The sequence below is a fragment of the Nocardia sp. NBC_00881 genome, assembly GCF_045207455.1.
In the GTDB taxonomy this organism is placed as follows: Bacteria; Actinomycetota; Actinomycetes; order Mycobacteriales; family Mycobacteriaceae; genus Nocardia.
This window is the reverse complement of the sequence record NZ_CP108798.1, coordinates 3,677,742-4,139,114: the sequence shown is the minus strand read 5'-3', so window position 1 is coordinate 4,139,114 and position 461,373 is coordinate 3,677,742. Positions and strand designations below refer to the sequence as shown.

The 461,373-nt window shown below is 66.3% G+C and carries 362 protein-coding genes, 2 tRNA genes, 1 other RNA gene and 13 pseudogenes; 190 read left to right on the top strand and 188 right to left on the bottom strand.

The window, feature by feature from the left end:
* Nucleotides 1-86: 86 nt before the first annotated feature.
* Entirely contained in the window at nt 87-1,142 is a 1,056-nt protein-coding gene (locus OH799_RS17240) for a potassium channel family protein (protein ID WP_406282196.1), read from the top strand.
* 46 nt (nt 1,143-1,188) lie between these two features.
* Entirely contained in the window at nt 1,189-2,094 is a 906-nt protein-coding gene (nudC, locus tag OH799_RS17235) for an NAD(+) diphosphatase (protein ID WP_406281502.1), read from the top strand.
* 35 nt (nt 2,095-2,129) lie between these two features.
* On the opposite strand, the gene OH799_RS17230 is transcribed toward nudC, so the two are convergent.
* Complete coding sequence (locus OH799_RS17230) at nt 2,130-2,360, bottom strand: mycoredoxin (protein ID WP_357267126.1); 231 nt, start codon at nt 2,358-2,360, stop codon at nt 2,130-2,132.
* A gap of 117 nt (nt 2,361-2,477) precedes the next feature.
* Here OH799_RS17230 and OH799_RS17225 point away from each other — a divergent pair, with 117 nt between their 5' ends.
* The 6 genes from OH799_RS17225 (at nt 2,478) to OH799_RS17200 (ending at nt 6,986) form a co-directional block, all read left to right on the top strand.
* Entirely contained in the window at nt 2,478-2,900 is a 423-nt protein-coding gene (locus OH799_RS17225; RefSeq protein WP_406281499.1) for an SRPBCC family protein, read from the top strand.
* A complete protein-coding gene (locus OH799_RS17220) occupies nt 2,897-3,319 on the top strand; it encodes an EVE domain-containing protein (protein WP_357266710.1) in 423 nt (140 codons plus the stop codon). The genes OH799_RS17225 and OH799_RS17220 overlap by 4 nt, the downstream gene beginning before the upstream one ends.
* Nucleotides 3,320-3,328: 9 nt before the next feature.
* Nucleotides 3,329-3,805, top strand: a complete 477-nt coding sequence (locus OH799_RS17215) for a MarR family winged helix-turn-helix transcriptional regulator (protein WP_406281494.1) — start codon at nt 3,329-3,331, stop codon at nt 3,803-3,805.
* Between the two features lie 121 nt (nt 3,806-3,926).
* On the top strand, nt 3,927-6,074 hold the full coding sequence (locus tag OH799_RS17210; RefSeq protein WP_406282192.1) for an ATP-dependent DNA helicase UvrD2: 2,148 nt from the start codon (nt 3,927-3,929) through the stop codon (nt 6,072-6,074).
* Between the two features lie 113 nt (nt 6,075-6,187).
* A complete protein-coding gene (locus OH799_RS17205) occupies nt 6,188-6,526 on the top strand; it encodes a hypothetical protein (RefSeq protein ID WP_406281491.1) in 339 nt (112 codons plus the stop codon).
* A gap of 136 nt (nt 6,527-6,662) precedes the next feature.
* Nucleotides 6,663-6,986, top strand: coding sequence for a WhiB family transcriptional regulator (locus OH799_RS17200; RefSeq protein WP_406281488.1), 324 nt, complete (start codon nt 6,663-6,665; stop codon nt 6,984-6,986).
* A 349-nt stretch (nt 6,987-7,335) separates the two neighbouring features.
* Here OH799_RS17200 and OH799_RS17195 read toward each other — a convergent pair whose 3' ends face one another.
* The 3 genes from OH799_RS17195 to OH799_RS17185 all read right to left on the bottom strand — a co-directional run bounded on the left by OH799_RS17195 (nt 7,336) and on the right by OH799_RS17185 (nt 11,271).
* Nucleotides 7,336-8,679, bottom strand: a complete 1,344-nt coding sequence (locus OH799_RS17195; protein WP_406281485.1) for an ABC1 kinase family protein — start codon at nt 8,677-8,679, stop codon at nt 7,336-7,338.
* A 236-nt stretch (nt 8,680-8,915) separates the two neighbouring features.
* Nucleotides 8,916-9,779: a hypothetical protein gene (locus OH799_RS17190; RefSeq protein ID WP_406281482.1), complete on the bottom strand. Its 864-nt coding sequence runs from the start codon at nt 9,777-9,779 to the stop codon at nt 8,916-8,918.
* Between the two features lie 85 nt (nt 9,780-9,864).
* On the bottom strand, nt 9,865-11,271 hold the full coding sequence (locus OH799_RS17185; protein WP_406281479.1) for a zinc-dependent metalloprotease: 1,407 nt from the start codon (nt 11,269-11,271) through the stop codon (nt 9,865-9,867).
* 126 nt (nt 11,272-11,397) lie between these two features.
* Between OH799_RS17185 and OH799_RS17180 the strand changes: the two genes are divergently transcribed.
* A complete protein-coding gene (locus tag OH799_RS17180) occupies nt 11,398-12,423 on the top strand; it encodes a PDZ domain-containing protein (protein ID WP_406281476.1) in 1,026 nt (341 codons plus the stop codon).
* 3 nt (nt 12,424-12,426) lie between these two features.
* Here OH799_RS17180 and OH799_RS17175 read toward each other — a convergent pair whose 3' ends face one another.
* The gene (locus OH799_RS17175) at nt 12,427-13,008 is read right to left on the bottom strand and encodes a PPA1309 family protein (RefSeq protein WP_406281473.1); all 582 of its coding nucleotides are present in this window, start codon (nt 13,006-13,008) and stop codon (nt 12,427-12,429) included.
* A gap of 209 nt (nt 13,009-13,217) precedes the next feature.
* On the opposite strand from OH799_RS17175, the gene OH799_RS17170 reads away from it, so the two are divergent.
* Nucleotides 13,218-16,217 carry a UPF0182 family protein gene (locus OH799_RS17170; RefSeq protein WP_406281470.1) on the top strand — a complete coding sequence of 1,000 codons (3,000 nt, stop codon included), beginning with the start codon at nt 13,218-13,220 and terminating at the stop codon, nt 16,215-16,217.
* 102 nt (nt 16,218-16,319) lie between these two features.
* Here the strand turns inward: OH799_RS17170 and OH799_RS17165 are convergent, their stop codons facing one another.
* Complete coding sequence (locus tag OH799_RS17165; protein ID WP_406281467.1) at nt 16,320-16,859, bottom strand: transglycosylase family protein; 540 nt, start codon at nt 16,857-16,859, stop codon at nt 16,320-16,322.
* 536 nt (nt 16,860-17,395) lie between these two features.
* Between OH799_RS17165 and OH799_RS17160 the strand changes: the two genes are divergently transcribed.
* Nucleotides 17,396-17,469 (top strand) — tRNA-Met (locus OH799_RS17160).
* Nucleotides 17,470-18,039: 570 nt separating this feature from the next.
* Nucleotides 18,040-18,846, top strand: coding sequence for a VOC family protein (locus tag OH799_RS17155; RefSeq protein WP_406281464.1), 807 nt, complete (start codon nt 18,040-18,042; stop codon nt 18,844-18,846).
* A 211-nt stretch (nt 18,847-19,057) separates the two neighbouring features.
* Here the strand turns inward: OH799_RS17155 and OH799_RS17150 are convergent, their stop codons facing one another.
* Nucleotides 19,058-19,864, bottom strand: coding sequence for a nuclear transport factor 2 family protein (locus tag OH799_RS17150; protein ID WP_406281461.1), 807 nt, complete (start codon nt 19,862-19,864; stop codon nt 19,058-19,060).
* Nucleotides 19,865-20,013: 149 nt separating this feature from the next.
* On the opposite strand from OH799_RS17150, the gene OH799_RS17145 reads away from it, so the two are divergent.
* Nucleotides 20,014-21,363 carry a TIGR01777 family oxidoreductase gene (locus OH799_RS17145; protein WP_406281458.1) on the top strand — a complete coding sequence of 450 codons (1,350 nt, stop codon included), beginning with the start codon at nt 20,014-20,016 and terminating at the stop codon, nt 21,361-21,363.
* Nucleotides 21,364-21,543: 180 nt separating this feature from the next.
* On the opposite strand, the gene OH799_RS17140 is transcribed toward OH799_RS17145, so the two are convergent.
* Complete coding sequence (locus OH799_RS17140; RefSeq protein ID WP_406281455.1) at nt 21,544-22,389, bottom strand: MerR family transcriptional regulator; 846 nt, start codon at nt 22,387-22,389, stop codon at nt 21,544-21,546.
* Between the two features lie 412 nt (nt 22,390-22,801).
* Between OH799_RS17140 and OH799_RS17135 the strand changes: the two are divergent.
* A pseudogene (locus OH799_RS17135) lies at nt 22,802-23,241 on the top strand (FAD-binding domain-containing protein); the annotation flags it as partial.
* 195 nt (nt 23,242-23,436) lie between these two features.
* A complete protein-coding gene (locus OH799_RS17130) occupies nt 23,437-24,255 on the top strand; it encodes a PIG-L family deacetylase (RefSeq protein WP_406281452.1) in 819 nt (272 codons plus the stop codon).
* Nucleotides 24,256-24,324: 69 nt separating this feature from the next.
* Here the strand turns inward: OH799_RS17130 and OH799_RS17125 are convergent, their stop codons facing one another.
* From OH799_RS17125 to OH799_RS17110, 4 genes are all read right to left on the bottom strand, one after another.
* Nucleotides 24,325-25,908, bottom strand: a complete 1,584-nt coding sequence (locus tag OH799_RS17125) for a sensor histidine kinase (protein ID WP_406281449.1) — start codon at nt 25,906-25,908, stop codon at nt 24,325-24,327.
* Nucleotides 25,905-26,621 carry a response regulator transcription factor gene (locus OH799_RS17120; protein WP_406281446.1) on the bottom strand — a complete coding sequence of 239 codons (717 nt, stop codon included), beginning with the start codon at nt 26,619-26,621 and terminating at the stop codon, nt 25,905-25,907. Before OH799_RS17120 ends, OH799_RS17125 begins: the two co-directional genes overlap by 4 nt.
* Before the next feature lie 131 nt (nt 26,622-26,752).
* Nucleotides 26,753-27,304, bottom strand: coding sequence for a hypothetical protein (locus OH799_RS17115; RefSeq protein WP_406281443.1), 552 nt, complete (start codon nt 27,302-27,304; stop codon nt 26,753-26,755).
* 28 nt (nt 27,305-27,332) lie between these two features.
* The gene (locus OH799_RS17110; RefSeq protein WP_406281440.1) at nt 27,333-28,514 is read right to left on the bottom strand and encodes a glycosyltransferase family 39 protein; all 1,182 of its coding nucleotides are present in this window, start codon (nt 28,512-28,514) and stop codon (nt 27,333-27,335) included.
* A gap of 506 nt (nt 28,515-29,020) precedes the next feature.
* Here OH799_RS17110 and OH799_RS17105 point away from each other — a divergent pair.
* Together OH799_RS17105 and OH799_RS17100 are read left to right on the top strand one after the other, a co-directional pair.
* Nucleotides 29,021-29,473: a cupin domain-containing protein gene (locus OH799_RS17105; protein WP_406281437.1), complete on the top strand. Its 453-nt coding sequence runs from the start codon at nt 29,021-29,023 to the stop codon at nt 29,471-29,473.
* 106 nt (nt 29,474-29,579) lie between these two features.
* Nucleotides 29,580-30,761, top strand: coding sequence for a PLP-dependent aminotransferase family protein (locus tag OH799_RS17100; RefSeq protein WP_406281434.1), 1,182 nt, complete (start codon nt 29,580-29,582; stop codon nt 30,759-30,761).
* 73 nt (nt 30,762-30,834) lie between these two features.
* Here the strand turns inward: OH799_RS17100 and OH799_RS17095 are convergent, their stop codons facing one another.
* Both OH799_RS17095 and OH799_RS17090 read right to left on the bottom strand, forming a co-directional pair.
* Nucleotides 30,835-31,503: a class I SAM-dependent methyltransferase gene (locus tag OH799_RS17095; RefSeq protein ID WP_406281431.1), complete on the bottom strand. Its 669-nt coding sequence runs from the start codon at nt 31,501-31,503 to the stop codon at nt 30,835-30,837.
* Between the two features lie 181 nt (nt 31,504-31,684).
* Nucleotides 31,685-31,909 (bottom strand): hypothetical protein, encoded by a 225-nt coding sequence (locus OH799_RS17090; RefSeq protein WP_406281428.1) that lies wholly within the window; start codon nt 31,907-31,909, stop codon nt 31,685-31,687.
* A gap of 436 nt (nt 31,910-32,345) precedes the next feature.
* Here OH799_RS17090 and OH799_RS17085 point away from each other — a divergent pair, with 436 nt between their 5' ends.
* A complete protein-coding gene (locus tag OH799_RS17085; protein WP_406281425.1) occupies nt 32,346-33,176 on the top strand; it encodes a mycofactocin-coupled SDR family oxidoreductase in 831 nt (276 codons plus the stop codon).
* A gap of 35 nt (nt 33,177-33,211) precedes the next feature.
* Here OH799_RS17085 and OH799_RS17080 read toward each other — a convergent pair whose 3' ends face one another.
* Together OH799_RS17080 and OH799_RS17075 are read right to left on the bottom strand one after the other, a co-directional pair.
* On the bottom strand, nt 33,212-34,234 hold the full coding sequence (locus OH799_RS17080; RefSeq protein WP_406281422.1) for a DoxX family membrane protein: 1,023 nt from the start codon (nt 34,232-34,234) through the stop codon (nt 33,212-33,214).
* 384 nt (nt 34,235-34,618) lie between these two features.
* Nucleotides 34,619-36,268 carry a class I adenylate-forming enzyme family protein gene (locus tag OH799_RS17075; protein ID WP_406281419.1) on the bottom strand — a complete coding sequence of 550 codons (1,650 nt, stop codon included), beginning with the start codon at nt 36,266-36,268 and terminating at the stop codon, nt 34,619-34,621.
* Nucleotides 36,269-36,552: 284 nt separating this feature from the next.
* Between OH799_RS17075 and OH799_RS17070 the strand changes: the two genes are divergently transcribed.
* Nucleotides 36,553-37,173 (top strand): TetR/AcrR family transcriptional regulator, encoded by a 621-nt coding sequence (locus OH799_RS17070; protein WP_406281416.1) that lies wholly within the window; start codon nt 36,553-36,555, stop codon nt 37,171-37,173.
* A 218-nt stretch (nt 37,174-37,391) separates the two neighbouring features.
* The gene (locus tag OH799_RS17065) at nt 37,392-38,165 is read left to right on the top strand and encodes a DUF6319 family protein (RefSeq protein ID WP_406281413.1); all 774 of its coding nucleotides are present in this window, start codon (nt 37,392-37,394) and stop codon (nt 38,163-38,165) included.
* Between the two features lies 1 nt (nt 38,166).
* On the opposite strand, the gene OH799_RS17060 is transcribed toward OH799_RS17065, so the two are convergent.
* The 3 genes from OH799_RS17060 to OH799_RS17050 all read right to left on the bottom strand — a co-directional run bounded on the left by OH799_RS17060 (nt 38,167) and on the right by OH799_RS17050 (nt 40,768).
* A complete protein-coding gene (locus tag OH799_RS17060) occupies nt 38,167-39,609 on the bottom strand; it encodes a diguanylate cyclase domain-containing protein (protein ID WP_406281408.1) in 1,443 nt (480 codons plus the stop codon).
* A gap of 86 nt (nt 39,610-39,695) precedes the next feature.
* Entirely contained in the window at nt 39,696-40,265 is a 570-nt protein-coding gene (locus tag OH799_RS17055) for a hypothetical protein (protein ID WP_406281405.1), read from the bottom strand.
* Nucleotides 40,262-40,768 (bottom strand): pyruvoyl-dependent arginine decarboxylase, encoded by a 507-nt coding sequence (locus OH799_RS17050; protein ID WP_406281402.1) that lies wholly within the window; start codon nt 40,766-40,768, stop codon nt 40,262-40,264. Before OH799_RS17050 ends, OH799_RS17055 begins: the two co-directional genes overlap by 4 nt.
* Before the next feature lie 795 nt (nt 40,769-41,563).
* Between OH799_RS17050 and OH799_RS17045 the strand changes: the two genes are divergently transcribed.
* Entirely contained in the window at nt 41,564-43,282 is a 1,719-nt protein-coding gene (locus tag OH799_RS17045) for a sodium:solute symporter family protein (RefSeq protein WP_406282189.1), read from the top strand.
* Nucleotides 43,283-43,294: 12 nt separating this feature from the next.
* A complete protein-coding gene (locus OH799_RS17040) occupies nt 43,295-43,552 on the top strand; it encodes a hypothetical protein (protein WP_406281399.1) in 258 nt (85 codons plus the stop codon).
* A gap of 51 nt (nt 43,553-43,603) precedes the next feature.
* Here OH799_RS17040 and OH799_RS17035 read toward each other — a convergent pair whose 3' ends face one another.
* The 3 genes from OH799_RS17035 to OH799_RS17025 all read right to left on the bottom strand — a co-directional run bounded on the left by OH799_RS17035 (nt 43,604) and on the right by OH799_RS17025 (nt 48,136).
* A complete protein-coding gene (locus tag OH799_RS17035) occupies nt 43,604-44,065 on the bottom strand; it encodes an SRPBCC family protein (protein ID WP_357271655.1) in 462 nt (153 codons plus the stop codon).
* A 235-nt stretch (nt 44,066-44,300) separates the two neighbouring features.
* Entirely contained in the window at nt 44,301-44,468 is a 168-nt protein-coding gene (locus tag OH799_RS17030; RefSeq protein WP_406281395.1) for a hypothetical protein, read from the bottom strand.
* Between the two features lie 488 nt (nt 44,469-44,956).
* A complete protein-coding gene (locus OH799_RS17025; RefSeq protein WP_406281392.1) occupies nt 44,957-48,136 on the bottom strand; it encodes a BTAD domain-containing putative transcriptional regulator in 3,180 nt (1,059 codons plus the stop codon).
* Between the two features lie 300 nt (nt 48,137-48,436).
* On the opposite strand from OH799_RS17025, the gene OH799_RS17020 reads away from it, so the two are divergent.
* From OH799_RS17020 to OH799_RS17010, 3 genes are all read left to right on the top strand, one after another.
* A complete protein-coding gene (locus OH799_RS17020) occupies nt 48,437-49,663 on the top strand; it encodes a cytochrome P450 (protein ID WP_406281389.1) in 1,227 nt (408 codons plus the stop codon).
* A gap of 230 nt (nt 49,664-49,893) precedes the next feature.
* A complete protein-coding gene (locus OH799_RS17015; protein ID WP_406281385.1) occupies nt 49,894-50,094 on the top strand; it encodes a ferredoxin in 201 nt (66 codons plus the stop codon).
* Nucleotides 50,095-50,303: 209 nt separating this feature from the next.
* The gene (locus OH799_RS17010) at nt 50,304-50,573 is read left to right on the top strand and encodes a hypothetical protein (protein ID WP_406281381.1); all 270 of its coding nucleotides are present in this window, start codon (nt 50,304-50,306) and stop codon (nt 50,571-50,573) included.
* Between the two features lie 178 nt (nt 50,574-50,751).
* Here the strand turns inward: OH799_RS17010 and OH799_RS17005 are convergent, their stop codons facing one another.
* The 7 genes from OH799_RS17005 to OH799_RS16975 all read right to left on the bottom strand — a co-directional run bounded on the left by OH799_RS17005 (nt 50,752) and on the right by OH799_RS16975 (nt 60,479).
* A complete protein-coding gene (locus OH799_RS17005) occupies nt 50,752-52,209 on the bottom strand; it encodes a PepSY-associated TM helix domain-containing protein (RefSeq protein WP_406281378.1) in 1,458 nt (485 codons plus the stop codon).
* Between the two features lie 359 nt (nt 52,210-52,568).
* Nucleotides 52,569-53,129: a hypothetical protein gene (locus OH799_RS17000; RefSeq protein ID WP_406281375.1), complete on the bottom strand. Its 561-nt coding sequence runs from the start codon at nt 53,127-53,129 to the stop codon at nt 52,569-52,571.
* 89 nt (nt 53,130-53,218) lie between these two features.
* On the bottom strand, nt 53,219-54,874 hold the full coding sequence (locus OH799_RS16995; RefSeq protein WP_406281372.1) for an acyl-CoA synthetase: 1,656 nt from the start codon (nt 54,872-54,874) through the stop codon (nt 53,219-53,221).
* 166 nt (nt 54,875-55,040) lie between these two features.
* Nucleotides 55,041-56,666, bottom strand: a complete 1,626-nt coding sequence (locus OH799_RS16990) for an acyl-CoA synthetase (protein WP_406281369.1) — start codon at nt 56,664-56,666, stop codon at nt 55,041-55,043.
* 215 nt (nt 56,667-56,881) lie between these two features.
* Nucleotides 56,882-58,111, bottom strand: a complete 1,230-nt coding sequence (locus tag OH799_RS16985) for an acyl-CoA dehydrogenase family protein (protein ID WP_357271676.1) — start codon at nt 58,109-58,111, stop codon at nt 56,882-56,884.
* 32 nt (nt 58,112-58,143) lie between these two features.
* Complete coding sequence (locus OH799_RS16980) at nt 58,144-59,538, bottom strand: acyl-CoA dehydrogenase family protein (protein ID WP_406282186.1); 1,395 nt, start codon at nt 59,536-59,538, stop codon at nt 58,144-58,146.
* Between the two features lie 149 nt (nt 59,539-59,687).
* Nucleotides 59,688-60,479 (bottom strand): alpha/beta fold hydrolase, encoded by a 792-nt coding sequence (locus OH799_RS16975; protein ID WP_406281365.1) that lies wholly within the window; start codon nt 60,477-60,479, stop codon nt 59,688-59,690.
* A 60-nt stretch (nt 60,480-60,539) separates the two neighbouring features.
* Between OH799_RS16975 and OH799_RS16970 the strand changes: the two genes are divergently transcribed.
* Nucleotides 60,540-60,905 carry a MerR family transcriptional regulator gene (locus OH799_RS16970; protein ID WP_406281362.1) on the top strand — a complete coding sequence of 122 codons (366 nt, stop codon included), beginning with the start codon at nt 60,540-60,542 and terminating at the stop codon, nt 60,903-60,905.
* A gap of 30 nt (nt 60,906-60,935) precedes the next feature.
* Here OH799_RS16970 and ftsX read toward each other — a convergent pair whose 3' ends face one another.
* The 6 genes from ftsX to OH799_RS16940 all read right to left on the bottom strand — a co-directional run bounded on the left by ftsX (nt 60,936) and on the right by OH799_RS16940 (nt 65,986).
* Nucleotides 60,936-61,841 carry a permease-like cell division protein FtsX gene (ftsX, locus tag OH799_RS16965; RefSeq protein WP_406281359.1) on the bottom strand — a complete coding sequence of 302 codons (906 nt, stop codon included), beginning with the start codon at nt 61,839-61,841 and terminating at the stop codon, nt 60,936-60,938.
* Nucleotides 61,841-62,530, bottom strand: a complete 690-nt coding sequence (gene ftsE, locus OH799_RS16960; RefSeq protein WP_406281356.1) for a cell division ATP-binding protein FtsE — start codon at nt 62,528-62,530, stop codon at nt 61,841-61,843. Before ftsE ends, ftsX begins: the two co-directional genes overlap by 1 nt.
* An 84-nt stretch (nt 62,531-62,614) precedes the next feature.
* Entirely contained in the window at nt 62,615-62,737 is a 123-nt protein-coding gene (locus OH799_RS16955) for a hypothetical protein (RefSeq protein ID WP_406281353.1), read from the bottom strand.
* Between the two features lie 16 nt (nt 62,738-62,753).
* Complete coding sequence (locus OH799_RS16950; protein WP_357271691.1) at nt 62,754-63,614, bottom strand: mechanosensitive ion channel family protein; 861 nt, start codon at nt 63,612-63,614, stop codon at nt 62,754-62,756.
* Complete coding sequence (prfB, locus tag OH799_RS16945) at nt 63,615-64,730, bottom strand: peptide chain release factor 2 (protein WP_406281350.1); 1,116 nt, start codon at nt 64,728-64,730, stop codon at nt 63,615-63,617.
* Between the two features lie 395 nt (nt 64,731-65,125).
* The gene (locus tag OH799_RS16940; RefSeq protein ID WP_406281346.1) at nt 65,126-65,986 is read right to left on the bottom strand and encodes a helix-turn-helix transcriptional regulator; all 861 of its coding nucleotides are present in this window, start codon (nt 65,984-65,986) and stop codon (nt 65,126-65,128) included.
* Nucleotides 65,987-66,126: 140 nt separating this feature from the next.
* Between OH799_RS16940 and OH799_RS16935 the strand changes: the two genes are divergently transcribed.
* A complete protein-coding gene (locus OH799_RS16935; protein WP_406281343.1) occupies nt 66,127-66,723 on the top strand; it encodes an NADPH-dependent FMN reductase in 597 nt (198 codons plus the stop codon).
* Between the two features lie 291 nt (nt 66,724-67,014).
* Nucleotides 67,015-67,800, top strand: coding sequence for a histidinol-phosphatase (gene hisN / locus OH799_RS16930; protein WP_406281340.1), 786 nt, complete (start codon nt 67,015-67,017; stop codon nt 67,798-67,800).
* Nucleotides 67,801-67,947: 147 nt separating this feature from the next.
* Here the strand turns inward: hisN and OH799_RS16925 are convergent, their stop codons facing one another.
* Nucleotides 67,948-68,919, bottom strand: a complete 972-nt coding sequence (locus OH799_RS16925; protein ID WP_406281337.1) for a hypothetical protein — start codon at nt 68,917-68,919, stop codon at nt 67,948-67,950.
* A 246-nt stretch (nt 68,920-69,165) separates the two neighbouring features.
* Between OH799_RS16925 and recQ the strand changes: the two genes are divergently transcribed.
* From recQ to OH799_RS16900, 5 genes are all read left to right on the top strand, one after another.
* Nucleotides 69,166-70,989, top strand: a complete 1,824-nt coding sequence (recQ, locus tag OH799_RS16920; protein WP_406282183.1) for a DNA helicase RecQ — start codon at nt 69,166-69,168, stop codon at nt 70,987-70,989.
* Between the two features lie 158 nt (nt 70,990-71,147).
* Nucleotides 71,148-71,396, top strand: coding sequence for a hypothetical protein (locus OH799_RS16915; protein ID WP_406281335.1), 249 nt, complete (start codon nt 71,148-71,150; stop codon nt 71,394-71,396).
* 55 nt (nt 71,397-71,451) lie between these two features.
* On the top strand, nt 71,452-71,925 hold the full coding sequence (smpB, locus tag OH799_RS16910; RefSeq protein ID WP_357271707.1) for an SsrA-binding protein SmpB: 474 nt from the start codon (nt 71,452-71,454) through the stop codon (nt 71,923-71,925).
* A 54-nt stretch (nt 71,926-71,979) separates the two neighbouring features.
* Nucleotides 71,980-72,117 carry a hypothetical protein gene (locus OH799_RS16905; protein ID WP_406281332.1) on the top strand — a complete coding sequence of 46 codons (138 nt, stop codon included), beginning with the start codon at nt 71,980-71,982 and terminating at the stop codon, nt 72,115-72,117.
* Entirely contained in the window at nt 72,114-72,248 is a 135-nt protein-coding gene (locus OH799_RS16900; protein WP_406281329.1) for a hypothetical protein, read from the top strand. The genes OH799_RS16905 and OH799_RS16900 overlap by 4 nt, the downstream gene beginning before the upstream one ends.
* 9 nt (nt 72,249-72,257) lie before the next feature.
* On the opposite strand, the gene OH799_RS16895 is transcribed toward OH799_RS16900, so the two are convergent.
* Both OH799_RS16895 and OH799_RS16890 read right to left on the bottom strand, forming a co-directional pair.
* Nucleotides 72,258-73,517 (bottom strand): ABC transporter substrate-binding protein, encoded by a 1,260-nt coding sequence (locus OH799_RS16895; RefSeq protein WP_406281327.1) that lies wholly within the window; start codon nt 73,515-73,517, stop codon nt 72,258-72,260.
* Nucleotides 73,518-73,567: 50 nt separating this feature from the next.
* Nucleotides 73,568-74,881: an ABC transporter substrate-binding protein gene (locus OH799_RS16890; RefSeq protein WP_406281324.1), complete on the bottom strand. Its 1,314-nt coding sequence runs from the start codon at nt 74,879-74,881 to the stop codon at nt 73,568-73,570.
* Nucleotides 74,882-75,245: 364 nt separating this feature from the next.
* Here OH799_RS16890 and ssrA point away from each other — a divergent pair.
* From ssrA to OH799_RS16875, 3 genes are all read left to right on the top strand, one after another.
* Nucleotides 75,246-75,616, top strand: a transfer-messenger RNA (tmRNA) gene (gene ssrA / locus OH799_RS16885).
* A gap of 162 nt (nt 75,617-75,778) precedes the next feature.
* Nucleotides 75,779-76,918, top strand: coding sequence for a phage tail tip lysozyme (locus OH799_RS16880; RefSeq protein WP_406281322.1), 1,140 nt, complete (start codon nt 75,779-75,781; stop codon nt 76,916-76,918).
* A 451-nt stretch (nt 76,919-77,369) separates the two neighbouring features.
* Complete coding sequence (locus tag OH799_RS16875) at nt 77,370-78,626, top strand: cytochrome P450 (protein ID WP_406281320.1); 1,257 nt, start codon at nt 77,370-77,372, stop codon at nt 78,624-78,626.
* A 214-nt stretch (nt 78,627-78,840) separates the two neighbouring features.
* Here OH799_RS16875 and OH799_RS16870 read toward each other — a convergent pair whose 3' ends face one another.
* The gene (locus OH799_RS16870; protein ID WP_406281318.1) at nt 78,841-79,590 is read right to left on the bottom strand and encodes an SDR family oxidoreductase; all 750 of its coding nucleotides are present in this window, start codon (nt 79,588-79,590) and stop codon (nt 78,841-78,843) included.
* A gap of 100 nt (nt 79,591-79,690) precedes the next feature.
* Here OH799_RS16870 and OH799_RS16865 point away from each other — a divergent pair, with 100 nt between their 5' ends.
* Nucleotides 79,691-80,569 (top strand): helix-turn-helix transcriptional regulator, encoded by an 879-nt coding sequence (locus tag OH799_RS16865; protein ID WP_406281316.1) that lies wholly within the window; start codon nt 79,691-79,693, stop codon nt 80,567-80,569.
* A 117-nt stretch (nt 80,570-80,686) separates the two neighbouring features.
* Here the strand turns inward: OH799_RS16865 and OH799_RS16860 are convergent, their stop codons facing one another.
* Nucleotides 80,687-80,968: a hypothetical protein gene (locus OH799_RS16860; protein ID WP_406281313.1), complete on the bottom strand. Its 282-nt coding sequence runs from the start codon at nt 80,966-80,968 to the stop codon at nt 80,687-80,689.
* Between the two features lie 146 nt (nt 80,969-81,114).
* Here OH799_RS16860 and OH799_RS16855 point away from each other — a divergent pair, with 146 nt between their 5' ends.
* Nucleotides 81,115-81,504, top strand: a complete 390-nt coding sequence (locus tag OH799_RS16855; protein WP_406281310.1) for a hypothetical protein — start codon at nt 81,115-81,117, stop codon at nt 81,502-81,504.
* Nucleotides 81,505-81,681: 177 nt separating this feature from the next.
* The gene (locus tag OH799_RS16850; RefSeq protein WP_406281308.1) at nt 81,682-82,566 is read left to right on the top strand and encodes a universal stress protein; all 885 of its coding nucleotides are present in this window, start codon (nt 81,682-81,684) and stop codon (nt 82,564-82,566) included.
* Between the two features lie 46 nt (nt 82,567-82,612).
* On the opposite strand, the gene OH799_RS16845 is transcribed toward OH799_RS16850, so the two are convergent.
* On the bottom strand, nt 82,613-83,068 hold the full coding sequence (locus tag OH799_RS16845) for a hypothetical protein (RefSeq protein ID WP_406281306.1): 456 nt from the start codon (nt 83,066-83,068) through the stop codon (nt 82,613-82,615).
* 153 nt (nt 83,069-83,221) lie between these two features.
* On the opposite strand from OH799_RS16845, the gene OH799_RS16840 reads away from it, so the two are divergent.
* Both OH799_RS16840 and OH799_RS16835 read left to right on the top strand, forming a co-directional pair.
* The gene (locus OH799_RS16840; protein ID WP_406281304.1) at nt 83,222-84,178 is read left to right on the top strand and encodes a GlxA family transcriptional regulator; all 957 of its coding nucleotides are present in this window, start codon (nt 83,222-83,224) and stop codon (nt 84,176-84,178) included.
* A 111-nt stretch (nt 84,179-84,289) separates the two neighbouring features.
* Complete coding sequence (locus OH799_RS16835) at nt 84,290-85,006, top strand: class I SAM-dependent methyltransferase (protein ID WP_406281301.1); 717 nt, start codon at nt 84,290-84,292, stop codon at nt 85,004-85,006.
* A gap of 196 nt (nt 85,007-85,202) precedes the next feature.
* On the opposite strand, the gene OH799_RS16830 is transcribed toward OH799_RS16835, so the two are convergent.
* Entirely contained in the window at nt 85,203-85,643 is a 441-nt protein-coding gene (locus OH799_RS16830; RefSeq protein WP_406281299.1) for a MarR family winged helix-turn-helix transcriptional regulator, read from the bottom strand.
* A gap of 83 nt (nt 85,644-85,726) precedes the next feature.
* Here OH799_RS16830 and OH799_RS16825 point away from each other — a divergent pair.
* Nucleotides 85,727-86,659 (top strand): annotated as a pseudogene (locus tag OH799_RS16825) (MFS transporter); the annotation flags it as partial.
* 230 nt (nt 86,660-86,889) lie between these two features.
* Here OH799_RS16825 and OH799_RS16820 read toward each other — a convergent pair.
* The 4 genes from OH799_RS16820 to OH799_RS16805 form a co-directional block, all read right to left on the bottom strand.
* Nucleotides 86,890-87,438, bottom strand: coding sequence for a thioredoxin family protein (locus OH799_RS16820; protein WP_406281297.1), 549 nt, complete (start codon nt 87,436-87,438; stop codon nt 86,890-86,892).
* A gap of 106 nt (nt 87,439-87,544) precedes the next feature.
* A complete protein-coding gene (locus tag OH799_RS16815; protein WP_406281295.1) occupies nt 87,545-88,483 on the bottom strand; it encodes a threonine/serine dehydratase in 939 nt (312 codons plus the stop codon).
* 33 nt (nt 88,484-88,516) lie between these two features.
* On the bottom strand, nt 88,517-89,962 hold the full coding sequence (locus OH799_RS16810; protein WP_406281293.1) for a bifunctional lysylphosphatidylglycerol flippase/synthetase MprF: 1,446 nt from the start codon (nt 89,960-89,962) through the stop codon (nt 88,517-88,519).
* A gap of 141 nt (nt 89,963-90,103) precedes the next feature.
* On the bottom strand, nt 90,104-90,880 hold the full coding sequence (locus tag OH799_RS16805) for a dienelactone hydrolase family protein (protein WP_406281291.1): 777 nt from the start codon (nt 90,878-90,880) through the stop codon (nt 90,104-90,106).
* A gap of 425 nt (nt 90,881-91,305) precedes the next feature.
* Between OH799_RS16805 and OH799_RS16800 the strand changes: the two genes are divergently transcribed.
* A complete protein-coding gene (locus tag OH799_RS16800) occupies nt 91,306-91,713 on the top strand; it encodes a hypothetical protein (RefSeq protein ID WP_357271743.1) in 408 nt (135 codons plus the stop codon).
* A 101-nt stretch (nt 91,714-91,814) separates the two neighbouring features.
* Entirely contained in the window at nt 91,815-92,531 is a 717-nt protein-coding gene (locus tag OH799_RS16795; RefSeq protein WP_406281288.1) for a helix-turn-helix domain-containing protein, read from the top strand.
* Between the two features lie 110 nt (nt 92,532-92,641).
* Here OH799_RS16795 and OH799_RS16790 read toward each other — a convergent pair whose 3' ends face one another.
* The 3 genes from OH799_RS16790 to OH799_RS16780 form a co-directional block, all read right to left on the bottom strand.
* Nucleotides 92,642-93,046, bottom strand: coding sequence for a VOC family protein (locus tag OH799_RS16790; protein WP_406281285.1), 405 nt, complete (start codon nt 93,044-93,046; stop codon nt 92,642-92,644).
* A gap of 55 nt (nt 93,047-93,101) precedes the next feature.
* On the bottom strand, nt 93,102-93,515 hold the full coding sequence (locus OH799_RS16785; RefSeq protein ID WP_406281283.1) for an arsenate reductase ArsC: 414 nt from the start codon (nt 93,513-93,515) through the stop codon (nt 93,102-93,104).
* Between the two features lie 433 nt (nt 93,516-93,948).
* Complete coding sequence (locus OH799_RS16780) at nt 93,949-94,860, bottom strand: oxygenase MpaB family protein (RefSeq protein WP_406281281.1); 912 nt, start codon at nt 94,858-94,860, stop codon at nt 93,949-93,951.
* 110 nt (nt 94,861-94,970) lie between these two features.
* On the opposite strand from OH799_RS16780, the gene OH799_RS16775 reads away from it, so the two are divergent.
* On the top strand, nt 94,971-95,717 hold the full coding sequence (locus OH799_RS16775) for an SIR2 family NAD-dependent protein deacylase (RefSeq protein WP_406281279.1): 747 nt from the start codon (nt 94,971-94,973) through the stop codon (nt 95,715-95,717).
* Nucleotides 95,718-95,754: 37 nt separating this feature from the next.
* Here OH799_RS16775 and OH799_RS16770 read toward each other — a convergent pair whose 3' ends face one another.
* Entirely contained in the window at nt 95,755-97,053 is a 1,299-nt protein-coding gene (locus OH799_RS16770; RefSeq protein ID WP_406281277.1) for a D-arabinono-1,4-lactone oxidase, read from the bottom strand.
* 52 nt (nt 97,054-97,105) lie between these two features.
* Nucleotides 97,106-97,783 (bottom strand): TetR/AcrR family transcriptional regulator, encoded by a 678-nt coding sequence (locus tag OH799_RS16765; RefSeq protein ID WP_406281275.1) that lies wholly within the window; start codon nt 97,781-97,783, stop codon nt 97,106-97,108.
* 117 nt (nt 97,784-97,900) lie between these two features.
* Between OH799_RS16765 and OH799_RS16760 the strand changes: the two genes are divergently transcribed.
* The 7 genes from OH799_RS16760 to OH799_RS16730 all read left to right on the top strand — a co-directional run bounded on the left by OH799_RS16760 (nt 97,901) and on the right by OH799_RS16730 (nt 105,504).
* Nucleotides 97,901-99,400 (top strand): MFS transporter, encoded by a 1,500-nt coding sequence (locus OH799_RS16760; protein WP_406281273.1) that lies wholly within the window; start codon nt 97,901-97,903, stop codon nt 99,398-99,400.
* 776 nt (nt 99,401-100,176) lie between these two features.
* Nucleotides 100,177-100,539, top strand: a complete 363-nt coding sequence (locus OH799_RS16755) for a DUF190 domain-containing protein (RefSeq protein WP_406281271.1) — start codon at nt 100,177-100,179, stop codon at nt 100,537-100,539.
* Nucleotides 100,536-100,874: a fluoride efflux transporter CrcB gene (locus OH799_RS16750; protein WP_357271761.1), complete on the top strand. Its 339-nt coding sequence runs from the start codon at nt 100,536-100,538 to the stop codon at nt 100,872-100,874. The genes OH799_RS16755 and OH799_RS16750 overlap by 4 nt, the downstream gene beginning before the upstream one ends.
* A 47-nt stretch (nt 100,875-100,921) precedes the next feature.
* Nucleotides 100,922-102,565: a phosphoglucomutase (alpha-D-glucose-1,6-bisphosphate-dependent) gene (gene pgm / locus OH799_RS16745; RefSeq protein ID WP_406281269.1), complete on the top strand. Its 1,644-nt coding sequence runs from the start codon at nt 100,922-100,924 to the stop codon at nt 102,563-102,565.
* Entirely contained in the window at nt 102,555-103,910 is a 1,356-nt protein-coding gene (locus OH799_RS16740) for an MFS transporter (protein WP_406281267.1), read from the top strand. The genes pgm and OH799_RS16740 overlap by 11 nt, the downstream gene beginning before the upstream one ends.
* Nucleotides 103,911-104,003: 93 nt before the next feature.
* A complete protein-coding gene (locus OH799_RS16735; RefSeq protein WP_406281265.1) occupies nt 104,004-104,705 on the top strand; it encodes a DsbA family protein in 702 nt (233 codons plus the stop codon).
* A 726-nt stretch (nt 104,706-105,431) separates the two neighbouring features.
* A tRNA-Ala gene (locus tag OH799_RS16730) sits at nt 105,432-105,504 on the top strand.
* A 216-nt stretch (nt 105,505-105,720) separates the two neighbouring features.
* Here the strand turns inward: OH799_RS16730 and OH799_RS16725 are convergent.
* From OH799_RS16725 to OH799_RS16700, 6 genes are all read right to left on the bottom strand, one after another.
* Complete coding sequence (locus OH799_RS16725; protein ID WP_406281263.1) at nt 105,721-106,254, bottom strand: hypothetical protein; 534 nt, start codon at nt 106,252-106,254, stop codon at nt 105,721-105,723.
* 568 nt (nt 106,255-106,822) lie between these two features.
* On the bottom strand, nt 106,823-107,638 hold the full coding sequence (locus OH799_RS16720; protein ID WP_406281261.1) for an urease accessory protein UreD: 816 nt from the start codon (nt 107,636-107,638) through the stop codon (nt 106,823-106,825).
* Nucleotides 107,635-108,327 carry an urease accessory protein UreG gene (gene ureG, locus OH799_RS16715; RefSeq protein ID WP_406281259.1) on the bottom strand — a complete coding sequence of 231 codons (693 nt, stop codon included), beginning with the start codon at nt 108,325-108,327 and terminating at the stop codon, nt 107,635-107,637. Before ureG ends, OH799_RS16720 begins: the two co-directional genes overlap by 4 nt.
* Nucleotides 108,328-108,359: 32 nt before the next feature.
* The gene (locus tag OH799_RS16710) at nt 108,360-109,034 is read right to left on the bottom strand and encodes an urease accessory protein UreF (RefSeq protein WP_406281257.1); all 675 of its coding nucleotides are present in this window, start codon (nt 109,032-109,034) and stop codon (nt 108,360-108,362) included.
* A 3-nt stretch (nt 109,035-109,037) separates the two neighbouring features.
* Complete coding sequence (locus OH799_RS16705) at nt 109,038-110,855, bottom strand: urease subunit alpha (protein ID WP_406282180.1); 1,818 nt, start codon at nt 110,853-110,855, stop codon at nt 109,038-109,040.
* A gap of 2 nt (nt 110,856-110,857) precedes the next feature.
* Nucleotides 110,858-111,619: an urease subunit gamma gene (locus tag OH799_RS16700; protein WP_406281255.1), complete on the bottom strand. Its 762-nt coding sequence runs from the start codon at nt 111,617-111,619 to the stop codon at nt 110,858-110,860.
* A 1,124-nt stretch (nt 111,620-112,743) separates the two neighbouring features.
* Here OH799_RS16700 and OH799_RS16695 point away from each other — a divergent pair.
* The gene (locus OH799_RS16695; protein WP_406281253.1) at nt 112,744-112,944 is read left to right on the top strand and encodes a restriction endonuclease subunit S; all 201 of its coding nucleotides are present in this window, start codon (nt 112,744-112,746) and stop codon (nt 112,942-112,944) included.
* Nucleotides 112,945-113,914: 970 nt separating this feature from the next.
* A complete protein-coding gene (locus OH799_RS16690) occupies nt 113,915-114,133 on the top strand; it encodes a hypothetical protein (protein ID WP_406281251.1) in 219 nt (72 codons plus the stop codon).
* A 170-nt stretch (nt 114,134-114,303) separates the two neighbouring features.
* Here OH799_RS16690 and OH799_RS16685 read toward each other — a convergent pair whose 3' ends face one another.
* The gene (locus OH799_RS16685) at nt 114,304-114,720 is read right to left on the bottom strand and encodes a YybH family protein (protein WP_406281249.1); all 417 of its coding nucleotides are present in this window, start codon (nt 114,718-114,720) and stop codon (nt 114,304-114,306) included.
* A 162-nt stretch (nt 114,721-114,882) separates the two neighbouring features.
* Nucleotides 114,883-115,533, bottom strand: a complete 651-nt coding sequence (locus tag OH799_RS16680) for an NAD(P)-dependent oxidoreductase (RefSeq protein WP_406281247.1) — start codon at nt 115,531-115,533, stop codon at nt 114,883-114,885.
* A gap of 77 nt (nt 115,534-115,610) precedes the next feature.
* Between OH799_RS16680 and OH799_RS16675 the strand changes: the two genes are divergently transcribed.
* Nucleotides 115,611-116,474, top strand: a complete 864-nt coding sequence (locus OH799_RS16675) for a helix-turn-helix transcriptional regulator (protein ID WP_406281245.1) — start codon at nt 115,611-115,613, stop codon at nt 116,472-116,474.
* A 78-nt stretch (nt 116,475-116,552) separates the two neighbouring features.
* On the opposite strand, the gene OH799_RS16670 is transcribed toward OH799_RS16675, so the two are convergent.
* Both OH799_RS16670 and OH799_RS16665 read right to left on the bottom strand, forming a co-directional pair.
* Nucleotides 116,553-117,281 carry a hypothetical protein gene (locus OH799_RS16670; RefSeq protein WP_406281243.1) on the bottom strand — a complete coding sequence of 243 codons (729 nt, stop codon included), beginning with the start codon at nt 117,279-117,281 and terminating at the stop codon, nt 116,553-116,555.
* A gap of 42 nt (nt 117,282-117,323) precedes the next feature.
* Nucleotides 117,324-117,680 carry a helix-turn-helix domain-containing protein gene (locus OH799_RS16665; protein WP_406281241.1) on the bottom strand — a complete coding sequence of 119 codons (357 nt, stop codon included), beginning with the start codon at nt 117,678-117,680 and terminating at the stop codon, nt 117,324-117,326.
* Between the two features lie 244 nt (nt 117,681-117,924).
* Between OH799_RS16665 and OH799_RS16660 the strand changes: the two genes are divergently transcribed.
* The 4 genes and pseudogenes from OH799_RS16660 (at nt 117,925) to OH799_RS16645 (ending at nt 121,245) form a co-directional block, all read left to right on the top strand.
* Nucleotides 117,925-118,587: a hypothetical protein gene (locus tag OH799_RS16660; protein WP_406281239.1), complete on the top strand. Its 663-nt coding sequence runs from the start codon at nt 117,925-117,927 to the stop codon at nt 118,585-118,587.
* A gap of 35 nt (nt 118,588-118,622) precedes the next feature.
* Nucleotides 118,623-119,776: pseudogene (locus OH799_RS16655) on the top strand (IS3 family transposase).
* A 308-nt stretch (nt 119,777-120,084) separates the two neighbouring features.
* On the top strand, nt 120,085-120,993 hold the full coding sequence (locus OH799_RS16650; RefSeq protein WP_406281237.1) for a hypothetical protein: 909 nt from the start codon (nt 120,085-120,087) through the stop codon (nt 120,991-120,993).
* Nucleotides 120,994-121,041: 48 nt separating this feature from the next.
* Nucleotides 121,042-121,245 carry a hypothetical protein gene (locus OH799_RS16645; RefSeq protein ID WP_406281235.1) on the top strand — a complete coding sequence of 68 codons (204 nt, stop codon included), beginning with the start codon at nt 121,042-121,044 and terminating at the stop codon, nt 121,243-121,245.
* Between the two features lie 283 nt (nt 121,246-121,528).
* Here OH799_RS16645 and OH799_RS16640 read toward each other — a convergent pair whose 3' ends face one another.
* The gene (locus tag OH799_RS16640; protein WP_406281233.1) at nt 121,529-121,798 is read right to left on the bottom strand and encodes a hypothetical protein; all 270 of its coding nucleotides are present in this window, start codon (nt 121,796-121,798) and stop codon (nt 121,529-121,531) included.
* A gap of 407 nt (nt 121,799-122,205) precedes the next feature.
* Here OH799_RS16640 and OH799_RS16635 point away from each other — a divergent pair, with 407 nt between their 5' ends.
* The 3 genes from OH799_RS16635 (at nt 122,206) to sigJ (ending at nt 125,706) form a co-directional block, all read left to right on the top strand.
* The gene (locus tag OH799_RS16635) at nt 122,206-123,405 is read left to right on the top strand and encodes an IS110 family transposase (RefSeq protein WP_406272567.1); all 1,200 of its coding nucleotides are present in this window, start codon (nt 122,206-122,208) and stop codon (nt 123,403-123,405) included.
* Nucleotides 123,406-123,595: 190 nt separating this feature from the next.
* On the top strand, nt 123,596-124,789 hold the full coding sequence (locus OH799_RS16630; protein WP_406281231.1) for an NAD(P)/FAD-dependent oxidoreductase: 1,194 nt from the start codon (nt 123,596-123,598) through the stop codon (nt 124,787-124,789).
* Nucleotides 124,786-125,706: an RNA polymerase sigma factor SigJ gene (gene sigJ / locus OH799_RS16625; protein ID WP_406281229.1), complete on the top strand. Its 921-nt coding sequence runs from the start codon at nt 124,786-124,788 to the stop codon at nt 125,704-125,706. Before OH799_RS16630 ends, sigJ begins: the two co-directional genes overlap by 4 nt.
* Before the next feature lie 491 nt (nt 125,707-126,197).
* On the opposite strand, the gene OH799_RS16620 is transcribed toward sigJ, so the two are convergent.
* Both OH799_RS16620 and OH799_RS16615 read right to left on the bottom strand, forming a co-directional pair.
* Nucleotides 126,198-127,003 (bottom strand): IS5 family transposase gene (locus OH799_RS16620; RefSeq protein WP_406281853.1). Its coding sequence is split into 2 segments (ribosomal slippage): nt 126,198-126,659 and nt 126,662-127,003, totalling 804 coding nucleotides; the frame shifts between segments, so codons are not numbered across the junction.
* 192 nt (nt 127,004-127,195) lie between these two features.
* Entirely contained in the window at nt 127,196-127,648 is a 453-nt protein-coding gene (locus OH799_RS16615) for a hypothetical protein (RefSeq protein WP_406281227.1), read from the bottom strand.
* A gap of 102 nt (nt 127,649-127,750) precedes the next feature.
* Here OH799_RS16615 and OH799_RS16610 point away from each other — a divergent pair, with 102 nt between their 5' ends.
* Nucleotides 127,751-128,284, top strand: coding sequence for a transposase (locus OH799_RS16610; RefSeq protein ID WP_406281225.1), 534 nt, complete (start codon nt 127,751-127,753; stop codon nt 128,282-128,284).
* Nucleotides 128,285-128,371: 87 nt separating this feature from the next.
* Here the strand turns inward: OH799_RS16610 and OH799_RS16605 are convergent.
* The 4 genes and pseudogenes from OH799_RS16605 to OH799_RS16590 all read right to left on the bottom strand — a co-directional run.
* A pseudogene (locus OH799_RS16605) lies at nt 128,372-128,794 on the bottom strand (ATP-binding protein); the annotation flags it as partial.
* A 309-nt stretch (nt 128,795-129,103) separates the two neighbouring features.
* Nucleotides 129,104-132,439, bottom strand: a complete 3,336-nt coding sequence (locus OH799_RS16600; RefSeq protein ID WP_406281223.1) for a DUF4132 domain-containing protein — start codon at nt 132,437-132,439, stop codon at nt 129,104-129,106.
* A 171-nt stretch (nt 132,440-132,610) separates the two neighbouring features.
* Nucleotides 132,611-132,910 (bottom strand): AAA family ATPase, encoded by a 300-nt coding sequence (locus tag OH799_RS16595; RefSeq protein ID WP_406281221.1) that lies wholly within the window; start codon nt 132,908-132,910, stop codon nt 132,611-132,613.
* Nucleotides 132,911-133,062: 152 nt separating this feature from the next.
* Entirely contained in the window at nt 133,063-133,401 is a 339-nt protein-coding gene (locus OH799_RS16590; RefSeq protein WP_406281219.1) for a hypothetical protein, read from the bottom strand.
* A 497-nt stretch (nt 133,402-133,898) separates the two neighbouring features.
* Here OH799_RS16590 and OH799_RS16585 point away from each other — a divergent pair, with 497 nt between their 5' ends.
* From OH799_RS16585 to OH799_RS16555, 7 genes are all read left to right on the top strand, one after another.
* The gene (locus OH799_RS16585) at nt 133,899-134,240 is read left to right on the top strand and encodes an ESX-1 secretion-associated protein (protein WP_406281217.1); all 342 of its coding nucleotides are present in this window, start codon (nt 133,899-133,901) and stop codon (nt 134,238-134,240) included.
* Nucleotides 134,237-134,536 (top strand): WXG100 family type VII secretion target, encoded by a 300-nt coding sequence (locus OH799_RS16580; protein ID WP_406281215.1) that lies wholly within the window; start codon nt 134,237-134,239, stop codon nt 134,534-134,536. Before OH799_RS16585 ends, OH799_RS16580 begins: the two co-directional genes overlap by 4 nt.
* 5 nt (nt 134,537-134,541) lie before the next feature.
* Nucleotides 134,542-135,933 (top strand): hypothetical protein, encoded by a 1,392-nt coding sequence (locus OH799_RS16575; protein ID WP_406281213.1) that lies wholly within the window; start codon nt 134,542-134,544, stop codon nt 135,931-135,933.
* A 9-nt stretch (nt 135,934-135,942) separates the two neighbouring features.
* Nucleotides 135,943-136,239, top strand: a complete 297-nt coding sequence (locus OH799_RS16570; RefSeq protein WP_406281211.1) for a hypothetical protein — start codon at nt 135,943-135,945, stop codon at nt 136,237-136,239.
* Nucleotides 136,240-136,710: 471 nt separating this feature from the next.
* A complete protein-coding gene (locus OH799_RS16565) occupies nt 136,711-136,836 on the top strand; it encodes a hypothetical protein (protein WP_406281209.1) in 126 nt (41 codons plus the stop codon).
* Between the two features lie 89 nt (nt 136,837-136,925).
* Complete coding sequence (locus tag OH799_RS16560; RefSeq protein ID WP_406281207.1) at nt 136,926-137,759, top strand: NAD(P)H-binding protein; 834 nt, start codon at nt 136,926-136,928, stop codon at nt 137,757-137,759.
* Nucleotides 137,760-138,684: 925 nt separating this feature from the next.
* A complete protein-coding gene (locus OH799_RS16555; protein WP_406281205.1) occupies nt 138,685-138,810 on the top strand; it encodes a hypothetical protein in 126 nt (41 codons plus the stop codon).
* A 437-nt stretch (nt 138,811-139,247) separates the two neighbouring features.
* On the opposite strand, the gene OH799_RS16550 is transcribed toward OH799_RS16555, so the two are convergent.
* Nucleotides 139,248-141,278, bottom strand: a complete 2,031-nt coding sequence (locus OH799_RS16550) for an FAD-dependent oxidoreductase (RefSeq protein ID WP_406281203.1) — start codon at nt 141,276-141,278, stop codon at nt 139,248-139,250.
* Between the two features lie 1,221 nt (nt 141,279-142,499).
* On the opposite strand from OH799_RS16550, the pseudogene OH799_RS16545 reads away from it, so the two are divergent.
* From OH799_RS16545 to OH799_RS16530, 4 genes and pseudogenes are all read left to right on the top strand, one after another.
* A pseudogene (locus tag OH799_RS16545) lies at nt 142,500-151,496 on the top strand (type I polyketide synthase); the annotation flags it as partial.
* Nucleotides 151,497-151,618: 122 nt separating this feature from the next.
* A complete protein-coding gene (locus OH799_RS16540) occupies nt 151,619-167,377 on the top strand; it encodes an SDR family NAD(P)-dependent oxidoreductase (protein WP_406281201.1) in 15,759 nt (5,252 codons plus the stop codon).
* On the top strand, nt 167,374-183,969 hold the full coding sequence (locus OH799_RS16535; RefSeq protein ID WP_406281199.1) for a type I polyketide synthase: 16,596 nt from the start codon (nt 167,374-167,376) through the stop codon (nt 183,967-183,969). The genes OH799_RS16540 and OH799_RS16535 overlap by 4 nt, the downstream gene beginning before the upstream one ends.
* Nucleotides 183,970-184,113: 144 nt before the next feature.
* Nucleotides 184,114-184,350 (top strand): zinc-binding dehydrogenase, encoded by a 237-nt coding sequence (locus OH799_RS16530; protein ID WP_406281197.1) that lies wholly within the window; start codon nt 184,114-184,116, stop codon nt 184,348-184,350.
* Between the two features lie 75 nt (nt 184,351-184,425).
* Here OH799_RS16530 and OH799_RS16525 read toward each other — a convergent pair whose 3' ends face one another.
* From OH799_RS16525 to OH799_RS16505, 5 genes are all read right to left on the bottom strand, one after another.
* Complete coding sequence (locus OH799_RS16525) at nt 184,426-184,761, bottom strand: hypothetical protein (protein WP_406281195.1); 336 nt, start codon at nt 184,759-184,761, stop codon at nt 184,426-184,428.
* Between the two features lie 377 nt (nt 184,762-185,138).
* The gene (locus OH799_RS16520; RefSeq protein WP_406281193.1) at nt 185,139-185,435 is read right to left on the bottom strand and encodes a hypothetical protein; all 297 of its coding nucleotides are present in this window, start codon (nt 185,433-185,435) and stop codon (nt 185,139-185,141) included.
* A 14-nt stretch (nt 185,436-185,449) separates the two neighbouring features.
* Nucleotides 185,450-186,094: an MFS transporter gene (locus OH799_RS16515; RefSeq protein ID WP_406281191.1), complete on the bottom strand. Its 645-nt coding sequence runs from the start codon at nt 186,092-186,094 to the stop codon at nt 185,450-185,452.
* A gap of 69 nt (nt 186,095-186,163) precedes the next feature.
* The gene (locus OH799_RS16510) at nt 186,164-186,478 is read right to left on the bottom strand and encodes a malonate transporter subunit MadL (protein WP_406281189.1); all 315 of its coding nucleotides are present in this window, start codon (nt 186,476-186,478) and stop codon (nt 186,164-186,166) included.
* Between the two features lie 52 nt (nt 186,479-186,530).
* Nucleotides 186,531-187,079 carry an AMP-binding enzyme gene (locus OH799_RS16505; RefSeq protein WP_406281187.1) on the bottom strand — a complete coding sequence of 183 codons (549 nt, stop codon included), beginning with the start codon at nt 187,077-187,079 and terminating at the stop codon, nt 186,531-186,533.
* 20 nt (nt 187,080-187,099) lie between these two features.
* On the opposite strand from OH799_RS16505, the gene OH799_RS16500 reads away from it, so the two are divergent.
* The 4 genes and pseudogenes from OH799_RS16500 to OH799_RS16485 all read left to right on the top strand — a co-directional run bounded on the left by OH799_RS16500 (nt 187,100) and on the right by OH799_RS16485 (nt 188,636).
* Complete coding sequence (locus tag OH799_RS16500; protein ID WP_406281185.1) at nt 187,100-187,450, top strand: FCD domain-containing protein; 351 nt, start codon at nt 187,100-187,102, stop codon at nt 187,448-187,450.
* 186 nt (nt 187,451-187,636) lie between these two features.
* Nucleotides 187,637-187,954 (top strand): annotated as a pseudogene (locus OH799_RS16495) (ArsR/SmtB family transcription factor); the annotation flags it as partial.
* A 1-nt stretch (nt 187,955) separates the two neighbouring features.
* Nucleotides 187,956-188,169: pseudogene (locus tag OH799_RS16490) on the top strand (arsenic resistance protein); the annotation flags it as partial.
* A 56-nt stretch (nt 188,170-188,225) separates the two neighbouring features.
* Nucleotides 188,226-188,636, top strand: coding sequence for an arsenate reductase ArsC (locus OH799_RS16485; RefSeq protein ID WP_406281183.1), 411 nt, complete (start codon nt 188,226-188,228; stop codon nt 188,634-188,636).
* Nucleotides 188,637-188,953: 317 nt separating this feature from the next.
* Here OH799_RS16485 and OH799_RS16480 read toward each other — a convergent pair whose 3' ends face one another.
* Nucleotides 188,954-189,310 (bottom strand): hypothetical protein, encoded by a 357-nt coding sequence (locus OH799_RS16480; RefSeq protein ID WP_406281181.1) that lies wholly within the window; start codon nt 189,308-189,310, stop codon nt 188,954-188,956.
* Nucleotides 189,311-189,602: 292 nt separating this feature from the next.
* On the opposite strand from OH799_RS16480, the gene OH799_RS16475 reads away from it, so the two are divergent.
* Nucleotides 189,603-189,962 (top strand): FitA-like ribbon-helix-helix domain-containing protein, encoded by a 360-nt coding sequence (locus OH799_RS16475; protein ID WP_406281179.1) that lies wholly within the window; start codon nt 189,603-189,605, stop codon nt 189,960-189,962.
* On the opposite strand, the gene OH799_RS16470 is transcribed toward OH799_RS16475, so the two are convergent.
* From OH799_RS16470 to OH799_RS16460, 3 genes are read right to left on the bottom strand one after another with little or no spacing between them, the layout of a single operon-like run.
* Entirely contained in the window at nt 189,895-190,908 is a 1,014-nt protein-coding gene (locus tag OH799_RS16470) for a hypothetical protein (protein WP_406281177.1), read from the bottom strand. The two genes, OH799_RS16475 and OH799_RS16470, sit on opposite strands and share 68 nt — an antisense overlap.
* A gap of 4 nt (nt 190,909-190,912) precedes the next feature.
* Nucleotides 190,913-192,238 carry a Dyp-type peroxidase gene (locus tag OH799_RS16465; protein WP_406281175.1) on the bottom strand — a complete coding sequence of 442 codons (1,326 nt, stop codon included), beginning with the start codon at nt 192,236-192,238 and terminating at the stop codon, nt 190,913-190,915.
* Between the two features lie 3 nt (nt 192,239-192,241).
* Entirely contained in the window at nt 192,242-192,802 is a 561-nt protein-coding gene (locus OH799_RS16460) for a hypothetical protein (protein ID WP_406281173.1), read from the bottom strand.
* Nucleotides 192,803-193,221: 419 nt separating this feature from the next.
* On the opposite strand from OH799_RS16460, the gene OH799_RS16455 reads away from it, so the two are divergent.
* The gene (locus tag OH799_RS16455) at nt 193,222-193,917 is read left to right on the top strand and encodes a hypothetical protein (RefSeq protein WP_406281171.1); all 696 of its coding nucleotides are present in this window, start codon (nt 193,222-193,224) and stop codon (nt 193,915-193,917) included.
* 80 nt (nt 193,918-193,997) lie between these two features.
* On the opposite strand, the gene OH799_RS16450 is transcribed toward OH799_RS16455, so the two are convergent.
* The gene (locus OH799_RS16450; protein ID WP_406281169.1) at nt 193,998-195,281 is read right to left on the bottom strand and encodes a cytochrome P450; all 1,284 of its coding nucleotides are present in this window, start codon (nt 195,279-195,281) and stop codon (nt 193,998-194,000) included.
* A 2-nt stretch (nt 195,282-195,283) separates the two neighbouring features.
* Nucleotides 195,284-212,650, bottom strand: a complete 17,367-nt coding sequence (locus OH799_RS16445; protein ID WP_406281167.1) for an amino acid adenylation domain-containing protein — start codon at nt 212,648-212,650, stop codon at nt 195,284-195,286.
* 878 nt (nt 212,651-213,528) lie between these two features.
* On the opposite strand from OH799_RS16445, the gene OH799_RS16440 reads away from it, so the two are divergent.
* Both OH799_RS16440 and OH799_RS16435 read left to right on the top strand, forming a co-directional pair.
* Nucleotides 213,529-214,008: a nitroreductase family deazaflavin-dependent oxidoreductase gene (locus OH799_RS16440; RefSeq protein ID WP_406281165.1), complete on the top strand. Its 480-nt coding sequence runs from the start codon at nt 213,529-213,531 to the stop codon at nt 214,006-214,008.
* Nucleotides 214,009-214,023: 15 nt separating this feature from the next.
* Complete coding sequence (locus OH799_RS16435) at nt 214,024-214,449, top strand: DUF4345 domain-containing protein (RefSeq protein ID WP_357263559.1); 426 nt, start codon at nt 214,024-214,026, stop codon at nt 214,447-214,449.
* 70 nt (nt 214,450-214,519) lie between these two features.
* On the opposite strand, the gene OH799_RS16430 is transcribed toward OH799_RS16435, so the two are convergent.
* Nucleotides 214,520-215,512, bottom strand: a complete 993-nt coding sequence (locus tag OH799_RS16430) for an NADP-dependent oxidoreductase (RefSeq protein ID WP_406281163.1) — start codon at nt 215,510-215,512, stop codon at nt 214,520-214,522.
* Nucleotides 215,513-216,205: 693 nt separating this feature from the next.
* Between OH799_RS16430 and OH799_RS16425 the strand changes: the two genes are divergently transcribed.
* Nucleotides 216,206-216,874, top strand: coding sequence for a winged helix-turn-helix transcriptional regulator (locus OH799_RS16425; protein ID WP_406281161.1), 669 nt, complete (start codon nt 216,206-216,208; stop codon nt 216,872-216,874).
* Between the two features lie 98 nt (nt 216,875-216,972).
* Here the strand turns inward: OH799_RS16425 and OH799_RS16420 are convergent, their stop codons facing one another.
* Nucleotides 216,973-217,569, bottom strand: a complete 597-nt coding sequence (locus OH799_RS16420) for a TetR/AcrR family transcriptional regulator (protein ID WP_406281159.1) — start codon at nt 217,567-217,569, stop codon at nt 216,973-216,975.
* Nucleotides 217,570-217,664: 95 nt separating this feature from the next.
* Between OH799_RS16420 and OH799_RS16415 the strand changes: the two genes are divergently transcribed.
* Both OH799_RS16415 and OH799_RS16410 read left to right on the top strand, forming a co-directional pair.
* Complete coding sequence (locus tag OH799_RS16415; protein ID WP_406281157.1) at nt 217,665-218,567, top strand: alpha/beta fold hydrolase; 903 nt, start codon at nt 217,665-217,667, stop codon at nt 218,565-218,567.
* Between the two features lie 159 nt (nt 218,568-218,726).
* Nucleotides 218,727-219,605: an alpha/beta fold hydrolase gene (locus OH799_RS16410; protein ID WP_406281155.1), complete on the top strand. Its 879-nt coding sequence runs from the start codon at nt 218,727-218,729 to the stop codon at nt 219,603-219,605.
* A 115-nt stretch (nt 219,606-219,720) separates the two neighbouring features.
* On the opposite strand, the gene OH799_RS16405 is transcribed toward OH799_RS16410, so the two are convergent.
* From OH799_RS16405 to OH799_RS16395, 3 genes are all read right to left on the bottom strand, one after another.
* A complete protein-coding gene (locus tag OH799_RS16405; protein WP_406281153.1) occupies nt 219,721-220,581 on the bottom strand; it encodes an SDR family NAD(P)-dependent oxidoreductase in 861 nt (286 codons plus the stop codon).
* Nucleotides 220,582-220,905: 324 nt separating this feature from the next.
* The gene (locus OH799_RS16400; RefSeq protein WP_406282177.1) at nt 220,906-222,384 is read right to left on the bottom strand and encodes an amidase; all 1,479 of its coding nucleotides are present in this window, start codon (nt 222,382-222,384) and stop codon (nt 220,906-220,908) included.
* Between the two features lie 147 nt (nt 222,385-222,531).
* Entirely contained in the window at nt 222,532-223,776 is a 1,245-nt protein-coding gene (locus OH799_RS16395; RefSeq protein ID WP_406281151.1) for an NADH:flavin oxidoreductase/NADH oxidase family protein, read from the bottom strand.
* Nucleotides 223,777-224,057: 281 nt separating this feature from the next.
* On the opposite strand from OH799_RS16395, the gene OH799_RS16390 reads away from it, so the two are divergent.
* The gene (locus OH799_RS16390; protein WP_406281149.1) at nt 224,058-224,636 is read left to right on the top strand and encodes a TetR/AcrR family transcriptional regulator; all 579 of its coding nucleotides are present in this window, start codon (nt 224,058-224,060) and stop codon (nt 224,634-224,636) included.
* Nucleotides 224,637-224,670: 34 nt separating this feature from the next.
* Here the strand turns inward: OH799_RS16390 and OH799_RS16385 are convergent, their stop codons facing one another.
* From OH799_RS16385 to OH799_RS16375, 3 genes are read right to left on the bottom strand one after another with little or no spacing between them, the layout of a single operon-like run.
* Nucleotides 224,671-226,203: a class I adenylate-forming enzyme family protein gene (locus OH799_RS16385; RefSeq protein ID WP_406281147.1), complete on the bottom strand. Its 1,533-nt coding sequence runs from the start codon at nt 226,201-226,203 to the stop codon at nt 224,671-224,673.
* Nucleotides 226,204-226,214: 11 nt separating this feature from the next.
* On the bottom strand, nt 226,215-227,162 hold the full coding sequence (locus tag OH799_RS16380) for an alpha/beta hydrolase (RefSeq protein WP_406281145.1): 948 nt from the start codon (nt 227,160-227,162) through the stop codon (nt 226,215-226,217).
* Between the two features lie 8 nt (nt 227,163-227,170).
* Nucleotides 227,171-228,139 (bottom strand): enoyl-CoA hydratase/isomerase family protein, encoded by a 969-nt coding sequence (locus OH799_RS16375; RefSeq protein WP_406281143.1) that lies wholly within the window; start codon nt 228,137-228,139, stop codon nt 227,171-227,173.
* 167 nt (nt 228,140-228,306) lie between these two features.
* Here OH799_RS16375 and OH799_RS16370 point away from each other — a divergent pair, with 167 nt between their 5' ends.
* On the top strand, nt 228,307-229,011 hold the full coding sequence (locus OH799_RS16370; protein WP_406281141.1) for a TetR/AcrR family transcriptional regulator: 705 nt from the start codon (nt 228,307-228,309) through the stop codon (nt 229,009-229,011).
* 57 nt (nt 229,012-229,068) lie between these two features.
* On the opposite strand, the gene OH799_RS16365 is transcribed toward OH799_RS16370, so the two are convergent.
* The gene (locus OH799_RS16365) at nt 229,069-229,974 is read right to left on the bottom strand and encodes a short-chain dehydrogenase/reductase (protein WP_406281139.1); all 906 of its coding nucleotides are present in this window, start codon (nt 229,972-229,974) and stop codon (nt 229,069-229,071) included.
* 421 nt (nt 229,975-230,395) lie between these two features.
* Here OH799_RS16365 and OH799_RS16360 point away from each other — a divergent pair, with 421 nt between their 5' ends.
* The 4 genes from OH799_RS16360 (at nt 230,396) to OH799_RS16345 (ending at nt 234,391) form a co-directional block, all read left to right on the top strand.
* Nucleotides 230,396-231,484: an alkene reductase gene (locus tag OH799_RS16360; protein WP_406281137.1), complete on the top strand. Its 1,089-nt coding sequence runs from the start codon at nt 230,396-230,398 to the stop codon at nt 231,482-231,484.
* A 71-nt stretch (nt 231,485-231,555) separates the two neighbouring features.
* Nucleotides 231,556-232,407, top strand: a complete 852-nt coding sequence (locus OH799_RS16355; RefSeq protein WP_406281135.1) for an alpha/beta fold hydrolase — start codon at nt 231,556-231,558, stop codon at nt 232,405-232,407.
* Between the two features lie 219 nt (nt 232,408-232,626).
* Nucleotides 232,627-233,262, top strand: coding sequence for a TetR/AcrR family transcriptional regulator (locus OH799_RS16350; RefSeq protein WP_406281133.1), 636 nt, complete (start codon nt 232,627-232,629; stop codon nt 233,260-233,262).
* Nucleotides 233,263-233,524: 262 nt separating this feature from the next.
* Nucleotides 233,525-234,391 carry an alpha/beta fold hydrolase gene (locus OH799_RS16345; protein WP_406281131.1) on the top strand — a complete coding sequence of 289 codons (867 nt, stop codon included), beginning with the start codon at nt 233,525-233,527 and terminating at the stop codon, nt 234,389-234,391.
* Nucleotides 234,392-234,698: 307 nt separating this feature from the next.
* On the opposite strand, the gene OH799_RS16340 is transcribed toward OH799_RS16345, so the two are convergent.
* The 5 genes and pseudogenes from OH799_RS16340 to OH799_RS16320 all read right to left on the bottom strand — a co-directional run bounded on the left by OH799_RS16340 (nt 234,699) and on the right by OH799_RS16320 (nt 239,264).
* Entirely contained in the window at nt 234,699-235,331 is a 633-nt protein-coding gene (locus tag OH799_RS16340) for a glyoxalase (protein WP_406281129.1), read from the bottom strand.
* A gap of 123 nt (nt 235,332-235,454) precedes the next feature.
* Complete coding sequence (locus tag OH799_RS16335) at nt 235,455-236,987, bottom strand: FAD-dependent monooxygenase (protein ID WP_406281127.1); 1,533 nt, start codon at nt 236,985-236,987, stop codon at nt 235,455-235,457.
* 164 nt (nt 236,988-237,151) lie between these two features.
* Nucleotides 237,152-237,682 (bottom strand): annotated as a pseudogene (locus tag OH799_RS16330) (IS5 family transposase); the annotation flags it as partial.
* A 246-nt stretch (nt 237,683-237,928) separates the two neighbouring features.
* Nucleotides 237,929-238,816, bottom strand: coding sequence for a TIGR03619 family F420-dependent LLM class oxidoreductase (locus OH799_RS16325; RefSeq protein ID WP_406281125.1), 888 nt, complete (start codon nt 238,814-238,816; stop codon nt 237,929-237,931).
* A gap of 70 nt (nt 238,817-238,886) precedes the next feature.
* Nucleotides 238,887-239,264 (bottom strand): MerR family transcriptional regulator, encoded by a 378-nt coding sequence (locus OH799_RS16320; protein ID WP_406281123.1) that lies wholly within the window; start codon nt 239,262-239,264, stop codon nt 238,887-238,889.
* Between the two features lie 337 nt (nt 239,265-239,601).
* On the opposite strand from OH799_RS16320, the gene OH799_RS16315 reads away from it, so the two are divergent.
* Nucleotides 239,602-240,192 (top strand): TetR/AcrR family transcriptional regulator, encoded by a 591-nt coding sequence (locus OH799_RS16315; protein ID WP_406281121.1) that lies wholly within the window; start codon nt 239,602-239,604, stop codon nt 240,190-240,192.
* Between the two features lie 706 nt (nt 240,193-240,898).
* Here OH799_RS16315 and OH799_RS16310 read toward each other — a convergent pair.
* Both OH799_RS16310 and OH799_RS16305 read right to left on the bottom strand, forming a co-directional pair.
* Nucleotides 240,899-243,124, bottom strand: coding sequence for a hypothetical protein (locus OH799_RS16310; RefSeq protein WP_406281119.1), 2,226 nt, complete (start codon nt 243,122-243,124; stop codon nt 240,899-240,901).
* 668 nt (nt 243,125-243,792) lie between these two features.
* Complete coding sequence (locus OH799_RS16305) at nt 243,793-244,857, bottom strand: hypothetical protein (protein ID WP_406281117.1); 1,065 nt, start codon at nt 244,855-244,857, stop codon at nt 243,793-243,795.
* A 101-nt stretch (nt 244,858-244,958) separates the two neighbouring features.
* Here OH799_RS16305 and OH799_RS16300 point away from each other — a divergent pair, with 101 nt between their 5' ends.
* From OH799_RS16300 to OH799_RS16280, 5 genes are all read left to right on the top strand, one after another.
* Nucleotides 244,959-245,183, top strand: a complete 225-nt coding sequence (locus tag OH799_RS16300; protein WP_406281115.1) for a hypothetical protein — start codon at nt 244,959-244,961, stop codon at nt 245,181-245,183.
* Nucleotides 245,184-246,073: 890 nt separating this feature from the next.
* Nucleotides 246,074-246,316 (top strand): hypothetical protein, encoded by a 243-nt coding sequence (locus OH799_RS16295; RefSeq protein WP_406281113.1) that lies wholly within the window; start codon nt 246,074-246,076, stop codon nt 246,314-246,316.
* A 197-nt stretch (nt 246,317-246,513) separates the two neighbouring features.
* Nucleotides 246,514-248,229 (top strand): MFS transporter, encoded by a 1,716-nt coding sequence (locus OH799_RS16290; RefSeq protein WP_406281111.1) that lies wholly within the window; start codon nt 246,514-246,516, stop codon nt 248,227-248,229.
* A gap of 70 nt (nt 248,230-248,299) precedes the next feature.
* A complete protein-coding gene (locus tag OH799_RS16285) occupies nt 248,300-248,842 on the top strand; it encodes a hypothetical protein (protein WP_406281109.1) in 543 nt (180 codons plus the stop codon).
* Nucleotides 248,843-248,898: 56 nt separating this feature from the next.
* A complete protein-coding gene (locus tag OH799_RS16280) occupies nt 248,899-249,579 on the top strand; it encodes a hypothetical protein (protein WP_406281107.1) in 681 nt (226 codons plus the stop codon).
* Between the two features lie 348 nt (nt 249,580-249,927).
* Here OH799_RS16280 and OH799_RS16275 read toward each other — a convergent pair whose 3' ends face one another.
* Complete coding sequence (locus tag OH799_RS16275) at nt 249,928-251,121, bottom strand: multidrug effflux MFS transporter (protein ID WP_406281105.1); 1,194 nt, start codon at nt 251,119-251,121, stop codon at nt 249,928-249,930.
* A 99-nt stretch (nt 251,122-251,220) separates the two neighbouring features.
* Between OH799_RS16275 and OH799_RS16270 the strand changes: the two genes are divergently transcribed.
* The gene (locus tag OH799_RS16270; protein WP_406282174.1) at nt 251,221-251,736 is read left to right on the top strand and encodes a MarR family winged helix-turn-helix transcriptional regulator; all 516 of its coding nucleotides are present in this window, start codon (nt 251,221-251,223) and stop codon (nt 251,734-251,736) included.
* Nucleotides 251,737-252,020: 284 nt separating this feature from the next.
* Here the strand turns inward: OH799_RS16270 and paaZ are convergent, their stop codons facing one another.
* A complete protein-coding gene (gene paaZ / locus OH799_RS16265; protein WP_406281103.1) occupies nt 252,021-253,610 on the bottom strand; it encodes a phenylacetic acid degradation bifunctional protein PaaZ in 1,590 nt (529 codons plus the stop codon).
* Between the two features lie 67 nt (nt 253,611-253,677).
* The gene (locus tag OH799_RS16260; RefSeq protein ID WP_406281101.1) at nt 253,678-254,535 is read right to left on the bottom strand and encodes a VOC family protein; all 858 of its coding nucleotides are present in this window, start codon (nt 254,533-254,535) and stop codon (nt 253,678-253,680) included.
* An 83-nt stretch (nt 254,536-254,618) separates the two neighbouring features.
* Between OH799_RS16260 and OH799_RS16255 the strand changes: the two genes are divergently transcribed.
* The 7 genes and pseudogenes from OH799_RS16255 to OH799_RS16225 form a co-directional block, all read left to right on the top strand.
* Entirely contained in the window at nt 254,619-255,206 is a 588-nt protein-coding gene (locus OH799_RS16255) for a carboxymuconolactone decarboxylase family protein (protein WP_406281098.1), read from the top strand.
* Entirely contained in the window at nt 255,203-256,051 is an 849-nt protein-coding gene (locus tag OH799_RS16250; RefSeq protein ID WP_406281096.1) for a fumarylacetoacetate hydrolase family protein, read from the top strand. Before OH799_RS16255 ends, OH799_RS16250 begins: the two co-directional genes overlap by 4 nt.
* 80 nt (nt 256,052-256,131) lie before the next feature.
* Entirely contained in the window at nt 256,132-256,674 is a 543-nt protein-coding gene (locus OH799_RS16245; RefSeq protein WP_406281094.1) for a MarR family winged helix-turn-helix transcriptional regulator, read from the top strand.
* A gap of 437 nt (nt 256,675-257,111) precedes the next feature.
* The gene (locus tag OH799_RS16240) at nt 257,112-257,486 is read left to right on the top strand and encodes a cupin domain-containing protein (protein WP_406281092.1); all 375 of its coding nucleotides are present in this window, start codon (nt 257,112-257,114) and stop codon (nt 257,484-257,486) included.
* A gap of 280 nt (nt 257,487-257,766) precedes the next feature.
* Nucleotides 257,767-259,326 (top strand): class I adenylate-forming enzyme family protein, encoded by a 1,560-nt coding sequence (locus tag OH799_RS16235; protein WP_406281090.1) that lies wholly within the window; start codon nt 257,767-257,769, stop codon nt 259,324-259,326.
* Entirely contained in the window at nt 259,323-260,441 is a 1,119-nt protein-coding gene (locus tag OH799_RS16230) for an alcohol dehydrogenase catalytic domain-containing protein (RefSeq protein WP_406281088.1), read from the top strand. The genes OH799_RS16235 and OH799_RS16230 overlap by 4 nt, the downstream gene beginning before the upstream one ends.
* A 53-nt stretch (nt 260,442-260,494) precedes the next feature.
* A pseudogene (locus tag OH799_RS16225) lies at nt 260,495-261,405 on the top strand (acyl-CoA dehydrogenase family protein); the annotation flags it as partial.
* Between the two features lie 216 nt (nt 261,406-261,621).
* On the opposite strand, the gene OH799_RS16220 reads toward OH799_RS16225, so the two are convergent.
* The 8 genes from OH799_RS16220 to OH799_RS16185 all read right to left on the bottom strand — a co-directional run bounded on the left by OH799_RS16220 (nt 261,622) and on the right by OH799_RS16185 (nt 269,007).
* Nucleotides 261,622-262,365 (bottom strand): SDR family NAD(P)-dependent oxidoreductase, encoded by a 744-nt coding sequence (locus OH799_RS16220; protein WP_406281086.1) that lies wholly within the window; start codon nt 262,363-262,365, stop codon nt 261,622-261,624.
* Complete coding sequence (locus OH799_RS16215; RefSeq protein WP_406281084.1) at nt 262,352-263,710, bottom strand: FAD-binding oxidoreductase; 1,359 nt, start codon at nt 263,708-263,710, stop codon at nt 262,352-262,354. Before OH799_RS16215 ends, OH799_RS16220 begins: the two co-directional genes overlap by 14 nt.
* The gene (locus OH799_RS16210) at nt 263,707-265,146 is read right to left on the bottom strand and encodes a styrene monooxygenase/indole monooxygenase family protein (RefSeq protein WP_406281082.1); all 1,440 of its coding nucleotides are present in this window, start codon (nt 265,144-265,146) and stop codon (nt 263,707-263,709) included. The genes OH799_RS16215 and OH799_RS16210 overlap by 4 nt, the downstream gene beginning before the upstream one ends.
* Nucleotides 265,147-265,253: 107 nt before the next feature.
* Nucleotides 265,254-266,159 (bottom strand): aminotransferase class IV, encoded by a 906-nt coding sequence (locus OH799_RS16205; RefSeq protein WP_406281080.1) that lies wholly within the window; start codon nt 266,157-266,159, stop codon nt 265,254-265,256.
* A complete protein-coding gene (locus OH799_RS16200) occupies nt 266,156-267,208 on the bottom strand; it encodes a hypothetical protein (RefSeq protein ID WP_406281078.1) in 1,053 nt (350 codons plus the stop codon). Before OH799_RS16200 ends, OH799_RS16205 begins: the two co-directional genes overlap by 4 nt.
* Nucleotides 267,209-267,212: 4 nt before the next feature.
* Nucleotides 267,213-267,593 carry a DUF4440 domain-containing protein gene (locus OH799_RS16195; protein WP_406281076.1) on the bottom strand — a complete coding sequence of 127 codons (381 nt, stop codon included), beginning with the start codon at nt 267,591-267,593 and terminating at the stop codon, nt 267,213-267,215.
* Nucleotides 267,586-268,626, bottom strand: coding sequence for a cupin domain-containing protein (locus tag OH799_RS16190; RefSeq protein WP_406281074.1), 1,041 nt, complete (start codon nt 268,624-268,626; stop codon nt 267,586-267,588). Before OH799_RS16190 ends, OH799_RS16195 begins: the two co-directional genes overlap by 8 nt.
* 234 nt (nt 268,627-268,860) lie before the next feature.
* A complete protein-coding gene (locus OH799_RS16185) occupies nt 268,861-269,007 on the bottom strand; it encodes a hypothetical protein (protein WP_406281072.1) in 147 nt (48 codons plus the stop codon).
* Between the two features lie 463 nt (nt 269,008-269,470).
* On the opposite strand from OH799_RS16185, the gene OH799_RS16180 reads away from it, so the two are divergent.
* Nucleotides 269,471-270,949, top strand: a complete 1,479-nt coding sequence (locus OH799_RS16180; RefSeq protein WP_406281070.1) for a benzaldehyde dehydrogenase — start codon at nt 269,471-269,473, stop codon at nt 270,947-270,949.
* Nucleotides 270,950-270,976: 27 nt separating this feature from the next.
* Here OH799_RS16180 and OH799_RS16175 read toward each other — a convergent pair whose 3' ends face one another.
* The 4 genes from OH799_RS16175 to OH799_RS16160 all read right to left on the bottom strand — a co-directional run bounded on the left by OH799_RS16175 (nt 270,977) and on the right by OH799_RS16160 (nt 275,252).
* On the bottom strand, nt 270,977-272,341 hold the full coding sequence (locus OH799_RS16175) for a flavin monoamine oxidase family protein (RefSeq protein WP_406281068.1): 1,365 nt from the start codon (nt 272,339-272,341) through the stop codon (nt 270,977-270,979).
* Between the two features lie 197 nt (nt 272,342-272,538).
* Nucleotides 272,539-274,134 (bottom strand): carboxylesterase/lipase family protein, encoded by a 1,596-nt coding sequence (locus OH799_RS16170; RefSeq protein ID WP_406281066.1) that lies wholly within the window; start codon nt 274,132-274,134, stop codon nt 272,539-272,541.
* 11 nt (nt 274,135-274,145) lie between these two features.
* Nucleotides 274,146-274,271 (bottom strand): hypothetical protein, encoded by a 126-nt coding sequence (locus OH799_RS16165; protein ID WP_406281064.1) that lies wholly within the window; start codon nt 274,269-274,271, stop codon nt 274,146-274,148.
* 369 nt (nt 274,272-274,640) lie between these two features.
* Nucleotides 274,641-275,252 carry a TetR/AcrR family transcriptional regulator gene (locus OH799_RS16160; RefSeq protein ID WP_406281062.1) on the bottom strand — a complete coding sequence of 204 codons (612 nt, stop codon included), beginning with the start codon at nt 275,250-275,252 and terminating at the stop codon, nt 274,641-274,643.
* Between the two features lie 106 nt (nt 275,253-275,358).
* Between OH799_RS16160 and OH799_RS16155 the strand changes: the two genes are divergently transcribed.
* On the top strand, nt 275,359-276,051 hold the full coding sequence (locus tag OH799_RS16155) for a class I SAM-dependent methyltransferase (protein ID WP_406281060.1): 693 nt from the start codon (nt 275,359-275,361) through the stop codon (nt 276,049-276,051).
* A 149-nt stretch (nt 276,052-276,200) separates the two neighbouring features.
* On the opposite strand, the pseudogene OH799_RS16150 reads toward OH799_RS16155, so the two are convergent.
* From OH799_RS16150 to OH799_RS16140, 3 genes and pseudogenes are all read right to left on the bottom strand, one after another.
* Nucleotides 276,201-276,533 (bottom strand): annotated as a pseudogene (locus OH799_RS16150) (manganese catalase family protein); the annotation flags it as partial.
* A gap of 188 nt (nt 276,534-276,721) precedes the next feature.
* Nucleotides 276,722-277,633: an alpha/beta hydrolase gene (locus tag OH799_RS16145; RefSeq protein WP_406282171.1), complete on the bottom strand. Its 912-nt coding sequence runs from the start codon at nt 277,631-277,633 to the stop codon at nt 276,722-276,724.
* Nucleotides 277,634-278,023: 390 nt separating this feature from the next.
* Nucleotides 278,024-279,031: a helix-turn-helix transcriptional regulator gene (locus tag OH799_RS16140; RefSeq protein ID WP_406281058.1), complete on the bottom strand. Its 1,008-nt coding sequence runs from the start codon at nt 279,029-279,031 to the stop codon at nt 278,024-278,026.
* Between the two features lie 97 nt (nt 279,032-279,128).
* On the opposite strand from OH799_RS16140, the gene OH799_RS16135 reads away from it, so the two are divergent.
* From OH799_RS16135 to OH799_RS16125, 3 genes are all read left to right on the top strand, one after another.
* Entirely contained in the window at nt 279,129-280,373 is a 1,245-nt protein-coding gene (locus OH799_RS16135; protein ID WP_406281056.1) for an FAD-dependent oxidoreductase, read from the top strand.
* Between the two features lie 209 nt (nt 280,374-280,582).
* Nucleotides 280,583-281,167 (top strand): TetR/AcrR family transcriptional regulator, encoded by a 585-nt coding sequence (locus OH799_RS16130; RefSeq protein WP_406281054.1) that lies wholly within the window; start codon nt 280,583-280,585, stop codon nt 281,165-281,167.
* Nucleotides 281,160-282,368: an FAD-dependent oxidoreductase gene (locus tag OH799_RS16125; RefSeq protein WP_406281052.1), complete on the top strand. Its 1,209-nt coding sequence runs from the start codon at nt 281,160-281,162 to the stop codon at nt 282,366-282,368. The genes OH799_RS16130 and OH799_RS16125 overlap by 8 nt, the downstream gene beginning before the upstream one ends.
* 72 nt (nt 282,369-282,440) lie before the next feature.
* Here the strand turns inward: OH799_RS16125 and OH799_RS16120 are convergent, their stop codons facing one another.
* A complete protein-coding gene (locus OH799_RS16120; RefSeq protein WP_406281050.1) occupies nt 282,441-283,319 on the bottom strand; it encodes a LysR family transcriptional regulator in 879 nt (292 codons plus the stop codon).
* A gap of 150 nt (nt 283,320-283,469) precedes the next feature.
* Here OH799_RS16120 and dmpI point away from each other — a divergent pair, with 150 nt between their 5' ends.
* Nucleotides 283,470-283,652, top strand: a complete 183-nt coding sequence (gene dmpI / locus OH799_RS16115) for a 4-oxalocrotonate tautomerase DmpI (protein WP_406281048.1) — start codon at nt 283,470-283,472, stop codon at nt 283,650-283,652.
* A 62-nt stretch (nt 283,653-283,714) separates the two neighbouring features.
* Here dmpI and OH799_RS16110 read toward each other — a convergent pair whose 3' ends face one another.
* Genes OH799_RS16110 through OH799_RS16100 form a run of 3 tightly spaced genes read right to left on the bottom strand, consistent with a single transcriptional unit; the run spans nt 283,715 to nt 285,659 of the window.
* Nucleotides 283,715-284,260 (bottom strand): hypothetical protein, encoded by a 546-nt coding sequence (locus tag OH799_RS16110; protein WP_406281046.1) that lies wholly within the window; start codon nt 284,258-284,260, stop codon nt 283,715-283,717.
* Complete coding sequence (locus OH799_RS16105) at nt 284,257-284,709, bottom strand: ABA4-like family protein (protein ID WP_406281044.1); 453 nt, start codon at nt 284,707-284,709, stop codon at nt 284,257-284,259. The genes OH799_RS16110 and OH799_RS16105 overlap by 4 nt, the downstream gene beginning before the upstream one ends.
* Nucleotides 284,706-285,659 carry a hypothetical protein gene (locus OH799_RS16100; protein WP_406281042.1) on the bottom strand — a complete coding sequence of 318 codons (954 nt, stop codon included), beginning with the start codon at nt 285,657-285,659 and terminating at the stop codon, nt 284,706-284,708. Before OH799_RS16100 ends, OH799_RS16105 begins: the two co-directional genes overlap by 4 nt.
* Before the next feature lie 107 nt (nt 285,660-285,766).
* Between OH799_RS16100 and OH799_RS16095 the strand changes: the two genes are divergently transcribed.
* Together OH799_RS16095 and OH799_RS16090 are read left to right on the top strand one after the other, a co-directional pair.
* A complete protein-coding gene (locus OH799_RS16095) occupies nt 285,767-286,405 on the top strand; it encodes a MerR family transcriptional regulator (protein ID WP_406281040.1) in 639 nt (212 codons plus the stop codon).
* A gap of 88 nt (nt 286,406-286,493) precedes the next feature.
* The gene (locus tag OH799_RS16090; protein ID WP_406281038.1) at nt 286,494-287,057 is read left to right on the top strand and encodes a type 1 glutamine amidotransferase domain-containing protein; all 564 of its coding nucleotides are present in this window, start codon (nt 286,494-286,496) and stop codon (nt 287,055-287,057) included.
* Between the two features lie 103 nt (nt 287,058-287,160).
* Here OH799_RS16090 and OH799_RS16085 read toward each other — a convergent pair whose 3' ends face one another.
* From OH799_RS16085 to istB, 5 genes are all read right to left on the bottom strand, one after another.
* Complete coding sequence (locus tag OH799_RS16085) at nt 287,161-287,427, bottom strand: hypothetical protein (protein WP_406281036.1); 267 nt, start codon at nt 287,425-287,427, stop codon at nt 287,161-287,163.
* 201 nt (nt 287,428-287,628) lie between these two features.
* Entirely contained in the window at nt 287,629-287,865 is a 237-nt protein-coding gene (locus OH799_RS16080; RefSeq protein WP_406281034.1) for a hypothetical protein, read from the bottom strand.
* Nucleotides 287,866-288,333: 468 nt separating this feature from the next.
* The gene (locus OH799_RS16075; protein ID WP_406281032.1) at nt 288,334-291,798 is read right to left on the bottom strand and encodes a beta strand repeat-containing protein; all 3,465 of its coding nucleotides are present in this window, start codon (nt 291,796-291,798) and stop codon (nt 288,334-288,336) included.
* 173 nt (nt 291,799-291,971) lie between these two features.
* On the bottom strand, nt 291,972-292,715 hold the full coding sequence (locus tag OH799_RS16070; protein WP_406281030.1) for an IPT/TIG domain-containing protein: 744 nt from the start codon (nt 292,713-292,715) through the stop codon (nt 291,972-291,974).
* A gap of 746 nt (nt 292,716-293,461) precedes the next feature.
* The gene (gene istB / locus OH799_RS16065; protein ID WP_406281028.1) at nt 293,462-294,433 is read right to left on the bottom strand and encodes an IS21-like element helper ATPase IstB; all 972 of its coding nucleotides are present in this window, start codon (nt 294,431-294,433) and stop codon (nt 293,462-293,464) included.
* Between the two features lie 621 nt (nt 294,434-295,054).
* Here istB and OH799_RS16060 point away from each other — a divergent pair.
* From OH799_RS16060 to OH799_RS16050, 3 genes are all read left to right on the top strand, one after another.
* The gene (locus tag OH799_RS16060) at nt 295,055-295,519 is read left to right on the top strand and encodes a PaaI family thioesterase (RefSeq protein ID WP_406281026.1); all 465 of its coding nucleotides are present in this window, start codon (nt 295,055-295,057) and stop codon (nt 295,517-295,519) included.
* 1,596 nt (nt 295,520-297,115) lie between these two features.
* Nucleotides 297,116-297,445, top strand: a complete 330-nt coding sequence (locus OH799_RS16055; RefSeq protein WP_406281024.1) for a transglycosylase family protein — start codon at nt 297,116-297,118, stop codon at nt 297,443-297,445.
* Nucleotides 297,446-297,730: 285 nt separating this feature from the next.
* Nucleotides 297,731-298,540 carry a hypothetical protein gene (locus OH799_RS16050; RefSeq protein WP_406281021.1) on the top strand — a complete coding sequence of 270 codons (810 nt, stop codon included), beginning with the start codon at nt 297,731-297,733 and terminating at the stop codon, nt 298,538-298,540.
* 46 nt (nt 298,541-298,586) lie between these two features.
* On the opposite strand, the gene OH799_RS16045 is transcribed toward OH799_RS16050, so the two are convergent.
* The 4 genes from OH799_RS16045 to OH799_RS16030 are packed head-to-tail and all read right to left on the bottom strand — an operon-like array spanning nt 298,587 to nt 301,620.
* Nucleotides 298,587-299,636: an ABC transporter ATP-binding protein gene (locus OH799_RS16045; protein WP_406281019.1), complete on the bottom strand. Its 1,050-nt coding sequence runs from the start codon at nt 299,634-299,636 to the stop codon at nt 298,587-298,589.
* Nucleotides 299,633-300,442 carry a molybdate ABC transporter permease subunit gene (gene modB / locus OH799_RS16040; protein WP_406282168.1) on the bottom strand — a complete coding sequence of 270 codons (810 nt, stop codon included), beginning with the start codon at nt 300,440-300,442 and terminating at the stop codon, nt 299,633-299,635. The genes OH799_RS16045 and modB overlap by 4 nt, the downstream gene beginning before the upstream one ends.
* Nucleotides 300,442-301,215, bottom strand: coding sequence for a molybdate ABC transporter substrate-binding protein (gene modA, locus OH799_RS16035; protein ID WP_406281017.1), 774 nt, complete (start codon nt 301,213-301,215; stop codon nt 300,442-300,444). The genes modB and modA overlap by 1 nt, the downstream gene beginning before the upstream one ends.
* A 6-nt stretch (nt 301,216-301,221) precedes the next feature.
* Entirely contained in the window at nt 301,222-301,620 is a 399-nt protein-coding gene (locus OH799_RS16030) for a molybdopterin-binding protein (RefSeq protein ID WP_406281015.1), read from the bottom strand.
* 319 nt (nt 301,621-301,939) lie between these two features.
* Between OH799_RS16030 and OH799_RS16025 the strand changes: the two genes are divergently transcribed.
* From OH799_RS16025 to OH799_RS16010, 4 genes are read left to right on the top strand one after another with little or no spacing between them, the layout of a single operon-like run.
* Nucleotides 301,940-303,304, top strand: a complete 1,365-nt coding sequence (locus OH799_RS16025) for a glutamine synthetase family protein (protein WP_406281013.1) — start codon at nt 301,940-301,942, stop codon at nt 303,302-303,304.
* Nucleotides 303,285-304,025, top strand: coding sequence for a gamma-glutamyl-gamma-aminobutyrate hydrolase family protein (locus OH799_RS16020; protein ID WP_406281011.1), 741 nt, complete (start codon nt 303,285-303,287; stop codon nt 304,023-304,025). The genes OH799_RS16025 and OH799_RS16020 overlap by 20 nt, the downstream gene beginning before the upstream one ends.
* A complete protein-coding gene (locus OH799_RS16015) occupies nt 304,022-305,383 on the top strand; it encodes an aldehyde dehydrogenase family protein (RefSeq protein ID WP_406281009.1) in 1,362 nt (453 codons plus the stop codon). The genes OH799_RS16020 and OH799_RS16015 overlap by 4 nt, the downstream gene beginning before the upstream one ends.
* A gap of 22 nt (nt 305,384-305,405) precedes the next feature.
* A complete protein-coding gene (locus tag OH799_RS16010; protein WP_406281006.1) occupies nt 305,406-306,173 on the top strand; it encodes a 3-oxoacyl-ACP reductase in 768 nt (255 codons plus the stop codon).
* A gap of 57 nt (nt 306,174-306,230) precedes the next feature.
* Here OH799_RS16010 and OH799_RS16005 read toward each other — a convergent pair whose 3' ends face one another.
* The gene (locus tag OH799_RS16005; RefSeq protein ID WP_406281004.1) at nt 306,231-306,950 is read right to left on the bottom strand and encodes an SDR family oxidoreductase; all 720 of its coding nucleotides are present in this window, start codon (nt 306,948-306,950) and stop codon (nt 306,231-306,233) included.
* A 72-nt stretch (nt 306,951-307,022) separates the two neighbouring features.
* Here OH799_RS16005 and OH799_RS16000 point away from each other — a divergent pair, with 72 nt between their 5' ends.
* On the top strand, nt 307,023-307,610 hold the full coding sequence (locus OH799_RS16000; RefSeq protein WP_406281001.1) for a TetR/AcrR family transcriptional regulator: 588 nt from the start codon (nt 307,023-307,025) through the stop codon (nt 307,608-307,610).
* Nucleotides 307,611-307,960: 350 nt separating this feature from the next.
* Nucleotides 307,961-309,247, top strand: coding sequence for an MFS transporter (locus OH799_RS15995; protein ID WP_406282165.1), 1,287 nt, complete (start codon nt 307,961-307,963; stop codon nt 309,245-309,247).
* 234 nt (nt 309,248-309,481) lie between these two features.
* Here the strand turns inward: OH799_RS15995 and OH799_RS15990 are convergent, their stop codons facing one another.
* Together OH799_RS15990 and OH799_RS15985 are read right to left on the bottom strand one after the other, a co-directional pair.
* Nucleotides 309,482-309,862 carry a hypothetical protein gene (locus OH799_RS15990; RefSeq protein WP_406280999.1) on the bottom strand — a complete coding sequence of 127 codons (381 nt, stop codon included), beginning with the start codon at nt 309,860-309,862 and terminating at the stop codon, nt 309,482-309,484.
* An 88-nt stretch (nt 309,863-309,950) separates the two neighbouring features.
* The gene (locus OH799_RS15985) at nt 309,951-310,520 is read right to left on the bottom strand and encodes a TetR/AcrR family transcriptional regulator (protein WP_406280997.1); all 570 of its coding nucleotides are present in this window, start codon (nt 310,518-310,520) and stop codon (nt 309,951-309,953) included.
* A 95-nt stretch (nt 310,521-310,615) separates the two neighbouring features.
* On the opposite strand from OH799_RS15985, the gene OH799_RS15980 reads away from it, so the two are divergent.
* Nucleotides 310,616-311,053, top strand: a complete 438-nt coding sequence (locus OH799_RS15980; protein ID WP_406280995.1) for a DoxX family protein — start codon at nt 310,616-310,618, stop codon at nt 311,051-311,053.
* An 87-nt stretch (nt 311,054-311,140) separates the two neighbouring features.
* On the opposite strand, the gene OH799_RS15975 is transcribed toward OH799_RS15980, so the two are convergent.
* The 3 genes and pseudogenes from OH799_RS15975 to OH799_RS15965 all read right to left on the bottom strand — a co-directional run.
* A complete protein-coding gene (locus OH799_RS15975; protein WP_357263749.1) occupies nt 311,141-311,542 on the bottom strand; it encodes a PaaI family thioesterase in 402 nt (133 codons plus the stop codon).
* Between the two features lie 55 nt (nt 311,543-311,597).
* Nucleotides 311,598-312,800: an MFS transporter gene (locus tag OH799_RS15970; protein WP_406280993.1), complete on the bottom strand. Its 1,203-nt coding sequence runs from the start codon at nt 312,798-312,800 to the stop codon at nt 311,598-311,600.
* Between the two features lie 76 nt (nt 312,801-312,876).
* Nucleotides 312,877-313,989: pseudogene (locus tag OH799_RS15965) on the bottom strand (transcription termination factor Rho, short form); the annotation flags it as partial.
* 366 nt (nt 313,990-314,355) lie between these two features.
* Here OH799_RS15965 and OH799_RS15960 point away from each other — a divergent pair.
* Nucleotides 314,356-315,213, top strand: a complete 858-nt coding sequence (locus OH799_RS15960; RefSeq protein ID WP_406280991.1) for a cyclopropane mycolic acid synthase family methyltransferase — start codon at nt 314,356-314,358, stop codon at nt 315,211-315,213.
* A gap of 91 nt (nt 315,214-315,304) precedes the next feature.
* Here OH799_RS15960 and OH799_RS15955 read toward each other — a convergent pair whose 3' ends face one another.
* The gene (locus OH799_RS15955) at nt 315,305-315,676 is read right to left on the bottom strand and encodes a hypothetical protein (protein WP_406280989.1); all 372 of its coding nucleotides are present in this window, start codon (nt 315,674-315,676) and stop codon (nt 315,305-315,307) included.
* A gap of 221 nt (nt 315,677-315,897) precedes the next feature.
* On the opposite strand from OH799_RS15955, the gene OH799_RS15950 reads away from it, so the two are divergent.
* From OH799_RS15950 to OH799_RS15940, 3 genes are all read left to right on the top strand, one after another.
* Nucleotides 315,898-316,440 (top strand): sigma-70 family RNA polymerase sigma factor, encoded by a 543-nt coding sequence (locus OH799_RS15950; RefSeq protein WP_406280987.1) that lies wholly within the window; start codon nt 315,898-315,900, stop codon nt 316,438-316,440.
* 141 nt (nt 316,441-316,581) lie between these two features.
* Nucleotides 316,582-318,099 (top strand): N-acetylmuramoyl-L-alanine amidase, encoded by a 1,518-nt coding sequence (locus OH799_RS15945; RefSeq protein ID WP_406280985.1) that lies wholly within the window; start codon nt 316,582-316,584, stop codon nt 318,097-318,099.
* Between the two features lie 95 nt (nt 318,100-318,194).
* Nucleotides 318,195-319,238, top strand: coding sequence for a CobW family GTP-binding protein (locus tag OH799_RS15940; RefSeq protein ID WP_406280982.1), 1,044 nt, complete (start codon nt 318,195-318,197; stop codon nt 319,236-319,238).
* Here the strand turns inward: OH799_RS15940 and OH799_RS15935 are convergent.
* On the bottom strand, nt 319,235-319,666 hold the full coding sequence (locus OH799_RS15935) for a molybdenum cofactor biosynthesis protein MoaE (protein WP_406280980.1): 432 nt from the start codon (nt 319,664-319,666) through the stop codon (nt 319,235-319,237). The genes OH799_RS15940 and OH799_RS15935 overlap by 4 nt on opposite strands.
* Entirely contained in the window at nt 319,653-320,711 is a 1,059-nt protein-coding gene (gene moaCB, locus OH799_RS15930; protein WP_406280978.1) for a bifunctional molybdenum cofactor biosynthesis protein MoaC/MoaB, read from the bottom strand. Before moaCB ends, OH799_RS15935 begins: the two co-directional genes overlap by 14 nt.
* A gap of 325 nt (nt 320,712-321,036) precedes the next feature.
* Here moaCB and OH799_RS15925 point away from each other — a divergent pair, with 325 nt between their 5' ends.
* Complete coding sequence (locus OH799_RS15925; protein WP_406272567.1) at nt 321,037-322,236, top strand: IS110 family transposase; 1,200 nt, start codon at nt 321,037-321,039, stop codon at nt 322,234-322,236.
* 100 nt (nt 322,237-322,336) lie between these two features.
* On the opposite strand, the gene glp is transcribed toward OH799_RS15925, so the two are convergent.
* Nucleotides 322,337-323,584, bottom strand: coding sequence for a gephyrin-like molybdotransferase Glp (glp, locus tag OH799_RS15920; RefSeq protein WP_406280976.1), 1,248 nt, complete (start codon nt 323,582-323,584; stop codon nt 322,337-322,339).
* Nucleotides 323,585-323,757: 173 nt separating this feature from the next.
* Here glp and moaA point away from each other — a divergent pair, with 173 nt between their 5' ends.
* Both moaA and OH799_RS15910 read left to right on the top strand, forming a co-directional pair.
* Nucleotides 323,758-324,816: a GTP 3',8-cyclase MoaA gene (gene moaA / locus OH799_RS15915; protein ID WP_406280974.1), complete on the top strand. Its 1,059-nt coding sequence runs from the start codon at nt 323,758-323,760 to the stop codon at nt 324,814-324,816.
* Nucleotides 324,809-325,051, top strand: coding sequence for a MoaD/ThiS family protein (locus tag OH799_RS15910; protein ID WP_406280972.1), 243 nt, complete (start codon nt 324,809-324,811; stop codon nt 325,049-325,051). The genes moaA and OH799_RS15910 overlap by 8 nt, the downstream gene beginning before the upstream one ends.
* A 5-nt stretch (nt 325,052-325,056) precedes the next feature.
* Here the strand turns inward: OH799_RS15910 and nadE are convergent, their stop codons facing one another.
* Nucleotides 325,057-325,905 carry an ammonia-dependent NAD(+) synthetase gene (gene nadE / locus OH799_RS15905; RefSeq protein ID WP_406280970.1) on the bottom strand — a complete coding sequence of 283 codons (849 nt, stop codon included), beginning with the start codon at nt 325,903-325,905 and terminating at the stop codon, nt 325,057-325,059.
* 22 nt (nt 325,906-325,927) lie between these two features.
* Nucleotides 325,928-326,524 carry a TetR/AcrR family transcriptional regulator gene (locus tag OH799_RS15900; RefSeq protein WP_406282162.1) on the bottom strand — a complete coding sequence of 199 codons (597 nt, stop codon included), beginning with the start codon at nt 326,522-326,524 and terminating at the stop codon, nt 325,928-325,930.
* A 150-nt stretch (nt 326,525-326,674) separates the two neighbouring features.
* Between OH799_RS15900 and OH799_RS15895 the strand changes: the two genes are divergently transcribed.
* The 4 genes from OH799_RS15895 (at nt 326,675) to nrdE (ending at nt 330,611) form a co-directional block, all read left to right on the top strand.
* A complete protein-coding gene (locus OH799_RS15895) occupies nt 326,675-327,244 on the top strand; it encodes an NAD(P)H-dependent oxidoreductase (RefSeq protein ID WP_406280968.1) in 570 nt (189 codons plus the stop codon).
* A gap of 456 nt (nt 327,245-327,700) precedes the next feature.
* The gene (gene nrdH, locus OH799_RS15890; RefSeq protein ID WP_327120349.1) at nt 327,701-327,934 is read left to right on the top strand and encodes a glutaredoxin-like protein NrdH; all 234 of its coding nucleotides are present in this window, start codon (nt 327,701-327,703) and stop codon (nt 327,932-327,934) included.
* A 71-nt stretch (nt 327,935-328,005) separates the two neighbouring features.
* Nucleotides 328,006-328,467 (top strand): class Ib ribonucleoside-diphosphate reductase assembly flavoprotein NrdI, encoded by a 462-nt coding sequence (nrdI, locus tag OH799_RS15885; protein WP_406280965.1) that lies wholly within the window; start codon nt 328,006-328,008, stop codon nt 328,465-328,467.
* A 62-nt stretch (nt 328,468-328,529) separates the two neighbouring features.
* Nucleotides 328,530-330,611, top strand: a complete 2,082-nt coding sequence (gene nrdE / locus OH799_RS15880; RefSeq protein WP_406282159.1) for a class 1b ribonucleoside-diphosphate reductase subunit alpha — start codon at nt 328,530-328,532, stop codon at nt 330,609-330,611.
* A gap of 81 nt (nt 330,612-330,692) precedes the next feature.
* On the opposite strand, the gene OH799_RS15875 is transcribed toward nrdE, so the two are convergent.
* The gene (locus OH799_RS15875; RefSeq protein WP_406280963.1) at nt 330,693-332,231 is read right to left on the bottom strand and encodes a sulfatase-like hydrolase/transferase; all 1,539 of its coding nucleotides are present in this window, start codon (nt 332,229-332,231) and stop codon (nt 330,693-330,695) included.
* Between the two features lie 135 nt (nt 332,232-332,366).
* Between OH799_RS15875 and OH799_RS15870 the strand changes: the two genes are divergently transcribed.
* Nucleotides 332,367-332,978: a TetR/AcrR family transcriptional regulator gene (locus OH799_RS15870; RefSeq protein ID WP_406280961.1), complete on the top strand. Its 612-nt coding sequence runs from the start codon at nt 332,367-332,369 to the stop codon at nt 332,976-332,978.
* Nucleotides 332,979-333,522: 544 nt separating this feature from the next.
* The gene (locus OH799_RS15865) at nt 333,523-333,963 is read left to right on the top strand and encodes a hypothetical protein (protein WP_406280959.1); all 441 of its coding nucleotides are present in this window, start codon (nt 333,523-333,525) and stop codon (nt 333,961-333,963) included.
* A 1,068-nt stretch (nt 333,964-335,031) separates the two neighbouring features.
* On the opposite strand, the gene OH799_RS15860 is transcribed toward OH799_RS15865, so the two are convergent.
* The 3 genes from OH799_RS15860 to OH799_RS15850 all read right to left on the bottom strand — a co-directional run bounded on the left by OH799_RS15860 (nt 335,032) and on the right by OH799_RS15850 (nt 339,525).
* The gene (locus OH799_RS15860; RefSeq protein WP_406280957.1) at nt 335,032-337,860 is read right to left on the bottom strand and encodes an AAA family ATPase; all 2,829 of its coding nucleotides are present in this window, start codon (nt 337,858-337,860) and stop codon (nt 335,032-335,034) included.
* Nucleotides 337,861-338,079: 219 nt separating this feature from the next.
* Nucleotides 338,080-338,358, bottom strand: coding sequence for a hypothetical protein (locus tag OH799_RS15855; RefSeq protein WP_406280955.1), 279 nt, complete (start codon nt 338,356-338,358; stop codon nt 338,080-338,082).
* 36 nt (nt 338,359-338,394) lie between these two features.
* Entirely contained in the window at nt 338,395-339,525 is a 1,131-nt protein-coding gene (locus tag OH799_RS15850; protein WP_406280953.1) for a hypothetical protein, read from the bottom strand.
* A 1,320-nt stretch (nt 339,526-340,845) separates the two neighbouring features.
* Here OH799_RS15850 and OH799_RS15845 point away from each other — a divergent pair.
* Both OH799_RS15845 and OH799_RS15840 read left to right on the top strand, forming a co-directional pair.
* Nucleotides 340,846-341,019 (top strand): hypothetical protein, encoded by a 174-nt coding sequence (locus tag OH799_RS15845; RefSeq protein ID WP_406280951.1) that lies wholly within the window; start codon nt 340,846-340,848, stop codon nt 341,017-341,019.
* A gap of 180 nt (nt 341,020-341,199) precedes the next feature.
* Entirely contained in the window at nt 341,200-342,030 is an 831-nt protein-coding gene (locus OH799_RS15840; protein ID WP_406280949.1) for a hypothetical protein, read from the top strand.
* An 80-nt stretch (nt 342,031-342,110) separates the two neighbouring features.
* Here the strand turns inward: OH799_RS15840 and OH799_RS15835 are convergent, their stop codons facing one another.
* Nucleotides 342,111-344,108 carry a hypothetical protein gene (locus OH799_RS15835; RefSeq protein WP_406280947.1) on the bottom strand — a complete coding sequence of 666 codons (1,998 nt, stop codon included), beginning with the start codon at nt 344,106-344,108 and terminating at the stop codon, nt 342,111-342,113.
* Nucleotides 344,109-344,280: 172 nt separating this feature from the next.
* Between OH799_RS15835 and mgtE the strand changes: the two genes are divergently transcribed.
* On the top strand, nt 344,281-345,645 hold the full coding sequence (gene mgtE, locus OH799_RS15830; RefSeq protein WP_406280945.1) for a magnesium transporter: 1,365 nt from the start codon (nt 344,281-344,283) through the stop codon (nt 345,643-345,645).
* Nucleotides 345,646-345,718: 73 nt separating this feature from the next.
* On the opposite strand, the gene nrdF is transcribed toward mgtE, so the two are convergent.
* Nucleotides 345,719-346,681, bottom strand: coding sequence for a class 1b ribonucleoside-diphosphate reductase subunit beta (gene nrdF, locus OH799_RS15825; protein WP_357263833.1), 963 nt, complete (start codon nt 346,679-346,681; stop codon nt 345,719-345,721).
* Between the two features lie 638 nt (nt 346,682-347,319).
* Here nrdF and OH799_RS15820 point away from each other — a divergent pair.
* Nucleotides 347,320-347,718 (top strand): hypothetical protein, encoded by a 399-nt coding sequence (locus tag OH799_RS15820; protein WP_406280942.1) that lies wholly within the window; start codon nt 347,320-347,322, stop codon nt 347,716-347,718.
* Nucleotides 347,719-348,073: 355 nt separating this feature from the next.
* On the opposite strand, the gene OH799_RS15815 is transcribed toward OH799_RS15820, so the two are convergent.
* From OH799_RS15815 to OH799_RS15785, 7 genes are all read right to left on the bottom strand, one after another.
* Nucleotides 348,074-348,892, bottom strand: coding sequence for an ABC transporter permease (locus OH799_RS15815; protein ID WP_406280940.1), 819 nt, complete (start codon nt 348,890-348,892; stop codon nt 348,074-348,076).
* Nucleotides 348,892-349,710, bottom strand: a complete 819-nt coding sequence (locus OH799_RS15810) for an ABC transporter permease (protein WP_406280937.1) — start codon at nt 349,708-349,710, stop codon at nt 348,892-348,894. The genes OH799_RS15815 and OH799_RS15810 overlap by 1 nt, the downstream gene beginning before the upstream one ends.
* Entirely contained in the window at nt 349,707-350,693 is a 987-nt protein-coding gene (locus tag OH799_RS15805) for an ATP-binding cassette domain-containing protein (RefSeq protein ID WP_406280935.1), read from the bottom strand. Before OH799_RS15805 ends, OH799_RS15810 begins: the two co-directional genes overlap by 4 nt.
* On the bottom strand, nt 350,690-363,958 hold the full coding sequence (locus tag OH799_RS15800) for an amino acid adenylation domain-containing protein (protein ID WP_406280933.1): 13,269 nt from the start codon (nt 363,956-363,958) through the stop codon (nt 350,690-350,692). The genes OH799_RS15805 and OH799_RS15800 overlap by 4 nt, the downstream gene beginning before the upstream one ends.
* Before the next feature lie 221 nt (nt 363,959-364,179).
* Complete coding sequence (locus OH799_RS15795; RefSeq protein ID WP_406280931.1) at nt 364,180-364,635, bottom strand: AMP-binding protein; 456 nt, start codon at nt 364,633-364,635, stop codon at nt 364,180-364,182.
* Nucleotides 364,636-364,784: 149 nt separating this feature from the next.
* Nucleotides 364,785-365,876 carry an ABC transporter substrate-binding protein gene (locus OH799_RS15790; protein ID WP_406280929.1) on the bottom strand — a complete coding sequence of 364 codons (1,092 nt, stop codon included), beginning with the start codon at nt 365,874-365,876 and terminating at the stop codon, nt 364,785-364,787.
* 54 nt (nt 365,877-365,930) lie between these two features.
* Entirely contained in the window at nt 365,931-366,728 is a 798-nt protein-coding gene (locus OH799_RS15785) for a VOC family protein (protein WP_406280927.1), read from the bottom strand.
* Between the two features lie 379 nt (nt 366,729-367,107).
* Here OH799_RS15785 and ctaD point away from each other — a divergent pair, with 379 nt between their 5' ends.
* The 9 genes from ctaD to OH799_RS15740 all read left to right on the top strand — a co-directional run bounded on the left by ctaD (nt 367,108) and on the right by OH799_RS15740 (nt 376,398).
* The gene (gene ctaD, locus OH799_RS15780; protein WP_406280925.1) at nt 367,108-368,850 is read left to right on the top strand and encodes a cytochrome c oxidase subunit I; all 1,743 of its coding nucleotides are present in this window, start codon (nt 367,108-367,110) and stop codon (nt 368,848-368,850) included.
* 201 nt (nt 368,851-369,051) lie between these two features.
* Complete coding sequence (serB, locus tag OH799_RS15775; protein WP_406280923.1) at nt 369,052-370,269, top strand: phosphoserine phosphatase SerB; 1,218 nt, start codon at nt 369,052-369,054, stop codon at nt 370,267-370,269.
* Between the two features lie 33 nt (nt 370,270-370,302).
* On the top strand, nt 370,303-370,710 hold the full coding sequence (locus tag OH799_RS15770; RefSeq protein ID WP_406280921.1) for a protease inhibitor I42 family protein: 408 nt from the start codon (nt 370,303-370,305) through the stop codon (nt 370,708-370,710).
* Nucleotides 370,710-371,498, top strand: coding sequence for an aminoacyl-tRNA hydrolase (locus OH799_RS15765; protein ID WP_406280919.1), 789 nt, complete (start codon nt 370,710-370,712; stop codon nt 371,496-371,498). Before OH799_RS15770 ends, OH799_RS15765 begins: the two co-directional genes overlap by 1 nt.
* A 158-nt stretch (nt 371,499-371,656) precedes the next feature.
* Nucleotides 371,657-372,490 carry an ABC transporter ATP-binding protein gene (locus tag OH799_RS15760; RefSeq protein WP_357263875.1) on the top strand — a complete coding sequence of 278 codons (834 nt, stop codon included), beginning with the start codon at nt 371,657-371,659 and terminating at the stop codon, nt 372,488-372,490.
* Between the two features lie 115 nt (nt 372,491-372,605).
* On the top strand, nt 372,606-373,376 hold the full coding sequence (locus OH799_RS15755; RefSeq protein WP_406282157.1) for an NUDIX hydrolase: 771 nt from the start codon (nt 372,606-372,608) through the stop codon (nt 373,374-373,376).
* Between the two features lie 34 nt (nt 373,377-373,410).
* Complete coding sequence (locus OH799_RS15750; RefSeq protein ID WP_406280917.1) at nt 373,411-374,187, top strand: enoyl-CoA hydratase-related protein; 777 nt, start codon at nt 373,411-373,413, stop codon at nt 374,185-374,187.
* Between the two features lie 37 nt (nt 374,188-374,224).
* Nucleotides 374,225-375,202, top strand: coding sequence for a class I SAM-dependent methyltransferase (locus tag OH799_RS15745; protein ID WP_406280914.1), 978 nt, complete (start codon nt 374,225-374,227; stop codon nt 375,200-375,202).
* A complete protein-coding gene (locus OH799_RS15740; RefSeq protein WP_406280912.1) occupies nt 375,202-376,398 on the top strand; it encodes a THUMP-like domain-containing protein in 1,197 nt (398 codons plus the stop codon). The genes OH799_RS15745 and OH799_RS15740 overlap by 1 nt, the downstream gene beginning before the upstream one ends.
* Before the next feature lie 47 nt (nt 376,399-376,445).
* Here OH799_RS15740 and OH799_RS15735 read toward each other — a convergent pair whose 3' ends face one another.
* Nucleotides 376,446-377,777, bottom strand: a complete 1,332-nt coding sequence (locus OH799_RS15735; RefSeq protein WP_406280910.1) for a PQQ-binding-like beta-propeller repeat protein — start codon at nt 377,775-377,777, stop codon at nt 376,446-376,448.
* A gap of 267 nt (nt 377,778-378,044) precedes the next feature.
* On the opposite strand from OH799_RS15735, the gene OH799_RS15730 reads away from it, so the two are divergent.
* Both OH799_RS15730 and OH799_RS15725 read left to right on the top strand, forming a co-directional pair.
* On the top strand, nt 378,045-378,785 hold the full coding sequence (locus tag OH799_RS15730; protein WP_406282154.1) for an acyltransferase: 741 nt from the start codon (nt 378,045-378,047) through the stop codon (nt 378,783-378,785).
* 53 nt (nt 378,786-378,838) lie between these two features.
* Nucleotides 378,839-379,384, top strand: coding sequence for a DUF1697 domain-containing protein (locus OH799_RS15725; RefSeq protein ID WP_406280908.1), 546 nt, complete (start codon nt 378,839-378,841; stop codon nt 379,382-379,384).
* A gap of 17 nt (nt 379,385-379,401) precedes the next feature.
* Here OH799_RS15725 and OH799_RS15720 read toward each other — a convergent pair whose 3' ends face one another.
* The 4 genes from OH799_RS15720 to OH799_RS15705 all read right to left on the bottom strand — a co-directional run bounded on the left by OH799_RS15720 (nt 379,402) and on the right by OH799_RS15705 (nt 384,658).
* Nucleotides 379,402-380,601: an IS110 family transposase gene (locus OH799_RS15720; protein ID WP_406272567.1), complete on the bottom strand. Its 1,200-nt coding sequence runs from the start codon at nt 380,599-380,601 to the stop codon at nt 379,402-379,404.
* Between the two features lie 345 nt (nt 380,602-380,946).
* On the bottom strand, nt 380,947-382,200 hold the full coding sequence (locus OH799_RS15715; RefSeq protein ID WP_406280906.1) for a glycosyltransferase family 4 protein: 1,254 nt from the start codon (nt 382,198-382,200) through the stop codon (nt 380,947-380,949).
* On the bottom strand, nt 382,197-383,843 hold the full coding sequence (locus OH799_RS15710) for a 1,4-alpha-glucan branching protein domain-containing protein (protein WP_406280904.1): 1,647 nt from the start codon (nt 383,841-383,843) through the stop codon (nt 382,197-382,199). The genes OH799_RS15715 and OH799_RS15710 overlap by 4 nt, the downstream gene beginning before the upstream one ends.
* On the bottom strand, nt 383,840-384,658 hold the full coding sequence (locus OH799_RS15705; protein ID WP_406280902.1) for a class I SAM-dependent methyltransferase: 819 nt from the start codon (nt 384,656-384,658) through the stop codon (nt 383,840-383,842). Before OH799_RS15705 ends, OH799_RS15710 begins: the two co-directional genes overlap by 4 nt.
* 295 nt (nt 384,659-384,953) lie before the next feature.
* Here OH799_RS15705 and OH799_RS15700 point away from each other — a divergent pair, with 295 nt between their 5' ends.
* Together OH799_RS15700 and OH799_RS15695 are read left to right on the top strand one after the other, a co-directional pair.
* The gene (locus OH799_RS15700; protein WP_357263903.1) at nt 384,954-385,739 is read left to right on the top strand and encodes an electron transfer flavoprotein subunit beta/FixA family protein; all 786 of its coding nucleotides are present in this window, start codon (nt 384,954-384,956) and stop codon (nt 385,737-385,739) included.
* 111 nt (nt 385,740-385,850) lie between these two features.
* Nucleotides 385,851-386,807: an electron transfer flavoprotein subunit alpha/FixB family protein gene (locus tag OH799_RS15695; RefSeq protein ID WP_406280899.1), complete on the top strand. Its 957-nt coding sequence runs from the start codon at nt 385,851-385,853 to the stop codon at nt 386,805-386,807.
* Between the two features lie 151 nt (nt 386,808-386,958).
* On the opposite strand, the gene OH799_RS15690 is transcribed toward OH799_RS15695, so the two are convergent.
* Complete coding sequence (locus OH799_RS15690) at nt 386,959-387,816, bottom strand: LysR family transcriptional regulator (RefSeq protein ID WP_406280897.1); 858 nt, start codon at nt 387,814-387,816, stop codon at nt 386,959-386,961.
* Between the two features lie 111 nt (nt 387,817-387,927).
* On the opposite strand from OH799_RS15690, the gene OH799_RS15685 reads away from it, so the two are divergent.
* From OH799_RS15685 to OH799_RS15675, 3 genes are all read left to right on the top strand, one after another.
* Nucleotides 387,928-389,220, top strand: a complete 1,293-nt coding sequence (locus OH799_RS15685) for an NAD(P)/FAD-dependent oxidoreductase (RefSeq protein ID WP_406280895.1) — start codon at nt 387,928-387,930, stop codon at nt 389,218-389,220.
* A gap of 598 nt (nt 389,221-389,818) precedes the next feature.
* Nucleotides 389,819-390,646 carry a GNAT family N-acetyltransferase gene (locus OH799_RS15680; protein ID WP_406280893.1) on the top strand — a complete coding sequence of 276 codons (828 nt, stop codon included), beginning with the start codon at nt 389,819-389,821 and terminating at the stop codon, nt 390,644-390,646.
* Nucleotides 390,647-390,651: 5 nt separating this feature from the next.
* Nucleotides 390,652-391,737, top strand: coding sequence for a lysophospholipid acyltransferase family protein (locus OH799_RS15675; protein ID WP_406280891.1), 1,086 nt, complete (start codon nt 390,652-390,654; stop codon nt 391,735-391,737).
* 147 nt (nt 391,738-391,884) lie between these two features.
* Here OH799_RS15675 and OH799_RS15670 read toward each other — a convergent pair whose 3' ends face one another.
* From OH799_RS15670 to OH799_RS15635, 8 genes are all read right to left on the bottom strand, one after another.
* On the bottom strand, nt 391,885-392,277 hold the full coding sequence (locus OH799_RS15670) for a hypothetical protein (RefSeq protein ID WP_406280889.1): 393 nt from the start codon (nt 392,275-392,277) through the stop codon (nt 391,885-391,887).
* 162 nt (nt 392,278-392,439) lie between these two features.
* Nucleotides 392,440-394,152 (bottom strand): ABC transporter ATP-binding protein, encoded by a 1,713-nt coding sequence (locus tag OH799_RS15665; protein WP_406280887.1) that lies wholly within the window; start codon nt 394,150-394,152, stop codon nt 392,440-392,442.
* Nucleotides 394,149-395,978 (bottom strand): ABC transporter ATP-binding protein, encoded by a 1,830-nt coding sequence (locus OH799_RS15660; RefSeq protein ID WP_406280884.1) that lies wholly within the window; start codon nt 395,976-395,978, stop codon nt 394,149-394,151. Before OH799_RS15660 ends, OH799_RS15665 begins: the two co-directional genes overlap by 4 nt.
* Nucleotides 395,975-396,955, bottom strand: coding sequence for an alpha/beta hydrolase (locus OH799_RS15655; protein WP_406280882.1), 981 nt, complete (start codon nt 396,953-396,955; stop codon nt 395,975-395,977). Before OH799_RS15655 ends, OH799_RS15660 begins: the two co-directional genes overlap by 4 nt.
* 415 nt (nt 396,956-397,370) lie before the next feature.
* Nucleotides 397,371-398,048: a response regulator gene (locus OH799_RS15650; protein ID WP_406280880.1), complete on the bottom strand. Its 678-nt coding sequence runs from the start codon at nt 398,046-398,048 to the stop codon at nt 397,371-397,373.
* The gene (locus tag OH799_RS15645; protein WP_406280878.1) at nt 398,045-399,265 is read right to left on the bottom strand and encodes a sensor histidine kinase; all 1,221 of its coding nucleotides are present in this window, start codon (nt 399,263-399,265) and stop codon (nt 398,045-398,047) included. The genes OH799_RS15650 and OH799_RS15645 overlap by 4 nt, the downstream gene beginning before the upstream one ends.
* Nucleotides 399,266-399,589: 324 nt before the next feature.
* Nucleotides 399,590-400,381, bottom strand: coding sequence for an SDR family NAD(P)-dependent oxidoreductase (locus tag OH799_RS15640; protein ID WP_406280876.1), 792 nt, complete (start codon nt 400,379-400,381; stop codon nt 399,590-399,592).
* Nucleotides 400,382-400,561: 180 nt separating this feature from the next.
* Complete coding sequence (locus OH799_RS15635; protein ID WP_406280874.1) at nt 400,562-401,425, bottom strand: helix-turn-helix domain-containing protein; 864 nt, start codon at nt 401,423-401,425, stop codon at nt 400,562-400,564.
* Nucleotides 401,426-401,613: 188 nt separating this feature from the next.
* On the opposite strand from OH799_RS15635, the gene OH799_RS15630 reads away from it, so the two are divergent.
* The 4 genes from OH799_RS15630 (at nt 401,614) to ligA (ending at nt 407,577) form a co-directional block, all read left to right on the top strand.
* Nucleotides 401,614-402,843 (top strand): cysteine desulfurase family protein, encoded by a 1,230-nt coding sequence (locus OH799_RS15630; protein WP_406280872.1) that lies wholly within the window; start codon nt 401,614-401,616, stop codon nt 402,841-402,843.
* Entirely contained in the window at nt 402,843-403,958 is a 1,116-nt protein-coding gene (gene mnmA, locus OH799_RS15625; protein ID WP_406280870.1) for a tRNA 2-thiouridine(34) synthase MnmA, read from the top strand. Before OH799_RS15630 ends, mnmA begins: the two co-directional genes overlap by 1 nt.
* 159 nt (nt 403,959-404,117) lie before the next feature.
* Complete coding sequence (locus tag OH799_RS15620) at nt 404,118-405,152, top strand: methionine synthase (RefSeq protein WP_406282151.1); 1,035 nt, start codon at nt 404,118-404,120, stop codon at nt 405,150-405,152.
* Nucleotides 405,153-405,459: 307 nt separating this feature from the next.
* A complete protein-coding gene (ligA, locus tag OH799_RS15615) occupies nt 405,460-407,577 on the top strand; it encodes an NAD-dependent DNA ligase LigA (protein WP_406280868.1) in 2,118 nt (705 codons plus the stop codon).
* 71 nt (nt 407,578-407,648) lie between these two features.
* Here the strand turns inward: ligA and OH799_RS15610 are convergent, their stop codons facing one another.
* Nucleotides 407,649-408,002, bottom strand: coding sequence for a hypothetical protein (locus OH799_RS15610; protein WP_406280866.1), 354 nt, complete (start codon nt 408,000-408,002; stop codon nt 407,649-407,651).
* Nucleotides 408,003-408,103: 101 nt separating this feature from the next.
* Entirely contained in the window at nt 408,104-408,652 is a 549-nt protein-coding gene (locus tag OH799_RS15605) for a Uma2 family endonuclease (RefSeq protein ID WP_406280864.1), read from the bottom strand.
* 223 nt (nt 408,653-408,875) lie between these two features.
* Here OH799_RS15605 and OH799_RS15600 point away from each other — a divergent pair, with 223 nt between their 5' ends.
* The 3 genes from OH799_RS15600 to OH799_RS15590 all read left to right on the top strand — a co-directional run bounded on the left by OH799_RS15600 (nt 408,876) and on the right by OH799_RS15590 (nt 411,097).
* Nucleotides 408,876-410,120 carry an ATP/GTP-binding protein gene (locus OH799_RS15600; protein WP_406282149.1) on the top strand — a complete coding sequence of 415 codons (1,245 nt, stop codon included), beginning with the start codon at nt 408,876-408,878 and terminating at the stop codon, nt 410,118-410,120.
* A 21-nt stretch (nt 410,121-410,141) separates the two neighbouring features.
* The gene (locus OH799_RS15595; RefSeq protein ID WP_406280862.1) at nt 410,142-410,465 is read left to right on the top strand and encodes a hypothetical protein; all 324 of its coding nucleotides are present in this window, start codon (nt 410,142-410,144) and stop codon (nt 410,463-410,465) included.
* A gap of 128 nt (nt 410,466-410,593) precedes the next feature.
* Nucleotides 410,594-411,097, top strand: a complete 504-nt coding sequence (locus tag OH799_RS15590) for a GNAT family N-acetyltransferase (protein WP_406280860.1) — start codon at nt 410,594-410,596, stop codon at nt 411,095-411,097.
* A gap of 88 nt (nt 411,098-411,185) precedes the next feature.
* Here the strand turns inward: OH799_RS15590 and OH799_RS15585 are convergent, their stop codons facing one another.
* On the bottom strand, nt 411,186-411,836 hold the full coding sequence (locus OH799_RS15585) for an amino acid-binding protein (protein WP_406280858.1): 651 nt from the start codon (nt 411,834-411,836) through the stop codon (nt 411,186-411,188).
* A gap of 344 nt (nt 411,837-412,180) precedes the next feature.
* Here OH799_RS15585 and gatC point away from each other — a divergent pair, with 344 nt between their 5' ends.
* Both gatC and gatA read left to right on the top strand, forming a co-directional pair.
* A complete protein-coding gene (gene gatC, locus OH799_RS15580) occupies nt 412,181-412,480 on the top strand; it encodes an Asp-tRNA(Asn)/Glu-tRNA(Gln) amidotransferase subunit GatC (RefSeq protein WP_357263968.1) in 300 nt (99 codons plus the stop codon).
* A complete protein-coding gene (gatA, locus tag OH799_RS15575; RefSeq protein WP_406280855.1) occupies nt 412,477-414,003 on the top strand; it encodes an Asp-tRNA(Asn)/Glu-tRNA(Gln) amidotransferase subunit GatA in 1,527 nt (508 codons plus the stop codon). The genes gatC and gatA overlap by 4 nt, the downstream gene beginning before the upstream one ends.
* Before the next feature lie 282 nt (nt 414,004-414,285).
* Here gatA and OH799_RS15570 read toward each other — a convergent pair whose 3' ends face one another.
* The gene (locus OH799_RS15570) at nt 414,286-415,170 is read right to left on the bottom strand and encodes an SDR family NAD(P)-dependent oxidoreductase (RefSeq protein WP_406280853.1); all 885 of its coding nucleotides are present in this window, start codon (nt 415,168-415,170) and stop codon (nt 414,286-414,288) included.
* 108 nt (nt 415,171-415,278) lie between these two features.
* Between OH799_RS15570 and OH799_RS15565 the strand changes: the two genes are divergently transcribed.
* On the top strand, nt 415,279-415,869 hold the full coding sequence (locus tag OH799_RS15565) for a TetR/AcrR family transcriptional regulator (RefSeq protein WP_406280851.1): 591 nt from the start codon (nt 415,279-415,281) through the stop codon (nt 415,867-415,869).
* Here the strand turns inward: OH799_RS15565 and OH799_RS15560 are convergent, their stop codons facing one another.
* From OH799_RS15560 to OH799_RS15550, 3 genes are read right to left on the bottom strand one after another with little or no spacing between them, the layout of a single operon-like run.
* Nucleotides 415,870-416,313 (bottom strand): SRPBCC family protein, encoded by a 444-nt coding sequence (locus OH799_RS15560; RefSeq protein ID WP_406280849.1) that lies wholly within the window; start codon nt 416,311-416,313, stop codon nt 415,870-415,872.
* Between the two features lie 56 nt (nt 416,314-416,369).
* A complete protein-coding gene (locus tag OH799_RS15555; protein ID WP_406280847.1) occupies nt 416,370-417,773 on the bottom strand; it encodes an alpha/beta-hydrolase family protein in 1,404 nt (467 codons plus the stop codon).
* Nucleotides 417,774-417,816: 43 nt separating this feature from the next.
* A complete protein-coding gene (locus tag OH799_RS15550; protein ID WP_406280845.1) occupies nt 417,817-418,602 on the bottom strand; it encodes a hypothetical protein in 786 nt (261 codons plus the stop codon).
* A 165-nt stretch (nt 418,603-418,767) separates the two neighbouring features.
* Between OH799_RS15550 and OH799_RS15545 the strand changes: the two genes are divergently transcribed.
* Both OH799_RS15545 and OH799_RS15540 read left to right on the top strand, forming a co-directional pair.
* Complete coding sequence (locus tag OH799_RS15545; RefSeq protein WP_406280843.1) at nt 418,768-419,991, top strand: sensor histidine kinase; 1,224 nt, start codon at nt 418,768-418,770, stop codon at nt 419,989-419,991.
* Nucleotides 419,992-420,161: 170 nt separating this feature from the next.
* Nucleotides 420,162-420,827, top strand: a complete 666-nt coding sequence (locus tag OH799_RS15540) for a response regulator (RefSeq protein WP_406280841.1) — start codon at nt 420,162-420,164, stop codon at nt 420,825-420,827.
* Between the two features lie 7 nt (nt 420,828-420,834).
* On the opposite strand, the gene OH799_RS15535 is transcribed toward OH799_RS15540, so the two are convergent.
* Nucleotides 420,835-421,701 (bottom strand): hypothetical protein, encoded by an 867-nt coding sequence (locus tag OH799_RS15535; RefSeq protein WP_406280839.1) that lies wholly within the window; start codon nt 421,699-421,701, stop codon nt 420,835-420,837.
* A 305-nt stretch (nt 421,702-422,006) separates the two neighbouring features.
* Between OH799_RS15535 and OH799_RS15530 the strand changes: the two genes are divergently transcribed.
* Nucleotides 422,007-423,806, top strand: coding sequence for a serine/threonine protein kinase (locus tag OH799_RS15530; protein ID WP_406280837.1), 1,800 nt, complete (start codon nt 422,007-422,009; stop codon nt 423,804-423,806).
* 25 nt (nt 423,807-423,831) lie between these two features.
* On the opposite strand, the gene OH799_RS15525 is transcribed toward OH799_RS15530, so the two are convergent.
* Nucleotides 423,832-424,149, bottom strand: coding sequence for a hypothetical protein (locus tag OH799_RS15525; RefSeq protein WP_406280835.1), 318 nt, complete (start codon nt 424,147-424,149; stop codon nt 423,832-423,834).
* A 158-nt stretch (nt 424,150-424,307) separates the two neighbouring features.
* Here OH799_RS15525 and OH799_RS15520 point away from each other — a divergent pair, with 158 nt between their 5' ends.
* The 9 genes and pseudogenes from OH799_RS15520 to OH799_RS15480 all read left to right on the top strand — a co-directional run bounded on the left by OH799_RS15520 (nt 424,308) and on the right by OH799_RS15480 (nt 434,525).
* The gene (locus OH799_RS15520) at nt 424,308-425,627 is read left to right on the top strand and encodes a sensor histidine kinase (protein ID WP_406280833.1); all 1,320 of its coding nucleotides are present in this window, start codon (nt 424,308-424,310) and stop codon (nt 425,625-425,627) included.
* Between the two features lie 38 nt (nt 425,628-425,665).
* Nucleotides 425,666-426,322, top strand: coding sequence for a response regulator (locus tag OH799_RS15515; protein WP_406282146.1), 657 nt, complete (start codon nt 425,666-425,668; stop codon nt 426,320-426,322).
* Between the two features lie 70 nt (nt 426,323-426,392).
* Nucleotides 426,393-427,289: pseudogene (locus OH799_RS15510) on the top strand (serine/threonine-protein kinase); the annotation flags it as partial.
* A 1,815-nt stretch (nt 427,290-429,104) separates the two neighbouring features.
* A complete protein-coding gene (locus OH799_RS15505; RefSeq protein WP_406280831.1) occupies nt 429,105-429,608 on the top strand; it encodes a hypothetical protein in 504 nt (167 codons plus the stop codon).
* An 88-nt stretch (nt 429,609-429,696) separates the two neighbouring features.
* Nucleotides 429,697-430,005: a DUF3467 domain-containing protein gene (locus tag OH799_RS15500; protein WP_357264008.1), complete on the top strand. Its 309-nt coding sequence runs from the start codon at nt 429,697-429,699 to the stop codon at nt 430,003-430,005.
* A gap of 18 nt (nt 430,006-430,023) precedes the next feature.
* Nucleotides 430,024-430,206: a hypothetical protein gene (locus OH799_RS15495; RefSeq protein WP_406280828.1), complete on the top strand. Its 183-nt coding sequence runs from the start codon at nt 430,024-430,026 to the stop codon at nt 430,204-430,206.
* Nucleotides 430,207-430,572: 366 nt separating this feature from the next.
* Nucleotides 430,573-432,513 carry a potassium transporter Kup gene (locus OH799_RS15490; RefSeq protein WP_406280826.1) on the top strand — a complete coding sequence of 647 codons (1,941 nt, stop codon included), beginning with the start codon at nt 430,573-430,575 and terminating at the stop codon, nt 432,511-432,513.
* A 110-nt stretch (nt 432,514-432,623) separates the two neighbouring features.
* Nucleotides 432,624-433,700 carry a magnesium and cobalt transport protein CorA gene (locus OH799_RS15485; RefSeq protein ID WP_406280824.1) on the top strand — a complete coding sequence of 359 codons (1,077 nt, stop codon included), beginning with the start codon at nt 432,624-432,626 and terminating at the stop codon, nt 433,698-433,700.
* Between the two features lie 351 nt (nt 433,701-434,051).
* Nucleotides 434,052-434,525: a hypothetical protein gene (locus OH799_RS15480; protein ID WP_406280822.1), complete on the top strand. Its 474-nt coding sequence runs from the start codon at nt 434,052-434,054 to the stop codon at nt 434,523-434,525.
* A 74-nt stretch (nt 434,526-434,599) separates the two neighbouring features.
* On the opposite strand, the gene OH799_RS15475 is transcribed toward OH799_RS15480, so the two are convergent.
* The gene (locus OH799_RS15475) at nt 434,600-436,597 is read right to left on the bottom strand and encodes a heavy metal translocating P-type ATPase (protein WP_406280820.1); all 1,998 of its coding nucleotides are present in this window, start codon (nt 436,595-436,597) and stop codon (nt 434,600-434,602) included.
* Between the two features lie 92 nt (nt 436,598-436,689).
* Here OH799_RS15475 and OH799_RS15470 point away from each other — a divergent pair, with 92 nt between their 5' ends.
* Entirely contained in the window at nt 436,690-437,052 is a 363-nt protein-coding gene (locus OH799_RS15470) for an ArsR/SmtB family transcription factor (protein WP_406280818.1), read from the top strand.
* A gap of 177 nt (nt 437,053-437,229) precedes the next feature.
* Here OH799_RS15470 and OH799_RS15465 read toward each other — a convergent pair whose 3' ends face one another.
* The 9 genes from OH799_RS15465 to OH799_RS15425 all read right to left on the bottom strand — a co-directional run bounded on the left by OH799_RS15465 (nt 437,230) and on the right by OH799_RS15425 (nt 445,489).
* Entirely contained in the window at nt 437,230-437,973 is a 744-nt protein-coding gene (locus OH799_RS15465) for a CocE/NonD family hydrolase (protein WP_406280816.1), read from the bottom strand.
* Nucleotides 437,974-437,979: 6 nt separating this feature from the next.
* Complete coding sequence (locus OH799_RS15460; protein ID WP_406280814.1) at nt 437,980-438,510, bottom strand: CocE/NonD family hydrolase; 531 nt, start codon at nt 438,508-438,510, stop codon at nt 437,980-437,982.
* 24 nt (nt 438,511-438,534) lie between these two features.
* Nucleotides 438,535-438,663 carry a hypothetical protein gene (locus OH799_RS15455; RefSeq protein ID WP_406280812.1) on the bottom strand — a complete coding sequence of 43 codons (129 nt, stop codon included), beginning with the start codon at nt 438,661-438,663 and terminating at the stop codon, nt 438,535-438,537.
* Nucleotides 438,660-439,250 (bottom strand): TetR/AcrR family transcriptional regulator, encoded by a 591-nt coding sequence (locus OH799_RS15450; protein ID WP_406280810.1) that lies wholly within the window; start codon nt 439,248-439,250, stop codon nt 438,660-438,662. The genes OH799_RS15455 and OH799_RS15450 overlap by 4 nt, the downstream gene beginning before the upstream one ends.
* Before the next feature lie 113 nt (nt 439,251-439,363).
* A complete protein-coding gene (locus OH799_RS15445) occupies nt 439,364-440,590 on the bottom strand; it encodes a dihydrolipoamide acetyltransferase family protein (protein WP_406280808.1) in 1,227 nt (408 codons plus the stop codon).
* Between the two features lie 18 nt (nt 440,591-440,608).
* On the bottom strand, nt 440,609-441,595 hold the full coding sequence (locus OH799_RS15440) for an alpha-ketoacid dehydrogenase subunit beta (protein WP_406282143.1): 987 nt from the start codon (nt 441,593-441,595) through the stop codon (nt 440,609-440,611).
* A gap of 40 nt (nt 441,596-441,635) precedes the next feature.
* Nucleotides 441,636-442,679, bottom strand: coding sequence for a pyruvate dehydrogenase (acetyl-transferring) E1 component subunit alpha (gene pdhA / locus OH799_RS15435; protein WP_406280806.1), 1,044 nt, complete (start codon nt 442,677-442,679; stop codon nt 441,636-441,638).
* Between the two features lie 11 nt (nt 442,680-442,690).
* Complete coding sequence (gene lpdA / locus OH799_RS15430; RefSeq protein WP_406280804.1) at nt 442,691-444,139, bottom strand: dihydrolipoyl dehydrogenase; 1,449 nt, start codon at nt 444,137-444,139, stop codon at nt 442,691-442,693.
* Nucleotides 444,140-444,283: 144 nt separating this feature from the next.
* Complete coding sequence (locus OH799_RS15425) at nt 444,284-445,489, bottom strand: PucR family transcriptional regulator (protein WP_406280802.1); 1,206 nt, start codon at nt 445,487-445,489, stop codon at nt 444,284-444,286.
* Between the two features lie 250 nt (nt 445,490-445,739).
* Here OH799_RS15425 and OH799_RS15420 point away from each other — a divergent pair, with 250 nt between their 5' ends.
* From OH799_RS15420 to gatB, 6 genes are all read left to right on the top strand, one after another.
* Nucleotides 445,740-446,561, top strand: a complete 822-nt coding sequence (locus OH799_RS15420) for a serine hydrolase (RefSeq protein WP_406280800.1) — start codon at nt 445,740-445,742, stop codon at nt 446,559-446,561.
* A 123-nt stretch (nt 446,562-446,684) separates the two neighbouring features.
* A complete protein-coding gene (locus OH799_RS15415; protein ID WP_406280797.1) occupies nt 446,685-447,719 on the top strand; it encodes an ATP-dependent 6-phosphofructokinase in 1,035 nt (344 codons plus the stop codon).
* Nucleotides 447,720-447,779: 60 nt separating this feature from the next.
* The gene (locus OH799_RS15410) at nt 447,780-448,037 is read left to right on the top strand and encodes a type II toxin-antitoxin system Phd/YefM family antitoxin (RefSeq protein ID WP_406280795.1); all 258 of its coding nucleotides are present in this window, start codon (nt 447,780-447,782) and stop codon (nt 448,035-448,037) included.
* A gap of 31 nt (nt 448,038-448,068) precedes the next feature.
* Nucleotides 448,069-448,434, top strand: a complete 366-nt coding sequence (locus tag OH799_RS15405) for a type II toxin-antitoxin system VapC family toxin (protein ID WP_406280793.1) — start codon at nt 448,069-448,071, stop codon at nt 448,432-448,434.
* A 102-nt stretch (nt 448,435-448,536) separates the two neighbouring features.
* Nucleotides 448,537-449,913 carry an alpha/beta hydrolase family protein gene (locus OH799_RS15400; protein WP_406280791.1) on the top strand — a complete coding sequence of 459 codons (1,377 nt, stop codon included), beginning with the start codon at nt 448,537-448,539 and terminating at the stop codon, nt 449,911-449,913.
* Between the two features lie 65 nt (nt 449,914-449,978).
* Nucleotides 449,979-451,484, top strand: a complete 1,506-nt coding sequence (gatB, locus tag OH799_RS15395; RefSeq protein WP_406280789.1) for an Asp-tRNA(Asn)/Glu-tRNA(Gln) amidotransferase subunit GatB — start codon at nt 449,979-449,981, stop codon at nt 451,482-451,484.
* 166 nt (nt 451,485-451,650) lie between these two features.
* On the opposite strand, the gene OH799_RS15390 is transcribed toward gatB, so the two are convergent.
* Nucleotides 451,651-452,757, bottom strand: a complete 1,107-nt coding sequence (locus tag OH799_RS15390) for a PQQ-dependent sugar dehydrogenase (RefSeq protein WP_406280787.1) — start codon at nt 452,755-452,757, stop codon at nt 451,651-451,653.
* 120 nt (nt 452,758-452,877) lie between these two features.
* On the opposite strand from OH799_RS15390, the gene OH799_RS15385 reads away from it, so the two are divergent.
* Both OH799_RS15385 and OH799_RS15380 read left to right on the top strand, forming a co-directional pair.
* Complete coding sequence (locus tag OH799_RS15385) at nt 452,878-453,747, top strand: DoxX family protein (RefSeq protein WP_406280785.1); 870 nt, start codon at nt 452,878-452,880, stop codon at nt 453,745-453,747.
* 13 nt (nt 453,748-453,760) lie between these two features.
* Nucleotides 453,761-453,935, top strand: a pseudogene (locus OH799_RS15380) (ATP-binding protein); the annotation flags it as partial.
* Between the two features lie 169 nt (nt 453,936-454,104).
* On the opposite strand, the gene ilvD reads toward OH799_RS15380, so the two are convergent.
* Both ilvD and OH799_RS15370 read right to left on the bottom strand, forming a co-directional pair.
* Nucleotides 454,105-455,946, bottom strand: a complete 1,842-nt coding sequence (ilvD, locus tag OH799_RS15375) for a dihydroxy-acid dehydratase (RefSeq protein ID WP_406280783.1) — start codon at nt 455,944-455,946, stop codon at nt 454,105-454,107.
* Between the two features lie 464 nt (nt 455,947-456,410).
* Nucleotides 456,411-456,986 carry a PH domain-containing protein gene (locus OH799_RS15370; RefSeq protein WP_406280781.1) on the bottom strand — a complete coding sequence of 192 codons (576 nt, stop codon included), beginning with the start codon at nt 456,984-456,986 and terminating at the stop codon, nt 456,411-456,413.
* Between the two features lie 459 nt (nt 456,987-457,445).
* On the opposite strand from OH799_RS15370, the gene OH799_RS15365 reads away from it, so the two are divergent.
* The 3 genes from OH799_RS15365 to ilvC all read left to right on the top strand — a co-directional run bounded on the left by OH799_RS15365 (nt 457,446) and on the right by ilvC (nt 461,092).
* Nucleotides 457,446-459,365, top strand: a complete 1,920-nt coding sequence (locus OH799_RS15365; RefSeq protein WP_406280779.1) for an acetolactate synthase large subunit — start codon at nt 457,446-457,448, stop codon at nt 459,363-459,365.
* 8 nt (nt 459,366-459,373) lie between these two features.
* Nucleotides 459,374-459,877, top strand: a complete 504-nt coding sequence (gene ilvN, locus OH799_RS15360) for an acetolactate synthase small subunit (protein WP_357264076.1) — start codon at nt 459,374-459,376, stop codon at nt 459,875-459,877.
* 213 nt (nt 459,878-460,090) lie between these two features.
* Nucleotides 460,091-461,092, top strand: a complete 1,002-nt coding sequence (gene ilvC, locus OH799_RS15355) for a ketol-acid reductoisomerase (RefSeq protein ID WP_357264383.1) — start codon at nt 460,091-460,093, stop codon at nt 461,090-461,092.
* Nucleotides 461,093-461,373 lie beyond the last annotated feature (281 nt).

Below are 461,373 nucleotides of genomic sequence, written 5' to 3'. Positions count from 1 at the left end.
GCCGTAGGCGCTGCAAAGATAAACACTGTGCCGGAGGGACGAGGAATGTATGACCGACACGTGCGACGATAGGACGGGTGCGTTCGGTGTTCGGTGACCGATCACGCGGCCTCGAGCTGTCGAGCCGCCCACACTTCGCATTGGTCGGCGTGCTGCGCATCCCCGAAATCCAGACCAGTCCATGGATTTCGCTGACCCGGCGGGTGGTGTTCGCGGTCAGTCTGCTGTTTCTGGCCGCGCTGGTGGTGTATCTCGGTCGCCACGGATACCACGACAATTCGGGCGACGAACTGTCATTCCTGGACGCGTTCTATTACGCGACTGTGTCGCTGTCGACCACCGGATACGGTGATATCGCCCCCGTGACGGCCGAAGCGCGGCTGGCGAACATCATCATCATCACCCCGCTGCGCATCCTGTTCCTCATCGTGCTGGTCGGCACCACGCTCGGCGTGCTGACGGAACGCTCCCGGCAGGCTTTCAAGATTCAGCGATGGAGGCACAGCGTGCGCAATCACACCGTGGTCGTCGGATACGGCACGAAAGGACGGACCGCGATCGACGCCATGCTCGGTGACGGTGTGCATCCGGCCGACATCGTCGTGGTCGACACCGATGTCATCGTGTTGGAGGCGGCCGCGAACGCCGGACTGGTCACGGTGCACGGGTCGGCCACCCAGTCCGACGTGCAGCGGCTGGCCGGTGTGCAGAACGCCGCCGCGGTCGTGGTCGCCACCAACCGCGACGACACCGCCGTGCTGGTCACTCTGACCGCCCGTGAGCTGAACAAGGCCGCCAAGATCGTGGTCGCGATCCGGGAGGCGGAGAACACCCACCTGGTGCGGCAGTCCGGCGCCGACTCGGTGGTGGTGTCGTCCGAGACCGCGGGCCGGTTGCTCGGTATCGCGACGACCACGCCGACCGTGGTGGAGGTGATGGAGGACCTGCTCACTCCCGAGCACGGCTTCGCGGTCGCCGAACGCGAGGTGGAGCCGTCCGAGATCGGGGGTTCGCCACGGCATCTCAGCGACATCGTGCTCGGGGTGGTGCGCGAAGGGGTGTTGGTGCGTGTCGGCGAGCCTGAGGTCGACGCGATCGAGCCAGGCGACAAACTGTTGTACATCCGCAGGGTGGGCAAGTGACACCGGCACGAACGGGCGGGTAACTCGGGCGCGATAGTCTCGAAGCGTGCCCGCATTTCAACTCGATGGTGTTCCGCTGCTGTCCCGCTCCGTGATCGACCGAGCCGAGGAGATCCGGGGCGACGCCCAGGCACTGAAGGAAGGCTGGGACCAGGCGAGATTGCTGCGGGTCAACCGGCGCGGGCAGGTGCGCTTCGATAGCGGCGCCCTGGTCATGGAGGCGGCTGTAAAGTTGTCCGCCGAGCCCAGCCCCGCCGCGGTGTTCCTGGGTGTCGAGAACGGCATCCACCTGTGGGCGGTGCGCGATCCGGAACTCGAGGGCGCGCTGACGGATCTGCGCGCGCTGGCGGGCGGCAGTATCGACGATCGCACCGCGGCGTTGCTCTCCACCGCGAACGCGCTGCTGAACTGGCACGACAAGGCTACATTCAACGGCGCGGACGGCGCGCTGACGGCCTCGTCCAAGGCCGGATGGTCGCGGATCACCGAGAGCGGCTACGAGGAGTTCCCGCGCATCGATCCCGCGGTGATCTGCCTGATCCACGACGGCGGCGAGCGGGTGCTACTCGCCCGGCAGCACAGCTGGCCCAAGTCGCTGTTCTCGCTGCTCGCCGGGTTCGTCGAGGCGGGCGAGTCGCTGGAACGCTGCGTCGAGCGGGAGATGCGCGAGGAAGTCGGCCTCGACGTGCGCGAGATCAGTTACCTGGGCAGCCAGCCGTGGCCGTTCCCGCGGTCGCTGATGGTCGGCTTCGCCGCGGTCGCCGATCCCGATCAGCCGCTGGCCTTCTCCGACGGAGAGATCGCCGAGGCCCACTGGTTCACCCGCGCCGAGGTGCGCGAAGCCCTGGCCGTGGGGGACTGGTCGACGCAGGGCGACGGCCAGCGGCTGCTGCTGCCGGGCTCGATCTCCATCGCGCGCACCATCGTCGAATCCTGGGCTGCGATCGGCTGAGCCACCGCACGGGCTGTGCGGCCCGCGCGGAATGGTCAGGACAGCGTGGCGAGCGTCTGCTTGACGGCCGCCAGCGACGGGTTCGTCGCGGTGGAACCGTCGGCGAACTTCACCGTCGGCACCACGTGGTTGCCGCCGTTGACGCTGCCGACGAACTCGGCCGACGCCGGATCTTGCTCGATATCGATTTCGACATAGCTGATTCCGGCCTCGTCCAGCTGCTTCTTCAGCCTGCGGCAGTAGCCGCACCAGGTGGTCGAGTACATCGTCAGGTCATGGTTCGCGTCAGTCACGAACCATGCAACGTTGGACGACCGCTCACTGTTCCAACTCGAACTTCCTCTCCGCTTGCGCCAATTTTAGTAAGCGCACATACTAAAGTGATGACGATCATCGCCACCGCGCGCACCACCTCCACCGCACCGCCCGCCGCATTCTTCGCACGCTGGGCCGATGTGGCCACCTGGCCGGAATGGAATACCGACATCGAGTGGGTGCGCTCGAGCGGCCCGTTCGCCGAGGGCTCGACCGGGACATTGAAGCCGAAAGGCGGCCCGAAGGTCGAGTTCGTCATCGAGCGCCTCACCGATTCGGAGTTCGTCGACGTCTCGAAACTGTTCGGTGCACGACTGACCTTCGCCCACGAGGTCGGCGTCACAGCCGGCCGCACCGTGGTGACGGTGCGGGTTTCGATCGACGGGCCGCTGCGCTCGCTGTGGAAGAAAATCCTCGGCGCCGATCTGGCAAGGTCCGTGCAGCCCGACCTCGACGCACTGGTCTCCGTCGTCGAGGGGATGAAGGCGTGAGGTACTGGTTGGGTGTCGTGTCCCGCGAACACGTCCTGCGCGGTGTGCGGCTCGGCATCGCGCAGGCCAACCACGGCAAACGCTCGGCGGTGGAGCGGATGCGGCCCGGCGACGGCCTGGTCTATTACTCGCCGCGCGAAGGCATGCGGGCAGGTGCGCCGGTGCGCTCGTTCACCGCGATCGGCACCATCGACGACCGGCCGGTTTGGCAGGCCGACCCGCAGGACGACGGCTGCTTCCAGCCGTGGCGCCGGTCGGTCAGCTATCGCGCCGGGGCACGGGAAATCCCGATCGAGGCGCTGCGCGCGGATCTGGACCTCACCAGCGTGCCGAACTGGGGCGTGGTGCTGCGCCGTGGCTTGGTAGAACTCAGCGCGCACGACTACGCGCTGATCGCGCGGGCAATGCGGGACGAGTGAGGGAGGCCGATGCACGAGGGAGCACTGGATGCCGGACTGCGCACCAGATTTCGCGAGGCCGACGAGAGTCCTGGCCTATTGCTGTGGCAGGTGACCAACCGGTGGCAGGCCGCACAGCGGGCGGCGCTGGCCCCGTTCGACCTGACGCACGTGCAGTTCGTGCTCCTCGCCTCGCTGACCTACCTCGCGGACCGGCGCGACGATCCGGTGCGACAGCGTGACCTGGCCGAGCACGCCGCCACCGACCCGATGATGACCTCCCAGGTACTGCGCACGCTCGAACAGAAGGGTCTGCTCGAGCGCCGCGACCATCCGGGCGATCGCCGGGCGAAAGCGCTCGTTCCCACCCAAGCCGGTGCGGTGCTGGTGAATCGGGCGATAGTCGCAGTCGAATCCTGCGACCAGGAATTCTTCGGACCGCTCGGCTCGAACGGTGACGCATTCTCCGATGCCCTGCGGTTGCTGCGCGACCGCGGCGTGCACTGACCCGACCACGCTGAGCGAGTGCACAAGGCCTCGGTCCGGCGTAGGGAGAATACCGCAGTGGTGAGCCGGCCGATGTCCGCGATGACGCCGCTCGCCACGGCGTGTGTCGGTGGGCGCTGTCATGATGGACCGCGTGCCCGCACTCGACCTCGCCGACCTCGATCCCGAGCAGGCCGCCGCCGCGCGAGCGCCGCGCGGTCCGGTGTGCGTGCTCGCGGGCGCGGGCACGGGCAAGACCAGGACCATCACCCACCGCATCGCCTATCTGGTGTCGGAAGGGCATGTCAAGGCCGACCAGGTGCTCGCGGTGACCTTCACCGCGCGCGCGGCGGGGGAGTTGCGCGGTCGCCTGCGCGCGCTCGGTCTTGGTGGCGACGCGACTCAGGTGCAGGCGCGGACCTTCCACGCGGCCGCGCTGCGGCAGCTCAAATACTTCTGGCCGCAGATCGTCGGAGACGTGCCATGGCGGCTCATCGACGGCAAGTTCCCGATCGTCGCGCAGGCGGCGAACCGGGCTGGTCTATCCAGCGGCACCGACAGCGTCCGTGACCTGCTGAGCGAAATCGAATGGGCGAAGGCCTCGCTCATCGCGCCGGAGGACTACGCGGCCGCGGTCGCCAAGCACCGCCGTGAAACTCCGTACGACGCGATGCGAGTGGCCGACGTCTACGCGGGCTACGAGAAGCTCAAGGCGACGCCGGACGGGCTACTGCTCGATTTCGATGATCTGCTGCTACACACCGCCGCCGCGCTGGAGGACTATCCGGCTGTTGCCGACGAATTCCGCGGCCGCTACCGCAGTTTCGTGGTCGACGAGTACCAGGACGTTACGCCGCTTCAGCAGCGAGTGCTCGACGCTTGGCTGGGTGACCGCGACGATCTCACCGTGGTCGGCGATGCCAACCAGACGATCTATTCGTTCACCGGCGCCACCCCCAGCTATCTGCTCGACTTCTCCCGCCGCTTCCCCGAAGCCACCGTGGTCCGCTTGGAACGCGACTATCGCTCGACTCCGCAGGTGGTGTCGCTGGCCAACCGCGTGATCGGAGTGGCGCGCGGCCGCATCGCGGGCACCAGGCTGCAGCTGATCGGCCGGCGGGCCGACGGACCGGAGCCGACGTTCGCCGAGTACGACGACGGTCCCGCCGAGGCCGCCGCGGTGGCGAAGGCGATCGAGCGGTTGATCGACGGCGGTACGCCCGCCGCGGAAATCGCCGTGCTGTATCGCATCAACGCCCAGTCGGAGGGCTACGAGCAGGCGCTCACCGAACGCGGCATCCCGTACCAGGTGCGCGGCGGCGAGGGTTTCTTCGCGCGGGCCGAAGTCAGGCAGGCTGTGCAGGCGTTGCGGCAGGCCACCGCCCGTGACGATCTGCCCGACCAGGCGCGCAGCGGCACCGCCCTGGTCTCGCTGGTCCGTGCGGTACTGGCCCCGCTCGGCCTGACCGCCACCGAGCCTGTGGGCGCTCAGGCGCGGGAACGTTGGTCCTCGCTGGTTGCTCTGGTGCGCCTGACCGAGGAGTTGGTCGGCCACGACGACCGGCTCGATCTGACCGGGCTGTTGCGCGAACTCGCCGCCCGAGCAGAGGCCAGGCACGCACCGACGGTGCAGGGGGTCACGCTGGCTTCGTTACACGCCGCCAAAGGCTTGGAGTGGGACGCGGTGTTCCTCGTCGGCCTGTCCGACGGCACCCTGCCGATCGGGCACGTCCTCGCCGACGACGGGTCGGTCGCCGACGAGGCCGCGCTGGAGGAGGAGCGGCGCCTGCTTTATGTCGGCGTTACCAGGGCGCGTGAGCAGCTGCGGCTGTCCTGGGCGCTGGCGAGGAACGAGGGTGGCAGGCGCACCCGGCGGCGCTCGCGGTTCCTCAACGGCCTCGTCCCCGACAACTCGCCCGCCTCACGCGTCGCGGCGCCGGTCACCACGTCGAACGGTATCCGCCCGACCTGCCGAGTGTGTGCCAAGCCGCTGATCGGCACCTACGCGACCATGCTCGGCCGCTGCCGCCGCTGCCCGGCGGAGCTGGACGCGGAACTGCTTGTCGCACTTCAGGAGTGGCGCGCGGAGAAGGCGGAAGCGTTGCGGGTGCGGGAATTCGTGGTATTCACCGACACCACGCTCACCGCGATCGCCGAACAACTACCCGCCGATGACGCCGCGCTGGCCGCGATTCCGGGCATCGGTGCGAAGAAGCTCGACCAGTACGGCGCCGAGGTTCTCGCGATCGTCGCGTCCCGGCTCCGATCTAGATCACAAAACCGCAGGTAGAAAATAGGTTGTCGCCGTAGGCGAACTTGCATATGGTGGGAGTCACGCACTGGGAGGTCATCTCGGCGCGCACCGTTACCGAAACACCACGAGTACAGGAGGGAGGCAGAGCAATGGACAACATCGTGAACTTCAACGCCTATGGCTTTGCGGTCAATGCGCCCATGGCGGCCTCCCGGGGGATCCTCGCCTTGCAGGGGATCGGTCTGTCCTGCATCAGTGCGTTCGGCGCCTTTGGGACGCAGGTGAATTCTGCCTCCATGCATGCGCCTATCCGCACCCTCATCCAGGACAAGCCCAGCGTGGGTTGGCACCCGGCAGTTGCTCAGGCAGCAGTCGGCGCCGTCACGGATGAAGCCGGACTCGAGCCGGCGGATCCGCGGGCAGCACGCCTCCGCACCGCACACCCAGCGACCGTGATCAGGACTCGACGCAGATGTCGACTTAGGTAGGGACCTCCTCCCGACCTCCTGGCCACGGATCGCATGAAGCGAAACCGTGGCCAATATTTTTCGGCCCTTCAGCCACCGGCACCGGTTTCGCGACACAACGAAACGAACCGCTGCAAACGAGTTGAAGGAGAACGACGTGTTCACCGCACAGGGTTGGCCGCAGGCCGCTACTGACGTGACATGCCGAGCCGTGGCGTCGACTACTCGGGCCCGAGAGGTCACCAAGGTCCTGCCTTGCCGCGCTGGAGATCCGGATCTCTGGTTCGCCGAGAGCCCGGTCCAGTTGGAGCAGGCCAAGGCGCTGTGCGCGACCTGCCCGATCCGCAAGGGCTGCCTGAGCGCGGCCATGGATCGGCGTGAGCCGTGGGGTGTTTGGGGCGGTGAGATCTTCGACCAGGGGGTCGTGATCGCCCGCAAGCGCCCGCGTGGCCGTCCACGCAAGGTCGCGATCCCGGCGTGAGCGTCAGGCCCGGAGGCGGCAGCTGGCGTAACCACGTAGGGCCCCGCTCATGCCGTGATGGACACAGCGTGAGCGTCAGGCCCGGAGGCGGCAGCTGGCGTAATCACGTAGGGCCCCGCTCATGCCGTGATGGACACAGCGTGAGCGTCAGGCCCGGAGGCGGCAGCTGGCGTAATCACGTAGGGCCCCGCTCATGCCGTGATGGACACAGCATGAGCTGGGAAGTGACTTCCCTCCCTCCGGTCGATGTGCTCGATTCGGTCGGTCCCGACCCGGGCCGAGCCAACGAACGAGAAAGCAGACCAGCCGCTCACCGGTGCCCGGTGAGCGGCTCGTCTGCGTTCAACCCTCAGGAGGCGGTGCGTTCCTCACGGAATCCCGGCATCCAGGTGCGCACGAGTTGCATGAACGGCAGCTCGGCGTCCAGTTGGGCCAGGATTCCGACGGAACCGCTGAGTACCCGGAAGATCATCACGAACTCGGCTGGAAGCTGGAGTGCCCGTGCGGTTTTCATCTCGGGGCTGGAGAGGTCGGAGGCCCTGCCCGCCACCCGCTGCATCCACTTGCGGGTGAAGTGGAACGAGTCGGTCTGGATCGGGTCGGTGAACGGCCGCAAATAGTCGGCGATCTCCTGATGGGTGACGTTCCGGCCGGGAATTACCCAGCCGTGGTCGTACATCAGCTCGGTGAGTTCGGCGAAGCGCTCCTCGACCGCCAGGGCCAGCATCCGGCCGAGCACCGGTGGTAAGCCGCCGGGCATCGGCGCACATGCCCCGAAGTCGATTACGGCGAGCTTGCCGTCGGGCAGCATCATAAAGTTGCCTGGGTGAGGGTCGACGTGCAGCAGTTCGACGATCTCCGGGGCGGAGAAGTGGAACCGGCACATCAGACCTGCGACTCGATTGCGCAGCGCGCGGGTGCTCACCGGATCCTCGGCCCCCTGCGCGATGATCGCGGAAACAGCGGTGCCGTCCAACCATTCGGTGACGATCACCTTCGGAGCGCTTGCCACCACCTTCGGCACCACGATCTCGCCGTGCCCATCGAAACCCTTGGCGAAGGCGCGCTGGTTGGCCGCCTCGTTGCGGTAGTCCAGCTCCTCCTCGGTGCGCTCGGTGATCTCGGCGAGGATCGGCTTCACATCCGAGCCCGGGATCACCGACCCGATCAGACCGGTCATCCGAGACAGCGTCTTGAGATCTGCGCGCAGCGCCTCGTCCGCGCCCGGGTACTGGACTTTCACCGCGACTGTTCGCCCGTCCGACCACACCGCTCTGTGCACTTGGCCGATGCTGGCCGACGCGGCTGGAGTGTCGTCGAATTCACGGAAGCGCCGCCGCCACTGGGTGCCGAGCTGCTGGTCGAGCACGCGGTGGACGGTCGCGGCGGGCATCGGCGGCGCGGCGGCCTGCAGCTTGGTGAGCGCCTCACGGTAGTGCTCGCCGAACTCCTCCGGGACCGCGGCCTCCATCACGCTGAGCGCCTGCCCGAACTTCATCGCGCCGCCCTTGAGTTCACCCAATATGGTGAACAACTGCTGGGCGGCCTTCTGGTTGAGTTGGGCGTTGATCGCGGACTTGTCGCCTCCGGCGAGCTTCTTGCCGAAGCCCACGGCGGCCCGCCCGGCGATGCCCAGCGGAATCTTGGCTAGTTTGGCATTCCGGGAGGCGGGACGGCGCACGATCTCAGACACGTACCCATCATGGCGGACGGACCCGTGGATTTGCCATGGCAATCTTGATCACTGCTACTTTCAGCGGTGAGACAAGCGGAAACCTGAGCACACCCACTCTGGGGGGTGGCGGGCGAATCGGCGCAACCGCCGTCATCGTGATCGGGCTCCCCGGCATCACTGCGGGAATGGTCATCGCCGGCCGCGCTCGCCGCGCGCAGTTGGCCGGCGGGAGGTTCGCTTGGGCAGACTCGGCATCAGGCGTTCGCCCCAGCGGAAAACGCGCGGCATCCGCAGGAGGCATGCGGTGCCCATCGCCGTCGCTCGACCAGATGCGAATCAAGATCCAATTCGAGCGTGGTGTCCAGGGTCTCGGGTGCCCGACGCGCCGAGCACGCCAGGATCGCCTCGAGTTCGCCGAGCGCAAGCGCCGCGGTGGCCGCGATCCCGGCCGGCGAGGCGTGTCCGACCCGCCCGAGGAGCTGGGCGGCCAGGTGCGGCCACTCGGGATCGTAGTCGCAGCGGGTCAGGTCCAGGCAGCGCAGGCAGCTGGTTTCGCCGGGCAGCACGAACGGGCCGATCAAACCGAAACCATCCCGGATGCGCAGTTGTAGATGCGGAATCCGATGCAGCACAAGGTCATTGACCAGCCTCGGGTCGGGCATCAGCGCGTCGGCGAGTACCACGAGGTCGGACCGCCACGTGCGCACCGCCGCCGCGTCGGGCGAATGGTCGCGCGAGCGGGTCGGGCGTACTCCGAGGGTGCGCAGTCCGGCCGAGACCGCGTCCGACAACGGGCCGAGCCCGTGCACACGCACCGCCCGGACCCGCCCGGCCCGGTCCTCGGGGTGGTCGAGTAGCCCGGCCTGGTCGATCACAGTGAGCAGCGCCACGGCACGCTCGGGATCGATACCGCATTCCCCGGCGCGCCAGATGATCTGCGGCTGGGTCCGCAGGCCGTCCAGCAGCCGCAGGAACGCGAGCACGGTCTCGGCGTCCATGTCCTCGGGCCCGAGCACCAGGGCGGTCTCCGGGTCCCATCCGAGCTGGACGACGCCGGAGGGGCGGGTCAGGACGGTCACCCTCGGCAGCAACCTCGGACCGCGACACATCGTTGTCATGGTGAGAAGTATGCAAACCACGTACTGTGCGACTCGCTCTAAAACCCGAGGTTATCCACAGGTTTTCGGTTATCAACAGGGCGCCTCAGGCGGACGCGCCGCCGTCCTTGCCCAGATCGGGGCCGCTGTCCCGCTGCTCGCGCTCGGCCCGCTCGCGCGCCTCGGTCTCGGCGAGTTGCGCGAGCGGATCGTCGAACGTCGTGGTCCCGCCGCCGATCACCGAGTCGATGAAGCCGGCGGGTGAGTCCAAGTCGTTCGTATCCGGCAGCAGATCGGGGTGCGCCCACACGCCGTCACGCGCGGTCATGCCCGCGTCTGTGGTGAGCCTGCGCCACAGCGCCGCCGCCTCGCGTAGTTTGCGCGGACGCAATTCCAGGCCGACCAGGGTCACGAAGGTCTGCTCGGCCGGGCCGCCGGTGGCGCGGCGCCGGCGCAGCGTCTCGGCCAGCGCGCCCGCGCCGGGCAGCCGATCGCCAACGGCGTCGGTCACCACGACCTGCACCCAGCCCTCGATCAGCGCGAGTAGCGTCTCCAGGCGCTCGAGCGCCTGCTTCTGCTCCGGCGTGTTCTGCGGTTCGAACGTGCCCTGCGCCAGGATCTCCTCGAGCTTCGAGGGATCGGCCAGCGCCATCGGGTCGATGCCCTGCGCGGCCTGCTCCAGCGCGGAGAAGTCCATGCGGATGCCGCGCGCGTAGTCCTCGACCGCGCCGAGCACCTGCGGGCGGAGCCACGGCACATGCGCGAACAGTCGCTGATGGGCCGCTTCACGCGCGGCGAGGAACACCAGGATCTCGCTCTCCGGCTGTTCGAGGCCATTACTGAACTCCGAGATCGCCGCGGGCAGCAGCGCCGCGGTGCCGGTGGGGCCCAGCGGGAGGCCGATGTCGGTGGAGGTCAGCACCTCCTTGGCAAGCTGGCCGAGCGCCTGACCGAGCTGCGAGCCGAAGGCAAGACCGCCCATCTGACCGAGCATGCCGACCATCGGCGCGGCGAACTCCCTGGCCTCCTCGGGCAGCGACGCTGTCCACATCCCGGAGATCTGTTCGGCCACCGGGTCGCACAGCCGCTGCCAGGTCGACAGGGTCTGCTCGATCCAGTCGTTGGCGGTCCACGCGACCGTCCTGGTGGCGCCCGCCGGCAGGGTGGTCGCGCCGTCCAGCCACAGTTCGGCCAGGTGCGCGGCGTCGGTCACCGCGCTCGTGGTGCTAGTCGACACCGGCGCGACGGTCGAGCCGAGCTGTTGGCGGGCCAGTCGCTTGGCGACGTCGTAGTTCACCGGCCCGGCCTGTCCCGAGCTCGGCTGCCCCATGCCGCTGAGCATCTGTCCCAGCGAGGTCAGCATCTGTCCGAGCTGTGCAGGGTCGAACCCGCTCGCGCCGGAACCACCGATCCCGAAGCCGAGCGGATCGTTCGGACCCGGACCGCTCGGCTCGTCGCCGCGCTTGCGATCATCGTCGTCGCGGTTCGAGAATCCGAAGGGGAGGTCACTCATACCCCTTACGTTACGCGTGAAGCACGGCGTTCCGACGTTCGCGCGGCGCGAAACCGGAGGACGCGCGCGACGGCGAAATGGCCGCCTCCGCCGCCCGCGACGGCGATGATCACTACTGTGGTCCAGGTGAATCGTCGGATCCTCACTCTTGTGGCCGCCCTGATCCCGGTGCTCGTGCTGGGTGTCGTCGGCAGCGTGCTCACTGTGCCGTTCGTCGCACTCGGCCCCGGTCCCACTTTCAACACTCTCGGCGAGGTGGATGGCAAGGAGGTCGTGGACGTCAAGGGTGCGCAGGTGGATCCGACCACCGGGCATCTCAACATGACCACGGTGGCGGTGCGCGACAGGCTGAGTATCTTCGAGGCGTTCGGCTTCTGGGCCAGCGGCAAACACGGTCTGGTGCCGCGCGCGGAGGTCTACCCGCCCGGTGTGTCGCGTGACGAGATCGACAAATCCAACCAGCAGGAGTTCAAGGACTCCGAGGGCAATGCCGAGGTCGCGGCGCTGCACTACCTGAACCTGCCGACCGTGGTGCTGTTGCGCAAGGTCTCCGACGACGGCCCGGCCAATGGGGTGTTGCGCGCCGGCGACGAGCTGGTCAGCGTCAACGGCGCGCCCGTGACCGTGCCCAAGGACGTCGTCACCGCGGTGTCGTCGCAGGGGCCCGGTAGCTCATTGACCGTGGTGTACCGGCGGGACAACGCCGAGCAGACCGCGACGCTCACCCTCGGCGCCCGCCCCGACGATGCGACCAAGGGCTACCTCGGCGTGACGCCGGGCGAAGGCGCGCGCCCGCCCATGCGGGTCGCCTTCAACCTCGCGGACATCGGCGGGCCTTCGGCCGGCCTGATGTTCAGCCTCGCGTTGATCGACAAGCTCACTCCCGGCCCGCTGGACGGCGGTAAGTTCGTGGCAGGCACCGGGACCATCGATGGGGACGGCAAGGTCGGTCCGATCGGCGGCATCCAGTACAAGATGATGGCCGCGCGTGAGGCGGGCGCGGAGACCTTCCTCGTTCCCGCCGCCAACTGCAATGAGGCCGCGCAGCGGACACCGGATGGTCTGCGGCTGGTAAAGGTCGAGAGCCTCACCGGCGCAGTACAATCGCTCAACGAGATCACCGCGGGCAAGGACACCGTCAGCTGCCGGTGAGGCTCACTCCAGCGTGTGGTGCAGCGCCTCGATGAGGTTCGGCGCCAGGTTGGGGTAGGTGCGCAGGTCGAGGTCGCCGAAGTCGTCGGCGTCGTCCTCGGGGCGCAGCTGCAGCAGGCACAGCGAGGTCCCTTCACGCAGCGCCGCAGCGAACAACCGCGCCTCCCTGCGCTCAGGATGTGCCTCGGCGGCGGCCCGGGCGGCCGCGTCGGCTGCCTCGTGGTCGGCGAGCAGCGGAGCGAACGCGTCGTCCAGCGTGGATTCGGCGTCAGGCGGCAGCACCACGATCTCCTGGACCAGAACACAGCCCCGAACGGCGGGGGGCCAGCTCGTGGTGGCCAGGAATTCGTCCAGCGCCATCGACCCGCCGGTCACATCGTCCGGGAACGCCTCCTGGGCAACGGGAGTGAGTTCGTCCCCGGCGTCGAGCTGATCTATCAGCTCGGGCTGGGCAGCTACCAGATCGGCGGTGGGCACCAGCGCGAACATCTGCGGCGGCCGACCCCAACCCTCGGCGTCGACGAAGTCCGCCACCTCCCGGACGGAACGGGCGAGGACGAGTTCGGCGTGCAGGTCTGCGGTCACGGAAACATCCAACCAAACCGGCGTTCCGGACGATCACGAACCCGGGTGATCGGTCGTCACGAGCGACAAGGCAACCCTGGCAGCTACGCCGTGTCCGATTTCCGTAGAGTGGGCCGGGACGGTCCGGAAGGACCACCCGCAACATCGGACTGCGGCGCATCGGCCGGGCGTATCGGTGCGAGTGCCGTCTGACCTTGGAGAGTGGCATCGTGGGCATGCGGCCCCCCACCGGCTTACCTTCGCTGTCCCGACGCAGCCGTGTGCTGCTGGTGGCGGCCATCGTCCTTGCGGCGTTGCTGCTACTCGGTCCGCGACTGACGGACACCTATACGAACTGGTTGTGGTTCGGCGAGGTCGGCTTCCGCAACGTGTATCTCACCGTGCTGCGGACCCGAATCCTGCTCTTCCTCGTCGTGGCGATCTTCGTCGGTCTCGTCGTCTGGTTGGCGTTGCTGCTCGCCTACCGGTCCAGGCCGGTTTTCGTGCCGGTGGCGGGCCCGAACGATCCGATCGCGCGTTACCGCACCACCGTGATGAGCAGGCTGCGGCTGTTCGGCGTCGGCATTCCCGTGCTGCTCGGCCTGCTGTCCGGTCTGGTGGCGCAGTCGAATTGGGTGACGGTGCAGTTGTTCCTGAACGGAGGCTCGTTCGGCGAGAAGGACCCCCAGTTCCATCTGGATGTCGGCTTCTACGCCTTCGACCTTCCGTTCTATCGGATGGTGCTGAACTGGTTGTTCGTCGCGGTGGTCATCGCGTTCTTCGCCAGCCTGGTCACCCACTACGTCTTCGGCGGCCTGCGGCTGAGCGGGCGCGAGGGCACGCTCACTCGGCCCGCGCGCATCCAATTGGCGGTTCTTGCCGGGCTTTTCGTGCTGCTCAAGGCGATCGCGTACTGGTTCGACCGGTATGAGCTGCTGTCCAGCAGCCGCAAGGAGCCCACCTTCACCGGCGGTTCCTTCACCGACATCAATGCGGTGCTTCCCGCCAAGCTCATCCTGTTGTCCATCGCCGTCATCTGCGCGATCGCGTTCTTCGCCGGCATAGTGTTGCGCGATCTTCGCGTGCCCGCGATGGCTGCCGCGCTGCTTGTGCTGTCCTCGATCTTGGTCGGCGCGGTGTGGCCGCTGGTGGTCGAACAGTTCTCGGTCCGCCCCAACGCCGCCGACAAGGAGAGCGACTACATCGAACGCAATATCGCCGCGACCAGGCAGGCGTTCGGCATCACCGACGACAGGATCGACTACAAGGACTACTTGGGCGAGAGTAAGAAAAGCCCGCTCACCGTTCCGGTGGACGCCGCGACCATCGGCAACGCCCGGCTGCTCGACCCGAACATCCTCTCGCCCACTTTCACTCAGCTGCGTCAGCTGAAGAATTTCTACGGCTTCCCCGAGTCGCTGGACATCGACCGCTACAACCTCGACGGCGACGTGCAGGACTACATCGTCGCCGCGCGTGAGCTGTCGCCCGCCGCGCTGAGCGGCAACCAGACCGACTGGATCAACAAGCACACCGTCTACACCCATGGCAACGGCTTCGTCGCCGCCCCCGCCAATCGAGTCAACAAGCCGCAATCCGAGGACCCCAACGCGACCGGAGGCAGCAGCGACAGTGGCTACCCGATCTTCATGGTCAGCGACCTGTTCACGCCGTCGGACAAGCAGCGGATCAAGGTGGACCAGCCGCGCGTCTACTTCGGCGAGCTGATCTCACAGTCCAACCCGGACTACGCGATCGTCGGCGCGATGGACAGCCAGCGTCCGCGCGAGTACGACTCCGACACCGCGCAGTACACCTACACCGGCAAGGGCGGTGTGCCGATCGGCAACTGGTTCAACCGCCTCGCCTTCGCGGCCAAGTACGCCGAACGCAACATCCTGTTCTCTTCGGCCATCGCCGACGACTCCAAGATCATCTACAACCGCAGTCCGCGTGAGCGGGTGCAGAAGGTCGCGCCGTGGCTGACCACTGACGGCAACGCCTATCCGGCTGTCGTCGGCGGCCGCATCGTCTGGATCGTCGACGCCTACACCACCCTGGACAACTACCCGTACGCGCAGACGACCTCGCTGGAAGGTGCGGTCGAGGACAGTATCGACAAGAAGACCGGCAGGCTGCTGCCGCGCAAGTCGGTCAGCTACATCCGGAACTCGGTCAAGGCCACGGTCGACGCTTACGACGGCACCGTCACGCTGTACGAGACAGACTCCTCGGATCCGGTGTTGAAGGCGTGGCGCGGAGTGTTCCCCGGCGCGGTGAAGCCGGAGAGCGAAATCTCGCCGGACCTGCGGGCGCACTTCCGCTACCCGGAGGACCTGTTCAAGGTCCAGCGCGAGATGCTGACCAAGTATCACGTGGACGATCCACGCGAATTCTTCACCAACAACGCGTTCTGGTCGGTGCCTGCCGACCCGACCACCGAAGGCGGGACGACCGCGAACCAGCCGCCGTACTACGTGCTGCTCGGCGACCCGCAGACGAACAAGCCGACGTTCAACTTGACCAGCGCCATGGTCGGCTACAACCGGCAGTTCCTGTCGGCCTACATCTCGGTACGGTCGGATCCGGACGGGTACGGCAAGTTCACCATCCTGCGATTGCCCACCGATACCCAGACATTGGGCCCACAGCAGACGCAGAACCGAATGACGACGGCGCCGGAGGTCTCGCGCGAGAAGACGCTGCTGTCCAACTCGAACAAGATCAAATACGGCAACCTACTGACCCTGCCGGTCGCCGACGGCGGGATCCTCTACGTCGAGCCGTTCTACAACGAGCGCAACACGGGTCCGAACACCGCGACCTTCCCACAGCTGTTGCGGGTGTTGGTGAGCTACCGAGACGAAGCGGGCAGCGTCAAGGTGGGCTATGCCTCGACGCTGGCCGAGGCATTGAACCAAGTGATCCCGGGCGCCGGTGCACTGGCGACGCCGTTCGGCGGTGATTCGGGTACCAGGCCGAGACCCGGCACGATCCCGCCGCCGGTCGATCAAGGCAGCGGGACCGCCAACGGCGTAACCCCGCCACCCGCGGTCACCCCGCCGCCGTCGACGGGATCGGCCTCCGGCAAGGATGCCGCGGCGGCCGAGCTGAATCGGAAGATCGAGAACGTGCGCAACGCCATGCGCAGCGGAAACTTCCAGGACTTCGGTAGGGCGCTCGACGAGCTGGAGGCCGCCGTCAAGGCGTATCAAGACGCTGGACGCTGAGCGTGGGACGCCGCGCGTGAGGTAGCGCGGCGGGCGAGCCAGGTGCACGAAATGGGGCTGCAATCCGGAGGGATCGCAGCCCCATTTCGTGGGTAGCTGGTGTCAGCGGCCGAGCGAGTCGACGATCGCGCTGTTCTGCTGCAGGAGCAGCTGGTAAGGGCCTTCCAGGCCGTACTGCTTCGCCAGCTCGCCCGCGGCCGACTTGGCCTGCTCGACCACGGACTCGGCGTGCTCCGGGGAAGGTGTGGCGAGGGTCTGCTCCGGCACGGCCGCGGGCTCGGGCTCGGGCTCGGAGGTGCCGGCACGCAGGTACTGACCGCACACCGGCCACGCGCCGGCGCCCTGTGTGTCGAGCACGTTCTCCGCGACGCGGATCTGTTCTTCCTTGCTAGCGGTGTGCGCAGAGCCACGACCACCGTTGGCAGCCCAGGTGCTCTGGGAGAACTGCAGACCGCCGTAGTAGCCGTTTCCGGTGTTGATTCCCCAGTTGCCACCGCTCTCGCACTGTGCGACGCCGTCCCAGTTGTGGGCCGGTGCGGCGGAGGCCGTAGCGGTGGAGAGTGCGAACGGGACGGCAACAAGAGCGCCGGTGACGGCGGCGAGGCCGAGGGCGCGGGTGCTGAACTTCCGGTTCTCAGTCATGGTGGTTTCCCTCCCTGCGCCCGCCGGCACGGCGATGGGGCATGCCGTGTCCCTGTCCCCAGGTCGTCGGGGATCCTCGAACCGCGGGACAGGGTCACCGGTGTTCGGCGGTTCGAGTTCGAGCCCATCACGGTTGATCCGGGCCGTGGACTGAAGGTAACGAAGAAATCTCAGCAGATCACATCTCGATAACGCCAGAATTGCCTGAAGCGAATAACTCGAATATCGACGTTTTTGCAGGTGAAAACGGCACCAACACGCCGTTGTGGCGGTAAGTTATCGCATCGTTATGTGATTGAGATCACTATGAAATAGTGAGACGCATCACGTTTGAAGCGATCGCCTGATGGCCAAGGTGTGCAGGCGCCGCACGGTTGGGGTCGCGAGTCATTCCCCGCCGCTGTGATCTGGGCCTCTCTGGCTGTCGATCGCACGCCCACTTATGTGCCTTCTCGTGCCGGTAAACCAGGTGAATTTCCTCTTGACCTGGCGATTTGCAGAGCTCGCTAACCCGTGTGTAATGTTGTATTCACCGACGCGGGGTGGAGCAGCTCGGTAGCTCGCTGGGCTCATAACCCAGAGGTCGCAGGTTCAAATCCTGTCCCCGCTACAAGCGAGAAGGCCCTCGGAGAACATCTCCGGGGGCCTTCTTCGTGCCCCTCTCTCGGTTGCTCCACCCTCCGCCTCACCCCTGGGTAGTTGCCGATCGGCGAGCCATTTAATTACACACGTGGCATTCGGATCCGGCGCGTGCGGCCACTTCGGCTCCTCGGCGCCCAGGAGATCGCCGAGTTGCTCCGTATACCTCTGACCCATACGAATCAGTCGATCTAATTCGTGTCCAGTCCGGTCGGCGGTTATTCGGATTCCGAGCGAATGTGGGGAATGAGATCCCAGACTTTTCCGAAAGGGATTGTGGCATAACGCGACAGACGCCACCGGTGGGCATCGAGGAACCTATGCAGAGGTACTGGAGCCGTCGTCCAAGCGATCGTCCTCCTATGCGGTGGCCGTGTGGGCATTGACCTGTCCGATGGTTGTCGAACTGGGGATTCGTCCTGCGTGATCGGTCGAGAACGGTCGGTCGATTCGGGTCACCCGGAGGGGATGCGGGTGGTTGACTAGCTGTGTGCTGGCTGTCCCGGCCACACCTCAGCAATCCATGTCAGGAGGCACCGGAATGCCCACTCATGACGGAAGCTGGCCGCAGGGAACGCCGTGTTGGGTTGACTGCCAGGTCGACGACACCACACGTGCTCGCGAATTCTATGGCGAACTCTTCGGCTGGGAGATCGAAGACAGCCCGCCCGAGGCGGGCGGATATCTGATGGCCATGCGGGGCGGCCGTCCGGCCGCGGGCATCGGACCCAAGCCCGACGGCATGCCGATGCCTTCGGTCTGGACCACCTACATCGCCGCCGACAGCGCCGACGCGGTCGCCGCAAAGGTCACCGCCGCGAGCGGTTCCCTGATGATGCCGCAGTTCGACGTGCTCGACGTCGGCCGGATGTTCGTCGCCGCGGACCCCACCGGTGCGGTCTTCGGAGTGTGGGAAGCCAAGGCCCACGGCGGGGCGGGCGTCTACAACGAGCCCGGCGCCTACTGCTGGAACGAGCTGCACACCGACGACTACAAGCAGGCCCAGGAGTTCTACGCCGAGGTCTTCGGCTGGCACTACACCGAGATCGGCGACGGGCAGAACTTCGTCTACTCCACCTTCAGCTTGGCTGCCGACGGCGATCCCGTCGGCGGAATCAACGATTCGACCAAGACGCCGGGCGACAACCCGGCGTACTGGCTGGCGTGGTTCCAGGTCGACAACACAGATGGCGCGCTGGCCAAGGCGGGCGAGCTGGGCGCCACCGTCATGATGGGGCCCGACGACAGTCCGTTCGGTCGCATGGGCGTCGTGCAGGGCCCGCAAGGCGAGGTCTTCGGCGTCATCGATCCGACGACCACTGTCGGCGAACCGCCGACCGGTTCCTGACAGACTGCGGCGGGGTGGTGCGAGCCGCCGCCCCGCCTTTGGACTCACGGCAATCGCGCCGGCTGCCGTTCCGTCCTCGTCCGTGCAGCGGATCGAGCTGGCGCGCAGCTCGACCATCGCCGGCCCCGCTCTGGATCCCCGGCGGCCGGCGACCTGGTGGCAGCGACCCTCGCGTCGTCGCCCATGGCGAGCCGCGCCCGCGTGGACACCTTCACACCGTGTCGAGGTAGAAGCGGAGGGCGGTGATGTGGGTTGTCCCGGTAGCGAAATCGGCGACCGCGACCCCGTGCGTGTCGCCGAGCCGGACGCTCGCCGTGACGGTGCGACCGGCGGCGATCACCTTGCTCCAGCGCATGTTCCGCGTCCGTCTGGTGAATTGGTCCACCGAAACCGGTGTGCCCGCAGGCAATTCGATCTCGGCGCGGTCGCCGAGCAAGTCACGCACCCGAAGCGGGTTCGTGCTCGCGGCGGCGGCGAAGACCCTTGTCGTCATGCGTTTCCCGGTGCGACCGACGCCGCGGAACGCCCGCATCATTCCGATCATTCCGCCGAAACCCTGGTTGGCGATCAGCTGCGGTCCGAGTTTCAGCGTGGCGCCGAGTCCGGGCGCTCCCGTGCGCAGCAGCTGCCAGATCATCGCGGCCGGCTCCCAGTGCGCGGCGAGGTCGGCGATCCTCCAGACCCCGTCCTCCTCGATGAGGCGGTAGCGCAGATGCATCGGGACGTACACCGTGGCGCCGGTCGACATAGTGGTCACTATGGTGAGGTCGCGCAGCACCGTCGGTGGGTGCACCACGTCGCGTTCGACCCGGAACGCAATGGTGTTCGGGCCGATGAAGGTGTCGTAGAACCGTTCGATGGCGCGGCGGCCGATGTGCGGGCGAGAGCCGACCGGGTCGTTGACCTCGGCGTCTGCGGCGAACAGGTCGACCCACGCGGACTTGTCGTGCGCGGCGACCGCGCGCGGTGAAGCCGCGACGGCGGTCAGCAGTGCTGCGGCCGAGGGGTCCAGCGGCATGGCAGTACCTCCGTTGTCGCGGGCGGTGGCTCGACACATGGTAGAACATGTTCTAGTTCAATGTCGTCTTCCGGTGGAGCCCAGCGCAGTTGTCCTCCTAAGTGATGCATGAACGTTGCAATGGTTGCTTCCCGGACTACAGTCGAGCCATGGGCATCGAGTATTCGAGCGTCATCGATCTTCCTCGGTCCGAAGTGTTCGCCTGGCACGCCCGCCCCGGGGCGCTCAGTCGGCTCGCCCCGCCCTGGCAGCCGGTACTGCCACGCGCCGAAGCGGACTCGCTGTCCGACGGGCAGGCCGTGCTCGGCCTGCCGGGTGGGCTGCGTTGGGTGGCCCGGCACGATCCCCACGAGTACGACCCGCCGCACCGGTTCGTCGACGCAGTCACCGTGGACGGCCTGTGTTCGCTGCCCGCCGGTCTGGTGCCTTGGCGGCATACGCACGATTTCGAGGTCGTCGACGAGACGCACACACGGGTCGTGGATCGGGTCGACGCGCCGGCGCCCGCCGCGGTGCTGCGGCCCATGCTCGCTTTCCGGCATCGTCAGCTCGCCGACGACTTGGCGGCGCACGCGCGGGCGGTGCGGTCCGGCTTCGAGGCCGAGACCATCGCGGTGACCGGGGCGTCCGGCCTGGTCGGCTCGGCGCTGAAGGCGTTCCTCACCACCGGAGGGCACACCGTGCTCAGGCTGGTTCGTCACCCGCCGCGCGCTGCGGACGAAAGGCAGTGGGACACCGAGAATCCCGCGCCGAACCTGCTGGACGGCGTGGACGCGGTGGTACACCTGGCCGGCGCGTCGATCGCGGGCCGGTTCACCGAGAAACACAAACGCGTTGTCGCCGACAGCCGGATCGGGCCGACTCGCAGGCTTGCCGAGGTCGCGGCGCGGGCAGCGGTGCCGGTCTTCGTCAGCGCCTCCGCCATCGGTTACTACGGTTATGACCGCGGCGACGAGACGCTGACGGAGAATGCCGCGCGTGGAGACGGTTTCCTTGCCGACCTGGTCGACGACTGGGAAGCCGCATCGCGCCCCGCCGCCGAGTCCGGCGTCCGGGTGGTGCGGGTGCGCACCGGGATCGTGCAGTCCCCGCGTGGTGGCACCCTGCACCTGCTGCGCCCGCTGTTCGCCGCTGGGCTGGGGGGACGCATCGGCGATGGTCGTCAATGGCTGTCGTGGATCGGGCTGGATGACCTGATCGATGTCTACCACCGTGCACTGTGGGACGGGCGCATGTCCGGTCCGGTCAATGCGGTTGCCCCGCAGCCCGTCCGCAATGCGGAGTACACGAAGGTCCTGGCCGGAGTACTGCATCGGCCCGCGCTGCTTCCGGTGCCAGGATTCGGCCCGGCCCTGCTCCTCGGTCGGGAAGGCAACCGGGAACTGGCCTGCGCCAGCCAGCGCGCGGTTCCCGAACGGTTGGAGCAGGTCGGTCACCCCTTCCGCGCACCCGGATTGGAAGCGGCGCTGCGGCACTTGCTCGGCAAGTCCGCGGACTGAGCCGAGTCGGTCCGCGACTGCTGCCGTCCCGTGTCGAGGTTGCGATGCATCAGCCAGGCATCGTTATGAGCCGGACCGGTACCTGACCCGGCAACTGGAGGGCGTAGCTCGGGCCACGGGGGAATGACGCCACAGTCGGATGTTGTCCAGCGAGAAATCGCCGACGGATCGCGGCAGCGGTCATGCGAGCCGGTCGGCGGCGTCGACCAGGCTCTGGATGCGCTCGACGTCCTCAGGAAGGAAGACCCCCTCCCATCCCGGCCCGCCGACGAGAACCCGGGCGTCCGCGTCGACGCAGGCGCGCACCGCGGAGGTCAAGGCGGTGGATTCCTGCTGCGACCACAGCAGCACCGCGGCGGGACGATCGAACCGGGCCAGGGTGTCGGCGAGCGCGCCTGCGGGCACGTCGGCGCCGAGCATTCGCGCGCCGATGCCGCGTTCGGCCAGGGCCGCGCGCAGAACCTCGAGTGGAAGCGAATGCGTCTCGCCGCTGGTGCAGGCCAGTACCACTGGCGTTGGGCCCGGCAATTCCGGCGGCGGATTGGTGCGGTGCAGCACCGAGATAATGCACCAGGAGAGCAGGTGCTCGACATCGATGCATCGCTCGCCTCCGAGTTGACGGCCGACGATGTCGGCGAAGGCAGGGCGGCACAACAGGTTCCATGTGTCCACCACGCCGAAGGCGCGGACGTGTGCCGCCAACTGATTCGACACCGACCTGGTGTCCAGTGCGAAGGCCGCGGCCAGCAGCGACGCGCGCTCCCCGAGCAGGGGAGCCGGTCCGCGCACCGACGCCGCGGCTCCCGCCGGACTCGCTCCCGCGCGGATCAGAGTCAGCATGCGCTCGAGCATGGCGATGTCGGCTTCGGTGTACAGGCGGTGCTTGCCGGGTCGGTGCTGTGGCGGTCCGATGTTGTAGCGACGATTCCAGCTGCGCAAGGTCGCCGTCGGGATGCCGAGGCGTTCGGCCACCACGCGCACCGTGTATCCGGCCGTGTCTGACACGGGGACGGAACCGGAGGGCATCGCACTATTCTGCCCGCCCCGATCAGTCGGATCCGCTCCGCCTGGGTGGCCGTGGCTCGAGGGTAGGCCGGTGCGGTAAGGCTACGCCGTCGCGTCAGCCGGATCGAGGCGCAGATCAGTCCACAGTTGCATCGATAGTGCATCGTTATCTGGTACCGTGGAGTCCGTCGCCGGTTTTCTAGGAGTTCGCGTGACCTGTTGCAGAACACCGCGCTTGTTCGCTCGCCTCCCTGCGGGGCCTCGCCGCCGTATTCGCCGCGGCGACCCTGGTCGCAGGCGAGGCTGCCGCGGCGCCCACACCGACCCCGGTCGCAGGGCCCGGGCCGGTTCCGAGTCTGGACCTGGGCCGATACCTCGGAACCTGGCGGGCGTGCGAGCAGTGACCCGCTGCCGATCCAGCCAGGCCTGCGGGTGGCGCGACGATCCGCAGGCCGTCGACGCATGGCGCGACGGCCACACCGGGCACCCGATCGTGGACGCCCCCGCCAGCTGCGCGCGGAGGGCTGGATGCCGGGCCGGGCCCGGCTGATCGCCGCCAGCTTTCTGGCCAAGTCGCTGCGGGTGGACTGGCGCGTCGGCGCGGAGCACTTCCTGTACTGGCTGGTCGATGCGGATCTGGCGAACAATCAGCTGAACTGGCAGTGGGTCGCGGGAACCGGGACCGACACCAGGCCGAACCGGGTGCTCAACCCGATTCGCCAAGCCGAGCGCTACGACCCGGACGGTGAGTATGTGCGGCGGTGGATACCCGAGCTGGCGCATTTGCCCGGCGCCCGTGTACACCGGCCGTGGCGGGGGAACGGCGATCCGGCCGACTATCCCGCGCCGATCGTCGACTGCGTCGGCATGTAGCGTCGGCTGAGGCAGATTCGACGCGAAGCCGGTGGGCAGGTCCGTCGAGAGTCGCCACGTCGTGGCCTGCGTCGACGAGTTGGTGTGCGACGACGCTGCCTGTGTAGCCATGGCTTCGCGGACCGGTGGTTGCCGGATGTCGGGGCGGCGAGTCCGGCGGGGGACCTGTGGTGGGGCCCCTGGCAGACTGGGGCGATGGCGACCGTTGTGGCACTCCACGCCCACCCGGACGACGAGACGCTGCTGACCGGGGGAACGCTGGCCAAACTATCGGCCGCCGGGTATCGGACGACGATCGTGGTGGCCACCGACGGGCACATGGCCGATCTGCACGGTCGAAAGGCGTTGCGGCTGAGGGAATTGGAGGCCGCCGCCGCCGCTCTGGGCGTCGCGCGGGTGGCGCATCTCGGCTACGCGGACAGCGGCCATGGAGCCGTGCTCTACGCCGATCCGCCGGATCGAATGCGATTCGCGCGCGCCGGGATCGAGGAGGCGGCCCAGCGTCTGGCGGCAATCCTGCGCAACGAGAACGCCGAAGTTTTGTTGAGTTACGACCGCAACGGCGGTTACGGACATCGCGACCACGTCCGTGTGCACGAGGTCGGCGCCCGTGCGGCCGAGCTGGCCGGGGTGTCGCGCGTTCTCGACGCCACCATGCCCCGCGAAAGCCTCACGCGCCTCGTGCATGTGCTCGAGCGGTTGCGGGTTCCGCTGGGCAACGACCTATCGGCACTCGACTCGCTGTACAGTCCGCGCTCGGAGATCACCCACCGTGTCGACGTCAGCGGATTCGCTTGCCCGCGCAAAGCCGCTCTGGCCGCGCATCGTTCGATCATCGAGGGCGCCAGCCGCTTCGCCACCATCGCTGGCGTGCTGCTACGCCTGCCCACGCCGATCCTGGGGCGCGTGATGCACTGGGAATGGTTCGTCGAGGAAGGCGCCGCCCCGACGTCCGGCGGCCCACTCGATGACCTCTTCCAGCCCGCGCACCGCCCTCATGGGAAGGCGTCCTGATCAGAGGCACACGGCTACGGTGTTCTCCAGTAGGGTCGCCACCAGTTGCCGTTGATCTCGAAGCGACCTCTAAGTCACCCGACCTGCCGTGCCGTGACTGCCGCGTGAACGTTGCCGACCGGCGGGCTGAGCGCGATTGCGGCTCGCCGCCTCTGGTTCGCGGGGCAGGACGACCGTGAAGGTCGCGCCGCGGCCCGGTTCGGTGTCCACCGATACCCGGCCGCCGTGGGCGGTGACAAGCGCCTGCACGATGGACAAGCCGAGGCCGCTGCCGCCACTGGCACGGGTACGCGACGTGTCGGTGCGGTAGAAGCGTTCGAAGACTCGGGCGGCTGCTTCGGGGGACAGGCCGGGACCCGAGTCGATCACGTCGATACGGACCCGGTCGGACAGCGGACTGAGCCGCACTGTGATCGGTGCCTCCGGCGGGGTGTGGGTGACCGCGTTGCCGAGCAGGTTGGCCAGCACCTGGCGGAGTCGGGCCTCGTCGCCGATCACGTCCATAGTTCCTTCGCCGTCGCCGATCAGCAGCGTGATCGGCCGGTCCGGTGCGGTGGGTGTCGTCTTCTGGCGGGCGGCCATGGCCTGCGAACTGTGGACGGCGTCCCCGGTGAGGGCGAGCAGATCGACGGATTCGCGCGCCAGCGGGCGCTTCTCGTCCAGCCGCGCCAGCAGCAGCAGATCCTCGACGAGCAGGCCCATCCGTTCGGCTTCCGCCTCGATCCGGCCGACCACCATCCGTGCGTCGGAGCTGGCGCCCTGCCGATACAGCTCGGCGAATCCGCGAATCGTGGTGAGCGGCGTGCGTAATTCGTGACTGGCGTCCGCGACGAACCGGCGCATCCGTGCCTCCGAGCGTCTGGCGGCTTCCTCGGACGCCTCGGTCGCGGCCACACCGTGCTGGATCTGCGCGAGCATCTCGTTCAACGACCTGGCCAGATGATCGACTTCGGTGTCGACCCCGCGCACCGGAACGCGCCGGTGCAGGTCGCCGCCCGCGATCGCCGCCGCAGTCTCCTCTACCTCGCGTAACGGCCGCAGGCTGCGCCGGATGACGAGGTACCCGATGGCACCGAGCGCGAGCAAAGCCATTGCGCCGGTGCCGATCTCGATATAGATCAGCCTCGAAACCGTCTCCTGGTTGTCGGTCAGCGGCAGGCCGATAGTGGTCGAACCGTACTTGTTGTTGGTGGTGAGCACCCGCCAGCGCACCGACGACTCGCCCGTGGACCCGACCGTCACCGGGGTATCGGCCCGCTGGCCGCCGAGATCCGGTGTGCCGGCGGAACCGTTATTGCCGGGCAACTCCACGTACACCTGTCCGTCGGTGCCCTTGCGTAGTTCGAAGAACCGGCGCGGCTGTTCGCCCACCGATCGGGGCTGCACCGGCACGGCGGGCAAGTCGGCCGGAACCCATTGCACCCGACCGTCTTGGGTGGTCACCTGCTTCATGGGGCGTGGTTCCGCCCACGACCGGGCCGAGTCGTAGAGCTGCTCGTCGGTGCGTTGGGTCAGCGACCGGCTCAGCGCCGAGGTCACCGCGGTCCCCGACGCGAACAACGCCGCTGCCGTCAGCAGCAACAGGACGATAACCAGCCCCACCCGCAGCGGGACCGCCGACACCTGCCGCGACAGCCTCGCTCGCGCGTTCACGCCCGGCTCGATGGTGGTTCGCGCAGCACGTATCCCACGCCACGCAGCGTATGCAGCAGCTTCGGCTCGCTTGTGTCGATCTTGCGCCGCAGATACGAGACATACGACTCGACCACGCCCGCATCGCCGCCGAAGTCGTAGCGCCACACGTGGTCCAGGATCTTCGGCTTGCTCAGCACCTTGCCCGCGTTGACCATGAAGTATCGCAGCAGGGTGAACTCGGTGGGTGACAACGCCACCGGCGCACCCGCCTTCCACACTTCGTGACTGTCCTCATCGAGCACCAGATCGCTCACCGCGATACGGTGGGCGCCCTCTTCCACGGAGCGTTTTCCGCTGCGGCGCAGGATCACGCGCAGTCGTGCGATGACCTCCTCCAGGCTGAACGGTTTGGTCACATAGTCGTCGGCGCCGAGGGTCAGTCCGGCGAGCTTGTCTTCGACGTCGTCGCGCGCGGTCAGGAACAGCACGGGCGCGGCCACGCCGTCGGCCCGCAATCGTCGCAGCAGCCCGAACCCATCCATCCCTGGCATCATCACGTCGACGATGAGGGCATCCGGGCGAAACGCGCGCACCTTGTCCAGGCCGTCGGCGCCGCTGATCGCGGTCGCCACGTCGAAGCCCTGAAAACGCAGGCTCACCGCGAGCAACTCGACGATCATCGGTTCGTCGTCGATGACGAGGACGCGGGCTTCGGTTTCGGTACTGGTCATGAGCCCATGATCGCGCCGAAGGCAGCGCGCAACCTCCGAGGAAGCTGGGTGTTTTCTGTGAGCACCCGGCGTACCGAACACCGAATGGCCGCGTCGCACGATCGCGACGCGGCCGTCACGGTTCGATCGGCTCAGCTGCCGGTCGGCGCGGTCAGGTCGTATACCGGGACGTTTCCCACTGTCACGGCCGTATAGTGGGCCTTCACCCACTCGGTAATCTGGTCGGCCGCCGACTTCGCGCCATCGGTGCCCGGCCGCGAGCCGCCTTGTCCCTGTGCGATGAAGTAGTGCACCGCACCGTTGGCGACGTATTGCTGGAACTGTGCCAGCGTCGGCGAATTATCGTCACCGTTGAACCCGCCGATCGCGATCACCGACGTGCCTGTGCGCAGCTCGAGGCTCGACGCGGTAAAGGAGCCGATGCTCGCTGCCGACCATCGGTTATCGGTGTTCGCCAGGAGGGTGTTCAGTTCCGCGTTGTTCGCGTTGCCGCCGCCGGGGCTGCCGAAGCCGCCGTCGCCGGCGGGTGCCCCGTCGGCGGTGGTCATCCCACCTGCCGTCCCCGTCCCGTCCGCGCCGTCTCCGGTGGCGGTGGCCGACGCGCCGTCCGCCCCAGCGTCGTCGCGCCCATCCGGACGCGGTCCGTCCATCGCGTTCGCCTGCGCCGGTCCGGAAGAGGGCATGCCGCCGCTGTGCGTGTGGTGTGGCCGCCTATACGGCGTATGCCGTCGACCCGGCGAACCCGGCGATCAGTCCCGCCGCGGCAAGAGCGACCGCTACTTTGCGGGACCGATGCGCGCCGACCACCAGGGCCACCGCCACGACCAGCGCGGTGACGAGCACTGTCCAGCGCAGCCAGGGCAGCCAGTCCGGTATGCGGTCCAGCAATACGAACGCCCAGACCCCGGTAACCGTGGACAACACCGCGAGGGTGATCCTGGCCGCCACGTGCCCGCGCCGCCGCCACAGCTGCGCGACGGAGATACCGGCGACACCGGCGATGCCGGGCGCCAGTGCCACGGTGTAGTACGGGTGGATGGTTCCGCTCATATAGCTGAACACCAGGCCGGTGCCCAGCAGCCAGCCGCCCCACAAGATCATGCCCGCGCGCAGCGGATCGGTGCGTGGGGCACGGCGGCTGAGCCACAGCCCGGCGAGCAGCCCGATCAGCGCGGCCGGAAGCAGCCAGGACGCCTCGGTGGCCATGGTGCCGCTGAACAGCCGGGTGAGTCCGGTGTCGCCGCCGAACGCGCCGCCCATGCCCCCGCCGCCGGGGCCGCCGGAGTTTCCGCTCCGGTTGCCGCTGCCGCCGAGCAGTCGACCCATCCCGTTGTAGCCGAGGGCCAGTTCCCACAGGCTGTTGTCGGTAGACCCGCCGATGTAGGGACGGGAATCCACGGGCCACAGCTCGACCAACAGCACATACCAGCCGCCTGTGACAACCATGGCCGCGCACGCGGTCACCAATTTGCCGACCCGAGACCAGAATCCCCCTGTCGCGACGACCAGGAACACCAGCACCATCGCGGGCAGAACGAGGAACGCTTGCATCATCTTGGTCAGGAACCCGAATCCGACAGCGACACCGGCCAGCGCCAGCCAGCCTGTGCTCGCGGAACGCCAGCGCGCATCGCGCGCGTCGATGGCCCGCACCGTGCAATAGGCCGCCGCGACCAACACCAGCGTCAGTAACGCATCTGGGTTGTCGAAGCGGAACATCAACGCCGCCACCGGGGTCGCGGCCAACGCCGCGCCGGCAAGAAGGCCCGCGCCTGGGCCACTCCATCGGCGCACCGCTGCCGACAGCAACGCCACCGACCCCACGCCCATCAGCGCCTGCGGCAGCAGCAGCGACCACGAGCCGAACCCGAGCAACCGCACCGACAAGCCCATAACCCACTCCGGTCAGCGGGGCGCGGTGGGCGCCGACGGACCTCGCGGCGGCCTCCACGCCTCCCGGGGCACTCGTTATCGACGCCATGACCTGCCTTCCCTTTTCCTCGTGGAACTCTTCGACTATCCGAAGGCTAGGAAGGCAGCCTGCCCGCAACCTCGGGCAAACCTGGGAGTGCGCTGTGAGGCGGTATGCAGGTGACGCACTCGGCGGGCGTGGATGCCGAGTGCGTCACCGGCCGTGGCCATCGCGCATCACCGCACGAGGGTCAGGACACCGCCTCGCTGACCGCGTTGGGTTGGCTCTACTCGAACGGGGCCGGCGGTCGCGATGCCGTCCCGACGGGGGAAGCCGAATAATCCCGTCCGGCCCCGACGCGATGGCCTGCTGGCGGCGTTGCTGGAAGGAGTGGAAAGACCAGGTGAATTCGGCGTCCGGACGGCTCTGCCATCAGTGGGAATGACCGACTTTCATCCGATACGCGACCGGCCAGTAGGTTGGGCCTGTGAAAGACGTTGCAAAGACGGTGCGAGTGGTTGCCGCGGCCGAGCGCGCAGAGACCATCGGCCCGCACGGACAGCACCTGGTGCCGTGCATAACGAAGGAAACCTGCGGAGCCGAAGGCATTTCGGCGGCGATGGTGAACATGGCGCCGGGTAAGGTAGCGAAAGCTCACTACCACGCGCACAGCGAAACCATAGTGGTGTGCCTGCGCGGAAGGGCCGCGACGCTGATCGGGCCGGAATTGACGCCGCACGTGCATGGGCCGGGCGAATTCCTCTACGTCCCCGAGGGCGTAGTCCATGTGGCCGTGAATCTCAGTGACACCGAGGATTTGGTGGCAGTGGACATACGCACCGATCCGCTGTTCAGCGACGATTTGGTGTTGGTGCCCGAATATGATTCCGCGGCCGCGGATATCGCCGTGCGTTTGCGGCGTGAGCTCGCCGTGACATGAGCGAGCGCAGCGAGCGAACAATCGGCGTCGCCGAGCATCGTTCGGTCGTGACGGAGCCGAACGCCGGCGAGGTGGAGTCATGAACGAACGTCGGCGAGGTGGAGTCATGAGTGTCGATTTCGCATTCAGTCGCGGCGCGGCGGTGAGCAGCGGGCCGATCGACGACATCTACGCGACGCTGCAGCACCGTCCTGCGGCGATCTCGTTCGCAGTCGGCGTACCAGACCCGGCTCTGCTACCAGGCGATATGGTCGCATCACTGGCCGCTGGTGCGATCGCTAAGTATGGGAACGCCGCATTGCAGTACGGATTGACTCGGGGGTTTCCACCGCTGCTGGAGCAGGCGCGGATCCTATTGGCCGACCGAGGAATCGGATGTCCGCCGCACCGGCTGCACATCGCGACGGGAGGCTCCGGCGCGTTGCACAACGTGTGCATGGCGCTGCTCGACCCAGGTGATGTGGTGCTGGTGGAAACCCCCACCTACGGCCCCGCGGTGAAGGTATTCCGCAGTCACGGCGCGACGGTGATCGGTGTCGAGTCCGACGAATACGGCATTCTGCCGGAGGCGCTGGATGCCGCACTGGCACAACACGACACAGCCTTCGTCTACCTGTTGCCGACCTTCCACAACCCGACCGGGCGGACGATGCCCGAAGTGCGGCGCCTACGCATAGCCGAGGTGGTCACGAGGCGCGGTGAGCTGGTGGTAGAGGATGACGTATACACCGACCTGCGGTATAGAGGTGAGCCACTGCCGACATTCTGGTCCTTCGCGCCGGACAACACCGTTTACATCACGTCGCTGTCGAAAACGGTGGCACCGGCACTGCGAATCGGCATCACGGTGCTGCCCGAATATCTGTTGGAGCCTGTGCTCGCGCTGAAACAGGGAATCGACATGCAGACCTCGGTACTCAACCAGGCCATCGCCGCCGAATTCCTCGGCAGCGCAGTAGCGTCCACGCACCTGGCCCGTATCGTGGAAACCTATGCGGCCAAGTTGGATACGGTGGTGGAAGCGCTGGGAAGGCACTTCCCGACCGGATTCTCCTGGACCGAACCCGATGGCGGCATGTTCGTGTGGGTCGAAGGCCCGGCCGATTTCGACGCTGATGCGCTGATGCGACCTGCGCTGGAGGCCGGGGTGGCGTTTATGCCCGGGAGTGTGTTCTTCGCCGCCCCCGATGCGTCACACAACGCGATGCGGTTGAGCTTTGCCAGCGTGCCCGAAGCCGACATCGACCGTGGCATCAAGCTGTTGGCCACAGTGTGCCAGACATCGTGAACGAGCGTTCACTGTAGTAGTCGTGTGACACCGGAATCGTCGCCTATACGGGTCTTCGTCTGCTGAAAGGTCTTCAGCGCTCGGAAGAGACACGGCGAATTCGTAGGATGTTGTCTCTACGGGTACCCGGCTGCCCCTCCGGTCCTCGGTGCTCGCGATCGACGACTTCCTCGAGTTCCACCTGCCATTCGGCCGGGTCGAGTTCGAGTCTCTCGCGTACCTCGGCGGTGGTCGGGAAGTGCACGTGCATCGGTGGCTCCACCACCCAGGTCGGCCATTCCGCGTGGCCGACGATCAGCAGCAGCCCACCGGGCGCCACCGCCTCCGCCGCCCTGCGCAGGATCTTCGTCCGCTCATCGGCCTGGGCCGGCGGTGAGTGCAGGTAGTGCGCCGAAACGAGGTCGAAGCGCCCGGAGGGGAAGGTCTCGGCGAGATCATGCTGCTGCCAGTCGATGTCGCCGGCCAGCTCGTGTTTTGCCGCCTGCGCTTTGGCACGGGCGAGAGCGGTCTCCGACACGTCGGTCGCGGTGACCTGCCAGCCGCGCTCGGCCAGCCAGATCGCGTCGGCGCCCTCGGCACAACCCAGATCTAGCGCGGAACCCGCTGCGACCGAGTCGATTTCACGAACCAGGAGGAAGTTCGGCCGCCCCGACCAGACTTGCTCGCGCTCCTGGTAGAAGGCCTCCCAGTACTCGATCGTCGTCCGCGCGGTCCCATTGTCGTGCTGATGTGTGGCGCTCATGATTCACACAATCCGCCCATATGGCCAATTCGGCAAAGATCGTTGCCGGTTCGGCAACAAACCTCCCGCTGGGCCTTGTCTGCTCGGGCGAGCCGCCTGGTCCATGTCATGGCTCGGGTCTGGCGCCGGACCGGGGCGGCGAAGGGCGCTGTTCGTCGTGTTCCGAGCGTTCGGCGGACCTTCAGTCGTCGAGCGGGTCGCGCAAGATCATGCCCTCGGCGGCGCGCAGGCGGCCGCTCATCGTTGTCAGCAGGTCGATGGAGTCGTCGGAAAGACCTATGGCCGTGTAGATCAGCCTGCGTATCTGCGAGCTCGTGATCTGGTCGGCCACGGCGGCATCGTGGTCGCTCGGTGTGGTGCAGAACTGTCGGTCGAGATCCACGGCTAGGTACTCACAATCGGTCATCGGGCCCCCAGGAACAATTGCGGGTGCGCCGGACCGCGCACCGGAAGGATGTGGAGACACGGGCGGGATTCCTCCGGCGCGCAGCGTACATCGCGCTCACTTCGTCGCTGTACGGGTCGCAGCGGTTCGTGCGGTGTTCGTTGCCACGATCGGGTCGGCTCGTCCGTGCCGCGGACGTGTCCGATCCGGCGCTGAGCCGGCGCGGACGGTGCTCATTGTGCCACTGCCGGTGAGGTTTTCGACAAGCCGCGCCGTCAGCGTGGTCGATCATCGGGGACTGGGCGCTGCCCGGAGCGTGCAGAGTGCGCCGCGCCCGGCACCGGTTCCCATGAGCGGGAAATCGCGTCGACACTCGTCCGGAAACCTGGAATCCGCCGTACCCGCGCGTGACACGATGGGTGCGGCCGAAGTACATACCTGACTGGAGGAGCCCGACGTGGGGAATCTCGACGACAAGGTAGCCGTGATCACCGGTGGTGCCCGGGGACAGGGCCGGGCGCACGCGCTGGCTCTGGCGGGAGCCGGCGCCGACGTCGTGGTGTGCGATATCGCCGAACCACTGGCCGGTTTGCCGTATGAGCTGAGCACCGAGGACGACCTGGCTGACACCGTCGAGCTGGTCGAGAAGACCGGCCGCCGATGCGTTCCGATGAAAGCGGACGTGCGCAGTCAGGAGCAGATGCACTCCGTCGCCGAGCGCGCGATCGAGGAGTTCGGCCGCATCGACATCCTGATCGCCAACGCGGGAATCGCGTCCAACTCGCCCATCGCCGAGATGGACGAGCAGCTGTGGCGGGACATGATCGATATCAACCTGACCGGCGTCTTCCACAGCTTCCGTGCGGTGGTGCCGCACATGATGGAGCGCCGGTGGGGGCGCGTTATCGCCACATCGTCCATCGTGGCCAAGATGGGCGTACGCAACGCCGGGCATTACGCCGCGGCGAAGTGGGGCGTGCTCGGCCTGGTGAAATCGCTGTCGCTGGAGGTGGCGGACTACGGCATCACGGTCAACGCCGTGCTGCCCTCCGGTGTGGACACCGACATGATCCAAAACCCGGCGACCTGGCGACTCATGGTGCCGGATAAGGATGATCCCACCCGGGAGGACTGGATGGCGATCATCGAATCCGGGCCACCGAACGGTGATCTGATCCAGCCCGCCGAGGTAGCGGACGCCGTGCTCCTGCTGGTTTCCGAGCATGGCCGCCACTTCAACGGCGAGGCTGTGACGATCTCCGCTGGGCTCAGTGCGAATACGGCTTGACGGTCTGCGGCGCGGACCCACCGACTCCAGAGCGGCTAGTGGAAGAGGTGGCGCCCACTCAGTGGCGTCCGCGCTTCGGCCCGATCGCGTGCGGCGTGCGCGGTCTTTGCCCCTCGTTCCCGTGCGGCGTGCGCGGTTTTAGCCCCGCGTTCCCGTGCGATCTCAGCTATTTCGGGTCCGCGTTGCTTGGCGCGCTCGGCCAGCTCCGCGCTGCGCTCCTTGGCGATCTCCGTCCATTCCGCACCGCGGTGTTTGGCCAGGTCGGCGAGCAGCGCGCTGCGCTTCTTGGCGATCTCGGCCCACTCCGCGCTGCGCTCTTTGGCGGCTTCGGCCCAGTCGGCTCCGTGTTCTTTGGCGGCTTCGGCCCAGTCGGCTCCGTGTTCTTTGGCGGCTTCGGCCCAGTCGGCTCCGTGTTCTTTGGCGGCCTCGGTCCACTCCGGGCCGTGCCGCTGGGCAGTCTCGGCCAGCTCGGCCCCCTTGCTCGCGGCTACAGCACCCAGCGTGCGCGCCCGCTCGGCCGCGTCGTGTGCGTGCTTGCGCAGCGCGGCACCGGTGGCGCCGTTCGAGGTCGCGCCGAACGGCAGCGAAGCCGATACCGCGGCGGCGGCGTCGCGCGCGGCCCGGCGTCCACGCCAGCCCAGCGAGGGCTTGCCCTCGGTGTCGGCCGCGGCGATCATCAGGCCGCCGAGCAGCCCGAGGTCCTTCAGGAACGCGGTCCGCTTCGCCGACTTGCGCGCCGGGTCCTGCTCGTTCCAGAAGTCCTGCTCGGTGACAGCCGCGGGCACGACAGTCGCGGCGAGCACCAGGGCGGCCAGGCGCGGCGCCTTACCCAGCGCGAGCAGTACGCCGCCGCCGACCTGGGCGGCCGCGTTGATTCGCACCACGGTCGCCGGATCGGCAGGCAGCTTTGCGGCAACCTCATCGGGGAGCTGTCGCTGCCCCCGCTGCACCAGTTCGGTCGCCACCTTGACCCGCTCCTCCGGGCGCCGCAGCGTATCTACCCCATCCACGACGAATGCGGTGGCCAGCAGCGGCCGGGCGAGTCGGCGCAAAAACATGGCATAACCCCTTCCCTAGATGTCCGTACGGACCGGATTCCCGGAAGACTCCAGGTCAAACACGCTCCCAGGAACGTCGGGAGGCGACGGTCTGGTCGAGTAACAGCTAATTGATAGCCAACTGTCAAGGGGTGGTTGAGGCTTCGCTGAGCCGTGCTCTACCGTGCCGTGCCGCTGTGAGCGTGCCACTCAGGAGCTTCGGTTCCCTTCGGAACGAATGCGCCGGCCGCCGGGGAGCCGGTGTTGCTCGCGGTGACCGGTCCGGGTCCTCCACCATCGGGAGAGCCGCAATCGGGCGGCTCCACGGCAGTGATCACCGCCACGGAACACGTCGTTGCGGTTCAGCAACCGAGACGGTTGTCGAAAGGGTGGCGTATCCAAGTTTCACACCTCGATGGCGGTACGCACGACCTTGCCGGTCGCGTTGCGCGGGAGGGCGGTGGTGGTGAGCCGCCAGCGGGCGGGGACCTTGTAGTAGGCGAGCCGGTCGGCGGTGAACGCGCGTAGTTCGTCCTCCGTTGTCGCAGTGGCGCTTTCGACGACGACGAGGGCGGCGACCTGCTGTCCGAGGTCGGCGTCCGGCACGCCGACCACCGCGCATTCGCGCACAGCGGGATGTTCCTCCAGGCACTGCTCGACCTCGGTGGGGTAGACGTTCTCCCCGCCGCGCAGGATGAGATCAGAACGTCGCCCGGACAATCGCAGTCTGCCGTCTTCCAGGACACCGATATCGCCGGTGCGCAGCCAGCGGTCGGGGGTGATCGCCGCGGCGGTGGCCGCCTCGTCCTGCCAGTAGCCGAGCATCACGTACGGGCTGCGCACGCAGATCTCGCCTTCGGTGCCCTCGGGGACGGTGTTGCCCGCGCTGTCGCGGATCTCCAGCGTGACGCCGACGACCGGTCGCCCCACGGTGTCCGGAAACGCAGCGAGTTCGGCCGGACCGGCCAGTGTCGCCGCGGTGCTGCATTCGGTGAGGCCATAGCTCGTCACCAGGGCGTTCCGTGCGACAGGGAGGTGATCGCGCAGTTGCTGTTGCAGGGCGGCCGACGAGGGCGCGGAGTTGAGGGAGAACGCGGTCAGCGAGGACAGGTCGTAGTGCGACAGGTCGAGTTCGAGCATCCTGGTGGCCATGGTCGGCATGGCGCCCCAATTGCTGATTCGTTCCCGCTCGATCAGCCGCAGCACCCGGTCGGCGTCGAAGGAACCCTGGTGGATGACGGCCGCGTCGCCGGTGACCAGGCGGGGCACCACCAGATTGTGCAGGCTGGCGATGTGGAACAGCGGCGAGGTGAGCAGATAGCTTCGCCCGCTGGGCAGCTCGGTAGTGCCGGTGAACGCGGCGGCCAGCGCGTCGTTGAACATGTGGTAGTCGATGACCGCCACCAGGTTTCGGTGCGAATGCACCGCCCCTTTGGGGCGCCCGCTGGTGCCGCTGGTGTAGAGGATCACCGCGGGGTCGTCCTCGTCGACCTCGATGTTCGGCAGCGTGGCGGTCGGGAAGTCGGTCAACAGTGCCGGCAGGTCGTGTTCCATGGTGAGCACCGGCACTCGGATGTCCAGCTCGGCCAGCAGTGCGGCGCGCTTCGCGTCGACGACGAGCACGGTGGGGCTCGTGTGCTCGACGCCGTAGGCGATCTCGCGTGGGGCCCACCACGCGTTGTAGCCGACCGCGATCGCGCCGAGTGCTTGCGCCGCCCAGAACGTCAGGACCCACTCGGGTGTGTTCGCCGCGAGAATGCCGACGCGGTCGCCCTTTCCCACGCCGTAGCGCGCACGCAGCGCCGCGGCCAGCGCCGCGACGGCGGATGCGTGCTCGGTGAAGGACATCCGTCGGTCTTCGGTGACCAGATAGGCCCGGTCGCCGTGCGCGGTCGACGCGGCGAGCACCTCGCCCAGGGAGGCGCTGCGGTGGCGCATCACCGGCATCTGCGCGCCGAGCACGTCTTCGACCACCAGCTCGAACCGTCCGCCGGGGCCCGTGAGCCGGGCCGCCGCCTCGGCCGCGAATGCCTGCGGATCGAAAGGCTTCGTCATCTCTTCCTCATCGCTACGCAGGCACGGGGGAGTCCGGTCGCCGTCATTCACTGTCCTTGTGCTGGGAGGGGCCGCCACCTGCCCACAGTGACGCTCGATATGGCGTCGAACCGTCCGGCGCGTGGCGGAGTGACGTAGGCAACAAGCTAACATCGGCTAGACGGTATGTCTAGTGAATGACGTATTGTCTAGCGAGAGCGATCGCTCCGCTGCGCGTTACCGCCTTTCCCCTCGAAAGTCGCACGTCAGCACCTCTTTCGACGCACACGAGGGACCTGTTCACCATGCGCACGAAAGCGAACACCAGCCTGCGGGAGGAGCAGAAGCAGCGGACCAGGGCACGGCTCATGGCCGGCGCCAAGGAGCTGTTCAGCACCCGCGGCTACGCGGCGGTTCGGGTGGACGACATCGCGGCGGCGGTCGGCTGCAGCCGCGCGACCTTCTATCTGCACTTCGCGAGCAAGGTGGAGATCTTGAGCGCCCTCGCCGCGCAGAGCACCGTGCCCAGCACGCTGCACTTCTACGAGGACCTCGATCGAGTATTGGAGGCCGGTTCGCGCGTCGAATTCGTCGGCTGGGTCACCCGCGCGATCGAGTGGTTCCACGCGTACAAGGACCTGCTGCCCGCCTGGGACGAGGCGACGGCGCTGGAGCCGGAGTTCCGCGCACTCGCGCGCGACGGCATTCGCGCGCTGCCGAACGCGATGACCTCCTACCTCGCGGGCTGGCCCGCCGACCGACAGGACGAGGCCCGGTTGCGCGTGGAGCTGCTTGTGGCGCAACTGGAACGGTTCTTCACCCGGTGGGCCATGCAGGGGACCATCGAAGTCTCCACGGAGCAGGCCGCCGAGGTTCTCGCCGACATCTGGTTCCCGGCGCTGCGGGCGCCCACCGGCGCGCGTTGAACGACCCCGCCGGCCGGTGGCCCGCGGAAGTCGGTGGGCGCAACCGCGAGGGCACGAAATGGACCGGCATGGGCTTCGCCCGAATGTAGCTCGAAATTCGCTGGATGCTCGAACCTGCTTGCGCTCGAAGTCGATTCGGCAGTGGCTTGGATATCTGTCGGAGCAGTGCGGCATCATCTGTGCACGCAGCCATCCACGAACACCGCTCGGAGTGCACCATGCCGTCGCCAAGAACCAAACCACAGCCATTGTCGGACAGTGAGATTCAGCAGATCGCCACGGACATCGCCGGTGGCCGCCCGCCCATGGTGTGGTTCACCGCGGCCGCGGTCGGCGTGCCGGAGGGACGGTCGGGAAAGGTGATCGCTCTCGGTGACCCGGCCGACGGAGACTTCCTCCAGGTCCGGCCGACCGGCTCGAAAGATGTACTGTCCTTCTCTCCCACAGAAGTGACGTTGACCAAGCCACCGCGAGGGGTCGCGGTTTCCGCTGCCCCGCCGAAGCCGACAACAAGAAAGGAATCCGCTGTGACCCAGACGTCGACCTCTACGAGCACCGCGACACCGTCCGCGCAGGGGAGCGCTCCCGCGCCGCCGGTCACCCCGAAACCGCTGAGGAGCACACCGGAACCAAGCGAACAGGATGGTGCGGCCAAGGGCTCGGTCAAGCAGACGCCGGCGGCGAATGCGGCCAAGGCCGCCAAGGCGCCTGCCGCGCGCAAGACGAAGGCGCCCGAGGTCACGGTGACGCTGACCGGCACTGCCGACGGCGAGTGGTCGGTCGATGTGGTCAGCGGTAAGAAGCGGACGGTGCGCGGCCTACCGGTGAACAGTTCGGCGGTGGCGCAGGCGGCCAAGGTCCTGCATCCCGAGGTTGCCGACGTGGTGGCCGGAATTCTGGAGGCGGCGCGCGGCGTGCAGGAAGCCAAGGTTCAGCAGTTGCAGGCCGAGCTCGAGGAGGCCAAGCGCCTGCTGGAGGACCTGCGGGACTGATTCACACCGCGCTGCTGGTGGAGCGATCGGCTGGGCGGCAGATCCGGCGCCTGGTGTTTGTCAGCGCGTGCGGCGCGTCGTCGTGGAACGTGTAGCCGAGGGAGTTTTCCTTCGCGTGGTACATGGCCGCATCCGCGTCGCGGATCAGATTGTGGACGTTGGTGTCCGAGCTGCGCGGACCAACGCACGCGATACCGATGCTCGCGGTGATCGGAATCTCGCCCGCGCTCAGCTCGAACGGCCGGACGAACGCACCGATCAGTCGTTCGGCCAGCACCGCGGCCTCCTGCCTGGCCAGCGGGGACAGCACGACGAACTCGTCGCCGCCGTACCGGGACACCACGTCCTCGCGACGCACCACACGCCGGATCCGAGCGGCCGCGGTCGCGATCAGCTCGTCGCCGACCGCGTGCCCGTAACTGTCGTTGACGTTCTTGAAGCCGTCCAGGTCGATGAACAGCAGGCAGACCGGCTGCTCGCCCGACTGCTCGCGATTGCTGTCGAGCGCGCGCAGCAGCGCGGCCCGGTTCAGCAGACCGGTGAGCATGTCATGGTCGGCCTGGTACTGGGCGCGTCGTTCGCTGCGTGCACTACGCACGATGGCGCGCTCGCTCCGCACCAGCACTCCGATCAGCAGCAGTGCGAACAGTGATGACACCACCACGCGGTCGAGAGTGTCCAAGCTGGACCCGACCACCGGGACCAGCGAGGCCACGATCAGTGCGACCGCGATGACGCTGGCCCGCTGCCGGGAGTGGTGTGGATGGATCCGGCGCGGTGTCCCGAGCGCGGCCATGGTCGGATGCAGGGCCGCGACACCCACGGTGGCGTAGGCGGCCAGCAGTGGAGCGAGTAAGACGTCGCGCCCGATGGGGGTGCCCACCGTCTCCAGGCTGTAGCCCAGATCGCCGAGCAGCAGCGCGATCAGCCCGGCGTGCAGCAGCCGTAGCGAGGTCTCCGAGCGCGTCGCGGTGGCCACCGAGTGCGCGACCAGGGTGAGCAGCAGTGCGTCGAGCACCGGATAGCTCGCCGCCACCAGAGTGTCCAGCGTGGTGGCGTGTAACTGCAGGATCGGCGAGATGAGAAACGCCCAGGAGGCCAGCAGCGCGCCAAGGCCGATCAGGCCCGAGTCCAGCAACAGATCGTGGTTGTCGCGTACCTGGCGCGGGTACAACCAGATCAGCGCGGCGAGGCCGACCCCGACGTAGCCGAGCAGGGTGAACGCGTCCTCGACCGGATGGATCGAATGGTGGGTCGCCTCGCGCAGCGCGGTCCCCGTCGCGAACAGCACGGCGGAGGCGGACAGCAGATACCAGGGCAGCGGATGGACGGGCCGGTGGATGTGCAGCCCGATGCCCATCATCGCGAGCGTTCCGATGAGAATGACCGCCATCGTCACCAACGACACCGCATGCGAGTCGATCGCGACATTCGTCGCGATCACGGCTGCGTTTCCCCCTAAAAGTGCTGCGTACCAGCGAAATTCGAGCCGACGCCGCAGGCCGCTCGATTGCTCTGCGCTGGGTATCATCAGTCCCCCTCGGTCGCTCCATCCCCTGTGAACTGGGCCACGTAGTAGATCTGAGAATCCTCAACCGCGACTTCGACATTCGCCTGTTCATCGAGCATCGCCCGAATACCGTCGGCGAACGAGAACCGAGTGCTGTTGTACGAGCAGATGTCCCAACCGACCGCCGCGCGTTCGGCAACCAAAACCTGGACAATGGAGTCGATCATGGCATGGAAAGCGGCCCCTTGTCGTGCACTTGGCGCAACAAGGGTCAAACCGGCGTAGTAGATCGCGTCGCGGGCCGCGTGTTCGGGGTAGCGCGCCACGAAGTAGTCCGGACTGATCCATGGGACGGTGTCGAGATGCCTGGTCAGCGTCGTCACGCCGATGGGCTCGCCCGAGTCGAGCCGCGCGACGTGCTTGTGTACGCGAGGATCGACCATCTCGGCGCGGAACTCCTCGCGCCGCAGTACCTGCCGTGCGATGGCCTTGGCCCGCAGCGGGCCGAACGCCTCCTCGTAGAGGCGGTGGAACAGGTCGATCCGATCGTCCGGAATCGTCGTCTCGACGGTGACGTAGAGGCCGCTCATCGTGGGCTCCACGGCACGGTGTGGTAGGCGGCGAGAACGAGCGCGCAGGCCGGATCGCCGTCGGAGGCGGTCTCCGTGGTGCAGAGGTCGACCGGGCCGAAGCGCTCCGGCCGGTGCCGCGTCATGTCGGTCAAGCTGGACCGGATCAGGTCGGACACCTGTTCGGCGGTCTCAGCTTCGTGCTCCACGAAAAGCCCTGCGCCGGAATGGTCGTCGCGCAGAACCCAGCCGATGCCCGCGGCGGCGCTCGCCCCGGCCTCGTTCGCGTGCTGGACCGCGTACACGCAGTAGAGGCGGTCGCCCCAGGAGATCGGCTTGCGCACCCGGCCGGTGCGTTCCAAGGTCGCGTGCGGCGGAATGACCGACGACAGCCGGATCAAGTTGGCCTCACCAACTCCCAGACCGCGTAGCGCCGCGTCGAACGCCGCCATCGCGGTCGGCCCCACTCCTGTTGCGGTTCCTATCTCGATCGTCAGCGATGGACCTGGCGTCGGCCCACTCACCGGGCGTAAGCGATCGATCCACTGCCGTCCCCTTAGGTCGCCACCTGGGGTGTTATGCATCATCGTGCCCTCCGGAAACAGTTCGACCCCAATTTGCAGGCTTGAATTGCGTCAAAATCGACTGTGCGTCAGGAATGCGCATCGCGCATCTTGTGTGCCGAAAACAGTGCTCATGCGGCGTGTCTCTCACTCCGAAACGAGAGACGGCGACATCGAGGGGCCAGGTCGCGGACATGGGTGGCACCGGGGCGAGCCATCGGGGTGTCGCTGCGCGGCGTCGGGCATGGGCAGATCCCGTTCGGCCTGGAGCTGCTGGTTATCGATACCGGGAAGCCGCGCGACCCGGTCGAAAGCGGCTACGCCGAGCGGCGCGCCCGATGTGTGGCTGCGGCCGGGAACTCGGCGTCGCCGCCTTGCGTGACGTCGCGGCCCTGGTGCCAGTCGAACGGATCGCCGATGACGTGCTGCGTCGCCGGCCCGACATGTGGTGACCGAGAACATTGCGATTGCCGAAAGATTGCTGAATGGCGTCGATGCACGCGGGATCGGCCCGACCCTGACCGAGGGGCACGCCTCGCGGTGCGACTTTGTGCGTGATTATGCCCCGCGGGCGGGGACAATCACGCAGAGTAGTGTCACCCCGACACCCAATCGGCGGGCGACGAGTAAGTCGCGCGCGCCTGGCAGCACCAGCACCACGCACGATCTCGCTCGACGCCCGGTTTCACCGCCAGGAGGGAAGCTGTGCCGCTTGCCGATTCACCCGTTCTCGCTTCCGCGCTGACCGCCGCCGACCTGCGCGGGGAAGCTGCGACCACGTATCTCGACGCCGCCACCACGCTCCGGCTGGACGCGAGCGCCGTCGACTACGCGCTGGTCGCCCTGTATTTCTTGTTCGTGCTCGGCATCGGCCTTCTGGCCAGGCAGCGCGTCTCCTCCAGCATCGACTTCTTCCTGTCCGGGCGCTCGCTGCCCGCCTGGGTGACCGGTCTGGCATTCATCTCCGCGAACCTGGGCGCGGTGGAGATCATGGGTATGTCCGCCAACGGCGCCCAATACGGTTTCCCGACGTTCCACTATTTCTGGATCGGCGCGGTGCCCGCCATGCTGTTCCTGGGCGTGGTGATGATGCCGTTCTACTACGGCTCCAAAGTGCGCAGCGTGCCGGAGTTCATGCGCAGGCGGTTCGGCACCGGCGCGCACCTGGTGAACGCGCTGAGCTTCGCGATAGCGCAGATCCTCATCGCGGGTGTCAACCTGTACCTGCTCGGCTCCATCGTGAATGTGCTGCTGGGTTGGCCGCTGTGGGTGTCGGTGATCGTGGCCGCCGCGATCGTGCTCTCCTACATCACCCTCGGTGGCCTGTCCGCCGCGATCTACAACGAAGTGCTGCAGTTTTTCGTCATCGTGGCCGCGCTGCTGCCGCTCACCCTGGTCGGCCTGCACAAGGCGGGCGGGTGGAGCGGACTGAAGGAGAAGATCACCGCCTCGCCGGGCGGGCCGCAACAGCTGGATTCCTGGCCGGGCAATGCGCTGAGCGGGTTCGGCGACAACTTCCTGTCGGTGGTCGGCATCGTGTTCGGACTCGGGTTCGTCCTTTCCTTCGGATACTGGACGACGAACTTCGTCGAGGTACAGCGCGCGATGGCGACGCACTCCATCTCGGCGGCGCGGCGCACCCCGATCATCGGCGCCTACCCGAAGATGTTCATCCCGCTGATCGTGGTGATCCCTGGCATGATCAGCGCCGTGCTGGTGCCGCAGATGGCCGAGTACAAGGCGGCGGTGACGGCGAATCCGGAATTCGAGGGCGACACCACCTACAACCAGGCGCTGCTGTATCTGATGAAGGACGTGCTGCCCAATGGTCTGCTCGGCGTGGGCCTCGCCGGTCTGCTCGCGGCGTTCATGGCGGGCATGGCGGCCAACATCTCCGCGTTCAACACCGTGTTCAGCTACGACCTGTGGCAGCAGTACGTGCGGCGCGAGCGGGCGGACGGCTATTACCTCGGCGTCGGCCGGCTGGCCACCGTCGGCGCGACCGTGGCCGCGATCTTCACCGCGTTCATCGCGTCCGGCTTCAGCAACATGATGGATTACCTGCAAACCCTGTTCAGCTTCTTCAACGCGCCGCTGTTCGCCACGTTCATCCTCGGCATGTTCTGGAAACGGATGACGCCGACCGCGGGTTGGATGGGCCTGGTCTGCGGAACCGGTTCGGCAATCCTCGTTTTCATTCTGCACGAAACGAAGGTGTTCGAATTGTCCGGCCAAGGCGCGAGTTTCGTCGCGGCCGGGGTCGCGTTCGTAACCGACATCGTGGTGAGCGTCGCGGTCACCCAGGTGACCGAGCCCAAACCCGCGGCCGAGCTGATCGGGCTGGTGTATTCGGAGACGCCGAAGGACGTGCGCACCGACCCCGAGGCCGACGCCCTGCCCTGGTATCAGCGTCCGGTCCTGCTGGCGGGCATTGCCCTCGTGCTCGTCATCGCCCTCAATATCGTCGTCGGATAAGGAGCTGACTCGATGCTTTTCGACATCCGCACCATCGTCGGGGCGCTGCTCGGCTGCTACGCGGTCATCCTCGTCATCACCGGTCTGTTGCGCGACACCGCGGCCGACGAGGCCAAAACCGGTGGCATCAACGTCAATCTCTGGTCGGGGGCCGGTATGGGAGTGGTAGCGCTGGCCTTCCTGGCCTGGGTTCTGCTTCGTCCGGTCCAAGTGCCGCCTGAACCGCAGGTGCCTGCGGACGAAACCGGAGAGGGGCCTGACTCTGCCTGAACAGCGGCGGCGCCCCCGGATGCCAGGGGACGCCGCCGCTTATCGCGTGGATCAGAGGCCTGGGCGGGGAATGTCGCCGCGCCAGGCACCGGTTTCGTGGCCCTGGCCCTCGATGAAGTGCTTGAAGCGCTCCATGTCGCCGTTCACCCGGTGCTTCAGGACGCCGAGCTTGTCGGCGACGTTCTCCACGAAGCCTTCGGGATCGACCTCCATCTGCGCGGTCACCCTGGTGTGGGTGTCGTCCAGCCGATGAAAAGTGATCACGCCCGCGTGATTGGGTCCGCTGTCGGACCTCCACGCAACTCGTTCGTCCGGATGCTGCTCGGTGATCGTCGCGTCGAACTCCCGCATCGACGGACCGACGTGGATACGCCAGTGGGTGTGCCTGTCGTCCAGCTGCTGCACTGTTTCCACACCCTCCATGAACTCCGGGAACGACTCGAACTGCGTCCACTGGTTGTAGGCGGTGCGGACCGGGACCTCGACGTCTACCGTGGCGGCCAATGTACTCACTTGCTACCCCTTTCCTTACCCGACGCACGGCCGGGCATCGATCGGTCGACAATCGCTCCCATAGGGGGCGACTCGGGTCATGGGTCGCTTACCCGGGCAGGGTGGGGACAAACAAACCGCGGTGACCAGGCATTTCCGCGCGGTGGGTGCGGCGGTGGATCATGCGGGCTGGTGCGAAGGTCGTCCGGCCCATCGCTTGCCCGCGACAGGCAGGACGACCTCCTGGGTGCTGTGCTCAGAGGAAGCAGCCCGCAGCCCTCAAACGGGCGTAGACATCGTCGGAGACGGTGATCGTCCCGCCGCTGGGACCGACAATCGCCAGCACACCCAAGTCCACCCGCGATCGGACGGAGCAGTCCAGCAGTTTCGCGGTGACGGTGATGGGTTGGTCTGCGTGTGCCACGCCGGCTCCGCTGATGGTTGAACAGGCGAGTGCCAGAGCGATTGCACCTGTTTTGACAAGTCGCACGGGTGTCCTCCTTGGAATCGCAGTCGTGTACAGCTTGCGGATCTCTCGTCCGGGTGATCGTGCTGTGTGCGGAAGGCGTCTGTCGTCCCGGGCCGACCTATCGGCTCCCTATGCAGGCCACAACGATAAGGGCTGTCACCTGGCCGAGCGTGTCGTCAGCACCGGCGATTCGTCACATCGTGCGCCAGTCTCGAAGGTTTGTCCCCGGATGGCCCGGCACCGGGCAGTCGTCGGTAGGCCGCGCAGCGTACTCGCTCGGCGCGACAAGGTAGAACACCGTGTCAGGGGCGTGACAGGTCGGTGTCAGGCCGGGTGCCGATCGTGGTCGCATGGGAATTTCGGCGATCGCGGTCTCAGGGCTGCGGAAGACATGTGGGGCCTCGGGATCGCCGTCATCGGATATCTGTGGGCGTCCTCCACGTTCAAGAAGCGAGCGTGACCGCGACCAACTCCCGCCAGCTCGCCTGCGCGCCCTCTCCAGTCGCCTCGGTGAACCGAGAGTCACCGAGGCGACTTCGCGTGGCCTGCTCGATCCGGGCCACATCGGGATGGGAACGATCCGACAGACCGCGCATGCCAGTGCTCGCCGCGAGCAGTCGCGCGGCCTGCTCGTACTGTTGCTCACGCAGCGCCAGGTCCGCGATCCCGACGAGCACCTGCGCGATCAGGGGCGTATTTCCCGCCTCCGACGCCGCCCGAAAAGCCGCGATGCGGTGTGCACGGGCCTCGTCGAGATCCTCGGCAAGGTAGCCGAGCAAATCTTGAATCGGCGCGCGGACGATGGCCCGCTCGGCGTCATCACCCAGTATCGCTGTCGCGACGTCGAGTTGCCGGTACGCCTGCTCGGCATCGCCGCTCCAGCGCGCGAGCTCCGCCTTCGACATCGCCAGCGCGGCAAGCGCACTCGGCCAGGCGACTCGTTCCGCGGACCGCTGCGCCTCGGCCACAGCAGCAGCGCTGGACTCCACATCGCCCAGCAGCCAGTACAACTGAGCCTGCCGCAACCGCATCGGCACGACATCGTCGATGGCACCGACCTCGGTGACGACCGCGATCGCCTGTTCGTAGTGGTCGCACGCAGCGGCGAATTCGCCGCGCATAGCGATTCGATTCGCCACCTCGGTCAAGGCGAACATAATCCCCCACCGGTCGCCGATCGCGCGAAACTCTGTGAGGGCCATCGCTAGATAAGTATCCGCATCCCGGCCGTCGTGGCCGAGCTGGATCCGCATCTTGCCGAGATGTAGCCGGGCAAGGGCGCGTACCCAGGGGTCCTCGTCGACCAGCAGTGCTTCCCATGCGGGCAGGATCGCGTCCGGCGCTTGCAACATGCGTACCAGTGGGGCGGCGAACTTCGGCGCCGGGTGCCGGGTCTGAGCACGCTGGCTGATGTCGTAAGCCTTGTGGATCCACTCCTCCGCCCGGTACTGGTCACCCTGCGGCCCGGCGGCCACGAACTGTACGACGAGCGCGTACACCACGGCCCGGCAGTCGTCGGCCACCTCGCCGGGCATGACAGCGGCCGCCATGATCAGCTCGTTGCCCTCCGCCTTGTGCCCGCCGAGCCACCAGTACCAGCCAGCGGCAGCGGCGAGCCGCATTGCCCCGTATGCTTCACCCGCCGCGAGCGCCCCACGCATCGCGGCGGCGATATTGTCGTGCTCGACCTCGAGCGCGGCCAGCCATTCCAATTGCTCGGCGCGGCGAAGATGCGGCTCCGCGATTTCGGCGAGTTCGGTGAAATACGCGAGATGCGCACGGCGAGTCGAATCCGATTCCCCCGCCTCCGCGAGACGCTCCTCGGCGTACTCCTTGATCGTGCCGAGCATCCGGTAGCGCGGCACCCGATCGCCTGCGGTGACCACCAGCGATTTCTCGGTCAGCGCGGTCAGTAACTCGAGTACGTCACCCGTCTCGACCGCATCCCCCGCGCAAACCCGCTCGGCCGCTTCCAGGCTCGCCCCGCCCGAAAACACCGAGAGCCTGCGTAGGACCACCCGTTCGGCGTCGGTGAGCAGCTCCCAGCTCCAGTCGACCACGGCGCGCAGTGTCCGGTGCCGCGGCAGCGCGGCACGGCTACCGCCGGTCAGCAGGCGGAACCGGTCGTCGAGCCGGTGGGCGAGCTGATCGAGGGACATGGTGCGCAACCTGGCCGCGGCGAGTTCGATCGCCAGTGGCATCCCATCCAGCGCCCGGCAGACGCGCGCCGAAGTCGACAATGTGTGGGCGTCCGTAGCGAGGTCCTTGCGCACCGCGCCGGCTCGGTCCAGCAGCAGCCGGATGGCCGGTGCGGACTCGATCTCGCCGGGGTCGGCGTCTTCCGCTGGTAGGGCCAACGGCGCGACCGGCCATAATGCCTCACCGGTGATGCCGAGAGGTTCCCTGCTCGTCGCGATGATCCGCAGCCGTCGGCACTCTCCGAGCACTCGATGGGCGAACGTCGCCGCGGACTCGATCACGTGCTCGCAGTTGTCCAGAATCAGCAATATCCCCCGCTCGCGGACAGCGGCAATGACCCGATCCGTCGGCTCCGCGTCCGGTGCCTCGCCGAGCAGCGCATCCCGCAGTTCGAGCGCGGCGAGCGTCGCTTGCGCGACGTTCTTCCCGCCCCCCTGCCCTTCGGGCCCGCCTGGGTCGGCACCGTCGGCGCCGATGGCCGCTAGTTCGACCAGCCAGACTCCGTCCGGCAGGTCGCCGAGCAGCGTGCGCGCGGTTTCCGTGGCCAACCTGGTCTTCCCCGAGCCGCCCGGCCCGATCAGGGTGGTGAGGCGATGTTCGGCACTGAGTTCTCGAACCGCGGCGACATCAGCGTCCTTGCCGACGAAGCTGGTCAGCTCGGCACGTAAGTTGGTCTTCCGGTTCTCCTTCCGCCGTCCCAACTCGCCCCGTAACAACGCGACGTGCAATGCGGACAGCTCCGGTGACGGGTCGATGCCCAGCGCGTCGGCCAAGGCTTCTCTCGTGCGCTCATACACGAGCAGCGCCTCGGTGTCGCGACCGGTCGCAGCGAGGGCACGCATCAGCGCGGCGACAAGCCGTTCACGCATCGGATGCGCGGCCACCAAGTCGGTCAGTTCCGTGACCAGCTCCGCACCGTGGCCGAGGCTGATCTCCGCATCGAACCGATCCTCCATAGCTGTCAGGCGTAGCCCCTCGAGCCGGGTGACCACCGCGTCGAACGCCGCACTATCCTGCAGACCGATGTCCTGCATGGCCGCACCGCGCCACAATGCGAGGGCCTCGCGCAGCCGCCGTACCCCCTGGGGTTCCTCGTCAGTGCGGGCTCGGGCGAGGAGGCGTTCGAACCGCACGGCGTCGACAGCGTCGGGTTCCACCCTCAACCGGTAGCCGTCGGTCTGCCCCTCGACCAATCCTTTCGGTAGTGCCTTCCGCAGCCGGGAAACCAAGCGGTGTAAGGAATTCGCCGCGTCGGAGGGCGGGTTCTCACCCCAAATCCAGTCGATGAGCGTCGCCCTCGGGACTGCGTGACCTGGTTCGAGTGCGAGGGCGATCAACAGCCCGCGCAGCCGCGCGCCCGGCACGTCGGCGAAAACGCCGTCGTCCGTGCGAACTTCGAATGGTCCGAGTATCCCGATCTGCACTTGGCTGATCTTGCCATGGGCGATCGGCAGGCCTCCGACTGCTGACGCGGCGCAGAAAGTTGCCGGGGTATTGACCCCTGGGCTGGTAGAAGCGGGTCGTTCTGCTTGTCTGCCGGGGCGCCGTCGGACTTCGCATTGTCCCTGGATGGTTCAGCGTCGTCGGTCCGACAGCGGTCGGTTCGTCGTCGCACGGGCTAGCCGACCATGTGTCCGGCATGGTCGGTGTCAGAGCCGTGACAGTCGCATGTCAGATCCGTCGGCGACTGTGGTCGAAACACAACCGCCACGAAAGGAAATCCGATGAGTCGAACGGCTCCCATCCCGCACGGCCTCCCCATGGAGCGCAATGCGGGCCCCTTCGACCCTCCTCGCGAGATCACTCGGCTGCGCGAGGCTCGCCCGGTCAGTCCCATGGTCTTTCCCGACGGACACGAGGGCTGGCTCGTCACCGGCTACGACGCGGTCCGCCGGCTCATGGCCGATACCCGGTTCAGCTCCCGCCAGGACATCGGCATTCTCCACGTGCCGTACGAGACCCCCGGCATGCCCGTCGCCACCGAACCGTCTCCGCAGATTCCGGGCCTGTTCATCGCGATGGACCCGCCGGACCACACCCGGCTGCGGCGCATGCTCACCGGCGCCTTCACCGTCAAACGCATGAAGCAGCTCGAAGAGCACATCATCGACATCACCGAGCGGCAACTGGACGAGATGGAGCAGCTCACCCCACCGGTCGACCTGGTCAAGGAGTTCGCGCTGCCGGTGCCCTCGCTGGTAATCTGCGAATTGCTCGGTGTCCCCTACGAGGACCGGGAGACCTTTCAGGTCAACTCCGCCAAATTCTTGGTCAAGGACCAGCCGCTCGACGAGAAGATGGCCGCGTACGGCGCAATGACCACGTACCTCGCCGAACTGGTCACGCGCAAACGCGCCGAACCCGGCGACGACATACTGTCCGACCTGGCCCGCCAGGACGACCTCACCATCGAGGAGCTGGTTGGCATCGCCTTCCTGCTGCTGCTCGCGGGCCACGAGACCACCGCAAACATGCTGGCACTGGGCACCTTCGCGCTCCTCGAGCACCCCGAGCAGCTGGCCGAGCTGCGCGCCGACCCGGATCTGATGCCCGATGCCGTAGAGGAACTCCTGCGCTATCTGTCCGTCGCCGATATCTTCTATCGCTACGCCACGGAGGACATCGAACTCGGCGGTGAAACAATCGGCAAGGGATCGACCGTTGTCGTCTCGCTGCTGGCCGCCAACCACGACCCCCAGCGCTTCGACAACCCCGGCACTCTCGACATCCGCCGCGAGGCCCGCGGTCGCCTGGCCTTCGGCCACGGCATCCACACCTGTCTCGGCCAGCAACTGGCCCGCATCGAGATGCGCGCCGGTTTCGAGGGTTTGCTGCGTCGCTTCCCCACCCTCGAGCTCGCCATCCCCGCCGATGAGGTGAAGCTCAGGACCGACATGAATATCTACGGTGTCCACGAACTGCCGGTCACCTGGACGGAAACGGCCCGGTAGAACCGTCGGCCGAGCAAGTCGTCGTCAATCGTCCGCGAAGCTGTGTCGGCTCCGGCTGAATACATCCTTGCGGCGGATATGGCCTCGGGTACCTGGCATCCCGAGACGCACCACTTCGCCGATTGTTGGATGATTGTCCGTGGTAATCCGTTGCAGTACATAGTTATTCGTCCACGCACACACTTCTACATATTCGATCTACCTGTTGGTCACGAAAGGAGATGACGAGGGTGCGAATCTCTGCGGATCGAGAGCGCTGTATCGGCTCGGGCATGTGCGCCCTTATCGCACCGAAGGTCTTCGATCAGGACGAGGACGACGGCAGGGTGCGGTTGCTCGACCCAAGACCGCAGCGCGGTCACTCAGCGGTGCGGGAGGCCTTGGATGCTTGCCCGTCTGGGGCACTGGAAATCGACGAGTCCTGGGACTAGAGGCCGATCGACTCGGGCCGCTGGTTGTGGCTTTCGTGGGCGTCGGGCGCAGTACTCGCTCGGCTTCTGGTTCACCGAACCACAGCCGCCGCAGCTGCGGACGACACGTACCTCGACCTACGCGTCGAGGTAGAGCTGGCCTCCTGTGCTGAGCGCTCGCTGTGGGAGTCTTCAGGTGACATTCAGGTTGTCTGTGTGAGACTCCGCCGATGCAGACCGAATCAGTGGACGTGACCGAGGTCCGAATGGGAGATGTCATCCAAGATCCGCGTGGCGCGGACAACTGGAGGACGGTGCGGGAGTTGGGCTACGACTCTCGTCCGAAAAATGATGGATCGGGTGAATACTGGGAGCTGTATGCCTTCATCGGGCCACCGGTGGAGTCTCCCGCCCGCCCTGCCGCCATGGAAAATCGGCCGGGCTTCGACCGATTCATTTTTCGTGAGGATGAGCAAGTCACCCGTAGGGTCTTGTCGTAGCCGGCCCATTGTCGACCCTGTCGGGGTGGTGGTGGGTTACACATAGGTGGACGCTAAGGCCCCCGCGGCACGTGGAAGTCAGCGAGTTGGAGATCCGAGAGCGGTATGCCGATGCTGGTGGTTGTACCAATCTCCTTCTACGCCGCGAAATGTCGTTCTTCTTCAGAATCACGAGGGTCTACGAGGCGGCGCGCACCCGCCCGGCGCGGCCGATCAGGACGTCGACGATGAGGAAAGCGAGCAGGCTCAGCCCGACCAGCGGGACGAACCAGCCGGTCACCAGCGCGGCGGCCAGCAGCGGAACGACCAGCCACGGTGAGGTCTTGCGCAACGTGCCTCGCCGCGGCGCGCGGCCCGGCGCCAACCCACCCCCGCCACGGGTTGGCCGCCGACGCCACCACATGAGGTAGCCGCGGATGATCACGGTGATCAGGCCCAGCATCGCCGCGAGCAGCAGCAGCTGGTTGAGCAGCCCGAACAGGAGACCCATGTGGAACTGGATGCCCCAGTTGGTGAGCTTGGCCATCAGCGGCCAGTCGGCATAGGCCAGGTGGTCGGTGACCGCGCCGGTGGCTCCGTCGACGGCGACCGCGTCGACGGTGTAGACGCCGGGTATCCGTCGTTCCTTCACCGCGAACGCCTTCCCCGGCGCGGCGGGGACCGCGATCTCGGCGGCCTGGGTGACCCCGTGGGCGCGGGCGGTCTCATACACCCGGTCCAGCTGGTTGATCCGGTCGGCCGGGTCGGCGGACGCGGGCGCTCCATAGTCACCGCCGTGGTGATCGCCACCCGAGTCATGGACGCGTGCGGCGGTTCCGTGCAACACGGTGCTGACCGCGGGCGTGGTCCAGCTGAGCTGCTGACGTAACTCGGTGATGTTCGCGCCCGCGTAGGTCGACCAGGTCAAGCCGGTCGCCGACAGCAGGAGCAGCAGCGGAAGCGCCCACATGCCCACCGCGCCGTGCCAATTCAGCGTGCGGCCGCGCCCGTTCTGCGACCGATCGGGCACCAACAGCCAGCCTGCGGAATTGCGGATGCGTCGGCCGTGTACCCGGCGCATCCAGATGACCAGACCGGCGAGCGCCACGATCCACAGCCAGGACGCGGCAAGCTCGCTGTAGATTCGGCCGGACTCGCCCAGGCAGAGATCTCGGTGCAGGCGGTCGATCCAGGTGCGCAGCGGCAGCGCGCCCGAGCTGCCGTAAACGACGGAATCGCCGACAGGCCGCGCGGTGTATGGGTCGACGAACACCGCTCGCCGCTCGGACTCACCCAGCGAAGGGTCGTCGAACAGCACGCGAGTGGTGTCCTCGGCGTCCGCCGCCGGGGCGACGGCCACAAGCGCCAGGTTCGGCTGGGTGGCGACCGCCCCGGTGACCTGATCGGACAGCGGTTTCGGTGTTCCGGCCGCCGTGACCGTCAGCAGGTCGCGCGACATGATCGACTCGAGCGTCGGCGCGATCGCGTAGAGCGCGCCCGTGACGGCGGTGACGAGAAGGAAGGGCCCAACGAATACGCCTGCGTAGAAATGCAGCCGCAGGGCCAGTGCGTACCAGCCGTTGCGTGACCGGGGCCGGGATTTGTCCGACAGTTCCGGTAGTTCGGCGTCGGACGTGGTGATTTCTGTTGTACTCACGGTCGTTTCGTTTCTGAGGGTCGGGAAACTGGGCAGGTCGCAGGCCGTCGCTCACGATGTGCCGGGCGCACGATGCGGCGCGAAACTTCCGCCGCGCGTGGACGACGTGAGATGTAGCGGGAGACGTTCCGACTGATGCGAAGGCACGGCAGCGGCGCAGTCACCTCAGTGCGGCGCGACGCCGCGGTGCTGAAGTACGCGGACGCGATAGCGTGCCGCTCCCACAGGGCGTCATGTCCACGTGACCGCGAAATGCTGACGAGCGTGCGTCCGCAACGTTGTGCCGCACGGTGAAAAGCCGTGGAGTGAGCAGCGCTCACACACGAACGCTCCCGACGCGCACCGGGTATAGGGAAAGATCAGATGCTGACCGGAAGCGGCGGACCGCGGGTGCGTAGGGATTGGGCGGCGAGAACGCGCAGGATGACGCGATCCCGATGGTCTGTGCGCAGGGGCGCCGGACCCGCGACGGGCGCCCTGCGGCACACCGGAATCACGCGGGCCAACACTGCGGTCCCCACCCGGTACGCGGCTTCCGCGCCGCGGACAATGATAGCGGCCGCGACCGCCGCGGAGAGGTGTGCGGTGAGCATGACCGGAGTCAGCTGCGCATCACCGTGATGCAGGTGCCCCGAGCTGAACCCCATGGTGAGGTGACCGAGCACCTGCGCAGTCACCAGCGCAGCGACCAGCCCGGTCGAGGTGTCACGCAACAGAGCGATTCCGGCCACCGTGGCGCCGATCACGGTGGAAGCGGCGGCGAGCAGCACCAGCGCGGTGGCAGTCGGCGGCATGCCGCCCGCCGCCCACCCATGTGCGGCAAGGGAAATGACGCCCGAGATCGCACCGGCCGAACCACCGCGCACCTGCGCGACGGCACCGCGTCGCCCCGTCGCGGGCCGGCCGAACTCGATACTCACCCGCTGATGATAGCCGACGGATTGCACGCCATTTTTCGTATCGATCCGATCCGAAAACGGTCGAGGGCTGCAGTTTCCATCTGAGCCGGTCAGCTCGCGTCGACGTCCATCTCGATCAGCGGCTTGCGCAATAGTTTGCCGGTCGCATTGCGGGGTAGCTCGTCGAGGAAGATCACCTCGCGCGGCACCTTGTAGCGCGCCAGATTCGCCTTGACGTAGTCCTTGATCTCCTGCGGATCCCGCGCGGAGTCCGGGCCGGGAACGACGAAGGCGCGCAGCCGCTTTCCGAATGCGTGGTCGTCCACGCCGACCACCGCGGCCTCGAAGATGTCGTCGCGGCCCGCGATGAGGTTCTCCACCTCGAGCGGGAAGACGTTCTCGCCACCGGAGACGATCATGTCGTCGTCGCGGCCGTCGATGAAGAGCAGGCCGTCGGCGTCGAAATGGCCGACGTCGCCGCTGGACATCATGCCGTCCACGGTCTCCTTGGTGCGGCCGTCGGTGTAGCCGTTGAACGCGAAGCCGTTGTTCACGAAGATGCTTCCGGTGATGTTCGGCTCGGTGATCGGCTTTCGGTTCTCGTCCAGCAGCACGATCCGGATGCCGACCGGTGCGCGGCCCGCGGTGGTCGGCGCCTTGCGCAGGTCCTCGGGGGTGGCGACGGTCATGACGGCGCACTCGGTGGAGCCGTACAGGTTGTACAGGCTGTCGTTGAAGTAGTCCAGCGTGCGGGTAACGACGTCCGGCGCGATGGCTGACCCCGCCGCGAAGATGACCTTGATGGTGCTCGGGTCGTATTTGGCCAGGACCTTGTCACCCAGGTCCAGGATGCGCTGCAGCATGGTCGGCACCACGACCAGCGAGTCCGCATGGTAGGTGGTGATGTTCGCGAGGGTCTTCTCCGGGTCGAAGCGGCGCTGCTGGAAGACCACCCGGTTGCCGAGTGCGAGACCGAGGGCGAACTGGGATAGGCCGGTGCCGTGGAAGATCGGCGCCGCCATGAGCATGGTGCCGTTGTTGGGCAGCGGCACCCGGTCGACGAACTGGGCCGAAGCGAACGGGCTCACCCGGTCGCGTGGCGCGCCTTTCGGGATGCCGGTGGTGCCGCTGGTGAGGACGACCACGCCACCCGGTTTGGACGGCGGTGGCAGCGATGCAGTGGAGCGGCCCGCGACCAGCGACTCGATGGTCGGGATCGACGGGTCGGCGTTGTCCTTCTCGTCCACCCAGGTGAGCACCCGTGGAATGTCGGCGGGAATCGCGCTCATCAGGTCGAGGAATTCGCTGTCGTGCAGCACTGCCTTCACGTGCTCGCGCCCGGCCACGTCGGCGAACTGCGGTTTTGCGAAGCCGGTATTCATCAGCACGGTTCGCACGCCGAGCTTGCCGGTCGCCGCCAGGCTCAGCACCATGCCGCGGTGGTCGCGTGCCAGCACCGCGATCACGTCGCCCGGCTCGAGACCATGGTCCGCGAGGCCGCGGGCGAGCGCGTTCGACTGCTCGTCGAGCTGGCGGAAGGTCAGCTCCCCGCGTTCGTCGACGATGGCACCCGCGCTCGGCCTGGTCTGCGCGCCGTGCATGACCACACCGGCGAACGGGCCGAACTTCAATACGTTGAACGCCGACCGCACGGCGTGATCGGGGCGCAGCGGATTGAACAGTTGTCGCTTGACCATGACATTCACGCCGCGGGCGAGATCGCCCGCCTTGCGCGCGGTGCCGCTGAATGCGGGGAACAGAGACATCGACGACAACCTTCCGGCGGCCCCCGCCTGTGTGCGTCAGGTGGTGCGGACCGCAACCTCGGGATCCAGTGCTGTGGCTAACATTAGCAAGAGAGTGTAACCGTGTGTGTCATGTATATCGGCAAGTCCTACCCGTTGGTAACCTGACGGCCTCGCCCGGCCACCCTCAGCCCTGGACCTCGTAATCCACCAGCACCCGGCGCAGCAGCTTGCCGGTTGGGTTGCGGGGGAGGTCGTCGAGGAAAACCACTTCGCGCGGCACCTTGTAGCGGGCCAGGTTATTTTTGACGTAGCCCTTGATCTCCTCGCCGTCCGGCGTGTGGCCCGGCACGGGAACGACGAAGGCGCGCAACCGCTTGCCGAACTCCGCGTCGTCTACGCCGATCACCGCGGCGTCGAAGATGTCGGGGCGCTCCAGCAGCAAGTTCTCCACCTCCTGCGGGAAGACGTTCTCACCGCCGGAGACAACCATCTCGTCGTCACGGCCGTCCACCATGAGCAGGCCGTGCTCATCGAAGTGGCCGACGTCGCCACTGGACATGTAGCCGTCGATGACCTGCTTGTTCCTGCCGTCGGTATAGCCTTCGAACGGTGCGCCGCTGCGGATGAAGATGCGCGCGGTCGTGTTGATCGCGGTGACCTGTTTGTCGTTGTCGTCGTAGAGCCGCACGTCGCAGGTGATGGGCGCACGACCGACGGTTCCGGGCGCGAGGGCAAGGTCCTCCGGTGTGGCCACGGACGCGACCGCGCATTCGGTCGAACCATAGAGGTTGTAGAGCACGGGCCCGAACACCTCGGTGGCCTTGATGGTGAGCTCGGGGGACAGTGCCGAACCGGACAGCATGATCACCTTCAGCGATGACGTGTCGTACTTCCTGCGGATCGCCGGGTTCAACTCGACCATTCGGTGCAGCATGGTCGGCACCGCCACCAGCATGTCCGCTGTGTGGTCGGCGACCATCTTCAGTGTCGCCTCGGCGTCGAAGCGGCGGCGCACCACCACCTTGTTGGCCAAGGCCGCGCCGACCAGCCAGGCGGCAAGGCCGGTGGCGTGGAAGATCGGCGACGCGATCACCTGAGTACCGCCACGCGGGAACGGGATGCGGTCGACCATCTGTGCGGTGGACAGCGGGCTGAACTTGCTGCGCGCAGCGCCTTTCGGCAGGCCGGTGGTGCCGCTGGTCAGGATGATGAAGCCGCCGGGCTTGCTCGGCGCGGGCAGCGGTTCGGTCGAGTTGGCCCCGATCAGGTCGTCGAGCGTTTGCGCGCCTTCTGTCAGTTGGGCTTCCTCGTCGATCCAGGTGATATACCTCGGCAGGTCGGCGGGCAGCGCGTCGAGCAGGCCGAGGAACTCACTGTCGTGCAGCACCGCCTTCACCTTCTCGCGCTCGCACACCTCGGCGAACTGTGGCTTGGAGAACCCGGTGTTCATCAGCGCCACCCGCACGCCGAGCTTGCCCGCGGCGGCCATGGAAAGAATCAGGCCGCGGTGGTCGCGCGCCAGCGCGCCGATCACCATGCCCTCGGTGATGCCCGCTGCTTGCAGGCCGCGCGCGATCGCGGTCGACTGCTCGTCCAGCTCGCGGTAGGTCAGCGTGCCTGCCTCATCGACGATGCCCGGCGCGTCCGGCTCGATCCGGGCGGAGTGCCGGATCAACGTGGCCGCCGGGCCGAGGATCCGCGACTCCTTGATCGTCCGCAGCGTCTCCAAAGGCCTGCGGGGATCGCTGATGCCACGGGTGCGTAGCACCCCTAGCGCTTGCACAGCTTCCAGCGCGTGCGCCACCTTCATGTCGAAACCTCCACAACGTCGGTACTCGACCTAGCGAACCGATATGGCCCATTGTCACCGTAGCAAGTGCGATGTGTGACAGGTCACAAATAAACCAGACAATTTGGGCATGTCAGATGCGCCTACCAGGTAGTCATGAACATGGCCAGTGGCAAACCGAGGACCAGATAACCGGTGCGCTTCGTGGAGCCGCACCGGTGTCGAGGTTTTCCTTGCTATTTCAGTTCGGCACTGGTCTTCCCGAGAATGCGGCGGGCCACGATCAGCTGCTGGATCTGCTGGGTTCCTTCGAAGATGTCGAGGATCTTCGAGTCCCGCCCCCACTTCTCCAACAGGGTGCGCTGCGAGTAGCCGATGGCGCCGGCCAATTCGACAGCCTTGAGGGTGACGTCGGTGCCGGTGCGGCCCGCCTTCGCCTTGGACATGGAGGCCTCGAGCGAGTTGGGCTTCTTGTTGTCGGCCATCCACGCCGCGCGCAGGGCGAGCAGGTAGGCGGCCTCGTAATCGGCTTCCATCCGCAGGAATTCGGCGGCAGCGGCGTGCTGATTGTTGGCCGGGATGTCGTAGGAGATATCGACACCAGCGTCGGTCAGGATGACACGCAGCTCCTCGAGTGCGGCGCGGGCGACACCGACCGCCATCGCAGCGACGAGCGGGCGGGTGTTGTCAAAGGTCTGCATGACCCCGGCAAAACCCTTCTCCACGTTGACTTCCGGGCTGCCGAGGATATTGTCTTTCGGAATCCGGCAGTCCTGTAGCAGTAGCACCGCGGTGTCGGAGGCTTTGATGCCGAGCTTGTGTTCGAGGCGCGCCACCGACAGACCCGGAGCATCCCGCGGCACGACGAACGACTTGATCGCCGCGCGGCCGAGGCTCTTATCGACTGTGGCCCACACCACGATGTGGGTGGAGCGCTGGCCGGCGGTCACGAAGATCTTCTCGCCGTTGAGCACCCATTCGTCGCCGTCGAGCACGGCGGTGGTGGACACGGCCGCGGAGTCGGAGCCGAAGGACGGCTCCGTGATGGCCATCGAGGCCCACACCTTGCCGAAGCGCTTCAGTTGCTCGTCGGTGGCGACGGCGGCGATCGCCGCGTTGCCCAGACCCTGGTAGGGGATCGACAGCATCAGGCCGACGTCGCCCCAGGATGTCTCCAGCGCGTTCAGCAGCGCGGACATATTGCCGCCGTTGCTGTTTCCGAGTAGTTCGGTGGCGTGACTGTTCGTCTCGCTGTCTTCCGCACGGCCACCGGCGGCGCCACCGATCTTCTGGGTGCCGGAGTCGGCTAGGCCTTCCACCATGGCGGCCATGGTGTCCAGCTCGACCGGGTAGTCGTGCTCGGCGAGGTCGTACTTGCGTGAGATCGGACGGAAGATCTCCTGCGCGACCTGGTGGGCCTGGTTGGCGCTGGCCCGCAGCTTCTTGGGGAGTTCGAGATTGATCATGGTGAAGTCTCCTGGAATAACGAACAGGCCGATCAGATGAGCACGATGCCTTCGGCGACGCCGATGGCCCGCAGGTCGCGGTACCAGCGCTCGACCGGGTGTTCCTTGGTGAAGCCGTGGCCACCGAGCAGCTGAACGCCGTCGAGGCCGATCCGCATGCCTTTGTCGGTGGCCAGCTTCCTGGCCAGCGCCGCTTCCCGGGCGAAGGACAGGCCCTGCTCCGCGCGAGAGGCTCCGCGCAGGGTCACCAGACGCAGGCCGTCGAGTTCGATCGCGATATCGGCGACCATGAAGGCGACCGCTTGACGGTGCGAGATCGGCTCGCCGAATGCCTCCCGCTCGTTCACATACGGAATCACGTAGTCCAGCACCGCCTGGCCGGTACCCGCGGCGAGCGAGGCCCAGCCGAGACGCGCCAAGCGCACAGCGTCGGCGAAGTCCTCGGCGCGGGTCTTGGCGTCACCGTCGCCCAGGATCGCGTCGATGCCGACGGCGACGTTGTCCAGGATCAGGCGACCGAGGCCAGCGGCACGCAGACCCATGCTCGGATCGGCCTCCACGACCAGGCCGGGGGTGTCCGATTCGATGATGAACAGGGCGGGACGGCCGTCGAGCTCGGCGGCGACGAGGAACAGCTCGGCGTCGGCAGCGGCAGGCACCAGGCTCTTGACGCCCGAGATGCGGTAGCCGCTCGGCGAGCGCACCGCCTTGGTCTGCAGCGTGAACGGGTCGAACAGGGCGCGTGGCTCGCTGATCACGACCGCGGCCTGCGGTACGTTCTCGCCGGTGAAGGACGGCAGGTAGGTCTTCTGCTGCGCGTCGGTGCCCCATTGCGACAGCGCGACCGCGACGCCGCTCGGCGCCAGGATGGGCAGGGCCAGCCCCATGTCGCCGTGCGCCAGCGCCTCGGCGACCAGCGAGTTGGTGACCGCGCCGCGCTCGGAGGCGACGCCGTCGAGTTCCTCGGGAACGTTGATCAGGGTGATACCGAGTTCGGCGGCCCGCTCGAGCAGGTCGCGCGGCGCCTTGGCGGCGTGGTCGGCGTCGTAGGCCGCCGGGCGCAGGATCTCGGCGGCGAACTCGCGAACCGTCGCCACGATCATCTGCTGGTCGTCGCTCGGTGTCAGGTCGAAGAAGCCCTTGCTCTTCGATTCGTTGTCCGCGAGACGCTTGGGCGCGCCGGTGCCCGCGACCTTGGCGAACGCGCGGGTAGCGGCACCCAGGGTGCGGAAGCCGGTCTTGGTGCCCTCGTAGGTGACTCGCTCGATCGGCTTACGCAGGTTGTACTTGTGTGCGAGTTCCGACCCGGTCAGTGTCGTCATGACCCGCATCGCCGCGCCCATCCAATCCCGCTTGGGTTGGTTCAGGCCGACCGCGGAAGTGTCCGGACGCCGCGTCGTTGCGCTGTCTCGAGTGCTCATCATCACCATGTTTTCTCGGATGGGCGGGTGAGGCCTGCCCCAGCTATCTTACTCCTGAGTAAGGCTACCTTACTCCAGAGTAAGAAGGGCGTCGAGGTGCAGCCGACGCCGACTCCGTTGCTGACCGCGGTTATGGTGGGATTCGTCCGGATTCGTCATTGGACATGCGGATTCCGGCCATCACCGCGGTGGGGCGGCCGGAGCAGGAAGTCTTCGATCGTTGTGCGCCAGCGATCCGGTTGTTCGACCATCAGGACATGGCCTGCCCGGATTTCGGTGTAGTCGGCTCCTGGAATCGCGGCGGCCAGGTAACGCGAGTTGTCCGGGTCGACCAGAAGGTCCTCGGTGGCGTTGACGACGAGGGTCGGGACGGTGACCCGGGGGAGATCGGCAGTGATGTCGACGGTCTCGGCGAGTCTGCTCTGCTGCAGCGTACCGCCGGGAACAGATGCCGCGGTGTCACGGACCAGGTCGGCGACGACGTGAGCGGACAGGCTGTTGGTGTACGCGGGACTGAATGCTGTCGCGAGGGTGAACCGGGCAAAGGTATCGGTGTCGCCACGCCCGAGGAGGCCCTGCCAGGTCTGCATAGCGAGGCGAATGCGATTGTCGGCCTTGGCAAAACCGGCCGCCAGCACGAGTCCACGCACGCGTTCGGGGTGCCGGGTCGCGGCCCGCACCGCCACCGTGGTGCCGAGCGAGAAACCGAGCATGGCGCAGGTTTCGACGCCCGCGTCGACCGCAGCGTCGACCAGCGCGTCCGCCAGGTCGTCGAGGGCGAGCGGGAGGTCGCCGGCGGGGTACTCGGGCGCGACCACCGTGTGCGTCATAGCGAGCGTGGGGATGATCGAGCCGAAGTTACTGTCGATCGTTCCGCTGGCACCGTGCGCCAGCAGGAGGCCGGGGCCGGAGCCGGTCACCGTGGTCGGTAAGGGAATCGCTGTCATGCCCGCCAAGTTATGAATTCACATGAGTGTGAAGGTCAAGCCGGACATGATCGGAATCACATGTTGATCGGAGAACTGGCCCGCCGGACGGAGGTGAGTCCCCGCCTGCTCCGGTACTACGAGGAGCAGGGCCTGCTGGAACCACGGCGGGGCGCCAAGGGCTACCGCTACTACTCGGACGACGCGCCGGCACGGGTACGCCGGATCCGGGAACTGCTCACCACGGGCCTGTCCACCGACGACATCCGCGGCCTGTTGCCGTGCACCTACGACGCGGACCGCTGGGTCGTGCCCTGCGACGAATCCCTTGTGATCGTCGAAGGTCGGCTCGCGGCACTAGATACGAGGATCACCGAACTGCGACGGCAACGCACCCTGCTCGGCCGGCAGCGCGACGCCCTCAGCGCGTGGCTGGCGGCACCTTAGTACGGCCGACCGGACATCCGGCGCAAACGGTTACTCGCGGACGTAATAGCGCAGCGTCGCGTACGCCGTCAGCGCGGCGAACACCACGCCGACAGGCGCGATGACCAGCGCGGTCGTCACGATGTCGTCGCCGGTGATGCGCGGGAACACCTTGCTGGAAAACAGGTCGCCCAAGGCGCGGTCGATCACCAGCGGGCGCGCGACGAGCAGGCCGAGCATCGCGAGCAGCGATCCGGCCAGCGCGGCGACCACCGCCTCCAAGAGGAAGGGCAGCTGGGTGTACCACCGCGTCGCGCCGACCAACCGCATGATGCCCACCTCGGTCCGCCTGGTGAACGCGGCGATCTGCACCATGTTCGCGATCAGCAGCAGCGCCGCCAGCGCCTGCAGCACGGCCAGACCGAAGGCCGCGTTGCGCAACCCGTCGAACAGGCTGACCAGCCGGTCCACGATGTCCTTGTCATTGCGCACCATCCCGACGCCCGGCCGGTCGTAGAAGTTCTCGTAGATCGTCGGGTATAGCTCCGCGTTGTCCATCTTCACACGCAGCGACGCGGGCAACGGCGTCTCGCTGACGTACTTGGCGAGCTCGGGCTGGTCCTTGAACGTCTTGTCCTTCGCCTCGCGCACCGCGTCGTCGCGGTTGAGGAACTGAACCGACTGCACGCCGCTGGTTGCCTTCAGATCGGCCATGAGCGATCGGCACGGGTCCTGCGAACAGTCCGGGTCGTTGGCCGAGACGTCCTCGGTGAGATACAGCCGCACCTCGAGCCGGTCGAGGAAGTACTGCTCGGTCTTGTCCGCGATGCGCACTGCGAGCAGACCGCCACCGAGCATGGTGAGCGAGACCGCGGTGGTCAGGATCATCGCGATGGTCATCGTCACGTTGCGGCGCAGGCCCGCGAAGACCTCACCGAACAGGAAGCTCGCACGCATTATCGGCCCACCCCGTAGACGCCGGTCGCCTCGTCGCGCACCAAACGCCCGTGGTCGAGCTCGACCACCCGCCTGCGCATCGCGTCGACGATGTGGTTGTCGTGCGTCGCCATCAGCACCGTGGTGCCGATGCGATTGATCCGCTCCAGCAGCATCATGATGTCGCCGCTGGTGTCCGGGTCGAGGTTGCCGGTCGGTTCGTCGGCCAGCAGCACCAGCGGGCGGTTCACGAACGCCCGCGCGATTGCCACACGCTGTTGTTCACCACCGGATAGCTCCGTCGGTAGTCGATCGGCTTTGCCGCCGAGTCCCACCATGTCCAGTACCTCTGGGACGGTGCGGTCGATGACCTGGCGCCGTTTGCCGATCACCTCCAGCGCGAACGCGACGTTCTGGTACACCGTCTTCTGCTGCAGCAACCGGAAGTCCTGGAACACGCACCCGATCCGCTGGCGCAGCTTGGGCACCCTGCGGTTGGGCAGCCGGTCGACCCGGAAGTCGGCGACCTGGATCTCGCCGACTGTGGGAGATTCCTCTTTGAGCAGCAACCGCATGAAGGTCGACTTGCCCGAGCCGGACGGTCCGATGATGAAGACGAACTCGCCCTTGCCCACATCGACGGTGATGTTGTCCAGCGCGGGTCGCGTCGAGGTCTTGTACGACTTGGTGACGTTCCGCATGGTGATCACGGGGAGCCAGTGTAACCAGCACCCGCACGTGTCCTGCGTTGTCGACCACGGGTGATGAGCTGGTAGCGGCACATTCCGCGCGGCTCAGCGGATCGGCGGCTCCGTAATCACCGCTGCGGGAATGGTGTTGACCGGGGTCGGCACGGAGGCGGTCTCATCCGGTCTGACTATGACGTACAGCACGAAGGTGGCGACCCAGGTTGCCATCAGGATCGCCGTGGATCTACGTGGTCTCACTGATTCCCTCCCGGCGCAATGCCGCGGCTACCCGCACCCGCAGTTCGCGTCCGACTTCGAATTGTTTGCCTGGCAACGTGCGGGCAACCATTCGGATGTTCATCTGGTCGACGGTCAGGTCTTCCACACCCATCACGGTGGGCTCGTCGAGCAGCAATGGCTTGAGGCGAACGTCGTCGTACGCCTTTGTACCGACCTCGTGCAGGATCTCGTTGACCCTGGTGATGTCAGCGCTCGCGGCCACTGGCACGTCGATCGCGGCACGCGCCCAATCCTTCGACAGATTCGTGACCTTCACGATCTGGCCATTAGGCACGGTGATCACCTCGCCATCCGCGTTACGCAAGGTGGTGATCCGCAACGTGACGTCCTCGACCGTACCCTCGGCATGCTCCGCGGATCCAGTAACCGCGATGCGGACCACATCGCCGAATCCGTACTGCCGCTCGGTGATCAGGAAGAACCCGGCGAGAATGTCCTGAACGATGCGCTGCGCGCCGAAACCGAGTGCGGCGCCGAGCACGGCGGCGGGCGCGACCAATCCGGTCACGGCGAAACCGAGCCGCCGCAGCACCTCCATGGTGATCAACACATAGACGATGGTCAGCACCACCCAGGTGATCACCTGGGCCAGTGCATGCCGGTGCTTGGCCGCCTCGGTCCGCACCAGCGCGTCGCTGCTGCGGAATCCGGCGTCGATCTTGCGAGTTACCCGGTCTCGCACGAAGGTGGCGAACCGGCTGAACAGCACCGCTCCGAGGATGAGCAGCACGATCTCCAGGCCCGCACCGCGCAGCCAGGTGGTGAAACCGGTGGAGCCGACCGCCTGGATTTCCGCGATATTCATCTAGCTCGCCTGCTCTCGCATTCGCCAGCGGATACCGGACTCGATGAACCCGTCGATGTCACCGTCGAGCACCGACGACGGGTTGTTGACCTCGAAGTTCGTTCGTAGGTCCTTGACCATCTGGTACGGGTGCAGAACGTAGGAACGCATCTGGTTGCCCCAGGACGCGCCCTCGTTGGTTTTCAGCGCGTCCATTTCGGCGCGCTCCTCCTGCCGCTTGCGCTCCAGCAGCTTGGCCTGCAGCACCCGCATGGCGGAGATCTTGTTCTGCAGCTGCGACTTCTCGTTTTGGCAGGTCACCACGATGCCGGTAGGCAGGTGGGTGATGCGGACGGCGGAGTCGGTGGTGTTGACGCTCTGACCGCCAGGGCCTGACGAGCGGTACACGTCGACGCGGATCTCGGTCTCGGGAATCTCGATGTGGTCGGTGGTCTCGACCACGGGGAGCACCTCTACCTCGGCAAACGAGGTCTGGCGGCGGCCCTGGTTGTCGAACGGGCTGATCCGCACCAGTCGGTGCGTGCCCATTTCGACCGACAGGGTGCCGTAAGCGTACGGGGTCTTCACCGCGAAGGTGGCGCTCTTGATGCCCGCCTCTTCGGCGTATGAGGTGTCGTACACCTCGACCGCGTACTTGTGTCGGTCCGCCCAGCGGATGTACATGCGCATCAGCATCTCGGCCCAGTCGGCGGCGTCCACGCCACCGGCGCCGGAGCGGATGTTGACCAGCGCGTCGCGCTTGTCGTACTCACCCGACAGCAGGGTGCGGACCTCCATCGCCTCCACGTCACCGTGCAGCGCGGCGCGTTCGGCGTCGGCCTCGGCGAGCGCGGTGGCCTTGGCCTCGCCGCCCTCTCCCTCGGCAAGCTCATAGAGGATGGGCAGGTCCTCGAGCCGCTGGCGCAGTTCCTCCACCCGGCGCAGCTCACCCTGCGCGTGCGAGAGCTCGCTGGTCACCTGCTGGGCGTGGTCCTGGTCGTTCCACAGCTCGGGATCCGCGGCCTGGTGCTCGAGCTCGTCGATACGACGGCGCAGCTCCTCGATGTCGAGGACCGATTCGACTGTCTTCAGAGTGGCGTCGAGTTCGGCGAGATCAGCGGAAACGTCAGGTTGCACGGTCGTCAAGCCTAGCTGCCCTTCGGAGGTCGCAGCACACTAGTGGGCGCGGCGGTATTCGACACAGCGTCATTCGACACAGCGTCTGCGCGAGTGCGAAGCGGGGCGGAGGAGTGAGACGGGCGTCTCGCCTCGGCGGTCCACGTTCGCCGACCGCCCGGCGTCGGGAGGGCGCGATGTAGTGGACACCTCGAGGAATTTACCCTGAACGGTGACCGGGTTTGGCGCAGTTGATGTTTGAAAGCCTTGGGTGGCGGTCGGATCCGTGCAGGAACGGAGCCGATGTCGCAAGCGGAATAAGTGCGGTGCCATAGGCGCCTGGGACCGTCAGGTGGGGCGTTCGAAGGCGAGGCGAGGGTGCCGGGCCGTAGAGCGGCGACTGTGATCGTGTGGGATCAGCCTGAAACCGCGCGCAACGCGCCGGGGCGGCGGCCGGTGAGCCGGTCGAGGGCGGCCGCGGTCGCTTCGTCGGCTGGGAGATGGACGATCAGGTGCTGGTCGTCGTCGGCGGAGAGGTCGAGAATCTCGTAGGCGAGGCGGAGGGCACCGGCCTCGGGGTGGGCGAACCGCGTGATACCTGTGGCGGTGGCCAGACTGGGGATGGTCTCGACGCGGTCGGCGAACGCGGGGCCCGCGATGACGGTGAGCTCGTCGGCGAGCGCGGCGATGTGCGGATCCGCGCGGAAAGGGCCTTGCTTCAGCGTGGCGACCATTTCGTCGGCAACATGCCCCCAGTCCGGGTAGAGGGCGCGGGCGTCGGGGCCGGTGAAGAGGAAACGGGACAGGTTCGCTGGGGTATCCGTTCCGGTGAACAACCCGGTCGGCGCCATCAGCCGGTGGTAGCCCTCGGTGTAGGCGAGAACCTCGGTCAGGCGGTTCACCACTACGGCGGGCGCGGGTTCGAGGCGGTCCAGGATCGCCCGCACGGTGGGGCGAACGTCGCGCTGTGGTTGCGCGCCGCCCATGCAGTTGAACCCGGTGTCCGCCGCCTTGGTCAGGCGGTGCAGGTGGACCCGTTCGGCGGGGCTGAGGCCGAGCGCGTCTGCCAGCGCGGACAGTACCTGCGGCGAGGGGCGCCGGTCGCGGCCCTGTTCGAGCCGGGTGATGTACTCCACGCTCACCCCGGCCAGCGTCGCCAGTTCCGCCCGACGCAGCCCGGGGGTGCGGCGCCGGGGTCCGGTGGGCAGGCCGACCTGGGCAGGCGTCACCCCTTCGCGGCGGGTGCGCAGGAACAGACCCAACTCGTTGTCGCTCACCCTTCGAACGTAACAAGCACAAACCGCCCGAGGGTGTCCCTGTCACTACCACTCTTGCGGCGGTCTTCCTTGCCTGCGTGCAGGGCAGCAGATTGGACCTGCGGCCCGACCGGGTCGTTCTCGATCCGAGGAGGAACAACATGTCCAATGCCCCACTGAAGCTCGCGGTGGTCATCGGTAGCGTCCGGGATGGCCGCTTCGGACCCGCCGTAGCCTCGTGGTTCACCGAGCAGGCACAGCGGCATGATGCGTTCGAAGTGGACGTCATCGATCTGGCCGAAGCGCACTTGCCGCTCGAACTGCCCGCCGTTCCCCCGGCGCTCGAGCCGAACCCGCAGCGCCCAGAGGGCATGATCGAGCTCACCCGTAGGCTCACGGCGGCCGACGCGTTCGTCATCGTCACGCCCGACTACAACCGCAGCATCCCGGCCGCGCTGAAGGCCGCCATCGACTGGCATTACACCCAGTGGGATGCCAAGGCGATCGGGTTCGTCGGCTACAGCGGGGCCAGCGGCGGCTTGCTCGCCATCGAGCACCTACGCCAGATCTTCAACGAACTCAACGCCCACACCGTCCGCGAGTACGTCTCGTTCCCGCGCTACTACCTACTCTTCGACGCCGAAGGCCAGCTGCTCGAGCCCGATGAGCCCGCCGCGGCCGCCGCGGCGATGCTCGACCAATTGCATTGGTGGGCAAGTGCATTGAACACCGCCCGCGCAGTTCAGGCGGCAGCGTGAGCGATATCGGTGGTCGCGGTCCCCGGGGTGCTCGGGATTCCGGAGCACCGGGGAACTGGGCGGGATCGCGAACACGTCGAAGAGCTCGAGTGCGTCCAGAGTTCGAGGATCTCGCCCTGCGATGCGCCGCCGATCCGGTGCTGGAACTCCACCTCGACGGAGACGGACCGGCCGCCTGGCCGGTGCTGTTCAGCGCATCGTCGTACTGTTTTGCTGAGGTACGGTCGGTTGCCGGTACTCGGCCGCCCGTGAGCGCGGTCGGCCGGCACCCGAACCGATAGGGTGCGTGGCGTGGCTGTGTACTCCTCCGATCTCGAACTCGCCCTGCGGCTGGCCGATGCGGCCGATGCCATCACCCGGGCTCGCTTCGGTGCGCTGGATTTGAAAGTCGACGCGAAGCCGGATCTGACGCCGGTCTCGGATGCCGACCTGGCCGTGGAGAAGGCGATTCGACAGGTGCTGTCCGAGAAGCGGCCGGACGACGCGGTGCTCGGTGAGGAGTTCGGCGGCACCGCTGAGTTCAGTGGAAGGCAGTGGGTGGTCGATCCGATCGACGGCACGAAGAACTTCGTGCGGCGGGTGCCGATCTGGGCGACGCTGATCGCGCTGCTGGAGGACGGCGAGCCGGTCGTCGGTGTGGTGAGCGCGCCCGCGCTGGCCCGGCGGTGGTGGGCCGCCGCTGGTTCGGGAGCATGGTCGAGCTTCGAATCGGGCGACGGCAAGGAGATTTCGGTTTCCGCCGTCGGTGAGTTGAGCTCGGCCAGTCTGGCGTTTTCCAGCCTGTCCGGCTGGCGCGAGCGTGGCCTGCGTGACGACTTCATCGCACTGACCGACGACGTTTGGCGGGTGCGCGGCTACGGCGATTTTCTCAGCTACTGCCTGGTCGCCGAGGGCGCCGTCGACATCGCGACCGAACCCGAAGTATCCCTGTGGGATCTGGCAGCCTTGGACGTCCTCGTCCGGGAGGCCGGTGGCCGCTTCACCTCCCTTGACGGCAAACCCGGCCCGCACGGCGGCGACGCCATCGCCACCAACGGGCTCCTCCACGACGAGGTCCTCAACCGTTTCCTGGGCTGAGCGATGACATCCGAACAGTTCCCGCCGAACGAATCGTCGACGGAAGGCGTAGCAGTCGGACTCGCGGCTTGCCTGGTTAGAGGCAGCACGGCCACGCAGTTGGTGCCACAGTGGCATGTGGCCCCGATGCATAGCCGTGCCCGGGCACTATCGGGTCTTGCCCGGTGTCGCAGGGGTGACGTCAACACCAGCAGGTGGGCGCAGGCGTCGAAGAGTGCCGTCCATGCTGGTGACGAACAGTGCCCACGAATCTCCATCGCGAGCGATGCGAACCGAGGTGGCGCCGTCCGGTGGGTTCCGTAGGGGGCCGGGCTTGATCAGGCCGGTGATAATCGCGCAGGTCGCGCCGGTGGCCGTGTCCACCTGGTAGACGGCGCCGAGAATGTGATCAGCGACGAACAGGGCTCCGGCGCGGGTGGCCTCCATATCGTCGGGTAGCGCGACCAAGTCGGGGATGCCCGAGACGAGGGTGTGGCGGCTGGGGTCGTGCAGTGGGATGCGGTAGATCTGCAGAGTCATCGTGTCGACGTAGATCGACTCGCCGTCGGCGGCGAGCGCGATGCCGTTGGCCGGCGGCAGGCTCGCCCAATCCCGCTCGTACTCGTTCGTCGCCGGCCAATAGCGGGAGATTCCGGTCGGACCGCCGAGGCCGATGGTGGTGAACAGCAGGCCGCCGTCCGGCAGCAACAGCAGTCCGTTCGGACCGTTCAGCCCGGTGAGCAGGATTTGCACCGTTCCAGTCGCGGTGTCGTAGCGCTGTAGCGTGCCGGGCGGCTCGCTGAGTCCATCACCGGTGAGGAAGTAGACGTACGGTCCCGCGACGCGCACTCCTGCCGGACGCCACAACCCCGTTACCAGCTTCTCCATCCGCCCGGCGCCGTCGACGTGCGCGAGGTACCCGTCCATGATCCCGGTGACGTAGAAGCCGCCCCGCCCGTCGGAGTCGAGGTTCTCCAGATTGCCGACACCCTCGACCACCGTGGTGGCTTCCCATCCTTCCGAGCACATGGTGGGGACTGTTCCCGCCTGCGACATCGGCGTGGCCGCCGCGATGCCCGCGAACACCGCTGCGGTGACCAGCGCCGCGCGCACTCGATTGCTCCCCATTCCTGTTGCCATGAGAGCGAACGTAACAGCGTCGAACGATTCGGACCGCTCGACGAATTGCCACGGATGGATGAATCCGCACGTCAGCGGATCGGGGTCGGGCAAATGACATTCGGTTCTCCACATGTGGAGAACCAGGCGGCCGAGCACGGTGAACGACGACGCGTACCCATACCGCCGCGGGCGAGCGCTCGTAGGATGGGCCGGGTGACTTCCCTCGATGATTTCGCGGCTGTGGCGATCGACGGCGAGCCGGGTATGGACGCCGGATCCGGTGCGGCGCAACGGGTTCTACGCCGAGTCTTCGGCTACGACAGCTTCCGCGGCGACCAGCACGAGATCGTCGAGCACGTGGTCGCGGGTGGCGACGCACTGGTCCTCATGCCGACCGGCGGTGGGAAGTCGCTCTGCTACCAGGTGCCCGCCCTGGTGCGCCCCGGCGTCGGGGTGGTGGTCTCGCCGCTGATTGCGCTGATGCAGGATCAGGTGGACGCGCTCAGTGCCCTCGGCGTGCGCGCGGGCTTCCTGAACTCCACCCAGTACCCCGACGAGCGCCGGATGGTGGAAGCGCAATTCGTGGCGGGGGAACTCGACCTGCTGTACCTGGCGCCGGAGCGGCTGCGCTTGGAATCGACCGCCAAGCTGCTCGATCGGGGCAAGGTCGCGTTGTTCGCCATCGATGAGGCGCACTGTGTCTCTCAGTGGGGCCACGACTTCCGCCCCGACTATCTGGGCCTTTCCGTATTGCACGAGCGGTGGCCGGACGTGCCGCGGATCGCGCTGACCGCGACCGCCACCGAGAAGACGCGCGACGAGATCATCCAGCGTCTCGAGCTCGGCTCGGCCCGTCGCTTCGTCGCCAGCTTCGATCGACCCAATATCCAGTACCGGATCGAGCCGAAGAACCGGCCCGAGCGCCAGCTGCTGGAATTCATCCGCACCGAGCATTCGGGGGCCGCGGGCATCGTCTACTGTCTCTCGCGCAACTCGGTCGACAAGACCGCCGCCTTCCTCACCGAAAACGGCATCACCGCCGTGCCGTATCACGCTGGCCTGGACAATCGCACTCGTGCCGTGAATCAGTCGCGGTTCCTCCGCGAAGACGGTCTGGTCGTCGTGGCGACTATTGCCTTCGGGATGGGCATCGACAAGCCCGACGTGCGCTTCGTCGCACACCTCGACCTACCGAAGTCTGTCGAGGGCTACTACCAGGAGACCGGTCGCGCGGGCCGAGATGGGCTGCCCTCTACCGCGTGGATGGTTTATGGCCTCAGCGACGTGGTGCAGCAGCGCAAACTGATCGAGGCTTCCGATGGTGACGCCGCTCACCGCCGTCAGCTCCAACTGCACCTGGAGGCGATGCTCGCGTTATGCGAGACGGTGAGCTGCCGCCGCACCCAGCTGCTGGCGTACTTCGGCCAGCCGGGCTTGCCGTGTGGCAACTGCGACACCTGCCTGTCGCCACCGCAATCCTGGGATGGCACCGTGGCCGCCCAGAAGCTGTTGTCCACGGTGCTGCGGCTCGAGCGGGAACGGGGCCAGCGTTTCGGCGCGGGCCATATCGTCGACATTCTGCTCGGCAAGAAGAACCCGAAGGTGTTGCAGTACGACCATCACGGGCTGAAGGTCTTCGGCATCGGTACGGATCTGCGCGATACGGAATGGCGCGGCGTGGTACGGCAACTGCTCGCCTGTGGCCTGCTCGCCGTGCACGGTGACTACGGTGTCCTGACGCTCACCGAGGCCAGCAGCGAGGTGCTGTTCGACGGACGCCAGGTGCTGCTGCGCCGGGAACCCGAACGAGCAGCCAAACCGGCGCGCGCCGCGAAAGCGGGTAGATCCGTGGCCGCCGAGCTGCCGTCCGCCGACGTGCCGCTGTTCGAGAAGCTGCGCGAATGGCGCGCGGCCACCGCCAAGGAGCAGGGTGTCCCGGCATATGTCGTCTTTCACGACGCCACCTTGCGTGAGATCGCGGCCCGCAAACCCGCAAGTCTCGCCGACCTCGGCGGCGTCGGCGGCGTCGGCGAGAACAAACTCGCGAAGTACGGAGAGCAGGTGCTCGATGTGCTCGCCGCAGGGTGAGCCCGTCCACGGGTCACCGCGTGCCGACCACCGATGGGTGCGGGGGGCGAACGACTGTGGAGGACAGCGATTGACGGCGACACGCGCCGGAGTTCCAACCGTGTTGCTGCGCGCGGGAATTGCAGCGTGTCGCCGTCGGTGCGGCTACCGTTCTGGCTATGGCACCGGGTGATGGTCCCAGCGACGACGGAGCCGAAATTTCTACCGGCTCGCCGGGGGGTGAACCAGCGGACGCGCCGCCGTACGTTCGCAGCAGGACCGATCCATCCGTGGAGGGCGGGTGGCTGGCGCACCGGACCGCGCCGCCGCCGTATCGGCACGGTGGGCCGCGGCTGTCCACGGTGTTCTTGGCCGCCGCGTTCGTCGCGGTCCTCGTGCTCTACATCGTGCTGCGCCAGAGTGGTTAGCGGTGTACGACCTGCGGGAATAATCCGGTTGCCGCGTCACATAGAGTTGACCGTTATGAAGGAGAAGGGGCGTAAGGTCATCGCGACCAACCGCCGGGCGCGGCACAACTACACGATCCTGGATATTTACGAGGCCGGGATCGCGCTGGTCGGCACCGAGGTGAAGAGCCTGCGTGAGGGCAAGGCCTCGCTCGTTGACGCCTTCGCGACGGTGGACAACGGCGAGGTGTGGCTGCGCGGGCTGCATATTCCCGAGTTCAGCCACGGCACCTGGACCAACCACTCGCCGCGCCGGGTACGCAAATTGCTCCTGCACAAGCGCGAGATCGAGCGGCTGGTCGGCAAGTCGCGCGAGGGCAACCAGACCCTGGTGCCGCTGTCGATGTACTTCTCCGACGGCAAAGTGAAGGTAGAGCTGGCCCTCGCCAAGGGTAAGCAGGACTACGACAAGCGTCAGGACCTGGCCAAGCGTACGGCGGAGCGCGAGGTCACCCGCGAGCTAGGACGGCGAATCAAAGGCATGAGGTGACGTAATCCGGCTATGGCCGCTGTTCACGCAGCGCGCCGCCGCCACGGGAGTCGCATGGCTGACCGCGCGGGCCGCGGGGCGTTCCGGCGGCTGCACGGTGAACCGCTGTGGTTGGCCGGGTACGTCGGCGTGCTGGACACCACCATCAAACATGGCGCCGCTCTGGACGAGTTCCACCGGTCGCTGTCGTGAGCGTGCTCGGCTCGCGGTACCCGGCAGCGACCGTGCTGCCGGCGATGGCGCTGCTCGGCGAGCGGCTCCACTGCCAGCAGATCGGTCTGGCCCTCGCGCCGGCTGCGGTCACGCTCATCGCCGCGGCCTGAACAGGCGGATCACCGGGTACACGGTTCGTGGATAGCGATCCGCTTCAGCGTGGGACTCTGGTAGTCGGCGACCACCGTGCGCGAACCGAGCGACGTATTCGGATCGGGCACGTTGACCACCGCACGCTGCGCCGCGACGTCGGGTTCGTCGCGCCCGTAGATCCGGGTCGCTGCCATGCCTTCGGAATCCACGGTGAGCCTGTCGAGCGTGTTGCGCAGGGCCGGCCGGTCGATGTCGCCCGACCCGGCGGCCTTGGTCAGCAGCGCCTTCATCGGATAGGAGATTGCCCAGCCGATGTTGTAGCCGAAGTTGGTCGGTTCGCTCGGTGCGGCGTTCCTGGCGCGCTGGGCCCCGATGCTGTTCCCGTCCCAGCCGTCGAACGGCGAAGTGTAGTTGTACAGCGTGGTAAGTGCCTGTGCGGCAGGTGTTTTGAGCAACGCGCTGTTCCAGGTCGGTGTGGACCCGAGGAAACGGCCGGTGTAGCCGTCCTTCGCGAGTTTGCTGACGATCTCGGCGGTTTCGGCGGGCCCGGTGGCCAGCAGAACGAGATCAGGTGGATTGGCCATGATCTCGGCAACCGGGAAATCCTGGTTGCCGACCTCGCTGTTGGGACCGGTGTCGATCCGTGAGGCAATCGTCGCGCCGTTGTCCAACGCCCACTTGAGTGCCCCGCTGGCGTAGTCGCCGCCGTAGTTGCCACGGTAGGCGACCACTCCGAGCGTGCGCGGTTGATAGTGGTTCTGCGCGAACCAGTCCAAGCCGAGGACGGCTTCGGTGCAGTACGAGTAGCCGTCGTCCAGCACGAGATCACGGTCGGTGGAGCGATATTGCCAGCCCGACCAGAGCGTGCCCGCCCCCGTCACCAGGTTCGCCTCGTCCATATCATGGAGGACCGCGAGTGTCTGCGCGGTACCGAAACTCATCGCGAGGGCGAGCACGTGCGGCGCTACATTCTCGAATTCCGTGACATGTTTGCGTGGGTCGTAGGCGGTGTCGCGGGTGTAGGTCGCGATGTCGATCTCGTAGCCGCCGATACCGCCCTGTTTGTTCACCTCGTTCCAGAACGCGAGTTGCCCGTCCTGCATGGACCTTCCGAGCGGTGCGAAGGGACCGTTGTTCAGATCGGACAGAACGCCGAGGTAGATGCAGCCCTTGTCCTTGTGGATAGCTTGCGGGCACGGCGCGCGAGTAATGCCGGGAGTCGCGGCGGGCGCCGACGCCGAACAGGCGGCCGTCAACATGAGCCCGAACGCCAGGGGCGCGGCCATGATACGAGATAGTCGGCGACGGTTGCTGGTGAATCTCATGTCTGGCTCTCTTACGGCTGCACGCAGGGCTCGGTGAGGGAGATGCGGTCCTGGGTCGGGCCGTGATAGTCGGACGCCAAGGTCTTGGCACCCAGCGGCGCGGTCTGGTCGGGCATCTCGATGATCGCCCGCTGTCGGGAAAGGTCGGGTTTGGCTGCGCCATAGGTATATTCGGGAATCGCTCCCTCGTAATCGACGCGCAGGCCTGGTACCGACTCGCGGACGCCCTTGCGCCTGAGCTTGCCTTCGACCACGACCCTCGTCAACAGTGCCTTCATCGGGTAGGAGAACATCCAGCCAGCGCTGTACCCCCAGGTCGAGGGCTCCAGCGTCGCCGAGGCGCGTGCCTTCTTGGCGCCCGCGCTGGTGCCGTCCCAGCCGTCCAGCGGCGAGGTCATGTTGTACCGTGCCGTGATCGCGGTCGCCGCAGGGCTTTTCAACAGGCCGCCGTTCCACGTCGGGCCGGAGCCGAGGAACCTGCCGCGATAGCCCGCCAGCGCCGCTTTGCCCATGATCTCGCCGGCTTCGGCTGGGCCCGTGGCCAGCAGCACGAGATCTGCTCCCGCGGCGAGGAGCTTGGCGACCGCGGCGTCCTGGTTGCCGATCTGCGTGTTCGGTTCGGTATCGATCTGCGCCACCACGTCGACGCGGTTGGCGGAGGCCCACTTCTTCGCGCCGGTCGCGTAGTCACCACCATAGTCGCCCTGGTAGCTGACGGTAGCGATCGAGTTCGGCTTCGCCCTTTGCTCCGCGACCCAGTCCAGGGCAATGATCGCCTCGGAGCAGTAGGAGTAGCCGGATTCCAGCAGCAGCCCTTTGTCGCTGTTCTCGAACTGCCAGCCCGACCAAAGGGTTCCGCCGATGGCAACCATATCCGCCGCGTCCATCCGGTCGAGCAACTTCTGCGTCTGCACGGTGCCGAGACTCATCGAGAGCGCGAGGACGTGCGGTTCGATCCGCTGATACGCCTCGGCGTGCTTCCGCAGATCATAGGAGGTGTCCTCGGTGTAGGTGGCGATGTCGACCTCGTACTTGCCGCCGATCCCACCCGCTGCGTTCACCGCTCTCCAAAACGCCAACTGGCCGTTGTTGATGTCCTTGCCCAGCGCGGCGAACGGTCCGCTCGTCAGATCGGACAACACGCCGAGATAAATGCAGCCTTTGCTGGTGTCGACGGCGTTCGGGCAGGGATCGGAGGTGACACCCGGTGCGTCGGCTCGCGCCGAGTTTCCTCGCAGGTAGGAGCAACCGGAAAGGACGAGCCCGGCGATGACGGTGAGGGCGGACAGGCGCAGCAACCTATCCCGAATTTTCGGTACTGCCAAAGTGTTTCCTTAGTCTGAAATCGAGGCCCGCTGCCCAGGGCCGAGCGGACGGCCCGTGCAGTGTAAGTCGCTTCGGCATCGGGCCGGGGCGATCGTGTGCCAGCATCCGGGAAGGCCGGGCGTGTCCGCGTCCGGCGGGGCACTGACCGTCGCCTGCCGCGCTGCGAGAGGGGGCTCGTCGACGTCGGGCCCACCGGGTTGCCATGGTCTGCCTGTCGATACCTCTACGCGGCGCGGGTTGCGCGGTGTCGATACGGGCAGGCCGCGACAACGACAGTGTGGCGCCCGCCACTACCGAATAATGGGATGATCCGCGATCCGAGCGGTGTTAATATGAACAGCCCGGCAAGGAGCCGGGGCGTACGGGGCTGAACGGTTTCGACTGCGTACGTAGATTCAGGGGAAGCGTGTCGGTGCAGGCAAGAGACCACCGTAAGCGTCGCTGCAACCAATTAAGCGCCGATTCTCATCAGCGCGAGTACGCTCTCGCTGCCTAATCAGCAGAGCGTCTCTGTCGGCCCGGGGCATGCCCTCGGCTCCGGTGCCGGCATCAGCTAGAGGGCTCACCGTCCTACTCGGTCGCGGAGTAGTACGGGACAGCAAACAGCGACTGGGATCGTCATCCGAGCTTGTTCGCGAGACTCGGAGATCCGAGTAGAGGCCTAGCGGACTGCACACGGAGAAGCCCTGAAGACGCGGCGGAGGACCCGGGTTCGATTCCCGGCAGCTCCACGAGAGAAGGACCCACATTCATGGAGAGTGTGGGTCTTTCTCGTTTCCCAATGTAGGGGATGGTCGATGCTTGAATAGGGCAAGTTACGGAAGGTCGCCCGGCGGCCTGACAGTCCTGAAGTGAGCAGAGGATGCGATGGCGGTACCGGAGAAGCGGAGCCCCCGATGACCGGCGAGCGTTACAAGGTGATGCCGTTGGAGCATCCCGATGGATCATCGCAAGTGCTGAAGGACTTCATCGATTGGGGCGGGCGAGCGATTGAGGCATCACTGGAGGTTCTCGGCTCGGGGCACACCACTGTTCCGGATTACTCGCAGCGTTTGGAAGGCGATGGCAAGGTCGTCGACATCGACGAGAAAACCGGCGGTGTGATGGTCAACAGTTATGGTGATTTGGACAAGACGGTAGGCGCCGCCAAAGAGGCGATACATGTCACCGATGAAGGCGTAGACACCTCCACCTTTGCGACATCCGGAGTCGCTGCGAGTGCATTCTCCGACATCCAAGGTTATGTCGCCGAGCTCAAAGATGCGTTGGACAAGGCGCCTGATCTGGTTCGGGATCTGGACAATCCGCACCCGCAGAAGCATCTGACGGTGGCCGAGTTAGGTCTCATGTCGGCCGTGGCCAAGGCTGTCGGCAACACCCATGACAAGGTCGTGGAAGCCCAGGCGAAGATCACGCAACAGGCAGACGGGATCGGCGGCGCCACTCCCACCTACGACACGAGCACTCCCTCTTACGCCGGAAACGGCTATCCGACACCAACTAGTGGCTACAGCGGCGGCTCCGGCGCAGGAAGCCCGGTCTCGTACACAGGTTCTGCCGCGAATGCCCAGCCGATATCCAGCGGTCAGAAGGCGACGGCTGAGAAAATCTATCGGTACCTCAGGGATAAATACGGCCTGACGCACAATGAAGCGACTGCCATCCTCGGTAATATGCAGACCGAATCAAGCTTCAACACCGCCGCGTACAATGCGGCTGAAGGTGCCATAGGCCTGATCCAGTGGGAAGGGAGCCGGGACGACGCGCTGCGAGCTTTCGCGGGTAGCCGGGCCGGTGACTGGAAGGCGCAGGTCGATTTCATGATGCATGAAGCCGCAACCTCCGAAAAGGGCAATTGGGAGAAATTTAGAAGTCGGGCCGCGATATCACCTGCAGAAGGCGCGGCGGCCTTCGACCAATACTATGAGAGAAGTGCGGGTACGACCCGGCGAGAGCGTGTCAACAATGCGACAGCCTTTGCGGCGTCTATTCCGAATACTGCGAGTCCCACGAGAGATGTCTCCATGATGGCGTAGTTTCACGCGACGGTGATGGTCGAAGTGGAAGGCGCATCGCCAGCCGCGACCGCTCACTCCACGGGCCGAGATCGCACCATCGCCGCCGAGGTCGATGCACCGGCGCATGCCCAGGTTCGCCTGGAAGGTGCCGAAGGCCCTGGCTCGCGGCCGGTCGCGCAGCGGCGCATCGGTCGGTCCCGGGTCGATTGAAGGCCGGCGTGCACACGGGCGTAGTCCTAGTGCATCAGCCCATCCTCGTCCACGACGCCTCGCGCATGGTGTCGACCTGCGAATGGCCGGTCACACGCACGGCGGCCAACTGCGGGCGGGCCTTTTGCGGAAGCCGACGGGGAATCGGTGTCGTGCTCGGGCCGGAATGCGCGCCGGTTGAGCAGTTCAGGGTGCGGAAAGTTCGCTGGCTGCATAGGCTCACGGGGCTTGCTGTTCTAACGCTTGGAGTTTCTCGCCTATGTCGATGCCGTCCTCACCGGCGCACAGCCGATCCGGTCGCGCGCCGCTCGATTCGCCGATCGACACCGATGGCCCACGGATATCGCTGCATTCGCCGGAGTTCGCGGCGGATCCGCACCGGGCCTATCGGGAGATGCGGGAACAGTACGGGTCGTTGGTGCCGGTGGAATTAGCGTCGGGTGTGCCCGCCACCTTGGTGATCGGGTACTACACCGCGGTGCGGATCCTCAACGACCCGAACCATTTCCCGGCCGATCCGCGCACCTGGCAGAAGAACGTTCCCACCGACTGCCCTGTGCTGCCGATGATGCAGTGGCGGCCGAACGCCTTGCGCAGCGCAGGTGCCGAGCATGCCCGCTATCGGCAAACCAATATCGCGGGCCTCGACAAGGTCGATCAGTACAGCCTGCACGACATCGTGGCACAGATCGCGATCCCGCTGATCAATTCGTTCTGCGCGGACGGGTCAGCGGATCTGGTCCGCCAGTACGCGTTTCCGCTGGCCTTCGCGGTGCTGAACGCGATGCTCGGTTGCCCCGCGGAGATAGCACAGCAGGCGGCGAGAGGTATGGCCGCGATCTTCGAGGGCGTCGATGCGGAAACGGGGAACAAGACGCTCACCGACGCGATGCTGCAGTTGACTCTGCTCAAACGAGCCGAACCCGGCGACGATGTAGCCACGCGGATGCTGCTGCACCTGGCTGGGCTGAGCGATACGGAGATGGTGCATCAGCTGGGCACGCTGTACGGCGCCGGTATCGAACCGCAGCAGAATCTGATCGTCAACACCCTGCTGCTGATCCTCACCGACGAGCGGTTCGGCGACAGTGTGCTGGGTGGGAGCCAGTCGACCCGGGACGCCCTCGACGAGGTGTTGTTCAACAATCCGCCGATGGCGAACTTCTGCTTCAGCTTTCCGAGACAGCCGATCCTGATCGACGATGTCTGGCTACCCGCCCACCAACCGGTCGTCATCAGTATCGCTGCCTGCAATAACGATCCCGCGATCGGTGCCGACCAGTACGCGGGTAATCGCTCCCATCTGGCTTGGGGCGCCGGGCCGCATGTCTGCCCCGCCAGTTCGATTGCCTACTTGGTCGCCCAGGACGCGATCGACCAACTACTCGACGCCCTGCCGGAGATACGCCTCGCGATATCGCCTGCTGACCTGACCTGGCGGCCGGGCCCGTTCCACCGGGCATTGACCACGCTGCCCGTCATCTTCCCGAAATCCCCGCGGCTACCTGAGGCGTAGCAGGCGGAACCGCAAAGCTGGTGGGATCGCCGCGGTGCGCCGGTGCCGGAGGTGAGCAAGGCGTCGGGGACGTTGCCCAGGTGCGCGTCATGCCAGCCGTGGCGCCGGACCCCGGCGACCGCCCAGGCGTCCTCAGGCCGGGGGTGGCGTAGCACCGGGGCGACGTCCGTCCTGCGCCGGACGGTAGTAGCGAATCGACCGGCCGAAACCTTGATCAGCCCTGTTGGGTCGGTACCACGATCAGCTCGGCGATGTTCACGTGCTTCGGTGCCGCGATGGCGTACGCGATAGCGTCGGCGATGTCGCCGGGTTCGAGGATCTCGATCTCCGTGCGCCATTGCTCCAGCCCGGCACGCTGCTGCTCGTCCTGCATGCCCGAACCGAGTTCGGTGCCGACGAAGCCGGGTTCGACATTCTTCACCCGGACGCCGCGCGGGCCGAATTCGGCGCGCAGGTTCCGGGTCAGATGCGCGACCGCGGCTTTCGTGGCGCTGTACACGGCGTAGTTGGGGAACACCATGTGCCCGCCGACCGATCCGACGAGCACCAGATCGGATCGCCTGCCCTCGGTCGCCGCCGTGAGCAGGTCGTCGATGAAAGCCCTTCCGGTGTAGAGCAATCCGTTGATGTTCGTGCCGACCATCTGGTCCCACTCGTCGGTGAGCGCGGACTCGAACGGCGCGGCGAGCATGACGCCGGCGTTCGCGACGACGAGGTCGACGGGGCCGAATGCCGCACGCACTGTGGCGGCGGCGTCCCGTACGGACTGCTGGTCGGCGACGTCGGTGGCGACGGCGAGTGCGTCACCACCGATCTCGGCGGCGAGTTCCTCGATACGATCCTTGCGCCTGCCGAGCAGAGCGACTTTGGCGCCGCTGTGGGCGAGCTGCCGGGCGGTGGCGGCTCCGATTCCACTCGATGCTCCGGTGACTACCGCGACGCGGCCTGTGATGTTGTTTGTCATGCCACTACGGTCGTATCCGGCGCCGTCGCCTGCCAGGTCGCGGACTTCCTGGTAGTCGCGGGGCCACCCAGGGAAGGCCCGGCTCACCTAGGCTCGGGACATGGACTCCGACAATCAACTGGGCGCTTTCTTGCGGGCGCGCCGCGAGCTGGCCCGACCGGAGGACTTCGGGATGTTCGGCGGCGGTCAGCGGCGTGTCGCCGGCCTGCGCCGCGAGGAGGTCGCTCTACTCGCGGGCGTGAGCGCCGACTATTACGTGCGCTTGGAGCAGGGCCGCGACAAGCACCCCTCCGAGCAGGTCGTCACGGCGCTGGCACGGGTATTCGCTCTCGACGAAGAGGGCACGGCGCATCTTCGAGAGCTTGCGCGACCGGCGGTCAAGCGGCCGCGGGCGCCGCGACGGCCCGAACGTGTCGCGCCCGGACTGCTGCGGCTGATGAACGCGTGGCCGAACACGCCCGCGCTGATACTCGGCAGATATCTGGACGTGCTCGCGGCGAACCCGCTGGCCGTGGCGGTCAACGCCTGCTCGACCCCCGGCGTCAACCAGGTGCGCATGGTCTTCCTCGACCCCGAGGCGTGCAACGTCTACGCGGATTGGCCGACTATCGCGGCCGATACCGTGGCGAGCCTCCGGGCGACCGCGGGCACCGACCTGGACGACCCTCGATTCACCGAACTGGTCGGGGAGCTGTCGCTGAAGAGCGAGGAGTTCCGTCGGCTGTGGGCGCGCCACGACGTCAGGGTGAAGACGGCGGGGGTCAAACGTTTCCGCAACCCGATGGTCGGCGAGCTGACCCTCTCCTACGAGACACTGAGTGTGAACGGCGCGCCGGGCCAGCTGCTCATCGCCTACCATGCCGAGCCGGGGTCGGCGTCCGAGCGGTCGCTCGCCTTGCTCGGCAGCCTGATCGCGGCGGACAAGACTCCGGACGACCGACGTGACGTAGCGCAGCCGAGCGCGGAGCGGATCAGCTGAGCCGATCGGCGACCGTGTTAGGAGGTGTGCACCTGCGGTTGCTCGAGTACGTCCTGGCCGGCGGCCAGTTCGAGCCCGAGTCGGTGCTCGGTGGCCGCGAAGCGCAGCTCCAACAGATCATTCAGTGCGGGCCCGCGCCACAGCCGATTCGGCTTCCCGCAGCGTGGCCAGGTCGCTGGACGCTCGTACGGAGGCGGCCGGCCGTTCGAAGCGGATCAGGTCGACGTCGACGGGATCGACCCGCAGCCGGTAGCCGGGCGCCACGCCCGCCACGCGCTCGGCGCCGACCGCCCTGCGGGAGACCAGCGCCTGGAGGGCGTTGGCCCCGTTCGCCGGCCGGTGGTCCGCCCAGATCGCGTCGATCAATGCGGCCGCCGAGACGACGCGGTCCGCTGCCACGGCCAGCCGTGCCAGTCGACCGGAATCGCCGCATTCCTCGAGTGTTCGGGCGGTTTGCGCCCCGTCGAGACTTGGGTGGAGTGAGGATCTAGATACCTCGCCGGTGCGGATGCCCGGCGCCGTAATCAGGACAGACAGGACCAAACATGACGATGCGAGTGGGTGCGATAGCGGCGGTGTTCGGGGCCGCGGCGATGTGTGCCGTGCCGTCGGCTGGAGCCACCGTGACGCAGGTCGGGACGTATCCCGGCCTCGATTTCGGGTTGGCGACGAACTACGGGACGGGGTGCACCTACACCGCGCGTGCCACAGTCACCGACGTCGTCGCGCCGGTTGTCTTCTACGACAACGGAGTTCCCTTCGGCGTGGTGCGCCCCTCCGGCGGCGTCGCACTGATCGACTGGGTGCCCGCCACCCCCGGTATACACACCGTCAGCGCGGTTCAGGAGCCGGACGCTCCGTTCGCCGCGAGCACTGATGTCCGGGTCGGCACTGGAGTGCATCTGGGTTACGCCTGCACCGTTTTCGGCGGCTGACGGCGCTGCGGGATTGTCGTTCGGCAACGGCTTGCGGTCAGGTGGGCGGCATGACATCCGTCATGCCGCAGCCGTCGATGACCATCGGCGCTCCGACCGCGTTCGTTGTCCTGGCGCCGGTACTGTCGGTTGCGGCGGAGTGCTGAGCTCGACCTTTCATCCTGGGAGGAAGTGATCATGCGAAGCAACGGACCGATCGTGGTCGGTGTGGATGGGTCCGCCGGATCGGCGGCGGCGGTCGCGTGGGGCGCGCAGACGGCGGCACTGCACAATGCATCCCTGCATCTCGTTCACGTCGTCGATCCGACCGCCGACTATGGGCCTGGGATCACCGAGCCGCTCACCAGCACGGACTATGCCCGGTTGGAGGGGCACGGGCGCTGGGTGCTCGACACCGCCCACCAGGAGGCACTCCTCGCAGTCCGCGCTTTGCACGACATCGACGTCACCACCGAGCTGGTGCACCAGGTCGTCGGTCCGGCGCTGCTGGACCGTACCGTCGAGGCGCGCACGATGGTGGTCGGTACCCGCGAGCGTGGCACCGTGCGTCGAGCGCTGCTCGGCTCGGTCAGCGCGGCGCTGGCGCGGCGGGCGCACTGCCCGGTGGTCGTAGTCCGGGAGGGACCGCCGCTCACGGCGGAGGCCAGGAAGCAACCGGTCGTGGTCGGCGTGGACGGCACTCGGATCAGCGAACCCGCGATCGAGGCGGCGCTGATCGAGGCGTCGGCGCGGAAGGTGCCGCTCCTGGCGCTGCACGCGTGGACCGGCGTCGGGCTGCCCGCCGCAGAGGATGCCGACATCGCCACCGACCCCGAGAAGCAGATCGTGCTCGCGGAGAGCTTGGCCGGATGGCAGGAGCGCTTCCCCGATGTCGAGATCCACCGCGAGATCGTGACGGATCGGCCTGCGCGCTATCTGCTCGAACGGTCCGAGCGCGCGCAGCTGCTCGTAGTCGGCAGCCGGGGCCGCGGTGGGTTCGCCGGCATGCTCTTCGGCTCGACCAGCCAGGCGCTGCTGCTGTCGGTGGAGTGTCCGATCATGATCGTCCGCGACCCGCAGTGACCGGGTCCGTGCCGAGGGTGGCGAGCCGATCCGCCACCCCTCGGCCTCACGCCCCCGTCGTCGACCCGGGCCGGACGATCATCAGGACGGTGACCACCGCCCACAGCAGGTTGAACACCCCGGTGTCCATGGCGAGGCGCCGGATCAGCGCCGGGGTTGTTCCGGTGAGGTCGGCGAGAATCTTCTGCTGGCCGGGCAGGACGAGTAGCGCGAGCACGCCCGCCGCGGCGGCGGTCACACCGATCGACGCCACCAGCCAGGCGTCGCCGAGCACGCCGAGGCTGAGCGCGGTGAGCAGGCCGAAAACCGGAACGAGGAGGCCGAGGAGGGCGTAGACCCGGCAGATGCGGTGCAACGTGCCGAGGACGGCCGGGCCGTGGTCGGTCGCCGGAGCGGTGCGGGCACGGCGCGTGGTCGCGGGAAACATGCTCGCCGCCACCGTCACCGGGCCGACGGCGATGATCACGGCCAGCACATGGATCGAGAGCAAGAACTTTGTCACAGCGCTCGACGCTAGCCAGCGCTGCGAGCCGGAGGAACGGGCAGAATTGCCATATCTCGGTCGATTCTCGCCATCCAGCTGCTTCTGGTGGTTGCATTCGAATACGCAGCTCGGTGTATTGGCTGGAATTGACTGCTGAACTACTCTTTTGCCATGCAGACTGTGGCCGTACTCGCCTTGGACCAGGTGATCGCATTCGATTTGGCCACGCCCGCCGAGGTATTCGGCCGCGCGCGACTGCCCGATGGCCGTCCCGCGTACCGGGTGCGGGTCTGCGGGGCCGCACCGGCGGTCGACGCCGGAGTGTTCACGCTGCGACCGCCTTGGGGACTCGAAGCGCTGGCCGACGCGGACACGATCGTCGTTCCCGGCTGTTCGGACCCCAGCCTGCGGGTGCCGGACGAGGCGATCGCCGCGCTGCGCCTTGCCGCCGCGGCGGGCACCCGCATCGCGTCCATCTGTTCCGGCGCGTTCGTCCTCGCCGCCACCGGACTGCTGGACGGGCACCGCGCGACCACGCACTGGCTCGCCGCGGCGGAACTCGCCGCCCGCTATCCGGCCGTCGAGGTGGATCCGGATGTGTTGTACGTAGACAACGGGCAGCTGCTCACCTCGGCGGGCGCGGCGTCCGGAATCGACCTGTGCCTGCACATGATTCGTCGTGACTACGGCTCGGCCGTCGCCGCCGACGCGGCCAGGCTGTCGGTCGTCCCGCTCGAGCGGGAAGGAGGGCAGGCGCAATTCATCGTGCACGACCAGCCGCCCACCCCGCGCGGCTCGACGCTGGAACCTGTCCTGCTGTGGATGCAGGACAATGCCGCGAAGGATCTGACCCTGGACGACATCGCTGCGCATGCCGGGATGAGCACACGCACGCTCAACCGTCGCTTCCGGGAGTACACCGGGACCACGCCGTTGCAGTGGCTGCTCCGTGCGCGTATCCGGCAGGCCCAACACCTGCTCGAGTCCACGGGGCACGCGGTGGACCGGATCGCCGGTCAGGTGGGATTCGGCTCGCCCACCGCGTTCCGCGAACGGTTCAAGCGGGTGGTCGGCACCAGTCCGCACCGCTACCGGGCGGCTTTCCACGGATCTGGCGGAATGGTTTGACAAGCTCGGTGGGGAGGGGCATAAAACCGGAGTAGTACGCTCCGGTTCTCGGTAGGATGCGGTCGTCGAATCCCCTGGCGATCCGCCATCGAAACGAGGGACTGCTCCGATATGACCGAGAGTGACGCAACACCCCAGCTCGACCCCGCCACCATCGACTTCGAACAGGCCTATCGCAGCGGCGCGGTCGCCGAAGGCGTCGTCATGGACCGTTTACCGTGGGAAATCGGCAAACCGCAGCCGCTGCTCGTCGAGTTCGAACGTGCGGGCCGAATCTGCGGCGACGTGCTCGACATCGGCTGCGGCCCAGGCGATTCCTCGATCTATCTGGCTGGACTCGGCTATCGGGTCACAGGGCTGGATCTGGCACCCACCGCCGTAGAGCGGGCCCGCGCTCGCGCCGCCGAGTGTGCGGTAGCGGTGTCGTTCGCTGTAGCCGACGCCACCGAACTCGCCGGCTACGACGACCGATTCGACACCGTGGTCAGCAGCGCCCTGCTGCACTGCCTGGACCAGGGGCAGCGCGCAGCGCACGTAGCGGCGCTTCGACGGGTGATGCGGCCGGGCGCCCGGCTGATCCAATTCTGCTTCGCCCGGACCGAACACAGCGACGCCTACGCGCCACACTCGATCGAGGAATCCGAGCTGTCGGGCACGTTCGACATGCCGGACTGGCGGCGGACGGCGCTGCGGCCCGACGTGCTGACGGCTATCACGCCGCCCCCGCCGATACGGGAGATGCTTGCCGGACGTGGGATTCCGCTGGAGTTCGACGAGGAGGGTGCGCTGTTGCTGCCTGTCTGGGTACTCGAAGCCGTGCGGATCTGATTGCTTCTGGCGACCGATGAGTTTCCGCGCGCCGCACCAGAGGATCAGGCAACATACGGCACTCGCGTAGCCAGATCTCGGCCCGCCGGTGCCGGCGGAGAGGCTGTCGCCGATCATCGCGAACCGGGGTCGAGTGTGGTCGTGCACAAGCGCCGCGGCGTCGCGACTGTCGATCCGGTTGCGGAGCGGCGCCGGGTCAGGGCTGGGGGGCGGACGTCATCCTGCTCAGCAGATCGCGCAGCGCCTGCTGCTGGGTCTCGGTGAGCGAGGTCAGCGGTGAGTTCGCACCGAGCAGCTCGAGTGCGTCCTCGCGTCGGCGCTGACCCGCCGATGTCAGCACGATCTGCTTGGCACGCCGGTCGCTGGGGTGTGGCTCGCGGCGGATCAGGTCCTGCTGCTCGAGTCGATCGAGCACGAACGTCGCGTTGGACGGTTCGCACGACATCCGCCCCGCCAGCTCCCGTGCGGTGATCGGCTCCGACAGCTCACGCAGGGCGATGACCTGCGACGGGGTGAGTTCGAGCTGTTCGGCGACGCGACGGACGTGCACGTCGAGCCGGTGGGTGAACCGGTGCACCAGCTTGCACACGTCGCGGTCGAGTTCGGTGTCCACCGTGGGCTTCGGCTCCCGCGTCATTGCTCCGAGTCTAGCCCGCTCGATTCGAACTGTGATAGTTCTAACTCATATCATTCGAGTTGTAACTAGATGAAGGACGTGGGATGCGACCTGCGGTATTTGCTCTGATGTTGGTGGTGTTCAGCCTGACGACCGGTGAGTTCGTCATCGCGGGCATCCTGCCCGAGGTGGCGGGCGGGCTGGCGGTGTCGGTGGCGGCGGCGGGAACGTTGGTGACCGCGTACGCGATCGGCATGATCGTCGGCGGTCCGGTGGTCACGGTGCTGACCGCGCGGGTGGCGCGCAAGCCCTTGGTCGTGGGCCTGGTGCTGGTATCGATAGCGGCGAACCTCGGATCGGCCTTCGCGCCGAACTACGTTGCGCTGCTGGTGATGCGGGGCGCGGCAGGGTCGATGGTCGCTACCTTCTTCGCGGTCGCGATCGCCACCGCGGTGTCGACCGCTCAGCCGGGCAGGGAGGCCGCGGCGGTGGCGCGCGTGGCGCTCGGTATGAACCTGGGCATCGTGCTCGGCACTCCGCTCGGCGCGGGTATCGGCCAAAGTCTGGGCTGGCGGGCCACATTCGTGGCCGTGGCACTCTGCGCGGCCGCCGCACTGCCGCTGGTTCTGCGCTTCCTGCCCAATCGGCCAGGGGCCGCCGCCGGCGCGATCCGAGGTGAACTCAGGGTGTTCACCGATCGTGACGTGCTGTGGGCGATCGCCCTCACCGCCGTCGGCAACGTCGGCGTCGTCATGGTTTTCACCTACATCACACCTTTGCTGACCGAGATCGCCGGGTTCACGGCAAGCGCGGCGCCGATTCTGCTGCTCGTCTACGGCGTCGGCGCAGTGGTCGGCAACCAGGTCGGCGGCAAGCTCGCCGACCTGGCCCTGCTGCCCTCGGTGACCGCGCTGCTCGCCGCGCTCGCCGGGGTGCTGATGCTGTTCTGGGTGGCCGGTGGCGTCCCGCTACTCGTGGTCGCACTGACGTTCGTGCTCGGAGGGCTGGCCTTCGCGATCATCCCCGGCATGCAGACCCGTGTGGTCGCGGCAGCCACCGCCGCACCGACGCTGGCCGTTGCGGTGAACGCGTCCGGGTTTCAACTGGCCGCGGCGTGCGCGGGACGGCTGGGCGGCTGGGTGATCGGCGACGGCTCAGGGTTGCGGTCGCTGTATCCGGTCGGTGCGGCGCTCACTCTGCTCGGCGTGGCGGTCGCGGGGTATCTGCTCTGGCGCGACCACAGGCTTGCGGCGGCGAATCGCCGGCTTCAGGCGTCTCGCCATTTGATCGAGCAGCCCATGCTGGGCCGCTGCGGTTCCGGCACCGGTCTGCCTGCCAGCACGGCCTCGATGGCGTCACGCAAGTCGCTGCCGGTCACGGGCTTTCCATTGCCCGGCGTCGATTCGTCGAAGGCGCCGCGGTAGGCGAGTTCGAAGTTCGCGTCGTAGAGGAAGAAATCCGGGGTGCACGCGGCGCGGAACGCCCGCCCGACTTGCTGGGTCTCGTCGACGAGATAGGGAAAGGTCCAGCCGGCACGGATCGCCTGATCGCGCAGCCGCAGTGGTGCGTCCTCGGGGTAGGCGGCCGCGTCGTTGGTGCAGATCGCCACCGTCGGCAGGGACGGCAGCGAGTCGACCAGTTCGCCGAGCGCGGCTTCGATGTGTTTGACGTAGGGGCAGTGGTTGCAGGCGAAGACGACCAGTAGTCCCGGTCCGGCCTCGAAATCGTTGCGGGAGTAAATCCGCTGGTCGAGGTCGGGAAGGGAGAACTCGGGTAACGGGGTACCGAGGGTAACCATGAGTGATTCGAACGCCATGGTGTGCCTTCCGTCGGGATCGAGGACGACACCCCGGAGCCTAACCCCGTACCGCCCGGTTTGTCGGTAATCGGACGGCGCGCCGTCGATCGGCGTGGCGCGCCGTCTACCTGGCCAGATCCGAGGGATCGGTGTTCGCGCCGCACAGCACCACGCATACCCTCTCGCCGGGGGTGGGCCGGAACGCGGGGCTGTCGCCGAGCCTCGCCGCCAAGGCTGTCGCCGCACCGTGTTCGACGGCCACGCGGCGGTTCGCCCATATCGCGCGGCGGGCCGCGACGATCTCGGCGTCGTCGACCAGCACCGAATCCACGGCGAAGTGTTGTGCGGCCGCCAGCGCCATCTCCGAAGTTCGGCGCGCGCCGAGCGAGTCGGCGGCGACCGAGTCGACCTCGACGTCGACGACTCGCCCCGCCGTGATCGCGGCGTTGAGCGCACGGCAGCGCACGGGCTCGACTGCGACTACCCGGATGCCGTAATGGTCAGCGGCTGTGACGATGCCGGAGAACAGTCCGCCACCGCCGACCGCGACCACGACCGCGCCGAGGTCCGGGATCTTCCGGTGGATCTCCTCCATCAGCGTGCCCGCACCGGCCGCGATGAGCGGGTTGTCATAGGCATGGGAGAGCAGCGCGCCGGTCGCGTCGGCGAATTCGTGGCTGGCCGCGAGCGCGTCGGCGTACTGTGTGCCGATCAGCCGCACGTCGGCTCCGTAGGAGACCAGCCGGTCCACCTTGACCTTTGGCGCGGTTGTCGGCACGAACACCGTCGCCCGGACCCGCTGACTGCGCGCCGCCCATGCGCAGGCCAGCCCGGCGTTGCCGCCCGAGGCGATCGTTACGCCCGCCGCAGGCAGCGCGTTGTTCTCGCGATGGGTGAGCAGAAAGTTCTGCGCGCCACGGGCTTTGAAGCTTCCGGTGTGCTGCATGAACTCCAGTGCGAACCACAGCTCACCGGTGGTGTCCGCCTGCGCGACAGTGACCGGCCGCACCTGACCGGCAAGCCTTTGGGCCGCGGCCTTCACGTCGCTGTGGGTCAGTTCCATGGTGCTCCTGGGAACATGGTCGGATAGCGCCGCTCAGTGCTCATGGCGGTGCGGGGCGAACTCCAGGGTAAGCAGGGCCGCGGCGGCCACGACCACCTCGCGCCAGCGGACCAACACGTAGCGCTGATCGGCCAGCGCGTGGAATTTGCGCAGGAAACGGTACAGCGATTCCAGCCGGATCAGCGGATCGCCCAGGTGCACCAGCAGGGCGACAAGCCGGGCCGTCCGCGACTTGTTCTTGTCGGCGAACAGTTCGGGAAACGGCGCGAATGCAAGCGAGATCCGTTGGATGTCATGGGTTTTCGCGTATTCCACTAGATCGATGATCATGCGTTCGTCCAAGCCGTTGGGTGCGTCACCGCGCCGCCACGGGACGTCGAGGCTGAGTTCGCGACCGCGCCCGGACATGCCGTAGCGCTGGAAGCCGGCCGGACTGCCGTTCGCGCCATTGGCGATGACGACCAGCATGTTCGGGTTACGCGCGTCCAACAGGTGGTCGAGGATCATCGAGAAGCCGCGGGTCTGCCTGCCGCGGCACCATTCGTCGACGATGGCGAGCAGCTCCGCGCGCCGAGCCTCGGTCAGCGCCGACTCGTACAGCACTTCGGTGGTGACACCGAAGTTCCTGGTGCGGTTCACGGCCTGGCGAAGGTTGCGGAACTTGCGCCCGACCAGGTTGAACTCGTTGACATCGATCACCACGTCGCGGCCGATCGGCACCGCGTGCAGTCCCCGGTGTTCCAGCGCTCGCAGCCGCCACAGATCGGCCAGCTCCGGGCTCGCGCCGAGCACGGCGATCCGCCAGCCGTGGTCGACCGCGAACTCGGAGAATTGGGTGAGCAGTTCGGGGAAGGCTGCGCGGTCGCCGAGCGGATCGCCCGCCACGACGGCGATTCCGAAGCGGGTGCGGTAGCCGATCGCCGCGGTCGAGTGCTCGTTGAAGAAATAGGTCTTGGACGAATGCAATGCGAACGGCGCCAGCGCGTCGCCCTGGGTACGGCCGACCAGTTCGGCCACCCGGTACAACTGGTCGGGCTGTGGTCTGCTGGACTGCGGTAAGACCAGTACGAAGCCCGTGGCGGTGAGCAGGAGGAAGCCGACGCCGGGGTGCTGGGCACGGTAAGCGAGATGGGCGATGGCCAGCACCAGCACGGCGGCCGTGAAATGCGGGAGAGTGATCGGGCGGCGCAGGTGCAGGCCGCGGGCCACGAAGAGTCCAGCCAGTGCAAGGGCTACGAACCAGCCGTGGTCGACGCCGTCGTGCGAGGTCGCGTCGGCCTCGTACGTCAGTATCGCGGCGATCACGACCGCCGCGGTGATCAGTGTCATGCGGGTCGCGGGCGTGGTGGTGAAGGAGGCTTCCCGGTAGCCGGTAAGCGTGGCGGCGCGTAGCGTGCGCGATCCCGCGGTTTCCCGTTTGTCGGACACGCCGATACTCGCCCCGTTGTCGCGTTTCCCCAGCCACGACAGTCTCGCCATGGTGATCCTCCCGATGATCGCCTACCGACACACTATGCGGGACCAGCGGGTTCCATGGGCAATGTCTCATCGGACCGGGGCCGCGCGGCCGACACCTGGCCCTGGCCTCAGCCCCAGGCGAAACATCGGATGAATCCGAGTCTATTCCGCCGTGGTGCGGAAGGTGCGATCGAGCAGCGCGAACAGGTCCCGCAGGTGCCGCTCGTAGGCGTCTTCCCGGAACGCCGCCGTATCGCGCATGGTGAAGCTGTGCGGGGCGTCCGGGTAGACCACCGAGGTGTAGCGCACGTTCGCAGTATCCAGCGCCGCTTCCAGCCGCTCGATCTGGTCGGGCGGCATCGAACCGTCCTGGTCGGCGTGGGCGATGAACAGTTCCGCCGTCATGCTCGCCGCGTCGTGGTGCGGACTGTCGGAGCGGTCGTCGGCGGCCAGGTAGCCGCCGTGGAAGCTCGCGGCGGCGGCCACCTGGCCGCCGAAGGCCGCCGCGGTGCGCAGCGCCAGTCGGCCGCCCATGCAGTAGCCGGTCGTGGCGAGCAGGCCTGGGATGACGAACTCGGAGGCGGCGAGCCGGTCGAGGTAGGCGTTCGCGTCCTCGATCGCCTTCTCCGGGGTCAGCGCCGCGCGCATAGGACTGAGCGCCGCGAAAAACGCCGCGTGGGCGTCGGGGTCGCTCTGATCGGGCATGGGCACGACCGGGGCGCGCCCGGAGCGGTAGAAGATGTTGGGCGCGAGCACGGTGTAGCCGTGCGCGGCGATCGTCTCCACCATTTCCCGCAACCACGGCCGTAGGCCGTAAGCGTCCATGAAGAACAGCACGCCGGGATGGCGAGCGCCGTCGTCGGGATGGGCGAAGTAGGAATCGGCGGTACCGTCGGGGAGCGATAGATCGATCTGTTCGAATGTGACGGGCGAAGTCATCAGGCCTCCATGAGAATGCGAACAACCAGTGCGATCCTAGGTGGCTCAGCGTGCCGTGAGCTGGGTGCCCGACGGCAGCAGCGTGAGAACCCTTCGGCGGCAGACCGATTACTCGAAGTCGGTATCGTAGATCACCGAAGGAGCCTCCGATTCAACAAGGGGTTTCGGTGACATCGGGCCGATTCTTTCGATTGCTATGGAATTGCCGATTTTCTACGGCGTGTAGCCGACATTTTCACTTCGACGTTGTCATGCTCAGTTGGATCGCTGATCCGTACCGATCGCCTTGTGACTGGGCGCGACGAGAGGTCTGAACTGTGAAACTGATCTGGATGGCGGTTCCCGCGCTGGTCGCAGCCACCGTGTCGGGGTGTTCCGACGATACGTCGGCGAGCGGGGAATCGACATCGACCAGTGCCGCCGCCGTGGCCGCGAGTGCGGTGCACGCGACGCCGGATGCGCGCGACGACGACGAATCAGCCAGTATTGTCCGGATTTTGCTGGGTGAGATGAAGACAGTCTCGGTGCCCGCAGACGCGGTGCTGGATATCAGGGTGCCGGTGGCATGGGGCGAGGCGGCCGATGCTATTCGCTGTACTGTGACCGAAAGTTCGGGAAGGAATGAAGATCTGCGGTCTTCGGACGTGAAGAAGACCGAGACCGTCGGCGGTACGGAGTGGATGACGCTGTGGACGTTTTCCTCCGCGCCGACCGGCGACGTCACCGTCGGCTGCAAAGATCCGGAATCGAAAATTGCCGCAGCGCATCCCGATCCGTACATTCGCGTCGCCGCGCGCGGTGTTGTTCCCGCCGCGCCGCACACTCCCCGCTGACCGCAGCGGAAAGGTGGCTCCGGTAGCCGGGATCAGTACGGCGCTGCTCGCGGTCTTCGAGACGGACGGTTTCGGTTAGTGGTTGGGGTAGCGTCGGCGAGGTGGACGAGGTCGGTGGCACGGGGCAGTATCGCGAGCGACCGTCCCGGTTCGGGGGGGCCGTGCTGTGGACCAGGACCATCGACGGTACGGACCCGGTGCTGCCCGTGCTGCCTGACGGCTGCATGGATTTGATCTGGAGGGCCGGGCGGCTGGTGGTCGCCGGGCCGGATACTCGCGCCCATCATCCACCGGCGTCGGACGGCGCCCGGTACGTCGGCGTCCGGTTCTCGCCCGGCACGGCGCCCGCGCTGCTCGGCGTCCCCGCGCACGAGGTGCGCGATCAGCGGGTTGATCTCGCGAATGTGTGGCCCTCGTCGGCGGTCCGGTCGCTCGTGGGACAGCTCGAGGCGGCCGACGATCCGGCCGCGGCGCTGGAAAAGGTCGTACTGCGCCGCGCAGCCGTGGCCGATCAGGCCGATCCACTCGTGGGGCGGATGGCCGCCGCGTTGGACGCCGGTTGGCCGGTGGCGGCGATCGCCGCCAGCGCCGGAATGGGCGAGCGGGCCCTGCATCGCCGGTCCTTGGCCGCGTTCGGCTACGGGCCCAAAACCCTTGCCAGAGTGCTGCGCATGCAACGCGCCCTGGCGGCGGCCCGCCGTGGCGTGCCGCTCGCCGAGACCGCGGCGCTGGCGGGGTTTGCCGACCAGGCGCACCTATCCCGTGAGGTGCGCGCACTGGCAGGGATGCCGTTGACGGAGTTGCTCGCCAGGTCGTAGCGCCTCGTGTGGCCTCGTAGCGACCAAGTCGAATTCGGTGCGTGGTCGAGCCGCGAGGTGGTGGGACGTGTAGGTTACGCGGTCGAGATCCGTGCTTCCGGCAGCCCTGGCTATCCGGTGGTGGTCGGGAGGGGGGCGTAGAGGTCGATCCCATTGCCGTCGGGGTCGTTGACCACCGCGTAGCGCTGGCCCCAGAAGGCGTCCCAAGGTTTCAGCTCACCGTGGTAACCGGCGTCCACCAGGTCGGCATAGACGGCGTCGACCTCGGCGGGGTCGGCGCAGCGGAAGGCGATGCCGACGCGGCCGCCGCCTTGCGGGGGCGTCCAGTCGGGATAGAACGACTGGATGACGCCCTCGGTGTCGAGCGCGAGCCGCAGGCCGTTGGGCACGGCCGCCTCGGCGTGCGCTTCCTGCTCGGAGTCCGCGGGAAAGTCGAGGCCGAGACGGCGATAGAAGGCGACCGCTGCTGCCATATCGGTGACGACGATGCTGATGACGTCGAGTTGTGGAGTCATATCGGCAGCATAGGTAGCGTCGAAAGGCTCGGTCTTGAACGAATCGGACAACCGGTCAGCGCGCTGGTGCGGGGACGAGCTCGGCGATCAGGTTCTCTACCAGGATGCGAATGCGGTCGCGGATGGTGCGGACCACGTCGAGGGTCTGCTCGGAGGGGTCCGGGAGCACCCAGTCGCGATAGCTGATGCCGGGGAAGTACGGGCATGCGTCGCCGCAGCCCATCGTGACCACGACATCGGAGATGCCGATGGCATCCATCGCGAGTGGCTTGGGGGTCTGGCCGGAGATGTCGATGCCGATCTCGGCCATAGCTTCGACCACGGTCGGGTTGAGCCTCTCGGCAGGCGCGCTACCCGCCGACCGCACGTCGATCCGGTCGTCGGCGAGCGCGGTGAGTAACCCGGCGGCCATCTGCGATCTGCCCGCGTTGTGCACGCAGACGAACAGCACACTGGGTTTGTGGGCCATGAGAACGCCTTTCGATGAGCGGAGCAGGGAGTGTGCTGGTCGCTGGGCCCGCTGCCCGGCGTGGTTGGTGCCGAAACGCTTTCGGAGCGTATGAGATACGTATACCAGCGCGCCGTGAATCGTTACCGCGCAGCATTCGTTCGGCTGCGGATGAGTGCACACGCGATGGGGTGATCCCAGGTCACAGGCTCGAAGCGGTTGCCACAGCATTTGCGGGAACATGGCCGTCGTCTGGATAGACCGGACTGGACGGTCAATCAGATGCTTGTGCCGAAGTCGATCCGTGGCGCTCGGCCATCGGGTCGAACGTCGTCGGTCGGCACCTGTCCGAGTTCTTCTCGAAGTGTCTGCCGCACCGGAAATTCAGCACCCTGGACGAAGCCGTCCAGGGCCGCTCCTTCTCATGGTCGGCGCAATAGCGCCAGGCGATCGCTCAGAGCGGCCGCATATCGATCATCTTGCGCAGCCGCTGGCGGTCACGTTCGAGGCGGCGGGCTTCGTAGGCGATCGGGAAGTAGCGCAACCGCTCCGGCAGCAGTGGGACGGTCCGCGCGATCAGCCAACCGAGGGCGCGGAGCTTGCGTTCATCGGACGAAGTCCACGTCAGGCCCAACTTCTGCCTGGCGACCTCGGGTGTGGTGCCGACCGTCACGAAGTATTGGAGCCGGCCGATCGGCGTCACGGCCCACTTCCAGGCCGGTCGCAACGCACGCGGCAACTGCTTCGGCGGGGCGACGGAGCGGATCACCCGTAGGTAGTCGCGCGCCGTGTCGGTGGCCACCAAGTGGTTGGCCACGGTGTCCGCGAAGAAAGTCTGGAACTCGGCGTAGCTCGCCGGAATCTCCTTGGCTGGTACCGAGAAATTGCGCATAAGCTGCAATGTCTCCTGGAAATACGCCTCTTTCTCGGCCGCCGTGAGCGGGCGGCGGGAGAAATACTCGGCGCTCCCGGTGAATGCGAAGGTTCCGGTGTGCAGCACCCAGGCCCACGGGCCGCTGGACAGCGCGGTATGCCGTACGCCGTCGGCGTCGGTGGTGTTCAGCGACGCGTGCAGGTGGCGAAGGCGGTCGGCCTCGGCGAGCGCATCGTCCCCGCCGTAGATCCACATCATCACCGAGGCGAGGCTGCGCACCGCGCGGCCCATCGGGTCGGTGCGGAAGGTGGAGTGTCGGTCTACCACCGCGGAGATGGTCGGCTCCATGGTCTGCAGCAGGAAGGCGGAACCAGCGGTCAGCGAAAAGGTGATCAGGCCGGTCTCGTCCCACATCCGGGTGTCCGGTGCGATCGGGCGCCGGGGCGCAAGCGTTCGTGCGCCGGTGGATTGGGGTGCGACGGACGCGGTCATCGTGATCTCCTTCGATCAGCCGAGCTCAATATAATGAGATGATATCTCTAACAATCTCTCATCGTCTATCCGTCGTTGCTGGCGCGCCGCTGCCCCTAGGCTCTACCAGCATGACGAGTCAGTGGCGTGCGCGCACCGGCCGGATCGCGGTGCTGACCGGCGCGGGCATCTCGACCGATTCCGGCATCCCGGATTTTCGCGGCCCGCGCGGGGTGTGGACGAAAGATCCGATCGCCGAGCTGCTGTCCACCTATCAGAGCTATGTGTCCGACGCCGACCTGCGCGCGCGTGCCTGGTTGGCCCGGCGCGACAATCCGGCCTGGCACGCCGTCCCGAACCCCGCGCACAACTCCCTCGCAGACTTGGAGCGGGCCGGTCGAGCGGTCACCATCATCACGCAGAACATCGACCGTTTGCACCAGCGCGCGGGGTCCTCGCCCGACCGTGTGATCGAGATTCACGGCAACATGTTCGAAGTGGTCTGCATCGAGTGCGACTACCAGACCACGATGGCCGCGACGCTGGAGCGCGTGGCCGCGGGCGAGCCCGACCCACCCTGTCGCGACTGCGGCGGCATCCTGAAGGCTGCCACCGTCATGTTCGGCCAGCAGATGGACCACCGCACCCTGACCAAGGCCACGATCACCGCGGAGACGAGCGAGATCTTCTTGGCCATCGGTACCTCACTTCAGGTCGAACCAGCTGCCTCGATGTGTTCGATCGCCGTCGGAAGCGGCGCCGACCTGGTCATCGTCAATGCCGATCCCACGCCCTACGACGCCATGGCGACCGAGGTCGTCCGCGAACCCATCGGCACGGCCGTGCCCCGCCTGGTCGCGGAGATCCTCGCTGCCTGACCGGGACGGTGCTCCATCGTCTTTCGGGCGGGTCGGTTCAGCCGACCGGGCCGAGCACGCGATCGAGGTAGGCGTTGGTGAACCGACCCTTCGGGTCGAGGCGTCGACGCACCTCGGCGAAGCGGTCCCAGTCGGGATAGCGGTCGCGCAGGGTTTCGGCGGTCTGGAAGTGGCGCTTGCCCCAGTGTGGCCGTCCGTCGTAGCGGTCGAACACCGCTTCGCAGGCACGGAAATACGGCTCGTATGCCATGCCGCGGTATTGGTGCACCGCGATGTAGCAGGTCTCGCGGCCACCCGCGGGGGAGAGAAAGGCGTCGTCCGGCGCGACCCACCGCACCTCGACGGGCATCGGTGTGCCGAATTTCGCGGTCACTTCTTTGATCTCGCGGATCGCTTCGATGGAGTGCGCACGCGGAACGGCGTACTCCATCTCGATGAAGCGGACCAGGCGCGGCGAGGCGAACACTCGATAGGAACGGTCCACCTGGCGGCGGTAACTGCCCGCATAAGCGGCGCTGCGCTGGATCAACGGGACCAGGCGCGGCTGCCATCGGCTCAGCTTGCACACCCCATCGAACAGGTAGTTGGACATCAGGATGTCCGTGAGCCAGTCCACAGCCTTGCCGCGGGGCTGCTCCGGTAGTGCCACACGGTTGTTTCGTTTGGTCATGGCCAGGGGGCTGTGCGCGAACATGTAGAACTCGAAGTGGTCGTTGCCGTCGACGAACGAGTCCAGGTCGGCGAGCACGTCGTCCACCGGCACCGGTCGCTCGATCCCCTCCAGCACGAAGGAGGGCACCATCCGCACCGTCACGGCGGTGACGACGCCGAGGGCGCCGACGCTGACCCGCGCCGCGCGCCAGCCGTCGGGGTCGGTCCGCGCGTTCAGCTCGACCCGGCTGCCGTCGGCGAGCATCAGTTCGATCGAATCCAGTGCGGCGGAGAGGTTTTGCAACGTGGCACCGGTGCCGTGGGTGCCGGTGGCGGTCGCGCCCGCCACGGTCTGCACATCGACGTCGCCCAAGTTCGGGAAGGCGAGGCCGTGCTCATGCAGTGCGTTGCTCGCGGCGTTCAGGGTGATGCCCGCCTCGAGCCGGACAAGCCCGGTGGCGCGGTCGACATCGAGGACCCGGTTCAGGTTCGCCAGGTTCAACAGGATGCCGTCGGTGAGAACGGTGTCGGTGAATGAATGACCCGCGCCCGCGACGCGCACGGTTTGCCCGTTGGCCTCGGCGTTGCCGAGTAAATCGGCCACTTCGTCGGGGGAACGCGGAGTGGCGAAGGTCGCCGGCGCACACTGCTGATCGCCGGCCCAGTTCACCCACAAATTGGTCATGTGACCAATTTACGGGAGCGATTGTGATGTGCGCTACCTAGGCCGGAATGTGCTACCTCCTGCGATTCGCGCAGGTGAGGTGCTTGGCCTTCTCGACTTCCTCCTCGGCCAGCGGCGGGACTTCGAGATGCTGGCGCGGGACGCCGTCCGCGCGCACGCCGTTGAGTGCGATGGCCATATATCGCTGCCAGACGTCGGGATTGACCGGCTTCGCGAACTCGGCGATGCGGTCGACCATGTGCACGAGCGCGAAGAAGTCCGAAGGCTCGATTCCCTCGGCGAGGGCTCCCGCGGCGCGTGCGCGCTCGCAGATGGCGGTCACGGTGGGCTTGATCCGATCGCGGACGACGATGAATCGGTTCGTGTGGTCGTCCTCGAGCTCGAGCATGACCTCGCTGAATCCGCGGTTGGTGGCCATGTGCCTGCACGCGTATTCGAAGAATTCGACCAGTCCGAACCATGGGTCCGGGTGTCGGTAGGCGGCGTCGGCGGCGTCGGCGAAATCGCTCAGGTTCTGGTCGAAGACTTCGACGATCAATTCCTTTTTGTTCGCGAACCGGCGGTAGACCGTACCGACGCCGACGCCCGCGCGTTCGGCCACGTCGTCGAGGGTGATCTCGAGTCCGTGGTCGGCGAACAGTTCGCGCGCCGCGGCGATGATCCGTTGCTGATTGCGCGCGGCATCGGCACGTAGGCGCCGGGGCGGGGAGGCGACCGTGGCGTGATTCACAAGTTCATTCTATCAACTACCCGGGATTAAACGGAGGCAGTGTCTCCGTTATGATGATACCGTCTTCCGGTAAGCGGAGGTGACGTCTCCGCATCATACTCGAGGCAAAGGGTACACATGACTACCATGATCGAGCGCGGGGCATCCGCCACCGACAAGACAGGAACGGGGGGCCGCGGATCACACGCGCTGCGCTGGTGGGTGCTCGCCGTGCTCGGCGTCGCACAGCTAATGGTGGTCCTCGACGCGACTGTAGTGAACATCGCGCTGCCCGCGGCCCAGCAGGACCTCGGCTTCAGCGACGGCGACCGCTCCTGGGTGGTCACCGGTTACGCGCTGGCCTTCGGCAGCCTGCTGTTGCTAGGCGGACGCCTCAGTGACCTGTTCGGCAGGCGCAACACCTTCATCATCGGCCTGATCGGCTTCGCGGGAGCCTCAGCGGTCGGTGGGGCGGCCACCAGTTTCGAAATGCTGGTGGCGGCGCGCGTCGGGCAAGGCGTCTTCGGTGCGCTGCTCGCCCCGGCCGCGCTCTCCCTGCTCACCGTGACCTTCACCGAGCCGTCCGAGCGGGCGAAGGCGTTCGGCATCTTCGGTGCGGTCGCCGGTACCGGCGGCGCGATCGGCCTGTTGCTCGGCGGCGCGCTCACCGAATGGGCGTCCTGGCGCTGGGTGATGTTCGTGAACCTGGCCTTCGCGGCGGTCGCTCTGGTCGGCGCGGTACTGCTACTGGCCAAGCATGCGGGCACCGATCGGCCCAAGCTCGACATCCCGGGCACCGTCGTGGTCACCGCGGCCCTGTTCGGCATCGTCTACGGGTTCTCGCACGCGGAGTCGCACGGCTGGACCGACAGTGTCACTCTCGCCTTCCTGATCGGCGGCGCGGTGCTGCTCGCGGTGTTCGCCTGGCTGGAGACCCGGGTCGCACACCCCCTGCTCCCAATGCGGATCGTGCTCGACCGCATGCGCGGCACCTCCTACCTGACGGTGTTCGTCATGGGCATCGGAATGTTCGCGATCTTCCTGTTCCTCACTTACTACATGCAGCTGACGCTGGGGTACTCGCCGATCATGACCGGCGTAGCTTTCCTGCCGATGGTCGCCGCGATGGTGGTCTCCTCGACGACCGCACCCTCCTTACTGCTGCCGAAGGTCGGACCGAAAATCGTAGTCAGCGGCGGCTTCCTGGTCGCGGCCGGCGGAATGGCCTGGCTGACCAGGATCGGTTTGGACACCGGCTACACCACCCACATTCTGCCCGCCCTGATCCTGCTGGGTCTCGGTCTCGGCGGCGCGATGGCGACCGCCTTCCAGGGCGCGACCTCGGGCGTGCAGCATGAGGACGCGGGCGTGGCCTCGGCCATGATCAATACCAGCCAGCAGGTCGGTGGCTCTATCGGCACAGCCTTGCTCAGCACCATCGCCGCATCGGCGGCCGGCGATTACCTGTCCACCCGCAGGCCGGACCCGCTGACCGTCGCCCAGTCCGCGATCGAGAGCTACACCACCAGTTTCTGGTGGGCCACCGCGATCTTCGTGGCAGGCGGGGCGCTCACCGCGGTGCTGATGCCGAGCACGGCGCCGGCACCGGCCGAGGGGGAGCCGGTGCTCGCGCACTGAGAGGTGCGGCAGCGCCCATGGCGCTGCGCATTCCGATACGGCCGAGCGGCCGCCGCATGCGACATAGTCGTGAGCGGCGGCCGCTCGGCCGTGAACGGTAGGTACAAGCCGATTCGGCAGGCCGTGCGCCGAACGGTCTTGGTTTGTGAGACTCGTATTCGGCTAGGTGAGTTGGGGTCCGAACGCAAACGGTGCGAGGAAGACGTGCCGGCGTTCGGTTCGGAGCGGACTGTCCGGTCGGCAGTTGGCGGGATGCGGGCTGCGCGGCATGCCGACGAGGACCACTGTTCGTGGCGTCCCGGCTGAACGGATCGAACGGTACTGCCGATAGCATCGCGCTGGTGGCATGCGGCTCTGTGGTCGGCAGGTGCAGGGTATCCCGCTCGGACTGCCGGGTACGTCACGTGCGGGTAATGGCGCGACGGTACGTTTCCGCGCTCGGTGCGGTGCGGAGCGAGGCTCCCTTGGCTGATCGGCGTCGCAATTTCCATGGGATGCTTTGCGATCGGGATTCCGATGATTCCGATGACAGTGGCATGGGTAGCCAACAGTCTGCTACCTCCCCTTCGCGGTCGGCGGGCACCACCCACCTTCTCCCCCCGCATGGTCGAGGTTCGTAGACTCCTCGGATCGGGCGCGGCGGTCCACGCGCTCGGCTGCCTCAGGGAGCGGTGGTATCGCCGGGACGGCTGTGGCCGACGAGGGCATGGCACGGTGGATAACTGGTACGGCTCGGCGATCGACCGGAATGGGACGCGACGGAAGGGGGTCAGGCAATGAGTGGTTCAGCGGCGGGTTCGACGCCGGCCGGACAGTGGCGGCCCGCGGCACGGCTCACCGTGCTGCTCGATGAGGACGACAAGTGGCGGCACACGCCCCTATACCACGAGATCGTGCGACGTGCCAGGGACACCGGCCTGGCGGGCGCCAGCGTCTGGCGCGGCATCGAAGGTTACGGATCATCCTCGCAGATCCACACCACCCGGATCCTGGACATCGCCGACCATCTGCCGCTGGTACTGATGCTTGTCGACGAGCTCGACCGGCTGCGTGCCTTCGTCGAGCAGAACGCCGAACTGTTCACCTCGATCAACACCACGCTCGCGCCGCTCGAGCTGTGGCAGGGAGCCGCCCGATGACAGTGCTGCCCGTCGTGCCCAGCGGAAAGCTCGGTGAATCTGCCCGATATCCGGCAGAGCCTGTGGTGCCAGCGCGTTTCGATTCTCCCCTGCCGTCCTGCACGCAGACCGTTACCATTGTCGGTTCGGCGCGGTTCGGCGGTCTGGGCGGTGCGGGGGCGGGCGATCGGCTGCTCGCCACCGCGGGAATAGGCTTCCGCGGTGCGGCGACCACGCTCCGCACGTTCGGCTTCGAAACGATCCGGCCGGTGGCTGTCGGTGCTCGCGCCTGCGCCGCGGGCACCGCCGTGATCGACGTGGCCGCGGTCGCCACGACCGGGCGGTCGTGGCCATGATTCTGATGACGAGCCGGGCGCAGCCGATAAGGAAGGGAGACCCGAGCATGGCCCATGATCGAGCCGGGCGTCCCGCGCGTCCTACCGATCTGGAAGACATCGCACATCTGGTGACGGCGTACTACAGCCATGTCCCCGATCCGGAGAATCCGGCCCAGCGTGTAGCGTTCGGTACTTCGGGACATCGCGGCTCCAGCCTGGACAGCGCGTTCAACGAGGCGCACATCCTCGCGATCACCCAGTCGATCGTGGAGTATCGCGCCACCCGCGGCATCACTGGACCGGTGTATCTGGCCAGGGACACACACGCCCTGTCCGAGCCGGCTTGGACCACAGCACTGGAGGTGCTCGCCGCCAACGAGGTGACCGCCGTGATCGATGCGCGCGGCCGCTACACCCCGACACCGGCGCTGAGTCACGCTGTCCTGCGCCACAATCGGGGCGGCGCCAAGCACCAAGCCGACGGTATCGTGGTCACCCCCTCGCACAACCCGCCGGGCGACGGCGGCTTCAAATACAACCCGCCGCACGGTGGCCCGGCCGACAACACGGCGACCGACGCCATCGCCGCCCGCGCCAACGAACTGCTGCGCGGCGGCCTCGCCGAGGTCAAGCGCACCACGCTGCGGCAGGCGCTGGAAACCGGCGTCGAACGCTACGACTACCTCGACCACTACATCGCTGATCTGCCGAACGTGCTGAACCTGGACGCGATCCGGGGTGCGGGCATCCGGCTCGGTGCCGACCCGATGGGCGGCGCCAGCGTCGACTACTGGGAGGAGATCGGCCAGCGCTACGATCTCGAGCTCGAGGTGGTCAACCCGGTCGTCGACCCGACCTGGCGGTTCATGACCCTCGACAGCGACGGCAAGATCCGGATGGACCCGTCCTCGCGCTACGCGATGGCTTCGCTGATCGCGATCAAGGACGACTACGACATCTCCACCGGCAACGACGCCGACGCCGACCGGCACGGCATCGTCACCCCCGACGGCGGGCTGATGAACCCGAACCATTTCCTCGCGGTGGCCATCGAATACCTTGTTGCCAACCGGATGGGGTGGGATGCGCTGACCAAGATCGGCAAGACCGTGGTGACCTCGTCCATGATCGACCGAGTCGTTTCGGTGCTCGGCCGCGACGTGCACGAGGTCCCGGTCGGGTTCAAGTTCTTCGTGCCCGGGTTGTTCAGTGGGAGTCTCGCTTTCGGCGGTGAGGAGAGCGCGGGCGCATCGTTCCTGCGGATGGACGGCAGCGTATGGACCACCGACAAGGACGGCATCCTGCTCGCGCTGCTGGCCGCCGAGATCGCCGCGGTCACCGGGCAAAGCCCCTCGGCGCGCTATGTCGAACTCGAACGGCGCTACGGCAGCCCCGCCTACGCCCGGATCGACGCACCCGCGACGGCGGAACAGAAAGAGCTGCTCGCGAAGTTGACACCGGACATGATCACCACCAAGGAGATCGCCGGAGAATCGGTCACCTCCGTGCTCACCAGAGCGCGGGGGAACGGCGCTCCGCTGGGCGGGCTCAAGGTGACCACCGAGAACGCGTGGTTCGCCGCCCGCCCCTCCGGCACCGAGGACAAGTACAAGATCTACGCGGAGTCGTTCCACGGCGCCGAGCACCTGACCGAGGTGCAGGCGGCCGCGGAGGAATTGGTGGGGCAGGCGTTATCCGGTGAGCAGTAGATCCAAGCCCCTGCCCACCGAGATCTGGGTGTTGGTCGGGGGCGCGTTCGTCATCGCCATCGGGTTCGGCCTGGTCGCCCCGGTACTGCCCCAGTTCGCGCGCGGGTTCGGCGTGGGCGTGGCCGCGGCCTCGGCGATCGTCTCCGCATTCGCGTTGATGCGATTGCTGTTCGCTCCATTGAGCGGGCGGCTGGTACAGCGGCTGGGGGAGCGGTCGGTCTACTTCGGCGGGCTGTTGATCGTCGCGCTTTCCACCGGCGCCAGCGCGCTGGCCCAGAGTTATTGGCAGCTGATGGTGTTGCGGTCGCTCGGCGGGATCGGGTCCACCATGTTTACCGTGTCGTCGCTGGCGCTGGTCATCCGGATGTCGCCGCCCGAACAGCGCGGGCGGGTGTCCGGCCTATGGTCGACCAGCTTCCTGGTCGGCTCGGTGAGCGGGCCGATGGTGGGCGGCGTTCTGTCCGGGCTCGGGCTGCGGTGGCCGTTCGTGATCTACGCGGTGGCGTTGCTCGGAGTCAGCATCGTCGTGCACCTGAGCCTGCGGAACTCGGAGCTGGCCGCGCCCGAGCCGCTCGGCGGGTTCCGCATGATGTCGTTCCGGGAGGGGTTGACTCGGCCGGAATACCGCGCCGTGCTGGTTTCCAACTTCGCCAACGGTGCGGCCGTATTCGGCGTGCGGATGGCGCTGGTGCCGCTGCTCGTGGTGGAGGTGCTGCACCAGGCGCCGGGAATGGCCGGCGTCGCGCTGACCGTGTTCGCGGCAGGTAATGTGGTTGTCCTGTTCGCCTCCGGACGATTGTCCGACCAGTGGGGACGCAAACCGTTCGTGATTGTCGGCTCCCTCGTGTGCGCGGCGGGCACCGCGGGGCTCGGCATGGCGACGAGTGTGCCGTGGCTGCTGGCGACATCGTTCCTCGCCGGGCTCGGCTCCGGTCTGTTCACCCCGGCCCAGCAGGCCGCGGTCGCCGATGTCATCGGCCCCAAGGCACGCGGCGGGCCCGTCCTGGCCGGCTTCCAGATGGCAGCCGATCTCGGCACGGTCATCGGCCCCGTCGCCGTCGGCGCCCTGGCTCAACAGCTGTCTTACGGCCTGGCCCTCGGCGTGACCGGCGGCCTCCTCGCCCTTGCCGCGGCCGTCTGGGCCGTTGTCCCCGAACCCCTGCGCAGGGCTTCAACCCATCCGGAATGCCCTCCTGATCATCTTTGCGGCGCGGATGGTGCGGAACATCAGATGACGCAGGTCGACCGTACGGTCAGCGATGCGGTCGGCGCGCCGGTGACGGACAGCGTGGTACCGGTGGTGGTCGAGAAGGACGTCAGTTTCGGTGTGCGTGACCGCCACTGACCGAAGGACGCGTGGCCCGGAGGGCAGCGGGGTGGTTGGCTGGGGCAAAGTGTCGGTGTGAGCGAATCGCGTTCGAATTACACTCCGCGGCCGATGTCCAGTGTGACCACCTATGCGTTGGGCGGGGTCGCTCTTGCGTTGATCGTGCTGATCGTCATCGCGGCGATCCGGTGGGGACGGGATGAAGCGACCGTACGCAACGACGGCTACGGTCCGGTGCGTGATCCCGGGGTCGGCGCGGTACTGGAGCAGGACGGCTCCATTCTGCTCGGTCGCCCCGATGCGAAGAAGACCATAGATATTTTCGAGGACCCGCTCTGCCCCGGCTGCGGCAACCTGGAGCACATCTATGGCCAGGAGATCGCGCAGAAGATCGATGAGGGCAAGCTTGTAGTGCGCTACCGCCTCGTGAACTTCCTCGACTCGCGTTCCCGCAGCAAGGACTACTCCACCCGCGCGGTGGCGGCGAATCAATGTGTTGCCCAGGGCGGTTCCGGCTCGGTCTATTCCAAGTTCCACCTGGAGCTGTTCACCACCAAGCGGCCGAGCGAAGGTGGCGCCGATCTGACCAACGCAGAGTTGGCCGCGATCGCCGGGGACGCCGGAGCATCGGAATCGGTTCTGCAGTGCGTCTCCACCGGAGCCAAGGTCGACTCCGCACGCACCACCGCCAAGGCGCAGACCGACGCTCTGGGCGCGGCGCTCGGCGGCTCCGCGGCCACGCCCGCTGTCTTCGAGGGCACGACCAAGGTCGATGTCAACGCCGAGGACTGGGTGGTCTCGCTCACCAACTGATCCCAGGCACCGTAGTGCTATTTGCCGCGCTTCTCTTCGACCCGTTGCACCGTGATCGGCTGCGGGAGCCGCGCGCCACCTTCGCGACGACCTCGCCCTTCTCCGAGAACCCGGTGAATGGGAGGCCGGGTCGCCGATTCCACCATCGACGACCCGGCCCACTCGGCGGCGCGATCCCACATCCCAGCCCCCGAGACCGCTGCGCGCCGAGTTCTTCAGTTGGTCTATGGGTCGAGTCGTCGACTCCACCTGCCGACGACCCCGCCTGGGCACTCGATGACGCGATCCGCATGACACGGGAATCACGCACCGAGAAGTCCGGCTAGTTCTTCGCGGAGCGGATATGCCTTTCGGGACTTCTTCGCCGATCAATCCGGCACTTTGCGCCCGCCCGTATGCGACCTCCCCATCGGCATGGTCCGACAGAACAGAATCCGCCCACTGCTTCACGTCGTTCCGTTGTCCGCGAACGCCTTCGAGCGACGGTGCCACCAGCGGACCCGCACCGGATATCGCCGCGTCACCGGACCAGAAGCCATCGATCATCCACTCATCGCTGAAGACCGAATAGCCCCAAGCGGAGACGAGATCATAATCGAACATGCGTTCGATTCTAGATATTCAGCGCCGCCTCCGCTACCCCGGAATCGGGGCGATTTGGTGGCCGACACACCGTTGGTGTAACTTCATTCAGGCGCACGGGGAAGCCCGGAGCGCAACCCACCAGGGGCTATGGCGCAGCTGGTAGCGCACCACACTGGCAGTGTGGGGGTCAGGGGTTCGAGTCCCCTTAGCTCCACAATTTGGTACAAATTGTGGTCTTGAACTGGGGTATTGTGTCAAGTTCGGGCGTAGGAGCCCGAACTTGACTTCTGTGTTGTCCCTGTTCAAGGCCATCTTTTGTGTTCTATTACCGCAGGGTGTTCCTGCTTCGGCCGTGGTTTTGATCAGGTCAAGAGTGGTGGCGTTCGGCTGACTGGCTGATTACGCGGACTACTGGCCATTCTGTGGAATATCAGGATCGGTTCCGTCCGTGGGTGTCGCGAGTACGGATGCCGCGTTCACGCAACCGGTTCAGGACAGTGACCGGATCGACGGCGAGGTGTCGGGCGACTTGGGCGAGTGACCAGCCGAGGCTGTAAAGGTCGATAGCCTCGTCAACTTGTTCGGGGGACAGGCCGCGGCGTCGCATCGGAATCTTGTGCCGATGCAGGATCGCGCTGACGGTGCGGCGGTGGATATTGAACCTGTCGCCGAGCTCGTATGTCGTTTCGCCGGCAACGTATCGCTGGATCAAGGTTCGGATTTGGTCCTGATCGAGTTGGTGTGCCCGCCGTGGTGGGGGCCGGCCGGCGGGCACCGGCGCCAGCGGTGAACTCTTGTTGCCGATCGCCGCTGGATCGTCATCGGTACCTCGGTCGTTGGCTGTCTGCTGTCGGGCGAGTTCAATGAGTACCGTCGCGATCTTCTCGGCATCGTGCGGGTCGCGACGGACGTCGTGCACATGAAGCTCGCCCCATCGAGTAGTGGCGTTGTTCGGAGTTGTCATACGACTATCCTCGGCTCGCACCCCATTGGGCGCCAACACCCCAACTGCCGCCCGCCGGGGGACTGCGGTTGAGTCATGACAAATGTAAGCAGTCAGGGCGCATCGATGATCTCGTCAAGCGCTGTTCGGGCGGTGTCGGGATCACGTGTGGCGGTTTCGCGCCGCGCGGGCTCGGTCCCAGAGCCGATCAACGACGAGCCTCGAGCGAGGAGACCTCCGCCACACCGGAGGTCTCCTCGTCTCGACAGGTCAATCGTCGTCGTCTTCGTTACGGTCGGCCGCGTCGGCGGCTCGCTCGTCGAACCCTGACTGCGCGGTGGGGCTTTTATGTAGGCGGAGCGTGTGTCAGGGCCTGCACGGTCGTCGGCTTTGTCTCATATTCGGAAACCTGGATTGCCTCGTTTCGGATTGTTGAATGACTCTGTGGCAGTTGGTATTTCGGTATGGCTGACCTTGGGCACTGTGGGCCGGTCCGGAGGACTTGCCACCACCGCATGTGGGTCCGAGCCGAAAAGTGGGACGGAGCCTGAGGCTGGACAGGCCCGGTAAGGATCTGCGATCTGGTCGGCTACGTGCGGCTTGGTGTGTACGTATCGATGGCGTCGTCCAGCAGGCGACGCAGGGGTGTGGCTGTCGGAGCGAGGGCCGTGGCCAGTAGGGCGGGGCCGGGCAGGGGCGTGACGATGCCCTGGCCGTCGGCGGGGTCGTTGCCGAGCAGTCGGGTGGCGGGTGGGGCGTTGGCGAAGGCTGGGTCGACGATGAGGACGTGGCCGGTGGCGCGGTGTGCGGCCAGGACGGCGGGGCCGTCCCAGCCGGATACTGCGGGGCCGAAGGCGGTGTGCTGGGCGAGAAGTGGACGCCCGTCGTGGTGCACGGTGAGGTGGCTGGTGAGGTTGCCGGGGTTTTCGTGGGCTCGTCCGAGGATCAGTTCTTCGCGTAGGACGAGCCGGGCGGTGGGTGCGAGGTCCACGGTGTAGGTCTGGCGTAGGTTGCTGCCGTGGGTGCTGATCAGCGGGTGGGGCAGCCAGGACAGGGTCGCTTGTTCTTCCACGGTGAGTGTGACGTCGTAGGTGGCGTGGTCGGTGGTGGCGCCGCGCAGGGCGAGGGTGGCGGCGGCGGTGGTGATCTCTAGTTCGGCGCCGGTTTCGGCGGTGACGTGGATAGCCAGTCTGTCCCCGCCCAGCGGCGCGCTCATCGCGCCGACGATGCGGACACGTGCTTGGGTGCCGCGGTGGCTGAGCTGGCACAGGTGAAAGGGGCCGTCGTTGTGCAGGTCGGGCACGGCGGTCGGGCCGTCGATGCCGACCGCCCGGATGCGGGCGGTGGCGTGGACACCTCTGCCTGCGCGCGGTGTGGCGTGGGTGTGTGGCGAGGTGCTGGTCATGCCGCGGTCCAGGTGGCCAGGCGTGCGCGTATCCAGTCGGCTACCGGCCGAACGCCGTCATCGGCGGTGAGGGAGGTGAAGGCGACGGGTCGTTCGCCGCGCTGACGTTTGGCGTCGGTGGCCATGGTTTCCAGGTCCGAGCCGACGTGGGGAGCCAGATCGGTCTTGTTGATCACCAGGAGGTCGGCGGTGGTGATGCCGGGGCCGCCTTTGCGGGGGATGTCGTCGCCGCCGGCCACATCGATGATGAAGATCTGGGCGTCGACCAGCCCCCGGGAGAAGATGGCGGTGAGGTTGTCGCCACCGGATTCGACCAGCATGAGGTCGAGCGGTCCGGCGGTCGCCTCCAGGTGCTCGACGGCTTCGAGGTTGGCGGAGATGTCGTCACGGATCGCGGTGTGTGGGCAGGCTCCTGTCTCCACGGCCTGGATGCGCTCGGCGGGCAGGACCGCATTGCGCAGCAGGAAGTCGGCGTCCTCGCGGGTGTAGATGTCGTTGGTGACCACGGCGATGGACAGCTGGTCGCGCAGGGCCCGACAAAGCGCGGCGACCGTGGCGGTTTTTCCGGAGCCGACCGGACCGCCCAAACCGATCCGCAGTGCCCGGCGGGAACCGTCGGGTCCGGTGGGATCGGTGGGTCGGTCGGCGTAGGCGCTGTGCGAGTGGGGGATGCTGTCGTCGAGGTGCACGGAGGTCTCCTCAGCGGTGTGGACGGGTGTGGTCAGGAAGCGAACAGGCGGACCGGCCACTGGGCGTGTTGCGCGGCGGTGACGTCGAGCAGTGGCGCGGAGTTGGCGGGCAGCACGGTGGTGCCTTCGTCTGCCACACGGTCGGCAACTCGTGCCGCACGGTCGGCGACCTGGTCCAGGTCGTCGGCGAGCCGGACAAGGACGGCGGTGGCTTCGAAGGGATCCAGGCCCAGCAGTCGTACCGCTGCGGTGGCTGGGCCGCTGATGCTCTCGTACGCGGCGGCGTACGCGGCGTCCAGGGACGTCAGGCCGGCCACGCGAGCAGCCAAGCCCAGCACCACGGGTTGGTGAGTACCCTGTGGGCGGTCCCGGGCGAGCTTGTCGAGTTCGGGTGCCGGCCACACGGCACGCGCGGCGCGCATCATCTGCCGTCCCTGTTTGCGGGCGATGTCGCGCAACGCCCGGACAGGGGTGCGGGCATCAGCGGCCTCGTCCAGTGCCAGTGGGTCGGTGCCGGCGGCCGTCGCGGCGGCCAGGGCCGCGGCGACCAGACCCGTGGTGTGCAGTCGTCCCTGGCAGAACGTCTGCAGACAGTCTGCGTCGCGGATCGCTCCGCGGGCAATGGCAGCTTCCATCCCGCCGGAGTGCGCGTGTCCTCCGGCGGGGAAGCGGCCGTCGGCCAGGATGAGCAGGGTTGCGCGGCTCATCGGTCAGAACAGGAAGTAGCGCTGGGCCATCGGCAGCGCGGTGGCGTGATCCTGCTTGGGGAGCATCTTCTGCCCGTCCACCTCGGTCATGTTGTCCCCTGTCGATTTTCCGCCGATTTCCACCGTGAAGGTCTCGGGGTCCACGTCGATTTCGGGCGTGGCGTTGTTTTCCAGCATGCTGCTCTTTCCGCGGCTCCGGGTGTCTTCGATGGCGCGGAACTGCTTGCTGACGCCGAGCCGTTGGGCCAGCCCCTTGTCCAGGGCCCGCTGTGTGACGAAGTTGAACGAATTGGCCGCGGGGGCCCGGCCCTGAGCTGCCCACACCGCACGCGGCAGGATCGGCTGCGGCGTGGGGATCGACGCGTTGGCGTCTCCCACCTGGGCGTAGGCGATCTGGCCACCCTTGAGGACCAGGTGTGGTTTGGCGCCGAAGAACTTCGGCTCCCACAGCACCAGATCAGCGAGTTTGCCGACCTCGACCGAGCCGACCTCGTGGTCGATGCCGTGGGCTATCGCGGGATTGACGGTGTACTTCGCGATGTAGCGGCGGGCGCGGTGATTATCCGAGCCGTTGTCTCCATCCAGGAAGCCGACACGGTTCTTCATCACGTGCGCGGTCTGCCAGGTACGGATGATCATCTCACCGATGCGGCCCATGGCCTGGGCGTCGGAGGACATGATGGAGATCGCGCCTATATCGTGCAGCAGGTCCTCGGCCGCCATGGTGGAAGGGCGGATCCGTGAGTCGGCGAAGGCCAGGTCTGCCGGGATTTCCGGATTGAGGTGGTGGCAGACCATCATCATGTCCAGGTGTTCCGCGACGGTGTTCACCGTCAAGGGTCGGGTCGGGTTGGTCGAAGCAGGCAGGACATTGGGGTGACTCGCCATCTTGATCATGTCGGGGGCATGGCCGCCGCCGGCGCCCTCGATGTGGAAGACGTGCAGGCAGCGCCCGCCGATGGCTTTGATCGTGTCGTCGACGAAGCCGGCCTCGTTCAGCGAGTCTGCGTGGAGGGCGAGCTGCACGCCGGTGTCGTCGCAGACCCGAAGACAAGCGTCGAGGACCGCGGGGGTCGCTCCCCAGTCCTCGTGGATCTTGAAGCCGAGAACACCGGCGTCCACCTGGTTGTACAGCGAGGTCTTAGATGTGGTGCTGCCCTTGCCCAGCAGACCGATGTTGACGGGGAAGTCGTCCAGCGCCTCGAACATCCGGGCCAGATGCCACTTGCCGGGCGTCACGGTGGTGGCGGTGGACCCCTCGGCGGGACCGGTTCCGCCGCCGATCAACGTGGTCACACCAGCCGCGAGGGCTACGTGAATCTGTTCCGGACACAGAAAGTGCACATGGGTGTCCACGCCGCCGGCGGTGAGAATGCGGCCCTTGCCCGAAATGACCTCGGTTTCCGGACCGATCACGATGTCGGAGGGAGTCCCATCGTCGCCGTGCATCGGGTCCATCGTCTCGGGGTTGTATGCCTTGCCCAGCGCCTGGATCCTGCCGTCGCGCAGAGCCACATCCGCTTTGACCACCCCCCAGTGGTCCAATACCACCGCGCCTGTTATGACGGTGTCCGCAGGCCTGCGCGTATCGCGCGGGCCGGGATCGCGGGGGATGCTGGACTGGCCCATCGACTCACGAATCACCTTGCCGCCGCCGAAGACGACCTCGTTCCCGCTACGGCCGGGCCCGCCGGCCCAGTCCTCGGTGATCTGGATGGATAAGGCGGTGTCCGCGAGCCGGATCCGGTCGCCGGCCGTCGGCCCGAACAGCTCGTTGTACTCCTCGCGGGTCAGTGGATTCTCGTACGCTTCCCTTTTCATGGTCATCGAGAGGTCCTCCCGTTTCGTTGTGTGGGCGCAGGATCGAGAGGACCGCTCACTTCGCCGCGCAGGCCCAGCACGACACGCTCACCCTCGATAGGCACCAGCTCGACCTCGACGGGGCCGCACTCGGGTTCGAAACGCTGGGAGGTCCCGGCCGCCACGTTCAGCCGCATGCCGTGGGCGTCCTGACGATCGAAGTCCAAGCCGGGATTGGCCTCGGCGAAGTGGTAGTGCGAGCCCACTTGGATCGGACGCTTTCCGGGGTTGGACACATCCACCTTCCTCGTCGAATCCTTCAACTTCTCATTGAATTCGATCGGCGGCTCCCCGTCGGGGTACTCCACCTTTCCCGGATGCACCGGTTGCACCGTCGTGTCCTGAACGGGTTCGACCATCAGCATGTGTACTGGCCCAGAGGGGTGAGCCGCCTGGTGTGGCTGGATAGGGTTGGTGATCGTCACGAGTTTCGTGCCATCAGGGAAGGTCGCCTCCACCTGGACGTCCTTGATCATCTCCGGGACACCTTCCATCAGCTGATCACGACATAGCTGCTGACGACCGGAGTCCATGATGTCCTGTACGAGCGTCCCCGCCCGCGCCTCTTCGTAGACGTACACCGTCAGCAGCGCCACCGCTTCCGGGTAATTCAGCTTCAGGCCACGTTCTTGGCGTCGGCGGGCCACGTCCGCCGCTACATGGATGAGCAGGCGCTCCTGCTCATGCGGAGTCAGATGCATGTCGTCCCTCTCTACTTCTTCCATGACCGGCAGCACACCCACACGACATACGCCCAGACGGCACCGGTATCGGGGTCGCGTCCGCTGCGGTGGCACATGACGGCTACTGGCAATCGACGGCAGGCTGGGCAGAACATCGGCAGGCAGTGCGGAGATGCTGGACTGTCACTCGATAATCGGGACTGTCACTCGACAATCAGAATGAAGACTCGGTCTTGGTCAGCAGCTCGAGGCCACGGAAGAGACGGCCCCGCGCGATCAACGGAATAGCGGATAATTTGTGCGGCAACGGTTTCGCCCTGCCGAGCGCCCCGCAAGCGGCATGAGCGCTCACTCCAATCGAACTGTGGCCAGCACCTGGCGGGGAAGACTGCCAAATCGCACGCTCAGCAGGCCATCACCTGACGACCGGACATCTCATCGCGCAACCGGTCAGAGGTGGTCTCTGAAACGGGGAACGCGACGACTGATGTCGGCACTGGTTACAGAACAGGAAATGGCGATAATCGCCTTGCCCCAGAACGGCTTTCGCATTGCCATAGTCTGGAGTGAGTGAAGACTTCGGCATAACCGATGCTGGGAGACATCTAAATCCCCTGTCCCGTTCGGCGTGGAAAGAAGGTGTGCGCTCTGCCTGCCGTACTCGAACTCGTTGCCGTACAAAATTCTACAGTGCGCAACGGAGATCGGTACTGAGAATCCGTAGCGCCGGCCAACATCGACGCCTGGCACCAGCTCCGGCAGATCGAGAACAGCTTCCCAGAAGCCCACCTGACAGATGTTCGCCAACTTAACCGTCAGCAACCAGATCGGAGATCAAACCTACTGAAGCATAGAGACATCCGGCCTCGCGTACCCGATGAGCGCCGAATTCCCGTCGTCGCGGCACGCGCGGGAGATGCAGTCCTTCGACGCGGACATCCACAACCACGCGTCGATCTGGACGCCCGGACCGGCATGCGATCACTCGATTGTTACGTAACACCCTGCGCTGCAAGCGATCTCGTAACGAGCTTGTCCTTGGCGTACCACCGCATACCGACCCATCAGCCCTGTCGAGGTCACCGACGGGTTTGGCATCACCCAAGCTCACTGCGGCATAGCTCGAGTGGCTGTTTGCCCCCTGACACATCTGAACTGACACACATATGGAAGCGGCTTCAAAATCACTCGCCGACCTCGAGGTTCCCGTGCTGCGACTCGAACAACAGCAGGCGATCGCGGTTGTGTTGGCAGAACGCGAGCAGCGCATCGTATCCCTGCGTGCGGCACTTCGGGCTGAAGAAGAGGGGCGTGATGTGCTGGCAGAAGCATTGGTCACAGGTGTTGTCAGGGTCGACGGGATGTAGTCGGCGGCATCCTCGGCAGGCGCCGCGCGTGAAGAAGCCGGATCGTTCACCCGAGGCCGGCCCAGTGCTGTTACTCGGATGGAGGGCACGGTCATGCGCCCGCTACCGAGGTCTTCCGTGAGTGTCGCGGGTGGGTATTCCGTGTTGGCGGAGTGCGGTCAGGATGGTGGTGTGGGCTACGCCGAGATGCTGTCCGACGCGGGTGAGGGACCATCCGAGCTTGGTAGAGGTGGACGGCGGTCTCGACTTGGTCGGGGGACAGGCCGCGGCGGCGCATGGGCACATGGTGCCGGTGGAGGATGGTGCTGACCGTGCGCCGTTCGATACTGAATCGGGCGGCCAGTTCATACACGGTGGATCCGGTCTGGTACCCGGTGATCAGTTCCGCGATTCGGTCGGCGTCGAGTTGCCGTGCCCGTCGCGGTTTGGGCCGCTTCACAGGCGGCTGGGCGGTTGTTGTGGTGTCGGGCAGCTTCTGGATCAGGGTCTCCAGGGCTTCTACCTGCGTTTTCGTGTTGTAGTAAGGTCCCCCAAGGTCCACCGACGCGTCTTGGACACGTGACGCCGAATTGATTCGGTTTCGTTATGCAGGTCGACTCGGTCGGCGCCTGATCAGGACTTGCCGCACGGATGTCAGTGTGTGGTTCCACGAGTTCGTTGACGGGCTGGGTGGGTACCCAACCGGGCGGCGCTCACATGCAGCGCTGCTCGGCAACCACCCACCTCGGTTCCTGCTAGCCGTAGACCGGGGTCACCCATTCGGAGTGATCGACGAAGGGGTTGCGGTTGCGCTGGACCGGTCGTAGATGATCTGGTTGCGGCGCTGCTCGCTGTTGTCGGACGGGTGGCCGACCGCTCTGGTGGCGGCGAAGCACTATCGAACCGCACGGGACGGCCCAGGGGTCATCGTTTGCCCTTAAGCCGATGAAATGCCGGGTGACCCGCGAGTGCACGTTCGATCGCGACGGCTGTGATCGCACGGCCGGATTGTCCTGGGCTGCACGAGCGGCGAAGTTCGTCCCGGAGGTCCGAGGCTGTCATCGGCTCCGGTGCGGGCAAGCAGGCGAGCCGCACCCTCGACGAGTTATTCGGCAAGATCGTCGAGGTCAACGCCAGGTCGCCGACGACGCGCGGCGTCCCGTTCGGGAACGCGGGCAGCTCGGGGTTACCGGCGAGCATCACCTTGTAGGCTGCGCGGAGCGCATCGAACCCGACGCCGGCGGTGCCTTGGTAGTACATTGTCGCCCCGGATTCGTAGAGGGCGAGGATCCCGTCGATGTCGCCGACGGTTGCCCGTTCGAGCCACAGTCGGCCGAGGTCTTCCGGTTTCCATGCCTTCTCCCGCGTTCTCGCCGCGTCTTAGCCGGTGTGAGGCGGAACGTCCGTGGGCGCCTGGGCGAGGTTCTGCGAGAACATGTACTTGAAGATCTTCCAAGAGCCGTCGACGTTCTTCAGCACGAACAGTTCGCGGAAGTAAGACTTGGTCTCTTGGCCGTTGGCGACGTGAACGACATCGACCGGTTGCTCGGAGCGGACGATCGCCATCCCGTCGAGCTCTACGACGTCGACGATCTGCAGCTCTACCTTCATGGCGATGGTCGCGAAGGTGTCGTCATAGAACTGGGAGATGGCCGCCCGGCCAGACAAGCTGGGGATCTGGTCGGGGACGATCTCGGCATCATCGGTATAGAGGGCCAGAATGCTGGACTTGTCCCCGGCCTGCAACGCGATTCCGTATGCCGTCACGGTGTCGGACGGACTTGAACTGCTGGACATGCTGATTCCCTTCTTCGACGGTTCGGTGGGTGCGGCGCAGTGGGCGCCGACGGTTGTCAGGCCGCCGCGGCATCGACGCGGAGCGGAGCAAGGGCACGGCTCTACGCGACGAGTTGGTCGAGCATCGCCTCGAAATTCTCAAAGTCGGTAAGGCCTGCGGGCTCAGTAGGCGACGGTGAACCGGCGGCCGGTGTGCTGCGGCCGTTCGATCTCGTCGACCACCGCGACGGCGAAGTCCTCAGTGGAGATGCGGCTCTCTCCCGCGTCGTCGGTCAGCAGGTCGTCGGCGGCCGTGCGGTAGGTCCCGGTGCGATCGCCCGGCTCGATCTGGGCGGGCGGGGTGACGTTGGTCCACTGGACGTCGGAGACCGTGCGGTAGTAGTCCAGGGCATCGCCGTGTGCGTGCATGATCTGCAGCAGGAACTCGGGCAGGCCCTCGGCGTCCCACACCTGCTTGCCGTCCGGGGTACGCAGCGAGCCGGCGCCGCCGACGGCGATCAGCCGGGGTGTGTCCGTGCCCAGCGAGCGGAGGCCCTCCACCAGCGCCTCGGCCGCGGGTTTGATCGTGGCGATGGCGCCCGGGCCGTCGCCGCCACCGACCGCGCTGACCAGCACGTCCTGGCCTTTGGCCGCGGCCACGACTGATGCGGCGTCGAGCACGTCGCCCTCACTGACCGTCAGGTTTTCGTGGTCCGTGCTGATCTTGGCCGGGTTTCGGACGACCGCGGTGACCTCGTGTCCGCGGCTCAGGGCTTCCGCCACGATGCGGCTGCCGATCGTTCCGTTGGCTCCGAAGACGGCGATTCTTGCCATTTCTGCTCCTCCTTGGGGTTCTTGCTTGTAGTTTTCCGTCGTTCTGGGTGTGTGAACAGGTACATTGGCGACCAGTCATGGTGAAAAACAGACATCCGATCCCGCTGATCGGGTTCGCGCCGCCCGAGGGCACGCCGCTGCCCGGGCTCGAGGTGATGACGCTCGCCGTGCTGGCGGCCCGCGCCGGCTCCGTCGACCTGAGTGCACCTCAGCGGCCGGAGTTTCACCTGCTCTTCGCGGTCACCGGCGGCACGCTGTGGCACAGCGTGGACTTCACCGCGTACCGGGTCGGCGCGGGTTCGGTCCTCTGGGTGCGACCGGGGCAGGTCCAGCAGTTCGGCGACTTGACCGCGGCCGACGGCGTGCTGGCCGTGTTCCAGGCCAGTTCGGTCGATCCGGCGACTGCGGCCGCCGCGCGGCTGGACGACCCGTTTGGCCGTGCCGTCGCCTCGGCCGCGGACCCCGGCACGGTCGCGCTGCAGCGGTCCCTCGCTCACCTGGCCGCGGAGTTCGCCGATGCGGGAGGCCTGCCGGTGGACGCCCGGCGCGACGTTCTACGCAATCTGCTCGCCGTCGTCGCGGTGCGGGTGGCCGCGCTGTGTGCTCAGCGGGTGAGCGCGGCCGACACCACCTTCGTCCGGTTCCGCGCCCTGGTCGAACGGGACTTCGCCCGTACTCGGCAGGTCGGGGACTACGCCGGCGCGCTCGGCTATTCCGCCCGCACGCTGAGCCGAGCGACCCAGGCCGCGGCCGGTGTCGGCGCGAAGGAGTTCATCGATCGCCGGGTCACCCTCGAGGCGAAACGGCTGCTCGCGCACGCCGACCTGCCCGCGGCTTCGATCGCGACCCGCCTGGGCTTTGCCGACCCGACCAACTTCGCCAAGTTCTTCCAGCACCGGACCGGGCTGCCGCCGGGCGCCTTCCGGGCGTCCGTCCGTTAGTCGCGCAGGTCCAGGCCGATGTCGAGGGCCGACGCGCCGGACGAGGGAACGGCTGTTCCAGGTCACTACACGGTCGGTTCATGCGGCGATGGTGGTTGCCTCCTCGATTTCGTTCACCACTTCACCCTCGGCTCGCTGGGCGGCGATCTGCTCCTCGAACTCGGACCGGACGATCTTGTCGAGCTGACGGGCCCGAGTGGCCCCCACCCCGAGTCGGACGCGCAACGTGTCAGCGGATATCGGCTTCTGGTGAGCCGCACGGTGAGCCGCGTCTTCTCGCCGGGCCTGAGCCAAAATAGCCTCCGGCATGCGCCCAACGACCGCTCGCACGTCACCTTGCTGCGGGAGGTCCTCATCGAGCTCGGGCCTCGTCTCCGGCGCACCCTCATCCGAGTCCGCATGAACAGCCGGCTCAGGTCGATCGAATTCGCGTGCGACCGGCACACGACTCGTGGCGCCAATCGCTTGCAAGAGGCCAGGGCCGACCTCCGACAATCCGATCAGGAGGAGTGGTCCGACCGCGTCGAACGCCGCCTTACCGAACTCGCCCGCGACGAGAGGCTCTGCCACGTTCAGCGCGAGAGTGACCACGCTGGCGAAGATCAGCAGCCGGCGAGCAGGCCGCAGCACCTCCGGCGAAGCACCGGTGAACGCCAGGTGCCGCGTGCCGAGCAGAAGCCCAAGGATCGAAAGGTCAACTGCGGGAGCGACCAGCGGGGCGACCCAGGCAGGAACGCCGAGCCGGAGGGCGAGGTCGAGGACGTTGCCGAAGCCGAACATGAAGGTGAGGCCGACGACGACGCCCATGATCACCCGAACCTGATCGAGTCGACATAGCTGCGCGACGGGTCATCGGGCACCACCTGCTTCGACGCGCGGACGCCCGTGGGTGTCTCGGGTGGGGACGCCGCGTTCGCGGAGCTTGTTCAGCACGGTGGTGTGGTTGACGCCGAGGTGGTCGCCAACTCGGGCCAGGGACCAGCCGAAGTTGTAGAGGTGGATGGCGTCGTCGACCTGCTCAGGGGAGAGGCCGCGGCGGCGCATGGGCACCTCGTGTCGGTGGAGGATATTGCTGACCGTGCGTCGTTCGATGCCGAATCGGTCGGCCAGTTCGTAGACGGTTGCTCCGGCCTGGTAGCCGGTGATCAGCTCAGCGACTTGGTCGGCGTCGAGTTGCCGTGCCCGCTGGGGTTTGGCCCGTTCCACGGGTGGCGGTGCCGGTGTAGTGGTGTCGGGTAGCTTCCGGATCAGGTTTTCCAGGGCTTCTACCTGTGGTTCAGGGCTTCTACCTGCGCTTTTAGGGTTGTAGTAAGGTCACCCAAGGTTCACCGTAAACGTGCAGGTCAGGGCACTGATCGTCACTGCGGATCCGTTCTTGTGTCACCATCGTGTCACCAGAACGATTTCTGGCACGCATCTCAGGGCGTTTCCGACCAGGAGACACCTTCCTATGCTCACACCCCGCCCCAGGCGCCGTTCCGACGGTTCGATCGCCTGGCAGGTCCAGTTCCAGTACTACGACGAGGGCGGCGTCCGTCGCCGCTCTTCGGAGACTTTCGACGACTACGCCGCCGAGCGCTGGGCGGAGCTGGTCGACAAGATCGGCCTTACCGAGGCGCTGAAAGTCCGTGAGACGCAGCGCGACACCGGATCGGGTGGCGTGCTGCTGATCGACTGGCTGACCCGTTACGTCGACCGGCTCATCGGTATCCAGGACGACGGCCGCCGCAAGTACCACGCCTACATCCGCAACGACATCGCCCCGTTCTTCGGCTCCCTTCCTATCGACGCCTTCACGCAGGATCTCGACGTGGCGTGGATCGTGTACCTGGAACAGGACAAGGGCAACGCTCCCAAGACCATCCACAACAAGCATGGGTTCCTGTCCGCCGGTCTGCGGGCTGCCATGTTGGAGCGGCCGGTCCCGTTGATCTCCTATAACCCGTGCGCGGGCATGCGGCTACCGCGTCAGGACGCGCCGGAGATCGACATTTTCGACAATGACGAGTGGGAGCTGTTCGAGCAGCTGCTCGCGCCTCGGTGGCGCCTGAATCCCCCCGGCTTGTCTGGAGACTTTGATGTTCCCCCGGTTTTTGGGAGTTGGTTTGCTTGACTCTTGGTCACGATGTCGTCGAAGGAGACTTGTTCGTGCCAAGGCGTTATCCCGAGGAGTTCCGCCGCAAGGTTCTGGATTTGGTTGCTGCCGGTCGCCCGGTCGCGCAGGTAGCCGCGGATCTGGGCATCAGCGATCAGACGATCTACGTGTGGCGCAAGCAGGAGCTGATCGACACCGGCCAGGTATCGGGTGCGACGCGCGCGGAGCAGGCTGAGCTATCTGCCGCCAAGCGGCGCATCCGAGAGCTTGAGCAGGAGGTCGCGATCCTGCGACGTGCTCGTGAGCTGCTGAAAGAGCAGGACGGCGACCCAAAAGGCGATATGCGGCCATAGCGACGATGGCGACCGAGGGCTTGCCGGTGCAGGCCGCGTGCCGGCTTCTCGGTGTCTCCGAATCCGGGTACTACCATTGGCATTCCCGGCCGCTGTCGCAGCGGGCGATCCGGCATGTTTGGCTGACCGATCAGATTCGTGCCGTGCACTCGGCATCGCGTGGCACCTACGGCGCTCATCGGGTGCATGCCGAGCTGACCCTCGGGCTCGGCATCGAGGTCGGCCACAACCAGGTCGAGATGCTGATGGCCCGCGCTGGGATCAAGGGCCTGCCCGGCAACCGGCGCCCGAGACCGAAACATCAGACCCCGACCGCAGGTGATCTGATCAACCGGTCCTTCACATGCTCGCAGCCAAATCAGTTGTGGGTCACCGATATAACCGAGCACCCCACTCGCGAGGGCAAGGTGTATTGCGCGGTCGTTCTCGACACCTATTCGCGGCGCGTGGTCGGCTGGTCGATCGATTCGACCCAGACCGCAGCACTGGTCACCAACGCGCTCGGGATGGCGATCGCGAACCGCTCACCCAAGCCCGGCACGATCATCCATTCCGATCACGGGGTGCAATTCACCTCCTGGGCCTTCACCGACCGCGCTCGCAAGTCCGGGCTTGTTCCGTCGATGGGCTCGATCGGTGACTGCTATGACAACGCCGTCATCGAATCCTTTTGGGGCAGAATGCAAACCGAACTTCTCAACCGGCAACGCTGGAAAACTCGGATCGAACTGGCCAACGCGATCTTCGAGTACCTCGAAATCTTCCACAACCGGCGTCGCCGCCACTCCGCCCTGGGCATGCGGACCCCGATCGAGTACGAGATGATGCAACCGTCCATCCAACCCGTGGCCTGAAGTCAAGTATCCCGACTCCACGAAACCGGGGGAACATCACTCTGAGATTCGGCCTCCCCACTCGGCGCGATCCAGTTCCTCGACTCTCGGCCAGGATCGTGTTGTAGCGCTTCACTTTCCAGGTGTGGCGTGGGCCCGCCCCTTCGAGGATGCAACCTGCTGGTGTGAGTCGAGTCGCGGCCGCGAATGCAGCTGGGACGACCGGAAGCTGGGCGCGCCCGCCATGCCTATGGCAGTTCCACTGCGAAGCCCGACCCGTCCTGACCACACCGGCGCTATCGTAGAGGTACCCGTGGGGGAGGAACACGATGGTATCGGTGACGCTGTACCGCTATTCGTTCAATTTCCGCTATGCCCTGAACGACCGGCAGATGGCGGGTTTCGACCCGGGCCGGGCATTCGTCGAGATCTATGCCGTCGACACGCCCGAAGGCCGGGACGAGCGCGGGTGGACCTGTCTCGACCGGAGGACGGCGACGCGGAGTATCCGGGTCGAGGCCACCGACGGGGAATCCGCCGCGTGGGCCCGGGCCCAGACCGCCGCGCTGGATGCACTGTGGACCGCCGAACAGCAGCTCGTCCACGATCTCGGCATGCGGATCGAGGGCGGTTTCTCACCCGGACTGCGGCGTGGTTCCGGCTGGTCGGCGGCCCGCCGCCGCAGCCGGACCGCGTCACGGCAGGCATTCGACAGACTCGAACAGCGGCTGCACGACATCGCCGAGCGCTATCGCCCCGTCCGCGAGCAGATCGAGCCCCGCGTGCACGAGGCCGACGCACGCGCACAGGAAGAACAGGCACGACTCTGGAAAGCCCAGCGCGAGCGGGAAAAACGCGATGACCGCTTCACCGAGCTGGCGGCCCAGACCCGATGGAGCTACCGCGTCACCGAATCCGACCGAACCGTCCACGTCTTTCGCGCCGATGACTCGACCCTGACCACCGGCGAACTGATCGACGAGCTCCAGCGCCCCACGCACCACCTCACCGGCTACACCGTGCACTGGGCCGCCGCCGATCGCGCCGAGATCGAGCACGTCAGCGGCGCGGATTTCACAACCTGGTGGGCCGTAGTAGCTCCCGGCCACTGGAACGATTCCCGGCGCATCCCGTCCCGCCCGCCGACCCGTTCCGGCCCATACATCGGCGGCCACTCCAGCTACGGCGGCGGAACTTCCTGCGGTGGCGGCTTCTCCTCCTGTGGTGGCGGCTTCTGACGCGACGGCGTGCGGCCGACGCACACGATGATCCACCTCATTCGGTCAATGACCTTCTGTGCACAAGGTTTGGTCTGCAAACGCGGTGACTCGGTCTACGAACCTGGTCGCCGCTCGTCGGCGTGGACGAAGGTGGTCTCGAGGCTCACGACCGAGGCCGTGATCGTCGGCGCGGTCCCTGGCAATGGTGCCAACGCCACCACCTTCGGCGGCCTGGTCTTGGCCGGGCACGCCCCTACTGGTAATGCGTGATGTTCCAACCTGCGGAGTTGTCAGTGATCACGCAGTGTCGCGCGGCGAACCAGCTCGGCGACGTAGATGCTGGGGAGGCCGAACCTGAAGACGAAACTTCTTCCGCTGCAACGCAACAGTCCAACACTGCGCGACAATGACGCGGGCCCGAGAGTGGTCTCGGAGACGTCCCATAATGCCGATTATGTAGCGATCGGGTGCTGGCCCCCGAGCTAGCATTTCCGTTGCCTGCTGCGGCGCTCAGCCTTCCGGCGAACTTCTTTGCGCGCAGCAGCTTTGACGGTTACTGGAGATCGACGATCACGCCTGCGTCCCTGAGCTGGGTAGCCACATTCAAGGCCTCGTCGCTGTCGAACGAGCCGACCGATACCTGTGCGCCATGTATGACATCGTCTATGGCGCGTTTCGAATCGCTGAGTGAGCAGGAGAGCAGTTCCCTGTAGGCCTTCACCTCCGAGAGCTCATTTGCGGGGTCTAGACCTGTCAGAACGACCTCCAGCCTTTTCTGTGCCTCGATGGGTTCCGGCGTTCCAGCGACGGGCTGTTCAGACATTGATACCCCTTCGAGTACTGCGCCGTTGGCAAGCGGCGAATAGCCAGCTGACCCACAAACGAAACGTCAGAGGCTAACCAACCACCCACAGCGAGCGTTCGGAAAACGATCGTTGTCCGGACGGAGTTGCCGCTCACAATCGGGTACCTCCCCGCATCCGCTCATTGGGGCACCATCCCTTCTGCAGCCCGAACAGATAGGGTTGTTGTCTCTCGGTTCCGGTGGGTGCATGGCCCGCATCGCGTGCCACTAGATGGCCAGCATGAGTATTGCCAGCCCCACCGGGCCGAGGGCCGCAGACCGGCATCAGGGACATGCCCCGCGCACGCAGAGGGCCGATCAATGAGCTTCCGGCGACGGCCCTCGCTTCCGGAGAGGCAGCGCATCGACCTCGAAGGAGATTGTTGGTGTTCGCTGGCTGGGACTGGGGCACTGTTGCCCACGACGTGACCGTGATCGACGATGCCGGCGGCAAAGTCGAGAGGTTCGCGCCGCCACACACCGAAGACGGCATCGCGCGGGCATTGGCTCGCCTGGCCACTCACGGTGATCCCGGCACGCTGCCGGTAGCGATCGAAACCACCCGCGGGCTGGTCGTGGACCGGTTGCTGGCCGCCGGGCACCCGGTAATCCCGGTCCATCCCAACGCTTTTCACGCTGCCCGTCCCCGCTGGGGTGCTGCCCGCGCCAAGAACGACCCAGGCGATTCGTTCAAACTGGCCGACTACATCCGCACCGATATCCACCGGCTGCCGACCCTGGCCCCCACGCTGGCGCAGACCTTGGAACTGCAGGCGCTGACCCGCCAGCGCGGCGATCACCTGGGCTTGCGGATCGCCGCGGTCAACCAGCTCTCCGCCCTGCTGGACGCGCATTGGCCCGGCGGCAGAACAATCTTCGCCAACCTGCACTCGCCGATCGCATTGGCATTCCTGGATCGCTATCCCAACCCCGAGTCGGCCGCCTCGCTCACCGCTGCCCGTCTCGAGGCGTTCTGCCGTCGGCGCAGCTACAGCGGTCGACGCTGCGGCGCTGAGTTGCTGGCCCGGCTGCGGGACGCACCGACCTCGGCCAGCCGCCTCGGCCAACCGATCATCGCGCAACTCATCCGCGCACAGGTCGCGGCCGTTCGGTCGCTGCAGACCAGCCTCGACCAGCTCGACACCGTGATCGCCGAAGCCGCCACGGCCCACCCGTATGCCCGGCTGCTGGCTGACCTGCCGCGCATCGGCGTGCTCAACCTGGCCCAAATCATCGGTGAGATCGGCCCAATCCTGGAGCGCGCCAACAGTTTCGACCAGCTCGCCGCCGAAACCGGTCTCGCACCGGTCACCAGGGCCTCCGGCAAGACCCACACCGTCGCGTTCCGCCACGCCACCAACCACCACGCCCGCCAAGCCCTGGTCACCTGGATCGACAACAGCCGCAGAGCCAGCGACTGGGCCGACCAGCGCTACACCGCCGCCCGCCAACGCGGCCAACGACACCCCCACGCCATCCGAACCCTCGGACGAGCCTGGCTGCGCATCATCTGGGCCTGCTGGCGCACCAAAACCGCCTACGACCCCGGCAAGCATCAACCAGGTCAACGACCGATCGCCGCGTAGGGGTTGACTCAGGGAACTCATGCCGCGGAGCGCGCGACCCGAGGTCGCGAAAAATGGCCGACGAACGCACGGATCTGCCGATGTGCGTGCACTGCGCCTTGTCCCGGTCTGCAACCCTGACGGTGCGGGCCACGAACGTGACGTGTGTCACTTCGTGTCAGATCCGGGGGGTGTGGCGTGTCTTGAGGGCATGACTGATTTCAACGCCATTACCAAGGTGGTCGTGATCGGCGGCGGTTACGCCGGTGCCGTAGCGGCCAATCGGCTGCGTCTGCGTCGCGATATCGAGATCACGCTGGTCAATCCGCGCCCGCAGTTCGTCGAGCGGATGCGGTTGCACCAGTTCGTGGCCGGTACCCACGAGGCCGCTATCGGCTACGACATGCTGCTCGGCGCGGGGGTGCGGTTGGTCGTGGATCGTGCTGTCCGCATCGATACCGCTGCTCGCAGGGTGGAACTGGGTTCGGGGCGCGTGCTCGGGTACGACTATGTGGTCTACGCGGTCGGCAGCACCGCCGCGGTGCCCACGGCGGTGCCCGGTGCCACCGAATTCGCCTATTCGATCGCTGAATTCGAACACGCCCAGCGGCTGCGCGCGGCGCTGGCGGACGTGCCCGCTCAGGCGCCGATTGTCGTCGTCGGCGGCGGGCTCACCGGCATCGAGACCGCCGCCGAACTCGCGGAGCAGGGCCGTACCGTGACACTGGTGGGTGGCGGTAAGTTGGCGGCGAACTTCTCGAATCCGGCCCGGCGGTCGGTGTCGAAGTGGTTGTCCGAGAACGGAGTAGAGGTGCGTGAGCAAGCGCGGGTGCGCGAGGTGCTGCGCGACGGGGTCTTCTTGGCCGACGGCGATGTGCTGCCCAGTGCTATCACGATCTGGACCGCCGGATTCGGGGTGCCCGAGCTGGCTGCACGCAGCGGGCTCCGCACCGACGAGCTCGGCCGGTTGCTGACCGACGAGACGCTGACCAGTATCGACGACGATCGCATCGTCGCCGCCGGGGACGCGGTCGCGCCCTCGGGCCGCCCGCTGCGGATGAGCTGCTATGCCGCCCAACCGTTGGGCGCCCAGGCCGCCGCCAATGTGCTGGCCCGCATCGCTGGGGAGGAACCCGCCGTGCTGGACGTGGCCTTCACCGCATGCACCGTCGGTTTGGGGCGCCGCGCGGGTGCGATGCAGTTCAGCCGGCGCGACGACGCACCCGTGCCGATGTACATCGGCGGGCGAGCGGCTGGGTGGATCAAGGAGCGGGTGGGTCTCGCGGGTCCGATCGGGACCATTCGGAAGGAGGCCCGCAAGCCCGGCGCGATCCCGAACTTCATGGGCTTGGGCAGGCGCAAGGATTTGAGCGCAGCCGAGCCGCAGGGGGTCCCGCGGCCATGACCTCGACCGATGAGCACACCGAGCGTTTCGTCCACTTGCGGCCACTGCTGTTCACCATCGCCTACGAAATCCTGGGCTCGGCAACCGAAGCCGACGACGTGCTCCAGGACAGCTATCTACGGTGGCGGCGGGTGGACCTGGCCACGGTCCGGGACACGAAGTCTTATCTGGCCCAGCTCGTCACGCGGCAGGCGCTGAATACGTTGCGGGCCAGCGCCAGTCGCCGCGAGGATTACGTCGGCCCATGGCTACCCGAGCCGCTGCTGCTCACCGACGGCGACGCCTCGAGCGATGTGGTACTCACCGAATCGGTCTCGATGGGGATGCTGGTGGTGCTGGAAACGCTCACCCCCACCGAGCGGGCGGTCTTCGTGCTGCGTGAGGTCTTCGGCTTCGACTACGACGAGATCGCATCCGCAACAGGCAAATCCGTCGACGCCGTGCATCAGACGGCCCGCCGCGCCCGCAACCACGTGCAAGCCCGGCGCAAGCGGTACGGCCCCGTCGACACCGCCCGAACCGCCGCGGTCACCGAACGATTCATCACCGCCGCGACCACCGGGGACCTGGATGGCTTGTTGTCGCTGCTCGCGCCCGATATTACCTGGACCACCGACAGCGGCGGCAAGGTGACCGCGCTGCCGGAACTGGTCATGGTCGGCGCCGAGCGGGTGGGCGCGATTCTCATGGCGGTCTTCCGATACGCGCAGCGGCGACCGCAGGTACGCATCGAGACAATGAACTGCAACAGCCAACCAGCACTCGCGTGCTACATCGACGACAAACTGGAAGCCCTCCTCGTCTTCGACATCGCCGACGACAAGATCATCAACGGCTACGGCATCCGCAACCCCGACAAACTGGCCGCCCTCGGAATCCCCCGCGCAATCAGTCGCACCGAAACACCCACGGCGTAACCCCTACCCCGCACACGGTGCCGACATCCCATAATGCCGCATACCGCGGTGATGTGGATCTTGGTGCTGTCAGTGACAGGTGCTCAGTCCGCCTCGAATAGGTGGGCAAGAACACCAGCTCCACATCGTTGGCCGCGGGCGGGCACGCCACGGCGGCGCATCGGTACTTCGTGCCTGTGGAGGATATTGCTGACCGTGCGCCGTTCGATACCAATCGGGCAGCCAGTTCATACACGAGCACCATCGACCATCCCGAACTATCAGGGCTCGGTGCGCAGCTTCTGCGTCTACATCACCTCGCCGGACTACCAGTGGCCGGCGGAGTGCGAGCACAGGTTCGACACACATCCGATCCCGATATGCCATGAGTGGAAAACCGCGGTTCACCTGCGAGACTACGAGGGTCGGCCCGCATGCCGACCGATGGCTTAACGTCGAGATTGGCGGATGTGTCGGAAAGCAGGTGGGACTTGAACCCCTTAGACAATGTCTCATGTGGTTGATTTCGCGAGTTTCTTATAGCAGGTCAGTGTCGCGGCGAGGGTGAGGAAGGCGAGGAAGTGGGTGGCCTTGTGGTCGTAGCGGATGTTGAGGCGGTGGTAGCCGGTCAACCAGGAGATCGTGCGCTCGATCACCCACCGGTGGCGTCCGAGGCGCTGGGAGGATTCGATGCCTTTGCGGGCGATGCGGACGCCGATGCCGCGGTCTCGCACCCATTGCCGGAGTTCGGCCGTGTCGTATGCCTTGTCGGCGTGCAGCTTACCGGGTTTGCGTCGGCGCGGACCGCGCCGCGACCGGATGGCTGGGACCGCTTTAACCAGCGGCCGCAGCGCTTCGGCGTCGTTGGTGTTGGCCGCCGAAACACCCACCGACAGAGGGATTCCCGCGCGGTCGGACAGGACGTGAAGCTTCGAGCCGGGCTTGCCGCGATCGACTGGGCTCGGACCGGTCAAAGGTCCCCCTTTTTCGCCCGAACACTCGCTGCGTCGATCACCGCCCGCGACCAGTCGATCAAGCCTCGGCTGCCCAGCTCGTCCAGGACGGCGTTGTGTAAACGCCGCCACAGTCCGGCCTCGGTCCACACGCTGAACCGGCGGTGCGCCGTGGGCACCGTAACCCCGAACGACGGCGGCAGCATCCGCCACGCACAACCACTGACCAGCACGAACACCACCGCCGTGAACACTGCACGCTCGTCGGCCGGGGCGGTGCCACCACCCTGCGGACGCGCAGTGAACTCCGGAAGCAACGGCTCTACCAAAGCCCACAACTCGTCCGGAACAAGACGTTTCGACAACTCATCGACCACGAGTCGAACATCATGCAGCACAGCCGATTCCGGCACAACACAAACCAATCACAACCACGTAAGACACAGTCTTAGTTCGGCGAATTCGCTGGCGATGTGTGTTCGATCACGTCGAATTTATGTCATTCGATGTGGGGAACAAGGGGTAATCAGTGTACGGCTGGGATTATTTAATCCCATTTAATTTCCGCTGACGCCATCAATTGCATTCAGGGCCTCTACTACTTCGCCTTCGTAAAATCCTGTTCGATAGCGTGTTTCAGGCTCTCCCAGAGCTTCAAAAGCGGCTCTCAACAGCTTCGGATACATGGCCGCGATCGACTTGGGTAAGTATCTCACGATATCGCTCGGTGATTCGGGTTCTTCCTCGGCGACAGAAGAGCGGCCCGGCGAGGTCGGATCGTTGATTTCCTCATCGAGGATAACGAGCTTAACCCGGGTAGGAGCTGTGATCTGAGATGGCACCGATCGGGCGAGTTGTTTCAGATAATCGCCGTTCTTCGGATTCCATCCCAACTCGACCATCGGTTCTCGGGGCACATTAGCCAGCTCTAATGTTAGCTGCCGAATAACCTGGAAATTTTCTGCGCTGACGAGATGCTCTCGATAACGTCCGGGGTTCGGTGCTGACATCTTCTCCGGGTCCTTCCTGTCAATCCAAGTCATTGTCACAGGCCGTCGAAGTACTCGCGTCCGTCCTTTGGCGTGAACACGGTTCCTCCATCTCCATCCTCGATGACTACAGCACCTTTCTCCGGATCCCAATATGCCGTTCGGCCCCTGGGGAGATGCTTTACCTCCGTCGGTACCTCGCGCCGCGCCTACCTTCAGCCGTTCCGAGCGGCCGTGCACATCCCGGCCCCGCCGCCGAAGCCGCCGACCGCGCGACGGATCGCGGCATGGATCATGACTGATCCCGCGACGATGGATCCCGACGACCGGCGTCGCCTGGACGCGATCCTGGATGCCAGTCCGGAACTGGAATCACTCGCGAACCACGTCCGCGGGTTCGCCGTCATGATGACCGAACTCAAGGGCCGGGAACTCGAACAATGGATGAGCTGCGCCGATGCCGACGATCAGCCTGCGTTGCACTCGTTCGTCCGTGGCCTGCGTCGCGATCAGGACGCGGTCACCGCGGGTCTGACCATGCGCTGGAGCAGCGGAACGGTCGAAGGGCACGTCAACCGGATCAAGATGCTGAAGCGTCAGATGTTCGGCCGGGCCAAGCCCGACCTGCTGAGAAAACGCATTCTGTTGAGCGACTGAGCAACACGGCGATCGACTTCACGAAATTTGGGCCAGATCCTGAATCTTGACCCGCCAGTTCGGCGGAAGGTTGACCCACCCTGGGTTTCAGTCGTTGGTTTTGGCCGCGGGGACGCGGCCGAGGTCTCGGTCTTTGAGGCGGTAGCTGTCTCCTTTCATCGAGATGATTTCGGCGTGGTGGACGAGGCGGTCGATCATCGCGGCGGCGGCGGCGACGACGTCGTCGCCGAAGACCTCGCCCCATCGGCCGAAGGGTTTGTTGCTGGTGACGATGAGGCTGGCCCGTTCGTAGCGGTAAGACACGAGCTGGAAGAACAGGTTCGCCCCCTCGGCTTCGAGGGGGATGTAGCCGACCTCATCGACGATGATCGACGGAATCCGGCCGAGCTTTATCAACTCCGCCTGCAGTTTTCCGGCTTGGTGTGCCTCGGCCAGCCGGGACACCCATTCCGATGCGGTGGCGAACGCGACCCGGTGACCGGCCTGGCAGGCTCGGATCCCGAGCCCGATCGATACCGAATCGGTCGGCCAGTTCGTAGACGCTTGCTCCGGTCTGGTAGCCGGTGATCAGTTCCGTGACTCGGTCGGCGTCGAGTTGCCGTGCCTCGCTGGGTTTGGCCCGTTTCACGGGCGTCGGGAATCGGTGGGTTGACTGGCGTCGAAGGCTTGGAGAGGTCGAGCGGGTCTGTGTATCGATAGAAACGGTGATCGGTGATCCAAGATCGGCTGCGAGCGAAATCGCCAGCGGTGACCTTGCAGTCCTCCAGCAGCGCACCCAGCGTCCGGCCTGGCCTCCCGCGCGGGCCGGGCCGGACGACATCAATCCACTGTAGGCAGCCGCTCGAGCGTCGCAAGGACCTCCGACGAAGCTACGAGGTCGATCTCGGTCGGATGCCCGCCGCGCCAGCGGTAGTAATCATCGATCTCATCGGTCAGAAACACCGTGTCGAGCCGCTGCGTCTCGTTGTACGAGGCGCCCATGCCGATCTGTAGGCCCGGATCCAGCTCAATGGCGACATACCCTCCGTCCGGCAGCGGGTAGTGCATGCCGAACTCGGTCCCGTTGTCCTGGGGCTTGCCCCGCACCCAACCGCGATTGGTCAGCCCCAGCAAGTGCCCCGGCTCGACATACAATCCCTCGAACCTCGTGAGCCTTCCGGTGGACAGCTCCTCCTCGGTGAACGCCAGAATCGGTCGGCTCAACTGCTCGAAGGGCTGCAGGATCTCGTAGTCGGCAAGAATCTGACCCCAAGCATCGCATTTCTTCGGTTCCATGTGGATCGGATGCGCGAGGCTGAACACCGCGCCCTCGGGCAGTTCGATCGTGTCATCGTTCGCGTCGCTCAAGGTCCCGTCCTCTGCGAACCTGAACCCGATCCGGCCATCAGCGGTCTCTGCCTGCCAGATCATGCGCTTGGCCAGATGCCGCATGAGCGGGTGGCGCACGAAGAACCGCTCGAACTCCTCGCGGTTCCAGCTGCGAGCGTTGACCATCGCGGCTTCGAGCCGCCGGATTTGATCGCCGGCAACCGCCCGAAGTTCCTTCTTCAAATCGCCGAACCGCTTGTACGCAGCCTCGGAGGCCTCCGGATCGTCCTTCGCACCCGGCTTCGGAAGGCTCTTGCGGCGCTTCCCGTCCTCGTCGGTGACGTACGGCTTGAGCTGTTCGTCGAACAACACCCTGAACCGCCGCGGCCCATATTCCAGCACGAGCGCACCGTCTTCCCCGAGCCCGAAATCAGGCACGAGCCGATCCGCGAGCTGCTCCCGAGTGAGCCCGAGCCGAGCGGCGATGACCTCGATCTGCTTTCCGGCCTCCGCCTTGATTGCCTTGAATTTCGCACGGAGGGCGACGTTCTGCATTGCGAGGAGCGCCGATTCGCTGCCGATCCTGCCGAGCACTTGCAGCGCGGCAACCGCATGGTGATGGCGGTTCAGACCCGGCCATTCGTGGATGAGCAGTGCGAGTCGACACACGGTCTCATCGTCACCGAACCAGCAGAGCTGGTCCAGTGCCCAGCGGTCCTTCGCCGGAGCGCCGGCCGAATCCCAGTGCTCGAACAATTTCCAGGAGAACGCTCGAAGCGATTCGAGATCGCAGGTCTCAGCGAGCACCTCCACTCCGCGGTCGGCAGTGTCGAGTTCGGCGATCGACAGTACTGAGATCAGATGCAGCACCGAAGTCCTGGGAAGTGCTGCGGTTCGGTCCTTAATCGCGACCTGCGGAAGCAGCCGAGGATTCACCCAGGCGCCGATGCCAGGCTTCTTCGCCGGTCGAGTCTCGACCGGGCCTTGCTCGAGGACTACGCGGATCGCGGCGGCGACCTGCTCGCCGTAGTGCCCCGCCGCGTCGATGATTGTTTGCGATCCTTGCCGCTCCGCGATATGGATCAGGGCGGCCACAGCTGCGGTGCGTCGTTTCTTCTCGCCTCCAACGGCATCGGGCACAAGGAGGATCGCACCGGTCGCCCCATGGCGGTCAAGCCAGGCGGCGCCTTCCGCTCGCTCCACCTTCAGGTCCGCGAACCAGTGGGCTGCCGTCCGGGCTGCGGCGAGCGACACGATGGGCCCCAGGCAATCGCCCTCTCGTCGAGTGTCCGCGATGTACTTGACGATTCGGTCCGTGACCGCGCCCCCGTAACGAAGCAGGATCGCATGGATGAACGACCGGACCTCCCCCCGGCGATTGGCCTTCAGCTCACCCTTCCACCGCTCCAGGAGCGGATCGGCGAACTCGGAAGGCCCATAGGCGAGCATCCGGCAGACGTAGTCAGGCCTGTAACACCGGGAGACATGCTCCGCCATGAGATCCCACCTCGGGATGTGCCCCCTCGGCTCGAATTCGGCGGCACACTCGGCGAATCGCTGCTTCTCCCCCTCAGCCCATTCCAGCCTCGGATCGTCTTCGACGCCGAGACCCCGGATCACGGTCGGACTCGACTTCGGAGTATCTGCGAGCCACGGCGGCGCGACGAGCAGCGCCGGCAGCGATTCCGCAGCGGCCTCCGGCAGCGCGTCCGGATCTTCCACGAGTCCTTTGATTCTCGACTGATCGGATTCTCCAAGCTGCGCGAATGCAGGGTCGAACCACTCCTGCGGCACCTCGCTGAGCACGGCCGCCAAGTGCTCGCGCCCGGCAGGGGCTGCGACCGGATACCGGGCCGCCGCTGTCCGCATCATCCGCACCGGGAATCGCCGGGCGGCGGCACAGGCCGCCTCTAGAACGAACCGATCGCCGATACGGTCGAGCAGGAACGACACCGCCGCATTACTGGGGAGCATCGCGATCGCGGCCAGGACCGCCTGTCGGCTTTTGGTGTCGGGCCCCCGACCGTTGTCAAGCGTCGCCACCAAGGCGGGCAGGCAGTCGACGCCGAGTCGAGCTATCAGCGCGCCGAGCTTCGCAGCCCCGATTTCTCGCGGGCGGAGCGCGATCCCATCGAGCGCCTCCAGCTGGTCGCTGGTTCGAATGAGCGGCCAGAGTCCACCGTCTGTCGCACCTTGGTATCCGATGTATCCCGCACATGCGTCGGCGATCCACTGATCCTCGGCCGGGAACAGTAACGAAGCGCGTTCCAGGAGCGCTTGACCGTGCAGGCGCGAAGCGACAGCTGCTCTGACTTCGCTGTAGAACGCGGGTTCGCACGCCTCGATGGCGCCTCGAAGCCGCTCGGTGACGCGGTACTCCCAGTCGCCCACCACCCCGCCTCGCGCAGCACGTTTCAGCAGCCCGGTGCTTTCGCGCCAGCGCGGCGATTTCCGGAACGGCCAGTGCTCCTCGTACGCGAGTCCGGCTTCCTCGACCACTGCGGCCGCTGCGAACGGAAGGCCGTGCTCGAGCTCCCAGGCATCGATGGTGCTGCTCTCTAGCGTTTCCCGACGGCTTCGGTCGTGGAGGATCATCGAAATGGCGGCAGCGCCGAGCGGATCGGGCTCGCCGTCGAGATATGCCTGCATGGCCTTCGCGAATTCCGCGTTCTCGGGGATTTCGATGGCCAGGTCGATTCTCGAGCGGTGCTGCTGCAATTCGGCGCGCCACAGTTCAGTCGCGCTGGCCGAGGGGAGAGCGCGTCTGCTCCTCAGCCGACCGACCTTCCAGGAAGCCGGGAGCTGGAGGAGGGATTCGTCGGGCAAGGGGTTCGGTGCTACTTTCACACTGGCGACAGTAAACGCGGGGTGTGACACCGGGACCGAATCTGCTTGCGGGGCAGACGGGTCGGGGTCTGTGACCGAACTCTTCTCCAATCCGATCCTCGCTGCGGTAACGCCGTACCAATGTTCCGGTCACCTGGATCTTCCGGCGTTGGCGGCCACGGTCAGGCCGGTTCAGATCAGGCTGTCGTAGATCCCGGGCGCCACGAGCTCGCGATAGATGTCCGAGTCCCGATCGAACGGATCTCCAGTCAGCCGGCGCATGACCGATTCCTCCAACACCGGAGCGAGCTGGTCTTTGTCCAGCACCACGCCGCCGGTGCGGGAAGCGAGGAACTGTGCCGCCGAAGACTTGCCCGACGCCGGGAAACCACAGATCACCAGCGCACCCGATGCCCGGATCGGTTCCGCAGCGTGATGGAGCTGGTCGCGTATCCCGGCGGGAAGAGGGATCGTCTTCTGCTCATCCTTCATACCCGCAGTCCATCACAACACCAGACGCCGATGATCGGGCGTTCCGCCGGTGGTGGCAATTATCAAGTCGTCCGGTCCTCTGCGACCTGCCTGGGGCTGGTGGCGGGAAGCCCCATCTCCGGCACAAGCTCTGAGGGTCGCGGCCGTCTGCGTTATGCGCGTGCCCGCCCGTGCGGATCTCGGGTGAGTATTCCGCGCCGGCGTAGTGCGGCCAGGACGGTGGTGTGGTTGACGTTGAGATGGTTGCCGACGCGTGCGAGTGACCAGCCGAGTTTGTAGAGGTGGATGGCGGAGTCGACCTGGTCGGGGGACAGGCCGCGGCGGCGCATCGGTACCTCGTGCCGGTGGAGGATGTTGCTGACCGTGCGTCGTTCGATGCCGAATCGGGCAGCCAGTTCATACACGGTCGCTACGGCCTGGTAGCCGGTAATCAGCTCCGCGACTCGGTCGGCGTCGAGTTGCCGGGCCCGCTGTGGTTTGGGTCGTTCCACGGGTGGCGGGGCTGGTGTTGTGGTGTCGGGTAGCTTCTGGATCAGGTTTTCCAGGGCTTCTGCCTGCGTTTCTGGGCTTCTACCTGCATCTTTAGGTTTGTAGTAAGGTTCCCCAAGGTCCACTTGAAACCCAGGTCAGGCCCGGTATCGCGCCGGGGCTGACCTGTTTCGTTTGACCCAACCCCACGGTTACCCCACGTTTTCGCTGTTGCCGGTTCGGTGAGGGTGGGTCACCAAATCGGGCAGGACACAAACCGGCCTTCAGCTCATCCTCGCTACCTCGCCAGCCGCGTCACGGATCAGCCGAGCAGGCTGATGGAACCAGCGGCTTCGCAGACTCGCGCAATAGCGAGTCAGGATAACGAGATGCGTTGCAGGGCAGTAGGATCAACGATCTGCGCCGCTTCGGCTCTTTGCCTGAGCCGGGTGCGGCTTCGGGATGCAGACCGTGTACCGGTCGCGGCCCTCGCTGAAACCCCTCGACTACCATTCGCGTCATGAGTGACGACGGGGGGACGCCCACTTCTGGCCAAAACCTCTCGGTGGTGCCCGAGAAGGTGCGCGAGGTCGGGAAGTATGTCTACGAGCTGTCCGAAGCACTGCGCAATGCACTGGACTCTGCCGCGAAGGAGGTCGGCTCGTTGACCGATGGTAGCTGGACCGGCGATGCGGCAACGGAGTTCTTCGAAGGCTGGACCGATGTACGTGACGGTGGCACCCAGATCATGAGCGCTCTGACCGGGATGGCGGAAAAGCTGGGCGTCACAGCCGATAGCTACCAGGCCGGTGACGAGTCCAACGCCGCCGGACTGGATACCTCGAGTTTGGATCTGCCATGAGCTCAGAATTCACCGTCGACCTGGACCATCTCGACGAGATCGTGGCGAAGCTGTCCGGGCTGGCCGGGTTCATCGGAGAGCATCTCGATGAAATCGACGACCGCGTCGCCACCCTGACCGGCACTGGATGGGAAGGTGCCGCCGCGCAGGCTTATGCCGAAGCCCACACCCAATGGGTCACCGCGGCACGCGAATTCGTCGAAGGTGTGAAGGACATGAGCGATGCCGCCAAGGTGGCGCACACCCGCTACACGCGCGCGGTCGATACCAACTACAAAATGTTCAACCAGGGGTAAGCGGTATGGGTGAACTGGCCATCAACTGGCAGATTTACTACGACGCAGCCAACAAATGCCACGCCCTCGCAGCCGATCTCCGCACCGCCGACAAACCGGTCCACGATGCACTCAAAGGCGAGTGCGCGGGCATGGCCGGTGACACCGCGGGCTGCGCGAATTGGGGCAAGGAGTACGATCGAGCAGTTCAGGGAACGTTGCAGACCTGCACGAATCTGGCTGACGCACTGACCAATTTCGGCTATATGCTCTCGGCCGCCGGATACAACTGGGCACTGTCCAACAACTCCAACCCGATGCCCGACCGTCCCACCGTGACCGCGATGACCGAGTACAAGGTGTTGTTGCCGACCTCGGTCGGCAACAACGGTGACGGCATCACCGAAGGCGACAATAGCGTCCCCGGCTTCTACGACGCCCTGGTCGGGAAGATCCAGGAAGAATTCGGAAGCAAGCTGCCCAACGGCCACAAAGAGGATCTCGCCAAGGCCGCGTCCGTCTGGAAAACCTTTTCCGAACGTCCCGCAATCAAGGGCGCCCCAGGGCGGATCACCGAGATCAGCAACCTGTTCGCCGACATCAAGGACAAGAAGGGCGGCCTCGAAGGCCTACTCGGACACCTGACCACCTTGAACGGCGGCGCCACCCAACTTGCCGCCGCATCAGCGAACATCGCCGTACCCGTGGCGGCATACAGCGAAGGCACTTCCGAAGTCCGCGACCAATTCAAGGAAGCGGTCACCAACGCCTTGATCGCGGCCGGGGCGACCGTGGTCATCGGCATTGCCGCCGCCTGGATCACCGCTGCCCTCAGCACCGCCGCCGCCGGGGCCGGCGTGCTCGTCATCGCAGGCAACACCGCCCGGGTGCTCAAGACCACCTACGACATCAGCAAGCTGTACCGAATCATCGGCGCGACAGCGGCGGCAGCGGGTGCCGGTGCTGCCGCAATCACCGCGTTCAAAGACGTCGACCTCACCCAAGAAGCCCTCGAGCTCTCCGCCCTCATCGTGATGAAAGTGTTCCTCGACGAGGGTCAAACCGTAGCCACCACGTTCGACGATCTGCCAGCGGCGCCGGACAACCCCGCGCCAGGCCTTACCGATGAGGCCGAGAAGTACATCCTGGGCAAGCATATCGAGGGTGCTGCCAACTACACCCCAAGGAAGGGTACTTGGCCTGCCGGGACCACAGGTGAGGATCTAGATGATCTGGTCGAAGCGGCTGAAAACTCACCGGCACGCGGCCCGAATGATGACGGCAATTACGAACGTGAAATAACCGCTCCCGGCATAATTGGAAACGTGTCGAAAGAACTCGGTGGCGCCGCGACCAGCCGCTACAAGGTGGTAACCGATCGATTCGGCGGCGTCATCACCATGTATCCGATCCCTTAAGGAGAATCAGTGGGAATTTCGGTATTTATTCAGAACCAAATCCATGAACAAGTTGCGGAAGTTGCCGGATATGCATCACAGACCCTCGACGAGGTGATCTCGCAGGCGTCGATAGGTTCACTGACGCGGGGCATAAACAAACACGCAGACACGATGTTCAACACCACCCAGCTCAATTCCTTTATCGACGAAATTGCGTCCTTGACGCCCGAGAACGACAGCGAGCGCGAACTGTTCACCGTCCTACGCGACGCCGCCGAATCCGCGATCCGGCAACGCGGGTACCTTTGGTTCAGCGGAGACTGAGCCACGCGGTCCCGATTCCAAGGATCGCGCGCATCCTCCACGGCTTGCGTCGCGCCATGGGGTTGCGGGTCGCGCCGAGTGAGTTCACCGGTCGTCCATGGGATTCCGCCGGCCCGAGTGCGTCGAAGGCGCACGCAGGTGGTCGTGATCGAATGCGCGCTCCACGCCTGGGTTCGACCCGGCAGCAATGAAGCTGACATGGGCACAGCAGGTGCTGGAGTGTGTTTAGCCGTCCCGATTCGGGCAATTGCCGGTGTCCGGCCGTGGTCGAGGTCGTCGATGAGGCTGACCAGCTTTGGGAGCGCTCCCGAGCCGATGTAAGCGCGGGCTCTGCCCCCGCATGAAGATGTCGACCGGCCCACAGCGTCGACGGTGAACCCGCGCCGTTCGCACAGCCGCGTGTCTGGACTGCCCTGCAGTTAGTTGCTCTGACTGCCGCGTGCAACCTTGCTGCCTCGCCGAAGCGGAAGTATGCGAATCCTGTTCCAGCCGAGCATTTTCAGCGTACCAGGATGGGCGACCATGCCTGCGAAGTACGACGAAGCGACCAAGGCCAAGGCTGTCCGGCTGGTCACCGGCCACCGTGCCGATCGGTGAATATTCTCGCGAGCGTTCCAGCTCCGTCTCGACACCGGGCGAACCCGCCCCTTGACCTAAACAATAGTTTAGGTATCAAGATGGTGCTCATGATTCTGGTAACTGGTGCAACAGGAAAAGTCGGCGGACAGGTTGTCCGGCAGCTCGTCGATTCGGGAGCGGAAGTTCGTGCGCTGGTGCGCGATCCGGAGCGGGCGGCACTGCCGGAACAGGTCGAGGTGGTCCGCGGCGACCTCGCCGATCCAGGCAGTCTCGACCATGCCCTGACGGGCATTGATTCCGTGTTCCTGGTCTGGCCGACACTGTTCGCCGACGACGCCGCGCCCGCAGTGGTGCGACGACTGGCTACCCGAGCCGGGCATATCGTCTATCTGTCGGCCATGGGCGCCGACGAGTCTGCGGATTCGGTGCTCGGATCGCATGGGCTCCTCGAGCGCCTCATCGTGGAGTCGGGGGGCGATTACACGTTCCTGCGGGCCGGTGGATTCGCGGGCAACGATCTCGGCTGGGCCGAGAGCATCCGCGCGGACGGTGTGGTGCGGGAGCAGTACGAAGCCTGGGCCCGATCGGTGATCCATGAAGCCGATATCGCGGCTGTCGGGGTGCGGACGCTCACCGAGGCCGGGCATCGCGGTGCCTACTATGAGCTGACCGGACCCGAGGTGCTGACCGCGCCGGAACGCGTCGCGATTATCGCCGAGGTGCTCGGGCGGCCCGTGCGTTTCGAGAAGTTGCCGACCGAGCAGGCGCGCGCGGGGCTGCTCGGCTGGCTGCCGCCGGGCGAGGTGGACGCCATGATGGCGGGCATGGATGAGATCACCGCGCGGCCGGAGTCGGTCATCCCGACCGTCACCGCGCTCACGGGTGCGCCGGGCCGCACCTATCGGGACTGGGTGCGTGACCACGCGCTCGAATTCGCCTGACCAGGCGGGGCGATCAGCTCAGAACGCCCGGGTCGCGGCAATACAGGACGTTGGCGGGTGCCCCAGCTCACCACCAGCGCGCCCGTCGGAGGACGGCGGCTCGATACATTCGTGCCGCCGCCCAGCCTCGACCTACGCCCGGCGAGAGGCGATATCCCCAGCCCGGGCACCGGCGATCCGAGAACCGCGGCACCGACTCCGCCCTCTATTCGGTAGACCCAAGAAATGGATCATCTGACCGTCGGGCTACCCGCTTGTCGGGCAGCCAATCGGCCCATGAATTTCAGCGGATCCTTCGGTAAGGATGAGATACCGACACCCACGGTTGCGTCATCGGTGCGACGGGCGAACATGGCGCCGATCAGAGGTACTCAGAGCTCTCGCATCGAGCTCGATAAATGGGAAGATTTCGCAAAACCTTTCCGCACAGGCGGGTTCGTGCCCAGTCGTTACTCGAACTGCTTGGTCAGCTCAGGCAACACAGCATGCCGAACGGGTGCGTTCGTGGTAGCTCGGTGGGGAGGTCGTGCAGTTCGGTCCCGATGTGAGTTCATCGCTATGTGCTGTATTTCCGTTGTGGCCGCACGTAATTCGTTGGTATTGAAGCCTGCCGGTGCGACCACTTCCGTTGCGGTCACGGGGGCGATTGTTGGTGTCGATGCCGAACATTGATGCCTCGCCGGACCGATTAGTCTCATGAACCTCTTTGTGGGGTCAGGGGTTCGAGTCCCCTTAGCTCCACTTGGAACATGCAGGTCAGGACCGGCATCTGTGTCGCGACGTTGAGCATCGAGATCATGTTGCCAACGAGTGGGAGAAATCCTCCGCTCGAATCTTGGAGTCGCTGACCTCGAGCCCGAGGCCGTCGACGGATTCCAAGTCCATGTCTCCGCGGTCGACGCCACGACGGAACAAGGACCGGTCGGTGGTGCGGTATCTGCAGCTGGCCCACAACTTCGGCCGCGGGGACTCCGTGACCCGCGAGACGCTGGCCCGGTTGGTGGCGTCGGTGTCGAAGTTCCTCTACCCACCGCGGCGTCGGCGGTGGTAGGTGAGGACCTGACGTTAGAGTGTCGCCCAATAGCTCAAGCCATTCGACGACCAAGGCCGGAAGGACTCCGGCGCGGTAGGCCAGCGCCAGCTTGTCGTATCGACCGGAATGCCTTCGGCACAACCTGGCCCAGACTACGCCGCTAACTCGACGAGCGCGCGGGCACCTTCACCGGTCCCGCCTGCACCTACATGCAACGCACCGAACTCAGCCGGACCCATGAGACTCCGCACCGCCGTCGACATCGGCGAACCACTCCGCATCTGGCAGCTCACCCCACCACCGACTGACCGGCCACCCCGCCATCGAATAGACACCCGCCACCAGCACAGGCGGCGACGCATTACCGCACGTCTACCGTTAAATTCGCAGACTATCCGCTACATCAGCCGCGGGAACCCGGTAAGAAGCCTTGAAGTAGGTGCTTGCCCAGTGTTTCAGATCGCAGCGGCGAGGCGGGTGCCTTGGTCGATGGCGCGTTTGGCGTCCACTTCCTTGGCTTCATCGGCACCACCGATGAGATGCACCCGCACACCCAGGGGATCGAGCTGGTCTTTCAGGTCTCGGACGGATTCCTGGCCCGCACAGACGATCACGTTGGCGACCTCGATCACGCGCCGGCCTTCCCGGTTCTCGCCGAAGCTGACGTGCAGCCCGCGATCGTCGATCCGCTCGTAGTTGACCCGGCCGATCTGTTCGACTCCCTTCGCTTCGAGGGCGGCGCGGTGGATCCATCCGGTCGAGGTGCCAAGTGTCGTTCCGAATGCGCCCGACTTCCGTTGCAGCAGTGTCACATCCCGGAGAGCGGCCGTTGGTTTGGGCCTTGTCAATTGTCCGGGGGCGTGGGTGTCGTGGGTGATGCCCCACTCGTCCTCCCACTCCTCGAGTCTCAGCGCTCGGTGGCCGCCGACGGTGAGGAATTCGCTGACGTCGAAGCCGATCCCGCCCGCGCCGATGACAGCGACGCGTTTGCCGACGGGCCGCTCCTTCCGGATCAGCTCGGGGTAGGACAGCACCATTGGGTGATCGATTCCAGGGATGTCGGGCGTGTGGGGGCGAACACCGGTCGCCAGCACGACCTCGTCCCAGTCGCCCGCGGCAAGCTGCTCGGTGGTGGCCTGGACATTCAGATGTACTGCGACACCGGTGAGTTCGAGCTTTCGGTTGAAGTACCGGATCGTCTCGTTGAACTCCTCTTTACCGGGAATCCGGCGAGCTAGGTCGAATTGGCCGCCGATCTTGTTGTCGGCTTCGAAGAGTTCGACGTGGTGACCTCGTTCGGCAAGTCCGATCGCGGCAGACAGGCCCGCGGGGCCGGCGCCGACGACGGCGATGCGTTTGGCGCGGCGGGTGGGCAGCAACTGCAGCAGCGTTTCGTGGCAGGCGCGTGGATTCACCAGGCAGGACACGGTTTGCCTGGTGAAGGTGTGGTCGAGGCAGGCTTGGTTGCAGGCGATGCAGGTGTTGATCTCGTCTACGCGGGATTCGGCGGCCTTGTTCACCCATTCCGGGTCGGCCAGCAGCGGACGGGCCACAGAGATGAGGTCCGCATCGCCCCGCGCCAGGATCTCCTCGGCGACCTCGGGCATGTTGATCCGATTCGACGCACATACCGGGATCGCCACGTGCGCTTTGAGTCTGGCGGTGTAGCCGACGAACGCCGCGCGCGGCACCGAGGTGGCGAGGGTCGGCACTCGTGACTCGTGCCAGCCGATCTGGGTGTTGATGATATCCACCCCGGCTGATTCCAATTCCTTCGCCAGTGCGATGGTCTCTTCGAAGGTCTGACCGTTGTCGACGAACTCGGCCATGGACATCCGGAACATGATGAAGAAGTCGTCGCCCACTGCGGCCCGTGTCCGGGTGACGATCTCGACGGGAAACCGTCGTCGGTTGGCTGCCGAACCACCCCAATTATCGGTTCGGGTGTTGGTGCGTGGCGCGAGGAACTGGTTGATCAGGAAGCCCTCGCCGCCCATCAGTTCGATTCCGTCGTATCCGGCTGATTTCGCCAACTCCGCGCAGCGCACGTGGTCGGCGATCGTCGATTCGATACCCTTGTCGGACAATGCCCGAGGCTCGAACGCGGTGAGTGGCGACATCACGACCGAGGGCGCCACATTGTTCGGAACACGCGAATCACGGCCCCCGTGCAGGATCTGCAATGCGATCTTGGCGCCCGCCTCGTGTACCGCTGCAGTGAGCACGAGGTGTCGCTCGGCGTCAGCCTCGGTGATCATCCCGCGGGCGAACGGCCACACCCAGCCTTCGCGATTGGGCGAGCATCCGCCGGTGACGATCAGGCCGACGCCGCCGCGGGCTCGTTCGGCGAAGAATGCGGCCAATCGGTCGATGTGCCAATCTCGGTCCTCGAGGCCGGTGTGCATCGAACCCATCACCACGCGATTGCGCAGCGTGACGCGCCCCACCTCGAGCGGCGACAGCAGGCGCGGAAAAGCTGAACTCATGGGACGAACGTAATGACCGGCCTCGACCTGCGCAATGCTGTTGAACGGTCCGTTCGGAAACACGAACCTCTCCCATCGGATTGGTCTGACCGCGCTGACGCGGCTCGTCGCCGAGGATTCCCGTTGCAACCCGGCTCCGAGGATTTGTGCCGTCCCGCCACGGGCGAGGGGGTTCGGTCCGGGGGCCGGCGCCATTGCCCCCGCGACCCGCTACACCCTCCGCCGCACGCGGTGCCGAGTGCCCCGTTGCTGGGGCAGCGTGTTAGCCGTGTTGATGCTGCGGTGGGCTTGCGCTCTGATCTTTGTGGTGCTTGCCGCCTGTCTGGGAAGTCCTCAGTCTATGCTCAGGAGGCACATTTATGCCGGTGAACTATGTGCCGTAGGACAGGAGCGCACCGGTTGCGCGGAACCGATTCGGCTGGCAGGCTGATGCCCAGCAAGCAACTCGGACGTGTCTTGTGGCTTGCTTGGCGGAGAGAGATACCGGATGAGCAGTGATTTCGTCTTCTGGACGGGGGAAGCTGGGCACCTGCCGCAGGTGTCCCGTCGGTTATCTATGACGTTGTCGGCACGCCTTTCGCTGCAGTGAAAGGAAGTGTTCGCCCATGGACAACGTCTCGTTGGCCGTCGATCAACCTGTCGCTGCCGACGTGCGTGGCCGAGCCGCCGTTCCTCGAGAAATATCGTCAGAACTCGCCGTCGCGCGAGCCCGCGTATCGGATACCGACCCAGTCGACAGCGCGAACTCTCGGCATGTCGGTTCGTCGGCGCAGCTGCTCGAGCGTTTGTGGAAGGCGGCCTCGGCCGGACTGTTCGACAAGACCATTGCCGCGCTGCGACAGCGATTGACGGCGACCACAGTCGCCGGTTCGTTTTCGGCGCAGCCTGGTTCCTCCGATCTCACGATAACGGTGCGCCGTTACGTGTTGAACCGTCGTTTCGCTTCACCGACCGCTGGCGAAAATTGTTGCGGGTGTTGCAGCTTTGTGGATCCCACTCGGTCGAATGGCAATCGATGACGGATGGCCTGCCGATACATTGCGCACCCACGGTAGCCGGACTGCGCAACTTCGCGCCGGGAACCGGGCGTGGCCGGCCGACTCTTCGACTCGCCGCCTGGTCATCGGCACCCGAACGAAAACAGTAGCCGGGTGGGGCCTTCGTCGCTGCTCGATCCCCCGGGCGGCCTTGGCAACTTCGAAATACCACTGGATGTGAGATATGGACACAAGCACTGGCGATTCGTCCGAACGCCTGATGGAGTACCTGAAAAAGGTCACTGTGGAGCTCCTGACGACTCGCGACGATTTGACACAGCTGCGGGAAAGGCTCAATGAGCCGATTGCGATCGTGGGGATGAGTTGCCGTTTCCCGGGTGGTGTGGAGTCGCCGGGGCAGTTGTGGGATCTGGTGGCGTCCGGTTCGGATGCTGTGGGTGGGTTTCCGGTGGATCGGGGTTGGGATGTGGAGGGGTTGTTCGATCCGGATCCGGATCGGTTCGGAAAGTCGTACACGCGGGAGGGCGGGTTCCTTTCCGGGGTCGGTGATTTCGATGCGGGGTTTTTCGGGATCGGTCCGCGTGAGGCTGCTGCGATGGATCCGCAGCAGCGGTTGTTGTTGGAGGCGTCGTGGGAAGCCTTGGAGGATGCCGGGATCGATCCGGAGTCGCTGCGCGGCAGTGACACCGGCGTCTTCGCCGGCGTCATGTACCAGGACTATCAGAACAAGTCCATGGCTGCGGGTCCGGTCGCCGAGGGATATGCGGGTACCGGTTCGGCGGGCAGTGTGGTGTCGGGGCGGGTGGCGTACACGTTGGGGTTGGAGGGCCCGGCGGTGACGGTGGATACGGCGTGTTCGTCGTCGTTGGTGGCGATTCATTTGGCTTGTCAGAGCCTGCGGCAGGGTGATAGCTCGTTGGTGTTGGTGGGGGGTGTGACGGTGATGTCGACGCCGTTTCTGTTCGTGGAGTTTTCGCGGCAGCGGGGTTTGTCGCGGGATGGTCGGTGTAAGTCGTTTTCCGCGTCGGCGGATGGTGTGGGGTGGTCCGAGGGTGTGGGTGTGTTGGTGTTGGAGCGGTTGTCGGATGCGCGGCGGTTGGGCCACGACGTTCTTGCAGTGGTTCGGGGTTCGGCGGTGAATCAGGATGGTGCGTCGACTGGGCTTTCTGCGCCGAATGGCTTGTCGCAGGAGCGGGTGATCGCGGCGGCGTTGGCGGCGTCCGGGCTGCAGTCGACTGATGTCGACGTGGTGGAGGCGCACGGCACGGGCACCCCTTTGGGGGATCCGACCGAGGCGCAGGCGTTGATCGCGACCTATGGGCAGGGACGTACCGAGCCGTTACGCATCGGTTCGTTGAAGTCCAACATCGGACATTCACAGGCAGCTGCCGGCGTGGGTGGTGTGATCAAGATGGTGCAGGCGTTGCGCCACGAGATGTTGCCGCGGACGTTGCATGTGGATGCACCGTCGCCGCATGTGGATTGGTCCGCGGGTTCGGTGCGGTTGCTGACCGAGGCGGAGCCCTGGCCGGCGGGTGAGCGCATGCGTCGTGCGGGGGTGTCGTCCTTCGGGATCAGCGGCACCAACGCGCACGTGATCGTGGAGGAAGCACCGCTGTCGAATCCGGCGGAACCCACTGCTGTGGAACGACATTCGGATGATTTTCTGGTGTGGGCAGTGTCGGCGAAGACGCGGGATGGGGTGCGGGATCAGGCAGTTCGGCTGCGAGACTGGTTGGTCGATCATCCGGAGGCGGGTGCGGCGGATGTGGCGTATTCGTTGTTGCGGCATCGTTCGCAGTTGGAATGGCGTGCTGCGGTGGTGGGCCGGGAGTTGGCCGATGTGAAAGCCGGGTTGGCGAACTTGGCGCAGTCCACCGGGGACGGTGGCGTGGTGTCGGGTCGTGCTGTGACGCGGAAGGTAGCCTTCGTATTTCCGGGGCAGGGGAGTCAGTGGGAGGAAATGGGTGCCGAGTTATTGGCGGGGGGTGGGGTGTTCGCGGAGTCGATCGCGGAGTGCGAGGCGGCTTTGGCGCCGTTTGTGGACTGGTCAGTGACCGCTGTGCTGCGCGGCGCACCGGAGGCGGCGTCGCTGGAGCGGGTAGATGTGGTGCAACCGGTGTTGTTTGCGGTGATGGTGTCGTTGGCTCGGCTGTGGCGCTCGAGCGGAGTGGAGCCCGCGGTGGTGATCGGGCACTCGCAGGGTGAGATCGCGGCGGCCGTTGTCGCTGGTGGGCTTTCGTTGTCGGACGGTGCGCGGGTGGTGGCGTTGCGTTCCCGGGCTGTAGCAGACGAACTCGCAGGTTCCGGTGGCATGGCATCGGTCGGCTTGGCCGTCGATGCGGTCCGGGAGCGTCTGCTCGGGTTCGGGGATCGGTTGTCGGTGGCGGGGGTGAACGGTCCAGGGCAGGTGGTGGTGTCGGGGGAGGCATCGGCGGTGGATGAGTTCCTGGCTGGGTGCGCGAACGATGGCGTGTGGGCGAAGCGGATCCCGGTGGATTATGCGTCGCATTCGACGGCTGTGGCGTCGATTCGGGATCGGGTAGTGACGGAGTTGGCTGCGGTTGCGCCGGTGCCGGGTTCGGTGCCGTTCTTTTCGACCGTGGTCGGGGACTATGTGGATACCGAGAGGTTGGATGCGGGGTACTGGTACCGGGGGCTGCGGGAGCAGGTCCGGTTCGCCGAGTCGATCGAGGTGTTGATCGGCGCGGGGGTGAATGCGTTTATCGAGGTGAGTCCGCATCCGGTGTTGACAATAGGGGTCGAGTCGACGGCGGAGGCTCTCGGTGTGGCCGACCATGTGGCTGTGCTGGGCACGTTGCGGCGTGACCATGGGGGGCCGGAGGAGTTCAGCGTCGAGGTGGCCCGAGCGCACTGTGCCGGGGTGGCGGTGGCGGCAACGGCGTTGGCTCCGACCGCGACTCGGGTGGCCTTGCCGACGTATGCCTTCCAGCATCAGCGGTACTGGCTGGAGCCGAGCGCGGATGTCGAGACCGGCTCGTTCGGGCATCCGTTGTTGACGAACGTGGTGCAGCTCGCCGGAAAGGACGAATGGCTGTTCGCCGGACGTGTGTCGGTGCGGACGCATCCGTGGCTGGCTGATCACGCGGTGTGCGGTTCGGTGTTGTTGCCCGGGACCGGCTTCGTGGAGCTGGCGCTGACCGCGGGTGCGCGGCTGGGCGCCGAGTTGGTCGAGGAGCTGTTGCTCGAAGAGCCGCTACTGCTCGACGACGACACGGCGGTCGACATTCAGTTTGGGGTCGAACCTGTCGATGATGCGGGCCGGCGCCGGTTCGTGATCCACACTCGTGTCGTTGCCGACGGGGATTCCGAGGCCGGCGAGTGGGTGTCGCATGCCAGCGGCGTGCTGGCTCCGGCCGGTGCGGCTGTTCCGGCGTGGATCGGGTCGGAACGGCATGGATCGGTGAGCGACGAATGGCCGCCCGCGGGCGCCGATCCGGTGCCGACCGGCGCGCTTTACGAGCATCTGGCGGAGTTGGGGTTCGGTTACGGCCCTGCGTTCCAGGGTGTTGGGTCGGTGTGGCGTGATGGTGACGATCTACTTGCCGAGGTGTCCCTCCCGGCCGATGCCGGTGATCAGGCAATGTCATTCGGGATCCATCCGGCGTTGCTGGACTCCGCATTCCACACGGCGATCGAGGGGCTGGCATCGGACATGCCCTCGGGGCGGCTGCCGTTGCCGTTCTCATTCGCGGGCGTGCGATTATACCGTGCTGGCGTGCCGGCCATTCGGGTACGACTCGTCCGGTTGGATGCCGGGCGGGTTCGGGTCGTCGCTCTCGACCACGCGGGTGCGCCCGTGCTGAGCCTCGAGTCGCTTACCGCCCGCCCGGTGGATGCGAAGGTGCTCAACAGCGGATTCGGTCGTCGTGCATCGCTATCGGATATCGACTGGGTGTCGATATCGCCCAGTCCCATCGGGGTGATGGGGTCGATGGTGGTCCTCGAGGCCGGTCACGTTGCGGGGGCCGATGTTCGTGCCGACCTCGTGGAGCTGCTCGACAGTGAGGTAATGCCGGAGGTCGTTGTGTGGTCGCCCGGCCGGAACGATTCGATCGGCGGTGACGATGATGTGGCGGTGCGGACCCGCGCGTGGGTGCACTCGGCGTTGGAACTGTTGCAAGCCTGGCAGGCCCAGGAGCGCGTGAGCGGTTCGCGTCTGGTCGTGTTGACACGGGAAGCCGTGAGCATGCCCGGCGAGTCGCCGGATCCGGCGGGTGCGGCGGTGTGGGGTCTGGTGCGGAGCGCGCAGTCCGAGCATCCGGGCCGATTCGTCCTCGTCGATGTGGGCGTCGATGAGGACGTGACGGTGGATGTTGTTGCTGCGGTGGTGAGTTCGGACGAACCGCAGCTGGCTGTGCGCGGTGGCCGGTTGCGGGTGCCGTGCATACGGCGGCAGCTGGGTTCGGCGTTGGCGACGAGGTCGCCGTTGGGTACGGGGGCGGTGTTGATCACCGGTGGATCCACTGGTTTGGGAGCCGTGGTGGCTCGGCATGTCGTCGACACATACGGCGTTCGGCGGTTGCTGCTGGTGTCGCGGCGGGGGGAGCGTGGCGAGGGGGTGGCTGCTTTGGTGAGTGACTTGACGGCCGCGGGCGCGCAGGTGCGAGTCGTGGCCTGTGACGTGAGCGATCGTGCGGCGGTAGCGGCCCTGTTGGCGGGGTTGCCGGAGGAGTTCGCGCCGAGTGCGGTGATCCATTCGGCCGGTGTACTCGACGACGGCACGATCGAGACCTTGACCAGCGAACAGCTGGATCGGGTATTGGCGCCGAAGGTGGATGCCGCGTGGCACCTGCACGAGTTGACCAAAGATCGTGATCTATCGGCGTTCGTGCTTTTCTCGTCGGCCGCGGGTGTAGTGGGTTCACCGGGGCAGGGCAACTATGCGGCAGCGAACGCGTTCCTGGACGCGTTGGCATGGCGTCGGCGGGCAGCAGGCTTGCCCGCGGTGTCGATCGCGTGGGGGGCCTGGAATCAGGGCGTCGGGATGACCAGCGGTTTGGATGGTGCGGCGATGGCGCGGCTGGGCCGGATGGGGGTGCGGCCGTTGGAGACGGCGGACGGTGTGGCGTTGTTCGATCGTGCGATCGGTGCGGCAGCACCGGTGGTGATCGGGACGGAGTTCGACACCGAGGCGCTGTCGGTTCAGGCGCGTGCGGGGTCGCTGCCGCGGATGTTGCATTCGATTGTCGCGGTGCCGGTACGCCGCGCCGCCGACACGAGCGGGACGTTGGCACGGCGGTTGGGCGCCGCGGCGCCGGCCGAGCGTGAGGCGATCGTGCTCGACGTCGTTCGGGACCAGGTCGCCGGAGTATTGGGGCATATCTCCAGTGACGTCATCGATCCCACCGCACCGTTCACCGAGCTCGGCTTCGATTCGATGGCAGGCCTGGAATTCCGGAATCGGCTGGCCAAGGCCATCGGGGTGCAGCTGCCGTCGACGCTGGTGTTCGACCACCCCACCGCCACGGCGGTGGCGGCGTTCGTGCAATCTCGTATCGGCGAAATGGATGCGGATGCCGGCCGTGGCGTCGCACTGCCGGCGCGCCGGATCCGTACCGATGAGCCGATTGCGATCGTGGGGATGAGTTGCCGTTTCCCGGGTGGTGTGGAGTCGCCGGGGCAGTTGTGGGATCTGGTGGCGTCCGGTTCGGATGCTGTGGGTGGGTTTCCGGTGGATCGGGGTTGGGATGTGGAGGGGTTGTTCGATCCGGATCCGGATCGGTTCGGGAAGTCGTACACGCGGGAGGGCGGGTTCCTTTCCGGGGTCGGTGATTTCGATGCGGGGTTTTTCGGGATCGGTCCGCGTGAGGCTGCTGCGATGGATCCGCAGCAGCGGTTGTTGTTGGAGGCGTCGTGGGAAGCCTTGGAGGATGCTGGGATCGATCCGGAGTCGCTGCGCGGCAGTGACACCGGCGTCTTCGCCGGCGTCTCGCATCAGGACTACGAGCAGGTTGCCAAGGCGGCGGGGCAGATCGCCGAGGGATACGTCGGAACCGGTTCGGCGAGAAGTATGGCATCCGGGCGGGTGGCGTACACGTTGGGGTTGGAGGGCCCGGCGGTGACGGTGGATACGGCGTGTTCGTCGTCGTTGGTGGCGATTCATTTGGCTTGTCAGAGCCTGCGGCAGGGTGATAGCTCGTTGGTGTTGGTAGGGGGTGTGACGGTGATGTCGACGCCGTTTCTGTTCGTGGAGTTTTCGCGGCAGCGGGGTTTGTCGCGGGATGGTCGGTGTAAGTCGTTTTCCGCGTCGGCGGATGGTGTGGGGTGGTCCGAGGGTGTGGGTGTGTTGGTGTTGGAGCGGTTGTCGGATGCGCGGCGGTTGGGCCACGACGTTCTTGCAGTGGTTCGGGGTTCGGCGGTGAATCAGGATGGTGCGTCGACTGGGCTTTCTGCGCCGAATGGCTTGTCGCAGGAGCGGGTGATCGCGGCGGCGTTGGCGGCGTCCGGGCTGCAGTCGACTGATGTCGACGTGGTGGAGGCGCACGGCACGGGCACCCCTTTGGGGGATCCGACCGAGGCGCAGGCGTTGATCGCGACCTATGGGCAGGGACGTACCGAGCCGTTACGCATCGGTTCGTTGAAGTCCAACATCGGACATTCACAGGCAGCTGCCGGCGTGGGTGGTGTGATCAAGATGGTGCAGGCGTTGCGCCACGAGATGTTGCCGAAGACGCTGCATGTCGACGCCCCGAGTCCGCATGTGGATTGGTCGGCGGAGTCGGTGCGGTTGCTGACCGAGGCGGAGCCCTGGCCGGCGGGTGAGCGCATGCGTCGTGCGGGGGTGTCGTCCTTCGGGATCAGTGGCACCAATGCCCACGTCATTCTCGAGGAAGCACCGGCCGGTCCGGAACGCGCGGTGGAGCCGGTCTCGGCAGGCAATTCGCCCATAGGTTCGCCGATGGTGCCGTTGCTGGTCTCCGGGAAATCCGAAGCGGGGCTGCGGGCGCAGGCTGCACGGTTGCGCGAGTGGTTGGCGGTGCATCCGGAGGCCGAACCGGTGGATGTGGCGTATTCGTTGTTGACGACGCGGGCCCGGTTGGATTGGCGTGGGGCAGTCGTCGCGGGCGACCAGGACGCCATGCTGGCGGGGTTGGCGGATATGGCGGCGGGTTCGGCCGCGCCGAATGTGGCCGAGGGCACCCCGGTCGGGGGGAAGGTCGCGTTCCTGTTCACGGGCCAGGGTTCGCAGCGTGTCGGTATGGGTGCCGGGTTGTATGCGGCGTTCCCGGTGTTCGCGTCGGCGTTCGACGAGCTGTGTGCCGAATTCGACTGTTTGTTGGAATCCTCGCTATCCGGTGTCTCGTTGAAGGACATCGTCTTCGGTGCCGTGGGTGCGGATCTGGTACATCGGACGGAGTTCGCTCAGCCGGCGTTGTTCGCCTTCGAGGTGGCATTGTTCCGACTGGTGGAGTCGTTCGGGATCACTCCGGATGTGCTCATCGGGCATTCGATCGGGGAGCTGGTCGCCGCGTACACAGCGGGGCTGTGGTCGATGGCCGACGCGTGTGCTTTGGTCGTGGCGCGGGGTCGGTTGGTGGGTGCGTTGCCGGCCGGTGGTGCGATGCTTGCCGCCGCGATTTCTGAAGAGCGGGCGGTGCAGGTCGTCGCCGGGTTCGGTCGGCGGCTGTCGATCGCAGCGGTGAACGGCCCGTCCTCGGTCGAGCTTTCCGGTGACAAGGACGCCATCGAGAAGTTGGAGACGATGCTGGCCGCGGAGAAGGTCGTGACCTCACGGGTGCGGGTCGGCCATGCGTTCCATTCCGCCGCGATGGATCCCATACTGCCCGAATTCGAGACCGTTGCTGAGGCACTGAATTACGGTCGTGCTCTGTTGCCAGTGGTGTCCAACGTGTTCGGCACGGTCGGTGGTGCGGCTCTCGCCGACCCGGTCTATTGGGTCGGTCACGTGCGAGACACGGTCCGTTTCGCGAACGGTGTCGACGCCTTGCTGGACTTGGGTGTTCGACGGTTTTTGGAATTGGGTCCCGATACGGTGTTGGCGGGGATGACCAGGCAGTGCCTGCCCGAGGATCTCGGATCGACGTCGTTGGTGGCGGCCGCGGGCCGGCGCGGTGCCGATGAGGTGACGCAATTGCTGACGTTCCTCGCGCACGCCCACAACGCGGGCATCGACGTGGAATGGGGACCTCTGTTCAACGGCCGGGCCCCGATGCGGGCGTCGTTGCCGACGTACGCGTTTGCGCGTCAGCGTTATTGGCTGAGTGCGGATGCGCCGGTTGCGGCCGGTAGTGTCGCGCATCCGGTCGCGACGGATGCGGTGCAGGTGGCAGGCGAGGATGAGCTGCCAAGCCCGCTCGCCTTCGATCACCCGACGACTCGGGCACTGGACTATCTCCGCTTCCGGATGCCGGAAGCCCGGGCAGTAGAATCCGCGTTGCGCGGCGGCCTTACCAACCTTTTTGTGGCTGCGCACCAGCGCGGTCAGGTCGGCGCCACGATACCGATGCTGCTGGGAAGCGCCGAGCTCGCCGAGACGTTCACCACCGGCGCCGAGTTGCCCGTCAAGCCGAGGCCGATTCCCCTGAGCAGGGGCACGTCGGAACCCGCGCTGATCTGCGTTCCGTCGTTCGTGGTCGGTACCGGACCGCAGCAGTTCGCTCGACTGGCGCGCGCGCTCGGCCGTGACCGCGCGATAGCCGCGCTGCGCCTGCCGGGAACCCGGCCCGGGGAGCTGCTGCCTGGATCATGGGATGCGTTGCTGGATTGCTTGGCGACAACCGTGGATGGTGCTGAGGGCGGGGCGCCGATCGTTCTTGTCGGCTATTCGGCGGGCGGTGCGATCGCGCAGGCGTTGGCGCATCGCCTGGAGGAGAGCGGGAGCGGTCCGGCGGCGGTGATATTGCTCGACCCTTATTCGCCCGACGATGCGGAGCAACGTCGTCGGGCGACCGTGACTGCGATCGACACGGTGCTCGACATCGGACACGAAATGACCGAGATTGATGATCACGGCCTGGTCGCCATGGCGAAGTACATGCAGATATTCGACCAGCAGAAACCCGCGTCCATCGCCGCGCCTATGTTGAGCCTGCGGGCGGCGACACCCTTGCCAGGGCTCGATCACGTCGAGCGGGTGCCCGCCTGGCTGCACACCGGCGAGACGGTCGAGATCGATGCGGACCACTTCTCGATCATCGGAGCTGCTAGCGCTGCCGTGGCGGAGGAGATACGACGCTGGCTCGATGCGAAGGTGGGGGGCGATGGCCAGCCCGGGCATGGCCGTGGCCGACCCGGCTGACGCACACAAGCGCGAAATCGCAATTCTTGGTATCGAGTAAGACGCGGTAGAGGAATCCCATGGTCGAATCAGCGAATGAGATCGCCATCGTTGGAATGTCGTGCCGGTTGCCGGATGCTGCCGACCTCGAGAGTTTCTGGCGGATGCTGCGCGAGGGTCGTGACGCTATCGGGTCGGCTCCTGCCGATCGTCCGGGTATCGAGGAGAAGGCCGGATTCCTCGAGTCGGCATCGGAGTTCGACGCCGATTTCTTCGGTGTGCCGCCGAATGAGGGGCGTGCGATCGATCCGCAGCAGTTGCTCGGTCTCGAGCTGAGCTGGGAGGCGTTGGAAGACGCCGGTTACCGCGACCGTCATGGTGCCCGGGCCGGGGTGTTCCTGGGTAGCACCGGGACGGATTTCGCCGAAATTGTGGCATCGCAAGGCAAATCCGGTGTCGGTCGGCATTCGTTGTGGGCTGTGGGTAGGTCGGTGGCCGCGAACCGGATCTCCAATTATTACGGGTTCACCGGTCCGAGCATTGTTGTCGACAGTGGCCAGTCCTCGTCGCTGGTGGCGGTGCATTTGGCGTGTGAATCGCTGCGCGGCGGGGATTGCGATGTGGCGCTGGCGGGCGGATTGAATCTCATTCTTTCGCCGTTGGGCGGTGAGCGCTATGAACACTTCGGTGCGCATTCGCCGTCGGGACGGTGCTACACCTTCGATGAACGCGCGGATGGCACGGTTCGCGGTGAAGGTGGCGGCATTGTCGTGCTCAAGCCGTTGGCGCGGGCGGTCGCCGATGGTGACCGGGTCTATGCGGTGGTCCGCGGTAGTGCGGTCAACAGCGGCAACGAGCGTCAAGTGTTGAGCGCGCCGAGCGTGGCGGCGCAGGCTGCGGTGATTCGGGCTGCGCTGGCGGCTGCGGATGTGGAACCGGTGTCGGTGGGTTATGTGGAGTTGCACGGTACCGGCACGCCCGCAGGTGACCCGGTGGAGGCGCAGGCCCTCGGCGAGACCTATGGTGTGGGGCGGCCGGAGGGTTCGCCGTTGGTCGTTGGTTCGGTCAAGACGAATATCGGTCATTTGGAGGGGGCTGCGGGGATCGCGGGTCTGATCAAGACCGCGTTGTGCCTGCGGTATCGGGAACTGGCGCCCAGCTTGAACTTTCACACTCCGAATCCGCGGATCCCGCTCGATGCGTTGGGGTTACGGGTGCAGACCACGACGCAGCACTGGTCTGCTGCGGCGTCGAGCGTTGGGCCCGAGGCGGCATTGGAGCGCAATCATGAGGACCGAGCGAACGCTGCGATTGATACCGTGGCGCTGCGCCGGGCGGGGGTGTCGTCGTTCGGTATGGGCGGCACCAACGCGCATGTAATTGTGGAGGAAGCTCCCGCACCGATTGCGGGCGAGCCGAAATCACTGTCGCCGATTGCGGCGGTCGGTGTCGTCATCCCGGCGCGCTTCCCCGGACAAAGCCACTCCGGGACAGGACCGGCCCGGATCATGGGCGCCTCGCGGCCGCTGGCATGGGTGTTGTCCGGGCAGAGCCGGGAAGCTTTGCGGGAGCAGGCTGTTCGCTTGCGGGAGTGGTTGGCCGATCATCCGCAGGGGGGTGGCGCCGAGGTGGCGTATTCGCTCATGCGCACGCGTACGCCGTTGGAGTGGCGTGGTGCGGTGGTCGGGCACGATGTCGATGCGATGCGCGCAGGGTTGGCGGTGTTGGCCGATTCGGCGGCGGAGTCGGTGGCGACCGAGCCGTACGTGGTGACCGGTCATGCCCTGTCTCGGCGGGTGGTTTTCGTGTTTCCGGGGCAGGGCAGTCAGTGGGTGGGGATGGGTGCGGAGTTGTTGGCGTCGGGTGGGGTGTTCGCGGAGTCGATCGCGGAGTGTGCCGCGGCGTTGGCGCCGTTTGTGGATTGGTCGTTGACGGAAGTGCTCCGCGGGGAGCCTGGTGCGGCGTCGCTGGAGCGAGTGGATGTGGTGCAGCCGGTGCTGTTCGCGATGTTGGTGTCGTTGGCGCGGTTGTGGCGAGCTGGTGGGGTGGAGCCGACTGCGGTGGTGGGTCATTCGCAGGGTGAGATCGCGGCGGCGGTGGTGGCTGGGGGATTGTCGTTGGCGGATGGGGCGCGGGTGGTGACGGCGCGGTCGCGTGCTGTTGCGGAGGTGTTGTCGGGTTCGGGGGGTATGGCGTCGGTCGGTTTGGCGGCGGATGTGGTGGCGGATCGGTTGGCAGCGTTCGGTGATCGGTTGTCGGTGGCGGCGGTGAACGGGCCGGGGCAGACGGTGGTTTCGGGTGAGTCCCGTGCGTTGGCGGAGTTTGTTGCCGGATGTGCGGCCGAGGGGGTGTGGGCGAAGCAGGTTTCGGTGGATTACGCGTCGCATTCGGTGGCGGTGGAGCGGATTCGGGCTCGGGTGCTGCGCGAGTTGGCGCCGATTCGGCCGAAAACGGGTTCGGTTCCATTTTTTTCGACGGTGACCGCGGAGTTCGTGGACACGGCGGGGTTGGATGCGGGGTATTGGTACCGGGGTTTGCGGGAGCGGGTTCGCTTCGGTGAGGCGATCGAGTCGTTGATCGGTGCCGGGATGAATGCGTTCGTCGAGGCCAGTCCGCATTCGGTGGTGTCGGCGGCGATCGAGTTGACCGCGGAGTCGATCGGTAAAGCCGATCAGGTGGCCGTCCTCGGCACGTTGCGGCGTGGTCGGGGTAGTCACGAGCAGTTCGCCGCGGCGTTGGCGGGTGCCCATTGTGTTGGCATCGACGTCACACCGGAGGTGTTGACTGCGCCGGCGGCGTGGGTGGATCTGCCGACGTATGCGTTCCAGCGGCGGCGGTGCTGGACGCCGGGGGTCGTGGCGGATGTGGGGTTGGGTGATGTGAGCCGTGCCGGGTTGATTTCTCCGGGTCATCCGGTGTTGGGTGCCGCGGTGTCGGTGGCCGGCCGGGACGATTGGTTGTTCACCGGTCGCCTGACGCCCGAGGTCCATCCGTGGCTTGCCGAGCATGTGGTCTTCGGGTCGGCTGCGGTGCCTGCTGCGGTGTGGGTCGATGTCGCGTTGAGCGTGGGTGCGAGGGTGGGGGCGGAGTCGGTGGCGGAGTTGCGGCTGTCTTCGTCGTTGCCGCTGCGGGCTATGGCGTTGAACATCCAGGTGAGTGTTGCCGCGGCGGACGAGCACGGATGGCGAGCTTTCACGATCCACGCTCGTCCCGACAGCGCGGAGTCCCTCGAGGGGCATGATGCCGAGTGGGCCGTCGCGTCCCATGGCGACATCTCGCAGTGGCGGCAGTGTGCGACGGGTGTTCTCGCCCCGCACGCCGACGACGCGCTGTTGTGGTCGGGTGGTGACTGGCCACCCGCGGTGGCCGAGCCGGTGTCAGCCGAAGAACTGTACGGCCGGTCGGCCGAGCGTGGCGTGGGTTACGGTGTGGCGTTTCAAGGAGTCACGGCGGCGTGGCGGTGCGGTCGCGAAGTGTTCGCCGAGGTGTCGCTCGACAAGACCGTAGTTGATCGGAACGAGCGTTTTGGTGTTCATCCGGCGTTGCTGGATGCGATGCTGCATGCTGGTATGGGCGGGCTCGGCGAGACGGATGACGTCTGGATGCCGTTGTCGTTCAATGGTATTCGGCTCTACCGCGGTGGTGTAGAAGCGGCGCGGGTCCGAATCGACCAGGTGAGTGCGGACACTGTTCGGGTCACGGCCGTTGCTGAGGATGGTGAGCCGATCCTGTCGATCGAGCAGCTGGTGCTCGCGCCGGCCGAAGCGACCGAGCCTGCATCTGCGGAGTCGCAGGCGTCGCGGCAGCGCAGTGTTTCTCCAGTGCGTAGGCGGCGTGCTGTGGTGGCGGGTCCGTTGGCGCCGCGGTTGTTCGCTGTTGCCGAGCAGGAACGTGATGCGTTGGTGTTTGCGTTGGTGGCTGAGCAGGCTGCGGCGGTGCTTGGTCACGAGTCTTCGGAGGCTGTGCGTCCGGATCTGCCGTTCACTGCGTTCGGGTTCGATTCGCTCAGTGGTCAGCAGCTGCGGAATCGGCTGGTGACGGCCACTGGTGTGGAGTTGCCGACGACGCTGATTTTCGATTATCCGACGCCGACTGCGGTGTCCCGGTTGGTACGGTCGCAGCTGGAGGGTGTGGATCTGGATGTGCGGCGGGTTGTGCGTCGCACAAGCTCGGACGAGCCGATCGCCATTGTGGGGATCGGCTGTCGTTTCCCCGGTGGTGTCGAATCCGGCGAGGATCTGTGGGATCTTGTTGCGGCGGGGCGGGATGTGATTGGGCCGTTTCCGTCGGATCGGGGTTGGGATCTGGAGCGGTTGTTCGATCCGGATCCGGACAGGCCGGGCACCGTCTACACCCGGCAAGGCGGATTCCTTTCCGACGCGGGTGCTTTCGATGCGGGATTCTTCGGTATCGGCCCGCGGGAGGCGGCCGCGATGGATCCGCAGCAGCGGTTGATGTTGGAAGTCTCCTGGGAAGCTTTGGAGGACGCGGGGATCGACCCGACCGCGCTGCGCCACACCGACACCGGCGTATATGTCGGTGCCTGGGATTCGGGCTACTCGCGGGGCGTGACCGGCTCGTACGAAAGCTTCCGGTTGACCGGAACGTCGCAAAGCGTGATATCCGGCCGCGTCGCATACCTTTTCGGGTTGGAGGGGCCTGCGGTCACGGTGGATACCGCGTGTTCGTCGTCGCTGGTCGCATTGCATCTTGCCTGCCAGGCGCTGCGTCAGGGCGAGACATCGCTGGCCCTGGCGGGTGGTGTCAATGTGTCGGCGAGCCCCAGCCTGTACGTCGACTTCGCTCGCCAGCGGGGGTTGGCGCCGGACGGGCGGTCCAAGGCGTTCGCCGCTGCCGCCGACGGCGTGGTGTGGTCCGAGGGTATCGGGGTACTGGTGGTCGAGCGCCTGTCGGACGCGCAGCGCTTGGGTCACACCGTCTTGGCCGTGGTGCGAGGTAGCGCGATCAATCAGGACGGTGCGAGCAATGGTTTGACCGCGCCGAACGGTCCGGCGCAGGAGCGGGTGATTACTGCCGCGTTGGCGGCCGCGGGGTTGCGGCCGTCGGATGTGGATGTGGTGGAGGCGCACGGGACCGGGACGACGTTGGGTGATCCGATCGAAGCCCAGGCGCTGATCGCTACCTATGGGCGGGATCGCGAGCAGCCGCTGCGAATTGGATCGGTGAAGTCGAATATCGGTCACGCGGTCACCGCTGCGGGTATCGGTGGTGTGATCAAGATGGTGCAGGCGTTGCGCCACCAAATGCTGCCGAAAACGTTGCATGTGGATACGCCGACGCCGCATGTGGACTGGTCCGCGGGATCGGTGCGGCTGTTGACCGACGCCGAGCCGTGGCCTGCCTCCGATCGGGTGCGGCGTGCGGGTGTGTCGTCGTTCGGGATCAGCGGCACCAACGCGCACGTGATCCTCGAAGAAGCTCCCTCCACTGCAGTTTCCGTGGTCGACAGGGCCGCCGGTGCCGGCGCGTCGGCCGTGGTGACTGATGTGGTTGCGTTGCTGGTGTCGGCGAAGTCCGATGAGGCGCTGCGTGCGCAGGCGGATCGGTTGCGGCAGTGGCTGATCGACCGGCCGGATGTCGATGTCGCCGATGTCGCGTATTCCTTGGTCGAGGCGCGGGGGCATTTGGATCGGCGTGGTGCGGTCGTGGGCGGTGACCGGGAACAGTTGTTGGCGGGCCTTGCTGATCTCGCCTCGGGTGAGGCGACATCGTCGGTCATCGAGGGGCAGGTCGCTGTGGGGAAGACGGCGTTTCTGTTCACCGGGCAGGGTGCGCAGCGGGCCGGGATGGGCGCGGGGTTGTATCGCGCGTTTCCGGTGTTCGCGTCGGCGTTGGACGAGGTGTGCGCGGAATTGGACCCGTTGCTCGGCAGGTCGTTGCGGGAGGTGATGTTCGCCGATCCGGAGGGGGTGTTGGGCCGGACGGAGTTTACGCAGCCTGCGTTGTTCGCGTTCGAGGTGGCGTTGTTCCGGTTGCTGGAGTCGTTCGGTGTGGTGGGGGATGTGTTGATCGGGCATTCGATTGGGGAGCTGGTGGCGGCGTATGTGGCGGGGGTGTGGTCGCTTGCGGATGCGTGTGCGTTGGTGGCGGCGCGTGGTCGGTTGATGGGTGCGCTGCCGGCGGGCGGCGCGATGCTCGCCGTGGCAATCGGTGCAGAACGAGCGGCGGCGGTCGTCGCCGGGTTCGGTGATCGGGTGTCGGTTGCGGCGGTGAACGGTCCGTTGTCGACGGTGTTGTCCGGGGACGCCGACGCCCTCGAGGAGATCGAGCGGCAGCTGTCGGCGACTGGGGTCGAGACGAATCGGCTACGGGTCAGTCACGCGTTCCATTCGGCGCGGATGGATCCGATGCTGACCGAATTCGGTTCGCTGGCACAAGAGATCGCGTACGAGTTGCCGAGATTGCCGATTGTCTCGAATGTGTTGGGGGTTGTGGTCGGTGACGAGGTGACTGATCCGGGGTATTGGGTCGAGCAGGTGCGTGGTTGTGTGCGGTTCGCGCCGGGGATCGATACGGCGGTCGGGGCGGGGGTGCGCCGGTTTGTGGAGATCGGGCCGGATGCTGTGCTGTCGACGATGGCTCGGCTGTGTCTTGCCGAGATTCCGGATGTCGAGGCCACATCGATCGTGGTCGCGGTTGCTCGGCGTTCGGTCGATGAGCCGACCCAGTTCGTGTCCGGTTTGGCATCGGCCCATGTGGCAGGTGTCGGTGTGGACTGGCGCTCGCTGTTGGGTGGGACGCGTCGGGTCTCGTTGCCTACCTATGCGTTCCAGCATCGGCGGTTCTGGTTGCAGCCTGAGGCTGTGGGAGCTGTCGGCGGCTTCGGAGATCATCCGATTCTGACGGGTGTGACGGAGCTTGCGGGTACTGATGAGTGGTTGTTCACCGGCCGGTTCTCGTTACGTACGCATCCTTGGATCGCTGATCATATGGCTTATGGCGTGGTGGTGGTGCCGGGTGTGTTGTTGCTGGAGTTCCTTCTCGTCGCGGGTGGCCGGATCGGTTGTGAGGTGGTCGAGGAGGTCATGGTGCAGGCGCCGATCCGGCCTGGTGACGATGTGGTCGAGTTGCAGGTGTTGGTGGCGGCGGCGGATGAGTCCGGGCGGCGTTCGTTCGATTTCTTCTACCGGAATTCGTCCGATGAGCGATGGGCACGCAATGCGACGGGTGTGTTTACGGCGCAGTCGGCCGGCGTTTCGGTGTTGGTGTCGCAATTGCGGGACCAGGACTGGCCGCCGGTCGATGCCGAACTCGTAGATGTAGATCGGTTGACGCTTCCGGAGCAGATCACGCAGGACACCGGACTCGAGTATGGTCCGGCGTTCATCGGTGTGCCTGCGGTGTGGCAGCGTGGCGACACGGTTTTCTCGGAGGTCGTGTTGGACACCGACGCGGCGCCGGAGTCCGGGCATGGTCTGCATCCGGCTTTGATGGAGCTGGTGGTGCATGCGGGGCTTTCCCGGTTGGTTTTTCGGGCTGCGGATCCCGACCCGGACGCCGGCTGGTTGTTGTTCCAGTGGGGTGGTGCGCGTTTCCACTCGCCGGTGCCCACGGAGGCGACGGCACTTCGGGTTATCGCGGCGAAAGCCGGAGTGAACACCATCGCTGTCGCGGCCGTGGATGTGGACGGCAATCCGATCCTGTCGGTCGACGCGGTCATGATGCGTCGCAATGATGTCGAGGAATTCCGGCGTGGCTTGTCCGGTGACGAGGCGAGTCTGTACCGGGTGCAGTGGGAGCCCGTGGCGGCGGCCGGTCGGCCGGCGCTGCCGATGGCTGTGCTTGCGGATTCGACGGTGTCGGGGGTCGAGGTGTCCTTCGCATCGGTTGCCGATGTTGTTGCCGCGGAGCATGTTCCGGCAGTGGTGGTATGGCGGGTCCCGGGGCAGGTAGTCGATGATCCGGGAGTGGTGCGGGCAGGTGTGCATGGCAGTTTGGCCATGTTGAAGTCATGGCTTGCCGAAGAGCGTTTGTCGGATGTTCGGATGGTGGTGGTCACCGCGGGTGGTGTGGGGTTGCCGGGGGAGGTTCCGGATGTGACTGCGGCCGCGGTGTGGGGGTTGGTCCGCAGTGCGCAGTCGGAAAATCCGGGGCGGTTCGTTCTCCTCGACGAGGACCCGGCCGAGTCGTTGGATGCCGATCGGATCGCGGCCGTGCTGGCTTCGGGTGAGCCGCAGGTCGCGGTGCGTGGTCCGGGGATGCTGGTTCCCCGACTGACGCGGGCATCGGGCGGTGACGGCGGCCACGACATCGATGCGGCGCCGTCGTTCGGGGACGGGACGGTCTTGATCACCGGTGGTATCGGCGGACTCGGTGTGTTGTTCGCTCGTCACCTGGTCGCCGAACACGGCGCGCGCCGGCTGGTGTTGACGTCGCGGCGGGGACCCGCGGCGGCCGGCGCGGCCGAGCTGGTCGCTGAACTGGCGCGGGCAGGTGCTGATGTCCGGGTGGTGGCGTGTGATGTCACCGATCGTGATGCGGTGCGGGAGTTGTTGGACACCATCGATTCCGAGGGCGGGTTGACTGCGGTGGTGCATACCGCCGGGGTTCTCGACGACGGGACCGTGGAGTCGTTGACGGGTGAGCAGGTGGATCGGGTGCTGGCGCCGAAGGTGCAGGGGGCGTGGTATCTGGACGAGTTGACTCGTGACCGTGATTTGTCGGTGTTTGTGGTGTTCTCGTCGATGGCGGGTGTGCTGGGGTCGGCTGGGCAGGGCAACTATGCCGCGGCGAATGGTTTCCTGGACGGGTTGGCGCAGCGGCGCCGCGCGGCGGGGTTGCCGGCGGTGTCGTTGGCGTGGGGGCCGTGGAACTCCGGCAGCGGGATGACCGGTGAGCTGGACCGCACCACCCTGGCGCGGTGGGAGCGGTTGGGGCTGGGCCAGCTCGGTGATGTTGAAGGTGTGCGTTTGTTCGACGACGCGGTTGCTGGTTCGGACGCGCGTTTGGCCGCGATCCGGTTCGACGCGAGTGTGTTGCGGCGCGCGTCGGATCCCGAGGCGGTTCCCGCGGTGTTGCGTGGGTTCGTGCCGCGTCCGGTGAAGGCTGCGGCAAAGCCCGCGGCGGGTGCGTTGGCTGAGCGGTTGGCTCAGGTGCCGCAGGCCCGGCGTGGTGAGGTGGTGTCGGAGGTGGTGTTGGCGCAGGCGGCGGCGGTGTTGGGGCATGATTCGGCCGCCGATATCCGGCCCGATCGGCGTTTTGACGAGATCGGTTTCGATTCGTTGGGTGGGGTGGAATTCCGCAACCGACTGGGCAAGGCCACCGGTGTACCGCTGCCCTCGACGCTGGTGTTCGACTACCCGACTCCGGCGGCGGTGGCGAAACTGGTGTTGTCCCGTGTGGAGCCGAAGGCGGCGGGCGAGCCGGTCAAGAAGGTGGCGCGTCGGGTACGAACCGACGAGCCGATCGCCATTGTAGGGATGGGCTGCCGGTTCCCCGGCGGCGTCACATCCCCGGATGAGTTGTGGGATCTGCTCGTCGCCGGTATCGACGCGACCAGCGAGTACCCGTCGGATCGAGGTTGGGATCTGGAGCGGCTGTTCGATGAGGATCCGGACAAGCCCGGCACCGTCTACAGCCGTCGTGCTGGGTTCCTCGACGGTGCTGGTGATTTCGATGCCGGTTTCTTCGGAATCAGTCCGCGGGAGGCCTCGGCGATGGACCCGCAGCAGCGTCATTTGCTGGAATCGTCCTGGGAGGCGTTGGAAAACGCGGGTATCGACCCGGTCGCGTTGCGTGGCACCGATGCCGGCGTATTCGTCGGGGCATGCTACTCGGGCTACTTCAACCGTGTCACTCCCGAGTTCGAGGGTCATCGACTCACCGGCACACAGGGCAGTGTGACTTCGGGAAGGCTGTCGTATGTCTTCGGCATCGAGGGGCCTTCGGTCACCGTGGACACTGCGTGCTCGTCGTCGCTGGTCGCATTGCATCTGGCCTGCCAGGCGCTGCGGCAGGGAGAGACCTCGCTGGCATTGACCGGCGGCGCGACGATTTATGCCGATCCCTATCTCTCCATCGATTTCGCGCGGCAGCGCGGCATATCGCCCGAAGGGCGTTGCAAGTCGTTCGCTGCCACGGCAGATGGCACGGCTTTCTCCGAGGGCGTCGGCATGCTGGTGCTCGAGCGCCTGTCGGACGCGCAGCGCTTGGGTCACCATGTGCTGGCGGTGGTGCGTGGCAGCGCGATCAACCAGGACGGTGCAAGCAATGGTTTGTCGGCGCCGAATGGTCCTTCGCAGGAGCGGGTGATCACAACGGCGTTGGCGAACGCGGGATTGGAGCCGACCGATATCGATGCAGTGGAAGCGCACGGGACGGGAACGCCGTTGGGTGATCCGATCGAGGCGCAGGCGCTGATCGGAACCTACGGGCAGGGGCGATCGAGTGGGCCGTTGTGGCTCGGGTCGTTGAAGTCGAATATCGGGCACACCACTGCCGCAGCCGGTGTAGGCGGGGTGATGAAGATGGTGCTGGCGTTGCGGCACGAAACGCTGCCGAAGACCTTGCACGTGGATGAGCCGAGCCCGAAGGTGGACTGGTCGGCCGGCGATGTGGAGTTGTTGACCGACGCACAGCCGTGGCCACGCAACGGGCGTGTTCGCCGCGCGGGAGTGTCCTCGTTCGGTGTCAGCGGCACCAACGCCCACGCCATCCTGGAAGAAGCACCTGCCCAGCGAATTTCGGTATCACAGCCGGCGCCCCGCCCCTCGGTGGCCGTGCCGTGGTTGGTATCGGCGAGTTCCGAGTCCGGTCTGTGTGCGCAGGCGGATCGACTGCGGCAGTGGGTGATCGACCACCCCGACGCGGACGTGTGGGATGTCGCGCATTCCTTGGTGACGTCTCGTGCTCGGCTCGACTGCCGCGGAGCTGTCGTCGGGCGTGACCGGGACGAACTGCTAGCTGGTCTGACCGAGTTGGCGGCTGGTTCGCCGGGCACGATCGAGGCCACAGCGGGTTCAGGCAAGGCAGCGTTCCTGTTCACTGGGCAGGGTACGCAACGGACCGGTATGGGTGCGGGATTGTATGCGGTGTTCGAGGTGTTCGCGGCGGCGTTCGACGAGGTGTGCGCCCAGGTCGATCCGCTGCTCGGATCGTCGTTGAAGGACCTGGTGTTCGATCCGAGTGATGCGGCGTTGGTGGATCTCACGGAGTTCACGCAGCCTGCGTTGTTCGCGTTCGAGGTGGCGTTGTTCCGGCTGATGGAGTCGTTCGGTGTGGTGCCGGACGTGCTGATCGGGCATTCGATCGGGGAGCTGGCCGCCGCATATGTGGCGGGGGTGTGGTCGCTCGAGGATGCGTGTGCCCTGGTGGTGGCGCGCGGGCGGTTGATGGGTGCGCTACCTGAAGGTGGGGCGATGCTGGCGGTGGCTGTGGGAGAGGCGGATGTGGCGGGAATCGTCGCTGGATTCGACGGCAGGGTGTCGGTCGCGGCGGTGAACGGTCCGTCGTCGGTGGTGTTGTCGGGAGACGTGTTCGCGATCGACAAGATCGAGAACACGTTTGCCGTGGACGGAGTGAAGACCTCCCGGCTGCGGGTCAGTCATGCGTTCCATTCGGCGTTGATGGAGCCGATGCTCGACCAGTTCCGCAGTGTGGCCGAAGGTTTGACCTACCACCGGCCGACCGTTCCGATCGTGTCGAACGTTTCGGGGGTTGTGTTCGGTGACGAGGTGACCGACCCGGGGTATTGGGTGGATCAGGTGCGTGGGTGTGTGCGCTTCGCTCCCGGTGTGGACACGCTGGTCGAGGCGGGGGTGCGGCGGTTTGTGGAGATCGGTCCGGATGCTGTGCTGTCCGCGATGACTCGGCAGTGTCTTGCCGAGACCCCGGATATCGAGGCCCGCTCGACAGTGATCGCGGCCGCACGACGATCGACCGACGAGCCGACCCAGTTCGTGTCTTCCCTGGCGCGGGCGCATGTCGCCGGAGTCCGGGTGGACTGGACGCCGTTGTTCGAGGGCCGCTTCGTGGATCGAGTGCCACTGCCTACGTACGCGTTCCAGCACCAGCGGTACTGGTTGCAGCCTGTCGGCGCGGCGGATGTGTGGCAGTCGGGTATGGATGATGCGGGACATCCGCTGTTGGGCGCGATGGTGCGGCTGCCGGATTCTCAGGATGTGGTGTTCACCGGCAGGCTGTCTCGAGCCGGTCGTCCGTGGCTGGCCGATCATGTTGTCGCGGGGATGGCATTGCTGCCCGGCGCTGCTCTGGTCGAGTTGGCGCTGCACGTGGGAACGGTGGTCGGGTGCCCGCGGTTGGCGGAGTTGGTGATCGAGGCGCCCCTGCCGGTGCCGTCCACCGCAGCGGTCGGGCTGCGGGTGGTGGCGGGGGGACCGGACGAGATGGGCGTGGGGACGGTGTCGGTGTATTCGCGTACGTGCGGTGGCGACGATTCCGATCGGGCTGAAGACCAGTGGGTCCGCCACGCGGTCGCGACCGTCACCGCCCAGTCGGATCAGCCGTCGCTGGACCCGAGTGTGGTGAGTTGGCCGCCGGCCGGCGCGACGGCGATGGAGATCGATGACGCCTACGCGGATCTTTCCGAGTTGGGTTATGAGTACGGACCGGCTTTCCGGGGATTGACTGCCCTGTGGGTGCGCGATGGTGAGGTGTTCGCGGAGGTCGCGCTGCCGGAGCAAGTCCGATCGGAGGCTGTGGAGTTCGCTGTGCATCCGGCGTTGTTGGACTCCGCGCTGCACGCGGTCCTGCTCGGCGGGCTGGCTCCTGGCACGCGGGCCGGTGCGGTCGTCGTCCCGTTCTCGTGGGAGAACGTCACGTTGCACGCGACGGGGGCGAGCGCGCTGCGGGTCCGGGCGACCGCGGCCGGGTCCGTTCCGGGCGGTGAGCGGATCGCGATGACCCTCACCGACATGTCGGGCATGGTGGTGGCCGAGGTGGATTCGTTGACGCTGCGTCCGCTGTCGCCCGACATGCTCGGTTCGGCGCGGCAACGGACCGACGCCGCTGGTTACGGTGTGGATTGGGTCGCGCTACCAGACCACGCGGGTGGACTCGCGGTGGCCGGCGCCTGGAGCGTCACCGAGGACGGTGAAACCGTCACGATCGCGGGACGGGACGCGACTGTGCTGCGGCTCGACGCGGCTTTCGACGGTGATCTTCCGGCGGCGGTGCGGGATCTGGTGACCGAGCTGGCGGAGCGGGTGCAGCGGCTGCTGCTGATGGGAGACCGGCTCGTTGTCGTGGTGTCCCACCACGGGGTTGTGGTGCATCCCGGCGAGCGGGTGGACTTGGCCGGGGCGGGGGCGTGGGGTTTGCTGCGCACCGCGCAGAGTGAGAACCCGGACCGGATTCTCCTGGTGGATGTCGATGATTGGGCCGACTGTCGGAATGCCGTGGCATTGGCTTTGACGATCGAAGGTGAACCCCAGTTGGCGCTGCGAGGTGGGACGGCACACGCGCCGCGGCTCGGGGTCGCCGTCGATGGAATAAATGGCCTGTTCGGCTCGTCCGGTGTGCACAGTGAGCCGGTCGCCCCCTCGATGTGGGCGTTGACTTTGCGTGGTAACGGTACGTTGGCCGCTGACAATTTCGGTCTGAGCGACAACCCGGGTGTGTTGGAACCCCTTGGGCCGGGGCGGGTTCGGGTGAGCATGCGGGCGGTGGGTCTCAATTTCCGGGACGTATTGATCGCGTTGGGCACTTACCCGGACCCAAATGGTCGAATTGGTGGGGAGGGGGCCGGGGTCGTGCTGGAGGTGGCGCCGGATGTGACCGAGTTCGTGCCTGGTGACCGGGTTTTCGGGTTGATCTCGGGTGTCGGGGCGGTTGCGGTGGCTGATCGTAGGTTGCTCGCGCCGATGCCGAGGGGTTGGTCGTTCGCTCAGGCGGCGGCGGTGCCGATCGTGTATGCGACTGCCTATTACGGTCTTGTCGATCTGGCCGGGGCGCAGGCTGGTGAAACCCTGTTGTTGCACGCGGCTACGGGTGGTGTTGGTATGGCGGCGGTGCAGCTTGCGCGGTATCTGGGTTTGCGGTTGCTGGTGACCGCGAGCAAGCCGAAGTGGAATGTGTTGCGCGATATGGGGTTCGATGATTCGGAGATCTGTGATTCGCGGACTTCGGATTTCGAGCGGAAGTTCCTCGACGCCACCGACGGTCGTGGGGTGGATATCGTGTTGGATTCGTTGGCAGGCGAATTCGTCGACGCGTCGTTGCGATTGCTGCCGCGCGGTGGTCGGTTCGTCGAGATGGGCATGCTTGATCGACGTGATCCGGTCGAGGTGGCTGCCGAGCATCCGGGGGTGGACTACCACAGTTTCATGTTGACGGAGGTGGGTCCGGATCGGCTGGGGGAGATTCTGACTGCTCTGGTCAGACTTTTCGATGCCGCGGTGTTGGCACCGTATCCGACTACGGCGTGGGATGTGCGGCAGGCGCCGGAAGCGTACCGGCACCTGAGCCGGGCCCGGCATATCGGCAAGAATGTGCTGACCGTGCCGAATCCGTTGCGTCCTGATGGCACGGTGTTGATCACCGGCGGTACCGGGAGGTTGGGTGCAGTGGCCGCGCGGCACCTGGTCAGCGCGCACGGTGTGCGCAGGCTGGTGTTGACGAGCAGGCGTGGTCCGGAGGCGCCCGGCGTGGCCGAGTTCACTGCCGAGCTGACCGCACTCGGTGCGCATGTGGATGTGGTCGCGTGTGATGCGGCTGATCGGGTGGCGCTGGACGCGGTGTTGGCGGCGATTCCGGCGCAGCATCCGTTGACCGGTGTCGTTCATGCCGCGGGTGTGTTGGCCGATGGGTTGCTGGCCACGATGACCGCGGAGCGGATCGCGATGGTATTGCGGCCGAAGGTCGATGCGGCGTGGAATTTGCACGAGGCGACCAAAGACTTGGATCTGTCGATGTTCGTGTTGTATTCCTCGATCGCGGGTGTGATCGGTAATCCGGGGCAGGCGAATTATGCGGCGGCGAATGTATTCCTCGACGCGTTGGCACAGTCCCGGCAGGTGAGCGGTTTGCCGGCGACGTCGGTGGTGTGGGGGCCGTGGGAGCGCAGCGGCGGCATGACCAGTGCGCTCGGTGAGGCTGATTTCGCTCGGTTGCGGCGGGAAGGTTTTGTCCCGATGGGTGACGTGGACGGTATGGCGTTGTTCGACGCGGCACTGGCGGGCGGCCGGTCGGCGTTCGTGGCGGTCCGGATCGATCGGAACGTGCTCGCCGAGACAGATGCCGATGGTTCGCGCGCGATCATGCGCGGCGTTGCACGGCCGGCGCACCGCCGCGTTAGCGCCACCAAGAGCGGGCACGCGACAGCGTTGAATGGGCGCTCCGCAGGTTTGGCGGCGCAACTGCTCGGCCGCTCGACCGCTGAGCAGGAATGCGTCGTTCTCGACGTAATCCGCGTCCAAGCCGCGGCCGTCCTGGGACACACCACTGCGGACTCGATCGCCCCCGACAAGCCGTTCAAAGATCTCGGATTCGACTCGCTCGGCGTGATGGAATTCCGCAACCGCCTGAAATCGGCTGTCGGCGTGCGATTATCCCCCACCACGATGTTCTCGTATCCCACTCCGGAAGCACTGGCCGGTTACGTCCGCCAGGAGATCGCTCCGATCGACGACCCCGTCGAGCACACCGTGGCCGAGGACCTTGCCCGTTTGCAGGCGATGGTCGACCGTCTCCTTGCTGTGGCGGAAGACGACGAGGCGACGGTGACAACATTGCTCGGCATCAGTGACCGTCTTCGGGTCCATTTCGGGGGGCGACGGCAGAGCGATGGGGACGACGACTTCGCTGCGCATTCGGGCAACGAGCTCTTGGATTTGATTGATGAGGAGTTTGGTCGGTCATGAGTATCGAGGAACGACTCACGCGGTCTCTGCAGAAGCTGGCCGGAGATCTGCGCGCTGCGAACCGGAATATTCGGGTGCTGGAGGAGCGGGCGCGGGAGCCGATCGCGATCGTGGGGATGAGTTGCCGCTATCCGGGTGGTGTGGAGTCCCCTGCGCAGCTGTGGGATCTGGTTGCTTCCGGTGTTGATGCGGTCGGTGGGTTTCCTACCGATCGGGGGTGGGATCTGGATCGGTTGTACCACCCGGATCCGGATGTGCCGGGCACGATCTACACCCGTGAAGGCGGATTCCTGGACTTCATCGGCGACTTCGATGCGGGTTTCTTCGGGATCAGTCCTCGTGAGGCCGCGGTGATGGATCCGCAGCAGCGTCTGATGCTGGAGGCGGTCTGGGAAGCGTTGGAGGATGCGGGTATCGATCCGGTGTCGCTGCGTGGCAGTGATACCGGCGTCTTCACCGGAGTCATCCACCAGAACTACGGCCCTCGCATCGGCTCGCCGACCATCACCGCCGAGGCGGAAGGTCATGCCTACCTCGGCGTCGCGAACAGTGTGCTGTCCGGTCGGATCGCTTACACCTTCGGCTTCGAGGGCCCGGCGATGTCGGTCGACACCGCGTGCTCGTCATCGTTGGTGGCTTTGCATCTGGCGTGTCAGGCGTTGCGGCAGGGCGACGCCACGCTGGCCCTGGCGGGTGGCGTCACGGTGATGTCGGATCCGTCTCTGCTGATCGCGTTCGCGCGTCAGCGTGCGCTGTCGCCCGACGCGCGCTGCAAGGCGTTCGCGGCGGCCGCCGACGGGACTGGCTTCGCCGAGGGGCTGGGGGTGCTGGTGTTGGAGCGGTTGTCGGATGCCCAGCGGCTCGGTCACACCGTCTTGGCGGTGGTGCGCGGTAGTGCGGTGAATCAGGACGGTGCGAGTAACGGTTTGACTGCGCCGAATGGTCTGGCGCAGGAACGAGTCATCGCGCAGGCGTTGGCGAATGCGGGTTTGTCGGCGTCGGATGTGGATGCGGTGGAGGCGCATGGCACGGGCACGATGTTGGGGGATCCGATCGAGGCGTCGGCACTGATCAGCGTCTACGGGAAGCAGCGTGCGAGCACTCCGCTGCGTTTGGGTTCGCTGAAGTCGAATGTCGGTCACACATCGGCGGCAGCGGGGGTGGGGAGTGTGATCAAGATGGTGCAGGCTATGCGACACGAGATGTTGCCGAAGACATTGCATGTGGATGTGCCGACGCCGCATGTGGATTGGTCCGCGGGTACGGTACGGCTGCTTCAAGACAGTGAGCCGTGGCCTGCGGAGGAGCGGATCCGTCGGGCGGGTGTGTCGTCGTTCGGGGCCAGCGGTACCAACGCCCACCTCATTCTCGAGGAAGCACCCGCCGAACCGGTCGTCGCGGAGTCGGGAGCCGACTCCGAGCAGGTGGCGGCTGCGAAGCCCATCGTGTCGGATGTCGTTCCGCTGGTGATATCGGCCAAGTCCGCCGAGGCCCTCCGCGCACAGGCGGATCGTTTGCGGCAGTGGTTGATCGGCGACACCGACGCAGACGTATGGGATGTAGCGCATTCCTTGACGACCTCGCGGGCACTGTTGGACTGGCGCGGTGCGGTCTTGGGACGAGACCGGCACCAACTGTTGGCCGGTCTGACCGAGTTGGCGGCGGGCGCGGCGGGCGCGATCGAGGCGAAAGCGGGTTCTGATAAGACGGCTTTCCTGTTCACTGGTCAGGGTGCTCAGCGAGCCGGTATGGGCGCAGGTCTGTATCGCGCGTTTCCGGTGTTCGCGGCGGCGTTGGATGAGGTGTGCGCGAAGTTCGACCCGTTGCTCGGGCGCTCGCTGAAAGATCTGATATTTGCCGATCCGGATGGGTTGTTGGATCGGACGGAGTTCACCCAACCGGCGTTGTTCGCGTTCGAGGTGGCGTTGTTCCGGCTGCTCGAATCGTTCGGTGTCACACCGGATGTGGTGATCGGGCATTCGGTCGGGGAGTTGGCGGCTGCGTTTGTGGCGGGCGTGTGGTCGCTGTCGGACGCGTGTGCCCTGGTGGCGGCGCGGGGCCGGTTGATGGGTGCGTTGCCAGCGGGTGGCGCGATGCTCGCTGTGGCGATCGGCGAGGAGCGAGCAGCGGATGTGGTTGCCGGGTTCGGTGATCGGGTGTCGATTGCGGCGGTGAGCGACCCGTCGTCGACGGTGTTGTCCGGGGACGCTGCCGCCATCGAGGAGATCGAGCGGCAGCTTTCCGCCACTGGAGTCGAGACGAATCGGCTACGGGTCAGCCACGCTTTCCATTCGGCGCGGATGGATCCGATGTTGACCGAGTTCCGGGTGGTGGCCGAAGGCATCGCGTACGAATCGCCGACGTTGCCGATCGTGTCGAACGAGACCGGTGCGGTCGCAGGGGATGCGGTGACCGATCCGGAGTATTGGGTGCGGCAAGTGCGGGGTTGTGTGCGGTTCGCTCCGGGTGTGGATGCACTGGTCGTGGCTGGTGCGCGGCGTTTTCTCGAGGTGGGTCCGGATGCGGTGTTGGCGGCGATGACGCGTGGGTGTCTGGCCGAGAGCCCTGAGGTCGAGTCGGTGTCGCGGGTGGCGGCGGCCGCCCGGCGGTCGGTGGATGAGGTGGAACAGTTCGTTACCGCCTTGGCGCAGGTCCATGTTGCGGGTGTGCGGGTGGACTGGGGGCCGTTGTTCGCCGGTCGTGGGGTGGGTCGGGTCGTGTTGCCGACGTATGCGTTCCAACATCGACGGTTCTGGTTGCAGCCCGGCAGCGATGCGTCGCAGCCATCGACGGACCATCCGATTCTGACGGGTGTGGTCGGGTTGGCGGGGACCGACGAGTGGTTGTTCACCGGCCGGTTCTCGGTGCGTACCCATCCGTGGATCGCTGATCACATGGCTCATGGTGTGGTGGTGGTGCCGGGGGTGTTGTTGCTCGAATTTCTCCTCGTCGCAGGCGGTCGGATCGGTTGCGAGGTGGTTGAGGAAGTTATTGTGCAGTCGCCGATCCGGCCCGGTGGCGACGAAGTCGAGCTGCAGGTGCTGGTAGAGGCCGCAGACGAGTCCGGGCGGCGTATGTTCGAGTGCTTTTACCGGAAGTCGTCCGACGCGGAAGCAGAATGGGAGCGCAATGCGTCGGGTGCGTTTGCGGCGCGGCGTAACAGCGCGGAGCTCGTCGAGGGGGGTTGGTCGGTTGACGGGTGGGCTGGTGATTCGGTGTTGGTGTCGCGGTTGCGGGAGGAGGACTGGCCGCCGGTCGATACCGAACGCGTAGCCGTGGACAGCGCGACGCTTGCCGAGCAGATCACCAACGACACCGGGCTGGAGTACGGTGCGGCGTTCATCGGGGTGCAGGCGGTGTGGCGGCGCGACGACACGGTGTTCTCGGAGGTCGTGCTGGACACCGACGCGGTGGCGGAATCGGGCCGCCATGATCTGCATCCGGCCTTGATGGAGCTGGTGGTGCACGCGGGGCTGTCCCAGCTGGTTTTCCGCCAGGTGGATTCGGATCCGAACACCGGTTGGTTGCTGTTCCGGTGGGGTGGCGCGCGTTTCCACAAGCCGGCGCCTGACGGCCATGGTCGCATGCCTGCGGAGGTGACATCGCTTCGGGTCATCGCGGTCAAGACCGGAGCCGACACCGTGGCTGTGGCGGCCGTCGATCCGGATGGCACCCCGATCCTGTCCGTCGATGAGGTGTTGCTGCGTCCGTATGACGTCGAGGAATTCCGGCGCAGCCTGTCCGGTGACGAGGCCGGCCTGTATCAGGTCCGGTGGGAGTCCACCGCGGCATCGCTGGTCGACGGGCCGGTACCGGTGATGGCGGTGCTCGCGGACACGACGGTGGCGGGGATTGAAACGTCCGCAATATCGGCTGCTGAGGTTGTTGCGGCCGACCCGGTCGCGGGTGTGGTGGTGTGGCGGGCGAGCGAGGCGGCCGGTGCGGTCGATGATCCCGCGGTGGTGCGGGCGCGGGTGCACGCCACGCTTGCGGTGTTGAAGTCCTGGCTTGCCGAAGAACGCCTGTCCGATGTCCGGCTGGTAGTGGTCACCACGGGCGGCGCCGGGCTGCCTGGGGAGGTTGCGGATGTGGCTGCGGGCGCGGTGTGGGGGTTGGTCCGTAGTGCGCAGTCGGAGAATCCGCAGCGGTTCGTTCTCCTCGACGAGGATCCGGCCGAGCCGCTGGATGTCGATCGGATCGCGGCCGTGTTGCGGTCGGGTGAGTCGCAGGTCGCGGTGCGGGGTGCGCAGATTCTGGTCCCCCGGTTGACGCGTGCATCCGCATCCGCGTCGGCCGAAACCGTGCCGCGGCCTGTCCCGGAGCGTTCCGGGCGACAAGACGACCGGGACAAGCCGCATCCGTGGTTGGGGGGTGGGACGGTGTTGATCACCGGTGGTACGGGCGACCTGGGTGCGTTGTTCGCCCGCCACCTCGTCGCCGAGCACGGTGTGCGCCGACTGGTGCTGTCGTCGCGGCGGGGACCCGCGGCGGCCGGTGCGGACGAGTTGGTCGCGGAGCTGGCGCAGGCAGGTGCGGACGTCCGGGTGGTTGCCTGTGATATCGCCGACCGTGACGCGGTCCGGAAGCTGTTGGAGACCATTGATTCCGATGCTGCGTTGACTGCGGTGGTGCATACCGCGGGTGTGCTCGACGACGGCACCATCGAGACTCTGACCGGTGAACAGGTGGATCGGGTGCTGGCGCCGAAGGTAGACGGTGCGTGGCATCTGGACGAGCTGACGCGTGACCGCGACTTGTCGGCGTTCGTGGTGTTCTCCTCGATCGCGGGGGTGCTTGGGTCGGCCGGACAGGCCAACTATGCGGCGGCGAACAGTTTCCTGGACGCGCTGGCGCACCGGCGCCGCGCGGCAGGGTTGCCGGCTGTGTCGCTGGCGTGGGGTCCGTGGAACCAGGGCAATGGGATGACCAGCGGCCTAGGGAGTACGGCGATGGCGCGGTGGGGTCGGCTGGGGTTGAGCCAACTCCACAATCCCGAAGGTGTGCGGTTGTTCGACGACGCCCTCACGGGCACCGATCCGCGGCCTGCTGCGATCCGGTTCGACGCCGGCGTGCTGCGGCGGGAGTCCGACCTCGATGCGGTTCCGGCCGTGTTGCGTGGGTTCGTGCCGCGTTCGACGTATCCGGGGAAGGCGGCGCGGAAGCTCTCGCTGGCGGCGGGTGCGTTGGGTGCTCGGTTGGCTCAGGTGCCACAGGCCCGACGTGGTGAGGTGGTGTTGGAGGTGGTGTCGGCGCAGGCGGCGGCGGTGTTGGGGCATGACTCGGTCGACGACATCCGGCCCGACCAGCGTTTCGACGAGATCGGTTTCGACTCGCTCGGCGGCGTGGAATTCCGGAACCGGCTGGCCAAGGCCACCGGCCTGCAATTGCCCTCGACTCTGGTATTCGATCACCCGACCGTGGCGGCAGTGGCGAAGTTGGTGCAGTCCCGTGTCGAGCCGGAGGCGGTGGGCGAACCGGTCAAGAAGACGGTGCGCCGGGTTCGGGCGGACGAACCGATCGCGATCGTGGGAATGGGATGCCGGTTCCCGGGAGGTGTGAAGTCACCGGATGACCTGTGGGACCTGCTGACATCCGGAGTCGACGCGACCAGTGAGTACCCGTCGGATCGGGGCTGGGATCTGGAGCGGTTGTTCGATCCCGATCCGGACAAGCCCGGCACCGTTTATGCCCGTCGCGCCGGATTCCTCGATGATGCCGGTGATTTCGACGCCGGTTTCTTCGGTATCGGTCCGCAGGAGGCGTCGGCGATGGAGCCGCAGCAGCGTCAGTTGTTGGAGGCGTCCTGGGAGGCCTTGGAGGACGCGGGTATCGACCCGGTCTCGTTGCGCGGCAGTGACACCGGGGTGTTCGTCGGAGCGTGCTACTCGACGTACTACACCCGGGTGGCTGGTGAGTTGGAGAATTACCGGCTCACTGGTTCCCAGTGCAGCGTGACCTCCGGCCGGCTGGCGTATGTCTTCGGTGTCCAAGGGCCTACCGTCACCGTGGACACCGCGTGCTCGTCGTCGCTGGTCGCTTTGCATTTGGCCTGTCAAGCGCTACGGCAGGGGGAGACCTCGCTCGCACTGACCGGCGGTGTGACCGTCTACGCCGATCCCTTTCTCTCCGTGGAATTCGCGCGGCAGCGTGGTCTGTCGCCCGATGGACGGTGCAAGTCGTTCTCCGCCGCGGCCGACGGGGTCGCCTTTTCCGAGGGCGTCGGAATGCTGGTGCTCGAACGACTGTCCGACGCCCGCCGCTGGGGCCACGACGTGTTGGCGGTGGTGCGTGGTAGCGCGATCAACCAGGACGGTGCATCGAATGGTTTGACCGCACCGAACGGCCCGTCCCAGGAACGCGTGATCGCGGCGGCGTTGGCCAACGCCGGCCTGTCCCCGGCAGATGTGGATGCGGTGGAGGCGCACGGCACCGGAACGCCTTTGGGTGACCCGATCGAAGCGCAAGCACTGATCGCCACCTATGGCCAGGATCGACCGGATCGGCCCCTGCACATCGGATCGCTCAAGTCGAATATCGGACACACCGCGGCCGCGGCAGGCGTGGCCGGGGTAATCAAGATGGTGCAAGCGTTGCGGCACGAAACGCTACCGAAAACCTTGCATATCGACGAGCCGAGCCCACATGTGGACTGGTCGGCAGGCAACGTGGCGCTGCTGACCCAGCCACAACCATGGCCGGCCAACGGGCGGGTCCGTCGGGCCGGAGTGTCCTCGTTCGGTGTCTCCGGCACCAACGCACACGCCATCCTCGAACAAGCACCCACCCGGCGGTCGAGCCCGCAACAGGTAATACACCGCAACCAGCCAGACCACATCGAAGGCCGGGAAATCCCCACCCCGCAGCGCGCGCCGATAGCCCTACCGCACCCCGCCGCGCCCGTACCGTTGCTGATATCGGCTAAATCCGAGTCGGGTTTGCGGGCGCAGGCGCAACGGTTGCGGCAGTGGGTGATCGACAAACCTGACTTGGACGTGTGGGACATCGCACACTCGCTGGCCAACTCTCGTGGTCGGCTGGAGTGTCGGGGCGCGGTTGTCGGCGCAGACCGCGGCGAGTTGCTTTCCGGTCTTGCCGATTTGGCGGCAGGGGTGGTGTCTTCCGGTGTTGTCGAGGCAGTCGTCGGATCGGGTAGAACGGCGTTGCTGTTCACCGGGCAGGGGGCGCAACGTGGCGGGATGGGGGCGGGCCTGTACGACTCGTTCGAGGTGTTCGCGGCGGCGTTGGACGAGGTGTGTGCGGAGTTCGATCCCCTGTTGGGGCGGTCGCTGAAGGATGCGATGTTCGCGCGGGGTGACGGTCTGGTGTTGTTGGATCGGACGGAGTTCACTCAGCCTGCCTTGTTTGCGTTCGAGGTGGCGTTGTGTCGTTTGGTGCAGTCGTTCGGGGTCGTACCGGACATGCTGATCGGGCATTCGGTCGGTGAGTTGGTGGCTGCGTATGTGGCTGGGGTGTGGTCGTTGTCGGATGCGTGTCGTGTGGTTGCTGCGCGTGGTCGGTTGATGGGAGCATTGCCTGCCGGTGGGGCGATGGTGGCGGTGGCTGTGGGGCAGGAGGATGCGGCAGAACTTGTTGCCGGGTACGGGGACAGGTTGTCGATCGCGGCGGTGAACGGTCCGTCGTCGGTGGTGTTGTCCGGGAACGGGGACGCTATCGAGGAGGTGGAGCGGCGTTCCGCCGCGGAAGGCCACCGGACCACCCGGTTACGGGTCGGTCATGCGTTTCATTCGGCGCGTATGGATGCGATGCTGGCCGAGTTCCGTTCGGTGGCCGAAGGTGTGACCTATCATCTGCCGAACGTTCCGGTCGTGTCGAACCTCGATGGTGCCGTTGTGGGTGTGGAGTTGACCGATCCGGACTATTGGGTGAAGCAGCTCCGTGCATGTGTGCGATTCGCGTCCGGGATCGACACCCTGGTCAACGCCGGCGTGCGGCGGTTTGTCGAGATCGGCCCCGATGCCGTGCTGTCGGCGATGACTCGGCAATGTCTTGCCCAAACCCCGGACATCGAGGCCCGCTCGACAGTGATCACCCCAGCCCGACGCTCGACCGACGAACCGACACAGCTCGTATCCGCCCTCACACACGCCCACACAGCAGGTATGGACGTCGACTGGAAGCCACTGTTCGACAACCGCACGGTGTCACGGGTCCCCTTACCCACCTACGCATTTCAACACCAACGGTATTGGCTACAGCCGGCTCCCGAGACATCGTCACCGTCCCGCCATCCAGTACTGACCGAAGAAGTGAGGGTCGCAGGCAAGGACGAGTGGCTGTTCACCGGCCGACTCTCGGTGGCGTCTCATCCGTGGATCGCCGATCACACGATATTCGGCGCGATACTGCTGCCGGGAGCCGGTTTCGTGGAACTGGCGTTGGCCGTCGGTGCTCGATTGGGTATCGAGATCGTCGACGAGCTGGTTCTGGAAGCACCCCTGCGATTGGACGACTGGACCGAGGTCGACGTCCAGGTCGGTGTCGAAGAGCCCGATGACGACGGGCGCAGACGCTTCGTCGTGGCGTCCAGGGTGATCGGCGAACATTCCGACAGCGGATCCGGAATTACACACGCTCGTGGCGTTCTCGCTCCGAGTGCGATGAATGATGCTACGGCCCGTGACAGCGTGCAGGGTCCGGAAGCCTGCCCCGGAGTGCCTTCACCCGGGGACGATGTGACGTTGGGTGATTCGATGTACGGCCGGTTGGCTGCGCGCGGACTCGACTACGGGCCCGCGTTCCGGGGGGTGAGTCGCCTATGGCGGGAGGGTGGTGGCGATATCTTGGCGGATGTGCGGCTGCCGGTCGAGGGCGGCGCCGATGCCGACCGGTTCCGTCTCCATCCCGTGTTGTTGGACTCCGCGCTGCACGCTGCGGTGGAGGAGTTGGCCGCCGACTTTGCCGCCGACCAGGCTCCGCTGCCGTTCTCGTTCACCGGTGTGCGGTTGTACCGTCCCGGGGCGACGGCCGTGCAGGCACGAATCCGACGCAGCGAAGCCGCCAGTGGTATGAGCGTCGGGCCCGAGGTGGCAGCGGAAAGTAACGACGAGGGACATGCGAATGCCGCGCTCCAACACAGCGGCAGTATTCGGCTCGAGCTCGGCGACGACACAGGCGCTCTGGTATTGACCGTCGAGTTAGCGCAGGCGCGTCCGGTGAGCAGCAAGGCATTGCAGGATGGTCGGTTCGCCGGTCACCACCGGCTGTACGATCTGCAGTGGAGCCCAATCGACGGTATTGATGCTCAACCGCTCCGTTCCTTCACTTCTCGTGGTACGGGTGGCCGGCGGATCGTCGTCTTAGGCTCGACGCAGGCCGATGTGCCTTCGCCGGAAGGCTCGCGTCCAAAAGATCACTGGGACAAGCTTTATCCGGGGTTTGTGGAGAGCTGCCCGAATATGACCGCGCTGAGCGAGGCTGCCGGGGACGATGTTCCGGATGTGCTGGTGTGGTTTGCCGACAACTCGCCCGAGGAAAGTAGGGCATTGTCGGCAAATGCCGTGCACCGACGTGTGAACATGGTGCTGCCGACGGTTCGCTCATGGTTGTCTCTGCCCGCGGCCGATGCGCGACTGGTTGTGGTGACGCGCAATGGGGCCGGTCTGCCGGGAGAAGACCCGGATCTGGCCGCTGCGGCGACGTGGGGTTTTCTGCGGAGCGCGCAGTCGGAGCATCCCGGCCGAATTGTGTTGGTGGACACCGACATCTACGGCGATGTGACGCCCGAGCTGATATCGGCTGTTCTCGATGCCGACGAACCGCAGCTGGTGGTGCGCGTGGGTGCGCTACTCGCGCCACAGTTGACCCGTCGCGACGCGCAGCCGGACGGGTCGGGTATCGCGATCGGCTCCGGCGCGGTGTTGATCACCGGCGGTACCAGCGGGTTGGGTGCGCTCGTGGCCCGGCACCTCGCCGAGAGGTACGGCGCGCGGAATCTGGTGTTGGTGTCCCGGCGCGGTGAGCGCGCCGAAGGCGTCGCCGAACTCGTTGCCGAGCTGGCCGAACTCGGGGCTCGGACCCGGGTGGTGGCCTGCGATGTGAGTGATCGCGCCGCCGTGGCGTCGATGCTCGACGATCTCTGCGACGGTCCCGCACTGACTGCCGTGGTGCACGCGGCGGGTGTGCTGGCCGACGGTACCGTGGACACGCTCACCCCCGAGCAGATCGACGGGGTTCTCGCACCGAAAGTCGATGCGGCGCTGCATCTGCACGAGCTCACGCTCGATCGCGACTTGTCGGCGTTCGTCATGTTCTCCTCGGTCGCGGCGATCCTCGGATCGCCGGGTCAGGGTAACTATGCGGCGGCGAACTCGGTGCTGGACGCGTTGGCGCGCCGCCGTGTCAACGCGGGTCTGCCCGCGGTTTCGGTGGCGTGGGGTCCGTGGAACCAGGCCGGCGGGATGACGGCCGATTTGGGTGAAGCGAGCTTGGAACGGTTGTCGCGTACTGGTTTTCGACCGTTGACCGAGGTCGACGGTCTCGCGTTGTTCGACCTGGCGGTTGGCGCGAATACGCCGTTCGTCGCCGCGGTCGACTTCGATATGGCGTCGTTGTCGGTCCAGGCGCGGGCTGGCCTGTTGTCAGGTCTGTTGCAGTCGTTGGTGCCGGCGCCGCGGCGCGCCGACAGTGGTGGTGGGGATCTGGCGCGGCGGTTGGCTTCGGCGTCGCCGGAGAAGTACGACGCGATCGTTGTCGACTTCGTGCGCGATCAGGTGGCCGCGGTGTTGGGTCATGCCTCCGGCGCGTTGATCGATGCCGAGAAGCCGTTCAGCGAACTGGGTTTCGATTCGTTGGGTTCGGTGGAGTTCCGCAACCGGCTCACCAAAGCCACGGCGCTGCAGCTTCCGTCGACCCTCGCCTTCGACTATCCGACCGCGACGGCACTGGCCCGCTACCTGCGCTCCCGCGTCGAGGGCGCAAACGCGAATACACTCGCCGCGCATACCCCGCGCCGGGTGCACACCGATGAGCCGATCGCGATCGTGGGTATGGCCTGCCGGTACCCCGGCGGTGTCGAGTCTGCGGACGATCTGTGGGATCTGGTGGTGTCGGGAACGGATGCCATCAGCGAGTTCCCGACCGATCGCGGCTGGGACCTGAACCGCCTGATTCACCCCGATCCGGAGAACCCGGGTACATCCTACGCCCGGGAGGGCGGTTTCCTGACGAACGCCGCCGATTTCGACGCGGCCTTTTTCGGGATCGGTCCTCGTGAGGCGATCGCGATGGATCCGCAGCAGCGGTTGCTGTTGGAGGTGTCATGGGAGGCGTTGGAGCATGCCGGGATCGATCCGACGTCATTGCGGGGCAGCGATACCGGTGTCTACACCGGTGTGATGTATCAGGACTACGACGCCGTGACGCGGCAGGGTGGGTCCGAGGTCGAGGGGTATGTCGCGACCGGTGCCGCGGGGAGCGTGGTGTCCGGACGAGTGGCGTACGCATTGGGTTTGGAAGGGCCGGCGATGACGGTGGATACGGCGTGTTCGTCGTCGCTGGTGGCGTTGCATGTGGCGTGCCAGGCGCTGCGCCGAGGAGAGAGCTCGCTCGCATTGGTGGGTGGTGCGACGGTGATGGCGACCCCGATGGTGTTCGTGGAGTTTTCTCGGCAGCGTGGTTTGGCTCCGGATGGGCGGTGCAAGGCGTTTTCGGCGTCGGCCGACGGGGTGGCCTGGTCCGAAGGTGCGGCGGTGTTGGTAGTGGAACGGCTCTCGGACGCACGGCGACTAGGCCACAACGTGTTGGCGGTGGTGCGTGGCAGCGCGGTCAATCAGGACGGCGCGAGCAATGGTTTGACCGCGCCGAACGGCCCCTCGCAGGAACGGGTGATCGCGGCGGCATTGGCCGACGCCGGGTTGCGCGCGGTGGACGTAGACGCGGTAGAGGCGCACGGAACGGGTACGGCGTTGGGGGATCCGATCGAGGCGCAGGCGTTGATCGCCGCCTACGGACAGGATCGACCGGATCGACCGCTGCGCATCGGCGCGCTCAAGTCCAACATCGGTCACACGCAGGCAGCCTCCGGTGTGGGTGGGATGATCAAAATGGTGCAGGCATTGCAGCACCAGATGCTGCCGAAGACGCTGCATGTCGATGCATTGTCGCCGCATGTGGATTGGTCGGCGGGGTCGGTGCGGGTGTTGACCGATGCCCAGCCGTGGCCCGCCGGCGACACCGTGCGGCGTGTGGGGGTGTCGTCGTTCGGGATCAGCGGCACCAACGCGCATGTGATCCTCGAGGAAGCGCCGCCGACGCCTTCTGCCCGGGTCGTTTGGGAGCGTGGCGGTGGCGAACCCGCCGCCGTAGGGCCGGATATCGATGTCGCCGTGGTGCCGTGGGTGGTGTCGGCGAAGTCGGAGGAGGCGTTGCGAGGCCAAGCGGATCGGTTGCGGGCATGGTTGGCTGATCGTGCGGATGTGGACCTCTGGGCAGTGGCGCGGTCGTTGCTGGACTCGCGGGCAGTGCTGGATCGGCGGGGTGTTGTCATCGGGCGTGACCGGCGGGAGTTGCTCGCCGGACTGGAGGCTCTGGCCAATCCTTCACTGGGATCGGCTTCCCTGGATGCAAGTACTCCAGGGCAGGCGTCGTTGGTGGTCGACGGCGTTGCGGGTACGGGAGAAACGGTCTTCCTGTTCACCGGTCAAGGCGCACAAAGGGTGGGCATGGGTGCGGGCCTGTACCAGGCGTTTTCGGTGTTTGCGGCGGCATTGGACGAGGTGTGCGCGGAGTTCGATCGGCATCTGGGCGAGGCTCACTCGTCCTCCGACCACGATCCCTCAGAGAGTTCCGCACTGGCCCACCCGTCCACCGACCACCCCTCGAAGAGCTTCGCGCTGTCGTTGAAGGAGGTGATGTTCACCGATCCGGAGGGGGTGTTGGATCGGACGGAGTGGACGCAGCAGGCGTTGTTCGCGTTCGAGGTGGCGATGTTCCGGTTGCTGGAGTCGTTCGGTGTGGCACCCGATGTCGTGGCGGGGCATTCGATTGGTGAGTTGGTCGCGGCATACGTGGCGGGGGTGTGGTCGCTCGCGGATGTGTGTGTGCTGGTGGCGGCGCGGGGCCGGTTGATGGGTGCGCTGCCCACAGGTGGGGCGATGCTCGCCGCCGCCGTGGCGGAGACAGAAATGGCGGAGGTGATTGCCGAGTACGACGGTCGGGTGTCGGTTGCGGCGGTGAACGGGCCGGAGTCGGTGGTGATCTCCGGCGACGCCGACGTCGTCGACGAGGTGGAGCGGACGTTGGCGGCGCAGCACCGTGAAACCACGCGGCTGCGGGTTTCGCACGCGTTCCATTCGGTGTCGATGGAGCCCATGCTCGACGAGTTCCGTTCTGTGGCTGAGAGATTGACGTATCGGAAGCCGCTGATGCCGATCGTGTCGAACATGTCGGGTGAGCAGGCCGGTGACGAGGTCTGTGATCCTGAGTACTGGGTGGCGCAGGTTCGTGGTTGCGTGCGGTTCGCTCCTGGCGTGGACACGCTGGTCGAGGCTGGTGTGCGCACGTTCGTGGAGGTGGGGCCGGACGCAGTACTCGCCGCGATGACTCGCGAATGCCTGGCCGAACATGCGGACCGGCAGGCGACGTCTACGGTGATGGCGTCGTCGCGGCGATCGATCGACGAGTCGGTGCAGTTCCTCCTGTGCCTGGCGCAGGCCCAAGCGGTGGGACTACCGGTGGACTTGCGGCGCTTGTTCGCCGGGCGCGGCAAGGATCGGGTGGCGTTGCCCACCTATGCGTTCCAGCACCGACGGTACTGGCTGCAGCCGCCGTCCGGCATCGTGACCGGCACGTTCGGGCATCCTCTGCTGGCCACCGCAGTGCCGCTCGCGGGTAGAGACGAGTGGCTGTTCACGGGCCGGCTCTCGGTGCGGACTCATCCGTGGATCGCTGACCATGCGGTGTTCGGCTCGGTGTTGTTGCCGGGGACGGCCTTCGCGGAATTGGCGTTGAGCGCGGGGGCGCGACTACACGTCGACGTCATCGAGGAACTGCTGCTGGAAGCCCCGCTGATGCTCGTCGGCGGAGCCGAGGTCGACCTGCAGTTGAGTGTTGCGGCACCCGACGGCGAGGGCCGGCGCGCATTCGCGATCTACTCCCGCCCCGCCGCCGACGGGGACTCGGCCGACGAGCACCCGTGGGTGCGGCACGCAGCCGGTGTCCTCACCCCGACTGCCGATATCGCCCCGATATGGAGCGAGCAGACCTGGCCTCCTCCCGGGGCGGAGCCGTCGAACGACGCGTCCCTCTACAATCGCCTTGCGCAGCGGGGTTTCGACTACGGCCCGGCGTTCCAGGGCGTCACCGCCATGTGGACCCGCGGCGAGCAGATCTTCGCAGACGTCTCACTCGACGAATCGGCGAGCGGTTCGGCATCCGCATTCGGCATCCATCCCGCACTGCTGGACGCCTGTCTGCACGTGGCGGTCGATGGTCTGGCCGGCGACCTACCCGCGGGACAGTTGCTGTTGCCTTTCTCGTTCGCGGGAGTTCGGCTGTGGCGTTCCGGCGTCGGGGCGGTGCGTGCACGGGTGGTCCGGGACGGCAGCGGGCAGGTCGGGATCGATGTTGTCGATGACACCGGCTCGGTCGTGTTGGCCATCGATGCGGTTACCGCGCGTCCGGTCGACGTCGAAGCTCTGAAGGTGGCAAGTAGGGCTCACCGCTCGTTGCCGCTGCACCTGCGATGGGTCTGCTCGGAGCTGCCTGCCCCGGCGTCCGTCGGTGTGATGGCGACATTGGGGTCGGCGAGGGTGGCCGGGGTCGACCGGCACTATTGCGACGTTGCGGAATTGGCTGCGGCCGAAGAAATTCCGGAGCTGGTTGTCTGGTCGCTTGCCGACGACCTCGCCGTGGTCGACACTGTCGACGGGGATGGGCGGATCGGTGACGCTTCCTCCGGTGGGCGTGCTGCAGCGATTCGGGCTTCGGTTCACGCAGTCTGGGAGATCCTGCGGTCGTGGTTGTCGAGCGAGCGGCTGGAGGATTCTCGTTTGGTGGTGGCGACCCGCGGGGCGACGGGCGTGGCGGGTGAGTCGGTCGACTTGGCTGCTGCCGCGGTGGCCGGCATGGTCCGCACCGCCCAATCGGAGCACCCGGGTCGGATTGTGCTGCTGGACCACGAGGGCATTTTGGACGCTGACGTGGTGCGCAGTGCCATCGCATCGGATCAGGGGCAGATGGCGGTACGTGATTCCCGGATGTTCGTACCGCGACTGTCCGGCGATGCTCCCACCCGAGAACCGCAGTCCGACCCGGATGCGAAGTTCGGGAACGGCACGGTATTGATTACCGGTGGCACCAGTGGTTTGGGTGCGGTGATGGCCCGGCATCTGGTTGCCGTGCATGGTGTGGAGCACCTGTTGTTGGTGTCACGTCGGGGTGAAACGGCGGCGGGTGTCGCGGAGCTGGTGGCCGAATTAACCGACATGGGAGCCGAAATCCGTGTTGCCGCATGCGATGTCGGTGACCGCGCGAGTGTGGCAGCCGTGCTCGATACGATCGGGGCCGAGTATCCGTTGACGGCGGTGATCCATTCCGCGGGTGTCCTCGATGACGCCACGCTCGAGAAGCTGACTGCGGAGCAGATCGACCGTGTGCTCGCGCCCAAGGTCGACGGCGCGCTGCACCTGAACGACCTGACCCGCGGGCACGACCTGGCGGCGTTCATCATGTTCTCCTCCGTGGCGTCGACATTCGGCGCGCCAGGCCAGGGCAACTATGCGGCGGCGAACTCGTTCCTCGACGGGCTCGCACACGCTCGCCGCGCCCAGGGGCTGCCGGGGTTGTCGGTGGCGTGGGGCCCCTGGCGCCAGGAAGCGGGTATGTCAGGCACGATGGCTCGGGGCTCCCTGGCCCGGCTGGAGCGACTGGGCCTAGAGGTCATCGGCGATGACGATGGAGTTGTGCTGTTCGACGCCGCAATCGCCGCGGACGAACCCGTGGCCGTCTGCGCCGAATTCGACAAGCCGATGCTGGCGGCCCACGCCCGAGCCGGGCTGCTGCCCGAGGTACTCAGCAGCCTGGTGGCGGCACGGGCGCGGCGCGCGGCGCGCGGTGTGGCGGCCGGCGGCCAGCTGGCTGGGCGGCTCGCCGCCGCGCGGGAGGACCAACGGGATGTGGTGGTGCTCGGATTCGTGCGGGAACATGCCGCGGCTGTGCTCGGACACCCGTCTGCCGCGGCTATCGAACCCGACGCCCAGTTCAACGAACTGGGATTCGATTCGCTCGGTAGTGTCGAGCTGCGGAATCGGCTCGCCGAGGCGACTGGTATGAAACTGCCGTCGTCGCTGGTGTTCAGCTATCCGACTATTACCGCAGTGGCGAAATATTTGCGTTCGCGTTGGGAGGCCACCGCGACCGTGTCGATGGTCGATGACCCGATCGACTCACTGCGGCGGCTGTTGGCGGCCAAGTCGTCTGCCGATGAGAAGGAGCGGTTGATCGAGCGGATCCGTTCGACGCTGGCCGAGGCCGTGGCCGAACGTGAATCCCCGACTCGCAGCGTTCGCGTGGCCGTCGAGGCGGCGGACAGTGCTGATGAGCTTCTTGCTCTTATCGACCGAGAGATTAAGTAGATGATCGATTCCGAGGGGTGGGCGACGCGCAGAGCGGCCGCCCCTCCTGGAACGAATCATGCTTCGGAACTGCGGAGATGGGCTCGTCGACGCCATCGGCGGCCACGCCGGCAGTCGGTTCCTGCGCATGCTCGGCGGTGCCCTGTGCCCGGTGTTCTTCGGCGACTACGACGACGAAGAGACCGCGAAGCTTGGCGCCACGGTCTCGGCATCCAGGTCCGTTCGAGCGGTGCACAGCTCGCTGAATTGGGTCGGTTACTCGACGCGGGCACGCTGTGCGTCGCGATCGACACCACGTTCCCGCTCGCGGACGCCAGGGCGGCGCACGAACGCGCCGCACGAGGGCATATCCAAGGCAAGATCGTGCTCACGGTCGCTTAGCGACCACAGCGCCGTCGCCGCACAACTCATTGCGGGAGGGCGGTTTTCGGGTCTTTCCGGCGTCGATGCCGCGGGCTACCCGGTTGGCGCGAAGCGCACGGACAGGGCCTGCACCCCGGCCGGGGCATTCCAGATGAGATCGACACCCTCTATCTCGGATCCCGCACCGCACGCGGAATCACCGAACAGGTATGCCCGGTCGCTGGTTCCGTTCTCGAAACGCACTGTGGCATTCTGCAATTGGATACAGTCGCCGCTGTCCGGCCGCTCGATCGACAAGATCTCTCCCGCCACAGTGACGTAGGAGGCCCGCCCGATGGCCGCCTGCGCGGTACCGGGCAGCAGTGCGAGCAGTGCGAGCAGTGCGACGCCCGCACCGGCGCCCTTGCCGAATTCACTTGGGAATCCCATGATTTCCCTCTCCCGGCCGCCGCCCGGCCGACTACACTGATCTATCCCGTTATAGCGTTTGTCAAATATCTTGGGAGACAACGGCAGTCAACAGTATGACTGATGGGCGGATCGCTTGCGGTATGGACCACCTGTCTGGGCCATAACTGGCCGGGCCAGGTGCGGGCGCGCCGAACTGGTTGCCGCGGTCGGTGGCGAACAGACCGCGATAATCATGTACGACACCGACACCGACACCGACACCGACACCGACACCGACACCGACACCGACACCGACACCGACACCGACACCGACACCGTTCCGGTCGCAGGTGCATAGCAGCATCTTGCGCTGGACGTCCGATCAGCGGTCGGCGAGCGGCTCGGGCATGTCGTAACTACTCGGACCGGAGGTGCCCCTGGTCGCCGGGATGCCTGCAGTGGATTGCCGAGGACTCGGGTGCGGTGAAGTATCCTTCGGCGTTCACGGCGAGCGACAGGGCCGAGGCCAGCAGGTTCGAGGAGATGCCCAGTCCATGTAGTTCGCGACAAGGTGTCGATTGCGGATCGCGCTGGACGGCGAGGATGACATGTTCCTCGCCGACCCAGGAGTGTCTGCTGGTACAGGCAATATCGGTGGCACGCGGCAGGATGTGGTCGAGCCGCAGGGTTCGGGTCGGTTTCGGCGCTGCCATGGTGGCGCTTCAACTCAGTCGGGCAGTGTTACGCCGCGGGTTTCGGGTGCGGCGCGGACCAGGCCGATGCCCAGCACGAATACCAGCGCGGTTGCGCTCAAAGGGATGGTGAGAGATCCGGTTTCGTGGATGCCATAGCCGATGAGGAACGTGCCGGCGGCGGCGAACCAGCGAGAGAACGTGGTGGTGAAGGCGAATGCGGTGGCGCGCATCCGAGTGGGGTATTGCTCGGGCAGCCAGATAGTGAAGACCGCGAAGTGCGCCAGGAAGCGGAAGGCGTTCCATTCCCACAAGTTGGTGGCGAGGCCTGCCAGTGCGGTGAATACGCCGTAGATCAGGATGGACAGCGTCATCGCGGGTTTGCGGCCGAAGCGGTCGGCGATCGGGCCCCAGATTGCCGAGCAACCCCAGCCGACGAGGAACAGGGCGGCGCTGATCTGGCCGTACCAGCCGATGTTGGCGGCCGTGGGTTCGATGCCGGCGCGTGGCAGCAGGGCGGTCATGGTCGGGGCGAGGACGAGTCCGAAGACGGTCCAGTTGAATCCGTCCATGGCCCAGCCGCCGAAAGAGCCCCAGAAGGCGCGGCGCTGGGTGGAGGTGAGCCGGACGGGGTGGTCTGCGGTGGTGGTCGTCTGTATGGGATCGTCGTCGATCTGCACTGTATTCTCGATTCGCAGGTGGAACTGGAGACAGCCCTGGGGCGCAGGGACATTCGGTAAGGTGCCGGGTCAGCTCACGGTGTCGGTGCGGACCGGAAACTCGCCCAGCCGGTAGCGCATCGCGTCATGATCGGCGGCGGGGCCGGTGGGCTGTTCGCGCAGGGGGGCGAACACGTTGTCGATCGCCCATTCGGCCGCGCGCACCGCAGCGGGCGGATTGGCAGCGATGTCGGCGGTGGCGCTGTCGAGGCGGTCGATGGGAAAGGCAAGGGGCGCCAGTCCTGCCGTAACGGCCTGCGTGCCATCGACGACATCGAGCAGTTCACCGACGAACGTGCCCGCGAGCAGGCACAGCGCCAGCGCTGCTACGCCATAGATGATCATTGTCTTCTCCTGACTTAGAGGGGTCGGGCCTGCCGATCCGATTGCCCTCGAATCACGCACCCACGCCGGCGAACAGGTCGGCGTAGCGCTTGCGCAGTTCGGCTTTCTGCACCTTCCCCATGACGTTGCGGGGCAGCGCCTCGATGATGCGCACCGCACGTGGCTGTTTGAACCGGGCGAGGTCGCTGGCGATGAAGTCCAGCAGCTCCCCGGCTCGCGGGTGCCGTCCCGGTGCCGCGACGACAACGGCCACCACTGTCTCGCCGAAGTCTGGATGCGGGACCCCGATCACGGCGGACTCGGGCACCGCGGGGTGTGTGTCGAGCAGTTCCTCGATTTCCTTGGGATAGATGTTGTAGCCCCCGGAAATGACGAGGTCCTTGTCCCGGCCGACGATGGACAGGTAGCCGTCGGCATCGATGCGGCCCAGGTCACCGGTGATGAAGTAGGCGTCCGCACGAAATTCCGCGGCAGTCTTCTCGGGCATCTGCCAATAGCCGGCGAAGACATTGGGGCCGCGGACTTCGACGATGCCCACCTCGCCGTCGGGCAGTGCGTGTCCGGTCTCACGGTCCACCACCCGAATCTCGATGCCGGGCAACGGCTTGCCTCGAACGCATCTTGCGGGAATGCGAGGACCATGCGACGACCGGCGACGCCGACAGCTACTACTATGCCAATGCCGCGTTCCACGGCGTCGTCTATGACTCCTGCGGCAACGAATATCTACGGCAGCAGGTCCATTCGCTCAAACGAGCCCTGCAGCCGTACCGGCGGCTGCAGCTGCGGGTGCCCGATCGCATGCGACGTTCCATGGCCGAACATCGTGAGATCGCGGACGCCATCGCCGCCGGCGACGCCGAGGCCGCGGAGAACGCTGCCCGCGACCACGTGCTCGTTCAGGTCAAGGAGTTCAGCCAGCTGGTACGGACGTGGCGACAACTCAGCGGGTCGGAACGCAACGGGCGGTGAGTCGAATCGGTCCGCCCAAGTGATTCCACCACCGGGCACGGGCCGGACATCGAAGCGTGTGCGCCGCATAGATCCATGACGAGGACGGCAAGGCAACTGCGCTGCACGGCGGCGCTGGGGTGCGGTGCGGGGTTGTTCACCGGGTGTTCGTTTGTCTAAGCGATAGATATTCGTCAATATCGATGCATGTCTAAGTCGCAGTTGCCGGTGACCCCGGTCGAGGCATGCAGGCCAGGATCACGGGTGCGTGAGCCCCTGCCGGTCGAAGCCGCGGTGGAGTTGGCGGCGGTATTCAAGGCCTTGTCGGATCCGGTGCGGTTGCGGTTGCTGAGCTCTATCGCGTCCCGGGCCGGGCAGGAAGAATGCGTGTGCGACCTGTCCGAAGGCATCGACCTGACCCAGCCGACGACCTCCCACCACCTGAAGGTGCTGCGCGAGGCCGGGTTGCTGACCAGCGAACGCCGCGCTTCCTGGGTGTACTACCAGGTCGTCCCGCAGGCACTGCAGCGCCTTGGCGTTCACCGCGGCGGGCAACAACTTCGAACTGGCCATCGCGGTCGCGATCGCCACCTATGGCGCGACCTCCGGACAGGCACTCGCCGGGGTCGTCGGGCCACTGATCGAGGTCCCAGTTCTGGTGGGCGCTGGTGTATGTCTCTCTCGCCCTGCGTAACCGGTTCCGCGACGGAGCTGCCCTGGACGGGGCCTTGCTGCGATGAGCACGCCGACGGTGCGCCGAACTCGACATCCCGTCTTTCTGAAAGGTTGTCCCCGTATGACCAGTAAGCCCAGCGTGTTGTTCGTCTGCGTCCACAACGCCGGCCGTTCCCAGATGGCCGCCGCATTCCTGGCCCACCTCGCCCGAGGCGCGATCGAAGTTCGCTCCGCCGGCAGCGCACCCGCCGAATCGATCAATCCGGCAGCGGTGGCGGCGATGGGTGAGGTCGGGATCGATATCGCCGGCCAGTCGCCGAAGGTGCTGACCTTCGACGCCGTGGAGTCCTCCGATGTGGTCATCACCATGGGATGTGGCGACACCTGCCCGGTGTTCCCCGGCGTCAGCTACCGCGACTGGGATCTCCAGGACCCGGCCGGCAAGGGTGTCGAGGCCGTGCGCCCGATTCGTGACGAGATCCAGGCCCGGGTCGAGGCGCTCATCGCCGAGCTGCTGCCCGCCCACGCCTGAACCGGCCGGCGTCGACGCCAATTCGGCCTCGAGCTTCTGCCGCTCACGTCCGATTTCTGTGATCCGGCTCCTGATCCTGGCTCGTGGCATGCAGCCGTCCGCTGCCAGGATCAGGTTGGTCTATAGGTGACGCATCAGCGGAGCGGTGTCGAAGTGAGTCGAGGAAGGCCCCGCTGCGCGGTGCCACCGCCGCTACCGATGCACACGCTCTTCATCTCACCAGCTCCAGCCCGGTTAGTCGAACCTGGCTTCACATGATCGGCACTCGATGCAACCGAGCCCGGCACGCTGTGCGTGTCCGGGCTCAGTCACCGGCGCTAGAAGCTGCCCCAGCCACCCCAGCCGGGTGGGTTCCACCAATTCCACCAGCCGGGATTCCATCCCCAGCCACCGCCGCCGTGACCCCAGCCACCGCCGCCGTGACCCCAGCCACCGCCGCCGTGACCCCAGCCACCGCCGCCGTGACCCCAGCCACCGCCGCCGTGACCCCAGCCACCGCCGCCGTGACCCCCACCGGGTTTGTCGACGAGTTGGGTTGCAGACGGGGGCGTCGTTGCGTGTGCGGTAGGCGCTTGCGCCGCGGCTGCGGCGAACGGAATCGCGGCTGCTGCGGCTATACCGGCGGCGGCCGCCAACCGGCCGAACTTCGTGTGTGAATTCTTTTTCTCGGTCATGATAGGGCTCCAGATACTGTCCCGACCTGCTCAAATTCTACGCGGTTTCGCCGCACTCCAGAAGTGTCCGCGTAGACCCATTTATAATGCCCGCCACATTCCCCACCGTTGTCCAATCCGAAAATGCTCGCGTACTCCGTGGCGGAGGGAGCCGGTGGCGAAGGTCGCAAAAGGGTGCGACGAACGAGCATTGACGGAGCGGACCGGACCCAAGGTCAGGACCAATTGGGCTAACCCAACACGCTGGCCGAAAGCGCACTGATGGAGGACTAGCTATATAGGTGGAACCGCTGTGTCGCAACGTGACCCGATTGTTGTCGGGTTCTGGGGAACCAGTTCGACCGAGCGCCCGGTGCGGTCAGTTCTCTTGAGATTCCGAGCACCTTGGCGATCTGGGTGGGGACCCGGCGACGTACGCGAGGCGTTGCGCGTACGTGCAGCCCAGCACGGCCGCAGTACCGAGGTGGAAGTGCGGGCGATCCTCATCGAGACCGTCACGCCCGCGGCGCAGGTGAAGTTCGGGACACTGCTGGCCGAGATCGGCCGCGAGGTCGAACTCACCTGCAGCGTGGCTTGGCTTGGCTTTATTTCATGGTGGCGAGGTTGTGCCAGAGGTTTTCGAGGCTGTCGGTGCCGCCGAACAGTGTGGTGAAGTTGGTGGAGTCGATGAGTACGATGTCGCCGGCACGTGGGCCGGTGGGTGGTATCCAGATCAGCGCGTTGAACTCCGTGTTACCGGCCGCGGTAAAGGGGTGGGGCCGGGTGGGGTCGACGCGTTGGCGGCCCAGGACACGTAGCGAGTCGCTTTCGGGCGCGGTGAGTTCGTAGTGCGGCAGATGGGGGTGGAAGTTGAGTGTGGTGACGTTGTCCAGCAGCCGGGGTGCGTCCAGATCGCGGAACCCGGTCAGGGGGGCGATCTCACCGGTGCCGTCGACGACCGCGGGACGTAGCCCCCATTTGTTGTGCACCGGTATGTCGAGCGCTTTCATCAGCGAGCGCGTGTACTGGCCGAATCGCTGCTGACGAGGCACCAGGCGGTCGCCGTGATGCGCGTATTCGGTTTGTCGCTGCGTGTAGTCGTCGGTGAAGCCGACGTCGTGGTGCGGCGCCAACAGCAGGCAGGTGCCTTCCCGTTGCAGCCACACCTGGATCGCGGCGCTTTCTTCGGGTGCGGCTTCCTGCTCGGACAGGACGTGATCGAGTCCGAACACCATCAGCGTGTCGGTGTCGGCCAGGATCCGCTCGTCGATCGGCAAGGTGTAGCCGGCCTGGTCGATACGTTGGAACACTGCGACCGGATGCCCGGTCACCGCACCGGCCAGCTGCTGAAACGCCAGCGTGGAGCGATGGAACAGCTCGAGTGTGCCGGCAATGCCTTGCAGAAAGTGCTCCGCGTCGTACTCGGGAATCTCGTAGCTCGGCCACAGTACGTTGCGGACTTCGGTCATCGTGGAGAAGCGGTTATACATTTCGGCGGGATCGCGTTGAGACTCCCACGGATAGCTCCACGTCCAATAAATGCTGATCCGCCGTCGCCCATCGTGCCTGCGTGAGACGTGGCTCTGGTTGTAGGTGCGAGCCGGAGACCGGGTGCTCATGCCCTCACCCTCGACTGCCGAGCGTGGCCAGGTATCGCAGGGCGCTGATACCCGGCAGGAAGAAGTACGCACCGCCCCTGAGCGTGGTGAACGCCGGCAGGCCCTGGCACACCTTACGGATGGGTCGCTGGGGGATCGTGAACTCCAGGGCACCGTCCTGGGTACCGCAGATGGGGTCGCGTTCATTGCCGAGTTCGTGGAAAGTCTTGTCGTTGATCCAGACGTTTTGGGCGAACTCGAACTGACGGACCAGGCTGGCGCAGATGATGAACGCGGCAATGCCTCGGTCCACCCCGTCATCGGGAGCGCCCTCGGGCAGGGCCGGCCCGTAAGTAGCGCCGCGGCGAATCATCCTTCGGCGGTTCATGTTGACCGCAGTGTCACGTGGGTTGAGTCGCCGCACGTGCGAGCCCAGCGGCACTGCGTAGCCATGCGGGTCCATCTCCTTGTAGTTGAAGTCATTGTTGCGCATGGGATCGGCACCCAGCTGTGGATCATCACGGTCAGGGGCCAGCGCCAAGGGGGCGCCGCTGGGCCAGCGGCCCATGAATTTCGCGGCGAGTAACTGCTGCTCGTCCGGGGTGTCGGCATGCGCTCGCAGATAATCTCGAAACGCCCCAACGTGTTCTTGCAGTCGCCGGTAGGCCATGTAGCTGCCGTTGCGGGACAAAACCTCCGGCTGCGGCAGCCCGTGGGGTGGCCCCTCCTCGTCGGGGTAGCCCAGGATGAATTCACCGGGTTTCAACGGTGCACCCGAGCCCGGCGTCGGTTCTTCGCCGGATCCTTCGATCACCGGCTGGGACAACCGGTCTCGGAACCCGAAGTGGTCATGGGCGTAGTCGAAGGGCGGCGTCGCGTTCAAATCCAAGAACGACAACACCCGCACACCCGGGCAGCGCGCTACGAGCCTGTGGTGTTCGGCGGTGCACCGCCGGTGTTCGACATCGGTGCGGGCGAACAAGATCGCGATGGCGTGCAGGTCATCACCGGCCAGCCCACCCACCCAGTTATCGGGATGATCAGCGCCGGTGTCACCCAAAATGTCGGCGCGGGCGGCCATGCCTTCACCGAACTCGTCAGGGAAACTGGAAAGCGCTTCCTCCGACACCCCCAAAGCCCGCAGCCCCCGCCAGGTGAAGGCCAGCGTGATCCAGCGCTGGGAGCTGTCCATCGTGGCGCGCGCGTCCGCAGCCGACTGAACCCGGTCCAGCAACGCGGTCAACCATACCCGGCCCCCGGCGGGATCACCGAAGGACACGAACTCATACCGGCCGGTCAACGCCGGGGTCCGAGTCAGCAGGATGTGCTGTATATCGTCGAGTTCGAGCATTGATCACTGCATCTGATCGAGCATGTCGGAGAACGCCGCCTCGAGCCGCAACGCCTTTTTGATCTTGTCAGCGGTGACGTACGGGTACTCGCCGTACTCGAGGAAGCTCGGAAATTGATGTTCGCGGACGAATTTCACGAACGCCTCCGGGTTATCCTTCCAATCCTCGGGAAACCCTTCGAGATTGGTGAAAACCGTGGTGATACCGGTCTGGCCGAAGAGTGCCACGGCATCCTCGGTGTACTTGTCGAAATCGGTGTCGAAGATGCCCTGATATTGGAAATGCAATCCCGATCCGACATCGAACAACACCCACCGCAGATAATGCAGCCGCAGCGGCGCCAGCACATCCGGACAACCCGCCACCGCATCCTCTATCTGCTTGCCGTACGCGCGAATAACGTCTTCTCGACCCGGCTTCACCTTCGCGATGATCGAGAAACCATAGCAGGCCGGCGTCCGTGGATAAATCGGCCCATACCTACCCCGCTCCAGCTCGAAATAGCCTTCCTCAGGGATGGCCATCGCCGCCGGCTTACTCCAGTCACGATCGGTCGTCGACATGGCTCCACCTTCCTCACCACCGTAGGAAACCGGACGCTGATCAGCCTACGCTTCCGAGCATATTGCCGCAGCGGCATGAGCGGACAATGCATGCGGTGACATCGACCGAAGTCGACAGATGACACTCGCTGTTCAGCACCTCATGGAAGCTGTCAACCGGGAATCGGCTCGGCCAACGTATATCGGCTGGTCATGTGGACCGACTCCTCTTCGACTGGACGTCTTGTGATATCGGCACGCTGCCGTGACCCATTCAAGTATGTTCAGTTTGCTGTGTGCGCTGGAAAAGCGCGAGGCGGAAACGAGCGACGCTCGAATATCCGGACTACCAGTGGACCGCCGAAGCGCGAAAATCCCCGTGTCAACCCGTCGGATCTATCATCCCGGCACAACCTGCTCAGATTTGGCAGGATGATGCCATGTCAACGCCTCGGCAACACACCGACCATGCCTCGACTTTTCGCCGCCTGGCTACGCCGAGAGCCGCCGCACTAGCCGGAGTCTTATTCGCGGCGTTGTTCGGAACAACGTTGATCCTGATACGCATCGAAATACCAGAAGGCGTCGCGGATTCGACTCGGTCGATGAACGAAGGCCAACAGACCGCGATCACGACAGCGACCGTGCTGATGCCCATCGCGGGCATCAGCTTCCTGTGGTTCATCGGCGTAGTACGCGACGGATTCGGGCGCTACGAAGACCGGTTCTTCTTGTCGGTGTTCCTCGGCAGCGGGTTGCTGTTCCTGGCGATGATGTTCGTCGCCACCGCCACCGCCGGAGCTCTGGTGGCAAGCAACACCGGGGTCGTCGACGAGGTCGCCCGCGGCGAGGTCGTCGACTTCGGCATGAAGGTCGTGTTTTCGGCGACCCAGACCTATGCGCTTCGAATGGCCGCCGTATTCATGATCTCGTTGGCGACAATTTGGTTGAAGACCAGGTTGATGCCCCGTTGGCTTGCCGGCCTCAGCTATCTGCTTGCGTTGACCCTGCTTATCGGGAGCAACGTCAGCATGTGGGTCACGCTGGTGTTTCCCGCCTGGGTGCTGGTAGTCAGCGGTCTTATACTGGCCCGCTCGAGATTCTTCGACAACCAGACAACAGCCGACTCCGCGTGATCCTCGATCTCCTGTTCTTCGCCATCGCACTGGTCATCGCCGTGACACGCCGACCCACAGCCTCCGCAACCCACAGGCGCCTAGCCGGCAGGTAGTTTGGCGGGCATGGAGCGGTAGGCGTGCAGGTTTATCAGGGGGTAGGGGATCGGCGGGCCGTCCAAGCGCAGATCCGGGTACCGCTCGAAGAGGGCTCGCAGCGAGACGGCGCCTTCCATGCGGGCAAGCCTGGCTCCCAGACAGCTGTGTATCCCGCCGCTGAACGAGACGTGTTCCGCGGCGTTGGCTCTGGTCACATCGAAACGTTCGGGATCGGGGAAGACGGCGGGGTCGTGGTTGGCTCCCGCCAACGACAACAGGACGAGGGAACCGGATTTGATGTGCTGATCAGCGATGTCGACGTCACAGTTCGCGAGCCGGCCCGTCATCCGCACGGGACAGTCGTAGCGCAGGATTTCCTCGACCGCGCCCGGCCACAGCTCCGGCTGCGCCGCAAGCAGGTCCAGCTGCTCCGGATGGCTTGTCAGCAGTGCGATTCCGTTGCCTAGCATGTTCACCGTCGTCAAGAACCCGGCGTCCAGCAGCAGGGCCGCGTTGGCCACCTGCTCACGGCGGGTGAGCTCGCCACCCGTCACAAGCATGCTGAGCACGTCGTCGCCCGGCTCGGCGGTGAGCTCATCGAAGTGATGGTCGAAATACCGTTTGACCTCGGCCAGGTCTTCGATGGCATGGCGGTAAGTGGTCCATGTCAGGCCTCGTTCGAGCAGCGGCGCACCGGTGTCTCCCCACTTCAGTAGGGTCGAATGCATGTCGGCCGGCAACCCGAGAACCTCGGCGATGATCGCGACGGGCAACTGCGCGGAGAAGTCGCCGATCAGATCCGGTCGCGGCTTCGATTCCAGGCGTTCGAGCAGGTCATCGGTCACTTCGACAACCCGCTCCTCCAGTGTGGCGATCGCCTTCGGGCTGAATACCTGCCTGACCAGGCGTCGGTACCGGGTGTGATCCGGGGGATCGGTCACGAGCATCGAGGGCGGTTCCCCGAGGTTGGGAAGTCCCGGATCCGTCTTGGCCAGCACCCAGCGGAGCAGCTTCGGCATGGCCGGATGGTTGGGCGAGACCACGCCGAAGCGACGGTCACGCAGGATGAGTCGACACAGTTCGTGGTCCGCGGTCACCCATGCACCCGACATCCGGGGTATCCGGCCACGCTGCCGGATCTCCTCGATGTAGCGCGACGAGCCGAGCAAGCGATCCTGACCGAAGGCAATCTGCCCAAGAGGATCGCCGCGACGCGCCGACCACAGCAGATAAGACCGCAGCAAGCCATGCAGGAGCAGCCAACGAATCCACGCACGAGTAAACATTGTCACCTCCTATTCCGACCTTTTTCCCATGATAGAGAGCCGCTATGGTGGAGCATCGCTGTGCGAGTGGAGCGGAAGTGTCCGGTGAGGACGAGTCCGATGGCGCGTAGCGCGTCGGGGTCGGTCATCCGTACGTGCTGGGCGGGGATGTGGTGTTCGGTGATACGGCCGGTGATGTAGTCGTTCCATGCGAGAGCGGGAGAGGGACTGTCGTCGGTGTGGTCGGTGGCGCTGAAGTAGATCAGGTCACCGTCGAAGAGTGCCGGCCGGTGGTTCCAGGTGAGGTCGACGAGCCGGGTGTAGTCGCGGTGCAGGGTCGCGAGGTGCTCGGGGGTCACGGCGGTGAAGAGTCCGCCTTGCCGGCGCAGCAGCTCGCTTGCCGCCTCGAAGGTCAGCTCGGCGGGGCTGTCCGGAACGGGGAGACGGCCGAACTCGGCGAGCATCTCCCCGATGGTGGGTGTGGGAGCGCGGGTGGTGTGGGCGGTGACGACGCGGGTGTCCATCATGGCGAGGGTGGTGACGGGGTCGCCGTCGTTGCGGAGTTGGATGGCGATGGTGTGTGCGATGGTGCCGCCGAGGGAGTAGCCGAGCAGGTGGTAGGGGCCGTGGGGCTGGACCGATCGGATCTCGCGCACGTAGCGGGCGGCGAGTTGGTCGAGTGTGTCGAACCGCGCGGTGGGGTCGGTCAACGCGGGGGATTGCAGTCCGTGGACGGGTCGGTCGGGATCGAGGTGTTGCACGAGTCCGCTGAAACCCCACGCCAGTCCGACGGCTGGGTGGATGCAGAACAGTGGTGGTTCGGTGCCGGCGGCGCGTAGTGGCAGCATGACGGTGAGCGCGTCGCCAGGGTCGTGTTCTTCGAGGCCGTGGAGGCGAGTTTCGATGCGGTGGGCCAGTGATTGTGGTGTCGGATCGGTGAAGATCCACTGCATCGGCACGGTGACACCGGTCGATTCCTCTAATCGCACTACCAGTTGGGTGGCGGTCAGCGAGTTGCCGCCGAGGGTGAAGAAGCCGTCGTCGAGGCCGGTTCGTTCGATGCCGAGGGTTTGGGTGAAGGCGTCGCAGACGGTGGCCTCGAGTGGGGTGGACGGCGACCGGAACGGGGTGGAGCGCTCCTCAGGGCTGGGTAGGGCTTTGTAGTCGAGTTTGCCGGTGGCGGTGCGGGGTAGGCGGTCCAGCACCATGATCGAGGACGGGATCATGTGGGTGGGTAGTCGGGATGCGAGGTGGGTGATCAGTGTGGTGGTGTCGGGTGTGGTGTGTGGGGCGGGTACGACGTAGCCGGTGAGTTGGTTGGTGCCGTTGGGTTGGGTGTGGACGGTGACTGCGGCGTGGGTGATGTCGGGGTGGCTGCGTAGCGCGGTTTCGATCTCGCCGGGTTCGACGCGGTTGCCCTGGATTTTGAGTTGTCGGTCACTGCGGCCTTCGTATCGCAGTGTTCGGTCGGCGGTCCAGGTGACCACGTCGCCGGTGCGATACATTCGTGTCCCGGGGGGCCCGTAGGGATCGGGGATGAATCGGGCCGCGGTCATTGTGGGGTGTTTGTGGTAGCCGCGGGCCAGGCCAGGTCCCGACAGGTAGAGTTCGCCGGCTACTGCTGGTGGGACAGGGCGCAGTCTGCGGTCGAGTACGACGGCGGTGAATCCGCGGACCGGGCCGCCGATTGTCATGGGGCTGTCGGTGATCGTGGTCAGGGGAGCGTCGGCGCAGCTGGTGATCGTGGTTTCGGTAGCCCCGTAGCAGTTGATCACGGTGCGGCCTGGTGTCCATTGTCTTGCCAGGTCTGGTGGGCATGTCTCGCCGCCGAGGATCAGGGTGTCGAGGGCGTGGAGCAGTTCGTCGGGGTGCATCGATGCGAGCACCGTCGGGGTCATCGCGGCATGGGTGACATGTTCAGCGTTGATCAACTCGGCTAGTTCGGCGCCGGCGACTACTGGTGCGGGGGCGAGGATCAGTGTGGCTGCGGCGGCGGCGGCGCTGAGCCATTCCAGGATCGAGACGTCGAAGCTCGGTGCGGCGGCGGCCAGCATTCGGGAGGTCGGGGTGAGGCCGAACCGTTCCCGTATGTCGGCGGCCAGGTTCGCTATCCCGGTGTGGGTGACCACGACCCCTTTGGGGGTCCCGGTAGAGCCGGAGGTGTAGATCAGGTAGGCCGGGTGCTGTGGTCGTAGCGTGGTTGTTCGTTCCGAATCGGTGACCGCGGTGGCCGACGCCGACGCTGTCGCCGCGGCGAAGGAGGGGTCGTCCAGGACCAGCCATCCGATGGCGTGCGGTAGCTGGTGTCGATGCGGTGCCATGGTCAGCCCGACAGCGGCACCGGAATCGGTCAGAATGCCGCTGATCCGGTCGTGTGGCTGGGTGGGGTCGATCTGAACGAACGCACCGCCGGCCTTGGCGACCGCCCAGACGGCGATCACGGCCTGGATGGAGCGCGGCAACGCCACGGCCACCAACGATTCCGGTCCTATCCCGGTGTTGATCAGTACTCGTGCCCACCGGTTCGAGGTTTCCTCGAGTTCGCGGTAGGACAGCCGCACACCGTCGCAGACCACCGCTTCCGTGTCCGGCCTCGCCGCGGCCGTCAACACCTGCGGCAACACCGACATGGTCTCGCCGGGCCGCCCGTGAACGGGTACCAGCGTGGCTCGCTCGACCGGCGACAGCAGCTGTAGTCGGGTCAGGGGCAGCTCGACGTGTTCGGCGATGGTGTCGAGCACGCGCAGCACGCGGTCGGCCAAGGCGTCGATCTGGTGTCGGGTGAACAGGTCTGGCAGGTATTTGAAGCTCAGGTGCAGTCGGGTGTCGAGGTGGGCGATCAACCCGAGCGGGTAGTGCGCGGCGTCGCGTCCGTGCATGCCGAGAACGTGCATTCCGGCGATGTCGGTGTCTTCGGACAGCCCGGACCGATCGATCGGGTAGGACTCGAACACCGTGACGGTGTCGAACATCGCGCCCGGACCAGCCACCTGTTGGATCCGGCCGAGTCCGAGGTGGTGGTAGTCGAGCAGTGTGGCTTGCTCGGTGTGGATTCGTGCCAGCAGTTGGGCCAGGGTTTCACGATGGTCGAGTCGGACCCGCACGGGCACGGTGTTGACGAACAGCCCGATCATCGATTCGATGCCGGAGATCTGTGGGGGGCGCCCGGAGACGGTGGTGCCGAAAACCACGTCCTCACGGGCCGTCACGGTGGCGAGCACGATCGCCCAAGCGGCTTCGATGAGGGTGTTGAGAGTGGTCTCTTGCCGGTGGGCCACCGCGACAAGGCCCGCGGTGCGGTATTCGCTCAACTGCACCCGGACTTCACGCGCGGCGGTGGTGTACTGGCGGCCGCGGTCGGCGGGCGCCAGTAGAGTCGGCTCCGTGATGCCCTCGAGTGCCCGCGCCCACGCGGCCTGCGCCGCGTCCTGATCCTGGGCTTTCAGCCACGCCAGGTAGTCGCGGTAGGGACGCACCGGGGCCAGGACCGTGGGGTCGCTGTCGCTGACGTAGAGGGTCAGCAGTTCCCGGATCAGCAGTGGGGTGGACCAGCCGTCGATCAGGAGGTGATGCATGCTCAACACCAGCCGATGCTGCTGGGGTGCGGTCCTGATCAGTGTCAGTCGCAGCAGCGGCGCCGCGGTCACGTCGAACCGAGCGCGGCGGTCGGTGTCCATGAGCTGTTCGAGCGCGGCCGCGGTGTCGTCACACTCGGCCAGATCGATCCGGAGCAACGGCACCTCGACGCGCTGATGCACCACCTGCACCGCTTCGCCGGCGCCGGCGCGCACGAACGCGGTCCGCAGGTTCGGGTGCCGTCCGACCAGAGCCTGCGCGGCGCGGCGTAACCGGTCGGCGTCCACGCGACCGCCGAGTTCCATACACAGTTGCACTATGTAGGCATCGAGGGTGCCGTCGGCGAGCTGGGCGTGGAACAGCAACCCTGTCTGCAGCGGCGTCAGCGGCCAAATATCGTCCACTGTCGGGTATCGGGTCTCGAGCCGATCGATCGCCTCCTGGTCGAGATCGACGAGGCCGAGATCGGAGGGTGTCAGCCCACCGATTCCGGGTCGGGACGCGTGGGCGGCCAGAGCAGTCACCGCCTCGCGCCACAATTCCGCGAGTTCGGTGACCTCGGCGCAGGTGAGCAGTCCGGTCGGGTAGTCCCAGGAGGCAGTGAGGGCAGGCCCGTCGGATGTGCCGGTGGTGACCGCGTTGATATTGAGCACGGCTGCTACGGACGCGTCGGGGTTCTGGACGCCGCCGCCGTCGGTGTCGCCGCCGGCGGGCATCCACCCACTCTCACGCAACGTCGCGGGGATGGTGTCGAACCGACCGAGATAGTTGAAACTCACTTGCGGGTCGGGCAGCGCTGCCAGGATACGAGCGGTATCGGCGTTGAGGTAGCGCAGCAACCCATAGCCGATCCCGTGGTCGGGGACCTGCCGGAGTTGTTCTTTGACCGTTTTGATGACCTTCCCGGCGGCCGTCCCAGCGGCGAAAGCGTCGTCGATGTCGATATCGGACAGGTCGAGCCGCACGGGATAGATGGTGGTGAACCATCCCACGGTGCGGGTGAGGTCGGCACCGGGGAGAAGCGTCTCGTGGCGGCCGTGGCTTTCGAGGGTGAGCAGTGTCTCGGCGAGGGTGTGGCCATGGCGGCGCCGCCACCGAGTCAGCGCCAAAGCGAGCCCAGCGATGAGGGCGTCGTCCACGTTGCCGTGGAACGCCCGGGGCAGGGTGGTCAATACAGCGCGGGTCACCGCAGTAGGTAGCGTCACCTCGACCGTGGCGACGGTGGCCTGCACATCCACAGCCGGGTCGATGGGGCGGGCACCGATCGGTGGATCGGCGGCGTCGAGTGTGGAGCGCCACCAGTCGAGTTCGCCCGCGCTCGCGGCGGCGGTGTGCAGAGCATGCGCCCACCGTCGCATCGAGGTCCCGATCGGCGCGAGCCGCGGTGGTTGCCCCGCACTCACCTGAGCCCATGCCACAGCGAGGTCGGGAACAAGGATCCGCCACGACACACCGTCGGTTACCAGGTGATGCGCGGCGACGAGCAGCCGTCCCGGCTGTCCTGGCCAGTCGAACCAGACCAGTTGCAGCATGACTCCCGCGGCGGGGTCGAGGCGCTCGGCTGCCGCGTTCGCCTCGGCGTCGGCGATCGCGGCGAAGGCGCTGCTGTCGGGTTCCGCATCCACCGACACGCGCCGGATCAGTCCGGCAGCGGATTGTCCGGTCGGGCGCACCTGCAGCGCCCAGCCCGAGGGATGCGTGGGTTCGGGGTGTAGTCGGGCCCGCAGCATATCGTGGTGATCGATCACCGCTTGGACGGTCGCGTCGATTCCGGTGGTGTCGATACCGGTCGGCAGAGTAAGCAGCACCCACTGGCACAGACGGTCGAATCCGCCGCGCTCGAACATCCAACACATGATCGGCGTCAGCGGTACCGGCCCCACACCGCCGCCAGGCAGCTCCGTCGCAACAGCGGCCGCCGCGGCGCTGTCGCGGACGGCGATCGCGGCCAGCCCGGCGACGGTTTTGCGTTCGAACACCTCGCGCACGGAGAACACCACACCCGCTGCCCTGGCGCGGGTCACCAACTGGATCGACATGATGCTGTCACCGCCCAAGGCGAAGAACGAGTCATCCACTCCCACTTCGTCGAGTCCGAGTACCTGCGCGAACAGTCCAGCCAGCACACTGTCCACCTCGGTGGCCGGCGCCCGGAATTCGGCTCGGCTCGCGGTGAAGTCGGGCTCAGGTAGCGCGGCGCGGTCGAGTTTGCCGTTTTCCGTCAGCGGCAGCGCATCGAGCACCATCACGGTCGCGGGCACCATGTGCGGGGCCAACCGCCCCCCGGCGAACGCGAGGACCGCAGCCGTCTCGAGGTCTGCGCCGGGCTCGGGCACCACGTACCCGATCAACCGGTTGCCGGCGCAGCCCTGGTGCACGGTCGCCACCGCACCGGCCACACCCGGGTAGGCCAGCAGACCCGATTCGACCTCGCCGAGCTCGATGCGGAAACCACGAACCTTGACCTGGAAATCCGCCCTGCCCACATAGTCCAGCGTCACGCCACCTTCGGGTAGCCGCCGCCACCGCACCAGGTCACCCGTCCGATACATGCGCTGCCCCGGGCCTGCGAACGGGGCGGCGACGAACCGCGACGCTGTCAAACCCCTCCGGTTGCGATAACCACGAGCCAGACCAGGACCCGCCAGATACAACTCCCCCACGACCCCAACCGGCACCGGCCGCAACCACGCGTCGAGCACGACCTGCCCACCCCCCCGAATCGGCCCGCCGATCGTCACCGCCGTCGATGGGGCCAGCGCCGCACTGATATTCGTCATGATGGTGGTCTCGGTCGGACCATATCCGTTGTGGAACGCTCGGCCTGGCGCCCACTGTTCGACCAATCCCGGCGGGCAGGCTTCGCCGCCGGCGACGAGCACCCGCAGGCTATCCAGGCCGGTCGGGTCAACCGACGCCAGCGCCGACGGGGTCATGAAGGCGTGCGACACCCGCTGCTCGATCAGCAAGCGCCGCAGCTCTTCTCCGCCGTATACGGTTGTCGGCGCGATCACCAGGGTTGCCGTGGCCTCGGTCGCCATCAACTGTTCGAGCATGGCCGCGTCGAAGCTCGGTGACGCGAAGTGCAGGATCCGCGCCGACGGCGCTACCGCGTACCGGTCACGTTGCTCGGCAGCGAAGTTCGCCAGTCCGGTATGGGTGATGATCGCGCCCTTGGGACGCCCGGTGGAGCCGGAGGTGTAGATGACGTACGCCGGGTGGGCTACGTGCAGCGGTACTTTCCGTTCAGCTGGCGTGATGGCGGCCACGGAGGTGGTGGTGAGTTCGGCTCGTATCTCGGGGGCGTCGAGTACGAGCCAGTCGATCGTGCCGGGCAGTTCTGCCACTGTCGTCGATACCGTGATGCCGACCTGCGCACCGGAATCGGTCATCATGAACGTGATCCGGTCGGCGGGGTAGTTGGGGTCGATTGGTACGAACGCTGCCCCCGACTTCGCCACCGCCCATACCGCTAGTACCGACTCGACCGACCGCGGCAACCCCACCGCGACACTTGTTTCCGGTCCCATGCCCCGGCTGATCAGCAATCGTGCCAATCGATTCGATTCCGCATCCAGCTTGCCGTAGGTCCACTGCCGTTCCCCGCAGACGACCGCGACTGCTTCTGGGTTCTGCTGCGCGGTCGTGGTCAACATTTCTGCCAGTACCTGCCCTGGCACAGCCCGATCGCCCGATACTGGTGTCAATTGCTGGTATTCGGCTGGGGAGAGGAGATTCAGCCGAGCTAGCGGCAGGTCCGGGTCGGTGGTGGTGGCACTGATCACGCGTAGGACCCTGTGCAGGGTCGTTTCTATCGTGTTGTGGTCGAAGAGTTCGGGTAGGTATTTGATTTTGAGGTGTAGCCGGGTGTCGAGATGGGCGATCACTCCTAGCGGGTAGTGCGCGGCGTCGGCGCCGGTGACATCGACTACCCGCATGCCGGCGATGTCGGTGTCGGCGGTCAGTCCACCGCGATCGACCGGGTAGGACTCGAACACTGTCATGGTGTCGAACATCGCTCCAGGTCCGGCCACGCGTTGGATGTCGGTCAGTCCTAGGTGGTGGTGATCGAGTAGCGCGGCCTGTTCGGTTTGGATCCGGTCGAGTAGCTGGCCCAGGGTCTGGGTGGGGTCGAGGCGGACGCGCACCGGTAGTGTGTTGATGAACAGTCCGATCATCGATTCGATGCCCGGGATTTGTGGGGGCCGTCCGGAGACCATTGTCCCGAATGTGACGTCTTTCCGGGATGTCAAGGTGCCCAGCACGATCGCCCATGCCATTTGGATCACGGTGTTGAGGGTGATTCCACGCGTGCGTGCGAGGTTTGTCAGGGTCGTGGTTTGTTCCTCGGTCAGTTCGCTGATTACTTCGCGTGATTCGGTGTATCGGCGGGCGGGATCGGTGGGGGCGATCAGGGTGGGTTCGTCGGCGCCGTCGAACGCGCGGGCCCAGGTGTCGAGCGAGGCAGCCGGGTCTTGCCCGAGGGTCCAGGCCAAGAAGTCTCGGTAGGGACGGGTTCGGGGCAGTATCGCGGTGTCGCTGTCGGTGGCGTAGAGCACCAGCAACTCTTTTATCAGCAGTGGTGTCGACCAGCCGTCCAGCAGCAGGTGGTGATTGGTCAGGACCAGCCGGTAGTGCTGGGGCCCCATGGTGACCAACATCCAGCGCAGCAGCGGGGCGCGAGCCGGGTCGAACCGGGTCGTGCGGTCGGTGGCCATCAGGCGATCCCACTCGCGGTTGCGCGCATCCTCATCCAGCCCGGACAGGTCGGGTTCCGACCAGGGAGCCTGGATGTCGTCGCAGACCACCTGCACCAGTCCGGCGTCGGCGGCGCCGGTGTTGGTGTTGGTGTCGGTGATGAATGCGGTGCGCAGATTCGCATGCCGGTCCAGGAGCACCTGCCCGGCTCGGCGCAGCCGGTCGGGGTCGAGGTGTCCGTGGAGTTCGAGGACCAGCTGAACCAGGTAGGCGTCTACCGAGTCTTCGGACACCAGCGCATGGAATAGCAACCCTTTCTGTAACGGAGTCAACGGCCAGACGTCGCTCAAACTCGGATACCTGTGCTCGAGCCGCTCGATCTCGGGCTGTGCGAGCTTGACCAGGTCCAGATCCGACGGTGTCCGTCCTCCCGCTCCGGGGTGGCGGGTATGTGTCGCCAACGCGGTCAACACCCGGCACCACGAGTCCGCTATCTGGCGCACCTCATCACCGGTGAGTATCCCCGCGGGATACGACCAGATTGCCCGTAACCGCGGCCGGCCCCGTTCTTCGCGGGTGAGGGCAGAGATGTCGAGGACCGCCGATATCGGCATATCGGGGTTCTGCGTTCCGGCCAGCTCGCCGCCAGCGAGGTCGCTGTCGTCGTGGACCGGCATCCATCCGACCGCCGGTATCGGTTCGGGAGTCCCCGCGAAGACGCGACCGAGGTAGTTGAATCCGATCTGCGGTGTCGGCAGCTTCGCGAGTATCGGTGCGGTTTCCTCGTTGAGATACCGCAACAAGCCGTAGCCGATCCCATGGTCGGGGACAGCGAGGAGCTGTTCCTTGACGGATTTGACCGCTGCCCCGATAGCCGGCCCACCCGCGCACGCGTCCTCGAGATCGATGCCCGACAGATCCAGGCGCATCGGAAAACCCGTGGAGAACCAGCCGACTGTCCGGGTCAAATCCGAGCCGGGGACCGTACCTTCCTCGCGGCCGTGCCCTTCGAGGCCGATCACCACGTGCTCGGGGGGGCCGCTGGAGGCGGCTGTCGCATGCTCGCGCTGCCACGTGGTCACCGCCACCGCGAGCGCGGTCAGTAGCCCGTCACCCACACTGCCGTGGAACATTTCGGGAACTGTTGTCAGCAGTGCCTGGGTTACCTCGGGGGAAACGTCGACCTCGACCGTGCGGGCGGTGGCAGCCACGTCGATCGTGGGGTCCAGCGGTCGTGACCCGATCACCGGATCGTCTCCGAGGGTCATTGTTTGCCACAATTCGAGTTCGGTGGTCCGTTGCGGGTGTTGGGCTGCCTCGACCAGCCCGTGCGCCCACCGGCGCATCGAGGTCCCGACCGGGGCCAGATCAGGTGCCTGGCCGGACTGTATCCGCGCCCAGGCGACCGCGAGATCGGGCACCAGCACCCGCCAGGACACCCCGTCGATCGATGAATGATGCACCAGCACCAGCACCCGGCCCGGCGCCGCGGTGTCCACCGGATCGAACCAGACCACCTGCACCACGATCCCGGCGCCCGGATCGAGCCGGTCGGCAGCGGCATCCAGCTCCGCCGCCGCCGACGTATGGAACTCGACGCTTCCGGGCCTGTCATCCATTGCTACCTGGTGGATGAGGTCGTCGGCTCGAACCGTCCCGACCGGCAGGACCTCCCACATCCAGGTCCCATCGGCGGCCGGGCGCAGCCGCGCGCGCAGCATGTCGTGCCGATCGAGCACTGCCTGCACCGTGGCCGCCAGCCTCTGCCGGTCGATCCCCGCCGGCAGCCCCAACATCACTGCCTGCGAGAAGCGCCCGAACCCCGACTCCGCCCGCTCGAGCAGCCATCGCATGATCGGTGTCAGCGGTATCGGCCCCACACCCCCGCCAGGCAGTTCCGGGAGAAGTGGGGTCGCTGCGGCGCTGTCGTCGCGGACGGCGATCTGAGCCAGCCCGGCAACCGTTTTCCGCTCGAACACCTCGCGCGCGGAGAACACCACACCCGCTGCCCTGGCCCGAGTCACCAACTGGATCGACATGATGCTGTCACCGCCCAGGGCGAAGAACGAGTCGTCGAGGCCGATGGTGTTGGTTCCCAGTACGTCGGCGAATGCGGTGGCGATGGTGTGTTCGAGGGGTGTTCGGGGTGGCCGGAAGGGTGTGTTGTCGGTGTACACCGGTTCCGGTAGTGCTTTACGGTCGAGTTTCCCCACGGGTGTGAGGGGAATGTGGTCGAGCACCATGATCACGGTGGGGATCATGTAGGACGGCAACCGGTGAGTCAGGTGCTCGATCAAGGTGGCGGTATCGACGCAGTGACCGGGTGCGGGCAGGACATAAGACACCAATGACTGAATTCCCGAATCCGATCGAGTTCCCGAATCTGATGGGGTTCCCGAATCTGAGGGGGTTCCGGGATCGTGGTGGTGGCTGATGGTGGTGGCGAAACCGACGGTGTCGTGAGCGGTGAGTGTCGCGTCGATCTCACCGAGCTCGATACGCAAACCACGGATTTTGACTTGGAAGTCCGAGCGGCCCAAATGCTGGATCGTTCCTTGCGGTGTCCAACAGACCACGTCCGCGGTGCGATACATGCGCGCACCCGGTATCCACGGGCACGCGATGAAACGTTCCGCTGTCAGCCCCGGCCGGTGATGGTACCCACGCGCCAGCACAGGACCCGCGATATACAACTCACCCGCCACACCCACCGGCACCGGCTGCAGCCGCTGATCCAACACCCACTCCCGGACACCACGAATCGGGCCACCGATCGTCACCGACTCACCCGCCACCAACCCGGCGCTCAGTGTCGCGGTGATGGTGGTCTCGGTGGGGCCGTACTCGTTGAATATGGTGGGGCCGCCGCTCCAGCGCTCGACCAGCTCGGTGCCGTAGTCCTCGCCGCCGATGACCAAGTAGCCCACATCCGGTAGTGGCCAACGGGTGTGGTCGATGGTGGACAGTACCGAAGGGGTGATGAACAGGTGGCTGACATGCTCGCGGTCGAGCACTTCGCCGAGTTCGTCGCCGCCGTAGACGTCGCTGGGTGTGATGACCATGGTCGCGCCCGCGCAGAGCGCCGACAGCAATTCCAGTACCGACACATCGAAGCTCGGTGAAGCTAGATGCACAATACGAGAACCGGATTCGATGCTCATGGTATCCCGGTGTTCGGTGGCGCAGTTACGCAGTCCGTGGTGGGTGACCGCGACGCCTTTGGGTAGTCCGGTCGATCCGGAGGTGTAGATGACGTAGGCGATGTCCTCGACGTGCAGCGGGCGTACCCGATCACTATCGGTGACCGGGCGGTCGCTGGTGTCGTGGAGGTTGCTGGTGTCGTGGAGGTTGCTGGTGTCGTGGAGGTTATCGAGGGTCAGCCAGTTGATGGTGTCGGGTAGTTGCGGGTGGTGGGTGGTGGTCAGACCGATGACTGCCTGCGAGTCGGTCGTCATGTGGGTGATGCGTTCGGTGGGGTAGGTCGGGTCGATGGGTAGGAACGCAGCCCCTGTTTTGGCGATCGCCCATACCGCGAGTACGGATTCGGGGGAGCGTGGTATGCCGATGGCGACGACGTCTTCGGGACCGATACCTCGCCCGATGAGCGAGCGAGCCACTCGATTCGAACGCTCATCCAGTTCCCGGTAGGACAGAGGTTGCCCGTTGAACACGATCGCGGTGGCGTCGGGGTCGCGTGTGGCTGCTGTGGTCAGCAGATCGGCCAGTGTGGCGGGTGCGGTAGAGGGCGGGCCGGCACGGGTCAGCAGATCGGTTCGTTCCCCCGGCTCGAGTACCTCGATCATCCCGACCGCAATCATGGGATCAGCGGCTACCGATTCCAGGATCCGCATCCACCGGCGTGTGAAAGCATCGATCGTCGTAGCGTCGAACAGGTCCGTGGCATAGGTGACCGTCAAAGCCATCCCACCACTGTTGTGGTTGTCGGACAGGATGAATTGCAGGTCGAAGCGGGATGTTTCGGTGGGCAGATCCAGCACCGACACCTCGAGGTCGGGTAGTTCCAGGCTCACCTGCTCGAGGTTCTGGAATGCCAGCATCACCTGGAACAGTGGATGCCGCGACCGGGACCGCTGCGGGGCGAGCTGGTTCACCAGCTGCTCGAAGGGCAGCTCGGCGTGCCCGAAAGCCTCCAGGTCGACCTGCCGGATCCGGGCGAGCAGGTCGGTGAACGATTCACCCGGATCGATCTCGGTCCGCAGCACCAGGGTGTTGACGAACATGCCGATCACATCATCGAGTACCGCTTCACCGCGCCCGGCGATCGGTGTCCCGATCGGGATATCGGTAGTGGCACTCAACCGGGCCAGCAAAACAGCCAACGCGGCGTGGACCACCATGAACAAAGACGAACTATGTTGATGAGCATAGTTTTCCAACGCCCGAACCAACGCCGCATCCACTGTGTAATCGGTGCTGGCACCCCGATTCGACGCCACTACCGGACGCGGCCTGTCGGTCGGCACACGAAGTTCTTCGGTAACTCCGTTCAACGTTTCGGTCCAATACCGCATCTGTCGGGCACCAAACGATTCCGGGTCATCGAGTGAGCCGAGAGTGGCTTGCTGCCACAGGGCGTAGTCCGCGTACTGCACCGGCAGTGGCGTCCACGACGGGGCCTGTCCACAGATCCGTGCGGCGTACGCAGTCGTCACATCACGGGCCAGCGGTGTCATCGAGAAGCCGTCCGCGGCGATGTGGTGCACCACCACAGCCAACACGTATTCGGGTTCCTCACCACCGGTGACACCGAACAATCGAGCACGCACCGGCGCCTCGACACGCACATCGAAACCTTCGGTGACGAACTCGGTGACCGCGGCGATCAACCGGTCCGGCGCGACAACCTCGACCGTCAGCTCCCGATCTACCTCCTCGACGGGTTCGATCAGCTGGATCAGCGTCCCATCATGATCGGGGTACCGCGTCCGCAAAGACTCGTGCCTGCCCAGCACATCGACCATCGCCGATCCCAAAGCATCGACATTCAACTCGCCACGCAACCGAATGACGATCGGCATATTGTATGCCCCCGCACTGGTGTCGTACTGGTTGAGGAACCACATCCGTTGCTGGGCCGGAGCCAACGGCACCAGATCAGGGCGTGGCCCCGCGACCAGGGGTGGGCGTTGCCGCCCGGTACCGGCACCGGGCTCTACACGCGACGCGATCTGCGCTACCGTGGGCGCCTCGAACACCAACTGAACCCCCACCTCGGTATCCAGCGCGGCCCCGAGCCGCGCAGCGAGACGGGTCGCCCCCAAACTGTCACCACCCAGGGTGAAGAAGGAGTCGTCGAGGCCGATGGTGTTGGTTCCCAGTACGTCGGCGAATGCGGTGGCGATGGTGTGTTCGAGGGGTGTTCGGGGTGGCCGGAAGGGTGTGTTGTCGGTGTACACCGGTTTCGGTAGTGCTTTACGGTCGAGTTTCCCCACGGGTGTGAGGGGAATGTGGTCGAGCACCATGATCACGGTGGGGATCATGTAGGACGGCAACCGGTGAGTCAGGTGCTCGATCAGGGTGGCGGTGTCGATGCAGTGACCGGGCGCGGGCAGGACATAAGACACCAATGACTGAATTCCCGAATCCGATCGGGTTCCCGAATCTGATGGGGTTCCCGAATCTGAGGGGGTTCCGGGATCGTGGTGGTGGCTGATGGTGGTGGCGAAACCGACGGTGTCGTGAGCGGTGAGTGTCGCGTCGATCTCGCCGAGCTCGATACGCAAACCACGGATTTTGATTTGGAAGTCGGATCGGCCCAAATGCTGGATCGTTCCTTGCGGTGTCCAACAGACCACGTCCGCGGTGCGATACATGCGCGCACCCGGTATCCACGGGCACGCGATGAAACGTTCCGCTGTCAGCCCCGGCCGGTGATGGTACCCACGCGCCAGCACAGGACCCGCGATATACAACTCACCCGCCACACCCACCGGTACCGGTTGCAGCCGCTGGTCCAACACCCACTCCCGGACACCACGAATCGGGCCACCGATCGTCACCGACTCACCCGCCACCAACGCAGCGCTCTGGTTGGCCATAATCGTGGCCTCGGTCGGGCCGTAAGCATTGAAGAACTCACGACCCTCGCCCATCCAGCGCCGCACCAGTTCCGGCGGGCAAACGTCACCGGCAGCAACGACAACTCGTAAGTGGTCGAGCCCGACCGGATCCACCGAAGCCAACGCCGCCGGCGTGACTACTGCGTGGGTCACCCGCTCGCGGCGCAGCAACTCGGCCAGCGCCGTGCCTCCGAAGGTGCCGGGCGCGACGATCACCATCGTGGCCCCGGCGCACGCGGCAAGCAGCAACTCCGAGACCGAGGCATCGAAGCTCGGCGACGCGAAATGCAGGGTCCGCGAAACCGCGGTCACCGCATAGCGTTCCCGGTGTTCGGAACTGAGCGCGGCCAACCCGGCATGCGTCACGGTGACGCCCTTGGGCACGCCCGTGGATCCGGAGGTATAGATCAGATAAGCCGGGTGCTGCGGTCGTAGCACGGTTGTGCGTTCGAGATCGGAGATCGGCTGGGCACTGAACTCTTCGTGGAGGTCGGCGAGGGTCAGCCAGTTGATGGTGTCGGGTAGTTGTGTGTGGTGGGTGGTGGTGGTCAGACCGATGGCTGCCTGCGAGTCGGTCGTCATGTGGGTGATGCGTTCGGTGGGGTAGGTCGGGTCGATGGGTAGGAACGCGGCCCCTGTTTTGGCGATCGCCCATACCGCGAGTACGGATTCGGGGGAGCGTGGTATGCCGATGGCGACGACGTCTTCGGGACCGATACCTCGCCTGATGAGCGAGCGAGCCACTCGATTCGAACGCTCATCCAGTTCCCGGTAGGACAGAGGTTGCCCGTTGAACACGATCGCGGTGGCGTCGGGGTCGCGTGTGGCTGCTGTGGTCAGCAGATCGGCCAGTGTGGCGGGTGCGGTAGAGGGTGGGCCGGCACGGGTCAGCAGATCGGTTCGCTCGCCCGGCTCGAGTACCTCGATCATCCCGACCGCAATCATGGGATCAGCGGCTACCGATTCCAGGATCCGCATCCACCGGCGTGTGAAAGCATCGATCGTCGTAGCGTCGAACAGGTCCGTGGCATAGGTGACCGTCAGAGTCATCCCACCGCCGTCGTGGCTGTCCGACAGCACAAACTGCAAGTCGAAGCGAGACACTTCGAGGCCGGGCGGATCGAACTCGACCTGTTCCAGGTTCTGGAATGCCAGCATCACCTGGAACAGTGGATGCCGCGACCGGGACCGCTGCGGGGCGAGCTGGTCCTCCAACTGCTCGAACGGAACGTCGGCGTGCCCGAAAGCCTCCAGGTCGACCTGCCGGATCCGGGCGAGCAGGTCGGTGAACGATTCACCCGGATCGATCTCGGTCCGCAGCACCAGGGTGTTGACGAACATGCCGATCACATCATCGAGTACCGCTTCACCGCGCCCGGCGATCGGTGTCCCGATCGGGATATCGGTAGTGGCACTCAACCGGGCCAGCAAAACAGCCAACGCGGCGTGGACCACCATGAACAGAGACGAACTATGTTGATGGGCAACCCTTTCCAACGCCCGAACCAACGCCGCGTCCAGCATGCGACTGGTGGCGGCACCCCGATTCGACGCCACTACCGGCCGCGGCCTGTCGGTCGGCAAACGAAGTTCCGCTGGGAGGTCCGCGAGCGTGGACCGCCAGAACGCCAGATCCTCGCGGCGGCTCCGGATCCGTGCGCCGTCGCGGGCGCTGTCGGGGTGGATCTGCCCGAGACCGGTGCCCGGTGCGGCGGCGGCGAACGCGTCGAGGAACTCCACAAATCTGGTGTGGTGCGCGGACAGTTCGGGGCCGGTGTAGAGATTGGGATTGGCCAAAAAGTGAAGGATTGTCCGTGGCGGGTCTCCGGTCTGATACAGATCGACCAGCAAATCCTCGACCGGCCCAGAGCTGAGGACATGGAACTCCCCGGTCATCGAACCGAACCGGATCTCCTGGGCGAAGAACATGACATTCACCATCGGGCCCGCGAAACGCCGCTTCCCGTTGCCTCCAGCGGCGGCACGAATATCGGTCAGGTCACACCGCTGGTGTCGCAACGCCCCCACCAGATCGGACTGCACCCGCCGCGCCAGGCTCGCGGCCGTGTCCTCGGTACCGAACGCGATCGGGAGCGGCGCGACGTTGACGAACACCCCTCCGGACCGCCGCAGCACGGCGGTCGTGCGACCAGACACTGGAATATTGACAACGACCTCGTCCCGGCCGGTCATCCGCGCCAGATAGCATCCGAATGCGGCGATCACCACCGCGGCAGGACTGGCGTCCAACACTTTCGCGGAATCCGCGATCCGCCCTACCGTCACCATCGACAGTTCGGAGATTGCTGCCACACTGTCCGCGCGCGGTGGCGCGTACCCGGTGACCAGGCTGGATCCTTCCTCGATGCCGGCGAGTCGGTTCACCCAATACGCCTTGTCGTTGGTGAACCGCTTCGACTCCCGATAGCCGCGGTCGGCCTCGTAAAGAGTGCGCAGGTCCGCTGCCCGGCTCGGCTCCGCTGTCCGGCCTTGCACCGCCGCCGTATACAGCGCCGCTATCCGATTCACTATCATCATCGCGGCGTAGCCATCCAATGCCACGTGATGGATCCTGCTGTACAACAGGAAATGCCGATCCCCGACCTGCACAATCGCCGATGCGACCAACCGGTCCCTGGTCATATCCAACGGTGCGGTGCACTCACGGCGCATCCACTGCAAGCCCGCCGCCATGGGATCCGGTTCACCACGCATGTCGATCACCGGCCCGGTCGACTCCAGCGCCGGGTCGAACAACTGATACGGCTCACCGTCGACCAGTACCAGCCGCAGATAACCGGACTGGAACTCGCGGCCCGCTTGAATCGTCGTCGCACGCAGCAGATCGACATCCAGATCCCCGCGCAACTCGATGTACAGCGCCTCACATATCGGCACATCCGGACTCAACTGCTGCGCCAGCCACAGCCCCCACTGCCCGGCAGATAACGGCACCGGCTGTATCGCTGACATGTCCAGCTCGGCATCTGCGCTCAATCTCCAGTCGGGATGCAACTGCTCACGCGAAAAGGTCATCACAACTCCTTCGCCCCGACCTACGCCCAATTCAAGCACAATGGTTTGTTTGCGTACACCTCGAGTTTGAAATTCAGACCGAAAGTTTCGAATTCGCAAAGGATATGGGCGGTGAGTTTCATTTCCGACGCAATCGTTCAGCAGCCGAATATTGTTAACAGCCCCGCATGATCAAAGGACTTCAGACCCTCCACTAGAGGACTGAATACCCTTGCTTCAACAACTAAATACCCTAGTGTGTCGGTCGTGGTGCCATCACCGGTCCGGGAGCTATGACACAACCATGAGACGGGGCAGCTCGGGCGTGGCCAGCCCATGCCGTGGAAGAGGCGCGCGCCCGGGGTCGGGGTAGGGGTAGGCGGCGCTGCGCAGGACTCCGGCACAGCGAACGGCACCTCTGTCCCCTTATCTTGATGCGCGCACGTCGATTGCAGCGGTAGCGATGCCCGTCGATCAGTTCGGAGACGGTGGCCTGCGATGCTTGGAACCGCGGGGTTCCATATGCCCATCGCTGTCCTGGATGATCCCGGCGACGATGCTCAGCGTGTCCTTGTCGGAAAGTTGACCATCATGCAGTGTTGACTTTCGAATCATATAGTGAATAGTATATGATCTGCACGTGTAGGCGGACGACCAGATGCGCCGATGGGGACATGGGCACGCTCTGTCCGACCGCGGACACTCGTGTGGCCCGGCCTCGTCCGCGGGTACACGTTCAGGGCCGCGCGGACGTGCGCGGAACAGTGCATGTGCCAATACTCGGGCGCGCGAGGGTTTCCGCACTGTCAGTGACACCAATATCAACGACGACCAAGCCGAACTCCGCGGCCGGTGACGGCTCGACGCAGTGCGCTGCGGTTCAAGAGGATCTGAGCTACATGACAACCCCGAAACGCCCCAGCTGGCTGGATTCTCCGCTGCTACCGAAGATCACGCGGTACGCCAGCAGGGCGCACGTGTGGATCTATCGTCGCACTCGCGGACGCATCGGCGGCCAATGGCGCGTCGGCGACGCATTCGGCATGCCCATGCCGACCTTGCTGCTCGAACACCGTGGACGTAAGTCCGGCAAGACCTTCGCGACACCGCTGCTCTACATCACCGACGGCCCCAACATCATCGTCGTCGCCTCGGCCGCTGGAGCGCCCGGGAACCCGCAGTGGTATTACAACCTGCTGGCCCATCCTGACACCTATATCGAGATCGGCGGCGCTCGCCGCGCGGTGGGCGCGGTCGAAGCCGACCCGCAGGAGCGAGCACGGCTATGGCCACGACTTGTAGCGGCCTACGCCGACTTCGACTCATACCAGAGCTGGACCGACCGGGAAATCCCCGTACTCATTCTCGAACAGCGCTGATGGAAGGACATTCGAATGAACGACAAGCTAGCGCAGCTCGCGTCGCACCCAGGTGGTAGTCGCAGTCGGCGGAGATTGCAGTGGACACTAGCGGCGATGGGGGCGATACCTGCGGCCAGCGCCTTGAACGAGATCGTTCGCGGTCCTCAGGGAGTGCCGGGCGGATCGCCGGATGTGGTGCCGACAGTGGATAGCGCTCTGCGATATGCCAATGTATTCAAATTCGCGGTGGGGCCGGTCATCTGGTCCCAGCTATCACGTGTCGAGCGATCGCCGGCCCTGACTTTCGCACTCTCGACCGTGTTCATAGGCGGCCTGGCCCGCCTGAGGTCATGGCAACAACGTGGGCGACCGCACCCCATCTCGGTGGCAGCGGTCGTGCTCGAAACCGCCGGAATGACGATCATGCTTGCCTGGCAGAGGCGCATTTCCTCGCGTTGAACGAGATCGGACACGAACGGCTCGTCGGGTACGGCTTCGATACGAGACGATCCCGTATGCGTGCCTTCCCTCATCGCGTGACGACGATCTTGCCGTTGGCGTGGCCCTGCTCGACGTACGCCATGGCCTCGAGTGTCTGATCGAACGGGAAGGTGCGGTCGAGCACCGGCCGAAGGGTGCCGTTGTCGTATAGCGCGGCCAGTTCGTGGAGTTGTGCGCCGTTGGCCTTCATGAAGAAGAATGAGTACCGCACTCCCTGCTTCTTCGCCTGCTTGCGGACCTTGCGGCTCAACAGCGCCATGACGGGTACGAGGAGCGGTTGACCGACTTGTGCGGCGAAGGCAGGGTCGGGCGGGCCGACTACGCTGATGGCGAGTCCGCCACGTTTGAGCACGGTCAAGGACTTTTCCAGATTGGTGCCGCCGAGCGAGTCCAGCGCGACGTCGTATCCGGTGAGTACCTCGGAGAAGTCCCTCTTGGTGAAGTCGATGACTTCGTCGGCGCCCAAGGTGCGGACCTTCTCGACGTCGTTGGTGCGGGCTGTGGTGGCGACGTAGGCGCCCAGATGCTTGGCGACCTGGATGACGGTCGAGCCGAAACCGCCCGCGCCGGCGTGGACAAGGACCCTCTGGCCTGGTTTGACGTGGGCAAGGTCGACGAGCGCCTGCCAGGCTGCCAGCGCGACGAGAGGTACGGCAGCGGCCTCGTCGAACGACAGGGACTGCGGCTTGAGTGCCACATCGTCCTCGTCGATCGCGATGAACTCGGCGAAGGAGCCGATCCGAAGGTCTCGCGGCCTGGCATACACCTCATCGCCGACCCTGAAGGCACGCACTTCCGCGCCGACCGCCGTCACGACACCAGAGACGTCGTGCCCCAGAATGAACGGGCGCTTGTACTTCAGCAGCTGCTTGAACTCGCCGTTGCGAACCATCTTGTCCAGCGGGTTGATGCTGGCCCCCCGGACCTGGACCAGAACGTCACGACGGCCCACGCTGGGGTTGGGAACGTCCGCGGCCCGTAGTCCGTCCTTGCCGTAGGACTCGACAATGAACGCCTTCATGTCACCTGCCTTCTCTTCTCTCGGGTGATTCGTGGTGTGGTGGTCTCGGAGCGAGAGCTCGCCCACTTGCCGACGGCATTGCGCGGAAGTTTGTCCACCATATGGATCGCGACCTGCAATCAGCACACCTCGGCATGGCCGATGAACCTAGAATAACGAAGTTATGAGAGTTGGTCAATCCGCGCTGTGCCGGGGTCGCCGACTGGCGATATCACTTCGGAGTGAGCTATTCGTTTCTTCAGGAAAGCAAGCGGAGAAGAACTGCGCGACTCGCTTCGATAATCGGTTTCTGGCCATATGCGCCCGGCAATCGACGGTACCTCTTTCTTCGCTCCGCCAAAGAAGCTTTGGGTCGAAGAAGGACGCGTGAAGGGCGAGGCCGAGGCCGTCATCAAGGTTGTGCGAGATATCGCAGCGGCCGGCCTCGCGTTCGATGCGAAGGGTCCTGATACGGGACCGGGCGCGCCTGCGGCAGGGCCGGCTCTCGAAGGCGTCCCGAGCTGTGGGCCGACCGGTACGGCCCGACCTCGCGGGTCCGGCTCGGTTCCGTGTCTGCACCGACAGAGCCGACGCCATCGGAACCTCCACGGTCGCATCAGCTTCGGCGGTGCTGGTCCGATGTCGGGAGTCGTGTCGTCCCCGCACGCGAGATAGCCTGCTATAGGAAATGGTAGTAGCGACTATACTTTGCTCATGAGTGGCTCACGGGTGTACGGGCAGAACTGTGGTTTGGCGCGCGCGCTTGATGTGCTGGGCGAGCGGTGGACGTTGTTGGTGATTCGTGAGCTGAACATGGGTCCACGGCGGTATAAAGACCTGGTCGAGACGTTGCCCGGGATGGGAACGAACTTGTTGGCCGCACGCTTGAAGACACTCGAGGCGGCGAAGGTGATTCGGCCGGTACTACTGCCGCCGCCTGCATCGGTACGGGCCTATGAGTTGACCGAGTTCGGCAAACAGTTACGGCCGATGCTTGCCCAGCTCGCGGTGTGGGGACTGCAACTCGACGTGGCGGACGACGATGACGCCGAGTCGCGCGCTTCGTGGACCCTGCTGCCAATGGTGGCGACGGCTGATCCGGTCAAGATCGGTTCGCTGGATGCGATCGTCGAGCTGAGGGTCGGTGCTGAGGTGATGTGGATCAAGGCCGACAGCAATGGGCTCGATCTCGCCTCGGGTGCTGCGGTGATCACGCCCGACCTTGTCGTCGAAACCGACGTGCCAACATTCATTGCGTTGAGCGAGGGCAGTACTTCGCCTGCTCAGGCCATCAAGAACAATTCCGTGACCGTCCGGGGGGACCGCAAACTGTTGACGCGTTTCTTCCGGGTATTCCGCCTCCCACGGCGTCAGGATGCCTAGTAATCAGCTGCCGGACAGAGCCCATTCGCGCCGGCTGACGCGGACTCACTCCGAGATGGCGACAGCTGATAGGACCGCGTCGAACGGATCAGGTGAGCTCAGCGGTTTGTTGCTTGGCTGATGAGTGCCTCCGCTGCTCTCCGGGCATGTGTCCAGGGTGCCGGATCGTCGAGGGATGTGGACAATGCGGCTGCGCCCTCGTACAGGACGGCGAGCTGGTCGCCCAGCAGCTGGGGGTCTGCCGCGCCGGCCTGTCGGGCCAACTCGGTGAGGCCGGCGATGTAGTTCCGCTTGTGCGCGTGGACGATGTCTTGAACACCAGGCATTGCCTCGGCTGCCTCGACCGCCGCGTTGTGGAACGGGCAGCCGCGCATCGCCGCGTCGGCGGTATCCGGGCTGTCGAACAAGGCGAGCAGCCGCGAACGCGGATTCGAATCGGACTCCGGCGGCGTGTCCGTGATGTCACCCACCGTTTGCCGTAGCATGCGCAGATACTCCTCCACCAACGCGGTCTTGCTCGGAAAGTGTTGGTAGAGAGTTCTTTTCGACACGGATGCTGTGGTCGCGATCAGTTCGACACCGGTGGCGTTGATGCCCTCGTTGTAGAACAGTTCGGTGGCTGCCTTCAGGATGCGCTGACGCGCGCCACGCCCTCCCCGACGGGTGGGTTCCTGGGTATCGGTGAGCGAAGTCATGAAGCAAGTATACCGATCTGTTTACAAGTGGTGCGATATCGGGTACGGTCGCCTTCAAGGGTACACCAATCGGTTTACATCAGGAGGAAGTCATCATGACAGACCGACGATTCACTCAGAGCGTTCCCGAACGTCATCAGCAGGCGCAGGGCACTCGTGGGGGCGGCACGTCGTATAAGGATGCGCCGACGAAATCCGTGCAGGTCGGCGCAACGCGGTTCGCATATCGCGAGCTGGGGCTCGATACCGGCATACCGGTGATCTTCTTGAATCACTTGGGTGCGAACCTGGACAACTGGGACCCCAGAGTGGTCGACGGCATCGCGGCGAAGCACCGCGTGATCACCTTCGACAACCGCGGCGTCGGCGCGTCCGAAGGCCGGACACCGGACTCGGTCGAGGCGATGGCACGAGATGCTGTCGCCTTCATCCGCGCGCTGCGCTTGGACCAGGTCGACATCTTGGGATTCTCGCTGGGAGGTTTCGTAGCGCAGGTGATCGCTCGAGAAGAGCCGGAGCTCGTTCGCAAGCTGATCCTGGCGGGGACGGGTCCGGCGGGAGGCGAAGGAATCGTCGACGTGACTTCGGTGACTTACCGCGACACGTTCAAGGCGGTGGCCACTTTCAAGGATCCGAAGGAGAATCTGTTCTTCACCAGAACCGCACACGGCAAGTCGGAGGCTCGTGCGTTCGTGACACGGTTGAAGGAACGCAGCGGGGACCGCGACAAGGCGATTTCACTGCGAGCATTCCGTACTCAGCTCAAGGCTATCCATGCGTGGGGCGTGCAGGAGCCCTCCGACCTGAGCCGTATCCAACACCCCGTTCTCGTAGCCAACGGTGAGGACGATCGGATGGTGCCGACCAGCAATTCCTTCGACTTGCAACGTCGTCTCCCCAACGCGAAGCTCCGTATCTACGTCGACGCGGGACATGGCGGGATCTTTCAGTATCACGAAAGGTTCGTAGGAGAGGCGCTCGAATTCTTGACGTCATGAGTCTCGGCAGTACCGGTTTCGCGCTTGGTCCCCCAGAACGAAAGGGGGTCTGCACAATACGTGTCGCGGGAATGGTCCCCCAGTAGCGCTACAGGCCGACTGTGGTCTTGATATGAACGAAATTGCCGCAGCGAGTTCGACGTCGAGGAGATCTCACGGATGTTCAGCGAATTCACGACCCACGACGTAGATGTCGACGGCGTCCGTATCCACGCGCGTGTCGGCGGCGAGGGGCCACCGGTGCTCCTGCTCCATGGCTACCCGCAGACCCATGTGATCTGGCGTGAGGTGGCAGACGTGTTGGCCGAGTCACACACCGTCGTCGTATCCGATCTGCGTGGGTATGGTGACTCGGGCAAGCCCGCCTCGGAAATCGATCATTCGTCGTACGGTAAACGTGCGATGGCCGCGGACCAGGTCGGGTTGATGAGGGCCTTGGGGCACGACCGTTTCGCGATCGTCGGTCACGACCGCGGTGCTCGAGTCGCCCATCGACTGTGCCTCGACCATGCCGAGCGGGTCGAACGAGCCGCGGTCCTCGACATTGTTCCGACCCGACATGTTTTCGCGAATGTGGACCGCGCTTTGGCAACCTTCTACGACCATTGGTTCTTCCTCGCCGAGGAACCCGATCTGCCCGAAGTTCTGATCGGCGGCGCGCCTGAGTATTTTCTGCGCCGAAAGCTCCAGCAGTGGTCCGGCCCCGGCGCGGTATTCGACGAAGCGGCCATAGCGGAGTACGTGCGGTGCTTCAGAGATCCCGAGGCGATCCGGGCGAGCTGCGAGGACTATCGCGCGGCCGCCTCGATTGATCTCGAACACGACGAGGCCGATGCCGTGGCGGGCCGCCGCGTCACCTGCGCGCTCCTGGTCCTGTGGGGTGCTCGCGGCTTCGTCGGAACCCGCTACGACGTGGTCGAGGTATGGCGTCGGTACGCCGACGACGTTCGCGGCCAAGGCTTGGACTGCGGGCATTTCATCCCGGAAGAAGCCCCACAGCAGACGATCGACGCCTTGCGCGATTTCCTGTCGACGTAGGGTCGGCTGACCGTGTTCAGGCGCTCCGCGCGGCCATGCACCGCAAATAGATTTCGGCGATCTGGGGAGTCGGCCGCTTCCGCTTGCTCACCCAGCCCGAGCGTGGCGGAAACAGTCAGGTGGTCAACCGACCTCGGCCGTCCCGGACATCGAGTTCCTGCAGGATGGTTTGCGTCGTAGGGTCATTGGACTGGCGTGAGTCGAACGCGATACTCAACACTCCCCGCAATGCCGACACGGCGGCCCAGCGCCGGGGGCGGAATACGCGGGTGTTCCGACGCCTGATGCCGGTGACGATCGCATCTGCCGCCTCCGCGGGTGTGATCCGCTTCCGCAACAGCGCAGGCAGGGTGCCGAGCAACTGCTGCGCAGTCGGATCGGTATCGACGCTCAGCCGGATCATATCTGTGTCGACGAGCGCGAAGTATACGGTGGTCACAGTCACGTCATGAGAGGCGAGCTCCACTCGCAGTCCGCGACCCAGTTGCTCGACTGCCGCTTTGCTCATGGCATACGGAAGCGTCCCGGCGCCATTCAAGAAGGCGAACACCGAGGACAAAAGGACAATGTGCCCACGGCTGGCGATGACGGCGGGCAGGCATGCTTGAACGGTGTTGAGAACGCCGTTCACATTGATATCGAAGAGTCGCTCGTTGACCTGAGGCGACGATGCCCGGACAGTAGTTCCGCGCGCCGCGACACCGGCGTTGGCGATGACGGTGTCGATCCGCCCGAAGTGTTCCATGACTTTCTCGACTGCCGCGGCCATGTCGTCGGCGTCGGTCACATCGCCCCGGAGAGCCATGATGTTCGCTCCGTTACGCGGTCCAGCCGGCGACTCGTCCACGTCGATGATCGCTACCCGAGCACCCATATCCACCAAACGCTGTGCCGTGGCGGCGCCTACGCCACGTGCGCCACCCGTGATCACGGCGACTTTTCCGATGAATGACGTCCGAATTTCATTGCTGCTCATTGCATCTCCCGCGTTTCGGCGGTCCGGACGGGGCCAGCCGATCAAGTTTAGATTACAGTAAAAACTTCAGTGTGAAGTTGTTGACAGTATTTATTTTTCAAGTAAATTACCCGCCGCGGCAGGGGTGTCGCCGGGCCTGGGTGTTCGGTGTCCGGGTGGTAGCCCGCGATGCGGTTCGCGAACTCCGAGACGGGTGTCAGCGATGATTCGGCGCCGATGAACAGCACGGATGCGGTCAGCGGTGCTGTCCGGCCTCGCGAGTGCCGTTCGGTAACCGAGATAGCGAGGGGCGAATCCAGACGTAGGGTCGCTCGTGCCGGTGGGCTACATGAAGGCGGGAGGCGGCAGGTATCCGTCGAGCTCCCGACCGAGCAGTGCCGCGAACTCGATGGTGGTGAGGTCGCCGCCACTGGGACCCATCGCCTGCAGTCCGATGGGAAGTCCGGTCTTGCCCTTTCGCACCGGAATGGTCGTCGCAGGACCGCCGGAGACGTTGGCGATCGCGCTCCACTTGACCTGATCCCAGTACGGGCGCTGGTCGCCGTCGACGTCGATCAGCCTTCCGAACCGGTCGATCGGCTTGTTGTGGTGGGGAGGGGCGGCAGTCGGGGCGACGGGCATCAGCACGATGTCGAAGTCCCGGTAGAACTCGAGCCAGCGCTGCCGAATCTCGTGGCGGGCAACGTCCGCCTGCAGCCAGTTGTAGTGAGATTGAAAGGTTCCGCGGAGGGCGTGACCGGCCTCGCCGCGTGGGTGCCGGGCCAGGCGCGCGAGCAGGGCGGAATTGGAAGCGGCGGTGAGCCCCGTGCGGTCGTAGGAGAACGCACCGTAGACCAGCGGCCGGAAGACGCGGTGAGATGCCGCGATGTCTACCGGGATGCTCCTGGGCTGCACCTCGAACCTGGTACCCGCCGCTCTCAGCACCGCGAGCGCGTCGTCGACCGCTGCCGCCACGTCACTGTCCGCAGGGCAGGCCGGATCTTCACGCCACACGGCAACGCGAAAGTCCGCAAGCTTGGTCGCACGCGGCGGCGCAAGGGTGTAACTGAAGCCGCCGTCACGCTCCGGCGGGCCGACCGTTGCCTGCAGGATCGGGACGAGGTCGCGCGCATCGCGGACTTGTGCGCCGGCGCAGGCAAGGTCCAATTCGGCCCAACGCCCGACGCCGGGACCTCCCGGCACATGCCCGATCAAGGGAATGGAGCGCCAAGTCGACTTGTGTCCGTACAAACCGGTGAAATGGGACGGAATTCTGGTCGATCCGCCGATTTCCGAGCCGAAGTCGAAGGCCGTCAGGCCGGCAGCGGTCGCGACGGCCCCGCCCCCTGCGGACCCACCCGAGGTGCGGGTAATGTCCCACGGGTTCGATGAGGGGCCGAAGACCGGATTGTCCGCCTGAACATCCTGGTTTCCCGCAGGCATGTTCGTCTTCCCCATGATCACGGCACCTGCCGACCGCAACCGTTTGACCGCCTCGGCGTCGTCGGTCGGAATGTAATGCTCTAGATCTCGACGACCACAGACTGTGCGCATGCCCGCAGTCTCGAAACTGTCCTTGACTGTGATCGGCAAACCGTGCAGCGGGCCCAGTTCCCTGCCGGCGGCGCGCTCGTCGTCAGCCCTTCCGGCTTCGCGTCGGGCGCGCTCGGCGTCCAGGGTTACCACCGCGCCCAGTGTGTTGTTGTGGGCGGCGATTCGCGCAAGGTAAAGCTCCACGAGTTCCTGTGAAGAGACCTCCCCCGAGGCCAATGCGCGTGACTGATTCCGGATCGACTGGAAAGCGACATCATTCACGGCGAGCACTCGCCTTCGAGTGCCATCGTTCTGGCGGTAATCATCGGTAACTCCCTCGCAGATTAAATTACGATAATAATAATATTCGTGGAGAGCGGACAAGGGGAACGGCGCAGCCCCGCGAAGGTGCGGCTGTCGGCTCGCCAACTGCGACACCTACAGACCGCGCTTGCGTCCGAATGATGTCCGCCCGTTGCGGCGAACCATGGCGAGTGCGGTGGCGATGGCACCTCGATTCACATCGGGCTGGAGACCTGCTCCGACGCGGTGCAACTGGTCGGCGTGCCAGCCGAGGTCGAGTAGCCCGTCGAGGGACTTCAGGTCGGTAACCCTGCCGAGGATGCCGCGCATACCGGCTCGCATCTGGTGCGCGGCGAGGGACTCGGTGCGGCCCGAGAGGATCAGGTCCGCCGCGTCGGTCGTCGTTGCGGTGGGCCGGCCGATGCCGACGACGTCGCACTCGCCGGAGCCGACGGCCGCGTCCATCGCAGCGCGAGATCGGAAGCCGCCAGTGACCGCCAGCGGGACGTTGCCGGCCATAGTGCGAACCGTGCGGGCGTACTCGAGAAAGTAGGCTTCGCGAGCCCGTGTGCTGTCCGCTGCCGCCCCCATCATTGCTGGCGTCTCGTAGCTTCCGCCGCTCACCTCGATCAGGTCGAGACCTTCTCGCGCCAACGCGGCCACGACGTCGCGTGACTCGTCCTCGGTGAACCCGCCGCGCTGGAAGTCGGCCGAATTGAGCTTGATGCCCACCGCGAAGCCGGGTGACACACGCGCGCGGATGCGGCGTACCACCTCGAGCGCGAATCGCATACGCCGTCCGGCGTCGCCGCCCCAGGCGTCGTCACGCCGGTTCGACAACGGCGACAGGAACTGCGCGACGAGGTAGCCGTGCGCGCCATGCACCTGCACGCCGTCGAACCCGGCTGTCTCGCACACTGCCGCCGCGGTCGCGAAACGCTCGATGATGCCTTCGATCTCGTCGGAGGTCAGCTCGCGCGGCGTGGCCGCGCCGGGAAAGCTGAGGGGGATCGGGCTGGGGGCAACGGGGGTATGCCCGAGTGCGAGTGGGTTCGACTGGCGTCCCGGATGGTTGAGCTGTACCCAGATCGGAACGCCCGCATCCTTGGTCGTCTTGGCCCAGCGGCTCAGCCCGTCGAGGTCACGCTCGTCCTCGATGACGACGTTGCCCGGCTCGCCGAGTTGCCTGCGATCGACCATCACGTTGCCGGTGATGAGCAGCCCGTACCCCCCTCGGCTCCAAGTCGTGTAGAGCTGTTCGAGGCGGCCGTCGGGGGAGTTCCTCTTGGTGCCGAGCCCTTCGCTCAAGGCGGCCTTCATGATCCGATTGGGGAGCACCTGTCCACACGGCAGTGCCAGTGGGTCGCGCAGGGAGGTCATAGGGATGTGTTCCTTTCGGGGTGGTCGGCACTCGGTTGGTTCTTTGCGTGGGTGGGCGGACTGCGTTGATTGCCTCAGCGTGTCTGGACGTGGGTGGTGTGGCCGGGGCTCGGCACGGCGCGCGGCGCCGGGTGGTCGTGCCCTTCGTGGGTCACGTGTGGGGCCGCCACTGGCCTGGCTATCGTTGGACCAGGCATTCGCTTATGTTGAATTACGATCATAATATAATCGGGCCCGGATGGCCAGGTGCAACGGCCGGTCTGGCGCCGAAGGAGTGTGGGATGCGTTACGGGAGCGAGCACAAGGAAGCAACTAGGCGTCGGATTGTCGAGGCGGCCGGTCGCCGGTTCAAGCAGGACGGCATCGATGGCTCCGGGGTCGCTACCTTGATGAAGGATGCGGGGCTGACCAACGGCGCCTTCTATGCCCACTTCGCGTCCAAGGAAGATCTGGTCGCGAACGCCCTCGCCGACCAGCTGAGTGACCAGCGTGCCAGAGTCGATGCCCAGGTGCGAGATCGTGCCGGACTCGAGCAGTTCGTGCGTGCGTATCTCTCGGCGGAGCATCGTGACAGTCGTGAGGAGGGCTGCCCCTCGGCCGCTCTACTCGACGAGATCGGGCGGTGTGCGGATGCGACGAGGCGGGCGTACACCACCGGAGTGTTGGCAATAATCGATGACATGGCTGCCTTGCTGTCTCCGGATAATCCGGGATCGGCGCGCATGCAGGTGCTCAGCGTTTTCGCCATGATGGCCGGGACGTTGCAGCTCTCGCGTGCACTCGCAGACCGGCAGCTCGCCGACAACGTCTTGGACCAGGGCGTCCGGAATGCGCTGGCGTTATTGGACATCGGGCAGTGAGATCGGACCCGCCGCAGGGCCTGCGGCGGGTCGGTCAGGACCCAGCGGCGGCGGCATGGGCCGTCCGTAGGGAAACCTTGTCGATCTTGCCGACTGCGTTCTTCGGGATGGCGTCCACTACGAAGTACGAGGTCGGGCGCTTGTAGGGGGTGAGATGCCGGGCGCACGCCGCTTCCAGCCAGGCGGGGTCGACAGTCGAGTTCGGTCGTGGTTGCACGTAGGCGACGACGATCTCGCCCCATTTTGCGTCGGGCACGCCGATCACGGCGGCCTCCAAGACGGCCGGGTGGCCGACAAGGACGTCCTCGATCTCCTTGGGGTAGATGTTCTCGCCGCCACGAATGATCATGTCTTTCGATCGCCCGACGAGTGTCAGATAGCCCTGAGCGTCGAGGTGGCCGATGTCACCGGTGTGTAGCCAGCCATCGACGATGACGCGCGCCGTTTCCTCCGGGCGGCCGAGGTAGCCACGCATGACGTTGGGGCCCCGCACGACGACCTCACCGTCGACCCCGGCCGCCACCTCGGAACCGGCTGTGTCGAGGATCCGAATCTCCTGTCCCGGGAAGGGAAGTCCCACTGTGCCGGCGCGTCGTGGGCCTACGAGGGGGTTGATGGTGGAGCCGCCTGTTCCTTCGGACAGCCCGTAGCCCTCGATGAGGAGAAATCCGTATCGAGCCTCGAATCGAACCAGCAGATCGGCCGAGACCGGTGCCGCGCCGCAGATTCCGAAACGCAACGATGATGTGTCGGGCCGAATATTCGCCGGGAGCGCGGTAAGCATGCTGTAGATCGTCGGCACCCCGCTGAAGAAGGTGGGGCGCTCGCTTTCGACGAGGCCGAAGAAGGACCTTGGATCGAACCGGCCTGCGATGACGACACTCGCACCGGCGAGCAGCGGCGTGAGGATACTGACGACGATGCCGTTGACATGGAACAGCGGCAGGATCAGAAGGCACCGGTCCGCCGGTGTCACCTGCAGCGATTCGACTCCCATGGCTACCATGGCGTCGATGTTTGCGTGGTCGAGCATCACGCCTTTCGGTACGCCGGTGGTGCCGCTGGTGTAGATGAGCAGGGCGACCGTGGACGGGTCCATCCGCGGCGGCTGTCGAACCCACTCGACCGCCGCTTGATAAAGGACGTCCAACGTGGACGGTTGCGGCTGTGGTTCGAGAACCGAACTCACTGCTTCGGTGTGCAGATCCCCCACGGCAAGCGTGGTGACGCCGCCGACCGGAGTCGCGTCGTCCTCGACCACCAGCAGGCGGGCCCCGGAGTCGCTGAGCTGTCGGACGATCTCGATGTCGGTCAGGTTCGGATCGACCGGCGTGATGGTCGCGTCGAGCCGCCAAGCCGCGAACAGCAGAACCACGAACTCGACACGGTTCCGCAGTCGGAGCGCTACGACATCACCGGGACCGATTTCGAGCTCTCGCAGGTGATGAGTGGCCGCTCGGACACGTTTCAACAGTTGAGCGTTGTCGAGTGACTGAGACCCATCGGAGACCGCAGGCCCATGCGGGTCCAGTGTGGCGCGGCGGTCGGGCAGAGAAGCAAAATTCATCGCGAGCGTACCTACCTTGATGTAGCGCGATCCGGTTCAAGAGTCGAGGGGGTGGGGGCCGAGGCGAACTGGCGGGTCAGGAACTCGATCTGGTCGCTGACCAACGCCTCGAAGGCATCGCCGAGGTAGAAGTCGAAGTGGCCGGCGTCGTACCTCTTGATCTCCCCCCGTGGCGCGGTCCGCGCATATCGGAGGGTCTGGGCGGGCGGCGTGACGGTGTCGGTGTTGCTGACGCAGAAGAGGATGGGGATGGTGACTTTTCTCGCCACACGTCCGGGCCGGTAGCCGGCGATGGTCGGAATGACCCGTGCCGCTGCCTCGTTCACGAACGTCGTCCCCGCGGGAATCAGCGCCTGGTAGCCGGGAAGGGCATCCGGCGCGTTCATCAGTGCCGGCGAACCGGGAGGTGCGGCAAGGGGAATCGTCACCGGTGCTTTCCCGCGGACCTTGGCCGCCAGGTCCCGGACGAGAAACGGAGCCAACTCGAGCGAGGCGACAGGGCCCAACGCGAGCGCGGAGGCCAAACCGTCGGTGAAGGGGCACTGGGCCACGGCCGCGCACAGTTCGGAATGGCGCGACGCGACGGTGATGGCATGGCCACCGCCGAAGGAACTGCCCCACACCGCGACGCGTGCACCGTCGACGTCGCGACGGGCTTTCACGTAGTCGATGGCGGCATCCCAGTCGACCAGCTGCTTTTTGATCGACAGCAGCTGACGGGGTGCGCCGCCGCTGTCGCCGAAGTGCCGGTAGGTGAAGGCCAAACAGGCGATGCCGGCCTTGGCGAAACGCTCGGCGAAAGCGTCCAAACGCATCTCGCGGGTCGCACCGAGGCCGTGCCCGAGGACGACGACGGGCGGTGCGGCGACACCAGTGGGGAGATAGAGCCACGCGGCACAGGTGTTGTCGCCGGAGGAGAAGTAGACATCCTGACGGGTGAAAGGCTGCTCAGCGGCCATGGCCGGACTCACCGGCCGTTCGTCGAGCGACGCGCTGGCACAGTGCCCAGTTCGAGAGCTTGCTTGTAGATGTCCGGGTTGTAGAGGGGGAGTTCACCGGTGGATTCCGTGCTCTCCATGTAGTCGAGCATCAGTTGCTGACCGTCTTTCGACAGTGCGGTGCCGAGGAACTCGGTGCGTTCGACGTGCAGGCCGTCCGTCAGCGACATCGAGCCGCCGAAGTACACCGCCCTCTTGATGGCCGCGACCGATCCCTTCGTTCGCGAGCCGAAGTGCGCTGCGAGTTCGATCGCCCTCGTGACGACTTCGTCCGGTGGGACCACAGCGTCGACGGCCCCGTCGGCGAGCGCCTGCGCGGGCGTGAACGGCTTACCTTCCAGGATCGCGACCAAGGACTTGTGGGTGCCGATCAGGCGAGTCAGCCGCTGGCTGCCGCCACCGCCCGGCATGATGCCGAGGAGGACCTCCGGTTGGCCGATGAAGAACTCGCCGTCGGCCATCACCCGAAGATCGTTTGCCCAGGCGAACTCCGCCCCGAGGCCGAGAGCCGAGCCGTTGAGAGCGGCGATGAAGATGACGCCGCTGCGGTTCATCCGCAGGAACGTCGCGTGCAGGCGTTCGAGTTCGACCGCGGGACCCAGCGGGGTACGGTTCACCAAGGGCGCCAGGACGCGGGCTCGGTCCACATTCCTGGCCGTGCGCGCGACGACGGAGGCGCCGCGTCGGCCGACTGGAGGCACCGCGGCGCCCCCCTCCTGTAGCCAGCGGACATCGGCGTGGCTGACGAACCGCTCGGGATGCGCTCCGGTGAAGACGACCGCGTGCACGCTCGGGTCGCGGTCGACGCGGTCCACCAACACCTCCAGCTGGTTGGCGATCTCGAGGCCGAACAACCCGTGCGGGCCGCCGTCGACGCGCACGATCAAAACGGAGCCGCGGTCCTCGATATTCAGGTGTCCCTTGCTGTGGTGTCTCATCGATTCTGCTTCCGTGGTGGAAAGTTGATGTGGCCGGCGAGCCGAGCGGGCGCCTGGCTGCGATGACAATAACGAAGTTACAAGTCTAGAATAACGAAGTTACAGTATGCGTGGCAAGAGCCACGCGGACGCGGAGCCGGGAGCGTGCTGCGGGGGCAGGTGGAAATATGAGGAACGTGTCAGAGGATTCGACGACGGAAGGTGTGCCAGAGCGGCTCGTCAGGGCAACTATCGGTCTGCTGGCCGAGCAGGGGCCTTCGGCCATCAAGGCGCGGACGGTAGCGTCGGCGACCGGGCTGTCGACGATGGTGGTCTACAGCCACTTCGGCGGGATCCCCGAACTCGTCCGAGCTGTCGTCGACCAGGGATTCAAGGAACTCGACCGAGCATTCTCCCGTATGCCGGTGACCGCGGATCCGATCGCGGATCTCTTCACGATGGCGTTGACATGTCGGCGGGTCGCCCGGGAGAACCCCCACCTCTACGACTTGATGTTCGGGCTGTCCACGCGCGCGACCTATCGACCGATGGGGGATTCCGACATTCGTTTCAGCGGGCGGTCGCCGGCCTTCCGAGACGCCTACGTGCACATGGTCGACGCGTGCCAACGGCTTGTGGACTCCCGCCGGATCGAGCAGCAGGAACCCGAGGTCGTCGCCGCTCAGTTGTGGAGCTTCGTGCACGGCTACATCACCCTCGAGTTGGCCGAGCACTTCGCCGATTTCAACGACGCGGTGATGCAGGTGATGCTGCCGATGGGCGTCAACTTCTCGGTCGGACTCGGCGACGAGCGGGAACGGGCCCAGGTCTCGCACGAGGCGGCCCTGCGCTTTTACGACTCGATCAATCCTCGGCCGGCCCATCCGCGGTGAGCAGGGCCATCGGTGTGGCCCTTTGCTCGCCGGTGGCGGCGAACTCGGCCAGGGTAGTCATGCCGAGCCGGTCGGCCTGTGTTGTGCCGGACGGTTGTCGGCTCCCGGAGCGAGTTGGTCATGGCGCCCCAGTGCCTCGACCTCCCGCTCCAGGGCCGGAACCATTTTGGCCGCGAAGCGCCTCGCCCAAGGCCAGGCCAGCGGTGAGTTCACAGCACCCTTCGCCCAGTTGGCCACGGCGACCGCGCGCGGGACGTATACGCGGGCACGTCGCCGCGCGAGTCCATCGACGATCGCGGCGGCTGCCTCGTCGACGCTTGTGGTGACGTTGCCGGGATAGGGCAGCTGTTCGCGGATTCCCTGGAACGACGGCAGGTCCGCTTCCGCACCTCGGACAAGGTCGGTGTCGATCCAGGAGGGGTGGACCACGCCGACGGTGACACCGAGGCGCGCCACCTCTTGGCGGTAGCCCAGGGTCAGCATTTCGACTCCGGCTTTGCTCGCACCGTAGGAGGCCAATCCGGCCAAGGGCATGAAGGACAGTGCGGACGCGATGACCAGCACGTGTCCTCCGGTGCGCTCCAGATGCGGTGTCGCGTGCTTGAGGGTGCGGAAGACGCCGTTGAGGTTGATGTCCACAACTCGATCGAACGACGCCTCATCCATCTGCCGCACGGTCCCGTAGGCCGCGACCCCGGCATTGGCGACAAGGAAGTCGACGCCCCCCATGACCTCCGCGCAGTCATCGATCGCCGACCGCAGTGCGCTGCCGTCGCGCACATCGGCCTCCCGCCAGCATGCTGTAGGACCCAGGTCGGCGGCTAGCGTGCGCAATCTATCGGGCTCGAGTCCGATCAAGGCCACTCGTGCGCCTCGGGCGGCGGCAAGACGTGCCACCTTTTCCCCGATGCCGCGTGCTGCCCCGGTAACTACCAGTCGTCGACCCGCCAAGCTTCGTTGCATCAGCCGAGGATAACTTCGTTATAACTCAAGGGCAAGAGTGTGCGAGGCGATCGTGGGTGAAGCGGTTCCGTCGTCGTTGTGGCTATCCGCCTGCATCGAGCCGGCGCTCAGTGAGCGCGATGCGGCGGTCTCGGAAGTATTCGTCGAGCCGCCGGTGTCGCGAACCGATCAGCAGGTCCACCGTCATCGGTGGAGTAAGTAAACCGTTCGGTGTATATTTGAGTAGTTACGCCGTCGGTGCGTCTTTTGCCGCGGGCGTCGAACGCGATCGCCTCGGCTCGCGCCAGGGTCGGCTGGACGCTGACGACTTGCAACCTGTGGCATTGCGAAATCTGATATCAGTTACTATATTTTTTTAAAGTGACGATCTGCCGCAGCGCTGTCGTCGTTCGCCATCCCGCCCTATCAGGAGGATCCCCCCATGTCTGTCGCTTTCAAGCCGGTACGAATCGGACCTTGGGATCTGCCGCAGTCGTTCGTCATGGCGCCATTGACTCGTAGCCGCGCGGGGGAAGGCAATGTGCCCACGGCGATGAACGCCGAGTACTACACCCAGCGCGCCGGAGCGGGGCTGATTGTCACGGAGGGCACTGCACCCAGTGCTGTCGGCCAGGGCTACCCCACTGTGCCCGGGCTCTACACCGACGAGCAGGTCGCCGGGTGGCGCCTCGTCGCAGATGGCGTTCACGGTGCCGGTGGCACGATCGTCGCGCAGTTGATGCATGTGGGCCGGATCGCGCATGCCCGCAACAAGGGGGGCGTGGACACGATCGCACCGAGCGCCGTCCAGGCTCCCGGTCAGATGTTCACCTCGACAGGCATGGTCGATCACGATGTACCGCGGGCGATCGAGACCGGTGAAATCGCGGGAATCGTCGCTGAATTCGTCGAGGCGGCCCGCAACGCGATCAGCGCCGGTCTCGACGGCGTCGAGATCCACGGGGCGAACGGCTATCTGCTGCACCAGTTCCTCGATCCGACTGTCAACCTCCGCGACGACGAGTTCGGTGGCACGCCAGAGAATCGGGCTCGTTTCGTCATCGAGGTGGTCACGGCAGTCGCCGACGCTATCGGTGCTGATCGTGTCGGCTTGCGGCTCTCGCCCGGTAATCAGTTGAACGGTATCGGCGAGGTGCTCGGCACTGACCTCGCCGCCACCTACCGGACGGTCGTAGAGGGGATCACGCCGTTGGGACTGGCATACCTGAGCATTGTGGCCACTCCGTTCGAGTCCCTCGAACCACTCGTCCGAGACCTCCGCACGCGATTCGGCGGCTCGGTGCTCCTGAACATCGGCGCTCCGGTGGCGACGTCGCTGGAGACGATCGAGGAACTTCTGGACAAGGGCGTGGCCGACGCCGTTGTCGTCGGCCGGGCGTTCCTTGCCAACCCTGATCTCGTGGAGCGTTGGCGCGCAGGCGCGGAGCTGAACGAGGTGGACTTCACCACGCTGTACGGCGGCAGCTCGCACGGGTACACCGACTATCCGAGCCTCTCCGAAGCGTCCTGAGCCGCAGAGTTTCACCACCCAGTTGGCGCTCACACCACCGACTACTCGGACCACATCATGAGGAGAACGATATGAATACCTACACACCTGTCAACGCCGCCGAGAACCTGCATATCGATGCGGCGTCGGCTCGTTTCACCTACCGCCGGATGGGCCCTCGCGGCGGAGTCCCGCTCGTGCTGCTGCACCGCTTCCGCGCCACCGTGGACTGGTGGGACCCGGAGTTTCTCGACATCCTTGCCGCCGAGCGTGATGTCATCCTGTTCGACAACATCGGTATCGGATACACCGGCGGTGAAGCCCTCACCACCGTCGAGGGGTTCGCTGCGGGCGCGATCGAGTTCATCGAAGCCCTAGGGCTGACCGAGGTCGACCTGCTCGGCTGGTCCTTCGGCGGTGTGGTCGCACAGGCGGTCACGCTCACACGACCCGATCTCGTCCGCAAGTTGATCGTCGCGGGAAGCGGATCGGGTCTCGCCCCCAACATGCCGACCATCAGCGAGCGGGTCCTCGGAATCATGGCCAAGCCGGACGCCGACCTCGACGACATGCTGTATCTGTTCTATCCCGAGACCGAAGAGGCTCGAAAGCTGGGGATCGAACACTTCGACAAGGTCTCGGCCGCGATGCCGACAGACGCGCCGGTGGTGAACGAGGCGGCTGCCATGGGTCAGCTCCAAGCGATCACCGCCGCTCTGGCGACCCCGTGGGAGCAGGTTGTCGCCGGGCTCGGGACCATCCGGCAACCTGTGCTCTACGTCAACGGCATGCACGATGTCATGATCCATGCATTCGCGTCGTACTCCGCGGTGGAACACCTGCCGTCGGCCAAGTTGGTGCTGTACGGAGATGCCGGCCACGCGTTCCTGTTTCAGCATCTCGAGGAATTCACTGCAGAAGTCAAGTCTTTCCTCGCGGACTGAGCCGCTTTCTCACGTTGGTCCATGAGGGCCGGAGATCGAGATGAGTTTCTACCGGTCTTCACCACTCGCAGGAATCCAGAAGGTTGACACAGGCGGCGTGGACCTGGTCCAAGACGTGTTGCTGGCATCTGTCTCCAGCTTTTAGATTATGGTCCTAATATCATAGGGGTGCGCGCGGGCCGCAAGAGGCTGGCAGCTTTGGATTATGATCATACTAATATGGGAGTGTCGGTGGGGTTCGCGGGCCCCTCGCTGGTGAAGGAGTGCATGGTGCGGTACGGGAAAGAGCACAAGCTGGCGACAAGGCGGCGGATCATCGAGACCGCAGGCCGTCGGTTGAAGCGGGACGGCATCGACGGGGCCGGGCTCGCCACGCTCATGGCGGACGCGGGGTTGACCACCGGCGCGTTCTACGCCCACTTCGCCTCCAAGGAGGATCTGGTCGCTACCGCGGTCTCCGACCAGCTACGCGAACAGCGCGAGCGGCTCGCCACGGTCGCACCCGGCCGCGCTGGGCTCGAGCAGATCGTGCGTGCGTACCTCTCGCCCGGGCACCGTGATAATCCCGAGGAGGGCTGCCCATCCGCCGCCCTGCTCGACGAGATCGGCCGGTGTGCGGATCCGACCAAGCGGGCATACACCGACGGCGTGCTCGCATTCATCGATGACATCGCCGCCCGGCTGGCGCCGCACGACCCGCAGTCGGCACGCGGCAAAACCCTCAGCGTCTACGCACTGATGATCGGAACACTGCAACTTTCCCGCGCCCTGGCCGACCGGCAACTCGCCGACGACATCCTGGACCAGGGCATCCGCAATGCTCTGACCGTGTTGGACGCCACTTCGCAGTGCTGAGGCGCCGCAGCACCAAACTGTGACACGCCTGCCGACCCTCCGTTGGTCGACGCTGGCCTTGGGCGCCGTCCGGGCGGCGACGCCGGACATTGTCCTCGAGGTCCGGCGTGCGGGCCGATGTCGGCCGGCTCACTTCATTTCATTCGGTGGGACCACTTGCGGCAACGATAGAATTATGATCATAATATAATCGTCCGTCTACAACCTGGGAGGCGTGGTGCGCAACCACTTACACAAATCTCACCCACAGAAGGAAATGGCTATGAACAACAGACAAGAAGCCCGAGACGACGTGGTGAAGTCGTACCAGAACGCGCCGACCCGTACCGTCTCCGACGGTGGCGTGAACTTCGCCTACCGTGAGCTCGGCCCGAAGACCGGCGTCCCGGTGGTCTTTCTGACCCACCTGGCCGCGGTCCTCGACAACTGGGACCCTCGGGTCGTGGACGGCATCGCCTCGAAACATCGGGTCATCACCTTCGACAACCGCGGCGTCGGCGCGTCCACCGGCTCGACGCCGAACACCATCCAGGCGATGGCGAAGGATGCCATCACCTTCATCCGCGCGCTGGGTCTCACCGAAGTCGATCTCCTGGGCTTCTCCATGGGCGGCATGATCGCCCAGGTGGTCGCTCAGGACGAACCGCAACTCGTTCGCAAGCTGATCCTCGCCGGCACGGGTCCCGCAGGCGGCGAGGGCATCACGAACGTGACCAGGATTTCGCACCTCGACACGATCCGAGGACTGCTCACGTTGCAGGACCCGAAGCAGTTCCTGTTCTTCACCAGGACTCCCAACGGGCGTCGCGCAGGCAAGGAGTTCCTCGCGCGCCTGAAGGAGCGCACCCACAACCGGGACAAGGCGATCTCACTGAAGTCCTATGGCGCACAGCTCGGGGCAATCCACCGCTGGGGACTCGAGCAGCCGTCCGACCTCTCCGTCGTTCGCCGGCCCGTGCTCGTCGCGAACGGCGAGAGCGACAAGATGGTGCCGACGACGAACTCGGTCGACCTGGCTGGCCGCCTGCCCGACAGTGAACTGGTGATCTATCCCGACGCCGGCCACGGCGGCATTTTCCAGTTCCACGGACAGTTCGTCGAAAAGGCCCTCGAATTCCTCGCCCGGTAAAACCGGAGCAAGCACGATGCCCTCGTGCGCGGCCACGGCACCCGCGTCGACCTCCAACATCGCGGCCAGTACTTCGCCCGGTCGAATTCCTGCTCCCCTGGACGACGAGCATATCGGCCGCCGATCCGGTCTCGCGTTGTTCGACGCCTTCGCCTCGTAGGAAAGACGTTGCACGCGCACCCGGGCAGGCACAACCAGGTGCCCGGATTCGAGGGCGCCAACTCGGCCCGGTGCTTGTTCCGGAATCTTTCTCGGCCCAGCGCGGGGAAACCCCCACAACGCCCGGTCCAGTCGTCCGACCGACCGCTCAGGCCGAGGCTACTTCCCACATGAAACCGTCCGGGTCAGCGAAGGGCCCGATATCGCCGCCGATGACGATCCGGTGTGACCCGGTGCCCTCCGGTGGGACGCCGGCGTCCTTGGCGGCGGCACGGCGCCCGTAGAGCGCCAGCTTCACCGAAGAAGGTGGGGTGTCGAACTCGACGTACTTGCTACCGAAGCTCTTCGCCACGGCCAGGCCACGGTCGAGGTAGAACTGTTTGGTCGCCTTGACGTTGTCGACGCCGAGGAGCACCACGAAATCATCGACTTCCCGGGTAGCCGGGCCGGTGTCCTTCTTCGACGACGTCGCGACCTTCCAGATCGCCCCGTCCGGAGCCTGGACGACGCCGCCGTAGCCCCAGAAGCTCTTCTTGGCGGGCTTCAGCGTCGTCGCCCCCGCGTCGAGAGCAGTGCCGATGAGGCTGTCGACGGTGCTCGGCTGAGAAACCACGAGCGACAGTATGAAGCCACGAAAGCCGGTCGACGGCGACTCGGAGGCGCGCACGCGCACCTTGTCGCCGAGGCCGAACGCGGCGGCATAGAAGGCCGCGGCGGCCGCGGTGTCGGGCACCTGGAGGATAACGGACTCGATAGAGGTCTGATCAGTGGTGATGTTCATGGCAGTAACGCTAATTGCTGCTCGGTGATCATCGCTTCTCGATTCCTGATCGGTCCGCTCATCTATTCGCCATACGCGTCACCGCTCTCGCCACCGCCGTGGCCGACAGCGCCCGCACGCCGATCAGGGCTGATCGGGTGCGCCGAACCAGCCGGAGAGCGCTTCTCGCAGTGCGAGTGCGGCGGTGTCGGTGGGTTCGTCGATGGTTGCGGCCCAGGCGATGTGGGCGTCCGGGCGGATCAGTAGGGCGTCCGCTGGTCGGTCATCGGTTTTCGCGGTGCGGATGTCTATCCGGTGCTGCCATTCTCGGCCGATCTCGCGGAGGTCGGGGCGGTCGGTGAGGTCGAGCAGGATGGGCCGTGCGGTGCGCATGAGTTCCGCGACGCTGGTGACGCCCTGGTCGGTGTGCAGGGTGAGGTCGGGCGCGAAGGTGCCGGCCAAGGCGTGGTGGTCGGAGCCCGGCATCGGATAGCGGATGTCGGCGTGGGCGACGAGGGCACCCATACGGCGCAATGCCGGTTCGTCCATGATCAGTTCCTGGAAGACCTGCCGAAGCGCTTCGGCGGCTCGGTCGTGTCCGCGCCTCAACGCCACCTGGGCCCGGGTCTGTAGCAGCGCACGTGCGCCGGCGAAGTGGCGTTCGTGGTGATAGGTGTCCAGCAGGCCGGTCGGTGCCCAGCCGTGGATGTCGGCGCCGAGCTTCCAGGCGAGGTTGACCGCGTCGAGCATGCCGACATTGAGCGCCGTGCCGGTGGCGGGGAGCAGGTGGGCCGCATCGCCTGCCAGCATGATCCGCCTGTCGCGGTATCGCTCGGCCTGCCGATCCTTGAAGGTGTAACGCGACAGCCGAATCGGTTCTCCCATGGGGAGATCCGCGCCGAGCACGCGGCGAGCACTTTCCGCGAGCTCGGTCAGGGTCAGCGGCTCGTCGTCGTCGTAGTCGGTGGACTCGTCTTCGGTGGTCTGAAGGGACAGAATCCCGGAGGTGATCGCGAACGCGAACACACCGCGGTCTGTTCGTGTGAAACCCGCACGGATCCTGCCCAGCCCGGGGACCTCGATGTCGCCGTTACCGAGCACAGTCACCGAATCGGCCACGGTGACCTGGCCCAGTCGGTTGACCTCCGGGTATGTGGTGCCGGGGAACGCGATTTCGGCCATGTCGCGGACCCGGCTGCGCCCGCCGTCGCAGCCCACCAGGTACCGTGCGGTCACCCGGTAGGGCCCGTCCGGCCCGCGCACGTCCGCGGTCACCGTGGCATCGTCCTGGCTCATCCCGACCACCTCGTGTCCGCGACGGATGTCGGCGCCGAGTTCGCGGGCGCGTTCGTCGAGTAGTCGTTCGATTTCCAGTTGTGGGAGCGGCAACGCCCGCAGTGGGGGATCTGCCAGATGTGTGAAATCCAAATGCAGATTGCCGAACGGGAATCGGGGAGCCACGTTGGGGTCGCTGCTGGCTGCTTCGAAGCGGTCCAGAATGCCTCGGTAGCGCAGCAAGTCCAGGATCCGCCCGCCGATACCGCTGGCCTTCGGGATGTCTCGCGGCTGCGACTGTCGTTCCAGTACCAGCGATCGCACTCCGGCCAGGCGCAGCTCACCGGCCAGCATCAGGCCGCTCGGGCCGGCGCCCACGATTATTACGTCGATATCCGTCACTCGTTACTCCCATTTCCACAGGTTCTGGCTTCGGCCGACGAGTATGCGGCACGACCCGGGTCTTGCCGCAAGCCCCCCGGTGCGCTATACGTTGAGAGTGGAAAGGGGTAGGTAGCGGGTGCACCGCTCAGTACGCGCCCCTATCTTGTGCACCCGGCGGGCCAGCGCCCTCTGACCGCACCCCGCCCACCGATGACGGGCAAGGCGTCCGGCAGCGGGATGAGCTGGGTGACGTCGTTGCGGTTCCCGCCGGTCAGTGTGACGGCAAGGGGTGTTCCGGCAGCGCCGGTGATCAGGTGGTGCTTGGAGCCGGGTTTGCCTCGGTCGACGGGGCTGGGGCCGGTGTGGTCTCCGCTTTGAGAGCCCGCAGGTGCGAGGAGTCGACAAGCGCGTTCGACAGCTCCAGCTGCCCGGCGGCGCGCAGTTCGCTCGGCAGCTGTTCATGCAGCCGCTTCGACACGCCCGCTTCGTGCCATTCGGCCAAACGCTGCCAGCAGGTCGCGCCGGAGGCTCCGAACAGTCCGGTCGGCAGCTGGTTCCAGCCGATACCGATGCGGGCCACGAACAGGACGCCTTCCAACGCCGCGCGGACGCCGGTCCGCCGACGGTCGGGATACCCGAAACCGCCGCTGCCGCACCGGAATCCATCGCTCCAGCCTCGCCCACAACGCATCGGCCACCACTTCATCAACCACAGCAAGAGTCTCAAAGGCGTTGCACGGCAAACCAAACCGAAACGCCGCATCATTCTGAACTGATCTCTGAGCCGAACCCTGCGGCCAGTCCGGCGAAACCGAGGGATGCGCCCTGCTCCGCCACCCGGAAGAAACCACTTTCATGCGGCGCAGAACGCCTGCGACCGCTCGATAAGCGATCTTGGCTTTCGGCCTCGAGATACTGCTGTTTCAAATCGTCGGCGGTTGTGCTGATCGTCGTCGCTGTCAGTGGTGTTCGTCGTCGATGGCGGAGTCTCTGGGTGAGAGGTCGAATCGTTCGGCGAATTCCGACATCTGGTCGTGTTGCTGCGCGGGGTCTACACCGGCGAAGCCGACGACGATCCGGTCCACACCGTGCTGGGCGAGTTCCTCGACGAGTTCGGGGGACATGTCGGCTGATCCCCAGCGGGTGTACTCGATTTCGGCAGGATCACGTCCTGCGTCGGCGGCGGTCTTGCGGGCCAGTTCGATCTGCCGGTCACGTTCGTGTTCGGTCAGCATGCCGCCCGCGAAATAGCCGTTACCGCGTCGTCCGGCGCGCTGGGCTGCCGCCGCGCTGGAGCCCCCGATATGGATGGGTAGCGCGGTCGTTTCGTGCGGTTTGGGATAGCTGCACAGGTTGTCGAAGGCGAAGAACTCGCCGTGGTGGCTGACGCCGTCCGGGCCGCCCGCCCACAGCAGGCGCAGCACATCGATGGCCTCGTCCGCGCGGCGGCCACGGCTGCGGAAATCGACGCCCATCGCGTGGGCTTCCCCAGGCAAGGCGCCGAGGCCGACGGTGAGCAGTCGCATCCTGCCTTGGGACAGCACGTCGACGGTGGCCAGTCGCTTGGCCAGTACCACCGGATGCCGGTACGGCAGTAGCAGCACACCGGTACCGAGCAGAATCCGATGTGTGGCCGCGGCGACGAAGCTCAGGCAATCCAGTGGATCGAAATACGGCAACGTCGGCGGCAACTCGCCCGCGCCGTAGTCGGCGCCGGGATACAGCGCGATATGGTCCTGGACATACAGTGCCTCGAATCCGAGGTTTTCCGCGTGCCGGGCGAACGCGACGAGGCGATCGGGATCGGTGCCGTTGAACGCCGTGCCGTAGCTGGTCGCAAATCGCATTACGAGATTCCTTCTTGGTACGGATGGGAAGCCGGTCATCGCCGTGCAGGCTCGACCTCAGACAAAAGTGCTAGAGGGAGAATTCGCACTTCGGGGGCGGGCCGGCCACGGCGCTGATCCGCGCGCTCAGCTGTCGCCGCGCGGCGGAGAGCCTGTCGATCGCGTCGTCGATCTCGGCGAGCTTGCCCCGCAGGGACTCCACCGATTCCGGGCATTCGTCGCCGGACCGGTGGCCGGTGCGTAGGCAGGTGACGAACGGGCGGGCATCGACCAGGTCGAAACCCAACTCCAGCAATGTCCGGATTTTCCGCACGATCTCGAGCTCGTGCTCGTCGTAGACGCGGTAACCGTTGGCCGACCGCTCGGGCTGCACGAGTCCGTGCTGCTCGTAGTAGCGCACCGTGCGTGCACTCGTGCCAGCGCGCTCGGCCAGCTCTCCAATCAGCATGTGACCTCCTCTCGAGACTGCTGCAGCAACGGTAAACCTTGTCACCGACGTCAAGGCAATACCGCAAACCCGCACTCGCCCCCACTCGGCTCTGCCCGAACCCACGCCCCCGGTTGGGAACCATGGACAACTCACGGCGTCCACGTCCGCTCTTCGGCATCAGCACATGTCAAGTCGTCATGCACCCAGAAGGCTGCGCACGCGACGAGAACGTAGTTCGGACGCCGGTCCAGGCTGGTGTGGGGCCACCCGTTCGCGGCCTCCTCTTTCACGCATAGATCTACATTTTGTAACCTACTCTTTGTAGTTGAACTGAAGCGATGCCGAAGGGAGGGCAATGACCACGACACCGAGTCGGCTGTCCAAGTACGCAAGGCGGGAACAGTTGCTCGACACCGCCATGGCGGTCGTGCGCGCCCAGGGCACCGACGGGCTGACCCTGGTCACCCTCGCGGAGGCCGCTGGGGTGAGCAGACCCATTGTGTACGACCATTTCGGCACCCGCCCTGGCTTGCTGCTCGCGCTTTACCGGCGACTCGAAGAACGACACCGAACCGCGACGACACAGGCGTTGCGGGGCGCCGCACACATTCCAGGCGAGATCGCCCGCGTTATGAGTACCGCATATTTCGCCTGCGCCACCGACATGCCAGAGTTCAACGCCATTTCCGCTGCGCTGAAAGGAAATCCGGAAATGGAGGCAATCCAGTACGAGATGCTCGACAACTACGCGGAGGCGATGGCCGCCGCACTACTACCACATTCCAGCCTCACGACCGAAGGCCTTCGGCTGCGCTGCATCGGTGTGCTGGGCGCCGCCGAAGCGATTGCCGCAGAGCTGAACCGAGAGCGGACCACCATCGCCGACGCGATCACCGCGCTGACCGACCTCATCGCGGGCAGCCTCGACACCGAGCCCGACCGCTAGCCTCGGCCGATCATGGTTATCGCTTCCGAGGTGTGCCCGATATGGCGAAAGGTGCTCTGAGCTGTGATAATTCGACTTGTCTAAGGTTGAATTGATCGAGTTCTGGAGCACCTTTCTGGTATCGGCCGTATCCGCGCTTGGTTGGTCGATGATGACGGTTCATCGCGCCGGGCCGCAGACCCTCCGAGAGATCGAGACCGGAGTTCCGCGGGCGGCCCCCCGGGCGCAGCAGATTCACCATGATCGGCTAGACGGCTGCGCCGAGGATGCCGGTTTCAAGGGAAGAGGGCCCGCGCGGCCCGAGCTCTCACCCGTAGCATGCAGGTCCAGTATGCATGAACAGGCATTCCAATCTACTGCCACTATTTGCGATCGGGGATCCTGCGACGAATTGGTGCAGGAACCTTTCTATAGAAACGCTGCTGGTAGCTTGATTGTCAGCCTGACGGACGGGCGCCGAATCAGCCGCCGCAGTTCCGGTGCCAGCGATAACTGCCGCCGCAAGCGCTGAACCCACGAGAATGATGGATCGGTGGACAACTTTCATATTCCGCACCTATTCTTCTTTCGGATTGTCCGTACAATCGGGAAATTCCACACTATTTACAGACGGGCGCACAAGCAATCCGCCTATTTCCAATGTTGGTAATAAAGATTCTCACGCGCGTTGCCGGATTATGCACGAAGCTACTTCTCTTCTCGATCATCAGAACCGTGGTAGCGCCTTCGATGGGGTCAACTTCACGTTCCCTGTCCAGTATTCGGAATGCGCCATGGTCTGCAATATTTCCGAAGCTGTGTGGAGATCGCCGGCTTCTGCGGCGTGCAGGTATTGCTGGCTGAGATGCGGCATGATGAACCTGTTCATCAACAGGCCACGTTCCTGACTCCAGCCCTCGAACTGGAGGGGCAGCGGGTAATCCTTGTTGGACTGTACAACGTTGCCATGGCGATCTCGAGTGATCTGGCTGCCACTTGCGAGGGCCTCGATGCCTCTGATCTTGTCCCTCGTGGGCTTTTTGAAGTAGTCGTCGAGATAGTCCTGTTCAGCCTTAGTGAGGGCGGACCGGTCCACACGGTCGATATAGCGCCGGTTTGCCAACCTGTGCGCGGTGTGCTGGAAGAGAGCCATGTTGGTCGGTGTTTGACCCAATTTGAGGATCGACATCGAGGCGGCGGCCTCACCGATATACGCGTCGCCATCCCACACGCTGGGACCGAACTGCTCGCGGTAATTGTAGGCCCGCATGGCACCGACCATCATGTCTTTGTCCTTCCAGCCGGCGTCCATCATGGAAGTGACGACGTCGCCCAGGGCTCCACCGCGGTTGATGACGCGGTCCACCGCCGCGGCGGCGCCGCGATGGGTGAAGCCGTATTCCTGGGCAGCTGTTCTGGCGGCTTCGATATACCCCTCCCGGACCCGCGCCGAGTTGAGCGACCAGCCCTTCCCGAGGATCTCCTTATTCGCCTCGAGATTCATCAGGTCGACCTGATGCCTAAGTTTCGAGTCGAGGTCCCACGGGTTGCGCCTGCGGAAGAGCAACGCGGTGATCGGGTTGGCGCCGATGGTGTTGATGGCGGCGAGTCCGGCGAGTGCCGTTCCCGGCAGGGAGTGGCCGGCCCCCGCGTCACCCATTCCCAGAGCGGTGCCACCGCCGCCCCCACCAGAGCTGCCCGCGCCCTGTATCGCGAGGGCGAATCGGTTGGCGATCCAGTCGTTACCTTTGCTCAGACCCTTGCCGAGCTGCCTCAGCTGCAGGATGGCGACGATCTCCACGATGGCACCCAGGACGAGCACCACCCCGACCTGGCCTCCTGCCTGCCGGAACAGGTTGCCCAGGAATAACACGTAGACACCGAGGAAGACGGTGTAAGCCGCCATCGCTCCCGCCGCGACGAAAGAATCGACGACATCGCGAACCAGAGCCGTCTGCAGCGGTCCGTAGATGTATCCGCCCGCCGCGAAACCGCCGATGGCCTTGAATCCGTGGAAAATGGAGTCCAGCGCCTTCCGAATGATCTTGCCCCCGAGAGACGCCCCGAACACCAGGTGGATCCCCCCACACACCAACAGCACCAAGCCGGAGCCGACCTGGTCTAAACTCGGATCGTGGGCCACGGCATACGCCGCCGTGTCGCCACAGGCCCGCATGCCGTTCAGTACCCGGGAGTCGTCACCAGATTGAACGCCCGCCGACCACACGGCAGCGCACCGCGGCGACTGATCGACGACATGACCGAAGTTCCACACCTGCAACGGATGGCGTGCGAAGTTGTCGGCCAGATCCTGCTGCATGGTGACGACCAATTGGTCCGGATTCGGGCTCGTGCTGCCGTTGAGCCCAGCCGCCACCGCGATACCCACGTTGCGGCCCTGTGCAAGTAGACCGTGTGAGGACAGGACATCGGCCAATGGCTCCGCCAGCACGATCGGGCCGAGCACGGCCACCCCCAGCATCGTCACCACCTGGATCGTGGCCTTCGCGACAAATCCTCGCACTACGAACCAGGCGACGAAGAACGCGCCGATCCCCGCGGCGACGGTCAACAGCAGCGGTGTGGCGATCTGGCCGGTCAGGTTGTCGGCGACCCCGGTCAACGCTCGACCGAACGGATCCAGCCATTGGAAGCTGATCGCGAAACCGATCAACCACACCGCGGAGGTCACGATGACCAGATAGCCGACGAACTCCAAACCCAGGATCAACGACACGATCGTCTCCAACGGATTCAACACGCTGCCGTGGCTGGTCGCGAACACATAATCGGTCAACCGGACCCCGTACGAGTCCCGGATATCCATCCACTGCAGCATGGCGAGACTGGCCCCACCCGACGCGGTACCACTCTGGGTCTGCGCCACGGCCACCGCGCCGACAACGCCCGGGAAGACGAACAGCGCGAGAGTGATCGCCAGAAACCACACCATCCTGCGCCGTCGGCGAGTGGCGTCGACCCAGCATCGAAACCGCTGCGCCACTAACCGAGGCTGCCACCGCGCCGGGTCCCAGAACTCGAACTTCCGCGTCCCCCAGGACCACCGAGCCCTTCGTCGCCGCACTTTCCCGCGACATCCCGTTGAAGTGCTGGTCATTCGACTATGGTCAATTCTGTTTGGAGGCAGGAATCATCGGGACCCGATACCGGGATACTTTCAACTCCCCAGCCGCTTTCATCGCCAAGCCGACCGTGCCGCACCTCAACGGGGATCCACTGGTGTCGTCGAGTGCGGCCCTTTCTGCTTCTGTGAGACGGCACATAGGTCGCCGGTATCCCTATCACTGTCTGTTCAATCGCAGCGGATGGCCGGTTCGTCGTTCGGTGTATCTGCTGCACTGCATGACTGCGAGCATGATTGTTTGTCTGCGCCTCCACATCCGTAACCCATAGGTGGACGGCAAGCAGCTTGCGGCGGCAATGTCAGCCGATCCATCGGAATCGCTATGTCTTCGGTTATCGTCGACACGAGGCTGGTACTAGCAGGCATGGCCGATATCGGGCGGGAGCCTGGTGTATTCGTCCTGCAGCATCGATGGCCCGGACGCCGGAGCGCGCTGACACCCGGTTACCGCAGCACCCGCTCCGGACGGGCACTAGCTATAGCCGGTCCGGGTCGAGCCGAGCGATTCGGGGGTGGAGTGTGGCGAGTTCTCTTCTGATCGAAGGAGTTCGGGCGGACTTCCGCGCTAACGCGAGTGTGTCGAGGCCTGGGTACGCGGGCCACAGGGTCAACAGCATGCCGTCGCGTTCTCGCATTGCTTGTTTGTCCGAGGGATCGATCGCGATGATCCTATGCAGGATCGCTGTGAACGGTTCGTGCGTCGCAACGCCGGTGCGCGTGGCTTTCGCCACGAGTGCACGGGAGAGCACGGCGAGTTCGTCGGTCACCCGGAGCAGCCCGCTTGCTTCAGTTGTGGAGAACAGTTCGCGGAGTTGCTCGACTTCGCCGGCCTCAGCCAGGTCAGCGAATGCGTTGATGCGATACGCGGGCCCCAGGCGCCTATCGCCTGTTACCTTGATCGCCTCACGCCAGCCGTGACCACCGCCGACCGATTCGACCAAGGTCTTTTTGAGCTCGCCCATATGGTGGCGCTCTTGCCTGGGGTCCAGACGCGGCCATCGTCCGAAAAATGCTGCCGCATCACCTTGCCGGGCGAACCGATAGGCGATCCGGCGATGTCCGAGAAAACGCTGGTCCCGGCCTCTGAAGGGCTCGAGTGTGTCGCTGATCTGCTCTGCCCGCGCAATCTCGCCCACACCGAGCAGCGCGTGAATGAGCTGGCTGCGCAGTTTGTTCCGGGTGATGTCACTGGGTACATGGGGGATGACGTTCTCGAACTCGGCGGGCGACATGTCACTCGCCGCGAACAGCAGAATCAATGCCTCGCTGAAGGTGTCGTGTCCATGCGCGTGCCTGAGTTGATTCGCAATAGTTTCCCACGACTGGGACCCCCAATCCAGCGTGCCCATCACGCAGGAGCAGTTCGGCTCACCTTCCCGGCGCAACCGCTCCACCTCGGCGAACACCAGATCACGGCACCAAACCAATCGGTCGGGTAACGGGTATGGCGGCCGCGAACGCCGCTCCCGTTCCTCGTATGTATACACCGTATTGAGGGCCGCGACGCAAGTCTCGACAGCGACTCGTGTCTCCTTCCGCATGCCGCGATGCTATGGCAACCGCCGGTCGAAATCGTTCCGGATACGCCGCGTCCACGGCCCGGGTCTGTTGCCAGACGACGTGGGCCGCGATCCGGGCAACAGTGCGGTCAATTCCCTCGCATCATCGTGGGCAACGATTGCTGGCCGACCTCAACCCGCAGATCGAGACTTGGAAGGCGATTGCCGTCCTGCTCGCCGACCGCGGACCGCGACCGCGACTCGACGACGCCCTCGACCACCTGCGGTCGCGATCCGCGGAACGGGATGCGTCGACCGAAGCAGGTGACGTCATCGCCTACCAGGGAGCCAGATCCGCCCTGGTATGAACAAGCGGCCCGGCACGGGCTCGGGCAGCGCTTCGGCCAGCTCACGGGCATAGACGTCGTCGAGGTGGGCGTCGGGTGTGGGGATACGTGTGATGGCGTTCAAAACCGCAGTGGCCGAACGGGTCCGCAGATTCGGAGAGTCGGCGCGGGAGGTCCCGTCGGGAGTATGACGCATCGACCTAAGCAAAACGGCCAACTTGCTGCCAGACCCACAGGACCTAACTACGAGGCATTGACCTTGATGGTCGATTCGGGGATGGGACGCCGATATTTGTTAGGATCTAGACAATCAAACCTCTTTCGATCTGAGTTGTGGGCGTAGGGAGGTAGATCGATTCGCTGGTATGCGCCAGCGGAGCGGCCTCGGCTCAGATGTAGCGCCTGCCGGTCCCGTTTGTAGGCGCCCGTGTCGGCATCCTCGATGCGCAGGGCTATCAGCTTGTGCGACTTCCATGGAAGGCGTGTCGCGCCCAGTAAGCGATCGATGAACACGACGAGGACCGGCGCAGCGTCCTCGTGCGAGCCTTGCCCTGCGGCTCTGTACCCGCCATTCGGGCGTGTCCGCAGGAATTTCGGTGCCAGTCCTTGCGATTGCCGCCTTGCGATGTATGTCAACGGGCGCAAATCGTTAGAGCCTTGACGATCCGATCGCCGTGTCCTAACCTCTGTATGGCGCGGGTCACAGTCTTGCTCGCCACTCATCGAAGCCTCTCAGTGGGGAGAGAATCATGACCCGTCGCGCCGTGGCCGACATCAATGAGAGCGGCAAGTCCGTGATCGACAGAGATGGCGCATCACCGCGCTCATGTCGATACACGAAGACCAAAGGCTTCACGAACAGCTTTATCTGGACTGCGGCGACACCTGCCGCCCCGACAGCGGATCCGACGATGCCGCTTCGATCGTGGGTCTCAGGTCCGAGTGAGACGATCGCGCTCACGGTCGCCTTTCCACCGACAAGCGTCTATGCCGTCCCGGATTCGACCCGGTTGCTGGCGGCCGAGCAACTGGAGGCCCTTCCGTGGCCCTGCCGAGCTGTTCGAGCCGGAGACCACGACCGACAACCTGAGGCGGTCCTGATCCACGAGGGCACCGTCGAGACACACATGCCGATGATCGGCCGAGCCCTGTAGGCAGTCGGCATCGCACTGGCATACGAAGGTCAACGGTTCGCCGGGGAACCTCGCAGCCGGCCACATTCCGGTGGTCTGCCAGGACGATTTCGGCGCCTCCACCACCACTCGCCCTGCCCTGCAGAGGTCGGGCACGACGGGCGCACACCCCCGCGACGACCGATCGCGTCACATGAACACTTCGGAAGGAATCGAACATGCCCCGATCTGACATCGGCGCCCGCGCCGTGAGCGTCGATCCGCCTGCACGCGTTGCGAAACCTGTGCAGCCACAAGGCGTGGGGACCCTGGCGTGGGGAACGCTCGTCGCGGCAGCGCTTTGCGTCTTCATGGCCCAGTTCGCACTTACCGTGCCTGCGGGCCTGAACGGGTTGTTCCAGCAGGACTTCCACACCTCGGCATCCCAGTTGACCTGGATCACCGACGCTTTTCTGGTCCCGGTCACTGTCCTGGAACTGACCTTCGGACTGCTCGGTGATCTGTTCGGTCGCCGCCGATTGCTGGTCGGCGGTTCCGTGCTCGTGGCCCTCGGGTTCGCGGTCTGCGTGCTGACCCCAGGGCCCGGCACCGATCAGCTGACACGATTGATCGTGCTCTGGACCGGCCAAATCCTCGCTGGAGTCGGCGCCGCCGCAGTGATCCCGACCACCCTGGCCATGATTGCTGCAGGCACCCACACCCCACGCGCCCGGGCCCGCGCTATTTCGGTCTGGGCAGCGTCATTGTCCATGGGCAGCGTGCTGTCGCCGCTCGCGAGTGGTCTGACCGCACAACTGAAATTCAGCGCGGACCCCAATGCCGGCTGGCGGTGGGCATTCCTCGTCGTTGTCGCACTCGCCGCCGCGTCGGCGGTGCTCGCCGCCAAGCTGGCCCAGGACTCCTCGGCACCGGAAGGTCGCTCCCTCGACTGGCCGGGGCAGATCACGATCGCCCTAGCCGTCCTCGGCCTGCTCTTCGCCGTCATCCAGGGACCCACCAGCGGCTGGGGCAGTTCACAGGTCGTCTGCGGTTTCGTGTGCGCGGCCGTCTTCCTGGCCGCCTTCGTTATTGCGGAACGGCGCTCGGCATCCCCGCTTCTGCAACTCGACCTGTTCGCGAACCAGAACTTCACGATCGCCGCAGTGGTGACCGTCGTCGGCATGTTCGCCTACCTCGGCACCGGATATATAACCAGCATTCGCCTCACTGCGATCCAGGGCTTCACTCCGCTGCACGCCTCCGTGGCATTCATCGTGTTCAATGGGGTAGCCGCGCTGATCCAGGTGCCAATCGCGTCCCGCCTCATCGAGTGGTACAAGCCCAAGTGGGTTCTCGGCAGTGGTCTCCTGCTGATCGCCATTGGCAACTTCTGGATGGCTTTGATACCGATCGGCAACAAGGCGGTCGCGCCACTCGTGCCTCCCCTTGTAGTGGCCGGCGTCGGCGTGGCGTTCGCGTTGTCGGCGGTTACCGCCGTCGTGATCAACACCGTCCCCAACAACCTTGCCGGAATGGCAGCCGGATGGACCAGTCTGCTGCGCGATTTCGGGTTCACTCTCGGCCCTGCCTTGGTGGGAGCGGTCGCACTCAGCCGGGCCGCGAACGAGATCAGCGACAAGGTCGTGTCCGACCCGGCTCTTAGCCAAGCCTTGGAAAACTTCAACGCGTCGGCGGCGTCCGCGGCAGCCGACCAGCGGCAGGCAGTAGAGGATGCCATCACCGCGGTCAACTCCGGCCCGCTCGGCGCGAACGGCGTCCCGGCCGTCGTCACCTTGCCGAATGGCTCCACCATGCCATTCAACCCGCTGAAGGAAACCGCCTTCCACGCCCTGGGCAGCGCATATGCGTTCGGCTACCTGATGGTCGGGCTTTGCGCGGCCGTGGCGGCGCTCGCCGCCGTCATCCTGATCGACAGGCGCCCACAGACATGCTGATCGGCGCCAGATCGCAATTCTCGGCCAGCCAGGGTCGAGAACACCAGGAAACTCGAAGAGATGAGGAGTTATGAACAACTTTTCCCGAGCGACGGCATTTGCCGCACTGGCAATTGCCGCGACGGCATTTGCCACGGGTGTTTCGACAGCCGCGCCCATCGAAACAACGGTGCCGGCGACAGCGTCGGCTCCCACTGACCCGGCCACCACAACCCCTGCCGTAGCAGACGATGCCGATTCCGCGTCCGCGCGCGGCGGTTATATGGATCGCGGTACGGAAATCGATAAGGCGGTCGCTTCCGTCACCAGCGCATTCAACAACGCCAGCAACGACGGCAAGATGTTCGGCACGCTGGCCGGCGTGCTGGTCGGCTGCCCGGCCGGGGCGATCACCGGCGGCACACTCACGGTGCTCACCACCGCCGGAATGCTGACCCCGATCGGCGTGGTCGGCGGCTGCATCCTCGGCGGTGTGACCCTCGGCGGGCTCGGCGGGCTCATCGGTGGCGCGGTAACCGGTCTGCCCGCGCTCGTCGGCACCGCGAACGAGCAGTACAACGCATTGCGCGCGAAGGGGTTCGTCGCCGTGCCGGTCGAGGTACCGGCCCCCTGAATCAACCCGGCCGGCGGGCGACCGCCGGCCGTCGCACATTGGAATCGAGCATTGTCATGAAATACACCAGCCAGACTGCCGTGGTCACCGCGCTGACCGCCGTTGCCGTGGCGATCGCCACAGGCGCCGCGAACGCCGCGCCCGCCCCCTCGAACGATTCCGACTTAGTGAGCGTGCAGATCGCGCCAGGCATCCAGTTCGCCGGCGCGGCCTCCGACGACTCGTCGGTTCTGAACACCCCGATCGGCTCGGTGACCATTCACCACGGCCAGGTCGCGATCCAGGACACTGCCCAGCGTCCGATCGTCGGCGTGCCGCTGCAGACGGCAGCCGGGAATCCGGCCGAACAACCCATTGCGCCGAGCGCCACACCCGTCGCGACCGGTCAGGGCGATGCGCTCGCCGACTTGAACCAGGCCTGGCATGCGGCAGGGCCATACACTGGGCTCGCCGCCGGAATCGGCGGCACCGCAGGCGCGTTCGCCGGAGCTGTCATCGGCTGCCCGATCGGCGCGATCACGCTTGGCAGCATGGCCACGGTCATGTCCGCCGCTGTGCTGACTGTGCCCGGAATGATCGGCGGTTGCCTCGCTGGTGCCGGCTTGGCGGCGGCATTCGGCGGGATGGTCGGCAGTGTCGCGGTCGGAATTCCGGTCGGTCTGGCGGTCACCGCTGACAAGTTCAATCAAATCCAGGCCACGCACGCGAACCCGGCCCCGCAGCCGCCCATGGGCTGACCGGCTACCCTCCGACCGACCCCGAAACGCAACGGCGGTCGGAGGGTTCGGCAAACGTGCACCGATACGGAGTCACGGTGAATCTTTTTTGCCAGCGGACGCAGGAATCTCGAATACATCTGCGGACCGGTGGGCTGATTTCGCGGATCTCGTTTTTGCAATTGCCGACATGACACGGCAGGTCGGGACGTATGCCGGGGCCCGAATCGACTGACCGGGCGGGCCGACATACCGGATCGACACCCTCGACACCTACTATGCGAAATGGATCCGGTGCCGCTCCACCGTCCGCCGGCACCAACGACGCCGCAGCACTGCGCCGGCTCGTCCGAGCGGTCCGGTGGTACGTCACGGCGCGGGCGACGCCGACGTTGCGTGAAGGCGTTTACCTGCAAGTAGGGATGCGAGGTATGCCAGAACCGCGCAGGTGAGCATCGTCAGCACCATCGGGGTCGCTGTCGCCGCGCCCCCGAGACCTACCAGTGGCGACACGACTGCGGCGAGGCCGAATTGGAGTGCTCCGAGTACTGCGGAACCAGTTCCCGCTGCCCGCCGCGATTGTTCGACCGCGAGTGCGGTCGCGTTGACCATGATGACTCCCACGCTTGCGACTGTCGGCCAAAGTAGGAACAGGGTCAGCCACTTGAACGGGCCGACCAGCGCATCGATCGTCAACAACGCCGTCAGCGCGACCACGGCGAGAATTCCGGCCCGCAGCAGAGTCGCCGATCCGAGTCGCTCGGCCAGTCTCGCATTGAGAAGACTGGCGCAGATGAGGCCGATTCCGTTGCACGCAAAGACGATCGAGTACTCCATTGTGGACAGTCCGAACAGGTTCTGAAACACGAACGGAGAGGCCGAGATGTAGGCGAACATCACCCCGAAACCGAAGGCGAATGTCAGGGTGTAGCCGAGGTAGCGTCGATTCCCGAGAACGCCGGCCAGGCTGCCACCGAATACGCGTAGGCCACCGCGTGTCCGTAGCTCGGGCGGGTGAGTTTCGCGGACATGCAGCAACACTCCCATGAGCATCGCCGCTGCCAGCGCCGTCAACACCCAGAACACACCACGCCATCCGACATGATCGATGACCGCACCACCGAGTAATGGTGCGACTACCGGCGCGACCCCGCTGATCACCATCACCAAGCTGAGTGCCTTCACGGCGGCGGCCCCCCGGGCGCGATCCGAAATCACAGCGCGGCTCAGCACGATCCCGGCGGCGCCCGTGAAACCTTGCGCGAAGCGGAAGGCTGTCAACGACTCGATGGTCGGCGCCAGCGCGCAGGCGACACTTGCCGCGATACACACGATCGTTCCCCCGATCAGCAGGTGTCGGCGTCCGAATCGGTCGGAAATCGGACCGATGACGAGCTGGCCAACTGCCAGTCCCACCAAGAATGCGGTCAGTGTCAGTTGGATCGAGGAAGCGCTGGTTCGGAATTCCATGGCCATCGTGGGGAATGCCGGCAGGTACATGTCCGTTGCCAGCGGTGCGACGGCGGCCAGGAGCGCCAGGACACCAACCAGAAGACGCGGCATCGCCGACGCCAACGGACTATCGGCGAACGACTCAGGGGAACCATCGTCGGATTCAACTGTATATCTAGATATAATTTTAGAGGTAACCATATAGGTATGATGTCATGTGTGACCGAGAGAGCGAACCTGTCAGACGGTGATGTTCACAACGTTGCCGCGACCCTTCGCGGTCTGGTGTGGTCGTTGCGCCGCTTCGGCGAACGTCAGTCCGGGCTTGTTCCCTTGCCCAACTCGGAGTTCGAAGTGCTCAGGACAGTGGCGGAGAGCCCAGGCTGCACCGTGTCCGACATCGCGCGACATTTGGGGCTGCAAGCCAGCAACGTCAGCACCACGGTCCGCAATCTGATGAAGCGAGGCCTGCTCGTTCGAGAGGTCGATCCGTCCGACCGCCGATCCGGTCGTCTGCGGCTGAGTTCGGAAGCGCAGAGACACTCTGCGCTTATCGAAGATGCGTGGGAGCGGGCGATCAACACCCAGTTGCGACTCATGAGTGCCGACGAAGTTTCCACCATCGTCGCGGCCGCCCCGCTCCTGAGGCGACTGTCGGGCATGGCCGAGGATTCGTACGGCGTAATCGGCTCTGCGGGTCGGAACTCGAAGTCCAACGCTCGTTGACCAGGCAGTCGCATGGTGGTGTCCGCTGTCGCGCAGTTGTGCGCGCTACGTGCGAATACGTCGGCGAGGAGGTCTAACGCGCGGTCATTGCTTGTGTCGGTCCTCGGTGGCAAGGGTTTCGTGACTTCATCGTGATATCACCGGTCGAGAGCGCGTACGTCCGGACATCCCGGCCGCGCGCTCGGGCGGAACTGTTCTACTGATCGAACGGACCGCAGAAATGGACATGACGCCGAAGCACTGCGGAACGCACACGCGTGCCAGAGAGGTTCATCGTGTGCCTCTCACGGTGCATCTCCGCCCGATACGGCGGAATTGGTTGCGGAATCCGACTGCAATGCCGCAAGTAGGTCAGGAGACGCTTGCAGCGCGGTCCGCTGCATCAAGTCGATTACGCCGCGTATCCCAGCCATTTCCGATCCACCGCCTGCGCGGCCGGGCCCTCCGTGCTTCAGTGCCGGCAGCGGGGATCCGTGGCCCGTCGTCTGGGCCATGTTGGAAGAGTCCAACAAGTGCAGCCGACCGTGCCACGGTGCCGCCTCCTGGAGAAAGGTTGTCGTCCATGACCGGTCGTCGCTGACGATGGAGGCGACCAGGCTGCCCTGCCCACGGGCGAGGAGGTCGATCGCGTGTGCTGTGTCGCGGTAGGGCAGTACGGAGGCGACCGGGCCGAACGCTTCCACTTCGTGCGGTGCGGCGGCGTCGGGGTCCGCCGAGATCAGGATGGTGTCCAGGAACGCGCCTCGCTGCGGGTCCGCGTCGATGACCTCGACCTTGATCGGGTCGCCGTGGACGAAGCGTCCGGCCTCCGCGATCCGCCGGGCCGCGCGGCGTACTTCGTCTCGCTGCTCGAGGCTGACCACCGCGCCCATCTGGACACCGTCCGAGGCTGGGTTGCCGATGGTGACAGTCGACAGTCTCGCGGAGACGGCGTCCAGGACTGTCGTCTCGAACTCATGCGGCACCAGGATGCGCCGGATGGCGGTGCACTTCTGTCCAGCTTTCAGCGTCATCTCGTTCGCGACTTCGCGGATGAATGCCGCGAATAGTTCTGAGTCGGGCTGTACATCGGGTGCCAGTACGATGGCGTTGACCGAATCCGCCTCGGCGTTGAACCGGACCGACTTCGCGACCACCGTGGGCTGGGTGCGCAGGACTCCCGCGGTCACAGCGGATCCAGTGAACGATAGGACATCCTGTTCACGCAAAAGGTGCAGTCCCGGGCTGACCGACCCGGCGATCATTTGTAGCGCCCCCGGAGGAAGGACGCCCGCTTCGGCGACGATGCGAACCAGGTGCTCGGTGAGATAGGCCGTGGGCGTGGCGGGTTTGATGACGCTCGGCATGCCGGACAGGATTGCCTGTGCCAGCTTTTCCAGCGGCGCCCACACCGGGAAGTTGAACGCGTTCACCTGCAGTACCAGTCCGCGCGAGGGCGTATTGATATGGATACCGAGAAAATCTTCGCCTCTGGCCAGTCGTTCAGCCGGCCCCTCTAGTAGGAAGGTGTCGTTCGGAAGTTCGGAGCGTGCACGGCCGGCGTAGTGGCGAACAACGCCGATACCGCCGTCGATGTCGTAACGCGCGTCGGTAAGCGTTGCGCCGGCTCGTGCTGAGAGTGCGTAGAGCTCGGTGCGCCGCTCCCGCACTGCGACCGCGACGGCTTCCAGAATGTCTGCCCGCTGGTGAAAGGTCAGGTCTCGCAGCGTGCGGCTTCCCACCCTCCGGGCGTAGTCGAACGCCTCTTCCATGTCGAGGCCCTCGGAGGAGACGCGGCACACAAGATCACCGGTGACCGCGTCGCGTACATCGAGCGCGGAGTTGGCCTTGGGCGCAGGTGAAACCCACGCATCCTGCAAGTAGCTCTGGAGCATCGGTCGGCTTTCGTTCAGGGACGGGAGATATGTCGTCGGAGGCCTGGAGCGCTGAGGTCGGTAGGCCTTATGAAGCCGGATGGTGGCCCCAGATATCGGCTGTGTAGGTGCGGCTGATCCAACGCCTTTCGTCGACCTGCACGCCGCCCGCACCGATCTCGATGCCGAAGCCAGCTGGGGAGTTCATGTAGAAGGAGAACATCCCGTCATTGGCGTGCTTGCCGAGCGTGGCCATCAAAGGCACGTCGTAGTCGCGGACCCGGTCCAGAGCGCGGCCGACGTCGTCTGGATCGGAGACCTCACACAAGATGTGGTGTGTCCCTTCGGTCTTGTAGGACCGCACGAAGGCAACGCTGTGATGCCGCGGATTGCAGCCCAAGAAGTAGAACGTTCCCCACGGATAATCGGCGGTGTCACTGAGCCGGAATTCCAATACGTCGCAATAGAAATCGACCGCCTCCTGGATATGCGGGGTCTTCATCACGACGTGCCCCAGCCCCTGCTCACCGGTCACGAAATCCACGCCCAGCGGTGAGATGAACTGGCTTCCGCCGAGTCGGCGCCCAGAAAACAATTCGGTACGAATGTCGCACGGTCCGGTGAAGTGAACCATCTCAGCGACCTCGCGGTCCTTGCATTCCTCATCGGTGCCGGTCACAACGTCGACACCGGCTTTTTTGAGCCGCACGCCGAGTTCGTCGATGGCTGCCGAGTCGCGGACCTCCCACCCGATGACCGTCACACCGCTGGTGGGGGCTTCTTCCACCCAGAATCGAAAGGGGTGTTGGTCCATCCGCAAGTGGTAGCGTGCGGAATCCTCCGGTTCCGGAAGGACGGCCAAACCGATCACCTCTCGAGCGAAGTCTCGCCAGGTAGCCGGGTCAGGAGTGCCGATACCGAGATAGCCCAGGCTCTGGATTGTCATGACCACACCATATTTGTATGACCATTGACAGTCAAGGTTCTGACCAATTAGGTTTGCGGCCATCGAACACGAGGAGCTTTTCCATGCCCGAAGAGACCCGCTTGCAGCCCGTCGACGAGGCGGACCTGCAGAACAAGACGCTCGAAGCGCTCGCGCCCTACCGCGACCAGGATGGTCGGATTTACGCCATCTGGGGGACGCTGGCACACCACGAGGACGCATTACGCCGTTTCCTGGTGTTCGGCAACCACGTATTAGGCAAGAACACCCTGCCGCTGAAGTCGCGAGAGCTGATGATCGTGCGAATCGCGGCTCGCGCGCAGGCGGCATACGAGTGGGACCAGCACGTGCGGATCGCCCGGCGTGCCGGTCTGTCCGACGTGGAGATCATGGCCGCCGCGACTGGTTCCTGGAACGAGCTGGACCAGCTCGACCAGGTATTGCTCGCCGCCACCGACTCGCTGATCGACGGTCAGCGGGTCGACGACGAGCTATGGCGCCGCATGGCATCGACGCTCAGTACCCAGCAGATCATCGACGTCCTCTACACGGTCGGCCAATACCTCACCATCGCGACCGTCATCAACACCCTCGGCGTCCAGCCGGAGGGGGACCTGGTGCTCGACCTTCCGCGTGCGGAGGTCGCAACTCGAAAGGATCCGCAAGCATGAAGCTCGCGAACATCAACGGCCGTCCCAGCATCGTCCGCGATGGCCTCGCACTCGATGTCGCCGCTGTGAGCAAGGGTGCAATCGAGCCGGATCTGCACGTGCTCTCCGATCTCTCTCGGCACGGCGAGCTGCGCGCCCTCGCGGATAGCGCCGCCGAGGAAGACTGGCAGGACTTCGACTTTCGAGACCTGGGACGCGTCTCCCGGCCGTACAAGGCGATCGGCGTCGCGCTCAACTACCGTGCGCACGCCGAAGAATCAGATCTGCCCATACCCGACGAACCTTCGGTGTTCGCGAAGTTCGCGTCCTCGGTGATCGGCCCATCCGACACGGTGGTCGTGCCACTCGCCTTCGACAAGGTGGACTACGAGGCCGAGGTCGTGGTGGTCATGGGAGCGATCGGTAAGAACATCCGCGAGGAGGACGCCTGGTCCTACGTGGCGGGCATCACCGCAGGGCAGGACATCAGCGACCGCAGGGAGCAGTGGCGCAAACCGCTCAATCAGTTCACGCTTCCGAAGTCGTATGACACATTCAGTCCGATCGGCCCGTTTCTCGTCACGCTCGACGAATTCGAGAATCGAAACGACATCGAAGTCGTGGGGCATGTCGACGACCTGGAAGTACAACGCGGACGTACCTCGGACCTGATCTTCAGCATCCCCGAGCTGATCGTCTGGCTGTCGAGGCGGGTGACGTTCGAACCAGGCGACCTGATCTTCACCGGTACTCCCGCCGGCTGCGGTGTCCGCCGCACGCCGCGGCTGTATCTTCGCGACGGCATGGTTCTTCGCACCAGCGTCTCGGGTGTCGGTTCTATGGCCAATCCGATCGTCGCGGGTTGAAAAGGTCGAGTGCTGGCTCGGTGGTAGCGTCCGACCGATCGGCGGCATCGACCCAGCCGTACGAGGGAGGGCATGAGATCGTGGCGGATATTGCTCACGGGGCAGAGGACGGCGACCGGCCCCGAACGCGGGAATTCTCCGAACTGCTGCGCCACCGCCACCGGGAACTCGGTACGACCGAGCCGCGGGTGCTCGATGCGATCGAGATGATCACAGACCTCACGCGCCTGGAAGCCAGGGTGGTCCATGACTTCGAAAGGCACGTCCACCGGCCCCTCGGGCTGACCTGGGCCGGCTTTCGCATCCTGAACACACTATGGGTCTTCGGCGGTACTGCCCAGCAGGAGATCACCCGGCTGTCCGGGACGTCTCGGGCGAGTATCTCGAGCGCCCTCACCACCCTCGAGAACCGGGGGCTCGTCGTGCGCCGTCGCGCCGACGAAGATCGGCGACAACTCATCGTCGAACTCACCTCGGAAGGCCGGGACACGCTTCAGCAGGCAATTGCCGCCCAAACCCGCCGTGAGCAGGCGTGGACCGCCGCGCTGCGCAATGACCAATTGAGTGAGCTCGTGCACCTACTTCGGACGCTGGTGAACCAGGAGACCCCGCCAGTCGACTGAGACTGTATTCGGGGAGGCCCGACGCATATTTGATTCCGGTGGCGATTTTTGGAACCTGCTGGCAAACGCAACATTGTTAGAGTCTTGACAATTATTCGGCAGTTGGTTTAGCGTAGATCAACCGCCCCGAGTGGCCGTGAGGCCGGGCCGCCGACGGCGCGCTCATGCCGTCTGCGGCCCGGCTCCACTTGGCGTCCGGCGTGCACATTCCGCGATTCGAGAATTGCGAGAACTGCGCTCGCACTAAAACTCATCAGCTCTGCGAGGAGTAAGAAATGGTCCGTCGCGTCGTTACGGATATCAGCGAGAACGGCCATGCCGTGATCATCAGTGACGGAGAGCCTCCCCGATCGCGGAAATACACGAACACGCCCGGTTTCGCGAATTGTCTGGTGTGGGCGACTACAACGCCTGCCACCGTTTCTGCGGATCCCACAATGGCTATTCGGTCCTGGGTGCCCAGCCCCGGCGAGACGATCGCGCTCACTGTGACCTTCCCGCCCGCCAGTGTGTACGCCGACCCGTCGTTCGACCGTGCATCCGCAGCCGCTGAGCAACGTGAAATCACGCCGGGACTCGCCGAACTGTTCGAGCCGGAGAACCCGGGCATGCACACCACGCCCACCATCGATTACGGCGTCGTTCTCGACGGTGAGATCGTTCTGGACCTCGATGGCGACTCCACCGTCCTGCGGGCGGGTGACATCGTCGTACAGAACAGCACACGGCACGCCTGGCGCAACCCCGGCACCACACCCGCCACTGTCTTCTTCGTTCTGATCGGTACGGGCACCACAGCGGGAGCGCAATGACAATCCCATCGGGCAGGACGCCGAGCCAGGACGCCATGCGATTCGGTTGTGCGCTACCGGCGGCGCAGACACCCATGCGTCGACAACCCGTATGCCGGATTCTGGGCAGCCACCGGCCGATCGCCGCTAAACCGCAGAACCCTGCCGCCGACCTCGCGACCACACGCTGGATGGTTGTACCCGAAGGCCGACTTTGTTCGAACGAACTCGTTCACGTGAAGCCCGGCGTACGGCTTCCTGCTCGGTGTGATCTGGGTGTGACAATGTGATGGAAGTGCCGATGCTCGCAGCCGAGAAAGCGACCTGGTTCGGCGCCCACTTCCTTGCGAGTGCGGCCGAGACCGGTTCCAGAACCGCCCTCGTGTTCGAAGACAGATCATGGACCTACACAGAGCTGGACTTGTTGATCCGGCAGGCTGTTCGGTGCCTCCGCGCGGTGGGCGTTGGTAAGGGGGACCGAGTCGTCATGCAGGGCGTCCCGCGGCCCGAGGCCATTTCGGCGTTGTTCGCGGTGACGAGGATGGGCGCTATCCTCGTCCCCCTGCATCCTCAGATCACCGAGAATGAACTCGCTGTGATCTGCGAGGAGACCTCACCGCGCGCCATCATCGCCGACTCCTCGTTCGTGGGGCACCGACTGGCCGACGCTGGTGCAGCGCTGCTCGCTTGGGACGAGCTGTGCGCTGGCGATCGGTCCACCGGCGAGCACGTACGCGAGGCCCCGGACGGCTCCGACGTCGCCATCATCCCGTTCACATCGGGGACGTCCGGCCGACCCAAAGGTGTAGCGCTCACCCATGACAACTTGTATTGGAGCATGGTCAATGGTTTTGCGGGCCTCCCGATGGAGGACCGCGAAGTAGCCCTGATCGCAACGCCTCTGGCACACGTCGCAGTCCTGGGTGGACTGCCGCAATACACCTGGGCGCGTCGCGGGACTGTAGTACTCGCGCCGAGATTCGATCCCGGCCTGTTCATCGACCTGGTCCGCGACCACAAAGTGACGACCGCGTTCGCGGTCCCGGCGATGCTGACTCTTCTTGTGCGGCACCCGCGCTTCCACAGCGCCGATATGGACTCGCTGCGCTGGGTGTTGGCGGGCGGCGCGCCCGCGGTATCCACGACAGCGACTCGGTTCGACGACCGCGGTATTCATATCGTCAACTCTTACGGCCTGACCGAATCCTGCGCCGGCGTAACCTACGCGGCCGGCGAAGACGTCGCCGACCACCCCACATCGGTGGGACGCCCCATGCCGCACGTCGAATTACGCGTGATGGACGACAAAGGCGTACCCGCTCCGGCCGAAGCTGTGGGCGAGATCTGGCTGCGCGGGCCATCCATCGCGGCCTCATATTGGACGCGGGCCGGGCTGCTGCCCGTCGCTGACCCCGACGGCTGGTTCCATACCGGCGACCGCGGCCGCTTCGACGCCCGAGGACGTCTCGAAGTGGTCGGTCGCGTCAAGGACACGATTATCACCGGCGGTGAGAATGTGGACCCGGCCGAGGTCGAGAACATCCTCGCCGGTCTGCCCGGCGTTCTCGACGTCGCCGTATGCGGCTTACCGGACCCGGTGTGGGGCGAAATCGTGACTGCGTTCGTGGTGGTGGGGACTCGCGAGGTGTCACTCGACGACATCCGCAAGTACGTCGAGGGCAAATTGACCAAACACAAATGGCCCCGACAGCTCTTTCTCGTCGAGATGCTACCTCGCGGGGCAACCGGAAAGATCCAGCGCCAAAAACTTATCGACCTCGCCTGTCATTCCACCTCAGCCGGGCGGGACCGACAACCATCGCCATCGAGTAGTGCCCCAGCACCAAGGAGTAACCCATGAGCGCAACGATGCGCGCAGCGCGAATGCACCATGTCGGCGAACCGATGAGGATCGACGAAATCCCCATCCCCAATCCGGGTCCGGGCGAGGTCCGGGTTGCCGTCCATGCCGTGAATATCGTCCCGAACCTCGCCAATATCCTGAACATGTGGACGACGTGGTTTCCGGATAGCCCCCTCCCGACCTTGCCCGCAACATTCGGTCTGGATCCGGCGGGCGTGGTGGAAGCCGTCGGAGAAGGAGTCGAGGACGTCCGAGTAGGCGATCGGGTATACGTTAATCCGGGCCGTCACTGTGGTTCGTGTCGAGCTTGTCGCAACGACGACTCCATCAACTGCGCCAGCTACGTCCTTGCCGGCTACTTCGGCTACTCACCGACCGCCATGGGTTTGCTGGACCGATACCAAGGTGGCCTCGCGGAGTATATGGTTGCGCCCACCTACGCGTTGGTGAAAATCCCGGACTGCCTTTCGTTCAATGCCGCAGCCCGGTTCGGCTACCTGGGCACGATGTTCTCGGCGCTGAGAAAGGCCGGTGCAGGCCCAGGCAAGTCGGTCCTGATCAACGGAATTTCAGGGACCTTGGGCGTCGGCGCCGCACTTCTCGCGCCTGCCATGGGACTGACGCGGGTCTACGGCACTGGCCGTAACCGGAGCCTGCTCGATCAAGTCGACAAGCTCGCACCCAATCGGATCCGCCTGCATTCGCTCGACGACGGCCCAGTCGAGGAATGGATCCGGGAGGAAACCGACGGGTACGGCGTAGACATCTATATCGACGCGCTCGGCCCTGGAGCTCCCCACGAGACCTTCCTCGCAGGTATCCGGGCTATGGCACGCGGTGCGGTCGCGGTCACCATCGGTGCCGTCGCCGGACAGGTTCCCGTTGACATCCATCGCCTGATGGATCAGCAACTACGACTGGTCGGCTCCGTGTGGTTCACCGCAGGCGAAGGTCAAACCATGGCCGACATGGTCGAGGCCGGGTTACTCGACCTCACCCCCCTCGAGCACCGCGTCTACCCCCTCGAGCAGGTCAACGAGGCCATCAGCGGCACCGCGCAGCGGAACGGCGGCTTCAGCAACTTCATCATCAGCCCACTGGTGAAGGCCTAGCCGACCCGCCACATCTTCGTCTGCCTCCCACAATCAGCACCTCTGGAGAACCGATGCACGCTCAACATGCCACCCGACCAGTCGACCCGCTCGACCTCCTCGAGATCGACACCCTCCTGACACCGGATGAGAGCGCTATACGTGACGCCGTCCGCGCCTTCTGTGACCGTCGCGTCGAACCTCACATCGGCCGATGGTTCGAGGAGGGAGACATCGAGGACATCCGCGGACTCAGCAATCTCGGCGTACTGGGAATGCATTTGGAAGGCTACGGGTGCGCCGGAATGAGCGCCGTCGACTTCGGTCTGGCCTGCCTCGAACTGGAGGCGACCGACTCGGGGCTTCGCTCACTGGTCTCCGTTCAGGGATCTCTCGCCATGTACGCGATCTGGGCATTCGGATCCGAGGAACACAAGCAGGAATGGCTTTCCCGTCTCGCGGCGGGAACGGCGATCGGTTGTTTCGGGCTCACCGAGCCCGATTCAGGTTCCGATCCCGCAAGCATGCGCACTGTGGCCCGCCGTGATGGCGATGGCTGGATCCTCGATGGCCGCAAAATGTGGATCACCAACGGGTCGATCGCCGACGTCGCGGTGGTGTGGGCGCGCACCGACGACGGGATCCGGGGCTTCCTCGTCCCCACCGAAAGATCGGATTCTCAGCTAACCGAATCGAACACAAGATGTCGCTGCATGCGTCGGTGACCAGCGAGCTCGTGCTCGACGCGGTCCGCCTGCCCGGTGCCGCTGTGCTGCCTGGGGCACACGGGCTGCGGGGACCGCTGTCGTGTCTCAATGAAGCGAGGTACGGCACTGCTTGGGGTGCGATGGGAGCGGCCCGGTCCGCCTTCAGATCCGCGCTGGCCTACGCCGGTGACCGAGTGCAGTTCGGCCGCCCGATCAGCGGTTTCCAACTCACCCAGGGAAAAGTGCTGGGGTGGTGTCCTTCTGTTCGGCAGGGTCGGTGAGGCCGCGGGAGCGGGCCAGCACGTCGAGGCCGAGGTCGCGGCAACTGCGGCGAGGTGGTGATCACGATGCGGGATGCGAGGATGGATCGGCGGCATAAAGCCACTGAAAGGGTTTTATGATTTGCGTATCGTCTCAGGAACCCCACGTAAATCGCAGTTCAGGCCCGGTATCGCACCGGGCCTGACCTTTTTGAACTACGGCGACACGGGCGCTCACTGTAGGCCCCCGTCCACGTCGATGACTTGTCCGGTGATCCATCCTGCGTCGTCGGAGGCGAGGAATGCGACGACCGTGGCGATGTCGCGGGGCTGTCCGACCCGTCCGAGCGCGGTGACGGAGGCCAGTGCCGCTCGCTCCGATGCGGTGAGGTTGCCAGCCAACTGTGCGGTGTCGACGATTCCGGGCGCGATGGCGTTGACCGTGATCCGGCGTGGGCCGAATTCGGCTGCTTGACAACGGGCCGCGGCCTCGATGGCTGCCTTGGTGGCGGCGTAGACCGAACTGGTCGCGGCGATGCGCCTGGCCAGTCCGGAGGAAATGTAGATGATGCGGCCGCCGTCGCTCAGATGTTTCGACGCCGCGACAGTGGTGAGCAGCCCACCGCGGAAGTTGATGTCGAGGTGCTCGGCAAGGTAGTCCTCGTCGATGTCTTCGGTGCGCCGTCGGCGGTAGACCCCCGCGTTGTTGACGAGGATGTCCAGCTTGCCTCCGTATGCCACCGCGCTGTCGAGGAGATGTCGGCGCTGCTCGGCTTCCCGCAGATCGGCTTGGACGAGGTGCGCGTGGCCGCCGTTGTCTTCGATCGAGGCCGCGACCACTTCGGCCTCGGCCCGGAACTGTTCGTTCTGGTAGTTGAGGATTACGGTCGCGCCGTGGGAGGCCAGTTCCACCGCGGTAGCCGCCCCGATACCACGCGAGGCGCCGGTCACGACCGCCGTCTTGTCATCGAGTTTCATCGTCGGCCTCCGGGGCGATATTGCGGTTGAACCGGAACATGTTGGTCGGGTCGTAGCGCCGCTTCAGCGACCGCAGTTTCGGATAGCCGGCGCCGTACGCTTCGGGTATCCGATGGTCTTCGTCGTAGTCGAGGTAATTGACGTAGGCGCCTTCGGTCGCGTGCGGCGCGACGGCTTCACCGAACGCGCGGGTCCACGCCACTCGTTCGGAATCCTCGGCCGGATTCTTCCACCCGTTGATCACCAGGAACGAAAACCGGGCATCGCGTCCACGAAACGCTGTGGCATCATTCGGTATTCGGCCGACAGCGCCGCCGAGATGCTCCACGAAGACCTGTGTGAAGGGCGCGCTGATGCTTCGACAGTGCGCCAAGATGGCATCGGCGGCGGCATCGCTGAACTCGGACAAATAATGAGCGCGCAGATGGTATCGGGCGCCGAGCGGCGTACTGGCGTCGTGCACCGCCTGAAGCTCGTCGATTCCCATCTCCCGCACCGAGTCGTGCGTCGGGGGCCCGAGAGACTCCAAGGGAGCCAGAGCTGTTGACGCCGTGGCCGATGGGCCGTTGAAGCACAGGCCGATTCCGACACTGTGTGTTCCGTCCGGGTTGCCGTTGTAGTAGAAGTGCGTGACCAGTTCGTCACCGGCGCCGGCGGTGATCCGCCGATACACCTCGAGCACATCGCGGGCCTTGGCCGCGGGATAGAGCTTTACTCCGGCGACGACCCGATTCACCGGGTAAAGGCGCAGCGTCAGCGAGGTGACGGCTCCGAAATTCGCCCCTGCCCCACGCATGGCCCAGAAGAGGTCGGGATTGCTGCGCGCATCGACGGTCCGCAACTGTCCGTCGGCGGTGACCACGTCCAATGCCTGGATGTTGTCGCAGGCCGTTCCGAAACTACGCATCAGCCAACCGAGTCCGCCGTGCAGCGCGAATCCGGCGACTCCGACGGTCGCCACGGAGGCGCCGGTGGTGGCCAGTCCGTGGCGGGCAGCCGCTGCCACCACGCTGCCCCAGCGAACTCCTGCTTGGACTCGGGCGAGGCGGTGGACAGGATCGATTTCGATGCCGTCCAACGCCAGAGTGGACGCGACCAACGCGCCATCCGGCATGGATCTGGCCGCGATATCGTGGCCTGCTCCCGTGACGGCGAGCGGAATATCCCCGTTCGCAGCGTGTTCGATGATGCGTTGGACGTCCGACACGTCGGCGCACCTGGCGATCAGGGCGGGGCGGCGATCCAGCCCTTTCCATATCTGCCGAGCCTGGTCGTAGCCGGGGTGCGTAGGCGCGATGATTTCCCCGCCGAAGGAGGCGGGAAGCTGTGCCGGATGAACGGTCATGGCGACTCCGAAGGTGCGGGGGAGCGGTGGTGCACCGCGGCCACCCAGCTGTCGGGCTGATCGCGGCGCCAGAGAGTCGAACAGTGCAGTGAGCCTTGTCGGTAGGTCACCAGCAGCGTGGCCTCGGCCGGTCGCAGCACGGAAAAGCCGGTTGGTGGGTCAGGGGTGCAGGTCGGCTCGACAGCCTTCTGCCAGCTGTCTCGGGAGTGAACGCCGTCGTCGGTGACCAGAATCCCGTCGGACGCGACGAGCGGACGCAGGGCGCGGATGTCATTGCCGGCGAGCGCATCCAGCAGAAGTCGCTCCCGATCGACGACCGTGTGGTCCGGAGCTTCGGCGACGAGATCCGAAGTGACCCGGCGTATAAAGGCTGTCGCTCGCCGCGGAGTGGCCAGGGAATTCCACATCGCTTTCGGAGCGTCGAAGTTGTCCAGGAACGCGTCAGCGAGGTTTTGGCTCTGCTCGGCGGCACGGAACAAGGCGACGACATGGTCCGGCGGCGGGCCGAGCGCGGATGCCGTCCACTCGGTGACATCCGCGGCCAGATTCCACAATGTCGATTCCCATGTGCGGCAAAAACGCTCGTCGAAGACCGGGTCGGCGAGGATGGCTTGTCCGAGTTCCCACGCCGCGGCGGCGGCGAGGTTGCCCCCTTGGCCGGTGACCGGGTCGTTGAGCACCGCTGCGTCGCCGACAGCGACGGCATAGGTGTTCGGGCCCAACCGAGCCCACGGCCTGCGCACGGTGGGGGTGATCGAACCTTGCAGCAGGTCCAGTGGGCGGGTGAGAGCGAACCGGCGAAAATCTATGCGGCCGAGGATTTCCGAGTCTATGTCCCGCAGCAGTTCCAGCACGATTCGCGCGCATGCGTCCGGGTCGTCGTAGTACCGGTCGCGCAACCGGGACGCCCACGGTCCGTCCGGGATGGCCTCGAACGTAATGCCCGCTACTCGCCCGGTCACGGAATGGACCGGGGTCTGGAAGATCTCGCCCGCGTCGGGCACGATCTCGAGATGCATTCCCATCGGCTCGGTGTGCGCCACCCCGTGGAACAACCCAGCGAGCAGAATCCGGGCCGGGTGTTCGGCGGAGCGGGACTCGACGCGGGGGAACAGGGCGTCGACGCTACCGCCGCCTGCGGCCACCACTATCAGGTCGTGGTCGTCCCCGTACCGGGCGACGGCGGTGTCCACGTCCGGCGTCGCGACGACAGCGCCGCCACGGTCCTGGTAGTCGGCCACCAACTGCGGCAGGTAGATCCGAAAGTCGACGAAGCTGGCCTCGTGGGTCAGGTTCCCGCGGAATGCGATCGGGGGATCGGTGCGCACGCGGACATGCGCGCAGCTCATGCCGAAGTCGGTGAAGTCCCAATGGTCGACGCAGAGCGCACGTTCGCGGGCCCTGGTCCGGCCGAACCGGCATACGTTGTTGGGCAACCGGCCGTTACGGATCTGCTCGGGAGTCTTGTCGGTGTAGAGCGTGGTCCGGATGCCCTGCTGCTGTAAGAACAGTGCCAGATGCAGTGCCGATATCCCGGTACCGACTATGCCGATGGTACGCGTGGCCTCTCCTTTTCCCGGTGGGCGATGACGAGGCGGGAGTATGCGTCCGCCAGGGTCTGGGTGATCGGACGGTCGTCGAGGTACTCGGTGTCCAGGAAACGTCCGACGGGTTGCACGCCGACGGCGGTTCCGGTGAGGAACACTTCGTCGGCCGCGGAGACGTCTTCCAGTGCCAGGCGGGTCACCCGCGTCGGGATACCGGCGTGCCCGGCCAGTTCGAGGACGGTCTGCCGCGTGATGCCGTCCAGGAAAGTGTCTGCCACCGGCGTGGCCAGCTCGCCGGCGCGGACGACGAAAATATTCGCGCCGGTCGCCTCGGCGAGCCTGCCACGATGGTCGAGCAGCACGGCGTCGTCGAAACCGTGCTGCTTCGCCTCGGCCAGCGCCAGCGAGCCGACGAGGTAGTTGGCGGAGGTTTTCGCCCCGACCGGCGCCATGCTCGGGGCAGGCCTGGCCCATCGGGACAAGCCCAGTCGCAGCGGTCGCCCGGACGCCGGCGGGTGCTGCGGCCAGCGCAGCACCGCGATGGCGAGATGAACCGTGGTTCCGGTCGGATCGATGCCGATCACCTCGTCCCCCCGCCAGGCGACCGGCCGGATATAGGCGTCGGAGTAACCGGCGGCGGTCACGGTCTCGTCGATGGCGGCGGCGATCTGTGTCGCGCTCCAGGGCAAGGGCATTCCGATCAGGGCGGACGAAGCGCACAGCCGTTCAACGTGTGCCGCCGCGGCGAACGGCTTGCCGTCGTAGGCCCGGATACCTTCGAACACACACATCGCGTTGTGCAGGCCGAGACTCAGCACCGGCAGATTCGCCTCGTCGGGCGGCACGTGCCTGCCGTCCAACCACACCGCGCCGACCCGTCCGGCGGTGACGAGCCCACTCATGCGATCACCTTGCCGCGTCCGTGTTCCGCTATTTCGGTGCGTTTCGGCAGCATCACGTTTCTGCCGCCGCCCCGGCGATCGGCGGCCGTCCCCAGCACGACAAGGGCCTTGTCGATCGCCGCGCGCGCGGCGGCCTGCAGCGCGCCGAAATCTCCTGGCCGGGTGTCGTCGACCGGTGCGATGTGATTGCTGACGACATGAAATCGATTCGCGCCCAGGTTGAGCTTCGCCAGTTGGGCGCCGCGGCCGAGGTTGAACCGGTGGATGTCCCGGGCCAGCCCCCACCGGTAGATCCGGTACAGCGCAACGGCATACAGGTTCTGGGACCGCGCTACCGCGGTGTGGTCTATGCCTTGCACCAGGACTTCCAACGTGTTCGACTCCGGATAGTGCATCCCCAGCACGGCCTGTACCGGTGCGCCATCGGATTGTCGGCGGTGCAGGAACACGCACACCCGTTCCCGCAGTGCGGATATCGCGATGTCACGCAGGAGGGAGAGGGCGAAATGATTGCGGGAGTGCCCGTACTTCGCAAGATTCAGCTGGTGCAATCGGTCGAAGGCCACCAGGGTTTCGTCATCGACCCCGGCGCCGGTCGCCACCTCCCACCCGAAATCCTCGTCGGCGCGGCGGACCAGTCGGCTCAGCTCGCGCGACCGTGCTCCTCCGAGCAACCCTCGCAGGTCACGATCGAGGCTGTCGCGCACGACGAACTCGGCCTCCACGAACCAGGGCAACTCCACGAAGCCGTGAGGAGCCGGCGTGTCGGCGCCATCGTGCCGCACCACCGGATACAGCAGCCACTGTGCTCCGCCTACCGCGCCTTCGTGCCGGTGCGCGTCCAGTTCGGCCGCTGTCGGAGCAGCTGAATGCGGTCGATAGAAGTAGTCGTCGGTGACGAGCACCAGGTCTCGGGCCGTCGAGGTGTCCACGCCGAGTGCGTCGACCACGGCACGCCAGTGCATGATCTTTCCCAGCGGCACGATGGGTACGCGGGTCTCGTAGAGTCGACAGAATGCCTGCCGCCAGAAGTGCGTCTCGCTGGGCACGGCGTTACCGGGTCGATCGCGTCGGTGTCTCGTGGTGGAAGATCGCTTGCCAGCCGTCGTCCCCGAGCCGCCATACACTGCTGCAGTACACGACTTCTGGCAGCGGTGTGCCGTTGAAGTCGCCCCATTGCCGCAGCCGGTACGTCAGCGCGGTGACCTTCGGCCCCCCGGGCACCACCCGTATCTCATCGGCCTCGAAACCGGCGTTCTGGTCGAGTGCGTCGATGCCGTCGATGAGTTCACGTTGGCTGACCAAGCCCATCGTGGCATCGAATCCATAACCATCCGGGTGCATCAGCTCAGCCATGACGGCCTTGTCCCTGCCGAACACCGCGGCCAGGACTCTGCGCTCGCGCTCTTCGAACAGCGCCTGATCGCTAGCCATGGTCCACGGGTGCGGTCCGCAGCGCGCATTCCGCGATGCGGTCCGACAGCAGGTGCATCATCGTCCAGCCTTTCGCCAGCACCTCTCCCACCTCCGCCGGTGTCCAGTCCCGGCGCCGCGCCAAGGCGCGGTACCCCATCTCGAGATGCTCCGCGTCCGCGCTGTCGTGCAGCTGGAAATACTTGCTTGCCGAGAACGACGACAGCCCTGCGGCATGGAACACCATTCCGCTGCCCTCTAGCACCAGATGCGAGAGGACGGTGCGCTCCACGGTGGACGAGGATGCCATGCGATCCACGAACCAGGATGAGGCGGCGGCGATCACCGGATCCCACTGCGCTGGTCTGTTGTCGCGGATCTCGGCCAACAGCACGTGGTGCCCGAGTTCCTCGGCGAGATGCTCGTCGGCAAGAGGACGCGCGGAACTGTCGTTCTCCCCGACGACCCGCGCGGCGATCACGCGCTGAAATGCGTCCGACCATCCCTGAAGGTGGTCCAACAGCCCGCTGCGTACCTCGGGCGGTTGCGCATCGATGTCGCCGATCAGCCGGACCAGGGCGTTGTTCCGATACTCATGCAGGTACCGGTCGTTTTCCGCGCGGATCGCCGCGACGTCGGGACGGTCGTCGACGAAGGCGACCCGTGGGGTGTCCGGATTCTCGTACAGGCCGTCGCCCTCGAACTGGATCGACAAAGCCCAGAAGCCCGACGGCTCGGCGCCCACGAATCCATGCTTCGAGCCCGGCGGAACCACGACAATGTCACCGGAGCGGATGTCTCGGGTGATGTCGCCGACGGCTTGCCCGGTCCCTTCCGCGACGATGATCATGCTTTTCGTCGGATGCTCATGCACCGACAATTCTTCACCGGGCAACAGCCGCACCCAGCTGAGCGAGAGCCGAGCCAGCTCGGGCACGAAATCCTTCAGCGTCGGATTCTGATGAAAGTCTTTGAGAAGGCCAATGTTGTGAACAGTCTCATCCACCACCACCGAGGTGATTTCGGTCAACGAGTCGCGCTCTATCACTTGCATGGTATTTCCTCAGTTCCGGTACTGCTGTACCGCATCGAAGTGCGGCACGGCACATCGTAAACTGGCTCACTGCTTTTGTCCTGGTTAGCTCGCTGACCTGCTGATATTCGAGTAGCTGTGGCTCCGGCCCAGGATGCGCTCAGCACCGCGAAAGTGTCGTACGGCACAGCGTGATCCGAGTCGGGCCGGTCGAGGTTGCCACACAGTATGTTTCGTGCCGCGGCGTCGGCGCGGTCAGCGGCCCGAACGAAGCCAGCGCGGGCGCAGGCTGTCGAAGGTCATGCCCGCCATCAGGAACACGAGCGGTACGAAAACCGGCGACACGCGGTCGGCGACGCCCCGCTGAGCCAGCGGCAGCGCGACCTGGAGGACGCCGAGCAACCCGAGTAGCAGCCGCGTCAGCCCGGCACACGAGCCGGGCGCGCGCCACGACGACGCGACCGTACGCCGCGGGCGTTGCCGCTCGGCGGCGAAGATCGCGTCGGTGCGGTCGGGCGGATGTGATCAGCGCCGACTCCTGGGTGACAGCGGGCATCGATAACAGTTGTCGGCCGAACCACGTGCGTGGTGACGCGGGCGGCGCAGTCGCGGTGGCTCATGGGCGTATCCGAACAATCGAAGGTCGGCGACCCTACGCGGACCGGTCGAGCTGGACAACATGCGCAGGCGATCCGGCCTAGCATCGCGAAGGGGAACGGTGAAGAGTCGCTGCTGCCGCCCTCTTCCTGCTCGGTGACGAAGCGTCTCTCATCGCCGGCGTCGAACTCGCAGTCGACGGCGGATACACCGCTGGCGCCCCATTCCCGCCGCGTGAGTCGGCGACAACAACAGAGAGAGGGAGCTCATGGCACGGCCGGAGCACGTTGGATTGCTTGACGAACTGTTGTGGGAGGGGCGAATCCTGCTCGACGACTGGGTGCGGGGACGAGGAGGGTCGGCACCTGTCATCGAACCGGCCACCGGTTCCACCCTCGGCCGAATCGGCCAGGCGACGGCCGAGGACGTCCGCGCGGCCGCCGATACTGCCGTGCGCGCACAGCGTGACTGGGCTGAGCGGCCATATCAGGAGCGCGCAGCGATTTTGCGCCGAGCCGGGGATCTGTGCCAGCGGCATGCGGACGAGATCTCGCAATGGCTGATCCGGGAATCCGGGTCGGTACCCGCCAAGGCCGAGTTCGAGATCGCGCTGGCGGCGCAGGAGTGCTATGAGGCCGCCGCACTGGCCGCCGCCCCGTATGGCGAGGTGTTACGCAGCCAGCAGCCGCGGTTGAGCTTCTCCCGGCGGATTCCCGTGGGAGTCGTCGGGGTGATCGCTCCATACAACTTTCCCGTCGTGCTTTCCGTCCGCGCAGTCGCGCCCGCACTCGCGTTGGGCAACGCCGTCATCCTCAAACCTGACCCGCGGACCTCGGTGTCGGGCGGTGTGACGATCGGCCGGGTCTTCGCCGAGGCCGGTGTGCCACCCGGCCTGCTCAACGTGTTGCCAGGCGGTGCCGACACGGGCGCCGCGCTGGTCGCCGATCCGGACGTCGCGGTGATCGCCTTCACCGGCTCCACCCGGGGCGGTCGCGAGGTGGCCATCGCGGCGGCGCGCCAGCTCAAACGCACCCACCTGGAACTCGGCGGGAACTCCGCGTTGATAGTGCTCGACGACGCGGACATCGAAGCCGCATCCGCAGCGGGCGCATTCGGCTCCTGGTTCCACGCCGGGCAGATCTGCATGGCGGCCAGTCGCCACCTGGTGCACGCCTCGGTCAGCCATGAGTATGTGGCGAGGTTGGCAGCCCGCGCGGAGAAACTCACCGTCGGCGACCCGGCCGCCGGGCCGGTCCACCTCGGGCCGCTCATCGACGCGACGCAACGCGACACTGTGCACCGCATCGTCACCGACACTGTGGCAGCAGGTGCCGGGCTCGTCACTGGTGGCGTTCACAACGGCCTGTTCTACCGACCGACCGTGCTCGCCGACGTGCCACCCGATTCCCCAGCCGCCACCACGGAAATCTTCGGACCGGTCGCCCCGGTGCTCACCTTCTCCACGGTGGACGAAGCGGTGGAACTGGCCGGTGACACCGGCTACGGGCTCTCGCTCGGCGTGCTCACTCGTGACGTCATGCGTGGGCTCGCGCTGAGCGACCGGATCCCCGCTGGTCTGGTGCACATCAACGATCAGACGATCAATGACGAAGCCGTCGCTCCGTTCGGCGGCGTCGGAGATTCGGGCACAGGCTCGCGGCACGGTGGCACCCAGGCGAATCTGGACGCGTTCACCGAACTGAGGTGGACAACCATGCGAGCCGACCCGCCGCACTATTTCTTGTGACCCGAATAAAAGACCTGCTCGAATACCTCAGGCCACGGTCGCGGTTTCGTGTTCCATCACTTCGCGCGCCGCCCGTTCACCCGAGCGAATAGCTCCATCGATCCAACCGCACATGATGGCAGAGCTCTCGGTTCCGGCCCAGTGGATCCGGCCGGAAGGTTCGCGCAGGGCATGGCCGAACTCGGTCAGCACACCGGTTGGCGCGTGACTGAGCATTCCGCCGCCGGAGTAACGCTCGACACTCCAGTTCTGCTCTAGGTAGTCGACTGGGGAGCCGGCCTTGCTGCCGAACCGCTCGACGAGTTCCCCGAGGATCGCCTTCCTCCGCTCGGCCTCATCGAGTCGTCCGATCTCCCGCGCGATGGGCCCCTCGGTGATGACGCACATGACCCCGGGTCGCCCGGTATCCGTGCAGGCGTCGATGGTGATGGTCGCGGGCGATCCTGGTGCGGCCGACTGTCCCGACAACCCGTCGTTACGCCAGAACGGCTCGTCGTACACGGCGGCGATTTTGAAGATCGAGCCGCTCGGCATCCGCTGATGCAGGAACGACCGATCGACCGGCAGCATTGGCCCGTACCGAATCTGGCCGGCGATCGCCAGGGGAACCGCCACGATCACTCGGCGTGCGCGCACGGTCATCCTGTCGGAGCGTACCGTCACCCCGTCGGCGTCCTGATCGATCTGCCGGACAGGCTGCGACAGGTGGATCGAGTCGCCGATCTGGGCTGCCATCGGCCGGTAGATGGCCCCCATGCCCCCGACTGGTCGAGCATCCTGGGCCGCGTCCTTGACGCCCAGGACGAAGCCCGGCCCGCCCCCCGACGCCATCTGATACAGCACAAAGAGCAATGACACCTCCGAAGCGGCCGAGGTGTAACAGCCCGCGATGGCGGTCTCGACGAGATCGTGGGCGGGCTTGGACAGGACGTTGCTATCCAGCCACTGCGCCAGGGTGATCTTGTCCCACTTGTCGGCATTCTTCGCTGCCCACGGAGCTTCGAGAGGAATCGACTTGCACATCTGTCCCAGCTCGAGAAACACCGCACCGAGGTTCATCGCCGCCCAGGGGCTCATCGTCCACGGGATCGTGCCCGTGTAGCGGTGCTGCTTCCCGTCGACCACCATCATGGCCGCCCCGTCGGTGTACTGCTTGTAACTCGGTACCCCGAACTCGGTCATCAATGCGTAGATCCGGTCCTGCCCCGGCCCTATCCAGGCGCCACCGCGGTCGATCCAGGATCCGTCCTCGCGCATTTCGGTGAACGTGCGCCCGCCGAGCCGGTCGCGAGCTTCCAGCACTGCCACCGATCGGCCCGCCTGTTCCAGGCGCAGGGCGGCAGTCAATCCCGCGAATCCCCCACCCACCACACAGTAATCGACGTCTGTCATGGAATGCCGCCCTCGAGTTGAAGTTCTGCGCAAGGCCGCCGGGCGGCCTTGCGCGCTGCAGACCGCACCCCTCGACACAACGGGTGCGAAATCGCCTTCAAGCAGGCCTACTCACCGAATATTCAGCAAGTCTATAGCAAACTCCGGGGTCGGGTCCGCGGATCCGGGGCCAGGCATCGGTTCGGCGAAATGCCGAGTCAGCGTGGGCGTTCGGACCAGAATCCGCAGTTGTGCCTGGCGTTGAAGTCGTGGGACATGGTGCTGCCGGTTGCCCGCATGGTCAGTACCGGCCCGTCGGGGCTCTGCCCGGCCGTTTCCGGCCAAGCCGACCATGGGGGTGAGTCGGGGCCGTTCGGGTTCCCGGTGTGGGCGAAGGTGGTCCACCATCGCTGCATTTGTCGGGAGAAGGCATCGGATGGTCCAGTCCATGGGATCGGTACGCTCATCAGGCTGCTGAACAGGTAGGGCAGTTCGGCGGCGTGGAAGGCGCCGGGCATCAACAGGTTGGTCTCGCCGAGTGGTGCTTGGTCGAATTCGTACTGCCACACGGGATGTCCGGTGTCGCGGGCGGCGCGGCTGACGAATCGCTGGGGGCATGCGAAGAAGCCGTCGGTGATGACCGCGGATTGAGCGGCTGCGGGTGAGGGGTATCGGTCGAGCGGGTAGTGGGCGAGGACCCGATCGGCGTAGGTGCCGAAATATTGGTGGATGTAGCGTTCGTAGCTCGCGGCATCCGGGATGTGACCGAGGGCGTAGTCGGATTCGGCGATGAACAGTGCGCCTTCATTGCTGTTGCTTCCGACGATGAGGGGCGTTTTTCGGTCGGCTCCCCGGGCGAGTGCGGCGTCGAGTGTCTGGGTGACGACGACGCCGTCGATGCTGGGCGCCCACCTCTGGGGGAATCCGTCGAATTGGGCAATCGGTGACTCCAAAAGTTTCGCGGCGGGTAGGGCGCGCAGGCATGCCAATTGAGTCGCGGGATCGCCGCACCCGACGCTTTCGGCGTACTGCTGTGAGTATGCGATGGCTTCGTCGCGATTGCCGGGCGCGAAGGGCGATTGTGCGCAGGATCCGCTTTGAATGATGGCTTTGTCGAAAAGACCATCGGAGGCGGGTGCGGCGAAGTGTGTGCAGACACTTCCGGCGCCGGCCGATTCACCGAAGATCGTGACGTTGGCTGGATCGCCACCGAACGCTCGGGCGTTGTCGCGCACCCAGCGCAAGGCGGCTTGTTGATCTTGAATGCCGACCGTTCCGGTGGCGCCACCGGACTCGGCGGCCAGCCCGGGTAGGGACATGAATCCGAAAGGTCCGAGACGGTAGTTGGGGACGGCCACGATGACATTGCCTTCGGCGACCATCCGGGCGGGCGCGTCGTATTGGCTGTTGGAGCCGTTGGTGTAGCCGCCGCCATAGAAGAACACCATGACCGGCAGGTTTCTGTCGCGCGCGCCGTCGGGCACGTATAGGTCGATGGACAGGCAGTCTTCGCTGGTGGGGCCGATCGGTTGGGTGCCGGGCAGGAACCCGGTCTGTGGGCACTGCGGTCCGTGACCGAGGGCTTGCCGGACGCCGGGCCACGGTGGTGCGGGCTGTGGGGGGCGGAATCGCGCTTCGCTGCCGGTGTGTGCGGCAAACGGAATTCCCAGATATTTGGTGATTCCGTCGGCGGCGAAGCCGGAGATCACGCCGCCGGTCACGACCACGTCGGGTGGGGTCGCCGCGACCGCGGGCGCCGGACCACTCGCGAACGCGAGACTGGTTGCCGCTGCCACGTTGACAGCGGATCGCATGATCGAATGAATCATTGCTGCCCAATACCTTCGATGTTGTCGCTGCGGTCGGCGGCGATAGGTTTCGGCGTCGGGGCGCCGCGGTAGCGGGCGTTGATCGGCTGGGTGGTGCCGCTCTGTGGCCACCGCGCACGCACGTCAACACCGTGGACTATCGGCTCAAACGTCTGGGCGACGCACCGGTCTCGACCCGTCTGAACCCACTGGGCAGTGGTACAGCGACCCGCCCTCATCGGCCCGCGGTTACCAGCAGCCCATGCTCGAAGTACGGCCTGACCGACAGCGCACCGACCAGCCAGACCAGCGACATCGCATCTCGGACAGACGTTACAGCGGTCCCCGGCGCATCGACGTGCACAGTGCGGAGAATGCGAGGACGGCGTGGCGAAAACGGCCATCGCAGGTAGATCCGAGGGCGGCACGGGCTGCCGCGCGGTTGCCGCCGCCGAAAGTCCTGCCGATGTCGCCGCGAAACCGGACCCGCACAGCGACGCACTGGGCGGAGGTCAGTCTCCGGAAGGAGGCACGCCGTGCACGGTCTGGGGCCGGGCGGTGGCAACTCGAGGCATGTGTCGTGCGAGACCGGCCGTCCAGAGCGATTCGAACCGGCGCCATGCCGTCGCGGGCAGAGTGGGGTCGGTCTGGTCGATGACCGAGCCGAGTAGTCCGATCAGCCCCCAGGACAGGAAGGTTATGCTGCCGGCCAACTCGTCGGTGGGCATGTCCAGCCGAAGGTCCAGGTGTTCGTGCAGGATGTCCGCGACGGTCTGCTGATAGCTCCGCAGCACAACAGCGCTGCTCTTCGGGCCGATCAAGGCCTGGTAGACATCGGGATAGGCGGCGGCCAAGCCGATCATGATCCGCACAGGCGCCCAGGGGGCGTCGTGGTCGGTGCGCGTCCGAGCGATCTCGCGGCGCAGGAACTCGGTGCAGCTGCTGATCAGTAGGTCGTCCTTGTCGCGGTAGTGGGCGTAGAAGGTCGAGCGACCGACGTCGGCGCGGTCGATGATGTCGCTGACGGTCACGCGTTCGTACCCGCGCTCGATCATCAGCTCGATCAGAGCCCGGTGCAGCGCCTCCCGGGTCCGCCGCACCCTGCGGTCAGTGGTCGTGGCCATAGTGGTCTCTCGTCGCATGGACAGTTTCGGCAGATCCGTCCGGAAACGAACGGATTCCGCCCCTCTGATTCTGGTCGCCGCCACGTACGCGGCAGACGATGAACGCATGTCCCGTAATGAACAAGTGCTCACCCCCATGTTCGTCGACGACGCCGACACCGGCCTCGTCATCGCCGGTCTGCGGCGCTACAACCTGTTCACCGCCGCGTTCTTTCTCGGGCGCCACGCCCGGCTCATCGCCGAACTCGCACGCGTCAGCGGCGCCCGCGCGGGTAATGATGTGCTCGACATCGGTTGCGGCCCGGGCAAACTTGTTCGCGCACTCGGCGCACTCGTCGGCCCGGAGGGCACCGCGGTCGGCGTCGACCCCTCTGCTTCGGCCGTCGACTACAACCGGCGGCACGACCACTTTCCGAATCACCGGTACCAGCAGGCCACCGCGCAGGGCCTGACGCTGCCTGACACCTCGTTCGACGTCGTCACCTGCACCTTCGTCATGCACCACGTACCAGAACAGCACCGCTGCGCCGCCATCGAGGAGATGTGGAGGGTGCTGCGCCCGGGCGGACGTCTACTGCTCGCCGATGCCGACCCATCCGACCGGATGCGGTCGGCGCTGACCCGAATCAGGCGACTCACTCGCCGGGGCGAGGAACCGGTCGATCCTTTCGCCGGCGTCGATATCCGCCGTTACGCGGAGACGGTGCGCGCGGTCGGGTTCGATGAGCCTGAGTTCGTGCGGAGCATGTACTCGACGGGAATTCTTCTTGCGGTGAAGCCCGCGGACTCGGCCGTCTGAACAGTCGGTCATCTCGGATGTCTTCGTCGCTCTGCCCGAGAGCGTGGCCGGTGCGCAGATCGGGGATGACGAGACTCCCGCCGCAACGAACGGCGGCGGGAGCCGAAATGCCCTAATGGCGGCGTGGACCTTGTCCACCACCGCTCAGATCAACTCGGGACATGCTGCTCGTGCGTGAACGGCTTCGAGCCTTGTACTGCGGGCTTGCCCTCCGGGTTGGTCTCCGCGCCTTTGTTCTCACGCTGGCTGGTGCCGAGCCACTCGCTGGCCGGATTGTCGACATACCGCCATTCCACCCCAGCGGACCATGGGCCTTGGCCCTCGTTCCATGGTCCGCGAGCACTCTCGTGACCGTCGGACATGTCGAAAGCGACGTTCTGGAAGCGATCGTCGCCGGGCAGCGCTCCGGGCGGAAAGTTGACCGGCAGTTCGTTGAGTGCCGCGGTGAACTGTTGGAAATACGCGACCTCGCGAGATGGGAGCGAGATCGGTCACCAGCGGTTCGTCGTCGCGTCCGACGACGAGCATCCCAGCGAGTCGCCCGTCAGATCGGCCGAGTTCGGAGGCTTTGTGCAGGCGGCGAGCCGACCGATCGCGTGCGGGCACCTCGAGGGTCGAAAGCCGACAGCTGATCCGGGGATATTCCAGACACCGATGGGTATCCGGTGCTTCACACACCGAGCGCGCTGGCCAGGTGCGGCCAGGAATCGTGTAGGTCGGTTTCGAACTGCCCCCAGGTGTGTGCGCCTTCCGGGCGGTTGACATGGATTGCGGACAGCCCGAGCTCGGTGAGCCTGCCTGCGAAGGCGCCGGTGCACGAGCTCGCGATCGCTTCGATCGGTGGGAAAGGTAGTCCGCCTCGGTCGATCGCGCCCGGAGTGCCGGAAGCTGCTGAGAGGTAGATGGTTTTCCCGGCGAGTGCGGTCGCGTTGGCGAACGCGTCGTGCGCCTGCCAGATCGCTGCGCCGGGCTCGCCCCACATGTTCGCCGGGTTGGCTCCGCCGCGTATCACCTGGGCGCTGACCATGGCCACCCCAACGGGGTCCGATGCCCAGGGACATCCGCTGTAGGCGGCTACGGCGTCGTATACGTCGGGCGCCTGGATGGCGAGGTCGACCGCGGAGGCCGCGCTCATGGATACTCCGGCGATGGCGTTGTGTCGGGTGGTGCCGAGGTGCGTGTCGAGGACTGCCGGGAGTTCCTGCGTGAGAAAGGTTTGCCATCGATTGCGGCCGACGGCCGGGTCGTCGGCGAGCCAGTCGGTGTACAGGCTGTAGGCGCCCCCGATCGGCATCACCACGTTGACATGTTTGTCGGCGAAGAACTCCCGGACGTCCGTGTCGTCCCACCAGGAAATCCCATCCACACCGCCACCGATTCCGGTGAGCAGATACAGCGTGGGCGCCCGGCCACCGCCCGCGGCCCGAATCACCTTGTTGGGCACCACCCGATCCATCGAGGGCGAGTAGACATCCATCCGCGATACGGAGCCGCCCAAGGGCGCCTCCTCGACCACATGCGCCCCCGCAGGGCCGGCCGCGGCAGGGGCGGCAGGCAGTCCGAGTACCGCTACAGAGGCCATGAGCACGCTGACGAACGCGGCCGAATACTTTGAAGCACTCACGATTCCGTTGTACCCGGCGAAGATCACATCCACGCCGTATTTCGAAAACACTGCGGCAGAGGCGAACCCGAAATTCCCTTGGGGGAGTGCGGGTCTGGCGACACCACGGCCATCAAGGGCTGCGGGGTCGGGGTAGCCGTAGTACTCGGGAAGTCGGGCGGATAGCACTGACCGGCGATGCTCGTGTCTTAGGGCCGTCGTGTTGGGTCAGGCGTTCGCCTGATCGGTGGTGAACTCGGTGTGGGCCTGTTCGATCGCCCTTGGGTAGTGCTGGTGTCGCGGCGTCCACCGGGCTCTCCGGCGGTTCGTCTTTCAGAAAGGACCGTTTATGAGATCGGTTGTCGAGTTTCACTTCTCAGAGGTGGTGCTCGCTATAGTCCTCCACCGCTTCATGAGGCGGCGGCAGGCTTCGACCAACTCAGGTGGTTCCACGTCGGTGAGGTCGGTGTCGAAGGTGGCGAGAATTCCTGCGACACCGGCCCAGGACCAGGCTCCGATGGTGAGGCGACAGTGATGGGGGTCGAGGTGCTCGACGACTGATCCGCCGGGCGCCCAGCGGGCCACCGTCTCGGCCGCCAGGTGCAGGCGTGCGGTTCCTGTGCATTGCCACGCGGCGAGGCTGTCGCCTCGGTCGTGGCTGGTCATGACGAAGTGGGCGACGTCGCTGCCTGGGAAGTCTCTGGGGGTGAACGGGGTGCCTGGCGGCGTGTGGAGGTGGAGCCGGTCGACGCGGTGCACGCGCCAAGTGCTTGCCGCGAGGTCGTAGGCGACCAGGTACCACCGTCCGGCCCAGACGACCAGGTGGTGGGGCTCGATGCGGCGCGGAGGGGTGAAATCGGCATCGCGGGGTTCGGGGCGCGTGCCGTCGGCACGCAGCGATTCGACGACGAGCACATGGTGGTGGCGTACCGCGCTGCCCACGACTTTCAGCGCACCCGAGGCGATAGGTGGCGCCGGGAACTCCCAGTAGTTCTGCAGCCTGGTCAGCTGCAGCGACTCCATGGTCGCCCGCAGCCGGGCCGGCATCACCTGCTCGAGGGTGTCCAGTGCCCGTGCAGCGTCCAACCCCAGGCCGAAGACAGTGCCAGGCGCGGTCTGCAGAGCGACCGCGACGGCCAGAGCCTGCTCGTCGTCGAACAGCAGCGGCCGCAGCGCGTGGCCAGCGCCCAGTTCATAGCCACCGGCTGGCCCGTGGATGGTCGTGACCGGGTAGTCGAGCAACCGCAGTGTCTCGATGTCGCGCCGGACGGTGCGTTCGCTGACGTCGAGCCTGGCGGCGAGTTCGCTCAGCGACCAGCGTCGGCGTGCGGCAAGCAGCGACAGCAATCGCAGCGCCCGCCGTGAGGTATCGGCCACCATCACATGATGACCGGTTATGGCCACTCCATGTCCACTACCGATGGCAAGGTCACCCCGAAGGTTGTCCGACATCAGTAAGAGGAGCCGAAACAGGATGCGCATCATCATCGTCGGAGGCGGGATCGGTGGCTTGGCGCTGGCCGCCGGCCTGCGCCGCCATGGGTTCGACGTAGCGGTCTTCGACCGCGACACCGACGTGGCAGCGACCGGGGGCTACCACATCACACTCGATCGTCGGGCACAGTCGGCACTGCGGGAGCTCGTCGCGCCGGAGATCTTCGAACGGCTGCTGGCGTCGGCATCAGCGCTGCGTCTGCGAGCCAGGGACGCGCTCTGGGACCGGCACGGCCGAGTGCTGGGCCACGGGCCGCACCTCGGCGACAACCCGAGCGTCGACATCGACCGCATCACCCTGCGGACTCTTCTGGCTGAGGCGGTCGGCGACGATCTCCATCTGGGCCGAGCCGTCACCGAGATCGGCCGCGCCCAGGACGGGACACCGCTGGTGATATTCGCCGACGGGTCACCTGTTCAGTGTGATGTGCTGGTGGGTGCGGACGGCACACACTCGCTGGTAGCCCGTCATCTGGCCGGCGGCCCCACCAACGCGCCCGCTGGCATCATCGGCTTTTCCGGGAGGACCTCCGTCAACGACCTCAGCCCGGTGGAGCGACAACGGCTCGGACCGCGGTCGGGGTTGGCGATCGGCCCTCGGGGCGCGGCGCTCTACGTCGGCTTCCTCGACCCGGTGGGTAACGCTGTACTTGACGCACCCGATCTCCGGGCGGCGGTCACGAACGGCCCCACCTACATCTGGGGAGCCATGTTTCCCGAGTCCGCCGATACCGACTCGATGCGTAACACCCGCGGTGCCGCGCTACAGACCGCGCTGCTGGCCAGGTTCCGCCGGCAGGGATGGAGTGAACGCTCACTCGAGGTGATCGCCCGTGCCGATCCGGACAGTGTGGCCGCGTTCCGGTTCAATGCGGCCTCGTCTCGGGTACAAGACCTAGCCCCGTGGCCGGCCGGACCTATCACCGCGCTCGGCGACGCCGTCCACGCGACCCCGCCCACCGCCGGTATGGGAGCTGGGGCAGCCATCCGCGATGCCGCAAGCCTGGTGGAGCATCTGCGTGAGGTCGCCGCCGGCACCACCACCCTCACCGTGGCAATCAGCCAGTTCGAGGCGGATATGCGCCTCCGCGGCAGCGAAGTCCTGACCCTGGCCATGAAGACCGTCCGATGGATACTGGCCACCGACACCTGGCTTGGAGCAGCCGCCACGGCCGCAGTCTCCCCCATTCTGGCTGCCGCCGAGCGCCTCAGGTACCAGCGCTGACACCTTCGAGTCGACCTCGATGGCGGGGAAGAAGTTCCAGGAGCCGGACCTGGATGGCACCCTCGCGCGCGTAGGGCAGGTCGCGCTCGAGCGCGTGCAGGGCCTCGCCCTCGTGGAGCCGAGTACTACGGGGACCGCGGGTTGCCTGTCGGGGCGACCTGCCTTATTGTCGCATTCATTGAATGAACGATTAGTCAATTGAGGTGAAAATGGCTACGAGACGCGAGCAGGCCGAGCGGCGGCGGGAGGATCTGATGGACACCGCGTTGGCGGTATTCGCCGACAAAGGGGTGGATGGGGCCTCGATCAAGGACATCGCGGCCCGGGCGGGAATCACGCCCGGGCTTGTGTACCACTACTTCGAGTCGAAGACCGATCTGATCACCACAGTGCTGCGGGAGCGCGGTTTCGTCCCGCGGTTGCGCGAGCTGCTCGCGGGAACCGCCGATCAGCCTGCCGCGGAGGTGCTTCGGCGGGTCGTCGCGGGATTCCAGCAGGTTCTCTCGGAGAACGCGCAGCTGGTGGATCTGTTCTTCACGGCGAGCCGTGCGCATGACGAAATCCGCACCGCCATGAACGATTTCGTCGAGGAAGGACAGTCGATGCTGACCGACTACCTTCGATCCAGAGTCGAAGCGGGGGAGTTGCGGCCGCACGACTGCGGCGCGGCGGCGAACGCGTTGTTCGCGGCGGTGGCGGTCGGCGCGCGGAGCGCATCGGCGACCGATGTCGACGAGCTCGTCGACATCGTCTTGTTCGGGGTTGTCGCGCAAGGGGCCGAGCTCAATGGGTGAGGGCATGACGACGTGCTGTGTGGTGGGCGGTGGGCCCGCGGGAATGATGCTGGGACTACTGCTCGCGAGGCAGGGCGTACGGATCACTGTGCTGGAGAAGCACGCCGACTTCCTGCGAGACTTCCGGGGCGACACCATACATCCGTCGACGCAAGAGCTGATCAATGAGCTGGGTTGGCTCGAGGAATTCCACCGCCTCCCGCATTCCAGGATGGATCAGGTCACCGCGTCGGTCGGCCACGACGTGGTCAGCATCGCGGATTTCCGCCGACTGAAGGTGAGCAGCCCGTACATCGCTTTCCTGCCGCAGTGGGAGTTCCTCGATTTTCTCTCCGCGAAAGCCACGTCCTACGAAACGTTCCGGCTTGTTCGCCGCGCCGAGGTCACCGGTCTGATCATCGAGAACGATCGAGTGCGCGGAGTCCGCGCCGATACTCCCGAAGGGCCGCTCACGATCAGAGCCGATCTGGTGGTCGGTGCGGACGGCAGGCACTCGGCCGTGCGGCAGTCGAGTGGCCTGCGGCTCGCGACGAGCTCCCCACCCATGGATGTGCTGTGGTTCCGGCTTTCCCGCTCACCGAGTGACCGGGTGGAGTTCTTCCAGAGCGGCAAGGGGGCGATGGTTGCCATCGACCGCGGGGACTACTGGCAGATCGCCTACACCATTCCGGCCGGAGCGTACGCGGCGCTGCGCGAACGCGGAATCGCCGAACTGCACCGCAGGATCGTCGCGCTGGCACCCGCCCTACGCGACCGGATGCACGAGCTGACCGACTGGAACGATGTACATGAACTCTCCGTTCGCGTCGACAGATTGACGACCTGGTACCGCGACGGTCTGCTGTGTATCGGCGACGCCGCACATGCCATGTCACCCGCGGGCGGCGTCGGCATCAACCTCGCCATCCAAGACGCCGTCGCGGCCGCGAATCTTCTCGGTCCACCACTGCTGGCAGGCGGTGTGACGACCCGCCACCTTCGCGCCGTCCAGGCACGCCGCGAACTACCGGTCAAACTGACCCAGGCATTCCAGGTGGCAATTCTTCGCGACCTCTACCCGAAACACCTCGACGACGATACGCCGCCGCGCACGCCGTGGATCTTCCGCGCATTCAACGCACTGCCGCCTCTGCGCCACGCCATGGGCCGCTTCATCGGACTGGGCATCCGCCCGGAGCACATCGGCGCCGAAGACAGGTGACGGGCGCCGGGATGCTCAGCTCCGACGCGAACGGCGAGGCAGGCGTCGCATCTGAATAGCAATGTGCCGCAGTCAAATACGGTGATCACAAGCCTGGATCAAATGGTCGAAGCACCACGGCGGATTCGTTTCCGACACCACCAGTGACGTCGTCATGACAATCGGTGTCGCCGTGGCACGGAACGCCACGCGTGCAGTCGGCAGGCGGCGCGCATGCGCCTCGTACACGACTGTCCAGGTGTCGGCGCTGCCGCCGACCATGGCCAACGTGTCCTGCATCGTGGTGAAGGGCGGCCCGAACACCGGCTCGAACCCGGCGGCGCGGCACGCCGCGACCATCACATCGTGCAGCGGCGCGTTGCGGGTGCGGTCGGCCAGGCGCAACGGCATCCCGGCCAGCTCGCCGAGGTCGACCGTCGGCGCGTCGGACAGTGGATGGTTGATCGGCAGCGCGAGGGCGATGCGGTCCTGCCACACAGGGATCAGACGCAGTTCCGGACGCTCCGTGACGCCACGGACAAACGTGGCGTCCAGGGCGCAGGTGCGGACCTGGTCCAGTCTGGTTCGGGTGGGCGCGGACGTCAGTTCCACCCGCACCGGCGGGCTGAGCCGAGCCAGCGCCTCGAGGACGAGGTCCAGATGCTCGCCGAGGCCGTCGCTGGTCCCGAGGCGGATCGGGGTGGATCGGGGGTTCGACAACTCCGCGATCGTGGCACGCGCGCGACTCTCGGCGGCGAGCACGGCGCGCGCTTCGGGCAGAAACAGTTGACCAGCCGCGGTGAGCCGGACCCGGCGCGGGGATCGATCGAACAACTCGACCGCGAGTTCCCGCTCCAGCTTGCGGATCTGCTGGCTCACCGCCGCCTGAACGATGTGCAGCCGCTCGGCGGCCCGCCCGAAGTGCAGCTCCTCGGCGACGGTGACGAAGTACCGCAGTTGGCGCAATTCCACGGCACCAGTCTCCCTCGCCTGATAGGGGCCAGAGCAAGGTCCGGCGATCACGATTCCTGATCGCTGCGAATACGAACTGATCCTTGGTCGCTTCCGCGATTTCGGATGGACTGGAACCCGTCCGAGAAATGTGTAGTGAAGGAGATGGCAATGCCGATCGTGACCGTTCAACAGGGCCCGCGCACCGTCGAATTGAAGCGGGAACTGGTTCGCCAGATCACCGAAGCGTTCGTCAGCGCCTACGCGATCCCGGCGGAGACCGTGCAGGTCTGGATCCACGAGGTCCCCACCGACAGTTGGGGTGCGTCGGGTGTGCTGACCGCGGACAAGTGAGCTGACCAGCGCGTCCGTTGAATGACCGACAGGGCGAGTGCTCGCACTCGCCCTTCGCGCTGTCAGGCAGCTCTCTCGGTGCGGACCACGGCCCGCGTGGATGATGCGGCGGCACCGCCGCCTCCTCGCCCGAACCGAAGCGCTCCCGCCGCCCACAGTGCGACGCCGATATACAGCACCTGCTCCGGAATCCGCGCCCACAGTGGTGTCGCGGGTGCGCCGTTGAACGGGACGTCGGACACGGCGACGTAGATGTTGGCGGGCAGCATCACGAGCAACAGCGCGACAAGCCCGAGCCCGGCCGATCGGCGGGTATTCGCGAGGAACAGGCCGACCGCGCCGAGTAGTTCCAGCGCGCCGGTCAGGTAGACCATCAAGCTGGGAAACGGCACGAACGGCGGCACCATCGGAATGAAGTCCGTATGGGTCGGCGCGGGAGAGTCGGCCAACGCCTCAGGAAGGAAATGTGTTGTGCCGGTCATGATCAGCATCACGCCGAGGGCGTAGGCGGCGCAGGTGGGCCACGCGCCGAATCGGCGTGCGCCGAGCCCGCCCGCCGCGCGCAGGACGATCAGGGTGGTCAGCAGAACGATGAGGGTTTCCATCATGCCTCCAGGGAGATGGGCCGGTCGGACACCGGCCGCGGTGTGCGGGTGGATCGGATGAGCAGGTAGAGCAGGACGCCGATCGGCGCGAACAGGATCGTGAGCACCAGCAGCGGGCTGATCAGCAGCGGTGGAAGACCGCGGGTGCGGCTGTCGAGAAAGATCCAGCGACCGAGAAACAGGTCGAGCGCGACGAAATGCGCCCATGCAGCCGCAGCGCCTGTTCCGTCGCCGAGAACAGATTGCAGCCCAGCCAGATCGGGGTCGATCAACACACCGGCGAACGCGCCGACCTTCGGCACGATCAGCGCCGTGTAGATCACCAGTGGCGGCACACAGATCAGCGGTGATGTGACAACGGCACTCGTCTGTCGCCACCTCGGCGCCAGGACCATCAGTGCCCAGAACGGCGTCGCGAACCAGAATGTGATGTCGAAGAGCAGGTTCGTCATCGGGCCGCGCCTGCTGAGACATGCTGCGAGTCAACCTGTTTCGGACGTACTGTCAGGACTCCCGACACTGTTGCGGCAATGCCGATTACGCCGAAAGCGAGCAGCGTCGCCACGTCCGGATGGACCACCGACTGGCCGCGCAGCGCCTGCCAGGTCAGCACGGCGAGCAGGGCGCCGTAGGTCGCCGAGGCAATCACGACGAGCGTTCGCCTGGTCTCCATCGACCGCAATACCGGAATCCGCCGCGCTCCCAACTCCAAGACGATCAGCACCAGTGGCATCGCTTGTAACGCGTGCATTCCGATGAAGTGCGGAATGCGCAGATCGCCTCCGACGGTGCTCCAACCGAGGATCGGTAAGCCGGGTCCGCCATCGGCAGGACCGACGGTGTGCGCTCCGCTGATCGAGCCGCCCGTCGCCCGCTGCGCAGGTGTTTCCCGCACCATCAGGATCCCGAGTGCCGCGCCGGCCAGCGACAGCACGGTGCCGTATCGGATCGCCGTATCGCGGGCGCGATCCGCCGTCGGGTTGGCGAACAGCGCAACGGACACGACCAGTGTGGCGAGCCAGACTCCCACGATCGACGAGCCCATGGTCTCCCACAGCGCGGCGTTCAACGGCGTCGTGAAATTGAAGTGGCTGGTGGTCCCGCGCACGATCTGGGTGACGATGACGACCAGTTCCAGCGCGAGCCCGCCCGCCGCGACCGTTCCCGCCCACCACGCGAGCCGCCGCAGGCGGGTGAGCTGGGCGATGAGCCACGACCATGTGACGGCGTAGATCAGCACGGACAGTGCGAATTTCACGGATTTGGCCCAGATCGGCAGTCCGGTGAGGGTGCGGTCGTCGATGACCATGGCCGCGGCCGACGCGACGGTGAGGATTGCCATCGCGACGGCGAGCAGCATCAGCGGACGATGCCAAGGCAATGCGGGGGAAGGGGAAGTCATACTGCCAACTTTCCGAAACGATAACTATCGATAGTTGTACTATCGACTCTGATTATGGATAGCTGTACTTCCCACTGTCAATACATGGACCAAGCCAGAGGAGACCGATGCGGATCGCCGAACTCAGCCGCGCCAGCGGTGTCCCTGCCGCGACGATCAAGTACTACGTACGCGAGGGTCTGCTGCCTTCCGGCGTGCGTACCCACCACAACCAGGCCGAATACAGCGACGACCACGTCAGCCGCCTGCGGCTGATCCGGGCGCTCGTGGATATCGGTGGCCTTTCCGTCGGAGCGGCCAAGGAGCTGCTCGCGGTGCTCGGCAGCGGCAGCCTGTCCGCGCGGGACTCGCTCGGCCATGTGCAGTACGCGCTGGGTGGGCGCAGATCGCCGGTTGGTGATGAGCAACGCGAGGCCGCCGCGGGGGACGTCGCGGCATTGCTCGACCGGCGTGGCTGGCACATCGACGAGGAGAGCCCCGCCCGTGGCACCCTCGTCGACGTCTGTGCCGCGCTGCGGCTGCTCGGCCACGCCGACGTGGTCGCCGCGATCGATGACTACGCCACCGCCAGCGAAGCCATCGCCGCCACCGACCTCGACCTGGTCCGCAATGAACCCGACCTGGAGCGGATGACCGAAACCGCCATCGTCGGAACTATCCTCGGCGACACCCTCCTCTCCGCCCTGCGCCGCTTGGCCCAGGAGCACCTGTCCGCGACCTTCCTGCCCACGCAGGAAGGGAGGTGACCTCCCACGCGACCCGCGAAGGTTTAGCCGGGCCCACCCGCGGCATGACCGATGTAGGAGACCATCTCGAGCACGAAAGGAGCTGCTCATGCCCGATCAGCTGAATGATGTGCGGGTCCTGATCATCACCTCGAATACGGGGGTGGAACGGGACGAACTGCTGGTGCCGCGCGACGAACTTCGCAAACGAGGCGCGCAGGTCACGCATGCCGCGCCGAAGCGGGAACAGGTGCAGACCTTCCACCTTGACGTGAACAAAGATGCTGCTGTGCAGCCCGATTCGTCGCTCGATGAGGTATCGGGGAACGATTTCGACGTGCTGGTGGTGCCTGGCGGCACGGTGAACGCCGACAAACTGCGGGTCACCGAGCGAGCCGTCGAACTGGCCCAAGAGTTCGCGAACGCGGGCAAGCCGATCGCCGCGATCTGCCACGGCCCCTGGCTGCTCGTCGACGCCGGTTTGCTGCCCGGAAAGACCCTGACCTCGTATTTTTCGCTACGCACCGACATCACCAATGCCGGGGGAGCGTGGGTCGACGAACCGCGCGTGCAGTCACCGGAGGACGGGTGGACGCTGATCACGTCGCGTAACCCGGGCGATCTCGCCGACTTCGTCGGTGCCATCACCCAGGAGCTGGTCCCCGCCTCCTGACGCGGCGTCCGGGTCCGGGTGCGGCGGTCGCGACGTGAGGGCCGCCGGAACGCGACAAGGTCCCCTTCCACATGATTGGTGGAAGGGGACCTTCTCGTGGTGGTCAGAGCCAGAGCTCAGGAGGCTCGTCGAAGTCGAGACCTGCCTGCTGGGCCTTGAGTACCATTTTCTTATCCCATTCCCGATGTGCGCGAAGCGCCTGGCGCAATTCACCGATCTGCCCGGCCATCTGCTGGCTTTGGGCGATGGCGGTGTCGGACAAGGTTTTCGCCGCGTCGGCTTTCGTTTTCGTCGTATTCGCGTCGATCGACTTGCGATTCGCCAGCGTGGTGACCATCGCCGACAGCACCGAGCTGCCGGCGACGAGCACGAGAATCGAGAACAGCGGCGATGCCGTGACATTCATAGCGCCCCCTGTCGCTGAAGTTCACCGAGTCGCCTGAAGCCGTGCCACACCTGCTGGCGCTTCCATAGGAACGCGATACCGTGACCGATGATCCGGGTCGCCGAAGATGACGCACAGCAGCGCTTCGAAGGGGTTGCGGCGCATTGGTCCCCGGCGGTTCGTAGCTCACTGATTCAGGAGATCTGCCGCCCGGTCGCCGAGCTGGTCGACGAGTCCCTGATTGCGGATCATGAACACCGCTACCGTGGTAGCTCCGGCGGCACCGGCGGTCAGCCAGCCTGCCAAGGATTCCGGCAGCAGGTTGCCGAGACCGAGCAGCGCGGTAGCCAGGGCGGCCCCGGAGCCGAGCGCGGCGGCGGTGGTCTTGTTGTATGCGCCGAGATTGCGCAGAAACTTGCCCATTTTTTCTCCTTCTCTCGACCCTGCGGGTCGTGCAGGGGTTGGTCTGATGCCGTCACACGGAGACTGTTGCCGGCGTTTGGCGCGGTGTCCGGTAGAGGCGGCGCAATCGAAAGCTAGGAATGTGCCCGACACCATCGAACTGGTCTCGATCGATGTCGATCTGATGCATTCGCGCGGCTGGATGATCACCTACACGGCGGTGTCGTGATCGGTCTCGCGGGAGTGCGAGACCCGGAAGAGATGATGTTGGTTGCTGTTGGCGATGGGCATGAAATTGAATTACCTCGAAAACTCCGTCCGGCTGCCGGGGTTTGTCGACCGCGATATTCGTTGCCTCGAGCGCATGATCGAATCCGATGCCAGAACCCCCGCCCAACCGTGGGAACAGCGAGGTAAGCCTGTGCGGCCGAACCGCCGCCCTGAGCAGGAACGAGCAGTCTGCCCATGGCGGCGTCTGGCCTCATCCGGTCAGATGCCAGGTCCGGCGACGTAGGTGAAGGCACCGGTCGCGGTGACGGTGCCTCCGGCGGTGGTAACCCCGATGTCGACGGCACCAGCGGCTCCCGGCGGGGTGACCGCGACGAGCTGCGTGTCGGAGTTGACGGTGAACGATGCCAGAACACCGCCGAACGTGACCGAATCGGTGGTCGTCAGAGCGGTCCCCGGGATAATCACCGACGTGCCGCCGGCAGTCGGACCGGCAGCGGGGACCGGGATGCCGATAGTGGGCAAGGCGATGTAAGTGTAGAAAATCCCACTACTGGTGCCACCCGGAGTGGTGACAGCGACCTGCACCACCCCTGTCCCGGCGGGGGCGACCGCGGTGATTTGCGTATCGGAGTTGACGGTGAACGAGGTCGCCGGTGTGGCTCCGAAGGTAACCCCGGTGGCTCCGGTGAGACCGGTGCCGGTGAGAGTGACAGTCGTACCTCCGGCCACTGGACCTGCGATCGGACTGAGGGCAATCAGGGCAGGGAGCGTGACGTAGGTGTACAACTGGCCGTTACTGACGCCGCCTGCGGTCGTGACGGTGACCAGTACCGCGCCGATCCCAGCCGGTGCCACTGCGGTGATTTGTGTGTCGGAGTTGACGGTGAACGAGGTCGCCGGGGTGGCCCCGAAGGTAACCGCGGTGGCTCCGGTGAGACCTGTGCCGGTGATAGTGACATTGGTCCCCCCCGCGATAGGCCCCAGAGCGGGACTCAGGGCGCTCAGGGAAGGTACCGCGACATAGGTGTAGGCGACCCCACCAGTCGTGCCACCCGGAGTGGTGACGGTGACCAGCGCTGTGCCGGTTCCGGCGGGTGCGACAGCGGTGATTTGTGTGGCGGAGTTGACGGTGAACGAGGTCGCTGGTGTGGCCCCGAAGGAGACGGCGGTGGCTCCGGTGAAGCCGGTGCCGGTGAGGGTGACCGTGGTGCCTCCGGTTACCGGACCTGCGATCGGACTGAGCGAGATCAGGGAAGGTACCGCGACATAGGTGTAGGCGACCCCACCAGTCGTGCCACCCGGAGTGGTGACGGTGACCAGCGCTGTGCCGGTTCCGGCGGGTGCGACAGCGGTGATTTGTGTGGCGGAGTTGACGGTGAACGAGGTCGCTGGTGTGGCCCCGAAGGAGACGGCGGTGGCTCCGGTGAAGCCGGTGCCGGTGAGGGTGACCGTGGTGCCTCCGGTTACCGGACCTGCGATCGGACTGAGCGAGATCAGGGAAGGTACCGCGACATAGGTGTAGGCGACCCCACCAGTCGTGCCACCCGGAGTGGTGACGGTGACCAGCGCTGTGCCGGTTCCGGCGGGTGCGACAGCGGTGATTTGTGTGGCGGAGTTGACGGTGAACGAGGTCGCTGGTGTGGCCCCGAAGGAGACGGCGGTGGCTCCGGTGAAGCCGGTGCCGGTGAGGGTGACCGTGGTGCCTCCGGTTACCGGACCTGCGATCGGACTGAGCGAGATCAGGGAAGGTACCGCGACATAGGTGTAGGCGACCCCACCAGTCGTGCCACCCGGAGTGGTGACGGTGACCAGCGCTGTGCCGGTTCCGGCGGGTGCGACAGCGGTGATTTGTGTGGCGGAGTTGACGGTGAACGAGGTCGCTGGTGTGGCCCCGAAGGAGACGGCGGTGGCTCCGGTGAAGCCGGTGCCGGTGAGGGTGACCGTGGTGCCTCCGGTTACCGGACCTGCGATCGGACTGAGCGAGATCAAGGTAGGTACCGCGACATAGGTGTAGGCGACCCCGTTGCTGGTGCCGCCTGCGGTGGTGACGGTGACTTGCACTGTGCCGGTTCCGGCCGGTGCGACCGCGGTGATCTGTGTGGCGGAGTTGACCGTGAACGAGGTCGCTGGTGTGGCACCGAAGGTAACGGCGGTGGCTCCGGTGAGGTTGGTGCCGGTGAGGACCACTGTGGTGCCTCCGGTTACCGGACCTGCTATCGGACTGATCGAGGTCAGCGAAGGTACCGCGACGTAGGTGTAGAAGACTCCGTTGCTGGTGCCGCCTGGAGTGGTGACCGTGACCAGCACTGTGCCGGTTCCGGCCGGTGCGACCGCGGTGATCTGTGTGGCGGAGTTGACCGTGAACGAGGTCGCCGGTGTGGCTCCGAAGGTGACCGTGGTGGCTCCGGTGAGGCCCGTGCCGGTGAGGATGACCGTCGTGCCCCCAGCCACTGGACCCGCAGTCGGACTGATGGAGGTCAGGGAAGGTACCGGGACATAGGTGTAAGGGAGCCCGTTGCTGGTGCCGCCTGCGGTGGTGACGGTGACTTGCACTGTGCCGGTTCCGGCCGGTGCGACCGCGGTGATTTGTGTGGCGGAGTTGACCGTGAACGAGGTCGCTGGTGTGGCTCCGAAGGTAACGGCGGTGGCTCCGGTGAGGTTGGTGCCGGTGAGGACCACTGTGGTGCCTCCTGCCGCCGTACCTGACGTTGGACTGATCGAGGTCAGGGTGGGGACCGCGACGTAGGTGTAGAAGACTCCGTTGCTGGTGCCGCCTGGAGTGGTGACCGTGACCAGCACTGTGCCGGTTCCGGCCGGTGCGACCGCGGTGATCTGTGTGGCGGAGTTGACCGTGAACGAGGTCGCCGGTGTGGCTCCGAAGGAGACCGCGGTTGCTCCGGTGAGGCCCGTGCCGGTGAGGATGACCGTCGTGCCCCCAGCCACTGGACCCGCAGTTGGACTGATGGAGGTCAGGGATGGTACCGGGACGTAGGTGTAGGGGAGACCGTTGCTGGTGCCGCCGGAGGTGCTGACCGTGACTTGCACCGTCCCGGTTCCGGGTGGGGCGATGGCGGTGATCTGCGTTGGGGAGTTGACGGTGAACGAGGTCGCCACGGTGCCGAATTTCACGTTGGTGACGACACCGACGAATCCGGTGCCCGTGATGGTGACCGTGTTGCCGCCCGATGCGGGCCCTTGATTGGGGCTGAGCGAGGTCAGGGTGGGGACCACGACGTAGGTGTAGAAGACCCCGTTACTGGTGCCCCCCGGACCGGTGACGGTGACTTGCACGGAACCGGTGCCGGCTGGTGCGACAGCGGTGATCTGTGTGTCGGAGTTGACCGTGAACGAGGTCGCCGGGGTGCTGCCGAAGGAGACCGCGGTGGCCCCCGTGAGGCCAGTGCCGGTGAGGGTGACGGTGTTCCCTCCGGTGCTGGGACCTTGCGTGGGATTCACGCTGCTCAGGGATGGAACCGGGAGATAGGTGTAGGCAACCCCGTTGCTGGTGCCACCACCCGACGTGGTGACAGTGACCTGCACCGTACCTGTTCCGGGAGGGGCGATGGCCGTGATCTTGGTGGGGGAGTCCACCGTGAAAGAGGTCGCCACCGTGCCGAACTTCACAGTGGTGACAATCGGGACGAACCCGGTGCCGGTGATGGTGACAGTGGTATTCCCAGAGGCAGGCCCCGAGGTCGGAGAGAGGGAAGTGATGGTTGGCATGACTGTGGTCCTTCGAGAGGGGGTCAGAGCCCCGGTCCGGCCGTGAATCATGCGGGCCGGGGCGGATCGTTTCGCTGAGAAGTGCCGACCCCGGGCAGGGAAACGAGTAGCCTGCCCGGGGCCGACACGCCGCGGTCATCCGGTGTCCGGGCGTCGGCCGCCCGGACGTCCGGTCAGATGCCGGGTCCGGCGACGTAGGTGAAGGCACCGACGGCGGTGGCGCTGCCCCCGCTTGTGGTGACCACGATGTCGACGGCACCGGCGGCTCCCGGCGGCGTGACCGCGACGACCTCCGTGTCGGAGATGACGTCGAACGGTGCCGCGACCCCGTCGAACGTGACCGACTCGGTGGTCGTCAGATCGGTGCCGGGGATGGTCACCGCAGTGCCGCCGGAAGTCGGACCTGAGGTGGGAATCGGGGTGCCCAGGGTTGGCGTGTCGACGTAGGTGTAGGACAGGCCGTTGCTGGTGCCACCCGCGGTGGTGACGCTGACCCCGACCGACCCCTCGGCCGCGCCTGCCGGCACGACGACGGTCAGGGTGCCGTCGCTGACCACGGTCGGAGTCGCGGTGTTACCACCGAAAGCGACCGAAGTAGCGGTGGACAATCCGATTCCGGTGATCGTGACCGTGTTGCCCCCGGCGGTGACACCCGACACCGGGGACAGGGTCGACTTGAACGGCGCGCCGATGTAGAAGAACGACAGCGGGTTGCTGGTCCCGCCCGCGGTAGTCACGGTCACCGCGACCGTGCCCGTCCCGGACGGAGAGACAGCCGTGACCGATGTGGGTGTGTTGCCTGTGATGGTGGCCAGCTTGGAGCCGAAGCGCACGGCGGTGGCGCCGCCGAGATTCGTGCCTGTGATGGTGACGGTGGTCCCGCCTCCGGTCGACCCCTGGTTGGGAGAGATGGGCATGATGCTGCCTTCCTTGTCGGTGTGGTGTGGGCATGACCAACGTGGTGTGGGCATGCCCGACCGAGGCTGGGCGGCCGTACGCCGCCGGGCGTGGGTGTTTTTCGATAGCGTCCGCGGCCGATACGTCTGCTGGTGGCAGCGGGGCCGTCAGTCAGTGACAGCTGACGGCGCTGTCCTGACGGGGACGCAGGTGTCCAAGATGTTGCTGGCAGTGCAGGGCTGCATGCTCACACGACCCGGCTTCGACGTGGATGCCGCTGCCACGGATGTGTTTGCCGATGACGTTGCCAGCAGTTGATAATGCGGCTCACCGTTGCCGGTGACGGATTTGCATACAGAGTAGGAGGTCGCCGTCGGCGCTCCCGCCTCCTGTACGATTTTCTAATCGTCTACATCCCCCTTGCTTAAATGGATCGGAAATAAACCCACCCCCAAAGATACGTCTCCGGAAATGTAAACGCAATAGTAACTTTCGGATCGAATCCCCAAGTCGAGGCGGATTACGCACTGGCGCAGGTGTTTTTTTCGCGAATTCCGACGGCATTTTTTCATGAATTCCGACGGCATATTCTCGCGAATTCTGACGGCATCGATGTGGAGTGCTTGTTCTGAATTCTGGATGGTTATTTTCAGTCACATACGGTCCGGGTCATCCGAATGCATAGGGAGGAGTCGGCGGCGCGCCGCCTTCGAGCAAATTACGGCTCGGCATGCGGTGTCGTCGTCGAGTAGGAGCTCGGTCGGGCTCAGCGGGGTTTGTCGGTGGGTTCGTCCGCCTTGGCATGGGCACGGCGATAGCTTTGGGTGCCGGTGTCGATGATGTTGCCGCCGAAAGTGAGTCGGTCGATGATGGCGGCGCGGAGCCTGGCGTCGGTGAAGGTTTTGGACCAGCCGGAGAAGCTGCGGTGGGAGACGATCGCGACCGACTTCCTCTCCTCGCGTTCGCTCAATACCTGGAACAGCAATTCGGCGCCGCGTCTGTCCAGTTCGGTGTAGCCGAGTTCATCGATGCAGAGCAGGTCGACGCCGCTGTAGCGGGCGATGGTCTTGGTGAGTCGTTCGCCATCGACGGCTTCGACAAGCTTGTTGACCAGCTTGGCAGCCAAGGTGTATCTGACCCGGAAACCGGCTTTCGCTGCCTCGGTGCCCAAGGCAATGAGCAGATGGGACTTCCCAGTGCCGGAGTCACCGATCAAGCACAGCGGCAGCCCTTCTCTGACCCAGTCGCATTCGGCGAGGGTGTGGACCATGGCGGGGTCGACACTGGGGTTGGCATCGAAATCGAAGTCACGCAACGTCTTGGCGCGGGGGAACCCAGCAGCCTTGATGAGCCGTTCGGAGCGGCGACGGGATGTCATCTGTTCCATTTGCAGCTGTGGTCTGCGTTCGCGGACATAGGCACTGACTCGCTGATACGACACGTTCTTCATGCCGTGCTCCTCGAGCAAACGCCGATAGATCCGGGTCGCTGTGTGACGTTGCCTCCGAGGTACATCCAGATCGGCGCGCAGAACATCGTCGATGAACGGCTTGTGGGGATCCAGCTTCTGTGGTCGCGGCGGATACTCCTTACGCGGCTCGGGCCACACCGACTCCGTCGCCTTGGCTACCGTGCGCCATCCGACGCCGTGCTTGCGCTCGATGGCGCGCTTGGACAGTCCCGCACGAAGATCCTGGCGGATCGCCGCATACAGTTCGACTTTCGACATGTCAGACATCGGCACGCTCCCCTCCGCCCCGCACCCATATTCACACTATAAACCGACAGTGCTGCCCCCCTTCGTTACATCGACTTCGTGACACGCCCGTCGACATTCATGAGCAACCGCCGTCACGGTTGATGAACAAGGAGGAGCCCGTAGACCCCGACGTCGACCCGCGTAGTGGCAGATCGTCTTCGGCCCAGCGTTCGGTCGAGCAGTTCGATGTGTTGCTGGCCGCGGCAACGGTGGTGGCCCGGCGAGTCTCCACGTTCGCCGGACACCATCCTCGAGTGGGTTTGCCAGCCGTGCACCCAGTCCGAACGACCGGAGGCGCGGACGCGGATGCTGTGTGAAATGGCGGGCCACCGACCACGCCACGTCCGTGGGTAACGAATGTCCGCGGCGGCAGAGCGGATACGGCGATATGGCCGAGTACCCGATCTCGGAAGTGGACTGGCACAGGGCGCCGAAGATCTGAGGCACCAACCTCTGACCGGGTGAGGTCGATAGTTGGCATAGTGCCAACACTCTGTGGAGATGCGACAGCGAGCGCCTATGCTTCGGTGTGGCCCGCCGAGGCGGCCGTGGTAGACAACGAGGTGCCGGCCACCTCCGGCGGGAAGGACGGTTGCGGATATGAGCGAGGTCGAGAATCCTCCGTTCGAGGACCTCGTCAACGGGGCACTGGAATTCACCATCCCGATCGCGCACAAGATGGGCGTGCGGGCGGTGGAGGTGCGGCGCGGATTCGCGGCCACCTCGGTTCCGGTCGAGGGCAACGGCAATCATTTCGGCGTGATGTACGCGGGCGTGCTGTTCACGGTCGCCGAAATCCTCGGCGGTGCGATCACGGTCGCCACCTTCGACAACGCGGCGTTCTACCCGTTGGTGAAAGACCTGCACGTCTTCTTCCGCAAGCCGGCGAAGACCGACGTGCGGGCAGAGGCGACGCTGTCGGAAGCGGACATTGCGCGCATCACCGAGGAGGCGGCGGCGAACGGCAAGTCCGAGTTCACCTTGCGGGCGGTGGTCACCGACGCCGACGGCGTTGTGGTCGCCGAAACCGAAGGCCTCTACCAGTTGCGAGCGCACGGCAAGTAGTCCGGCCGCGGCCGTCGCGCTACCGGCAGCCCCGCGCCGGAGCGGGTGGCGCGCGAGCTGGGCCGAGCGTCCAGCGCGCCACCGTGGGGCGCGTGGGCGTGTCTTCATCAGGTCGGCTGGCGATTCCGGTCGCTGTCCAGGTCGTAGCTCGTATTCGCGTTCAGCGAGCGGCTCTTCGCGCTTGTACCAGCGGACGTAGAGATAGCGCTCGTCGCGCATCGCGCATGGCACCTCGCCGACGTACGTCAGCTGCCACTGGTCCGGAACCAGTTTTGCGCGACGCCGTCACGTCTACCGATGTCCCACCGCCGTACTCGGTGGTGAATCAGTGCGCCAGTCGGCGGTATCGCGCGCAAGCGGCCGGGCCGCCGACCGCCGTCTCATCGCGTCGGGGAATGGAAGACCCGCCCAGGACTGGGTGCTTCGCGCCAGATCGATCGACAGTAATGACGTTTGTCTCGTAATCCGTAGCACAACAACCTATTTCACCACAGCGCCGTTTTCGGTCAAGGTGTAGTTCTAGCCGGTGCAGAGGAAGTTGTCGACGCCCGCCCTTCAGTAGTCCCAGCCCGGCGGGAGATGTGGGCGGGTCGTCTTCGAGGCCGTTGGGGTAACAGCCCGCCATCCGTGCAAGGGCTGGCGATACTGTGCTGCTCGTTGCCGTAGGCGCGGAACGTTTGGAAGCCGCCGTCTTCACTCGAGTTGGGCAGCCCGCCGGTGTTGCCGCGGTCGCCGGTCAGGATGGCGAGCGCTCCGGACGGTAGATCGGCATCGGCGCGGAGCTGTTGCGGAACTCCATGCCGCGATCGTGGATCAGCTGTGTGTGGCATCGCCGTCCATCCCGGCGCGATCACCGAGTCCAGGTGCCGATGTTCGGCCGAGCGTCGCTCCGCGGGTTGCGCGGGGTAGGCCGGCAAACACCTCGAGAGCGACAGCGCCGGACCGCGGCTGTCGTCGGCGAGCGGCGCGGGGTGTGGCGAGACTTCATGAAGCTCCCTGGGTTGGCGCGGCAGGTCGCGTTGAAGGCTGAAGTGGGTGTTACGCGCCCGCAGAGCTCCCACGCTGTTCGCCCGCAGTCTCCACAATGCGGGTGACCTGCGCGTTCGGCAGGTGCGGTTGGTCGATCGCCGTTACGTCGTCCTCGTGGTAACCGGGGTCACGCTGAGCATGGTCTCGGCACCTCGTGCTCGCCCGGTCCGTGGCTGACCTCCCGCTGTCACACGTCGGCCACGGGCGCGGCGGTCGGTCACAGGGAGGCGTCGGAGCTGGCACGATGCGATCTGTTTCACGATTTCGCAGTGATCTCGATCACATAACGGGGCCGTAACAGCGAATCTGTATAGCCGATTTTGCGGCGCACGACCTCGGTGAATGCCGAAAACTCTGGAGCATTGCTTTACCCAGGTTGGACGTTATTCGAACGTGATCTGCAGCGATTTCTCGGCTACGGTCGATCTCGGCTCGATAACACCGAGCTCGAACTCGAACCGATGAACGCCGGAAACCCTGTCCCGCGGTTCGAGAAACCCCGACCTTCCTGGGGGCAGGGACGCGGCGGACATTCCGCCGAGTCGGTGGGCGCAGGCGGGAAATCACATGTCGCAAAACCGCAAGTTCAGCACTCGTGTCCTTGGCTTCACCGCGGCCCTCGGCGCCCTCGTCGCCGTGCCGTTCGGCCTGTCCACCGCCACCGCGTCGGCCCACAACTGGGATGCCGTCGCGCAGTGCGAGAGCAGTGGCAACTGGAACACCAACACCGGTAATGGCTTCTCCGGCGGTCTGCAGTTCACCCAGAGTACCTGGGAGGCCAACGGTGGCTCCGGCAGCCCGGCCAACGCGAGCCGCGCCGAGCAGATCCGCGTCGCGGAGAACGTTCTCGCCACTCAGGGCCCGGGTGCCTGGCCCGTGTGCGGCTCCTACCTCTGATGCGTCATCGGCGCCTGCCGCACAATGCGGTAGGCGCCGATCTATTTCGCACCGATAATTCCTCTTGCCGTAGGCAGTCGATCTTGAATCGGCGTTCGACCGGCTCAAAATTCCGTTGTCATACTGAATTCTGGCGAGCTGCGCAAGCATCCAGCATTGTTCCTTGAATCTTCAGGATCAGAGCCACACAGATCTCGACCCGCACCCTCGACGCGCACATCGACCGGTAGTACCACCACCGGCTCTGTGGTGCGATCAGCCTGGCGGACTCGACGCGGCGAGCCGTTGGTCGGCTTCGACTGCGACGGCAGGGAGATCCAGGCGACGCACGGCCATCGGCAGCCCGAAAACACAACCAGGCTAAGCTTTTTCCTCGAACGACCATCGCGAGGAGGAAGCTTCGTCATGGGGGACAACGGGCGCACCGAGGACTCCGAACAGCCGAGCCCAGCGCCGCAGGAAGCTTCCCAGGGGCGCAGTCACTGGATGACGCGTTCACCCTTTTTCGCCGCGATCATCGTCGCGGTCATCGGCGGTGTGATCGTTTTGGTGCCAGACAAGGCGTTCGACGCGTTTTTCGGAGGGGACGCCTCGTCGGCAACTCCGACATCAGCCGAGCAGGCGCCTCGGATCGAGACAACCGCCGGTGGCGGCTCGCCCTCGGCCTCCACACCGGCTGCTCCATCGCCGACAGACGGTGATATCCGGTGGTCCGGCACGATCAACCTGACCTTCATCGACCTGGACTCGGTCCCACCCCGTGTGTTACGCAGCAGCAACGGCGCCAGCGCTTGGGTCAGCTATAACCGCAAGTCTCTCGGTGGTTTCTCGGCCGCCACGCTCTATGGGCTCCGGGGCGGGTCCTTCACGACGAACCCCACTATCGCGCTCTGGAACGGCCCGGCCGAGCCCACACGGCAAGAGTGCTCGAATCTCATCTCCACCCAGGGGGCCGAAAACCTTCCGGTCAGCGCGGACAGCAGTTATTGCGTCAAGACAGCGGCGAACCGGGTCGCCTTCGTCACAGAGCTGTCGCTCGACAATGCAGGCGACGCCTACAAGGCAACGGTGACCGTATGGGCCGCCACCAAATAGCCAGCCACCATCGGCTCCGCCCGACCATGCGGTGCAGCTCGCGGTCTCACGCGGGGTAGGTGTGAGTCTCGGTGGCTTTGACCGCGGCCCACAGCCGGGTGCCCGGTCGGAGCCCGAGTTCGGCGACGGTGGCGGGAGTGATGTCGGCGAGGACCGGCGGGATACCGTGGAGACGCACGCGGATGGTGTGGGCGTGTTGTTCGATGCCGCCGATGGTGACCGGCCAGGCGTTGCGTGGGCTGCCCGCAGGGGGCCCGGGATGCAGGCTGACCGCGGTTGGCGGGAAAGCGACGTGCACCGCGCCCCGGCAGGGTTCGGCAACGGTGAGCGCGCCGCCTTCGGCGAGGTCGACGGTGGTGCCGCGGGCCGTGCCGCGATAGAGGTTGAGTCCGACCAGGTGTGCGACGTAGTCGGAGCGCGGGCGCCGAGCGACCTCGGCAGGCGGTCCTTCCTGGACAACCGCGCCGTGCTCGATGATGACGAGACGGTCGGCCAGCACCATCGCGTCGAGCGCATCGTGCGTGACCAGCACGGTATGACCCGGATAGTCGGCCAGATGATGTGCGAGATCCGAGCGGACGCGCAGGCGCGTGCTCGCATCGAGCGCGGCAAGCGGTTCGTCGAGCAGTAGTAGCAATGGGTCGGTCGCGAGCGCTCTGGCGAGCGCGACCCGCTGCGCCTGGCCGCCGGACAGAGCGCGCGGCTTGTCGGCGGCGTGATCGGTAAGGCCTACCCGGTCGAGCCAGTGCGCGGCGCGGTCGCGGGCAGCGGCGCGGCGGTGCCCGCGGGCGCGTAGGCCGAAGGCGACATTGTCCAGTGCGCTCAGGTGCGCGAACAGTAGATAGTCCTGGAAGACGACGCCGACCCGACGACGCTCGGCGGGCACGAAAAGCTCCGGTGGCGCGTCCCAGGTATCGTCGTCGAGCCGGATCGCGCCGTCGGCGAGCGGGGTCAGCCCAGCCAGCCCGCGCAGCGCCGTGGTCTTGCCCGCGCCGTTGGGTCCGAGCAGCGCGACCACCTCACCAGGCGCGACGGCCAGTGGAACGTCGAGCCGGAACTTCCCGCGGGTGACCCGAAGATGAGCGTCCAGCGTCATACCCCGCCTCGAATCCAGCGCTCGCGTAGCGCGACCAGCACTGCCACCGAGACGACGAGCAGCACCAGGCTCAGCACTATCGCGTCGTCGGGATCGTGCTCCAGGGCCAGGTAGACCGCCAACGGCATGGTGGTCGTCTTCCCGGGAAAATTGCCTGCGAAGGTAATGGTCGCGCCGAACTCACCCAAGGCCCGCGCCCAGCACAAAACGCCGCCCGCGACGACACCGGGCAGCACCGATGGCAACGTGACCCGCCGGAAGGTCAGCCAGCGCGACGCGCCGAGGGTCGCGGCCGCCTCCTCGAATCGCGGGTCCGCCGCCCGCAGCGCGCCCTCCACGGAGATGACCAGAAACGGCATCGCCACGAACGCTTCCGCGATCACTACCCCTGCGGTGGTAAAAGGCAGTGTGAATCCGAACCATTCGTACAGATAGCGGCCGACCAGCCCACGCCTGCCGAGCGCAAGTAGCAGGGCGACACCGCCGACCACCGGCGGCAACACCAATGGCACGGTCACCAGCGCCCTGATCAACCCGCGCCCCGGAACCTCGCCGCGCGCGAGCAGCCAGGCCAGCGGAACGCCGAGTACCAGGCAGATCGCCGTCGCCAGGCTCGCGCACAGCAGCGAAAGCCGCAGCGCCTGGCCGACTTCGGCGCTGAACAACCGGTCGGGCAGCGTCCGCCACGGCGTCCGCAGCAGCAGCCCGAGCAGCGGAACGAGCAGGAATGCCAGGGCGCACACCGCGGGCAGCACCAGAACGAGTGGTCGTCGCCCCGATGGTGGTCGTCGCCGCGCCGACCTGATCACGGTGTGTCGAACCCCGCCTGCACGAAGACTGTCCGCGCCTGGTCGGACCGCACGAACTCGACGAACGCGGCAGCCGCCGTCGCATTCGGCGCGTGCATGAGCGGTGCGACCGGGTAGTCGTTGATCGCCTCGTCCGCCTCCGGGAAGTCGATGCCCTCGACCTGGTCGCCGCCCGCCCGCACGTCGGTGCGATAAACCAGCGCAGCGTCGACCTCACCGAGCTTCACCTTGGTCAGGACCGCTTTCACGTCTGCCTCGCGGGTATCGGGCCGGGGGTTGATGTGCGCCAGCTCGAACACCGTCTCGGCGGCCGACCCGCACGGCACCTGTTCGGCGCACAATGCGATCTCGAGCTCGGTCTTGCCGAAGTCGGCCAGACCGGTGATGTGGCCCGGGTTGCCCTTCGGTACCGCGATCGCCAGCCGGTTGCGCACGAAGGTGACCGGTGTGCCGGCGACCTCGCCCTCGTCCACGACCTGCCGCATGTTCTTCGGCGCGGCGGAGGCGAAGACGTCAGCGGGTGCGCCCTGGTTGATCTGCTCGGCCAGCGCGGAGCTGGCGCCGAAGCTGTAGACCACCCTGACCCCGGGATGCGAGGCCTCGAACTGCTTGCCGAGTTCGGTGAACGTCTCGGTCAGTGAGGCCGCGGCGAACACCGTGACCGTACCGCCGACGGCGCCCGCACCGGCGGGCTCGGAGTCCGCACCGCAGCCCGCCACTGCGACCACGGTGACCCCGGCGGCGATCAGCACCCGCGGCAGTTGGATCATCCTGGGTCAACTTTCCGGTATCTCGACAACGACGTGCGTCGACTTGACCGAGGCCACCGCGACACTGCCGACCTCGAGCCCCAGCTCATCGACCGACTCCCTGCTCAGCAGCGATACCAGTCGAAATGGCCCGGCCTGCATCTCGACCTGCGCCATCACGGTGTCCTTGACCACCCGCGTGACGATGCCGCGCAGGCGATTGCGGGCCGAAGCGGCAACGGTGACGCCCGGCTGCGGCACCTCGGCGTTGGCCCGCAGGAACTCGGCCAGTTCCCGGCCGCTGACACCCTTGCGCCCGTTGTCGAGCTGGATGGCGGTGAGCTTGCCCTGATCGATCCAGCGCCGCACGGTGTCGTCGCTGACTCCGAGCAACGCCGCCGCCTCACTGATCCGCAAACTCGTCACGAGAGGAAGTTTATTTCCGTGTTGCGAAAAACAAAGGATCTGTTCGGGGCGGCGAAGCAGGGCGTGCACATTGATCACGCGGGCCATGCACCGCTGACTTCGCTGATAGGCATCGCGACACCGGGCCGGCCGATCCACCTGTCCGGCCGCCGTGCGCAGCCCGCTGTCCTGACCGATCGCGGCGAAAACCGCTTGCCGTGACTCCCAGGTCACGTGGCCGAATGCGCGCGACACGGCCGGTCCCAGATTTATGTGTCCCGTCCCAAACATGTCCGGTTTGCTCTACCGTGAGCACGGTCGGTGCCGAGAGGGGTCGTGGATGCGTAACGGGATGCTGAGTGTGGCGCAGTTGCGAGACCGCGTCGATGAGGGGGAGATCGATACGGTACTTGTCGCGATGACCGACATGCAGGGGCGATTGCAGGGAAAGCGCTGCGCGGCACGATTCTTCCTGGACGAGGTGGTCGAGCACGCGACCGAGACGTGCGATTACCTGCTCGCGGTGGACGTGGAGATGTCGACCGTCGACGGATACGCGATGTCGTCCTGGGAGACCGGGTACGGGGATTTCGTGTTGCGGCCCGATCTGCGCACACTGCGGGCGGTGCCGTGGTGGCCGGGCACGGCGCTGGTGCTGTGCGACGTCGAGCACGTGGTGCCGCAGGGACGGGCGGTCGCGGCCTCGCCGCGGCAGGTGCTGCGCAAGCAACTGGACCGGCTGGCCGAGCGTGGCCTGCGCGCGTTCGTCGGAACCGAACTGGAATTCCTGGTGTTCGACGACACCTACGAAGCGGCATGGAACGCCGGATATCGCGGGCTGACTCCGGCCAACCAGTACAACGTCGACTACTCGATGCTCGGGACCGCGCGGATCGAGCCGTTGCTGCGCCGCATCCGAAAAGAGATGGGCGGCGCCGGGATGTACGTCGAGTCGGCCAAGGGCGAATGCGGTCCCGGCCAGCACGAGATCGCGTTCCGGTACGACGAAGCCCTGGTGACCTGTGACAACCACAGCATCTACAAGACCGGCGCGAAGGAGATCGCCGCCCAGGAGGGGCGCAGCCTTACGTTCATGGCGAAATTCGATGAACGAGAAGGAAATTCGTGCCACATCCACCTGAGTTTGCGCGGCGAGTCCGGGAAGCCGGTGTTCGCGGGCGACGGGGCGGACGGATCGTCGGCGCTGATGCGGCACTTCATCGCAGGCCAGCTGGACTGCCTGCGGGAGTTCACCTATCTGCTCGCCCCGAATATCAACTCCTACAAGCGATTCGTCGCGGGCAGCTTCGCGCCGACAGCCATCACGTGGGGGCGGGACAACCGGACCTGTGCCATTCGCGTGGTCGGCGAGGAGCACTCGCTGCGGTTCGAGAACCGCGTGCCCGGCGGAGACGTGAACCCGTATCTCGCCGTGGCGGCGCTGATCGCCGCGGGACTGCACGGAATCGACCGGCAGCTTCCGCTCGAGCCGGAGTTCCACGGCAACGCCTACCAGTCGAAGCGACCCCGGGTGCCGCGGACACTGCGCGAGGCGGCCCAGCTGTTCGCGGACAGCACGGTGGCTCGTGCGGCGTTCGGTGATGATGTAGTGGAGCACTACCGCAACGCGGCGCGGGTCGAGTTGGACGCCTATGACGCCGCGGTCACCGATTGGGAGCGTGTCCGTGGTTTCGAACGACTCTGAGGTCGCACGTCCGGTGATCGGCCTGCCGACCTACGTGGAGCAAACGCGCTTCAATGCCTGGGACCTGCCCAGCGCGGTCTTGCCGCACACATATGTCGCCATGGTGGCGGCGGCGGGCGGTATCCCGGTCTTGCTGCCGCCCGCCGGTGCTCCCCGCCCCGAGTTGGTGCGGCTGCTCGACGGACTGGTGCTGACCGGCGGTGCCGACATCGATCCCGCCCGCTACGGCGGCCCATCGGACGGATCCCCGGGCTCCACCAGGCGGGATCGCGACGAGTCGGAATTCGGTCTGTTCGAGCTGGGGCGGGCAGCGGGCCTGCCGATCCTCGCGGTCTGCCGTGGGCTCCAGCTGGTGAACGTGGCGTTGGGCGGAAGCCTGATTCCACATCTTCCCGACGTCGTCGGCCATGACGAGCATTCCGGCACCGAGGGCGGGTTCAGCGTCACCCGTGTGCTGACGACCGCGGGCAGCAGGATCGCGGAATTCGCCGGTCCGGAGGTGAAGGTCCACTGCCATCATCATCAGGCACTCGACCGGATCGCCGACGGTCTGCTCGCCACAGCGCACGCCACCGACGGCACGATCGAGGCGGCGGAGGCGACCGACGGTTCTTTCCTGCTGGGCGTGCAATGGCATCCGGAGGTCGACGCCACCGACCGACGGTTGATCCGGGCACTGGTCGAGGCGGCGGACACCTATCGAAGGGAGCGGACCTCGTGACGACGACGCAGGTGGTCAATCCGGCGACCGAACAGGTGGTGACCACCGTCGAGCTCGTCGGGGAAGCGGAGACCGACACCGCCATCGCCGAGGCCCAGCGTGCCACGGCCGCCTGGCGTGACACCGCGCCCGGAGACCGAGCCCGGCTGCTGCGCCGCTTCGCCGAGGCGGTCGACGCAGACCTGGAGCGGCTCGCGCGACTCGAAGTCGCCAATGCCGGGCACACCATCGGCAACGCGCGCTGGGAGGCGGGCAATGTCCGTGACGTGTTGCACTATGCGGCCGGTATGCCGGAACGGTTGCTGGGGAACCAGATTCCGGTCGCGGGCGGCGTCGACATCACCTTCCACGAACCGCTCGGCGTGGTCGGCGTGATCGTTCCGTGGAACTTCCCTATGCCGATCGCGGCCTGGGGATTCGCTCCCGCGCTCGCGGCGGGGAACACGGTGGTGCTCAAACCCGCCGAACTCACGCCGCTGACCGCGATCCGGCTCGGGGAACTCGCGCTCCAGGCAGGGCTGCCCGAGGGCGTGTTCCAGGTCCTGCCCGGCAAGGGATCGGTAGTGGGTAATCGCTTCGTCACCCATCCGGCCGTCCGCAAGGTGGTGTTCACCGGCTCCACCGAGGTGGGCACGCAGATCATGGCGGGCTGTGCGCGGCAGGTGAAGCGGGTAACGCTGGAACTCGGCGGAAAGAGCGCGAACATCGTGTTCGCCGATGCCGACCTGGAACGGGCGGCGGCGACGGCGCCCTACGGCGTGTTCGACAACGCCGGGCAGGACTGCTGCGCGCGTTCGCGAATTCTGGTGCAGCGCGGTGTATTCGATCGTTTCCTCGAGCTGTTGGAACCAGCGGTGCAAGGGGTGCGGGTCGGCGATCCGTCCGACGAGTCCACCGAGATGGGGCCGCTGATCTCGGGCGCGCACCGGGAGCGCGTCGCTGGATTCGTGGAGCGGTCGACGAAGGTGGCGTTCACCGGAGGCAGGCCGGACGGGCCCGGTTTCTGGTATCCCCCGACGGTGGTGCTGCCCGGGACGCCCACCGACCGGGTGCTCACCGAGGAGGTATTCGGCCCGGTGGTCGCCGTGCTGCCGTTCGAGGACGAGGCCGACGCCATCCGGATCGCCAACGATACGGAGTACGGCCTGTCCGGCTCGATCTGGACCAGTGACGTCGGCCGGGCGTTGCGCGTCTCGCGCGGCGTCGAGGCGGGCAACCTGTCGGTGAATTCGCATTCGTCTGTCCGGTATTGGACACCGTTCGGCGGTTTCAAGCGGTCGGGGTTGGGCCGTGAGCTCGGGCCGGATGCCGCGCTGGCGTTCACCGAGACCAAGAACGTCTTCCTCGCCACGCAGTGACCCCACCACACCCGCAGGAGATATGTTGCAGCGCTTACAGGATCGAGTCGCCGTCGTCACCGGCGGTGGGAGCGGTATCGGTCTGGCCACGGTCCGTCGTTTCGCCTCGGAGGGCGCGAAGGTCGTCGTCGCGGACGTCGACGCCGTCACGGGGGAGGCCGCCGCCGCGGAAGTCGGCGGGCGGTACGTCGAGGTGGATGTCACCGACGAATCCCAGGTCGAAGCGCTGTTCCAGACCGCGGTCGACAGTTACGGCGGGCTGGATATCGCGTTCAACAACGCGGGAATATCGCCGCCGGAGGACGATTCGATTCTGACCACCGGCATCGACGCCTGGCGTCGCGTGCAGGAGGTCAACCTGACCTCGGTATACCTGTGCAGCAAGTACGCCATCCAGCACATGCTGGAGCGCGGCAAGGGCTCGGTGATCAACACCGCGTCATTCGTCGCGGTAATGGGCGCGGCGACCTCGCAGATCTCCTACACGGCCTCCAAGGGGGGCGTGCTGTCGATGAGCCGGGAACTGGGAGTGCAATTCGCCCGCGACGGCATTCGAGTGAACGCCCTGTGCCCGGGCCCGGTGAATACGCCACTGCTGCGGGAACTGTTCGCCAAGGACCCGGAGCGAGCCGCACGCCGCCTTGTGCATGTGCCGCTCGGGCGCTTCGCCGAACCGGAGGAGATCGCCGCTGCCGTGGCCTTCCTCGCCAGCGACGATTCCTCGTTCATCACAGCTTCCCAGTTCATGGTGGACGGCGGCATCGCAGGCGCGTACGTAACCCCGCTGTAGTGCGGAAGAGGCCGTCCCGCAAGCGGACCGGCTTCCGAACCGATGCGGTCGAACGGTCTACTTCGGCGCTCCCAGTCGTGCGCCTCCGTCGACTCGTACCACGATCCCGGTAGTGAACGAGTTATCGACCAGAAACTCGATCGCGTGTGCCACGTCGTCGGCCGTGCCGACCCGACCGGCCGGCGTGGACGAGGCGATGGAGTCGAATACTTCGGCGCGTGCGCCATCGGGCAGGAAGCTCCACCAGTCGGTGTCGATCACGCCTGGAGACACCGCGTTCACCCGCAGCGGCGCCAATTCGACGGCCAGTACCGGAACCATGGCTTCCACACTGGCGTTCACCGCGGCCAGCGCCGTCGTCGTCGGCATGGCGCCGCCTGCCGACGCCGCCGACACCAGCGTGATCGAGCCACCCGCGGCGAGATGCGGCAGCGCGGCCTGTATCGCGGCCGTGTGCGCGAGCAGCTTGCCGTCGACATGCTGCCGCACATGATCCAGCGTGAGTTCGCGGAACGGGGTGGTGCCGGACGGTCCGGTCACGGTCACCACCAGATGGTCGATGGGCCCGACCTCGGCGAAGAATCGGGCCAGGTCATTCTCGTCTCGTGCGTCGACCGTCCGTCCGGTGGCGTCCGGACCGAGTGCGGCGAGCGCGGCGGCGAGTTTCTCGGCGCCGCGTCCGGCGATGATCATCTCGCGCCCGTGGGATGCGAGCCTGCACGCGGTGGCAAGGCCGATGCCGGACGTACCGCCCACGATAACTACTCGGTTGCGCATGACGTTCTCCTTATTTTCGAACCATTGTGTCTCGAAATATAAACGAGGCACCGTGTCTTGTAAAGTGCGGGCATGACCGGAATCCGAGGCCGCCCGCGGAGCGAGGACGCCAGGCGTGCGATCCTGCGCGCCGCCCTGGAGCTGTGCGAGCGCGATGGCTATCAGGAGCTGACCATCAAGGCGATCGCCGACGCGGCGGGTGCGGGCAGGCAGACGGTGTATCGCTGGTGGCCGGACAAGGCGTCGGTGCTGATGGAGGCGCTCGTCGGCCTGGCTGACGAACACGCCGCCCTCGTGGTGCGAGACGACTCCGCCGGCGTTCTCGCCGACGTCGAACGCCTACTCGAGACGACCTACGAACTCGCGCGCAAGGTGACCGGACAGGCGCTGGTCGGCCTGATGGCCGATGCGCAGCGCGACCCGGCGCTCTCGAAGCGGTTGCAGGACACGGTGATCGGCCCCCGTCGTGCCGCGTTGCGCGCACTCTTGCAGCAGGGTGTCGACGCGGGGGAGCTGGCTGAGGCTGTGTCACTGGATCTGGTAGTCGATTTCGCGTTCGGAGCCATGTGGTACCGGCTGCTGAGTCGGCACGCCCCCGTTGGCGCCGCGTTGGCGGGTGAGGTTGCCGCTGGCATTGCCGCGATGCTTGCGGGTAGCTGATCGGGAGTTCCCGCTCCTGTGGGTGGTGCTGGTGCGGGTGAGTTGATGCCGCGACGTCGTCCCTCGATGGACTGGTTGGTGTCGCGGTGGCATTCCCAATTGTGGCCAATTGTGACTGGTGTCACATTCATTGACGTACTGGCAGGTCAGAGTATTCTCTCGGCGCCGTTTTCGGGCCGCGGCTGTTTGCCAATTACGGAATCTGGGTATTGCCTGTGTTCGTGCCGCGCCTTCGGCGAGAAGTCGAAGGGAGAACGAATCGAGGTCCGTGACGGGCTGGAGAGGACGTGCACGTGACCGACCAAACATCCGAGAGTTTCCCCCTGCGGCGCTCTGTCGCCGCCTCCGCAATGGGCAATGCCACCGAATGGTTCGACTACGGCGTCTATGCCGCGACCGCGGGCTACCTCACCGACGCCTTCTTCCCCGGCGAACTAGGCACGATCGGCACCATGCTCGGCTTCGCCGTCTCTTTCGTGCTTCGACCGCTCGGCGGCATGGTGTGGGGTCCGCTCGGTGACCGAATCGGCCGAAAAGCAGTGCTGGCCACCACGATCCTGCTCATGGCCGCCGCCACCGGTGTCATCGGCCTACTGCCGACCCACGCCTCCATCGGTGTGCTCGCGCCGATCATGCTCATCACTCTGCGTGTGGTGCAAGGCTTTTCGACCGGTGGTGAATATGGCGGCGCCGCAACATATCTGGCTGAGTGCGCGACCGACAGCAAACGCGGATTCCTCGGTAGCTTCCTGGAGTTCGGCACGCTCGGCGGGTTCGTCGGCGGCAATGCGACGGTGCTGGCCTGCCAGCTCGCGATCGGCTCGGACGCCATGCACGACTGGGGCTGGCGCATCCCGTTCCTGCTCGCCATTCCGCTCGGCCTGACCGGCTGGTATCTGCGATCCAAGCTCGCCGAAAGTCCGGTGTTCGACGAGGTCGCCGAGCACAAGCATCCGCCAGGCGGTCTGCGTGCGGTGCTGACCACCTACCGGCGGGAGACACTCACGCTGGCCGGGTTGGTCGTCGCACTCAACGTGGTGAACTACACGCTGCTCACCTACCAGCCGACCTACTTGCAGAACACGATCGGTATGGGCGAGTCGACCACCACCGCGATGATGCTGGTCGGGCAGTTGGTGATGATGCTGGTGCTGCCGTTCTTCGGCAAGCTGTCCGACCACGTCGGCCGCCGCCCGATGTGGCTGTTCTCGCTGCTCGGCCTTGCGGTGATGGCGCTGCCGATGTACTGGCTGATGGGCCAGGGCACTGCGTGGGCGATCACGGGCTTCATCGTGCTCGGCCTGTTGTACGTGCCGCAGCTGTCGACCATCAGCTCCACGTTCCCGGCCATCTTCCCGACCCATGTCCGCTACGCGGGCTTCGCGCTGGGCTACAACGTCTCCACCGCGGCCTTCGGCGGCACCGCCCCGCTGATCAACGAGGCCGCGATCGAATCGACCGGCTGGTCCCTGTTCCCCGCTGCCTACATGGTCGGCGCGTCCCTGATCGGTCTGGTCGCCTGGAACTTCCTCCGCGAAACCGCCGGAACCTCGTTGCGCGGCACCGAAGTCCCCGACGCGGGCGAACCCGTTCCGAGCGTCCAAAAGGAGGCCCCACCTGCCCAGCCCGCGTACTGAATCGGGCCACCGCGCCGGTTCGACCATCGGGCTCCCGCCCGATGGTTATCGAGGGGCGCCGGAGCCGAGCTGATCATGCACGCTGCTGACGTGGCCGGATTGCGTGTTCAGCATCTCCACTGCGAAGGCCCGGTCCGCCAGGACCGGGCCTTGTCCGTACTGCCATAGCCGCGAAGCATGAAGTGCATCCTGAGATGCCTGGCGAGTTGGTTGGTTAAACGGCGGCGAATCATTTCAAGCGGACGGTGGCTCGATGTCGTCGGGGCGGTCTTCCGGCCAGCTGTCCTCGATGATCAGACGGTCGTCCCGTAGTGCGGCCGCGTACTGTTCGGCGACTATGTCGGTTGGGTAGGTGGGCCAGTAGGAGACCGCGCCGGTGGGCTTGTCGATGACGCAGACCGAGCCGCCGACGACCAGTAGGAGGACGTTCGAGTCGGCGGAGGGGGACGGAGGGAAGACGGCGGCGGCGACGAAGCAGGTGTCGAATTCGGTGATCTGGTAGGTAATGCCGCGTTCGGCGTCGTCGTCGTTCGAGAGATAGCGTTTGGCGATCCGGCGCGCCTCGCTCTGGTCCACCGGCGTGGTCGCCTCGGTCGGGTAGGCGTGGATGTCCATGTGTCGACGGCAGCCACGAGATGATGGCCGCCTACTCCTTCCAGGTCCTCTAGATAACACTGTGGCGGCCCGCCGCAGGCGGGTTTCGTCAGTCGAACCGAATGGTGGACAGCATCAGGCGGGCGAGCGCCTCCGGGTCGGGATCGGTAACCAGCACTGAATTATCCAGTGCCCCTTCGCGATACAGTGAGGCGAAGCCGTGCACCAGCGACCAGGCGGCGAGTTGGCTCGCCTGCTGATGTTGTGGGTTCCGCTCCGGCTGCATCGCGGAGACACCGGAGCGTAACGCAGCGCCGGAACGTATCCGTGCCGCTCGAAGTCGCGGGTCGTCGGCATGCAGCAGGTTGTGCCGGTACATGACGTCGAAATGCCCGGGGTGTTCGCGGGCGAATCGGATGTAGGCCACTGCGACCTCCCGGAAATCTCCGGCCGCCTGCTCGAGTTGGTTGGTCAGCAGCTCGAAGCCCTCGGTGGCCAGCGCGGTGAGCAGGCCCGCTCGGTCGCCGAAGTGATGCGTGGGCGCCGCATGCGAGACCCCGGCGTGCCGCGCCAGGTTGCGCAGGGAGACAGCGTCGACGCCGTCGGACGCGATCTGCTCGGCGGCCGCGGCCAGGATCGTGGCCCGTAGATCGCCATGGTGGTAGCCGTTCTTCGCCATACTTCCATGGTGGCCGACAATCTAGGCATTGACAAGTTCCTATCGCAGGCCTTATCTTTCCACTGTCAAGATAGGCTGTTCGACAGGAGACTCCGATGGCACCGCTGGTTGTACTCGCCGTCGTCACCGCGCTGGCTCGGCTCATCGGCCGGCTGGCCGGTATCGGCTGGCTCGATTCATGGCCGCACGCGACCGCGCTCGGTCTGGCCGCGATGTTCGTCCTCACCTCGAGCGCACACTTCCTGCGGCCGCGCCGTGACGCTCTGATCGCCATGGTGCCGCCGCGGCTTTCGAACCCGTCCGCGCTGGTGACGCTGACCGGCATCCTCGAACTGGCGGGCGCGGTCGGCCTGGTGATCCCCGAGACGGCCGACCTTGCCGCGATCTGTCTGATCGCCCTGCTGGTGGTGATGTTCCCGGCCAACGTCCGCGCCGCACGGGCCGATCTCGGGATCAAGACCATGCCGCTGCCGCTGCGGACGCTGGTCCAGGTCTTGTTCCTGGCCGCTTTGCTTGTCGTCCTCGTCAGCTGAGCACGAAGAAGCCCGCCCCGCACCGGACATCGGTGCCGGACGGGCTTCGTATTCGAAGCGTGCCGCGTATCGAGCAGGCGCGGTGGGCTACAGCACCGCTTGAGTCTGGGTCACCTTCGCGACCAGCTTGTCGGCGTCGTCGCGGATCAGCGTCTCGACCACGATGAACGAACGCCCGGCATGCAGCGGGGTCGAGGAGGCGTTGGCGTATCCGGAGCGGACGGCACGCAGGAAGTTCGTCTTCGACTCGACCGTGGTGGTGCCCTGCTTGCCTTCGGGCAGGTTCAGGAACGCACATACCGCGCCGGTCGCGTCGGCGAGGGACATCAGCACCCCGCCGTGCAACACGCCGCCGAGAGTGCACAGCGATTCATCCCAGGCCAGACGGCTGCGCACCAACTCGGGGCCGTGCTCGACGACCTCGACACCGAGCCGCTCGGTGAACGGCATGGTCTGGTGGAACAACGCGGTGCCCGTCGTATCGATCATGGACACGATCCTGCCCGAGGTCCGCGCGCGGAGTCGACTACCCCGGAGGTAATGGTCACCGATCCGGAGAGGTGCGGCTCTGTGCGCGATGCGCCCACACCGCCGCTATCACCAGCGCGGCGGTCACTCCGCCGAGCGTCATAACGGTGCTGGGCGAACCGTGGTCCACGACGATGCCGCCCGCGAGCGCGCCGAGTGACAACGTCGCCTGGAACGAGGCGGTGAACAGGACCGCCGCAGCCTCCGGCGCGTCAGGCGCGGCCTTCGCGAACCACGCCTGGGAGCACACCGGCACTGCGCCGTACCCGACGCCCCACACGACCAGCAGAGCCAGTGCGCCGAATCCCCACCTGCCTGGCCCGGGAAGCAGCAGCGTGGCGCCGGCGATCAGCGCCGCGGCGGCGGCGAAGGTGGCGCGGGGCCTGCGCATGATCCAGGCGCCACCGAGGAAGTTGCCGAGAATGCCTGCGGCGCCGTAGCTCAGCAGCAGGATGGTGACCACGCCGGGGCCGGCCAGGGTGACCTGTTCGAGGAACGGCGTCACGTAGGTGTACGCGCCGAAATGGGCTAGAACAATGAGAAACGTTGCCAGCAAGGCGAATCGGATATCACCGCGGCGCAGCAGCGCACCCAGCAGCGCGGGCCGCGTGACCTGGCGGGCGGGTAGCGCGGGCAGGAACGCGACCAGCATGGCGGACACGACGGCCGTCAGGACGCCCACTACGACGAAAGTCGTTCGCCAACCGGCAATTCCACCCAGCAGCGTGCCCGAGGGAACGCCGAGCACGGAGCCGAGCGGCACCGATGAGAAGATCACGGCGTTGGCTTTGGTGACCGAATCGGCGGGCACGAGGCGTTCGGCCAATCCGGCCGCGATGGACCAGAAGCCGCCAATGGTGACGCCGACCAGCACCCGCGAGACCAGCACCACCCAGTATTCCGGTGCGGCCGCCACCAGCACGTTGGCGAGCAAAAGCAGAAACATGAACAGGCACAGCATGAGTCGCCTGTCGATCCGCGCGGTGGCGACGGTGACGACCGGCGCCGCGACGGCCGCGATCAATCCCGGCATGGTCATCATCAGCCCGGCCATGCCGTCGGAGATGGTGAAGTCGGCGCCGATCGAGGTGAGCAGCCCGATCGGCAGGATCTCGGTGGTGACGATCGAGAAGATCGCGAGCATGACCGAGACGACCGCGAGCCAGCCGGTGAGTGCGGTGCGGCGGGGAGTCGGTGTGGTGGTGTGAAGTGTGGACACGAGATCCAGTCCAACAGTCACACGGTGCCCGAGCTGGCGGGTTCACGCCAGCACCGTCGGTCGTGGTCGAGGTCACTCAGCTGCGGGCGGCCCGCATCGGGGCCAGGAATTGCGCGTTGGTCTCGGTTTTGCGGAGGCCCTCCAGCAGCAGGTCGAGTGCTTGCTGCCCGTCCAAGGGAGCAAGGGTCGCGCGCAGCTTATGCGTCGCGGTCAGCTCATCCGGGGTGAGCAGCAGCTCGTCTTTGCGGGTGCTGGACTTCCCGATGTCGACTGCGGGGAAGACGCGCCTGTTCGCCGCGGCGCGGTCCAGTTTGAGCTCGGCGTTGCCGGTGCCCTTGTACTCTTCGAAGATCACCGTGTCACCCAGTGAGCCGGTCTCCACCAGGGTGGTGGCGATGATGGTGAGCGACCCGCCGTGCTCGATATTGCGGGCAGCGCCGAGGAAGCGCTTGGGCGGGGCGAGCGCGGCGGCATCCACGCCACCGGACAGGATGCGGCCCGATGCGGGGGCGGCCACGTTGTAGGCGCGGGCGAGGCGGGTCAGCGAGTCGAGCAGGACGACGACGTCGCGTCCCATCTCCACGAGCCGCTTGGCACGCTCGATGGCCAGTTCGGCCACCGCGATGTGCTCGCGCGGCGGCTGGTCGAAGGTGGCGGCGGCGACGTCGGCGGGCACCGCCCTGGTCAGGTCGGTGACCTCCTCGGGGCGCTCGCCGACCAGCACGAGCAGCAGCTCGCATTCCGGGTGGTTCTTCGCGATGCCGTGCGCAATCGCTTGCAGCACAGCGGTTTTTCCCGCCTTGGGCGGCGCGACGACGAGCGCACGCTGCCCCTTGCCGATGGGCATGACCAGGTCGGTGACGCGCGTGGTCATGGCGTGCTGTTCGGTTTCGAGGCGGAGGCGTTCGTCGGGATAGATCGGGACCAGATCGGCGAACTCCGGGCGGCCGCGCAGTCTGTCCGGTCGCTGTCCGTTGACGGTACCCACCGTGTGCAGTGCGGCGGGCTTGTCGGACCGGGAATCCCGTTGCGCTGTGCCGGTGACGAAGTCGCCGCGACGCAGTGCGTTCTCCCGGATGAGCCGGGTCGGAACGGTGACGTCGCGCGGACCAGGCAGGTAGCCGTCGACGCGCAGTGCGCCACGGTTGCCCACGGTGTCCAGGATACCGGTCACGGTCTGTGCCGCGTCCTGTCGATCGGGCGACTGCTTCTCAGTCATGTTGGTACTCATGGTATTTCCATTTCAGGTAGGGGTGGTTCATGGATGCGGCGAATGCCGTGACGTGCAGTGGAACTGCGGCGACGATTCCCGGAGTTGCGGAACGATGCACGAGTCCGGTTCGGAACGGGGGCCTCGGAATTCTTGTGGGAGGAACACCTGCGTCCACAAGAGCTAGACACTGCTGAGGCTACCGGGGTGCCCGTCGACGCGCAAGGCGGGCGAGCGTGCCCCGGCGGGCGTCGGCAACGCTTCGGTATCGTTCGGCACCGACGGCAAACGAAACTCCCCGCTCGCGCGTATCAGCTGATACAACCGATGAACAGGAGAAACGTGATGACCGACCTCCCGCCGTTCTATCGGCAGGTGCAAGCGCACTACGACCTGTCCGACGAGTTCTACGCGCTGTTCCTCGATCCCTCGATGACCTATAGCTGCGCCTACTTCGAGCGCCCGGACATGACGCTCGAACAGGCGCAGCACGCCAAGATCGATCTGGCACTCGGCAAGCTCGATCTGCAGCCGGGCATGACCCTGCTCGATATCGGATGCGGTTGGGGCGCAACGATGGTGCGGGCCGCAACGGTATACGGGGTCAAGGTTATCGGGCTCACGCTCAGCCGCCATCAGTACGAATACGTGCAGGCGACGATCGCCCGGGAGCACATCCCGGGCGCCGAGGTCCGGCTGCAGGGTTGGGAGGAGTACGAAGACGGCGCCGACCGGATCGTCAGCATCGGAGCGTTCGAACACTTTCGGCGTGAGCGCTACGAGGCGTTCTTCGAGTGTTGCTACCGAATGCTCCCGGACGACGGGCGGATGCTCCTGCATACCATCATCGGCCACAGCCTCAACGACCTACGGCGCATGAATATTCCCGTTACCCGGGACAACGCTCTGTTCCATATCTTCATCAAGCGGGAGATCTTCCCGGGCGGACAGCTGCCGCAGCCCGCGGAGGTGACCCGGCTCGCCGGTCGCGCCGGGTTCGGCACGGAGAAGATCCAGGAGCTGCAGCCGCACTACGCGCGGACGCTCGACTGCTGGGCCGCCGCCCTGCGCGACCACCGTGACGAGGCGATCGCGCTGGCGTCCGAGGAAGTCTACGAGCGCTATATGAAGTACCTGACCGGCTGCGCGGCCCACTTCCGCAGCGGGCACATCGACGTCATGCAGTTCACTTTGGTGAAGTGAGCCGCCCAGAGCGCGCCGTTCAACTCATCCGCGCCACCGCCTAGTCGGGCAGCTGGGACAGAACCGGATCGATCAAGGCGATTCCGCGCGGTCAGCCGCCGAAGGATCCGGTGCTCGGCGGCGGGGGCAGCAGCCGCCACGGACCGCAGTTCTCGGTCTTGAACGCGACATCGGTCGACTTGATCTCCACTCGCACCGGGCTGAGGCGGGTGAAGTTGTTCGCAATGATGTTCTTCATGTCGGTGTTGTCGCCCTCGACCTTCCACAGTCTGCGCCAGTCGCAGCCGTAAGTCGGATCGGCCGTGCCCGGCGCCTCCCAGGTGCCGGCGAAAATGTCGACCCCGACCAAGTAGAGGCCGTCGTGCGGCATGGTATTCGCGGGTTCGGCCGCTGCGGTTCCGGCTCCGAGCAGGGTCGCCGCGGCGGCCATGGCCCCCGCGGTCAGGAGCGTGCTTGCACGCATGACGATGTTCTCCTCGACTGTGTTCTCCTGCCGCGTCGCGGCTGACGAGGGAGATCCCCGAATCTCCGCGGCAAGGTCTACCAGAATCGCCCGATGGATGTCATCGAAACCGGAATTCCGGTCGGCGGCGGCACTGAATCACGGACGATGTTGTCATCCGGTCGACTCACCGCGATATCCCTGATATGAGATGTGCTCGGCCTGCTTCCCGCCCCCGGCGGGTGCGCTCTGTTCCGTGTGGCCTGCGTTGCGCGCGACTGTGCACCGACGACGGGCTCGCCACCGTGCTGACCAGCGAGCGTGCGCTGCTGCACTGGCGCGCATTGCGATCGTTGGACGATCCGGGGCTCGCCGAACAGGCGGTACAGGAAACACTGCTGCGCGCGTGGCGTTCCTGCGGGAGGTTCGACGAGGCCAAGGGTGCGGTCCGGACCTGGCTGCTGGCCATTCAACGCAACGTCGTCATCGACATGGCTCGCGCGCGGGCCGTGCGACCCGGGCATGCCGACTGGGATGAGGTCGACGAACAGACCAATTCCCGCTATGCGCACCCTGATTTTGCCGACGGCCTGGTCGACGGCCTGCTGGTGGTGCAACTGCTGGCCCTGCTGCCCGCCGCCCAGCGGGAGGCGGTAACCGAGGTGATCCTGCGGGACCGTGCCTATCAGGAGGTCGCCGACGACTTCGGCGTGCCCGTGGGCACGGTGAAGACGCGGGTGCACTACGGCCTTCGGTCGCTGCGCAGTCTGCCGCATGGCGTCTGAGCAGCCCGAACATGCCCTCCCAGGAGGTAACGGTTCGATAACGGACCTTGCTTGCTGATACCCACGTTGCAAGAGTGGCTAGTGGGTTTGGTGTTACTAGTGGGAAGGGAGGGGTGCCCCGTCCCGGGGCACCGACCGCACATGAAGCCAAGCATCATCAAGGCCGGTAGCTGTACCGCCGTCACGGCCGCGGTGACAATGACGCTCTCTGGACTGCTCCCGATTATTGCGCAAGCCGCACCGGCGGCGCCGGACATAACGAACAAACTCGCAGGCAAGACCGTGTTTCTCGATCCCGGCCACCAGGGGCCGAATCACTCGGAGGACCTGGCCAGACAGGTCAGCGATGGTCGCGGCGGCACGAAGGACTGCCAGACCACCGGTATGACCACCATGAACGGCATACCCGAGCACACCATCAACTGGAACGTCGCGCAGTTGGTCAAGGCGTCGTTGGAGAGTCTCGGCGCTCGTGTGGTGCTGAGCCGCCAGGACGACACGGGCTGGGCTGGCTGCATCGACGAGCGGGCACGTGCGGCGAACGAGTCCGGCGCCGACGTCGCCGTGAGCATTCACGCCGACAGCGCTCCCGCGGAGTATCGCGGCTTCCATCTGATCATTCCAACGCTGCCGATTCCGGACGGGACGGTGAATCAGGTCCAGGCCGGATCAGGATATGCCGCATCGAAGTCGGTCCGCGACGCTTATTTGCACGCCGGATTCCCCTCGGCGAACTACGCGGGTGTGGCGGACGGGCTACAGACCCGCAAGGACATCGCCGGGCCCGCGCTGACCACCGTTCCCGACGTTTTCGTCGAGATGGGCAACGGCGCGAACCCTGAGGACGCCGCCCTACTGGAGAGCCAGGAAGGGCAGCTGAAACACGCTATCGCGATCACTACCGGCTTGGTCGGCTATGTGCTCGGCGCTCCGCAGACGGGCTCGTCGTCGGATCGGCCCGGGGTATTTCCGGGTGTTGCGCGGTCGGGTGTTCCGTCAGATCGGCCAGCGGTGGCGCTGAGCGCGCCGCAGCCGCAGCCGCAGCCGCAGGCTCAGGCTCAGGCTCAGGCTCCGAGCGCACCGCAAGCTGTCCCGGGGCCGCTATCAGGTCAGACGGTTTCGAGTGAGCCGCAGTCTCGGATCGTCCCGGATGTGCCGCCCGGCCAGGTTGTTCCAGGTGAACCGCAAGCGCGGATCATCCCGCTGCCGGGTCAGGTTGTTCCTGGTGGGCCGCAGTCTCAGGTTGTTCCTGGTGGGCCGCAGTCTCAGGTTGTTCCTGGTGGGCCGCAGTCTCAGGTTGTTCCTGGTGGGCCGCAGTCTCAGGTTGTTCCTGGTGGGCCGCAGTCTCAGGTTGTTCCTGGTGGGCCGCAGTCTCAGGTTGTTCCTGGTGGGCCGCAGTCTCAGGTTGTTCCTGGTGGGCCGCAGTCTCAGGTTGTTCCTGGTGGGCCGCAGTCTCAGGTCGTCCCTGGTGGGCCGCAGTCTCAAAGCACGCCCGGTACTCCGCAGTGGACTGGCCCCGAAGGGAGCACCGGTGGCAAGGTCGTGGAGCTGCTGATGCCGCTGGCGAGGTCGCTCGGCATAGACACCACCGTCATCACCCCGGAGCTGATCACTCTGGCCGACACCCTGTTGGGCATGCTGCACGGCCCCTCGAAATAGTCCGCACACCGAACCCACCGGACGCCATCCTCGCTACATCGAGGGTGGCGTCCGGCTTTGTGGGTGGCACCGCGCCGCACAGTAGGCTGAGCGGAATGGCTGACCGGATTCCTGTTGTGCTCGTCGCGGGGTTTCTCGGCTCCGGGAAGACGACCATGCTCAACCATTTGCTGCGCGACAACCGGGGAACCCGGATCGGGGTAGTTGTCAACGACTTCGGGGCAATCAACATCGACTCGATGCTGGTGGCCGGGCAGGTCGACGCCATGGTCTCGCTCGGAAACGGCTGTGTTTGCTGCGCGGTTGACGTCACCGAACTAGACGAGCTGTTCAGCCGGCTCGCGCAGCCACGCGCCAAGATCGACGTGATCGTGGTGGAGGCCAGCGGCCTCGCCGAGCCGCGCAACCTCATCCGGATGGTGGTCGGCAGCGACAACTCGCGGATCCGCTACGGCGGATTGGTCGAAGTGGTGGACGCCGAACAGTTTCCGCACAGTAGCGCACGTCATCCCGAGCTGATCACGCATCTGCGGCTGGCCGATCTGGTGGTGGTGAACAAGGCCGACCGGGTACCGGCCGAGCAGCTGGCCCGGCTTCGGAACCACATCGCGGAGCTCGTCGGCCCGGTGCCGGTGTACGCGACCACGCACGGCCGGATCGATCCGGGACTGCTGTTCGACGAACCGCTGCGCGAAATGCGGCGGGTGGCCGAACAATTGAGTTTCGACGAACTACTCGCCGAGCACAACGAGGACGGGGATCACGACCACGCCGACCACCGCCATCTGCATGACGAGTACACCAGCGTCTCGTTCACCAGTACGCGAGAGCTGGACCCGCGCAGGTTGATCGGCTTCCTGGAGGACCCGCCGCCAGGTCTGTTCCGGGTCAAGGGCTTCGCGGCGTTCGGCGTCGCGGACGAACGCAGGAAGTTCGTCTTGCACATGGTCGGCCGCCACATCGTCTTCGAGCCGGGCAGCTGGGCGCGGGGCGAATCTCGCGGCACGCAGCTGGTGCTCATCGGGGCGGGTCTGCACGCCGACGCCGCCCTGGCACGCCTGCGCGACACCGTGCATGCCGCCGCCGGTCCACTCGATCCGCAGACGATGCTCGGCATCTGGCGCCACACGCCGCACTAGCAGGCGTTCACCCATTCCGACAACCCGTCGGCGAACAGTTGGCGCTTCCAGATCGGCACTTCGTGTTTGATCCGATCCACCAATTCCGCGCACGCGGCGAACGCCTCGGCGCGGTGTGCGGCCGCGACCGCGACGACGATCGCGAGGTCGCCGATGGTGAGCTTGCCGACGCGGTGCACCGCCGCGACGGGCAGGCCGCGGGAGGCGGCCAGTTCCGCGCACACTGTGCGCAGGAACCGCTCGGCCTGCGGGTGCGCGGAGTATTCCAAGGCCGAAACCACCTGTCCGCCATCGTGGTCGCGAACCTTGCCGGTGAACAGCACGACCGCGCCGTAATGCGGTCCGGTCACGGCCGCATCGACCTCGGCGGGGTCGAGCGCCCGGTCGCTGATCCGGGCGAGCCGGACGGTCGCCTCAGCTGTTGTCATGATTGCCGCCTCCGGCCGCTTGTGCGAGTAAATGAATCAGCAGCGGTTGCAGCACCGCGATGCCGTCCTTGACGCCGCCGGGCGATCCGGGCAGGTTCACGATGACCGAGCGGCCCGCGAGCCCGGCCACGCCCCGACTCAGGGCGGCGAGCGGGAACTCGGCGGTGCCGCGCTGCCTGATGGCCTCCGCCACGCCGGGCAGTTCGCGGTCGAGTACCGCGAGGGTGGCTTCCGGGGTGGCGTCGGTCGGAGAGGCGCCGGTTCCCCCCGTGGTGATTACCAGCGCAGGCGCGAAGCGCAGCGCGTCGGCCAAGCCGACCTCGATCTCGGCATCCGCGTAGACCAGCGGTCCGCGCACCGAGAAGCCAAGGCCGGCAAGCCATTCCACGAGGACGGGGCCGGTGGTGTCGACACGTATGCCCGCCGCGACACCCGTGGAGGCGACGACGACCACGGCCGAGCGGGATTCCTCGTCGAGTGCCCGATCGACCCGCTCGTCCGTGTCGGAAAGTTCACCTGCCGAAGGCTTTTCGTCATCGAGCAGCAGGTTCGGGGTCTCGCTCGGCGCTCCGGCGGCGGGACGCTCCCAATGCCCGTGCTTGCCGCCCTCTTTGGTGAGCAACCGTACCGCGTCGAGCGTTGCCGCCGGGTCGACCGCCTTCACCATGTCGTGCAGGGTGAGCCCGGCGACCGCGACGGCGGTCAGCGCCTCCATCTCGACACCGGTGGGGCCCTTGGTCTTCGCGGTGGCCTCGATCGTTATCGCGGTCTCGGTGAAACCGAACTCGACCCGCACCGAGGACAGCGCCAGCTGGTGGCACAGCGGAATCAGTTCGGAGGTCTTCTTCGCGCCCGCTATGCCCGCGATGCGCGCGGTGGCCAGCACGTCCGCCTTCGGCAGGTCGTCGGCCCGCACCAGCGCGACCACCTCGGCGGTGGTTCGCAGTTCGCCCGCTGCGACGGCGATCCGGGTGGTGTCGGTCTTCGCGCTCACATCGACCATGCGGGCGCGTCCTTCCCGGTCGACATGCGACAGCTCGCTCATGCCTCCGCCTCGCTGGCGCTCGGCTCCGCCATGACCGAGCGATGCTCGGCTGCGCCTATTGTTCGCTCGCTGCGCTCGCTCATTGGGGCACCATCCCTTCTGCAGCCCGAACAGATAGGGTTGTTGTCTCTCGGTTCCGGTGGGTGCATGGCCCGCATCGCGTGCCACTAGATGGCCAGCATGAGTATTGCCAGCCCCACCGGGCCGAGGGCCGCAGACCGGCATCAGGGACATGCCCCGCGCACGCAGAGGGCCGATCAATGAGCTTCCGGCGACGGCCCTCGCTTCCGGAGAGGCAGCGCATCGACCTCGAAGGAGATTGTTGGTGTTCGCTGGCTGGGACTGGGGCACTGTTGCCCACGACGTGACCGTGATCGACGATGCCGGCGGCAAAGTCGAGAGGTTCGCGCCGCCACACACCGAAGACGGCATCGCGCGGGCATTGGCTCGCCTGGCCACTCACGGTGATCCCGGCACGCTGCCGGTAGCGATCGAAACCACCCGCGGGCTGGTCGTGGACCGGTTGCTGGCCGCCGGGCACCCGGTAATCCCGGTCCATCCCAACGCTTTTCACGCTGCCCGTCCCCGCTGGGGTGCTGCCCGCGCCAAGAACGACCCAGGCGATTCGTTCAAACTGGCCGACTACATCCGCACCGATATCCACCGGCTGCCGACCCTGGCCCCCACGCTGGCGCAGACCTTGGAACTGCAGGCGCTGACCCGCCAGCGCGGCGATCACCTGGGCTTGCGGATCGCCGCGGTCAACCAGCTCTCCGCCCTGCTGGACGCGCATTGGCCCGGCGGCAGAACAATCTTCGCCAACCTGCACTCGCCGATCGCATTGGCATTCCTGGATCGCTATCCCAACCCCGAGTCGGCCGCCTCGCTCACCGCTGCCCGTCTCGAGGCGTTCTGCCGTCGGCGCAGCTACAGCGGTCGACGCTGCGGCGCTGAGTTGCTGGCCCGGCTGCGGGACGCACCGACCTCGGCCAGCCGCCTCGGCCAACCGATCATCGCGCAACTCATCCGCGCACAGGTCGCGGCCGTTCGGTCGCTGCAGACCAGCCTCGACCAGCTCGACACCGTGATCGCCGAAGCCGCCACGGCCCACCCGTATGCCCGGCTGCTGGCTGACCTGCCGCGCATCGGCGTGCTCAACCTGGCCCAAATCATCGGTGAGATCGGCCCAATCCTGGAGCGCGCCAACAGTTTCGACCAGCTCGCCGCCGAAACCGGTCTCGCACCGGTCACCAGGGCCTCCGGCAAGACCCACACCGTCGCGTTCCGCCACGCCACCAACCACCACGCCCGCCAAGCCCTGGTCACCTGGATCGACAACAGCCGCAGAGCCAGCGACTGGGCCGACCAGCGCTACACCGCCGCCCGCCAACGCGGCCAACGACACCCCCACGCCATCCGAACCCTCGGACGAGCCTGGCTGCGCATCATCTGGGCCTGCTGGCGCACCAAAACCGCCTACGACCCCGGCAAGCATCAACCAGGTCAACGACCGATCGCCGCGTAGGGGTTGACTCAGGGAACTCATGCCTCCGCCTCGCTGGCGCTCGGCTCCGTCATGACCGAGCGATGCTCGGCTGCGCCTATTGTTCGCTCGCTGCGCTCGCTCATAGTGACCACACTCGCACAGTCGCGCCCGCAGGCAACGTGGAGACCTCGGCAGGTACGTCGATCAGCGCGTCGGCCCACGCCATGCTCGCCACCAGGTGCGAGCCGGGCCCGGACACCACCTCGACCGCGATCGGATGTCGGAGCCGTCCGGGCGGTTCCCCGGACTGTCCGCGGATCAGCTTGCCGCGGAGGAACTGCCGCTTGCCCACCGGCGAGCGAGGCACGGCGGTGCGCAGCGGTAGCTCGTAGGTCTCGACTGCGGCCAGGCCCGCGAGGTGGCGCAGGATCGGACGCGCGAACACCTCGAACGACACCATCGTGCTGACCGGGTTGCCCGGGAAGCTGAGCACCGGCACGCCGCCGACGACGGTCAGCCCCTGCGGTCCGCCCGGCTGCATCGCGACCGAGCCGAACTGCCCGCCGAGCGGCTCGAGCACCTCCTTCACCACCTCGAAGTCACCCTGGGATACACCACCGGAGGTGAACACCACATCGGCCGCGCTCGTCGCCGCGGACAGCAGCGTGCGAAAGCGCGCAGGATCGTCGGTGCTGTGCGAGACCGAGACGACGGTGACGCCGTTCGCCGCTAGCGCCGCGGCCAGGGCGGTGCCGTTGGAGTTGTAGATCTGCCCGGGCCGCAGAATGGTCCCCGCCGCGACCAGTTCGTCGCCGGTGGTGATGACGGCGGCGCGTACCGCGGCGAACACCGCCACCATCGGGAGCCCGACCGCGGCCAGCGCCGCGATGTGCCGGGGGGTCAGCGCGGTCCCCGCGGTGGCCAGCAGGTCTCCGGCCCGCACGTCGGTGCCTGGTTCGCGCACATATTCGCCTGCGTTGCGGCCGCGTTCGACGGTCACCGTATCGCCGTCGGCGTGCGTGTCCTCCACCGGAATCACGCAGTCCGCGCCCGGCGGGAGGGGGGCGCCGGTCATCACCTTCACGGCCGAGCCGGGCGGCAGCGGCGTCCGGCCGGGAGCACCCGCCGCGACCACACCTACCAGCGGTAGCGTCACCGGCGCGAGCACTACCGACTCGGCGCGCACCGCGTACCCGTCCATCGCCGAGTTGCGGAACACCGGAAGATCGATCGGCGACCGGACGTCGTCGGCCAGCTGCCTGCCCAACGCCTCCGGCATCAGGACGGACTCGACCGCGCGCGCGGCCAGCGGCCGCAACAGCTGTTCGATACTGTCGCGGTAGTCGTCGACGGGCCGGGTCGAGACGCTGGCGGGCCGAGGGTTCATGCAAGTCAGCCTAACGCCGTATGCCAGGGACTTTCCGCCTCTGGCGACCGGCAGCGGCCCGGTGAGCCGGAGGTGCCAGTCGGCGCGAAGCGCACACTCGCGGCCCCGCTACGGTGAGCGATTTCGGTACCTTGCGCCGCAGACGATTCCCGGCGGGCCGTCATAATGGAGGTGTGACTCTGGTCGAGGTCGGGATTCCCGCCGTGCGTTCGGGGCGTCCCTCGCTCGACGGCCGCCCCGACACGCCCTACTTGCTGGATCGGTTCGGACGCGTCGCCCGCGATCTGCGCGTCTCCATCACCGAGAAGTGCTCGCTGCGCTGTACCTACTGCATGCCGGAGGAGGGCCTGCCGGCGATTCCCCGACACGAGCTGCTCACCGCCGACGAGATCGTGCGGCTGGTCGGCCTGGCGGTCCGCGAGCTGGGGGTGCGGGAGGTCCGGTTCACCGGAGGCGAGCCGCTCATGCGACGCGACCTGGAGCAGATCATCGCCGGGTGCCACGAACAGGTGCCGCACATCCCGCTGGCCATGACCACCAACGGCGTGGGCCTGGAGCACCGCGTCCACGTGCTCGCCGCCGCAGGGTTGCACCGGGTGAACGTGTCGCTGGACACTGTCGACCGGGTCGGCTTCGCGCGGCTGACCAGGCGCGACCGCCTCGACTCCACGTTGGCGGGTATCCGCGCCGCACGGCAGGCCGGTCTGACCCCGGTCAAGGTGAACGCCGTGCTGATGCGCGAGACCCTTTCGGGCGCGTCGGATCTACTGCGGTGGTGCCTGGACGAGAGTTGCGAACTGCGGTTCATCGAGGAGATGCCGCTGGACGCCGACCACGAGTGGGCTCGCGCGAACATGGTCACCGCCGCCGAGCTGCTCGACGTGCTCGGCGCCCGCTTCGAACTCACCGCGGTGGGCCGTGCCGATCCGTCGGCGCCCGCGGAGAAGTGGTCGGTCGACGGCGGTCCCGCGACCGTCGGCATCATCGCGACGGTCACCCGAAAGTTCTGCGACACCTGCGACCGCACCCGGCTCACCGCGGACGGCATGCTGCGCTCCTGCCTGTTCAGCGATCAGGAGTTCGACCTGCGCCAGGCACTGCGTTCCGGCGCCGACGACGACGAGCTCGCAACCCTGTGGCGTGGTGCGATGTGGAACAAATGGGCAGGCCACGGTATCGACGCCGAAGGGTTCGTCCCCCCGGAACGGACGATGGGAGCCATCGGTGGTTGAGATCCGATACTTCGCCGCCATCGCCGACGCCGTCGGCAAGGACCGCGAGACCCTCGAATTCCCGGCCGGCGCCACGATCGCCGACCTGCGTGCCACCCTGTCCGTCTCCTACGGCCCCGACTTGGACAAGATGCTGTCGGTCTGCGCCTACCTGATCGGCGACGAACTTACCCGCGACCCCGGTGTCGCGCTGAGCCCCCAGGTGGACGTGCTTCCGCCCTTCGCGGGCGGATAGGTCCCTTACCTGCTGGGAGACACGCTGTAGGAACGCCACCAGGTGTCCAGCGGCGTGACCGGGACGGCGCGCTTGTGCCGGGTGCGCAGGAAGATCGCTTCGACCTCGGCCGCGACTTCCTGCGGCACGTCCTCGCCCTCGAGGTAGTCGTCGATTTCGCTGTACCGCAGACCGAGCGCTTCCTCGTCGGGCAGTGCGGGCCGGTCGTCCTCGAGATCAGCGGTGGGGACCTTGGACCAGATGCTGGCGGGTGCGCCCAGTTCTTGCAGCAGCGCCGCGCCCTGACGCTTGGTGAGGCCGGTGAGCGGCGTCAGGTCGACGCCGCCGTCGCCGTACTTGGTGAAGAAGCCGGTGACCGCCTCTGCCGCGTGGTCGGTGCCGACGACCAGCAGGTTCTCCTGGCCTGCCAGCGCGTACTGGATCACCATGCGCTCGCGGGCTTTGATGTTGCCCCGCACGAAATCACGTAGCTCGTCCGCCTGAAGCGCCGCCGCCGCCTCGGCGGCCACCGCGTTCGCGCCGGGGCGGACGTTCACCGCGACGGACCGATCCGGCTGGATGAATTCCAGCGCGATCCGGGCGTCGGCCTCGTCGGCCTGCACGCCGTAGGGCAGCCGGACGGCTAGGAAGGTCGCGTCCACGCTGTCGGCGCGCAGCTCCTCGACCGCGAGCTGGCAGAGCCGTCCCGTGAGGGCGCTGTCCTGCCCTCCACTGATGCCGAGGACGAAGCCGCGTGCGGGAGTGGCGTTCAGATAATCCTTGAGGAAATCGACCCGGCGCCGCACCTCGGTCTTCGGTTCGATGCTCGACTGGACGCCCAATTCGGTGATGATCTGTTCGCGCAGGTTCCGCATGGCGCTCGAGTCTACTGGCGATTCATCTGGTGACAACGCGCCGAACGAAGGCCTCCCAGTTGTCGCCGATCTGCTCGCGGGTGTAGCCCAGGACGTGCATCTGGTGCATGACGAGCGCCGCGCTGAGTATCGCCAGCAACGAGTCGACGATCAGCGGAATCTCTCCCTGCGCGTCGGCCTGGCGCAGCAGCATGGCCACGTGGGCACGCAGCAGTCCGTAGGGCGCGCCGGAATAGCGGTCCCCGGCCTCGCCGATCTCGGCCGCACGGTGTAGCTCGCCTTCCACCTCTAGATGTAGCAGCCGCTCCCGCCCGAAGGCCACCAGCCGTTCGGCCGGTGGCGCGCCGGGGCCGAGCGGCGGCGGCCCGAACATGAACGCTTCCTGGTTCTTCCGCTCCGAGTGATCCAGCAGCGCGTGCATCAGTCCCGACCTGCTGCCGAACCGGCGGAACACCGTACCCTTGCCGACTCCGGCGCGCTTGGCCAGCGCGTCCATGGTGAGGCTGTCGACGCCATGCTCGCGGACCAGCTCGTGTGCTGCGTCCAGGAGGAGCTGCCGGTTGCGTGCCGCGTCCGCGCGCTCGGTGGGCCCCGCCGTGCCGGGCAGCGGAGTGCCGATGCCGAGCAGTCGGCGCTCGCCGGGCGCCGACGTGTCGGATGTGGGGTAGTTCACAGCGCTCACGCAGACTCCGCGGGAAGTAATCGGACCGTGGTCCGGTTGATGTGTGATGAACGTTCGGACAGCACATTCAGTACACCAGGAGTCGTCATGAGTCAGACCCGCATCCTCGCACTTGTCGGTAGCCTCCGTGCCGCCTCGGTCAACCGGCGGCTCGCCGAGGCCGCCGTGCAGACCGCCCCAGAAGGCGTCGAGGTCACCATTTATGAAGGTCTCGGCGATATCCCGTTCTACAACGAGGACATCGATGTCCCCGGTTCGGTCCCCGCCGCCGCCCAGGCGCTGCGCGACGCGGTCGCCGCGGCCGACGGTCTGCTCGTGGTGACTCCGGAATACAACGGCACGCTGTCGGCGGTGCTGAAGAACGCCATCGACTGGGCCTCGCGCCCGTACGGCGCGGGCGCGATCACGGGCAAGTCTTCCGCTGTCGTCAGCGCGTCGATCAGCCCGAACGCCGCCCAGTGGGCGCACGGTGACGCGGTCAAGGCGCTCGGCGTCGCCGGCGCGCGCGTGGTGGAGTCCGCGCACCTGCACTTCGGCGTCGTCGGCGAGCGGTTCGGTGCCGCACACCCGCGCGAGGACGCCCAGGCGCTGACCGAGCTGGCGGCCACCGTGCGTGAACTGGTCGAGGCGGCGCGTGGCGAACTGGCGTCCGTGTAAGCTCCACGTCCGGTCTCGAGAGAGGGTCACCGCTGCCGGAGTAGCGGTGGCCCTCTCCTTTGCCGATCAGTTTGCTGAAAGTAAGCTGCGTGGCCAAATTGTGATCTGCGACACTGTTGTGTCGGGTTGCGAATCGAGCGGCCTGGTACTTCTCCCGTTGGAATTCCATCCGTGTGACTCGCTACATGTCGTGTTGGATGAATCTGTCGGCCACTAGGTGTAGTGTCTTCGGTACTGGAAGACGGCACGAAACCTCGCTCCGAACGAGTCGGCCACACATGGCTGATCAGGGGATTCAAGACCGGATCCAGAAATTTGCGCAGCATACGTCGGACGTGCATCGCCAGCGACCGTGCAGGTCGCTCGAAACGATCGGCTAGCGACTGCGTGCGGGTCGCTCGAAACGATCGGCATACGGATCACAGGCTGTGGATCACAAGGAGAGAGGGGACATCAATGACCGTCACCGTGTACACCAAGCCCGCTTGCGTCCAGTGCAACGCCACCTACAAGGCCCTCGACAAGGCCGGTGTGGACTACGAGGTCGTCGACATCTCCGTGAGCGACGAGGCGCGCGATTACGTCATGGCCCTCGGATACCTACAGGCGCCGGTCGTGGTGGCCGGTGATGAGCACTGGTCCGGCTTCCGGCCCGACCGCATCAAGTCGCTCGCCACCGTGGCGGCCTGACCGCTTCCGTTTCGTCCGGGGCGAATGCCGGACGGTTCACTGTCCGGTACTCCCGAGAGGAGGAGTCGACCATGTCCGAAGGGGCGGCGCTGGTCTACTTCTCCAGCGCCTCGGAGAACACACATCGTTTCGTCGAGAAGCTGGGTCTCCCGGCGACTCGCATACCACTGCACACCGCCGATTCGCTGCGCGTAGACGAACCGTACGTGCTGATCGTCCCCACCTACGGGGGCGGTCGGCACGTACTGGGGGGCCACCGGTCCGACAAGGATTTCGTGCCGCGGCAGGTCGCCAAGTTTCTCAACGATCCGCACAACCGCGCGCTGCTGCGCGGTGTCGTCGCAGCGGGTAACACGAACTTCGGCGATACCTATTGCTTTGCGGGCGAGGTGATCTCGCGCAAGTGCGGGGTGCCGTACCTGTATCGCTTCGAACTCATGGGAACCGCTGAGGACGTCGAACGCGTCCGCGAGGGATTGGGATTGTTTTGGCAACAGCAACAACAGCGCCGGCCGGAAAAACAGCTCGCTTAGAGCAGCCTCTGGTCCGCGGCGGCGAAGCGGGCGAGGTACTGGACTACCACGCCCTCAACGCGATGCTGAACCTGTACGGCCCGAACGGCGAGATCCAGTTCGACAAGGACCGCGAAGCCGCTCACCAGTACTTTTTGCAGCACGTCAATCAGAACACCGTCTTCTTCCACAATCTGGACGAGAAGCTGGACTACCTGATCGATGAGAACTACTACGAGGCAGAAGTTCTCGATCAGTACAGCCGCGGGTTCATCAAGAAGCTGTTCAAGCAGGCGTACGCCAAGAAGTTCCGGTTCCCGACCTTCCTGGGCGCGTTCAAGTACTACACCTCGTACACGTTGAAGACCTTCGACGGCAAGCGCTACCTGGAACGGTTCGAGGACCGGGTGTGCATGGTCGCGCTCACCCTCGCCGCCGGTGACGAGACGCTGGCGAGCAAGCTGGTCGACGAGATCATCGAAGGCCGTTTCCAGCCCGCCACACCGACCTTCCTCAACTCGGGCAAGAAGCAGCGTGGTGAGCCGGTGTCATGCTTCCTCCTTCGCATAGAGGACAACATGGAGTCCATCGGCCGCTCGATCAACTCCGCGCTGCAGCTGTCCAAGCGCGGCGGCGGCGTCGCGTTGCTGCTGAGCAACATTCGCGAGCACGGCGCGCCGATCAAGAAGATCGAGAACCAGAGCTCAGGTGTCATCCCGATCATGAAGCTGTTGGAGGACTCGTTCTCCTACGCCAACCAACTCGGTGCGCGGCAGGGTGCGGGCGCGGTGTACCTGCACGCACACCACCCGGACATCTACCGGTTCCTGGACACCAAGCGGGAAAACGCGGACGAGAAAATCCGCATCAAGACTCTCTCGCTCGGCGTGGTGATACCGGACATCACCTTCGAGCTGGCGAAGAAGAACGAGGACATGTACCTGTTCTCGCCCTACGACGCGGAGCGGATCTACGGCAAGCCATTCGCCGACATCGACGTCACCGAGAAGTACTACGAGATGGTCGACGACAAGCGCATCCGCAAGTCGAAGATCAAGGCGCGCGAGTTCTTCCAGACCATTGCCGAGCTGCAGTTCGAATCCGGCTACCCGTACATCATGTTCGAGGACACCGTGAACCGGTCCAACCCGATCGCGGGCAAGATTACGCACTCGAACCTGTGCTCGGAAATCCTCCAGGTGTCCACGCCGTCGGAGTTCAACGACGACCTGTCCTACTCGAAGGTGGGCAAGGACATCTCGTGCAACCTCGGCTCGCTGAACATCGCCAAGACAATGGACTCACCCGACTTCGCGCAGACCATCGAGGTGGCCATCCGGGCGCTGACCGCGGTATCGGACCAGACCCATATCTACTCGGTGCCGTCGATCGAGCAGGGCAACAACTCCTCGCACGCCATCGGACTCGGGCAGATGAACCTGCACGGCTACCTGGCGCGCGAGCGGGTGCGCTACGGCTCCGAAGAAGGCATCGACTTCACCGACATCTACTTCTACACCGTTGTCTACCACGCGGTCCGGGCCTCGAACCTGATCGCGAAGGAGCGCGGCACCTACTTCGGCGGGTTCCCCGAATCGAAATACGCCAGCGGTGAGTACTTCGACAAGTACACCGAACAGGTGTGGGAGCCGAAGACCGAACGGGTCCGTCAGCTCTTCGCCGGCGCGGGCGTGCGTATCCCGACCCAGGACGACTGGCGTGAGCTGAAGGCCTCGGTCATGGCGCACGGCATCTACAACCAGAACCTGCAGGCGGTGCCGCCGACCGGCTCGATCTCCTACATCAACCACTCCACCAGCTCCATCCACCCGGTGGCTTCGAAGATCGAGATCCGAAAGGAAGGCAAGATCGGCCGCGTCTACTACCCGGCGCCCTACATGGACAACGACAACCTCGAGTACTACGAGGACGCCTACGACATCGGCTACGAGAAGATCATCGACACCTATGCCGCGGCCACCAGGCACGTGGACCAGGGCCTGTCACTGACGCTGTTCTTCAAAGACACCGCTACCACCCGCGACCTGAACCGCGCCCAGATCTACGCCTGGCGCAAGGGCATCAAGACCCTCTACTACATTCGCCTGCGCCAAATGGCTTTGGAGGGAACCGAAGTCGAGGGCTGCGTGTCCTGCATGCTGTAGTTTTGGCAGCGCCTGCGGCGCTGCGGGTTCGCGGGCGCTTATGTCTCGGCCGCGAACGTGCTCGACCCGCGTCATGCTCGATCACCGCCCGCTCGAATCAAGGGGGTGGATTTCCTGGGCTACCAGGGAATCCACCAGATCATTCAGCTGCGATACCAACCCGGCCGCGCCGCCGTTGTGGGCGAGGTTGTGCAGCTCGAGTGGATCTTCCTGACGGTCGTAGAGTTCGTATTCGAATTCCGATCGTGGTCCGTTGATGTGCAGGGGTATGGAGTAGCGGGCGAAGCTGTAGCGGGGTGTGATCGTGCCGCGCAGACAGTATTTGACGCCCGGCGTCTGTCCGCCGCTGGACTTGGCGTCCGAGGTCAGCAGGAGCGCCTCACGGACGGAACCGCCCGGGTTGGTGAGCAGTGGGGTGAGATCGCGGCCGGCAACCGGGCTCGGTGCGGCGCCGGCGAGGGTGGCCAGTGTCGGCATCAGATCGACATGTGAGGTCAGGGCGTTGACCGTGGTGCTGTGGGCGGCAGGGTTTCTCGGATCGGAGATCACGAACGGCACCCTGTTGTTCTCGCGGTAGATCATGGCGCCCTTCTGTCGGAGTCCGTGGGCGCCACCGAGTTCGCCGTGGTCGGCAACTTTGACCACGACGGTGTTGCCCGAGCCGCCGCTACGGTCGAGGGCGGCGAGCACCGAGCCCATGAGTTCGTCGGTGCGCCGCAGCAACTCCAGATACCAGTTACCCCATTGCTGCCACTGCCGCCGCCCGAGCGGTGAGGTGACCTCGCCCGGCATCAGTCCACCGACAGCCTCGTTCATAGTGCGCCACACGTTCTGCACCGCCGGTTTGGTCGACAGATCGGATTCGAAGTTCGGCGGCACGTCGGCGCCGTAGTCGGGAACATCCTCGAGGCGGTAGAAGCGTGGGCAGTACATCATGTCGTGCGGGTTGACCATGCTGACCACACACAGCCACGGCTCGGTGTCGTTGCCGTGGCGCTGCAGCCAGTCGACCGCATGGTCGACGACACCAGGATCCTCCTGCGAGCCCTCATCAGGGCTACCGCCGGAGAGGATGTCGAAGGCTTCGTCGAACCCGTAGGCCGACAACGCCGTCAGATTCGTGCCGATGGGCTCGGACAGATGCCATTTGCCGATGTAGGCGGAGCGATAGCCTGCCTTCTTCAGCACCGTCCCGAGCGTCGGGATCCCGGTGTCGAGGTTGGGACTCCAGGCATGCATTGGACTCAGGACCGTGCCCATCAGATCGTTGCCCAGCACGTTGTCGGTCATCCCGTTCACCGGAGCCTGCAGGCCGGTGAAGAACGCCGAGCGCGCTGGTGAGCACGGCGCTGTCGGCGTGTGGTGCATGGCGAATCGCACCCCGTTGGCCTCGACTCTAGCGCGCGCTGGCAGTGTGAAATCCACTGGCAGAACGACATCCGCACGCTCCTGATCGGTCATGATCACCAGAATGTTCGGCCGCACGGCCGGGGCTGACGACACGGTCGGGGCCAGCGCGCCCAGGATCGGCAGAGCCACCGGCGCTGCCGCCATGGTCGCGAGCACTTGGCGTCTGCTGAGGTGCCGATGTGTATCGGTCGGCTGATCGGGTGTGGGCATAGCGGTGGAACCTTCCTGCAGTGAGCGACAGCGACTGTGCCGCCGTGAGTTCGACGCCCGTCATAACTGATTGATTGATGAATTTATTCAGTTACACTGTAACGGTTCGGCATGCGTCCGAGCTAATGTTCAGAAATGCCACGACCCCGGACAGCGCCGACGACCCGTGGCGAACAGACACGTCAACTAATCCTCGACATCGCCACCCGCCGGTTCGCCGATCAGGGCTTCCGCAACACCTCCGTCGCGGCGGTGGCCCGCGACCTCGGCCTCGCCCCGTCGGCGGTGTACTTCCACTTCGCCGACAAGGAAGCGCTGTTCATCGCGGCGTTCGACCGCGACGCCGGGCGTCTGTCCGACGACGCCCTAGCCCTACCCGGCACTATGGACGCCGAGTACTGGCAGCAGGTCGTCGCCCGGTTCATAACCCAGCTCGACACCTATCCGCTGGTGCAGCGAGTGCTCAGCGGCCACGAGCCGGAACTGCTCGCCAGACTCGTCGACGGCGACGTGCCGCGACGCATCCGCACCGCCCTCGAAGCATCGCTGCGCGCCGGCCAGCAATCCGGCGACGTCACCGGCGACCTCGATCCACACGACACCGCGGTAGCTCTGGAGGCCATCTTCACCTCGGTCGTCATCACAGTGGTACAAGTCGGCGGAACGGGCAGGTCCGAACGCCTCGACGCGATCGCGCGCTTCGTACGGACAGCCATCATGACAACCGATGTCGGCCCATCTGCATGAGCACATAGCCCAAGCAACGCTATCCAGGTTCCGTGGGACAGGCCAGGGGGGCGGATCGTTGTGGGGTGCACCCCCGTGAGAGCCGCGGCCAGGCTGTCCCGCGCCGGTTCGCACTTGCCAATCGTTAAGGTTTCGGCAAGGTCGAACGGCGACGATTGTTTCGCGCCGTACCCACGAAGGATTCTTGGACTTCACCCACATACGTGGATCGCGCGCTCGATCGCTGAGCGACGGGTCGAGCGGGTGAAATGCTGGACGCTCGAGTCCCGAATAGCTATGTGCCACACCGTTATTCTTTCGACTCGAACAGGAGCCGTGATAACCACCACCCAAAACTGCTGCTACAGGGTCATCGAGACGCGGACTACGCTTACCGGGCGTCTGCGCCGCGATACCGCGGACGCTGGAAACTCATGAAGGAGTGTCATGTTCCGGGTGATCATGAGCACCTGTGCCGCCGTTCTTCTCGACGTCCTGCTCATCAGTATCGTCGTCAACTGACTCTTCGGTGCTGGCGAGGCTGACCGAGGGGAGAATATGTGAATTGGTCAGCGACGAGTCGATCGAGAAAACGTTGAACGTCGAGGTCGCGAGCCGGGAAGGGGAGAAAAGGGGTGTGGGGTCCATCGTGTCCTACGATTGTCGATACGACACGGGACTTCTTTCGAATTTCTCTACAGAAGTCAGAGCCACCTCCATGGATGGGGCCGACCAGGAGCTGCTGGATTCGGCGTTCAAAACGCTCGAAGACGACAGAACCGTCGGTGACTACCAGCGTGTGACAGGTATCGGCGCTCTCGCCGGCTTCGGCCGCAACGCGATCATCGGCAAGGACCTGGAGGCCTGGGATCTGGCGGTGGTTATGACTATCGGTGGTGAACGCCTGCTCGTCACAGCGTCAACGCATGGGCAAGTGGAGCTGGACCAGCTGAAGACTCTGGCCGAGGAATTTCTGACGAACCTGGAATCAGCAGTGGGTACGTGAGCGGTGCTGCCGAACCCACCACGGGACCGGTTGCGGGCCGACGCACTTCTTGTCGACCATGAGCTCGCTGAGTGTGAAGGTCTTCGTTCCGTCTTCGGCGGTAAACCCTCCCGGAACAGCTGTTCGAGTCGAAGTCGTTGCGAGCCATTCGTAGACAGCGGTTGTGTCGTCCGAGTTCATGTGGTCCATCGCATCGACCGTGGCGAAGATCGGTATGGTGCCGGCTGGATCGCCCGCAGCCAGTGCCGGACGCGCTTGACGACCAAGCCCCGGTACCGGTCGCGTCTTCGGCAGCAGCGTGGTCTGCCCGTCTAGCGCGGCCAGCTCGAAGGCCAAGGCGTCGGCGACGAGCTGCGCCGTGAGCCGGTCGCACCGGGGAGCGTCGCCAGAGCATCGGGCAGCGCGTTACCTGTCACCGTGGGACTTCCAGGCTATTCGCACCGTGCTCGGTCACGGTTCGGGGGCTGACTCACCTGGGCTCGGTGCCACTTCAGGTAACGGTTCAGGATGTCCAGAGTCGCCGGCAAGGCAGGGGGCGCATCGTGTGCTGGACGTCGTCATCGACAAAGACTCTCATGCCACGGTTTCGCGCGGACTCCACGAATAATTCGGCGGCCGACCGTTCGGCTCTGTAATCCAACGGTGGGTATCCGTGGAATTCGACCCGTATGTGGCGTTGTTTATCAATCGGATTCATTGGGATTATCTCACTGATGAGGGCGCGCGTGGCATGCTGAGCGGCGTGCGTCGCGGAAGGCCTGTCGCCTTCGCCATCCGTCATGACGTTCTCCTCCGCTCCGAGACTCGTACACGAGTGGTTGTGCAGCTACCAACCTGCGCCTGTTGGTGCCGAGAAACATCCGCCATGAGACGTAGCATCAAGAATTTCTTGCCGGCCCGTCACAGAACCTGTGTACGAAGCCCACGTTGCTGGGCTCGGACAAGCGAGTGCAGTGCCCGTCACGCAGACCGGGGCCGGAGGCACCCGCGGGACCCGGCGTGAGGACTCACGATCGAGGGAATCCACAGGTCAGGTGTGGTTTCACGGTCTGGCCCGAAGTTCGGTCCTCAGGCTTTGCCCGCGACCTCTATTGCCACCTGTACGCGAGAACTCAACCCGAGCTTGGCCAGGATGCTGGACACATGTGACTGCACCGTACGCCGGGACAAGAACATTCGGTCGGCGATATCCGAGTTCGACAGCCCCTGAGCCACCGAGTGGGCGACCTTCTGCTCGGTGGGAGTCAGCGCCGTCCACCCAGTTTTCGGCCGCCCGCGCGGACCACGCCTGCCGCGTCGGATCCCGTGCTGACGTAGCCGTGCCTCAGCTCGAGCAATATCCCACTCGGCGTCGAGGTCCCCGTACAGATCAATGGCGGAGTCCAAGGCCGATCGAGCCTCGGCCGTTCGTTCGGAGGTGGCGAGGACCACAGCGAGGTTCTCCTGCGCCTGGCCTTCGTACAACGGCCGGCCCGCGATACGGAAGCACTCCGCGGCCTCCGCGAGCAGTTCCGGGCGGCGGTCGGACAAGCCTCGGCACAGCAGTGCGGTGCCTCGCCTACTGGGCGTTGCCTGGCGCGTCACGAGCAGCTCGGCAGCCGCGGTAACCGCCGCCGCGATGTCGTTCGCGCCGCATGTCGCCGCCAGTCGCGCCACATCGGGGTAGACGATGTACAACGTGGAGGCGGTCAACCCCGCCGCGACTCGGCCACACATCCCCCACAAGATTTCCAACGCTTGGTCCGGTCGCCCTTGCGACTCGTGGGCCAGCGCCTGAACCAATGGTCGGAACTGTAGGTAGCCGCGGCTACCCAACCGATCGTCCACGTCCGGAATCGTGTCGGGATCGCTGACGAACGTTCCTCGGTGCACCGCGATCAGCGCGGCTTGACTATGCGCGACGTTGGCGTAACCGAAGATGTCGGGCGCCTCCAGGCAGGCGTGAATCTCGGCCAACCCATCCTCCCAGCGCCCCTCGAGATAGTTCAGTCGAGCACGGGCGAGCAGATTCGAGGCGAGATACACACCGCCGTGCGGTATCGCGACATTCAGTGCCTCATCCGCCTCGATGGATCGATCGAGTTCGATCAGACAGTGGACGAGCAATACGTAAGGATCGAACTGGTCTGAGTGGTCCTGACCCCGAATCCCCGTCTCGTAGGCGACCACGACCCGGTTGGCCAGTTCCAACGCGCGGTCGAGATATCCCTCGGTGTAGCGAAGCGCGCCGAGGGTGAGATAGCCGAATCCACTTGCCACCTTGTCATCGCAGGCGTCACCGACCGACACCGCGCGCGTCGCCGCCTCCTCGGCTGCGGCGAAGTCCTCGAGAAAGAAGGAAGTGAGGGCACGAAAGCCGTGGTGGCGACCCTGCTCCTGCTGAGAAAGACCTGGTTGAGCCAGAGTGGCCTCGGTAACGGCGACCGCCTCCCTGAGATTGCCCCGGCCGAAGCATGCCTGAGCCAGCAACCACCGCAATCCGTCCGCGCTCTGGCGGTCCGCGGAGGGTAGGGCCGCCAGAGCGTTTCGCGCAGCGGTTTCCGCCTCCTCTGCCCGGCCGCTCCACAGCAGCGCTTGGATGTGCCGCATCCGCACGATGTCTCGGTCGGCGGAATCGACATTCGAGGTGGTCGCCGCGCGTTCGAGCAGGCTGACGGCCAGCTCTGGAGCGCGAATGATCAATAGGCCGGCCGCCCCGATCAACCACTCGAGACTGCGGTTGTCCAGTGGGCCCGAACCGGCGGTCAGACAGTTGGCGACACGTTCTACCGGGGCGTCCATCGAGATCAACACCTGCGCGGTCCGCAACTGCAGGCTGCGGCGGGTGGATTCCGGCACCTGGTCCGCGAACACCTGCCAAATCAGGTCGTGCCGAAAAGCTAGTTCTCCGTTCGAGCGAATCAGGATGCCCGCGTCCATAGCTTCGCTGATGGCGTTCCAGATATCGATGACTGGGCCGCCCAATACTTCGGCGAGTTCCACCGCCTCCACCTGCGGGCCGAGCGCTGCCGCCACCGCCAGCACGCGTCTGGCAGCTTCGGACAGGAAGTCCAGCCGTTGCACGATCGCCTCGGACAGTGACGCCGGAAGCCGAGTCTTGCGAGATTCGTCGGAGGCGCCGCCATCGACGGAGGTCGCGATGCCGTCGACAATGGTGATTCTGGCCGCTCGGACCAGACCGGCCACGAGTTCGGTCACGTACAGCGGGTTGCCACCCGCGCCCGTCATCACCGCCGTCAGCTCAGGTCCGGGCTTGGCACCGAGCTGGTTTCGCACCAGGGCATCCACCTCGTTGCCGGCAAAGGGACGAAGATGCATCCGCTCCGCGCCCCGGTCATCGAGATCGCTCAGCAATCGGGACATACTCGTCCCCCGGGGCAACGGGCGTGCCGCGAGCATCATCAACAGGGGAAGCTCCGAGACGATCTCCGCGATACTCCGCACTACAAGAAGGCTCGACGGATCGGCCCACTGGAGATCGTCCAGGATCACCGCCACCGGCCCGTCGGCACACAGCCCTTCGACCAGCGCCAGTATGGCCTCGACAACCACGAACTCGTGGCTGATCGCCCCGTCGTCACGCACGCCCTCGCCCCGCAGCAGAGTGCGAACGCGCTCCGTCAGCGGGTGTTGCGTTCCCCGATCGGTCGATAGGCAAGAACGCACCGCCGCGAAAGGAATGTGCTGTTCCAGCTCTCTGGCGGCACCCCGGAACACCTGCAAACCCCGCGATTCGGCCAGCTGCCCGGTTTGGTCCAGCAGGGTTGTCTTGCCGATACCGGGCTCGCCATCGACCCACACCATTGCGCCTCGGCCCGCCGCGGCCTGCTCGATGAGGACCGAGACCTGCCCCAGCTCGCTCACCCGACCGACGAATTGGGCAGTTGCTCGCCGCACCCCGCAAGTCTAGACCCCGCGAAACCAGGTACGGCGATCCAAGCATTTGGCGTCCGCCCCCCCTGAGTAGTCGCAACGCCCACTGCCGAGGTTCTCCGCCGATGGCGATCTGAAGGCGTAGCTCGGGCCGGGGTGTTCGGCAAGTCGGTCCCGGCCCCGGAGAGGAGGCGGAGCCCGGCGACGGAATGGAGAGCGGTTCCGCCACGACGCGGCCGGGGATCAGTTCAAGAGCTCCCAGGTGGAGTCCTTCAGGATGTAGCGGCGGCCGACGCCGTGCTTGACAGCACCATCCTCTGTGTAGAGGTCGGCGTCGTCGCCCTCCGCGACCAGGGTACCCGAGACCTCGACGGTCTTGTATTCGTCCGCTCCACTCCATTCGTCGAGTCCGTCGATGTAGACAAGGGATCTCGGGCCGCACATCACAATCGCCCCGTACATCGAATTCTCGGCAATGCCGAACAAGGTAACCTCTTCGTTCAGGTATTCTTCGAAATTCATCGTTCCTCGCTGGTGGGCGGTAGGTTTGCATCGACCTTATATAACGCTCCGGATGCTGAGCCCGTACACGCGACTATCGTAGTACGCGCCGAATATTCTGCCACCATAGCTATGGAGATCTTCCTCCCGGCTCAGATAGACCTTCATCGGACCACCCATCGGCCCCGGATCGTCGCGCCGCGGGTCGCCGGGACGGTACTCCATGTGATTGGCATCTGCCCAAAGGCCCGGCGCCACCTCCGTATTGAAGTCGAAGTTCCCCATGCCCGCGGCCTTCGAAAAGTTGAGATCTCGCGACATATTTACCTGGCCGGTGACCGGATCCGGCTCGAATGCTGCAGGGTTCGGCGCGGTCGCCACCGGCCACGGCCTGCCCGTGTCGGGGTTGATCAATACTCTTCCAAGATTATCGCGCGCGACATCCTGACCGGAATAGAAGTCCTTAGCCCACGTGACCACATCCCAGGTCGCCGGGTTCCCGGCCGGGAGGAATTGTGCTTCCAACCCGCGCACCCGCGCAAGCACCGAATCCTCATTCTTCATACGTATAAATTCTTCCTTGTTCGCCGGCCCGCGTGCAATAACGTCCTCGATCCTCCTCTTGACATCCCGGACCAGATCCAGGCTGCGTTTACTGTGCTCGCCCTGCGCCGCGGCCCGCTCAGCGAGCAGGCTCCGCCTTTCCTCTGGAGTGAGACTGATTTTCGCGGCCGCCGCTCGGTCCTGTTCGCGACGTTTTTCGACGAGTGTCTTCAAACGATCGACCTCGGCCTTGGCCTTACTCACTTCAGGCGACGACCGCTGGGACCTACCCAGCCCTTTCTTGGCATCCCGAAGCTGTTCTTCCGCCTTCCGCAGCGACTTCTTTGCCTGGTTCAGGTTATTGTTGGCTTGTTCCAAGGGCGCCAATTTCTCGTCAGCCTTGAACTGCCTGGGGTAGGTTGTCGGATCACTGAAGACCAGGTTGTACTGCGGGTGACCGGGAACACCGGCCAACGTGCTCGCGATACCGACGCATCCCCACTCCAGTGTCGCAAGCTCTTGGGGCGTCATCTTCCGGCCGATCTTCGCCTCCCACCTCTGGACAATCTCGTCCTTGGTGAACGCGCGCGTCCTGTGGCCGTCGAGCGGTGGCAGGAATTCCCGATTCGACCAGTCGCCCTCCACCCGCAGTACTCCAGGTTGAGCCCCCAAGCGGGCGCGCTCCTCCGGACTGAGCGCAGCCCTCGCCTCCTCTGCGGCTTTGGCCTGGGCGTCCTCCGCGCGTGCAGCGCGGGGCTCTTCGCGGGGGCGGGGTGGTGTTGGCTCTTCGCGGGGGCGGGGTGGTGTTGGCTCTTCGCGGGGGCGGGGTGGTGTTGGCTCTTCGCGGGGGCGGGGTGGTGTTGGCTCTTCGCGGGGGCGGGGTGGTGTTGGCTCTTCGCGGGGGCGGGGTGGTGTTGGCTCTTCGCGGGGGCGGGGTGGTGTTGGCTCTTCGCGGGGGCGGGGTGGTGTTGGCTCTTCGCGGGGGCGGGGTGGTGTTGGCTCTTCGCGGGGGCGGGGTGGTGTTGGCTCTTCGCGGGGGCGGGGTGGTGTTGGCTCTTCGCGGGGGCGGGGTGGTGTTGGCTCTTCGCGGGGGCGGGGTGGTGTTGCTTCTTCGCGGGGGCGGGGTGGTGTTTCCTCTCCGCGAGGCGGTCTGCCGCTCGGACTAGCGGGTTCTTCATGGCCTTCGGGCCGTTCACGTGACCACGGTGTAGCAGCGGGCTCCTCGCCTGGCTGGGTGACCGCGTCGCGTAGTCGGGCTGCGGCATCGTGGCCTGGTTGGGCTAGTGCATCGTGCAGCCGGGCTGCCGCGTCATCGCGTAGCCGTGTCATCGCGTCGCGTAGTCGGGCTGCCTCGTCTGCGCGTGAGGTAGCCGGCGCATCGACGCGGGGCCGGGCTGCCGCACCCTCGCCTGGCTGGGGCACCGCGTCGCGTAGTCGGGCTGCGGCATCGTGGCCTGGTTGGGCTAGTGCATCGTGCAGCCGGGCTGCCGCGTCATCGCGTAGCCGTGTCATCGCGTCGCGTAGTCGGGCTGCCTCGTCTGCGCGTGAGGTCGCCGGTGCATCGGCGCGTGGCGGGGTCGCGTCGGGGTGGTGTTGTGGGGTTGCGTTCGGGTGGTGTTGTGGGGTTGCGTTCGGGTGGTGTTGTGGGGTTGCGTTCGGGTGGTGTTGTGGGGTTGCGTTCGGGTGGTGTTGTGGGGTCGCTTGCTGGCGAGGCCCAGTCGAGGAGCCGTCTTCGCCGGACTGTGCCCCCTGTTTACGCGCCGCAGACGATGTCCCCTCTTCGTCTCGTCCTGCTTTGGTTCCCGGCGTCGGTTCGTCGGATGATCGGGTGGTGCCGGCACCCTCCGGCGACGATGGCGACGAGTTGCCAGGCTGCCCGTTGTTCGGCGATCCGTTCGTTTCACCGTCCGGCGATCCTTTTGTTCCACCGTCCGACGATTCGCTTGTTGTGGTTTTGGCAGGGGTGTGTGGCAACACCGGCCGGGCGAAGACGGAGGCCGCGCCGACGAATCCACCGGCGATGCCGGTGATGAGAGCTCCCTTGATTTCCTGCTCGGAAGGTATGTGGCCGGAGACCACCATCTGCGCCCCGACGCCTGCGACGCCACCCGCGACCCCGCCGACCCCGCCGATCAGTAGCCCCGCGCTGACTTGGGCACCGTATCTCGCCCCATTCGATGTCGGGTTCCGGAAGACCTTGGAGACGGCGTTGTTGATGCGAGGTGCGAAACGTGAGGCCACGCGAACACCCACACCACCGGCGATGCCACCGACGATCGCGGCGTCACCCACTTGATCCCATTCGATATCGCCGTCGCCGTGACCGAGCACCATTTCCTGATAGAACTGGGCGCCGGCGTTGACTATCGCATTGGTCCCCGCGCCGATCGCGACGCCGATCGCCGTGACCTTGGCAAGGGGTATACCTTTGCGGTGGGCCATGGCTTGCGCCCCGGCTCCCTTGATCTTGTTGAGCAGTTCGTTGCGGCCGATCCGCATTGTCGTGTCGGCGGCGGCTTTGTCCTCAGCGGCTTTGAGCGCGCCGGGTGCGAGCAGCGCGACGTCCACAGCCAGTTGCGCGAGCAGAGCGAATCCGGTGCCGATTATCAGCAGTTTGGTGAATTCGATGTTGTTCGCGTTCTCATAGCACTGTTGGGCCATGTTGTCGGCATACGCGGCCTGGTTGCGCAAATCGTCGCCGAGCTGCGAGTTCCGACCTGCTTTGGCCTCGCCGGTGACGCCTTGGGTCGCTGCCTTCTCGGCTTCTGCCAAGGTGTCGTGGCGCTTCGCGAGGGCGATGCATGTGTCGGCGGTATCCGACCAACTGTCGCCGAGTCGGCGGCAGGCATCCTCGTCGCCCTTGGGCCAATACCCCAGCACGCTGTTGACCAGCCAGTCTGGGAACTCCGGTGGAATCTGCAGCGTCACGACGGTTTACTCCGGCAGCGCGGTGCGCTCCACGGCCACGGCGGTACCCTCCGGAACGGCATCCGAATCGTCTGGTGCCGCGACATCGGCGGCGACAGCCAGTTCCATGGCGAACGTGCGGCGCGCTGTCGCGACCAGATCACTCGGGATGTCCGGGTGGGCGAAGGCGATTGCGATCAGCGACTTGTCGGTGTCCGGGCCGAGTCCCACGTGTGCGCGTAGTGGTCTGCCTACGACCGCTGCGGCGAGTTCGGCCTCGAACGTGTCGCGTCGTTCGTCTATGGTGTATCGGTTACCGAGTCTCACGACCTCGCCCCCGAGTGTCGCCGCGCCGTGTCGATGAGTAACTGGTGCAACACTTTCGCTGGTTGCCGCGCGCCTGGCCCGTTCAGCTGGACCTCGGCGAACGCGTCGGCCAAGGCCATACCGGGGTCGAAACGGCCCTCATAGAATCCGTAGCTACTCAACTGGCCGCGCCACTGCCGGTCGCCGCTGACCGCCGCGTCCTCGTGCTCGGCGCCGTGAGTTCGCGTGTAGTCGGCGATCAATACTTTCTCCGCCGTCTGGCGGGCTCCGAAGCCGCCGGCGACATCGAGCGCATGTCCGAGTTCACGGACGATCGTCGAGTACACCGGTCGTCTGTCCGATCCTGGCGCGAGCGCTCCCGATAGCGTTGCGGCACGAACATATTCGGCGAACTTCCCTGGATCGCGGGCGACAAGAGTGTTGAGTGTGATCCGGCGGGTGAACGCTTCCGGGCCGGCGGAACCCGCGACCCAATCCCACTCGAGCCGAGCGACCTCCTCGCCGCAGTCCGCGACCGCGATCTGGCGAACGTCGAGGTAGGGATGTCCGCTGAGTACATCATCGATCGCGGCGGCAATCTCGCGAACTGTGTGCTCATCGACACCGGGAGTATCGAACCCGACGACTTCCAGATCGTGCCGATCCGACAACTCTCGCGCGATTCCGGCGTTGTTGTCGTCGCCCGTGCCGTTGATCACCCACGGGTGCGGCGATACGGATTTCGGTTCGATGACACGGGATTTCGACTTCCGCGCCGACGGGGACGGCGCGAAATTCCGGGCGGGGGAGTCGGGCATTCTCGGCATGCCGGGGCTGGACCCCTGATTATTAGGTGCGGAAACCCTCGGTGGAGTGTTGTTTTCGGGCGCGGTTTTCGACCATGGCGTATTCGCCTGTTTGCGGTCGGTCGACGGACCATCGCCCGATGCGGCAGTGATATTCGGCCGGGGCGCGGCCGGGCGTGCGGTATCGCGGGCAGCGGGTAGAGCGGTCGAGCCCGGCGCAGGCGCGAGGTTGTTCGGATTCCCACCGGTCGGGTTGTCGGCGGTGTCATCTGGTGTAGGAGCAGCAGGTTCAGCGTTCCCGGGCGCAGTCGGAGTCTGCGGCGTGCCGGATGGCTGCGAACTGTCCGGGGAACCGTTCGGCCCGCCTGCCGTGCCGGAAGGGTTTGTATCGAACGGATGAGGGTCTGTATCGAACGGATAAGGAGTTGTGTCGGACGGGTTCGAAGCGGCCTCGGCGCTTGGGTCCGAACCAGCTGGAGCTGGCGTGGGTTCGGGGGAGGAGATCGGGAAATCCGGATATCCGGACCCATTGAGGCCCTGATCCGTCGGCGAGACCGAACGGAGGCCGGTCCTCTGGTCTGCCGCATCACGTATCAGGCGGCCGCCGTCCTGATCATTGTCGTGGAAGTCATCGGCGATGCCTGCGACGACTTTTCCCTCTTCACGGAGACTCTGAACCGTCTTCTCCAGGCTCTCTACTGCTTTCTCCGCATCCGCCAGGTATGTCTCCTCGAATGAGCGACCGGGGTCGTCTTCGCCCCAGCATTTTCCCTCGCGCTCGATACTGGCTTTCAGCCGCGCGAGGGCCTGATGCGCTAGGTCGCCGATGGTCTCGTACTCCGGGACCAGCGATCGAAGCTGATCGTCGTCGATCCGCAGAGACTGCCCCACGCTCGCCTCCTCCCTTGTCCTCAGCTCATTTTCGCGCCCGCCGACGTGGTTTCCCGAGAGTGGGAAGGCGCCGCGCGCTGCGTGATGTGGTGCCGTACCGGCAGCTGTTCGGCGCGCAGCCTGATCCGATTCCCGAGCGGGTGCGGCCACGTCCCAACCCGGGGCGACGTCGCACGTGCGGTGGCGGCGACCGCCGAGCCCGCGAAGCCGGTGTGCGTAACGGCGATCACCGTGGTGAGACTGGCGCCGAAGCCATGTATTCTGCGTAAGGACGGTTCTCGTCCTTAGGGTGTTTTCTTGAATGGTGCGGGCGTCCAAGTCCGCGGCAGCGACGAGAAGGAGGTGGGGTTGCGATGCGCAGCGAACCTCCCAGTCGAACGCCGCGCGGCGCCGCCCCTTCGCATTTCTAGATAGTCGCGACGGTGGGGGCCGGCGCCCGCGGTGTGAATCTCGCGTTCTCCATTCACTCACGCAATGTGCTGAGGTCCCCATGTCGCAGACCGACATCATCGAAGTACGTCCGACGCTGTCCGAATCCCTGCAGGACATCGTCGAAAGCCACCGTGTGGCCGCCGCGCTCGACTGGCTCGACAACCATCCGCCGCACGTCATCGCCGACCAACTCGCCCGCATGGACGCGGTGCGGGCCGGGATGGCATTCCGGCTGCTCGACAAAGACCTGGCGCTGGCCGTCTTCGAGGAACTCGAGCCGGTGGATCAGCAGCAGATCTTGCAGAGCCTGCGCGACCAGAACTTCCGCGACCTGGTCGAGGGCATGGCACCCGACGACCGGGCCCGCATGTTGCGCGAAGCGCCCGCCAAAGTCGCCAAGAAGGCGTTGGCCGGGCTGAGCCCGCGCGAGCGACGGATCACCGCGAGCCTGCTCGGCTACCCGGAGGGCTCCGCGGGGCAGTACATGACGCCCGAGGTGGTGGCGCTGCCGCGCGCCCTGACCGTCGCCGAGGCGCTCGGCATGGTGCGGGCCAAGGGCGGCAACGCCGAGACGGTGTACACGCTGCCCGTCGTCGACTCGGGTAGGCGCCTGACCGGCATCGTCGAACTACGCGAGCTGGTGCTCAGCGAGCCGGACACGATGGTGTCGGAACTAGTCGTCACGGAACCGGCTTTCGCGCGCGCCACCGACTCCGCGGAGAAGGCCGCCCGGTTGATGCGCGAGACCAACGACATCAACCTGCCGGTCGTCGACAGCGAGGACCGGCTAGTGGGGCTGCTCACCATCGATGACGCGGTCGAGGTGATCGAAGCCGCCGACAGTGAGGACGTGGCTCGGCAGGCGGGCTCGGCGCCGTGGGAGGGCCACTACATGGCGGCCGGGGTGTTCCAGCTGGCCCGCTATCGCGCGCTGTGGCTGCTGCTGTTGCTGTTCGCCGCGACCCTCACGGTGAGCGTGACCGACTTCTTCGAGGGCACCCTGCGGCAGGCCGCGCACCTCGCGCTGTTCATTCCGCTGCTGATCGGGGCGGGCGGCAACGCGGGCGCGCAAGCCGCGACCGCCTGCGTGCGTGCGCTGGCCGTCGGCGAGGTCAGGGTGTCGGACCTGCTCAAGGTGATCTGGCGGGAATGCCGGGTCGGGCTGGTGCTCGGATCGCTGCTGGCCGCCGCGGGCCTGGTGATCGGCGCCCTGTTCGTCGGACCGCGCATCGCCCTGGTCGTCGGCATCACGCTGGTCCTGATCTGTGGCTGGGCCGCCACCATCGGCGGCACCATGCCGCTGCTGGCCAAGAAGCTGCAGATCGATCCCGCGGTCGTCTCCGCGCCGATGGTCACCACTCTGGTGGACGCCACCGGCCTGATCATCTACTTCACCACAGCAAAGCTCGTCCTCGGGATCTGAGGCGAATCATCGCCGCGGACACATCCGGCCCGGTCCCGAGCGGGCCGAGCCGGATGCGGTCGGTGCGGAAGGCTCAGAACTCCCAATCCTCGTCTTCGGTGTTGACGGCCTTGCCGATCACGTAGCTCGAGCCCGAGCCGGAGAAGAAGTCGTGGTTCTCGTCGGCGTTGGGGGACAGCGCCGAGAGGATGGCCGGGTTCACGTCGGTTTCGTCCTTCGGGAACAAGCCCTCGTAGCCGAGGTTCATCAGCGCCTTGTTGGCGTTGTAGCGCAGGAACTTCTTGACGTCCTCGGTGAGGCCCACCTCGTCGTAGAGGTCCTGGGTGTATTCGACCTCGTTGTCGTAGAGCTCGAACAGCAGCTCGAAGGTGTAGTTCTTCAGCTCGTCGCGCTCGGTCTGGCTGACCAGTTCCAGGCCCTTCTGGTACTTGTAGCCGATGTAGTAACCATGGACCGCTTCGTCTCGGATGATCAGCCGGATCATGTCGGCGGTGTTGGTGAGCTTGGCCCGCGACGACCAGTGCATCGGCAAGTAGAAGCCGGAGTAGAACAGGAAGCTCTCCAGCAGCGTGGAGGCAACCTTGCGCTTGAGCGGATCGTCGCCGTTGTAGTACGCCAGCACGATCTCCGCCTTGCGCTGCAGGTTGCGGTTCTCCTCCGACCAGCGGAACGCCTCGTCGATCTCGCGGGTGGAGCACAGCGTGGAGAAGATCGAGCTGTAGCTCTTGGCGTGCACCGACTCCATGAACGCGATGTTGGTGAGCACCGCCTCTTCGTGCGGGGTGAGCGCGTCCGGGATCAGGCTCACCGCGCCGACCGTGCCCTGAATGGTGTCCAGCAGGGTGAGGCCGGTGAAGACCCGCATGGTCAGTTGCTTCTCGTCGGCGGTCAGGGTGTTCCACGAGGGAATATCGTTGGAGACCGGGACCTTTTCCGGCAGCCAGAAGTTGCCGGTCAGCCGGTCCCAGACCTCGGCATCCTTTTCGTCGGGCACCCGATTCCAGTTGATGGCCGACACCCGATCGATCAGTTTCATCCTGTCTCCACGCCTTTCCCGAGCATGCTTCTGTTAGGGGATGCCTACCCTTGGAACACTACTCCTTGTGGGTGACGAGTCCATGTAGCACAACACCTTGTGTCGCCACGGTATGCGTCCACGTGCGGAACAAACCGAAGTCGTCTCCTACCCAGTCGGGTGCGAGTCTTACGAGGGCCGCGAACACGCAGCACCGCAGGCGCTGCGAAAACCGACACAGTGCCGCACGCGGCCCCTATTGTGCGGCATGCCGTGTGCGACGACAGCATCGGTCCAGACCGCTCATATCGATCGCTAAAAGTTTGCCCATCGGCGATAGTCGGCCTGATTCGACGGGCCGCCGACACCCGGCGCAGGTGCGGACGTTCCGCTCGGATCGGCCGCGAAACCGTTGCCGGACGCGACGATTCCTCGATTCTCCCACCGCGCCGGGAACTGGCAGTGCCGGAAGTCACCCGGCCGCGACCGACGCCCCGCGACCGACCGCCGCGTTCCGGCAGACCCTGGCTCTGCGCCTCGCCGACGTGGCGCCAGGACGGGTCTCGCCGGTGACCCACCCCGCCACCTGCACTGATTCGACCAAGTGAGCGGCTACGTTGGGCCGACAGGTGTACCGCGCGTTACGGAAGGAGTGTGCAATGACCAGTCCCGGCCCGATCAGCACCCGTCCGGTGCTCAGCGACATGGCGATCTTCGCGGGCGTGCTCATCCTCGTCGCCGGTGTCCTGCACCTGTTGACGGCCATCGCGGCGATCGCGGGGCGTGACATCTTCGTGGTGACCGAGGACCAGGTGTTCCTGGTCGACGTCACCGCGTGGGGATGGGTCCACCTGGTGATCGCTGTGCTCTTCGTCGGTGCGGGCGCCGGCATCGTGACGGGCAAGACCTGGGGCTACCTCGCGGGCATCGTGATGGCGGCGATCAGCATTCTGGACAACTTCTTGTTCGCGTCGATCTATCCGTTCTGGGCACTGGTGATGATCGCCATCGACGTACTGGTGATCTGGGCGCTGGCCCGGCAGCTCGCAATCGAATAGTTGTGAGTTCGACGAGTTGCGGCCTCTGGGCCCGTCGAAACCGGCTGGGGGCCGAATTTCTACCTGGGCTGCGGACCGCCGGGTGCGCCGCCGCCGGGCGGTCGGCTGCCGGGCTGTGGACCTGACCCGTTGCCCGACTGGGTGTTCTGCGATCTCTCGGCGACGCCGACGGTGAGTGAGATGCCATACATACACCGCCATCCCGGCGCCCGCGGCGCCGCTCTTGGCCAGATCGCGCAACGTCAGCTCGAGCTTCATCGGAACACCCTGCGCCACACCGGTATGACAGTAGGAACGGGTGCTCGCGGTCGGGTGGGCTTTCGCCGGGAGTCCGCTGTGAGCCGGAAATGCCTGTTCACTGCCTGCTGGCGCGGCGATACCCAATGGTCGCCGGAATGGCGAAGAGGATGATCGCGCCGAGAGACCAGGCGAAGGTAAGTGTCAGGAGATGGACTACGGGCCCGCCTTGGGCGAGGGCGCGCATGGTGTCGACGGCCACCGACAGCGGTTGGTTGCGCACCACCGGCTGGATCCAGCTCGGGTAGGCGAACAGCGGGACGAAGCCGGTACTGAAGAACATCATCAGGGAGGTGAGGATTGCGATCCCTTCCACCAGCGTCGCTTTCGCCGTGAACACGGCGACCGCGGTGACGATGGTGGCGAACGCCAAACCGAAGATGACCGGGATGAACAGGAAGACGATCGTCGCCACGACACCCTCGTGAAATCGGAACCCGAGCAGGTAGCCGACCAAGACGACGGCGATGGTGCCTGCGAAGATCCGGCAGCCCTCGGCGAGGATTCGCGAGGCAAGGCCGGAGGCGCGGTGCACCGGCAGGACCCAGAAGCGGGCGAGCAGACCCGCGTCGCGCTCCCGGCCGAGCAGAACGCCGCCGGCGACCGCGCCGGACAGCGCGCCGACGATGGTCACCATCGGCACCGAGCCATAGAGCGCGCTTTCGCCGGTGAACTTCTGGATCTGGTTACCGACCACGGTATTCAGCATGATCAGCAGCAGGCAAGGGACGATCAGCGTCTCCAGCAACGTGACCGGGGTGCGGGCCCAGCGCAGCAGGAGACGCTGCGTCTGGATCAGAGTGTGCCGTGTCAGTGCCGACACCGACACCTCCGAGCCGATGTGGGACTCCTCCGTGCGATCGGCGAGCAGCGCCATCACGCCCTCCTCGAGTTCAACCGGATGGACAGCGGGATGCAGAGAGCCAGAGTGCCGATCGCCCAGGCCAGCGGCGGCCCCATCAGCGACCAGGTCACCTGCCCCGCGTTCGGCATGGTGTCACCGGCAAGCGCCCGCAATGCGATGACATACTGCGAGACCGGCTGGTTGCGCACGAACGACTGCACCCAGTCCGGAAACTGGTGCGCCGGCGCGAGCCCTGTCGAGAGCATGCCCAAGATCAACGGCGGTAACACCAATGCCTGCGTGGTCGCCTCCGGGCTGCGCGACGCCGTCCCGATCACGTCCGCACCCAAGGTCAGCACGATGCCGATGAGCAAGGAGAACAGCAGGAAGCCGATCGTGTGCACGGTGTCGAGGTAGAAGCGGAAGCCGATGACCTGCCCACAGATCAACGCCGTAATGATCGCGACGACCAGACGGAAGACGTTGCCGGACATCCGCGCGGCAACCGGGACGAGCGGGCCGACCGGCATGGAGCCGAACCGCCGGTTGAGTCCGGCGACCGCGTCGGTGGCGGCGCGGAAGGCCGCCGAAACGGCAGTGAACGCGGCGGCCTGCATAATTACGATCGGCATCATGAACTGCGCGTAGCTGCTGAACCCGGTGCCCGAGAAAGTCATCACGGTCTTCAGCGGGATGTAGAAACTGACGGTGAACGTTACCGGCGCCACCACCGAGGCGAGCACCTCGCCGGTCCGCACGGATGGCATGATCAGCCTTGTGGTGAGCACCCACCACTGCTGCGTGCGCATCGGCGCGGCGCGGACCTGGGTGAGCCAGGTCGCGGCCGTCACGACACGACCTCCGGCTCCCCGATGGTCTCCACCGTCGCAAGATGCCCGGTCAGCTCGAGGAATACGTCGTCGAGCGAGGGTCTGCGCAGCGCGATGTCGACGAGCTCGACTCCGGCGCTGTCGAGTCTGCGCAGCGCTTCGGCGAGCGTTTTGGCGCCGTCCGGCGCCGGGATGGCGATCCGATCGGCATCGGCGGTCAGCGCGGCCCGATTCTCCTGCGGCAGCAGCGAACCCAGCGCCGCCGCGATCGCGGGCAGATCCTTCAGATCCAGCGGCACCACCTCGCAGTAACTGCCGCCGGTCCGCGACTTCAGCTCGTCGGCGGTGCCCTGCGCGATCACCACACCGTGGTCGATGACGATGATCCGGTCGCTGAGCGCGTCGGCCTCCTCCAGGTACTGGCTGGTGAGCAGGGTGGTGATGCCGGCCTTCTTGAAGCCGGACACCAAATCCCAGACCCCCTGCCTGCTGCGCGGGTCCAGCCCGGTGGTGGGTTCGTCCAGAAACACCACGTCCGGCCGGACGACGAGACCGCACGCGATGTCGATGCGCCTGCGCATACCGCCGGAGTAGGTGCCTACCCGGCGGCCCGCCGCGTCTTCCAGATCGAACTCGCCGATCAGCTCGTCGGCGCGGGCACGGGCGGCCCGTTTGCGCAGGCCCATCAGCCTGCCGAACATCACGAGGTTCTCGTAACCGCTGAGCATGTCGTCCAGCGCCGCGTATTGGCCGGTCAGCATGATGCTGCGGCGCACCGCCGCCGGGTCGGCGACCACATCGTGCCCGGCGACCAGCGCGCGACCGCGATCCGGCGCTATCAGCGTGGACAGGATGTTCACCGCGGTCGTCTTACCCGCACCGTTCGGTCCGAGGATACCGAGCACCTCGCCCGGTTCCGCCACGAAATCGACGCCGCGCAATGCTTTGACGGCGCCGAACGACTTCTCGATTCCCTCGACGACGACTCCTTGTTCGGAATTCATCCTCGGCCTCCCAGATGTTCGTCGAGTACACGCGCGATGATCGGCAGCGCCTGCGGCGCCGTCAGCTCGTCGTGCGTGACATCGACGTCGTGGTTGATGATCTCGCCGGTCACATACGGCCGCCAGCCGTCGGGACCGAAAATGTCCGAGGTGTCGACGGTCGCGCTGAAATACACGATGTCGCCGTCGAACACCGGGCGTCGATAGCCGGTTCTGGTCCGGGCCGACGCGTTGAACGACCCGGCCATCCGCTCCAGGGTGGTCGCGTCGATCAGCGATACGCCGCCGAGCCGCTCGCGGATCAGATCGGCCGCTTCCTGGGCCGTGGCTTCGGCGGGCACGTCGTGGATGCCGAAGACCGAGCCGAACGCGTTCACGAAGGCACCGGGGGTGAGCCGTTCGATGCTGTCGCCGTCGATGTCGGTCGTGTCGGCGTCCAGCAGCGCTACGACGCCGACCGTGGCACCCTCCGCTTTCAGCTTGGTCGCCATCGCGTGGGCGATGAGTCCGCCGAACGACCAGCCGAGCAGGTGGTAGGGCCCCTCGGGTTGCAGGGCACGGATCTCGCGCACGTAGCGGTCGGCGAAATCCTCGATCGACCGCGCGGGTTCGTGGCCGCTGAGGTCCGGCGCTTGCAAACCATAGATCGGCCTGCCCGGCGCCAGCGCGTCCGCGAATCCCATATAGGTCCACGATATTCCGGCCGACGGGTGGACGCAGAACAGCGCGGGCTCGGTGCCGCCGAGCCTGATCGGGAGCACGATGTCCAGTCCTAGCCCGCCGGGCGCGGTAGAGACCGGGGTCGTGGCCGCGGCCTCCTCGGCGGCGGCGGTGCGCGCCGCCGCGGTCTGCGTGAAATGAACTGCCGCGCCGAGCGTCTCGACCCACAGGTCGGCCAGCTCGGCCACCTCGTCCTGCGCGAGCAGGGTGGAGGGGAAGCCGAAGCTCGCGCGCAGCCGGTCGCCGATCACCACGGCGTTCACATCGATCGCCGACTGCAAGGGCACGTCGGCATGCTCGGCGACATGCAGATCGCCGAGTTCGTCGGTCGGCAGCCAGCCGAGACCCTCCAGGCCGGCCGGAATGTCACCGGTCGAGTACCTGCCGAGGTAGTTGAAGCCGATGCGGCCGGGCAAAGTCGCCGGAAGATGTTGCGCCGCTTCGCGATTCAGATAGCGCAGCAGGCCGAATCCGATGCCCTTGTCCGGCACGGCGAGCAGCTGATGCTTGACCGCGCGGATCGCCGTGCCCATTGCGGGCCCACCGGCGAGCGCGTCGTCGACGTCGATGTTCGACAGGTCGAGCCGCACCGGGTAGAGGCTGGTGAACCAGCCGATGGTGCGGGACAGGTCGGCGCCGGGGACCACCTCCTCCTGTCGGCCATGGCCTTCCAGTCGCACCAGTGCCGTCGGTTCGGTGCTGTCGCGCCAGCGCACCAGCGCGAGCGCCAGGGTCGCCAGCAACGCGTCGTTGACGCCGCCCTGGAACAGCCCGGGCAGTGTGGTGAGCAACGCGGCGGTGACCTCGGCGGACACCTCCCGTTCCACCATGAGCAGCGTGTCGGTCCGGTCGACCGCGGGATCCAGCTCGCGGGCGCCGATCAGCGGATCGGGTCCGGCGAGCACGTCCCGCCAGTACGCCAGCTCGGACGCCCTGCGGTCGGAGAGCGCCTCCTCGGCCAGCGCGTGCGACCAGCGCCGCATCGAAGTTCCGGTCTCGGCGAGAACCGGGAGGTTGCCGACCGATACCTGCGCCCACGCGGCGACCAGATCCGGCACCAGGATGCGCCAGGACACGCCGTCGATCACCAAATGGTGGGCCACCACGATCAACCGTCCCGTCCCGGTCCGCGTACCCGCGGCACCCACCGGGTCGAGCCAAATGAATTGCAGCACGATGCCATTCGCCGGATCGAGCCGGTTCGCCGCGGCGTCCAGTTCGGTCGTCGCGTATTCGCGCAGCTCGATCGGGTCGGCCACATCGAATTCGACACGGTGCACGAGCGCGTCCACGTCGACCGAGCCGGGCGGGCCGACCAGCAGGCGCGAGCCGTCGTCGGCGTCGGTGATCAGCCGGGCCCGCAACATGTCGTGCTGATCCACCGCCGCGGTGAGGACCGCGACGATCTGCGACCGTTCGATCCCGACCGGCAGTTCCAGCACCGCGTTCTGGGCGAACCGGTCGTAATTGCCACCGCGCTCCAGCATGTAATGCACGATCGGCGTTAGCGGTAGTTCGCCGACGCCGCCACCGGGCAGTTCATCGAGTGTCACCGCCGTGCCTGCGGCGTCGGCGGCCGCCGCCAGCGCTGCCACCGTGCGGTGCTCGAACACCTGCAGCGGAGTACAAGTGATGCCCTGCTGCTTCGCCCGCGACACCAGCTGGATCGCCAGGATGCTGTCGCCGCCGAGCCCGAAGAACGAATCATCGGTGCCCACCTTCTCCAGGCCGAGCAGCTCACCGAAGATTTCGGCAAGCACCTGTTCGGTCGGCGTGTCCGGCGCGCGGTACTCGGTGCGGTCCACGGTGAATTCCGGTGTGGGTAGCGCCTTCCGGTCGAGCTTGCCGACCGCGGTGAGCGGGATCTCGTCCAGTACGACGAACGCGGAGGGCACCATGTAGCCGGGCATGATGTCCGCGGCGAACGCGCGCACCCGCGCGATGTCGAGGTCGACGCCGGGCGTGGGGACCAGGTAGGCGGCCAGTGCGGTCGCCCCGGTGGGGCCGGGCACACCGAGCGTGATCGCGAAGTCCACGCCCTCGGCGCGGCCGAGTACCGCATCGATCTCGCCGAGTTCGATGCGCTGGCCGCGCACCTTGACCTGGAAGTCGGTGCGGCCCAGGTACTCCAGTTCCAGCCCCGACCCGGCGCGGATCCACCGCACCAGATCGCCGGTGCGGTATATCCGTTCGCCCGCCGCGCCGAACGGGTTGGCGTGAAAGCGGACCGCGGTGAGACCCGGCCGCGCGTGGTAGCCGCGGGCGAGCGCGGGGCCGGCGAGATACAGCTCGCCCGCCACTCCCACCGGGACCGGGCGCAGCCGGTCGTCGAGTACCAGGGTGGCCGCGCCGTGCACCGGCGTGCCGATGGAGACCGGCGTGCCGACCGCCAGCGCGGAGCCCGTCGCCCAGATGGTGAACTCGGTCGGGCCGTACAGGTTGACCATTGTTCGATCCGCGGCCCAGCGTTCGACCAGCTCGGCGCCGACCGCCTCACCGACCACCGAGAGCACCCGCACGCTCGTCACCTCGTCGGGATCGAGGGTCGCCAGCGCCGAGGGGGTGATGACCAGGTGCGTCACCTGTTCGGCGTCGATCAGCTCGGCGAGTGCGTCGCCGCCGAACACCTCCGGCGGCGACACCACCGCCGCGCCGCCGGAACCGAACGCCATGACGGCCTCGAACAGCGACGCGTCGAAGCTCGGGGATGCCACCTGGAGCACCCGGGAGTGCTCGTCCAGGCCGAGCGATGTGCGCTGCGCTGTGACCATGTCGGTGATGCCGCGGTGGGAGACCGAGACACCTTTGGGGATTCCGGTGGAGCCCGAGGTGTAGATCATCCATGCCGGATTGTCCAGTCGTATGGGTCCGAGCAGTTCGCTCTCGCACGGCGCGCGGTCGCTCGCGGCACCCCAGCGTTCGACGAGGGCAAGGTCGTCGAGCACCAGCCACTCGGTGCTGTCGGGCAGCATCGGCCGGAACTCGGCGAGGGTGAGGCCGACCGTGACACCGGAATCGGTGAGCATGTGGTCGATGCGCTCGACCGGGTGCTTGGGGTCGACCGGAAGGAACGCCGCGCCGGCCTTCGCGGCGGCCCACATGCCGGTGAGCAGCTCCGCCGAGCGCGGAAGGCCAAGTGCCACCACGGTTTCCGGGCCAGCTCCTGCTTCGATCAGCACCCGCGCCAGGCGATTGGCATGTGCGTCGATCTCCCGGTAAGTGGTGGTGTTCCCGCCGACCACCAGCGCCGGGCGATCCGGATACCGCTGGGCGGTCTCGGCGAGCAGCTGCGGAAGTATTGTCGTCCCTTCGGTTTCAGGACCACGCACCGGAATCAGTGTCGCGCGTTCGGCGTCGTCGAGGATGTCGATGTCGCAGATGCGCACCTCGGGCTGCGCGAGAACGTCCGCCAGCACCCGCAACCACCGGAACGCGAACGAGGCCACCGACGCCTCGTCGAACAGGTCGGTCGCGTAGGTCAGCACGGCATCCATCCCCGCCGGTCCGGACTCGGTAACATGCTCCCGCAATTCGAGGGTCAGATCGAACTGCGAGGCATTGCGGTCGAAATCTTCCACCTCGAAACGCAATCCGGGCAGCTCCAGCACCGGTTCGACGAAGTTCTGCAGGCTCAGTGTCACCTGGAACAGCGGATGGTGCGCCGTCGAGCGGTCGGGGTCGAGTACCTGAACCAGCCGCTCGAACGGGACGTCGGTGTTGGCGAAGGCGTCCAGATCCGCGGACCGGACGGCGTCCAGGAACGCCGCGAATCCGAGACCGAGCTCGACGGGGGTGCGCAGCGCCAGAGTGTTGACGAACATGCCGACGAGCTCGTCCAACGCCTCCTCGCCGCGACCCGCGACCGGCGTGCCGATCAACACGTCGTCGGTGCCGCCGAGCCGAGCGAGCAGCACCGCCAGCGCGGCGTGCACGACCATGAACGGGCTGAGGTTCCGTGCGGCGGCGAATTCCACCAGAGCGCTGTGTGTTTCGGCGTCGACGGTGAAGCCGAAGTCCGCGCTGTGCATGGTCTGCACGGCCGGGCGCGGGCGGTCGGTGGGGAGTTCGATCACATCGGGCGCACCCGCCAGTGTCTCCCGCCAATAGTGAATCTGATGTGCTGCGGTCGATTCCGGGTCCGCTTCGTCGCCGAGCACCTCCCGGTGCCAGAGCGCGAAGTCGGCATACTGCACCGCGAGCGGGACACGCGTGTCGGGCGCACCGGTCACGCGTTCCGCATACGCGGCGACCAGGTCGGCGGCCAGCGGCGCCATCGACGCGCCATCGGCGCTGATGTGATGCACCACCAGCACGACGACGTGCACCGGCGTCGGCGGAGGTGCATGGTCCACCGAGTAACCGGAGGAGACCGGCGCGATCCCCGCGGCGGGGCCGGACGAGACGGGTGCGGCTCCGGTAGCGGGAGCCGACGACACCGGCCCGGCACCGGTGAGCGCCTCCGCCGCACTGTGGACCCGGAACAGACCCACCCGCAGCGGCGGTTGGGTGGTGACGTCGAACCCGTTGCCGGCGAGCGCGGTGATCCGCTCGCGTAGCGCGGCGCCGTCCTCGGTGTCGAGCACTGGCATGGCGGGCGCGGCCACATCGACGCCGACCACCACTTGACGCGGCCCCTCCGCGTCGGCGGGATACAGGGTGCGTAGGCTCTCGTGCCGGTCGACCACGTCGGCGAGCGCGGCGCGCATGGCGTCGACGTCCAGCTCGCCGGTGAGCCGCAACGCCACTGCGATGTTGTAGGCGGGCGAGGACGGATCCATGCGGTTGAGCACCCACATGCGCTGCTGGGCGGGGGACAGCGGAACGCGGTCCGGCCGGATCCGCGGCGCGAGCGCGAACCGGCCCGGCGCGTCGCCGGTGGCGGGAACCACCCGGGCAGACAGCTGAGCGACGGTCGGTGCGTCGAACAGATCGCGCAGCGCGATCCGCGACCCGAGTCCCGCGTTCACCCGCGCGACCACCTTGGTAGCGGTCAACGAGTTGCCGCCGAGCTCGAAGAACGACTGATCGACGCTGACCCGCTCACTGCCGAGCACCTCGCCGAACACGGCGGCCACCGCCTCCTCGACCGGCGTGCGCGGCGCGAGATAGGGCCGGTTCGTGTCGGAGAAGTCCGGTACCGGAAGGGCTTTGCGGTCCAGCTTGCCGACCGGGGTGAGCGGAATCGAGTCGAGCACGACGAGGTAGCCGGGCACCATGTAGCCGGGCAGCTCAGCGGCGGCCTGCGCACGCAGCCGCTCGACATCCAGCCGCACACCCTCGGCGGGCAGCACGTAGGAAACCAGCACGGTGCTCCCAGCCGGACCCGCGCGGCCGATGGTCACCGCGTACTCGATCTCGTCGTCGCGCGACAGCACCGCGTCGATCTCGCCGAGCTCGATGCGCAATCCGCGGATCTTGACCTGGAAGTCGCTGCGGCCCAGGTACTCCAGCTCGAGATCGCCACCGCGGCCGATCACCCAGCGCACCATGTCACCGGTGCGATACATTCGCTCGCCGGGTTCGCCGAACGCGTCGGCGACGAAGCGGCTCGCCGTCATCTCGAATCGGTTGAAGTAGCCGCGCGCGAGTGCGGGACCCGCCAGGTACAGCTCACCGGCCACGCCCACCGGCACCGGGCGCAGCCAGGTGTCGAGCACCATGATGGCCGCGCCGCGGATCGGTCCGCCGATCGTGATCGGCTCGCCCGCGACGAGCTCGCCAGGGCCGGTCGCCCAGATGCTGAACTCGGTGGGGCCGTAGAGGTTCACCATGCGCCTGCCCACCGACCACCGCTCGATCAGCTCCGGCGTGGCGGCTTCGCCCGCGACCGACAGCACGCGCAGCTGGTCGAGTTCGGTGGGATCCATGGTGGTCAGCGCCGAGGGCGTGATCACCGCGTGCGTGACCCGTTCGGTGCGCAGCAGGCGTTCGAGTTCCGCGCCGCCGTAGACGTCCGGCGGTGACACGACCAGCCTGCCACCCGCGCCGTGCGCGGTCAGCAGCTCGAAGACCGACGCGTCGAAGCTGGGCGAGGCCACCTGCAGTGCGCTCGCAGTGTGGTCGAGACCGAGCGTTTCCCGTTGGGCGGTCACGAGATTCGCGACGCCGCGGTGGCTGAGCAGCACGGCCTTCGGCTTGCCGGTCGAGCCGGAGGTGTAGATCAGGTAGGCGGTCTGGTCGATATCGATGGGCCCGCCACGCTCCTCGTCGGTGATCGGCGCATCGGAGATGGTCAACGCCCGGCGCATGGTGTTGAGGTCGTCGAGCAGCAGCCAGTCGACGGTGCTCGGCAGCGTCTCGCCGGTCGCGGTCACCGTCACACCGATCGGCGCCTTCGAGTCGGTGAGCATGTGCTCGATCCGCTCCACCGGGTAGTTCGGGTCGAGGGGAGCGAACGCGGCGCCGGTCTTGGCCAGCGCCCACACCGCGACCACCGATTCCAATGATCTGGTGAGCGCGAGCACGACGAACACCTCGCGCCCGACCCCGCGGCGCAGCAGTACCCGCGCGAAGCGGTTGGACCACGCGTCGAGTTCACGGTAGGACATGGTCAGCTCACCCGCGGTGACCGCGATGGCGTCGCTGTCGATCCGCGCGCCCTCGGTGAGGATCTCGGGCAGCGTGCGCAGCGGCACCGACTGCGGGCCGCGGGCCGGAAGCAGCGCCGCGCGCTCGGCGTCGTCGCAGTATTGCAGCTGGGAGACCAGCGCGCGGGGATTGTCGGCGAGCTGGGTGAGCAGCCGGACGAAGCGATCCAGCAGCGACCGTGCCGCCTCGGGCGCGAGCTGGTCGGCCAGATATTTCACCGTGATCTGCAGCGTGTCCTGGCCGTCGGGGCCGTGCAGTGGAATCACCATGAGGTTCAACGGATACGGCGCCGCGTCGGTGACCGCGACGTCGAGCACCCGCATCCCCGCGATGTCCAGTGCCTGCGACAGCGCCTCGCGGTCGATCGGATAGGACTCGAAAACGGTGAGGGTGTCGAATAATTCGGCGAGACCGACCGCCTGGTGGATGGCGGCGAGGCCGACATGCTGGTGGTCCATCAGCCGCGCCTGCTCGGACTGCAGGCGCGTGAGTAGGTCGACCACCTTCTCCGTCGGGTCGAGCCGGACCCGCACCGGCAGCGTGTTGATGAACAGGCCGACCATCTCCTCGACCCCGGCGAGCTCCGGTGGCCTGCCGGAGACGGTGCCGCCGAACACCACGTCGGTGCGGCCGGTGAGCATCGCGAGCAGCATCGCCCAGGAGGCCTGGACCAGGGTGTTCACCGTGGCGCCCGCTTCGCGGGCAGTAGTTTCCAGCCGGACCACCGTCGCACGGGTCAGATCAGTGGAGACCATGCCGGTTTCGGTCGATTCGATGCCGGCGAGAGTGGGCACCGCTCGGGTCGGCGTGTCCACGCCGGCCAGCGAACTCGTCCACGCCGCGAGTGATTCCGCGTCGTCCCCGGACTGCAGCCAAGTCAGGAACTCGCGGTAGGAGTGCGCGGGCGGCAGCGCGGACGCGTCGCTCTCGGTGACGTAGAGAGTGAGCAGTTCGCGCACTAGCAGCGGCGCCGACCAGCCGTCCAGCACCAGGTGGTGGTTGGTCAGGACGAACCGGTAGGCCTCGGGGCCGGTGCGGATGAGCGTGCAGCGCAGCAGCGGGGGGCGGGTGAGCTCGAATCGGGTGTGGGCGTCGACGGCGATCACTCGCTCGAGTTCGCGACCGCGCTCTTCGTCGGCGAACCCGGTGAGATCCACGTCTTGCCATTGGATCTCGGCGTCGGCGAGGACGAGCTGACGCGGACCGTCCTCGGCCTCCACGAAGGCGACGCGCAAATTTTCGTGCCGCGCCACCAAAGCCTCTGCGGCGCGGCGCAATCGGGCCGAATCGACCGCGCCCACCAGGGTGAGCATGGATTGAACCGTGTAGGTGTCGGCGGTGTCGGAGTCGTAGAGCGCGTGGAAGAGTAGGCCGTACTGCAGCGGCGAGAGCGGCCAGACGTCGGTGAGGTTCGGGTAGTCGCGCTCCCAGGTGTCGACCTGCTCCTGGGTGACCGCCACCAAATCGAAGTCCGAGGGTGTCCGTCCGCCCGAACCCGCGGACTCCGCGTGCGCGGCGATCGCGCCGAGCGCCTGTGTCCAGAGTTCGGCGAGTTCGGCGAGGTCGGCCTCGTCGAGGAGGCGGGAGGCGTAGGCCCAGGTCACGTCGAGACCGGAGTCGGTGAGGAGGGCGGTGATGTCCACCACGGCGGCCAACGGCGCGCGGTCGTCCTGGGTCGCCACGAAACGTCGCTGCCGCCAGGGCGCAGTGTCGCCGCCGGTGGTCGCGCGACCGAGGTAGTTGAAGCTGAGCTGCGGTGTCGGCGCGTCCGCGAGCGCCGCCGCGCCTTCGGGGTCGAGGTAGCGCAGCATCCCGAACCCGACGCCCTTGTCCGGCAGGGCGCGCAGCTGTTCCTTGGTGGCCTTGATCGCGGCGCCCGCCGCGGCGCCGCCCGCGAACGCGTCGGCGAGATCGATGCCGGCCAGGTCGACGGCGGCGGGATAGAGGCTGGTGAACCAGCCGGCTGTGCGTGCGACGTCGGCGCCCGGCAGGATGGTCTCCGAGCGTCCGTGGCCCTCGAGGGTGAACAGTGTCGGCGTCCGCCCCCGCCAGCGGGCCACCGCCATCGCGAGTCCGGCGAGCAGCACATCGTCGGCGCCGCAGTGGAATCGGTCCGGTGCGGTGGTGAGCACGGTATCCGCGATCTCCGGCGCGATGACGGTTGTCAGGTGCGCCACAGTGGCCACCACGTCGACATCGGGGTCCATCGGCGCCGAGCCGAGCGCGGGGTCGGGTGTGGCGAGTACCCGTTGCCACAGTGGCAGTTCCGCGACGCGACCGGCCGCGTGTGCCCGCTGGCCGTGCGCCCAGCGCCGGAACGAGGTGCCGACCGGTGCGAGTGCGCCGCCCAGCGCGGCGGTGGCCAGATCCGGCAGTAGGATGCGCCAGGAGACGCCGTCGGTCACGAGATGGTGCAGCACCAGCCACAACAGTGGATCGCCGTCCGCGCGCTCGATCAGCACGAAGCGCGCGACCACGCCCGACTCGGGGTCGAGCCGGTCGGCGGCGCGCTGCAGCTCGCGTTCACAGGTTAGTTCGGTATCCGCGCCCACGGTGACGACCTCCAGCAGGCCGTCGGCGTCCACCGTGCCCGGCTCGCCGACCATCCAGCTCCAGCCCTCACTGGTACGCCGCAGTGTGGAGCGCAGCACGTCATGCTGGTCGAGCAGCGCCTGAATCGCCGCGACCAGCCGGCCGCGTTCGGTCCGGCCGGGCAGTCCGATCAGCGCCGCCTGGGCGAACCGTCGCCAGGTGTCGCCCTGCGCCAGCATGGCGTGCACGATCGGGGTGAGTTCCACCTCACCCACCCCGCCGCCGGGCAGTTCGTGCACCACCTTGGTCGGCACATCGGTGGCGACCGCGGCCAGCGCGGCGACGGTCTTGCGCTCGAACACGTCCCGTGCGCTGAAGCCGATCCCGGCCGCCTTCGCCCGCGACACCAGCTGGATGGCGACGATGCTGTCACCGCCGAGCGCGAAGAAGCTCTCGTCGACGCCCACCGACTCCAGCCCGAGCACCTCCGCGAACAGCGCGGCCAGTGTCTCCTCGCGCGGCGTGGACGGCGGCCTGCTCGCGATCGTGCGCGTGCCTAGATCCGGGGCGGGCAGGGCTTTGCGGTCCACTTTGCCGAGCGGCGTCAGCGGAACACTGTCCAGCACCATCACCGCCGACGGGACCATGTAGGCGGGAAGCGTTTCTCCCGCAGTCGCTTTCAGCGCCTCGGGATGTACCTCGGTCCCCGGCTTCGGCAGAACATAGGACACCAGTGCGGTGGCGCCCGAACCAGTTTCGACGCCGAGCGTGAGCGCGAAATCGATGTCGGGCTGGCGCTGCAGCGCGGCGTCGATCTCGCCCAGCTCGATGCGGAAGCCGCGCACCTTCACCTGGAAGTCGCTGCGGCCCTGATACTCCAGTTCGGCGCGGCCGTCCGACTCGACCCAGCGCACCAGATCGCCGGTACGGTACATGCGCTCACCCGTCGCGTACGGGTTGGCGACGAACCGATCGGCGGTGAGTCCGTTGCGCCGGTGGTAGCCGCGGGCGACGCCGGGACCCGCGAGGTAGAGCTCACCGGTGGTGCCCGGGGGCAGCGGGCGCAGCCACGGATCCAGGACGATGGCCGACACACCCCGCGTGAGGCCCCCGATGGTGACCGGCGTGCCGGATGTCAGCGGCGCGCTCAAGGTCACGGTCACGGTGGTTTCGGTCGGACCGTAACCGTTCAACAGGGTGCGGCCGGACCACGTGGCGACCAGTTCCGGCGGGCATGCGTCGCCCCCGACGATCACGGTGCGCAGATCGGGCAGGGTGGCCGGTTCCAGTGACCCGACGACGGTCGGGGTGACGTTGAGGTGGGTCACTCTGTGGGCGCGTAGCACCTGCGCCATCTCCTCGCCCGCGTACGCCGAGGGCGGAACGACAGCCAGGGTCGCGCCTGCCGCGAGCGTGACGAGGATTTCCTCAACCGAGATATCAAAGCTGGGCGAAACGGCATGGGCGACAACGGAATCGGCAGCAACGCCGAATCCGGCGGCGGAGCCGGCGACCAAATTGGCCAGCCCGCGGTGCGCGACCAGCACGCCCTTGGGCAGCCCCGTCGAGCCGGAGGTGTAGATGATGTACGCGACCTGGTCGGGGTGCACCGCGGTCCGCCGGTCCGCATCGGTGATCGCCGCCGCATCCTGTTCGGCCACCGCGCGCTCGGTGGTCTCGTCGTCGAGGATCAGCCAGTTCACCCGGTCCGGCAAGGACTTTCGCGCCGCCGCGATCGTGACACCCGCGACGACCCCACTGTCGCCGACCATGTGCTCGATCCGGTCGGCCGGATAGGTCGGGTCGATCGGCACGAACGCCGCGCCGGTCTTGGCCACCGCTAGCATTGCGAGCACCGATCGGACCGAACGCGGAATCGAGATCGCCACGGTGCGCTCGGGTCCGGCGCCGGATGCGATCAGCGCCCTGGCCAGGCGATTGGTGTAGTCGTCGACCTCCCGATAGGTCAGCGCGGTCGCGCGGTCGACAAGTGCGATCGCCTGTGGATCGAGCGCTGCGCCGTCGGCCAGGATGGCAGGCAAGGTCCGCGGCGCGACGCCCGCCGGCCCGCGGGCGGGGGCATAGTCGCTGCGCTCGCCGTCGGAGAGCACCGGCACCGTCGCGAGCGGCGCGTCCGGTCCGGCAGAGAGGAATCGGTGCAGGAACGACAGGAAACGCCGATGCTGGGCCGCCAGTTCGGCGTCGGTGTAGAGATTGCCGTTGGCTTGGAAGTCGATGTGTGTGCTCTCGCCGCCGACACCCGGATACAGATTGACGAACAGGTCGTCGATCGGCCCGGAAGTCAGTACGTGCAGTCGCCCGGTGACCGTGCCGAGCTGGATTCTGGTGTCGACCATCATCAGATTGACCGAGGGGCCGAACGACGCGAACTCGTCCATCGGCCAGCCGAGGTCGCGGACGATGTCCTCCTGGCGATACCGCTGCCGTCGCAGTGCCCCGGTCAGCTCGCCCTGGGCGGCCCGGATCACGTCGCCGACCGTCGTGGTCGGCGCCAAGCGCAGCCGCAGCGGGACGACGTTGGCGATCATGCCGCCGGAATGCCGCAGCGTCGCGGTGGTGCGCGCGGAAACCGGAAGACTCAGCACCACCTCCGGCGCGCCGGTCATCGCGGACAGGTATGCGCCGAAGGCCGCGACTACAGTCGGCGCGACGCCCGAGGAGACCTCTTTCGCTACGCCGTCCAGCAGCTCGGCTGTGTCGGCGGGCAGCGCGCCCGCGACTCGGTTCGGGTGTGCGTCCACGGCTGCGGCGCGGCCGGCGAGGCTCACCGGGTCGGCCATGCCGTCGAGGTGCTCGAGCCAGTACTCCCGGTCGGCGGCGAACCGATCCGAGCTGCGGTATGCCAGGTCCGCATCGACGATCTTGCGCAAATCCGACGCTTTCGCCTGCGGCGGTTGTCTGCCCTCGACGGCGGCGTTGTAGAGCTCTCCGGTGCGCTGCACTACCGTCAGTGCGCCCATTCCGTCGAGCACGATGTGGTGCATGCGCGAATACCAGAACCAGTGGTTCGCGCCGATCCGCAGCATCGCGAGCCGCACCAGCCGATCGTGGGTCAGATCCAGCGGCGCCTCGTACTCCGCGCGCATCCACGTGTGCGCGGCTGCCTCCGGGTCCGGCTCGGTGCGGAAGTCGATGGTCTCCAGGCTGTCGTCGAGGGTGGTGTCGACGAACTGGAACGGATGCCCGTCGACCTCGATCAGGCGCAGGTAGCCGGTGCCGAACTCGCGCCCGGTCTGGCGCGCCGCGCGCGCGAGCAGATCCAGGTTGATCGGTCCGGTCAGCTCGACGTACTGGGCGATCGAGATCGGGGTGTCGCCCGCGATGTGCTGCGCGAACCAGATGCCGCGCTGGGCCGCCGACAGGGCGAAGGCGCCGTCGGGGAGAACTGTGTCGGTTTCGGTCATCGAAAGGGAAGGCTGTTGCATGAGGTGTCCTACGTTCTGACCGCGCTCCAGCTACCCGCGGAAGTGCCCGCCCGTAGCCACCGCGGTAGTGGTAGTACCGGCCGCCGCACAGCATGCGACAAGTCAATTCTGAACCGGTGCGGTCTGCGCCGAGGGGGTATTGCCCACACTGCGCGACCCGAACATTCCTGTCCGGGTCGCGCAGGGGGTTTCGTACTCGGTCAGGCCGCCTTCGGCAGGGGGTACAGGTCCGCGTCGCCGAGCGGAGCGTCAGAGCTGGTCAGGTAGCCCTGGAGGGTGGAGCGGCTATCCAGCATCAGCCAGTCGATCTTGTCGGTCAGCTCGGGACGGAGGGCCTCCGTCGTGATCCCCACCGTGGTGCCCGGGGCGAAGAAGCTGTCATCGGTGACCGGGATCGTGACGGCGCCGATCTTGACAGCGGCCCGCTCGGCCACCACGGACTCGATCGGCTGGTCGATAGCTATCGCGATGCGGGAGCCGGGGCCCGCGCCGATGCCGAGCAGCAGTCTGGCGAGGCGGTTGGACCAGCGATCCAGTTCGGCGTAGGTGAGCGCGCAGTCGTCGGTGGACACCACGACCGCGTTCGGATCGACCTCGGCGACGGGCCGCGGCAGCACGAAGAGGTTGTCGGCGAGCGAATCGGTCAGCGAGTGCATATCGTGTCCCTCGGGTCGGAGAAGAGGTGAATTGCTTACCTCTGAATCTCGTCCTCGAGACGGACTTTCGACAGCAACCCCAGCGTTGGTCGGCGCACTCCCAGGGTGGGTAAAACCTCACCCAAGGGTGTGCTCGGCGCCGAAGTCGGTCAGTCGGTGACGAAGCCGTTGAGCGTGTTACGCAGGTCGGTGAGCAACGCTCGGGCCGCGGTGAGCCCGTTGCCGTGCCAGACCGTGTCCTCGACGGCGAACACCCGGTGATCGGTGGCGGCGCCGAGATCCTTCCACTCGTCGGTGCGTAGCACGGACTCACCGTGCTGCTTCCCCTCGGCGCCCGCGAGGATCACGTAGATCAGATCACCCTCCACCGCAGTGGCGAACTCGCCCGCAGGCACGTCGAGCGAGGCGTCGCGCTGGGCCGCGGGACGCCGCACCCCCGCATCGCCGAGTACCTGCCCGGAGAAGCTGTCGCTGCCCTGGATCCGGTTGGAATCGGCGGTGAATCGGATGACCGAGGCTTGGGTCTGGTTCGCGGCGATCGTGGTGCCGGTATCCCGCGCCTCGGTGCGGTAATCCCGCAGCGCGGCTTCCGCGGCGTCAGTGCGCCCCAAACCGGCTGCGAGCGCCATGAATTCAGCCTGCCAGCCGTTGTCCGCGCCGACCAGCACGGTGGGAGCGATGGCGCGCAGCGCATCGAAACCGGCCGCGCCGGTGGGGATGTCACCCAGAATCAGGTCGGGGCGCAGATCGGCGATCCTGGCGGGATCGGGTTGCGCGGCCGATCCGACGCCAGGAATCTTCAGCACCCCGGTGCCCAGATAGGCCGGTTGCGGGCCCGGCCCGTCGATGGTGACTGCACCGATCACCCGCTCCCACAGGCCGAGCGCGCAAACCGCGTCCAGTGCGGACGTACTGAGCACGACGATGCGCTGTGGATCGGCAGGCACCTCCGAGACGCCCGCGGCGTGCGTGACAGTACGGGTGCTGCCGCTCGTCGGGTCCGGTGCGCTCGGAAGCGCGCACGCCCGTGTGGTGTCGCGTTCCAGCCCGACCACACCAGCACCGGCGATATTGGTCGTGGTGCGCACGATGGACGCGTCGTTATCGCTTTCGCCACCGCATCCCGCCGCGAGAACGGTCGCGCACACGGCCGCGACGGCGACCACCCGACGGCCGGCCGTGGCGACGGGTGTGGAAAAGGCTGTGCTGTTTCGAAGGCGAACGAAGGCGCTCAGCGACATGCGGGTGAGGGTACAGCGTTCGATTCGCCGCGCCGCAGGCGCGGCGAATCGAACTCAGCCGCCGATGCTGAACCGGGCACCGGTGGGGTCGGCGATCGAGGCCATCCGGCCGTACGGGGTGTCCTGGGCTGGGGACAGCACCGAACCGCCCAGATCGCCGACCCGCTCGACGGTCTTGTCCACGTCCTCGGCGCCGAAGTAGACGGTCCACCCCCCGGTTGAGTCCTCGGGAAGGAACGCCGAGGCGTCCATGACACCGCCGAGCATCGGGCTCTGCGCGTGGATCGTGGTGTAGCGGAATTCTGGAGCGTCGGAGATGGTGAAGGTGTCCGACCAGCCGAATATGTCCCGGTAGAACGTCAGCGCGGCGCCGTAGGCGCGAGTGTGCAGCTCGAACCAGGACGGCGCGCCCGCGTGGTCGCGCCACTGCCCGGCGGAGACCAGGCCGATCGTCTCGAATCCGCCGAACGTCCCGGCCTGCCAGATCCCGATGCCCGCGCCGCCGACGTCGCCGAGGACGGCCATGATGCCCAGCTCACCGACCGGCATCGGAGGCACGACCACGGTCGCACCGGCGGCGACGGCCGCGTCGGCGGTGGCTTTCGCGTCAGGGCTGGCGAGGTACACCGTCCACTGCTCCGGACTGTCGGCGTCGCCTTCCATCCGCGCCATGGCGCCCGCCACCGCGCGTCCGTCTTTACGGAAGGTGACGTAGCCACCGAATTCCGCGCCCGCGCGCTCGGCGGTCCAGCCGAACAGCTCGCGGTAGAACGCGATGCTGCGGTCGAGGTCGGAGGTGTAGAGATCGACCCAGCACGGATCGCCGGGCTGGGTGCTGTGCGGATTGGTCATCGACGGCTCCTGGTGTGGGGTGAATCGTTCGTCACCGGTAGAGACGGTCGTCGCACGGCGAACTCATCGGTACGAGGACACACCACGACCGACGCCCGCCCTCGTGCGGCGCACGAGCACCCATTCGCCGCAGACGTTGTCGAAAGAACGCGTTTACTGCCCGAAGACGACCGCATCGGCCCCACTCCCGTCCGAGCGCAGCGAGATCGACCATTCCCTCCAAACAAATACGACAGAGAGTAGGACCCGTTCGGTTCGCTGCCGCGGCACGGTTTACGATTCGAAGAGCGCAAGCGAACTGTCGTCTGTTCCGGCACCGGGATGGATTGCGAGCAGCGGAGCCTGCGGAGCGACCTAAAGGCACCTTTCAGGAGGATCAGTGACTGCCGTAGAGCCCCAGCCAGTCCCTCAGTTGGAAGCGACTCGGCCGTATCCGGCTCGGACCGGGCCGAAGGGCTCGTTCATCTACAAGTTGGTCACCACCACGGACCCGAAGGTCCTGGGTGTCATGTACTTGACCACCTCGATGGGCTTCTTCATGATCGGTGGCCTGATGGCGCTGATGATGCGTGGTGAGCTCGCGCGTCCTGGCCTGCAGTTCCTCTCGCCCGAGCAGTTCAACCAGCTGTTCACCATGCACGGCACGATCATGCTGCTGTTCTACGCGACCGCGATCGTGTTCGGCTTCGCCAACATCATCCTGCCGTTGCAGATCGGCGCCCCCGACGTCGCCTTCCCGCGCCTGAACGCCTTCAGCTACTGGCTGTACGCCTTCGGCGCCAGCATGGCGACCGCGGGCTTCGTCACCCCCGGCGGTGCCGCGGACTTCGGCTGGACGGCGTATGTGCCGCTGACCGACATCCTGCACTCGCCCGGCGTGGGCACCGACCTGTGGATTCTCGGCCTCGCCGTCTCCGGTCTCGGCACCATCCTCGGTGGCGTCAACATGCTGACCACCGTCGTCTGCCTGCGCGCTCCGGGCATGACCATGTTCCGGATGCCGATCTTCACCTGGAACATCGCCGTCACCAGTGTGCTCGTGCTGCTCGCCTTCCCGTTGCTGACCGCCGCGCTGTTCGGCCTGGCCTACGACCGCCACCTCGGTGGCCACATCTACGATCCCGCGACCGGCGGCATCCTGCTCTACCAGCACCTGTTCTGGTTCTTCGGCCACCCCGAGGTGTACATCATCGCGCTGCCGTTCTTCGGCATCGTGTCGGAGATCTTCCCGGTGTTCTCGCGTAAGCCGATCTTCGGTTACACCACGCTGGTCTACGCGACCTTGGGCATCGCCGCTCTGTCCATTGCGGTGTGGGCGCACCACATGTACGCCACCGGCGCGGTGCTGCTGCCGTACTTCTCGTTCATGACCTTCCTGATCGCGGTCCCGACCGGCGTGAAGTTCTTCAACTGGATCGGCACCATGTGGCGCGGTCAGCTGACCTTCGAGTCACCGATGCTGTTCTCGATCGGCTTCATCGTCACGTTCCTCTTCGGTGGTCTGTCGGGTGTCATCCTGGCCAGCCCGCCGCTGGACTTCCACGTCACCGACTCGTACTTCGTCGTGGCGCACTTCCACTACGTACTGTTCGGCACCATCGTTTTCGCCACCTTCGCGGGCATCTACTTCTGGTTCCCCAAGATGACCGGACGCATGCTGGACGAGCGTTTGGCCAAATGGCACTTCTGGGCGACCTTCCTCGGTTTCCACACCACGTTCCTGGTCCAGCACTGGCTCGGTGCCGAGGGCATGCCGCGCCGCTACGCCGACTACCTGCCCAGCGACGGCTTCACCGGGCTGAACACGATCTCGACGATCGGTGCGTTCATCCTCGGCGCGTCGATGCTGCCGTTCCTGTGGAACGTCTTCAAGAGCTACCGCTACGGTGAGGTCGTCACCGTCGACGATCCGTGGGGTTACGGCAATTCGCTGGAGTGGGCCACGACCTGCCCACCGCCGCGGCACAACTTCTACGAGTTGCCGCGGATCCGCTCCGAACGTCCCGCCTTCGAGCTGCACTACCCGCACATGGTCGACCGCATGCGCGCCGAAGCCCACGTGGGTTGGGGTTCGGGCAAGCATGCCACCGAGCTCCACGAAGGCGCCGTGGCAACGAAGTAGGCGCCTGCGCTCGGCGCTGGGGACGGACTTCGTCCGGCTGTCGTGAAGGGCGCCTGCGCCGTAGGATTCACCGTGGTGAGTGTGCACCTGCTGGTCACCAGCGGGTGCACACTCGTTTTGTGCAGAATGCAGTAGGCACCGTGGCGTTACGACAACGAGGTCCCCGCAGCGGCGGCAAACACCGAACATGGAGCGCATCAGTTGGCCGACACCACAGTCCTCGTCACCGTCACCGGGCCCGACCGGCCCGGTGTGACGTCCGTGCTGCTCGCGGCGATGTCGCGGCACCGGGTGAGCCTGCTGGACGTGGAACAGGTCGTGATCCGGGGCAGGCTGACCCTGGGCGTCCTGGTCACCTGTCCACATGATCCCGAAGCGTTGCAGGACGAGCTCGAAGAGGCGATGAACACCGTCGGCATGCACGTCGACGTCGAGGTCGGCGCCGAGGTCGGCAGGCATCCGATGTCCACGCACGCGGTGGTGATCCTCGGTAGTCCGGTCACCGCGCGTGCCTTCAGCGCGGTGTCGAGGCAGTTGGCCACGCTCGGCGCCAATATCGACACCATCCGCGGTATCGCGGACTATCCGGTGACCGGCATGGAGCTGATGGTCACCGCGACCGACCCGAGCACGGACGCCGACTCGCGGCTGCGCACGGCGCTGGCGGAGGTCGCGGTGGCCGAGCAGGTCGACGTCGCGGTGGAGCGCGCCGGGCTGGCCCGCCGCGGCAAGCGGCTCATCGTGTTCGACGTCGACTCGACGCTGATCCAGGGGGAGGTCATCGAGATGCTCGCCGCGCACGCGGGCGTGGAGGAAGAGGTCGCCAAGGTCACCGAAGCCGCCATGCGCGGCGAGATCGACTTCGCCGAATCGTTGCGGCAGCGGGTCGCGACGCTCGAGGGCCTCGACGAGTCGGTGATCGAGGCGGTGGCCGACCGGATCGAGCTGACGCCCGGCGCCCGCACCACCATCCGCACGCTGCGCAGGATCGGGTTCCGCTGTGGGGTGGTGTCCGGTGGTTTCCGTCAGGTGATCGATCCGCTGGCACATGAGCTGGAGCTGGACTTCGTCCAGGCGAACACCCTGGAGATCCGGGACGGAAAGCTCACCGGACGCGTTGTCGGCGAGATCGTGGACCGGGCGGCCAAGGCCACGGCGCTGCGCAAGTTCGCGGCGGAGGCCGGAGTGCCGATGGAGCAGACCGTCGCGGTCGGCGACGGCGCCAATGACATCGACATGCTCAACGTCGCCGGGCTGGGCGTGGCGTTCAACGCCAAGCCCGCGTTGCGCGAGGTCGCCGACGCCGCCCTTTCGCATCCATACCTGGACGCGGTGCTGTTCATCCTCGGCGTCACCCGGGACGAGGTCGAGGCGGCTGACGCCAGGGACGGCCTGTTGCGCCGAGTACCTTTGGCCTGACGGCTTTTCGGACGAGGCGATCGGAGGGCTTTGGTGCGAAAGTTCCTGCTCGTGCTGTTGCTCGGGTTGGCAGCGGTGGGATGTGGCAACAACGGCTCGTCTGTGGCGAATTCCGTTGTGCGCGTCACCGATGCCGACAACGGTCAGGAGCGCGGATTGCACGCCGGGCAACGGCTGGTGGTCACTCTTCCATCGAACCCGTCGACCGGGTATTCCTGGCGCATAGCGGAATTGGACGACGCACTGGTGAAGCAGGACGGTGTGGCGGACTTCGAACCGGATCCGACGGTGCCCGTGGCCCCCGGCTCTGGTGGCAGTGCCGTGTGGACCTTCGTCGGTGTCGGCACGGGCGTCACCCAGCTGACGATGGACTACGCACGGCCGTGGGAGCAAGGTATGGAGCCGGCCGAGAGGTTTTCGTTGACGCTCGAGGTGGAGTGATGACGAGCATGCCGGAATGTGGTGCCGAAGTCAGCGGCAACGGAACGGTGTCGGCTGCCGCGGGATTCCTGGTCAGGCATGCGGAGCTGGGCGAAGGCTATGGTCATGTGGGCGATCCGGAGGATCCGGCCATGGTCCAGGCGATGCAGATGGTGCTACACCTTCCCAAGATCGATCCGCCACCCCGTACCTCGCTGCTCGCGGCGGCTGCTGCCGCCGCGGTGGCGCTGTGCCTGGACGAGCGGGTATCGCCGGGCGGCGAATGGGAAGAGCGCTATCTGGCGTGGAGGCGGTCGCGGATCCGCAAGGTGGCCAGACGTGCCCGCGGCGCCCAGTGGAGCGCGACCTGCGCGGTGGACGGCGTCACTGTCGAGATCGACGGCGCGCAGGCGCGGGCGCTGGTGCCCGGACCGGTGGGCCAGGTCGATCCGCGGATCAAGCGCCTGCAGATCGGCGGTACCGATCTCGACCACGACGATCCCGGCCCGCCCGACCCGAAGCTGCCCGTGCTGTGGGTGAACACATCACTCGGTATGACCCTGGGCAAGGCCGCCGCGCAGGTCGGCCACGCGAGCATGCTGCTGGCCGGTGCGCTCACCGCCCAGCACGCGTGGCGCTGGTCCGAGCGTGGATTCCACTGCTCGGTGCGCGAAGCCGACGCCGAGCGGTGGACGGCCCTCGTCGGCCAGGCGGCCGACGGCACCGCGGTCGCCGTGCGAGACGCGGGGTTCACCGAGGTGGCGCCCGGTTCGATGACCGTCATCGCGGTGCCTGCCCTGGCCTGGTGAACCAGCCGCGGCGACTGTTCGGCAATCGGTACGGGCGAGTCGGACGCGGCTGCGCTGGCTATTCCGACCGACAGGACCGCAGCGTGCCGCGCTGATCCGACCGACCCGGGCCGGACATCCCTCCCTGCGCTGGCAAATGTCCCCACGGGTGGGCCAAGATGGACCGCGTGCCGCAACCGGATCCCGATCTGCTCATCGATTTCACCGACGTGACCATCCGCCGTTCGGGCCACACCCTCGTCGGGCCGGTCACCTGGCAGGTCGAGCTCGACGAACGCTGGGTCGTCCTCGGCCCCAACGGCGCGGGCAAGACCTCCCTGCTGCGGATGGCCGCCGCCGAGACACACCCCACCTCGGGCATCGCCCATCTGCTCGGGGAGCGGATCGGCAAAGTGGACGTCAGCGAGCTGCGCCCGCGCATCGGCCTGTCCTCGGCCGCGGTGGCCAGCCGGGTTCCGCTCGACGAGAAGGTCAGCGACTTGGTGGTTTCCGCCGGGTACGCGGTGCTGGGGCGGTGGCGGGAGCGCTACGACGACGTCGACACCGACCGTGCCATCGACATGCTGGAAAGCCTGGGTGCCGAACATCTCTCGGACCGCACCTACGGGACGCTGTCGGAGGGCGAGCGCAAGCGGGTGCTCATCGCTCGCGCGCTGATGCCCGATCCCGAGCTGCTGCTGCTGGACGAGCCCGCCGCCGGCCTGGATCTGGGCGGCCGGGAGGAGCTGGTGGAACGGCTCGGTGATCTCGCCGCCGATCCAGACTCGCCCGCGATCGTGCTCGTCACCCACCACGTGGAGGAGATCCCGCCAGGATTCACCCATGGCCTGCTGCTCAACGAGGGCGAGGTGGTCGCGCAGGGCCTGCTCGGCGACGTGCTCACCGCGGCCAACCTGAGCGATGCGTTCCGTCAGTCGATCGCGTTGAGTCGGGTGGGTGGTCGATACTTCGCGCGCCGTGCGCGCCGCGCGGGCCGGCATCGCACCCGCTGAACGCACGGGGTGACTGCGCTCACCAAGCGAGCGTTAGGGTGCAGAGGTGAGTGAGACACAATCGGAGGCCGACTCTCAGCCGCGGATACCGTCGCCCAAGGACGCGTCGACGGTGATGCTGGTGCGCGACGGCGCCGAGGGGCCCGAGATCTTCTTACAGCGCAGGGTCGGGGCAATGGCATTCGCCGCGGGAATGACCGTATTCCCCGGTGGCGGCGTCGACCCGTCCGACGCCATCACGGACATCACCTGGGCCGGTCCCGAACCAGCCTGGTGGGCCGAGCGGTTCGCGACGACAGAGCCGACGGCCAAGGCACTGGTCTGCGCGGCGGTACGCGAGACGTTCGAGGAATGTGGCGTGCTGCTGGCCGGTCCGACGGCGGACAGCGTCGTCTCCGACACGACCCGGTACCGGGCCGCTCGAGGAAAGCTGGAGCGCAGGGAGCTGTCGCTGGCGTCGTTCCTCGCCGAGGAGAATCTCGTGCTGCGCGCGGACCTGCTTCGGCCGTGGGCGAATTGGATCACTCCGGTGATCGAGCCGCGCCGCTACGACACCCGGTTCTTCGTCGCGGTGCTGCCGGAGGGGCAGCGCGCCGACGGCGTCACCTCGGAGGCGGCGGAGGTTCAGTGGCGTACCCCGGAGGAGGTGCTGGCGCGCTGGCGGGCGGGCACCGACGTCCTTTTGCCGCCGACGTGGGCACAGCTGGTCGCGCTCGGCGGGTTCGGCTCGACCGCCGACTTGCTGGTCGCCCGGCCCGCGATCGATCCGATCATGCCGGTGCTCGTCGAGGTCGACGGCAAGCAGGTGCTGTCCTTCCCGGACAACCAGCGCTACTTCGCCGATCTCCCGGATGCCGGTCGGCTCAGGGGATCTGTGCGCAAGTGAGCGGGCAGGTGGGCACCCGGTAGCGTGGCCCACCATGGCCGAATTCGTGACCCTGGATCAGTCCGAGGGCGATGCCGCGCGCCGCGTGGCCGTTCTCCGGATCGTCCGCCCGCCGCTGAACCTGCTGAACGTTCAGCTGGCGCGTGAGCTGGCCGAGGCGGCCGACGCGGTTGCCGCGGACGCGAGCGTCGCGGCCGTTGTCGTGTACGGCGACGAGCGGGTGTTCTCGGCGGGTGACGACGTGGCCGAGCTGTCCCAGCTGAGCGCGGACCAGGCTAGCGCCGTGGCGGGCGATCTGCAGCGCGTCCTCGGTTGCCTGGCCCGGCTCCCGCAGCCGACCGTCGCGGCGATCAGCGGCTACTGCCTCGGCGGCGGGCTGGAGCTGGCGCTCGGCGCCGACCGGCGCGTCGTCGGTGACAACGTCAAGTTGGGTCTTCCGCAGATCAAGGCCGGCCTGATCCCGCTCGCCGGAATCCGGCGGCTCGCGCTGCTCATCGGGCCAGGCCCGGCCAAGGACCTGGTCTACACCGGCCGGTTCATCGAGCCGGACGAGGCGAAGGCGCTCGGCCTGGTCGACGAGGTCGTCGCTCCGGACGACGTGTTCACCGCGGCGATGCGATGGGCGCGGCAGTTCGTCAACGGACCGGCGCGCGCACTGGCCGCCGCGAAAGCGGTCTTCGAAGCCGGACCACACGGCCTGGACCGCGCACGGACGGAGTGGTCGGATCTGTTCACGACCGAAGATCGCCTGATAGGAACAGGTTCCTATCTCGCGGACGGCCCGGGGTCTGCCGAATTCGTGGGCCGATAGCGGGCGTCAACTGCGGATTTGGGTAGGCTTGCCGACCATGACGGTACGTCCCGACGACCCCGCGCCGAACCCGCACGCCACCGAGGCGGAGGTCGCAGCAGCGCTCGAGGATACGAAGCTGGCCCAGGTGCTCTACCACGACTGGGAAGCCGAGACCTACGACGACAAATGGTCCATCTCGTATGACGAGCGCTGTATCGAATACGCCCGCGGCCGGTTCGACGCCGCGGTCGGCCCGGCGCCGCTGCCCTACGGCAAGGCACTCGAACTCGGCTGTGGTACCGGCTTTTTCCTGCTCAACCTGATGCAGGCGGGCGTGGCGAAATCCGGCTCGGTTACCGACCTGTCGCCGGGCATGGTCAAGGTCGCGCTGCGCAACGCACAACACCTCGGGCTGGATGTGGACGGGCGGGTCGCCGACGCGGAGACCATCCCCTACGAGGACGACACCTTCGACCTGGTGGTCGGCCACGCGGTGCTGCACCACATCCCTGACGTCGAGCTGGCGCTCAAGGAGTGCCTGCGCGTGCTCAAGCCGGGCGGCCGTTTCGTATTCGCCGGCGAGCCGACCACGGCAGGCAACTTCTACGCACGCTGGCTGGGCCGGATAACCTGGACGGCCACCACCACGGTCACCAAGCTGCCGATCCTGAGCGGTTGGCGGCGCCCGCAGGAGGAACTGGACGAGTCTTCGCGCGCGGCTGCCCTGGAGGCGGTTGTCGATCTGCACACGTTCGATCCCCGCGACCTGGAGGCTATGGCGCGTTCGGCAGGTGCCGTCGACGTGGCCGCCACCACCGAGGAATTCACGGCCGCGCTGTGGGGCTGGCCGGTGCGCACGTTCGAGGCCGCAGTGCCCGCCGAGAAGCTCACCTGGCCCTACCGGGTTGCGATGTACCGCGCCTGGCTCGGCCTGAGCTGGGTGGACGAGAAAGTCATGCGCCGTGTGGTGCCGCGCCAGTTCTTCTACAACGCCATGATCACCGGCGTCAAGCCCAGCGTTTCTGCCAAGTAGTGGGGTACGGCTTCCGCCGCGCGGACGTCGCCTTTCTCGGCAGTGGGGCGGGCGCCGCCGCGCTGGCCGAGGTGGACCGGCTGGAGCTGACCCCGGCGACGCACCTGCGCGACCTGGAGCGGGTGCGTCGCGACCACGGCGCGTGGGCGGCTGCTCTCGTCGAGACGGTGCGATTGCGCCGCAGGGCGGCCGCCAAGCTGGCCGACGCCGTGGAATGGCTGTTCACCGAGGACGCGCTGCAGCAGGCGACTCCGACAATGGTGGCCCGGCAACGGGCTGCCCGGTTGGCCGACCGGGCCGTGCACGACGTCACGTGCTCGATCGGTGCGGAACTTGCCGAGCTGGCGCGCGTCTGCCCTTCGGTGATCGGGAGCGATCTGGACGACGTACGGTTGTCGATGGCCGCACACAATATGTCAGGAAACCGAAACTTGTTGCTGGCCAAGGCCGACGCGCTCGTCCCGGTCAGCAGGGACACGGTTGTGGTCGCCGACCCGGCCCGCCGCGCCGACGGGCGCCGCACCCACGATCCAACGAAACTCCAACCGCCCCTTCCGGATCTGCTCGCCGCGTACGCCGGCCGCGATCTGGTCGTGAAGTGCGCTCCCGGACTGGACTTCGACCGCATGGGCTGGCCTGGGGAAATCGAAGTGGTCTCGCTCGACGGCGCCGTCCGCGAGGCATGCCTGTGGTCGCCCGGTCTCGCCGAGGCCGGCGTCACCCGCAGAGCGACCGTGCTCACCGCAGGAGGAGCGGCCCGCACCTATACCGGCACCGATCCGGACGACATCCCCGAACAGGACCCGGGCGAGTGGATCATCGACCCGGACGGCGCCGTGGTCCGCGCGGGCCTGGTTCGCCACTACGCCGCGAAACATGGCCTCTGGCAACTCGATCCGCGAATCGCCTACCTGACCGGCGATCAGCTCCCCGACGGAATCCGCGGGTTCCGTATCGTTGATCAGCTCGAGTTCCGCGAGAAGACCCTTCGTTCGGAACTGCGCCGCCGTGACTGCGGCGCACTCGAGATCCTGGTGCGAGGAGTCGACGTAGACCCTGATCAGCTCCGCCGTCGCCTGAAACCTGCTGGCACCCAGTCTTACACGTTGGTGATCACGCGAATCGGCCGTGCGGCAACCGTGTTTCTCTGTGTTGCGTTCGCGGACCAGCAGTCCGTTTCTTCGGCAGTGCGGTGACGGTCGACGAGTCGGTTCGACGCGGAAGGCACCGGAAATGTCGGAGGTCAGCTCTCCGGTTTGAAGACGAAGAGCTCACCGATTCGAGTGGCCACGACGACTTCGCCCTTGGCGCCGATGGAGGTCCCGGTGGTTGTGCCTTCAGCGCCAGGAAGGATATCGGAGTCGATGGTGGCGCCGCTCCTCGTATCGAAGGTGATGAGGTTGAGGCCATCGCCGATGGCGGCGGTGGTGTAGCCGGTGCTACCCGCGGTTTGGACCGGCAGGCCGCGGAGGGCGAGATCCTTGCGTTCCCAGGCGATTTCCGGGACATCGCCCTTGTCACGCAGAGCGAGAAGATGGCCTTCGTCGCCGGCCGGAATGATCAGGCCGTCGCTGGAAACCGAAATACCTCCGCGCGGAGCCCATTCCAGGGACTTCACCCATTTGGTACGTCCGTCGGAGGTGTCGACGGCGATCAATCGCTTGCTGTTGTCACCCACGTAGACGGTTGTGCCGTCTGCGGACAGGGCGGGACTGGTGGCACTGCCCCCTGACAGCAGTTCGGCACTCCAATCCCGCTGGATCTTGTTGCCCGCATAGCGGAGGGCGACCAGAGCGGCGGTCGGCTTGCCCGGCTGCCACAACGTGACGAAGAAGCGGCCGGTCGCGGCGTCGACAGCGGAGATATTCGCAACCGGGCACTGCGGTCCACCGATGGCGCAGTCGTCCAAGCCCTGCCCGGCGGCGGGCCAGGTGAGGTTCGGGTTGTCGAGAAAGTCCGGCTCGCCGAGCAACTGCACCGTTGGCACGGCGCGTTCGCCGGTCTGACGCGACAGCACATCGACCTGGCCGGATTGGGTGATCGTCAACAGATTTCCGTCGCCGGTGAATTGCACTGAGACCGGTGTTCCAGCAACTGTTGTGCGCCAGCGCGGCTGCCCCAAGTAGTTGAACGAATTCACATGACTGTCGTCACCGACATAGACGTTGGTCATGCCGTCGACCAACGAGGGAGCCGATATCGCGCTCGGCTCGAGCGCGTTGCAGAACCGCTTGCGCCCGGTGGCCATCTGAAACGAGAATATCGCGCAGTTCGGTAGGCGCGTGGTGACGAACAGCTGACCGTCAGGACCCAGCGTGACCGCCTCGGCGATCGGCCCGCCCACCGGACGTGTCCAGCTCAGCGCGATCTTCTTGGCGCCGGTGACGGGGCTGGTGGCGCCGTTGCGGCCGTCGTGGTACGCGGCGGGCCAGCCCTTGCCCGGACCGACGGTGATGTCGTCGACATCGGTCCCGCAGCCCGCCAAGGCCAGCACACCGACCGCGGCCAGTACGGCCGCAGCACGTATCCGGGACGGTCGCCACCTGGAAGTAGCCAGTACGCCGCCGCTTCGCACCTGCCGCACTCCTGTCGTCGATGGCTCGCACGAGACTAAGGGTGTCGAACCACGGTCCCGGTTCGGTCTTTTCGCCCGCGGGTTCGGGGGCGCCGTCGCCGGCGCACGAGTCACTGTACGGGAGCGTTGTGTGCGGGTGCACGAGTCCCGTCGTTGTCGTCGCGGGTGCTCGTTGCCGTCCTCGCCGCGGGCGATAGGCTCTAACCGTCGCCGCCCAGGTGGGCGACAGCCCATAGGACCACGACAGGAGAGCCGTTCGTGACGAGCATGTGGGGCGCACCGTTGCGTTCGCGCTGGCGCGGATCGCGCCGCCGGGATCCGCAGCAGGCGCGTTTTCTGACGCCGGCTTCGCTGCGCTGGGTGCTCGCGAACCGGGCGTACACGCCCTGGTACCTGGTGCGGTACTACCGGCTGTTCAAGTTCCGCTTGGCGAACCCGCACATCGTGCTGCGCGGCATGGTGTTCCTCGGTCGTCGCGTCGAGATCCACGCGACGCCCGAATTGAGCCGGATGGAGATCGGCCGCTGGGTGCACATCGGCGACGGCAACGCGATCCGCTGCCACGAGGGTTCGCTGCGCATCGGCGACAAGGTGGTGTTCGGCAAGGACAACGTGGTCAACACCTACCTCGACATCGAGATCGGCGATTCGACCCTGGTCGCGGACTGGTGCTACATCTGCGACTTCGACCACAAGATGGACGACATCACGATGCCGATCAAGGATCAGGGCATCGTGAAGAGCCCGGTCCGTATCGGCCCTGACACTTGGATCGCCGCCAAGGTCACCGTGCTGCGCGAGACCCGCGTGGGTCGCGGCTGCGTGCTCGGCGCCCACGCCGTGGTCAAGGGCGAGATCCCGGACTACAGCATCGCCGTCGGGGCGCCGGCCAAGGTGGTCAGGAATCGCAAGGAGGTTTGGGAGGCAGGGGCCGAGGAGCGCGCGAAATACTTTGCGGCGCTGGAGGATATCGCGCGCAAGAAGAACGGTTCCACCCAGATGGCCTAGCCGCTTCCGCGGGTCCAGCCGATCTGTCGGGGCAAGCGAGTAGGTTGCCCGGCATGAACAGGTACGCCGCACTGCTGCGCGGCATCATGCCGAGCAATCCGAACATGAGCAACGCGAAATTGCGGGCGGTGTTCGAGGGGTTGGGGTTCGAGGGGGTCGCGTCGGTGCTCGCCAGCGGCAACATCGTGTTCCGCGGCCAGGACACCGACGTTCCCGCGCTGGAGGACCGCATCCAGCAGGCGTTGAACCAGGAACTCGGGATCGGCGGCGGCACGATCATCCGCAGCTACGAAGAACTGCGCGCGCTGCTGGACACCGACCCATTTCCCGGACTCACGCACGGGCGGGGAACATATCTGATCGCGACGTTCCTCAAAGACACCGCCAAGGCGCCGGGCGCGCTGCCCGCTCAACCCGATCCGCGCACCCGCATCATCGGCTACGACGAGGCAGCTCGCGCCTTCCTCGCGGTGATCGACAACAGTGAGCCGGGCAAGACGCCGGACTTCATGGCCTGGTTGGACAAGACCTACGGCAAGGACATCACAACCCGCACCTGGCTCACCGTCGAGCGCATCGTGAAGAAGCTCGCGGCATGAGTTCCCTGAGTCAACCCCTACGCGGCGATCGGTCGTTGACCTGGTTGATGCTTGCCGGGGTCGTAGGCGGTTTTGGTGCGCCAGCAGGCCCAGATGATGCGCAGCCAGGCTCGTCCGAGGGTTCGGATGGCGTGGGGGTGTCGTTGGCCGCGTTGGCGGGCGGCGGTGTAGCGCTGGTCGGCCCAGTCGCTGGCTCTGCGGCTGTTGTCGATCCAGGTGACCAGGGCTTGGCGGGCGTGGTGGTTGGTGGCGTGGCGGAACGCGACGGTGTGGGTCTTGCCGGAGGCCCTGGTGACCGGTGCGAGACCGGTTTCGGCGGCGAGCTGGTCGAAACTGTTGGCGCGCTCCAGGATTGGGCCGATCTCACCGATGATTTGGGCCAGGTTGAGCACGCCGATGCGCGGCAGGTCAGCCAGCAGCCGGGCATACGGGTGGGCCGTGGCGGCTTCGGCGATCACGGTGTCGAGCTGGTCGAGGCTGGTCTGCAGCGACCGAACGGCCGCGACCTGTGCGCGGATGAGTTGCGCGATGATCGGTTGGCCGAGGCGGCTGGCCGAGGTCGGTGCGTCCCGCAGCCGGGCCAGCAACTCAGCGCCGCAGCGTCGACCGCTGTAGCTGCGCCGACGGCAGAACGCCTCGAGACGGGCAGCGGTGAGCGAGGCGGCCGACTCGGGGTTGGGATAGCGATCCAGGAATGCCAATGCGATCGGCGAGTGCAGGTTGGCGAAGATTGTTCTGCCGCCGGGCCAATGCGCGTCCAGCAGGGCGGAGAGCTGGTTGACCGCGGCGATCCGCAAGCCCAGGTGATCGCCGCGCTGGCGGGTCAGCGCCTGCAGTTCCAAGGTCTGCGCCAGCGTGGGGGCCAGGGTCGGCAGCCGGTGGATATCGGTGCGGATGTAGTCGGCCAGTTTGAACGAATCGCCTGGGTCGTTCTTGGCGCGGGCAGCACCCCAGCGGGGACGGGCAGCGTGAAAAGCGTTGGGATGGACCGGGATTACCGGGTGCCCGGCGGCCAGCAACCGGTCCACGACCAGCCCGCGGGTGGTTTCGATCGCTACCGGCAGCGTGCCGGGATCACCGTGAGTGGCCAGGCGAGCCAATGCCCGCGCGATGCCGTCTTCGGTGTGTGGCGGCGCGAACCTCTCGACTTTGCCGCCGGCATCGTCGATCACGGTCACGTCGTGGGCAACAGTGCCCCAGTCCCAGCCAGCGAACACCAACAATCTCCTTCGAGGTCGATGCGCTGCCTCTCCGGAAGCGAGGGCCGTCGCCGGAAGCTCATTGATCGGCCCTCTGCGTGCGCGGGGCATGTCCCTGATGCCGGTCTGCGGCCCTCGGCCCGGTGGGGCTGGCAATACTCATGCTGGCCATCTAGTGGCACGCGATGCGGGCCATGCACCCACCGGAACCGAGAGACAACAACCCTATCTGTTCGGGCTGCAGAAGGGATGGTGCCCCAATGAGCGGTCAAGCCCGGAGGTGGCAGCGAAGCGTAACCACGGAGGGCTCCGCTCATGCGAGAGGGGATACGGCCTGAACCGGGCACCGATCGCGGTCGTGCGCTACTTCGGATCGCGTTCCGGCAGCGGGCGGTCGACGATAGCCGGGCGGCCCAGCGGATTGCGCACCCGGCGTTTGGCCGACTGGTACACCTGGGCGGTTTCCATGGCCACCATGTCCCACGCGAAATCGGCGGTGAGCCGTTCGCGGGCAGCGTGGGCCCGCTGCTGCGCTTCGGCGGGGTCGTCGAGGGTGGCGCGGACCGCCTCGACCAGGCCGTCGACGTCGGCGGGCGCGAAGGACGCGCCGGTCACCCCGTCGATCACGGCCTCACCGAGGCCACCCGCCGTCGAAGTGATCAGCGGAGTGCCCGCCGCCGCCGCCTCCAGGGCGACGATGCCGAAGGGCTCGTACCGGCTGGGCAGCACGATCGCGTCGGCGCCATGCAGCCAGCCGAGCAACTCCTTGTGGTGCAGCTGCCCGGCGAAGATCACCGCGCGGGCGACCCGATGCACGCGGGCACGCTGGCGCAGCCACTCGAACTGGGTGCCGACACCGGCGATGGTCAGGGTCGTACCGGGGTGGGCGCGGCGGATGCGGGGCAGCGCCGCGATCGCGTCCTGCACGCCTTTCTCATACTCCAGCCTGCCCACGTACAGCAGCCGGGGCGGACCGGTGCGCGGCGAACGTGGACGGAAGGTCCAGGCCCCCACGTCGATTCCATTGCGGATCACCGTCATCGGGATCCGTTCCGGCCCGTACAGCCGTTCCACCTCGTCCTGCATGGACGACGAGCAGGTGATCAGCGCGTCGGACTCGTTGGCGAGCCACCATTCGACCGAATGCACCTGCTTGTTGACCTTGCCCGCGACCCAGCCGCTGTGCCGTCCGGCTTCGGTGGCGTGAATGGTCGACACCAGCGGCACATCGTAGTACTCGGCCAGTGCGATACCAGGGTGGGCGACCAGCCAGTCGTGCGCGTGCACCACGTCGGGGATCCATCCGTCACCGATGCCCGGCTTCCCGAGGGCGATGCCCGCACGCACCATGGCATGGCCCATGGCCAGCGTCCAGGCGAGCATGTCCTCGCCGAAGTCGAACACCGGCGGGTCCTCCGCCACCGCGACGACCAGCACCCCGTCGGCGATGAAGGAGTGCGTGGGGTGGGTCGAGGAGTCCGTGCCCGAAGGACGTCGGGACAGGACCACCACCTCGTGGCCCGCCGCGGCCAGTTCGGTGGCGAGGTGGTGCACGTGCATGCCGAGCCCACCGACCACGACCGGTGGGTACTCCCACGACACCATCAAAATCTTCATGCATGTCCTTCTGCGGCGGAGCCTCGGTGCACGGAGGCGGGGCCCGATCCTGGCGGGCCGGCGGGCGCTGCTTCGGTGGTGCCGGGTACAGAGCCCGCGGAGCCGAGTCGCCGCGCGTCCATACCGGGGAAGAGTCCGTCAGCCGCCCCCCATCCTGCCGCCAACTGCCGTGCCTTGGCGACTTGGCCCGCTCCGACGGCAGCGGCGATCTCCCGTACAGCGTGTGCGTGCTGGTGCGCGCGGTCGCGTGCGTAGCCGGCGGCGGAGTCCTTGCTGACCATGAATGCCCAATCGCTGGACACGGTCAGGATCGCCTCGCGTAGCAACTGGTCGGCCACGTGATCGCGCAGGCCGGGCGGGCCGCCCTGGGCCGCGCGCATCTTGTCGATCGTGTCCAGCGTCAGCCGCACGATGTCGTCGTCGAGCTCGACCAGGTCGCGCACCTGGTCGCCGGCCCACACCCGCCAGTCCTTGCCCGAGCCCCAGGACGAGTCGGCCAGCGGCACAGGTTCGCCCAGGTAACCCCGGTCACGCGCGTCGGCCAGCGTGCCGACGCTGACGCCCGCTTCCGGCAGCGCGCGCAGCACTTGGGCCAGCCATTGCGGGCCCTCGTGCCACCAGTGTCCGAACAGTTCGGTGTCGAACGCGGCGACGACCAGCGCGGGGCGCTCGATCCGGGCGGACTCGGCGATCAACCGCTCGCGCACGGTCCACACGAAGTCGTCCACGTGGCGGGCGACTGTCGCGGCGGCCAGCTCCGGGTCGTAGGGGGCCTTGTCCGGTCCGGCGACCGTCTTGCCGGTAACCCGGGCGGGCTTGAGACCTGTCGCGTGGTCGTAGTGATGAAAGTCACGGTAGGCGCTGTGGCCGGGATAACCGGACTTCGGTGACCAGACGCGGTAGCTCACCTGCAGGTCGCGTCCGAACGCGACCACGTCGGACTCGCGCACCGGGCGCCCGAGGGTGGTGTCGCCGCGCAGTGCGGGCCCGTCGACCATGAAATGCGTCACGCCGGCATCGGCGTATCCGACCTCCATGCCCGGTGTGTACCCGCATTCGGGCGCCCAGATCCCAGTGGGCGTGTGGCCCCAGCGGTGCCGCGCGTCTGCCAGTCCTTCGGTGAGCTGGAACTGCCGCAGCCGCGGATCGAGCAGCGGCTGGAACGGGTGGGCGAGTGGCCCGCCGAGTAGCTCGATGGTTTCGGCGTCGACCAATTCACGCCAGACCGGCGCCGCGCCGTGCCGCCAACGCTGCTCGAATCCGGCGAGTGCCGCGGCGGCCAAGCGGTGTTCGTGCCTGCCGAGCGCGACGTTGCCCGCCATGGCGGCCTCGTCGGCGCGCAGCTGCCAGTTGCCCAGCCAGTGGTACATGCCGGCCAGGCAGTGCGGGTCGTCCAGTTGGGCCGCGAGCACCGGCGTGATTCCGAGACTGACCAGATGCGAACGTCCCTCGGCCGCAAGGGTTCTCAGTACTTCGACGACCGGAAGGTAGGACGCCGCCCAGGACTGGTAGAGCCATTCCTCGCCGACCGGCCAGCGGCCGTGATGAGCCAGCCAGGGCAGGTGGGAGTGCAGGACCAACGTGAACTGGCCCGGCACCGGAGTTGCGGAGTGCTCGCCGGGCACGGCACTGCGGTCGGTCAAGGCTTCACCGCGATGGCGACCAGGTCGAGGCTCGCGTCGATGTCCTCGGCGACGAGCACGAAGTCCTCGACCGTGACGCTCGCGACGTCCGCGGTCAGTTCCGCGGGCCAGGGCTCACCGGCCAGCGCCCGTTCGATCTGTGCGTCGATGAACGAACCGCCGTGCTTGGCGTCCAACGTCTGCAGGCTCGGCCCGTGGTGCACGCCGACCATCTGCGCGACCTCGAATCCGGTGTCGAGCAGCAGCTCGGTCAGCTCGGCGGCGTTCAGCTCCCTGGTGTGGAAGGGATTGAGCGGGGTATCGCGGCCGGGGGAGAAGGTGATCCGATTGGGGGTGCTGATCAGTAGCTCGCCGCCGGGGCGAAGCACGCGCAGGCACTCCCGCAGGAACTGCGACTGGTCCCAGAGATGTTCGATCACTTGGAAGTTCACTACGACATCGACCGAGGTGTCCTCCAGCGGCAGCGCGGCGAGGTTGCCCTGCAGCATTTCGACGCGGGGGTAGCGCGCGCGCACGTGCTCCACGGCGCTGGTGTCGTAGTCCAGGCCGATCACTGTGGTGGCCACGTCGGCGATCATGTCGGCGCCGTAGCCCTCGCCGGAACCGGCTTCCAGTACAGTCTTTCCCGCGCAATGATCCAGCAGGCGGACGTAGGCGATCTCGTGCCTGCGGAACCAGTAGTTCTCCTCGGCGATGCCGGGGACGGTGCGCTCGCCGGTCAGCGGCAGCGGTTCGGCGGCGCCGATGGTCGTCTCGGGTTCCGCGGTAATGCCCGTCGGGTCGTCCACTGCGGCAGGGATCACAGCCTCGCTCATCACTCCGACGTTACTGGCTCTTCGGGGGAAACCCGCACCCGGTCGGCCTCGATATGCGGCTGCCTCGCCTGCGCTCGGCCCGGCGCGGGGCAACGGGCGGACTTCGTCCGGCGTCGTCGTCTGTGCGGCTGCCTCGCCTGCGCCGGTATGGGGTTGTGAGAGAGAAACCACTAAGTTACCCGTGAGTAACTTAACGTAGGGTAATGTCACGGCCTGAGCCACTCAGACGGACGTACGGCCATGCTCGTGCGACCACCACATACGTGTACCTAGAACAGGAGGTCGACGAAGACCGATGCCGAACATCGTCGTACTCATCAAGCAGGTTCCCGACACCTGGTCCGAGCGCAAGCTGACCGACGGTGACTTCACCCTCGACCGCGAAGCCGCCGACGCCGTGCTCGACGAGATCAACGAGCGCGCCGTCGAAGAGGCGCTGCTGATCAAGGAGGCGCAGGGCGGCGAGGTCACCGTGCTGGCCGCCGGCCCCAACCGCGCCACCGAGGCCATCCGCAAGGCGCTGTCCATGGGTGCCGACAAGGCTATCCACATCAACGACCCAGCCATCCATGGCTCCGACGCCGTGCAGACCGCCTGGGTGCTGGCCAGCGCGCTCGGCCAGGTCGAGGGTGTCGAGCTGGTCATCGCGGGCAACGAGGCGACCGACGGCCGCGCGGGCGCCGTGCCCGCGATCATCGCCGAGTACCTCGGGCTCCCGCAGCTGACGCACCTGCGCAAGCTGACTGTCAACGGCGACAAGGTCACCGGCGAGCGCGAAACCGACGACGGCGTGTTCAAGCTGGAGGCCACCCTCCCCGCGATCGTGAGCGTCACCGAGAAGATCAACGAGCCGCGCTTCCCGTCCTTCAAGGGCATCATGGCCGCGAAGAAGAAGGAAGTGCAGACCTTCACGCTGGCCGATCTCGGCGTCGACCCGTCGACCGTGGGTGTCGCGAACGCCGGCACCGCCGTCACCGCCGCCACCCCGAAGCCCCCGCGCACCGCGGGCGAGAAGGTGGCGGACGAGGGTGACGGCGGCACCAAGGTCGCCCAGTACCTGATCGGCCAGAAGATCATCTGATCTCGGCAGTGCTAGTGCGGGACACCGCACCCGGTCGGGCGGGGCGAGCCGCTTCGCGATTGTCGCTCGTTTTCGTCCTCCAGATCTGAGACTTCTTAGGAGAGAACACAAATGGCAGAAGTACTTGTGCTCGTCGAGCACGCCGACGGTGCGATCAAGAAGGTCAGCACCGAACTGCTCACCGCCGCCCGGGCTCTCGGCGAGCCGGCAGCCGTCGTGCTCGGCGCGGCGGGCACCGGCGAGAAGCTGGCCGACGCGCTGGCCGCCGCGGGCGCCGAGAAAATCTACATCGCCGAGTCCGACGATGTGGAGAACTTCCTGGTGACCCCGAAGGTCGACGTGCTGGCCGGGCTGACCGAGTCGGCCTCCCCGGCCGCGGTCATCGTCGCCGCCACCGCCGAGGGCAAGGAGGTGTCGGGTCGCCTGGCCGCCCGCATCGGCTCCGGCCTGCTGATCGACGTCATCGACGTGAAGTCGGACGGCAGCGCGGTCCACTCCATCTTCGGTGGCGCGTTCACCGTCGAAGCCAAGGCCACCGGCGACGTGCCGGTGATTTCTGTCCGCCCAGGCGCCGTCGAGGCGTCGGCGCAGGCGGGCGCGGGCGAGAAAGTGACTGTCGAGGTGCCCGCACAGGAAGAGGGCGTCGTCAAGGTGACCTCGCGTGAGCCGGTCGCCGCCGGTGACCGTCCGGAACTCACCGAGGCCGCCGTCGTGGTTTCCGGTGGCCGTGGCGTCGGTTCCGCCGACAACTTCGCCGTCGTCGAGGCGCTGGCCGACTCGCTCGGCGCCGCCGTCGGTGCCTCGCGTGCCGCCGTCGACTCGGGCTACTACCCTGGCCAGTTCCAGGTCGGCCAGACCGGTAAGACCGTCTCGCCGCAGCTCTACATCGCCCTCGGCATCTCCGGCGCGATCCAGCACCGCGCGGGCATGCAGACCTCGAAGACCATCGTCGCGGTCAACAAGGACGAAGAGGCCCCGATCTTCGAGATCGCGGACTACGGCATCGTGGGCGACTTGTTCAAGGTCGCCCCGCAGCTGACCGAAGCGGTCAAGGCGCACAAGGGCTGACGCCCCTCGCACCGAGCAATGACGGTGGCCCTGACCGGACACGGTCGGGGCCACCGTCATCAGCAGGCTGATCGGCTGGAAGAACTCGGACGGGAAACCCTCCCGCTGCTGTTCTTCGCGGCTACCAGCGTGCCGCAACGACAGATCATCCTCAGGTGCGGTGCATCGAGTTGAGCAGCGTGGTCAGGATCGGTGAGCGGCGGGCGTCGGCGCGCAGCACCGCCGACACCGGGATGCGCAGCTTGGGCTCGGCCAGCCGTAGCACCACCAGTCCCTCGGTCGTGCTCTCCGCGTAAAGGACTGTCCACGCGTCGGGCCGATTGATCAGCTCCAGTGTCGCGGTGTGGTCCGGCGGAATCGGTGGTCCGAAGGTGGGGCCGGTGGGCAGCTCGGCGAACGCATTACGAATCACGGTGTGCAGCAGCACTTGTTCCTGCTCTGGCGGCAACAGCAGCGGATACGAGCTCAGATCCGCCAGCGTCACCACGTCTTCGGTGGCCAGCGGGTGGGCGCTGGAGGTGGCGATCACCAGATCCTCGACCCAGAGTTGTTCCACCACGAGGCCCGGCTGGTCGACGCGGCCGCGGATCAGCGCGAGATCGCAGTCCCCGTCGGCGACCGCGGTGATGCGCTGGCGGAACGGTTTGATCACGAACTCGATCTCCGCTTCCGGATGCGCCGCGCGGGCGCCCGCGATCGCCGACAGCGAGCGGGTGGCGAAGGACATGTTCGCGGCGAGCCGGATTCGCGGACCCACCGTGCGCACCGCGGCGCGGATCGCCGACTCCAGGCTCAGCATCTGTTTCGCGAGGGGAAGTAGCCGTGCGGTGGCGTCGGTGGGCACGACCGACCGGGTGGAGCGCTCGAACAGCTGTACGCCGAGGTCGCGTTCGAGCCGGGAGATCTGATGGCTGATCGCCGACTGTGAGATAAAGCACCGTGCGGCGGCGCCACTGAAGCTGAGCTCCTCGCACACCGCCACGAAGTAGGTGAGCTGCCGAAGTTCCACAGCACCTCCTATTGATTAGGAATCGAGATAAGAGTCATCTGAAGTATGCGCCCTAACACCTGAAATATCTTCCCCTCGGATGACGGTTCGTAATGAGAGAAGGAGGCTGTCATGGAGTACGTGGACGCGGGGATCGAAACCGCGGGTGTTGTCATTGTCGGATCGGGGTTCGGTGGGCTTGCCGCCGCTAAACAGCTTGCCAAGTCGGGGGTGGGCTATGTGCTGATCTCCAGCACGCCCGAGCATCTGTTCCAACCGCTGTTGTACCAGGTAGCGACTGGTGTGCTGGCATCGGAGGAGATCGCACCGCCGATCGCGGGCATCCTGCGTCGCCACCGCGAGGCCGATGTGCGCCTCGGCAGGGTGGTCGCCATCGACCCCGACAAGGCCATCGTCACTTACGAGAACGAGGGCGGTCGGCACCGGATCCGGTACGGCTCGCTGATCGCGGCCACAGGAGCCAGCCAGTCCTACTTCGGCCGCGACGATTTCGCCGAGAAGACCTTCTCGCTCAAGACGATCGATGACGCGCGACGGCTGCGCACGCAGATCGAACGAGTCTTCGCCGAGGCCGCGAACGCCGACGAGCAGACAAGCCGCAGGTTGCTGAGCTTCGTCGTGGTCGGCGCGGGCGCAACCGGCGTCGAGGTGGCGGGCCAGCTGAAAGAACTGGCGAAACGGCATTATCACCAACAGGTTTCGGTCACTCTCGTGGAAGGTGCGGGGGAGGTGCTGCCACCGTTCGGCGGAGGGCTGTCGGACTACGCGAAAAAGTCGTTGACCCGCAGCGGTGTCGACGTGCTGCTCGGCACCTTCGTCACCGACATCGAGCAGGGCAAAGTCACCGTCAAGGGCCTCGACGGCGTCGAGCAGGGCATCGCGGCCGAGACCGTGGTCTGGTCGGCGGGTGTGCAGGCGGGCGGATTCGCGAAGATCTTGGCCGAGGCCACCGGCGTCGAGACCGACCGGGCCGGACGGCTGCTGATCAACCAGGACCTCACCGTCGGCGGTTACGCCGACATCTACGCCATCGGCGACATGACCTCGCTCAACGGTTACCCCGGCCAGTCGCCAGTGGCCATGCAAGAGGGCAGGCACGCCGCCGACATCATCCGTCGCAAGAAGCAGCCCGGCACCGCGTTCAAGTACTGGGACAAGGGCAGCATGGCGGTGATCAGCCGGTTCAGCGCGGTGGTGAAACTCAACGAGCGCATCACCTTCCGCGGCGTGATCGCCTGGTTCATGTGGCTCGCGGTGCACCTGCTCTACCTGGTCGGCTTCCGCAACCGCTTCGCCGCGGTCGCCTCGTGGTTGGTCGCGTTCATCGGCACCGGGCGCCCCGGCTTCGCCGAGGAGGAGAAGACCCCGACGAAGGTACGAGCTCCGGAGCAGCGTGCGGCGTGATTGGCTGTGTTTTCGGCCGCGCGGGCGCGGCGTGTTCGCGGCCCCCTCATGGCTCGCGTCCGAGCGGCCGTCGCTGGCGAATTCGTCGCGGACGCGGCGGCCGCTCGGACGCGAGCCGGGCCGCGAACGGGCAATGCTCGGGCTCGCTTCGCTCGGAAGCGGAGGTGGGGCGGGTGTCGTTGCGGTGGGAGGCAAAGGCGTTATTGGTTGTTCGCTCTTCGCGCTGGATGTTCGCGGTCCCTCTGTAGCTCGTGTCGTGTGACGGCCGCTGGTGAGTTCGTCGCGGAGGTGGCGGTCTCGGGCGTGAGTCGGGCCGGGAAGGGGGTATGTTCATCCCGGACTATGGAGAGCACGGTGGGGCACGCCGGATTTCGACCGTGAGCCACCGAAATGCTCGACAGGACGGGGGTACCTACCTGCCGCCCGCTGTCGGGAGGCAAGCGCGAATTCTTGGTGGCACAGACGCTTTCGGATGGACGAACGCGGTGGAACCGCTCGGTGAACGCGTGGTGTGACCGCCGTCTCGTTCACCGAACCGGCATCGCCGCGACACTTCGAGGTTGCTCCCGCGCAGTGTCGAGCTGGCTTCATCATCGATATGACTATTTCGTCCGTGTTGACAGCCCCGGCTCGACCGACGGACTCAGGCGAGGAACGGTCGCGCTATTCGTTGGTGGTCTCCGCCGACGCCGAGCATCGCGTGGCCGCGCAGTGCCTGCGTTACGGCGTGTTCGCCAACGAGCCGGGCTTCCGGATCCCGGACACCGGCAACGGACTCGACGCCGACCGATTCGACGAGCACTGCGATCACCTGCTCGTCCGTGACGACGCCAGTGGCGAGTTCGTCGGCTGTTACCGGATGCTGCCGCCGGACAAAGTGGCGGCCGCGGGCGGGTACTACACGGCGACGGAATTCGATCTCGCCCAGCTGGATCCGGTGGGCATGCGGATCGTGGAGATGGGCCGCGCGTGTGTGGTGCCCGATCACCGCAACGGTTCGGTGCTGACGCTCATGTGGGCGGGCATCCTGCACTACATCCAGCTCACCAGCTACGACTGGGTGATGGGCTGCGTGTCGGTGCCGATGCAGGACACCCCGACCGAACCGCCCGGCGTGAACGTGCGCGGCGTGCGCGACATGCTGCTCGGCAGACACGCCTCCGACCCGGAGCGACGGGTGCGCCCTATTCGCCCTGTGACCGTCGACGGCAAGACTCTGGACGAACTGGAACCGCCGTCGCGCCCGAAGCTGCCTCCACTGGTGCGTGGCTATCTACGCCTCGGCGCCGAGATCTGCGGCGAACCCGCGCATGATCCCGATTTCGCGGTCGCCGACTTCGTCGCACTGCTCGGCCTGGACACCATCAATACCCGCTACCTCAACCGGTTACGCGACGCCGCCGCCACCTTCGACGGGGGACGGTGAGGACCGTGGTCTTCGACGCTCCGCCCGCGCAGGCCGCCGCACACGCGTGGATGCCGTCGAGCCCCTGCGGGCCCGGCTGCATCGAGCCGATCGACCAGGTCGGCATCCGTAGGGTGGCCGCGAGGCTGGTCGGAGTCGCCGGAGTGCTGGTCAGCTTCCCGGCCGCGCACGTCGTGACTCCGCGCGGCAAGCGCGAACTGCTGCAGCGCCGATACGCGCGCATGCTGCTGGGCTGCCTCGGTATGCGATTGCGGATCGTCGACAACCGGGCCGTGGACGAGCATGGCGTCGACGACGAGGGTGGCGCCACACTTGCGCGGGGACGCTTCGGGGTGCCCGGCCGCGGGGTCCTGATCGTCACAGGACACATCAGCTGGACCGACATTGTCGTACTGGCGTCGGTGCAGCCGCTCGGGTTCGTTGCGCGCGCGGACATGGTGGACTGGCCGTTGCTCGGTGGGCTCGCGAAGCTGATGCGAGTGGTCCCGATCGAGCGTGAACGCCTGCGGGCGCTCCCCGACGTGGTAGCCGCGATCGGCGCGCGGCTGGCCGCCGGTGAACGGATCGGCGTGTTCCCCGAAGGCACCACGTGGTGCGGCCGCGCCTACGGAACCATGCGGCCCGCGTTGTTCCAGGCGGCGGTGGATACCGGAACACCGGTGCAACCGGTGCGGTTGCGATATCTGGACCGGCATGGCGCGCCGTGCACGGTGCCCGGGTTCGTCGGCGTCGACACCTTCGTCTCGTCCGCGCGCCGGGTGTTGCGTTCGCGCGGGATGATCGCCGAAGTGGTGCTCGAACCCACGCAGTATCCGGGCACGGATCGGCGCCACCTCGCCCGCCGCTGCGAGGCCGCCGTGCGCGGCACCGAGCGGTCGCGGCACGACGCGCTGGACGCCGCAGTGTGGATCGAGGCGGCGAACACCCGAGTTCAGGATCCGTCGCTCGCGGCGGATGCACCGAAGGTGCGGAGGCCGCGTCTTCGCCCTACGCTGCGCGGTCGTCGGAACTCCGGCGACACAAACGCAACCGGCTGGCCGACAAATCGGCCAGCCGGTTCAGCGCGCTATAAGGCCGAGCCCAAAGCCTGAGCGAGCGGCAGAATCCGATCGAAGTCGTGGGCAGTGGGCCAGCTGCGGAAGCTTAGACGATCGCGTCCTCGTCAACCGCTGTTCTTCGGAGCTGTCGAAGTCGAGATCGGATGCCGGTGCGCACCGTCGGGTGATCCCGGCAGCCGCTCAGAACGCGCTTCCGCTGAACGGCAGGGGGAACAACCCGTTCCACCCGTTGCCGCCCCGATTCCAGTTGCCGTTGCCGTTCCAGTCGTCGTTGCGTCCGCGGTTCCAGTCGTCGTTGCGTCCGCGGTTCCAGTCGTTGCGTCCGCGGTTCCAGTCGTTGCGTCCGCGGTTCCAGTCGTCGTTGCGCCTGCGGTTCCAGTTGTCGTGCCCGTGCCCACCGTTGCCAGGACGATCATGGACCAACTCGATCTGATCGGCAGGCTCGAGCACCACCGCGTCGGCGAGCGCGGGCACCGCGAGGGCGGTGATCGGCATCAGGGCAAGCGCGGAGGTGACCGCAACGCGTGCGACCGCTCGCCGGGTACGTCCGTGATGGTGCGTGTCTGGGTTCATCGGGAACTTCCTCACTCGATAACGTCGTCCGGTCGGTGACCCGCCGGTAGTCCGGCCCGATATCTGTTCCACTCACGCGCCGGAGGAATCCAATACGTCCGCCAGCGTACCGTTGTCTAACGGTACATTCAATAGGTAACCAAAGCTGGTCGCTGTTCCTGGCTACCGGTTTCCCGGTGTCATGGAAACTTCCCAGAAATCGGCGTAGCGGCCGCCGTGGCGCAGCAGCTCGTCATGGCTGCCTTCCTCGACGATCCGGCCGCCGTCCAGGAAGACGACGCGGTCGGCGCGTCGGATGGTCCGCATCCGGTGCGCCACCATCACTACCGTCCGGCCCGTCATCAGGTGCTCGACACCCTCGTGGATGGCCGCCTCGTTCACCGGGTCCAGTGCGGAGGTCACCTCGTCCAGCAGCACGATGGGAGCATTTTTCAAGAGTGCTCGCGCGATCGAGACGCGCTGGCGCTCACCACCGGACAGGAGTGCGCCGCCCTCGCCGACGTTCGTCGCCCATCCGCCGGGCAATCGCTCGATCACTTCGTCCAACTGCGCCGCGGTCGCTGCCGCCCGTACTTCGGCTTCGCTGGCGTCGGGACGGCCGAGACGAATGTTTTCCTCGATGGTGCCGTCGAAGAGATAGACCTTCTGGAAGACGATGGCGATCTGCGCCATCAACACCTCGGTGCTGATCGCGCGCACGTCCACACCCCCAACGCGCACCACGCCCTCGTCCACGTCGTAGAACCGCGCGAGCAGCTGAAGCAGTGTGCTCTTACCCGCACCCGACGGTCCGACAACGGCAAGCCGCTGCCCCGCCGGCACGGTCAATGACAGGTTATCGATCACCGTGCGGCCGTCCTGCCGGAAGGCTACAGACTCGAACTCCAGGTCGCGATGTACCGGCTGTATCGGTTCCCGGGCCTCCGGCAGCGGCTCGGTGCTCAACACCGTGTCCAGTCTCGTCAGCTCGGAACGTGCGCCGCGCAGGTTGCCGCTCATATCCGCCAGCGACAGCAGCGGGTCGGCGCAGCGGGCGGCCAGCACCAGGATCGCCAAAATCTCTGCCGCACCGACCTTCCCGCCGAGCGCGAGATAGGTGCCCAGGATCAACAACACGGTGAACATCGTCTGCACCGTAAGCGTCAAGCCCAATACGCCGGGCAGCGCCGACAGCGTCGAACGGCGGGACGCGCGCTGGAGTTCACGCAGCGAGTCGTCGAGCAACCGGAAGCGTTCAACAGTCCGACGCCCTGCGCGCAGCACCGGCTGGGCCTGGAGATACTCGATGACTCGCCCGGTGGCCTCATGGCCTCGTTCGGCACTCTCCGCATCGTTGGCGGCCATCGAGCGTCCCGCCCAGATCTGGATAGCCGCGACGATCGGTGCGGCAGCCAACGCGGCCAGCCCCATGTGCCAATTGAAGGCAAGCATCACGACAACGATCGTCAGTGGAGTCACGGCGGCGGAGATGAACGGTGCAAGCAGATGCGCGATCACGCTCATTGCCTCCAGTACGCCGCGGCTGGCCAGGACGGATACCTCCCCAACGCGACCGGCGCTGTGCCAGCCGAGGGGTAATCGGGCAAGATGATCGCCGAGTCGGTGATACATACCCCGCAACAGCGTGGTGCCGACACGGAAACCGGACAGATCGCTGATATAGCGCAGCACCGCGTAGACCGCAACGGCGGTCCCGAATGCGACCAGCCAAGCCCGCGCATCTACGGGTGTGCTCCCGAACAATGCCCGCAGCACTGGAACCAGCAATGTGTAGGACAATCCTTCGACTATCGCGGTCGTCGTCATCAGGGCCACGGTGCGACGCACCGGCTGGGCGTACTCGTGTCCCAGCACGCGCAGCAGCATTCGAATCATCGGGACTCGTCTCCTCGAAGTACGTCATCGATTTCGTCGGCGATCGCCGTTCGGTGCGATTGCCAGAACGCGGCGAACTTTCCGTTCTGTGCCAGCAGCTCGGCGGGCCTACCGCGCTCGACGATTGCCCCGTTCTCCAGCATCACGACGGTGTCGGCGTCGGCGACCGTTTCCCAGCGATGGGCGATGACCAGAATCGTCCGATCGCCCCCCAGCGTCCCCAGAGCCCGGCGCACTGCCTGTTCGGTCTGCGGGTCAGCGAAGGAGGTCGCCTCGTCGAGCACCAGAACGGGCGTGGCGGCGAGCAGTGCGCGGGCGAGCGAGATCCGTTGTGCCTCACCGCCTGATAGTCCGGCGTCGGCACCGAGGATCGTCTCGTATCCGCGCGGCAGCTCGAGAATTCGATCATGAATATCGGCCAGCCGGGCGGCGCGAACCACGTCGTCGAGGTCGGCATGCGGTACCGCCAGCGCGATATTGTCCGCGACGGACGCGCGTAGCAGGCGAACATCCTGGAAGACGAAGGAGACCATCCGGTAGAGCTCACTGGTGCCGAGCTCGCGCAGATCGACTCCGCCCAGGACGATCGAACCGTGGGTAGGGTCGAAGAACCGCGGCAACAGCTGAACCAGTGTGGACTTCCCGCTTCCCGACGGCCCGACGATCGCGGTGGTCGTTCCCTGCTCGAGCACCAGGTCGATCCCGCGTAGCACCTCGTGATCAGCGTCGTAACCGAATCGGACGTCATGCAGTTCCACTCGGTGCCCCCGTGGTGCGACCGGGTGCGCAGGCTCTGGGAGCGACGGCACGGCTAGCACGTCCCCGACCCGGCCGACTGCGCGCCGGGCGGCCTGCAGATCGTCGAATCCGTGGCCGAGGGCCGCTACTGGAGCGGTCAGACCCAGTCCGAGCAGCAGGAACGGCAGCAGGTCGGCTGGTGCCATGGAACCGGTCGTGATCAGAGCCGAACCGCCGATCAGCACGACCAGCAGCACGAACGGCGGCGACAGCGCCAGTTGCATCCCCGCGGCGATCCCGGCGAGACCGCGCACCATCCGGTAAAAGCTGCTGACGAACTCGTCTACGGCTGTAAGGAATTCGCGGTGCGCGCGCCCGGATCCGCCGAACGCCTTGACCACCGAGATACCCTGCACGAACTCGACGACTGAACTCGCGATCCGGCCCATGGCACCGTCGAACTCCTCCTGCTCACGCAACCGGGTCGGGGTCATCATGAGCGGGACCAGCGCCACAGCCAGCACCACTGGTATCAGCGTGATCAACGTGAGCCGCCAGTCGACGGTGAACAAGTAGCTCAGCGACACCAGCGGCACCACGAATGCGGAGACGAGTTCGCCGGGGGCGTGGGCGATGAACGGGTGCACGGCACTCACATCCTCTCCCACTACCTTCGCCAGCTCACCGGTTCGGCGCCGGGAGAACCACCCGATCGGCACCCGCCCCAGCCGTGCGGTGAGTTGCCGACGAAACGACAGTTGCACCTGGCCGTCGAGAAGATGCCCGATTCCGGAGGACGCGGCCGTGAACAGGAGTCGGACGAACAAGCCGACCGCACCCGCGATCACGACGATCCAGACATGACCGTGATCGATCGGGTTGGGCGACAACAGAGCTCGACCCAACGCGACAACTGCCAGCAGCGGCGCCAACCCCGCGACAGCGCCGACGACCTGCAGGAGCACCACGGCGGCGAAACCCCCTAGGTGCGGGCGCAGCAGCCCTGCCATGCTCGGTCCCGCCGCGGAGTCGGCATCCGATGATGGTGGGGCCTGCTCCCTCGCCTCGGCAACATCAGTAGTGGTCATCGCGCCGGTGCCCCCGAGCGCTCCAGCAGATGGCTGCGCAGGTGGGCGAGTATCTCGGCGCGTGCGGGCCGGGCCGCGGGGACCAATCCCGGCATGCTCAGGAAAGCGTGCGTCGCTTCCGGGTATCGCGTCAGCGTCACTTCGACTCCCGCCTGTCGCAGGCGGTCGGCATAGGCCGGAGCCTGATCTTCCAGCGGGTCGAGACCCGCGGCTTGGATGAGGGTCGGAGCGAGCCCCGCGATGTTTTCGCTCTGCAACGGTGAAATCGCACGGGCGTCGAAGGATTCGGGCAGCGCGATGCGCTGCACCGCGCGGCAATTGGCCGGCGACGCGGTCGGACTGTCCGCGTTCTCGGTGAACGAGGGGTATCGGAACGTGCGGTCGGTCCAGTCGAGCTGCGGATTGATCAGTACCTGGGTGCGCACTGGTAGTCCGAGTCGAGCTGCCTTGATCGCGGTGAGAGCCGCGAGCGAGGCTCCCGCGCTGGCACCGAGCAGGGCGATCCGCGTGGCATCAGCCCCCCACTCATCGGTTTGCTCGGCGAGGCAGGGTACGGCATCGTAGGCGTCCTCGACGGGTGCGGGCACGGGGTGCTCGGGCGCCAGCCGATAGTCGACCGAGGCGACAACTGCCGGACAGTTGGCCGCCAGGTGACTGAGGAGCCAGTCGTCCTGGTCAGGGACGCCGGTGATGAATCCGCCGCCGTGGAACGCGACGATCAGCGGCAGCGCCGAACCTCCCCGCTCAGGCCGGTACACGCGGACATTCAGCCGACGCCCAGGGAGATCGAGTGCGTATGTAGCGATTCGTGCGCCACGATCGGGCCTGCCGGTGATGAGCCCGCCCAGCACGGACCGGCGCTTGCGCTCCTGTGCTTCGCGGATTTCGATGACCTGATCCGGGGTGATCGAATCCCAGTCCACCTCGGGCGTGAGTGCGGCCAGGATCCGCATTCGAAATGGAACTTTTCCTCGCATGATGTGCCCTCCGGGCTCGTCGTAGTGCTCTTTGTCGACCGCTGTGTTCCGGCGGCTTACCGGTGCCCTCGCAGGGACAACCGTCGGTGCGCTTCCGGAAACATGCGGTCCGGCACGGTCTCCGGTGGTGTGGATCCGGCACGGTCATGTCGGGTGTACGGAAATGCTTCCAAGTCGGAATCCATGATCACGCCGTCGATTGTTCCGGCGGCCAGGCGTGCTTCGCTTCCGCCGACGGATGACACCGTCTACGTGAATACGCGTACGACAATCCTGCTCGGCTGCGTCGGTCGTCGTAGCCGAGCACGCGTCCGAGCGACCGTCGGCTGTCTGGATGAACGCTTCCTATTCATCGAGCGCAGTACATCGTGCTCACAGCTGTCGATTCTGCTGGGAACGGACCAACCGCTCATCGCTATGGGGTGATATCGCACAGCCCGGTCTGGTAGGCGATCACGACCAGCTGCGCACGGTCGCGTGCACCCAGTTTCACCATCGCGCGGCTGACATGCGTGCGCGCGGTGGCCGGACTGAGGAACAACGCGGCACCGATCTCGCCGTTGCTCATTCCCTGCCCTACCAGTGCAAGTACCTCGCGTTCACGGTCGGTCAGCACTGCGAGCCGATCCTCGGCGGACTTGGCAGCCCTGCGCTGCGCGGTGAATTGACTGATGAGACGGCGCGTGATCCGGGGTGCGAGCAGCGCGTCACCGGCGGCGATCACTCGGATCGCGTGCAAGAGTTCTGCCGGGCCCGCGTCCTTGAGCAGGAATCCGCTCGCGCCCGCCTGTAATGCCTCGAAGACGTTCTCGTCGGTGTCGTAGGTGGTGAGGATAAGGACCTTGACCTGCTCCAATCCGTGTGCCTCTGCGATCTGGCCGGTGGCGCGTATCCCATCCAGCCGTGGCATGCGGATGTCCATGAGGACAACATCGGGGTGGGTGGCGCGGGCAAGTTCGACAGCTTCTGCGCCATTGGTGGCTTCACCGACCACCGTAATGTCGTCTTCCAGGTCGAGCAGAACTTTGAAGCCGGATCGGACCAGACGTTCATCGTCGGCGAGCAGCACCTTGATCGGCAGTGGGGAGTTCACCAACGCGATCCCACCGGAAGGAGGGGCAGACGGGCAATGACCTCGAACCCACCCTCGGGACGCGCCTTCGCGTCGAGGTCACCGCCGAGCAGTTGACAACGTTCGCGCATTCCGACGATCCCGTGGCCGGATGGGGGAGAGCTGCCGGTGCGAGCCGGAGCGTGCGTGGGGTCGCGGCGGCCCTCGTCGACCACCCGTATCAGCAGGGCATCGATACTGGGTTCGAGCGCCACCGTCACCCGGGTCGTGCCGACGTGGCGGATCACGTTGGTGATCGATTCCTGCACGATGCGGTACGCGGCGCTGCCTATCGCGCTCGGTACCGGTGTCACCGGCGAGGTCTGCTCGAAACAGATGTCGAGGCCGGCATCGCGAGCCTTGGCGATGAGTTCATCGATCTGGCCGCCACCTGGGTAGGGTTCGCGCTCATCGCCGTCGCGCAGGACACCGAGGATGGCACGCATCTCGCGCAGTGCTCGCGAACTGGTTTGCTCGATGGTGTGCAATGCTTCGCGGGCCTGTTCCGGTCGCTTGTCGAGCACATGTGCGGTGACACCGGACTGCACGTTGATGATGGCGATCGCGTGGGCGACGGTGTCGTGGACTTCGCGGGCGATCCGCAGCCGTTCGGCGTCGACCCGAGCCCTGGCCTCCCCGTCACGGGACCGTTCCGCCAGTTCTGCGCGCTCTTGCGCATCGATGGCGATGACCCGGCGGGATCGGACGGACTCGCCGAGTGTCGTGCTGATCACCGACGCGCCGATTCGGAAGAACACCCAGCCGATTGCCACGAGCGGCTCGATATCCGCCGCGGCGATCAGCCAGCCGACGGCAAGGACCGCGGTGCCGACACCGGCGATCATCAGCGATCGGCGCCCGTCGCCGTAGGCCGCCAGTGTGTACAGGGCGACGAAGAGTCCGAGGTAGGAAAGCCGGTCGGGGAAGTCGAGACCGAAATAGATCAGACTGGCCGACGCGGTGATCGTGAACACCAGGACCGGCCGCCGGCGGCGGGCGACGATGGCCACACCACTCACGATCAAGAGGACATATCCGAACGCCGACACCGGCCTCGGGACCGGCTCGAGCGGCACCGGGATCGCGGCACTCTGAATCTGGATCGCGGTGACGAACAGCGCCAGCAAAACATCCGAGACCCAGGCGGGCTGACGCGAGAACCAGGCAGACAGCTGCCGCGACACCGCCGTCAGATCCATGCCGTGACAGTACGGCATCCGCGGAGGCGTACGCGTCCGCTCGGAGGCGCGATCGGCTACGACGACCGACGCAGCCCAGCGCAAATTTCGTACGCGTATTCACGTAGCCGGCGACACGCGCCGCCGGAAGCCCACTCGCTTGGTCGGCGCGCCGATCGACGTCATCAAAAGTCTTCATCGGAACTGGTCAGCCACGTATCGACGACGGAGCAACCCTGCACGGCGTAGCTGGTGCGCCGAGGGCCCCGTACTCCTTGACGATCGTCGAGTCCGCCGCCTACCGGTGTAGCAGGGTGGACTCGAGCAGGAGTCCGAGCGATGGTGTCAGCGCTTGTAGCGCTGGCCTTCTGCGAGCTGTTCGGTGATCTTGTCGCCGCCGATGCGGCGTTGGACGGAGGCGGCCAGGCTGGGGGCGGCGCCGCCGACCAAGGCGACCAGGCGCAGGCTGAGCGGGGCCACGTCCACCTCGGCGAGGTTGTTTTCGATGGCTCGTACGGTTGCGCGCGCCACATCCTGCGGCGAGCGGGTACCGATCCCGCGGGGCAGCGTCGCGCCGGAGTCCGCGAACATGCCTGCGTCCCTGATGTAGCCGGGGAACACTGTCGAGACACCGACCTGGTGGGGCCGCATGTCCTCGCGGAGCGCGAGGGCGAATCCGCGCATGCCGAACTTGGTGGCGTTGTAGAGGGATGCCTGCCCGGAAGCGGTCTTTCCGGACAGCGAGGATATGAAGGCCAGGTGCCCGCGGCGCCGGGCTGCCATGCGTTGCCCCGCCAGCTTCGCCATCACGATAGGCGCGCGGAGATTGACGTCGAGCGCGCGGTCGATTTCGTCGATGGAATAGTCGGCCAGCAGGCCCGTCGCCGGCAGTGCGGCGTTCGCGACGAGCACGTCGATGTCGCCGATCGTGTTCAGAAGTTCCTCGATCCCTGCCCGGTCGGTCAGGTCAGCAGGTACGGCCCGGCCGCCTAGTTTCTCGGCCAGCGGCTCGAGCATATCCGTACGTCGCCCGGTAAGGACCATGTCGCCGCCGCGGGCGGCCAGCGCCAGCGCCAGCGCCTGCCCGATCCCACCGGTCGCTCCTGTCAACAACACCTTCGCGCCGCGCAGATCCATGTCACATACTCCTATCTCGCGTGTTCTGCATGCAGATCTCATGCGGCTACCACAGCCGAAGGAGGAACGCGAGGGTCGTGGGGGTAGATGCCTACGGTGGCGCCTGGGGTGAAAAACCACCCGACAACGCCGCGCACCTCGATGTGGCAGTGGCTGCGCATGACCCCATCCTCACGTGCATCACGGCCGCCGGTCTTGTACGAATGTTCCGTGACTCGCCCACGCGATGTCGTATTCGGCCAGCCCCGGATCACTGGCCAGTCTCGCCGGAGTCGTTCCGGTAAACGCCAGGACGTCTCGGTGGAAGTGAGACTGGTCGACGTAACCACCCTCAGCCGCGACCCGGGCCGCACTTTCGCCCGTGGCCAAGCGGCGCGCGGCATGGTCGAAGCGGACCAGCCTCGCAGCGCGTTTGGGTGGCACACCGATCTGCGACCGGAACCGCGACCACAGACGCTTGCGGCTCCAACCGACCTCGACTGCCAGATCCTCGACCCGGACGCTGCCGCCGCTGACGATGATCCGGTCCCACACCCAGGCCACCTCTGGGTCCACAGGTGGTCCCGTCTCGTGCCGGCGGGCGAACAATGCGTCTGTCAACGCGAAACGGTCTCCCCACGAGGGAGCATCACCAAGCTGCTGGCGGATCCGTGCGGCATCCGGGCCCCACAGGTCCTCGACGGCGACCACGGCGCAGTCCAGCTCCGCTGGGGAGACACCCAGCACGGCGTGCGCGACCACCGGAGACACGCGCACCTCCAGGCACTTGATGTTCTCGCTTCGCATACGAATCGCGCCGAGCCCGAGCCCGGCGACGAGACTTCCCCGTTGCTGCCACCCGGTCGCGTCGTCTACGACGAGTGAGCCGTCACCGAACTGTAGAACCACTGTGAAGGCCGGGTGCGGGACCACCAGCCCATCGACCGGGCCCGCGCTCCGATCACTGAACCCAGCCATGCTGACACCGGCCACCCGGCTTGGCCGCGACGGTCGCGCGATATCCCACACAGCCGCGACGTCACACTCGTGCACGGTGGGTCGCATCGCCCCATGGTATGAGCCGAAGATCGTCCCATGCGCGCGTACTCAATCGCGGCGGATCCAGCGTTCAGCGGCGCGGGCTCCGGGAATACCCGAAGGCCGTCAGCGGGTTGCGGATCGTAGGTAAATCGTAGACAGCAGCGGGGACCCACAAGATGTGCAGGTCAACGCTGGGATAGGCTTTGTTGGTCATGAAGTCGGCTTTTTCGGGTCCGGTCAACGGTGCGGCGCCCCAGACGGTCTACCTCGATCATGCGGCGACCACACCGATGCTGCCTGCCGCCATCGAGGCGATGACGGCTGCCATGAGCATGGCGGGCAACGCGTCCTCGCTGCACGGATCCGGGCGCGCCGCTCGACGGTTGCTGGAGGAGGCGCGCGAGTCGATCGCTGCCGACTTGGGCGCCCGTCCCTCGGAGGTCGTGTTCACCTCCGGCGGCACCGAGAGCGACAATCTGGCGGTCAAGGGCATCTTCTGGGCGCGCCGCGACGCCGAGCCGCGCAGGAACCGGATCATCGTCGGCTCGGTCGAGCACCACGCGGTGCTCGACGCGGTGGAGTGGCTGCAGCAGCACGAGGGCGCCGAGGTGACGTGGCTGCCGGTGGACGCAGAGGGCGTGGTCGCGCCGGGCGCGCTGCGCGCCGCGCTGGCCGAGGACCCGGGTGACGTCGCGCTTGTCACCGTCATGTGGGCGAACAACGAGGTCGGCACCATTCAGCCGATCGGTGAACTAGCAGCTGTGGCACAGGAATTCGGCGTGCCGATGCACAGCGACGCGGTGCAGGCCGCGGCGCAGCTGCCGATCGATTTCGGCGCCGGTGGTCTTTCCGCGGCGAGCTTCGCCGGACACAAGGTCGGTGGTCCGCACGGTGTCGGCGTGCTGCTGCTCGGCAGACAGGTGCCGTGTGTGCCGCTGCTACACGGTGGCGGGCACGAGCGCGATCTGCGGTCCGGTACCGCGGACACGGCGGCCGCCGTCGGACTCGCCACCGCGCTGCACCAGACCAGGATCGAATTGCCCGCGCGCACAGCCGAATTGACCGTGTTGCGAGACGCCATGATCGAGGGCATCCACACGACAGTGCCGGACCCGGTGCTCAACGGACCGATCGGCGACCGGCGCCTGCCCGGCAACGCGCATTTCACGTTCCCGGGCTGCGAAGGCGATTCGCTGCTGATGCTGCTGGACGCGGCGGGCATCGAGTGCTCGACCGGTTCGGCGTGCACCGCAGGGGTCGCCACGCCGAGCCACGTGCTCATCGCCATGGGTATCGAACCGTGGCAGGCGCGCGGATCACTGCGATTCTCGTTGGGGCACACCTCGACCCGTGCCGACGTGGACGCGTTATTGGAAGTGCTGCCGCAGGTGGTGGAGCGGGCCAGGGCCGCGGGCCTGGCCGGTGCGAAGGGAGGTGTTTGATGCGGGTACTCGCCGCGATGAGCGGTGGTGTGGATTCGGCCGTGGCGGCGGCACGTGCCGTCGACGCCGGTCACGAGGTGGTCGGCGTACATCTGGCGCTGTCCGCCACACCGGGTACGCTGCGCACCGGGTCGCGCGGCTGCTGTTCGAAGGAGGACGCCGGTGACGCCAGGCGTGCCGCTGACGTGCTCGGAATCCCTTTCTATGTCTGGGATTTCGCCGACCGCTTCAAGGAAGACGTCATCGACGATTTCGTCGCCGCCTACGCGGCAGGCGAGACGCCCAACCCGTGCCTGCGCTGCAACGAGAAGATCAAGTTCTCCGCGCTGGCGGATCGCGCGGTCGCGCTCGGCTTCGACGCGGTGGTCACCGGTCACTACGCGCGGCTCGAGGACGGCGTGCTGCGCCGCGCCGTCGACGCGGACAAGGACCAGTCCTACGTGCTCGCGGTGCTGACCGCGCAGCAGCTTTCCCGTGCGATGTTCCCGGTGGGAGACACCCCCAAGCCGCGCATTCGCGAAGAGGCCGCCGAGCGCGGGCTCGCCGTCGCGAACAAGCCGGACAGCCACGATATCTGCTTCATTCCCTCCGGCGACACCCGCGCCTTCCTCGGCGCGAAGATCGGTATCCGGCCCGGTGCGGTCGTCGACGCCGCCGGTCAGGAGTTGGCGAGGCACGACGGAGTGCACGGGTTCACCATCGGCCAGCGCAAGGGCCTGGGGTTGCCGGGTCCCGCCGCCGACGGCAAGCCCCGATATGTGACCGCCATCGATCCCGACTCCGGTACGGTCCGCGTCGGTTCGGCCGAGGACCTGCGGGTATTGGTGGTCGAGGCGGATCGCGCGATCTGGACTTCGGATACCGCGCCGGACGGGCCGATCGAATGTGTCGCGCAGGTTCGCGCACACGGCGGCACCGCACCCGCGGTCGCCGAAGCGGTGGGCGACGGGCTGGTGGTGCGGCTGCGCGAGCCGCTGACCGGCGTCGCGCGCGGCCAGGCCGTGGTGCTCTACCGTCCGGATCCGCAGGGTGACGAGGTGATCGGCAGCGGAACCATCACGGGCACCGCGCGCGCGGCCGTCACGAGCGATGCGGGGTCAGAAGCGGCGCGGTGAGGCGGGGCCGGGCTTCCGCCGCGGGATGAGGAACGGAATCGCCGGTGTGCCCGCGTGCTCGATGCTGGTGGGATCCGGCAACGGAGGATCGAACGGACGGGAGTGACGGTGTTCGAGACCGGTACGGATGACGTGGCACACAACGGCGAGACGGACGTGGTGACCGAGCCCGCGCGCATCCGCGGCGGAATCGCGACCGGGGTCGGCTCCTGGCCCGGTGTCGATCCGCGCGAGGCCGCCGCGACGATCGTCGGCGAACTCGGCGACCTGCCACACCTGGTGGAGCTACCGAATCGTGGTGCGGGCGCGGACCTGATCGGCCGTGTCTCAGCACTCCTGGTCGACCTGCGTTTCGACACCACGACCAGGGGCTACCGGCTAGCGCCCCGGCCGGGAGCGGTCTCGCGGCGCGCCCACGATCTGCTGCGCGCGGACCTGGACGCGCTCGAAGAAGCGTGGGAGAGCGCCGGTCTGTCCGGCAGCGGCCAGGTGATCAAGGTGCAGGTGGCGGGGCCGCTGACCTTGGCCGCGCAGGTGGAGTTGCCCGGAGGGCATCGCGTGCTCACCGATTCCGGTGCGGTACGCGACCTTTCGGAATCCCTGGTCGAGGGGCTGGCCCAGCATGTCGCCGAGGTGCGCAAACGGCTCGGCGCGCAGGTCGTGCTGCAATTGGACGAACCGTCGCTGCCCGCGGTGCTGGACGGCTCGCTGCGCGGTGTGAGCGTACTGAACACCGTGCGCGCCCTGCCCGAGCCCGAGGCGCTCGCCGTCCTGGACTCGGTGATCACCGGCCAACCGGCGCCGGTGCTGGTACACAGCTGCGCCGAGCTGCCCGCGTTGGCTCTGCTGCGGCGCAGCGCCGCCGCCGCGGTCGGCTTCGACCTGGCCACGATCGGTACCCGCGAGCTCGACGAGATCGGTGAAATCCTGGAAGCGGGAAAGCAGCTGGTGCTCGGCGTCGTCCCGACCGTCGCACCGGCCACCTCGGTCACGTGGCGCGACGTCGCCGAGCCGGGCGTCCGGCTGGTCGATCGGCTCGGCTTCGGCCGCAGGACGCTGGCGGAACGGGTCGCGGTCAGTCCCGTCTGCGGTTTGGCCGGTGCTGGGCTGGAGTGGAGTCGCAGGGCCCTGCGCCTGGTCGATGAGGTCGCGCGAGCGTATGCCGAAGAACCAGAAGAGCTTTCACTCTCCTGACCTCCGGCGTCCGGATTCGCGCCTGGGAGCAGTGCGCGAGGCCGCCGCTTCGTAAGCGGCATTCTTACGTGTGGACGGCCGAGCGACCGGCTACCGAGTGACCGGGATGCCGGGGCCGCTCGACCAACACGCCGCGCCGGCGGACGTTTCCATTCGTCACCACGTTGCGAGGCGTCCGGGCTCGGTCGCTGGACGGCCCGCCGTCGCTGCGTGGGGAAAGGGACCGGCCGGAATCCATGCTGTCGAGTGCGGCGACGTGCGCGAACGCGGCGGTGTGCTGTCGGTGGCCTCCGCTAATGTGCGATGCGTGGACAGCGACGGCGACAGCGCGGCGGCCCCGGCGACGGCAGAGCAGCGGGTGGAGTGGCAGCAGCTCGCGGACGAGGTGCGCGAGCACCAGTTCCGCTACTACGTGCGGGATGCGCCGATCATCTCCGACGGCGAGTTCGACGCGTTGTTGCGGCGGTTGCAGGCCATGGAGGAGCAGCATCCCGACCTGCTCACTCCGGATTCGCCGACCCAGCTCGTCGGCGGCGGATTCGCTACCGATTTCACCGCGGTCGACCACCTCGAGCGGATGCTCTCGCTGGACAACGTTTTCGACGTCGATGAGCTGCGCGCCTGGGCGAGCAGGGTGGAGGCGGAGACCGGGCCGGACTTGCACTATCTGTGTGAGGTGAAGATCGACGGTGTAGCGCTGAATCTCGTCTACCAGAACGGGCGCCTGGTCCGCGGCGCCACCCGCGGCGACGGGCGCACCGGCGAGGACGTCACGCTCAATGCCCGCACCATCGACGACATTCCCGGCGAGCTGGCGTCCAGCGACGAGTTCCCGATCCCGGACCTGCTCGAGGTCCGCGGCGAGGTGTACTTCAGACTGGAGGACTTCGAGACCCTCAACGCAGCAATAGTGGCCGAGGGCAAGCCGCCATACGCCAATCCGCGCAACACCGCGGCCGGTTCGCTGCGGCAGAAGGACCCGTCGGTCACCGCACGACGCAGGCTACGAATGATCTGTCACGGCTTCGGCCGCATCGAGGGCTACACTCTCACCTCGCAATACGAGGCGTACCGCGCACTCGCGGCATGGGGTCTGCCGGTGTCCGAGCACACCAGGCGGGTGCAGGGCATCGACGCGGTGATCGAGCGGGTCGCCCACTGGGGCGAGCACCGGCACGACATCGAGCACGAGATCGACGGCCAGGTGATCAAGGTCGATGAGACGGCGCTGCAGCGCCGCCTCGGCTCCACCTCGCGCGCGCCGCGCTGGGCGATCGCCTACAAGTACCCGCCCGAGGAGGCGACAACCAAGCTGCTGAAGATCGAGGTGAACGTCGGCCGTACCGGCCGGGTCACCCCGTTCGCGGTGATGGAGCCGGTGTCCATCGCGGGATCCACGGTCGCGATGGCGACCCTGCACAACGCCGCGGAAGTGAAGCGCAAGGGTGTGCTGATCGGCGATACGGTCACCATCCGCAAGGCGGGCGACGTGATTCCCGAGGTGCTCGGCCCGGTGGTGGACGCGCGCCCGGACGACGCGCGCGAGTTCGTCATGCCGACGCACTGCCCCGAGTGCGGCACCGAACTGCGGCCGGAGAAGGAGGGCGATGCCGACATCCGCTGCCCGAACCAGCAGTTCTGTCCGGCGCAGTTGCGCGAGCGCGTGTTCCACGTGGCCGGGCGCGGCGCCTTCGACATCGAGGCGCTCGGTTACGAGGGCGCGATCGATCTGCTGAAGTCCGGCGCGATCGCCGACGAGGGCGACCTGTTCTCTCTCGACGCGGCGGCGCTGCTGACCACCTCGCTGTATGCCAACAAGAACGGCAGCCTCTCCGCCAATGGCAAACGGCTGCTGGACAACCTGGAAGCCGCTAAGGATCGGCCGCTGTGGCGGGTGCTGGTCGGGCTGTCCATCCGGCACGTCGGCCCCACCGCGGCGCGTGCGCTCGCCGCGGAGTTCGCCAGTCTGGACCGCATCCAAGAGGCGTCGGTCGAGGAGCTGGCCGCCGCCGACGGTGTGGGCCCGACCATTGCTGCCGCCGTGGCGGAATGGTTCACCGTCGACTGGCACCGCGCGGTGGTGGCGAAGTGGCGGGCCGCCGGTGTGCGGATGGAGGACGAGCGTGACGAGTCCATCGAGCGCAACCTGGAGGGCCTGTCCATCGTGGTGACCGGCTCGCTGCAGGGATTCACCCGCGACGGTGCCAAGGAAGCGATCTTGGTGCGCGGTGGCAAGGCCGCGAGTTCGGTGTTGAAGAAGACCGCGTTCGTGGTGATCGGTGATTCGCCGGGGTCCAAGGCCGCAAAGGCGGAGGAACTCGGGGTGCCGATCCTCGACGAGGAAGGCTTCCGGCTGCTGTTGGCAGGCGGACCCGACGCGGTGTCACCGGCTACCGCCGCCGAAGACGCCGACGCCGAGGGGTGAGCGCACCCCGCCGAGTGTGAGCAGCGCCGTGGTCCCGCTGCGCGTGCTGTTCGGCGCCGGTCGACAAAGCCTCAGCTGACCGTGACCGTCGCGCTCAACTGTCCTGGGATATCGAACCGTCCGCAGCGTCCGTCGCTCAAGTCGAGTTTCTGGGTCACCAGTTTGCCGCGGGAGTTCTTGAACGTCGCCTCGGCGGTCACATCCGCGGTCGGCGTCGAGCACACCTTCGATACCGGCGCCGACGGGTCGTAGCCGACCGTCCCTCCGCCCTGGCACGTGTTCGTGCTGTTGGCGAGAAACACCCGCGCGGTGCCCTCCGGACACGGCGCGTCGGCGACCGCCTCGGGCGCCACTGCCAACAACCCGAGCGCGAGCGCGGAGACAATGGAGCTTCGGACTACAAGACGACGAACCGGCAGTTTCATCGTTACCTATCCCATCGAGCGGCTACAGCAAATCCGGCCGCGAACGGCGTCCAGGCATGCTAACCCGCTCCCAGCACACTTGTCCTGGTGGTCGGGGCGGGCTACTCGGGAAACAGCAGATCATCCACAGCGAGCGTGGTATCGGCGTAGTGCACCGGGATGTAGTCGCCGGGCCGGTATTCCTTGCGCGTCCGGTACCCGGCAGGTGTCGGTTCGGTGTGCTCGTAGATCACAGTTCGGGTGACCACCCAGTACGCCGAGTATCCGGCCCGCCCATACAATTTCGCCTTCACGCCGAGGTCTTGCATAACTGTCTCGTCGGAGATTTCGATGACCAGGAGTACGTCGGACGGGTGCCACACTGCGAGCTTGGAGCCGATCGTTTCGACCTGGTCGGCATCGGCGCGCAGGACCCAGCAATCGGGATCGGGCAGAGACTGGGCGGTGGGTAGTGTCTCGCTGGTCACTTCGACACCTTCGGTCGGAAGCTTCCGCGCAATGCGGAATACGGCTCGGCCGTGCCAGGACCCGATTACCACCGGCCATACCTCCCCCTCGACGAGTTCGACACGATGGTCGAACGCGCCCGCCTCCCACGCGCGTAGGAACTCGCTGCGCGTCCAGCGGTAGGCGATCGAAGCCTCGGTCATGCGCTCAGGGTACCGTGCCGCCGAGCACCGAACCATTGTTCGCTTACCTGTTCTGCCAGGTAGCGGTCATGATCAGGTGCTGGCGTCGAGGAACGGTTCGCGCGTTGGCGAGTCGGTGTGAGTGGTTGAAGTGCGCGCCGCGTGGACGTCCGATCGTACGGAGTGTTCCCGGTACTACGGGCTGGTGTCGCCGGGCTGTGGTGGAGACGGAAGTATGGCGGGCATGCTGCGCAGTTTTCGTGTGACCAATCACAGATCGCTGGCCGAGGGGCAGGAGTTGCGGCTGACCAAGGGGAGCGGGCCGGTGGCCGTGCCGGTGACCGCGATCCACGGCGGCGCCGCGGCGGGCAAGACGAACCTGATCGATGCGCTCTCGCAGATGCGCGATGCGGTGCTGCACTCGGTTACCGGGTGGGATCCGTACGCCGGGCCGGTGCGAGCGCCTCATCTCGGATTCCCCGATCGGCCTTCGGAATTCGTGGCGGCGTTCGTCGCCGAGGGGGTGCCGTACACCTACGGGTTCCGGCTGGACAACGCCGACGTGGCGGCCGAATGGCTGCACACGCATCCGCGCTCGCGCAAGCGAATCGTGTTCGAGCGTATCGGGGAGCAGATCAAGATCGGCCCGATGTTCGAGGCCGCGCGGTACGGGATCGGCGCGCTGGTGCCGCTGGTTCGTCCGAACGCCTTGCTGCTCGGCCTCGCCGGGCAGATGTACTCCGACGCGCTCGTGCCCGCGTACCGCTGGTTCCAGTCGATGCTCGAAGTACAGCGCGGGCCCGCCGATCCGGACGCCATCGCACATCGGCTGGGCAGCCACGTCTCGCGCTCCCCGGAGAACGCGGCCCGCCTGCTGATGCTGCTGCGCACCGCCGAACTGGGCATCACCGACCTGCTGATCGCCGAGAACGATCCGATGTACGCCGACTACCTGCGCGATCTGGACGCCGACATCGCGGGAATCGGCAAACAGATCGACCTGTGCGCCGCCTCGCCCGGTTACGCCGACCAACTCCTGCAGGACAACGGCCTGATTGCCGTCCTGCTGGAGCGGGAGCTGACCAACCTGAAAGCCGCACGCGACGCCCTGTACGCGCGGATGGTCGCCCGGCGCGGTGTCGGCCTCGGCCTGGTGCACGACGGCATCGCCAACCCGTTCGACATTCGCGACGAATCCTCCGCGACGCTGTCGCTACTGCGAGTGCTGCCGACCATGCTCGACGCGCTGGACGCCGGCCGCGTGCTTGCCGTGGACGACATCGGCGCGCGCCTGCCCGCGGAGGAGACCGATCGGCTGATCCAGCTTTTCCAGAATCCGGAAACCAATTCCCGTGGCGCCCAACTGATCTTCACCACCGATAACCGCGCTCTGATCGACCGGGGCAACGGGCGGTCGCAGCGCACCCGCACCGCGGTCTGGCAGATCCGCCGCACCGGCAAGGGGACCAGCGAGCTCACGGCGGTGTAGCGCGCCCCTAGCATGGTGGACATGCTGGAGTTCGCCTCGCTGGTGATCTTGACCGCCGTGCTGGTTTCGCTGATCGTCTTCGCCATCCGTGGCCGCCATGGCTTCCGGTTTGCGGACCCGGAGAACGGAACGCTGCACGTCACCGGCGTGAGCCCACGCCCCGACGCACTAGGTGAGCAGTACGTGACGATCACCGGCAACCTCACCGGTCCTTCGGTTCCCGGCACTGTCGTTTACGGCCGCTTCGCCTGCGATACGAACTCTTGGCCGGAGATCGGCGATTTCTTTACCGTGGTCTATCCGCCGGGCAAACCCGACCGCTGGCAGATCTCCCAACCGGGCTGACGAGTCCGCTCGGGCGCAATCGTCTCGGTCGAATGGCCGTGCCGCCGTGAGTAAGCGTTCCGGTGGGTAGATCGTCCGGACGGTGATGTGATGTAGACCGTGTGATGGCCGGTGGCATCATGCGGGGTATGGATGTGAAGGACACCGGTGTAGTCGTGCGGACAGCGCGGCCGGACGAGTACGACGCGGTCGGTGAGTTGACCGTGGAGGTCTATGTCGGTGCGGGCTATGTGCAGGCGGGCAGTTGGTACGCGGGCGAGTTGGCCGACACCGCCCGCCGCGCGGCGTCCGCGGAGATCCTCGTCGCCGCCCACGCCGAACGAATCGTCGGCTCGCTCACCGTCGCACGTCCCGGTACCCCCTACGCGGAGATCGCGCAGCAAGGTGAGTTGGAGTTCCGCATGCTCGCCGTCGCGAAGTCGGCGCGCGGCCTCGGCGCAGGAACAGCGTTGGTGCGCACCGTGATCGACCTGGCCCGCGCGGAGGGCTTCGCCGCCGTCGTCCTCACTACCGCGTCCGCCATGGTCGATGCCCGCCGGATCTACGACCGCTTCGGCTTCCGTCCCGTCCCCGCCCGGGACTGGCGCACCAGCGTCGGTGAACTACTGAACGTCCTCCGGCTACCTCTCTGAGTTCTGCTGGGCGGGGTTCTGCTGGGCGAGCATCCCGAGCGCGGTTGCTCGAAGTGGCGACGAGGCCGTTCGCGCGAGGGGCCGAGTGCTAGCCGAGGACGGTCGCGACGATTCCCGCGAGATAGCCGAGCCGGGCCACTTCGGAGGGCCGGAAGTCGGGGCCGCCAGGGCGGCCGAGCAGGAGCACCTTGCCGGTGTTGCCAAGCGGAGCGGCGGCGAGTTTGGTGTCCATATCGCGCCAGATCTCCGGGACCCAGTCAGCTTCGGGGTCGAGGACGGTGGGCTTCTCCAGCGGCATCCACGGCGTCGAAGCCGCCTGTGTATGCGGCGCACTCGGGCTCCCGACCACTCGGTACCCACCCTGTGGCCCGATGCCGATGATCGTGCTCCAGCCGACCCGCAGCACGCGCGGGACGCCGTCGACCAGCACCTGCATCCGGTCGTCGTGGGCGCTGGCCACCTGGTCGATGAGTTCGAGTTCGCGGTGGGTGTCCAGCACGCCGGAGTAGGGGCGGATGGAGTCCACGTGTACGTCGCCGATGGATTCCGCGGCGGTGATGAGGGTGTCGGGGAGTGCGCCCGAGGGCACCTCGACGACGAGATCGTCGACGGCGTAGCCGGCTTCGCGTTCCACCACATCCAGCGAGAGGATGTCGGCGCCGACAGAGCCCAGTGCGAGGGCGAGCGCACCGAGACTTCCCGGTCGATCCGGAAGTAGCACGCGGAGCAGGTACGACACGCGCGTTCCTTTCCTTCGGCGGCCGAGGTTCTGAACGGATACCCGGGTGAGGCAATATTTACACCCCTGTGGGCGGGTTATCGAGTCGAAGCATGGCCAGTGATACACGCCACCCCGCAAATTCGTGCGAAAACGGCGTGTCGGATTGTTTCCGGGCGCCCGTGTCGCGGTAGCGGGCGGGTGCGAGGAGTTCGCTCGGAATCGATCGAGCCGCACGGCGGAGGAAGCACGGGTGCCGGGGTGGAGGCGTCGTAACAGGTGGCTAGGCTAGTGCACGTCGACGCCGTCCTCCGCAAGCGGAACCGGTGTGAATTGTTGAAACCGAAGCCGAAAGGGGTCCTGCGGTGCCCGCCATCTCCCGCGACGAGGTCGCACACCTCGCCCGGCTGTCCCGGCTCGCGCTGTCCGATGTCGAACTGGATCAGTTCGCAGGCCAGCTGGATTCGATCCTGAGCCACGTGCGGACCATCTCCGAGGTCGCCGCCGCTGATGTCCCGGCCACCGCGTCGCCGGATCCCGCGACCAACGTGACCCGGCCCGACGAGGTCGTGCCCTGCCTGACGCCGGACCAGGCGCTGTCCGGCGCGCCCGCGGTCGACGAGCAGCGGTTCATGGTTCCGCAGATCCTGGGAGAGGGCGAATGAGCGCAGCGTCGCGTAGCGATTCGACCGGGGGCGATGGTCGGGCCACGGGTGGGTCGGACCTGACCACGCTGTCGGCGGCCCAGCTGGCCGACAAGATCCGCGGTGGCGAGCTGTCCTCGGTGGAGGTCACCCAGGCGCACCTGGATCGGATCGCCGAGGTCGACGGTGAGTACCACGCCTTCCTGCACGTCGCGGGGGAGCAAGCGCTGGCGACCGCGGCCGCGGTGGACTCCGCGATCGCTTCCGGCGCGAGGCCCGCCTCGCCGCTGGCCGGAGTTCCTCTGGCGCTCAAGGACGTATTCACCACCACGGACATGCCGACCACCTGTGCGTCGAAGATTCTCGAGGGTTGGGTGTCGCCCTACGACGCGACGGTCACCGCGCGGTTGCGCGGCGCGGGCATCCCCATCCTCGGCAAGACCAACATGGACGAGTTCGCCATGGGCTCCTCCACCGAGAACTCGGCCTACGGCCCGACCCGCAACCCCTGGGACACCACCAGGATCCCGGGCGGCTCAGGCGGCGGTTCCGCGGCTGCGCTGGCCTCGCATCAGGCGCCGCTGGCCATCGGCACCGACACCGGCGGTTCGATTCGCCAGCCCGCCGCCGTCACCGCGACCGTCGGTACCAAGCCGACCTACGGGACGGTGTCCCGCTTCGGCTTGGTCGCCTGTGCGTCGTCGCTGGACCAGGGCGGTCCGTGTGGGCGTACCGTGCTGGACACCGCGTTGCTGCACGAGGTGATCGCCGGATACGACCCGCGCGACTCCACCTCGCGCGATGTGCCGGTGCCGCCGGTGGTGGCCGCCGCGCGCGCGGGTGCGCAAGGTGATCTGCGCGGCGTGCGAATCGGTGTGGTGAAGGAGTTGCACTCCGACAGCTACCAGCCGGGTGTGCTCGCCTCCTTCGACGCCGCCGTCGCGGTGCTGAAGGAACTCGGCGCCGAGGTGATCGAAGTGTCATGTCCGCACTTCGAATACGCGCTGTCGTCCTACTACCTCGTGATGCCGTCGGAGGTGTCGTCGAACCTCGCGCGGTTCGACGCGATGCGCTATGGCTTGCGCGTCGCCGATGATGGGCAGCACAGCGCCGAGCAGGTCATGGCGGCCACGCGCGCGGCAGGGTTCGGCCCGGAAGTCAAGCGGCGCATCATGATCGGCACCTACGCGCTCTCGGCGGGCTACTACGACGCCTACTACGGCCAGGCGCTCAAGGTGCGCACACTCATCGCACGCGACTTCGACAACGCCTACGAACAGGTCGACGTGCTCGTCTCGCCGACAAGCCCGTTCACCCCGTGGAAGCTGGGCGAAAAGGTCGACGACCCGCTCGCCATGTACCTCTCCGACCTGTGCACCCTCCCCACCAACTTGGCCGGTCACCCGGCCATGTCGGTCCCGTCCGGCCTGAGCGAGGACGACGGCATGCCGGTCGGCCTGCAGATCATGGCCCCCGCCCTTGCCGACGACCGCCTCTACCGAGTCGGTGCCGCTTACGAGGCCGCCCGCGGACCCATCGCCTGACCCACCGGCACTTCGCACACGCGCTTCACGCCCCAATCATCGCGTGTGCGAAGTACCGCCCGGACCTCGCCCGTTCGGCCGATAGCAGCGCAGCAGGGCTCTTGCGGGTGCGACTGAACCGGGTGGTAAGGATCTTCAGTCGGCCTACAGAAACGAGCCGCGTGTCCGCGGACGTCAATGCCCGACCGCCATGGTTCTTCGCACCAGGTGGAGGCTGCGGTCAGCGAGTGTGGGTCGGAGACTCGGCCAGGATGCGGGTTCTGGGTGGTTGGGTGTCGGTTCCTATGCGGGCCAGGTGAATTCGGGATCGGTTGTGTAGTCCTGGCGGCGCTGGTCGAGGGCGATCGCCACCATGTCATGTGCGCCTGGGCCGATGATCTTGCGCAGTGGTGGGTTCGACATGTTCACCAATGCGATCAGGCCTGCGGCTCCTATTTCCGGGGGCGCTTCGGTCCATTCCGGCTCGGTGTCGGGCGATGTGGCTTCGGTCGGGTTCGCGTCGGTGGGGGAGGGCGTCGGGTTGGCCGAACCCGCCGTCGGGTAGTTCGGCATGCCGAGGATCGCGGTGCGCAACTCCTCATAGGCCGGGTTGCCGGTGGCGAACCGCATACTCGACTTGGCCCAGTCGGTGTCGAAGCCACCCATCTGGGCGAGGGTGACGGAGATGCCGAAGGGCCGTAGTTCGTCGGCGAGGGAGGCGCTGAAACCTTCCAGTGCCCATTTACTCGCGTTGTACATGCTGAACAGGGGGAGGCTGCCGACGGCGCCGACCGTAGAGATCTGCACGATGTGCCCGGAGCCCTGTGCGCGCAGGTGCGGTACAGCTGCCTGGGAAACCCAGAGGGCACCATAAAAATTGGTGTCCATCTGGTCCCGGATCTGGGCTTCGGTGAGTTCCTCGACGGCACCGACCAATCCGTAGCCCGCGTTGTTCACGATCACGTCGATTGTGCCCATCAGTGCGAAAGCCTTGTCGACGGTGGCGATCACGCTCCCGCGTTCGCGGATGTCCAACGGCAGCACGGTCAATCGGTCGTGGGCGAGCTCCGTCATGGCTTTCGGGTCCCTGGCGGTCGCGACGACGCGGTCGCCCTCGGCGAGCGCGGCCGAGGTGAACGCGCGGCCGAGTCCGCGGTTGGCGCCGGTGATGAACCAGGTTCTGGTCACAAAAGGTCCTTTCGTCGCGAGACGCTTCGTCTCGTTGACGAGAATGGCGAACCGGCGCGGCCTTGTCAAGACGAGACGTTTCGTCTTGTTATCTGCTACCGTCGCGGCATGGCCGACACTCCTGCCGCAGCGCGGCGTAGCGAACGGGCCCGGGCGGCGATCCTCGCCGCCGCCACCGAGCTGATCCGCGAGCTCTCCTACGCGAAACTGAGCATCGAGGCGATCGCCGGTCGCGCTGGTGTCGGCAAACAGACGATCTACCGCTGGTGGCCGTCCAAGGGTGCGGTTGTGTTCGACGCGATGCTCGAATCCGATTCCGGCCCGAGGGGTCTCGCGCTGCCGAACACCGGTGACATCACCGCCGACCTGCGTGAACTGCTGCGCGGATCGGCCGCCGCCTTGATCGACCCTGGCTTCGAATCTTTCCTTCGTGCCATGTACATCGAGATCCAGCAGGATCCCGCGTTGGCGGCCGCCTATCGCGAACGCTTACTGCTTCCGCAGCGCGCGGCTATCGCGGACCGCCTCGCCGCCGGCGTCGGCTCGGGCGAACTCCGCGCCGATCTGGACTTCGAACTCGCCATCGACCTGCTGCTCGGCCCGATTCAGATGCGATGGTCGCTCGGTCTCGGCGGACTCACCGAGGCATACGCCGACGCGGTACTCGATGCCGCGCTGGCATATTCGCGTGCGTGCTGATCAGGAGCCCCGTAGCGACTCGGCTTGTTTCTGGATTCCGTCGGTCATGCCCGCGAAGCCGCGACGCAAATTCTTGCCGAGGAGTGCGACGACCACGGGGTGCAGCCAGCCCGCGAGCTCGAAGTGCGACTCGTAACGGGTGCGGTTGTCGGCGAGCGGCGTGACGGTGTGTGAGCGCAGGCTGTGCAGAGCGCCTGGCGGGACCGGCTTCATCGAGTAGCTGAGCTCGTGGCCGGGTGTGTGTGAGCGGATCCATTCGCGCTGCTTGCGTGGGGAGCCCGAGATGTGGACGAGCATGTCGATCGGCTCGCCCGGCACCAGCGAACTGTGGCACTCCGAGACGAAGGGATTCCACTCCCCGTAGCGCGGGAAGTCGGTGATCACCTGCCATACGAGTTCCGTGGGGGCATTGATGTCGACGGCAAGGTCGATGACAAAAGCCATGTGGAAATTAGAACATGTTCTATGGAAAGCCGCCCAGCGGACGTGAGACGAGCGGGTCAGCACGTCCCCATGGCGGTGCCCTGATCGGTGCCATAGCGGTGGCCGTGGCCAGGAGGAGCGTTCAGTGCGGCGAGCAGATCCGCGGTGGTCTGCACGAAGGCGACCACCGGAAGCCATTGGGGGACAGGAGCATCCACCCGAGTGCCACTCAGGTCGGGCGCGCGCCACAGCTGGGCGGGTGACCAGTGGACCACCGGGTCGGAACTGTTGGCCAGTACGGTGGCGCTGCCGCGGTGCCCACTGTTCGCCGGAGGTCCGGCCCACAGGGCAGCGCAGGTTCGGCTGTCCTGCTCGGCGTCGTCGGCGAAGACCGCATTGCCGCCCAGTGCGCCGAGACTCTGGCCGTACAGGTACAGCTTCGGCTTGTTCGTCAGCCCGCGCAGGTGTTTCTCCACGGCGGTGAACAGGGTGCGCGCGGCGGTCACCGCGTCGTCGCGGCCGAACACGAACGTCGCCCAGCTCGGCAGGTAGGAATACTGCAGCCCGACCATCGCGACGTCACCGTCGAAGCGCTGATCGAAACCAGCGACGGCGTTCGCGTCGATCCACCCTGACCCGGTCGGCACCGCGACGACCAGATTCGAGCGATCGAATCCGCCAGAGCGCTCCAATTCCCGGATCGCCAGGGCGACCCGGCTGTCCAGGTCCGGCGCTGACGCCACCCCGACGTACACTCGCACCGCACGCACGGACGCACCGCTGACGAACTTGCGCCCCTCGGCGCCCAGCGACGACCAGCTCACCGCCGACCCGGCACTCCCCGAGCCGGCATGGGAAACCGGCTGTACCAGAGTCGGATCCAGTTCGGCGTTCGCGCTCGCGTACGCGGCCTCACGCCAGCCGACCACCGCGGGAAGGCCAACGAGCGACAGCAGCGCCGCGCCCACGAGGGCCGATGACACTCCCCGCGCCCAGCCCAGTTTGCCAACCGCCCAGGCGATCGAGCGAGTGATACCGGTCAACAGTCCGATGATCAACGCCACACCGAGCGCGCAACGCACCCAATAGCCCGCTTCGATCTGCGGTGTCCCCATCGCCGCGCGCAGACGGTTCTGCCAGTGCCCTGCGTTCGCCGCCGCGCCCACCACCAATACCGACGTGGCGATCGCCAGGGGAAGCCGGGCCCACGAGTGACGCTGATTGATATCGCAACCCAGGCGGCGCGACAGGAATCCGACAACTCCCGCGATGCCGAAGGTCGCGGTGGCGACCAGTCCGGTCACTACGGCCTGAGCGCTCGGCGTCCGGGGGAGCAGCCCAGGGGTCAACGACGCCACCGTCCCGATCCCGAGTCCGAGGGTCGTGCCGATGCGTGGCGGCCCGACCGGCCGCACGGCATATCGCAGTGCGACCGTAGCTCGACGACGCATGGTTCTGTGTGCCATGCCCTTCGCGGTCACGACGCTTCCCACGGATCGGTGGCTCCGGATGTCGGCGTGCCGGTCATGGCTGAACCCCCAGCACCCCCGCGCTATTCGACAACATACCCGTGGCATCCCGCCGCCGATTCCGCACGACGAGCACGGCGCCGAGCCCCACGACGCCGGCGGCGAGCACCCCGAGCAACGTTCGGCTCACCGCCGGTTCGGAATTCTCCGCACCGAGCAGGGATTCGACCACCGGTGCGCCGTAGTCCTGCCGGCGCGAGTTCAGGTCGACGGCGGTGTTCGCGATCGTCGCCATGGCATCGCAGCGTGCGCGCGAGAACGGTTCGACGCGGGTGGCGCAGGCCTCATGCATGTGCCGGTCCAACGTCGCGTCGAGTGCCTGACGCGCCCACGGCCCGAGCGGCTGGCCGCGCCGATCGGCGTAGCGCAGCAGGTCGTAGCCGAGGTCGTGGGCTTTGCACGCGGTGTCGAACTCGGGAGGCAAGGTCACCGGCGAGGAACAGTCACCTCGTGGATTGACCACAAGTCCGTCCATCGTGCTCGGTCGGTAACCGAACGAGGCGGCGAAGTCCGGCGGAATGGTGGTGAGCGAGCCGGGGCCGCCCGCGGTCAGATCGGCGACGGCGGTGACGGCCTGCGCACTTTCGACCGGCGCGGACGCGGCGGCGGCATGCGGCGCGGGCGCGAGGAACACGGTGGCCGCCATGGTGGTCAGCGCCGTCGCGGTCAATGCCGCGTAGCGACGCGTGTACGCGGCGGAAGAGGTTGTGGCGGAAGGGGTTCGGGCGCCTGCGGCCGATGCGGACCGGGTCGTGGGTCCTGCGCTGGTCGGTGTGCTCATGGCGTCGACGTTAGGCAACCGGTTCGCGCGGTCGCCTCACGCCCGGGCATGTTTCGCGCGCCATGCCGCCGGGGGAGCCGCCGCGCCGTCTCGCACCGGGGTATGGGGCCGAAATCACCCGGGGGTATGAGGGCGCGCTGACCTGGAGTTTCTAGTGTCGTAGGCATGAAGCAGAAGAGTCGTGCCTGGCTGGGGCGGCCGGACGCGCGGACATGGTTCGACCTGTGCACAGTCCTGGTCGCTCTGATCTGCTACGCGGTGGCCTGGCCGACGTTGCACCTGACCCACGCGGTGCCCACCGCGGCGCAGCCGTTCATCGCGGCACTGGCCGCTTTCCCGGTGCTGCTCGTCCGGATCAACCCGGCGCTGGGCTGGGCCATCTCGGCGGGCTCGGCGCTGGTGATCGCGCTGGCGATCCCGCATCAGCCGAACAACGAGCTGCCATTCGAGGTCGTGCACGTGCTCAGCTTGCTGCTGCTGCTGTTCGCGGTGGCGCTGCGTGCGCAGGGGCAGATCGTCGCGGCCGCCTGGGCTGCGACGGCATTGCTGTTCTCGACCACCATGCCCGGTGAAGGCGACGCGTTCGCGAACGCTGCCTGGGGCTGGCCGGTCGCCTTGGCCGCGCTGGTGCTGTTCGGACTGCTCATCCGATGGCTGGTGTTGTCGCGGCGGCAGTTGGTTCGCCAGGAGGAGGAGAACGAAGTCGAGCGCGCCCGCCGCGCGATCCTCGAGGAGAAGGCCCGCATCGCCCGAGACCTACATGACGTGGTGGCCCATCACATGTCGCTCGTGGTGGTGCAGGCACAGACCGCGCCCTACCGGGTGGAGGGCGTGACACCGGCCGCGCGCGCCGAGTTCGAGTCGATCGGCGCCACGGCGCGCGAGGCGCTCAACGAGATCCGCGGCATGCTCGGCGTCCTGCGTAGCGACGGGCAACTGCCCGAACACGCGCCGCAACCGAAGGCCGCCGACGTGATCGGACTGTTCGAGGGCGCCCAGCGCGCTGGAGTTCGGATCGCATGGACGGTCGACGGCCCGCTGGACACCGTCTCCGAAATCATCGGCCTCGCCCTCTATCGGATCGCCCAGGAGTCGTTGTCCAACGCCTCCCGCCACGCCCCCGACGCACCGGTCCAGGTGCATATCACGCGCGGTGCGGAACTGCTGCTCACCGTCACCAACGGCCCAGGAGTCACGGTCGCCCGCACGATCGGCAACGGCGGCCACGGCATAGCGGGCATGCAGGCACGGGCCTTGGCCGTCGGGGGTGACATCTCGGCCGGCCCCCGTGCCGACGGCGGCTTCGAAGTGCGCGCTAGCCTTCCGCTCGCCGCACCGGGTAACACCGGCCAGATCACCGCGGTATTCGACGCCGCGACGAACCGGTGAGGGCCGAGGCCCCGACGGCAACGATCGGCCCCACTGCCGTTTCTGAGCGAACGGTCCAAGGCGGCTTCGCTCCCGACGCGACCGCATCGGTCCCACCCCTGTTTCCGAGCGCACCGAGCCGAAAGGGGGCCGCGAACACGCCGCGCCGAAGGCGCGGCCAAAATTACACAGTGGCAATAACCGTATTGATCGCCGACGACCAGGCGATGGTTCGACAGGGGTTCGGAGCGCTGCTCGCGGCTCAGCCGGACATCAGCGTGGTGGGCGACGCGGCGGATGGGAAGGTCGCGGTGACCGAGGCCAAGCGGCTGCGCCCGGACGTGGTGCTGATGGATGTGCGGATGCCGGAGATGAACGGGCTCGACGCGGCCCGCGCCATCCTGTCCGCCGGTTTCGATCCTCCGGTGCGGGTGCTGATGCTCACCACCTTCGACATCGACGACTACGTCTATGAGGCACTCAGCCTCGGTGCCAGCGGGTTCCTGCTGAAGGACGCGCCCGCCGAGGAACTGGTGCGCGCGGTGCGCGTCGTCGCCGACGGTCAGGCCTTGCTCGCGCCGACCGTCACCCGCAGGCTCATCGCCGACGTCACTCGCCGTCGTAGCGCTGCCCGCGCGAAGCCGACGCCCGCGCTCACCTCGCTGACCCCACGTGAGCGGGAGGTGCTCGAGCTGATCGCCAAGGGCATGTCGAACACCGAGATCGCCGAAACTCTCTTCGTGGCCGAGCAGACCGTGAAAACCCATGTGTCCAAGGTGTTCTCGAAGCTGAACCTACGGGACCGCGCGCAGGCGGTGGTGCTGGCCTACGAATCCGGCCTGGTCACTCCGGGTTGAGCTGGAGTCACTGGGGCGTGCAGGTCCCGCCGTGCAGGTTGGTGACATGACGGCCGATCAGCTCCGCCAGCCGGCTCAGGATCGCGGTGGCGTCGTCGAAACTTCCCGAATCGGCCTGCGCGGCGAGGGCGACGGCGATCATCCCGGAGCGGACCGGCACCAGTCCGAACTGGCGGACGGTGTAGATGCCGGTCTGATCGTCCGGCCCCCAGCCACCCTTGTATGCCGTGCCCTCCAGCACGCCGAGCCCCCACGCCTGCTCAGGTGTGATCGACGACATCAGCTCGGTCACCTTGGACGTCTCGGGCAGGCACGGTAGCCGTGACGCGAACCGGACCTGGTTCGCCAGCGACCACTCGGTGCCGCCGAAGGACTGGTAGTCCAGCGTGGTCCGCGGTCCCGCCACGCCGGTGGTGGCGTCGCCTGCCTCGTCCAATACGTCCTGCACCGCCTTGGCGGCCTCCAGACCGTCCCCGAGGGACTCCCACAGCATCTCGGCGGCATAGTTGTCCGACACCGTGATGGCAGCCTGGGCCTCTTCGAGGGTGCCGCCCTGCGGATCGCGTCGCAGTGCTGCGATCGCGAGCGGGACCTTGATGGTCGACCATGCGATGCCGCTGACCCAGTCGCCGAAGACGGTCATCCGGCCGCCGCCGACGGGCATGATCGCCATGCCGACCTGTCCGGCCAGTTGCGGTTGCAGCTGGGTGAAGTCGGCGGCCAGCGAGTCGGGCATGGACACCGACAGGCCCGGCCGCCACGCTCCCGCGGTGTTGACGACCACGGTGGGCGCCTCGGCGGCGGACTTGTCTCCGGGAATCAAGGAGCATGAGGCAAGAGTGATCAAGACCACCACGACGGCCGTGCCCAGCACAGAGCGACATGCGAAACCCGTTCCCGTCGACCTCACCACCGAGTCCTCCCCACCACCAGTGACGCGTGTTCGCTGTTCGTCGGCGGTGCAATAGCTCATCGTGCCCGTCCGGTCGGTGACCGGACAGGAGACATCATTGCCGCACAACGGGGACGGTGTCGCGACGAGGATGTCTCGTACATAGTTTCGCGGATCTTCCCGGAGAATTCGAAACCCCGTGGCCATGGCATCACCCGGTAGGCTCCAGGATTTGTAAGGAGGGGCCGGACGCCCGCGTCCGGTCGCCGCGGTCACCTGAAGGGGGCGTGTTGCTCAACAGCGGTGCGGTGTTCGCTGGGTTCACCATCGAGAAGCTGCTCGGACAGGGTGGCATGGGATCGGTATACCTGGCCCGCCACCCCAGGCTGCCCCGGCAGACGGCACTCAAGCTGCTCAACCGGGAGCTGTTCACCGACACCGAGGTCAGGGCGCGGTTCGAGCGAGAGGCGGATCTGGCCGCGCAGTTGGATCATCCGAATATCGTCGCGGTCTACGACCGCGGCACCGAGGACGAGCAGCTGTGGATCTCCATGCAGTACGTCGACGGCGTCGACGCCGCGACGGTGAACCCGCAGAGCCTGCCGCCGGAGCGGGCTGTGCAGATCATCGACGGTGTCGCGGCGGCACTGGATTACGCGCACGGGATGGGCGTGCTGCACCGGGACGTAAAGCCCGCGAACATCATGCTGGCCCGCGCGATGGGCGGGCAGGGTGAACGCGTCTTCCTCACCGATTTCGGGATCGCCCGGCTGCGTGAGGATTCCACGCATCTGACCCAGACCGGCATGTTCACCGCGACGCTCGCCTATGCCTCGCCGGAACAGATGACCGGCGCGCACCTGGATCACCGTTCCGACCAGTATTCGCTGGCGTGCGCGCTGTACTGGTTACTGGCCGGCGTAGCTCCGTTCGATTCCCCCGCACCGGCCGAGATCATCCGCGGCCATCTCCAGCTGCCGCCGCCTTCGGTCGCGGCAAGACGCGCCGGTCTTTCCCCCGCACTCGACGCGGTGATCTCGAAGGCGATGGCGAAGCGCCCCGATGAGCGGTATGCGTCCTGCGTCGAATTCGCCACGGCCGCACGGCAGGCGCTGACCGCGCCCGGGCTGCCCGTGTCGCCGTATCCATCGCAGCCCGCACCGACCGTGATCGCGCAGCCGTCGCAGGCGAATCCGGCGTATCCCGGGCCGGTGTCGAGCCCGCCGACCTACGTCGCCGCGGCGTCCGGCCCCGCCTACACCGCGCCGCCGCAGTACACACCGAATCCAACGGGCGGGCAACAGTTTCCGGCATCCGAGGGATATGCCGCGCCGGCACCGAATTACCCTGCGGCACAGCCTCTTCCATTGAACGCCCCACCGCCGATCGGCTATCCGCCGCACCAGCCGCCCGGCTACCGACCCGAACGGCGCTCGAACACCGGCCTGATCGTAGTCATCGTGCTGATCGTGGTGGTCCTGCTCGTCGCAGGCGGGATCGCCATCGCCAAGTTCGGGTCGTCGTCGAATCCCTCATCCCCCCTCGACATCGCCACCGAGGCACCGCAGGGATCTGCCGATCCCGGCACGCTCGCCACGGCGTTCCCGAAGTTGCTGCCGCAGGGCGTCGACGTCAGACACAACATCGGCTCCGGCCCGGGGTACCGCGGCAAAATGTGCTTCCTCGACACCGCCGACAACGGCGGCAAGGTGTCCAGCGCCTCCGACGTGCCCGACTTCCCGAAATGGGCGACGGCGTGGAACTGCTGGGGCACGCCGATCAACGAGCCCGACTACGTCGTCATCGCGTTCAAGTCGCCGCAGGACGCGCAGGCAGCCGTGCATGATCTGCCGTCGAATACCGCAGGAACGGAACAGAACAACGGGAAGTCGTACTCGACCTACCGGTGGCAGCGGACATCCGGCGGGCTCCCAGACGGCTACCTCGTCATCGATTTCCACGACGACCCGGCCCGATCGAGCTACCTGCTGTATGCCAAGGTGACGCTTACCGACAGCATGCCCAGCTCCGGATTCGGTTTGACCACCCCGAAATTCAAGGCGTGGTTCACCGGCTTGCCGCTGTAGGCCGTGGCGCTCAGCCGGCCGCGCGCTACCGCGCCATGGCCTTCGAGGGGTGGCGGCGGCGATACTGTGCGTCGAGCACCGCGCGCAGCACCGGCTGCTCGGCGGCCAGCTCGAGATACGCCTCGACCGCATCCTGCCCCTGGGCCAGCGCCTGGTCCAGCTTGGCGTCGAGATGGATGTTCCACCGGTAGCGCAGCGCGAGCAGCAATCCCTCTTCGCCACCGAACAGTCGCTCCAGCTCCGGTATCCCGGCGAACAGGTCGGGACCGGCCGGATCGACCGCCGCTCGGCGGAGCACAGTGTGCATGATGTCGGTGCGAACGTGCTGATCTTCCCAGGTCATGGCCATCGCCTTCCTTCCGTGGACTACAGCTCACGCTACGGACGCGATGGTCGGACGTCGTCGTGCCGGGGACCCGAATACTTCTCCGACCACGGTAGGAGGAGTTGCCCGCTCGCGGAACGATGTACCGGGCCGGACGCGGCGGCTAGCCTTACAGAATGGGTGTGACCGGCGTCTCCGATCCAGGTGTCGGTATGCGGCCGGGGCGCGTGCGGGCCGCACTGCTGCGCACCAGGCAGCGGTGTGCCGAATTCGGACGCGATCCCGTGGCCGCGTTCCGGCGCAACGTCGAGCAGTTGCCGTTCGACTACCCCCCGTCGATCATCATCAGCGTCGATCTCGCGGTGCTCGTCGTCGCGGTCGCGGCCGCCGCGCAGCGGCACGACTACTTCCCGACCGTGCTCCCGATCGTGGCGGTACTGCTGACTTGCGCCTTCGGTCCGTTGTACGCGTTCCTCGGCGTGCTGCCGGGGCCGCTGCTGCTCGGACTACTGGCGATGTCGGCCGAGGCGCTGTTCCTCGCTCAGCCGGTTGCCGGCGACTTCGCGCCGTTCGTGCTGGTAGCGGCCGCGGGGGAGGTCGCGGCGATCGCGCCGAAACGGGTCAGCGTCCCGGTCGCCCTCGCGATGATGCTGCAGCTGGTGGCGTTCGACGTGATCGGGCACATGTCGGACGGGCTGCCGACGTATCTGGTCGGCGTCGCGTTCGGCTGGATGGCCGGGCTGATGCTGCAATATCAGCGCCGCTTCCTCTATCAGGAACGCGGCTACCAGGATGTCCGCGCGGCACAGGCCGCCGACGAGGAGCGCCGCCGGATCGCTCGTGAGGTGCACGATGTGATCGCGCACTCGCTGAGCGTCACCCTGTTGCATCTCACCGCGGCGCGACACGCGCTGCAGACCGACCGCGATGTCGACGAGGCGGTGGATGCGCTGACCGATGCCGAGCGGCTCGGTAGACAGGCCATGGCGGATATCCGTCGCACCGTCGGGCTGCTGGACGCGCGGCCGGGGAAAATGGTGCCGGAGCCGGGCGTGGAGGACATCGAGGATCTGGTCGGTGATTTCGTGCGGGCGGGGCTGGATGTGCGCTACAAGTGCGACGGCGACCTCGGCGTCGTGTCGCCCGCGGTCGGACTCGCGCTGTACCGGATCGGGCAGGAGTCGCTGGCGAACGTCGTCAAACACGGGCACGGCGCGTCCGCGGCGGTGCGGCTCGCGGTAGACGCGACCGAGGTGACGTTGACGGTGGAGAACACGCTGCCGGCCGGGCTGCGTCCGCAGCGCGGCGCGGGCATGGGGGTGACCGGCATGCGGCAGCGCGCCGAACTCCTCGGGGGCCGCATGACGGTCGGTCCGTTCGACGAGGGCTGGGCGGTCCGCGCCGGTATTCCACTGGCGCCCGGCCGGAGCGGATCATCGTGCCCTTTGCTGCCCGGCAGCGTGCACGGCTCGACGACAGCACGGGAGGGTTCGTGACCGCGACATCGCCCGCGACCGGCGTGGATTCCGTCGCTGTGCTCGTAGTGGACGACCAGGAGCTCGTGCGCGGCGGGCTGCGTCGCATCCTGCGCCGCCGCGATGGATTCGTGGTGACCGAATGTGCCGACGGTGACGAGGTGCCCGCCGCCATCGCAGAATCTCGCCCCGATGTGGTGCTGATGGATCTCCGCATGAAACGGGTCGGTGGCATCGACGCGACCCGGGCGCTGCAGACCCACGACGCCGCTCCGCCGGTGTTGGTGCTCACCACCTTCGACGACGACCAGCTGCTGTCCGGTGCGCTGCGGGCGGGCGCGGCGGGATTCATCCTCAAGGACTCACCCGCCGAGGACCTCATCCGCGCGGTGCGGATGGTCGCCGGCGGCGGCTCCTGGCTGGATCCGTCGGTCACCGGTCGGGTGTTGTCGGCCTACCGCACGGTGCGTCCGCCGCTGCGCACCAGGTCCGACGCTCGTCTTGCCGAACTGACCGCCCGCGAGTACGAGGTGCTCGAGCTGATCGGGCGCGGCAAGGTCAATGCGGAAATCGCCCGCGAACTCGGCATCTCGGAAGTTACGGTGAAAAGCCATGTCGGACATATATTCGGCAAGCTCGAGCTGCGGGATCGAGCCGCGGCGATCGTGTTCGCGTTTGACCACGGGGTGGTGACACCCGGAGAATCCACTCTGTGACGGGCAGGCTCCGGTCGCGAATCGCGTGATTCTGGTGTGCTATCCCCGCCTGGGATGTGGAGGATGACGAGTGCAGGAAGCTGGGCCGAGAACCGGGACGCGGTTCGGGTCGTACGAACTGCGGTCGTTGCTGGGCAAAGGCGGTATGAGCGAGGTCTACGAGGCCTATGACACGGTGAAAGACCGGGTGGTCGCGGTCAAACTGCTGTCGGAAGAGCTCGCCAAGGACCCGATGTACCAGGTGCGTTTCCGGCGTGAGTCGCAGGCTGCCGCGCGGCTGGCCGAGCCGCACGTCATCCCGATCCACGACTGGGGCGTGGTCGACGGTGTGCTGTTCATCGACATGCGGCTGGTCCATGGCGTCGACCTCCGCACCATCCTGCGCGGCCAGGGGCCGCTCAGTCCCGCTCGCGCAGTCGGCATCATCGAACAGATCGCCTCCGCGCTGGACGCCGCGCACGCGGGCAACCTGGTGCACCGCGACGTCAAGCCGGCGAACATCCTGGTCACAGACTCGGATTTCGCCTACCTCGCCGATTTCGGCATCGCGCATACCGAGGGCGACAGCGCGGTGACCCTGGTCGGTATGGCCATCGGCTCCTACATCTATATGGCCCCGGAACGCTTCGACGTCGGGCCGGTGACCGGGCGCGCGGACATCTACTCGCTGGCCTGTGTACTGCACGAATGCCTGACCGGAGCAACGCCGTTCCCGGCGGCCAGCATGAATGTGCTGATCAAGTCGCATCTGTCCGATCCCCCGCCGCGACCGAGCGCGCAGGCCAACGGCGTTCCGGCCGCATTGGATGCGGTGATCGATCGCGGCATGGCCAAAGACCCGGCCGACCGCTTTCCGACCGCGACCGCGCTGGCCAGGGCCGCCCGTGCCGCCCTCGGCGCGGCCGCACCGGCCGCACCGACGCTGGTGGTGCGCGCGCCCGCCTCGGCGCAGCGTCCAGGGAATCCGACCGTGCGTGGTGCCGTACCGCCGGAGTCGACGGGGGAACTGTCGCTTTCGGCGGTGATCCGTCCGAGCGGGCCGACGGTGGTTCGGCCAACGGAAACCCAGTTCACGCCGCTCCCGTCGCCGGACGAGCCATTATCGACACCGTTCAGGGCGCCCGCGGCGTACACGCCCGCGGTAGGACTGCCTCCGATGCGGCCCTTCCCGGACGCGCACCTGTACCCGGAGACCCAGGCGTACGCGGAGTCGGCGGGACACACGCCGCTTCAGGCGTACTCGGGGCAGCCAACGCAGGGATATCCGGAGGTAGCGCCACAGGCGTATTCGGAGTCCGGCTCGCGGGCGTATTCCGAGACTGCTTCGCGGGCGTATTCCGAGTCCCCGTCGCAGGCGTATTCGCAGACAGCAACCTACCCGGGGTTCTCCGAGACACCACGGCATCCAGGGGCGGCGAACTATCCGGAGACCACACAGTATGCGGATCAGGCACTCGCACCGGGCTCGCCCGACCCGCAGGGTCCCACCGCGAACGACTATTCGCCACCGACCGAGTACCTGACCTCGGCGACGCATCCGGTGCGGGACGGTCGTGCCACACGCACCGACTATCCGCCGCAGGACGACTATCCGGCGCGTACCGACTACCCGCCCCATCGCGACGATCCGGTGCACGGCTACGACGACTACGAGGAGGAGTACGAGGACCCCTACTACCCGTCGCGCAGGGGCCGCTCCATCGCGCTGCCCGTCATGGTCGCCGTGCTCGCCATCGTCGTGCTCGCCGTCGGCGGCGCGATCGGTTGGCAGATGTTCGGCTCCGGCGGCTCCGCGACGACCTCCGCCGACCGCGCATCCGAGGCGCCCGTGGCGCCGACGGCGAGCACGGGCGGCCGATCGCCAGTCAGCTCGTCCGCCGCTCCATCCACGTCCACCACGGCCAAACCGACGCCGGTCACGCTGCCCGCGGGGGCCAGTCCCTGCGGCCAGGGCCAGCCGGTCCCCGGTGCGTTCACCCTGTCGGCCACGGGCACCGCAGTGACCAGCTGCGCGTTCGCCGAAGAAGTGCGAAGGGCTTACGCCGAACTCGGCCCGGCGCAGAACGCCGCACGCGACGCGTCGCGCGCGGTGGTGGCGACCAGTCCGGTCACCGGCCAGAGTTACACGATGAATTGCCAGGCCAAAGGGCAGATGGTCACATGCAGTGGCGGTGAGAACGCGGTGGTGTACGTCTACTGACACAGAACTCGCAGCCCGGAATTCGGCGACAGTCACCGCCGCAACGGCGAGTTCGTCGTCATCGAAGATCGTCCTGTCGATCTTTCCCCGCTCGTAGGCGATCAGGCCTCCGGTGTCGAGGATCAGGCTTCGGCCCACGGATCCCTCACATCATCAGAAACCGCCGACATCGGCGCCGGCTACTCGGCTTACCGCTGACGTCATGCCCATGGTGTCGGAAGCGGCGCCGACGAGGCCGTCCAGCCGCGCCTGGTGCCCGATGCGCATCGGGCACGGCCGCTTTGCGGTCCAGGGCAGACGGCCGGCACGCCATCGGCTAGGGCTTGGAGCTCCATAACTCTGGGCATCCAGAGGCGAAAAGCCGATGCAGATAGCTGCAAAGTTGCTTTTAACTCGGAGGGAGTGGCGGTGGTTGCCCATGAATGTTGCGGAAGCGGTAAACACCGACAGGACCGGGGATTTGGTATGTTTCGCAGCCGTTAGCAAATGTTGCGTAAAAGTTGCTGACATCTGCTGGCGGGTCGGTAAGAATGGGTTCGTCACACGACGCTGTCCACTCAACCAATTTTGGAGGGAAGCTCAATGGCACAAGACACGATGAGCGATGCGAAGCGCGGCGACGTCCAGGACATCCCCCGGGACATCGATATGCTGCGGCTCGGTGTCGACGAGGCGCGGCAGGAAGCACAGAGCGCTCGTCAGTACGCCCAGCAGGCGCAGAACCTTGCCCGGCAGGCGCAGGGCCAGACCCGTCAGGTTCAGCACCAGGCGCAGATCGCGCAGCACGAGGCCAACCAGGCCAACCAGCAGGCCCAGCAGGCCCGCCAACAAGCCATCCAGGCGCAGAACCAGGCCCAGCAGGCCCAAGGCGAGGCCGACCGGGCGCAGAACCAGGCCCAGCAGGCGCAGGGCGAGGCCAACCAGTCCAACCAGCGGGCTCAGTCGGCGCAGGATCAGGCCGACCAGGCCAGTCAGTTGGCCCAGCAGGCCGAGGATCAGGCCAGCCGTTCCCAGGAGCGTTCCATGCAGTGGGAAATGCAGCTGCATCACCTTCGTCAGCAGGCACGCCAGATTCAGTCACGCTAACCAATCTGCCGTCACTGAATGATGTGTCGACGAAAGGGGCCGTGGCTCAGCCAAGTGCTCCTTTCGTCGACCATGAAAGGCGGTCGCGGTGAGCGAACCGACTCCAACCCCGACCAACGTCGAGGTGATCGTGCCGGAGGCAATGAGTATCGGTGCCTACGCCAACGGATTCACCTGCTGGTACAACCGCACCGACTTCACCCTCGACTTCCTCGTGTACTTGCCGACCGATCAGGGCGTCGACGACGACGGTCGGCCGACGGTGCGCCAACCGGCTCAGGTGGTGTCCAGGGTGAAGTTCCCCCCGGCGATGATCTTCCGCCTGATGCAGATCTTGAACGACAGCATGAGCAACTATGAACACCAGTTCGGCGCGATTGTCCACCTCGGGGAGTAACCGAACAGGAGCAATGCGATGCTCGTATCCAGCCCCATCGCAATCCTCGCAAGCCCGCAGGACCGGGCCGTCGTGACCGACCCTGTCATCCGCTATCGGCCCGACAAGATCGACGGCCGCCGCTATCACCTCACTGCCACTACGCCACAACCCGCGAATAAAGCGGCCACCGATAAGCGCGTGCGATTCATTGGGTCGTAGCGGCGGATCCGCAGCACGGCCCATCGTCGGTGCGGACGCATGATGGGGGACGGTGGTGCGCTGTCCTGCTCTGGATATGCCCTGCTCTGGATATGCGCTGTCGGATTCGACGCGATCGCAGATCATGCTCGCAACGCGCCGAGCTACCCGTCGGAATATCCCCGAACATAGTGGAACTCGAGGAATCTTGCGTAACCTCGCATGTCTCCGTAGTTGGGGCTCGTCGTCACCATTCTGCTTCTTCGTTTCGGCGCTGACTGTCAGCGTCGACGCGGTGCACTCCACCAGCTCGGACTCGGCGAAGCCGCGGCTCGGCGGCGGCTCACGGCACGATAGAGTGCGGAGCCGCAAACGAGGAGTACGCCAATGGGTACAGGGTCCGGAGTCGGTTCACCGATCAGCGTGGTGGGTGGTCGGGAAACGGTTCGATCCGCAGTCGTGGTCGGCGCGCTCGGTGTGGTGTTCGGCGACATCGGCACCAGCCCGATTTACACCATTCAAACGGTTTTCAACCCGGCTGATCCGCACCCGGTGCCGATCAGCACGGACAACGTCTACGGCGTGGTGTCGCTGATCTTCTGGTCGGTGATGATCATCGTCACGCTGACTTACGTCTCCCTGGTGATGCGCGCCGACAACGACGGCGAGGGCGGGATCATGGCGCTGATCACGCTGCTGCGGCGGCTCGGTGGGGGAGGAGGTCGTCGTGCCGCGGCGGTCCTGGCAGGTCTCGGCATCTTCGGTGCCGCGCTGTTCTTCGGCGACAGCATGATCACCCCCGCTATTTCGGTGCTGTCCGCGGTGGAGGGCCTGAAGGTCGTGCAGCCGGGGTTCGACGGTGTGATCGTGCCGATCACAGCGGTGATCATCGTCGGGCTGTTCTCGGTTCAGCGCCACGGCACGGCGGCGGTCGGTCGGCTGTTCGGGCCGGTGATGATCGCCTGGTTCGTGACGATCGGCGCCTTGGGCGTGAGCGGTATTGCCAAGCATCCGGAAATCTTGAAGGCACTGTCGCCAACCTATGCGCTGAGCTTCATGTTCGGGCACTTCGGCATTGCGTTTTTCGCGCTGGCCGCGGTGGTGCTCGCGGTGACGGGTGCGGAGGCGCTGTACGCCGACATGGGCCACTTCGGTCGGCGGGCGATCACTCGCGGCTGGCTGGGGCTGGTGCTGCCTGCGTGCGTACTGAGTTACCTCGGCCAGGGGGCCCTGCTTCTCGGTGACCAGGGCGCCGTGAGCAGCCCATTCTTCCTACTCGCCCCTGGATGGGCACGGTTGCCGCTGGTGCTTCTGGCAACCGCTGCGACGGTGATCGCCTCCCAAGCGGTGATCACCGGCGCCTATTCGGTGGCCTCGCAGGCCGCCCAGCTCGGTTACCTGCCGAGATTGCGGGTTGCGCACACTTCGGAGTCGACGATCGGACAGATCTACGTTCCGTGGATCAACTGGGTGCTGATGGTGTCGGTCCTCACGCTGGTGTTCGCCTTCCAAAGTTCGGCGGCGTTGGCCTACGCGTTCGGTATGGCGGTGACCGCGACGATCTCCATCACGACGCTGTTGTTCTTCTATGTTGCCCGTGCCAAGTGGGGCACTCCGCTGTGGCTCGTCGTACTCGGCGCCGTCCCCCTACTGGTGGTCGACGTGCTGTTCCTGGCGGCGAATATGACGAAGCTGGTGCACGGAGCGTGGTTGCCGCTGCTGATCGGGCTCACGGCGTTCACCGTGATGACCACCTGGGCGCGTGGTCGCGAAGTCGTTACCAGTGCGCGGGTCCAGGCGGAGGGGCCGCTGCGTGCGTTTGTCGATCAATTACAGGATTATCGGCCGTCGCTGCTGCGGGTCCCGGGCACCGCGGTGTTCCTCAACCGCGGTAAACAGACCGCGCCGCTGGCGATGCGGGCAAACGTCGAGCACAACCACATGCTGCATGAACACGTAGTGATCATGTCGATCGACACGCTGCCTGTGCCTCGCGTACCGGATGCGGAACGTACGGAGATCGATGCGCTCGGTTACGCCGAAGACGGAATCGTCCACGTGACAGCATATTTCGGATATATGGAAACACCGAACATCCCCGACGCGCTGCGCCTGCTCGACCCCGCGCACACCGAAGGCCGGATAGCGATCGATGACGCCTCGTACTTCCTGTCGAAGATCGAGTTGAAGAAGGGTACGGCACGGACGATGGCACCCTGGCGCAAGCGCCTGTTCATCGCCACGTCCCACATCACCGCCGACGCTGCCGAGTATTTCGGTTTGCCGGGCGAGCGGACCGTAATCATGGGTTCACGAGTCGACGTGTAGTAATCGGCCGCGACCGGATAACTCGTGAGGTCACCGCCGCTGCTGTCGACCCGGTACCCGCTGGTCTGTTCTGGGAAGCCCCCGATTGGGTTGCGACGTAGCATCGTGCGATGCCATCTCTTCCGCCGCTGCCTTCGTTTCGTCATTCCGGGCGGGCGGGGAGGTCGTTGCCGCATATCCGTGTTCCGACTGCCCGGGCGATTGTCGATTGCGCCGTGTACGTCGACGGGTGTCGGTTGCCGGGTCGTTTCACCCATGCGGCCGCGTTGGCACAGGTGCGTGAGCGGGGTGCGGGTTTCGTGTGGGTCGGGTTGCATGATCCCGACGAGGAGCAGATGGCCGATATCGCGCAGACTTTCCGGCTCCACGCACTGGCCGTCGAGGACGCGGTCAAGGCGAATCAGCGGCCGAAACTCGAGCGCTACGACGACACGCTGGTGCTGGTGATGCGCACGGTCGCGTACGTGGAGCACGAATTACACAGTGTCAGCGAGATCGTCGAGACCGGCGAAATACTGATCTTCACCGCGCCCGATTTCGTAGTCGCGGTACGACACGGTGAACATTCCGGGCTGGCCAACGTGCGTAAGCAGTTGGAGGCCGACTCGGATCGGCTGCGCCTCGGGCCCGGCGCGGTGTTGCATGCGATCGCCGATTACGTGGTGGATTCGTATATCGAGGTCACTCAGTCGGTGGAGCTCGATGTCGATGCGATGGAGGAGGAAATCTTCACCCCGCGCAGCAAGGTAGCCATCGAGTCGATCTACCAGCTCAAGCGTGAGGTCGTCGAGTTACGGCGTTCGGTGAATCCGCTCGCGGTGCAACTCGAGACACTCGGCCGCGGCATCGAGTTGCCGTTGCCGAAGGAGGTCCGGCGGTATATGCGAGATGTCGCCGACCATCACACGACCGTGGCTGATCGGATCAACGATTTCGACGAGTCTCTCAGTGCGCTGATCGGAGCCGCGTTGGCCAAGACCGCGGTGCAGCAGAATACCGACATGCGCAAAATCACGGCGTATATCTCGATCGCTGCCGTGCCGACGATGGTCGCGGGGATCTACGGCATGAATTTCGAGCACATGCCGGAATTGCGGCAGGTGTGGGGTTATCCGCTCGTTCTCGTCGTGATCGTGGTGATCTGCACGGGCTTGTATATAAATCTGCGCCGCAACAACTGGCTGTAGGGAAAATTTGACGAAACCTTGCCGTGCACGGCCTCGTTCCTTGACGGAATCCATACAACCGAACTCATAGGCTAGCGAATTGTGCGGCCTACTCCCTGGCAGAAAAGAGAAGCTCCCCATGAGCAGGTCGACTCGGCCGGTGGGGCGCGGCGACGTCGATGGGCTGACGCACGGCCGCGGATCGTGCTCGGCGGAAACCGTCTGCAGACCACACTCGGCGGAAGGTGGGGTTACCTTTGCGCTGCGGTCGGCTGCGTCATCACATTCGTCCTGCTGTTCCAGCCATGGCTGACCACAGACACAGGCGGGACCGACGGTGCGATTGACGCGAACGCGTTCGGTCGGCTCCACGTGACTACCTCCTTGGTAGAGCTCTGGGCGCAATCATCACCGCCTGCCGCGACGGTCAGCGGGGTGTGGGGCATCCTCACCAGCGTCGCGATCGTCGTTGCTGTCTGCAGCGTTGCTGTCTGCAGCGTGGTCCGCACCGAGGCGCTCACGCGCCTGGCGACCATCGCCACGGTCTTCGTTGCCGTTTTCACGATCGCCACCGTGGTCCACCTCCACAGCAGAGGCGACGAACTGACCCGGTTGGTCTCCTTCGGTACGGCCCGAGATCCGGGCACTCAGGTCGGATTGCTGCTCCGCTGGGCCCAGGGCCACGGCACCTATCCGGTACCCGGATTACGCACTGTTTCCTGGGCCACCGCCAGTCTCACGTGGTATGCGTTCCTCGCCGGCGCGATTTCGCTGGCTTCGGCCGTGGCCGCTATCACCGAGTGGATTCATGGACGCGAGAACCGCCCCACACCGCCAGAGATCTGAACTCGGCGATCGGCATGCGAGCCCTTCCGGGTAACGGTTCGCCAGGCGGCCGACCTGCCGACACGCGGCAGTCGTTACGGACGGTCGCGCGGGGCAGGTGTCCGGACACGCTGCCACGTCGCCGATCGCAGCAGACGCAGACCGTTGAGGCCGACGATGACGGTGGAGCCTTCGTGTCCGGCGACGCCGAGGGGAAGGGGAAGGTGTCCGACGAGGTCCCAGATAACGAGGACGGTGATGAACGTGGCCGCGATGATCAGGTTGGCGACCACGACGCGGCGGGCTCGCCGCGAGAGCGCGATCACGGTCGGGATCGTCGTGAGATCGTCGCGGACGACTACGGCGTCGGCGGTCTGCAAGGTGAGATCGGAACCGGCGCCGCCCATCGCGATGCCGGTGTGCGCGGCGGCGAGGGCGGGCGCGTCGTTGATGCCGTCGCCGACTACGGACACCCGCTCACCGTCTGCCTCGAGGTCGCGCACGGCGGCGACCTTGTCGTCGGGCAGCAAGCCCGCCCGCACATCGGTGATCCCGACCTGTCCGGCGAGCTGGGTCGCGGTGACGAGGTTGTCTCCGGTGAGCATCACCGGTGCGGCACCGGTCAATTCGGCGACGGCGGCGATGGTGGCGGCGGCTTCGCGACGGACCTGATCGGTGATGCCGAGCACGGCGATCGGAGTGTGTTCGCAGAGCACGACAACCGCGGTTCGTCCGCGCGTCTGCAATGCCTCGACGGCGGCTGCCGCTGTGGTGGCGGCTGCTGCCGCCGTGGTGCCCGGCCGCAACAACTCCGCGGGGGAACCGACGTGGATGAAGTGGCCCTCGATCAGGGCGGAGACGCCTCGACCGGGCTGGGCGGTGAATTCATCCGTGGCGGGCAACCCGAGCCCGCGGTGGCGAGCGGCACGCACGATGGCGGCGGCCAACGGGTGCTCGCTGGGGTGTTCGGCCGCCGCGGCCAGGCGCAGGATCTGCTCTTCGGTGAAACGCGTGCCCGGTAGAACCCGGATGTCGGCGAGTTCGGGGATGCCGCGGGTGAGGGTGCCGGTCTTGTCGAACGCGACGCGGGTGGTCGTGCCGAGTTGTTCCATGACCACCGCGGATTTCACGAGCACGCCGTGGCGTCCGGCGTTGGCGATCGCGGCCAGTAGCGGCGGCATCGTCGCCAGCACCACCGCGCACGGGGAGGCGACGATCATGAAGGTCATGGCTCGCAGCAGTGAATCCTGCAATGCCGCGCCGAACGACAGCGGGATGAGGAACACCGCGAGGGTGGCCACGACCATGGCGATCGAGTAGCGCTGTTCGACCTTCTCGATGAACAACTGTGTCTTGGCTTTGGTCTCGCTCGCCTGCTCGACCAGACCGGCGATGCGGGCGACGACAGAGTCTTCGGAGCGGCGGTCGACTCGCACCCGCAGTGCGCCGGTGCCATTGAGGGTGCCGGCGAACACCTCATCGCCCACGGTCTTGTCCACCGGAAGGGGCTCTCCGGTGATGGTGGCTTGGTCGACTTCGCTTGCCCCGCCCACGACCGCACCGTCGGCGGCGATCCGGTCGCCGGGCCGGATCAGGATCACCTCTCCGATCTTCAGCTCCTCGGCCTTGACGGTCTGCTCATCGCCGTCGGGGGCGAGCCGGGTCGCGGTGTCCGGAGTCAGGTCCAGCAGGCCGCGCACCGAGTCCTCGGTGCGAGCGGTGGCCAGTGCTTCGAGCGCGCCGGAGGTAGCGAAGATGACGATCAGCAGCCCACCGTCCATCACCTGCCCGATTGCCGCCGCACCGATTGCCGCGACGACCATCAGGAGATCGACATCGAGGGTCTTGTCTCGCAGCGCTTGCAGTCCCGCCAGCCCTGGTTCCCAGCCGCCGCTGACGTAGCAGGCCAGATAGAGCCCCCACCACGACCACGAAGGAGCACCGGATAGCTGTGCCATCAGTCCAAGCAGAAACAGCACCAATGCTGCTGCCGCCCAGCGTATCTCGGGCAGCGCGAACAATCGTGTCCGCCGCACCGGTAGTGCTGCCCGCCCGGTTGTGGGGCGGGTGGGCGTGGCGGTGGACGAGGCCATGAGGCACCTCCGGAGACAGGAAACAAATCACCCGAGAATAACAGAACATATGAACATGTCTTCACGTAAAGGGTGCGGCTATACTGCGCGACATGGGACACGGTGTGGAAGGCCGCGATCGGCCGGTCACCCGGCTGGACGCCACCGCCGCCGCGCACGTCGCGACCACACTGCAGGCCCTGGCCACCCCGAGTCGGCTGCTCATTCTCACCGAACTGCGCCACGGCCCCCGACCGGTCACCGAGCTCGCCGAAGCGGTGGGTATGGAGCAGTCGGCGGTCTCGCATCAACTCCGGCTGCTGCGCAACCTCGGCCTGGTCACCGGTACCCGCGCGGGACGTAGCATCGTCTACAGCCTCTACGACAACCACGTCGCCCAACTTCTGGACGAAGCGGTCTACCACAGCGAGCACCTGCGTCTCGGGCTCGCCGATCGCCCCGACGCGGCGAGCTGAACTCGGCGGCCCGTACTGGTCGCGGCGCCGCTTCTTTTCGACCACAGCCTCGGCCGATTGCGAGCTTTGCTCACGCCGCCCGTAGGTGATCACGCGGCAGGCGCGGACACCCGAATGATCCAGCGAAATTCGCCTTGCAAGGCCGAGCTCGCCGCGGTGGCAGGTAGCACCGTTCTCCTATGGCGCCGCAGTACCTTCCGCGGTGGGCAGGAGCACCGCTGACGGACGTGCGGGGTCGTGGTACACAGTGTGTTCGGCGACCAGCAGGGTGGTGGCGGTAGCGCGAGGTTCACCGGTGCCCGGGTTGCGGGCGTAGCGGGGGAAGGCGCCGCTGGAGACCTGCACACGGATGCGGTAGCCGCGCTTGAACCGATGCGCGGTCGGCCACAGTCGCACTGTGGCGCAACCGATTTCGTCGGCGCTCGACAAACTGGTCAGTCCATCGCAGATGTTGTGCGAGCGGCCGCGGGGGTCGACGTCGCAGAGTCGGACGAACACGTCGGCGTGGCGCAGGCTGGAGCGGAACCAGATCTCGGCACGCACCTCGCCGACCACCTCGACGTCGTGGTCGAGAACGTCGGTGGTGTAGGTGAGGACGTCGGCGCGCGCCTCCAACTTCCGGTTGTCGACGCTGCCCCCGCCGAACGCTCCGCGCACGCCCCCGAGCGCTGGGGTGGGATCGGCGGGGTCGTACCGGTAGTGGTCCGGCTGCGAGGCTGTCGGCGGACGAGTGTGCAGCTGCCCTCCGGGTTGCATTCGAAACCGTTGCGGTGCATAGCCTTTCGGCGGCCAGGTCTCGAAGTCCCGCCAAGTTTTCTCGCCTGTCACGTACAGCCGTACCGGCGCGCGCCGCGCCGGCTGCTCACCTCGGGCGAGCCCGAACTCCAGCGCTTCCAGCACCCCGGTGTTCGGCATCTGCATGTGTGTTCACGGTCCGATCGTGAGCCGCGCGGGCCGGCCTGCCTGCTGCAAGGCTTGGAAGTCACGAAGCTGGCCGGGCAGGAAGATGTCGGACCAGCCGCCGATCGAGCTGACCGGTACGGTCACGTCGGCCACCCGATGCCGATGGTCGGCGTCGGCCCAGTACGGGTCGTCTTCGTCGTGGGTGAGCACATCCTGGATATAGCCAGAGGGGAGGCCGATGGCTACGACGTCGGCACGGCTCAGTGGCAGCGTGGTCATCGCTCGCCGTGTCCTGCGCATCTGCAGTGGCTGACGCAGTGCCGCCCACCGGCGTTCCTGGACCGCGGTCAGCACACCCCATTGGAACGGCGCTTCCAGTGAGAACCCGTCGCCGCGCAACTGCTCCAGACTGAGCGCCGACTCGGTGACCTGCGGGATCATCGCTTTGACCTGAGGAGGCACCTGGTCGGCCACTGCCCACTGGACGGGTCTGGCCATGGCCACGCCATAGATGCCGCGGCGGCCGTACGGTGTGCGGATCAGCGCGGTCGGCAATCCCTCGCTCCCGGTCCGCGGTGCCTATCGGTCGGCCAGCAGCTCCACCCCGTCGGACATCGGTATCCGCATATCCCGCTGCACGGCCACATCCCGCGTCACCGGCGGGGGCAGTTTCAACCGACGTTGCAGGAGATGGCTGATCAGGTTCACCGTGGCTCCTCGAGGTCGTGCGATGTGGCGGCCCCAGCTATGAGGACGGACATGATCCGCATGAGCCGGTCGGCGAATTGCTCGGGATCCAGCGGATCTTCGGCCTCGACCAGCCAGGTGTTGATGAACGCCGCGGCGCCACCGGTCAGGTAGGTGGCGAGATCGTCGACGGCGCGCTCATCCAGCCGCGATCCGTACAACTGGCGCACGATCTGGCGGTTGACCGGGACCAGCAGGCCGCTGAGCCCCTTGTTCAGCGCGAATGCACAGGAACCGGTCAACAGCGCCCGGTAGAACACCCGATGCTCGGCGAAGTGCCGTGCCGCGGCCAGCGCCCGATCGCGGCCGACTCCCGACGTCCGGTCCGCCAGCAGCTCGTGCCGAGCCAGGTCCAGTGCGGCCTCGAGCAGGAGCGTGTCCCGATCCCCGAACTGCTGGTACACCACCGGACGGCTGACGTCCGCGGCCTCGGCGATATCGGTGATCGAGATGGCTGCCGTGCCGCGTTCGGTCACCAGAGCGACCGCCGCCCGCGTGAGCGCCGCTCGGGACCGGCGCACCCGGCGGTCCTGAACAGGCTCGTTCACGTTCCGATCGAACTCCACACCCGCATTATTTACAGGCGTCAGTTACAAGTGTAAGGAAATGCTGTGCCGCGGCGGCCGCTCGGCCCGACCTCCGGGCCGGATACCGCGAGCACTCAGGTCACGATGCGCAGCGGGTGTTCCAGCAGGTCCTTCAGCTGCTGGAGGAACGTCGCGGCGGTAGCTCCGTCGATGGCGCGGTGATCGGCGGAAAGGGTGACGCGGAGAATCTTGCGAGTGACGACCTCGCCGTCGATGAGGCGCAGCTGGTCGGTGGCGGCACCGATGGCGAGGATGGCGGCTTCGGGTGGGTTGATGACGGCGGCGAATTGCTCGATGCCGAACATGCCGAGATTGGAGATGGTGAAGGTGCCGCCGGTCATTTCGTCCGCGCGCAGTTTTCGGGCGCGGGCACGCTCGGCCTTCTCACGGCTCTCGGCGGCGATCGCGGAAATGCTCTTTCGGTCGGCGTCGCGGATGACCGGCACGACGAGACCGGCCGGGATCGCGACGGCGACGCCGAGGTGAATACCGCGGTGCCGCAACAACTTGTCACCGTCGAAGGAGACGTTCACCGCCGGGTCGGCGCGCAGGGTGACGGCGACGGCCTTGACGATCAGGTCGTTGATGCTCACCTTTCCGGTGCCTGCCGACTGCAGTGTCTGGTTGACGTCGGTACGGAAGGCCAGCAGGTCCGTGACGTCGATCGCGCTCGTCAGGTAGATGTGCGGGGCCTGCTGCTTGCTCTCGGTCAGGCGTTTGGCCGCTACCTGCTGGACGGTGGTCAGCGGCACCTCCTCGTAGTCGCCGGAGGCAGCGACCACCGGGGCGGCTGAGGGTGCGGTGACCGGGGGTACGCTCGCGGGCTGCGCGGATTCCACGTCGTGGCGGGTGATCCGCCCACCGGGGCCGGTGCCGGTCACGCTGTCGAGGTCGATGCCCAGCTCGCGTGCGACCTTGCGGGCCAGGGGAGAGGACTTCCGACGGTCGTCCGGTGCCGCGCCCGCGGTGACCGACGAGGGGGTCCGAGTCGAGAGCGGGACCGACGTGGAGTCGGTGGAGGTGGCCGGGGCGGCAACGGCTGGGGCGGGTTTCGCCGGTGTGCCACTGCCGTCGCCGAGCATCGCGATCGGGCTGCCGATCGGCACTCGCGTTCCGGGTTCGGCGAGGATCTGGTCGAGCACTCCGTCGTCGTAGGCTTCCAACTCCATCAGCGCCTTGTCGGTCTCGATCTCGGCGAGAATCTCGCCCCGAGTGACCTTGTCGCCGACCTGTTTGAGCCAGGCGACGACGACGCCGTCTTCCATCGTGTCGGAGAGCCGGGGCATGGTGATCTCTGGCATGACATTGTCCTCGGGTTCTCAGCGGCGCCGGCCCACGGCCGCCAGCGTTTCCAACGCGGCGGTGTGCAGGGAGTCGGCGGATGGAAGGGCGATCTGTTCGAGTGTTTTGGCGTAAGGTAGCGGCACTTCCGCCGCGGCGACCCGACGTACCGGCGCGTCCAGGTAGTCGAACGCTCCGTCGGAAATGGTGGCGGCGACCTCGGCGCCGATCCCGTAGGTCAGCCAATCGTCTTCCGCCACCACCGCGCAGCCGGTCTTACGCACCGAGGTCACGAAGGTGTCCCGATCCAAGGGCCGCAGGCTGCGCAGATCGATGACCTCGGCCGAGATGCCGGATTCGGCGTGCAGTTTCTCGGCGACCTGGGTGGCGATGGTCGCCATCCGTGAGTAGCCGATGAGGGTGATATCGGTGCCTTCCCGGGTAACGGCGGCCTTGCCGATCTCGGCAGGCGGAAGAACGTCGGGCACTTCGCCTTTGGTGTTGTAGAGGGCGAGGTTTTCCAGGAACAGCACGGGGTCGTCGTCCTCGATCGCGGCGCGCAGCAGGGCTCGTGCGTCGGCGGGGGTGCTCGGCGCGACCACCTTGAGCCCCGGCACGAAGGCGTAGTAGAGCTCGATGTTCTGCGAGTGGGTCGCGCCGAGTTGCTGGCCGCCCCCGCCCGGGGTGCGGATGACCAGCGGCACGCTGGTCTGGCCGCCGAACATGCCGTAGATCTTGGCAGCGTGGTTGACGATCTGATCCAGCGCGAGCAGCGAGAAGTTGATCGTCATGAGTTCCACGACCGGGCGCAGCCCGAGCATCGCGGCGCCGACGGCGGCGCCGACGAAACCCTCCTCGGCGATCGGGGTGTCGCGCACGCGCTTCTCGCCGAATTCGGCGAGCAGGCCCGCGGTGATCTTGTAGGAGCCTTCGAAGACGCCGATCTCTTCCCCGATCAGGAAGACATCCTCGTCGCGCCGCATTTCCTCGCGCAAGGTTTCGCGAAGTGCTTCGCGATAGGTGATGACGGGCACGGTTGTCCTTAGCAGTCTGGAACTACGGCGGTCAGAAGAGCGGATCGGCGGGCAGCCTGCGGGATTCGCCCGCGACCGGGGTGGCGTAGGTGTAGTCGAACAGGCTCGACGGGTCTGGATGCGGGCTGGCGTCCGCGAAGGCCACCGCAGCGTCGACCTGCTCCTCGACGGAACGTTCGATCTCCGCGGCGTCGGTTTCGTCCAGGACGCCGGACTCGATCAGGTTCGCGCGCCACCGTGCGACCGGATCGGATTCCCGTGCGGTGGCGACATCTTCGCCGCTGCGGTACTTCGCAGGGTCGACGACGGAATGGCCCTTGAGTCGATAGCTGATAGTTTCCAACAGCGCGGGTTTGCCCTCGCGTCGCGCTGTTTCCACCAGTTCGCGGGCGATATCGCGTACGGCGAGCACCTCGGTGCCGTCGACCTGTTCGCCGCGCATCCGGTATCCGGCGGCACGTTTGTACAGGTCGGGTTCGGCGGAGGAATTCTCCACCGTGGTACCCATCCCGAGCTGGTTGTTGATCACCACGAACACGACCGGCAGGTTCCACAGCGCCGCGAGGTTGAGCGACTCGTGGAAGGCGCCGATATTCGTTGTGCCGTCGCCCATCTGACACACCACCACGTCGTCGCCGCCGCGGTAGTCGATGGCCAGGGCAGCGCCGACGGCGAGCGGGAGCTGGCCGCCCACGATGCCGTAACCGCCCAGCAGGCGGGAGGCGGTGTCGAACATGTGCATCGAACCGCCCCAGCCCTTCGAGGTACCGGTGGAGCGCCCGTACAGTTCGGCCATGACACGGCCGGGCTCGATGCCTTTGGCGATGGCGTAGCCGTGTTCGCGGTAGTTGGTGAACAGGTAGTCGGTGGGCCGCATCGCCGCGGCGAGCCCGACCACGGTGGCCTCCTCGCCGAGGTTGAGGTGGCAGTAGCCGCCGATCTTGGCCTGGGTGTAGCCCTGGGCGGCGCGCTCCTCGAACCGCCGGATGAACATCATGTCGCGGAAGTAGCCGCGCAGGATGGTGGGGTCTTCCGCGGTAAGAGTGATGGAAGTGTGCTCGATTGTTTCGGTCACGATGCTCCTCCTCAGCGCTTCCGTGGGGCGACATGCACAGGCAGGCCGAGCGCGGAAAGCGCTGCCTCCATGCCGATCTCGCCGAGGGTGGGGTGGGCGTGGATGGTTTCGGCGAGTTCGTCGAGGGTGGCCTCGAGTGTGATCGCCAAGGCTCCTTCGGTGATCAGGTCGCTGGCCGATGGGCCGATGATGTGTACGCCGAGCACATCGCCGTGGCGCTGTCCGGCAACGATTTTGACGAACCCTTCGGTGTCACCGAAAGTCTTGGCCCGGCCCAGCGCCGCGAACGGGAACCGGGCGGTGATCACCTGGTGCCCGGCCGAGCGGGCAGCGGCTTCGGTCAGACCGACGCTCGCGATCTCCGGATGGGTGAAGGTGGCTGCGGGAATCGCGGTGTAGTCGATCCGGTTGTCTTGTCCGGCAATGACATCGGCGGCCGTCAGGCCCTGATGTGAAGCGACGTGCGCGAGCAGCGCTCGCCCGGTGACATCGCCGATCGCGTAGACGTGGTCGACGTCGGTGCGCAACTTCTCGTCGACCGGGATGAATCCGCGCTCGTCCGTGGCCACTCCGGCGAGATTCAGTCCGAGGTCGGCGGTGTTGGGGCGACGGCCGACACCGACGAGCACCACATCGGCATCGAGCGCGCGGGCGTGCGGGCCCTCGACGGTGACCCGCAGCGCCTCGTCGTGGGCGATCGAGGCGACGGTCGATCCGGTCAGCACGGTGATGCCGCGTGTGGCGAAGGACCGGCCGAGCGCCGCGCCGATGTCGCTGTCCTCGGCCGGTACCAGGCGATCCTGCATTTCGACGATGGTGACCTCGCTGCCGAAAGTGCTGAACAGGCTCGCCCATTCGGCGCCTACCGCGCTGCCTCCGACGATCACCAGCCGGTCCGGGACCGTGGTCAGCCCGAACGCGCCGTCGGAGGTGATCACGCCGGGCAGGTCGGCTCCCGGGACGGGCAGGTGGGCAGGTACGGATCCGGTGGCGATGATGACATCACGCGCGGTAACTTGCCGGACGGGTGTTGTGGGTGCGGCGGCATAGCGCGGGCCGTCCGGCCCGACCGGAGACGGACCCACTTCGTGCACGTCGACGGTCGTGGGGCCGGTGAATCGGGCATGCCCCTCGATCACGGTGACGCCATTGGCCGCGAGCAGACCGGCGACGCCATCGGTGAGTTCCTTGACGATGCCGTCCTTGCGCTGGCGCACGGCGGAGAAATCGAACCGGATATTGTCGGCGTATACGCCGTAATCGGCTGCGGTGCTCACGGTGTGAAAGACTTCCGCGGAGCGCAGCATCGCCTTCGTCGGGATACAGCCCCAGTTCAGGCAGACTCCGCCCGGCCGCTCCTTCTCCACCAGGCCCACCGACAGGCCACGCTGAGCAGCGCGGATGGCCGCGACGTAGCCGCCAGGGCCGCCTCCGACGACCAACAGATCGAATTCCGGCACTCGTGGTGCTCCTCAGTCTCGAACGAATCCGGCCACGCCGAGGTTGTGGCGTGGGCATTGCGGATGAGTCTCGTCGGCGTGGAATGCACAAACAATGTCCCGAAAGCCCAGGAATAGTGGCACGAAAATAGGCGCTGCGCCCAATCAGACAGCGCGGTCGGGGAGCTCCAGGGCCGACAGCGCGAGCGAGAGTTCGAGGTAGGCCCGCTGCCCGTCGAGCGGACGACCGACCAGCCCGGCGATACGTTGCAGCCGGTTGAGCACGGTGTTGCGATGACAGTGCAGATGTAGGGCGGCGTTGGCCGCCGAACAGTTCTCCGCCAACCAGGCAGTGAGAGTCTGTATCAGGACGTCGCGGTCCTTGGGAGGTAGCTCCAGGACCGGACCGAGGCTACGGGCCAGCAGTAGCCGGGTCAGGTCAGGGGACCGGACCAGCAGGGCCTCGGGGTAGCGCTCGTCCAGCGAAACCAGACCGGTCGAGTCTGTGGGCAGCGTGTCCAGCGCGATCAACGCGAGCGAATGGCCGGCACCCACCTCGGCGAGCCCCGGAACAGCGGAGGAGCACGCCGCCCTGCCGCGAGTCAGGGGACTCAGATGACGCAGCACCGCGGAGGTGTCGCGCTGCTCCAGCGACACCAGCCCGATCATGGTGTCTACGCGAGTGTGCCAGACCGACCGGATCTGCAACGCTGCGAGCACGGTTTCGGGCCCGGCGAGTGCCGATCTCCCGTCGGGGAGAGTGTCGGCGACCACCACCAGGTAGGCGCCGTGGGCCGGCAGGTTCAACTCACGCGCCGCCCGTGCGGCAAACGTCGCGTCGTGGGCTCGTCCGGCGAGAAGATCCTCGATCAACGCGTGTCTGCGTCGCTCGTCGCGGCGTACCTGTTCGAGTTCGGTGTTGCGGTAGGACGTGGACAGTGCCGAGGACAATCCGTCGATCACCATCCACATCGCGGTACCGGCCTCGCGGATCTCGTGCGGTTCGATATCGACGGTTTCGGCGTTGTCCAGCAATGCTTCCCACACGATTCGACCGCCGAGCCGGAATGTGCGCAGCATGGCCTCGAGCGGCACTCCCTGTTCGGCCCGGTGCCTGCCGATCGACGCCGCGACGTCATCGGACTCCGGATCTGTCGCCTCACCGCTCAACAATTCGAGAATCCGGGTGAGGTAACGCCGGCAACCGTCGCGCAGATTCGCGCGGGGGACCGACGTGTAGTCCGTCCATTCCGGATTGTCGGTGAAGATCGCCGCCATCAGGCGCTGGGTGAGCACCGCGACATCCGCGCGGCACATTTCGGCCAGCTTCCGTGTGCCCGCTGTGGAGAAAGGGGATCGCGGCGCTCCCATGCCGCTCGACGCTACTCCCCGCCACCGACCCGGCACGATCAGCGGGTCCACCACGTTGCCCTGGTGGACCGGGGCGTCGCGTTCTCCCCGGAAGTGGGCAGGCGACAAGAAGGACAAGTACGGTGTCGAAACGCCGTATCGAGATAGAGAGTGCAACGAGGTCGCTGCGAAAATGGGCCAATATATATTCACTGATCGATTCCGCAAAGCTCGAAAAGTATTGAGCTGCGCGGCGCTTGTCGCATTTCTCGTGTCGGGATGCGGAGCCGACCGCGCCGATGATCCGGCGTCGACCGCGGCGACGATCACAGAAGCCGCCGCGCGCACCGATCAAAAGGGGCTGTCCATCACCGTGCCAGGCACGCTTGCCGCGGGCTTCGCCGAGCTGGCGGCTGGTGTGCGTGGACATATCGGGATGGCGGTCATGCCGGTCGGCGGCGATCAGCTGGTTTCCTTCGGCGACTGGACCAGCGGTCCCGCGTGGTCGACGATGAAGGTGCCGTTGACCATCGCCGCGCTGCGGCGCAATCCGGGCGCCTCCACCTACGCCGCGTCGGCGGCGATCACCGCCTCCGACAACGCCGCCGCCGACGTGCTGTGGCAGTCGCTCGGCACCGCACAGGAGGCGGCCGAGGCGGTGCAGGCGGTGCTGCGGGAAGGCGGCGACACCAAGACCACCGTGCCCGCCACCCGTGCCCGTCCCGAGCATTCGGCCTTCGGCCAGGCCGAGTGGTCACTGGTCGACCAGGTGCGGTTCGCCGCACGGCTGCCCTGTCTGTCGCAGTCCGCGCGAGTGACCAGCCTGATGGAGCAGATCGTCACCAGCCAGCGCTGGGGTCTCGGCGAGTTGACCGGCGCCGAGTTCAAGGGCGGCTGGGGCCCGGACACCTCGGGCGCCTACTTGGTGCGGCAGTTCGGGATCATCACCGCTCCGTCGGGGCGGATCGCGATCGCGTTGGCGGTGCAGCCGGATTCGGGAGCGTTCGGTGACGGCATGAACGCCCTGGACAAGCTGGCCACGGTCGTTTCCCAGCACCTCGACGAGCTGTCCGGCGGTAACTGCACGGCCTGATCCCTGGTGGCCGCACCCGTAAGGGCGAGGCGGCCGTCTGTTGGGCATCGGACAGGCCGCTGTTACTCGGCGTTCATGGGGGCGAGGCTGCCGGGATCGGACATAGGGGGCAAGATATCGGCCATGCGCATCGGAGTCTTGACCGGAGGCGGAGACTGCCCAGGACTGAACGCGGTCATCCGCGCCGTCGTTCGCACCGCGAACGGCCGCTACGGAGACGCGATCGTCGGCTTCGAGGACGGCTGGCGCGGCCTACTGGAAGACCGAAAGATCCAGATCCACAACGACGACCGCACCGACCGTCTGCTGACCAAGGGCGGCACCATCCTCGGCACCGCCCGCACCAATCCCGACGTGCTGTTGGCGGGCCTCGGCCGGATCAAACAAACCCTGGACGACAACGGCATCGAAGCACTGATCCCGATCGGTGGCGAAGGCACCCTCACCGCCGCGAGCTGGCTGTCCGACGAGGGAGTCCCGGTGGTCGGCGTCCCGAAGACCATCGACAACGACATCGACTGCACCGACGTCACTTTCGGCCACGACACCGCGCTGAGCATCGCCAGTGAGGCGATCGACCGGCTGCACACCACGGCGGAATCGCACCAGCGCGTGATGCTCGTCGAGGTGATGGGCCGTCACGCGGGCTGGATCGCGATCAACGCGGGCATGGCGGCGGGCGCGCACCTGACCCTTGTGCCTGAGGTTCCGTTCGACGTGGACGAGGTGTGCGGCATGATCAAGCGGCGGTTCCAGCGCGGCGACAAGCATTTCATCTGCGTTGTCGCCGAGGGCTCGCACCCCGCGCCGGATTCCGGCTTCACGTTGCGCGAGGGCGGTATCGACGAATTCGGCCACGAGCGTTTCACCGGCGTCGCCCAGCAGCTCGGCGTGGAGATCGAACGGCGCATCGGCAAGGAAGTGCGCACCACCGTGCTCGGTCATGTACAGCGCGGCGGCAGCCCGACCCCCTACGACCGCGTGCTGGCCACCCGTTTCGGCCTGCACGCCGCCGAGGCGGTGCACGCAGGCCACTTCGGCCAGATGGTCGCCCTGCACGGCACCACCATCGATCTCGTTCCGCTGTCGGAAGCCACCAAGCAGCTCAAGCGGGTACCCACGGAGCGGTATCGCGAGGCAGAGGCGTTCTTCGGTTGAGTTCAGCGCTGTCCGAGCAGGCCGATAGCCGCGGATAGCATACGATGCTATATTTAGGCCGTGACCAGGACTATCAGCCAAGCGGAACTACGCAACGGAAGTGCCGGTGTGATGGATGCACTCGAGGCGGGCGAAGACTTCATCATCACCCGCAATGGACGTCCTGTGGGTGAGCTGCGGCCGTTGGCGCCGACACGTGGGATCACCACCGCCGAGTTGAAACGACGGCTCGCTCGCTTTTCTCGCGCTGGCTCGAGCGCCGAGGAACGCGCGCAGGTGGACGCGGTCTTCGGGGAGGACCGGCTCGATGACCAGTGAGCGCAGGGACTCGGGTCTCCTCGACACATGCGTGCTGATCGACTTCGATGAGATACCGGACCATCAGCTTCCGGTCGTGCCGAAAGTCAGCACCGTGACACTCGCCGAACTCGGGCTGGGGGTTGCCTCGGCACCCGACGCTACCGTTCGGTTGTTACGCACCGAACGCCTCCAGGAGTTCGAAAGCTCCTTTGACGCATTGCCCTTTACCGCCGATGCCGCCCGACGGTTCACATTGATGGCCAGCTTGATCACGGTCAGCGGCAGGAGCCCGAAGCCGCGCAAATTCGATCTGATGATCGGCGCAATTGCTTCGATACATAGCCTGCCGCTATACACCCGCAACCCGAAAGACTTCTTTGGGCTCGAGCAGGTGCTGACCGTCGTCTCGGTGTAACCGCTTCGCTGAGCGTCACATCACGACGGTTCGTTTGCGCCATGTGCCACTCGCCTAGCGTCATTTCGGTGGGTGGTCGTCTGGCGTCGGTACTGTGTCACCATGCGCAGTGGGCGACTGATCGCGTTGGCTCTGTTCGTGATTGCCGCATTGGTGGCCGGGTGCTCGGAGTCGAATCCGCCCGATCCGATCACCGGCGACTGGCATGGCGCCATCGAGGTCCCCGGTCAGCCGCTCCAGGTCGGAGTGAGTTTCCACGCTGACGGAACGGCCGCCATCGATATCCCGGTGCAAGGAGTGACCGGCGCGCAGCTGAAGGACGTCAACTCCGATCGCAACGGAGTGTCGTTCGCGATTCCCGACATCCCGGGCGATCCGGTGTTCCGCGGCAAGTACGAGTCCGGATCCGACCGGATCACTGGGGATTTCACGCAGGCCGGCCAGAGCTTCCCGCTGGCGCTGCAACCCGGCAAGGTCGCCGCACTCGCGCGTCCGCAGGAGCCGAAGCCGCCGTTCGCGTACAAGTCCGAGGACGTCACCTACCGCAGCGGCGACATCACCATCGCGGGCACGCTGACCGAGCCCCAGGGACCCGGCCCGTTCCCCGCCATCCTGATGATCACCGGAAGCGGCCCGCAGGACCGCGACGAGGAACTCATGGGCCACAAGCCGTTCCTGCTGCTGGCCGACACATTCACCCGCGCGGGCTACGCCGTACTGCGCACCGACGACCGCGGCGTCGGCGGTACCGGCGGCAAGCTGGACGACGCGAATTACACGGATCTGTCCAACGATGCCGCCGCGGGCGTGAGCTACCTGCGCGCCCGCCCGGACATCAACCCAGGCCGTGTCGGACTCTTCGGCCACAGCGAGGGCGGATACCTCGCGCCGCTTGTCGCCTCACGTCCGGACAGCGGCGTCGCGTTCCTCGTCCTCATGGCCGGTCCTGGCGTCCCCGGCTCGGATGTGCTCGTCGAACAGACCCGCCTGATCGCCGCCGCGAACGGCACGCCCGCCGAAAAGGCGGATACCCAGCTGCGCCAGACCATCGAGCTGGCCGCTCTGCTGAAGGCGGGCGACCTGGCAGGGGCCAAGGAGCTGGCCCGCAAGCACAACGAGACCCTACCCGCCGACCAGCGGCTCCCTGAGGAGCAGGCAGGCGCGCAGATCACGCCGTACCTGGCGGCCCTCGTCGGCTACGATCCAGCTCCCGCCCTCGCCGCCCTGCGCGTCCCCGTGCTCGCGTTCTTCGGCGGCAAAGACCTGCAGGTGCCGGCCGCTCAGAGCGAGCAGCCGATGCGCGACCACCTCGCCGCAGACCCGGACGCGACCGTTTACGTCTTCCCGGGACTCAACCACCTGATGCAGCCCACCGAAACCGGCCTCCCCGACGAGTACCGTTCGATCGAAACGACCATCTCCCCGGAGGTGTCGACCTACGTCACCGGTTGGCTCCACCAGCGGGTTCCGGCGAAGTAGCGCTCCGTCCCCAGACGCCGAGAGCCCCTGCGAAACAGCGGGAGCGCTTACCTAGACTGATGGCCATGAGCGCACCCACGGTCGACCTGATGGATTACTCGGATGTCCTCTCCCGGTTCGAGCCGGTGCTCGGCATGGAGGTCCATGTCGAGCTGTCCACCGCGACGAAGATGTTCTGTGGTTGCCCGACCGAGTTCGGTGCACAGCCCAACACTCAAGTTTGCCCGGTGTGCCTCGGTCTGCCGGGCTCGCTGCCGGTGGTGAACGAGAAGGCCGTCGAGTCGGCGATCCGGATCGGGCTCGCGCTGAACTGCTCGATCACCCCGTGGGGCCGGTTCGCGCGCAAGAACTACTTCTACCCGGATCAGCCGAAGAACTACCAGATCAGCCAGTACGACGAGCCGATAGCCACGAACGGGCACCTGGATGTGGCACTCGACGACGGAAGCATTTTCCGTGTGGAGATCGAGCGCGCGCACATGGAGGAAGACACCGGCAAGTCGGTGCACGTCGGTGGCGCGACCGGCCGCATCCACGGCGCCAGCCACTCACTGCTGGACTACAACCGGGCGGGCGTTCCGCTGATCGAGATCGTCACCAAGCCGATCACCGGTGCGGGGGAGCGCGCTCCCGAGGTGGCGCGGGCGTACGTGACCGCTTTGCGTGATCTGCTGAAGGCACTCGGCGTGTCCGACGTCAAGATGGAACAGGGCTCGCTGCGCTGCGACGCGAACGTTTCGCTGATGCCCGTCGGCGCGACGGAATTCGGCACCCGCACCGAGACCAAGAACGTCAACTCGCTCAGGAGTGTCGAGGTGGCGGTGCGTTTCGAAATGCGCCGCCAGGCGGCGATTCTCGCAGGCGGCGGCACGATCGTTCAGGAGACCCGGCACTTCCACGAGGCCGACGGCAGCACCTCGCCGGGACGTCGCAAGGAGACCGCCGAGGACTACCGTTACTTTCCGGAACCCGACCTGGAGCCGGTCGCGCCCGCGGCGGATTGGGTGGAACAGCTGCGCGGCACCATCCCCGAGTACCCGTGGCTGCGTCGCGCCCGCATCCAGTCCGAGTGGGGCCTGTCCGCCGAGGTGATGCGCGACCTGGTCAACGCGGGCGCGCTCGACCTCATCATCGCGACCGTCGACGCGGGCGCTCCGGCCAACGAAGCGCGCTCCTGGTGGGTCGCCTACCTCACCGAGAAGGCCAAGGAGCGCGACGTGGCGCTGGAGGACCTGCCGATCAGCCCGGCTCAGGTCGCCGAGGTGATCAAGTTGGTCGAGGCGAAGACGGTCAACAACAAGGTCGCCAAGCAGGTCGTCGACTACGTGCTGGCCGGAGAGGGCGACCCGGCGCAGATCGTCGAGGCCAAGGGTCTCGGCATGGTCAGCGACGACAGCGCCCTGCAGGCCGAGGTCGAAAAGGCCCTCGCCGCCAACCCCGACATCGCCGACAAGATCCGCTCCGGCAAGGTACAGGCGGCGGGCAAGATCGTCGGCGACGTCATGAAGGCGACCCGGGGCCAAGCCGACGCCGCCCGGGTCCGCGAGCTGGTGCTCGCCTGCTGTGTTTAATTTGCAGCGCCTGCGGCGCGAACGGGCAATGCTCGGTCTCGCTGCGCTCGGAAGCGGGAGTGGGCCGTAGCGGTTTGCGTCGGGAGGCACACGCAGTATCGATTGTCCGCGCTGTGTTCGATTGGCAGCGCCTGCGGCGCTGCCAATCGAACATCGCAAATCGAACTCAGTCCGGTCCGCCGCCACCGGCCTGTGGCGGTGGGATGCGGATGACGCGGTCGTCGAACGGGCCCGGCTGTCCGTCGGTCTTGTTGACCGTGGTTACCCAGACGGTGCCGTCGGCGCCGGCCGCCGCGCCGCCGAGCTGCCCGTACTTATCCTGCGCCAGCAAGGTCGGCGCCGCGGTGACCGCATGGGTGGTCGGGTCCGCGGCCGCAATGGCGAGGGCTTTCGCGCGGGTCAGCGAGATCGCGACACCGTCGACGGCTGCCGCGCAACCGGCGACACCGGGCCGGTCGGGCCAGGTCCATGCGGTGGTGACCGCGCCTGCGCCGTCGACCCGCTGCAGCCGGTCCTCAGTGGGGGTGCGGTCGGTGATCCAGATGCTGTCCGCGCCGGCGTGGCATACGTCCCCGACGATCCCGATACCCGAGACAGCGATCTCGGGAGCCGGCGTCCGGCCTGCTGCCGGAGAGTTCACACGCAGCAGTTTGCCCGCGAGCGAGGAGGTGGAGGCCGCGGCCCCCGGGTCGCCCGCGTTCCCGGTCAGCACGAGCATCTGGTCGGGCGAGGCGAACTCGATCGCGCCACGATTTCCGCTGGAGCCCTTCGGGATTCCGGTGAGAATGTCCTTCGGCGGACCGCCCTCCGCGATGCGGACCACCCGGTTGTCGCTGGCGGTGGTGATGTAGGCGTACATCAGCCCGTCTTCCCGATAGGTGGGGGAGAGTGCGATGTCGCTGAGCCCGCCGTCGGTCGAACCGTCCACGGCCAGTTCGGCGATCTCCACCGGTTGCTGCTCCGGGACCACCTTGAGAATGCGTCCGGTCCGTCGCTCGGCGACCAGGGCGCCGTCGCCGAGGATGACCAGCCCGCCGGTGGTGTCCAGGCAGGTGGCCACCACCGCCGGGTCCGGATCGATGCACGGCCCGCTCGGCCGGGTGGTCGAGGTGGGTGGCTGGCTCGGCTTCTTCGGGTCGATTTCGGCCCCGTGCAATGTCGGTTCCGGGGTGAACGGGCTGGACGCCGAATCGTCGAACCGGGCGCAACCGGTCAACAGGGCGGAGCCGAGCGCCAAGCTCGCCGCGACGCGGCCCACGACAACCAAACTCATAGCTCAGACGTTACGGAAATACCGTCACGCGCGCCCGCGCCGGGGGGTGTTGCGCGCGCACTGACACGCCGTGCCTCGCACACGCCCCGCGGTAACGCGCCGCGGCATAGGGTGTTGGCCGTGACCGACAAGCCGAAAGACACCCCCGAACCTTCGCGGGTCGAGGACGCCGCGCCGTCCACGGCCCATCAGTCGGCGGTGTCGTCCACCGGTCGAGGAGTGAGCAGTCCGTTCGATTCGCCGACCGAGCAGTTCCCTCCGGTGGATCCGTCCAAGCGCCCCTTGCTCACCAAGGATGTCCCGCGCACCGACGACGAACTCGGGCTCGACCCGCAGGTCCCGACACCGGGCGAAAGAGCCGAAGCGCCCGCGTCCTACGGGTACGCGAGCATCCCGCCTGCCGCGAACCCGCCGAACGACACCGGCAGGCTGCGTCGGCGCACCGACGAGGACCGCCGTGGCACACTCGATCTCGGCTTGTTCCTGTTGCGGTTGGTAGTCGGTGGCACCTTCCTCTACCACGGGCTGCAGAAGCTCACCGGCTGGTTCCACGGCTCCGGCCTGGACGGGACCCGCGACATGATGGAGTTCAGCGGGTGGGACCGACCGACGGTGTCGACCATCCTGGTCACGGCCGGCGAGGTCGGCGGCGGCGCGCTGCTTGTCCTCGGCCTGGCGACGCCGCTGGCCGCAGGCGCGGTCCTCGCGGTGATCCTGGACGCATGGGCCTCGAAGCAAGGCATGGCCCCCGGATTCCAGTACAAAGCGGGCCCGGGCTCGGTCGAACTGGAGAGCATCCTCGCGGGCATCTCCGCCGTCATCATTCTGACCGGCCCCGGCCGCTGGTCCTTCGACCGCAACCGTGGCTGGGCCACCCGCCCCTCCGCGGGCTCCTTCGTCGTCCTCCTGCTCGCTATAGCCGCCGCGGTAGGCACCTTCTGGTACCTACACGGCGGCAACCCGCTCATCGGCATCAAGCCCTTCGACTGAGTGCTCCCGCCTCGAGGAGAAGGCCGGCGTCGCGATCGCCTCGAACGAGAGCTTCTCATCGTGGCCGAAGACGTTCACCGACCCCAGGCTCTGCGCCGCAATCGTCGATCGCTTGACCTTCGGGCGGCAACATCATCGAGACCGGCACCGACTCCTACCGGCTCACCCATACCCGCAGCCAGAAATAGTCAGCTGCATGATGGGCGCGACATCGACTGGGCGGTCACCGCGGCGGCGATATGCCGGGCCAGGACATCTGGTGCCTGAGCGTGAGCGAGGTGTCCCTGGCCGGGTATGCGGACGATTTCGGCTTGCGGTAACGCCGCAGCAATAGGCGCGAACGCTGTTCCGTAGGGGTTACGGTATGCGGCGGACGGCACCCTTGTCGGCCGAGGTCGCCAACGCGGCGTAGGCGCGGAGGGCGGTGGTGACCGGACGATCGCGGTTGACCGGCTGCCAAGGGCGTTCGGAGGTGTCCATTTTTGCGCGGCGCTCGGCGAGGACGGCGTCATCGACGAGGACCTCGAGTGTACGTGTGGTGACGTCGATGCGGATCTGGTCGCCGTTCTCCACCAGGCCGATGACGCCGCCGCTCGCCGCCTCGGGGGAGATGTGGCCGATCGACAGGCCCGAGGTGCCGCCGGAGAAACGGCCGTCGGTGATCAGCGCGCACTGCTTGCCGAGCCCCGAGCCCTTCAGGAAAGCGGTGGGGTGCAACATCTCCTGCATACCGGGGCCACCCGAGGGACCCTCGTAGCGGACGACGATCACGTCGCCGGGCTGGATCTTCTTGCCGAGGATGACCGACACGGCCTCTTCCTGCGACTCCACGACGACCGCGGGGCCCTGGAAGGAGAACAGCTCCTCATCGATGCCCGCGGTCTTCAGCACCGCGCCGTCTGGAGCGACGTTGCCACGCAAAATGACAAGACCGCCCTCCTTCGTGTAGGCGTGCGCCAGGTCGCGAATGCAGCCGCCTTCGGCATCGGTGTCCAGTGACGACCAGCGATTCTCGGTGGAGAATGGCTCGGTGGTGCGCACACCGCCCGGCGCGGCGTGAAACAGCTCGAGAGCTTCCTCGGAGGCCTTGCCGGAGCGGATGTCCCAGGTGTCGAGCCACTCGTCGAAGCTCTTGGTGTGCACCGTGGTGACGTCGGTTTCCAGCAGACCGGCCCGACGGAGCTCGCCCAGGATGGCGGGGATGCCGCCGGCCCGGTGCACATCCTCCATGTGGTAGTCGGAGTTGGGCGACACCTTCGACAGGGTGGGCACCCGGCGGCTGGTCTCCTCGATGGTGTGCAGATCGAAGTCGATCTCGCCTTCCTGCGCGGCGGCCAGCGTGTGCAGCACGGTGTTGGTCGAGCCGCCCATCGCGACGTCCAGCGCCATCGCGTTTCGGAAAGCCTTGGCATCTGCCACGTTTCGCGGCAGCACCGAGGCATCGTCCGCGCGGTACCAGCGATTGGCGATGTCCACCACGACAGTGCCCGCCTTCTCGAACAATGCCCGGCGGGCGGCGTGCGTCGCCAGCGTGGAGCCGTTGCCGGGCAGTGCGAGGCCCAGCGCCTCGGTGAGGCAGTTCATGGAGTTCGCGGTGAACATGCCCGAACACGAGCCGCAGGTCGGACACGCGGAACGCTCGACCTCGCTCAAACCCTCTTCGGACACCGCCTGATTCGCGCTCGCGGAGATCGCGGTGATCAGGTCGGTCGGCGCCTGCGCGACACCGCCCACGACCACGGCTTTGCCCGCCTCCATCGGCCCGCCGGAGACGAACACCGTCGGAATGTTCAGGCGCATGGCGGCATTCAACATGCCCGGCGTGATCTTGTCACAGTTCGAGATGCACACCAGCGCGTCGGCGGTGTGCGCGTTCACCATGTATTCCACCGAGTCTGCGATGATCTCGCGCGAGGGCAGCGAGTAGAGCATGCCGCCGTGGCCCATGGCGATTCCGTCGTCGACGGCGATGGTGTGGAACTCGCGCGGTACCCCACCGGCGGCGCGCACCGCGTCGGCCACGATCTCGCCGACGTTCTTCAGGTGCACATGGCCGGGCACGAACTGGGTGTAGGAGTTCGCGATCGCGACGATCGGCTTGCCGAAGTCGGAGTCGGTCATACCGGTGGCCCGCCAAAGCGCGCGGGCACCCGCGGCGTTGCGGCCGATGGTCGTGGTTCGGGAACGAAGCGGTGGCATTTCGATGGTCCTCGGGTCGCGGGGGGCTGTTGTGCGGTGGCCGGACGTCCGTCCGTCCAAGCGCTCTTTGCGGTGGCCGGACGTCCGTCCAAGCGCTTTGTGCGGTGGCCGGAAGACGTGCGTCCAAGCGCTCATTGCGACTGCGCAGAGTTTGCTCGGCGGCGCTCCCACGTTACTCCGCGGGTGAGTGCGTCTACCTGCCGGTCGCGTCGCCCGTGCGGCAGCCATACGGTAGGTCTCGGTGTCAGCCCGGGTTTCGATGAGTCGCCGATGGGGGTGTGGTCGGCGCTGACGGTGTTGCCGGAGGTGCCGGACCGCCGCCGGGCGATGGGTGAGAACGAGGATCGGTGCTCCCGATGAGATCATCCCATCACCTGACCGCAACTCGCTACCGTCGGAAGATGTTCCGCCGTGTGACGCTGCTGACGGTCGCGATGCTCCGCGCCCCGGTGGCCCGTGCGGCCTTATGGGTGCTTATCGCCGCCCGTGGTATCGGCGTTCTCGGTTTCGGAAGTCTTCGCGACCCCGTTGGTCCTCGGTTCGTCCTCCGCGACCACGGCCGTGGTCGCAGCGGACTCGGCCACTTCCTCGGCTGCGGGCTCGACGGTGGAGCCGGCCTCCTCAGGCTCCTCGGTCTCCTCCGGCCCTGCGAACGGATTCGGAATCCGCCCGTTGGACGCCGCCACCAGATCGCGCAACCGGTCGAAGCTCACCGCGGGCAACTTCACTTCGGTGCCGTCGGTCAGATCGGCGAGCACGTATCCACGCTTCGGGATCCGCACACCCTTGACCTGTGCCCAATCCAGATGGCGGGATCCCGACAGCGTCCGTAGGTCCAGTCCCGCGTCCGATATGGAGGTCTGTGTCCGCAGCACCCATACCAGCACGATTACGGGGATCAGCAACAGCCACCAGAGCCCGGCCGGCCAGCCGACGAACGGGAAGAATACGCACATCAGCAGGATGAATACGCCGAGGAAGGCAAGTCGTGGGATGCGGATCACACGAGTGGTCGGGGCGCTACCCGTCTCCGCTCCCACGGCGGGCGTATGGGACGATTCAGTAGGTGGCACGGACTGATGCGGTGATGACACACCACCATCCTCGCATCCAGGTGAACGGACACAAGCAACCGCACTGTCCCACATAATGGGACGCCATAGGTCATCTGTTTGACTCTTCGGTTCACACCCGCTTAACGTCGTGCGCGTGAACCGAAACGAGTTGCTCGTAATCGGCCGGCGCGTGCAGCGTTGAGCCTGACACTCTGAGTCGAATACGTCAGCTCGCGTTGCGACGCGCCACCCTCGTTCAGCCCTGTGCTGACGGGGGCTTTTTTATGTTCGGATAATTGTTCGACATGGCGAGGCGCAAGACACCGCGTTTGCGGTGGCCGGGCGGCCGTCCAGGTGCTCTTTACGAGGGCTGGATGTCGTCCGTCCCGCGCAGCGAGGCACAAAATCCGGGGTCATAACGACTACCAGTAAGGAACGAAGACGGTGAGCGCACCTACCGCACGGCCCGGGCCTTCGGCCCGCAGGCCAGCGCCTTCGGCGAATCAGCAGGCATCGCCCGCTGCCAACGCGACGTCCGCGGCCAACCGCCGCCAGGCCCCGCCCGAGCGGGTCACCGGTGCGCAGTCGGTCGTCCGGTCGCTCGAGGAGCTCGGCGTCGACACAGTATTCGGCATTCCAGGCGGTGCGATTCTCCCGCTGTACGACCCGCTGTTCGACTCCAAGGTGCGGCATGTCCTCGTCCGGCATGAGCAGGGCGCCGGCCACGCGGCAACCGGTTACGCGCAGGCCACCGGCAAGGTCGGTGTGTGCATGGCCACATCTGGTCCCGGCGCGACCAACCTGGTCACCCCGATCGCCGACGCGCAGATGGACTCGGTCCCGATCGTGGCCATCACCGGCCAGGTCGGCCGCAGCCTGATCGGCACGGACGCGTTCCAGGAAGCCGACATCTCCGGCATCACCATGCCGATCACCAAGCACAACTTCCTGATCACCGAGGCCGTCGACATCCCGAGAATCATCGCGGAGGCGTTCTATATCGCCGCGTCCGGCCGCCCCGGCGCCGTGCTCGTCGACATTCCCAAGGACGTGCTGCAGGCGCAGACCACCTTCAGCTGGCCGCCGGAGATGCGGCTCCCCGGCTACCGTCCGGTCACCAAACCACACGGCAAGCAGGTGCGCGAGGCCGCGCGGATGATCATGGGATCCAAGGCGCCGGTGCTGTACGTCGGCGGCGGCGTGATCAAGGCCGACGCCTCGTCCGAGCTGCTGGAGCTGGCCGAACTGACCGGCATCCCGGTGGTCACCACACTGATGGCGCGCGGCGCCTTTCCGGACAGCCACCGGCTGAACATGGGCATGCCAGGCATGCACGGTACCGTGGGCGCGGTTGGGGCACTGCAGAAGTCGGATCTGCTGATCACCCTCGGCGCCCGCTTCGACGACCGCGTCACCGGCCAGCTGGATTCCTTCGCCCCCGGCGCCAAGGTCATCCACGCCGATATCGACCCGGCCGAGATCGGCAAGAACCGGCACGCCGACGTCCCGATCGTCGGCGACTGCCGGGAGGTGATCGTCGAGCTGATCGAGACGCTGAAGGCCGATCCGGCGTTGGGCGACGCGCCGCTGCTGTCGCTGGACGAGTGGTGGACCTACCTCGATGGCATCCGCGCCGCGTACCCGCTGGGCTGGACCCCGCCCGCCGATGGGTCGCTGTCGCCGGAGTTCGTCATCGAGGCGTTGGGCCGCCTGGCCGGTCCCGACGCGATCTACTGCGCGGGTGTCGGCCAGCACCAGATGTGGGCCGCCCAGTTCATCAAGTACGAGAAGCCGCGCACCTGGCTGAACTCCGGCGGTCTCGGCACCATGGGCTACGCCGTCCCGGCCGCCATGGGTGCCAAGATGGGTATGCCGAATTCCGAGGTGTGGGCGGTCGACGGTGACGGCTGTTTCCAGATGACCAACCAGGAGCTGGCCACCTGCGCGGTCGAGGGCGTCCCGATCAAGGTCGCGCTGATCAACAATGGCAACCTCGGCATGGTCCGGCAGTGGCAGACGCTGTTCTACCAGGAGCGCTACTCCAACACCGACTTGGGCACGCACACCCTGCGGATCCCCGACTTCGTGAAGCTCGCGGAAGCCCTCGGCTGCTACGGCATCCGAGTCGAGCGCGAAGAGGACGTGGAGTCCGCCATCCGGGAAGCCCAGTCCATCACCGACCGCCCCGTGGTGATCGACTTCATCGTCGGCAAGGACGCGCAGGTGTGGCCGATGGTCGCCGCGGGCACCAGCAACGACGAGATCATGGCCGCTCGCGGCATCCGCCCGTTGTTCGACGAGGACGAGGAGGCCGTCGAGCCCGCCGTCATCGACGCGGCGATGGCGCACGAGAAGAACAGGTGAACGGACGGATGAGTACCACCCACACCCTCAGCGTTCTCGTCGAGGACAAACCGGGCGTGCTGGCGCGCGTGGCTGCCCTGTTTTCCCGCCGCGGCTTCAACATCGAGTCGCTGGCGGTCGGCGGCACCGAGCTGCCCGAGGTCTCGCGCATGACCATCGTCGTTACCGTCGAGGACTTGCCGCTCGAACAGGTCACCAAGCAGCTCAACAAGCTGGTGAACGTCATCAAGATCGTAGAGCAGGACGCCGACAGCTCGGTGGCTCGCGAACTGATCCTGGTGAAGGTGCGCGCCGACGCCAGCGTGCGGACGCAGGTGATCGAGGCCGTCACGCTGTTCCGCGCCAAGGTGATCGACGTGTCCCCGGACGCGCTCACCGTCGAGGCGACCGGCACACGGTCCAAGCTCGACGCGCTGCTGCGCATGCTCGAACCGTACGGCGTGAGAGAGATAGTGCAGTCCGGCGTGGTGGCCGTCGGCCGCGGTCCGAAGTCGATCACGGCGACGCGCTAGGTCGCACGGTCCCCGGACGCGAGGACCCGCTACCACGGCGACGCGCTAGTCTGGCTTCGATCTACGGTCGGCGTACGGCGCTCCCCGCGTACGCGCGGGGGGATCCGATTGATCCGAAACAGTACAAATCCATCACCTGCGTCAAGCACGGTGTGCCCCCGCTCCTGCGGGGACGATCCTCCAGAAGGGAAACCAACCACAGTGGCAGTCGAGATGTTCTATGACGACGACGCCGACCTGTCGATCATCCAGGGCCGCAAGGTCGCTGTCATCGGCTACGGCAGCCAAGGCCACGCGCACTCGCTGAGCCTGCGCGACTCCGGCGTCGAGGTCCGGGTCGGCCTCGCGGAGGGTTCGAAGTCGCGTCCGAAGGCCGAGGAGGCGGGCCTGACCGTCGGCACTCCGGCCGAGGTCTCCGAGTGGGCAGACGTCATCATGGTGCTCGCGCCCGACACCGCGCAGGCGTCGATCTTCACCAATGACATCGAGCCGAACCTGAAGGACGGCGACGCGCTGTTCTTCGGCCACGGCCTCAACATCCACTTCGGACTGATCAAGCCGCCGGCCAACGTCACCATCGGCATGGTCGCGCCGAAGGGCCCCGGCCACCTCGTGCGCCGCCAGTTCGTCGACGGCAAGGGCGTTCCGGCCCTGATCGCCATCGACCAGGACCCGAAGGGCGAGGGCCAGGCGCTTGCGCTGTCCTACGCCAAAGGCATCGGCGGCACCCGCGCGGGCGTCATCAAGACCACCTTCAAGGAAGAGACCGAGACCGACCTGTTCGGTGAGCAGGCCGTGCTCTGCGGTGGTACCGAGGAACTGGTCAAGACCGGTTTCGAGGTCATGGTCGAAGCCGGCTACGCGCCGGAGATGGCCTACTTCGAGGTTCTGCACGAGCTCAAGCTGATCGTCGACCTGATGTACGAGGGCGGCATCGCGCGCATGAACTACTCGGTGTCCGACACCGCCGAGTTCGGTGGCTACCTGTCCGGCCCGCGGGTCATCGACGCCGACACCAAGAAGCGTATGCAGGACATCCTGAAGGACATCCAGGACGGCAGCTTCGTCAAGCGCCTCGTCGCCAATGTCGAGGGCGGTAACAAGGAGCTCGAGGCGCTGCGCAAGCAGAACGCCGAGCACCCGATCGAGGTTACCGGCGCCAAGCTGCGCGGCCTGATGAGCTGGGTGGATCGTCCGATCACCGAAACCGCCTGAGGTTTCACCTTCGCGCTTGCGGCGCACACGATCTGGAAGGCCCGTTCCTCGAGAAGGAACGGGCCTTCCTGGCCTTCCCGTGGCCACGGTCGGAGGCGGTAGACCTTCTCGGGTCGCTGCATGAGATGGCATCTGCTCGTTGAGTGGTCGTACCAGCACGTGTGATCGCCCGATCCTGAGCCGCCTGATTCTCCGGCTGTCCACGCACGGTAGCCCGCTCCGGAATCGGAGTGTTCGAGGGCGTCGCATGACAACGGCCCGGCACCTGCCAGGTACCGGTC

What these genes read in the sequence shown, in the direction of transcription:
- OH799_RS17230 (WP_357267126.1), bottom strand. Translation starts at nt 2,360, where the DNA reads ATGTACTCGACCACCTGGTGCGGCTACTGCCGCAGGCTGAAGAAGCAG.
- OH799_RS17225 (WP_406281499.1), top strand. Translation starts at nt 2,478, where the DNA reads ATGACGATCATCGCCACCGCGCGCACCACCTCCACCGCACCGCCCGCC.
- OH799_RS17215 (WP_406281494.1), top strand. Translation starts at nt 3,329, where the DNA reads ATGCACGAGGGAGCACTGGATGCCGGACTGCGCACCAGATTTCGCGAG.
- OH799_RS17210 (WP_406282192.1), top strand. Translation starts at nt 3,927, where the DNA reads ATGATGGACCGCGTGCCCGCACTCGACCTCGCCGACCTCGATCCCGAG.
- OH799_RS17205 (WP_406281491.1), top strand. Translation starts at nt 6,188, where the DNA reads ATGGACAACATCGTGAACTTCAACGCCTATGGCTTTGCGGTCAATGCG.
- OH799_RS17190 (WP_406281482.1), bottom strand. Translation starts at nt 9,779, where the DNA reads ATGACAACGATGTGTCGCGGTCCGAGGTTGCTGCCGAGGGTGACCGTC.
- OH799_RS17185 (WP_406281479.1), bottom strand. Translation starts at nt 11,271, where the DNA reads ATGAGTGACCTCCCCTTCGGATTCTCGAACCGCGACGACGATGATCGC.
- OH799_RS17165 (WP_406281467.1), bottom strand. Translation starts at nt 16,859, where the DNA reads ATGACTGAGAACCGGAAGTTCAGCACCCGCGCCCTCGGCCTCGCCGCC.
- OH799_RS17155 (WP_406281464.1), top strand. Translation starts at nt 18,040, where the DNA reads ATGCCCACTCATGACGGAAGCTGGCCGCAGGGAACGCCGTGTTGGGTT.
- OH799_RS17150 (WP_406281461.1), bottom strand. Translation starts at nt 19,864, where the DNA reads ATGCCGCTGGACCCCTCGGCCGCAGCACTGCTGACCGCCGTCGCGGCT.
- OH799_RS17145 (WP_406281458.1), top strand. Translation starts at nt 20,014, where the DNA reads ATGGGCATCGAGTATTCGAGCGTCATCGATCTTCCTCGGTCCGAAGTG.
- OH799_RS17140 (WP_406281455.1), bottom strand. Translation starts at nt 22,389, where the DNA reads ATGCCCTCCGGTTCCGTCCCCGTGTCAGACACGGCCGGATACACGGTG.
- OH799_RS17130 (WP_406281452.1), top strand. Translation starts at nt 23,437, where the DNA reads ATGGCGACCGTTGTGGCACTCCACGCCCACCCGGACGACGAGACGCTG.
- OH799_RS17120 (WP_406281446.1), bottom strand. Translation starts at nt 26,621, where the DNA reads ATGACCAGTACCGAAACCGAAGCCCGCGTCCTCGTCATCGACGACGAA.
- OH799_RS17115 (WP_406281443.1), bottom strand. Translation starts at nt 27,304, where the DNA reads ATGCCCTCTTCCGGACCGGCGCAGGCGAACGCGATGGACGGACCGCGT.
- OH799_RS17110 (WP_406281440.1), bottom strand. Translation starts at nt 28,514, where the DNA reads ATGGGCTTGTCGGTGCGGTTGCTCGGGTTCGGCTCGTGGTCGCTGCTG.
- OH799_RS17100 (WP_406281434.1), top strand. Translation starts at nt 29,580, where the DNA reads ATGAGTGTCGATTTCGCATTCAGTCGCGGCGCGGCGGTGAGCAGCGGG.
- OH799_RS17095 (WP_406281431.1), bottom strand. Translation starts at nt 31,503, where the DNA reads ATGAGCGCCACACATCAGCACGACAATGGGACCGCGCGGACGACGATC.
- OH799_RS17090 (WP_406281428.1), bottom strand. Translation starts at nt 31,909, where the DNA reads ATGACCGATTGTGAGTACCTAGCCGTGGATCTCGACCGACAGTTCTGC.
- OH799_RS17080 (WP_406281422.1), bottom strand. Translation starts at nt 34,234, where the DNA reads ATGTTTTTGCGCCGACTCGCCCGGCCGCTGCTGGCCACCGCATTCGTC.
- OH799_RS17075 (WP_406281419.1), bottom strand. Translation starts at nt 36,268, where the DNA reads ATGACGAAGCCTTTCGATCCGCAGGCATTCGCGGCCGAGGCGGCGGCC.
- OH799_RS17070 (WP_406281416.1), top strand. Translation starts at nt 36,553, where the DNA reads ATGCGCACGAAAGCGAACACCAGCCTGCGGGAGGAGCAGAAGCAGCGG.
- OH799_RS17065 (WP_406281413.1), top strand. Translation starts at nt 37,392, where the DNA reads ATGCCGTCGCCAAGAACCAAACCACAGCCATTGTCGGACAGTGAGATT.
- OH799_RS17055 (WP_406281405.1), bottom strand. Translation starts at nt 40,265, where the DNA reads ATGAGCGGCCTCTACGTCACCGTCGAGACGACGATTCCGGACGATCGG.
- OH799_RS17040 (WP_406281399.1), top strand. Translation starts at nt 43,295, where the DNA reads ATGCTTTTCGACATCCGCACCATCGTCGGGGCGCTGCTCGGCTGCTAC.
- OH799_RS17020 (WP_406281389.1), top strand. Translation starts at nt 48,437, where the DNA reads ATGAGTCGAACGGCTCCCATCCCGCACGGCCTCCCCATGGAGCGCAAT.
- OH799_RS17010 (WP_406281381.1), top strand. Translation starts at nt 50,304, where the DNA reads ATGCAGACCGAATCAGTGGACGTGACCGAGGTCCGAATGGGAGATGTC.
- OH799_RS16995 (WP_406281372.1), bottom strand. Translation starts at nt 54,874, where the DNA reads ATGTCTCTGTTCCCCGCATTCAGCGGCACCGCGCGCAAGGCGGGCGAT.
- OH799_RS16990 (WP_406281369.1), bottom strand. Translation starts at nt 56,666, where the DNA reads ATGAAGGTGGCGCACGCGCTGGAAGCTGTGCAAGCGCTAGGGGTGCTA.
- OH799_RS16985 (WP_357271676.1), bottom strand. Translation starts at nt 58,111, where the DNA reads ATGATCAATCTCGAACTCCCCAAGAAGCTGCGGGCCAGCGCCAACCAG.
- OH799_RS16975 (WP_406281365.1), bottom strand. Translation starts at nt 60,479, where the DNA reads ATGACAGCGATTCCCTTACCGACCACGGTGACCGGCTCCGGCCCCGGC.
- OH799_RS16970 (WP_406281362.1), top strand. Translation starts at nt 60,540, where the DNA reads ATGTTGATCGGAGAACTGGCCCGCCGGACGGAGGTGAGTCCCCGCCTG.
- ftsX (WP_406281359.1), bottom strand. Translation starts at nt 61,841, where the DNA reads ATGCGTGCGAGCTTCCTGTTCGGTGAGGTCTTCGCGGGCCTGCGCCGC.
- OH799_RS16955 (WP_406281353.1), bottom strand. Translation starts at nt 62,737, where the DNA reads ATGGCAACCTGGGTCGCCACCTTCGTGCTGTACGTCATAGTCAGACCG.
- OH799_RS16950 (WP_357271691.1), bottom strand. Translation starts at nt 63,614, where the DNA reads ATGAATATCGCGGAAATCCAGGCGGTCGGCTCCACCGGTTTCACCACC.
- OH799_RS16935 (WP_406281343.1), top strand. Translation starts at nt 66,127, where the DNA reads ATGTCCAATGCCCCACTGAAGCTCGCGGTGGTCATCGGTAGCGTCCGG.
- OH799_RS16925 (WP_406281337.1), bottom strand. Translation starts at nt 68,919, where the DNA reads ATGGCAACAGGAATGGGGAGCAATCGAGTGCGCGCGGCGCTGGTCACC.
- recQ (WP_406282183.1), top strand. Translation starts at nt 69,166, where the DNA reads ATGGACGCCGGATCCGGTGCGGCGCAACGGGTTCTACGCCGAGTCTTC.
- OH799_RS16915 (WP_406281335.1), top strand. Translation starts at nt 71,148, where the DNA reads ATGGCACCGGGTGATGGTCCCAGCGACGACGGAGCCGAAATTTCTACC.
- smpB (WP_357271707.1), top strand. Translation starts at nt 71,452, where the DNA reads ATGAAGGAGAAGGGGCGTAAGGTCATCGCGACCAACCGCCGGGCGCGG.
- OH799_RS16905 (WP_406281332.1), top strand. Translation starts at nt 71,980, where the DNA reads ATGGCTGACCGCGCGGGCCGCGGGGCGTTCCGGCGGCTGCACGGTGAA.
- OH799_RS16895 (WP_406281327.1), bottom strand. Translation starts at nt 73,517, where the DNA reads ATGGCCGCGCCCCTGGCGTTCGGGCTCATGTTGACGGCCGCCTGTTCG.
- OH799_RS16880 (WP_406281322.1), top strand. Translation starts at nt 75,779, where the DNA reads ATGACCGGCGAGCGTTACAAGGTGATGCCGTTGGAGCATCCCGATGGA.
- OH799_RS16875 (WP_406281320.1), top strand. Translation starts at nt 77,370, where the DNA reads ATGTCGATGCCGTCCTCACCGGCGCACAGCCGATCCGGTCGCGCGCCG.
- OH799_RS16870 (WP_406281318.1), bottom strand. Translation starts at nt 79,590, where the DNA reads ATGACAAACAACATCACAGGCCGCGTCGCGGTAGTCACCGGAGCATCG.
- OH799_RS16865 (WP_406281316.1), top strand. Translation starts at nt 79,691, where the DNA reads ATGGACTCCGACAATCAACTGGGCGCTTTCTTGCGGGCGCGCCGCGAG.
- OH799_RS16855 (WP_406281310.1), top strand. Translation starts at nt 81,115, where the DNA reads ATGACGATGCGAGTGGGTGCGATAGCGGCGGTGTTCGGGGCCGCGGCG.
- OH799_RS16850 (WP_406281308.1), top strand. Translation starts at nt 81,682, where the DNA reads ATGCGAAGCAACGGACCGATCGTGGTCGGTGTGGATGGGTCCGCCGGA.
- OH799_RS16840 (WP_406281304.1), top strand. Translation starts at nt 83,222, where the DNA reads ATGCAGACTGTGGCCGTACTCGCCTTGGACCAGGTGATCGCATTCGAT.
- OH799_RS16835 (WP_406281301.1), top strand. Translation starts at nt 84,290, where the DNA reads ATGACCGAGAGTGACGCAACACCCCAGCTCGACCCCGCCACCATCGAC.
- OH799_RS16830 (WP_406281299.1), bottom strand. Translation starts at nt 85,643, where the DNA reads ATGACGCGGGAGCCGAAGCCCACGGTGGACACCGAACTCGACCGCGAC.
- OH799_RS16820 (WP_406281297.1), bottom strand. Translation starts at nt 87,438, where the DNA reads ATGGCGTTCGAATCACTCATGGTTACCCTCGGTACCCCGTTACCCGAG.
- OH799_RS16815 (WP_406281295.1), bottom strand. Translation starts at nt 88,483, where the DNA reads ATGGAACTGACCCACAGCGACGTGAAGGCCGCGGCCCAAAGGCTTGCC.
- OH799_RS16810 (WP_406281293.1), bottom strand. Translation starts at nt 89,962, where the DNA reads ATGGCGAGACTGTCGTGGCTGGGGAAACGCGACAACGGGGCGAGTATC.
- OH799_RS16805 (WP_406281291.1), bottom strand. Translation starts at nt 90,880, where the DNA reads ATGACTTCGCCCGTCACATTCGAACAGATCGATCTATCGCTCCCCGAC.
- OH799_RS16790 (WP_406281285.1), bottom strand. Translation starts at nt 93,046, where the DNA reads ATGACTCCACAACTCGACGTCATCAGCATCGTCGTCACCGATATGGCA.
- OH799_RS16785 (WP_406281283.1), bottom strand. Translation starts at nt 93,515, where the DNA reads ATGGCCCACAAACCCAGTGTGCTGTTCGTCTGCGTGCACAACGCGGGC.
- OH799_RS16780 (WP_406281281.1), bottom strand. Translation starts at nt 94,860, where the DNA reads ATGACCGCGTCCGTCGCACCCCAATCCACCGGCGCACGAACGCTTGCG.
- OH799_RS16775 (WP_406281279.1), top strand. Translation starts at nt 94,971, where the DNA reads ATGACGAGTCAGTGGCGTGCGCGCACCGGCCGGATCGCGGTGCTGACC.
- OH799_RS16770 (WP_406281277.1), bottom strand. Translation starts at nt 97,053, where the DNA reads ATGACCAATTTGTGGGTGAACTGGGCCGGCGATCAGCAGTGTGCGCCG.
- OH799_RS16760 (WP_406281273.1), top strand. Translation starts at nt 97,901, where the DNA reads ATGACTACCATGATCGAGCGCGGGGCATCCGCCACCGACAAGACAGGA.
- OH799_RS16755 (WP_406281271.1), top strand. Translation starts at nt 100,177, where the DNA reads ATGAGTGGTTCAGCGGCGGGTTCGACGCCGGCCGGACAGTGGCGGCCC.
- OH799_RS16750 (WP_357271761.1), top strand. Translation starts at nt 100,536, where the DNA reads ATGACAGTGCTGCCCGTCGTGCCCAGCGGAAAGCTCGGTGAATCTGCC.
- pgm (WP_406281269.1), top strand. Translation starts at nt 100,922, where the DNA reads ATGGCCCATGATCGAGCCGGGCGTCCCGCGCGTCCTACCGATCTGGAA.
- OH799_RS16735 (WP_406281265.1), top strand. Translation starts at nt 104,004, where the DNA reads ATGTCCAGTGTGACCACCTATGCGTTGGGCGGGGTCGCTCTTGCGTTG.
- OH799_RS16725 (WP_406281263.1), bottom strand. Translation starts at nt 106,254, where the DNA reads ATGACAACTCCGAACAACGCCACTACTCGATGGGGCGAGCTTCATGTG.
- OH799_RS16720 (WP_406281261.1), bottom strand. Translation starts at nt 107,638, where the DNA reads ATGACCAGCACCTCGCCACACACCCACGCCACACCGCGCGCAGGCAGA.
- OH799_RS16710 (WP_406281257.1), bottom strand. Translation starts at nt 109,034, where the DNA reads ATGAGCCGCGCAACCCTGCTCATCCTGGCCGACGGCCGCTTCCCCGCC.
- OH799_RS16705 (WP_406282180.1), bottom strand. Translation starts at nt 110,855, where the DNA reads ATGAAAAGGGAAGCGTACGAGAATCCACTGACCCGCGAGGAGTACAAC.
- OH799_RS16700 (WP_406281255.1), bottom strand. Translation starts at nt 111,619, where the DNA reads ATGGAAGAAGTAGAGAGGGACGACATGCATCTGACTCCGCATGAGCAG.
- OH799_RS16695 (WP_406281253.1), top strand. Translation starts at nt 112,744, where the DNA reads ATGGAAGCGGCTTCAAAATCACTCGCCGACCTCGAGGTTCCCGTGCTG.
- OH799_RS16685 (WP_406281249.1), bottom strand. Translation starts at nt 114,720, where the DNA reads ATGTCCAGCAGTTCAAGTCCGTCCGACACCGTGACGGCATACGGAATC.
- OH799_RS16680 (WP_406281247.1), bottom strand. Translation starts at nt 115,533, where the DNA reads ATGGCAAGAATCGCCGTCTTCGGAGCCAACGGAACGATCGGCAGCCGC.
- OH799_RS16675 (WP_406281245.1), top strand. Translation starts at nt 115,611, where the DNA reads ATGGTGAAAAACAGACATCCGATCCCGCTGATCGGGTTCGCGCCGCCC.
- OH799_RS16670 (WP_406281243.1), bottom strand. Translation starts at nt 117,281, where the DNA reads ATGGGCGTCGTCGTCGGCCTCACCTTCATGTTCGGCTTCGGCAACGTC.
- OH799_RS16660 (WP_406281239.1), top strand. Translation starts at nt 117,925, where the DNA reads ATGCTCACACCCCGCCCCAGGCGCCGTTCCGACGGTTCGATCGCCTGG.
- OH799_RS16650 (WP_406281237.1), top strand. Translation starts at nt 120,085, where the DNA reads ATGGTATCGGTGACGCTGTACCGCTATTCGTTCAATTTCCGCTATGCC.
- OH799_RS16645 (WP_406281235.1), top strand. Translation starts at nt 121,042, where the DNA reads ATGACCTTCTGTGCACAAGGTTTGGTCTGCAAACGCGGTGACTCGGTC.
- OH799_RS16640 (WP_406281233.1), bottom strand. Translation starts at nt 121,798, where the DNA reads ATGTCTGAACAGCCCGTCGCTGGAACGCCGGAACCCATCGAGGCACAG.
- OH799_RS16630 (WP_406281231.1), top strand. Translation starts at nt 123,596, where the DNA reads ATGACTGATTTCAACGCCATTACCAAGGTGGTCGTGATCGGCGGCGGT.
- sigJ (WP_406281229.1), top strand. Translation starts at nt 124,786, where the DNA reads ATGACCTCGACCGATGAGCACACCGAGCGTTTCGTCCACTTGCGGCCA.
- OH799_RS16615 (WP_406281227.1), bottom strand. Translation starts at nt 127,648, where the DNA reads ATGTCAGCACCGAACCCCGGACGTTATCGAGAGCATCTCGTCAGCGCA.
- OH799_RS16610 (WP_406281225.1), top strand. Translation starts at nt 127,751, where the DNA reads ATGACTACAGCACCTTTCTCCGGATCCCAATATGCCGTTCGGCCCCTG.
- OH799_RS16595 (WP_406281221.1), bottom strand. Translation starts at nt 132,910, where the DNA reads ATGAAGGATGAGCAGAAGACGATCCCTCTTCCCGCCGGGATACGCGAC.
- OH799_RS16585 (WP_406281217.1), top strand. Translation starts at nt 133,899, where the DNA reads ATGAGTGACGACGGGGGGACGCCCACTTCTGGCCAAAACCTCTCGGTG.
- OH799_RS16580 (WP_406281215.1), top strand. Translation starts at nt 134,237, where the DNA reads ATGAGCTCAGAATTCACCGTCGACCTGGACCATCTCGACGAGATCGTG.
- OH799_RS16575 (WP_406281213.1), top strand. Translation starts at nt 134,542, where the DNA reads ATGGGTGAACTGGCCATCAACTGGCAGATTTACTACGACGCAGCCAAC.
- OH799_RS16565 (WP_406281209.1), top strand. Translation starts at nt 136,711, where the DNA reads ATGCGAATCCTGTTCCAGCCGAGCATTTTCAGCGTACCAGGATGGGCG.
- OH799_RS16560 (WP_406281207.1), top strand. Translation starts at nt 136,926, where the DNA reads ATGATTCTGGTAACTGGTGCAACAGGAAAAGTCGGCGGACAGGTTGTC.
- OH799_RS16550 (WP_406281203.1), bottom strand. Translation starts at nt 141,278, where the DNA reads ATGAGTTCAGCTTTTCCGCGCCTGCTGTCGCCGCTCGAGGTGGGGCGC.
- OH799_RS16540 (WP_406281201.1), top strand. Translation starts at nt 151,619, where the DNA reads ATGGTCGAATCAGCGAATGAGATCGCCATCGTTGGAATGTCGTGCCGG.
- OH799_RS16535 (WP_406281199.1), top strand. Translation starts at nt 167,374, where the DNA reads ATGAGTATCGAGGAACGACTCACGCGGTCTCTGCAGAAGCTGGCCGGA.
- OH799_RS16525 (WP_406281195.1), bottom strand. Translation starts at nt 184,761, where the DNA reads ATGGGATTCCCAAGTGAATTCGGCAAGGGCGCCGGTGCGGGCGTCGCA.
- OH799_RS16520 (WP_406281193.1), bottom strand. Translation starts at nt 185,435, where the DNA reads ATGGCAGCGCCGAAACCGACCCGAACCCTGCGGCTCGACCACATCCTG.
- OH799_RS16510 (WP_406281189.1), bottom strand. Translation starts at nt 186,478, where the DNA reads ATGATCATCTATGGCGTAGCAGCGCTGGCGCTGTGCCTGCTCGCGGGC.
- OH799_RS16485 (WP_406281183.1), top strand. Translation starts at nt 188,226, where the DNA reads ATGACCAGTAAGCCCAGCGTGTTGTTCGTCTGCGTCCACAACGCCGGC.
- OH799_RS16480 (WP_406281181.1), bottom strand. Translation starts at nt 189,310, where the DNA reads ATGACCGAGAAAAAGAATTCACACACGAAGTTCGGCCGGTTGGCGGCC.
- OH799_RS16470 (WP_406281177.1), bottom strand. Translation starts at nt 190,908, where the DNA reads ATGAGCACCCGGTCTCCGGCTCGCACCTACAACCAGAGCCACGTCTCA.
- OH799_RS16465 (WP_406281175.1), bottom strand. Translation starts at nt 192,238, where the DNA reads ATGCTCGAACTCGACGATATACAGCACATCCTGCTGACTCGGACCCCG.
- OH799_RS16460 (WP_406281173.1), bottom strand. Translation starts at nt 192,802, where the DNA reads ATGTCGACGACCGATCGTGACTGGAGTAAGCCGGCGGCGATGGCCATC.
- OH799_RS16455 (WP_406281171.1), top strand. Translation starts at nt 193,222, where the DNA reads ATGTCAACGCCTCGGCAACACACCGACCATGCCTCGACTTTTCGCCGC.
- OH799_RS16450 (WP_406281169.1), bottom strand. Translation starts at nt 195,281, where the DNA reads ATGTTTACTCGTGCGTGGATTCGTTGGCTGCTCCTGCATGGCTTGCTG.
- OH799_RS16445 (WP_406281167.1), bottom strand. Translation starts at nt 212,650, where the DNA reads ATGACCTTTTCGCGTGAGCAGTTGCATCCCGACTGGAGATTGAGCGCA.
- OH799_RS16440 (WP_406281165.1), top strand. Translation starts at nt 213,529, where the DNA reads ATGACAACCCCGAAACGCCCCAGCTGGCTGGATTCTCCGCTGCTACCG.
- OH799_RS16435 (WP_357263559.1), top strand. Translation starts at nt 214,024, where the DNA reads ATGAACGACAAGCTAGCGCAGCTCGCGTCGCACCCAGGTGGTAGTCGC.
- OH799_RS16430 (WP_406281163.1), bottom strand. Translation starts at nt 215,512, where the DNA reads ATGAAGGCGTTCATTGTCGAGTCCTACGGCAAGGACGGACTACGGGCC.
- OH799_RS16425 (WP_406281161.1), top strand. Translation starts at nt 216,206, where the DNA reads ATGAGTGGCTCACGGGTGTACGGGCAGAACTGTGGTTTGGCGCGCGCG.
- OH799_RS16420 (WP_406281159.1), bottom strand. Translation starts at nt 217,569, where the DNA reads ATGACTTCGCTCACCGATACCCAGGAACCCACCCGTCGGGGAGGGCGT.
- OH799_RS16415 (WP_406281157.1), top strand. Translation starts at nt 217,665, where the DNA reads ATGACAGACCGACGATTCACTCAGAGCGTTCCCGAACGTCATCAGCAG.
- OH799_RS16410 (WP_406281155.1), top strand. Translation starts at nt 218,727, where the DNA reads ATGTTCAGCGAATTCACGACCCACGACGTAGATGTCGACGGCGTCCGT.
- OH799_RS16405 (WP_406281153.1), bottom strand. Translation starts at nt 220,581, where the DNA reads ATGAGCAGCAATGAAATTCGGACGTCATTCATCGGAAAAGTCGCCGTG.
- OH799_RS16395 (WP_406281151.1), bottom strand. Translation starts at nt 223,776, where the DNA reads ATGACCTCCCTGCGCGACCCACTGGCACTGCCGTGTGGACAGGTGCTC.
- OH799_RS16390 (WP_406281149.1), top strand. Translation starts at nt 224,058, where the DNA reads ATGCGTTACGGGAGCGAGCACAAGGAAGCAACTAGGCGTCGGATTGTC.
- OH799_RS16385 (WP_406281147.1), bottom strand. Translation starts at nt 226,203, where the DNA reads ATGAATTTTGCTTCTCTGCCCGACCGCCGCGCCACACTGGACCCGCAT.
- OH799_RS16380 (WP_406281145.1), bottom strand. Translation starts at nt 227,162, where the DNA reads ATGGCCGCTGAGCAGCCTTTCACCCGTCAGGATGTCTACTTCTCCTCC.
- OH799_RS16375 (WP_406281143.1), bottom strand. Translation starts at nt 228,139, where the DNA reads ATGAGACACCACAGCAAGGGACACCTGAATATCGAGGACCGCGGCTCC.
- OH799_RS16370 (WP_406281141.1), top strand. Translation starts at nt 228,307, where the DNA reads ATGAGGAACGTGTCAGAGGATTCGACGACGGAAGGTGTGCCAGAGCGG.
- OH799_RS16365 (WP_406281139.1), bottom strand. Translation starts at nt 229,974, where the DNA reads ATGCAACGAAGCTTGGCGGGTCGACGACTGGTAGTTACCGGGGCAGCA.
- OH799_RS16360 (WP_406281137.1), top strand. Translation starts at nt 230,396, where the DNA reads ATGTCTGTCGCTTTCAAGCCGGTACGAATCGGACCTTGGGATCTGCCG.
- OH799_RS16355 (WP_406281135.1), top strand. Translation starts at nt 231,556, where the DNA reads ATGAATACCTACACACCTGTCAACGCCGCCGAGAACCTGCATATCGAT.
- OH799_RS16350 (WP_406281133.1), top strand. Translation starts at nt 232,627, where the DNA reads ATGGGAGTGTCGGTGGGGTTCGCGGGCCCCTCGCTGGTGAAGGAGTGC.
- OH799_RS16345 (WP_406281131.1), top strand. Translation starts at nt 233,525, where the DNA reads ATGAACAACAGACAAGAAGCCCGAGACGACGTGGTGAAGTCGTACCAG.
- OH799_RS16340 (WP_406281129.1), bottom strand. Translation starts at nt 235,331, where the DNA reads ATGAACATCACCACTGATCAGACCTCTATCGAGTCCGTTATCCTCCAG.
- OH799_RS16325 (WP_406281125.1), bottom strand. Translation starts at nt 238,816, where the DNA reads ATGCGATTTGCGACCAGCTACGGCACGGCGTTCAACGGCACCGATCCC.
- OH799_RS16320 (WP_406281123.1), bottom strand. Translation starts at nt 239,264, where the DNA reads ATGCTGATTGGAGAGCTGGCCGAGCGCGCTGGCACGAGTGCACGCACG.
- OH799_RS16315 (WP_406281121.1), top strand. Translation starts at nt 239,602, where the DNA reads ATGACCACGACACCGAGTCGGCTGTCCAAGTACGCAAGGCGGGAACAG.
- OH799_RS16310 (WP_406281119.1), bottom strand. Translation starts at nt 243,124, where the DNA reads ATGGTGTGGTTTCTGGCGATCACTCTCGCGCTGTTCGTCTTCCCGGGC.
- OH799_RS16305 (WP_406281117.1), bottom strand. Translation starts at nt 244,857, where the DNA reads ATGCGGAAGGAGACACGAGTCGCTGTCGAGACTTGCGTCGCGGCCCTC.
- OH799_RS16295 (WP_406281113.1), top strand. Translation starts at nt 246,074, where the DNA reads ATGCCGCTTCGATCGTGGGTCTCAGGTCCGAGTGAGACGATCGCGCTC.
- OH799_RS16290 (WP_406281111.1), top strand. Translation starts at nt 246,514, where the DNA reads ATGCCCCGATCTGACATCGGCGCCCGCGCCGTGAGCGTCGATCCGCCT.
- OH799_RS16285 (WP_406281109.1), top strand. Translation starts at nt 248,300, where the DNA reads ATGAACAACTTTTCCCGAGCGACGGCATTTGCCGCACTGGCAATTGCC.
- OH799_RS16280 (WP_406281107.1), top strand. Translation starts at nt 248,899, where the DNA reads ATGAAATACACCAGCCAGACTGCCGTGGTCACCGCGCTGACCGCCGTT.
- OH799_RS16275 (WP_406281105.1), bottom strand. Translation starts at nt 251,121, where the DNA reads ATGCCGCGTCTTCTGGTTGGTGTCCTGGCGCTCCTGGCCGCCGTCGCA.
- OH799_RS16270 (WP_406282174.1), top strand. Translation starts at nt 251,221, where the DNA reads ATGTCATGTGTGACCGAGAGAGCGAACCTGTCAGACGGTGATGTTCAC.
- paaZ (WP_406281103.1), bottom strand. Translation starts at nt 253,610, where the DNA reads ATGCTCCAGAGCTACTTGCAGGATGCGTGGGTTTCACCTGCGCCCAAG.
- OH799_RS16260 (WP_406281101.1), bottom strand. Translation starts at nt 254,535, where the DNA reads ATGACAATCCAGAGCCTGGGCTATCTCGGTATCGGCACTCCTGACCCG.
- OH799_RS16255 (WP_406281098.1), top strand. Translation starts at nt 254,619, where the DNA reads ATGCCCGAAGAGACCCGCTTGCAGCCCGTCGACGAGGCGGACCTGCAG.
- OH799_RS16250 (WP_406281096.1), top strand. Translation starts at nt 255,203, where the DNA reads ATGAAGCTCGCGAACATCAACGGCCGTCCCAGCATCGTCCGCGATGGC.
- OH799_RS16240 (WP_406281092.1), top strand. Translation starts at nt 257,112, where the DNA reads ATGGCTATTCGGTCCTGGGTGCCCAGCCCCGGCGAGACGATCGCGCTC.
- OH799_RS16235 (WP_406281090.1), top strand. Translation starts at nt 257,767, where the DNA reads ATGCTCGCAGCCGAGAAAGCGACCTGGTTCGGCGCCCACTTCCTTGCG.
- OH799_RS16230 (WP_406281088.1), top strand. Translation starts at nt 259,323, where the DNA reads ATGAGCGCAACGATGCGCGCAGCGCGAATGCACCATGTCGGCGAACCG.
- OH799_RS16220 (WP_406281086.1), bottom strand. Translation starts at nt 262,365, where the DNA reads ATGAAACTCGATGACAAGACGGCGGTCGTGACCGGCGCCTCGCGTGGT.
- OH799_RS16215 (WP_406281084.1), bottom strand. Translation starts at nt 263,710, where the DNA reads ATGACCGTTCATCCGGCACAGCTTCCCGCCTCCTTCGGCGGGGAAATC.
- OH799_RS16205 (WP_406281080.1), bottom strand. Translation starts at nt 266,159, where the DNA reads ATGAGTGGGCTCGTCACCGCCGGACGGGTCGGCGCGGTGTGGTTGGAC.
- OH799_RS16195 (WP_406281076.1), bottom strand. Translation starts at nt 267,593, where the DNA reads ATGGCTAGCGATCAGGCGCTGTTCGAAGAGCGCGAGCGCAGAGTCCTG.
- OH799_RS16190 (WP_406281074.1), bottom strand. Translation starts at nt 268,626, where the DNA reads ATGCAAGTGATAGAGCGCGACTCGTTGACCGAAATCACCTCGGTGGTG.
- OH799_RS16180 (WP_406281070.1), top strand. Translation starts at nt 269,471, where the DNA reads ATGGCACGGCCGGAGCACGTTGGATTGCTTGACGAACTGTTGTGGGAG.
- OH799_RS16175 (WP_406281068.1), bottom strand. Translation starts at nt 272,341, where the DNA reads ATGACAGACGTCGATTACTGTGTGGTGGGTGGGGGATTCGCGGGATTG.
- OH799_RS16170 (WP_406281066.1), bottom strand. Translation starts at nt 274,134, where the DNA reads ATGCGATCCGCTGTCAACGTGGCAGCGGCAACCAGTCTCGCGTTCGCG.
- OH799_RS16160 (WP_406281062.1), bottom strand. Translation starts at nt 275,252, where the DNA reads ATGGCCACGACCACTGACCGCAGGGTGCGGCGGACCCGGGAGGCGCTG.
- OH799_RS16155 (WP_406281060.1), top strand. Translation starts at nt 275,359, where the DNA reads ATGTCCCGTAATGAACAAGTGCTCACCCCCATGTTCGTCGACGACGCC.
- OH799_RS16145 (WP_406282171.1), bottom strand. Translation starts at nt 277,633, where the DNA reads ATGGCCTCTGTAGCGGTACTCGGACTGCCTGCCGCCCCTGCCGCGGCC.
- OH799_RS16135 (WP_406281056.1), top strand. Translation starts at nt 279,129, where the DNA reads ATGCGCATCATCATCGTCGGAGGCGGGATCGGTGGCTTGGCGCTGGCC.
- OH799_RS16130 (WP_406281054.1), top strand. Translation starts at nt 280,583, where the DNA reads ATGGCTACGAGACGCGAGCAGGCCGAGCGGCGGCGGGAGGATCTGATG.
- OH799_RS16125 (WP_406281052.1), top strand. Translation starts at nt 281,160, where the DNA reads ATGGGTGAGGGCATGACGACGTGCTGTGTGGTGGGCGGTGGGCCCGCG.
- dmpI (WP_406281048.1), top strand. Translation starts at nt 283,470, where the DNA reads ATGCCGATCGTGACCGTTCAACAGGGCCCGCGCACCGTCGAATTGAAG.
- OH799_RS16110 (WP_406281046.1), bottom strand. Translation starts at nt 284,260, where the DNA reads ATGATGGAAACCCTCATCGTTCTGCTGACCACCCTGATCGTCCTGCGC.
- OH799_RS16105 (WP_406281044.1), bottom strand. Translation starts at nt 284,709, where the DNA reads ATGACGAACCTGCTCTTCGACATCACATTCTGGTTCGCGACGCCGTTC.
- OH799_RS16100 (WP_406281042.1), bottom strand. Translation starts at nt 285,659, where the DNA reads ATGACTTCCCCTTCCCCCGCATTGCCTTGGCATCGTCCGCTGATGCTG.
- OH799_RS16095 (WP_406281040.1), top strand. Translation starts at nt 285,767, where the DNA reads ATGCGGATCGCCGAACTCAGCCGCGCCAGCGGTGTCCCTGCCGCGACG.
- OH799_RS16090 (WP_406281038.1), top strand. Translation starts at nt 286,494, where the DNA reads ATGCCCGATCAGCTGAATGATGTGCGGGTCCTGATCATCACCTCGAAT.
- OH799_RS16080 (WP_406281034.1), bottom strand. Translation starts at nt 287,865, where the DNA reads ATGGGCAAGTTTCTGCGCAATCTCGGCGCATACAACAAGACCACCGCC.
- OH799_RS16075 (WP_406281032.1), bottom strand. Translation starts at nt 291,798, where the DNA reads ATGCCAACCATCACTTCCCTCTCTCCGACCTCGGGGCCTGCCTCTGGG.
- OH799_RS16070 (WP_406281030.1), bottom strand. Translation starts at nt 292,715, where the DNA reads ATGCCCATCTCTCCCAACCAGGGGTCGACCGGAGGCGGGACCACCGTC.
- istB (WP_406281028.1), bottom strand. Translation starts at nt 294,433, where the DNA reads ATGTCTGACATGTCGAAAGTCGAACTGTATGCGGCGATCCGCCAGGAT.
- OH799_RS16060 (WP_406281026.1), top strand. Translation starts at nt 295,055, where the DNA reads ATGAGCGAGGTCGAGAATCCTCCGTTCGAGGACCTCGTCAACGGGGCA.
- OH799_RS16055 (WP_406281024.1), top strand. Translation starts at nt 297,116, where the DNA reads ATGTCGCAAAACCGCAAGTTCAGCACTCGTGTCCTTGGCTTCACCGCG.
- OH799_RS16045 (WP_406281019.1), bottom strand. Translation starts at nt 299,636, where the DNA reads ATGACGCTGGACGCTCATCTTCGGGTCACCCGCGGGAAGTTCCGGCTC.
- modA (WP_406281017.1), bottom strand. Translation starts at nt 301,215, where the DNA reads ATGATCCAACTGCCGCGGGTGCTGATCGCCGCCGGGGTCACCGTGGTC.
- OH799_RS16025 (WP_406281013.1), top strand. Translation starts at nt 301,940, where the DNA reads ATGCGTAACGGGATGCTGAGTGTGGCGCAGTTGCGAGACCGCGTCGAT.
- OH799_RS16010 (WP_406281006.1), top strand. Translation starts at nt 305,406, where the DNA reads ATGTTGCAGCGCTTACAGGATCGAGTCGCCGTCGTCACCGGCGGTGGG.
- OH799_RS16005 (WP_406281004.1), bottom strand. Translation starts at nt 306,950, where the DNA reads ATGCGCAACCGAGTAGTTATCGTGGGCGGTACGTCCGGCATCGGCCTT.
- OH799_RS16000 (WP_406281001.1), top strand. Translation starts at nt 307,023, where the DNA reads ATGACCGGAATCCGAGGCCGCCCGCGGAGCGAGGACGCCAGGCGTGCG.
- OH799_RS15995 (WP_406282165.1), top strand. Translation starts at nt 307,961, where the DNA reads ATGGGCAATGCCACCGAATGGTTCGACTACGGCGTCTATGCCGCGACC.
- OH799_RS15990 (WP_406280999.1), bottom strand. Translation starts at nt 309,862, where the DNA reads ATGGACATCCACGCCTACCCGACCGAGGCGACCACGCCGGTGGACCAG.
- OH799_RS15985 (WP_406280997.1), bottom strand. Translation starts at nt 310,520, where the DNA reads ATGGCGAAGAACGGCTACCACCATGGCGATCTACGGGCCACGATCCTG.
- OH799_RS15980 (WP_406280995.1), top strand. Translation starts at nt 310,616, where the DNA reads ATGGCACCGCTGGTTGTACTCGCCGTCGTCACCGCGCTGGCTCGGCTC.
- OH799_RS15975 (WP_357263749.1), bottom strand. Translation starts at nt 311,542, where the DNA reads ATGATCGATACGACGGGCACCGCGTTGTTCCACCAGACCATGCCGTTC.
- OH799_RS15960 (WP_406280991.1), top strand. Translation starts at nt 314,356, where the DNA reads ATGACCGACCTCCCGCCGTTCTATCGGCAGGTGCAAGCGCACTACGAC.
- OH799_RS15955 (WP_406280989.1), bottom strand. Translation starts at nt 315,676, where the DNA reads ATGCGTGCAAGCACGCTCCTGACCGCGGGGGCCATGGCCGCCGCGGCG.
- OH799_RS15945 (WP_406280985.1), top strand. Translation starts at nt 316,582, where the DNA reads ATGAAGCCAAGCATCATCAAGGCCGGTAGCTGTACCGCCGTCACGGCC.
- OH799_RS15940 (WP_406280982.1), top strand. Translation starts at nt 318,195, where the DNA reads ATGGCTGACCGGATTCCTGTTGTGCTCGTCGCGGGGTTTCTCGGCTCC.
- OH799_RS15935 (WP_406280980.1), bottom strand. Translation starts at nt 319,666, where the DNA reads ATGACAACAGCTGAGGCGACCGTCCGGCTCGCCCGGATCAGCGACCGG.
- moaCB (WP_406280978.1), bottom strand. Translation starts at nt 320,711, where the DNA reads ATGAGCGAGCTGTCGCATGTCGACCGGGAAGGACGCGCCCGCATGGTC.
- glp (WP_406280976.1), bottom strand. Translation starts at nt 323,584, where the DNA reads ATGAACCCTCGGCCCGCCAGCGTCTCGACCCGGCCCGTCGACGACTAC.
- nadE (WP_406280970.1), bottom strand. Translation starts at nt 325,905, where the DNA reads ATGCGGAACCTGCGCGAACAGATCATCACCGAATTGGGCGTCCAGTCG.
- OH799_RS15895 (WP_406280968.1), top strand. Translation starts at nt 326,675, where the DNA reads ATGAGTCAGACCCGCATCCTCGCACTTGTCGGTAGCCTCCGTGCCGCC.
- nrdH (WP_327120349.1), top strand. Translation starts at nt 327,701, where the DNA reads ATGACCGTCACCGTGTACACCAAGCCCGCTTGCGTCCAGTGCAACGCC.
- nrdI (WP_406280965.1), top strand. Translation starts at nt 328,006, where the DNA reads ATGTCCGAAGGGGCGGCGCTGGTCTACTTCTCCAGCGCCTCGGAGAAC.
- nrdE (WP_406282159.1), top strand. Translation starts at nt 328,530, where the DNA reads ATGCTGAACCTGTACGGCCCGAACGGCGAGATCCAGTTCGACAAGGAC.
- OH799_RS15875 (WP_406280963.1), bottom strand. Translation starts at nt 332,231, where the DNA reads ATGCCCACACCCGATCAGCCGACCGATACACATCGGCACCTCAGCAGA.
- OH799_RS15870 (WP_406280961.1), top strand. Translation starts at nt 332,367, where the DNA reads ATGCCACGACCCCGGACAGCGCCGACGACCCGTGGCGAACAGACACGT.
- OH799_RS15855 (WP_406280955.1), bottom strand. Translation starts at nt 338,358, where the DNA reads ATGAATTTCGAAGAATACCTGAACGAAGAGGTTACCTTGTTCGGCATT.
- mgtE (WP_406280945.1), top strand. Translation starts at nt 344,281, where the DNA reads ATGTCGCAGACCGACATCATCGAAGTACGTCCGACGCTGTCCGAATCC.
- nrdF (WP_357263833.1), bottom strand. Translation starts at nt 346,681, where the DNA reads ATGAAACTGATCGATCGGGTGTCGGCCATCAACTGGAATCGGGTGCCC.
- OH799_RS15820 (WP_406280942.1), top strand. Translation starts at nt 347,320, where the DNA reads ATGACCAGTCCCGGCCCGATCAGCACCCGTCCGGTGCTCAGCGACATG.
- OH799_RS15815 (WP_406280940.1), bottom strand. Translation starts at nt 348,892, where the DNA reads ATGGCGCTGCTCGCCGATCGCACGGAGGAGTCCCACATCGGCTCGGAG.
- OH799_RS15805 (WP_406280935.1), bottom strand. Translation starts at nt 350,693, where the DNA reads ATGAATTCCGAACAAGGAGTCGTCGTCGAGGGAATCGAGAAGTCGTTC.
- OH799_RS15800 (WP_406280933.1), bottom strand. Translation starts at nt 363,958, where the DNA reads ATGACCGAAACCGACACAGTTCTCCCCGACGGCGCCTTCGCCCTGTCG.
- OH799_RS15795 (WP_406280931.1), bottom strand. Translation starts at nt 364,635, where the DNA reads ATGCACTCGCTGACCGATTCGCTCGCCGACAACCTCTTCGTGCTGCCG.
- OH799_RS15790 (WP_406280929.1), bottom strand. Translation starts at nt 365,876, where the DNA reads ATGTCGCTGAGCGCCTTCGTTCGCCTTCGAAACAGCACAGCCTTTTCC.
- OH799_RS15785 (WP_406280927.1), bottom strand. Translation starts at nt 366,728, where the DNA reads ATGACCAATCCGCACAGCACCCAGCCCGGCGATCCGTGCTGGGTCGAT.
- OH799_RS15765 (WP_406280919.1), top strand. Translation starts at nt 370,710, where the DNA reads ATGACGAGCATGCCGGAATGTGGTGCCGAAGTCAGCGGCAACGGAACG.
- OH799_RS15760 (WP_357263875.1), top strand. Translation starts at nt 371,657, where the DNA reads ATGGACCGCGTGCCGCAACCGGATCCCGATCTGCTCATCGATTTCACC.
- OH799_RS15755 (WP_406282157.1), top strand. Translation starts at nt 372,606, where the DNA reads ATGCTGGTGCGCGACGGCGCCGAGGGGCCCGAGATCTTCTTACAGCGC.
- OH799_RS15750 (WP_406280917.1), top strand. Translation starts at nt 373,411, where the DNA reads ATGGCCGAATTCGTGACCCTGGATCAGTCCGAGGGCGATGCCGCGCGC.
- OH799_RS15745 (WP_406280914.1), top strand. Translation starts at nt 374,225, where the DNA reads ATGACGGTACGTCCCGACGACCCCGCGCCGAACCCGCACGCCACCGAG.
- OH799_RS15730 (WP_406282154.1), top strand. Translation starts at nt 378,045, where the DNA reads ATGTGGGGCGCACCGTTGCGTTCGCGCTGGCGCGGATCGCGCCGCCGG.
- OH799_RS15725 (WP_406280908.1), top strand. Translation starts at nt 378,839, where the DNA reads ATGAACAGGTACGCCGCACTGCTGCGCGGCATCATGCCGAGCAATCCG.
- OH799_RS15715 (WP_406280906.1), bottom strand. Translation starts at nt 382,200, where the DNA reads ATGAAGATTTTGATGGTGTCGTGGGAGTACCCACCGGTCGTGGTCGGT.
- OH799_RS15705 (WP_406280902.1), bottom strand. Translation starts at nt 384,658, where the DNA reads ATGAGCGAGGCTGTGATCCCTGCCGCAGTGGACGACCCGACGGGCATT.
- OH799_RS15700 (WP_357263903.1), top strand. Translation starts at nt 384,954, where the DNA reads ATGCCGAACATCGTCGTACTCATCAAGCAGGTTCCCGACACCTGGTCC.
- OH799_RS15695 (WP_406280899.1), top strand. Translation starts at nt 385,851, where the DNA reads ATGGCAGAAGTACTTGTGCTCGTCGAGCACGCCGACGGTGCGATCAAG.
- OH799_RS15685 (WP_406280895.1), top strand. Translation starts at nt 387,928, where the DNA reads ATGGAGTACGTGGACGCGGGGATCGAAACCGCGGGTGTTGTCATTGTC.
- OH799_RS15680 (WP_406280893.1), top strand. Translation starts at nt 389,819, where the DNA reads ATGACTATTTCGTCCGTGTTGACAGCCCCGGCTCGACCGACGGACTCA.
- OH799_RS15670 (WP_406280889.1), bottom strand. Translation starts at nt 392,277, where the DNA reads ATGAACCCAGACACGCACCATCACGGACGTACCCGGCGAGCGGTCGCA.
- OH799_RS15665 (WP_406280887.1), bottom strand. Translation starts at nt 394,152, where the DNA reads ATGATTCGAATGCTGCTGCGCGTGCTGGGACACGAGTACGCCCAGCCG.
- OH799_RS15660 (WP_406280884.1), bottom strand. Translation starts at nt 395,978, where the DNA reads ATGACCACTACTGATGTTGCCGAGGCGAGGGAGCAGGCCCCACCATCA.
- OH799_RS15655 (WP_406280882.1), bottom strand. Translation starts at nt 396,955, where the DNA reads ATGCGAGGAAAAGTTCCATTTCGAATGCGGATCCTGGCCGCACTCACG.
- OH799_RS15645 (WP_406280878.1), bottom strand. Translation starts at nt 399,265, where the DNA reads ATGGATCTGACGGCGGTGTCGCGGCAGCTGTCTGCCTGGTTCTCGCGT.
- OH799_RS15640 (WP_406280876.1), bottom strand. Translation starts at nt 400,381, where the DNA reads ATGGATCTGCGCGGCGCGAAGGTGTTGTTGACAGGAGCGACCGGTGGG.
- OH799_RS15635 (WP_406280874.1), bottom strand. Translation starts at nt 401,425, where the DNA reads ATGCGACCCACCGTGCACGAGTGTGACGTCGCGGCTGTGTGGGATATC.
- OH799_RS15630 (WP_406280872.1), top strand. Translation starts at nt 401,614, where the DNA reads ATGAAGTCGGCTTTTTCGGGTCCGGTCAACGGTGCGGCGCCCCAGACG.
- mnmA (WP_406280870.1), top strand. Translation starts at nt 402,843, where the DNA reads ATGCGGGTACTCGCCGCGATGAGCGGTGGTGTGGATTCGGCCGTGGCG.
- OH799_RS15610 (WP_406280866.1), bottom strand. Translation starts at nt 408,002, where the DNA reads ATGAAACTGCCGGTTCGTCGTCTTGTAGTCCGAAGCTCCATTGTCTCC.
- OH799_RS15605 (WP_406280864.1), bottom strand. Translation starts at nt 408,652, where the DNA reads ATGACCGAGGCTTCGATCGCCTACCGCTGGACGCGCAGCGAGTTCCTA.
- OH799_RS15600 (WP_406282149.1), top strand. Translation starts at nt 408,876, where the DNA reads ATGCTGCGCAGTTTTCGTGTGACCAATCACAGATCGCTGGCCGAGGGG.
- OH799_RS15595 (WP_406280862.1), top strand. Translation starts at nt 410,142, where the DNA reads ATGCTGGAGTTCGCCTCGCTGGTGATCTTGACCGCCGTGCTGGTTTCG.
- OH799_RS15590 (WP_406280860.1), top strand. Translation starts at nt 410,594, where the DNA reads ATGGATGTGAAGGACACCGGTGTAGTCGTGCGGACAGCGCGGCCGGAC.
- gatA (WP_406280855.1), top strand. Translation starts at nt 412,477, where the DNA reads ATGAGCGCAGCGTCGCGTAGCGATTCGACCGGGGGCGATGGTCGGGCC.
- OH799_RS15565 (WP_406280851.1), top strand. Translation starts at nt 415,279, where the DNA reads ATGGCCGACACTCCTGCCGCAGCGCGGCGTAGCGAACGGGCCCGGGCG.
- OH799_RS15560 (WP_406280849.1), bottom strand. Translation starts at nt 416,313, where the DNA reads ATGGCTTTTGTCATCGACCTTGCCGTCGACATCAATGCCCCCACGGAA.
- OH799_RS15550 (WP_406280845.1), bottom strand. Translation starts at nt 418,602, where the DNA reads ATGAGCACACCGACCAGCGCAGGACCCACGACCCGGTCCGCATCGGCC.
- OH799_RS15545 (WP_406280843.1), top strand. Translation starts at nt 418,768, where the DNA reads ATGAAGCAGAAGAGTCGTGCCTGGCTGGGGCGGCCGGACGCGCGGACA.
- OH799_RS15525 (WP_406280835.1), bottom strand. Translation starts at nt 424,149, where the DNA reads ATGACCTGGGAAGATCAGCACGTTCGCACCGACATCATGCACACTGTG.
- OH799_RS15520 (WP_406280833.1), top strand. Translation starts at nt 424,308, where the DNA reads ATGGGTGTGACCGGCGTCTCCGATCCAGGTGTCGGTATGCGGCCGGGG.
- OH799_RS15505 (WP_406280831.1), top strand. Translation starts at nt 429,105, where the DNA reads ATGGCACAAGACACGATGAGCGATGCGAAGCGCGGCGACGTCCAGGAC.
- OH799_RS15495 (WP_406280828.1), top strand. Translation starts at nt 430,024, where the DNA reads ATGCTCGTATCCAGCCCCATCGCAATCCTCGCAAGCCCGCAGGACCGG.
- OH799_RS15490 (WP_406280826.1), top strand. Translation starts at nt 430,573, where the DNA reads ATGGGTACAGGGTCCGGAGTCGGTTCACCGATCAGCGTGGTGGGTGGT.
- OH799_RS15485 (WP_406280824.1), top strand. Translation starts at nt 432,624, where the DNA reads ATGCCATCTCTTCCGCCGCTGCCTTCGTTTCGTCATTCCGGGCGGGCG.
- OH799_RS15475 (WP_406280820.1), bottom strand. Translation starts at nt 436,597, where the DNA reads ATGGCCTCGTCCACCGCCACGCCCACCCGCCCCACAACCGGGCGGGCA.
- OH799_RS15470 (WP_406280818.1), top strand. Translation starts at nt 436,690, where the DNA reads ATGGGACACGGTGTGGAAGGCCGCGATCGGCCGGTCACCCGGCTGGAC.
- OH799_RS15465 (WP_406280816.1), bottom strand. Translation starts at nt 437,973, where the DNA reads ATGCAGATGCCGAACACCGGGGTGCTGGAAGCGCTGGAGTTCGGGCTC.
- OH799_RS15445 (WP_406280808.1), bottom strand. Translation starts at nt 440,590, where the DNA reads ATGCCAGAGATCACCATGCCCCGGCTCTCCGACACGATGGAAGACGGC.
- OH799_RS15425 (WP_406280802.1), bottom strand. Translation starts at nt 445,489, where the DNA reads ATGGGAGCGCCGCGATCCCCTTTCTCCACAGCGGGCACACGGAAGCTG.
- OH799_RS15415 (WP_406280797.1), top strand. Translation starts at nt 446,685, where the DNA reads ATGCGCATCGGAGTCTTGACCGGAGGCGGAGACTGCCCAGGACTGAAC.
- OH799_RS15400 (WP_406280791.1), top strand. Translation starts at nt 448,537, where the DNA reads ATGCGCAGTGGGCGACTGATCGCGTTGGCTCTGTTCGTGATTGCCGCA.
- gatB (WP_406280789.1), top strand. Translation starts at nt 449,979, where the DNA reads ATGAGCGCACCCACGGTCGACCTGATGGATTACTCGGATGTCCTCTCC.
- OH799_RS15390 (WP_406280787.1), bottom strand. Translation starts at nt 452,757, where the DNA reads ATGAGTTTGGTTGTCGTGGGCCGCGTCGCGGCGAGCTTGGCGCTCGGC.
- ilvD (WP_406280783.1), bottom strand. Translation starts at nt 455,946, where the DNA reads ATGCCACCGCTTCGTTCCCGAACCACGACCATCGGCCGCAACGCCGCG.
- ilvN (WP_357264076.1), top strand. Translation starts at nt 459,374, where the DNA reads ATGAGTACCACCCACACCCTCAGCGTTCTCGTCGAGGACAAACCGGGC.
- ilvC (WP_357264383.1), top strand. Translation starts at nt 460,091, where the DNA reads ATGTTCTATGACGACGACGCCGACCTGTCGATCATCCAGGGCCGCAAG.